This window comes from Desulfovibrio simplex (assembly GCF_055387835.1).
Map to the genome: position 1 here is coordinate 1,203,994 of NZ_AP042377.1, position 351,007 is coordinate 1,555,000.

Sequence of the window (351,007 nt, forward strand, 5' to 3'; positions counted from 1 at the left end):
AATCCTGTGGCGCGGCCCCAAAAAAACGGCCGCCATACGCCAGTTCATCTCGGACGTTAAGTGGGGGGACCTCGACTTTCTGCTCATTGATTCGCCCCCAGGAACTGGCGACGAGCATATGACCGTCATGCAGTCCATCCCCGATGCGCTGTGCGTGGTGGTGACAACGCCTCAGGAAATTTCACTGGCCGACGTGCGCAAGGCCATCAATTTTCTTCAGTACACCAATTCAAACATACTGGGCGTAGTGGAAAACATGAGCGGCCTGATCTGCCCGCATTGCCATCAGGAAATAGACATTTTCAAAAAGGGCGGCGGAGAAGAACTTGCCAAGCGGTATGCGCTGAAGTTTCTGGGCGCTGTGCCCCTGGATCCGACGACAGTGGTGGCGGCCGATCGCGGCGTGCCTGTTGTTTATCTTGAAGCAGACAGCCCGGCCAAGACGGCGTTTCTGCAGTTGGCCGACGCCATCGCTTCTGCCTGCGACACCAGCCTGGAAGCCCTGGCCTCCACGCATGCATAGGCGCAGAGCTGCCGCCTGAAACTCGCAAGGGCTCCAAGTAACGCGCAGACCATGCGGCTGTTTTCGTGCGGGATTTTTTCGCAACCCGATGTGTGTGCCCCCGCCATTGAGCCTTCAGCGCAAAAAAGATAAACTCCCCTGCCGGGCTTTAAGTGCCCCGGCAGGGGAGTTTTTTCTTCTTTTCTCCTGTTTGCTTTTATGTTATTTGGACAAAAAATCTCGGGGAGCGTCAAAAAGAACTACATGCTTAATCTAGCTAATAAAATTACGCTATTACGTATTCTTATGACCCCTCTGGTAGTTTTACTGCTGTATTTCGAGGGGCCGGTTACCTGTAAACTCGCTACGTTGGCCTTTATTTTTGCTTCGCTGACAGACTGGGCCGATGGCTATGTTGCCCGCCGTTCCAACATGGTCACAAGCATGGGCAAGTTTTTGGATCCCCTGGCAGATAAAGTACTTATCTGTTCCGTTCTCATCATGTTCGTTAAGCTTGGCTGGGCCCCGGCCTGGGTTGTCATCATTATGGTGTGCCGTGAACTGGTGGTCACCGGCCTGCGCACCATAGCCATTGACGAAGGCATAGTGCTTGCCGCCGACAAGTTCGGCAAGGCCAAAACCATTCTGCAAATTTTTGCCATCGTGCCGCTGATACTGCATTATCCACTCTGGGGGATGGACCTCAGCCCTGTTGGTGAGTGGCTCTTGTATGCAGCGCTGGCGCTGGCCCTCATCTCAGGCTCCAATTACTGCTATGATTTTTACCGCCGCACACGGGCGCGTAAGGATTCCGACAAAGTATGAGTACGTTGCAGATACGCCTCAAAAACTGCATCCAGACCATTCTGGAATTGGAACCAGACATGCGCGCCGGGGTCTGGGGGCGCTACTTTGATATGGAACTCAATTCGCTAAAGGATTACCTTGCACAGGTGGATCAGATGAAACTGGCTGAAGAGGATGTGCGACGGCTTGAAAACGCCACGGCTACCTTTTTGGCTGAACTCAAGCTTTCCCGCAAAGGGAAGCCACAAAATAAACGGCTGTTACAGTAATGTTCTGGCGTTCCTTTATCCTTGTCGTGCTTGGTCTCATAAGCATCGTGCTTTTCAGCCGTACGGTATGGGGTCCTACGGGCCTGCTTGAATATCGTGAACTCAAAAAACAGTATGCCGACCTGGAAAAACAGATAGCTGACCTGGATAAGGAAAACATGGCCCTCAGCCGTGAAATCCGCCTCCTGCAGTCCGACAACCAATATGTGGAAAAAGTGATCCGGCAGCGCCTGCACTATGTGCGAGACAATGAGGTGCTTTACCTCTTTGACGCATCGGCCAAACCCCATCGGGAGCCGTAATATATGACGGAAAAAATAGAATGGTATAAAGAAGTTCTGGAGCTTGAGCCCAACTCCAAGGTTTTTTTTCCTCTGGCACGGCTGTTGGTGGAAGAAGGATACCCCGAAGAGGCTGTGGCTGTTTTGGAGCAAGGTCTGGCGCGACATGACGAGTTTCTTGAAGCGAGGCTCTTTCTGATTGAACTGCTTTATAAAACGGGCCAACAAACCTCTTGTGAGGCCCAGGTAGAAAAACTCAGCCGCATGTTCACGGCCTATTCGGGGTTCTGGCAGGCGTGGGCCGCCACCACTCTGACCTCTGGCCAGTCTCCTGACACCGCTGCCGTTATGCGTTTTCTGGCCCTCAATTTTGCAAAAGGGCCAGTGTCGTTGCGGGAAGTGCTGGATCAGGGCATCACCAGCCTGCTCGGGCACGATGCGCCAGCGGCGGGGTCTGACGCTCGCCATCCGACAATAGACGAAATCAAAAATCTTCAAGTTTCACATGAAGATTCCATGCGCACATATGTTTCCGGGCATGAAGCCTCGCTGTCGTCTGAATCAGTTGCGCTGCCTTCTCCTTCCGGACAACAGGATATTCCCGCCCAGCAGCACCGCCCCCCCGCTCAATCGCAGGATGCCACCTATGCCGATGCCGCGGGAACCGATGGAGACGCATTCTCTGCCGTGCGCCTGGCGCACGAGCATCTGACGCATGAAGACCCCGGCACTGATCCCGTGGTTGCCGACCACCTGGTCCATGAAAAACTGGACACGTTTGATCCGGATGAAGGCGAGGACGGCGCGTCACCTGAGGCGCCCCTGCATTCCATAACAGCGCGCTCTTTCAGCGATGACGCTGCGGATGCTCCCTCGCAGAGCCCCTATGATGAAGCTCCATCCGGGGAAAACGCAACTGAAGGAACCGCGCACGCCGGTGAAGAGGCTGACGACAGTGAGGAGCGTTTTTCGTTGCGGACGCGTTCAATGGCCGAAGTACTGGCAGAGCAGGGCGACATCAAGGGAGCGCTGGATATTTATCATGAATTGGCCGCTGTCGCCACCGCACCTGAAGAGAGTGCTGATCTGCGGCAGCGAATAGCCACGCTTAACGCGCGTCTGGGCAGCGCGCCGCCTGTGGAGCAGACGCAGGAGCCCGCCGAAACAGGGGGATCCACCGGCAAGGATAAGCTTATAAGCATGCTTGAGGCCTTGGCCGAACGGGTTGAGGCAAGGGCGCACAGCTAAACCAATTATCAAGGCCGATTTTTCGCATTATATGCAGCCAGAGGCAAAGCAGATGATCTTTGCCTGGTGGCCTTTACCATTCGCGCAGGACAGATGACGATTGCATGCGGACTGTTCTAAAGCTGAGGGAGAATACGGTGTTCAAATCATATCTGCGGACCATACTCATGCTGGCTACCGCTGCATTTCTGGTTACAGGATGCAGTTCATACCAGCCAACCAAAAATGTGTGGAAGTCCACCAAGGGCTTCTGGAACACCTATGTCAGCCCGCCAGCATCGGTGGACTATGACGAAAAAGGCGAACTTTCACCGCAGGCTCTGGCTCTGACCCACAGCATGATGGGGGTAGACGTGGAGCTGAGCCGTCTTGAACGCGTCATGCTCAATGCCGACAAGCCCCCGACTCGTGACTGGATCACTGCATTTTTCAGCAATTTCCCATGGGTCAGCGGTTTTGCCGGCGTAAAGTACGACGGCACCATCCTTGGTCAGGAACCCGCCAATCCCATGAAACAGCTGGATTTCATTCCTTTGCTGTACGAAGACAAAAAACAGAGCAGCCGTGCTCTTCGCGCCGATGTTCAGCCTTCGCCGCTGGGCCCGGAGGTTCTGCTTGCCGCTCCTCTGTATGACGGCGTCGACTTTCTCGGCGTGGTCGCGACCTACTTCGATATGCGCGCCCTCATGCAGTATTCCAGCAGCTCGCAAAATGTGGTCATCCTTTCCCCCAACGCTCTGTTGTGGCCCGGAAAGTATGATTTTGCCGCCACGCCTCTGGCTGGCGTGAACTGGGAAGAGGTTGTCACAAAAAGCTCTTCCGGCACGTGCACCAACGTAAACGGCACGTTCTATTACATGGTGCGTTATCTTGGCAATTTGCCTCTGATTTTCGCAGTGGCTGAGAAGGGCACCTTCCCTGAAGGCAGTGGCAGTGTGGAGCAAGGTCTGGCCTTCTTCCCCAAGGAACGCTCCAAGCTTCCTCCTCCGCCGCAGCCTGAGCGCAAGAGCAAAAAACTGGGCCCCGACGCCGTCGCCATGCCCACCCCCGCTGATGCCGTCAACGCTTCTGGGCAGCCGTCTGCGCAGACTGCGGGCGGACCTTCCCACGACATCCAGCCTGGCAGCGGCGACAGTGTTCTGCTCAAAAACAAAAGAGCTGAAAAAGCCAAGGTTCAGGAACGCCAGCTTGAAGGCGAGAATGTCCCCGTGGAAAGGGCCCAAAGGCCCAGACGTGAAGCTGTGCCGCAAAGCAGACCTGGCGGGCTTGGGGGTCCGGAAGGGGATATCCCCAGAGTCGTCGCGCCGAGTCCCTTCGGTCCGCGTGAAGAACAGCCTCGCGTTGTTGCGCCGAGCCCCTTTGGCCCTCGTGATAATGACGAATCCAAGGGTAAGGCCGATGACGTGAAGCCTGATGCTCCAACATCCGGCTCCACTCAAAGCCAGCCTGCCGAGGCGGCTGCCAAGCCGGAAGCGCCGGTAGAGAAAGCCGCGCCTCAAAAGCAGGAGTCGTCTGCGCCCGCTGCAAGCACGGCCCCGGCCGACACCGCCAAAAGCGCGACCAAGCCCGAAGAATCATCGGGCGATCCGGCCGTGCCGGATGTTTTGCCGGGCGGACGCCCAAGTCCCTTCGGGCCTCGGAACTGACGCATATCAATATAAACTTGCGCCGCCCCGGGGCGGCGCAAGTTTTCTGTTTCACAGCACAATTTCTCTGTTGCAGGAGGCCATATGGCTGACATCACGGTCACGGAACATCTGCTGCTGCACCAAAAGCGCACTCCACAGGCCACCGGACAATTTACCGGATTGCTCTATGATCTCATCCTTTCGGGAAAAAGCATCTCCCGACGTATCAACAAAGCCGGATTGCTTGATATTCTAGGCGGCACCGGAGAAGTTAATGTGCAAGGCGAGAACGTGCAAAAGCTTGACACCATCGCCAACCGCATCATGTTGTACCGGATGGAGCGCTGCGGCGCTTTGTGCGCCATGAGTTCAGAGGAAGAGGCTGAGCTGATCCGCGTCAGCCCGGAATTCCCACGGGGCGATTACATTCTCATCTTTGACCCCCTTGATGGTTCCTCCAATATTGACGTGAATATCAACGTGGGCACCATCTTTTCCATTTTGCGGCGTCCAGAGGGCCATTCGGGCGAAGTGACACTGGATGAAGTGCTGCAACCGGGCCTCAAGCAGGTGGCCGCGGGATATATCCTCTACGGGCCCTCCACCATGCTGGTGCTCAGCACGGGGCAGGGCGTACACGGATTCACGCTTGACCCTGGTGTGGGGGAATTTCTGCTTTCGCATCCCAACATGTGCATTCCCAAACAGGGCTCCATCTATTCCGTCAACGAGGGCAACTGGAAGAATTGGGACGCCCCCGCCCGTGAGGCCGTCAACTGGTTCCACGGGTGTGAAACTTCGGACGGCACGCCGTATTCTTCCCGCTATGTGGGCGCGCTTGTTGCCGATTTTCATCGAACCCTCATTAATGGCGGTATTTACATGTACCCGCCAAACACCCACAAGCCCAATGGCAAGTTGCGTCTTATGTGTGAAGCCGCCCCTCTGGCTTTTCTTGCGGAACAGGCCGGGGGCAAGGCCAGTGACGGCAGGGGGCGCATTCTTGAAAGAGTGCCGGACCGCCTGCACGCACGGACGCCTTTGTTCATCGGCTCGGCCAAGGACGTGGAGGCTGTGGAAAATATTTATGCCCGGCATGCCAACCTGGCTGCTTTCTAGCAAGTTGTCGTGAAGCCGGAGCCGCGCCCGTCATGGCTCCGGCTTTTATTGTAAAAGCGAGATCATATAATGCTTTGCCTTGGAGTTGAAAGCTCCTGTGATGAAACCGCATTAGCCCTGGTGGAAGATGGGCGGCTGCTGCATTCTGTTTTGGCCACACAGGCAGACATGCATGCCCTGTTTGGCGGCGTGGTGCCCGAATTGGCTTCACGTGAACACTATCGCTACATTGGCGCCTTGTTTGACGCATTAATGCGCCGAAGTGGCAAAAAGCCTTCAGATCTTGATCTGGTGGCCGTGGCGCGGGGGCCGGGGTTGCTTGGCAGCCTGCTGGTGGGAGTGGCCTTTGCCAAAGGTCTCGCCCTGGGCTTGGGGGTACGCCTGCTTGGCGTCAACCACCTTCATGCCCACCTGCTTGCGGTCGGGCTTGAGCATCCGCTGGCTTTCCCTGCTTTGGGGCTGCTTGTTTCCGGCGGCCATACCCATCTTTATCGCATGGAAGCACCCTGGAAGTGCGTCACTCTGGGGCGGACGCTGGATGACGCTGCCGGCGAGGCTTTTGACAAGGTGGGCAAAGTGCTTGGCCTGGCGTACCCAGGCGGGCGGCTCATGGACGCTCTGGCGCGTGAAGGCAAGGCTGACGGCATAGCCTTTCCGCGTCCCTACCTTGATAACGACAATCTGGACTTCAGTTTCAGCGGCCTGAAAACGGCAGCCAGCAGCTACATACAGCAGGCGCTTCAACCTGCCACCTGGCCCCGTCCCCTCTGCTCGGTGGACGACGCCCCCCAGGCGCTGAAAGACTGTTGCGCCGCCTTTAACGCGGCGGTTGTGGATACGCTCCGCGTAAAAACAGAACGAGCTCTGGACAGCAATCCGCAACTGGACACCGTGATTCTGGCAGGTGGGGTAGCCTGCAATTCTTTGTTACGCCAGCGCATTGCCAATCTGATGGAAAGCAGGGGAGGCAGAGCGCTTTTTCCGAGTCCGCACCTCTGTACCGATAATGCGGCCATGATTGCCTACGCTGGATGGTTGATTGGAAAAGAAGGATATTTCCATACGTTACAGATGGAAACCATCCCGCGCGGACGAACCGTTCCGGATGATATGCTGCGCTGCTGAAAGTCCGCCAACAACCCGCCAGAAACATGAGATTGTCTTGACAGTCAGGTCGTTGGAAACTACTCTTAGTCAATACAAAGGCCTCGGGTTTTTTCACCCCGGACCCTGGTTTTCCGCATCTGCACGTTGCCTTGGCGGGCATGCAGAGCGACACATAGCAACCGAAGGAGTATAGTAATGGCTGAACAGGTCACTGATGCCACCTTTGAAAGTGTTGTCCTCAAGTCCGATCTGCCGGTTCTGCTTGACTTCTGGGCCCCCTGGTGCGGTCCTTGCCGCGCGGTTGGTCCCATTATTGACGAGCTTTCGACCGAATATGCTGGCAAGGTGCGCATCGTTAAGATGAACGTGGATGAAAATCCCGCTACCCCCACAAAGTTCGGCATCCGGGCTATCCCCACGCTGGTGCTTTTTAAGAATGGCGAAACCATCGAACAGATCACTGGCGCTGTAACCAAGGCCGCCATGAAAGACCTGCTCGACAATAAGGCCTTGGCATGAAATCGTATGATGCCGTTGTGATCGGCGGCGGTCCTGCCGGCGTTACCGCAGCCATGTATCTGGCGCGGTCCGGCTGCAGCGTCCTCTTGCCTGAGCAGCTGACATCCGGTGGTCAACTGCTGCAGACTGAGGCGCTGGAGAACTATCCGGGCTTTCCCAAAGGCATCAAGGGCTACGAGCTTGCAGACCTTTTTACGGAGCATCTCGAAGGTTTGACGGTAGACCGACCCGCCATAATGGTTGAATCCATTTCCGGTTCGGCGGGTCAGTTTACCGTGCATACAGTTGAAGAAGACTATTTGTGCAAAGTGGTGCTTGTGTGTTCTGGCGCCAAACACCGCCAGCTTGGCCTGGAAGGTGAAGACAGGCTGCGCGGGCGAGGCATTTCGTACTGCGCCCTTTGTGATGGCAACTTCTTTCGCAACCAGACAGTGGCTGTGGTTGGCGGCGGTAATGCGGCAATGGAAGAAAGCCTGTATCTTTCCAGGCTGGTAAGCAAACTTCACCTCATTCACAGGCGTGACAGTTTCCGCGGACTCAAGGTTTATCAGGACAGGCTTGAAAGCATGCCCGACAAGATAGACCTTTTACGCAGTTCCGTCATTACCCAGTTGCACGGCGAAGATCATCTGACTGGTCTGACCGTTAAGAATCTCCAGACTGGCCAGGAAAAATTGTTGGCAGTTGACGGGCTTTTTATTTATGTAGGCTTTGCTCCTGTGACAAACTTTTTGCCACAAGGCATTGAGCTTGATGCACAGGGCTTTATTGTGACTGATACGGAAATGCGCACCAATATCCCCGGCATTTTTGCCGCTGGCGACATTCGCTCAAAGCTTTGCCGCCAGGTCATCACTGCCGCCGGCGATGGCGCAACCGCCGCACAAGCGGCATTTGTCTTCCTGGAACAGCTCCATGCATAAAAAACTGCTTCGCTCTATTTTGCTTGCCATGAGCATGCTCATGGTTTCCGGTTGCGGCATTATTGATATGATCTATCTTCCGCCAGCCGAAGACACCGCGCAAGAAATTTTTGAGGCCGCCAACGACGCCATGAGTGAAAAAAATTATGTGCGTGCCGTGGAGCTGTACAACAAACTGCGCGATACGTATCCATTCAGCCCTTATACTATTGATGCAGAGCTGTCATTGGGCGACGCCTACTTCCTCGATGAGGAATACGAGCTTGCCGCTGAAAGCTACAAGGATTTTGAATCCCTGCATCCAAGGCATGAGGCCATACCCTATGTGCTGTATCAGACGGGCATGTCCCTGATGAAGCAGTTCCGCTCTGTTGACCGGGCGACCACCGAGCTTCAGGAAGCCTATGATTACTTCAACAGGCTGCATCAGATGTATCCTGATTCTCCGTATGCCAAGGGCGCCGAAGAGCACATGCTTACCTGCCGCAAGCTTATGGCTGAGCATGAACTCTACATCGCCGATGTCTTCTGGCACATGAAAAAATATGGTCCTGCCTGGCACCGTTACGAATTCATCATAAAGAATTTCCAGGACGTGCCCGAAGTGGCAGAACATGCCAAAGAAAAAAGCCTGGCAGCCTACCACAACTATAAAGAAGAACAGGCTGTAGAAACGCGGCAAAAGCGTCAAGGCTCTTGGCGAGAATGGTTTAAGTGGTTGTAACCAAAATAAAAAAAGCCCCTTCGGGGGCTTTTTTTTACCAGTGGAGTCATCATGGCCGTGCCCCTGGAAGCCAGTACTGAAAAAAATCGCGCAGCGCTTGCATCGCTGTGGGCCGCCTTTGCCCTTACGTCCGTCAAGCTTATTGTTGGCTTGCACACCAACAGCCTCGGCATTTTGTCCGAAGCATTGCACAGCGGCCTGGATCTTCTGGCAGCGGCCATGACTCTGGCGGCGGTACGCATAGCCTCCAAGCCCGCTGATGCGCGTCATCCCTATGGACATGGCAAAATAGAAAATCTTTCTGCCCTGGCCGAAACACTGCTGTTGTTCCTGACGTGCTTCTGGGTTGTGTACGAGGGGGCGCATCGCCTGATGGCTGGTGAAAGTCCTGTGACGCCATCGTTATGGGGCGTTGGCGTTATGGCTCTTTCCATAATTATTGATGTGAACAGGGTGCGCATATTGCGCCGGGTGGCCCAAAAATATAAAAGCCAGGCGCTTGAAGCGGATGCCCTGCATTTTTCGACAGATATCCTGTCTTCGGCCGTGGTGCTGGTAGGGGTTCTCGCGGTATGGGTGGCTTCTGCGCTCAACCTGCCCGGCCCTCTGCACGAAATCCTGGTACAGGCCGACACTGTGGCCGCACTGCTGGTGGCGGCGATAATCTTTCGCGCCAGTGTTCGCATGGCCATGCAGGCTGTCGACACGCTGATGGATTCCGGCTCCACCCGCGAACAGCAGGCCGTCATCGCGGCTGTTACCAAGGTAAAGGGCATCACAGACGTGCGGGATGTGCGCCTGCGCTCCAGCGGCCCCGTCAGCTTTGTCGACCTGACAGTTGGCGTTGAGCCGGGCATAAAGGTGAGTGAAGGCCACCGTCTGGCCCACGAAGCGGAGCAGGCCGTGGCGCGCGTGCTGGAGGGAGCGGATGTGACCGTCCATGTTGAACCCCACAGCGCCGATGCCGACAGACACTGCGATCCTTTTGCGCAGGTGCAGTTTACAGCCTGGAATCACGGCCTTGCAGTGCATAACGTGCATATTCTCCGCGCGGCTGAGGTCTGCCATATAGACCTGCACGTGGAGCTTCCCGGCGACTTGCCTTTTGTTCAGGCCTACGAACGGGTCAAGAATTTTGAAAAAGCCTTGCATGCCGCGATTCCGCAAATGGAGGTGGTGAGCCACCTTGAACCGGAAGGAGCAGCCTGTGCCCTGGCCTATGGAGCATCTGTGTCGTTGTCATACGCGGAAATGGCCTGGCGTGAAATTGAAATCGCCATTGCCAAGGAGCCGCTGGTCACAAACCCGCACAAATTTTCAGTCTACGAATTGCCGGAACAGGGAGTCTGCATCTGCTTTCACTGCGATATTGCTCCGGCACTAACAGTTGAAGAGGCGCATACAGTGTGTATGCGCCTGGAAAAACAATTACGGCTGAGCATTCCGCAACTGGGACGTATTATCATCCATATGGAGCCGGGCGCAAAAGCGGCGGAGTAGAGCATTCGCGCTTTTTTCGCCAGGGGGGTGCTACGGAGCCTTGATGATTGGCGCTTCAACCCCGGCCGCCTGCGCCAGTGCGCGCCATAAGGCATCAATGCCCAATCGGCTACTGGATGAGGTCAGCACGGGACAGATGCCCAGTATATCCTGCCATTCCTTTTGCCGCGCCGAGCGTTCACGCTGATTGCATTTGTCGGCTTTCGTCAGTATGGGCACCAGGGACAGGCGGTTTCTCTGCGCAAACGAGGCAAGATTCAGGTCAAGCTGCTGGGGAGTCAGGCGGCAGTCAAGCAGCAAGGCAAGAGCTTTGAGACTGGCGCACTCAACGAGGTACCGTTCCAGCAGCTTGGCCCACTTTTCGCGTTCACCATGACTGGCCCGGGCATATCCATAGCCTGGCAGGTCCACAAGATAAAAATTCAGCGGTTCCACCAGGTAAAAATTGACAGAGCGGGTTTTACCGGGCGTGGAACTGACCTTGGCCAGCTTTTTTCTGCCAGCCAACGCATTGATAAGAGAAGATTTGCCGACATTGGAACGGCCAGCAAGGGCTATCTGCGCTTCAGGCCGGGCAGTGAGCTGATCCAGTGTATAAGCCGTGCTTTCCAGCGTAAGGCTGACAGCCATAAAAACCTCATGTGATACTTGAGAGTTGAGTATTGACAAGTGCTCAATTTTCGGCAAAAATTTACAGTTCGGAAACGTGATTTCCTTCAAAGCACTTCCGTACAAGGTAGCCGCTCTTGCCCCTGTTGGCAAATGACCGGCCTTAATGCCAGTTTATGCCGGTAAGCGGCGACAAGTAGGAGGTAACTATGTATTCAACCACGGATTTTCGCAAGGGCCTTAAAATTGAAGTAGAAGGCATCCCTTACGAAATTGTGGACTTTCAGCACTTCAAGCCCGGCAAGGGCGGCGCCATGGTACGCACCAAGCTGCGTAACATACTCACTGGCCGCATGCAGGACATCACCTTCCGCTCCGGTGAAAAGGTCGGCAAGCCCGACCTTGAAACCCGCGACATGCAGTTCCTGTATCGCCAGGATGACGAACTCATTTTTATGGATATGACCACATACGAGCAGTTGCAAATGTCCCTCGCAACCACTGACGGCAAAGAGGGTTTTTTGAAAGACGGCCAGGAATGCCGCGTACTGCTTTACAAGGGCAGCCCGCTGGACATTGACATTCCGGTAAGCATGGTGCTGACTGTTGTGGAAACCGAGCCCGGCGCCAAGGGTGACACTGTCAGCAACGTCACCAAACCCGCCAAGCTCGAAACAGGCCTTGTTGTTCAGGTTCCCATTTTTGTTAACGAAGGTGACCGCATTAAAGTGGACACCCGCTCCAAGGAATACCTGGGCCGGGAATAATGACCGGTTCGGGAGGGTAGCCCCACGGACGCCCATAAATTCAGCCGCGAACTTCTTGGCCTTTTTCTGCTCTTCTGGGCGCTGCTGCTTATGCTCAGCCTGCTCAGCTTTGACGCCAATGACCCCAGCCTTAACCATGTGGTCAGTGGATCAGTTGAAGTGCACAACAAGGCTGGCCTTTTTGGCGCGTACACTGCGGGTTTTCTCAACGATGTATTTGGCGTGGCCGCCTTCCTTTGCCCATTGGTTTTTGGCGCACTGGGAGCGGCCTACGTTTCTCCTGCATATGGCATGCACTGGTGGCGCTGGTGCGGCTTCTTTCTGCTGACGATCTGCCTGCTCGTCACTGGCGCTGCATGGGATTTTTCCATCGGCGACGTGTGGGGCGGCGGCATGGTCGGCAGTGCTTTACACCGCAATGCCAGCCTCTACCTCAGCCCTGGCGGCTCAGCCATTGTCTGGATTTTTATTTTTCTTGCCGGACTGCAACTGGCATGGAACATCTCATGGTTCGGTTTGGCCGGCCGGCTGTTTCACGCCTTGCGCCAACGACTTGAAGCCAGGTTGGCCGCCGCTGATGGGGCTACCCCGCCAGAAGCCGCTGGCAAGAACGGAAACAAGGCCGGCAAGTCGGGCTCAGGGCAGTCCGCCCGCCAGCAGGTGCAGCCTGAAATAGTGCAGCATACTCTGACTCCTGTGCAGGAAGAAAAAGCGGCCGCAACATCAAAGTTCAAATTTTCCTGGCCCGATTGGTCGTTTTTGGCCCGATGGCGCGACAAGTTGGGTGATATTCACCCGACTGCTGACTCGTTGCCGGATGTCTATGACGTTGATAGCGAAAAAGTTTCTGCTTCAGGCAGAGCAGCGGCGAACAGCCCCGAACCGGCGGCTCCGTTTGTGCCCGCCAGCCAAGACCATGAGGACGATCCTTTTGCTGTCGCGCAGGATCTGAATGGGCAACCGCTGGTAAAAGGGGCAAGCCGCTCCGGCAAGGCTCCTTCAGCAGCCCAGTCGTCTCGCGCCGAATCTGATACGGATGATTACGGCAGCACGACAGAAGGCACGTCCAGCGAGGCTGCGCCCGCGTCCGGGCCGTCAGCGGCCAAAGACCGACCTGCGGCGTCTCGCCCCCAGGACTCTTCCTCAAAGACCGGGCTTGTGGACAAGGTTACTGCGCCATTTCGTAAAAAAGCGGCAATTCCGCTTCCCGGCCTTGACCTGCTGGCTCCGCCATCGCCTCAGGCAGGCGGACTCAGCCGAGAAGACCTTCAGGCACGAGGGCAGACCCTCATGGCCTGCCTTAATGATTTTGACATTCAAAGCGAACTTGTGCGTATAACCCCCGGGCCGGTGGTTACCATGTTTGAAGTTCGTCCGGCTCCCGGCATTCGCGTGAGCCGTATCGCCAACCTGACCGACGACCTTGCGCTGGCCCTCAAGGCGGTGGCCATTCGCATTCAGGCGCCCATTCCCGGTTCTGACACTGTTGGCATTGAAATCCCCAATGAACAGCGCGAAACCGTAAACTTTCGGGAACTTGCCTCCTGCGAGGCCTTCCGTACCGGCTGCGGCCCCCTGACCATGATTCTTGGCAAGGACATTGCCGGCAAGCCATTTATGGCCGATCTGACCCGCATGCCTCACCTGCTTGTGGCTGGAGCCACAGGCGCGGGAAAAAGCGTATGCCTCAACGGCATCCTCGTCAGTCTGCTCTACCGTACCCAGCCGCAGGACATGCAACTCCTGCTTATCGACCCCAAGCGCATCGAAATGGCTGTTTATGCGGATGAACCTCACCTGGTGCATCCTGTTGTCACGGAAATGAACGAGGCCAAGAACGCTCTGGACTGGGCCGTTCATGAAATGGACCGCCGCTATGCGGCCATGGCGCGTCTTGGCGTACGTAACGTTGCGGGCTTTAATCAAAAGCTTGCCGCCTACAAGGACGATTTACCTCCGGATTTTTCAGACCTGGAGCCTTTGCCCTATCTGGTCATTGTCATTGACGAACTCGCTGACCTCATGATGACGGCCGCCCGCGAGGTGGAAACCAGCATCGTACGCCTGGCGCAACTGGCTCGTGCCGCGGGCATCCACCTGATTCTGGCGACGCAACGGCCAAGCGTGGACGTTGTTACTGGCCTGATCAAGGCGAACTTTCCCTGCCGCATATCCTTTCAGGTGACCTCCAAGCACGACTCGCGCACCATCCTTGATCAGGTGGGGGCCGAACATCTGCTTGGCCGGGGAGACATGCTGTTCAAGCCCAGCGGTGGGCGGCTGCAACGCCTGCACGGCCCCTTCCTGAGTGATGAGGAAGTGCAGGACGTTGTGAACCACTGGAAGCGCCACTTAAGCCCATCCTATAAGGTGGATTTTGCTCAATGGGGGCTGGATGCCGCCATGGGAGGCGCAAACGGCGGTGGTGGCGACGCGGCTCAGGACCCACTGTACGGCGAAGTACAGGTTTTTGTGAGCGAGCAGGGCCGGGCGTCCATATCCCTGGTGCAGCGCCGCTTCAAAATCGGCTTCAACCGGGCGGCGCGTCTGGTTGAGCAGTTGGAACACGACGGCATCATTGGCCCGGCGGACGGCAGCAAGCCCCGCGCAGTCGTAAAATGACAGTAAAAATTCTTACTACAGTTTGTTGCCATGTGGTCAAAGCCCTGGTGGACTGTGGAGGTTGTATGCGTAAGATATGCGCACTGGCGGTCGCCCTGACCCTGACTTTTTCCATAGTTCCGGCTACGCAGGTATTCGCTGCTGATATGGCTGCGGCCATTCAGGCCCGCTACGAAAAAACCGGCTCATTTTCAGCCGACTTTGAACAGACCCTCACACACAAGGAAAGTGGTTCTGTAGAAAAGCGGCAGGGTAAACTGCTGTTCAAAAAACCTCTGCTTATCCGTTGGCAGACTGCCAAGCCCCATGAGGAAACGCTTGTGGTCACTGGCAAGGAAATCTGGAACTACCTGCCGGACGAAGAGATCGCTTACCGCTATCCCCTTACTCTGGTGCAGGATTCACGTAGCATTATTCAGGTGATCACGGGGCAGGCCGCCCTGACCAAAGATTTTGATGTGAAATCCGAGGGCAAGGAAGACGGCCTGGCCAAGCTGCGCCTTTTTCCCAAAGAGCCAGCCCCGCAAATGGTTGAGGCCATTATCTGGGTTGAACCCGATACTGGATATATCAAGAGGGCCAACATACTGGACTTCTATGGCAACGGTAATGAAATTCGCTTCACCAGCTTTGCGCCTGATGTCAACGTAAAGGCCTCGGAATTTTCTTTCACTCCCCCGAAAGGCATCGAAGTTGAAGATCGGATTGAACATGCCGTGCCGGAAAAAGAGCTGTTCCAGTAGCACGCTCCTCATAAAAATTTCGGTCAGCTGCAGCTGACAAGGTCAAGGGCCGTGTCGCATGACCGCGATGCGGCCTTTGGCTACACAAAGCGAATCATCTGTGCATTGCAGGTTGAAACCTGCTCTGCTCCTGGCCGGGCAGCGCCTGCTTATGGCCCGTAGCGGACCGCGACCAACCTGACCCCAAGAAAAAATTTATCAACATAATATAATTGAGCAATTTTATGCCGGAGCAAGCAAAACATCGTTGTTTTCTGCGGCCGTCTGAAGTATAATTGTTAACTTGAGCAAATAAGCCCAGCTTTAAGGAGCAGGAAATATGACCCAGGAAAAGTTCGCGGCCTCCATGCAGGAGGAAGGCGTTGAGGATTTTGCCGCCATGCTGGCAGCCCATGAAACTTCTGGACACCGTCTTCAGACTGGCCAGAAAGTGACAGGCACAGTTATCGCCATTACTGGTGACAGCGTGTTTGTTGACGTGGGCATAAAGGTCGACGGCATTATGGAACGAAAAGACATCCTTGACGCTGAAGGCAAGGAAACCGCGGGCCCCGGAGACACCGTGGAAGCATGGGTAATCGGTGTTTCATCACAAGAAATCCGCCTTTCCCGCTCCATGAGCGGCAGCGGGGTGGCTGCGCTGGAAGAAGCGCGTGACGCGGCATTGCCCGTTGAAGGCCGCATCGCTGGGACCTGCAAGGGCGGTTATACAGTTGAAGTTATGGGTAAAACCGCATTCTGTCCGGGCAGCCAGATTGGTCTTGCCGCTACTGAAGAAGCGGAATCCCTTGTGGGGCGCACCTTGCAGTTCCTCGTTATCAGGGTTGAAAACAGGGGACGCAATATTGTCGTTTCCCGCAGGGCCCTTCTTGACCGCGAACGGCAGGAACAACTTGAAGTATTATTTGAAAAACTCAATGTCGGCGACACCGTTGAAGGCAAAATATCCCGTTTTGCACCTTTTGGCGCTTTTATGGAACTGGATTCTGCTGTTGAAGGCATGATCCATCTTTCGGAGCTTTCCTGGTCGCGCGTGGGCGCTCCGGACGAAGCAGTTTCTCTGGGAGACACTGTGCGCGCCAAGGTTCTCTCCATCAGTAAAAATGACAAAGGGCAGGTGCGCATCTCCCTTTCACGCAAACAGGCCCAAGGTGATCCCTGGCAGGATGTGGACCAGAAGCTTGAGGCCGGGGCCATTGTGCAGGGGCGGGTAGTGCGCTTGGCCCCCTTTGGCGTGTTTGTTGAAATTCTGCCTGGAATTGAAGGTCTGGCGCACATTTCTGAATTGTCGTGGACCAAACGCGTCACAAAACCTGAAGAGATAGTTCAGGTTGGCGACAGTGTCGCCGTAAAAATCAAAGACATCAACAGCGAATCCCGCCGTATTTCACTGAGTTTGCGCGAAGCTGAGGGCGACCCCTGGCAGGACGCCGCCCAGCGCTTTGCCGTAGGATCACTTGTGCAGGGAACGGTCGACGGGCGCAGCCCGCATGGACTCTTCATCGCGCTCGCACCCGGCATTACCGGTCTTTTGCCAGCAGGCGTCATCAAGAACGCCAAAAATTCCGGTCAGTACAGCAAATTGGACAAGGGCGACAGTGTCACCCTAATAGTACAAAATCTCGATACCGCCGCGCGCCGCATCAGCCTGGCCCCTGAAGGCAGCGATGCCTCGGCAACGGCGGACGACAAGGCTTGGAAACAGCACGCCAATATTGGCAGAGCTGCTGAAAACACCGGGATAAACACACTGGCACAAGCTTTGCATAAGGCTATGCAAAACAAGTAACTAGGAGTTTTTCCATGTTCATAAAAAGATGTTTAACAGGGCTGCTGGCCGTTACCTTTGTGGTGACGGCTCAGTTTGCCCAGGCAGTAAACCTGCCGAACTTCAGCGAACTGGCCGCTAAAAGCGGCCCAGCGGTCGTCAATATCAATACTGAAAAAACGACCACCAGTGGTGGCGGCTCTGAGGAGCTTTTCGGAGAGATGTTCCGCAATATGCCCCCAGGCTTTGACAAATTTTTTGATCAGTTTGGCGGCAGGCGCGACGGCAAAAGGCCCCAATCCAAGCAGAAATCGCTTGGCTCGGGTTTTTTGGTGTCGGCTGACGGCTATATAGTCACCAACAACCACGTGGTGGCCGATGCCGATGTCATCCGAGTCACGCTGGACCAGAAGAACGGTAAAAGTGAATCTTTTACGGCCAACCTTATTGGCGCGGATGAAGAAACAGATCTGGCCCTGCTGAAGGTGGATGCAAAAAAAGAACTGCCGTTTCTGGTCTTTGGCAATTCCGATGAGCTTAATGTCGGCGAATGGCTGCTGGCCATTGGCAACCCCTTTGGCCTGGATCACACGGTAACTGCTGGCATTCTTTCTGCCAAAAACCGTAATATCCACGCTGGTCCTTTTGACAACTTCCTTCAGACTGACGCCTCCATCAATCCCGGCAACAGTGGCGGCCCGCTGCTGAACATGCAGGGACAGGTGGTAGGCATCAATACGGCCATTATTGCCAGCGGGCAGGGCATTGGCTTTGCCATCCCCAGCAACATGGCCGCCAAAATCATCGACCAGATCAAGAGCGGCAAAAAGGTCAGCCGTGGCTGGATCGGCGTGACCATTCAGGATGTTGAAGAAAACGCGGCCAAGGCTTTGGGCATGAAGGACGCCAAGGGCGCTCTTATCGGCAGCGTTATGGAAAATGAGCCGGCAGCCAAGGGCGGCATGAAGGACGGCGACGTAATCGTGGCCGTGGACGGCAAGGATATTGATGACGCTTCAGCACTACTGCGCGCCATTGCCGAAAAAGTTCCCGGCAGTCAGGCCGTCATCAAGGTCTGGCGTGACGGCAAGACCATGGACCTTACGGTCACCTTGGGCGAACGCCAGTCCGCTTCCCAGGCTGCTGCCGGAAGCAAGGGTGAAGCCAAGCAAAGCGAAGGGTTGCTCGGCATTTCGGTGCGTCCTCTCAATGACGCCGAACGTCGTGATATGAAGATCGACAAGAACGAAGGTCTGCTCATCGTTGATGTGGCTGCCAACAAGCCTGCCGCCGAGGCTGACCTGCGCCCCGGAGACGTAATTCTCAAGGCGAACCTGAAGCCTGTGAACACGTCTGCGGCGCTGTCAAAAATTGTGAACGAGGAGGGAGTCAAGCGCGGAGCCATCATGCTGCAAATTTCGCGGCGTGGTGATGTTGCCTTCCGCACTGTGCCTCTCGGTAAATAGGGACGGCATTACGCCAACCCCTGATTTTGGGGTCGCCCCGCAACGGGGCGACCCCTTTTTTACGCCTGTATTTCCGCGTGCCTGGCGCGTGACAAGCACTAATCCACTATGCTAATTTGTAAAAACAGTGGAGGTACGTCATGCCTGTAGTTCATGCCAGGGCCGGAGAATTCCCTACGCCGGAAGACCTTGAAAATATTCCTGTTCTAGTCAGCGCCTATTTTACTGAATTTCCCAATCCCGCCGTTCCGGCGCAGCGGGTGTCGTTTGGCACATCCGGGCATCGCGGCTCTTCGCTGCTGCAAACCTTTAATGAAGAGCATATCTATGCCATCACCCAGGCCGTATGCGACTACCGCAAGGCCAATGGCATTGACGGGCCGCTCTTTTTGGGTGGCGACACCCATGCCCTGTCAGAGGCGGCCTTTCGTTCTGCTCTTGAGGTTCTGGTGGCCAATGACGTGCATGTCTGCGTTGCTCCCGCCGGGATGTACACAGCGACCCCGGCTATCTCGCACGCCATCCTGAGCTGGAATGCCGGGCGCACTACGGCTCTGGCGGACGGCATCGTCATCACTCCTTCACATAACCCCCCTCGTGACGGCGGCTTCAAATATAATCCACCTCACGGCGGTCCGGCAGAAACACATGTTACCGATCTGATTGAAAAAAGCGCCAATGCGTATCTTGAAAAAGGTAATCGTGGCGTGCAGCTGACCCATTTACGCGCAGCGCTCAGCTCTCCGCAGGTAACAGAATACGACTTCATTGGCGCCTATGTCGAAGATCTGAGCAAAGTTCTGGATATGAAGGCCATTGCGGCATCAGGGTTGCGCCTTGGCGTGGACCCGCTGGGTGGGGCGAGCCTGCAAATGTGGGAGCCCATAGCTGAGACCTATGGCATTGAAATTACTGTAGTCAACAAAACGGTAGACCCTACATTCCGTTTTGTGCCTTTTGACAAAGACGGAAAAATCCGCATGGACTGTTCATCGCCCTATGCCATGAACGGCCTTTTGCACATGCGTGACCGTTTTGACCTGGCCGTGGCCTGCGATCCCGATTCAGACCGCCATGGCATTGTCACCCGTCAGGAACTTATGAACCCCAACCATTTTTTGTCAGTAGCCGCCTGGTACCTGTTCCGTACGCGCAAAGCCTGGCCCGCTGATGCCGGCATTGGCAAAACCCTTGTCACCAGCGCCCTGTTGGACAGGGTGGGGCAGGACATGAAGCGCCCGGTGGTGGAAGTGCCCGTGGGATTCAAATGGTTTGTACCATATCTTTTGAACGGCCGTTGCGGACTGGGGTGTGAAGAAAGCGCAGGGGCGTCTTTCCTGTGCTTTGACGGCAGCCCCTGGAGCACTGACAAGGATGGCCCTCTCATGTGTCTGCTGGCTGCCGAGATGATGGCAGTTGAGCAGGCGTCACCCAGCGAGTTGTATGAAAAACTCACCGCGCGGCTGGGTAGCCCCGTGTACCAGCGGCTGGATGCCCCGGCGGATGATCAGGTGCGTGCCAAGCTCAAGGCGCTGACACCGGAAAGCGTGGACATGAAAGAACTTGGTGGTTCGCCGGTTACAGAGGTCATCACCAGGGCGCCAGGCAACGACGCGCCCATAGGCGGCGTAAAGGTTTCCAGCGCTGACGGCTGGTTTGCGGTGCGCCCCTCCGGAACCGAACCCATTTGTAAGGTGTATACTGAAAGCTTTAAGGGTAAGGAGCACTTGTGCGACATGCAAAAGGACGCCATCGAGTTTCTGGATCGACTGCTCAAATCCTAAACTGAAGCAGCGGGGATCTTAGGGTAAATATTTCCTGTCCGGCTCCGTAAGGAGCCGGAATTTTTTCAAAAAAACTCTACTTGATAAAGTAGCCTATGGTGCGCCAGATGCCATCGTTTTCTTTTTGCATCAGCAAGGCTTCCACGGCGTTTTTTTTGTGCGCGAAGTCAGTTTGAAAACGAAAAATGGCATATTCCCCATCAGGAACGCCAGGCAGAGTCGCAGTTGTTTCTGAAGACGACACCTTTCTGCTTATGACATCACCAAGGGGGCGCCGAGTTTTAGGCAGGGTCTTTTCCCATTCCTTCAACTCGATGCCAGCCTTGAAGACCTCGGCTGCCTGATCCCACGTGGCCTGAGCATCGCCTTTGTCGGCCAGAGCAAGCCAGGCGTTTGCCGCTTCCATTGCCTTGTCTGGCGCGCCTGCGCCAAAAGCAGGCGAAGTGTTGACGCATATGGCAAAAGCAATCAAAGAGCACAACATAAGCTTCAGCATTACAGTCCCTCTATATATCAACGCTTTTTTTCAATGCTGTGACTTCAGCTGTGGTCAGGTGCCGTGCCGCCCCCGGAGCAAGCCGCCCCAGTTCCAGCGGCCCCTGTGCAATGCGTTTCAGGCGCAAAATGGTCAGCCCAAAATCACGACACATGCGGCGAATCTGGCGATTGATCCCCTGATGCAGAACCATGCGCATCAGGGTGCCATTTTCAAGATGGCGGGCGTCCACTTCCACAGGCATGAGTTTCTCACCTTCAGCCAGCGCCATACCGCGACGCATGGCAGTCAAAGCCGCACCGGGCACAGCCCCACGCACAAAAACTTCATAGATTTTTGGCTGATGATGCCGCGGGTGCGTAAGGCGCTGAGCAAGCTGGCCATCATTAGTCAGCAGCAGTAATCCTTCCGAAAAGTAATCAAGACGTCCGACAGGGTAGAGGCGAAGCTTGCGCGCGTCTTGCGGCAGATAGTCCATAACAGTCGGGCGGCCCTCGGGGTCACTGACGGTACAAACCACCTGCACAGGCTTGTAAAGCATAAGATAACAAAAATTTTGCGCACCTGTGAGCAATCGGCCATCAACGGCAATGGCATCGTGCGGCTGTACCTGACGGCCGGGGTTGATCTCGGGCACGCCATTAACAGCAACACGGCCAGCAAGAATAAATTCATCAGCTTTCCGGCGTGAGCACAGCCCGGAGGCAGCAATGGCTTTGTTTAAACGCACAGAGCTTTCAGTGCCGGAATCAGAACTGGATTCAGATTCGCGCGCGGGCTGTGGTTTGCCGGTAGCTTTTCCGCCTGTTGCTCGGTCATGGGCAACAGGTTTGGGTTGCAAAGATGTTTTGCCGGCCATTGGGGATGGTTCAGTAGCGAAATCTTTTATGTCAGTGCGCGTGGTACGCGAAAAATCTTTATGAGCTCCAGATGCTGGGCGTTTTTTATCCGGCTGTTGCGAGCGATTGTGAGATGCCACCGTCTTCTCCTTACAGTAAATGCTGTAACGCATGGTGCAAGGAGAGGGGGGAGAGGTCAAGGGCTGATCCGCATCCAATGGAGCTTTTTTATACAAAAGTTTACATAATTATCATTATGGGACATTATTGTGAACAGGTGTGAGAGCGTTTTAATCCACGGACCCCCGCCGTTTCAGGTCTCAGATCGCACAGCCAGAACCACCAATCCCCCAATCAGATAAAGGCCGATGCTTTTAACCACATATGGCAGACTTGCTCACAAGGCGGCTCTGACGTACAACACAAACCAGCGCCAACCAATATTCGGCGATGTTTCCAATCAAGGAGTTTTCATGGGCTTTGCCAACAGCGCGTGCAGCTTTACCCGCTTTCGCATACTTGATCCGGTCCCCAACGAACTATGGGCACAGATCCCCGACAAGCTGAAGCAATTCGCCTTTCGGGATATTGACGATATTCCTGAAATGCAGTCCCAGGGCTGGGTCTGCTATGAAGACATGCTGGATACCGAATGGGCCGCAGCGCCGCCGCAAAAAGGCGCGTATATTGTTTTTTCCCTGCGCCTTGATATCCGGCGCATCCCTGCGGGCGTTGTCAAAAAGCATCTGGCCGTGGCCCTGCGCGACGAGAAAAACCGCATGCACGAACAGGGAAAGACCTTCATTTCGCGTGAACGCAAAAAGGAACTCAAGGAACAGGTAATGCTCCGCCTGAGGATGCGCTTTTTGCCCATCCCCAGTGAGTTCAATGTGCTCTGGTCCATCGACAGAAATGAGATATGGTTTGCTTCCACCCAGAGCAAGATGATCGACCTTTTTATTGAGGAATTTCTTAAAACCTTTGAACTTAAGCTTGAACAGTTGACGCCCTACAATCTGGCGGATGCCATGCTTGATGAGGAAAGCCTTACGCGGCTTGATCAGCTTGAAGCCACACAATTTGCCCCCCTGTCTTAGCGGAGCCAGTACATGAGTATGCCCTATCTTGGAGAATCCACCGACATTGTTCTTGGTCAAGAATTTCTGACATGGCTCTGGTACCAGAGCGATACGGCTCCTGGCGCGTTCACTGACAAGGAAGGAGCCCCCTTTTCCGTCTCAATGGAACAGAGAATTGTGGTCCAGGGTGGAGAAGGCGATGCCCGCGAAACCGCCTCGGTTTCCGGTTCGCTCTCTCCCCTGCGCGAGGCGCGCTTTGGCCTTGGCACCGGCAAAAAAGTCAGTCGCGCACTGATTCGTCTTGAAAAAGAAGAACTGGCATTTCAGGTATCACTTAAAGCAGAAGATTTTTGCCTTAACAGCCTGAAAACCCCCAAGCTCGACAAGGGCGACAGCGATGACGATCCTGATGCCCTGCTGCTTGAAAAGTTTTACCTTATGGAAGTATGCACCAACCTTCTCGACGCGCTGTACGCCCGCTTTCTTGATCTGCGGCTTTCCTCCCAATGGCAGAGCGAAGTGGAAGACATGCGCCAGTGGATGACCCGTACCGAATAGAGAGCCGCCCATGCCTCCCCTGCCCTCACATAACCGCCGCGCCAGACTGGCCGACATAACAGCTGGCATCCTGCGCAAAACGCTTTGGATGCTTCTGGTGTTATGGGGCATTACGCTTATCAGCTTCTGGGTCATACACCTGGCTCCGGGTTCCCCCACGGATATGGAAACCACCCTTAACCCCCTGGCTGGTGAAGCCGCCCGGCAAAGGCTTGAGGTTCTGTACGGCCTCGACCGCCCCATCTATGTGCAATACTGGGACTGGCTGTTGCGCCTGCTGCATTTTGATTTCGGCAACTCCATGTCGGCGGATTCCCGCCCGGTGCTGACAAAGATTATGGAACGTCTGCCCCTCACCGTGGGCATGAACGTTACGGCAATGCTTCTTACCCTGCTTATTGCCATTCCTGTCGGCATAGCCTCGGCGTGCCGCCAGAACTCGCTTTTTGACCGTTCCGTCACTGTTCTTGTTTTTTTGGGTTTTGCCATGCCGTCCTTTTGGCTGGCTCTGCTGCTCATGATGTTTTTCGGCATCGAGTTGCAGTGGCTGCCCATTTCGGGCCTGACATCCATGAACTATGAACAGTTGAGCTTGTGGGGAAAATTTTGCGATCTGGCCAAACATCTGGCCTTGCCCATTCTCGTGTACACTGTTGGCGGCCTTGCCAGCATGTCGCGCTACATGCGTGCCTGCATGCTTGAAGTTCTGCGTCAGGATTACATACTCACGGCCAGGGCAAAAGGGCTGAGCGAAGGAACCATCATCAGGCGACACGCGCTGCGTAACGCCCTGCTGCCCGTCATCACGCTTCTTGGGCTTTCCGTGCCCGGCCTCATTGGCGGCAGCGTCATCATTGAATCGATTTTTGCCTTGCCGGGCCTTGGCCAGCTTTTTTACGCCGCAGTCATGGCCCGTGACTATACAATGATAATGGGCAATCTTGTTCTGGGAGCGGTACTCACCCTGTTTGGCAACCTGCTTGCTGATGTGTGCTACGGCCTGGCTGACCCGCGCATCAGAAACGCAAAGGATGATGCCTGATGTTGCCCAACGCCCTCAAAAAACTGCTTGGCCGCCATATCATGCTGCTGCTCGGCCTTTTTATCGTTTTGAGCATGTCCCTGGCGGCCCTGCTTGCCCCAGCCATTGCCCCCTACCACCCGGACACGCTGCACCTTGACCATATCCTAGATCCGCCCTCCTCGCTTTTCTGGCTTGGAACCGACAGACTTGGGCGCGACGTTTTTTCCCGCCTGCTTTATGGCGGGCGCATCTCGCTTTGGGTCGGTTTTGTGGCTGTGGGCATATCCATCAGCATTGGCACCACGTTGGGGCTCATCAGCGGCTATTTCAGGCGATGGGTGGATGAAGTCATCATGCGCGCTGTCGACGTGATGCTTTGTTTTCCTTCATTTTTTCTTATTCTGGCTGTCATTGCTTTTCTGGAACCGGACCTTACCAATATTATGATAGTCATCGGGCTCACCTCGTGGATGGGCGTGACGCGACTTGTGCGCGCTGAGACCCTCAGCTTGCGTGAACGCGAATTTGTTGACGCTGCGCGTCTTGCGGGCACGCCAACAAGCAAAATTCTTATTCGTCATATTTTGCCCAACGCCCTGGCCCCTGTGCTTATTACCGCCACATTGGGCGTTGCCGGGGCCATTCTGGTCGAATCGAGCCTGAGCTTTCTCGGACTTGGCGTCCAGCCTCCAACCGCCAGCTGGGGTAATATGCTTATGGAAGGAAAAGCTGTGATCGAAAGCGCCCCCTGGCTGTCTGTCTATCCCGGTCTGGCTATCCTCATAACTGTGCTTGGCTACAACCTGCTTGGCGAAAGCCTGAGAGATATTTTTGACCCCCGGCTGCGGCGCTGATACACTGCGTAAGACCAGAAACTTCAAGTTAAAGATTAACTTTAAATCATCGATGGCGTAAATAATATGCTGGAATACCTGCGCATCCGCAATCTCGCCCTCATCGAAGATATGCAGCTGGAGTTCGAACCGGGCATGAACGTGCTTACCGGTGAAACCGGAGCCGGCAAGAGCTTTATTCTTAAAGCCCTTGGCTTTTTGCTTGGCGACAGACTCTCCGCGGATATGGTGCGCGCAGGAACAGAACGCGCCCAGGTTGAGGCCCTTTTCACCCTTGACGACGAAGACATGGTCCTGCGCCGCGAGATTCTGGCAGAAAGCGGACGTAGCCGGTTGTACATCAATGACGAACTGCGTTCGCAGGACAGCCTGCGTGATTTGCGCCCTCGTCTCGTGGCGCACACAAGTCAGCATGCGCAGCAAAAACTTTTACAGCCCGCGTTTCAGGCGCGTCTTCTTGAAAATGGCCTTGCCAAACCTGAACTCTTGCGTGAACGGGACGCTCTGCTCGCCCGCCTGAATGAAACCTCGGCACAACGCAAGGCGCTGCTGGAGCGTCAGGCCGGGCTGGCTGAAAAGCGCGAACTGCTTGAAATGCAGCAGCAGGAAATCGACAAAGTTGCCCCGGAGGAAGGTGAAGAGGAGCGGCTGGAAGAAATAGGAGCCAAGGCCCGCTCCCTTGAGCACGTGCGAGAAAATTATGAGCAGGCTCTGGCCCTTTTGCACGGCGATGACACCGAGGGCCTGCTGGACATGCTCAGTCATTTTGAAAAAGTGCTCACACGCATGGCCCGGGATGACGATGGCCTGCGAAGCGACGCGGATGCCGTTACCGCGCTTCGCCAGCAGTTGTTCCACCTGGGCGGCCGTCTGCGCCGCCCCCCGCAAATGGAAGACCTGCCCGATATGGATCAGGTTGAAGAGCGACTTTTTGCCCTGGCCCAACTCAAGCGCAAGCTGCATCGCACATTGCCGCAAATACTGTCCCTGCGTGAAGAAATCGTCGAAAATCTTTCATTTCTCGATATTTGTGCGCTTGATCTTGCCCGCCTTGGCAGGGAAGAAGAAGCGCTGGCAGAGCAGCTTGCCGGCATTGTTGCGCAAATCCTTCCTCTGCGCCGTAGCGCGGCAATAAACATGGCAACCGCACTTGAAGAAGAGCTGCGTCAACTGGGCTTTTCAGAGCAGGTGCGCGTCATTCCTCATTTTGAACAACATGAAATCTGGCCTGGCATTATGGATGAGCGCGGGCGCATCCTGTGGGCGCCCAACCCTGGCCAACCCCCGCAACCTCTGGATAAAATAGCCTCGGGCGGCGAGCTTTCGCGCTTTCTGCTGGCTCTGGCCAGCGTACGACAAGATGAAGAAAGCGCCATTTTTATTTTTGACGAAGTTGACGCCGGCGTTGGCGGACTCACACTCAACAAGCTGGCTGAAAAGCTCTACGCACTGGCAAGCAGTCGCCAGATGCTTCTTATAACGCATTGGCCGCAGCTCGCGGCCAGGGCACGCAAGCATTTTCAGATCAGCAAAACCATACGGGACAACGCCACCTTCACACTCTGCCTGCCACTGGACAAGGCGGCGCGCCATGAAGAGCTGGCCCGCATGGCCGGTGGCGGCGCACAGGGCGAGGCCGTGGCCCGCAGCCTTGAGGCGCAATAACCGACATCCATGTCCCATGTTGCCTGTATTCCGCAAAGACTGAGCGTTGTCGGAAGATTTTGCCGCTGTTCTTTGCAGTTCAAAAGCGCTCATTTTTTGGCGCTCTGCTCTGCCCCCTTCCCCCCTTTTTCAGTAATGATATCTCAACGACAGATTGTACTTTGAAGATATTCTTAATATTTTCTAGAATATTTTCTGACAGTGGTTATTTCTGGTCGGTATGGCACCCATCTTGCTTTATATCTGACACTGTGACTTTACACGGAAAAAATGACCATAAGCATATGCGGGGTAGCCTGTGACACCTGAAAGCCAAAACCAGATTAACAGCATGCTCCACGTGCAGTCCGGCAAAATTTCATCCAATCAGCACCTTGGGATGTGCGAAGACTCACCCCTGGCTGCTCTTGATGAGGCAACCCTGCAAATCCTGCGTGAGCTTGAACGCTCGGGAGACAGCCTTGTTGAGGCGCTGGAAGCCCGGCTTGAGATCATGCAGGAAGCCTTTATGGCGCAGATCCGCAATCAGGTTGAACAAGTTGGCCTGAAGCTTGAAAGTCGGCTGCTGCTGTACCTGTCTCCTGCGGGAAAACTTGTGGTGGAAGGCAAGGATGCGGATGCTGAAGGACTGTGTCGCATTATCGAACAACAACCCAGCCTGCAGCGGCTCTTTCAGCAAATGGCTCAAGCGGCCCTGCTTTCCCACGGTCTTGCCGTGGCTTCACAGGCCCAGCAAGCGCTTGCAGCGCAGGACGAAACACTGGAAGCCCCCCTGTTCAGCCGATACCATATGTGCCTCAAAGGGCCGCTTTCACATTTCTATATCCGCTGAGCTTGCCAATTGGGCATAACAGTCCTATATTCCTTTTCCACCATATATGGGGGCGCACTGGTTTCGACGGGGACGTGGAAGCCTTAGCGGCAGGTCGAGGCGCCGCTGGCCTCGTAAAAAGCGGCACAAAAGTAATTGCCAACAACGATTACGACTACGCTTACGCTGCCTAATAACAGCGAGGCAACGACCGTTTAACGGTCACGTCGTCCAGGGCCACGCCTGATAACCCTGGACGGCGACACTTATCAGGCTGGCGGAGACCGGAGCTCACCGGGGTTTTCCGCGAGGAGGTTACCGGCGAGATTGCTGCGTTGCGCCTGTTCAGGGGCCAACAGCGTGGTGAAATCTATTCCTGAACTAAACCTGTAGATGCTTCGAGTGGAATGTTCTCGGACGGGGGTTCGATTCCCCCCGCCTCCACCATTATAAACTTTTTTTACTGTCCAAGTCAGTCCAAAGAAGGCCGTAAATCCTAATAACACAAAGGATTTATGGCCTTTTTGGTGTCCTTGGAAGTCCGTGAACATCCGTTGTCATCAAACACGAATGGGGGTAAAAATGGGGGTAAATTGAAAGCGCGAGAAAGTTTTACCCCCAACTTCGGAGGCCATTATGCCCTTGTCAGACGCCAAAATCCGGGCTTTACCCCCAACAGATAAAAATCTGAAACTTTTTGACGGCGGCGGATTGTATCTTGCCGTCTCCCCTGCTGGCGGGAAAACATGGAGGCTCAAGTACCGCTTTGGGGGTAAAGAACAAACACTGACCATAGGACGTTACCCCCAGATTGGCTTGAAAGAGGCGCGGGAGAAAGCGCAGAAGGCGAAAGCATCCCTTGAGCAAGGGATTGACCCCGGCCAGATGAAGAAAGCCGTGGCGGCAGCCCAGACAGGCGGCGGGGATTCTTTCGAGGCCATTGCCCGTGAATGGTTCGAGCGCAATAAAAGCAAGTGGACGCCCAAGCACGGGGAACGAGTGCTGTTACGCCTTGAGCAGAATATGTTCCCATATATCGGTAAAATTCATATCGGCATTCTGACCGCGCCTCAAATCCTGTTGTCGCTCCGCAAAATTGAGGAGCGCGGCGCGATTGAAACGGCGCATCGCGTTCTTCAGGAGTGCGGTTGCGTATGCCGGTACGCCGTGGCCACCGGACGGGCCGAGCGAGACGCCACGGCCGACCTCAAAGGCGCGTTGGCCCCGGCCATATCAAAAAACATGCCCGCCATCGTCACCCCCTCCGAAGTCGGGGGGCTCCTCCGCTCTCTGGAAGGCTATACGGGTTCCGAAGTCGTCAAAGCCGCCCTTCGTCTTGCCCCTCTCGTATTTGTGCGGCCCGGAGAACTCAGGCAAGCGGAATGGACGGAGTTTGACCTTGCCGGGAAGATTTGGATAATCCCCCCCGAAAAAATGAAAATGCGGCGGGAACATCGTGTTCCCCTTGCCAGCCAGAGTATGAGCATTCTTGAAGCCTTGTTTCCTCTCACTGGACGCGGCCGCTTCCTCTTTCCGAGCATGAGAAGCGCGGCCCGTCCCATGTCGGACAACACGGTCAACGCCGCTCTCCGCCGTTTGGGCTATGCTCAGGGCGAAATGTGCGGACACGGTTTTCGGGCTATGGCCTCGACGCTTCTCAATGAACGCGGGTGGGCTCCTGATGTTATAGAAGCCCAATTGGCTCATGTGGATGGAAACAGCGTTCGCCGCGCGTATAATCGCGCACTGTATTGGGAAGAGCGTGTGAAAATGATGCAGGAATGGGCGGATTATCTGGATGAATTGCGGGAAAACACTGGGGCACAGGACAGTAACAGATAAAAATCGTCATATAGACTATAAAAAAATGTTTTTTGCTGAAAACAGGAAGTAATTTCCTCACGTTTCGCAAAAAGACCGTGCTACACCTCCGTAAACACTATTTTACGGAGGTGTTTTTATGTCTACAGTAATCCCTCATACTGGATTTATGCGGCTCTGGCAGGTGCTTGAAGTGGTTCCCATCAGTAAAAGCGCATGGTGGGAAGGCTGCAAGACTGGCCGCTTTCCAAAACCCGTAAAACTTGGCCCCCGCACAACCGCATGGAAGGCCGAGGACATTGCCGCTCTGGTGAAGAAGTTGAGCGATCCCGAATACGCCGCCGAGGATAGATAGGCCCCGCCGTGCGTTGGATTAAACATCCAAGCACTTTTTCGCGCCACGCCGCCATGCTGGAACTGAGGGACATACTCGGTCCGGCAGGGTACGGCGCGGCGTGGCTTTTGCTGGAACGCATAGCGGAAGCGTGGGACGGCAACGGGGAGCCGGAATTATGCCTTTCCTTGCAGGAATGGAAATATGTATGCGGTGTTTCAAGTCAGAAATTTCAAAAACTGATCGAAATTCTACAACAGCACACAATTATTCAGACAGAAAATGTGCGGTTCCGGCTACTGGTAAAAGCATCTATCCTTTTGCAATTACAAGATGAATGGACAAGGAGAGTGCGCCAAAACTCCAAAGTGACTCCTGAGCTGGTCGGGAGTCACTTTGGAGCACAGACAGAGACAGATAACAGAAGAAAAAAAGACAAAAATACACCGCCGGGAGCGAGTCTGTCCTACCAAGTGGCGGGCGTGTTTCGTCGGCATGGGATCATGCCGGGGTCAGACAGGGCGCGGCATATTGTAAGCCACCTGGAGGACAGACAGCCGCAGAATCCGGGCGGTTATCTGGAAAGTATTCTGCAACGGAAACCGGATTTTGATCCCATGCCCCAAGCCTATGAAGACGGCACAATAAACAACAGACAACAAGGGCCGACAGCTACCGGGGATATTTTGCGCCGCATGGGAATGGTCCAGCCGCCGAGGACTGACAGCGGCGACCATGAAGACGGGTGATTTCATTTCCCGGCCGCTTTTTCTGTTTTCACAGAATAATATTCCATGATGATGCAAAGTACATCATTTGAACTCTTACTATAGTTATTATCACTCTCTAATATGCCGAATGAAACTGTCATATCGCATAATAAAAGAAGGGAAATTGCGCCGTTCTATATCTCACGGCATCTTTCCTTGTGCTATGCTGTATCCGCTTTGGAGGGCAGGACAAGGGAAGTAGGCCCACCTTGCGGCGGTTCTCTTCCCGTCCTGCCCTGCGGGGCTGTGCTTATTCGCCTTCGGCTCAACACAAAACAAGGCAGAACTTCAATGAAAAAAGGCATGGCGCTTTGCGCCGGGATTCTCCGTTTGCTTCTGGCGGTTTCTCCGGCCAGCGGCGCGGATGCGGCTTTGCCCCCGGATGAGGGCACCCATATCCCCGCCCGTCTGGTGGAATCCGTGGCCCGTCAGGAATCAAGCCTGAATCCGTGGGCTGTGAACGTGGCGGGACGTGATTTTTATCCGGTCAGTCGGGAGGAGGCAGAGCACATCATAACGGCGGCAGAACGGGCGGGCGCTTCCTATGACGTGGGGCTGATGCAGATCAACCGTTGGTGGATACGCCGCTACGGTATTTCTCCCGCGTCATTGTTGAACCCGGACATAAACAAGAAGTGGGGAACCTGGATACTGGCCCAGGAGATTGCCCGCCACGGCTACAATTGGCGGGCCGTGGGCAAATACCATTCACCGGACGCCGAACGCGGCAGGCGCTATGCGTGGCGCGTGTACCGTTATTATGCGTCCCGGTCGGAACCTGGTTCACCCACGGGCAAGGAGCGTTTTCATGCCGAGCAAAAAACTGGCGCTCAAAACCTATCTGACGCCGGAGGAATACGACGTTGTTCTGGCCAGCGCCCGCAAGGCCGGATTGTCTCTTTCGACGTTCAGCAAACGGGTATGCCTTGGCTTTTCCGTGCCAAGTCTGGAACACCAGGAAGCCCGGCTGGAACTCCGGCGCTTGAAAGGTGAGCTGGCGCGGCTTGGCGGCCTGATTAAACAGGCGTTGGCCAGCGGCGCGGACAGGAGCACGGTTCACCGGCTTTTACATGAACTTGACGCCCGGCAGCGGGAACTGCAAGCGGCTATCGCCAGGATTGAAAGATGATCAGCCGACGCATCCCCATAAACCCGACGCATGATCGCTATCCCCGTCTTGCCGCGTACATTGCCGACGCTGGGCATGGTGGGGAAAAATGTCTTATGGCGTGGTGCGCGGGCTGTCTTGGCGGTGAAGATTACGCGGAAGGCGTCGCGGAAGTGGCGGATGTTCAAGATTGCAACACCCGCGCCCAGGGCGCGAAGACCTATCACTTGCTTGTGAGCTTCCGGCCCGAAGACGAGACTCGACTTGCGCCCGAAGTCTTTCAGGACATAGAGCGGCGTTTTGCCGCCGCCTTGGGGTATGCCGAGCACCAACGGCATTGCGGCGTACATCGGGATACCGCCAATATCCATATGCACGTCGCCTACAATATGATCCATCCGGGCACATACACCGTACACAAAGAGTTCCGCGATTACTGGATACGGGACAAGCTATGCCGGGAACTGGAACGTGAATACGGCCTGCATATTGACAACGGCCGGGAGCAACTCGGAAAGGACCGGATCAATGACAAAGCCGCCGCGATGGAAGCGCACAGCGGCCAGCAATCTTTCGTGTCCTATGCCAAGAGCCATGCGGAGGACCTGCAAGCGGCCCTTGCCGGAGCCGGAACATGGGAGGAAGTCCATGCCGCTTTTGCCCGTTACGGACTGGAAATCCGGCCCCGCGCCAATGGCCTGATTGTTCGGGACCGTCACAGCAAAAACGCTAACAGAGCGGCCAAGGCCAGCGACGTGGCCAAGGGGTTTTCCCTGAAAAAATTGCAAAGCCGGTTCGGGCCGTTCGTTCCGCCCCTGGCACCGGAACGCTTCACCGGGCAGGACCGCTATGAAGCCGCAACACTCTGCCGGGGACCGCACCGGGGAGAATTGTTCCAAGAGTACAAGCGGGGAATTGAAAACCGCATAGCCTGTCTGCAAACGCTGAAAGAAAAGGAGGATGCGACTCTGGACGCCATCCGTCGCAAATGGGAAGTAAAGCGGAATGAGCTTGACCGGCTGAACATCGCCAAGCGCAACCGGCGCAATCTGATCGCCATTGCCCGCAAACGCGAAGCCGAGGAAAAGGCGAACGCCCGGCTGTCGTTTCAGGAGCCCCGGCAGGAGGTTCGTCGGGAGATTCCCTATGCGTCATGGACCGCTTTTTACAATGGAAGACGGAACAGGGCAACGAAACGGCTCTGTCCATGTTGCGTTCACACGCAGGAGGGGCCGAGCCGGAAAGAGAACAGCGGCCCCCGGATGTTGCCTCCCTACGGGCGCAGTTTGCAACCAGGGAAAGGAACGCGCAAGAAGCGCCGGGCGTGAGCGGCAAAGGCAAGACGCGCCTGTTGGCCGCGCTGCGTATGGAACGGCTTGTAGCGGAGGAGCGCCAGCGGCATGGAGAAAACACCCCCTGCATGTTCGACGGAATCACATGCCGGGTAGATGGAAAAGGCGTGGTGATTTTCACCATTCCCACCGGGGGCACCGTGCGCGATACAGGTAAGACGGTGCTGTTTTCCGCAGGGGACGCGACGGCGCGGGAAGCGGCAAAACGCTACGCTCAAAGCAAATGGGGGCTACGCATTGTCATGGAGGAAAACGGTTTTTCTCTCGGAAAAGAAAGAGCGCGGGAACGTGGCGGACGGTAAGAAAACATCCGCCGAGTTCCCGCATAGAAAAGTCTCTCAGACTATGAATGGAGAGACGGCGAAATACAGACCGATGCCGATCACCAGCAGTCCGGCCAGCTTTCTCCCCCATTGAGTCGCAAGACGCATTCCTTTGGCTTCCACAAGCCGCTGACTCAGCGCCACGGAACTTCCCGCCAGAACAATGGGCAGGCAATGCCCCAAAGCGAAAAACAGGATCAAGGCTATCCCTTCGACAACTCTCTGTTGTACGGTGATAATGGCCAGAATGGGCGCGATGAAGCCGAATGTGCATGCCCCGGATAAAATGCCGTAGGAACCACCCAGGATAAAGGCCCCCCGATACCCCCGCATGGTGAATCCGCTCAGGGTCTTGCCCGGCAGGCGGCACTTGGCAACGCCCATGAGGTCTAGGCCGAGCCAGACCAGCAAGACCCCCACCGGCACCCCCCATAAGGGGGAAATATCCCCCAACATGCGGCCGAGCAACGAACAGATCACGCCCACCACGGCGATGGAGAGGAATAACCCCAGGCTGAACACGCCAGCATATCCCGCCGCTTCTCTCCCTTGAATCTCGTGCCCCTGGCCAGCCACGTAGCCCACCATGAGCGGGATGGAGGCCAGATGACACGGACTGAACAATACGCTGACCATACCCCATAGAAAGCAACCGAGAACCGCTAGCGCAAAGGTATCAGTCATCCACATATTGATGGTCAGTAAAAACTGGTTAAACACGTATTTGCCCCAGGTAAAGCGTGAGAGAATAAATATGGGAAAAGCAACTTGCGTAGCTTTTCCCTGTGTGCCTGCCTAAACAGTTTATTCTGCAAGCAGAGCATCAATTTTTGTTTTTATACTCGCCTCATCTAAGAAACCTGTATGGCGTTCCCGCTCATTTCCTTTTTTGTCATAGAAAATTTGTGTCGGTATGGCTTGTATCCCGTATTCAGATTTCATGTTTGGATTTTCCCAAACATCAACAAACAATATGGAGGCTTTGCCTTCATAGTATTTGCCGACTTTTTCCAGAACAGGAGCCATCATTTTGCATGGAACACAGCTTTTTGCCCCTAAATCAAGCATTGTCACCGTATTGGGAACAGGAATTTGTTCCGGCGCGGCATAGGCGGCGGAAAAAGACAACATGAGGACAAAAGTGGAAAACAACAGCGAACGCTTGAACATGGTTGCTCCTGATAAAGTGCTAGAGTGTTTTAAAAAGTTAGGGCAGAACAAAACCGGCTAGGCTTGTTCTGAAAATAATTCAGGGTGGGCTTGGGGAAGGTTGCCCACAAAGTCGGCTATCTCATCACGTACTCGTCGGTAGTATGTCAAAGCCTCTTCCTCGGTTTTGGCGTTTTTCGCCAGTCTTGGCGGATCGTCAAATCCGTGATGCTCAATTTTTGCTCCACCGGGAAAATAAGGGCAATTTTCCGCCGCGTCTCCGCAGAGCGTAACGACCAGATCAAAATCGACGGGCGGCAAATCCAGGAGACTTTTGGGGAGGTACGTGGAAATCATTATCCCCTTTTCCGCCATAGCCTGTACGGCCAAGTAGTCCACTTCACGGGCCGGAGCAGACCCCGCCGAGTGAACTTGCAATTGTGGCCACAGCTTCCGCGTCCAGCCTTCGGCCATTTGACTGCGACAGGAATTACCCGTGCAGAGGAAAAGAATTGTCTTCATGATGACTCCGTAGATAAAGTCTATTATTTGTTATTTGGCAATATAGCAATATATATGCCACTATAACATGCTTAAAATATTATATTTATGTTTCACCCTTCTGTATCATTTTTAACCATCTCTGTGTCGGTTGGATGAAAATGATACAGAAGAGCATCGTGCAACTTCAAACAGGCTATGGTTTTTGCGCGGAAACGATGGCGCTGGTCATAACATCGTGGAGCGTCTTTTCCGGGGGAAGCGATTGACGGATTTTCGCGTACAGAGGATCGTCGCCCGATTCCATAGCTTCGATGTAGCCGGACTTCTTATCCAAAGAGATATGAATAAAGCCGCATTCCTTAAGAATGTTTTTCGTTTCTTCCAAGAGAATGGCCCCGGATATGCAACCGACCAGGGCCGCAACGGAATCCATCACGTTTTCCGGGAGTTCTTCCAGCAGCACAATATCAGATACGGAAACCTTGCCGCCGGACCGCAACACACGGAAAATTTCCTTCCAGACTTGCGGCTTGTCGGGGGAAAGGTTGATTACGCAATTTGACAGAACCACATCCACGGAGTTGTCGGCCACCGGCAAATGTTCGATTTCACCCAAGCGAAACTCGACGTTATCAAGACCGGAATGTTCCCGATACCATACGCAGGCGTTCCGCGCCTTGTGAAGCATTTCCGCCGTCATATCCACGCCGATGACCCGGCCGGATTTCCCGACTCGCGGGCCTGCCTGAAACACATCGAAGCCGCCGCCCGATCCCAGGTCCAGAACCACGTCCCCTTCTTTCAGAGAGGCCAGGGCCAAGGGATTGCCGCAGGAAAGGCCCATATTGACGCCTTCCGGCAAGTCGTTAATGTCGTCTTCCGAATATCCCAGACTTGCGGCCAAGGTTCCCGCATTGGCGCTTGAGCAACAGCCTTGCCCACTTCCACAACATGATTGCGTGGAACCCAAAGCGATACCGGCATAACCTTGGCGGACTTTCGCCCGCATTTCTTCTTTTTGGGTACTATCCATCGTCATTGCTTCCTATGACGCATACCAGCGTCTTTTGATCCATAAGGACACATTGACCAGCCCGATCAGCACCGGCACTTCCACCAGCGGGCCGATAACGGCCACAAACGCCTGCCCGGAGTTCAAGCCGAACACCGCGATAGCCACGGCAATGGCAAGCTCGAAATTGTTGGAAGCCGCTGTAAAAGAGAGTGTTGCCGACTGTTCGTAATTGGCTCCGGCCTTCCAGGAAAGATAAAAGGATAACAGAAACATGAAAATGAAATACACGAGCAACGGAATGGCCACCCGGAGCACGTCAAACGGCAGTTGCACAATGTAATCCCCTTTGAGGGAGAACATCACCAGAATGGTGAACAGCAACGCGCGTAACGCCCACGGGCTGACGCGGGGGATAAAAATATTTTCGTACCAGTCCAGTCCCTTGACCTTAAGTCCATAAAGCCGGGAAAGAATCCCGCCCAGGAACGGAATGCCGAGATAAATAAAAACGCTCTCGGCTATCTGCCCCATGCTTATATCCACTACAGCGCCTGACATGCCGAGCCATCCGGGCAACACTGTAATGAATACATAAGCGTACACAGAGAAGAACAGCACCTGAAAAATGGAATTGAACGCCACCAAACCGGCGCAGTATTCACGGTCCCCGCCCGCAAGGTCGTTCCAGATAATCACCATTGCTATGCAACGGGCCAGCCCGATGAGGATAAGCCCTATCATATATTCCTGATGACCGGAAAGAAACGTCACGGCCAGCAGAAACATAAGAGCGGGACCGATGATCCAGTTTTGCGTCAAAGACAGCAGAAGAATTTTTTTATTTCTGAAAACCTTGCCGAGTTCTTCATATTTCACCTTCGCCAAGGGCGGGTACATCATGACGATAAGCCCGATAGCGATAGGAATGTTTGTGGTGCCGACCTGGAAAAAGTTGATCACACTTCTGACGCCCGGCGCGGCCCATCCGAGCATCACACCTATAAACATGGCGAAAAATATCCACAGCGTCAGATAGCGATCCAGAAAAGATAACTTTTGTAAGGTGGATTGGCTCATACTCCCCTCCAATGGCAATAACGGGGCGGGTACACCGCCCCGTTCACGGTTAGCACTTGCCGCCGCAACAGCAGCCGGTGGAAGTCGAATGAGCGGAAGCATGAGCGTCCGGCGTAGCGATCCAACCCATGACTTCGGACTTGGAAGGCACACGGCCAGTACACATGACGTTGTTGTCGATGACCACGGCGGGCGTGGACATAACGCCGAGCGCCATCATTTCTTTCAGGTCCGTGACCTTTTCAACCGTGGCGGCACTTCCCGCATCCTGCACGGCGGCATTGACGACGTTTTCCGCTTCTTTGCACTTGGCGCAACCGGGACCGAGAACTTTGATCAACATGACGACCCTCTTTCGGCTAAAAGATTTGTGTTTGGAGGATATTGAACAGCCAGCCCACTACCGTGAATATAACCAGCAACATGCCCAAGAAGAGGGCCAAAAGCTTCCAGCGCATGACCTGTTTGAGCATGAGCACTTCCGGCAGACTCGCCGCTACCGTGCTCATGCAGAAGGCCAGCGTCGTGCCCAGAGGCAGTCCCTTGAGCAGCAGGCTTTCCATAATCGGAATAATACCCGTGACATTGGTATACAGCGGAATGCCGATAGCCACGGCCACCGGGACGGACCACCATTGACCGGCTCCCAGGTTTTCCGTGAACCATTCCTGCGGCACATAGCCATGAAGTAACGCGCCAAGGCCCACGCCGATGATGACCCACAGCCAGACCTTTTTGAAAATACTGCTCGTTTCAGAGTAGGCGAACGCATGGCGTTCCATGAGGCCCATCTTGGGAGCTTCGCCCGCTTCCACAGCGGCTTCTCTGGTGGACGCATTCTTCATGGCGTCCAGCAAAAAGGGTTGCAGCCAACGTTCCGCACGGAGCGCGTCCATGATGATCCCGCCCACAATGCCCGCAAACATGCCCACCACCACATAAATGATCGTAAACTTCCAACCCAGCAGTCCCCACAGCAGGACCACGGCGATTTCATTGATTAACGGCGAGGTGATGAGAAAGGACATAGTTATGCCCAAGGGAATACGGGCCGTGGTGAACCCCAGGAACAAAGGAATGCTGGAACAGGAACAGAACGGCGTGATAGCCCCGAAGCCCGCGCCTAAAAAGTAGCCGATTCCCCGGCCTTTTCCCGCCAAATAGTCCCGGACCCGTTCAACGTGCATCGCGGCCCGCAGCCAGCCGATGACGTAAACCATAAGAACGAGCAACAAGAGAATCTTTGCCGTGTCATAGAAAAAGAACTCGACGGAATCCCCCAATGGAGTGCCTTTGTCGATGGAAAAAAGATCATAGGTCAGCCATTGCGAAAGCGGCACAATGACGGAATAGACCGCACTCCACAGCACCAGAGCAGCAATGCCGATCCCGAAATATCGCGTCTTGTTCACTTGCGACGGGATGGAAGGGGATTGCGGCGCTTCGGACTTTTGACAAGCGCACTGAACCGAGGGAGGTAAAACCTGTTTTTCTTCTGGTACGCCCGCACAGCATTTTGACATCTTGCTAACCTCTTAAATTTTCTTTATTGGCAAAATTGCCAATATTACGAGTAAAAAAATTACCCTTTGTTCAGCATGTCCATTTGCGAAAGGACACGCTTTTCCACGATTTCTCCGGTGCAGGACAGAAAGGTGTCCAGACAACAGAGAGCAAGGCGGTAATAGATGTTTGTCCCTCTTTTTTCAGTGAAAACCACCCCCGCTTCCCGGAGTACGGAGAGATGCTTGGAAACAGTGGACATATCGTCCCCTACCAGAGCTTGCAGATCGCAGACGCACTTTTCACCGTCTCGCAGGGCATCCACCATGAGCAGGCGGCTCGGATGACCAAGCGCCTTAAAAATCTTGGCTTGTTCCGAGATATACTTTTTGTACCGGTCCATGTTTTCATCCTTGGCTTTTCAGCAAAATAGCCACTTGAATTTCTCTTGTCAAGATTGAAAACCATCATTGCTCAATTTCGCCATTGTCTTGTACGGCAAACGGAAAACAGGGATTGAGTATAAGAATGTAGTTGCATTAATTAGATATGCTATATCGTATATATGGCAAAAGCTGTCTTACCCGGCTTGACTTATGTTGCATAATTCAGGACAAGAAGACAGTGGAATAGTTCTCTGTTTCACTTTTTTTAGAAAGTATATTTGGTAAAAATGCCAAATAGCCAATAAATTAAGAGGAATTTCTTCATAAATCGGGCGCTCGTTTGTGAAGAGCGCGGGGACTCTTTCCCGGCCGGGCCGGGCTGTTGCCCGCGAACCACGGAACAATGGCAAACTGAGGACGTACATCTTCGACGCACAACCCTGGTTGATGTTCGGAAGATTTACAGCGCTTTCAGCGACGGCTGCAATCTGACAGTCAACCCGGAGTATGCCTACCGGCCGGATCGAGGGTAAGCCAGCGGACTGCCGAAACTCATGGGAGAGAAATTATGAACTCTGCCGAACAGCGGTCGATCCGGGAATTTGAAGAAAAAGCCAAAGAACTTGTCAGCTTGATGTATGCTATGACAGAGGCGGAGCTTGAAAAAGTCCGCGTCCCCGACCTGTCGAATCCGTCAACGCGGAAGCATAAGGCGCTTATTGTGGCCGCACTTACGGTGGACAAGGCCATTATGGCATTCATCGCCACCTTTGAACTGTAGCTTATGAAAGTGGCCCGCATTCCCTGTCGGAAAGCGGGCCACTTTTACCGACAGGGGTGCGCGTGAACGCGCAAGGCCTGCGCCATCGTTAGCTTTCTTTCCCTTCCGTCTTGTGCAGCTTCGCCGGGCGTTCCGCCCGTACTCGCTTCCGCGCCGGACGGTCATTCCCGCTCATTCTGGCACGGGCCTTTCCCCTGTGCTTTCTTGTTTTCGCGTTGCCGTGTTTTGGAGCGGTTACCCGTGGGAGCTTCACTTGCTTGTGAAAGCCCTACGGAGCACCGCCATAAAGGTGGTCAACTCCAAAGGGAAAAACTCCCAGGAGTGGCGCAAAGGAAACTCAGAACATCATCACCGCGAATATGGTAACCGAAGAAGACCGCGTAGATTTTTTCCCCAAGCATTGCGCCCGAGCGTTTCTGATGTTTGAATCTCATGTGTATAACTGGATGCGGCGGCTTTGCCCGAATTATGACGGCGTATTCTGGCAGTTTTACGAACTCAGCAACGGCGGTTTTTATATGGCCCCGGAAACGGCTACGCCGGTTCGCATAGTCTGCGAGGGCAACTATTTTAATGAGGAAATGTCCGCCGACGCGGCGGGAATCGTCGTGACGCTGTTCACTTTGTCCCATATGGCGGAACGTGTGCCGAGTCTGGCGGATCGGTATTATGATTTGATGGAGTATATTGATTGCCACCCCGAAGCCGGGAAGATTTACGCCGCCATTGATTGACGGAAAGGCCCGCGTTCCGTTAGGGAGCGCGGGCCTTTCTGACGGTCAGCGATTTTTATTCGATTGAGAAAGGACTGACCCTGCTAAGGATTGCGTGGTGTCGGCATACTTGTCACTTTGAAGCACCCTAGAGGCCAATGCTTCCATATCTGCGCCTGTTTCTTTTCCACTTGCAGCTTGTGACAGAACAGAACCGGCGAGAGTTTTCTGAACTTTGGACGCTCCTTTGTCTCGCAAAACTTCCGATGCTAAACTGGCCATTTCTTCACTAGAGACTTTCTTGTTCATAGATACCTCCAAATATAGATATTTTTATAGAATAATTTCTAAAGATTGGAGGTCAAGAATAGGAAATCAATTTTTGGTGATATTCCCCAAAAAAATTCTGGAACCACAATTAGGTATTATACAGGTTTGCTGTCTTTCACCTCATACTTGGCTTTACATTTCGGGAAGCCGGAGCAGCCGAAGAAATCATACGGCTTGCCATTTTGGGTCGTCCCCATGCGACGGATCAGAGGCTTGCCGCATTCCCCGCATTTGTATTCCGACAGTTCCGGCTTTTTCCGATCCTGTTTCGGGCCAGGCTTGCCGTCCACATTCGGAAACGTGGCTTCACAGTCGGGACAGGCGAAGAAGTCATAGCCGCGCACATTTTTTGTGTCCTCTTTGACTATATGCCGCAGTTTGGGGCTTTGGCACTCTGGGCAGAGCACGGCATGTGCTGAGTCAAAGCGCGTCACCTCATCCATCAGCCGATTGAAAGCCGTAGCGACAACTTGCTGATATTTCGTCTTGCCGCTGGCAATATCATCAAGCGCCTGTTCCATTTCTTTGGTGAACGCATAATCAACGAAGGAAAACGCATTCACCAGGGCATCCACCACCTGTACCCCCAAGGGAGTAGGCACCAGATAGCGTTTTTCTTCTTTGATGTATTCACGGGTTTGGATAGTGTCCAAAATGGCCGCGAACGTAGACGGACGGCCTATTCCTCTATTTTCCAATTCCCGCACCAGACTCGCCAGCGTGTAGCGCGTGGGCGGCTTTGTCTTTTTCGTCAGGACACGGCCGGAAAGCGCCGTGACCTGTGCGCCGGATTGCAGCGCCGGGACGGGATTGTCCGGCTCGTCTTCCGCGTCGTCTTTGGTGGCCTCATCCGCAGCCAGAAGCACTTTCCACCCTTGTTCCTGTAGGGTCCGGCCTTTGGCCTCAAACGTGGCTTGTTTGCCGTCCACATCCGCAGATAGCCGGAGCAGGCGCACGGCGTAGACGGAATCCGCCAACTGTGATGCCAGGGCGCGAACGCGGATCAGCCGGTATAGGGCTTTTTCATCGGCCGTTTCCCCGGCGTCTTCCTCTTCTATATGAGTAGGCCGGATCGCCTCATGCGCCTCTTGTGCCCCGTCTTTGGCCTTCCAGGTACGCGGCTTGTCCGGCAGCGGCCAGCCTTGCCCATCGGCATAGGCGCGGATCACCGCTACGGCCTCTTGCGAGAGATTAGGAGAATCCGTCCGCATATAGGTAATGTGGCCTTGCTCATAGAGGGCTTGCGCCAGAGACATAGTTTGTTTCGGTTTGAATTTTAGGGCATTGCTGGCGGCCTGTTGCAGGCTGGACGTTGTGAACGGAGTCGGAGGCGCGACGCGGGCTTCCGATTCTTCACAGTCCAGGATTTCCAAGGAGCGCAGGCCCGCCATTTTTTCTGCCAGGGCTTGATCCTGAAAATATTCTTGTCCCGGCTCAATCCACGACTTGACCACCCAGGCCGCTTTCCAGCCCTCAAAGCTCAGTTCCGCCCCGTAATGCGTGACACTCACAAAGGAAGTGATTGCCCGTTCCCGTTCGACCACCAACCGTAAGGCCGGACTCTGGACGCGCCCGGCAGAAAGGCGCGTACCCACGGCGCGGGAGAGCGGGCCGGACACCAGATACCCGCAAAAGCGATCCAGAACGCGCCGCCCCTCTTGCGCGGCCACCAAAGCCATATCAATGGCGCGGGGACTCTGGACAGCGGCCTTGACCGCGCTTTCCGTGATTTCTCCATAGGTGACGCGCTTTGCGTCCTTCAGTTTCAGGGCATCGGCCACATGCCACGCGATAGCTTCCCCTTCTCTATCCGGGTCCGTGGCCAGATAAACAACATCGGCCTGTTTTGCCAGCGCCCCTAGCCGTTTCAACACATCCGCCCCGCGCTCCGTGGGCTGATAGTGCGGCTTGAAATCCGGTGCGGCCACGCCCATTTCCTTGACCGGCAGATCGCGGACATGCCCGACAGAAGCAACCACTTTCCAATCCGGGCCAAGGAACGACTGTACTTTTTTCACCTTGCCGGGAGACTCAAGAATCAACAATTTCGCGCACATGACTTTTCCTTAAAAGGCCGTCAGGCGGCGCGAGGTTGGGGCGCGTGTCCCGCAGAAATTGTAGGCTTGGGTTATTAAAGACGACAATAGCACTGGGAAACGGTGCGGGATGTGCCGCGCCCTCGAAGCGTATCCGTCCCCGCAGAAACCGCACAGCGCCATGCGGAATAACAAAGGTATGCCACCATGCGGTATCTGTCCGCGCGGGGAGAAGACAAACAACACGCCTGACCCCGGCTGTGTTCACCTCCACAACCGCTTTGGCGATCCAGTGCGAAATAGCACGTCCATATGGCGGGTTCATCCAGCAAACACCGCTCCAATTTTGAGAGAGTCCGTCGTCTTTCGGGGAAAAGAAATGCCCACATTTGGCATTTTCGGCTGTGGCACACACGTCCAGCGTGAATGGGCCTTGCAGTGTGTCCCATTGCCGGAAAAGCGTCCAAGGTGTTGCCCAATCGGTTTTACGGCTGGAAAAATGCACGTTCATAAAGACAGTTCCCGTGTCTTTCCCTGATCATGGAGAAGGGATAGGCCGACTTGTTTTTGTACTTCCTTAATCCCCCGCGACTTGTGCAGATCGTTGAAATCCGTCAAGCCTTTTGCCTTTTCCTCCTCATTGAACACCGGAGCCGCCACTTTGCCGCCCACGGCTAGGGCGGCGGCTTTGGCTTTTTCCATACCCACGTTGTAAGGTTTGCCGTTCCGTTTGAGCGCGTGATCGTTATCCGCGCAAATGGTGATTTGCGCTTGCGGGAATTTTTCCCGCAGGGCTTTGGCCACGGGTTCCAGGTTGCCGGAATCCAACGCCACGGCCACCGGTTTTTCCGTGGCCATGTGCAAACTTGCACCCGTGGCGTAGCCTTCGCAGATCAGGATTTCCCCTTGCGAGAAGTCTTTGCCTTCCGCCGCTATGGTATGAAAATTTCCCTTTTTTTCCATGCCGACTTTGAAACGCTTTTCCCCTTCCGGCGAAATAGATTGAAAGCCGCGCAGCTCATCCGCAGTATTCCGCAGAGGGACCGCCAGAAAACCATTTTGATCTTGTCGCAGGCCAAAGGACGGCACTCCCTTTTCCTTGAGATAGTGAGCATCCGGCGAAGCCGATTCCAGTTTGTCCCACAAGTCCCGGCATTCTTTCGCTACCGCGTTTCGAGACTCCCGCATACTCTGTTCCCGCTCTTCCCGCTGCTGCTCCATTGCCGCCCGCCGTTCCGCCGATTCTTCCGGCGTCATGACATGGCCTGTTGCTGACCAGTGCAACACTTCCCCGGTAATATGGTTTTGTGCCCATCCGGCCGGGAGATGATCCAGATAGCCGCAATAGGCACCGTCAGCCCGTCCGGGGTTGGCCAGTTTGCCGAGCAGCGGGACGCGGTGAATTTTTCCATCCATGACGGGTTCCCGTCCCTGCATATCAAAGCCCGCCTCGTCCAGCATCCGGGCAAATTCGGCTTCTGGCGACAACCCCGGCACACGCACGGGACTCTTACCCGGTTCCGGCAGCCAACGAGAAAGCGCCCCCTGGTCCGCGCCTTCCGGGGCGAACCAACATTTTTCCGACCGGTCCCACTTTGCGCCCAGACGTTTGGCCTGTTCCTTTTCCCGAAACGGCACAACCAACCAAACTTTTTCCGCAGCCGTTTTCCGCGCCGGTTCCGGTACGCCCATTGCCGCCACGGGTTCCGGGGAAGCAGGTTCCGGCGCTTTACCCCGCGCATGTTCCGGCAGCCATGCGGCCAGTTTGGCTAAATCCGCCCCTTTTGGCGCATACCAACTTTTTTCCGTGGTATCCCATTTCGCGCCCAGGCTTTTGGCCTGTTCCTTTTCGCGGTATGGCACAGACAACCAAGTTTTTTCCGGGGCTGGACGTGACGGCGCGGATTGTTCCTGCGCCCCATCCGGCGTTCCCATAGCCGCTATGGGTTCCGGCGTATCGGGCCGCTCGACTTCCGGCGTTTTGACGCGCTCGTCTCCAAGTTCCTTGTCCCGTTCCAGTCCCAGGACGTATTCCTTGATTTGTTCGGCATCCCGGCAAGCCCGCATGATTTCAGAAGGGTCTTCCTCAAGGGCTTTGATCCAGGAGGCGACATAGGCCACATGCTGATCAGGATCGTGGCGGACGCCTATGTCTTGTCCGAGCATCCATGAAGCGATTTCCGCCCGCAACTCTTCCTTGGCGTAAGGTTCTGAGCCGAACGGTCCACCTTCCCGATTCAGGCGGGATTCATGGCCTGTCCAGTGACCAAGCTCATGTAGCGCTGTGGCGTAATACTTGCCCGGTTCGTCAAAATTCACTTTGGGCGGGAGGTGGATTTCATCCATCAAAGGCCGGTAAAAGGCACGATTGCTTTGATCGTGTTTGATGGTCGAGCCGGAGGCAGCCAGGATGCTTTCCGCCTTTTCCAGCGGTTCCCATTTATGGGGATTTTTCGTCAACGAGAGCGGCGGCAAGTCCCCGTCTATCTGTTCCGCATTGAAAACATGGGCGAAACGCACAATAGGCCGATCCAGATAGACATGGACCTTTTCCGGCTTGCCGTCTTCCCCCAGGACCGGATTGCCGTTCTCATCCATTTTATCTTTTTCCCGCGTCCACTGATAAAACACCACGGGCGTGGATTTACTCCCGGCCTGGACCTGATACCCCGCCTCTTGTGCCTGTTTATATGTCATCCACCGGGGATCGTCATAGCCGGACAAAGCCAACCCAACCCGGTTCACCCCCCTGTAAACCGTGCCGGAAACGGGATTATGCGGCGCAACGATTTGCCCGCCGTCTTCCCAAGGTTTTTGCCAAGGCGCGGTCCCTTCTTTCAGGCGTTCTATGATTTTTTCCGCAAACTCTACATGGAACGGGGGACGTTTGGGCTTGTCATCCTTCATAGACTACATCCCCCTGAGCGTTGACGCTCAAAAGAACATCGTCCGCAAGATCGGCCAGCGTCACGGCGGATTCCGTGAACGCGCCCATCCAGTCGGCCACGTCAGGATCGACGGCCACGCCACCCCAAAGCGGATTGTCCGTCACCTGTTGCGCCACCACATTGACGGCGGCTTTCAAGTAGTCTTTTTCCTTGTCAGTCATGATTCTTCTCCTTTGGAGTCCAGACAAAAACCGGCACCGTGCGCCGGAGCGAGTCCAGCGGCACAAGGCCGAAATAACGGCTATCGAAACTGCCGGGATGTTCGCCCAGGACCAGGGCAGACCCCGCCGGAATGACGCCGGAGGTCAGCGCGGAAACCACCGGCCGCCCGTGCCGGTCCACAGTCTTGATCCGGCTTTCCAGCCACAGGCAGGCCACGGGAGAACCGGCAGGCGTAACGCGGATTCCGTCCCGGTCCACCTGGATCAGATCACCGGGCAGCCCGGCCAAGCGTTTGAGCAAAGGCCGCAGCCCGGAAGGACAGGAACCAGGTTTGAGGTAGCCACGTTCCGCCGCCAGATCGGCAAACGGCCCGGACAGACAGATCGCCACAGGCTCGCCGCGTTGCGGAGTGCCGGCCGCAAGCCGGTACAAGCCCACCGGGAGGGACGGCGTGGGATTGCAACGGTAGCCCGCACCCCAGGCCCACAAACACAGCAGGATCAGCGCCGCCCCGGACAGCGCCAGCGTGGCCAGCCGGTTAGGACGCATCGAGATAACGGGCATAATCAGCCTCTACTTGTTCGGAAGTGTGGGCCGACGCGGGCGAAGCAGCGGCCGCGGACGTGACCGCATACCAGGAGGCCGGACGCGGGAAATACAGGGAATCACTAATGCCGGATGGATAGGCCGCAGTCGTGCCGGGCGCGGGAATTTTGGCGCGGGTTGAAAAGGTGGGATCGAGGAAATAGAGGATTTGCCGCCCGTAAATAGCGGAATAGCCCGCCGTGAAAATGAGCATATCCCCCGGCGTGGCGTGGCCCTGTTCGTCTTTGGACAGTCCCGGCAAGCGCATACATTCATCCGGCGTCAGGAGATTACGGGCCGTTTCCGTGACGTTGACCGAGGCATTTTTTAGGTGGCCGGTTCGAGAGCCGGACAACGACACCTTTTCTTCGACAACGGTAGTTTTTCCCGTCATTTTTGACAGGATTTCCGCCGTTTCTACCGTGTTCGGGGCGTAAGCGATCCGTACATGGCAATTGGCCATTAAAGCGTTTTCTTTGCCATAGACCGCATTCAATTGGGTAATATCCTGAACAATGAGACAGACCTTGCCGCCATAGCCCGCGATGTAGGCCAAGGCTTTTTCCATAATCGGCAGCTTGCCCAGGGACGTGAACTCGTCCAGCATGAGCAAAAGCCGGTGTTTGTACCCGGCTTTGCTGGAACCATCCGCAAACTCCATTTTCGCGCAGACGCGGCGGATAATCATATCCACCATGAGCCGGATTAACGGTTTCATCCGATCTATGTCAGCCGGGGAAATGACAAGATACAAATTCACCGGATTTTCCGCGTTCATGAGGTCATGAATGCGAAAATCACAGCGAGACGTGTTCAGCGCCACCACCGGATCGCGGTACAGGGCAAGATTTGTCAGGGCCGTGGACACGACGCCGGAGGCTTCATTTTCCGCCTTATTGAGCATTTCCCGCGCACTGGACGCGATGAAGACATGGGCTTTCTGGGCATAGTCCCCGGCATCCCCATCGGGCGCGGTGTCAGGAAAGATTTTATGCAGCATGGCCGCATGGTCGGTTTTGACCATTTCATCAAAAAGTTGCTGAATGGTGCGGGATTCATCGGCCAACATGCAGCCCAGATCGTAGAGCGTGGCGCAACGGTCTTGCTCATGCCGGACCATGATGCAGCAATGGAGCAGCGCCCCGGCCAGCATAGCGAACGCCGCTTTGCTCCAATGGTCTTCAAGACCTTTGCCCGCAGGATCGACCAGCATAGCCGCCATATTCTGAGCGTCGGGAATAGCCAGCATGGAATCAAGACGGATTTCCTCCATAGGATTGAAGAAGGCGGACGCGCCGGACATATCCGAAGGGTCGAACCGGAGCGCCGTTTGCCCTTGCGAACGGCGGAAACCAGACGTAAGCGCCCAGTTTTCGCCCTTTATGTCTAAAACCAATGTGGAACCTTCCCAGGCCAACAGCGTGGGCAGAATGAGGCCCACGCCTTTACCGGAACGGGTAGGCGCGAAGCACAAGACGTGTTCCGGGCCGTTGTGCCGGAGGTACATTTGCCGTTCCCGACGCACGGGCGGACGATATGAGCGCAGGAACCAGACCAGCACGGCCCGACGCGCCACGGCGGACCAGTAGGCAAAGCCCGTAATGTGCTTGACCCATCCGCCGACATACACGCCCTTTCCGTCCATATAGCCCATGCGGCGGATCTCTTTTTCATTCGCCCATCGGGCCGAGCCGTGTAGCCGGGCGTCACCTTTCAACTTCTTCATAAAGGTGAACCACACGGCGAGGAGTAGGAATTGCGGGCAGAGGAACAGGGCTTGGCTTTGGGTTATGGCCTGTTCCATGAAGCCCGGATCATTGGCCCCGAATGCCTCTTGCCAGTGGAAAATCGCCCACGGCGCATACCAGCGGACGCCGAAGGCCGATCCCCAGGACGCGCCCAAGGCCGGATCGTACCCGTAGAACGCCGCTACCCGTTGCGTGGTCAGAATCAGGCAGGCAAGGCCGAGCAGCAGCACGAAAGGCAGATACAGCAAGCGCCAATTGCGGGAGCGTTCCGGGGAACCAAGGCCGAAGGAATTGTGTTGCGTGGAAGACGCACACATAACGACACTCCATAAAAGAGGCCGTCATGCGGCGCTGAGTTGGGACGCGAGGCCCGCAGCGGATAAGGCGAATTACTTTAGATTATAAGGATGCTGAAAAACGAGGTCTTTTGTCACGACGAGATTGAACTGATAGCCCGGCCGTATTTCCAGCGTAGGCGTGATATTCAAATTTTTCTGCAACAATTGGAGCGAGGCTTGCCCCATTTGCGCGGCCAGGGCGGACCCCATTTCATCCTGTAGCGTCGGATTGTTATTGTTCCCGCCATTATCGCCGCCCATTGAATCCATCGTGTAGGCCATGCCGCCCGTGACCAGGGACATAATCGCAGCGGAACCAAAAATACGAAGATAATGATTGTTGATTCCGTCCGTATACCCCGCATAACCGGACATATCCGCGCCGGGCATGGCCCCCAGGGTGACGGCGGACCCGTCAGGAAAGATCAACCGATTCCAGGCCACAAGTACGCGCTCTTGCCCGTAAACGACGCGGGAATCATAGACGCCGTAGAGCTTTGCGCCGCGAGGAATCAACAATTGTTGCCCCGTGCCTGTGTCGAACACATTTTGACTGACTTGCGCGATAATGGTTCCCGGCAGATCGGAATTGATCCCCGTGAGCATGACGCCGGGGATCACCGCCCCGGTTTTGATTTCAAGAGGTTGCCCCGGCGTCCGAGAGTGCGGCAGAATCCAAGCCGAATCCCGCGCCGAAGAGCGATCAAAAAAAGCCTCCTTGTCTTTGTTGGCGGCGGGATCGTAGCCGTTATCCCGCAGCGCCGAGGCGTCAATGCCGTTACCCTGTTCCCGGCCTACGGGTTCCGGGCTGGACGATTGCGCCGGAGCGCCGCCCGCCGTCACACTCGCTTTTTTGACGGCCAGAGGCGAGGACAGCGCCGAAAGGTAGGCTTGCGACCGCATCCGGCGTATGTTGTCTCTTTCCTGCTGATCGGCGGGTTTCTGGCCGTCATCCCGGACCACTATCAACGGTTCCGGCTTGCCTGAAACGACCGCTTGAGGAGTGGCAAGCCCCTGAGAACCGGCAGGAGGCAACGCCAGCCCGTTGCCTTCTCCCGCAATCAACGGGTTTTCCTGTTCCTTAATATCTACTTTTTGGGTTTGCGCGGCCTCCTCTTCCGGGTTATGCGCGAAATTCACACTGTAGACGAGCACACCAACCAGCAGCAACCCGGCGCAGATAACGGCATACAGAGGCCAGCGCCGCATTTTGACCACACCATCGGGCGGCAACGGTTCAAAACTGTTCGGAGAATCGGTGGACATACGGCCCCCTTAGTCGTTCAAGGCGTGGGCGGCTTTGTCATACGCGGCCCCGGCCTTGTTCGCGGCTTTTTCCAGTAAAGGACGAGGCGCCACGGCTTCCGTTTGGGAGCGTCCGGCTTCAGGCAGGCCCGCCGCGTCGTAGACTCTGGCCAGCGCCTTGCCGTCTGAAAGTCTCAGTTGCAGATACCACGCGGCATCGTCCCGCAGCTCGTCCAGCGTGTAGGCCACGGCCAGGGCGTCTTTTCGGTCTTCCATTAAAAGTGTGAACCCCCGTGACCGCAAGCCGTTTTCCAGAGCATGAGCAAAGGCGTTTTCCGCCTTGGCGGGCATAAGGAAAAGCGCGGTATGGCCGGGCGGATACGACGAAGCCAGGAAAGACACGGCATCTTGCGCCACCTGGACCACGGCGGTATCCGAAGGCAAAGGACCGCAGAAGGAGCCGGACAGGCCGCGCCCCGCGCAGCCGGAGAGCAGCAGAGCCAACAAGAGAAAAACAGCGCGTTTCATTTCCGGCCCCCTTCTCTGACGATTTCGATTTTTTGTTGATCGCCCCCCACGCCGACGATCAGCGCCAGCTTGTCAAAAATGCCGTCAACGACAATGGCCGAGTCTTTGACCCGGTAATTGACCAGTACATCTTTATTGCCTTTACGGACCAGGAGCACGGGCATTTCCCCGGACGCGGCGGATTTCGGCAGACGGATGAACATTTGCCGCCCATCGTCATAGACCCGTTCCGGCGTCCAAGGCGCTTTCCCTTTGACTCCATAGGCAAAATTCAAATCGGACAAATCCCGGCGTTCCCCGTCTACCGTTGTACTTTCCCAGGTTGCCCGCCTTGTTTCGGCGGCTTTGCGGGCGGCAGCCGTGCGCCGCAGATCATCCGAGTACACAAAACCGACATAGGGTGTATGGCCGGAGCGTTGAGAAACAAGCCGCAGGTGATAGACCCGGCGATCCGTGGTAACTACGGCTGAACTTTCAAGCCCGGCGTCCACCGGCTTGATGAACAGATGCACGGTAGCGGCGGGACCGGAACCCGCCGTGCCGGAATCCACCATCCACCGGGCCGAATCCCCTACTACAATTTCATTGACCGTTTCGCCTGATTCAAGTTCAACGTCGCAAACTTGCATTGGTACGGCCAAGATCGTGGGAAGACTGGCCCCATGCACAAAAACCACCTTGCCGCCGCTTCCCAGGACCGGCGCGACGTTACGCCGGGACCAGTCCGCCGAGAGATGCAAAGCGTGTTTTTCCTTATCCGTGAGCGGCACGGTGGACGGGCTGATATAGTCTACTTCCGAGACTACCGGCGAACCGGATTCCAGAGCCGGAGGATAGCCAGCCGGAACCACTGAGGGAGGAGACGCCGCCCAGACCGGGCAAGCGTAAAAACACGCGAACAACAAGAGCATTATTTTTTTCATGGTGTTTCCCTTATTCGGTTTGAGCCGGAGCGCCGGAAACGGCACCAGAAGAGGAACGCGACGGAGCGCCCACAACCTTACCCGCCGACAAAGCCGTGATGTAAATCCCGCCCGGATTACGCAGTAAGACCGCATCCGTTTGGGGTGGGTTGATCTGGATCGTGGCCGTGGCTTCATAGGTGTGCTGTTCCAACAGCGCCCCCGCATGACTGCGGACGGTTTCCGTCCATTCGACCCGGTAGGAATCGGCACTGACCGGCAGGGGTAAGCTTTTGATCTCCACATGGACCAGTTTACCCGACTTGGCGATTTCATAGGGGTTATTCGTTTCGTACCATTCCTTCAAAACGCCCTTTGCCGAACCGGCCATGAAGTAGGACAAGCGGGAAATCATCTTTTTCTGTAGTTCCACATCCGCCGTCACCGTGCGCCAATCGGCAACACAAGCCGCGATTTCCGACTGAATAAGCCGTTGCGGCGTGACGCTGGCCACATCGGCGCGGGCGACCACGGCAGACTTGCCGAGCTTGTCCACTTCGATGATGTAGGGGATCGTTTTGACTTGGTTTGCCTGAATCACGTTGCCAGTGATGGAAATTCCCGTGATGATCAGACAGAAAAAAGCCACTGTGCGCCATTGTGCGGCCCGGCTGATATAGCCGCCGTATCGTTCAAGCCATTCCTGCCGGGCGTTCAGATAGGGATTGTGCCCCTTGCCCGCCGTTTCTATGCTTGGGGCTTTCTTTTTGGAGAAAAAAGGCATGTTGCCTCCTATGAATTGTCGCTTTCTGTTGCCATCCGCGCCCGCTCAAGACGTTCTTTCATTTCCGAGCGGGAACGAGTGGCCAGGGCTTTTTCCCCGGCCGTTTTGGCATCCTGCCGAGCGCCCCACATGGAGCGGGCCACGGAAACGCCTTTGCCCATGCCGGACTTGCCTTCCATCCCTGCTATATTCGAGGCGTCTTTGACATTCTGCGTCGTGACAGCGGCGGAACGTCCCGCCGCGATGGAGCCGCCCACAGCCCCGGCCACAGCCCCGCCCACGGCGGCGGTGGCGGCGGTTATGGCCGCGCCCCCGGACACATGGGAGCCGTTGATAATTCCCGCGCAGGTGTCAGGGATGGATTTGACCAGAGCCAGGAGCACAATAGACGCGCCGATCACAATGAAAATATCTTGCAGTTCCGCCGTGGACGTGTCGAAGTCCTGTATAAAAGCAAGACCCACCCCTAACACCAGTTGCATAACGAACAGCTTGAAGGCCACCGCCAGCACATAGCGCAAGGCGTTGACGGCGTAATCCTTCAGAAAGGACGAGCCGCCAAAGCTCACCAGAATCAACGCCGCCATCATGGCGATCATGGCTTCGCATTTAATGAACACTACTTGCGCCGAAATCAGGGCGAAACAGACCATGACCACCAGGGCGGCAAGCAAGAGGGCCACGGAGTTGCCCGGCGACCATGCCGAGAGCTTGGAGAGAATGAGGTTGACGATCTTCATTCCCGCGATAAAGGGCGAATCGGAAGAGTATTGCGGGGAACTCAGTTCAAAGCCTATCTGTTTCAGACCGTCTATCAGATTCCACGACCATTCCTTATAATTGTTGATTACGGCCAGAAAAAAGCCCGCCATGAGCAGAAGCATAACGAAATGCTTGAATATATCCCCCACTTGTTCCCGATTCAGCGCCGCTTTGATTCCCAGGAAGCATACCTCAAGAATCAGCAGCCAACGGAACACAAGCAGAGCGTATTTTTTCAGAATCGGTTCCCAAGCCGAAGTTTTGTCATAAAAGGACGACACCAACTTTGACACAAAATCCGTATCCGCAGCGGCCAGAGCGCCGCCCGGCAGACACAGGACGGCCAGCAGGCAGACCAGGGCGAAGAGAGCGAAACGCGGCTTGTTCATAGCCGCCCCTAAAACGGGTCCGGCTTGGAAGTCAGGCCACCCAACTTGTCCGTTTTGGTCATATCCCGCCACAATTCTTGTTCCATTTGGCCTTCTTTTTCGGCTTTCATTTGCGCGGCAAGGGAAGATTGCGCCGTAGTGGCCATGAGTTCCCGAAGCTGGCGGGCTTCCTGAATTTGGATTGAGGCCAGTTGATTGCCCGCCTGAATCGCCCGCATTTGCCCGTCAGGCGTGGCTAGCAGTTGATCAAGGTACGCCTGCATATCCGAGGCGTTTCCTTGCAAGTCCTCAAGCTGTTTGCCCGAAAGCTGGAATGTGGCCTGTGACGCCTGATCAACGGATTCAGACCATGAATCCCATTTTTCCCGGTAACGGGCATTCGCCGCGTTCACCCCTTGCGGCCCGGTCCCGGCCAAGTCCGCAAACTCGCTCTGATCGGGAAACAGATTCATAAAGACTTGCCCCAGGCCCACCACGTCCCCGCGTTGCGTTTTGAGTTCGCGGGTAAGACTGGCCAGCCGTAAAAGTGAGCCATTCAGTTGATTGACGAGATGCGCGGGCAGTTGCGCCGTGTTTTGCAGCATGTTTTGATACTGCTCAATATTTTGCTGTACCATGCGGATTTGTTGTTGCGTTTGCTGAGCGGCTTCCGCGTATTGATCAATAAGCTTATTGAGTTGTGAAACATTGGTGACGCGCTCCAATGCTTGCGTCATTTGGTTACTGCAATTTGTGCAATATACCGTCATGCCAAATGCCGGAGCACTGAAAAGGCAAAATCCCACAAGAAGAATACAGCATACTTTCATTGTCTTTTTCCTTATGCGGCGTGGCGTTCCGCCAGCCAGTAAGACGGCCATTCCGGGCCGTGCTCGCCGGAGAGTTGCCGAATGCGGGCAAGGCTTTCCTTGTCCGAGGCTCCAACAAAGGCCAACGCTTTGCGGCCGAGCGCCAATTGCACCAGCCGCCGCCCGTGCGGCGTAATCACGTAGTAATCGCGTTTCGGCGTGGCCGAGGCGATAATGTCAATCTGGCGGGCATTGAGGCCCATATCCGTATACAAATCCCGTTGCCCTTCCTGTCGTGCTGAAAGGTTCGCAAGCAAGATTTGCGTCGGGCAGGACTCCACAAGCACGTCAAAAATGCCGGAGCGTTTGGCGTCGGAAAGGGATTGCGTGGCCAGGAGTACGGCGCAATTCGCTTTGCGGAGCACTTTCAGCCACTCTCGTATTTTGGCGCGGAAAACCGGATGCCCAAGCATGATCCAAGCCTCATCAAGTATCAGGAGCGAAGGTTGCCCATTGAGCGCGTTTTCAATCCGATGAAAGAGGTAGAGCAAGACGGGGATCAGGTTTTTGTCCCCCAGGTTCATGAGGTCTTCCAGTTCAAAAACCATGAACGGCGACATGCCCAAGGTGTCCGGCTTGGCGTCCAGAAGACGCCCCATAGCCCCTTCCCGTGTGTAGTGGCGGAGGGCTTGCTTTATGTCTTCTCCCTGCACGAAACTGTAAAAACTGGACAGGGACCGCAGATGTTCCGGGTTCGAGCGGACCAGGGACATGGCTTCATGAATGGCGTTTTTATGGAGCGGTAAGACGTTCAAGCCTTGCAACTCCAACAAAGAGGCCACCCACTCTTCCGCCCAGGACTGTTCAGAATCGGAATCAACATATTGCAACGGCGCGAACGACAGGCCGCCCGCGCCCACGTCATAATGAGCGCCGCCCGCCGCGAGGCACAGCGGAAGCAGGCTTCGCCCCTTGTCAAAGGCGAAAATCTGAGCGCCAGCGTAGCGCCGGAATTGCGCCGCGATCAGCCCCAGGAGCGTGGACTTGCCGGAGCCGGTAGGCCCAAATACAAGTGTATGGCCAAGATCGCCGGAATGGAGGTTGAAAAAAAACGGCGTGGCCCCGTCCGTGGTCAACACGGCCAGAGGCGGCGAGTCGGGCGGATAGAACGGACAAGGGCAATGCGCGGCCCCTTCCCATACTGAGGACAGCGGCAGCAAGTCCGCAAGGTTCAACGTGGACAGGAGAGGCCGCCGCAGATTTGAAAAACTGTTGCCCGGAATACTGCCCAACCAGGTTTCCAGGGCATTGATCGTTTCAATCCGGCAGCCGAAACCGAGCGTTTGTACCGTGCGCCGCAGTTCCCGCGCCCAATCCTGCAACGTCTCCCGGTTTTCGTGCATGAGCACGACGCAGGACGTAAGATAGCCCGCGCCCACATACCCCCCCTGTACTTCCGTCATGGCCTGTTCCGCATCTTCGGCCATAAGCAGAGCGTCCCGGTTCGCCCGCGCGTTCGGGTTATTCAGGAATTGATCGAGAAACCTGTAAACCTGTTGCCGCCATCCCTTCCGGTACGAATTGATTTCCGCCACAGCATCAAATTGATCCAGACAAATAAAACGACTGGACCAGCGATACGAGAGCGGGAGGCCATCCAGTGCCGCCAGCATGGCGGGCCATGATTCTTGCGGCAAACCGTCTATGGACAACATGGCCAAATGCCGGGAACCCAAGCGCGGCACAATTCCGCCCACAAGTTCTTCACTGGCAAGTATGGCGTCCAAGTACATGGGCGTATCCGGCACTCGGACAGGATGCAGATCGCCCGTCAAACAATGTTGCAGATGAGAAAGCACGTCTGATTGCCGGTAGGCGTTTCCGTCTGGATCAAAGGCGTCATACTCGCCCAGGCGTTCCAGATGGAGCACGGCGGACAGGGCATCTTCCAATTCTTCCAGGATATTTTCAAAGTGGGCAAGCCCCTTGTCCAACACTCCGGCAGAGGCCGCGCCGGATTGCGTTCCGCCAGCCAACCGCGTGGCGTTGAAATCCGGCTTGTACGTTACGGAAAGGATCGTGTTTGTGCTATAGCAGGTGCCCCGACCGAAAAACTCCCGGCGCTCATCATCGATCAGTTGCGTGACAGGATCGGGAAAACGGCTTGCCTCACGGGGCGGATAAGCCGCGTGTGGACTGCGGATCGCGTCCATATGCAGCATCCACCCCGTCCCCAGAAGTTTGATCGCGTTATTGAATTGCGCGGACTGATAGGCCAACTCGTCCGGTGTGGCGCTGGCCGTATCCTGTCCTCGAACTTCCCAAGCCCCCAAAAAGGAACCGTCTTTATTCAGGACCACACCCGGCGCGACTAGCGCGGCATAGGGAAGGAGGTCCGGCAGCCCCTTGGCTTTTGTGCGGAAGTCGGCAAGTTTCAGCATGTGAAACCCCCTTCCCGCCAGCGCCCGGACTTGGCCCTGTAAAAATCCTGTTGTTTGATATGCCGCAGCCAGACCCGCGACATGATCGGATCAGCCTTTGCCATGCGCCGCAGCGCGAACACGACCACCATCCAAAAGACCACGGCAGACACGCCGGAAAGGACCGTCAGGCCCCCCACGCCGACCAGCAGTGCCACCAGCCCGGCCGTCATGACCAGTTCCCGTTCCGCGCCGAGTACGTGCGCGTGTCTATGCAACGATTGATGTATGGGCAGCGTCCGCATCACAGCACCGCCCCGGAAAAGGAAAACACCGAATTGACGATGGACGACGCGAAAGCGATAAAGGAAATTCCGAAAACGACGCCGAGCAGCAGCTTGAAGCCCCCGGAAATGTCGTCTTTGTTCATGATGAATATGATCCCGCAGATCGCCATAGCGGTGATCGAAATCCACTTGCCAGCCGGGCCGGTGATGGTGTTCACCACACGTTCCAAGGGGCTGGAAAATTCCGTAATGCCCCCGGAGGCGGCGGCGATTTCAGGGAAGAGACAAAGGCACAAGGCCGGAAGGCAAAAAAGGAGCCAACGGCCTTTAGTGCTGTTCGAGGAGGGCTTCAGATGTACGCGCATGACGATCTCCGTAGAGGCCGTCTTGCGGCGCGAGGTTGGGGCGCGAGGCCCGCAGGATCAGGCGGGTTTTGCAACGAGGGCAAACAAGCTCTATAACTCCGGCTTGCACATCCCCCCGTGCCAGCAACCTATGACAGTTGCCGCAACGTATATCCGTGTTGCTTTTGGTGGTATCCATAGCCCTCTCATGCGGCGGAAACAGTATAGACGTTGCTCGTTTCGTACTGTTCCGTTTTAGGATTGAATCCATGCACTTTGATGATCTGGGAAAGACGGCGGCGATTATCCGGCGTTTTTTCCATAAAGACGATCACGTCAACACCTCTTCCAATAAGTTTTTGCTTGGAACCTAAGCCAGCCTCCTCCACAAGCTCTTCCAAGCGAGGCAGCGCCTCTTCCGCGCTGTCCGCGTGAAACGTGCCCACGCCGCCAGGGTGTCCGGTATTCCACAGTTTGAGCAGTTCCAGGGCGGCAGAGTCGCGCACCTCACCGATAAGAATACGCCGGGGAGCATAACGCATGGCAACCTTGGCCAGAGTCCGCATATCCACCCCGGCCAGTGGCGAGGTACGAAAAAAAACCGTGTTCGGGCTTTGGGATTGCAGTTCCGCCGTGTCTTCCAGAATAAGCAGCCGATGCGAGGGACAGAGCAGGGCTATTCTCTGGATGATTGCGTTGACAAAGGTTGTTTTGCCGCTGGACGTGCCGCCTACGACCATGATGTTTTTGCGAGTCACTACAGCGTGTTCAAGGAACGGCACCACGGCGGGCGTGATAACGCCATCCGCCACGTAGTCTTCAACGCTCATCACCTTGCTGGCCTTTTTGCGGAGAGAAAAAGACGGAGCGCTTACAATGGGCGGAAAGGTCGCCTCGAACCTGGACCCGTCCAACGGAAATTCCCCTTCGATGATCGGGGAGTGATCGTTGACCGTCAGATCCAGAGCACTGGCCACCAGGGAGAGCACGGCCCGACTCCGTACCGGCTCCATTGTGCCGATAGGCTCCTGATCCTGTCCGTACCGCTCGATCCACAGCATCCCGTCAGGGTTCAACATAATTTCAATCACTTCAGGATTTTTCAGGGCATCCATGAACAGCGGGCCGCAGTTGTAGGCCAGCGTTTCCCGAAATCCTGCATCCGTGGCCATCATCACCGCACCCCCCGCAGTACGAACACCGCTACATTGACCAGGGCCGAAACTGCCACAATGGCCGCAGCATACCACATGCCGCTTTTGAGGCTTTGCAGTTGGCCCGCGTGTTCGGCAAACACTTTGCGGATGCCCTCAACCGAGGACGCGGAAAGTTGCGCGGCCAAGGCATCCGTGGCCCCCTGAACTCCTTTGACATAGGCGTCCGTTTTGCCCGCCATGAGCGCCGCCAGAGCCTTGCCATGCCGGGCATGGAGCTTGTCCACTTCGCCCAAGTAGGCATTGAGCAGCGTTACGATCATGAGCATGGGATCGTCTTTCGGTACGATGGTTTCATGCTCTTTGGCCAACAGTGCCCGCACATCGTCAAGAGTCAGGCCGATCCCGTCCGGCAATGCCGGGGAAACGGCACCCGCATTTTGTGTTTCTTCTTGTTCAGACATGTCCCCCCTACGCAATTCCGGCTTGTTCGACCACGGCGATAAGGCTTTGCCAGTACCGATTCAGACGGGACCGCACCGCAATGGATGAACTGGAATCAATCCCGGCCTTAAAGCTCATCCGTTTAGCAAAAAGCTCCTCCAAATCTTTGCCGATTGTGGCCTTGTTGCCTTGTGGAAGCGTGATGATCGCTTGAAATTGACTGAAAAAATCCTGATAAATCTGGAATTGCTCAAAACCTTTGCCGTCTCTCTGTATCTCTCCAAAGTACGGATTTAACCACACCACAATGGGAGTATCCGGGAAGCCTTCCGCCAGTACCTTCAAACCGGAAAGCGTATCGCCAAGAGCCTGTCCGCCAGTGATCACCGTATGAAAAAAGACTTGGTGCCCTTGTTCCCGGAGAAGGGAGAGCAAGGCGTTTTCTTTGATATAGGCTCCAAGGGCGACAAATGAGGACGCGCCATTGTCCACAATGGCGTGCATCTGTTCCGGCAGATAAAATAGCTCGTCAAGAAGCTGATCGAAGGCTCTAGCGTCTATGTTGTCATTTTTCAGAATATCGAGGCTGGTGACGCCGAACTCTGCATAGCTGGACAGCGTGGCGTTAACCGGATCAGTGTCAAATGCCGCGACATCTTTGCCGAGTGCGGTCAGGGTTTGATACAGGATCACGGCGACGACAGACTTTCCAACGCCGCCTTTACCCTGTTGGATAAAATGGATTGTGCCCATAAGATTTACTCCTTCTTAAAAAACAGAGTTGAGATCAACGGACTTTGGGTCCTTAAATGTCTCTCCGTCCACCTTGGCGACTTTTGGAACGTTTGACCGGGAAAGGCCAGACTGAGGCGTGCTCAAATTGCCGGGCCTAGTGAGCGCTTGCGAGGAAGCCGGATACAGACTGGCTACATGCAGGGCATTACTGGCGGATTTGGCGATCAGCTTGCAGAACGTCACATAGGCCATAGAAATGCGTCCCTCTTCCACAAGTCGCGCATGGACCATTTTTTTGTCGAAACCTTGAGCAAGAAAGCGCTCGATTTCATCCATGCAGGCAATGAACTCAACCCGCGCAGCGTTGCGTCGAAGTCGATCCGTTTCAGTGCTCATACGTGCCCCGTTCGGAATTTTTTGCCATATCTTCTTCAATTTCTTCAGACTTTCGGCGTAGGAAAAGCTCTATGCGCGGATTCAGCGCTTTACCCTCTTCGATTGTTTTTCGGATATTCCTATATTGCCGTTCCGTGTAGCTTAGAGCGTATGCTGCCGCTGTGTGCGTCCCATAATGAGATAACAACTTGGAAATAACGTCTTTCATAGTTCCACCTTGCGGGAATTTTTTGCCGGTAGACACTTGCTCTTTTATCAAGATTTTCCTAATAGACAAGGAAAGATTTTCCGGTATGATGAAATTTCCTGAAAGAATTTCACCCCCCGGAGCAAAATCATGGAAGAAGTAATGGATTTTTCTAGACGTTTTGAACGGGCTTTTGTTGAACTGGTGGGTCGCCGCCTGGAAAAACAAGGCTGGAAGAAAGGCGAGTTTGCCGCCAAAGTTTGGCCGGACGTGGATCAGCGTTCCGCCGCTGTTCTTTGGTCTTCCGTATGCAAGGCGGGAAAAAATGGTAGACCGCGTAACGTCTCGATTGCCGAGGCGTTACGCATTGCCGATGTGTTGGGGGAAGATGTAGGCTATCTTTTCGCTATCGCTAGGGAAAGCGTCAAAGAGGAGCAGGAAACGCCGCAAAAATGAAGCCCCATCGGAATGGGGCGGGAGGATATATGGAACGGGGTGAAGCTGTGGCTGTTTTGGAGCGGGACTTTGAGGGAAAAGCACGGGAACTTGCGAGCATCATGTTCACTATTTGTGAACAACAACGGTCAGATAACGTGCCTACACAGATAGATAAAGCCCTCATGGCGACGGCCTTGACGTTGCAGGAGTCTTTAAGGGCATTTATCGAAGTGAGTCGAATAAATCAGGAAAATCCGAATAATATATCAAGATTACCCGAATGAAAAAGATAGGCATTAGAATCAGGATATTCTTAATATATGTGACGCTGTTCAATAGCGGAATGGGGAATAGAACTGGCGTCCTGAATGCGTCCAAAGTGATAGCGAGTAAAGACAGCAGCAAACAAATTTAGCAAGCTATTACGATGGGGGTAAAATTGGGGGTAAAACTTGGAACAAACATGGAATAAAATAAAAATAAACAGAGTATTATAAATATATTTCTAGTGCCCCCGCCCCACCATCAAACAATTTCAACAAGGCTCACGATGTCTCATAAAGGCTCGTGAGCCTTTTCTGTTTTCCACTACCGAACAAAAAGGTGTATTAGACATCCTCCAGTGCATAAATTCTCCCGGTCGGGCAGGGCTGCTTATCCGCTTCCTCCGGAAGCTCAACGCTAAAAAGCAAAAGGCCCTTGGAATCCACTTCCAGGGCTTTTTATCGTCTACTCTACTTCAAAATCAACTTCTGAAGCTGGCCGGAAATCAGCGATCAAGGAACAAAGACGGCTCAACATATCCAGCGGAGCCATGAGCGTGTTTCCCATAAGCTGAACGAAATAACCGTCAACCTCTTCGTCAGCCTCAAAGTGCTGCATCAGCAGCGCCATCGTGTAAAGCTGCTCATATATCTTATCAAACATATGTTGCCAGTTTTCAGCCTCGAGCAACTCAAGCATTTCCTTTTCTTCATCAACCATGAATCCAGATATGTGAAATGTGCGAAGCTCAGAAGGAGTTTTCTCTTCTGCTGGTGGCGGTTCGTCATCCGGTTCCGTGACTGCTGGCGAACTGAAGGCCAATAAAGCCTGTGCAGTGGTCTGCAGCTTTTCAGCCAACTCAGAAAAATCGGGAATACTTTTGTCTGGGGATGTGATGGTAGACATGAGCGCTCCACTGAGTTTTACTATTGAAGCCAGCTAAAACAGCAAGCTCCGGGTGCTAGTAACCGCCAGTGGACGGCGGGCTATTTCCCCTTGCGGGTATTTCATTTCGCCCACACCCGGAGATTCAATGCAAGTGCCACGCCCTGAAAACAGGACGCAAAAAAACCCACAAACTATCGGGGTGGGGAACCGCCACTGGAAAGCAAGGCGTTACTAGCGCCTGGAAAATTGAAATTATAATTCAAAATAAGAGTCAAGTTGTTATTTAGAAGGGAACATCATCCATAGAAGTGCTAACAACTTTAATCTTTTTAAGCCGAACATGTATGTTATCAAAAACTATCTGCTGTTTATATTGTTCTAAGCTATTAACTAATTTATAAAAATTTCGAACCCATTCTACTTTTATGTCAGTTATTGCCTTATAGCTATACCCGCTTTTGATAAACGCTCCTAGCAGTATTGTGTTATCCTGAACAAATTCTTCAAGAGCGCTAGATCTAATAATTTCTGCTAATTTTTTTAAAGTAAAAGATATATCATTATGCAATGTACAACTATCTATATAATTGTTCAAATGACCTGATAATGCATCAGCAAATTTCAAGTAAGTAGATTTTTGATTTTCGCTGAAGTCTATTTCGCTCAAAACACCTTGCGATATGTCAAAAGATACCTCACCAAATGTTTTATAGCGCTCGCGCGGAGATACTTTAGTCATTTTTTCAATAATATGAAAGTGTTTGAACTTATTATATACATCGTTCTTTTTTAATATAGATTGAAATAATTTACCCAAAAAATAAACTTCAGATTGAATATTATATATTCCCTCAAGAGAGACTTCTTCTGGAAACTCAGATACAGGCCAATTTAGTAAAATGCTATCTGCATAATCTTCGTTTTCCCCTAGTTGCTTCCCAAAACCGAAATCAATTATCTTAACCATCTCATCTTTATCTATTAAAATATTAGATGGGCGGATATCTCTGTGTAATATATTGTATTGCTCCAAATACCTAAATGCAGACACGGCTTGTTCAAAAAAATCATCCCAGGATCTTGAAAATAGAGTTGGTTCAAATTTATCTATTGATTCTCCAACTATATATTCCATCTGCAAGAAACCAGCTTTATCCGAAGGATATAAGTAATAATTATATATGCGTACTATATTTTGATGAGATAGAGTAAACAAAATTTTTATTTCGTCTACAAATCTTATATAGTAGTCGTCAGTTAATTTTTTATCTTTTGCAAGGTATTTTTTAATTGCAAAATGCATGTCCGTGGTTTCATCCAAAAACAAATGAGCATCTCCCGTACCACCACTTCCAAGTTTATGGAGATATTTTAGAGCTTTGACATGGCCAAATTTTATGATTTCTCCAGCTTTTGGCATTAATTACCTCGAATAAACCAGCTAAATTTTGCATAATTATATATTTTTTTTTGCATTTTGGAAATTCTACTTTTTAAAGGTAACTTTTGAGGGAACTGATATTTTTATCTCTACATATTTTACTAAATATCATTATATTAGCGTGATAAATTAGTAGTCGCCGCCGCCTCAAACAATTTAGAAAAGTCCCGTAAGGTCCAAAAGCCTTACGGGATTTTATTTGGGTGTCATTTTTAGTTCCGTCTGATTTCGGTAGGTTCCTTGACATCCCGAGTATAATTGAAGCCCAAACCGGGCAGCACCAAACCAATGGCTTCTGCAAATGTCGCCCCCACTCACCGTTTAAATTGCAGAATGAGTTGAAACCACGCCTCTCTGGAGGCTGGTGTACTTGATCTGTCACGGGATGAGCTTTCTTTTTTTTGCAACCGGCAAGCTGGTCTGCACAACACCGCTTAAATTATTCAGCTTTTGGTCTTTTGGCCTCATAAACAATATTTGCGTAGTCGGGAAGAATATCGTGAAATAGCTCTTCCACTTCCTGTTTTGTTTGTGCTCTCGGAATGGAATTTTTCTTGTAGATCTTCATGCCGACACTGCGTATGGGGCTCTTACTTTCTGTTTTCAGGTCAAAAGTACGGATGATCAATGAAAATTCATAGACGCGTGGCTCCCACATTATCCTCCTTTTCATTCGGATATTAAAAAACGGTATAACAACATAACGGGCATTTTTACTTTTTCCACTTTCTATAGCTGCTGCGTCCGATTCATAATTAGCGGCAACAAAAACATCAGAGGCATACGGAGCAAGCGTGCCTTTCAACATGGAAGCCAGTTGCGAACCCGTTTCTGGATATCGCTTGTCGTCAATGATGCCCCCGCCAGGTCCGTCATCAAAATCAGGCACGTCTTTCGGAACCGCAATATAAAGAATTTGCCCGCGTTCCAGCAAAGGCTGTGGACTTGAATCTGGTTGTTTGTGGGAAGCACACCCACACAAAAACACAACAATGGCAATAGAAAACCCAATTTGCTGAATCATGCCCCTCCCACGCTTGTTGCGGCGTTAAAGGTATCACGTGTGTAAAACAAAGAATATCAACCTGTGAATTCTCCCTCAATCCACATACAGTCAAACCATCCTCAGGTATTCTCTACAGCGTCCCTCTTTATCCGGGATAATGCCTTGCGTAAAGTTTATTGCATGCCTTATCCCAAGCTTATTGCCAAGGTGTTCCATAGCGTCACGGCAAGATCGGATTGCACCAATCCTTCAAACTTGCCACTGCGGCAACAACCGCTACGCGATCAACCGCATAACCGGGCCACCATGGTTTCGCATACTTTTTTATGTATGAAAACAGCATGTTTTTTATAACATTGCATAATTATTAAATATATTTTTCTTGCATTTTATGGGGATTTTCTGCATGAATTAATCAAGCTCTAGAGCATCCTCATAGATAACAAGGAGGATTCAGCTATGTGCAAGAACATCTCCCAAGATGAGGAAAGTCCACCCTGCTAGTCAGGTTTGTAGCGCATGACGTTTGGCGAACAATGCCGATGAAAAGATCTTTACGCCTAGGCTAATTTAGCTATGGCAAGACACCACAGTAGTGGAAAACATTAACTCACAGGGCCGGGAAACCCCGGCCCTTTTTTATTTTCTGTGATGCATACGTACTGACGCAGCAGGAGGAAGTTTCCGGCACACGCCCTGGCTTGTTCAAAAGCCCGTGGACAGGTGAGAAGGGCTTCAAGCCACTAAATCGCACCTCTTGAAACCTCTTTCCTTATAACCACTACTGAAAACTCCCTTTCTTCAGCCCGTCTCCCCCATCAAATCTTTCTGTAAGGCTCGTGATGTCTGGTAACGACTCGTGGCTTTTTGTTATGGTCAGTTCAATATTTACCCATCGCGTATCATAGCAATCTTGACCGCGTCACTCTTGTCATCAGCACCAGGTCTAAACGAATTTTAACGGTCGGCCCCATAACTTTTTGCCCACAACTATTCTGCTGCCAGAAATCGCCCTGCGCTCGAACACGCAAGGCACTAACGTTATCTGCATCAAAAAAATCTTTGGCATGCCCCAAAGCTTCCATCAAGCCGTCATGCGATGCGCTTGAAGGCGTAGCCAGGAAAACTGGTCAGATTGTGCCACAACTGTGTTGAATTGCAGCCAGTAGCGGCGCGCGCTTTTTTTTGAAAAATTCATTGACTTATGTTCGTGGGCGAACTAAAAAGAATGCCGGCATAGTTCGCCTACGAATAAAACAGGGGAACCATGAAAACACAAAACAACACTGGTGCGATTATCGCCCTGGCTGCCGCCATTCGAGAGCAGGCAAACACACTGATTCTCCGTTTTTTGTCTGAACGCGGCATCACTGACATACTTCCGGCTCACGGCGCGGTTCTGCACGCGCTTTTCAAACAAAACCCGATGCAAATGAGCGAGTTGGCGGAACACATCGGCAGAAAAAAGAATACGGTTACTGGACTGATAACCACACTTGAAGACAGAGGGTATTGCCGCCGCGAATCCGATCCGCAAGACGCACGAGCCCAGCTGATATTCCTGACAGAAAAGGGAGAGGCCATGCGCCAGGTGCAAGATGAAGTTTCCGTTGAGCTTTTGCAAAAAATCTGGACCGGCATCGACACTCAAAAACAAAAAATGTGCATTCAGTGCCTTGAAACAATTCTTTATAACCTGACACACAACTAAAACCAACAAAACTAAAGAGGATTACCATGAGCAACGCAGTAAAAGAAATTTCCGGCATTCTGTCCGAATCGCCCATGTGCTTTATTGCCACGGCCTGCAACAATGAGCCGCATGTGCGGGCGTTTCAGTACCAGTTTGAGCAGGACGGCAAGCTGTGGTTCTGCACATCCAAAAGCAAGGATGTGTTCAAACAGCTTCAGATGAATCCCGCTGTTGAAATTTGCGCAGTCAACCCAAACATGACCTGGGTTCGCATAACTGGAAAGGTCTCTTTTGAAGACAGCCATGCCGTAAAAGAGCGTATTTTATCCGAGCAGCCGATGATCAAAAGCATTTACGGCACAGCGGACAACCCGGATTTTACCACCTTCTGCATTGAGCATGGCGGTTACATCATTGCTGATTTTTCCGGCAATCCTCCTCGTAACGGCTCTTTTTAGAGCAATTTCAAAGTAAAACTGCTCTGGCGACTGTGTGCGCAGATGCTCGTTGTATGATATAGTCGCAGGCTATTTTACTGTTACGCGCCAATTTGATTGGCCGTCTCCAGGCTTCCGGCCCCTTGGCCTGAACGTGATGCCTGACCTTTTCTTAGTTTATCGCAACTATCCTCGCACTGGCAAAAGAACAAGGCCCACGACCACCGTGCCGGGTCGTGGGCCTTGCAGCGGGCGCTACCCGCCTCCAGATATTCGCTGTTTCTGAGGTCACAGGCACGTGACCAGTTAAACTCTTTCGTTTGGGTGGTTCAGTAGCCTTGTTTGGGTGGCGTGGCGCAAACCTAGGCCATGTCGCCCACAGGCAATGCATGTCAGAGCCATCTCATCTTTGACGCTGTAAAGCACTCCAGACGTGCTGCGTATGCGCTATTTTTTATATGTTACCTGTCGAGATCAGGTTTTTATAACTACTAAACCAGTTGAATATCCACAAGATCCAGCTTTACCCTTCTCTTTTGCGTATCGCATGAGCGCGAAACTGATACGATATCGCATAAAATGCAATCCGTAGTTACGCCTCTGGGAATGATTCCGATATTTCCGCGTTCTTTTTCAGTGACAAAAACGCATTCTCCAAATTCAATAGCAGCGGACAAGACATTCTTTAAGCTTTCCATAACAGAACCTCCCACAAGGTTGGCTGTTTAGTGTGGGGAATGGGTCGTCTGAAGCGCGGAGCCGTGTATTGCTACTCTGCCGATTGCTCCATCATCACGCATGCCCCGATCCTCGCTTTTTTGCGATCTCTTGGCCCTTTTTCATATAATTGATCGTACGTGCATTTACACATTCTCATCAATATGCCTAGCATATTAGTCTGTTTTATTCCTACAAATTGTGAATAGTATAACATACACAAAACATCATATAATACAGAAATAATGTAAGCAGTTATTGAACTGGAGCGGCGAAAACCATGCTCAGAGCCAGCTAAACATGCGGCAACATATTGAAGAAATAAAACCTTGAATATTGTAAAAATACAGAGTGTTTGCACAAAAAAAATAAAAACCACCGAACAAAGGCGCACTTGCCTTCCCTGTGTAACGATGCATGAAACAAGCACTGAAAGCTGACGAGTGACCGCAAGAAAAAACAGTCCACAGCAGAGAAAACGGCAAAACTGAAAAACAGGGTTTGCCGTCACCTGGACTCTGAAACCATATTTGCCCGTCACCACCGCTCGGCAGCCACTAGCAACCCCACAGGGCTGTCAGATGCGGCACTTTCGGTAATAAAAAAATTCAGCAATTTTTGCACATTGTTAGCGCAGATAAGCATCCAGGCAGTTTTGGGTTAACGTACGACGGTAATATTTTCCTTTGTTCGGTTTTCTACAGCACAAATTGATATTTTTTCTCAAAAACAAACTTTATAATCCTATCACGATATAAATATCATATATCTGTATTCATTATTACGATAAACCTCACGTCTGAAATTTAAAAAAAATTATCTTTTGTATTTATTTTTTTACAAAAAACAACATTACATTGAAACAGAATCATACTTCTAATTTATCAGAATTCTTTTTTAACACACTAAATATAATAATTAAAAATTGACTTACACATAGTTTTTGCCATTGGCCATTGGTAAATTAATGAAGAGTGTGCCTTGACTAGCTTAATAAACAGCGTATGTTTTGACCAGCATTTGATAATAACTTCTATTTACTGCACACGTTTTTTTCACTGCCCACGTTTTTTCACTGCGCGCGTCAAATCTGCCAATGCACACCTGACGTGCACGAGGCTGTGCCGCCTTTAATTGGCATTCAGCCTTGAGCAGGTACCCCCTGCTCCCTATTTATCCCCTACTTTGGCCCGATTCGGGCAACCAATTTTCGCACTATTTCTGTGCGAACAGCTAGCCTTTTCGCTTGAGCTGTTTTTCAGTTCGCGAAAAAGTTTTTTGGAGGCATCCATGCGTACTGTTACTATTACCCGTCCAGCGGCTTCGCAGCAGGCCCTTGTGCCGGCTGAAGCCGACGCGCAAATTGCTTTGAATTTTCCTGCCGACGAAGCAACCCTTGAGCGCTCTGGCAATGACCTTTTGTTCCGCTTTGACGACGGCTCCAGCGTCCGTGTTGAAAATTTCTACACAGAATATACCAAGGACACTGCCCCCAATTTCGAAGTTGACGGCCAGCTCGTCAGCAGCGCGGACTTTTTTGCCGCCATGGGCCCGGACCTCATGCCTGCGGCTGGCCCTGCCACCGCCACCGGACGCGACAGCCACTATAGCGAATACGTCAACAGTGACCTGCAAGGCGGCCTGGACCATCTTGGCGGGCTTGACTATGGTTTTTCCCTTGGCACTGCCGATTCTGAGAATCTTTTGAGTGCGCCACTGCTCAACCTGTCCCCGGTTCTGAACACCAATGGCGAATTGATTACCCTTTCGCTCAAGGAATCCGGCTGGGTTAAAGACCCTTCCGGCAATTTTGTTCCTGAGCCTGGCGTGGCCACCATGAGCGGCAGCTTCACCGCCAATGATCCTGATGGCGACTCCCTCAGCGCTTCTGTCATCATTAACGGGACGTCCTATGCCGTTAATGCCACAGGCACCACCACCATAACCACCGATTACGGCACATTTACCATCACGCCTTCAAACGCCGGTTCAAATGTGACCTACGACTATACCTACACTCTGAACAATGAAGACTACGGCAACACCGACTCGCTGAAACAGGGCGAAATCCACACTGACAGCATTGTTGTCTCCATCACTGACGGCATCAATACTGGCATAACACAGCCCATCAATGTCGTAATTGAAGGCACCAATGACGCGCCCGACATTATCAGGGTTGATGACGTCGTACTGAAAGAGGACGGCGTTTTCGCAGGAAGCTACGGTCAAAAAGACACCACCGACACGCTTGATCCCAATGAAAACGCCTCCACCCAGGCTGGCGGCACAGGGCCGGATCAACACAGAACCGCCATTGAAGGCCAGATCATCGCGCGCGATCCTGACCACGACAGCGTACTGACCTACGGCATTGCTGACAATTCTGGCAACGACATGACTGTCGGAGGTATTGTGGGCTTTGTTGGTGGGACAACACCCGTGACAGTTACAGGCATCGAGATTGACCCCGCCAATCCCAACATCATCATTTATCATACTGATTATGGCGACCTCAGCCTTGATACCTCATCGGGCAGCTATACGTTTACCCTTACCGGCACTGAGGCTGGCGGCAAAACCAACGCCCTTGCTGAAGGCCAGGAAGTGCATTTGCAGTTCAGACCTTCCGTGCAGGACGAGTATGGCCTGAAGGACTATGATGTCGACCATCTGCGTGACGGCAGCACCCCCGTGGGCGGTGACAACACCATTGACGTGAATATCATTGGCACCAATGACCGCCCGATTTTCACCGATACTGCCGCTCATTGGAACAATGCCCAGATGTTGCCCGACGAAAATGGCGTGAACCATGAAAGCATCAAGGAATCCGGCAAGGCCAATGATGCTGGCGGCGCCAATGACAACGTCAAGGTTACCGGCTCGATAACCGCCACAGACTACGACAATGACGCGCAGTTGCGCTATGGCTTCAAGGCGACGTCTTCTTCCGGTCAGGAGATGGTCAGCAAGCTTTATGTCGTGCCCAACGGTGCCGACGGGTATGTTCTACTTACCGAAGCGGACTTTCATGCTCTGAACACCACAGACTATTACGGCACGCTGTCTATCACCAACAACAGCGGATCCAGCGGCGCTTCCTACTCCTTTACCCTCAAGAACAGCTCCACCTGCGTTCAGGGCATGAACGAAGGCGACACCCTGCTTGTGGAAGTTGACGTTGTTGTTAAGGACGAATTCGGCGCATGGAATGACATTCCTCTGGAACTTCAAATCGTCGGCGCCAATGACGCTCCTTTCTTTACTGAAGGCAGCAAGGGCACTGTCAAGGAAAGCGGCGTGTTCGCGCCCAATGACAATGCTCTCTTCCCCAATGTCGCGGAAAAAACTCCCACCAAGGATGTCGGCGACGCCAATCTGGCTGACGATGCCACGCGCAATGAGCAGCACAAACTGACCTTTAACGGTCATGTCAAAGCTGATGACGTGGACTTCGGCGATGACGCCAAGCTGACTTACGGCATGGCCAATTCAAGCGGCACGCCTATTGCCGCGGCTGCTGACGGTTCAACCACTGTCTACTATCTTGCCGATGGCACGGTTACCGACCAGGCTCCCGGCAATGACAATTACTATGGCACTCTGGTCATGAATGCCGATGGAACCTTTACATTCACGCTCAATAATGCCTCCGGCGGCCCCGCAGACAGACTGAGCGAAGGCGAGCAAAAGGTCATAACCCTTTCGCCCACGGTAACTGACGGACAGGCCACCACAGTGGGCAATGGACAGATTGTCATTACCATTGTCGGCACCAACGACGTCCCCGATCTAACCATCACGCACGACAATGCCGCCATGACCGGCGATGTGGGCGGCGTCTTCCAGGATGACAAAAGTGTCCAGACGGCCACTGGCAAGCTGATCATCCACGATGTGGATGCGCTGGACATGAAGAACGGCCTCGACATCAAGGTAGAAAACAATACCACTCACGCGGACGGCATTGATCTGGCCAGCAGCACATCCGACAACACCATCAAGGTCAGCGGATTGTACGGCGACCTGTATGTTGTGCGCACCTCCTCGGGCAGTGACCATACCAACGACACCTACACATACCGCTATGTGATAGATCCCATACGCGCCGCCGCTGTTGGCAAAAATGAAACCGGCAAGGACGACTTCACCCTTACCATTCGTGACCAGTTTGGCGCGTACGATGAAAAACAGCTGATATTTGAAGTGGTCGGCAGCGATGATCCCACCAGCACCGGGCTTTCCGGCGGCCGTGGCATCGTTGTGGAAAACGGCGTTATGCCTGCCGGATTCGTAAGAGCTACCGACAGTCAGGACACGGTGTACAAAGCGCAGTACCAGAACGAAGAAAAGGGACAGCCCGAATCCACCGGCAAAATCTACGCCCACGACGTTGACAAGAGCGACCAGGAAGCCCTGAACAATCCCGGCGCTGATGCCAAGATGCACTATGTTATCGCAGACGGCGACGGCGGCCTTCATGATGTCAACACGCTCATGAGCGGGAAAGACTCCATCGAAATCGAGCTCAAATACGGAAAGCTCATTATCGAACGCACCAAGGCGGACGGAGCGACCGACGACACTCCCCCGTTCAAGTATACGTATGAGCTCAACAACGATAACCCCGATGTGCAGAAGCTGAACTTCAACGAAAAGCTGTCTGACGACTTTGAAGTGCGGGTGTATGAAACCGACAGCAATCATGTCATCACAGGCCCGCCTGTGAACACGACGCCTGCCGACGTCACAGTGCAAGGCACCAATGACAGACCCATCATTGACCTTGGTACTCTTGATATGTCCATGGAAGAACACTATGGCAAGAACACCGGCAGTGAGTTTGACGGCGGCGGCAAGGTTCTCAAGGGGCAAATTGCCATTACGGACTATGAGGATGCCGGTACGTACGACTCTACAGACCAGACATGGCATTCTGAAGTTGTATCTGCAGGTGACGGCTTTACTTTCTCGCTGGTCAACCTGCTGCCCGGAAAATCCGTTTCCAACGACGCTCTGCGCGGTGATGATCTGACCGATGAAGCCAACTTTGACCTCAAAAGCGACACGTTCATTGTCCAGGGCAAGTTCGGCATTCTTGAAATCAATCAGCAGACGGGCGCGTTTACCTATACCCGTACCGACGATCTCACCTGGCTCAACAACAACGAGACCGCCGAAGACACCTTTTACGTACGCGTAAAAGACCCCAACGGCGCGTACTCCGAAGTAAAGCCCATCGTCATCACCATCAACGGCAATGACGATCCGGGCACTCTTGTGGGCAATCAGGGCGGCATCAAGGAAGACGGCGTGGACGGCTCGGACCTGCCCGGCGAAACCTACTATTACCTGCACTATGACGGCACCCAAAACAGCCACGGTCATGTACAGCACCTTGGCGCGAACCATCCCGACAGCGGCAGCCCTCAATCCTTCGTGGTCAAGGGGCAGCTTGGCGTGGACGATCCGGACTTGTCAGACAGGCCCGGTCCCGGTTCAGACGTCTCTGATGCCTATTCGTACGACAAACCGGCTGTGAGCTTTCCCGCAGCGGCTGAAAACGACGGTGCGAACATCGGCGACATCAGCGGCCCCGTTTCCGGCAGCGACGGTTCTTCCGTATACGCCATCAACGGCTACGGCACTCTTACGCTCTGGCCGGATGGAAAGTACACCTTTGAACCGCTCATGGATGGCGACGACCTCGCGGCGCCCATAAACAACCTTGCGGTTGGGGAATCCGTGGTCATAACCGTGCCTGTTACCGTAATCGGTTCGGGAACAAACCATACTGACGAAACGACGAAAGGCGACCTTGTAATAACCATCACGGGCACCAATGACGCCCCTATTGTGACCTCAGAAACATCTGGCGACGTTACGGTGACCTACACCAACCACCTCACCGGGCAGGAGGTCACCTCAAAGTTCACGTTTGACCAGAGAGATGGTCATGCCGTTGTTGTGGACAGCGACGAGATGGCGCATTGGGACGCGACCAAGGGCGGAAACCTCACGGTAAACGGTTCGCTCAGTTCTGAAAAAATCGTCAAGGACGTCGACCACGGCGACCAGACCAGACTCACCTTTTTTGCCGTCGACGGCACTGCCCCTACAGGAGAAGCCCAGGGCAGTCTGGTGCAACAGATTGACGGCAAGTACGGCACGCTCATTATCCAGCGCGATGGCTCATATCAGTACATTCTGGACAAGAATGGCGCTCACTACAAAGATCTTGTTGCCGGAGATCCTAAAGCTATTGATGAAGAAATCTTCAATATCTATGTGCGCGATCCCCACAATGCCACGTCTGAGGAACCCATCAAGCTTGTCATCAAGGTTGCCGGTCCTGATGCGGACCACGGTGACGGCGGCGGCTCGGGGACTCCTGTGCCCAACCCCGATCCGGGCGAAGGCGGCGGCCAGCATCCGGGTACGGGGCTGGAAGATCAGCACAACTCCGTCAAAGAAGATGTGGAGTACACGGCCAAAGGCAAGGTGGGCGGCGACGGCTACTATGATGCCGGTCTCAAGCTGACTGGCTATGATTCCGATGCCGGAGACTCAAGCATCAGCGCCACAGACAATGTGATCGTCACCAAGTACGGCACCATCACTCTCATGCCCGATGGCAGCTATACCTATACCCTGAACAACGACCACCCTGATGTGCAGAAGCTTCGTGAAGATGATCAGATCGTGCAGAAGTTCACGGTTACCGACAAAGATGGAACCTCAAAAGTTATCGAAATCACCGTGAATGGAACCAACGACCTGCCCTTTGTGGTGAGTTCGTCCGACGGCAGCCTGACCCAGCAACCTGGCGGCACGTGGGTCAACACGACCACGTCCGGCAACTTTGAGGCCAAAGACCTCGATATGGTGGAAGGCCAGAACCTTGTGCTCAAGGGCGACGGCGTTACGTCCATTGCCACGGATACCTATACGGTTCAGGGCCAGTATGGCGAATACACCATCACCAAGACGGTCGTTAACGGAAACTCGCATTTCGAGTATACCTACAAGCTTGATTCCAAGTATGAAAATGACAACTTTGGCGGACAGGTAAAGGATTCCGTAACCATCCAGATCAGCGATGGCAAGGCAACTACGGACCATACGCTGAATGTCGCTCTGAATGCCCAAAACGATAACCCGGAGATCACCAAGGCTGACGATCTTGTCGTCATCGAGGACAGCAAGGCCATCAGCGACACAAACACGGTTTCGGCGACCGACCCCGACCTGTCTTTTGTCGGGGGTGCTGCGGATAAGCTTTCATACAGCGTGTCCAATGCCGACGGCAGCGGCGAAGGATCCATGGTAGTTGGCAAGTACGGCGTTCTGGTCATGGGCGCTGACGGCAGCTATTACTTCAAGCTGAACAATGCCAACCCGGAAGTTCAGGCGCTGAACGGGGCGGATCCCAACGATTCGTCTTCAAAGCCTGAATCCATTACGGAAAAATTCAGGGTCATTGTCAGAGATGACAAGGGCGGTACTACCTACAAAGAAATCACTGTGGAGATCCAGGGCACCGACGATGTGCCCACGCTCTACCTCTATGGCGTGGACGGCTCGCTTGCGGCAACCGGCCCTGCCGGGTCCGGCGCATTGCTAGTCGTCAAGGAAAAGCAGGACGGCACTGACGCTGACTATATCGTGCACGGCAAGGCCCAGGGCTATGATACGGACGCGGCCGACTACGATCACTTGAAGTACAGCATCAAGGATGGCGGCACTAACGCTACTGACGTCAAAATATTCGCCATCAAAACCGCCTCGGGCTGGGAGGTCACCTCAAGCTCCACTCCCGGCGCTGTGGAAATGGGTTCCCTGAGCATTGACAGCACAACAGGCCTCTATACGTTCAAGGGAAAACCTGACGGTATCGCCAGACTTGGCGTTGGTGAAGAACTCAACATCCTCGGCACCGTTGTGGTTCAGGACACGCACGGCAATGAAGCCACGGCCGACCTGAACATCAATATCATGGGCACCAATACCGCGCCCATCATTGTGTCGACCGGCGACAAAAGCCCTGACTACACGTCTGACCCTCTGGTCAAGGACGATTTTGACATCGCGCAAAGCGGCGATGACAAATATACGCCGCTTACCGGTGAAATTGTCACTCTTGACGCTGACGGCGACGCCACGCAGGTTTTCATCAGAACGACTGATCCCATACTTGGCGAGCGGAACGTAACCGAGATGTACGGCAAATATGGCAAGCTGACGCTTATCGTGGATGCTGACGGCAAGACGCACTATGAATACACGGTGACCAACCCCAACGGCATCAAGTCTCTGGGCGAAGGGGAAACTGACAAGGACACCTTTAACCTTGTTGTACGCGACCCGTATGGAGCCGAAGGGACAGGAAGCCTCGTCATTGACATTATAGGCGCTAACGACGCTCCTGTGATTTCCGTGAATGGCGTCGACAGCACCATCACTGTCAAAGATCCGGACAAGAATGATACGCATACCCTCATCATCATCGTTGATGGAACGGAGCATGCTCTTGTGGCGGATCCCAGCGATTCCACGCGCTTTACATGCGACCTTCCTGATGGAAGGCTCAAGCTGAGCTATGAACAGGCAAGCAACGGCGAAAAGCAGTGGAAGTACACCTTTGAGCCCGACGCTTCCGTGGCAGGCGACATTCCTTCCAACAAAACCAAAGAGTTTGACTTTTCGGTGAAGGTGACGGACCAGCATGGGGCCAGTGATACGTCGGACGACGTGACCATCCGCTACGCGGGTACAAACCATGCGCCCGTGGGGCAGCAGGTGATGCTGCCCGTGCTTCTCAGCGGCGTCATCCCGGCTGGAGACGAGATCCCGTTTGACAATAATCCCTTGTTGTTGCGGGACCAGGACGGCGACCACCTCAGCTATGTGTTCACAGACAGTCACGGCGCCGAGGTCACGGTTGCAGGTTCATCAACCGTAATAGAAGGTGAATTTGGCACACTTGAGCTCGTCACCAACAGCACTGGCGACGGGTATGAGTACAAGTACACAATGTCCGACGATATGAGCGTGATGAAAAAGCTGGCCGAAATGTACGCCAACGGGGAGGACGTGAAGGACGAGTTCCATTACAAGGTCAATGACAACGTCTGGACGGATAACGCTTCCGGCAAGGTTGAAGTGCATCTGGATGTCGACAACCATGCAAGCGGGCCTTTCGGCGATGCCAGCGGAACCACTCCGCAGGTGGTCCTGGGCGGCGGCGGCAATGACGTCCTTCATGGCGGCTCCGGAAATGACATCCTTTCCGGTGGCGACGGCAACGATATGCTCTACGGTGGCCTTGGCGACGACACCCTCTTCGGCGGGGCCGGAAACGACTACCTTGATGGCGGAGCTGGAAGCAACGAACTCTACGGTGGGGCTGGCAACGATGTGCTTGTGTTCAACGCCAACAATACCGTTATGGACGGCGGCACCGGCATTGATATGATGATAGGCGCAGACAAGGATACGCTTGACAGTCTGTTCTCCAATCCTGCTGCCAATCCCGTTAAGAATGTTGAAATATTTGTGACGGATGGCGGAAACGGCCTGACCAGCCTGTCCAGCCTTGAAAGCCACGGCGTGGTTCTGAACGGTAATGAGAAAATTGAGCTGTCATCGAGCTGGAGCCAGAGCGACAGCCATACCCCCGGCAGTATGTCCGGTGACTACATCGCCTTTACCAGCGACAATATGACCATACTCATTGCCAAATCCGCCCTGGCTGACGGCAACGTGTAGGCAGATCAATCGTAACCCAACATATGAATGCGCGGGCCGTCACGTATACGTGGCGGCTCGCGCTCATTTCTGCCAGCTTCTTGCCGCAGATCCTGCGCTCCGTCCCCCGTTGGGCAGACACCTTGACCTTGCCCCCCATGCGGCTTATGTTCCGGTGAATAAATACGGCTTTTTCCAGCCCAACCCCGTAACGGAGGCTTGCCGCATGTTCGGCATTGGCTTGCAAGAATTGTTGCTCATACTGGTAGTTGTTCTTCTGCTTTTTGGCGCGAACAAACTACCCGAAATCGGCGGCGGCCTTGGCAGGGCCATACGCAACTTCCGACGGGCCTCTTCTGAGCCTGATGAAATTGACATCACGCCCAAAAACAAAAAGCCTTCTTCCACTGATGAAGACCACAGCCATAAAGCCTGAGTCTAGCCAGACATAAAGGATTTTGTCATGAAAGCAGAGCAATTATCCGTTTTTTTGGAAAACAGGGCCGGACGCCTGGCAGAAGTGACCCGCACACTGGCTGAAGCAGGTATCAATATTCGTGCGCTGTCGCTTGCGGACACTTCAGACTTTGGCATCCTGCGCATGATCGTTTGCGATCACGAAAAAGCCAAAACCGTTCTTAAAGAAAAAGGTTTTACTCTCGGTCGCACCAGCGTTGTGGCTGTGGAGGTCTCCGACAGGCCCGGCGGTCTTGATGAGGTGCTGCAACTGGTTTCGAACAATGGCATCAATGTGGAATACATGTATGCCTTTGTCCAACGCGAAGGCGAAAGCGCTGTCATGATTTTTCGCTTCGACAAAGTGGATCAGGCTGTTGAGGTGCTTCAGGCAAACAAATTCACCATCATCCCCGCCGCACGCCTCTGCTCCAAATAAGTCTTTCGTTTGGCCGAGCACCCAAGCTGCGCTCTGCCCCCGTGTCATTCAAACACCCCTTGGCCAGCACTCCGAGGGGTGTTTGCATTTGCTCCCTGAGCATCATCTGCATCTGACATCCCCTGTTCAAGGAAGCCGAGCGCGTGTACCATGCGACAACCGCTGGCTTTTGAATCAGGTGGAGGACATATGACGGCACAGTATATCTTGGCTCTTGATCAGGGCACAACCAGCTCACGGGCAATCCTCTTTGACCACAACGCCAACATCGTTCAGATCGCGCAAAAAGAATTCACGCAGATATACCCCCAGGCGGGGTGGGTAGAACACAGCCCCAATGAAATTTTCGACTCACAAAATCGCGTCGTTCGCGAATGCCTGCGCAATGCACGGGTAAGCGGCAATGCGCTGGCAGCCATTGGGATCACCAACCAACGCGAAACCACCATTGTTTGGGAAAAATCCACCGGAGCGCCCATCTATAACGCAATAGTTTGGCAAGATCGTCGCACAGCAGCTTTTTGCGACCAGCTACGCGCGGAAGGAAAAGCCAGGATTATTCAGGATAAAACCGGCCTTGTTCTTGATGCATACTTCTCCGGCAGCAAGATACGCTGGATTCTTGATACCATTCCTGGGGCCAGGGCACGAGCTGAAGCCGGCGAACTCCTGTTCGGCACGGTGGATACATGGCTTGTCTGGAATCTCAGCAAGCGTGGGGCCCATGTCACGGATCCCTCCAACGCCAGCCGTACACTGCTTTTTAACATCCACACCCAGAAGTGGGACGATGAATTGCTGGCAATCATGGGCGTACCGCGTGCCATGCTGCCCGAAATTGCCCCCTCTTCCAGCGTGATGGCGCGGACGCATCCTGAATTTTTTGGACACGCCGTCCCCATTGCCGGTATTGCCGGAGACCAGCAGGCGGCAACATACGGTAACGGTTGCATGAAAGAAGGCATGGCCAAAAACACTTATGGAACAGGCTGTTTTTTGCTGCTGAATACTGGTGAAAGGCCACGCACAAGCCAGAACAACCTGCTTGCCACAGTGGCGTGGCAAACGGGCCGGGGCTATTCTTACGCCCTTGAAGGCAGTGTTTTTGTAGCTGGCGCGGCTGTGCAATGGCTTCGGGATGGGCTTGGCCTCATCAACGACTCATCCGAACTGGAAGGATTGGCGGCCACTGTGCCTGATAATGGCGGAGTGTATATGGTTCCGGCATTTGTGGGCATGGGCGCGCCCTATTGGGATCAATATGCCAGAGGTACGATTGTCGGCCTGACACGAGGCACAACAAGAGGCCATATCGCCCGTGCCGTCATTGAGGCCATAGCGCTGCAGACGCTTGATATTATTGACGCCATGAAAAAAGATACTGGCATCAACCTTACTACCTTGCGAGTGGACGGCGGCGCCAGCAGAAACAATATGCTTATGCAGTTTCAGGCCGACCTCACTGGCGTGGTCGTGGAACGCCCCACTATTACAGAAACCACGGCTCTAGGCGCTGCATATCTGGCGGGGCTTGCTGTGGGTTTTTGGGAAAGTGAGGAGGTTCTTGCCCATAAATGGAAGCTTGATCGCCGCTTCACGCCCGAAATGACAGAAGATAAAAAAGAAAAAATGCTGCACCAGTGGCATCGCGCCGTTGCAAGGGCCTCCCATTGGATAGAAGAACAGGCACCTGTCCAGGCTCCATAGCAGGGCATTTTTGATGCGCACATCTCTTCGACGTTGCAGGGTTTCTGGCCTCAGGGGACAATCAGCTTCACGCTGGTTCTTGACTTACCCCCACCCATTGCGCTAGTAATGCCTTTCGCACGTATGGGCACGGATAAAAACCAGAGCCCACGTCTTGCCGGGATGGTGGAATTGGTAGACGCAGCGGACTCAAAATCCGCCGAGGGCAACCTCTTGCGAGTTCAAGTCTCGCTCCCGGTACCAAAGAAAAACAAAGGGTTAGGGGTATTCTCTAACCCTTTTTGTCGTTTTTTCCGGCACCAACTGGCACCAAATCGAGTGGGGGCATTAACTCAGCTGCTCTGGACTGTCCACCGGGTGTAACATGGGCATCGTGGTTGCCGTTGTTTGTATGCTGGCATGCCCCATCTGGGCAGCTACGGCGGCGAGATCAGCCCCAGCGGCAAGCAGATGCGGCAATGTGCCGGATGTCGTAAGGGCCTGTTACCGGCTGCGCCTAAAGACGCTGGCTTTCACTGCGTTCAAGCCCAGTGCCATTGTCGCCTTGGCTACCCTTTGAAGGGGTCTTGATACTCGCGCGTACTCAACTTATCTTACAAAATATCATGCTTCTCCTGCTGCTGGATATATTTTCTGATCGTTGCCTCGTTGAGTCCGACTGTGCTGACGTAGTATCTTCGGCCCAAAACTTTCTGTTGCCGAACTTATACTTAAGGTTTGCGTGCTTATCAAAGATCATCAATGAGCTTTTGCCTTTCAAATACCCCATAAAACTCGACACGCTAATCTTTGGCGGGATACTCACCAGCATGTGGATATGGTCTGGCATCAAATGCCCTTCTAAAATCTCTACCCCTTTGTACTTACAAAGACTTTGCATAATTTTTTTATGCTGTCGCGCAGCTGTGCGAATATTATTTTTCTTCGATACTTAGGTGTAAACACGATATGATACTTGCACAGCCATTTTGTGTGAGCTAAACTTTGGGCCTGGGTTCCCATAACAAAAACACCCTTCTTTAAAAGTTACGATGGGCTTGAACAACTTCATCGTACAGAAAGGGTGTTTTTGTGTGTATAACACTTTGTCCCCCCACCCGCTATTGCTATGCCCCCCATCAGGTAGACAAAGCAAAAAAGCCCCACTAGGCTTAACCTTTGAAAACATGATGGGGGTCTTTTATGGCCGACGGTAAGAAGACTACATATTCACCTTCGTTCAAGGAAGAAGCCGTAAAGCTTTTTCTTAAGGGTGGACGTAGCTATCGGCAACTTTGTGAAGAATTGGGAATCAAGGATAAAAAGACTCTTCGAGAATGGGTTGCCAAGATTAACTCTGGTGAATCGTTGGAAGATGGCCGCGGTAAAAGTAGCCATGCGGAGCATCGTGGGCGACCAAAAACGAAGTTTTCATCTGTAGAAGAAGAACTTGCTTATGTAAAAGCAGAGCGAGACTATTTAAAAAAGTTGTATCGCTCCCGATTCGGGCACGAATGGGGAGCGCACCCAAAAGAGTTTTTTTCCAAATAATTGATGCGATGCGTGCTCATTCCTCTTTGGAAACATTATTACACTTTTCTGGATTATCTAGATCCGGCTATTACAAATGGAGGATGGCAATCTCCAGGGTGAATAGTGAGGCCGACATTACAGCCCATATTAAGGCTATCCACTCCATGCGGCCATTTTATGGTTATCGCCGCATAACGGTGGCCTTACTCCGTGAAGGTTTTGCCGTGAACCACAAACGTGTTTATCGGCTTATGCGCAAGCTCGGCATCCAGTCTGTTATTCGCAAAAAGCGTCGTTACTTTGGTAAATCTGGCAGCACAGTGTTTCCGAATCTGCTTGGACGTAACTTCAAAGTTCAACTCCCCAACAAGAAGGTTGCGACAGATATAACCTATTTACCCACAACTAGCGGCTTCATTTATCTGTCTGTAGTGCAAGATTTGTGCACTAACGAAATCGTCGCTCACGCCCTCTCATCCCGAAATGACCTTGCTCTTGTGCTCGCCACATTCGACAAACTTCGGGCAATGCGAGGCGCGGTAGTGCATTCAGATCAAGGATTTCAATACACTCACAAATTGTATTGTAACCAGCTTGAAAAATTACAACTTCAGGGAAGTCATTCTCGCAAAGGCAATTGCTTGGACAATGCATGCGTTGAATCGTTCTTTTCGCATTTGAAGGCTGAAGTTTTTCTCAAAAATTCAGTGCAAGGCAAAGAAGAAACGAGCGCTCTGATTGAAGAGTACATACGTTTCTACAACACCAAACGATTTCAAAAAAGACTCGGCCAGCTTTCCCCGGTGGAGTACCGGGAAAAGCTGGCCGCTTAATCATCGCCCCTGGGGCCTTTTTAACTGTCTACTTGACGGGGTGCAGACCAATAGCGGGGGGGGGATCTACATACAAAAAGAGGCCTGGGAAACCCGGCCTTTTCAACTCAACCAAGTTTGATGATGTCTATTTATCTTTGCGTGCTTCTCCAGCCATGCCGAAATGTCTTGCCAAGATAAGCTTTCCGCAGCAATACGAACAAAAAAATCCTCAGCTGCTGTTTATTACAAAAAAGTATCCATTGATTTCACACATGGCCATACAACATATCAGCACAGTGCGTTTATTGCCATCACGAAAAACATGAGTGCAAATAATCGTATGGGTTAACGCGGCAGCCTTACCAAAAAGAGTTAGGTAGCGCATTTCGCCAAAAACAGGAAAAAGGTAAGCCTCAAGCACATGCTCAAGGCTTCCCCTCCCTCGCCTAAAGCCGGGAGAGGATGTCAAGGCGCCTTTGGTAAATATAATAGCCCATCCATCCATAATTTAGGGATTTATTCACGGGGATAGTCGTCACAAGCTCATAAAGGCCGCTGAGTCGCACAGCCTCAACCACGCCTTCAACAAAAGTCGGTTCGTGATCCGAGTAGGTAAAGCCCACAGCCAGAGCATCGGGCGGATTGGCCCGCAGAGCCCCCGCCAACTGATCCGCATCTTTTCCCAAAGCAAGATAGGCCCGACTCAGATCACTGAGGCGAAAAATATCCTGTGGCGCGAAGGTTCCTTCAGTCGGCGGTAATACACCTAACACCTCATACAGAAAAAAAGTATGCCCGCTGGTGGACAGCGTTCCGCGGACAGGAAGAATGTCATGCAATGCTTTGGCCACCAACAGCGTATTGGATTGTGAGACATATTGTTCAGGCCATGCAGTATTGGGATATTGGCGCAATACGTTCAGGGTCATCCCGAGCTTCGCGGGACCGGGCAGGCCTGTAAGAGCCAAAAGGCAGGCCAGAGAAGCCAAGGGCACTCCCAGCCGTTTCAGACGGAATATGGAGGGGCACTGCTCCACCCGCTGCCAGGCCAGAGCACAGAGCCCGGCGAAGCCCGGCAGGCACACCGCAAAATGATAGATAAAACCAACTTTGGAAAGCGGTTCCAACAAAGGCAGTAACGCGGCCGCCAACCAAAACAACGCTCTTTTGTCCCCGGTTATGGACTGCCCGGCCTTGCGGCAAAGACGTCGCGCCATAACGAATACGCCGCCGGCCAACACCGTCAAGCCCAGTGGGCCAGCAAAAGAAGCTAAAGAATATAGGCCGTTCCAGATAAATTTCTTGCCAACTCTCCAGGACTCAGCTGCATATACTTCGCTCAGGTTCACATAGTAGTGGACAAGGCTCGCCATGTCTCCTCGTCCGATTACCACCAAAATCAGGACGGCCAGACCAGCTAGCACCCCGCCCACAGCGTAACGCCATGCGGCGCCAAAACCCCATCCAATCCAGATGGAAAACAGGCCCAACACAGCGAATGTGACAAAGGGTTCGCGCAAAAGTACGGCCAAAGCCGTCAACGCCCCTACTGCATACCAACGGGAGCTGGATGCGCACAACGGCTTCTGACACAACTGCAACGCCAGAAATAAGGGGATATAAGCGGCAAAAATCGCATTTTTAAAGCCAGCGTCAATGACATTCAGCCGATTCATGGCGCATAGAAAAGCCAGAGACACAAGCAGCCCGACCACACGGCTACCGCTTTCTTTCACCATCAGGCGGCAGAACAGCCATGCGGCACAGGTCGCCACCAGCATGTCTGCCAGGCGTAGCCAGACAACCAGCATGCCCGGCAAGGAAAATGTCCAGGAAAGCAGGAACGGGTATAGCGAAAGCCCGCCCGCGCCGGGCAGGCCGTGGCCTTCCGCAAGGCTTTGATAAATGAGCATCCCCCAATAGGCATAGACCCCTTCATCCATGTGGGGGAAATGACCCACTGCAACAATACGCGGATAAATGGTGCTGATGAGAATGACAAGCGCGGCCCCAAAGGGAAAAGAAATCAGAATTCGCTTCATTGGCTTTCCTTCCTGCAAGTCTACTTATATATTTTTCTTATCAGAAAAACGGGTCTGCGCTTGGATTCAATATAGTTTCTGCCCAGATATTCGCCGAGAATGCCGATGCCGATCAACTGCAATCCGCCGAAAAAAATGATGACCACCATCAGTGATGCGTAGCCCGGCACGTCCACTCCCGAAATGAGCACACGCAAAAAGATCAGAACGGCAAACACGAAAGCCGTAAAAGCCAGTGCAAACCCCATATATGTCCAAATCCGTAAAGGCACGGTACTGAAGCTGGTAATGCCGTCCAAAGCGAAATTCCACAGTCTCCAGGCATTAAATTTGCCTTCTCCCGCCACTCGGGGCGGGCGGGCGTAATCAATGCAGGTCGTTCGAAAGCCAACCCAGGCGAAAAGGCCCTTCATAAAACGGCAGGATTCTGGCAAAGCATTCAGGGCGTCCACCACGCTACGGTCCATCAGCCTGAAATCACCAACATTTTCGGGCAATTTTTGATCCGCAAAAATATTATGCACGCGATAAAACCAGCGCGCTGAAATCCGCTTGGACCAGGAATCCGCATCTCGGCGTACGCGCCTGCCCGCGACGACTTCATAGCCTTCACGCCATTTAGCCACCATGGCCGGGATCAGCTCGGGCGGATCCTGTAAATCCACATCAAGCGGAACGATAACCCTTCCTTGCGCAGTCTGGAGCCCGGCGCTCAACGCCGCTTCTTTCCCGAAATTACGGCTAAGATCAACGACAACGATACGGGGATCGTGGCGGCGCTTCTCAAGAAGACTTGCTAATGTGCCGTCGCTACTGCCATCGTTAACAAAAACAATTTCCAGAGTGAGATCTTTATGCTCTCTAAAAACATTTTCGATCCTTTCAAGAAAAAGAGGAATGGCCGCTTCTTCATTGAATACGGGAACAATCAGAGATATAGAAAGCATGAAAATGGTTCCTTTTAAGAAAGAGTTTACCCAAAAAAGTTCTGAGAGTTTTTGTCAATCGATATTTTTTCTCTTGTAGCTTACTGAATTACAGACTAGTGCGTGTTCGTTTGCATTCTCTAACTTACCAATTATCCAGTAGATTATATCGTAAAAATATCCATCGTTCAACCCTCTCACATTGATTCGGATGCAGATGGATGTGCCGCCGGGCGACAGGCCTTGCACGGTGCAACAGCTTGTGGCTGCCGGGAGGCTCAGAGTTGTGAGAGGGAGGTATGTAGGGAAGGGGGAGTAAGGCGGGGTGATGGCCCCTCTGCTTGGCATTCAGCGACTTGCCTTCTGCCGCAGCTGCGATACTGGCCTGGTGATATTCATGATGCAAACAGCAAGGAAGATTTACGGCGCCATGCGGTAAGATTAACGATTGAACTGACAATCTTTATAAGCTGTCAAATCTGACCGGAGATATTTACACTGCCGCTGCGGCCTGGCTCCCGGCAGTTACATGCGAATATGTGCCGCCAGTTGTGGCCACGTTGCTATGCCCAAGCTGTGCAGCTACGGCGGCTAAGTCCGCCCCACGGGCAAGCATTTCCGTTGCTGCCATATACCAGATTGTATACGGGCAGAATTTTACTCCGGCGTGCTCGCAGGTATTTTCCCACGCGGTGCGATAAGAAAGTAACCCATTTGCGCGGTTATCCGCCACGAGCGTCATCTACAATGCGCTGAAAGCGATCCGCAACCTCTTTGGGAAGAGCCTCCTCACCCATACGACAGTTTTTCCCCAAAAAAGTGTATTTCTGCGTTCCAAGCCGGTGATAAGGCAAAGCCTGGAAGCTGACATTGCCATGCCCGGCCAGAAATTTGCCGATACTTCTGGCTGCTTCATCGGAATCGTTGAAACCGGGAACAACAGGTGTTCGCACCAGCACGGGCAAACGCGGAAACTCGAAAAGCAGGCGTTCAAAATTTTCAAGAATAAGCTCGTTGCCCACTCCCGTGCCCTGTTTGTGCTTTGCACTGTCCATATGTTTGATATCAAAAAGTATGGCCTGTAACAATTTCGCCGCAGCTGACAATGTTTCCCAGGGGATGTGCCCGCAGGTTTCAACAGCTGCCCTGATGTGCCGGGCGCGGGCCTCACGGAGCAGAGCCAGGGCAAATTCGGCCTGTAACAGCGGCTCCCCACCTGAAAGGGTCATGCCGCCGCCAGAGCGTTTGTAAAAAATGGAGTCCTGCTCCACCTTGTTCAGGACATTACCGACAGTTACAGTCTCGCCATAGACAATCATCCCTTTGGAAGGGCAAACCAATGTGCACGCCATATCAGCACACGTGTGACACGCCTTGCGGTGGATACGGAACCCATTGCCGACAGCGGCCGCAATGGCGTCGTGCGGACAGGCATTGATACAGCGTTGGCATTTTTCGAGCCCCAAGCAACGGCCCTCATTGTATGCCATTTGCGGGCGCGAAGATTGTGATTCCGGGTTGCTGCACCAAATACACGAAAGGGGGCAGCCCTTCAAAAACACAATAGTTCGTATGCCTGGCCCGTCGTGCACCGAATACTTCTGAATATTGAAAATCATGCCACTCGTCTTGCTGTCTTCAAAAGATCCCATTTGGGTTCCCCCTGGGGCCTGACGCTACCAACCAGGCCGCGTAATATTGCATGCGCGGTGATGCCTTTAGAGTAGATTAACTTTGAAATGTGAAGCATTTCAAAGTCTTCATTCAGCCGAAAATGCGATTTTCGGCTGAATCCACGCCATGTTGTGGCGCGCTGCACTTTCGTGCAGCGTTAGAGCACTTACACTTTTTCAAAGTTAAAATGCTCTAATGAACACGTGGCGGCTGTACCGACCGCCGAAATTCCGTAATGCTTGCATCGAAAATTGAAAAGGCCCGGCAGACTTGCCGCCGGGCCTTTTCAGATCATACGGTTACAACATGTCGTGTCCGGTTCTGGCTATAAGGTCGTTCTGCAGATCGGGTGAAAGGTCCACAAAATACGCGCTGTATCCAGCAATACGGACAATGAGGTTGCGGTATTTTTCCGGATTTTTCTGGGCGGCCAGCAGAGTTTCCTTATTAATGACGTTGAACTGCACATGCCAGAGCTTGAGATCGCAAAAAGCGCGAATAAAAGACACGAGTTTTTCCGTGCCATCATCGCCTTCAAGGCATTTGGGGGTGAATTTGATATTCAGCATACGCGAGGCGCGTGCACGCATACCCATATTTTTGGTGCCGCTGTTGGACAGCAGAATAGCGGTAGGCCCATTAACATCCGCGCCATGAGAAGCGGAAGAGCCGTCCGAAAGCGGGAACCAGGCCGTTCTGCCGTTGGGGGTGGCCGAAACGACCTTGCCAAAGGGCACATGCGAAGTAAACGGCACATAGCGGATATCGTTGTAAATGCCCATTTCTTTGCTGTATTTATCGGAAAAGGCTACGGAAACCCTGTCAAGATCACGGGCGATGGCATCCGCATAAGGATCGTTGTTGCAGTAGCAGGGCGCAGACCGCAGAAGCTGCTGCACATCTTCATGGCCTTCAAAGTTATGTTCAAGGGCGTCCATCACCTGATCCATGGTCAGTTTTTTGTCCTCAAACACCAGTTTTTTCAGGGCGGCCAATGAATCCGTCACCGTACCATACCCCATAAATTCAAGGTAGCCGAAGTTGATGCCTTCGGGCACATGTTCCTGATGCAGGTCAATGCAATGCTTCATACACAGGTCATGCAGGGCTGAGCCCATGGGTTGGGCAAAGCATACGGCGCGCGTTTTGTTCACAATATACTGCTGGGTAAAGGCGGTACGCAGAAAAAGCATGTGTTGGGCCAGGTAGGCATTCCACATGTCGCTCCAGCTCTTGAATTCCCTGGCGTTGCCGGTTGGGATGCCCAGCTGGGCGTCGCCGTATTTCTTCATCTTGCCATTGTAGAGGGCCATTTCAAGCGCTGCCGCGAAGTTCACATAGGCCCCGCCCGATGTGTAGGTATCCCTGTTGGGCATACGGGCCTCGGTGCATCCCGATACCGCATAATCCAGCGCCTCCTCGAAAGTGGCGCCCTTGGAAACGTACAGAGGAACCACTTCCTCGTCATTGATCAGTTTTGGAAAGCCGGAGCCGTATTTAATGGTTTCTGCCACGTCCCACAGGAATGATTCCGGAGCACGCGAGTGGATGCGCGCCGCAAGATCGGGATAATGCAGCGGAAACTCGCGTTTGGATTGCAAAAACAGGTGCGACAGTTCATTGGTGGCATCGCATCCGTCAGGTGTCTGCCCGCCGATGGTGACGGCCTCCCAATGGGCATATCCTTCATTGAACGCTCCGCCTGTGGGTGAAATATACATGTCGATGAATTCGGCCATGCCGACCCACATGCATTCGAGCAGCTCAAGAGCCTTCTCCCTTGTAATGCTCCCGTCTTCCAGGCCTTTTTCATAGTAAGGATACAAATACTGATCCATACGGCCGTTGGAAATGGTGGTTCCGGTTTTTTGCTCCATGCGTGAAAACATCTGGACAAACCACTGGGACTGCACGGCCTCATAAAAATCACGGGCCGGATTGGCGGGCACATGTTCGGCATTGGCCGCCATAAGCTGCAATTCATGTTTGCGCGTGGGGTCTTTCTCTTTTTCCGCCATTGACTTGGCAAGAGCGGCATATCTGCGCGCCCAGAGCACAATAGCGTTGGAAACGATAACCACCGCTTCAAGGAAGGGGCGCTTGTCCACCTGATCCACGGGGCTTGATGGGTCCAGAGCCGCCAGTTTTTCTTCGGCATCGCGTTTGATGCCGTTAAAGCCACGCTTCAGGATCTTTTCGTAGTCGTGCACCCATTGGATGGATGACCGGAACGAGGATGTTTCGTTCACAATAAAGCGAGAAACAAGCCCTTCGGCGTCATCATAGGTGAGTTTGTGAACTTCTTGGGGCAAGGCGGTGTTTAATGCCTCATGATACGTTTTTCCCTTCCAGAACGGTGCGATTTCTTTAATTACCCGTCTGGCGTCTGCAGGCGTTATCGTGGCCGGCGATGTTTCACGGTTGGGCAAATCACGCACGGCTATATCCAGAAAATCACCGTCCAGTTCGGGGTACAGAATACCATACCGGCCGATGCCCCCTGCCCTGCCCAACAGAAGCTGGTCGTCCTGCACATGGATGGTGATATTCTGGGCAATATGCAGCATGGCCTTGGCCCACCGTAAAACCAGGGGCTGCCCCACGGTCTGCTGCATCGATTGTGTGAAGTACAACGCGCGTTCAATGTCTATACGGGGTTTTTGCTTTTCAAACCGTTCAACCAGGCGAAAGACGCGCTTGTGCGACTTGCGGAAAACGTCTTCCTTGCCAGCCATCTGGTCAGCCAGCCGTTTTTCCTGAGGAGAGATGCACTCGCAATCGAGATAGCTCATATTATCCTCCAACTGCCATTGTTTGTAACTCTTTCAGACCGTAGACGCCTTTTGATTCATGCCGCTCAAAATGCAGGACCGCATCAGGCTGGACAAATGAAATGTGCGCAGACGGTTTGCCGCATTTTTCAGCGCCCTTCAGACAAAGAAAGAGCAAGCGCAAGCAGCATCCGGCCATTGCGGTTTTGGAAGTTATTTTTGCGCTCTGGGCTTGGCCTGATCCTCACCCATCTGCGAATACGCCTCAAGAAAGTCGGCCGCGTTGACCGCGCCTGCGGCAAAGGACTTCATGGCCTCTTCGTGCAGCAGTTCAAGAGCTTCACGCTTGATGTCCAGGTATTCCTGCGAGCCCATAATGGAAAAATTGCGAGGTCGCGGCAGGTTGACCTCCATAACCCGCTTTATCCGGCAGGGTTGGTTGGTCAGAATGACCAGGCGGTCAGCCAAAAAAATACCCTCTTCCAGTTCGGAAGTGACAAAAAGATTTGTACCGCGATACTCCTCAAAGATACGCACGTAGTATTCCTGCATCAGAGAGCGGGTCATGGCATCCAGCCCGCGGAACGGCTCGTCCATCATCATCACCTTGGGGTGGTTGATCATGGCCCGCACAAGTTCCGCCCTGCGCTGCATGCCGCCCGAAAGCTGCGGGGGATATTTGTCACGAAAATCCTCAAGGCCGACCATTTCAAGAAGCTGCATGGTCTTATCGCGCAAATCCGAAGCGGTCATATCCTTGCGCACGCGGGGGCCGTAGCTGACGTTTTCGTAGGTGGTCATCCAGGGAAACAGGGCGGTTTCCTGAAACACCACCAGACGATCGGGCCCCGGTCCCGCGATGGGCCGCCCGTCCATGTAAATCGAGCCCGAAGTGGGCTTTTCATACCCGGCCAGCAGGTTGATGAGCGTGCTTTTGCCGCAGCCCGAAGGGCCCACAAGCACCGTCAGTTTACCCTGCTCAAGCGTGAAGGAGCAGTCCTTCACGACCCATTTCAACATGACATCCGCGCCGTACGACTTGGAAACGGCGTCAACCTTCATTTCGCCGGTGCCGACACCGTGAATGCCGTGGGCCTGTTCTGCTTGCATCTCGCTTCTCCTTACGGCTACCTGGAATGGTTCCAGGGCGTGAAACGGTTGCCTATCCAGCGGATCAGGGCCGAAGAAAAATAACCCGCGATGCCGATGCTCATCATGCCCACGACGATCAGCGGATATTCTCCGGCCACGTAGCCCCGCCAGGTCAGGTAGCCGAGACCGGTGTTGGTGGCGATCATTTCCGCGGCCACAACCACGGCCCAAGTAATGCCCATGCCAACGGTCATTCCAACCACAACACTGGGCAGGCTTGCGGGCAGCATGATGCGCCAAAAAATGTCGCTCTTGGTGGACCCGAGGGAATACGCCGCCCGGATATAACGCACGTCAATGCTGGTGACGCCTTCAACGATATTCAGCACCACAGTGAAAAAAGCGCCCAAGAAGGTGACGAAAATCATGCTCATTTCGGCTGAAGGCCAAAAAATGACCGAAACCGGAACCCAGGCCAGGGGTGGCACGGGGCGCATGATTTCAAAAATGGGAAAAATGATTTCACGCGCTCTCTGATTTGCCCCGAGAAAAAGCCCCAGAGGCACACCCACTATCTGGGCGATTATGAAACCTATGAAAATGCGTATCATACTGTCGCCCCAGGACTGCCAGTAGTGGGCCAGTTTTATCTGGGCAAGCAGCGAGACGACTACCTCTGAAGGCGCGGGCACATTGCCGATTATGGGCACATGCAGAAGCGAACTTATTTCCCAGATCACCGTAAACGCTGCAATGGAAATAAGGCCACGCAGCAGGGAAACCGTCGCTATCTTTTTTCTGACGAATGTGCCGAAGGATGAAGACGTGGGGGTAATGGTCAACGATGTCATCATGCACTCCTACATTTCTCGTTCGCCGGCTTTAAACGCCTTGACCGCCTCCTCGTGCACCGCAGCGATACATTCATCGCGCAAGCGCTGGTATTCGGGCGACGCCAGAATACGGAAATCGCGCGGTCGCGGTAGGCCCACATGGAGGATTTTTTTAATGGTCGCGGGTCTGGTGGTCATGATGTAGACCTTGCTGCCAAGAAAAATGGCCTCATCAAGGTCGTGCGTGATGAAAAAAACCGTGGTTTTATTTTTATCGTAAACGTCCAGCAAAAACTGGTGCACAACTGTTTTGGTCAATGCGTCCATGGCGCGGAAGGGTTCGTCAAGCAGCAGTACGCGAGGATCATTCATCATGGCGCGGGCTATCTCCACGCGCCTGCGCATGCCGGAGGAAATTTCACTGGGATAGTTGCGGGCAATATTTTTAAGGCCCATCTGCCCCATCATGTGCAGCGCCTTTTCTTCGGCTTCCTTTTTGTGCATGACGCCCTGCATGACCGGGCCGAATGTGACGTTTTCAAGCACGGTAAACCAGGGGAAAAGAGCCCCGTTCTGAAAAACCACAATGCGGTCGGACCCAGGTCTGGCCTGATGCCCTCCAGAACAAAGCAGTTCACCATCAAGGCATATTTCGCCTTCGCTTATACCGTGAAAACCTGCAATGGCGTTGAGCAGAGTGGTTTTTCCGCAGCCGGACGGGCCCACAATGACACAGAATTCGCCGGCCTCTACTTCCATGCAGCAATTATCCACAGCCAGCACCCTGGCGCCGTCAGGATCGTAAATCTTGGTGACGTTTTTTATGCTTATGGCGCCACGAGGCGTCTTTTCAGGGGCAGTGCCCATTTGCTGACTCATTATGCAACCTCCCGAACTTTCCACTGCATAAGTTTGTCACCGATCAGGCGAATAAGAAGACTGCTGAATGATCCGATGACGCCAAGGGTAATCATGGCGATAATAATGACCGGATACTGCACCAGGGTGTAAGAATTCCAGATCAGATAACCCAGACCGAATTCTCCGGCCAGCATTTCACCTGCGACAAGAGAAAACCATGCATAGCCCATGCTGATCTGCAGCCCCGTGAAAACGAAGGGCAACGCTCCGGGCACGATGACTTTGAAAAAAATCTGTTTTTCCGACGCACCCAGTGAAGAGGCCGCGCGAAAATAGCTTTCGTCGATGGATTCGACACCAAGGAGCGTGTTCAGCACTGTGGCGAAAAACGAGCCGAGAAAGGTCAGAAAAACAATGGAGGCTTCACGTCCGGGCCACATAAGGATAGCCAGAGGGACCCAGGCCAGCATGGGAATGGGCCGCAACACCTCAAGCAGTGGAAATGTGTAATCCTTGAACTTCTTCTTCCAGCCCATGAAAAGACCTATGGGCACGCCCAAACATGTGGCCAGAATAAAAGCCTGAAAAACACGCCACACGCTTATGCCGATATGCTGATAATACTCATGCGTATGCAGGGAGATGCCGTACACCGGGCTGGGAGAAACCCATTCGGAAAATGTGGCCTTGGGTCCGGGCAGTTTATTGAACAACGGCAGATCAAACACTTCTGTAGTCAGATACCAGAGTGCCACAAATCCGCAGACACCCAGAAGGTTGAGATAAGGAGCCGGGCTTTGCAGCCACTGTTTTATCCTGATTAAGGCAAGCTTGCCCGAACCTGCCACGCCTTCCTCTACGGCGCTGACGTCTATGGAATTTGAGTGTGACACGAGACTATCCTCACTGACAGACGTTGGATATTGAGCGTACCTGTAGCCACTCCGGCCTCCCCTTGCGCTTGGCAGAGGAGGCCCGGAGGCAACTACGCGAAACTGCAAATGGTAGAGCGTTAATCCTTGAAGGGGCAGTCCTGAGCTTTTTGCCCGTAAATGTAGCCAAGCGTGGCGTCAGGGGCTACCGGCGTATACCCGGCCTCCTTGAAGACCTCACGCGCAAGGCTGTCGTCCACCACCCAGTCTTTCAACTGCGGGACGGCAATGACCTTTTCCTGATGCAGAAAGGGGGCAACGGTCTTGATGTTATCCAGTTCCTTCTGGTTGAAGTAGAAGGACTTCCATTCGCGCACAGGATTTTCCCGGTTGGCCGGAACCTTACCGTACAGAGAATACCAGAGCACTTTCTTCGGGATGCCCGTGGCATACTTGGACACCATCTCGATGACCTTTTCCTGGTTGGCAGGATCCAGAACATAGCGCTGGGCTTCCAGCTCCGACCGCAGATAGCCCTTGGCCGCTTCGGGATGATTGGTGATGAAGTCCTCACGCATAACCAGGATGCCCAGATCCGGATTGTCGCAAGCGCTGCCGTCAGCCGCAATGCGGGCAATACCCTCACCCACGTCATCGGCAATGCGCGACAGTGTGGGTTCCCAGGCCGAGGCGGCATCAAGCTTTTTGGTGCGGAAGTTGGTGGCGATAACTTCGATGGACTGATTCAGGTATTCACCGGGTTTGACATTGTAGCGCTCAAAAAAACGGCGCAAATACTGGTCAGAAGCGCTGCCCTTGGGCGCGGCAATGACCTTGCCGTTCAGCCATTGGGCGAGTTCCGCGTTGCTTTTGAATTCGGGTGCGTCTTTGCGCACGAGCACCAGAGAACAACGCGTGCCGTCGGACATGCCCACTGTGGCCACCATCTTGATTTTAGCCTGTTGGTCTTTGGAACACAGAATCGTGGCGGGCATCACACTCATGTACCCGGCTATGGACTTACCGGCGAGCATGTTGTTGGCGACGATGGTTCCCTGCAGGGCGGGGGTAAACTCAAGTTCATAGCCTGCCGGCATGTATTTTTTCCAAAGGCCGAGCTCTGCGTTTACAATAACCTGGTAAGAAATGGTATCATATGGCTGAAAGCCTACATAAAATTTCTGTGCCGCCTGAACGCCTGTTGCGGTGGAGAATGCAAAAAAAAGAGCCACATATAACAGCATGATAAACCGCTTCATACGAAAACCTCCGAACTGTGCTGAAGTGCATTGCCTCATACGCCAAACAATCTGATGAAACATCCCCGATATCCATTAAGACGTCACTGTCATTTCGTATTGCATGAGAATCTTTGAGTTGCCCCTTTTTCGCACCAGTCAGATTCAGCCTAGCATGTGAATTTTTTAGCAAAATACATGCCACAAATATTTGCATTATAATATACTGTTAAAACAAGATGTTTTTCATCAGTACCGTACTTTTTGCAATAAGTCAGTGTTCGTTAGCATAAAGTACATTTAATATGATGCAAATTTGCCCCATATTGTTGACATGCATTACTGGTATCCTTCTATTCTTCCAGTGAGTCACAAAAGAGACGTTGCATTTATGCACCACTTATTACTATTCAGTTATTGCCGATTTGCATCGCCATATTTGTGGCTTGTGATATAGCGTGGACAAGGGTAAGAGGTGGATATGACATTATTTTCACATTTGTGATCTGCCGGCAGCAGACGAGGCCTTGCCTCTGCCCGAGCCAATTCGAAGCCCGATTTGCGGCTCGGCTTCTTTCACTCTGCCCGGCACGTTGCAAAATTTTGCAGTCTTACGGCCCTAGAGCGTGAAAAAGCGTTTCACCACACGTCCATTCACCGTTCTGATACAGGGACAACTCCGGCTCTTCTTTTGCTGAGCGGCGAAAGTTGTCCACATGGAGGCGAAATGACCTCTAAGCGTATCCCCGCCCTGGAAGAGCATATCAATGCGATTCTTGATCTTATGGAGGTAGGAATTTTTTTGTCCAACCGGCAGGGAATAACCCTGCGCGTCAACAAGGCGTATGAAGCCTTGACCGGCGTAGCCCGCGAGCGCCTTGAGGGTTTTCATGTGCTGGAGTTGCAAGAACAGGGCATCTTCAACAAGGTGCTCAACCCCCTCATCGTCAAAACAGGTAAGCCAGCGAGCATTGTGCAGGAGTTTGACCGTGGAAGAAGGACCCTGCATCTGCAGGCCTATCCGATTTTTGACTCCCAGGGCGAGGTTTGCCTGGTGGCGACCTTTGCCCGTGATGTGACGGCTATTGAGCAGTTGCAGCGCCAGATCGACCAACAGGCTCACCTGATCAGGCAGTATCAGGACCGCGTGGCAACCATGCTTGGCGCGCAAAAGCATGTGGAAGGCGTTTTTGCAAGCCCGCCCATGCAGTTGCTGCTGGACACCATGCTGCGCATAGCCGCCACAGATGCCACGGTACTGCTGCTCGGTGAAACCGGCACAGGAAAGGATGTGCTTGCCCGGATCATCCACGCCAGCAGCCCACGCAAGGACGCGGTGTTCATCAAAGTGGACTGCAGCAGCATCTCCGCCCAGCTTATTGAATCCGAGCTGTTTGGCTATGCCAAGGGCGCATTCACGGGCGCTAACGCACAGGGTAAAGCAGGATATTTTGAAAGTGCCGACGGTGGCACGCTGTTTCTCGACGAAATCGGCGAACTGCCCTTGCCCATGCAGTCGCGTCTGCTACGCGTGCTTCAGGACCAGGAAATCGTGCGCGTGGGGTCGCCCAGAGCCCAGAAGGTCGATGTCAGGATTATCGCCGCTACCAACAGAGATTTGTCCGCCGACATCGAAGCCGGAAAATTCCGCCAAGATCTTTTTTACCGTCTGGACGTGGCCAAGCTGATCATGCCTCCCCTACGCGAACGCCTTGAGGACATTTCCCTGCTAACCCAGCATTTTCTGGACAAGTACAATGCCAAGTACAAAAGATCCGTCAGACTGTCGCCCAGGTCGTTCAAGGCCTTGTCCTATTATTCCTGGCCCGGAAACGTGCGTGAATTACAAAATATGGTGCAGCATCTGGTCATTACGCATGACAATACCGTCGTGGAACCGCAATCCCTACCAGGGCGGGTTCGGGGCTGTCTCACAGACAAGGAAGATCTTATTGAAGCTGAAGCTGTGGCGCCCGGCTTACCCAGTTCGCCGCAACCACTCAAAAAAGTGATGGCCGCCCTGGAGGCCGACCTGCTTGAGAAGGCAGTTCAACATTACGGCTCTTACACAAGAGCGGCTGAAATGTTTCAGATCAACAGGTCAACTCTGTTCAGAAAACTGCAACGCAGCCGGACGGAAGAGCCTGACGCCAACTCGGTGTGAAACTTTCATGGTTGAAGCGCCTCCCTTTCGTCCGGCCCGCTCCCTAACTGACAGGAATGTGCTGGAGCAATGCCTGGAACCGGCACCCAACCTCTTTCACCGCCAGGATAACAAGCATAATACTCCGTCGCCGCTGGCCTGCCGTTAAAAACTGTCCGCAGTTGTTCAGGTGGGAGCAAGCAGCCCAAGAGGCTGATTGTAACGTTGTCATCCAGCCACAAGCGAGAAAAGGGAACTCATGTTTTCATGAATTCCCTCTAAATCTCTGGTCGGGATGAAAGGATTTGAACCTTCGACCCCTTGAACCCCATTCAAGATATTTATGCTTCATGCGGCTTCACATTTAATCATATTTTCATTGGTAAACAAGGATGGTTTCGCTATTCATACTTCACATTGATTCACATAAAACCACCTGTTTTGACCACAAAGGGTGGGGCTGTGATGGGGCAAAATTGCCGGTGGAGATATGGAGCATGGCGAATCCAATCAAGTCAACTTCCCTTCCGGGTGCGCGGGAAGTACGGAATGTGCTTGAGCGGCGCTATGACGGACAGGGATGCAATGATCTCATATTTCCCACGTCGGCCGGGGGCGAAAAAGCCCGCATTGCAGCCCGCATCAGTTCGGCCAGGGCGGGCAACTTCGGAGGTTGCAAGTCGGTTGGTGACGGTGTTTCTGAAATGCGTATTGATTTCGGCCCCGGATACCGCGTTTATTACGGGCAAGAGGGCTTGCATATTTATCTGCTCATACTTGGCGGTGCCAAATCCTCACAGACGCGGGACATAGCCAAAGCCAAAGAGATGTGGCGGATAATTAAGGAGGAACGCCAATGAAAAAGATAGCTACCCGCGAATTTGAGGCTTCCCGTTATCTCGATAGCGAAGAAGCCATACAGGAATACCTTGCTGCTTGTCTGGAAGACCCCAATCCTGACGTATTTCTCATCGCTCTTGGTGAGGTTGCTAAAGCGCGTGGGGTGGCCCAACTTTCCAAGGATACAGGATTAAGCCGGGAGAGCCTTTACAAAACCTTCTCGCCCGGCACAAAGCCGAGGTTTGAAACCATCCTGAAAATATCTAAGGCTCTTGGTGTTCCTCTTGGCATTAAACAAGGAAGCGAAAAGCCCACCTGTAAGCCTGAAACTTCAATTCTTTTCAAATTCCTTCGAATCATTGCCGGTCTTTGCCGCTGCTTTCGATTCTCCTCAAAAGCCCTTCCAGTTTGAAAAGATTTGAAGAGTTTTACGCCCAAGAAGAAGACAGGATAGAGGCGGTGGGCCCACCGCTTATCCTGCCCTGCGGGGTTCAGCATTCGCCTTCGGCTCAATCTAAGACGAGAAACCGGGTTCCTTTCGGGTGAAGCCGTCTGCCTGCGCCAGAGCAACTCGCCTGACAAGTTCGTCGGCAAGCTCCTTGGACGACAAGCTCCGCAGGGCAGCTTCCTCGTTCACACGCTCTTGGACGACATCACCTGTTTCATAGACCCCCGGCGTAGGGATGCGAATATAGCAGGGCCCTAGACCCGTCAAAATCCATTCGGGATGAACGTCTTTCGTCCTTATGATAGTCACAAGCCAATCCGCCGGAATCCTTCTCCGGCGCTTTGCATCGGATACAGAGGATTGGCGTGTCCCCAAAAAATCAGCCAGATCGACTTGAGTTTTCTTTCCCGTCACATCCTGTATCCGCCGCATTTGGTCCTCAAATACCTTCCGGCTATTCTCTTTGCTGTCCATAGTCCACCTTGCCAGTTTTTAGAATTAAAATTGTCAATGCCCCTTGGGAGACAATGGATATCGTGAGCTTCTGATACTTATAGTCTGTAGACTTATAGTCGTCATTCCTGATTCTGGCAAGATACACGAGGTGGAAATCTATGCCGGAATACAGCAAAAGCGATTTGAAAGCCTTGACGGCTTTTGGCGAGGTGGTGCGTGACAGACGGAAAGCGCTGGACGATATGTCTCAGGAAGAACTTGCAGACAAGGCCGGTTTGCACAGAACATATATCGGCGGGGTTGAGCAAGGGCGCAGAAATCTGAGCTTGCTCAATATAATGAAGATAGCCAGAGCGCTTGAGGTTGAGCCGGAAGAGTTATTCGGCTCCATGCCCAAGCCAAGGAAAAAGGCAAAAGCCTGAAGTTGGTCTGGGCAAAATTACATTTTTTCAAAAAAAGTTCTCGAAACGGAACCAACTTCCTCACGCCTTCAGGCGTTTCTATGCTAGTGGCCTTTTATTAGCCCGGAGGTTCACATGGCATCAGAAAAACCCGGCTTGTCACCACTACTCAAGGCGCTTCGCCTTTGGTGCTGCGGAAGAATATTGAAAAGCGCTTGGACAGACCTATCAGCAGCGGCTATCAGCAAACCTTGATCGCCAAGGGCGAGGGCCTAAAGCCATCAAGACGGGCCGGAAGGTTAGAGACCTTCGAGAAGATTTGGTCGATTGGCTAGAGAATTGGGTTTCGGATTAATGCGATGCTGAGTTGGTTAATTCTGCTCTAGCTCTTCCCATAAAAAGCCTTGCGCTATAGTAGCTTTTTTAATTTTTTCAATATATTCGAAATTATAGTTTTGTGGTAAAAATCTTACTATTTCCATGTATGGTTTCTTGATTTCTAAAAAATAAAAATTCTTCACCGTTTCATTTATATTCTTTATTAAATAAGTTCTTGTGCAGTTCTCAATTTTCATATGCATTTTGGGTCTTATGCTATATTGCATACAGTTTCCAAGAGAGTCATAATTCAAAATGCCAAGTTCTGATAAATATTCTAGATCTCTTTTGGATCGTGGAAGAAGGCTTACATCGAAAGGCCCCTCTTTCAATCCAAATTTGTCTTTAGAGTGAAATATTGGAACAAGGTAATTATTGAAAATATACTGATTGAAGTCCGTGAGGCATTGAAGTTCATGCTGTGACATTATAGATATCGCCGATAATGCACGAGAAGAAACAGATCCTGGACTATTTATCTCTCCTGAAAGGATAGCTGCAAAAATATCTTGTATTACTTCATCGGAGTAATTTTTTGCATTATTCCAAAAAATAGTCTCAAAATCTTTGCTTGGAGTCGAATTTGTAGTTTTATCGCTGCCATTCTCAATATTTTTCTTTATAGCTTTAAGACAAATAGCTTCATAATTAAATTGTTGATTTATAGCATTTTCAACAAAAGAGTGCGCAGCTCTACCCTCTAAAGGTAGCAATCCTAGAGTATTATATCCAAGAGCAGGATTTTCTTCTAAAACACTGGCCAGCTGTTTAGTGCTTTCCCGTACGTAGATTTCCCCTGAAGCTTCAAGCAATTTACGCTCTGTATCTAGCGCCACCTGTGTACGCATTTCTAGGCGTTTGATTTCGTTGTCTCGTTCGATAACCTTCCTTTCCAATTCTGCCATGACATCGGAAACCTCAATTTGTCTCTCAAGACTTTTTTTGTATAACCAAACAGGGCATAGCCCTCGTTGGGCCAGCCATCTTATAATTTTTGCCCCTCTAAATGTTTCGACCGCTATTTGTAGTGTTTCAGCTCCCGTTTTTACGGCATCAATATATTCTTTTGTCATGAGACAACTCCCTCTGAGAGATTAGCAAAATAATTCCAAAAAAGATAATCAAACTTAAGAGGTGGGGTTATCGTGGGGCCAAATGGCCCCAAACAGAAAAAGGACTTACGATATTCACCGTAAGCCCTTGTAATCTCTGGTCGGGATGAAAGGATTTGAACCTTCGACCCCTTGAACCCCATTCAAGTGCGCTCCCAGGCTGCGCTACATCCCGACACGAGAAAAAATAAAATAATTTCATAAGATAAGCAATAAAAAACTGCAATATTTTACGCATGCCTTTTGCTTACGTGCGACAGCGTAATTTTGTTACCCCGTCCAGAAATCAATTTACCCCAAGAAATTACTTCCTGTTCCTTTCATACTCATCCAGCCACTTATCGGGATTATCCAAAGCCTTCTCCATAGCGCTGATGATCGTACCTGCCGGAATCTTCAACCCCCTCGCTAGCAAAATCAGCGTTTCCACACGAATGCCTGATGTGCCTTTTTCAAAGCGTCGCAGCCATGCGTAGTCAACTCCCGACTCTTTCGCCAGAGCATAACGGCTCATGCCTAATCCTTCGCGGAGTGATTCAATAATTAGTCCCATGATTACTTTCGTTTTATCTTTGTCCATTGTTCCAGTAAATACGAAAACTCTACCTTGATTAAGAGACTTTAGTCCTATAAAATCATAACTAACGGAGGGGCTATGAACGATACCCATACTGAGACGAACTTTGACGAACAAATGGAACGCATAAAGCTCATAACTGGCAAAAAAACGCAGATTGAACTGGCGGAATTACTTGGCATCAAGCAATCTTCCATTTCTGATGCGAAACGGCGCGGCAGCATTCCGGCCAACTGGCTGATTATGCTTATGCGGCTCAATTACGCAAATCCAGAATGGATTTTAACTGGTGATGGGCCACTATTTATCTCATTTTCGTCCATAAAGCCGCTGTATAGAACCGAAGACGAAAGGGCTGACTACAAGGCAAAAGAAAAGCTGTTGCGGCAGGTTCCGTCAAAAATGTTAGCTGATGAACTGGTGCGCAGAATTTCCATCTCGTAAGCAACGGTGTCCTTTATATACTACTGTCTTTTTTCTGTTGTCCCGGACACACATCGACTTTTCTCCTCAACTCCATTCTCTCCTGCTTGGTGTGCGCTGGCGACCTGATTTATACCAACAACGCTGCACCTTATTGATTACGTATGAAAAATCATCAAAAAAAAGGCCCGGTTGGAGCCTCTTTACTCTCTACTTTGAATTTTACTGACCACGCTAACAGGCTATGGATTCACACTGATCACTGACAGGGCCACCGCCGGGCCTTTCATGCGTCAATGCCTGCAAGGGTGTACTGCTGACGGCCAATTCCGAGCGATTCGGCGTGGTCAAGCACGTGTACTCCATTGCGGGACTCAATACGCTCACGCAACGAAGCGCTTTTTTCGGTGTCCGCGGCGTAAATGAGGTCAACGCAGGCGCGGTCCAGGGCTACAGGGTCAAAGGACGCCAGAACGCCAATGTCGTCCAGTTCAGGGGGCGTGGGGTTCTTGTTGCAATCACAGTCAATGGACAGGTTGTTCATCAAGCTGACATAAACGATTCTGTCCGTACCAAGTTTTTCAGCCACAGAACCTGCCGCTTCTGCCATCGATTCCAGAAACAGTTCTTTTTTTACCCTGCAGCATCGGATGAATTTGCCAACGGTCCGTGTTTCTCCGCCGGTATGAATCCACATTTTCCCCTCAGCAGAAGCAATGCCGATGGCCACATTCTTGATAGCTCCGCCAAAACCGGCCATTGAGTGTCCCTTGAAATGGGATAAAATCAGAAAGGAATCATAGTTGGCAAAATGTGCGCCAACGAAATTTTCCTTGATGTGTTTGCCCCGCACAAACGGCAAACAGACGGAGCCGTCTTCATCCATAATATCCACCGGGGCAATATCCGTAAAACCGTGATCCCTGATGGCGGCCATATGGTCCGCCGTATTGAAGCGCTTTCCGGCATAGGCGGTATTGCACTCCACGATGGTTCCGTTCACAAACTGCACAAGGTCTTTGATCAACGCTGGCGCAGGATAGTTATGTCCCCCCGGCTCTCCGGAATGCAGCTTCACCGCCACTCTGCCCGGCAGCGTACGGCCCTGCATCAGATGTCCATAGATTTTTGTCAGCCCGCTGGGGCTGATATCTCTGGTAAAATATACTGTTGCGCCTTCCGCCGCGTTGGCAAAAATCCCTGTGCCCGTCATGGCCACTGCCCGCAACGTGGCTGCATCCTTTTCAGTAAGGGCGCACCTGACAAGTGAGCTATCCATTGTATTCTCCTCCGCCCCAGTGAAATCAGCCCGTTTGCCCACGGGACATGGCTCTGTAATCCTCAGCTTGCGTAGCCAAGGCCATTTCATGTTGAAGCTGCCTTGCGGGCGCATACCCAAGGCGCTCCTCGTGACGAAGCAGCCGGACTGCGCGGCATTCCGCAACGGGTCGAGCCGTGCACATTGATAACTTACGTCTTCAAAAGCAACCCGCCTGACAGTTCATCCACCCGGAAGTGAACTGTCAGGCCAGTGCCCGCCCTTACACAAGACACGCAAACAGGGATAAAAAAGGGATAAAAAAACGAGGCGCTTATGCTTCTGTGTACTTTTAGCGTACCCATCGAAGCATAAGCGCCTTATATTTTTGGCACTTGCTTTCAAGCGCCATACTACCCTGGTAGCAAGGGAGGGATTTGAACCCCCGACACTGCGGGTATGAACCGCATGCTCTAACCAACTGAGCTACCTTGCCGTGTACTGCCCTCAGGCAGCGCGACGATCTAAATATAAGATTTGCCCAACCTTGGCAAGTAAAATTTTTCCAACACCCTGCACCCTATCAATTTTCGAGCCTTGGCATCTGGCAGACGGGCTGCCGTACCGCTCAGTTCACCATAAAGTAGTATACAAAAGGCGCGATGAGCAGCCGGTAAACGGCAAAAGGCACCAGGGTCATGCGCCCCACCAGGGCGACAAAAACCTTCACAGCCAGCAAGGCCGACACAAAAGAGCCGATCATGCCTACCAGAAAGAAAGGAATATCGGCAGAAGTGAACATGCTCAGGTTTTTCAGCAGATCATAGCCCGTGGCCGCCACCATAATGGGCACAGCCGCGATAAAGGAATACTCCGCCGCCAGAGGTCTTTTGGCCCCCAAAAGCATGCCGCCCATTATGGTTGCCGCGGAGCGCGAAAATCCGGGCCAGAGGGCAAGGCACTGAAAGCAGCCGATGCCCAGGGCCAGCTTTGGCGTCATGTCGTCAAGGCTGATGCAGGTTGTCTTGAACTTGCGCTTTTCAACAAAGATCATGCACAGCGCGCCCACAACCAGAGCAATAAGCACGGTGGCCGGGCGGAACAGGTGTTCCTTGATGTAGGAATGCAGTAAAAGGCCAAGAACGCAGGCAGGCAGCGATGTAAGAATAAGCAGCGTAATGCCGCGCATGCCCGCAAAACGGACGTAGGGCTGAGGGCGAACCAGGCCCCAAAACCGCTTCCAGTAAAGCACCACAACCGCAAGAATGGCCCCTAGTTGAATAACAACGTCAAAGGTTGCCGCTTTTTCACCGACAAAACCGAGCAAATCGCCAACAAGAATGAGATGGCCGGAAGAAGATACCGGCAAAAATTCTGTCAGTCCCTCAACAATGCTCAGAATCAGGGCAGTGAGCAAGTTGTCCATAACTGGCCTCTGTAATGCGCGCCGTGCGGCGAATCGCTGGCTTGGGCGTGTAGGCGCGTGGCGGGCACCGCATACTCGCGTATTGATGTTCCGTTATTGCCAAAAAACGGTCAAACAGTTATTGGTGAAAAAAAGGACGTATGCCATGAATACCATTATGCCGCAAGGCGAGCTGGTACGTAAAGCCGCTGCCTATCTGTCGGAAGAACGTGCGCGCCATCCTGACAAAAGCCTGGCCACGCTGCTGGATGAAACAGGCATGCGTTTCAACCTCACCCCGCTGGACGCCATGGCCCTTGAGCGCCTGTTTCAACAAAAGCCCTGTGGCAAGGCGGACTGATCAGCCCGCCCAACAGGAACTGCGCCAGCCACTTGACCAGATTACCTCTGAAATACTCAACATTTCAATTTGTCATTCTGCCGAAACTACGATTTTTTTTGCAGAATCTATGTCATGCTCTGCCACTGCACGAGAGTGCAGTGGCAGAGCATGTAACCTTTTTCAAGGGTAACATGCTCCTGAGCCAGACCTACGCTATTTCACTGCCGTTGGGGACGTCGGAATCCAGACCCAGCAGGGTCAGTGCCGAATCATTGCCGGCCGTAAGCACCATGCCATGCGACATGAGACCGCGGATCTTGCGCGGCTCAAGGTTAAGCACAGCGCAAACGCGTTTTCCCACCACTGCCTCTGGCGAATAGTGCTCGGCCAGACCAGAGAGGATCTGGCGGGGCTGCCCTTCGCCAAAGTCTATTTCAAGACGCAGGATGCGGTCGGCATTGGGATGCTTTTCAGCCACCAGCACCGTTCCTATGCGCATGTCCAGAGCCTTGAAATGGTCAAAATCTATGTTCGGCTTGCCCGCTGCCGCAGCAGTCTGATCCGCGCCACCTTGGGCGGCCTGGGGCTGGCCGCCGGTCGCGTTCTGCTGTTTAACGGCTTTCTTTTCCGCCTTGGCGGCCTTGGTTTTTTCGGCCTCTCCAGAGTCCTTTTTTACCTCGATGCGCGGGAAGAGGTTCGAGGCCTCGGCCACCACAGCGCCCGGCACAAGCCCTTCAAAATTGTCCATCTCGGCTTCCAGGGCATGCACGGGAGGCATGCCGGGCTCCACAGGCTGGCCGAGCTGTTCCAGCATCTTTCCACAAGCCACCGGCATGACCGGCCACAGACACACTGCCGTTTTACGCATGGCCGCCAGAAGCACATACATGACAGTGGCGAGGCGCTCCATATTACCCTGTTTGTGCAGGGCCCAGGGCGCCTGACTGTCCACATACTTGTTCAGGGCGCGCACCAGTTCCCACAGAGATTCAAGCCCCTGAGAAAATTGCACGTTGCCGAAGAGCTGGCTGAAATTGCGCATGGCGGTGGCGGTCAGTTCAATAATGGCTTCATCAGCCTCGTCAAATCCCTTGGGAGCGGGAATCCGGCTGCCGAAATACTTGGCGGTCATCGAAAGCACCCGGCTGAACAGATTGCCCAAATCATTGGCAAGGTCAGCGTTGATGCGGCTGGTCAGGGCTTCGTCACTAAAGCTGGCGTCCGACCCGAAGTGCATTTCACGCAGCAGAAAATAGCGGAAAGCGTCCGCGCCATAGCGCTGGCTCATGGCTTCGGGCTCAACCACATTGCCAAGTGATTTTGACATTTTGGTGTCACGCACAAGCCAGTAGCCATGCACGTTAAGGTGCTTGTACTGGGGCAGACCAGCAGCCTTGAGCATGGTGGGCCAGAACACGGCATGGGGTTTGAGAATATCCTTGGCAACAAGGTGCTCTCCCGGCCAGAAATGCTCAAAATCCTCGCCGTCAGGCCAGTTCAGCGCGCTTATATAGTTGAGAAGGGCGTCAAACCAGACATAGCACACATAATCCTTGTCAAAAGGCAGCTCTATGCCCCAGGTCAGCCGCGATTTGGGCCGGGATATGCACAGGTCTTCCAGAGCGCCGGATTCCAGCATGGCCAGAACTTCCGAGCGGTAGCGTTCAGGCCGGATAAAGGACGGATTCTGCTCGATGTGCTCCTTGAGCCAGGGCAGATACTTGGACATGCGGAAAAAATAGTTCTTTTCGCTGATGAATTCCGGTTTGACCAGGTGCTGCGGACAAAGGCCGTTTTCCAGCTCCTTTTCGGTATAGAAGCGTTCACAGCCATAGCAGTAGTGGCCGCCGAACTCGCCGAAATAAATGTCCCCGGCATCGTAAACTTTCTGCAAAAACGCCTGCACCGAGGCCTTGTGCGTCTCATCGGTGGTGCGCACGAAGCGGTCGTTGGCAACATCCAGCTTGGGCCAGAGAGACTGAAAAAGCACGCTGATGCCGTCCACAAATTCCTTGGGCGATTTACCTTCTTTTTCAGCAGCCTGCACGATCTTGTCACCGTGTTCGTCCGTGCCCGTCAGAAAGAGCGTGTCCTGCCCAAGCAGCCTGTGAAACCGGGCCATGGCATCAGCCACGACAGTGGTGTAGGCATGCCCCAGATGGGGCTTGGCATTGACATAGTAAATGGGCGTCGTGATAAAAAAGGTGTTCACTCAAGGCTCCGTAGGCTTGATTGGCTATTTTGTTCTCTATATCAGAGCATTCTCATTTGAACCCAGCGGGCGGCCGCGCGGGCGGAAGCCCGCGTACAGCGCGAGCATAGTTCAATCGCTTGGTCAAGCGCCGTGGCGTACGTGACCGTAGACGTTACGAACGTGCATTCTCAAGATTACTCTGCCCTAAATTATTCTGCCTTGTTGTGCGGCTTGCGACGCCTTTTGCGGCGCGGCTTGCCGGGCTCGCTTTGCCCGCCGCCAGCATCGCCATTAGCGGCGTCATGGCTGTGGGCGAATCCCGCTCCACTGTGCCCGCCATTTTCGTGGTTGCGCTGCGAATCAGGTTCATCCTGCGGAAAAAGCTCATCCATCATGTCAAGCTGTTCAAGATTATCCGGCGCGGCGGAAACCACCAGCAGGCCGTCACCAACCTGAGGTTTGGGGGCCTGACGCGGCTGATTTTGCGGATTTTGCACGGATTCGGGCCTGTGCGGCGAAAGGGCCTGCCACTCCTCAAGCGTGAGCTCAAGTTCTTCATTAGCCTCGGTAAGCACGGCCAGCGAGTTGCGGAACATATTGGCCCGCAGCACCTTCATGGCGCCTTTGTCTGTCTGGTATTTCTTGCCGAGCCGGGGGCAGTTCTTATGGAAATGATCGTAGTTTTCCTGCTCATAAGAGAGGCAGCAGAGCAAACGGCCGCAAATGCCGGAGATCTTGGCGGGATTGAGAAAAAGGTTTTGTTCCTTGGCCATGCGGATGGTCACGGGCGCAAATTTTCGCAGGTAACGGCGGCAGCAGCAGACCATTCCACAGTTGCCCACAGCGCCGACCATCTGGGTTTCGTGGCGAACGCCTATCTGACGCAGCTCGATGCGGGCACGGTACTCGCGCACAAGGTCTTTCACAAGGTCGCGAAAATCAATGCGCGAAGGCGCTGTGAAGTAAAAAATGAGCTTGCTGCGGTCAAAAAAGACTTCCACATCCACGAGCTTCATATCCAGATCGCGCTGGCGGATGCACTGGCGGCAAAAGGCCTGCGCCTCCCTGCTCAACTGCTCGTTGGCTTCGCCGCGCCGTACGTCTTCGGGACTGGCCAGCCGTAAAATCTGCGGCAGCGGTTCTTCCTGATCAGACAGCGGATGAGCCGGGCCAGAGACAATGACGGCCAGCGCATGCCCCTGTTCGGCTTCGATAAGCACATGTTCCCCCGGTTCGAGACCGGCAGGACCGCTGTAATAGCTTGTCTGGCCAAGCGCGCGAAAACGCAGGCCATATATGGGCATTGAGGTCACGGTGCTAAACCTTGTGAAACGATTTCCAAAAAAATCCTTTTCGGTCATAAAAAGCCCGCTGTCAACCGTACACCCCCGAACAGGGCATGTGACAAGCCGTTGCGGACAAAACTTCCGCACTTCGGAGACAGACGGGCGATCACCAAACACGACCTGACGGAGTTTAGCCCTGCGATGCATACTTGCGCAAGCATGCCGGCAAAGCAGACGTGTTTATGAGGCATGGTCGCGGGTCTGTCACCATTGCACGATAAAATGGAGCAACTCCCCGGCCTGGCTTGCCTTCATCCCCGGCCTGCTTTACATTGGCAGGATACAGGAGCAACTACGATGATACAAAGAAATGAAGCTTTGCAGCTTCTTGCTGCTCATGCCACCCCTCCGTCCCTCATGCAGCATGCCCTGGCCACCGAGGCCATCATGCGGGCGCTGGCGCGCCATCTGGACGAAGATGAAGAGATCTGGGCCATTACGGGCCTGCTGCACGATCTCGACTATCCGACCACGGCGGAAAATCCGCAACGTCACGGTCTGGACAGCGCCGACCTGCTGGCTGACAAACTGCCGGAACCCGCCCTTGCCGCCATACGCGCCCATGCCGCCGAGATGAACGGGAGCCGGGCAGAGAGCCGTTTCGACTACGCCCTGCGCTGTGGTGAAAGCGTCACCGGCCTTATCAGTGCCGCTGCCCTCATGCGCCCGACGGGCATTGAGGGCATGGAAGTAAAGAGCATCAAAAAAAAGATGAAAGATAAAGCCTTTGCCGCCAGCGTCAGCCGCGACAACATACGCCAGTGTGCCGAAGCCGGGCTTGATCTGGACGCCTTTCTTGCTCTGGCCATTGAAGCCATGCGCGCCCATGCCCATGAGCTTGGATTGAGCAAATAACTTACCGCGAGGCCCACATGAACAAAGAATGCACCCTACAGACGGGCATCCACACCCTCGGTCCCTGCAAGCTGGATTCTCACCTGCCCTACCGCACATGGGCCGATGACAAGTCCATACAGATATTCGTGGATGAAGAGCTGACTGAAGATGCGGGCCAGCCTTTCAGCGTATGCCTTGAGGCCGCCGGGCCGCGCCGCAAGCTCTATTTCGACACCACGCGGGCCAAGTGCGCCATCGTCACCTGCGGCGGGCTCTGCCCCGGCATCAATGACGTCATACGCGCCATTGTTATGGAGGCCTTTCATGCGTACAACGTGCCTTCAATTCTGGGCATTCCCTACGGACTTGAAGGCTTTATTCCCAAATACGGGCATGCTCTTCAGGAACTGACGCCCAAGGGCGTGGCGGACATTCACCGCTTCGGCGGCACCATGCTCGGCTCTTCGCGCGGGCCGCAGTCCGCCGAGGAAATTGTGGACACGCTGGAACGCAGTAACGTCAACGCCCTCTTTGTCATCGGCGGCGACGGCACAATGAAGGCCGCGCGGGCCATCAGCAATGAGGTGCATGCCCGCCGCCTGAAGATTTCCGTCATTGGCATTCCCAAAACCATTGATAATGACATCAATTTCATTCCACAGTCCTTTGGGTTTGAAACCGCTGTCTTCAAGGCCACAGAAGCCATCGAGTGCGCCCATACAGAAGCCTGCGGCGTGCCCAACGGCATTGGCCTTGTAAAGCTTATGGGACGCGAGTCGGGATTCATCGCCGCCAGGGCCGCGCTGGCCCTGAAAGAGGTGAATTTTGTGCTTATTCCCGAAGCGCCTTTCTCCCTTGAGGGTGAGGGCGGCCTGCTGCCCGCGCTCGAAGAACGCCTGAAAGCCCGCGGTCATGCCGTCATAGTCGCGGCAGAAGGCGCAGGGCAGCACCTGCTGGCAGAACAGAACGGCACGGACGCTTCGGGCAACCCCGTGCTTGGCGACATTTCCGAACTGCTGCGCACGTTCATCAACACCTACCTTGATGCACGCGGTATGGCCCACTCCATAAAATACATTGACCCGAGCTACATCATACGCTCCGTGCCTGCCAACGCCAATGACAAGGTGTATTGCGGCTTTTTGGGCCAATACGCCGTACACGCCGCCATGGCGGGCCGTACGGACATGGTGGTGGGAAAGATTCAGGACCGCTACGTGCATCTTCCCCTGGAACTGGTCACCCGCAAGCGGCGCAAGCTGAACATCTACTCTGACCTCTGGCGGGCCGTGCTTGAATCCACTGGCCAGGGCATGCTCAAGGGCATGCTGCCCCCCGTATAGCTTCCATGCAGCATTTGCGACAAGTCAAAGCATCCGCCGGGTCGGGAAAGACCTATGAACTGACGCGCTGCTTTCTGCAACGTCTCATCAGCAGCGGCGCACCGGGCAGAGCGGCTTCCCCCGCTTGCGCTCTTGTGTATGGTGGCCCCTGCGGCTGGGGCGATATTCTGGCTGTCACTTTTACCAATGCCGCAGCCACCGAGATGCGTGAGCGCGTGATCAGGCAGTTGAAAAACGCGGCGCTGGGCTGCCCCATGCAGGGGCTCGACCTTGACCCAGCCACGGCCAAGCGCTGGGTTGACGCCATTATGCGCGACATGAGCGCGTTGAACATCCGCACCATTGACAGCCTGCTGCACCTCATCGTGCGCGCCGCCGCCCTTGAACTCAAGCTGCATCCGGACTTTCAGCCGGTTTTTGCCACTGAAGAGGCTTTGACGCCCTATCTCGATCTTTTGCTGGAAAAAGCATGGCAAGGCGACGAAGGCATGCGCGGCCTCTTGCGCCAGGTCTGCCGGGCCATGGTCTGGCACGGGCAGAGCAGGGGCTTTCTTGCGGGCGAAAAGCTGCTGCACCAGTTACGTCCCCTGTTGGACAGCGCCCTTCTGGGCGATTTTGGCGAGCTTTCTTCGTATGACGAACTTGATGCGCGGCTTACGCTTCTCAACGAGGCCGCAAAACGGGCTGCCACAAACTTGTTGGAACTGGCCGAAAGGCAGAGCCTGCCCTGGCTGGCAAACGCGCTGAAAGCCATTCAGGCGTGGGCAAATGGCGATTATAAGCCCTCTGCCTATCTGACCAAGGACGAAGCCGCCCAGGTTTTTAAAAAGGGCGCAAATATTGATGCCGACGTGGAAAGGGCCTATGTCGTCTTTTCCAAGGCAGCGGAGTCGTGCCTCACGGACGGGCACATCCTGCGCCAGGCCTTGCGCCTCGAGCCTTCCATCCGCATGGCCCGCATCCTGACCGCGGCTTTTGCACGCAATCAGGAGCAGGAAGGCGCGCTTCCCGGCCTGCTTATTCCCCATCTGGCGCGACAGGTCCTTGAAAGCGATTACGGCGTGCCGGACACGCTCTGCCGTCTGGGCACCCGCCTCAGCCATTTTCTTTTGGACGAATTTCAGGACACCAGTCAGGACCAATGGCGCGCTCTTCGCCCTCTGGTGGAAGAAGCCCTTGCCCACGGCGGTTCACTGACCTGGGTGGGTGATGTGAAGCAGTCCATCTACGGCTGGCGTGATGGCGACCCGGAACTTTTTGACGGAATTCTTGACGACAAAGGGCTTACCGCCATTGCCGCAACCACCAGCCGCGACAACCTGCCCTTCAACTGGCGCAGCAGCCGGCAGGTGGTGGAACACAATAACGCCCTCTTCTCCCCACTGGAACAGCCGGAGACGGCACGAGCGGTCATGAGCGCTCTTTTGCCGGGCGACATGCCGCCAGACCTGCGCGATGAGATCATGAATTCTTCTGTGGCGTCGCTGGTCAGCGCCTTTGGGGGCACCACCCAGCAATGCCCGGAACACGCGCCAGAAGGCGGCCTTGTGCAGGTGGAGGATGTGGCGGCAGACTCCTCCGAACTTCTGCGCGAAGAAGTCTTCGCTCGGCTGAGCCAGATACTGCATGAAGACATAGCCCCGCACCGCCCCTGGGCCGATGTGCTGGTTCTGGTACGCAGCAATGACGGGGCCGCGCGTCTGGCCGACCATCTGGTACGGCAGGGCATCCCGGTCATCACCGAAAACAGTCTCCTCCTCGCCACCCACCCCCTGATCATACAGACTGTGGCCCTGCTTGCCTTTCTTGACAGCCCTGACGACAATATCGCGTTTATGACGCTTGTGACGGGCAGTATATTTCATGACCATGCGGAGGCTGCCGAGCTTGGCCTCACCGATCTTGACGGCTGGTGCACCCAGCAGACAACGGGGCTTTTATATCAGAATTTTCGGCAGCGCTGGCCCCGCATCTGGCAGACCCTGCTGGCACCGTTCTTCAGCCAGTCCGGCCTGATGACGCCCTATGACACGGTGCTTGAGTGGTACGCGCGCCTTCAGGTGGAGCAGCGTTTTCCTGAATCTGCCACCTTTTTGCGCCGCTTTATGGAAGTGTTGCACAGCGCCGAAGAAAAAGGGCTTGCCACGCTGTCCACCTTTCTTGAGCACTGGAACGCCAAAAATCATGAAGAAAAAGTTCCCATGCCGGAAAATATGGACGCCGTGCGCATCATGACGGTGCATAAATCCAAAGGGCTGGAAGCGCCGGTGGTTTTCGTTCCCTTTACCGGTCTGAACATCGCGGTTTCGGACAAGCCCATGCGCGAAGAACGCCAGGGCCTGAGCATGATGGTGCGTAACCAGAAAGCCCTTGGCCGCCCGTATTACGAAGAACTGGCCCGCCAGGCGCGGGAAAGCCTCAATCTGCTCTACGTCGCCTTTACCCGGGCCAGAGACGCCCTGTATGTTTTTCGCACAACGGCAAAACGGCAGTCGCCCGTCCTGGCGGGACTGGACATCCTGTGGGAACGCGCGGGCTGGCAGCCACCCTATACGCTGGGCAGCCTGCCCCCTGCCCCGAAAGCTGTCGCGGTCAGCAACGCGGAACAACCATCCGCCGCGCCCATACCTGAAGAAGCCATCTGCGTGCGATCCAAGGACGACGAATATGCCGCGCAGGCAGAGCCAAAACAGCAAGCCACTGCCGCGCCTGTCCCCGCTTGGGCTCCGTCGGTTCCTGAAAACTGGCGGCCCATGCAGTGGCTGCCGCGCCTGAAAATTTTTCGCAATCCACTGGAGGCGTTTGACTTCAGGCCCAAGGACAGGGGCAACCTGCTGCATTTTTGCCTGGAACACCTGCGCATCACCGGCAACCCGCAAAATGACGCGCAGGCCGCCCTGCACTTCGGCCTGCGTCACTATCCCCTGCCCGTGCCGGATGACGCGGACATCCATCAGGGCGTGACCGAAGCCCTGCGCTGGTTTGCCAGTCAGCCGCCGTCAGCCCGCTGGCTGGCAAACGGTTGGCCGGAGCATTCCATCATGACCGACGACGGCCACCTTTTGCGCATGGATCTGCTGGTTCAGGAAAGCTGGGGAATACTCGTTCTTGACTACAAAAGCGGTCAGCCCGATGCCGAGCATGTGGAACAGCTGCGCAAATATCTCACCTGCCTGAACCGGGATCAAGAAAAGGAACAAGCGTCTGCCAGGGGGCTTCTGGTGTACCTTGACCAGCAGCGTTTTCGCCTTGTGACGCGGGACGAGGCTTCGGAGCTGGTTTCAGACTGCCATGAATTATTGCCCAGGGAAGAAGGTCAGTCATGAGCGCTTCTCCCTTTCTGATTTTTCCCTGGCAGCGGCCTTTTTTGCCTGCCCTCAAGGATCACTTGAACCAGAATACTCAGGGCCGCCCCGGCTCGGCTCTGGTGCTGGTTCCGCACAACCGCCCCTGGCGCTATCTTGTGCAGCTGTACGCTGCCGACGGATACACCGGGCTTTTGCCCAAGGTCATGACCTTGTCCGATGCCGTGGCTTCATGGCGCGCCTTTGACAGTTCCGCCCCCCTGCACACGGCCAACACGCTGGACCGCGTGGCATTGCTGCACCAATGCATCAACACGCTCGCGCGTGAAGACAGCAGCCTCGCGGCCCGCTTTGCCCGTATGGACATGGCGCTCTTTCTGCCCTGGGGGCTGCGCCTGGCCGCCCTGCTGGAAGAAATGTACGGGCAACTGGTGAAAATAACGGACATCAGTCATCTGGAAAATGAAGTGGCCGCGCCGGCAGCGGCCCTGCTGGGCGCGCTGGGCCGTATCAGCAAGGCCTATGAGGCAGCCCTGCTGAACAACAGCTGGACAACGCCAGGGCTGGACATTTTCACCCTGGCCCGGGGCAACCCGCCGGTTCCGCCCCTGTTCGCCCCGCGCCCGGATCGTCCCGTGGTCATTGCGGGCTTTTCGCTGCTCACAGGAGGAGAAGACCATCTTTTAAAGCGGCTTTGGCAGGACGGAGCCGAAATCTGCCTGCACAGCGATCCGGCCCTTGCTGAAAACACGGGGAGCGCCCATTGGGCCTGCGAAGAGCAGGCGGCATGGCTGCGCCGTTGGAATGCGCGGGCAATTGCGGCCATGCCCCTAACCGAGCAGGAAAAAGCCCACCAGCCCCGCTACCGCTTTTTTGCCGGTTATGACTGCCATTCCCAGCTTGAAGCCTTGCGCCGCGACCTGGAGCCCGTGGCCGACACCTCGCGGGCTGGCCTGGAGCCCGCAACGGCCGCCTCCACCGCCGTGGTGCTCACGGACAGTTCGCTGCTCATGCCGGTGCTGCACCATTTGCCGGACAAGGACGTCAACATCTCCATGGGGTACCCCCTGGAGCGTTCGCCGCTGAACCGACTGCTGGACGGCATGTTGCGGCTTCAGGCGACAAGAAGCGACGAAGGGCGCTATTATTGGCGGCAAGTGCTGCAATGCCTGCGCCATCCGTACGTGAACCTGCTGCGCACCCAGGATAAGGACGGCAATCCACTGCTCCTGCGCGATGCGCTGCGTTTGCTTGAAAGGCATATTCGCGATGGGGTGCGCTTCGTGGATATGGATGAAGCCGTGCGCACCTGCCTGGGCCAGTTGCCGGAGGCTTTGGCCCTGCTGCTGGAAGAAACTGTAAAAATTCTGGTGCATGCGCCATCCGCCGCCAGCACCACAAAGGACATGGCCGACGTTCTTCAGAACCTGTGTTCCTTTTTGCGCAGTCGCGGCGGCGAACTGTGGAAACACTTTCCCCTGGACGCGGAAGCCATGTACCGCCTTATGCGGCAGGCCGTGCCGGTTCTGCGTGCAAACCTTCTGGCGCAAACTGACTTTCCGCTCACCACGCTTCAGGGCATGGTGCGGGAAGTCCTCGGGCAGGAGCGCATCCCCTTTGAGGCTGAGCCCCTCACAGGTTTGCAGGTGCTTGGCATGCTTGAAACACGCCTGCTGCATTTTGACCGCGTGCTTATTATGGACGCCACCGACGACAAACTCCCCGGCAATCCTGCCCAGGATCCGCTCTTGCCGGATTCTTTACGGCAAACCCTTGGACTGCCGGACTCACGCCGACGTGAAAGGGCCGCTGCGCACACCCTGTACCGGCTTTGCGCCGGAGCGGATGAAGTGGCCTTTTTCTGGCAGGAAGGCATCACCCGTTCAGCGCTTTTTGACGGTAAAAAAAGCCGCAGCCGTTTTGTGGAGCAGCTGCTCTGGCAGGAAGAACAAAGGCGTGGGGCATTGCTCACCCCTGGTGAACCACCACTTGAAACCGCAACCTGTACGGTACGGGCCGCGGCCACTGAAACAAAAATTCTCGCACGCGGGGCTGAACTCAACGCCGCTCTGGCGGCTCTGCTCCGCACGCCGCTCTCCGCCACTCGGCTGGACGTGTACCTTCAGTGCCCTCTGCGCTTTGCCTGGCAGCATCTGTGCGGCCTGCGCCCGCCGCAGGAAATTAATGAAGGCGATGACCCGGCAGCTGTGGGCACCTGCATTCACAATACGCTCAAGGCCCTTTATGACCCCTATCTTGATAAGGTTGTTCGCTCTGGCGACATCTCGGCCGCAACAGTGCGCGCCCGTTTTTTCGAGCAGCTGGAAGCAGCGGATTTACGTCGTCTGCTGCCCGCCGACAGTTGCCTGATGCTTGAAGAAGCGGCTCCCATGCGGCTCATGCGTTTTCTGGAAGGCCAGCCGGACAATGTGCTTATCGTGGCCCTGGAACAAAAACTTGAAGCAACCCTGCGTCTTGCCGGACGCGACTATGACTTTGTCGGCACCGTGGACCGCGTGGACCGCCGTGACGGTCTGCTGTACATCCTTGATTATAAAACCGGCGCCATAAAAAAACATGACGGCAGCCTGTGGACCGACCTGCCCTACTTTGCCCGCGCCGAAAGCCTCTGCGATTCGCTGATGGCGGACGCCACGGATGATCCCGCCCGACTGGAACAGCTTGAAGACCTTTTTGACGAACTGCGCACCCGCCTGCCCAGCCTGCAGTTGCCGTGCTATCTGTCCATGGCGGGAGCCTGCGGCATGGCCCAGCTGGGCGACGCGGCGCTGGTTGAACTGCGTGACGAGGGCAGGGAGCATCCCCTGTTCGGCGGTCTTGTGGACGACGACCTGGATGCGGCTCTGGGGTTCTGCCGTTCTGTCCTGACCCTGACCCTTCTGCACATGGAACACTCCCCCAATTTCTCGGCCCGACCCGACAGACATTGCCAGTGGTGCCCGTATTCCGGTCTTTGTTCCATATAAATACCAGGATGTTGACGCCGCCATTAAAAATGCTCACAGGGTTATTGCATCTTGTGAAAATTGCAGCTATTATTACGCCTAATTTATATATGGGGGATATCTTGATCAGCACTGAAAAGGTGTTGGACAAGTTCCATACAAGTCAGGACGGAGGTCTTGCAATGTCTTTTCCCGCGCTAAAAATAGGACATCTCACCGCCAAAATTCCTGTGGTTCAGGGTGGCATGGGTGTAGGAATATCGCTTTCTGGCCTTGCTTCCGCTGTGGCCAATCAGGGCGGCATTGGCGTTATCGCCGGAGCCATGATCGGCATGAAGGAGCCTGATGTTGCCAAGGACCCCCTTACCGCCAACCTGCGCGCCCTACGCAATGAAATTGAAAAGGCCCGTCAGCTGACAAACGGCATTGTGGGCGTCAATCTCATGGTGGCGCTGACCACGTTCAGCCAGATGGTACGTACCACCATCGAAAGCAAGGCCGATATCATCTTTTCCGGCGCGGGCCTGCCTCTGGATATGCCCAAGCATCTCCTCCAGGCGTGCGAAGAAAAAAAAGAAGAATTCAAAACCAAACTTGTGCCCATTGTCTCTTCGGCACGTGCGGCTTCCGTTATTGCCAAAAAGTGGATCTCCCGCTTCAACTACGTGCCCGACGCCTTTGTGGTCGAAGGCCCCAAGGCTGGCGGGCACCTCGGCTTCAAGGCGGAAGAACTGCAGGACCCCGCGCACGCGCTGGAAGTGCTGGTGCCTCAGGTGGTTGAAACCGTGAAGCCCCTGGAAGACAAGTACGGCAAGGCCGTGCCCATCATTGCCGCCGGTGGCGTATACTCTGGCGAAGACATCAAAAAATTTCTGGATCTGGGCGCTTCCGGCGTGCAGATGGGCACCCGTTTTGTCGCCACCCACGAGTGCGATGCCGATGAACGCTTCAAGCAGTCGTACCTTGCGGCCAAAGCTGAAGACGTCACCATCATCAAAAGCCCGGTGGGCATGCCCGGACGCGCTCTGATCAACAACTTCATCCAGGCCGCGCGCGAAGGCAATAAAAAGCCTTTCAAATGCGTCTTCCACTGCGTGCACACTTGCGAACAGGAAAAGACGCCGTATTGCATCGCCCAGGCGCTCATTAACGCCATGAGGGGCAACCTTGAGCGTGGATTCGCCTTCTGCGGCGCCAACGTGTCGCGGGTAAACAAGATTATCTCGGTCCGAGAACTCATGGACAGCCTGCAGCACGAATTTGATGAAGCAATGGCCTCATTGAGCAAGAGCATGCAGAACATGTTCAACGGCAAAAGCTGACTTGTCGTTAACGTATGATACTAAAAGCCGGGCACATTCACATGCCCGGCTTTTTAGTATCCGTTGCCGAAATTTAGAGCATTTTAACTTTGAAAAAGTGTAAATGCTCTAACGCTGCACGAAAGTGCAGCGCGCCATAACATGGCGTGGATTCAGCCGAAAATTGCACTTTTCGGCTGAATGAAAACTTTGAAATGTGAAGCATTTCAAAGTTAATCTGCTCTATTGGCCGCGCAGATAACGCACGGCATTGACGAACAGCAATGTTCCCGGGGGGTCCAGCTCGCCGCGCGTCCAGGCTGGATGATTGGTCACGTGATGGAAGGCCTCGGGGTGCGGCATAAGTCCGAGCACCCGGCCTGTGGGGTCGGTAAGCCCGGCGATGGCCAATGCCGCGCCGTTGGGATTGAGAGGATATTCCTGCGTGGGCTGTTTTGTTTCGGGATCGGCATACTGAAGGGCAATGAGATTTTCCGATTCAAGGCGGCGCAGGCACTCTTCATCCCGCGGCACAAGTTTGCCTTCTCCGTGACGCACAGGCATGCACAGCATGGGCATATCCTTGGTGAAGACACAGGGGCTTTTGGGGTTGGGCAGCAAGTGCACCCACCGGTCTTCGTAGCGGGCCGAGTCATTGTGCCCCAGCGAAACCTGGCGTTCAAAGCGCATGCCCCCAAGGGCCGGCAGCACGCCAAGCTTGACCAGCAACTGAAAGCCGTTGCAAATGCCCAGAATGAGCTTGCCCTGGTCCAGAAAGTCGCGCAAACTTTGCAGCAGAGGAACGCCTTGCGCGTCCTTGAGGTAACGCCAGCGCATTGCAGCGGCCTGGGCTGCCCCCAGGTCGTCGCCATCAAGGAATCCGCCGGGAAAAACCAGGAAATGATACTCCGCCAATCGAACCTTGGCTGCCACAATGTCTGAAAAGTGAACCACATCGGCTCTGTCTGCCCCGGCCAGGCGGGCTGCATGGGCCGTTTCAAGATGAGAATTTGTTCCGTAGCCGGTGATGACCAGTGTATTGACCATGCCCATGCGGGTAAAGCCTCCTTGGCTTGCTAGCAAATCTTCACGCGCCGCGCCTGTGCTGATCCGGCGCTGGCGCGCGGCCTGTGGGCCAAAAACAGCCCGCGCCTCATGAGCCGCAGGCAGAGCCAGGCTGTACCGATGCGGGTTGAAGAGGGAATAACACACTACGTACCTTGTTTTCGATAGTCAATGCTAGTCAAAAAATTCATTTTAGGCTAAGGATACAGGGTTGTGCTGAAAAGTGATCAAGATATCAAGGTGGAAGGCATGAAAACGAAATTTATCTTTGTGACGGGCGGAGTTCTGTCATCTCTGGGCAAGGGCCTTGCTGCGGCCTCTCTGGGCGCGCTGCTGCAAACCCGAGGCCTTACGGTAACCATACAGAAGCTGGATCCCTATATTAACGTTGACCCTGGCACCATGAACCCCTTCCAGCACGGCGAGGTTTTCGTCACCGACGACGGTGCTGAAACCGACCTGGACCTGGGGCATTACGAACGCTATCTCAATGTGCCCATGTCGCGGAAAAACAACACCACTTCAGGGGCCATCTACAATCAGGTCATCGCCAAAGAGCGTCACGGCGACTATCTGGGCGCCACGGTACAGGTTATTCCCCACATCACCGACGAGATCAAAGGCGTGGTATTGTCTCTGGCTGAAGGGGATAATGCCCCGGATGTGGCCATCATTGAAATCGGCGGCACCGTCGGCGACATTGAAGGGCTGCCCTTCCTTGAAGCCATACGCCAGCTGCGCTCTGATCTTGGCCGTGACAACTGCCTCAACATTCATCTTACCCTTGTGCCCTATCTGCGCACCGCTGGCGAGCACAAGACCAAGCCCACCCAGCACAGCGTCAAAGAACTTCTTTCCATCGGCATTCAGCCCGACATCATCCTTTGCCGCTGTGAGCAGAGCATCCCCGAAGAACTGCGCCGCAAGATCGCCCTCTTCTGTAATGTCGATCAGGACGCCGTGTTCTCCTCGGTGGATGTGAACAATATTTATGAAGTGCCGCTGAAGTTTTATGAAGAAGGCTTTGACCAGAAAGTGGCGATCATGCTGCGCCTGCCAGCGCGCAATGCCCATCTTGAAGCCTGGGAAAAGCTCGTCAGCGACTGCGCCGATCCCAAGGGCACGGTTACCATTGCCATTGTGGGCAAGTACGTGGACCTGAAAGAGGCGTATAAAAGCCTGCATGAAGCTCTGATCCACGGCGGCGTGGCCAACCGCGTTCAGGTGAATCTGCGCTACGTTAATTCCGAAAACATTGACGACAGCAATGTGGCGGAACAGTTGAAAGGCTGCGACGGCATTCTGGTTCCCGGCGGCTTTGGATACCGTGGCGTTGAAGGCAAGATCGTGGCCATCCGGTATGCGCGTGAAAAAAAAGTGCCCTTCTTTGGCATCTGCCTGGGCATGCAATGCGCTGTCATCGAATTTGCCCGTCATGTGGCGGAAATGGCCGACGCAAACTCCGAAGAATTCGACCACCGCTCCAAGCACAAGGTCATTTACCTCATGACCGAATGGTACGATTTCCGCACCAAGAACGTTGAAAAACGCGACGCTGGCAGCGACAAGGGCGGCACCATGCGCCTTGGATCCTACCCGTGCAAGGTTCTGCCCAATTCTCGCGCGTTTGAGGCGTACAAGAAAGAGCTGGTTGAAGAGCGCCACCGCCACCGCTATGAATTCAATAACGAATTCAGGGATGCTCTGGCGGAAAAAGGCATGGTTTTCAGCGGCACTTCACCGGACGGAAACCTTGTGGAGATAGTGGAACTGCCCGACCACCCCTGGTTTTTGGGCTGTCAGTTCCACCCCGAATTCAAATCCAGGCCCATGGCCGCGCATCCGCTGTTCCGTGAATTTATCACGGCAGCCAAAAAGCACGCCAAGGTGTAAGGCTTGCATGATCGCATCATAATTTGATGACAGGAAGAAGGGAGGGCGACCTCCCTTTTTCCGTTTCAGGACCAGCTGCGGTTCTTGAAGCCAACACCTTGAAAACAATGATGCAAAGCTTGGGCCAGCTCACGGATTGGTTTGTTTTTTGGTCGCGCAACCTCTGGCTATTGCATAATTTTTGCCACTATGGCACACTACTTGTAAATAAAATATTTTCTGCTGACCTTTCAAGACGGAACAGGCTCATGGCACTGGAACTTCGACAGCAATTAAAACTGACTCAGCAGCTCGTGATGACCCCGCAATTACAGCAGGCCATCAAGCTGCTCCAGCTCTCACGCATGGAGCTTCTCGAGACTGTGCAGCAGGAAATGCTGGACAATCCTTTTCTTGAAGAATCCCAGGGCGATGACACTTCGCCAGATTCAGGCGATGACAGGCGGGAAAAAGCCGCCGAAGAGGTGTACGATCAAGACCTGGCCAAGGATGCCGACTGGGAAGATTACCTGGGAGAGTTCGCAAGCACTCCCCGCCTTGTGCAGCCACGCGAGTTTGAGGTTGCTGAAGATATTTCGCCCCTTGAAGCGCGCTACTCGGCCAAGCCCACCCTCGAAGGCCACCTGCTGTGGCAGTTGCGTCTTTCCTCCCTCACAGAGACACAAAAAGACATAGGCGAAGTCATCATCGGCAACCTTTCTTCTGCCGGGTATCTGCACGCCAGCCTGGAAGAAATCGCACAGATGACGGAGTCTGATACGGCTGAAGTTCAGACGGTGCTTGAAAAGGTGCAACTGTTTGATCCTGTGGGCGTGGCCGCCCGTGATGCCCGTGAATGCCTGCTCGTACAGATAAAAAGCCTGAAGTATGACCGCGACCCCATACTGCTTGAACTCGTGCGCTCGCACCTGGAGGACCTTGAAGCCAAGCGCTACAAGCCCCTGCTGCGCAAATTCAAGCTGGATATGGAGGAACTGAAAGAATATCTGGACATCATCCAGAGCCTTGATCCCCTGCCTGGAGCCAGTTTTGGCGGTGGCGAACCAACCTATGTGAGCCCTGATGTTTTTGTGTACAAAATGGGCGATGAGTTCGTCATTCTGCTCAACGAGGATGGCTTGCCGCAGTTGCAGCTTTCCAATCTGAGCCAGATGGACATGAAGGGATCCTCAGATAAGGAAAAAGAATACTGTACAGAAAAAATGCGCTCGGCCAGCTGGCTCATCAAGAGCCTCTATCAGCGCCAGCGCACCCTGTACAAAGTGATGGAAAGCATCGTCCGGCACCAGCAGCCCTTTTTCGAGGATGGCGTGACGCGTCTGGCACCGCTTATTCTCAAGGATATCGCTGATGACATCAGCATGCATGAATCCACGGTAAGCCGCATAACAACAAACAAGTACGTGGCGACGCCGCACGGCATTTTTGAACTGAAATTTTTCTTCAACAGCGGTCTGGAGCTTGATGACGGCAGCCAGGTCGGCTCTGAGAGCGTTAAAGCCCTCATCAAGAAGTTCATTGCTGACGAAGACACCAGGTCTCCCCTGAGCGATGAACGCATTGGCGAAATGCTGAAAGAGCACCTTAAGGTCAACATCGCACGTCGCACTGTGGCCAAGTACCGCACTGCCCTTGATATTCCGTCGTCTTCAAGACGCAAGGAACATTTCTGACCTTGGCCTTGGCGCGGCACAAGCGCCGCTGCCCGCCTGAGGCAAAAAATTTTTAAAACAAGATGGTTCATCAAATTTCCACCGTCGTTCAAAAGACGGGTTCCACAGTTCTCCATGCCGGGAACTGACATCATAAGGAGGATTATATGAACATCTCTTTTGCCTTCAAAAACTTTGAAGCCTCCGACCATCTTAAAAAGTATGCCCGACGCCGCATGGAAAAGCTGGGGCGTTTTTTTGGCAAGTCTTCCGGTCTTGAGGTAAGCGTTGTGCTTACTGTGGACAAGTTTCGTCATCGCTGCGAAGTGACGGTTGTTGGCGAAGGTTTGCATATAAACGCAACGGAACAGACTTCAGATATGTATGCCGCCATCGACCTTGTGACAGACAAGGTCGAGGCACAGATCAAACGCCAGGTTTCGCGGGTCAAGACGCAACGCCGTAAGGCTCGCTCTGCCGATGTTGACGTCTTTACCTATAACCTTGACGCAGAGGCTGAAGTGGCGCAACCGGTTGAAGGCACTGACCGCCTTGCCACCAAGCCGCTGCACCTTGATGAGGCGCTTATGCAGCTTGACTCCATCGGCAGTGAGTTCCTGGTGTTTTTCAACGCCGAAAATGGCCGCATCAACGTGGTGTACCGCACCCGCACGAGCAGCTACGCGCTGATTGACCCCGTCTTATAATTACGCCTGTTCCCGGCCGTCTGATGCCAGGCGGCCGGGAAGCATAGCAGGGGGAATAATGACTGCCACCACAAAGCAGCCACAGAAAACATTGGCTGCGAACACCGCAGCCCAACTGCCGGTGGCCGTGTGCATTGTCACCGGCCTTTCCGGTGCGGGTAAAAGTACGGCCCTGAAAGTTTTTGAAGATATGGGGCACTTTGTGGTGGACGGGTTGCCAGCAAGCCTGGCCCCCGAAATGGTAAGCATGATGTCCCGCCCTTCCATGAGCCATTTCAAGGGAATCGCCCTTGGCATGGACCTGCGCCAGAGCAACTTTCTGGATGAGATCAATGAAGCGCTGTCTGATCTCACCGCCCAGAACATTCGCCCCATGCTCCTGTTTTTGGAGTGCAACGTGCAGGAGCTGCTGCGCCGCTACGCCACCACGCGCCGCCCCCACCCCCTTGAGCGCGAGGGCATGGGGCTTGAAACAGCCCTGCTTTCCGAGCGCAACAGCCTGCGCCCTTTACGGGAAATGGCCGACCTTGTTGTCGACACCTCCCACTTCTCCATTCATGATCTGCGCCGGGCCATTCAGAAGCGCTGGAGCGACAGCAAAAGCAAGCTTCGGGCCATCAAGGTCAACGTCATTTCCTTTGGCTTCAAATATGGCGTCCCGCGCGAGGCCGATTTCGTGTTTGACCTGCGCTTTCTTACCAATCCATACTTTGTTGAAGAGCTGCGCCCCCTGAGCGGCAAGGACAAGGCCGTGGCGCAATATGTTTTTGACCAGCCCAATGCGCGCGAATTTCGAGCAAAACTTATGGACCTTTTGCTGTTCATGCTGCCGCTTATGGAAACTGAAGGCCGCTACCGAGTCACCATCGCCGTTGGCTGCACCGGTGGTCGCCACCGCTCCGTTGCCATGGCCGAAGAAATCACGCAAGCCCTGAAACAGGCAGACTACCCCACGACCCTGGAACACCGACATCTTGAACTTGGCTAGAAAAGCTGGCAGGCTCTGAGCCGAGAGGAATGCCATGACGGAAGAAAGCAAGAAGACACAGGTAGGGATTATTGTTGTCTCGCATGCCGACTATGGTTCGGCCATGCTGCGCACAGCCGAATTCATTCTCGGCCCGCAAAGCGACTGTAGCTCCATCAGTGTGGACGTTGCCCATGAAGTTTCTGAAACGGTACGCCGCCTTACCGATGCCGCACAGCGGCTCGACAAGGGTGCGGGGGTCATTATTCTTACCGACATGTTTGGCGGTACGCCCACAAACCTCGCCCTCGCGCTGCTGGCCACCCACAAGGTTGAGGTGGTGACGGGTGCAAACCTGCCTATGCTTCTCAAGGTTTTTTCCGCGCGTGAAAAAAACCTGGAAGAGCTGGCGCAGCTTGCCGGCGAGGCAGGCTCCAAAGGCATCGTTGTCGCAGGAAATATGCTGCGCAATAAAACACGGGCCAAAAACGACGGTTAGCGTATGTGGTTCCGTGTGGACAATCGCCTGGTGCATGGGCAGGTCATTGAAGCGTGGTTGCCCTATACGGGCGCCAGGCACCTGATTGTCGCCAATGATGAACTGGCGGCAGACCCGTTGCGGCAACAGATAATCGAACTGGCCGTGCCCCAGCGCATCCTCACGCACTTCATCCCGGTTCACGATCTGGCCGTAACGCTGGACGCATGCGGCGAAGACTGTTTTGTACTCTTTGGGAATTGCCAGGACGCACGCCGCGCGAGCAATGCGGGCATCATTATGGAAACCCTCAATATCGGCAACCTGCATTACGGCCCAGAAAAAATGCAAATCCTTCCTCATGTGGCGCTATCCGCCGAAGACAGGGAAGACCTGCGTTCCATCCAGCAGCATCTGGTGCTGCTGGATTTTCGCAGCGTCCCCACAGAAACCGTAAGGGGTCCCCATGAGCAGCTTATATGAAATGATGGCAACCGGGGCACCTTACGCTTTTTTTTTGCCCTGGCTGGCGCGGCCCGTTCGTCCTGCATTATCGGCATTGTTGACCGACCCATCTGTCTTGCGCTCATAGCCGGAGCCATCACTTCTGACTGGAGCCTCGCCCTGCCGCTGGGTATCATTTTTGAACTTTTGTGGCTGGACGCCCTTGAACTGGGCAGTGTCGTGCCACCCTATGGCGGTCTGAGCTTTTTACTGCTTTTTCCCATATGCAGACACTTTGGTCTTGAGCAACCGGGCAGTCTGCTCATCCCCCTCATTCTTTGCATGCTGGCTGCTTACGCGGCGGCCTACGGCGAACATCGCCAGCGCATCAGCCAAAACCCCATGGTTGACAAGGTCGAAGCCTGGTGCGCAGGCAAGCCCAAAGGGCTCGCGCCCGGCACAGCGCTACTGCTGTCTTCTCTGTACAGAAGCCTGTGGCAGATAATTCTTTATTGCCTCTGCTTCATCCTGATCTTCAGTCTTGTGGACACGCTGCACAACAGGCAAGCCCTGCCCGCCCTGCGCGCTGTAACGTGGTCAGCCCTTTATGTGGCCGCCCTTATGGGGGCGGTGCTTTCTCTGCGCACACGCCAGGCCTATGCGGTTCTTACGGGCAGCCTGGGCGTGTTGGCCATGCTTATCTGGATTGACAGCTGACGCAGTGCGACTTTGTGGATATGCATTCTCCCAACCCCCTAAAACTCTTACCGAGCTTCTGATCTGAGACGGGGCCTCTGGAGGCAGTGTTTTTCACGCTTTACACCAATCGCAACGGCTCTCTGCTCTGGAGCAAATGGCCGAGCTAATCCCTTCGGGGGGGCACGCACTCTCACTCAGCCGCTTGGACACAAGCCCCCGTCTGCGGCCATAAATGCAAAACCCCGGCACCGCGCGGGCACCGGGGTTTTTACTTCTGACAGTCAGTGCTTACTTGAAAGCCTTTTCAAAGTTGGGCACAACCTGCTTTTTACGGCTCATGACGCCGGGCAGCCACACGGTGGAGCCTTCGGCCTTGACGCCAAAAGCTTTTTCCACCACTGAGGGATCATCGGAAACGATGAGCATTTCCGAGCCTTCTTTCATGATGTCGGTCAGCAGCAGAAACACGCTGTGGCGGCCTTCAGCCTTGACCTTTTCAATTTCGGCCTGCAGGCCGGCCTTCACGGGCTCAAGGATGGAGAGGTCAACCACTTCAAGCTGGCCAATGCCTACCTTGTTGCCATTCATGTCGAAATCTTTGTAATCACGGAAGACAAGGTCTTTCATGGGGGTGCCGTCAACGGCGCTCTTGACCTTGAACATTTCCATGCCCAGAGACACCACATCGCTCACGCCCGCGATCTTGGCCAGTTCTTCAACGGCCTTTTTATCAGCAGGGGTACAGGTGGGCGACTTGAAGATAACCGTGTCGGACAGGATAGCGCACAGCATTGCGCCGGCAAGGTTCTTGGGAATTTCGATGCCGTAGAAGTCATACATGTTCTTGAGAACGGTGTTGGTGCAGCCCACGGGCCAGATCCAGGCTTCCAGCGGCGAAGAAGTGGTCACGTCACCAAGCTTGTGGTGGTCGACAATGCCGAGCACAGTGGCGGAATCCATGCCCTTGGGGGCCTGGGCCAAGTCGGAGTAGTCAACCAGATAAACATCCTTGCCAGCCACGTCGGCGACAACCTGAGGAGCAGCAAGGCCGAACTTGTTCAGAACGAATTCGGTTTCGGGAGTGGGCGCGCCCTGGGCAACCGGGGTGACGTCCATACCGCGCTTGCTGTACAGGTCAGCGGCGACAATGGCGGAAACAATGCTATCGGTATCAGGATTCATGTGACCAAGAACTAATGCGGACATGACTGTCTCTCCTTCCGGTATGGTTCAGGTATGCGGTTCAATTTGACCGATTTGTACTCTTTAGCACAAAGTGCCGCCCATGCCAAGCGCCTCATGGAAATTTTCCTGACTGCGTCAGGCCATGAGATGCAAAGAATTTTTCATAACACTCTTAATTTGCAGTCAAAAAACAAGATCGTGATTTTTTTATTTTTTTAAGGCCTTTGGGTGTGCCTGGTCATAGGTCTGCATCAGGCTTTCAAGGCTCACCTGGGTATAGCGCTGCGTTGTTGTAAGGCGCTGATGTCCAAGTAATTCCTGAACACTGCGCATGTCTGCCCCAGCTTCCAGCAGATGGGTGGCAAAGGAGTGACGCAAGCTGTGCGGCGACACGGTAAACGCCAGTCCCGCGCGCTGACACAGGCGTTCCACGATGCGCGCGGCCTCCCTTCTGTTGAGACGTGCCCCTCGTGTGCCCACAAACAATGCCGGTTCTTCCGGCAGCGCCAGCAATGGGCGCTCTTCAAGCCAGCGCTTCAGGCTTTCATGGGACGTGTCCGAAAGTGGCGAAAGCCTTTCCTTTGAACCCTTGCCCATAACGCGCAGCACACGCGAAGCCAGCTGAACATCGTCCACATCCAGCCCCAAAGCTTCGGATATGCGCAACCCAGAGCCGTACAGCAGTTCAGCCAGGGCCAGGTCGCGACAAAGAATCCGCTCTTCTTCCGCACTTCCGGAAACAGGCCCGCTACCGCCAGCCGGCCCCGTGGTACTGTCCAGCAGGGCAAAGGTTTCGTCCACATTGAGCGTGCGTGGATGGCGTTTTTCCTGGCGGGGATTACGCACCAGGGCGGCCACGTTTTCCGCGACCCTGCCGCCACGTTGCTGAAACCGAAAGAAAGAACGCGCTGCCGCCAGTTTGCGCGCCATGGAGCTTTTGGCGTCCCCCTTGCGAAACAGCCAGGCCAGAAAGGACTGGATATGGCGGCGCGTCACTGTTTGAGGCTGACCCAGGCTGACCCCCTGGCTGCGCAAAAACTCCGCCAGTTGTCCAAGGTCGACCGCGTAGGCTTTTTGCGTCGCCTCGGAGGCCCCTTTTTGTACAGCCATCCAGGTCAGAAATGCCTCGATAAAAAGTGGGCTGCGGTCAACAACGGCCGCGCCTGCCCCTGACGCATCCATGCCTGACATATCCACGCCTGACGTTTCTGCCTTTTTCACTGTGGCTGCCGTGTCACGCGTTGCCCGGCCGACGGGCCTGCCCTGCCCCGCCGCCGAAGATCCCCCAGGATGTCCTGCGGCCCCGTCTTCAGCGGGGAATGCCAGTTGCCCCTGAGCGGGCACAGCACTGGCGCGGCGCGCGCGCCTGGTGTGTTTCGAGTTCTTCCCTGTCATATTCCGGCCTCATACCGGGCTCCCGGCAGCCTGCGCACCTGCCCGAGCATCTCAAGGCCCACAAGCATGGCATTCATCTCGGACACTGGCATGGCAAGGGTGCAGGCCAGGTCATCAGCCTGCATGGGGCCTTTCTGCCGCAGGCAGTCCAGCAGAAGCGTCCTGCGTTCTGAGGGAGCAAGTTGCTCGGCGGCGTCCAGCGGCGGCATATCCTGTTGCAGGTGCAGATCTTCCGCCTTTGAGGGTTCGTCTCCCTGTTTACATGCGCCTGAGCGCACGCGGCGGCTGTCCGTGGCGGCCTCTCCCTTGATCGCGACCTGATCAACACCGTCACACGGTTCCTGTGCGGATTTTTCCTCTTCGCTCAGGCTTGCCTGACTGATGCCATATGGCCGTAACTGGTCCGCCAGATCACGCAACACGTCCTCGGCGCTGAACACAGGCCGCGCGCCCTGCCGCACCAGCTCCTGACAGCCCAGGCAGTGTGAATCCAGCGCCGGGCCGGGCACGGCGTAAACCTCGCGGTTTTGCTCCAGGGCCAGACGGGCGGTAATGAGGCTGCCAGAACGGCTGGCGGCCTCCACCACCAGAACACCAAGGGCAAGACCACTGATAATCCGGTTGCGCACAGGAAAGTGTTCGGGCAGGGGCAGCGCCCCTGGCATAAATTCCGAGATCAGCAGGCCATGCTCTCGCATGGCGTCAAAAACACCCCTGTTTCCCTGTGGGTATATGACGTCAATGCCCGTGCCGAGTACGCCAATACTGCGTCCGATACGGGTCAGGGCAGCCTCATGAGCCACACGGTCAATGCCCAGCGCCATGCCCGATACAATAGTCACCCCGCAGGACGACAGACATCGGGCCATATGGGCCGCCACTGTTCTGCCATGTTCCGTGGACCGACGCGACCCCACAATGGCAAAGGCCGGGGCCTGCAAGAGCGACATATCTCCCCGGCAGTACAGCAATACGGGAGCGTCTGGCAGTTGCCGCAACGGGACAGGATACAGGGGGTCTGTCCATAACAGGATAGCGGTGTCAATGTCGCGCGCGCTGTCCCACTCCTGCCGGGCTGTAACGCGCCATGATCCGGTGGCCATTTCGGCCGCCTGTTTCTGGGTAAGCCCTGCCTCGCGCCAGCGCTGCCGGGACTGCACCGCGGCGTAGGCTGAACCGAACGTACGCAAAAGCCGCGTGCATGAGCGGGCCCCAAGCCCGGTGCAGTGCCGCAAAGCCAGGCTGGCCCAGTATTCGGTTCGGGCCTCTTCGCCCATCTCGGCCCAGGACAGCCCTCGGGACATGGCTAGCGGGCCAGCCCGCGCGACCGCGCGATCCGGGCGGCCTCGGAATTGGGGAAGCGCGCCAGCAACTGTTTGTACGCCTCCGCAGCCGCAGCCTTGTCGCCAAGACGGCTCAGGCACATGCCGGATTTGAGCAGGGCATCAGCATTTTTGTGGTGCTGCGGATAGGATGCGTCAACCTTGCGGAACTGATTCAGAGCTTCCTGATATTTGCCCTGCGCGTACAAACCCTCACCAATCCAGTATTCGGCATTGGCCGCATATACGCCCTGCGGGTATTCCTGCAGAAAACCTTCAAACCTGGCTATGCCCTCGGCAGAGCGCCCGGATGTCATGAGTTTAAGGGCCGCGTCATAGCCGGCTTTTTCATTCTTCGCAGGCTTGGTGGCTTGCGGTGCGGCAGCGGCAGAAGGCAAAGGCTTTGCCGGGGCAGTCGGAGCAGTCGCCCGCACTGCGGGAACGGGTGCGGGAGTTGGCGTGGCAGAACCCGGCGCTTCCACAGGAGGCAGGCCGGGGTATTCCGGCGGCAGAGCCAGATCGGAGGGGGGCAAGGAGGGCACGGGCACTGCCGCGTTGCCGCCCGCCGGAGCGCCCTTGTCGGCGCTGGCGGGGACGGTGGGCTGATTCGTACCCTGGTTTGCAAAATTCGTCGGATTGGCCGCAGGCGGCGCCACGGGTTCCGGGGCTGCCACGGGCGGCAGGCCCACACTCGGCGTTCCTGCCCCGTTGGTGTGCTGGGACGTTTTGTTAGATGTGCCGACCTGCCCATGGGGACCGGCCGTAGCGGCCTTACCCTGGGAAGGACTGACGGCGTCAGGCGTTGCAGCGGCGGCTTCAGTTGCGGCTACCGAAGCAGACGGTGCGGCCTGAGGAAAAGAACGTGCGGAGGCCGCAGGATCGATAACCCTCCCCTTGGGAACGCTGGCAGTTTCAGGCGCAACGGCGGCGGACTGTGTTTCTTTGCCCTTGGAGACGGGCGTTTTTTCCTCAGCCCTGGCTGGAGAAGACGCCGCTTCTGTCGCCATCGGGGCTGCCGCAGATGAGGCAGCCGGGGGCGCGGCAGGCGAGGCAGTCATTACCGAGGGGCCGTGTTGTCCCAGCGCCACATCGGGCGGGCGCTGGGCAGCCGGAACAGATGCCGTGGCCGCGCCTGCCGCCCCCAAGGAGTCCGAAGAAGCGCCCGCTGCCGCCGGTGGTGCTGCCTTCACCGGCGCAGGCGGCAAGATGGGAACGACAGTCATGCTGGTCTTCTGGCCGCCACGGGTGCGCACTTCAAATGTTCTGTTTTTGAGTTGGGCCACCTGGCTGTCCAGAGTGGCCACGCTCTGCTCCAGAGCATTCAAACGCTGATCGGTTTCGCGCAGGGTCTTCTGGTTGGCCGCTTCTTTACCTTCCACATGGCGCAATTGCGCCGTTGAGGCGCAACCCGTGGACAAAAGCACGCAAGCCAGAGGTACAGCAAAAAATTTCTTCATAACGTCTCCCGCAATAATTTTGCCCCAAGCCCGGGCATATATCAAGAACCCTTGCGGCCCCGGCTTTTTTAAGGCAAATACAGGCTTGAACGCATTTTCTCGACCATAGCGTACTTTCCCAAGCCAGTGCAAGATTATAAGGAGCAACCATGAGTGTTTCTGTTCTGAAGCCACGCCCAGCCACAGGCGGCGCCCGATGAACTTTTTTCAGGATGTCTTGGTTCAGCTATCCGCTTGGATGGAGCTGCCGCGTCAATGGATGCAGACCTGCCCCTTTTTGCAGACAGGCCTTGATTCCCTGTGCATAACCCTGGCTCTGGCCACCTTGCTGGCCTTTGCGGGGCTTGGCTTCATATCGGCCACTGCGCGGATATTGTCCATAACCCGCAAGCGCTCCTCCTACGATAAATGCGCGCGCCAACTGGCCCAACTGGCAATGGTTCTGGGCTGGGTTCTGCTGGTTGCAGGGCGCGTATGGCTGTTTTTCGCGCAGGGTTCCTACACCCCCGACTCCCTGCCCGACTTCATGGTGGAACTGAGCTGGATCATGCTGGGGATCGCCGTACTGGTCAGCAGCCTTTACTTCGCCTTGTGGAAGTTTCTTGTGAAGGTTCCTATTCTGCATGTGGTCATGGGCATGATCAGCAGCGTGCAAGGTTGCATCGCCGTGGTTGTCGCCCTGAGTTCCGCGCGGATGATAAACGCCTATATCAGCCCCGACGCCACTTCCATTACCCTGGGCGACATTTTCTTTCCCGGCTGGCTTTCGCCTTTCTGGCGCTCCCTATACTGGACCCTGCCCCTGATTCTGGCCATGGCGGCTGCCAGCGGCGCCATGTGGCTGACCCTGCGCCGCCAGCGCGACGATTTCGGGCGCGACCACTACAATACCATGGTGCCCTGGTGCGCCGTATGGGCCCGCAATGCCTGGGCCATCTTCTGGCTGATCTTTCTTGCTTCGACAGTCGCTGAAATACAGCAGGCATGGCAGGGCGGCGTCTTCACCACTGAAAATGCCCTGCGCGAAAGCGCCAAGGTGCTGGTATGGCTTGTTCCCCTGATTCTGTGGACGGTTGTGGCCCGAAGCTCCGCGCCCATGCGCCACAAATTCACCCTGCTGGTGGCCCTGATCATGGCCGTGGCCTTTATGCTGCCCTATTACTCTCAGGCCACCGGCCTGTCATCCCCGGCGTCCAGGACGATCCAGGAAATGATCATCACCCCCCTGGAGGAAAGAGAATTGCAAGCTGCGCCCGAAGCGGATCAACAGGCAGCGCCCCAAACCGCGCCGCAAAAAAATCCTGAATAACTGACGCCCGGCACCACATCCGCGCCCGGTTCTCTCCAGTTTCGGACGACTTTGACCGATTCCGGCCAATAACGCCGGGACGTTTATTGCGGCACAACGTCCTACCAGACAGCCTTTTCTGCTTTCTTACACAAAAAACCCGCCTAAGGCGGGTTTTTTGTGTGAAGGCCAGACAGGATTATTGAGTCAGATACATCATACTAGAGCATTTTGCTTTTGAAACACGCCCTGTTTCAACGCATCATTCTGGCGAAAAACGTGGTTTTCGCCAGAATCCACGTCACTTGGCGGCGGCTGCCGCCTTCGCGTCAGCAGAGCAATTTCAAAGTGAAATTGCTCTAACTAAGAGTTTTAGGGGGTGGGGGCGTGGGGGAGGGACCCTTTTGCAAAAGGGTCCCTCCCCCACAAAGTATTTCTCCCCCAAAAAATATTTCAAACTTTAATCACCTATTTTGCATACTGCTTGCGCCATTCGTCCAAAAACAGCAGGCAGGTTTCCACTTCATCAAGGACGCCGGACCTGGCTCTGAGCGCTGTGGCAACATGGTCGAAATCCGCATGGGGTCCAAGCCCCAGCCGCTCTACGGTGTGGGCCATGGCAGCCCCCAGTTCCGCCGCCAGTTCCGGGTTCAATCCCTTGGGTAAAGGCCGTTCCAAGGAGCCGGATGCGGCATTTTGCCTGTCCGCGTTTTCGTGCGCATGCACGACGCTCATGTCATCGGACCAGGGGCCCAGACGCTCGGCCATAAAGTCCAGCAGGCGCTGCATGCGCTGCTGATAGGTATGCTCACGCAACACCCGTTCCCGCGCCCTTGCGGCATACGTGCTTCGCGCTTCGGGGTGCGCAAGAAAATAGTCAAGCTTGGCATAAAACTCTTCAATGGTGGAAAAGGTCGCCAGCTCATCGGGGGCAAAAAGGTCAGCCAGTAAACTGCGTTCGTCCAAAAGTTGAAAAGCGTTCATGGCTGCCAGTTCAAAGGTGCGGGGATTGACAAAATCGCCATGACTTACAAGCTCGGTCGCATGCAGACTGGAATGCAGATTAAGATTCACCTTGGTGGCATTATAGATTTTTACGCTTTCTTCCTCGCCGATACGCGCGCCGCCACGCTGTATATGGGCAGCCAGCAGGCTTTCTCCTTCCCAGTCAGAACCCCATATTTTGAAATTACGGCCTAGCAGAGGCCTGAAGGCCAGCCGCCGATTGGGATACCCGGCACCCAAAAATCCGATGTCCGCGCCATACTCCCGTTTTTCTTCTGGGCTGAGGCTCACTGGTTTATGAAAGTCCGGCTGGGCGGCCATGGGCAGATAGAGCGCGTTGGTCTGACCTGTCTCGGCCAGCATATCCAGGAAAGGCTGCTTCTGGATAACGGCAAAAACGTCATACAAGGGAGCATAGGCGCGCCAGTACTGAAAAATCGCATGGTCTTCAACAAACCACATGGCCGTACGCACCCCAGACCGCCGTAACCGCTGGAGGAGGCTACGGCCCATGGGCGCCTGGGCCATGGCCAGAACCAGATGCGGTTCCTGCGCCTGTACCTGCGCCCACACGGCCTGGGCAACAACCTGAAGAAAGGAGTTTTCAAGCTGCGCAGTCTGGGCGGGAGGCAATCCAAGCCCCTGCAGTCCCGTAAAGGCCGGATACATGAGCGGAGCTTCGAAAGTACGCACGCTGTGCCCCATCTCTTCCAAGGCGCGCGCGCAGTACCTTCCTATGGGCAAGGAACCGCCATACATCGGCAAAACCACAAGAATTCTCAGAGAGGCAGAGGGCATGGGCATATTCTCCACGTCAGCAGTATCTGCCGGGCGGCAGCATCCAGTCCGTATCGCGGCACAACCATTCGTCAAACAGCCAGGCAACGCCGGAATTGACCTCGCCAGAAACAGTGATGCCATCTGCCGCATCCGCTGGCTTCACAAAGGGCACATGCAGGTATGAGGCCAGAAATTCCCGCACCTGCGCGCGTCTGACCGCATGCCTGTCGGCCCCGGCCACGAGATGCAGCACTGTGCCAAGAGAATCCACGCTACTGCGCCATAATTGCAAGCCTTCAGGCAAAGCCGCTCGTCCCGTTCCTTCGGTCAGGGCCAGCGTCAATGAGCGCAGCAGGGCCTGACTGCGAAAAGGCTCAAGACAGGCCGTGTCATACGGGCATGGGGCAGATTCCAGGCACGGGACGCAATGCCGCTCTGCCTGCCAGACAAGATGCCCCTGCCCGTAGGGTCCTGTTTCATGCGCGAAGGCTGAAGACAGAAAAAAGGCCAGAACAGGCACGCCAAGACGCGCGGCCAGATGCATGCTGCCTGTATCCGGCGTTATCAGGGCGTCCAGCCCACTGACCGCGTCAACAAGGCCGGGCCAGTCGGTTTTGCCGCTCAGGTCTTCCACTCTGCCCTGCATTTGGGGCGGCAACAACCGCTGCAGTTTGCGCGCCACGCCCTTTTCCGCACTGGAGCCAAGCAGGCGCACCCTGGGGCCGCCCAAGGCGGAAAAAGCCGTACGCACCACATCAGCCAGCAGGGGCGCGGGTAATGAACGGCGGGATTCACGCCCGGCCAGCACCACGCCGATTCCCTGACCGCCAGGGGCAGCCACGGGATTGACCTCGGCTGACGGCAAAGGGTCATTGGTGAAGTGGCCCCAAAAATCCACAAGATTCAGCGATGAAAGCACGCGCTGGCGGCTCAACTGGAAGGCCATTCTGGCCCAGGGCGAGCGCCATATGCCGTCGGCAGCAGGTTTGTAGCCCACTACAGTCTCTGGCGCGAACATGCGGCACAGGGCCGCTGTCAGGCCGGAAAAATTGCAATTGTATACGGCAGTGAACTCCATGCCGCGCCAGGCTGCCAGAACCCGGATATTTTTTTCCAGAACGTCATGCTCCTGGCAGCCGTGCAAAGCAAGTCCGTGTACTGTGGCAAACGGGTAAATCAGACGCGCAAGGGAAGACAGGCTGGCATCAACAGCCAGATGCACCTGACCACGCCGCTCAAGAGTGCGCAGCAAACGCCCGGTTTGCACCACATCGCCAAAGCGTGCCGCCTGAATAACCAAAAATGTCGCCATGCCCCTTCCTGGTTTTGCGATTTGTCGCCGGGACCGCCACTGCCATGAACAGCGACATTGCCGCGCCCGCCGCCAAAATCAATCAATATTGGGAAGGTACGGCAATAGGCGAACGGAAGCAAGCGCAGGGGACTTTGCAAAAACCGCCAGCTTCTGTACAATACGGTATTCCGTATATTTGCGGCATGACGCACACCGGACCCCATATGGAAACTTTCGCGCTCAAAACACCCCTGTATCCCCTCTTTCTTAGTCTCAAAGGGCTGGATTGCCTGCTGGTCGGGCTGGGGCAGGTCGGGCAGCGAAAACTGGCTGGTCTTCTGGCCTGCGATCCGGCATCCGTTCTGGTGCTGGAGCGCAATGATCCGCCAGCACACGACGCTTCCCTGCAAGAGATGCTGCGGGATCAGCGTGTACGCTTTGAACGCCGAACCTGCACGGCGGGCGACATACACGGCAAAACCCTGGTGTTTGCCGCCACTGGCGATGCGGATGAAAACCGGCGCATAGCGGCATTGTGCCGCAGCCTGGGCATACTGTGCAACTGCGCCAGCACGCCGGAAGAAGGAAATGTTCAGATTCCGGCCGTGGCCCGTTGCGCTCCCCTTGCTGCGGCCCTGTCCACAGGCGGTGCAAGCCCTGCCCTGGCCAGGCGCTGGAAAGAGGAACTGACCCAATGGCTGGCCCCGCGAGCCCGCATGGCCACTCTTATGGGCAGGTTGCGTCCTCTGGTTCTTGCCTTGGGCGTCGAGACAGGGCAGAATACACAGTTGTTCCGAAGTTTGGCAGTCTCCCCGCTTCAGCAGTGGCTTGAAGCCGGTGATATGGAAAACTGCCGACAGTGCCTGCTGGCGGAACTGCCAGCGGAATTGCACGTTCATATAGCGGAGTTACTTTATGATCTCCCCTGAGTTTTCTACCGGCGTCACCCTGCTCCTCTACGGGCTGGCCAGCGCGTCAGGTATCGTAGGCATGGTGGCGCGCAGCCCTTTCTGGCGGCGTACCTGCTGCTATCTTGCCGCCTCGGGCTTTATTTTTCAGACAATCAGCCTGGCTACAGGCTTTCACAAAGCTTTGCCTGACGGGCTGAGCCTTGGAGCCTATTTGCAGCTCATGGCCTGGTTTGTGGTCTTGTGCGGCCTTGCCTCCTGGGGCAAATTCAAGCAGGAAGCCTCGCTTATTTTTGCCTCGCCGCTGGGGCTCATGCTCTTTGCCATGTCCGCACCCTATCTTCAGGCTGTGGTCGAGGTGCCGCATTATCTCAAAGCGCCCTTCTATGCCCTGCATATAGCCACGCTCTTTCTCAGTCTTGCCCTCATGGCCCTGGCTTTTGCGGCTGGATCTCTTTTTCTTTTTCTTGAGGGCCGCATCAAAAGCAAGCAGTACATGAAGGGCTTCTGGCAGGACATGCCCGCTCTTGCCATGCTTGACAAAATCAACGCCTTTGCCACTGTTGTGGCCTATCCCCTGTATACGCTCGGCATCGTTTCAGGCCTCATATGGGCCAAACCCGTTTTTGGAGCCACGGTAACCGGCGACCCCAAAGAGGTCATCAGCATCGTCATCTGGCTGCTGTTTTCCGTACTGTTCAACAACAGGCTCACCAAGGGCTGGCGTGGGCGCAAACCCGCGCGGCTGGCTGTTTACATATTTATACTCTGTCTTTTTTCAATCATTGTGGTGAATACCTTTATGGAAACGCACCACGCATTCATCCGGCGCTGACTCGGGCATAATTATGGACTGTGATATTTTTCTTGTGGGCCTGAATCACCGCACCGCCGGAGTGGACGTGCGCGAACGCTTCGCCCTGGCCAATCACTGCGATGAGGAACACTGGGCATTGCCATGTACTGGCGCGGTGAGTGAAAGCATCATACTTTCTACCTGTAACCGCGTAGAAATTCTGGCTGCCGGCACCGGCGACATGGCCGAGCAGATACTGGGCAGCTGGGCCAAGGCCAGAGGAACGGACATTGAGGACCTCCGGCCCTACGTCTACGTGCATAAAAACCTTGAAGCCGTCCGCCATCTGTTTTCAGTGGCGTCGAGCCTGGATTCGATGGTGCTGGGCGAGCCGCAGATCCTCGGCCAATTGAAAACAGCCTATCGCAAGGCTGTCAAAAGCCGCGCCACCGGAGTCATACTCAACAGGCTGCTGCACAAGGCTTTTTCCGTGGCCAAGAGGGTGCGCACTGAAACGGCGGTGGCTTCCAGCGCCGTTTCCATCAGCTACGCCGCCGTGGAGCTTGCCAAACGCATCTTTGGCGACATGCGGGAACACAAGGCCATGCTGGTGGGCGCGGGTGAAATGGCGGAGCTGGCGGCCATGCATCTGCTTCAGGCAGGCATTAACGAGATTTTCGTGGCCAACCGCACCCACGTTCGCGGGCAGGAACTGGCCAAGCAGTTCAATGGCCGCGCCATCCCCTTTGAGCAGATGCCCCACTACCTGCTTGATGTGGACATCATCATCACCTCAACGGGTTCGCAGGAGCCCATCATCCGTGCGCGCGACATCCGCGCCGCGCTCAAGGCCCGTAAAAACAGGCCCATGTTCTTTATCGACATCGCGGTACCACGCGACATCGACCCTGACGTCAACGGCCTGGACAACGTCTACCTTTACGACATTGATGACCTCAGGGAAGTGGTGGAAGAAAACCTGGCCACCCGCCGCGATGAAGCGGCCAAGGCTGCGGAAATCGTCAATGAGGAAGTGGCGTATTTTTCAAAATGGCTTTCCAGCCTGGACATGCAGCCCACCATTGTTGACCTTATCAAAAAAAGCCAGGCCATTGCCGAAGAGGAACTGGCCAAGACCCTCAAACGCCTCGGTCCGGTGGATGACAAGACCCGTGAAGCGCTGGAGGCCATGGCCAGCTCTCTGGTGCGCAAGCTTAATCACGACCCCATCATGTTTCTGAAACACGGCGGCATGTCGCAGGAGGGCAACGGCCCGCGCATCAGTGTTATGCGACGCATATTCAACCTTGATAAAACAGGCTGTATTTATTCGGAGGAAAACTGATGCGCTGGTACGGCATTGATGACCTCACGCCCGAAGAAATTGCCAAGGTAACCGCCACTCTCAAGGATATGGAGCTTGAATCCGGCATGGACGGCCTCTATTGGCTGCCAGCTCCTGTGGAAATGCTTTCCCCTGTTCAGAAAGAACATGTGAAAAGCTGCGGCCCGCACGTTTTTGGCCTTGAAGTTGAAGAAGACTCCCTGCGGATGGAACTGCTCGTAAGAGCCAAGAACCGCATGCGGTGCGATTGCGTGCATTATGCCGGCCCCGAACTGCGCGCCAGCATGATCGCCTGGTTGGAGCAGATGCTGACCGACCTTGGCATCACCACCTAAGGAAACGCTGATTTATTCCGTTTGGCGGCGTTGCTTCACTTTTTTTGAAACAGTCGAGGACGGAAGAGTCCACTCCTGCTTCAAAAAAAGAGCGCGCCTTGCCAAACGAAACAACTGCGCGTTTCCAAGAGGCTCTTTAGTCAGTGCTTCCCTAATACCGGCTTGCGCATCGTTCCCAACCGTTCATGCCGTACCGGAGCCCTGTGAATCCTCCCGTGTTTTGTGCGCCGTGCATACCTTTGCGCAGCATTCTTTGTCAGACCAGCCCTGCGCCGCCCGTTCCGGCAGGGCAATAAGCAAATCACACCGCCGCGCACCCGTCCAGATCGTTGCGGCCCGCAACCGGGGCACAGCATGCACCAGATACCCAATTTGCAAAGCCTTCCCCGCGCCTCTGCGCTCCTTTGCCTTCAAGTTGAGCGCTTCTGCCTGCGCCAGTTAGACCTGCCGAAAGGGGCAGGCCTTGTGCTGGCCGTTTCAGGCGGGGCTGATTCCACAGCGCTGGCTCTTGTACTCTCCCTTCTGGCCCCGCGCCTGAACCTGCGTCTCTCAGCCCTTAGCGTCAATCATGGCCTGCGGCCCGAAGCCGATGATGATGCAGCCCATGCGCACGCAGTCTGCCATGCCCTTGGCATGCACTGCACCGTGCGCAAGGCGGACGTGAAGGGCTTTGCCACCAGCCACCATATGGGCGAGGAAGAAGCGGGGCGCGCCGTGCGCTACGCGCTGCTGGAAGAAGAACGCAAAACCCAAAACGCTCATTTTATCGCCCTGGGGCATCACCGCCAGGATCTCAGTGAAGACATCGTATTGCGGCTTGTCCGTGGCGCGGGCTGGCCGTCTCTTGGCGGCATGTCCGCCAGAGATGACGCGCGCTGTCTGCTGCGGCCGCTGCTGGCCTGCGACCCTGAGGATCTCAAACAGCTTCTGCGGCAATGCGGCCTTGGCTGGCGTGAAGACGCCAGCAACCAAAGCATGCACTACCGGCGCAACAGGCTGCGCCTTCAGGCTTTGCCCTTATTGCGGGCGGAAAACCCCGCCCTGGACCGCACCCTTGGGCACATGTGGCAACTGGCCAACCTGGACAGAGAGTATTGGGAAAAGACCCTTGACGACGCCCTTGCCGCCCGTCCCTGGCAGGAAATGATCGCCGGGCGGCAAAACGGTCAGACAGCCCTTACAGCGCTGACGCTGCCCAGCGCCCTGTTGCGCCCGCTGCACCCGGCGGCCCGCCTGCGGCTGTATGTGCGGGCGCTGCAACATTTATGCGCCGGCAGCAAGGCGGCAATGGCTTCAGACATATCGACGCTGACGCCGCACTCAACGTCCGCCCAGGCCAGGGCAAGCACTCTGCTGGCTCTGGACGAAGCCCTTATACAGGGGCGCGGCAACACACGCTTTCAACTGCCCGGCGGCATAGAGGCGCACCTCAAGGCTGGCGACGTCACCTTTAGCCGCGTGCTGTAACCGCTTTGTGGGGGAGAGACCCTTTTGCAAAAGAGTCTCCTCCCCCACGCCCCCACCCCCTAGAGCATTTTGTTATTGAAATTATCTATAATATCTTTATACTCCGTGCATGCCAATATCAAATAACGACATAAGACAACGAGCTGTTGAGGCATACAAAACAGGTCTATTTACCCAGCAAGAGTTGGCCAATGCCTATTGTGTGCATTATAAGACCATTCAAAACTGGTTGAAACGGGACGCTCATGGGGAACCTCAAGACCCGAAACCGCGAGGTTGCCGTCCCCGTGTCTTCAGCACGGACGAAGAACTGGAACTCGTCAACCTGATTCGTGAAGAACCATCGATTACACTGGAAAAGATAAGAATCAGGTTCAATAAAACGTGCAATGTTTCTGTCATTCACAGAACACTGCTCAAGCTTGGGATAACTTACAAAAAAAACTCTCCGGGCCTCGGAGCAAGACCGGGAAGATATCAAAGCTGCGCGTGAAGAATGGCAACAGTGGAGTAAGTTTTGCGAAAAAGAGTCTCTTGTGTTTCTTGATGAATCTGCTGCAAAGACCAACATGTGCCCGCTACGTGGACGCTCTTTGCGAGGTGATCGGTGTCATGGCAGCGCATCAGGCTCATGGCAAACGGTAACAATGCTTTCGTCAGTCAGGCTTTCAGGGAATACAGAATGTCTTGTTTTTGATGGTGCGGTGGACAAAAAAATATTTGCATCCTATATGGAGGAAGTATTACTTCCAGAGTTAAATGCCAACGATATTGTAATAATGGATAATCTTTCTGCTCATAAGAACAGCTTTGATATGAGCAAGTTTTCTTCTCGCAATATTACAATAAAATATTTACCCGCATATAGCCCGGATTTGAACCCCATTGAAAAGATGTGGAGCAAAATAAAGACAAAATTACGAGAACGTCAGGCAACAGATAGTGATACCCTTTTTTTCGCAATCAAAGATGCTTTTACCACAATCACCCCCTCAGATGCGAAGGGATGGTTTGAAAGTTGTGGATATTCTCATTAGCAAAATGCTCTAAAACCCTTATCATAAATGCGATGCGCGTAAAAAAAGGGAAAAGAAGCCATTCAAGACGTCTTTTCCCTGTAATCCTGTTCATACTCCGGAATTTTCAGCCAGAGTAAAGGGAGGTCAAAATTGCTTTAGGAGGCACTGATTAAAGAGCCTCTTGGAAACGCGCAGTTGTTTCGTTTGGCAAGGCGCGCTCTTTTTTTGAAGCAGGAGTGGACTCTTCCGTCCTCGACTGTTTCAAAAAAAGTGAAGCAACGCCGCCAAACGGAATAAATCAGCGTTTCCTTTATTTCTGCTTCGCCAGATCAATGACGGCCTGAGCAATATTCTTCGTACGCAGGCCCACAAGCTCGCGCAGGCGCAACTGGCTGCCATGCTCGACAAAACTGTCGGGCAGCCCCAGCCGCTTGATCTTCTGCCCTCGCATAAGCCCGTTGTCCACATAAAATTCCAGCACAGCCGATGCAAACCCGCCAGCCAGCACGCCCTCTTCCACAAAAAGAATGCGGTCAAAGCGGCCCGCAATGGTGGCAAGCTGTTCCTGCGGCAGGGGCTTGAGCCATACGGGATCAAAAACCAGAGGCCGGATGCCAAGAACCTGTTCGACCTGCGCCGCGGCCTCAAGGGCGGGATGGGCGCGGCTGCCCACTGCGACGATGGCGATGCCTTCACCGTCCTGAAGCACCTCTCCCCTGCCGGGGGTCAGCAGGCGCGGCAGCCCGTCCAGAGGAACGCCAAAACCAGCGCCTCTGGGATAGCGCAAAGCACATGGCCCGTCATGGTTGAGCGATGTAAAAAGACAGTGACGCAGCATGTCCTCATCACGGGGCGCCAGCAGGTTTATCTGGGGGATATGCCGCAGATAGGCGATGTCAAAAGCTCCGTGATGCGTAGCTCCGTCTTCGCCCACAAGACCGGCACGATCCACGCACAGGGTAACGGGCAGGTTCTGAAGGCAGACGTCATGCACCACCTGATCGTAGGAGCGCTGAAGAAAAGTGGAATAAATGGCCAGCGCCGGACGGTAGCCCTGGCTGGCAAGACCAGCGGCAAAGGTTACAGCGTGCTGCTCGCAGATGCCCACATCCACAAACCGATCGGGGAATCGCTCCCTGAAACTGTCCGTGCCGGTGCCTTCCGGCATGGCAGCCGTAATGGCGATAATTCTTTTATCCTTTTCGGCCAGCTCAACCAGCGTTTTGCTGAAAATTCCGGTAAAAGACGGCACCTTGGCCGTTGAGGGTACGGGCTGGCCTGTTTCAGGCGTAAACAGCCCGACGCCATGATAGAGGGTCGGGTTTTTTTCCGCAGGGGCATAGCCCTTGCCCTTTTGCGTGCGCACATGCAGCAGTACGGGGCCGTCCTCGACAGCCGCCGCCATTTGCAGATGGCGGCGCAGGCTTGTGAGGTCATGGCCGTCAACCGGGCCAATGTAATTGAAGCGAAAAGCCTCAAACAGCATGCCGGGCGTAAAAAACGACTTGAAACTTCCCTCGCCCCGCAGGGCGTACAAGGCCAGTTTCTGACCTATGCGCGGGATGGAGCGCAGGAAGTTGAGCACTTCCTTACGGGCCTGCCGCACCCAGCGCCGGGACAGGGTACGGCTTAAAAACAGTGAAAGCGCGCCGACATTGGGTGAAATGGACATTTCATTGTCATTGAGCACCACAATGAGTCGCCGTCCCATATGCCCGGCCAGATTGAGTCCTTCAAAGGCTTCGCCAGCAGTCAGGGAGCCGTCGCCGATAACGGCCAGCACATGGTGCTTCAGGCCCGAAAGATCACGGGCCAAAGCCATGCCAAGGGCGGCGGAAACGGATGTTGATGAATGCCCGACGCCAAAGTGGTCATAAGGGCTTTCGGCCATGCGTGGGAAGCCTGAAATACCGCCGAAGGTGCGCAGGGTTTCAAACCGATGCGCCCGCCCCGTGAGCAGTTTATGCGCATAGGCCTGATGGCCCACATCCCACACGAGCTTGTCTTTTTCAATATTGAACGTGGAAAGGAGCGCAAGCGTCAGCTCCACAACACCCAGCGAAGGGGCAAGATGACCGCCGTTGCGCGAAACCACGTCAATAATACGCTGCCGCACTTCTCCGGCCAGCTGCTGCAGTTGGGCTTCACTCATGCTCCCCAACTGCGAAGGGCGCTCAATACTGTCCAAAAGCGAACCGTGCGGTTCTGCCTGGGGCGAATTATGGGAAGGACCCCGCCCGGCATGACCTGCTTCAGCCACATTTACCCCCTGTATATTCCCAGAGAAGTCGATCGGCATTGCTGTTTTTTGCGCATCAAGCATATCAGGCCGCCCTGTTGACCGTGTATTCGGCCAAAGCACGTAAAAATTCCGCTTCCTGCCCGTTGAAGGCCGCCAAAGCAGCCTTGGCGGTTTCGGCCTGCTCCTGCGCAAGGGCCCGGCTTGTATCGAGTCCCAGCAAGGCGGGATAGGTTTTTTTGCCCTGGGCCACATCACTGCCAGCGGGCTTGCCAAGCGTGGCAGTGTCCGCCACCACATCAAGAATATCATCGGCTATCTGAAAGGCAACCCCCAGAGACGCGCCATAGGAACCGATGGCCGCAAGATCCCCGTCAGAAGCCCCGGCCAGCATGGCCCCGCACACACAGGAAGCCCGAAGCAGCGCGCCTGTCTTCATGGCGTGTATGCCGCGCAACTCCTCAAGCGTTATCTCCGCCTTGCCGGTAAATATCATGTCCCATTCCTGCCCGCCCACCATGCCGGACGAGCCAGCGGCCAGGGCCAATTCGCCCACGGCGCGCAGAACACGGGGAGGAGCCACGGGACTGCGGCACATCAGCAAAAAGGCATCGGTAAGCAGGCCGTCACCGGCAAGAATGGCGGTGGGTTCGTCAAAAGCCTTGTGGTTCGAGGGCTTGCCGCGCCGCAAGTCGTCATTATCCATGGCGGGAAGGTCGTCATGCACGAGAGAATATGTGTGGATCATCTCAATGGCCGAAGCAAAAGGCAGAGCATCCTGAATGGGCAGCCCGCACATGGCCGCAGCGCTCAGACAGAGTACGGGACGCAGGCGCTTGCCACCGGCCTGAAGGCTGTACTGCATCGAATCCTTCAGGCGTTGCGGTATGGGCCTACCGTCAAAAACGACCGCAAGACAGGCCTCCACCATTTGCCCACGTTCGCGCAAAAGCTCCTTCATCCGGGATACTGGCATCATCACCTGTCAAGCCTCCTACGCTTCTTCGGCTTCTTCAGCTTCATCATCAGGGTACGAACCGGGCCCATCTCCGCCCTGGCCCCCCTGCCCCGGCATGGGGCGGGCCTGGCCGTCCTGCCAGACTTCCAGTTCGTGCCGCGCCTTGTCGAGCTGCTGCCGACAATACCGCGCGCATCCGGCACCTTCTTTATACAGGGCCATGCCTTTTTCCAGAGGCAAATCTCCGGATTCCAACGCTGCAACGATTTCCTGGAGTCGGGCCAGTTTTTTTTCAAAAAGATTTTCGGTCTTGGCGCTCATACAGTCTACTTTCCCTTTTCAGGGGCTTGTGAGGGCTGGCCCACGGCATTGGAGCAATTTAATTTTTAAATTGCTCTGACGGCTGCGTGAGCAGACGTTCGCTACGGAGGCGTAAGCGCAATTTAGCTGCGCGGTTAAACGCCGAAGTGAGCGCGCCTTAAACTTTGAGAATGTATATTCTCAAAGTTAATCTGCTCTGGGGGCGCCCCCGCCATCGGCACGAGGGGCCAGAAGCGGCTGCGGATCCACCGACACGCCCTGCACCAGGAGAGAGAGATGCAAATGTGGCCCTGTGACGCGGCCTGTGGCCCCCACAAGACCTATGACCTCGCCCTTGCGCACGGCCTGATCCTCAGCGACCAGAATTTTGGACATATGCAGGTACGCCGTAAAAACCCCCTCGCCGTGATTGATGTACACCACATTGCCCGAGAAGTACAAATCACCCGTCAGGGCCACCCTGCCATCGGCACAGGCCACAATGGGGGTTCCCTCGGTGCCGCGCAGGTCCAGTCCACGGTGCAATCCGCGCGGTTGCCCGTTGAATACCCGCTTGAGCCCGAAAAGGCTCGAAACGTCACCGGGAACGGGCCGTTCAAAAGGCAGCGTCCAAAGACGTTCGGGCGTATACGTGGCAAGGGTTTTGCGCACAAGTTCCCTGTCGGCTTTGATGCGCTCCATTTGCGCCGCTGGCGGATCAACATACTTTTTGTCCACAGTAAGCTTCTGAACCGGACGGTCTTTATCATACACGCCAATGCCCAATGTGGCCGCCTGTGGAACAGCAGAGGATTTTTTGCCGCCCGCATGGCCTGTTATGGGGGTGACTGCCAGTGTAAAATCATTTTCCTTGGCATCAAGCGGCACAGGCAGCAATATGACGGCCTGCCATTTTTGCACCCCGCCGGAGGTCTGCGCGACGGCAACGGCCGTGGCCGCGTAGCTCTTGCCCATCCACTTGAAGTTGAAGGTAGTTGCGGGTTCATCACTGACAGCCAGAGCCACGAAAGCATCGCCTCTGGCCACCGTGGCAGGAGCTTCAAGCTTTACCTGAAGGGCGGCAAAAGCAGGAATGCCCCCCAGGGAAGACAAAAGCAGCAAAGAGAAAAACGTCAGAATCAAGGGCAGCATGCGGGCCGACCTCTGCAAGGATTTTTCCGCACGCATGTCCTGACGCCGTAGTATATTACACAACTGTTGTATCATGATTCCTCCACCTTGCGACTTTGGCGGCGTCGCACGCCGTTTACCAGGGCAGACAGGCTGCCATCGGCCAGACGCACTTCTATACTGGTTCCGGAAGGAACCTGGTCAACCGAGCGCACAAGGCCCCCAGGCGTACTGACCAGTGCATAGCCGCGCGTAAGCGGCATGAGGGGATCGCGCGCCTCAAGGGCCATGCTCAGGGTTTCAAGACGCCGCAACTGCTCTGTTACGTAGCCCCGTGCCGTGCTTTGCCAGTGCTGTATGCCGTGTTGCAGCGAACGCTCCTTGTCCGCAACAAGTCGCGGCAATGCCGCATGCAGACGGGCGGCAAGCTGTTCCAGCCGCGCATCAAGCGTATCCAGTTTTTCTGTTCCAAGGGCTTTGCGCAGGGCACGTTCCAGAAAGTCGGCTTTCCGCGTCTTGTCATCCAGCCAGTAGCGGCCGGAGCGCTCAAGAGCCGCCTCCAGGCTGGCAAGGCGTTCATAAAGGCGTTCGTGGTGACGCTGCGGCGAAAACCAGGACAAGGCTTTATCGCATTCGCGCAGGGCCTGCCCGGCTGCCTCAAGGCGCCGTTCCATGGCGCGGCGCAGGGCTGCCCAGGTTTCATCCACGCGCTGGTGCAGTTCCATCCGCAATGGCCAGAGCAACTGTGCGGCGTGGCTCGGGGTTGCCGCACGCATGTCGGCGGTCATGTCCGCCAGGGTAACATCCACCTCATGCCCAATGCCAGCCAGCACGGGCAGGCGGGACTCAAATACGGCCTGGGCCACAGACTCTTCATTGAAGGCCCACAGGTCTTCCAAAGAGCCGCCGCCGCGCACGAGCACGATGGCCTGCGCCCAATTCTGGGCGTTGGCCTCAGCCAGAGCCCGCACAATGGCCGGAGCGGCCTCCGCCCCCTGCACCAATGCCGGAAACAGACGGATGCGCGAACCGCTGCCGCGCGTACGCGCCAGTTCAAGAAAATCGTGAATGGCCGCCCCTGTGGGAGATGTGATGAGCGCTATACGTTGCGGGTCACGAGGAAGCGGACGCTTGCGTTCGGGACTGAAATACCCCAGGGCCGCCAGTTTGCGCTTGCTCTCTTCAAAAGCCAGGGCCAGCAGCCCCTCGCCCGCAGGCTGCACCAGTTCCACGGCAAGCTGGTATTGCCCGCGTGGGGCGTATACGCTGATGCGTCCCGCGCAAAGCACGTCCAGGCCATTACGCAAAAGTTCAAGGGGGGACGGCCTTGGCTTGTCAAAAACCTCGCCCGTAAGCGGATCAAAAGGCTGATCAGCCTGCCGCTGCATGTGGCGGAACCAGACGCACTGCAATTGCGCGTCCTGATCTTTAAGGCTGAAATAGACATGCCCGGAACCAGGACGGGAAAAATTTGTCACCTCGCCCCGCACCCAGACAAAGGGAAAGCGCCCCTCAAGGCTCTTGCGCAGTTGCTCCGTAAGCTCGCGGACTGTCAGTATGGTTTCCTGCATGGTACCCCGTGGCCCCTTGCGCGGCGAAGGAAAGAAGGCGGCTCACTGACGAACTGCGCCATAAGCCGCCGAATACTGCAATGAGGCTGCCCGGCACGGTTTCAGAAAAACCGCGTCGGACAGCCTCAATAAAGCACAAATGCCTAGCGGCTGGCCCAACCCTGCCGGACTTTTTCAATCCAGGCGGCAAAATCCTGCTCAAGGTTGTCCACGGAAAGCTCGCCCTTTTCGCCCGTGCGGCGGTCCTTGCACTCCACGATGCCACGGGCAAGGCCCTTGCCGCCAACCACAAGCTGCGCGGGGATGCCAAGCAGGTCCGCGTCCTTGAACTTGACGCCGGGGCGCTCTTCGCGGTCGTCCATCAGCACTTCCACGCCCATGCCCTGCAACAGGGCATATATTTCTTCAACCTTTGCATTAGCTTCTTCACTGCGGGGATCCAGGTTGAGCAACATGCACTCAAAAGGGGCCACCGGCGGAGGAAAGACAATGCCGTGCTCGTCGTGATTCTGCTCAATGGCGGCAGCGGCCACGCGGGACACGCCGATGCCGTAGCAGCCCATAATCATGATCTGTTCCTTGCCGTTCTCGTCCAGGAACACGGCATGCATGGCTTCACTATACTTCAGGCCCAACATGAAGATGTGGCCCACCTCAATGCCCCTGGTAAGCTCCATGCGACCGCCGCAACGCGGGCACTGGTCTTCGGGGGTGATGGTGCGCAAGTCGCCCCAGGCGGTCACAGCGGCATCACGCTTGAGGTCAGTATGCCTGATATGGGCGTCGGCCGCGTTGGCGCCAACAACATAGTCCGTGCCGCCCTGAAGTTCCGCGTCGGCATAAACGGGCACGCCGAGCCCCACAGGGCCGGCAAAGCCGACGGGCGCTCCGGTTACCGCCTGCACTGTGGCGGCGTCGGCCAATTCGACTTCCTGCGCCTTCATCAGGTTCTTGAGCTTGATGTCGTTCACTTCGCGGTCGCCGCGCACAAGCACGGCCACAGTCTGGCCGTCAACCTTGAACAGCATGGTTTTGACAATGCTGCTCGCGGACACGCCAAGCATGGCAGCCACTTCTTCCACGCTGTGGGCTCCGGGCGTGGCGACGGTTTCCAGGGCCGGGCAGGCGGCCGTGGCAGGCTGGCCCTTCCAGACGACCTCCGCCCTTTCCACGTTGGCGGCATATTCGCAGTCATGACAGAAAGCGATGGTGTCTTCGCCGGTATCGGCCAGCACCATGAATTCATGGGAAAAATTTCCGCCGATGGAGCCGGTGTCGGCCTCAACAGCGCGGAAGCGCAAGCCCAGGCGCTTGAAGATGCGCATATAGGCATCGTACATGGCCTTGTAGCTCTTTTCCGCACCTTCGGTAGTGGCGTCAAAGGAATAGCCGTCCTTCATGACAAATTCGCGCCCGCGCATAAGGCCGAAACGGGGGCGGATTTCGTCGCGAAACTTGGTCTGTATCTGGTACAGACGCACAGGCAACTGGCGATAGGAGCGCACCTCGCCGCGCACAAGATCGGTAACGACTTCTTCATGCGTGGGGCCGAGGCAATACTCGCGCTCGTTGCGATCCTTGAAGCGCAGAAGCTCCTTGCCGTAATGCTCCCAGCGGCCCGTTTCTTTCCACAGGTCGGCGGGCTGCACCATGGGCATGAGCAACTCGCGAAAATCGGCCTTCTCCATTTCTTCACGCACGATGCGGCCGATTTTTTCTATGACCCGCAGGCCAAGGGGCAGATAAATGTACAGCCCTGACGTGAGCCGACGAACCATACCCGCCCGCAGCAGAAGCTTGTGGCTGACCACTTCCGCATCGGCCGGGGATTCCTTGAGAGTGGGAATATAGCAGGAGCTGAAGCGCATTAGATGTTTTCCTTTTCGTTAAGCAGTGATTGCAGTTCTTCCATAAACGCAGCCAGCAGGGCTTCCTGCCCCTTGACAGAGCGAACAATCTCGCCCTTGCGGAAAATAATGCCCTTGTCGCGTCCTCCGGCCACACCCAGATCGGCTTCGCGGGCTTCACCGGGTCCGTTGACCACGCAGCCCATAACCGCCACCTTCACGTCCGCGGTGGAGGTTGCCAGCCGCTCTTCAACGGCGCGCGCCAGTGAAAAAAGGTCAATTTCCGTCCGGCCGCAGGTCGGGCAGGAAATGATTTCGGGCCCGCGTGAGCGCAGACCAAGGGCGCGCAGAATCTCCCAGGCCACCGTGACCTCTTCGGCTGGATCGGCCGTGAGGGATACGCGCAGCGTGTCGCCAATGCCTTCGTGCAGCAATATGCCCAGCCCCACGGCAGACTTGACCGTGCCGCGCATGAGGCCCCCGGCTTCGGTAATGCCGATATGGGCGGGATAATCACAGGCCTCGGCAAGCAGGTGGTACGCCGTAATGGTATCCATCACGGATGAGGACTTGAGGGAAATCTTGGTATCGTAAAATCCGCGCGCCTCCAGCAGGCGCACGTGCCCGAGGGCGCTTTCCACCAGGGCCTGCGGGCAGGGACCGCCGTATTTACGCAAAAGGTCTTTTTCCACAGAGCCGGAATTGACGCCCACGCGAATGACCGCGCCATGCGCCTTGGCCGCATCTACCACACTGTCCACATGGGCCTTGGGGCCTATATTGCCGGGATTGATGCGCAGGCCTTCAAAGCCCGCCTCCAAAGCGCCCATGGCAAGGCGGTGATCAAAATGGATGTCGGCAATGAGGGGCAGGGATGTGCCTGCGCGAATGGCAGGCAGCGCCGCCACGGCGGCTTCATCAGGCACAGCCAGACGCACCACCTCGCAGCCCCGCTCCGCCAGTCTGGCTATCTGCGCCAGCGTGGCCTCAGGGTCGCGGGTGTCTGTGTTGGTCATGCTTTGAACCACAACGGGCGCGCCCCCGCCCACAGTCACGCTGCCGAGGCGTATGGCCCTGGTGCATTTGCGCATGCCTTTTCTCCGATAAAAAGCCTGGCGACGCTGTGTCGCCATATCCTGTTAAGGGCGTCTTGTAAGCTATTTCCGGCCGCAAGCCAAGCATGCAGCCAATTATGCCGCTGGAACATGTTTTGCATATTTTTCGAAAAAAAGCAGGGTCGGGCTGATGCCTGCTTTATCCCGGCACTGAAGTTTATCGCGCAGGGGCCGATAAGTACAACAGAACACTATTGAGGTTGCCATGCACAACGTATTACGCCTTATACTTATTTGCACCCTTGCGCTGCCCCTGTTGGCGGGCTGCTCTAAAGCTCCGGCCACTGCCAATGATCCTGGCTACATAGATGCAGTTGAGCTGAAGCTGAAATTTCGTGAACTGGCGGACCAGATGCTCGCCACCATGCCCAATGACGCTCTGCAGGGGGTCGTGGCCATGCCGACATCCTTTGTGGACGAAAACAATACGTCACGCAGTTCGCCCTTGGGCAGACTCATGGGCGAAGCCATGTTTTACGAGTTCAACCAGCGCGGCTTTCCCGCGCGCGAATACCGTCTGACCGGCAATATCGCCGTAGTGGGCGGGCGAGATGATCTGGCCCTGATCGAAAACGCCGTCATCCCGGCCGGGCAAAAATGGGCTGCCCTGGTCGTAGGTACATATTATGTGGACAAGGACGCCACCTTCGTCAACGCGCGCCTGGTGCGCGCCACGGATGGCATGGTCATGCGCACGGGGCAGCTTGTGCTTGTGAACACCCCCATTGTGGCCCGCATGGGCAAAACTGACCCCCCTGCCGTCAAACCCGCGCCCGCGCAATCCGGCAGTTCAAGTGTGGCCTCATCGTCAAAACCCTCTGGCCAGCGTGGCGGTTTGTACCCTTCACTCTACACCCCGGCCAGTTCCATCACCAGCGGCAGCATTAACATCAAACAGGGCAAATAATGCCGGAAGCAGCCATGCGCGTCACCCCACGCATCATTACAATCTTCTTTCTCGCTCTTGCGGCGGGACCGGTTCTGACTATAAGCCTGGACGGCCCGCAGGCAAAAGGCCAGAATCTTTCTGCCTATGAAACAGGGCAAACCCAATCAGCACGCACTGGCGGGTCTGTGGGACAAGGGCCGAACATCAGCGCCAGATATTTGAAGCAGGCCCGGCAGTACCGGGACCAGGGCCGCTATGAACTGGCCCGCCAGTCATACACGCAAGCGCTTTCCACCTGCCGTTCCGCCGAGGATCTGGCGATTATTGAAAAAGAACTGGGCGGCATTGAACTTTTGCTGCGCACCATGCGTTGAGGATTATCATGAGCCGTTATATTGCCGTTATTCTTCTGCTGGCGGCCCTGCTTCTGCCCCTCACGGCCGCGGCCGAAGGCAACGTGCCCGCGGCAGCCACCAAGATAGCGCGTCAGCTGGATGAGCAGCTGATGATGCGCTATGCGGGCTCTGATCCAGAGGTAAGCAAAAAAGAACAACAATCCCTGGCGCGCGCCAATATTATTATCATGGGTACCACCCCTGCCAACCTCAATGACCTGAATGAGGCTTCGCCGCTGGCCCGCCAGATGATGGAAGAGGTCACGCGCTGGCTCATGAACGCGGGATACCGCTTTCAGGAACTGCGCAAGGGGAGCGACATCTACTTTGACAAAAAAAAGGGCGAGTTCATTCTTACCCGCGACGTCAAGCGTCTGGCCAGCAGGGTCGGCACGAGTCAGGCCATCATGGCTGGAACCTACGTTGTCAGTGGTGAACAGGTACGCTTCAACATCCGCCTGATCCATACCAACAGCAATGAAGTGCTGGCCATGGGTTCGGGCACGGTGCCCATTACCGATGACCTCATGCCGCTCCTGCGCGATCCGTCTCCTGGGGGCAAGGGAGGCGTTACGCCCACGGTGAATACGCGCTTGCAGTAAGTTTTCTTGCTTCCGCCACACTTTCTGTCTATAACAGGCCCGGCCCGGTACATGTGCCGGGCCTTCTAGAGCATTTCGTGGCAAGGATTTTCAGGAAAATCCTTGCAGAGCAGTTAACTCATTTCATTCGTAATCTGCTCTAGCCTGAACATTTCGCTGCGCGGGTCTGCAACAACCCGCGCGGCTTCGTTATTCCTTTCAATGCAAGAGCGCTTGCCGCGATTCAGGAGAAAGCATGGCCCTCAGCATAGGTATCGTCGGTCTGCCCAACGTGGGCAAGTCTACCCTTTTCAACGCCCTTACCAAGGCCCAGAACGCCCAGGCGGCCAACTATCCCTTCTGCACCATTGAGCCCAACAAGGCCACAGTTGCCGTACCTGACAAGCGCCTGCAGGAGCTGACAAACAAGGCCAAGCCGCAAAAAACCATCAATGCCAGCGTGGATTTTATCGACATTGCCGGTCTCGTGCGCGGCGCCAGCAAGGGAGAAGGCCTTGGCAACCAGTTTTTGGGCAATATCCGCGAATGCGCGGCCATTGTGCATGTGGTGCGCTGTTTTGAGGACGAAAACATCACGCACGTGGACGGCGGCGTAGACCCTCTGCGCGATGTGGACACCATTGAAACCGAACTGCTGCTGGCCGACCTGCAAAGCGTCGAAAAGCGCCTGGAACGCCTGCAAAAGATGGCCAAAGCCAACAAGGACGCCAAGGCAGTGGCCGACATAATGCAGACCTTGCTGGCCCACCTCAATGACGGCAAGGCCGCCCGTGATTTTTCTCTGCCCGACACCAATGAAGCCTTCATGACTTCATGGCGCGAACTTGGCCTGCTGACGGCCAAACCCGTCATTTACTGCGCTAATGTGGACGAGGCCGCAGTGGCCGAGGGCAACGCCTTTGTGGAAATCCTCAGGGCTTTTGCAGCCGAGCGCCAATCGGGTTTTGCCTGCATTTGCGCCAAACTGGAAGAAGAGCTGCAAGGATTGTCCGACGCGGAACAGGCAGAAATGCTGTCTTCGTATGGTATTGATGAAAGCGGTCTTGTGCGCATCATTCGCACGGGCTACGAAACACTCGGCCTGTGCAGCTATTTCACCGTGGGCCCGCAGGAAGTGCGCGCCTGGACCATCCACAAGGGCTGGAAGGCCCCTCAGGCGGCCGGGGTCATACATACGGACTTTGAGCGCGGCTTTATTCGCGCCGAAGTCATTTCCTACAACGACTACATGAGCCATGACAATGAGGCGGCCTGTCGCGCCAGCGGCGTGCTGCGCGTGGAAGGCAAGGAATATGTGGTCAAGGACGGGGATGTGATGCACTTCCTGTTCAACGTGTAGCGCAAGTTCTCTCTAAAATGCTTTGTGGGGGGGCCTTTTGCAAAAGGGTCTCCTCCCCCACGCCCCCACCCTCCAAAATCTTCTATTGCCCTTCAGAGCAGATTCACTCTGAAATACTTCGTATTTCAATTTGTCATTCTGCCGGAAAATACGCTTTCTGACAGAATCCAACCCACGCGCAAAGGCCCTCCCGGCTGAACCGGGAGGGCCTTTGCTGTCTTCAGGTCTTTTGGAATTACGCTTTCTTCATGTGTTCTATGAGTTCAACGAGACTGTGGGCCTGCTTGCGCAGGGCTTCCAGCTCATTCATGGCCAACTGCATGGATTCGGCTGTAGTGGCGGCAATGTGGTTCACGTCAGCGATGGACTTGTTGATTTCTTCGCTGGTAGCCGACTGCTGCTCACTGGCCGTGGCAATGGCCCGCACTTCGTCGGCGGTCTGATCCACCATCACCACGATTTCCTGCAGCGCTTCACCGGACTTGTTGGAAAAATCCGTCGCCGAAGCGATGTTGCGCACAGCCATATCCACTTCCTGGATGCTCTGCGAGGCGCTTTGCTGGATGGCCTTAATGGCGTTGCCCACGTCAGTGGTGGAGGTCATGGTTTTTTCAGCCAGCTTACGCACCTCGTCAGCCACTACGGCAAAGCCACGCCCTGCGTCGCCAGCTCTGGCGGCTTCAATGGCAGCGTTCAGCGCCAGCAGGTTGGTCTGGTCAGCAATGTCAGAAATGACGCCCATAATCTGGCTGATAGCCTTTGCGTGCTCATCGAGCTTCGACATGCCGTCCTTGAGGGCCATCGACTGCCGCTGCACTTCCTGAATGCCGTTCACAGCCTTGGACACGACTTCAGAACCGACCTGGGCCTTCATTTTGGCGGAAGCGGAAACGTCCGCCGCTCCACCGGCGTTTCGGGCCACCTCGAGCACTGTAGAGTTCATCTCTTCCATTGCTGTGGCTGTTTCGGCCAATCTGGACACCGCATGGCTCAACGCGCCGCCGGTATTGTCCACCTGTTCGGCAATATCGTTGATGGAGGAATTAAGTTTTTCAACCACGCCCTCAATTTGGGCGGCAGCGCTTATCATGCCGTCACGCTTGGCGATTTCGGCTTGGGCCTGGGCCTGCTTGGCCCCTTCCATTGCACGCTGCGCCTCTTCGCCCATCAAACGAGCCTGTTCGGCCTTCTCGCTTGCGTCTTGAACCAGTTTACGCAAATTCTCTTCCATATGTCGCAGCGCATCGGCCAGCTGCCCCATGTCGTCCTTGCTGTAAACATCGAGCGTCAAATCCTTCTGCCCTTCGGCCACCCCCAGAGCGTACCGGGTGATTTTACCCACAGGCGCGCTGACCCGAAGCCCTATAATGACTGACAGGGTAAGCTGCACAACCAACAGGATACAACCAACCATGATGGCCTTGTTAACGGCCTCACTCTCAAGCTGTTGCAGCACGTCTATGGGCATACCCACGAACCACATGCCGATAATCTTGTCGTGCGCATCCCTTACGGGCCAGTAGGCAGAATTATATTCCACGCCTAAAATCTTGTTGTGGGCAAAGCGTGTTTCACCTTTTTTCAGCACTGCCTCAATAATTTCCAGGGATTGAAGCTTGGTGCCGATGGCGCGTTGACCATTGTTCATAATGGTGGTCATTGCCCGCGTGTCACCCTTGAAAATGGTAACATCGAGGCCTGACAGCTGCTTGAGCCAATCTATGTAGGCAGACGTCACAAGGGACGTGCCAATGGATATGGTGCCCACCAATCTGCCTTCATACAGCACGGGCTGACTTGCCCGAATGGTAAAGGGCACTATGGTGCCTTCAACCACAGCCGCGGCAGGTTGCCCCTTGAGGGCCAGCACCACGGTTTCCTGATTGGTGATGCTGTCGTTATACTTTTCAGAATGGCCACGGGCGAGGACTCTACCGGTTTCGTCCGTAATGGTCATGAAATCTGACCCGGCCATTTTCATGAGCTTTTGCCCGATTTCTTTGGCCTGCTCATGATTTTTTTCCGCAATGGTGCGCGCAAAAGTGTCATCCTCGGCAATCAGGGCCGCACTTTGTGTAAAGCGGTTGCGCGTTATCTCATTGGCCTCCATGATAACGTTTTGCATGCGGCGTATGCCCCTGTCCAGTTCAACTTCGATCGGCGCTTTCATGTAGTAGATAGAAACAAAAAGCACTACGCTACAGCAGGTAATCAGCGCACCAAAGAGCGAACCCACATATTTGTGCGTGAGCGTTATGCGCATGCTCCCTCCTTAAAAACAAAAAGTTACAGACCTCAAATTTGCTGCTAGTAGCAACTCTTCCCACGCGTGAACAGTGTACAGCCAAATATATATGACGAACGGTATAAAGGCTCTCCGCCTTAAGCCGCTCCTATATCTTCCTATAACCTGCCGCCAGTCACCCAACGCTGACAGAAGCTGCTAGAAACAGGTGCTCTGTAGTTCTCTTCGACATAAACTTAAAAGCAAATAGAGTTGAATGCAAACCAAGTTTTCACAAAACCGAAACACCTTAAAAGCGTAATCACAATTAGTTCAATAATTTCATCATAATAATATAAAAATAACTTTTATAATATTTTGTTTCGGAGATACTTTCAATAAATCAGTAATGACAAACAATTACAAAAAACTGTTTTGCCTTGATCGGGAAAAACCCTTGAACAGCGGGGGAGAAACCACATGTTGCAAGACGGTTACAACGCTTCAACAGTACAATATGCCTTCTGTAAACTTACTGCGAATATTTTTAGTGATATCGTTACGTTGACTGCAACATGCCCATTGCCCTTGTAGAGAGCCCATTGTTTATTGTGATTTTTTTCTTAATTGACAAAGACGCCTGCTTGAATACAAGCAGTGAAGATAAACCGCGCTGACACCTTTAGGGCAAGTACATGCGCACACAGCAACAGAACATTTTCAGCTTGCAACTGCTCAGGCCCTGAATTTTTTTCGAACTCCTCATAAAATATCGAGCACCGGCTCGCCGGATTGTCCCTGTCGCTCTGTGGACACGCCCAAGGCCAGCCCGAAGGCTTTGGGTGCAGGGAGGACATTGCCTATAAAAAAGAAATGCGGCATTAAATATGCTGCGGAAAGGCCGCCATGCGGCCTTTCTTGCGGCCCCCCCCCAAAAAAATCGAAGCATGTTAACTTTGAAGAAGGGTAAATGCTGTAACGCTGCACGAGATGCAATGCGCCGCAACGTGGCGTTGATTGTGCGTAGAATCGCATTTTATGCAGTAAACGAATTGAAAAGTGAAGCACTTAAAGAGTAATCTGGTTTAGCGGAGCGGAATGTTCAGGCAATCAAACAGGCGGAAAAATCAAAACAAGGCAATGTAAGAGACATATTAAACCTGCGTCAGCGGGTCTGGCCATACGCACAGGCCAGCACTGCAGAACATTTGGGCCATGCATGCTGTAACCCTGCACGGTCCCGGTGCTTTCGCTGAGTCCGAACCGTTTTTCCAGGCTGGTCCGGTCATTTTTTTCTTGCGGCAATTGTACAAGGACGACATACGGAACGATTCATCTGCAGGGATTTCGCGATGGTACACGATCCGTTCGCGCAGACCGTTTGCCACTATCAGCCCAATTTGTGGCGAACCTGCCTGCAAAGCCCCATCAGGGCGTCATACTCATGTCTTCGCAACCCGGCTCTGGTAAAAAGGCGTCGCCAGGGCATAAGGAAGTATTCCGGGTTATCTCCGTGCAAATAGTCAAGTCGCAGCAGCATGTCCTTCAAGGATTCCATCAGGCGTTCCTGTTCAGCCGCTGTGGCCAGCTTGCCCCCTCCGCTCTCGCCTGGCGCACGCCCGCTTTCTTTTTTTTGACAATTACGCGCGGCATTGGCGCATTCATACAAAAGCAGCAAAACGGCTTGAGCCAGATTGAGCGAGCTTGCAGCCGGGTCTGTAGGTATGGTTGTCAGTTTATGACAATGGGTAATTTCTTCATTGTTAAGTCCCCTGTCTTCAGGGCCAAAGACCAGAGCAACCCGTTCGCCCCGCGCCAGCACCTCGGCCACCGCTGCCGCAGCCTGAGCGGGAGAAAGCAGCGACTGCCGCCAACCGCCTACGCGAGCGGTTGTTCCAACCACCAGGGTTGTGGGCGCCACTGCTTCCGACAGATCGGGGCTGACTGTCACGCCATCCAGCAGGTCCTGCCCTTTGGGCGTCGCCAGCGGACGTGCTTTTTCCCTGTCCCAACGCTCCGGATCGACCAGACGCAGGGATGAACAGCCCATATTCACGCAAGCCCTTGCGGTCATACCAATATTTTCGGGAAAACGGGTCTTGACCAGAACGACATCAAGACCATCAAGCAAAGAAGCCATGTCAGCACAATCCTCCGGCCAGAGCCATGACCAATTGAAGCGGTTCGTCAGGCGTCAGTCCCCCCCCCACAGGAGGCTTCGGCCAGATGCGGCTGGCAGCCAATGCCAACATGGCTCCGCCAATACCGCACTTGCAGACCGTTCCCAAAAAGCGCCCCACCATGGCTCCAAACGCGGCGTCCAATGATTCGCGAAGCGGGCGGCCCTTGGCCATTTCCATCACGAAACAGCCTGTCCATGCGCCAGCCACCGCGCCGATAAGTGCACCCAGGCCGAAAAAAAGCGGCGCCAGCAAAATGGCTCCGGCGATTGCCCCAATCATGCCCGCAAAAGTTCCCGATGAACTTGACCCGTAGCGTTTGGCCTTGACGATCTGCATGCCCAGTTCCAGCGCCTCCCCCACAAGAGCCAGGCCGACCATCATGACCCAGAACCAGGCCGTCATGGACTCCGAAGCGGGATGAGCCATCTTCCATAGCGCCACAAGCCCCAGCATCACCCAGTTGGCTGGCAGGCCGAAAACATTGAGCATGAGCACAAAGCACAGCAATGTGATAAACGCGCCCGCCAGCAGGCTCGCCAAGGGAAAGGGCAAAAAATCCATACCGTTCTCAACCTATTTTTTAGCGCGTAAATCCTGTAATCGCACAGCCTTGCCTTCGGTGCGCGGCAGGCTGTTGCTCTGCACGATTTCTACCCTGGGAGTGATAAGAATTTCATCGCGCAACCGCTGGGCTATGCTTTTTTGCAGGTTTTGCAGCACGCGCATGTCTTCAACAAAAAACTCGTCCCGTACTTCAATCTGCACGCGCATGACATCGCCAATGCCGTCATTTTCAAGCAGGATGAGATAACTCTGCCCCACTTCGGGGAAGGTCATGATAACCTGCTCCACCTGCATGGGATAGACGTTTACGCCCTTGATGATAAACATGTCGTCCGAACGGCCAAGGATGCGATCCATACGGCGGTGTTTGCGCCCACAGCCACATTCGCCCGGTATGAAGCGTGTGAGATCGCGGGTGCGATACCGCAGGATCGGCATGCCCTGCCGACAAAGGCAGGTCATGACCAGTTCGCCCACTTCGCCATCAGGTACCGGCTGGCCGGTTTCGGGATCGACAATTTCGGGAATATAGGCATCTTCCCAAAGATGCATGCCGCTCTGCTCAAGGCATTCAAAGGCCACTCCAGGGCCGTTCATTTCGGACAGACCGTAGGAATTATATGCCTTCATGTCGAAAAGGGCTTCGATGCGGCGGCGGAACTCCTCAGTATACGGCTCTGCACCCACAAGAGCAATGCGCAGGGGAAATTCGCGCGGGTCTTCACCCATATTGCGCAGATGCTCACCAAGAATAAGCGCATAAGATGGCAGGATGTGCGCCACCGTGGTGCGGAAGTCTTTGGCCAGCTTGATCTGACGGCGGGAGTTGCCCGCGCCTGCGGGGATGGTCAGGCAGCCCAGACGTTCCGCTCCAAAGTGGATGCCAAGGCCGCCCGTGAAAAGACCGTATCCGGACATATTCTGGAACACATCTTCGCGGCGCACGCCGACCATGTGCATACACCGGGCCATAAGGTCAGCCCAGGAGTTGATGTCGTTCTGCGTATGGCAAATGGCCACAGGCGACCCTGTAGTTCCACTGGAACAATGCATGCGGACGATTTCCGCCTGGGGTACGCAGAGCATGCCCGTGGGATACTGCGCGCGCAGATCCTGCTTGGTGGTGAAAGGAATGCGACGCAGATCATCCAGGCTGCGCAATGAGTCCGGCCCAACCCCTGCTTCGTCCAGCCGCTGCCGGTAAAAGTCGCACTTGCGGGCCTGCCCTACTGTATTTTTCAGCCTGACAAGCTGCGTTTCCTCAATGCGTTCCCGGCTCCACAATTCTGCGGGATCAAAAATTTCCATGCCTTTCCTCACCTTAGCAAGCATTAACATCGTCACACAGGAGGATCTCCGGGTCAATACGGAGGCCCCAGAATCAGTTAGTATGCAGTCGCGCCCAGCCCCAGAGCAGCCCCAGACTGCCAGCCAGCATCATGTCGCCGTGCGGAGCCAGAAAGCGCCCGTGACCCTGCAACATGGCCCGCTTGGGGCCAGTGATGTAGGTGGGCCCGTAACCGCCGGCCTCTTCGCAATAAGGCCCGAAAGCGGTTCCGTGACCACCGGTGGACTGCACCTCTTCGGCAGGCAACCAGTGTTTACGGAATTGTTCCAGATCGTGCAACAACTGCTCCAGATCACGCATGCCCGTGTGGTGTTCGTAGATACCGCGCACCTGCCCCCTGTAAACAAGGGCCGCCACAGTGTGTCCGTTGCCCACGTTTATCACGGTTATACCCTCACGGAAACTGCGATCCATAACCTCGCTGTCGCACAGCGCTCCAAGAAGCGCGCTGGTACCTGTATCAGCCACAGGCCCGCCAGTTTTTTCATGCAGAGGCACCAGACGGGTCAGAGCCGGAGGCGGCACGGAATATATCCACTCGGCCGGATCAACAGAGGACGCCAAAAGTTGGCTCCACATGCGCATTCTGGCCTGACGGTTGCCACCCACGTGATAACCGTGATCCTGAGCCGCGGCCAGAACCATGTGGGGTTGCGGCAGACCGGCCATGCGCAGCAGACCAGCCCAAAAATCCGGCGCATAGTCTGTGAGAAAAATGGGCACGCTGCCTTCAGGGCAGTTGGCGGTAAATTCCACCCCCATCGCGCGCACCACGTCTTCACTGTCGTGAATTCCGCGCGAAGCGGCGGGAGTTGACCCAACTTTAAAACCTGCGGCCAGATGCTCCTTGATGGCCTGACTGAAGCCACCCCCCATATTCCCGCCATAAAGCCAGATGTCGCGGCGCAACAACGTCAGTTCACGAATACGCTGCGCCACCATGCGGGCGGGCGCGGGAAGTACGAAACGCGGCCAGTTTTCGCACTCAATCCCTGGACGGGCCAAAAGGACATCCTGCGTACCGCTGCCGATATCAAGGCACAGGACAGGCCCTGTACGCTTCAAAAACTTGTGTACAAATTCGTCCATTGGTTGTCTCCAGTAAGGGCCAGAAGTTACGCGCAACGCCTCGCAAGCGCAAGTCCCGGAAATTTTTTTTAAAAAAATACTTGCCAAGAGCAGACCAATACGATAGTTCATTGCTTCGCGCCGAGGTGGTGGAACTGGTAGACACGCTATCTTGAGGGGGTAGTGAGGATTCTCGTGCGGGTTCGAGTCCCGCCCTCGGCACCACGAATTTAGGAATTGAGCTAACAAGCCCAATTCCTTTTTCTTTTTGTGGCTGACTTGATAAGATTTCTTGGATTGGTGACCCCCTACCCCTTGCGTCCCCTTACTGGGGCACTCGCAGGGTCACAGGAGCCACAATTATGCCCGCCAATCTTACAGCAGCACGCCGCCAATCCCCTGCCCAACCTCCAGCCTTCCTTTACCTGAAGGGAAGGATTTTCTACTATCGCTATAAGCTTCCCAAGCGATTCGTTACGGGAGGCTCAACGAAGGAAATCCGAATCAGTCTGCGGACTGCCTATCAATCTCAGGCGTCGCGCATAGCTGCCCGTCTGCATGCTGTGACGGCGATATCTTTGGAGCGCTGGCCGATGGAAGAACCTAATGATTTTGCTGAAAATAAGAAGAGGCTTGCCGATCTTCGTAAGTTTCTCCAAACCGAGTTAAATAACATCCTTGATGCGCCTGGAAAAATTGAGTTGAGCCCTTCTGATATACGTAAACGGCTGAATGGGTATTTAAAGTATCAACTTGATCAGGAAGCAGTCGAACCTATCCCTCCTGATGAAATTATTGTTGGAGATGGGGATGGCAATTTTGAAAAAGTTGATTTAGCGGAATCGAATGATAAAATTGCTTCAAATTTGCTTCATAATCTCAACACTGGAGATAATTTCGACACAGATGTTCAACGTTGCGTCTTTGATCTTGTTAAGAGCGGAGCGTTTGATATCTCAGAAGTTTCACGCGATAATGTAGATGGACTCACCAGAAGTTATCTTGCTATGCAAATTAGCCTTCAAAAAATCAGGGCAGCAAGACTACGAGGAGATTTTTCTTATGAACAGCCCTACCATCAAGCAGAATATATACATTATCAACAATCTATAAGTAAGATAGAAGAAAAATATCTCAATCTTGATGAACTTATAAATCTCTATCACGTAATAAAAGTTAAAGACGGTGCATGGGCTAAACATTCCCTTTCAGATCATAAGAACAGAGTTACAAGTCTCTTAAGGATCATTGGTAACAAACCAATAAATTCTATTACCAGACAGGATATGCGTAGTTTTAGAGACACGCTTCAAAAACTTCCTCCGCAATGGCGAAAACAATTAGATAAATCTGGGCTTTCTATAAAAGAGTTCATTGAAAAATACAAAAATAAAGCCCCCTTGAGTATAAAAAGCATCAATCTAATTGTTGAAGCTGTTTCAGGAATGTTTACTTGGGCTATGCGTGAGAATTTGATTGAGCGTAATCCTGCGCAAGGACTTGGACTTAAAGATACACAGCAGGACATAGAAAAGAGACTCCCCCTCTCCGATGATGATATAAAATTGATATTCTTTAATGGTGATTATAAGCCAGACGCCTATAAAAATCCCGCCTATTATTGGGCTCCATTGATAGCGCTCTATACTGGGATGCGGCTTGAAGAAATATGTCAGCTTCACTGCGAGGATATCTATGAAGAAAATGGTATATTTTTGATTGATATTCGAGAAGACAGCACTGATGGTTTATGCGATAAAATATTAAAGACAAAAAATGCAAAACGAAAGATACCAATCCATGAGAAATTGAAAGCTTTGGGCCTTATTGCTTATCGTGATGCAATGATCAAAGGAAAAGAAATCAGACTGTTCCCATTGTTAAATAAAACTGAAAAATCACCTAAATATGGGAAGCAAGTAGGAAAAGCATTCGGGTTACTTCTGAAAGAAAAGAATATTGTTGATGGAAAAAGTTTCCATTCGCTCCGCCATTCGTTCTCAAATTTTTTCAAAATCAGAAATATGCATACTGACATGTTTAGACAGGTATTTGGGCATGAGATTCAAAATTTGGCAGGCAGGCAATATGGAGATAAGTTTTCAATAAAGCAAATCTATGAAGAACTCATTTCAAAGATCACCTTTGGAGAATAGAAGTGGAAGACTTGACCTGCAACACAACACTCTTCGGTTGAAAAAAATACAAGCATCGTAAGGGCAGGGAAGCGGGGGTATCCTCGTCTCCCCGCCCTACAACATATCTGTAGCTCTCTACCTGCCTTCATTCTCAGGCAGAGCCGGTTGTTCCGATTCTTCCACGGCATCGCCGTTGCCACTTTTACGGTCTTCCAGCTCCACCGCTACCGCCGCCGCAGTGAATACCCCTGCGATTCCAGCCAGTATGCCGCCTATAAATGTCCATTTACTACTCATGGTTATTCTCCTTTTCAGTTGTGAAATTGCAGAAGGCGGGATCGCTCCCGCCCACTGTTCGTCTGCCGTTTTGAATAGCTTAGTCGTCCCAGTTTTCCTTGATGACTTGCAGCACAGCAATGGCAACAGGTATCCATGCCAGTGGGTTCATATAGCCTCCTTGGGTATCAGTAGCGCGGGATGCGCTGTCGGTTGAAGTTGATAATGGTTGAAATGGGCCGTGCCGGGCTCCAGCGGCAAAAGTCCAGTGGCACCATCATGATGCCCATCCTTTCAGCAGAGCGTCCTGAAGCAGGTCAAATATAGTGGGAGCCAAGTCAGGCAAATCGTTGATGACCCGGCTGGTCTGTGGCAGCAGTTTGACTATGTGCTCGTCATGTATCCCAAGGCCATACATCTCAAAACCAAGATTTTGCGCTACGGTCACAGCATGGATTGCTGCGTGCGTGCTATCGGGCACCCCGTCAGTGATGATGAGAATTATTTTTCGTTGCTCCCTGAGGAACAGCATTGTCTGCATAACCCACCACAAAGCCGCAGCCAGCGGGGTTCCGCCTGAAGCATTGATGTCAAAGCTGTCCGGCACCTTTTGACCATGCCGCATGATGGGGAAGACAGAACTTGTGGAAGCCATCGCAGGAAAAGCCGTGACCGCAGGGTTTACGCCTTTGATATTTTCCAGCGCTTTTGCCACAGCAAAGCACGCCTGTCTTGCCAGAACGATGGGCGCGCCGCTCATACTGCCGCTGACGTCCAGCAGGATATGCACAGCAGTGTTGAGGCCAGTCTGTTCCACCTCCCTGCGGAAGATCCGTGGATTTCCCGTCTGTAGCCGATGGAGCGAGCCGGGATGTAAGGCCCCGCGCCGACCGATGCTGCATCGTTTTTGTGTCTGTGCCTGTAAAAGTCCTTGGAGGCGGGTTCGCAAGGCAATACTGGCCTGAAGGGCTTGCAGCTTTTGCCCCTCCGGTAATGCGCTTGACTGCCGAAATCCTTCGACCGCCACCGTAACGTTCTCAAAAGCCGATTCTGCCTGACAAAGAACAAGTGCCGTTGAAAGAAGCTCCCCCAGGTTTTGAGGCAGGTCTTGGGCTTCGGCATGGAACAGGGCTGTAAGCTGGGCTTTGGCCTTGCTGGGAGATATAGGCATCTGCGTTTGAGATGCACAATCAGACGAAATATCCTGATCTGATTGAGGGGCAAAATCAGTGTGATCAGCTCCATTTCCTCTGGTTTTCTTTTGTTGCTGTTGCGGTTCCCACTGCCGGATACCCTGTGCCAATTGACGTGCATAGGCAATGGCTGCAGCCGTGTCCGGGCAGTGGATGTAAACCTTGAGCAGGATGGCATCCAGCACTTCCCTCAGGCCGGGAAAGTGCTGGCGTAGCACCTCTGCCGCTGCCGTGCGGGCCGAGTTGACATCTTCCACATCCCATGCCCGCACCGTCAACAGCACATAGTCCAAAACAGCAAGGGGCGGAGGATCCCCCCCGGCCCTTGGCTGTGCCTCTTCCACAAAGAACCGTCGTATCAGCCAGTTCAGATTTTGTCGGCAGCCAGGAAAAATGCCTGACAGCTTTTTCTCGATGCGCCAATCCTCCAGGCAGTTAAAGAGGTTGAAGGTCACAGGATCAAGGTTGGCAGCCTTCAATACTACAAAGTCCGTATGCCGGATATGGCCGGATTCATGATCGACAAACGACCTTGCCAATGCCAGCAATTCCGGTTCGCAATCCATCGGCAACGATGGCAGATGGATAACTTTACCGTTGGTGCAGGCCTCCTTGCCGCCAATACGTACCTGCACACCATAGCGGTCGCCAAGGATGGACGCCAGCAGGGGCAAGCAGTTGAGAACGTCTTTTGTGCGTACCATGGCGTCACCACAGGCCCAGGCTGGGGATGGCAGGATGAGGCAACGGGCTGTCACCCACGGGAATCTCAGGCAGGATGGGTTCATCGTCCATTTCTCCATCCACGGTGCTGTCCACCCGTCCAGCAGGATCATCCGGCTCGGATACGCACGTTGGACCGGCCAGCAACGCATCCAGAACAAAGGCTGGGCCATAGCCTTCAATAACCTTCTGGGCATGGGCCACAAGAGCCACGCTGTCCTTGAGCAGGCAGACCAGCCCTTGCAACAGCAGCAGGTCTGTGCCGGTGATGTTGCCCTTTTTGGGCATGCGAAGCAGAGCAGCTTGTACGATGTCAGCCACCGGGGCCACATGCGGCTCTACGAAAGACAAGCCTGTAAGCTTGGCATGCAGGGTGCGCAGCGGCGAGAGCGCCTTGTGAGTCACTTCCGTCTTGCCATGGTAAACCCTGCGCCATATATCGTTTGCAGACTTAGCTACTTCGTCAAAGAGCGTGCCGCCCAGACCCTGCACTTCTTCTGCCAGACCGGCTTCCAGCACGGCTGTGTTATCTATATGTTGCGCCAGCGGGGATACCTTGTACAACTGCCAACGGAAGTCCATGCGGGCACGCACATAGTCCGGCCCCACAATGGAGTTACGGATAATCTCGCCCCATTGATGATGCTTTTCTATCCAGCCCTGCACATTCTGATCATAGCCTGCCAGAAAGGCCTCTTTTTCTTTCTGAAAGTCGTTGCGGATGTTGCAAAGCTCCTGCACTATTTCACCGGCTTTTTCTTCAGGAATGGCCCAGCCGGACATGAAGCGCACGCCGTGCCTGTCAAGATAGTTGAAGGCGCGAGCCTTGAGTGTGCCGAACACCTTGAGATTTTCCGGGTCGGCAATGCGCTTGGAGCCAAGAGATGCCAGGTCTTCGGGCGGCAGTTCCGCACCGCCCAGGTCTTCCTGGCTCATCTTGCGGCGGGCTGACCATAGGCTGACGTTGAGGTTGAGGGCCAGCAAATTGTCCAAAATACGAATGTCAGAAACAGTCGGTGTCATAACAGCCTCCTAAAATGAACTTTTTGTAATGTTGAGGGTGTAACCTTCAGTGAGTTTTTTGATTGCACGGGTTTCAAGCTCCAGGACGGAATTGTTGCCCGCACAATTTTCAGCGGGAATAAAGTGTTGTTGCCCAACAGTATTCGGCTTACCCCAATGGAGCATAAGACCTTCGGGGCGGGCCTCGCCTATCCAGAACTTGCCGTCCTGCTTTTTGCCAGAAAGATTATGAACTACCTCCAGATGGACGCGGGGGGTAGCTACCGTAGTTGTGTGGTGCAGCTGGCCCCGCATGAACCGTAGGGCCTGATCTCCTTGCAGATTTTCAGTGTCAGCCGTTTCTGTTTTTGGGGCTTCAGTTTCCATCTGTTGCGGGAACATGCGCTGGGCCAGTTCGTGCAGCATGGCGCGGGTTTCGCGGCTGGCGCGGTAGGCCAGGGCACGGTCGAGGGCATAGGTGACAGGCTGTATGCCCTGGTGGGCCAGAGGCTGGAAGCGCACGGTCAGATCCCCCCAGCGCAGCAGGCTGCGCGTGGAGAAGGTGACTTCTATGGTGTTGGTGAGGTTGCCGGTTGATGCCTCACCCATGAACAATTTGCGCACCTCGTTGGCATACTCCACCATGGTGGCACGGAGCGCTTCGGGCAGAGAGGGGAAGCGCCGGGCAAGCAAGCTTTTTTCCACATCCGCAGTCGGGTAGCCCACTTCGCAGATAGTGAAGCGGTCTAGCCACGCGAGGTTCTGGCGTTGTGTGCCTTGGTACAGGCCCGTGTCATCGCCAGCGCCATTGGTATTGGCCGTGGCCACGAAACGGAACATGGGGTGCGGCTGGATAATTTCACCCCCATTTTCTGCAATGCACAGGGGGGAGCCGTCCAAAACGCTGTTCAGGCCAGCGGCTATTTCTGGTGAGGTTAAGTCGATCTCATTAAGCAGCAGAACTGCCCCATACCGCATGGCAAGGGCAAGAGGGCCATATTCAAAGTTCATATTGCCGTCTTTGACCGTCAGGTGCCCCACCAGATCGGCGAATTCCAGCCTGCCGTGCCCGGTGACCTCAAAGACTGGGTAATTGAGCCTGGCTGCCAGTTGTTTGATGCAACTTGTTTTGCCACAACCTGTGGGGCCGAAGACATAGAGCGGTTCATGTGCCCCCTGTGCCCCTTGAAGATTTACGAACCAGACCACCATGTCGCGGCTCGACTCATGGAAGATATAGTCGTGATCAATTGCCGGGGTGTAGGCCGAAGGAACGGCATAGCCCCTGACCGTGGTGCCAGAGGGCTTGCCGCTGAAAACTTGACCGGCATTAAGGTCGGTGGGCTGAAGAGAGTCAAGTTCAGAAATATTCGTGCCTTTCATTATTGCCTCCAAAAACAGAAAGGCGCACCCTCATGGGTACGCCTTCCTGTAAATTTATTATAATGACTGTTAGTTATGTTTTGAAATATGCCTTAAAAGCTCTGCGGGGGTTGTTATTTGCAGTTCTGGAAATATATGCCGCAGTTCTAATAAGTGTTTATCCCCAGACACTAGAAAAGCGGCATTGGCTGCTTTTGCTAAATGAATGAAGACTGCATCATCCCTGTCACGAAGTTCTGAAACTTCTTCAAGAGGAATTTCAAGTGGGAAAGTCTCAGCCCAGGGCAGAAATTCAGCGAGCAAACTCTCAATTTCTTGGGGTTCCAGCTTGAACTTTGGGTAACTTAACACCCTGATCAATTCAGTGACGGTTTCACGACAAACTACAGGGATGATTCCTTCAGTCTGCCATATTTGACGGAGCTCAGCTATTCTTCCCTTTGAGAAAATAAGCGCGGAAACAAGGCAGTTTGTGTCTAAAACTACACGAGGGGCCATAGCTATGCTCTACGCCCCCACTGGACAGCATCCGTTACATCCTGCTCACTGATGCCAAGAGCCGCTAGTTTGTTGCGTACGGCGTCAACTGGCCGTACCTGCATGGGCGTGAGGACTATGCGACCATCTTCCAGCGACACATCGAAATATTCGGGCTGGTCAATCTGCTGCACAATGGCCTTTGGAAGCGTAAGCTGATTCTTAGAGGTAAGTTTGGCAAGCATCGCGGCCTCCTTTTTTCGCTAGAGTAAAGAATCCGTGATTAAAGGATACGTCTTGCAAATTATTTGTCAAGCTACGTGGTTCTCAGCTTATCCTCCTTGCGTTATCGCGCTCTGTGAGTTTGTTTCTCCAGATTCAGTTTATAGGTGAAATACTTAATTTTTCGAAAGGAGAGCCAACGCGCTCGCAGCGGGCAAGCAAGGCATCTACGTCAATGTTACCCAAGCCGTCAAAGCGGAAGATGGCAGTCAGTTCTTCATGTAGGGCTTCGCGATTAAGCGTGCTGCGCCCTGCTGCCACTGACATGCGGAATCGGTAGTTTCCCGTGTCTACCCAATCTCGTGTGCCAGACTGCCGGTGAACCAGCTTAAGCACCGTCTCCATTTCTTTGATTTCGTTATCCAAAGCCGTGCGCTGTTCCTTGAGGGCCGCCAGCTTTTCAAGTGCCGGTTCCCATTGCGGCATCTGCACTCCCTGTGGGAATTTGGGGCAATCGCCATTATATTCGCAGTAGGAACAGATTGGGTAAAAACCTTGGGCGCAGGTTACCTGTGAAAGGGACAAATTCCCGGCACGGTGGGCCGTGAGGTCGCCCCAGAGTTGTGCCGCATGGTCAAGGGCCATATCGAGCATGGCCTGATTGAAGCCATAGGGGCCGAATGCTTTAACCTCTTTCATGGAAAGGCAGAGCAACCACGCTTCCATACTTGCCTCGGCAGCAGTTGCGGGCAGCTGAATGCCAAGTTGAACACGGCAAAGTTGTGGGAAAGTCATTTTGTCATGCAGAATCGTGCCGTCCTCAGCACGAAGACTGAAAACGGGCTTGTTCCATGCTTTTACCAAAAGGCCGATTTGCCCGTGCAGTTGCAGCAGATGGGAATCGTGCGGGGTGTCTGGCAGCTTGTCTGTGCTTTTCACTTCCAGAATGCGAATGGCATTAACGGGAGCGCCCCAGACCAGAACAAAATCAAGATGGGCTTTGATGGGTACGCCCTGATGCTGCCAGTTGATCTCAAGCTGGGGCAATACATGCAGGCCCAGCGATGCCAGAGCCTGCCCAACCCCGGATTCGAACCAGTGACCGCGTTGCAAAGTAAGCAGACGCTCCAGGCTGTTTGTGTTGGGTATTACTTTTCTGGCCAGCGCAGCCCGTGGGCATTCCCAGTGTTGGCCGATGTCGCTCATGCCCACATACGTGGATCTGTCGCCCAGATGAGCGGCGGTACTTTGCTGAGAGACCGCTTGCAGCCCCTGTCTGATTAATGCTCGCAATCCTTCCGTGCGGTTCTGTTCCATGGTTTAGTCTCCATAAAAGCGAGAGGGCCGCCATCAGGCAGCCCTTTCACTCGGTGTTTTGTTTTTGGTTATGCGGCATCAACATATTTCCACCACAGTTTGCGTTGCGTATTCCAACGAAAGCCCGCGCCTGTGAGCAGTTCCTTCTTGGCCTGAGTGTTGCCGGTGGCAATGATGCAGGGCCGCCCGTCTTGGGCCGTGACCTGCTGGTAGGTAATGCCCTCCAGTGGAGGAAGATTTTCAAGGCCTGCTGCCGGTCGATTTGAAGTGGTTGGAGAACTATTCGCGACGTTAGTGCCGCCCGAAGCCGCTTTTCGTGCCTCAGTGGCGTTTACGGGCAATTTCGGACGTGAGGGCGTTTTTCGGCTAGTTCTTGCCCCTTCACCGTCGTCATCTTCCGTGACCATGCCCAACATGGCGGTTAGAGCGTAGCGGCGGGCATAGGTTATCGCAGATCCCATACCCTGCGGGTCAGCCTTAGGCAGAGGAACAACTGCAAGGGAGCTTTGCCACTGGCCAGACTCTGCATGGGTCAGCTTGGTAACCAGCCCTAAGGAGTTAGGCTGTTCCACAGGCACAGGATATTGGCACAGCCAAATGCCATTTTCGATAAGCGCATCACGGCAGGCATCCATGACGCTGTTGAGGCTGGCGTACCAGCTTTTGGTGAAGGGATTCTCAGCGTCTTTTGTAACCGGTTGCACGGTTCGCTGCACGTTGAGCAGGGCCTTAGCCAAATCAGTAATACTTGCTGATTGGTATTGGTTCATATGAACATCCTCCTTCGATAGCAAAATGATAAAGCCCCGTCCGGCTTGTGGCCGAACAGGGCTTTCAGGTTGATTTGAAGCATTACTCTGGTGTTCTTGTAAGAGTAATATATTCTTGAAAACTGATGAGTAACACGACCTTTCAACTTTTGCTCTCTGTGTCAGAGGCGCTGATAGGTCGATGGCATCCTTTCGGAGGGAAGGTCACATCCACTCATAAAAAGAGGAAAAGCGAATTTCTAGCGTTTGCACAGGCTGAAAGACGTTTAAGCGTAGAGGCCAGATTTTAAGATATTCTCTCAGGTTATCCGCCCTAAGCAAATAAAACATCTTCATTAATTGCGGCAATATTCTTGCAGCCTGTCAGCACCATAGTCTGCACAAGTTCGCCCTTGACCTGGGCAATATACTTGCTCACGCCCTCAGTGCCTCCACCAATTGCAGCCCAAACAATAGGGCGGCCAATTCCCACAAGGTCGGCCCCAAGCGCCAGCATTTTGAAAACATCAGCCCCGCTGCGCACGCCGCCGTCCACCATGATTGTTACCTGGCCTTTAACCGCCCTGGCAATCGCGGGCAGCACCCGTGCCGTACCCGGGGCATACTCCATCACACGGCCACCATGATTGGAGACCACAATACAGTCTACCCCGGCCGTCACGGCTTCCTCAGCGTCCGCAACCGTCATAATACCCTTTAAGATGAACTTGCAACCGGCCGTATGAACTTTTTCAACAATCGCGGCCAGTTCCTTGGGAGACTTGGGGCCAACCGGGTGCCCCATTTTGCGCAGGGTAATCAGTCCCGCGGCATCAATATCCATGCCTACTATCTTGCAACCGCTGGCAAAAGAACGGTCGAGCTTTTCATCAAGCTCGTCACTCTCCCAGGGCTTGATGAAAGAAATGCCGTGCCCTTTGGCTGCCGTAATGGCAGCAAAAGCAGCTTGAGTAATTATTGGGGGTACGCCATCGCCGGTGCAACCGATAATTCCTGCGTTCTTACAGCCTTCAACCACAGCTTCGGCATATGTTTCTTCAGTTACGGCGTCATTGAAATTGAACATGCCGCCAATGGGCGCGGCCACCACCGGCATATCCAGGTTCATCCCAAGGTGGCTACAGGAGGTCTCGGGAGCGCTGGCAGTGTGAATGAGGCGCATGTTCAACGCGATTTCGGCCAAGGCCTTAACATTATTTTTAAAAGCAGTGCCACTGCCCAGGCCACCCATGCCCGGTACTTCACCAGCGCACACTCGCCCGTCGCAAATTGAGCAAAGCCGGCAAGCTCCCCGCATAAGTTCTTTGGCCTTTTGTCGAATATCTTTCATACGAATCTCCATTTAAATTCAGGGGCATAAGCAAGCCCCTTTAGTTCATATGCCTTTTATCTGTGCTACTCTATATCAAAGCCGCCTTCGAGCAGGAACCTGCGCAAAAATCCATCAAGCAGGCTGAGTGCCTTAAACAGGCTAACGTCTGCCCCTTGCTGGGCAGCAAAAAAAGTACGGGCCTTTTCCATGTCAACCGTTGCTTTCAGCGCATCAAAGCGGCCGTATTCGTTGATATTTGCTTCTGTCAGCTTAAGGCTCATCATGTCCCTGAGCTTTGCCTCGTCCAGGCCAAACGCAACCGCTACGTGGTGAATCTGGTCGGCTTTTGCCCTTGCCTGATACTCGGTAATATAGTCGCGCAGGGTCTTGCCGTCTTCTACAATAACATCGCCGCGTTCTATGTCGCGCAAAAAGATACCCGCGTATTTCTGTTCTTCCTGGGTCAGCAGGGCAAAGGTTTTGTGCAGGTCGCTTTTGACCTGCTCCACTTCTTCTTTTGCCTGCAACGCCCTTAGATACTTATCGAAACGCGAGTTCATGTAGTCGGCATCAATTTTCCCGGTATCAATCTCGGTCAGGTGTCCGTCAAGGGCATAAGGGATTTCTTCGCCACCCTCGCTACCGCCGTCTCCACCGCCACCGGCAAACAACTCCTTATAGCGTTGCGCGAACACACGATAGTCGTTCTCGTCAAAAACGGTCTTGATGATGGTCTTTTTTGCCCCCGGTTTGCTCTGAAAGGTGTACTCCCGCTTGCTCCAGGTGAAACCCTGAATTCTGGCTGCCTCAAGAACCGCATTGAATTCTTTGAAGAGAGCGGCGAACTTGCCGCAAGCACTTTTGTCTGACGGATTTTTGGTGAAATCCGGCACACCGGCATCAACAAACACCTGTTTGATGCGGGCAAACAGGTTGTTCATGGTTTCGAGATTTGTCTGAAGCTTCTGCACAAACAGGCCAATAGGCTTGTCGCCAGAATAGAGCTTAACGGCCTCTGCAATATTCCGCTCCATGGTGTGCGGCATGCGGTAGTAGCGTATGGTTCCAAACGGTTTGTCATGCCCAAACAGGCGGTTGGTGCGCGAGAATGCCTGAATGATGTTCTGGTATTCCAGCTTCTTGTCCATGTAGAGCGTGTTTATCCATTTGGAATCAAAGCCCGTGAGCATCTGATCAACAACAATAAGCAGGTCAATCTGCTCGCTTGCCTTTATGCGCTGGTGGGGCGCTTTGTGGGCAAGGCGCGCTGCTATGTCCTTTTTGAATCTGGCGTGTGTTCCAAGCTCAAAGGTCTGGTTGTAGCGGGCGTTGTAGTCGGTGATGATTTCCACCAGTCCGGCTTCCTTGAACGCCGTTGTGGCACCGTCGCCGTTGTCGATATGCGGATCAAAGAGCGCCGTGATTTTCAGCTCCGGCTTTTTCTTTTTGAAAAGCCGGTAATAGGCAATGGCCTCTGGTATGCTGCTTGTGGCAAACAGGGCGTGGAATTTGCCCGCGTGCGAGAGCATCACCCAGTTATCAAGAATATCTGCAACAACCTGTTCTGTGTGTTCGTCGCGGGTGTACTGGCTTTTGGGAAGGTAGTCTTCAATGCCCTTCACATATTTGCCGGTCTTGTCAACGTGCCCGGCCATGGCAACGTCATTCATGAATCTGTAGTAGATTTTGCTCTTGTGCGGGTCGGCAATGGCTTCTTGTTCTGTGGCGGCCTTTGCCTCATCGAGCGCAACAGCCTTGCGCACGTCCTTGTCCCTGTATGTGAGCACCTTGTAGGGGTCAAATCCCAGCACGTTTTCATCGCGTATGCCGTCGGCAATGCTGTATCTGTGCAGCTCGTTGCCAAAAACGTCGGCTGTTGTGCTGCCCTTGATCTGGTTTTCGATGTGTATGGGCGTGCCGGTAAAACCAAAAAATATTGCGTTGGCAAAGTTCTGCTTCACGTCATGCAGCATGTCGCCAAAGGTGGAGCGGTGCGCCTCATCCACGATAAAGACTATGCGCTTGTCGGCCATCTGTTTGATGTCTGCGGCGTTCATGCCGTTTTCTTGCCTGATGTTGCTCATTTTTTGTATGGAAGTGACGATGAGCGTATCGGCAGAGGCCGTGCTTATTAATTTGGCGACAAGTGCGTGCGTGCTTTCTGTGGCCTGCACCTCGTCGTTGTCATCGGCAAAGCCCTGGTATTCTTTGAGCGACTGCGTGCCAAGCTCGATGCGGTCAATAAGAAAGATAACCTTGTCGGCATCCTTGGAGTTGGCAATGAGCTGGGCAGACTTGAAGCTTGTCATGGTTTTGCCGGAGCCAGTGGTGTGCCAGATGTAGCCGCCGCGCTGGTTTTTTTCTCCCCACTTTGTGTTTGCTACGCGGTCAGAGATTGCGCTTGCAGCGTAGTACTGGTAGCTGCGCATGACTTTGAGGATGCCGTCCGAGTCGTCCGGCACGGTGTAAAACCCGATAAGCTGATGCGCCATGGGTATGGAGAGCAGCTTTTCTGCCACTTCCTTCCAGTTGTTGATAGGCTCGTTGTTGGTATTTGCCCAGTGGAAGTAGAAATCGGGGTTAAACTTGCCGTCTCTGCCGGGGTTGGCAAAATACAGGGCTTCTGCTGGCTCCATTGCCACAAAAATCTGCACCAGCGAAAACAGCCCGCTAAACACACCCTCGCGGGAATATTTTTCAATCTGGTTGGCGGCCTGCATAACGGAAACGCCGCTCTTTTTCAGCTCAAGATGGATAAGCGGCATGCCGTTGATGAGCAGCATGATGTCGCCCCGCCGGTCGTTCAAAATGCCGTGCGTGGGAAACTTGGGCTGCTGCACTATCTGGTAGCGGCTCTGGCCTGCGGCAATCTCTTGCCTGTCATAGATCTTGAGCGAAACTTCCGTGCCAAAATGGGCTTCGTCATCCGGGTTGTCGCGTATGATTGCTACGGTCTTGCCGTTAATAAAGCCGTTGAGATTGAGCGGAGTATTGAGGGTATGTATCTGCTCGATGATCTGCTGCATCTCGCCCGGTGTGAGCGGCTGGTTGTTGAGGCGGTCGACACTGCGGTTGTTGTTAAAGAGAATGCCAGCCCAGTTTTCGATAAGCTGCTGCTCTGTGGGGTTTTTGATGACTGCCGCTTCCCATCCGTATTGCGTGGTGAGCACCTTGATGAGGGCTTCTTCAAATTCGGATTCTTTGTTGAACGCCATTGTGCAGTCCCCTATGCGAACATTTTTTCAAGCAGGGCTTTTTTGATGTTTTGGAGCTTGGTCAATTCGCGCTGATGGAGGGCGATAAGGCGGTCGAAGTTGGCGAAGAACAAACCTATTTGTTCTTGTTCTTTCTTTGATACCGGGAAGTTGAAACACATTTCCTTAATTGCCGTGCCAGATGTCAAAGCTCTGGTTGTCATAGAACTTTTCTTTATCATCTCGCTTCGAAATGTCTGAGTGAAAAATACATATCGCTTGAAAATGTTCGTCATCGGGTCATCTTCAATAGCTCTACCGCGCAGTACAAAGCCGCTAAAAACTGTTGATTCTGGCGTATCAAGCATAACTGATGGATAGCCGATTTCATCAATCGTCTCCGAAGTACGAGTGAAGAATATGTCTCCCTGTCGAACCTCAAAATTCTTGATTTCGTTGTCGTCCAGCAAAACTTTTCCCTGCAACTGTTTTGCTTTCAAACCGCGATTATGGAAGACATCAGTAAAGTTTATGATAGGTGTTCCCTTGCCAAAATACTCCTTACTTTTGTTCAACCCATTCTTGAAAAAATAGAACTCGCCAACTCTCCGCCGCTCCCAATCGTCTGAAAAGCCAGCGAAGCGGATTTCGGGCTTGTCCTCGCCAGCTTTCGGAAACATCTTTTCAAGCAGGGCTTTCTTGATGTTAACCGTCTTGTCATGCGCACGTTGATGGAGGGTAATGCGATCGTCAAGAGCAAAGAAAAATTTCCCAATTCGAGATTGTTCAGCAACTGTTGGGATGGGGAAGCTGATTTCCATCATCGTGCCAGCATTCAATTTTGCTCGCCCACCACCAACTAAGTATGGCTCAATATCGGTATGCTTGAGCGCATTCATCAGGAATTTATTGTCTGCTTGGAATTGTTTTGCTTGCAACACGTGGGCGTGATTATTGACCCAGACTTTAAAATTAACGTAGTTAACGGGGTAATCCTGTAAATCGTTCGCGCCGTCTTCGGCAACCAGTATAAATTCACCGTCGTGAGTGAAGCCTTCAACATAATCCTGAATCCCGTTTGCACCGTAATACGGCGTATTGCCAGATACACGATTGGACGCTGTTATTGGGATTCGCAGATTATCATGTCGATCTGCTAAATCTTGAATTTTCCGCTCTTCCCAATCATCAGTAAATCCGGCGAAACGGATGGCGGGGCTACTCATATCCTTCACCCTTCAGCAGGGCTTTAAATTCGGCAAGCCCCTTCATGTCGTAGTCGTTGCCTGTCAGTTCGTCGATCAGGCTGGCGAGCGATGATTTAGTTTCCGCAATCTGTCCGGCCAGTTCCGCATAGGTGGTGGCGTATTTTTCTGCCAATGCCCGCACCTGGGAAACAAGGTCGGCGATAATGCTGCCCGGTATGCTGTGCAGCGCGGCAATCAGCGGCTGAATCCACTTGGCTTCCAGCAGGGCTGCAACCTGTGCGTCCGTCATGCCTTCAATCATGGTCTTGGTGGCAAGGTGCAGTGCGTCCGCGTCGGCCTTGATCTGTTTTTTCAGGCTTTTTTCCTTGTCTACCAGTTCTTGAACCTGCACGAGCTTGCGCTCCAGCGAATCTTCATCATAGGCCAGCACTGCGGTTTTGGCCTTTGCAAGGGTGCCAAACAACTGTTTGACCTGCTTGCCTACCTCTGCAACGACAAAGGCGTCCTTGGCCTCGTTGACCACGCTGCTTTCCTTGTCTTCTTCCGCCAGGGAATCAAGAATCTCGTCGTAGGTGGACTGAATTTCCGCAAGGTCTTCTTCTTTCCGCTTCAGGGCATCGTGCTGCGTGCGCAGCAAGGTAAGCTGCACCAGTTCAAAGGGAATGACGTGCCCAAGCCAGCCTTCCTGTACTTCAGTGTCCTTGCCGTCCTTTTTCTTCAGCACAATGTTGGGATCGACCTTTTTTGCAGCGTCGAAACCCTCAGTTTGCAGAATTTCCAGATCCACGGCGATTTTTGTCCACTGGTCGTCAAGGGCCTGGTAGGCACTGTACCTGTCCACAAGGGCGATCTGCTCAAGCCGCTGGAATATTGCATCCGCAATGGCAGATTCCTGTTTGCCGATGTTGAGCGTTGCCCAGTTGTCGATAAGTTCGGCCTTGAGGTGCGCGGCAAAGTCTGCAAAGGCCGCAGCGTATTTTTGCTGCCAGGCGAGTACGGCGGCATTGCCATGTATGGCAGTCGCCACGTCCTCTGCGGCAAGTGTTGCGTAGGGCGTGCCGTTGTGGGCAAACAGGGTTTCTTTCAGGCCGCCAAAGGTCTGCCAGTATGCATCCAGTGCCGCTATCTCGTTCATGGGTATGCCGCCGAACATGGAGGCGTAAATATCCCACGTTTCGGCGGGGTCTGATGAATCGACATAGCGGGGGATATTGAGATTGTAGTCGTTGTCGCGAATTTCTTGCTGGCTGACCACGCGGGAAAATTTGTCCACTGTAATGCGCTGGGTTACGGTATCGGCAATTTTTTTGATGTCTGAGGCGCGCAGCACGTTGTTTTTGCCAACCTTGGCAAAGCCCCTGGACGCGTCAACAACAAGCACGTCTGTGCTTGCCCGCGTTTTTTTCAGCACCATGATAATTGTCGGTATGCCTGTGCCAAAAAAGATGTTGGCGGGCAGGCCGATAATGGTGTCGATATGGTTTTGCTCAATAAGGTTTTTGCGGATCGTGCCTTCCTCGCCGCCACGAAACAGCACCCCGTGCGGCAGCACGATGGTCATTATGCCGTCTGGCTTCAGGTGAAACAGGTCGTGGAGCAGAAAGGCAAAGTCGGCCTTGGTTTTGGGTGCCAGCCCAAAGGCCGCAAAACGGGCGTCCGCATCCTTGTGGGTGGGGTCCCACGCCTGAGAGTACGGGGGGTTGGATACCACCGCATCCACATACAGCGGATTGTACGAGCCTGCGGGGTCGCTGTCGTCAAAATACGGCCAGTCGTCTTCAAGGGTATCGCCGTTTCTGGTGACGATGTTGTCTGGCAGAATGCCGCGCATCACAAGGTTCATGCGCGTGAGGTTGTAGGTGTTTTCTTTCAGCTCTTGGGCGTAGTATTTGATGTTGTTTTCGCTGGCGATGTGCTTGGCCACTGATTTGCCGATGTTGATCAGCAGTGAGCCGGAGCCGCTGGTGGGGTCGTAAATTTTGATTTCGTTGCGGTCTTTCAAATGGTCGGCCACTATTTCGGACATGAGCAGCGAAACCTCGTGGGGCGTGTAGAACTCGCCCGCCTTTTTACCGGCATTGGCGGCAAACATGCTGATGAGGTATTCGTAAATGAACCCCAAAACGTCGTAGTCCTGCCTGCCGTCCATGGGGATGACATCTATCAGCTGGATAAGATTGCTGATGGACTTTGTTTGCGTGCCGGAGCTGTCGCCAAGCTTGGAAAGCCCGGTTTGCAGGGTATCAAGAATGCGGTGGAAGACTTTTTTGTGCGTGGGGTTAATGAGGCGGCTGAAAGCAGAGAGCGCGTCGCGTACATTGGACACGTCAAAGTCTCTGCCCATTTCAAGCCAGGTGGAGAACAGGTTTTCGTAGGCGATGAAGTAGCCAATGTTCTGCTGTATGGTCTTGACGATACCGGTGTCTTCTTCCGACAGGGCCTTGATGTCTTCAGTGGTGCCCTTCAGAACATTGCGGACGTACTTTACTTCAGTATCAGAAAGATATTTGTAGAAGATAAATCCAAGAATATAGTCTTTATATTCATTCGCCTCAATCTTGGAACGCATTTTGTTTGCGGATTCCCAAATTTTTGACGCCAATTGCTGCTTGTTCATTATCTTGACCGGCCCCGGTTTTTTGTACCAGGCTAAAAGTTAGTGGCAAGCGCTTTGCGGCGCTTCTTCTGCCATCCGTATACACAACAACTCAGTGGGAGGCGAGAGCGACCCCATTGCCCCTCCCATGGGAGGGGCAAAAAACGTCAGAGGTGCTGGCGGTTGGCCTCCCAGGGAACGATGCGGCCGGCGGTGATTGTAATGCCTACGCCAGTTCTCAATAACAATTTCAGCCTCTTGTAGCGTCATAAACAGCTCGCCGTCCAGCAGCTTGTCGCGCAATTTTCCGTTGGTTCTTCCGGGTTTTCCGTGGGTAGCCCCTGTCAGGAACTGGCCGGGTAGAGGTCCAGACCACCACAGAAGAAGTAGATGGCTGTCTTGAAATGCTCCCGGTTCCTATAACCGCAAGCCTTCCTCTTGATGGCCATGATCTTGCTGTTGAGGCCCTCGGCCACGCCGTTGGTGATCCTGTGGCGGCAGAAGGTCAGGATGTTCTCAAGATGTCTCTGAATCAGTCCGCCCACTTTGCGCATTGGGGCAAGATCTGACCTGTTCACCCAGACCAGCCATCGCTTCACAAAACGTCTGGCCCATCCCGTGCTCAGGTACTTCCAGACGTCGTTCAGGCTTTCCTTCATGGCCCAGGCCTTGGCCACCTTGAGGTTCGCTGTCTTCAAGGCCTCCAGGGCTGGCCGGTGTTTGTCCGGCAGATTCTCCTCCCGGTATAGCCAGAGGAATTTCGTGCCCTTGAGTCGATGGTCATCCTGACTTGTGAGTTCGCGGTGCTCTTGCTTGCGTACCCGGTCCACAGCCTCGCCTACGTGTTTCATGACGTGGAACCGATCGTGAACGATTTTCCCCGCCGCGTCCGGCACATGTTTGAGCGTAGCTTTAAAATAGGGCTCCCACATGTCCATGGCCACGGCCTTGATCCGCTCCAACTGCGCCTTGGTGAACTGAAGGTAGTACCCCTCAAGGCTTTCGGCCTTACGCTCGTCGGCCACATACTCCACCGTGCTGCCGATCAGATCACAAACCACGGTCACATAGTCGTGCCCCTTGCGGAATGCCTTCTCGTCAACGCCAAGATACCGCGAGGGATTCGATTGCTTGCGCTCCCGGCCCCGGCACACCGCCCTTTCCATGACACCCCATGCTTCGTCCCAGGTGATGCGCAGGATGCGCCGCGCTCCTGTTACGGTGGCGCACTCGGTCAGCACGTCGATGATCAATCGCTCCATCAATATGGTGAAACGTGCCTTGGACTCGGCCCAAGGCACGTTGACCTGAAGGACGCCATGCTCGGGGCAGTCCACTCGGGGAATCCGAGCATGCAGGAACGTCTTGAACTGGCACGTGTCCAGATGGCGCCAGACACGAGGCTCGACATGGTCGCGGCAAGCCAGCTCTCGACCACAAGTAGGGCAAAACCAGCGAACACCAGGACCATGCTCCACGCGGATGTCTACCCGACCTTCCGCCGTGTCCAGTTCAACAGCCTCAACAAACCAGGGCTCGGTCAGCCCCAGAATCCGAAAATATAGGTCCGTATCCTTCATTGGTGCCCTCCGGGAAGGACATTAGCAGATCAGCTACCCACGGAAAACCCGGAAGAGCCGAACAACAAAAAGCCTCCTCAGCCCTTGTATGGGTGGGGAGGCTTGTATGCACACTGATGTATGCTTTTATATATTTTTTAATAACAATCTATTTTTCCATTACTTTTTGAGAAAGATGGGTATTTATGTATTCATAATTGAATATAACTTAGAAACTATTTCAATCAAGCCTAGTGTAAATCTATTTTTGCAGCAGGGCCGTCCTTTTTCCAGTGAATGTGGTATCGACATAATCTGGAATCATACGCTCAATCGTATGAGCCGTCATTTGCTCTCCAATAGTCTTTCCATTTGAGGTAATTTTTTTGTAAATATCTTTAATACTCCCTTTTACAATGACTTCATTTTTTTCATCAAAAGAAAAGGCTATTTGGCAAACTGACTTGTGATTTCCATCTTTTTCCTCATAACTGAAAACGCCTGTTTCAGAGTTGAAAGAGCCGCGCTGGCGGACAATTTCGCCATCATCCATGTATTCCAAAGTCGCATTAGACCCATTTTGAATGAATGTGACATTCATGACAAAAGACTCTCTTGTTTCTTCTCCATACTTCTTGTTGTACTCAATGCTCTCACCACTTAAACGATATTTTCCAGAAAAATCTGTAAGGGGTGGGCTGAATACGACAATATTGCGCCCTATTTTCAACTTAAATCTTTTGCTGGCTACGGGCTTGTCTTTGGTGATGTCCGCATTCGGAGTGTACAGATACACGGTGTGTGGCTTGCCGCATTGGCTGTGTCCAAGCATGGTGAAGTTGATGCTGGCCGCGCCTTTTGCGTTCAGCGTGGCGGACCAATCCTTGGGATTTTCCTTTACCGGCCCCAGCACGGCCTTGTATCCGGCATAATAATACGGCTTGCCGTCGGAACGGCGTGTTTCGCCCACAATGAGTTCGCACTGACTATTGTATAATGCAGCCACATTTCGGATATTGCGGACGAGTTCTTTCTGCATATGGGCGGCAACATCTTTTTGCAGTTCGGTAAAAACGCCCATTTGAACTAGGCGTTTTTTCAAAAAGATGACCATTTCTTCGGTCAAGTCAGCCTGTTCCACCTCATTGGGCCATTTATCCAATCTCAGTGCGGTCAAAGCCCGCTCGTCAGGAGGCATTCTCCAAAATTCCTGAGCCGCTTCATGCAGAACGCCTTCCAGAATGACGCCAAACTTGTCGGTTTTTTCGTTGGCCAGACATTTGGCCTGCACGTCACGCAGGCGTTTCATCCAGTATTGGCGAGGAAATTTTTCCGTAACATAGGCATGGTAAACTTGACGAATCTGATCCTTATGGGCTTCCATAGCTGCGGTGTTGAATTTGTTCAGGGTATAGTCAAAAATGTATACCCCCACAAAACCCAGCTGTAGTGCCTGCTTGCCTAGAAAGCCCACCACGTTGTAAGCACCGTTTTTGAGATAGTCGTACACTGCGGCTTCAGTAAACTCCTTGTTGCCCGTCCCGATGCTGATGGTGTCAATAACCATAGAGGCCACACCAAACCATTTGCAGTAGTTGCCAAGAGCGTCGGAGACTTTAGGCATGAACTCGCGACCGCCCCGTTTTATCATTAACTCGTAAAGTTTCGGATCAATCCGGCCATAGGTTTCGTCAGCCAGTGTGAAGAATGTTTGTACCGCTCCAGCATGATTTGTTAGTTCGGAGATAAAGCCGTAGCCCGCCTCCAGAGCTCCCCTGTCTGGTTCTGAACCTGTTGCAAATGACGCGAGGTGTTCACGCAGATAGGTGGACGGATAGCGCACCAACAATAGGCGATCCTCATGAATATTGACAATACGCGCTTGCGGTGTATTTGCGTTTTCAAAGTCGTAATAGGTACCGGCAAAAACGGATTCAGGCGTGAAAGACGCCATAACGGACGCCACAATGATGAACAGCAGTGTTTTCAAGGCGACGCGATAAGGATGTTTCGGCATTGCGGAAATAGTTTGCATCGTGATGCCTCCTCAGTTTCAGGGCGATGGGTTGGGTTTAGCCGCCATTCGCCCTGATTTTTCATGCTCTAAGAACCGGACTTCCCCTTGAGATAGGCCCTGACATCCGCGTCTCCCCATTTTTCAGCCAGGCTCATAACCGTAGCACCGTCTTTACCTGTGGCACGCACATCTGCGCCGCTGTCAACCAGAAGTCGGATCAGTTCCAGTTTGCCCCGCATGCGCACCGCGAACATCAGAGGCGTATAGCCATCCTTGGCCTTCGCGATGTTCATAGGCGCTCCCTTGGCGATAAGGGCGCGTATCACGGCAAGGTCTGTGTCGCTGGCAGCATTGTGCATGACGCTCACCCCGTCCATATTTACAGCCTTGACATCGGCTCCCGCGTCAAGCAGCAGCTTGACCGTTTCTTTTTTCATGTCGCAAAGCAGCAGAGCGGTATTGCCTTCTTCATCTTTGGCATTGACCTTGGCCCCAGACGCAAGCAAAAAAGTCAGCGCGGCGGAATTTTTTGCTTTGGCGGCGTACATGAGCGCCGTGCGGCCCTTCTTGTCAGTGGCATTGATGTTGAATCCCCAGCCGAGTATGGTTTTCAACTGTTCGGGAGTGTAGCTTGCGCGGGAGCAGCAGACCATGAACAGGTTCGTGCCGTTTTGGTCCACCGTCAGCGCATCGGCTTTGGCTTCAACGAGCGCGGTCAGCATTTCCATACCTTCGCTGGCGGCATACATAATCGGCGTAGAGCCGCTCTTGTCCGCCAGATTGGGATTAGCTCCGGCGGCCAGCAGCTTTCGTATGAGTGGCAGCGCCTCGTCGCGGATGGCAAAGATCAGGGCGGTACGACCGTTGGCCACGGCCATATTCACCTTGGCTCCGGCAGACAGAAGCACGTCAAGCACCTCCGGCTGATTTTCACGCACCGCTTCGATCAGCGGTGTGGAATTATTGCGTTTGGCGGCGGCGATGTTGGGGTCGGCCCCGGCCGCAAGCAGTATCTTAACGATGTCCAGCCCTGCGCCTTCCTCTACTGCACAGAAAAGCGGCGTTTCGCCATTTTTATTCTGTGCGTTGACCTTGGCCCCGGCTGCAAGCAAAGCCTTGATGGCATCGGCAGCTTTATGCTCTGCGGCGAAATGAAGCGGTGTTTGCCCCTTAGTATCGGGCTTGTTCGGATCAGCTCCAGCCTTGAGCAATATGTGCAAGCCTTCCACTGGAAGCAATTTGCCCCCTTTGTATATTGCGTCGAACACAATCGGACGCCCCCTCTTGTCCGTCTGGTTGGGGTCGCTCACTCGACTGAAATCCTGCGTTGACGCAAGAAGGATATGCTGGGCATTACCATTGGTGGTATGCAATGCGTTTTTTTCGTATGCTTTCGCATGGAAGGGTGACAGCCCCAACAGAAGTGTCAAAAATGTCAGAAAAAAAACAGTCCTGTACATAGCCTTCTCCTTTTCTGGTAGAATGTTAGAATGTGTACTTCACCTGCAAACTGCCACCGATACCGCTGCGTATGCCGGTGTACCCTTGTGCAGCAAGGTCAAAGGAAAGACCGGAGTCCGCCGCGGGCTTGAAGCTCATGCCCAATTCAAAGATGCCGGTATCCCCCTTGAGCGAAGGTGCAGGCACGTCATAGCCATATGTCGTAGCGCGGGCCTTGCCGTCGAATTCATGTTCCCATGCCGCGCCAACATACGAGACAACGCGCTCTGAAAACGTGTGATTCACCTTTCCGCCAAGGCGAAGGCGCTGTGAAGTAATTTCGTCAAAGGAAAAGGGATCGCCCACAACGCTGGCCGTATCGCCGTCCTGACGTGTCCAAGAATACTTGCCATACAGGTCAAGAGAAGTGCTTTCCCCCAAGGGCAGGATGTAGCCCAGTCCGAAGTGGGCACCATAGTAGCTTGCGGACGTGTCATAAGACGCTCGGCGTCCGGCGGCATCCATGAGATCATGGCTCTTCCATTGGTTTTCCATGTGACCAAGGCGGAAAGAACCTTCAGTATACAGACCAGACAGGAAGGAGGTGGTCAGATCGAATCGTGCCAGCAGACCTCCGCCGTAGTAATGGCTGTCGCCATCGCCACGCACCGAGGCGCGATTCGCAAAACTGTTGTGGGTGGAGTAGTCCCCGTAGCCGGTTTCAAAAAAGACACCGGTCTGGAAAAATCCCGGTGCGCCGACGAAGCGCCGACCAATGCCAAACAATCCGTTTATACCGTTGACGTTTATATGTGAGCCGGTATTATAGCGCGAGGCACTGCCAGACATGGCGCCGAAGGCCGCCCAACCGGAAAGGGGAGAAAGCGTGCACAGGCTGGCCATACCCTGACCGCTTGCCAGATCGCCGCCCATAGTGAGCAGTGACAGCCCTGCAAGCTGGCCTTCAGACAGGGATTTGGTCTGCGGGTTCACGCGCACAGGGTCGGATCAGGAGTTGTGTCTACGGTGGCGTCCAGAGTGGTTAACGTGGCGTTCAGGGTGAAATCATATTCCAGCGATATGCCCTGTGTGCCTGTGAGGCTCTTTTTGGTGTACCCGGTGGTGGTCAGACCGTTTTCGTTCTTCAGCAGCGTGACGGTATCACCCTTTTGGAGCGGGCTGGTTCCGGCTGCCACAGCCACGCCCACCTTGCTGTTGCTGATGTCCGTGCCGTTTGGGTCCGTCAGCGTCAGCACCGTGTCGCCTGCCTTCACCGTGCCGGGCAGGATGAAGTGGTAGTTCTCAAAGTTCGCCACATTCTTCGCACTCAGACCCACGGAGCGGATTTCCAGTGTGTTGCCGGTTATCTCGTCAATCGGACTTGAGGAGTAGTGCCAGCCGCCATAGAGAACAGCGTTCGTAAGGACAGGGCTGCCGGAGATGCGGATGGTATTGCCTGTTGCCGAGGTCGAGGTAGTTGCATTACCGCCCCATCCACCTATCACATATTGCTGAATCGTGCCACCACTGATGGAAATCGTATTACCGCTCGCTTTTCCACCCTCTGTAACTACCCAGCCTCCATACAAACGCCTTGCCACGCCCCCTGTCATGGTGACGGTATTGCCTGTGGCATCGCCGCTGGCGGCATAACCGCCATAGATGTCTTTCCCGGTTCCTCCTGTGTCGATAGTGACATTGGCGCTGGATGAGGCATAGTTGTTGCTGCTATCCGTTCCAGTATAGGCATTTGCAGCGTTGTCGTCAGGCGTACCGTCTTTTCCGCCGGAGTCTGCCGCCAGACTCGGCACGGCGAACGGTAAGCATAATAGCGCAGCGCACAAAAGACCGCAGGCGATAGACAGCAGACGCGGTACTTGCCGCGGGGAAACAAAAGAAGCAACAGCCATAGCACACCTCCATCAGAGTCATTTCTGAGGATCATGTACCTGTAGCTGTCGCAAATGCCATCCAACTTAAGTACCAAATTACGAGCAATCCAGCTCATACTTTCTTGCTAGATGTCTGTTTTTACGATAGATATAGCCATTCTCTTTCCTGCCTGAGACGATGCGTCCATACTCACGATATTCCCCGCAAGAGGTGTGAAGAATGCCCAGTCCCTTTTCTTCCATGCTGTCAAAATCTTCTCCACGCGCTCTTGCTGTTGCGGCATTTTCCTTGGAATTTGCCTGGCTGCTTTCCTTTCTGTTTGAAGGGCAGGTGTTGTACGGGCTGGCGGGGCATTTTCATGCACGCCCCGATGCGTATATTCTTGCCGCCATTCTGGCTCATTTTTTCGGTCTTTTTTGCTGCGGCTTTTTCGTTCACTCGCCCCGTGCGGCACGCAATGTCAGTCTGGGCGGGCTGCTGGTCTGTTTCCTTTCCTCCTTATCTTTTTATGCCGCCCCCTCTCCCCTGTGGTTGGCGGGAACGATCTGTGGTGCCATCGGCGCGGGCTGTGCCGTTTCCTGCTGGGGAGTTTTTCTCAAGAACTTCACGCCGGAAAAAGATCGCATCAAAAGCTGTGCCGACGGTCTGATTGGTTCCAATATCCTCATGATAGGCATCAATGTCGTCGCCATATATCTGTCCCCTTTTGCGGGACTGACGCTTGCCACCGCCTGTCTGTGTGTTGGGATGCTGCTGACATGGCGGCTGCCTGTGGAATGCGGAACGTGGCGGTCCATTCGCCATGAGTCCGGGGCGCTGAAACATTCTTTGGCGCTTCTGGTTTTGTTCGTTATCATCATCACCATCAATTCAGGGCTGATGTATCAGGTCATCAAACCCGCCTTCGAGCACCTGTCCGGACTTGTCAGTTGGTACTGGGCAGTGCCGTACATTGTTGCCCTCATCTTCATGCGTAACCTGTCCTCGCGTTTTCAGCGTGCCACGATTCTTTTTCTCGGCGTCGCCATGATCATGGGCGCTTTTCTCGGATTCATGCTGCTGGGAAGAAGCGGCGGCGACTACCTGATCATCAATACACTGATGCTGGGAGCCTGCGGCATTTTTGATCTGTTCTGGTGGAGCATTCTCGGGACCATGCTGGATCATGCCGAAAATCCGGTCAGCGTGTTCGGCATGGGACTTTCTGCCAACGTCTGTGGGGTGCTGCTTGGTGATGTTCTCGGACTGTCGGCACACGCCTTTTCTCTGGCGGAGATCGCCGTTATCGCACTGACAGTAAACTGTATTACGCTTATCCTCCTCCCCCCGCTCAATCGGCAGCTTGCCGTTTTATTGAAAAGTCATGTGTATCTGCCCCAGCAGACACATCTTCCGATGGACATACGAGACAGGATCGCGCCTCCCATACCAGATTCCCTGACCTCTCGTGAGAAAGAAGTGCTTGAACTTGTCATTTCTGGAAAATCCAATAGGGAAATTGCGGAATCGCTATGCATCAGCGAAAGCACAACCAAGACTCATGTCTACAATATTTTTTCAAAATACGGTGTAAAAAGTCGGGCAAAACTCATTGCCGAAGTTCTTGCCGGTCAGCCGGACTCGCAATGCGGGCTAATGCCTTAATCTGCTCTATAAAAATGTGCCTGTGACATCCTAATTTCTCTGTTGAAGTAGTGATAATAGAAACGCCTTTTCTGGGTGCTTTTTTATGCCGACGTTTCCCCCTTTTTTTGAGGGATAGAGGCATTCCCATTTTCCGCAAAAAATCGTTTTATGAGATACGCGGGAATGATGATGCCTTCGTTCTTGAGTATTTGGCTCAATTCACTGGGGCCGTATCCTTTTTTCAATGCCTTCTTGAAGTCTTTCTCCAGAAGTGCCGCCGCCTCCGTGCGACCTTCAACAGACGCTCACGGGTCATCAGGGGCTTTGTTCTGGCGTCATTGCGAATCTCTTCTGGAAGCGATGCAATCTTCAGTATTTCGCTTATGGTGCTTTTCTTCTTGCCAATCATTTCAGCAATTTCATCATTGGAGCAATTCTTCTGCTTTTGCAATGCAGCTACAGACTCAGCAAACTCAATAGCTGTTAGGTCAGATCGAAGTATGTTTTCCATCAGGGCAAGTGTTAGAAGATCGCCTTTAACATACTTGGTTTCTATTGTTCCCTTCCCCAACTGCTTGTGAGCCCGCACACGTCTTTCTCCAGAGATGATTATGAGCTTACCCTCATGGCAGGTAAAGGTGATGTTTTGCAGGAGGCCGTTAACTTCAATGTCAGCTGCAAGGGCTTTGATCTCATCTTCGTCAAAATATTTCCTGGGCTGCTCAGGGTTAGGCATCAATTTGCTTATATCTATTAAGTATATTTTTCCGATTTCATATTCACGATCTTGAGATTCAGACATAATCCCTCAGATAATCAATGAATACAGCTTATTGTAGCAGTTCGGCCAACCGAACTGCTACTGAGTGTAGGTAAAATTTGATTCAAATCATAGTAGGTGTCAATCCTGATGAACTTGACCTGGATCACGCGCTGAGTCGTTGCCGCAGCCAGTGCATAAAACTTGCGCGTTCGTAAGCAATTTTTTTTCCAAGCCGAACTCGTACAGAAGGGCCTGTTCCCAAAGCGTCTGCGTTGGACATAGTTTTAGGAGTCAATAGCCCCCCCATACACTTTGATGCTACATCCCGAGTGAACACTGGTGGGAGTTCTTTTTCTAGGGCGTCGAAAAAACGATCTGTGCCGTAGAGACTGGTAATGTTAGTGTGATATGGACGCATGTGGCTACCTCATCGGGTTAAATTGTGTAGTGTTGGGCATACTATATCAAGAAGGGCAGTAGGAGTTTAATTTTCCTACTGCCCTCAGTATTTGAATTTCCGCACACTCGCACAGCTCGCACACGATAATTTTTGCTATTTCTGAAATAGTTCTCAGAAAATATTATCGTCCATGTCTTTATCTGCGTAGTCAATTTTTTTGCCCAAAGACTGATGAACTTCTGTTGTATCTGGATCGTCATATAGGTTTTTTCTGATAATGGCGAAACCTCTAGGCCGGTTGCTGTTATCGCCCTGCCAGAATTGTTCCCGAATTTCACCGTCTTTAGTCAGTGCCAGCAGCCCCTTTTCCTTCAGATTTGCTACAAAAGACTTGTACTGATACTCCTTGCAGATTTCACGCACAGCGTACGAACGAGGGATAAAGAAACAATCTTTTCCATCAGACGTGATTTTCTTAATTGGATAGTCATCATCACATTTTCCATAGAACCCATTGCGAGCTAGAGACAGAAGCTTTTCAGACGCTTTTTCAATCTCAAAATCGACAGCACCATTTTTGTCTCGCCGCCACCATTCAAAGCAACTCTTCATTGCTGCCATTGCTTCCCCTGTTGACCAAGGAAGTATGCCGAGATCTATAGTGACTTCACCCACACCAGCCAGCAACGCAAAATGGTCGGCCACACGCTTCGCCTGGGAAGATAAGGCCGTACGGTCAAGACCATCAAGGAATTGCTCCATATGCCTATATATCTCATCACAAATTTTATCCCGATCATCTTTGAGGTGCTGAATCATAGCTCGCAAGGGGGCACCACGATATTGATTGCTGTTTTGCACCAACATGTCGGACAACCCACCAGCCGACATCCCTTCTGGGACAGTTGAAAATATGCCACAATTACAACCGCCGTCTGCAAGAAGGCTGATGACGCGCACTTCATGTCCGGCCATTGCTTTGTTTCTATACCCCTGGTCAGCACGGTCCGATATGGATACCTCCCCTGATGACAAAAAGATCAAATTCCATGTGGGCACACGCCGACTGACGCCAGTCTTTGAAGAGCGTGATTTGCCCTGGCCATTGGCAAGCATATAGGCCACCTGCGCCACCACGTCAGGGTCGCACTGACTGATTTCGTCAAGCAAAAGGCAATTGTCGTTATGTTGCTCTGCTATGCCTTCCAGCCCATTATCTGTTGTTCGCCATGATTTTAGCTCGCCACCGGTTGCGGAACCCGCTATATGAAGACTTGTGGTTTTGCCGCTGGAAGAATTGCCGAAGATGTGAATGCCGAAGCCAGAATGCCCCATGAACGCTAGCAGGGGGCCAGAAAGGGCCGCAACGGTCACCAACTGCAGGAGCGGATTGCCCTTGCAATATACGCCCACATGCTTTTTCCATTCTTCCAACGTGCCTTTTTGTTCAAACAGCTTGGACGCAACTGGCAGGCGTGAGCAAAGGTATTCGCTACAACCATCAATTTCCCCTAAATCGAATGGCACAAATTTATTGGCTTTTTCAACCCAGCCATTCTTTTCAACGATCAATGCCCGCTGTTTCGGCTCTACCTTGTTGAGATACTGAAGAAGCCGTTGACGGGCCTGCCTGCCTGGTTCCAGTTGCAATCCCGCTTCCGACAGCAGTACAAGCGCTTCATCGCCGCTACCGTTTAACGATGTGAAAGGGACTCGGCATTGATGCAACACGCCATCTGGGTCACGGACCTCTACGATTTTTGACCATCCGCAGCTTTCAGCGTCTCGAGCAGAGGCTTTTACGTCAACATGGGAGCTGACTAGCTCAAAGATGGTTTTGTCAGTGACATCAGGGTAAAACACAAGCCCCTCATCCAGCACGGCAAAGGCTCCCTCCTCAATGGTAGTGGCAAGTTTTCTTCGATAAATGTCCATAGGGCATTTTACCCGACAGCCGCCTGAGCAGGGGAATACGTTTTGGACTTCCTTGCATGTGACGGGCGGGTAGCTGTATGCATTGCGCAGCTTTCTCCGTGCCTCTTCTTCATTATAGCGGTGCGGATCAAGCTGGCTGTACATGTGGAACAGCTTTTGCCCTAATGCCCCACAGTGGGCCATAATTTTGGCGAGAACAAACCACTGTGGCTCTGTAACTTCGCTCGCATGCTGGGCACAGAAAGTCACGAACTCGCACTCAGTTTCAATGCTTGCAATCTGACTGCTGGCATTTCGCCTGTCTGCGGGAAGGCAAGCAAACTTTTTAGCTTGTAGGTAAGCTTCTTCCAGCAGGGGGGCGCACGTGATACCCTCACGAATGCCTTCACCCTCAATATGCCGGTCTGACCTGACGACGTCTTCAAAAAAAGAAGCGCCATTGTGCATGATTTCGTCATATGTGACAGGCACCTTGTAATTGCCATCCGCCCGCTGGATATGGGGCAGCCTGATAAGCTGGCCTTTGCCCCCCTTGAACCCGTTTGGATCAATGCACAGGTCTTCAGGGGTAAGTTTGCGGCTATCCTTGAGAGCATCAAGAACAATGCCGTCCCAAAGCTCTCTATTCGCACCAATGTTCAGCATGGCCTGAAGCATATGCCTGTATGTGGCCGGAAGCTCAATATCACCAGCTTCTGAACCTATAAGCTCACGCGGGATAACCACATGGAAGCCTTTGCCGCCACTGGCGAAATACTGCAAATGGTTGGGGTCTACGCTGTATTTTTTATTAAGCAGCTTGCTGAAAATGCGGACAGCTTCAAGCGCCTTGCCAATGTCACCCACCTTGCCCAAAGAATTGCCATTGTTATCAAGCCCTTCTTTCTTGGCGTCAAAGTCCAGCACCATATCCCCATAGCGCATGGGCTGGGGTTTGCCTTTTTCCACGGGGTGGCTGAATTCGTAAATGGAAACAGCTGTGTAGCCGTCACGCGCGGCTTCTCTGATACCTTCTTCTGAAGCAGGGTACTCACGCCATTGGCGAGACATTTCCGCAAAATCCGCGTGCTCCTGGTCGGCATGGCCCGCGTAGACTATCCGATTTTCCTTCTGTCCTGTTGTCGTAGATGAACAATTCAAGCTTTCCATAATAAATCCTGATAAGTATGCGCGTGATAGTCGTTCAGGGCCACAATGGTCTGCATCGGGCTATTACACATATACTAACCAGCAGAAATGCATTCTTTAATTTTTTTGGAAATGCGTATTTTTGCGCTGTGCGGGGTGTGCGTGCTGTGCGAAAGCCAAACCACCTGAAAAATACGGGGCTTTTGCCAAAATTCCGCACAGCGACATCTGTGCGGCGATATAACCTGCAACAGACTTTGATTTTTTGCTTTGGCCTTGTTTTGGATTCTTTCTTTATGTTATAGTCTTTCTCCTCCTTGATAGGTAGGTTGGCAGATTCCGCTGATCCATCCATCCATACACAGTCCCTCTTAAGAGGGACTGTGTATGGATGGATGGACAGTGAATATGCCTGCCAACCTACTCAATGAGAGAAGAGAAAGGATATTAAAGAATACAGGAAAGAAGCCATGTGGGAATGGATGGGATTGACGGGATATGGCCTGCGCTCAATGCTAGAGGCTGCCACCCTATCACACGACACGCCACAAAAAAGGCCGCTCAAAATGGCGACCTTTTTCTGTGAAAAATTTTTCCAACACTCATCTGGGCCTAATTCACCGTTCCGTTTGATACAGAAATGATAAGAGCTCTTGCTATTATTCCCCTTTGTCTGGTTGACCCGAAGCTGAGGATGATACTTCATGCTTGCCCTTGGCGGCAGGTGCCTTTTTCCAAAAATTAAGATTACCTGCCTCACGCAGCTGCTTTATGCGCACCGAGAGAGCACTACGCCCAAGTTGTAACGGTTCCATCAATTCCGTGACGACCTCACCCTGCGCTTGATCAGGATGCTTAGTGATATAGTCGATGATGGTTTGATTAATATCCGGCTTATTAGGAATGGACATATTGTCATCTGAATTTTCCATAACTTCGTCCTCGCTTGCCGGAAGGGCCGCAGCAGACGATGATATTGCCGCTTGGTCATTGAACTGGAAGGTTAACCTACCGGATTCGTTTTTGATGCTGTATCTGACCCAACACGGATCATTGAATTCAAAATTACGATTTTTTGTTACTGTTGCTTCAATTATATTTTTATTTTTCGGTCGAGACAGTTGCAACACAGCATCCACACCGATGTCTTTCCCCATCGAGCCAAAAGCGGCATGTCCATTTTTCCCCTGATGATCAACTACGATGCCAGTTTTACCATGTCGCCTGCACCAGCTATAAAAATTATTTAATTCCTTTGTGGCAGTATAATCCGAACTCATGGCTGACGGAATAATTTTAAAGAGGCTGTCCACTATGATGATATCAGCAGCCTCAAGATCGGGTAACAAATCTATCCACCCCTCTTCCGTGTCCAGCACCAAATCCTTTTTATCTACCACGGATGAGCGGACCTGGAGTTTATTCGCAGCATCCTCCGGCAATCCAAGCGCATTGATGATTGAGCGAGCACGCATTTGCAGGCTGCGGGAGGACATTTCCCCGTCAATTAGCAGCACACGATACTTGCGCGAGGGGCGCACTCGCCCGCCAAGCGCCTTATGCCCATTTGCGAAGCACAGAGCCAATAGAAGCGAAAACAGACTTTTCCCTACGCCACGCCACGCAAATATGGTCATCTGGTCACCCAAAGAAAGCAACCCTTCCAGAAGTGGCTCTGGCTCGCTTTCCCCACCTGGCAACTCCAACAAAGGCTGCCCTTGGGGTAAAATCCCCTGAGGGGGCTCCACGCCAAATTCACGGCGGCAATGTTTTGCGAATTCAAAAAGATCGCATTCACCGTCCTGCCTGGCTATTGCAGAGATATCTTGAACTAAACTAGAAATATTATTTATTTTCTGACGCTTAAAGAAATATGGAGACAATCCACGTGTTTTCAGTGCCAAGAATACCTCAAAAGCTTGCCAACATCCGGCAGCCGTGTTGTCTGGAAAAATAAGCGGAATCAATGAACCCAAGGATGCCCAATCGCTTATTTCAACCGAACTGTATGTCGTTATTGGTAGACATTTAGATATCCATGCGTGATCCTGTTTGATAGTCTCGCATGTACACTCATTTGCACATATAAGGACATATTTAGATCTACCGCGCCACCGTGACAGTTCATGTAGGTCATACAAAGGACAATTATGAGGAGGATAAAGCAGATCAAAAACAACATTACCAGTAGAGTTACCAGCACGCTGCCAGGCAGATATGGGAAGCTTAGCAACCATTCCTGATTCATTAAAAAAATACACAATACCAAAAGCTGTACTTCCATTCTCTGTGGAGTACCAATACACTTCAAATGTTTTGAATCCAAAATCTATCAGAAAGTCTTCGATGGTCTGTTCCGCATGCTGCTTGTCTATGTCCGTCATCAACACGCTGTTGTGACAAGCCTTTCGATTAAACAGATAACGATCCTCTTGAGTAAAGCTCACCCCCAAATGTTGGAGGATGTTGGAGTAGACGTTTTGGGGGAGCCATCCTTTTTTCTGTCGGTAAAGCGGCCCAAGGTAAAATCCGCCAGATGCTGGATATTTTTCAGCATCTGAAATAAGTTTCTTATCTTCGCTGTTCCCGTACAGCCAATCTGAACAACGATTACTTCGGGTAGTATACGCACCGCAGCTTTCAGGATGCAAAGAAACAGCAGTTCCATCAGCCAGAAATATGTCCTTGTCTACTTGCCTTGCACAAGGGTCAATAAGCATTGCCAAGCTTGAAGCAAAAACTGGATCTGTCTGGACTTTACGCCATAACAAGTCTTGTTGAAGAGCATCATTTACAGAGCCATACAGCTTCCAGGCAGGATGGCCGAATGCCTTTGGGTAACGCGGGGTATATTGGTACATAAATCCTCCAAGTGAGGCAGGACCACACTTGTCTCACTTGCCAATTTCAACGGCACAGTTTCATTTGCTGTCTGAAATGTTTCAACAGATTCTGCAAGCTATATAAACCAGCATTGTCAACTGATGCAAGGAATGAAGCGTAGGCCGCAGGCAAGGAGGTGTAACAAAGCTGTCTGGGGTATGTCTGTCATAATTCATAAATGGGGTTCGGCAGACGTGAGGCGTATTGCCCCTTGCTGATGGGGGCGAGATGGGCTAAAAAAGGGTATACGGCACAGCGTGTGAGTGTGCCACTCACTGGGTCACCATAACTACCCTGCTCTTTTAACTTATCAAGCAATACAGCCAGTTGGTTCGAGTCCTTTTCATTCGCCTGCCGAGTCCCGCCCTCGGCACCATTTTTCTAATGTCGTTACAAGCAACAGCTTGTAACGACATATTTTTTTGTCCAGTGCACAGCATAGGCACCAGACAAAAACCCGCGTTTGTGGGCTTTGGGGGCAAAGCGCGGGGTCAAAGGCAAGACAAAATTTGGCGTAAACCTGTTTTGCCGTTGCCAGGAGAAACCCCATGTCCCCTCTCACTCCTACACGCCTAGCAGCAAACCTACCAGTTGTTCCCGGCAATCTTGGAAATGACAAAAAACGTGTCCCAGCGTATCTTGGGCTCAAAAGAGGCATTTACTATTTTCGTTATGCCCTGCCCAAGGATTTCAAGCGTGCTTTGGGCCGTAATGAGTTACGGATCAGTTTGCGAACATCCTATCTGAGAACGGCGCGCTTTCGTGCCCGCATGCTATTTGCGGAAGTAGGGAAAATATTTCTTGAGGGGACAATGCTGGACTACAAGGAAATCCGCCGCCGCATGAATATCTTGCTCCAGCGGCTTCTGGAACGAGACCATGAGGATCTTTCCGAAAAAAAAGCTCTCGTAGTGGGCGATACTGTTATTCCCTACGATCAACTGCGGGCATCGCAGGCTGAAATGCTTTTGCGCTGGAACTCTAAAAAAGCACTGGAAAAACTCGCACCAGACTGCCTTATTGAGTTATTCAGATCTGGAGCCTTTACCCGGGAAGAACTTTCGGAAGAAAACTATTTACAGATAGTCAAGGCATACAACGAAATGCAAATCACCATGCACCGCATCGAAGTAGCTCGATTGCGTGGGGATTTTTTGATAGAAGAAGAAATCATGGGCCGGGATTTTGGCAAACTCCCATATGAGAACGGTAACCAGTCCTCGGAAGTCTCTGCCACAGCCGAAATAAAATCAAAGCATCAATCCAGACCGCCTCAGAAGGCAGTGCTCTATTCCGAAGCTATGGAACGGTATATCAACCAAAAGCTTCAAGACGGAGAGTGGCGCGAGCACAGCGTAAGGGACCACAGAGGCCGCCTGAGCGAATTTTTATCCATCATAGGCGACAAGTCCATTCAAGACATCACCCGTGAGGACATGCGGCACTTCCGTGAGACATTGCGAAAACTTCCTCCTAACCGTAAAAAAATAAAAGAATTCAAAGGGAAAAGTATTCAAGAGCTGCTTGAGCTGAACATCAAAACAACCCTGAACGTCAAGACCGTCAACATTCTAGTAGAAGCAGTAAGTGGCATGCTGGCGTGGTATGTTCGGGAAGGAGTTCTGGAATCTAACCCGGCAACGCGCCTGCAAATCAAGGATACAAGGCAAGCGATTGAACTGCGCCAAGCTTTTTCTGCTGAAGAAATCACCAAAATTTTCTCGCATTCTAGATTTTTGCGGAAGGAATTTAAATCGCTCTCCTATTACTGGATCCCCTTCATCGCTCTTTTTACAGGTATGCGCCTTGAAGAAATTGCCCAACTTCACTGCACTGACATTTATGAAAGTGAAACAAAGGATATCTGGGTCATCGACATCAACGACTCCGGCCTGGATGAACTTGACCGCCCCAAACTGCTGAAGAACAAAAATGCCCGAAGAATCGTACCTGTGCATCCCTTTTTGCTGCAATTGGGCCTGTTGGACTATCACGCAGACATTGCGAAGGAAAAGCATACCCGGCTATTCCCTGATTTGAACAAATCAGACGGCGCGATTAAATTTGGCAAGCAGCCAGGAAAGCAGTTTAAATCCGTGGTGACGGCTGCTCTTGGGGACGCATCGGGTAAAACCTTTCACTCACTCAGACACACCTTTGCCGATTTTTATAAACAACGCGGCCTGCAAAATGATTATTTCAGACAAATTTTTGGGCATGAACTGCCCATGCTGGCAGCCAAGCAGTACGGCGCAAAATTTCCGCCAGACACTCTTTATACCGAGATAATCGAAAAGCTCAGATACAATATATGTATTTAGTGTTATGCATATTGAAATTTCTTAGCTTATAACTAAATTATTATTTGCACGTTGGAGAGCGCCATGAATCGTTATAATGACAACAAGGGAAACATCTCTTGGGCCAATGCTTTTGATAAATACAAAATAGACATAGCCAAAGAGATTAGCAAGTGTGATAATTTTAAAATTTCTCGATATTTTAGTAATGATCTTCATATTGATTTTTATATGGGGCTGGTCATTCATACATTTTATTCTATACCGATCATGTATCAGAAAAGCATTCTTCGTGAATTTGGCGCTACCTATGATGAAGTGCAACACATCTCTGATGAATCTTCTCGTTGTGAGCTTTTGCCAACGATTGCAATGAAGGTGAAACGACATCCTCTTATTGCAGCGATGGTTCTGGGCAAGGCACTACGAATTCAACCTGAGTACTGCTTTTCCGCTTTTCCAGAAAAAATTACCGCAACCCGTCCATATGAACATACATATAAGCCAACTCATGAACCAACAGATGCAACGCCACAACTTGTAAGCATGGGTGAAGGTTGCTCTCCTTTTATAAAACTATTGATGGACAAGCAAAATAACTTTAGAGATGATTTCTCATATGCTGTGTGTCACTACTCAGACAATAAAAATGGCGATATTTTTGTTTTTGCAGTACGTGATCATATTAAAAAAAATGAAATGATGATTGGAGCACAAGCTGCTCCTCTGCGGTTCTTGTCGCATGATTTGCTTATTATGCACGAAAAGCATCCCGTTCTGCTCTGCGCAGACATCAAAACTGCCCTGTACCTTCGGCAATGTGCACGACAGGCAGAGCTGGACTTAGCAAAACCAATTATTACTGGATTTGTGGGAGGCGAAGACATCCTCTTGTCTCTCCCCTACTCTTCTTTAATACGCCATCCTGTTACTATTGTGGCTGACCCCAGGCTGCCATCATGGAAATTTGTTGATACACTCGTTAAACAATGCCAGAAGAGTAACGCAACAAATATTAATATCTATCCTTGGCCACTTGCTCTTCAGGGTGCGTCCATTGATTTCTCAGAATACAAAACAGAAAATCAAGAAGTTTTTCGTGAGCATGCACGTGAAGTAGACTCAAATTCCATTGCACGGCTTCTGGATCAGATCAAGAACGAAGCCATACTTGCGGATGAGTTAGGAAAATGGAAGCAAGAGGTGGGCATTGAGCTACCTAAAGGACAAAGCAAAAAGACGGGGCAAGAGGGCATTAGCCTTATCCCATTCGGGGATCTTCCGGATGCCCCTGATAGGAGAAACAGTTCGTCGGTGACCTTGCGAGATATGTTTTGTCCCCAGTATGCTACACTGATTTGGGGGCCTTCCAACGCAGGAAAAAGCTGGGTGAGTATAGCGCTTGCATGTGCTTTGGCCACAGGGACGCCGTGCTTTTGCTGGGCCGCCTCACCAGCGTGCAAAATTTGTTACCTTGATGGTGAAGTGGGTCAAGACTTCAAAGTCAGGGCGAATCAACTCGTGCAAGGGCAGGATGGTGTGTGCCAATTACTTAAAACAAATATGTCTGTCTTACATAAAGGTAGCACCTTAGATATCCTTGATGATGAATGGCAAAATATTTTTATAGAGGGAATAGGACAAGAAGGTATAGATTTCGTTTTTATAGATAATATTTTAAGCCTTGCACCAGAAGCTACAAAAGATGCCAAACCATTTTTGACGTTTATTGATAAGTTGAAGCGGTCGAATATTGGTGTTGTTACGGCACACCATACCAATAAAGAGGGAAAAGATTTTAAAGGCCCCGTGGATCTCGAAAGTCTGAGCCAGAACGTTATCTCTTTGGAAGGCCGCGAGCACCTTGAAAAAGAAAAAGATTGTCCCGTACCATTGCGAGACACCCTTGCCCAAAAAGGCCCTGTGGTGCGCATGTTCATCAAAAAATGTAAAGTTTCCCCCGAGCTTGAAGGCCAAAGGCCTATATACAGACTACCTGTTGATGGAAAATGGGAAGTTGTACAGGGCATACCTATTGAGCCTTTGGCTGAAAAAGGTGCGCAACAGAATGATAAAAGCGGCCAGCCCTGTGTCGCCGCCGACAACCTGTCTGCATCTCAGCGGAAGGCATACGAATATTTCCGAGTACACTCGGACAAGGAGATTAAGAATAAGGATATTCAAAACGCACTCGGAGTTAAGGAGGGAGCCGCGCGAAATGCTTTGAAAGCTTTGGAAAGGATGGGCCTTATTGCGAGTTTTGGCGAAAACAACCAAACCAGATACCGATTGAAAAAAAAGTAATTGTCGTAAGAGATGCATGATAAGCATGCCACATGATCATTTATTTATCCCGCATATTTTTATTGCCATCCCCCATTTTATGCCGCATTTTTATCCCGCATTGCGGGATAAAAATCAAATAATAACAATAAAATCATTATAATAGCTAGTTGATCAACAGAACTTTCGAAAATTTAAAAAAAATGCATAGCGCATTATTTTCTAGTAAAAAATCCATTCTCCACCAGCCTAAACCTTCTTGTTCTAACCCGTGCTTCACCCAAGCCCTACTTATTGCTCAACTGGCATTAGGCTTCAGAACTTTTCTTGGAAATGGTTGATTTTTCGCGTAGGCAATACGAAAATACATACCAATTGTTCGTGGTGCTACCAACATCGGAGCTCCGATGTCGACAAATGTGGAGAAATGAAAAATGAAAGTATCTGATAAAATCGAAAATTCTGCTCCTTCGGAATCCAAGAGCCATCCCGGGGTAATCACGAGAAAGAGGAGAAAAGAAATGAATAGCCGGCAGCCAAATAAAGAAATTGAACGCATAGCCTTGTCTCAATTGCATCCAGACCCTGAACAGCCGAGGCGGTATTTTGCTCCTGATCAACTGAAAGAACTCAAAGAATCCATTGAGGCTAATGGGATTCTAACTCCTCTGCTTTATAGGATAGAAGATGGTAAAAAAATCATAGTCTCTGGAGAGCGGCGATACAGGGCTGCCAAAGAAGTTAATCTTGAAGAAGTCCCTGCGTGTCTTGTCACTGGAAAGCATCAGATTACAGCACTGACAGACAACATGCAGCACTGCTCTTTGCTCCCCATGGAAGAAGCTCGTGCAGCAAATAAAATCATAAATGATTATAGCATTACGCAGGAAGAACTCGGAAAAAAATTGGGTAAAGCACAAAACACTATGTCAGAGTTACTCAAACTGTGCCATCTTCCCGATGAAATTCAAAATGAAGCAATGCGGAGTCCTTTTTGGTCAAAAAATAGATTGCTGAAGCTCGCAAAGATTAGCGATCCAACGAAACAGCTCGCTGAATTTGAAAAATTTAAGCAGATGCATGAAAAAAATATGAATGGCAATCTAAAAGATTTAAGTCATGACAAACCGACAGATCAAATTGATGAAAATGCTAGTGTATCCGTTGAATCTCCTTCCCCCAAAGCTAATAAACGCGTGACGCGACTGAAGTCTTATGCCTCAAAAATGATGAGCAAGATTTCAAAAGAAGCGGGAAAACCTTTAGACGAGGACACAAGAAAAGGCATTGAGGAGGAGTTTAAAGCTCTGATTGATGCAATAAAAAAATTGTTGCACCAGCCGATGGCGTAGTCGCTTTTGCGAAACATCTAGTGTGCGTTCACGTTTAACCACGATATTTCAACAAGGCTGTTAGCTTGTGGGGCGTGAACATTGAGGTGCTTCATGTATCGGCGTATTTCAAGGATGCAACGCTAGTCCTGATGGTTGCTGATAACGCCTGGCAAAGAACGGCATGCCTCTAAAACCTCCTGGTCTGGCTTGATGGTTACCACGTCCCTGCGCGTAATTGTGCCCCTCGCCTTCTTCAGGTGTTTTGAGTTCTCGCACAGCTCGCACACCTCGCACAGCACAAAAACACACATCTGCAAAAACAAAATAAAAAAATACATTTCTGCTGATTAGTATATGTGTAATAGCCCGGTGCAGACCATTTCGGCCCTGAACGACTATCACACGCATACTTATCAGGAGTTGTCATGAAAAGCCTGGATGGTTCCTCTACGCCGACAGAGCAGAAGGAAGAACGGATAGTCTACGCGGGCCATGCCGATCAGGAACACGCAGATTTTGCGGAAATGTCTCGACAATGGAGAGAGTACCCCGCTTCAAAAGAAGGCATTAAAGAAGCTGTACGCGACGGTTATACCGCCATTTCCATTTACGAATTCAGCGGGCCTGTAGAAAAGGGCAAAACTCAGCCCATGCGCTATGGTGACATGGTGCTGGACTTCGATGCCAAGAAAGAACTGTTTGATAATGATGAAAATTCTCTGGGCAAGGTGGGTGATATTGATAAGGCACTTAAAGCTGTTCGTATTTTCAGCAGGCTGCTTAACAATAAATATGGCATAAACCCCAATCATCTGCACTATTACGCCAGTGGTGGCAAGGGCTTCCATGTTGTTATACCCCGTGAGCTTATCGGTTCAGAATCGGGAGATATTGAGTTGCCCGCTATTTACCGGCATATGCTGAGCCAAATTCTCAACATGTTCACAACTAAGAATCTCTGGGATGGCACAGTCCTTAATGCAATCAAAGAAAGCCGTAAACTAACCCCTGAAGACCTTTGCATCGACCCAAACGGATTCAAAGGTGGCAGAGGCCAGCTCATACGCCTGCCGCATATCCAGCGGGCCGATGGCAACTACAAGGTACCGGTCACGCACGATGAAATCATGCGTAACGATGCTACGTTTTTTGAAAAAATCGTAAAATCAGATCGGCATGTTAATTGTGAAGGAAATCGAATTGGCCTCGTGTGCGCTCCCATGCTGGAAGAAGCCTATTTGCAAGCCAAAAGGGTTGTTTGTCTTACTGCTGACAGGCGTAATACCGATAGTCAGGTTGCAAGCCTTGAAACAGAATGCGAATTTGTGACCTTCTGTGCCCAGCATGCGAGTGAAGTCTCAGAGCCGCAATGGTTCGCGCTTTCCAGAATATTTGCTCATTGTGGGGCATTGGGACAGAGAATGTTCCACCTGTACAGTCAACTTGATCCTCGGCGGTATCATGAAGCAGAGGCCCAGAAAAAACTGAATAATGCCAGAAGTTACTCGCCGATCACATGCAAAGAGGTTCAAAAGGATTTCCCCTGTTCAGGTGGCTGCCGGGTAAAATGCCCTATGGATCTTTATCGGCGGAAGCTCGTTGAGTCTCCCGGAATTGAAGCCTTTGCCGTATTGCCCGAAGGGCTTGTATTTTATTCAGATGCCAGTGATAAAACCGTTTATGAAAAAGTTTCTTCATCAATTGAAGTAAAGGCCTCTGCCCGTGACGCCGAAAACTGCGGTTGGTCAAAAGTCATTGAAGTGTGCGACCCTGACGGCATCCGCCATCAATGCCTTGTGCCTTTCACATCTTTAAACGGTTCAGGCGAAGAAGCGCTTACGCTTTTGTCGGAAGCTGGTTTGCTACTGGAGCCTGGCAGATCGCCCCGTCAGCGTCTTCTACAATATCTTAACAAGGCAACACCCAAGCAACGGGCTTTGATCGTTGAGAAAAATGGTTGGATTGCAAAGGCCAACAAATTCGTACCGTTTGATTTGGGAAGTCAGGACGATCAGAACGAGTACCTATGCTCCCGCTTCCCAGTGGCGTTTAAGCTGTTTGAGGCAAAGGGAACGCTCGAAGAGTGGAAAGAGCATATAGGGCGATATTGCGAGGACAATCCCCTCTTGCAGGTGACGATTATTGCGGCCCTGTCCGGCCCCTTGCTCACGCTCGTGAGACATTCAGGTTTTGGCATCCACCTTTATGGCAATTCTTCCAGTGGCAAGACTACGAGCCTTCATGTTGCGGGTACTGTCACTGGTGGAGAACTGAAATCATGGCGGACGACGGACAACGGCCTCGAAGGCATCGCAGAGCAACATAACGACAACTGCCTGTTGCTTGATGAAATCAACCAGTGTGACCCTGATGTCGTGGCCCAGGCAGCCTATATGCTTGCCAATGGCCAGGGCAAATCACGCTCCTCAAAGACCGGCGTCAGTCGCCGTGTACCAATGTGGAATTTGATTTTTCTGTCTTCAGGCGAAGTGTCCATATCTGACCGTGCTGACCAGGGTTATCGAAACAAAGCCATGGCCGGACATGAAGTACGCGTCATCAGCATCCTTGCAGACGGCGGCACAGATCACGGTATATTCACGATTGTGCCTGACGACATGTCTGCTGGAGAGTTTTCCGACATGCTGGTGCAAAACAGTAAGGAATATCGTGGTGCCCCATTACGAGCTATGATTCAGCACATCAAGGATGACAAGGATGGGATTTGTGACGCGATCTATGGACACATGGACAAGTTCCTTGACGGACTTGACCGCATCGCCTTGTCATCACAATCCAAGCGGGTAGCCGATCATTTTGCCTTCCTGGCGGGTGTAGGTGAAATCGCCATACGTCTCGGTATACTGCCCTGGTCGGCTGGAGAAGCAATGGTCGCGATGAAACATTGCTTTGACTGGTGGCTCCGGGACAGAAATGGTGCGGTAGACTTTGAGATTGAAAAAGCAACAGACAGGCTACTGTCTCAGGCCCGTGCTGAGTTTTACGGAAAAATAAGCGATACCTTCCCAGTCAAGAGGCTTACGACTGATAACCAAGACTGCTTTTTTATCCCCCGTGCATACGCAGTGGCCGAAATCTGCAAGGATTTTCAGTACAAAGCTCTTGTCGCCAATCTGAAGGAGAAAGGGCTGCTGATTCTGACCAAGGACGGTGAAGTACGAGAACAGTTCTGGCAAGGTAGCAACGACAATCGGCCCAGGGGGTTCGCCATTATCAAGGGCAAGCTGTATGGCGAGTCTGTACCTGACACGATGGATAATCTTCAGCCGACAAGAGGAAAGTATTCAATTGAGTATCAGCCCCTTGAGGATAATGACTTTTGAAACTGAGAAAATGTAGTGTGCGTGGTGTGCGAGCTGTGCGAGTGTGCGGAAATTCTAATGCTGAGGGCAGTAGGAAAACCAAAATCCTACTGCCCTTCTCTATATAGTATGCCCACCACCACACAATTTAACCCGATGAGGTAGCCACATGCGGTCACATCGCACGCACATCACCAATCTCTATGGCACAGATCGATTTTTCGATGCTCTGGAAAAAGAACTCCCACCAGTCTTCACGCGGGATGTTGCTTCCAAATGCATGGGGGGCCTTCTGGCCCCCAAAACCATGTCCAATGCTGATGCCATGGGGACGGGACCATCAGTAAGGGTAAGAATTGGGAAAAAAGTTGCCTATGAGCGCACAAGTTTTATGACATGGCTCAGGCAAAAATTGAGCACATAGAGTCTCATGATGCGACGCCATTACTCCCCAGCCCATTCCCACAACATGCCCTCATCAACACGATACATCAGCAGGAGGACACATGCAGCGCAGAAGTTGGCATCACGACTTTGAATACAACGACAATTTGTTCCACAATGGTGCATCACTGTTCACTTACAGGCCATCATAAATAATCTAAAAATCCATGTAACTTTCGAGCCCTTCATATTCAAACCGCGAAACAGAGAATTCTTTTGCAGTTACAGATACAGATTTTATGACTTGCACACAGATTGATTCAAGCAAAATGCGCAGGCTAACTTCACGAGTATCGCCACCGCGCTGTTCTTCTGAATAATCGCTAATCCACGGCAATACTTGCGAAACTTCCCTTTCTCCTTTGCTCTTTTGTAAATTGGGCAATCGTTCAACAACACTATACTCTCTTTCATATTCCTCGTCATACAGCGTGTATGTGCTAGCTTCAATCGTTGCCCCATCTGGGACTATTCTTTCCTCTACTCGAGCTGATTTATGAAAAAGGACAATATTCATGCCGCTATTTGGCTTTTGTGCAGAGGGAAACATGATTCCATCAAGAGCTGGTTTATGGGCACCCGCAAGAAAATCTGCGACACATTGCGTAGGCAAATATTCAAAAGATTGTTCGTTGGGCATTACTGGCCGGGCAAGGCGCTTGCAGAGGGTACTTAAGAAAGCCGCCTTCTCTAAGCGTCCTGCAAACTGAGGATCAAAAACACTTCCTTTTTCAACGATGCTGCTGAGCGCATCTAGGTTAAGGAGCTTGAGAGGACGAATTATTTCGAAAAAAGCCACAACTACTTGGCTTCCAACAGGGGGGCGCACCTCGGCAATTGCAGTGTCGACGTTTTGTGCACCATAAAAAACAGATATGCCTTGGGCATTCATCCTACCGGCAGTAGCAAGACGTGACGGTGGAGGGCCAATCTCTCGATCAGGATAACTTATTGCACGTTTTATTTCTTCGTCAGACTGACACACTCTGGCTCGGCATACTGTATTAAACTCTGTGTCAGGCCCAGCATCAACTATCACCGATTTTCCTGACGATGCTTGAATTTTAAAAATGCCTTTAAAAATATTGCCTAATACGTGTTCAGCACTAGAATTAAAAAAACGGTTCTCATTTTTTAAAGAATGTTCAAGGGCAAGCCATTCACTCTGCCATGCCCGATCATCAACACGCCGTTCCTCATAGTAACTCTCATCAGAAAATTCTGTTTCTTCGCCCATTGCAGCACTTTCAAAATCAGAATGTCTCTCTTCAAGGATTGATTGAATAATCTGCGCAGACTCTTCAGAAATGCCCACAAGATCAGCAATAAGAGCAATAACCGGAGTTCCTTCGCGCTCCCATTCGTAATCGGATTCTTTGTCAGCCAGCAGGGTGAGTTGCCATGAGTGCGGCTGATCTGCCGTCCTGCAGAAGTGTGTCTCAAATACCCTTTCAACAATATCTGCCAACTCCTCAAAGGTATATCCCTCTAGTTCTTCACCACAACAGGAGCATACGCCGAGAGCTCCATTCAGCTTGATCTCTCTCTTGAGATAATCATCGCCAATGCAGAGATGACACAGCATTTGCTCTTCCATTAAGTCTTCATTGGCCATTCTGCAGACACCTCGAAAAAAATATCCTACGAGAGATCTTCCAACAACGAGGCTCGGCCACCCAATTCCTTTTTGAAAAGCAGCTTTTCAGACGGGTAGGCTGCCAACTCATCACGGATGGTGTTAGTCAGTTCTTCTGGTGGTGGGGTTGTCGTGGTGAGGATGCACTGGATGGGCACGGATGATCCCCCACTCAACGTTGCCAAGGCATTGAATGCAAGCAAGAACCGTGCGTAGGTATCATCGGCCATATCTGTTTCGCGTGGGCTATCGAAAATCAGCAGTCCGGGGTGATGCCCTTCACCCGGTCGAGTAAAGAGCGCGGCCGCCACGTCAAAGAGAATGTGCCCGATGGTTCGGTAAGTTTGGCCGGAGTTGCGCCCAGATTCAAAGATATCTATCAGCCATTTACCATCTTTCTCTCTCAGTTTTCCAGCAAAATGTTTGCCGAGTATCTGTTTGACGGTACGGTCAAAAAGGCTTTTGAGCGCCGTAACATGCTCATGCTGCAACGCTTTAGTGTTGCCCTGCTGATTTTTTACATCTTGCAACCGCGCCAACATTTGCTGTATTTCGGCATGTACAAAAGCCAGTTCACTCTCGGTCTTTTTTCCGTTCAACTCAGCATGTGCATCCAGATATTCTCTTAAGGCATTCTCAATGCGTGTTTTTTCCTGAATATGAACATCTATGGCGGCTTGCAGTCCTGCTTTCTTTTCATCTAGCCAGCGAATTTTTTCGCTGGCCTGTGCATACTGTTTTTTCTGCTGCTCACGCTTGGCAGTGAAGGCCTCGAACTCTGCTCGTTTTTCGGCACTCATGGCTTTGAGCTGAGCCTCGCGGCTTTGTTCGTCGAATTTCAATAGTCGACAATTATCCAACCATTTTTTGATGTGGGTACACTCACCAAGCCTGACGGGAATATGTGCGCACTCACTTTGCTGCGCTATGTGGTCTTCAATATTCTTCTTGCGCTGCCTCTTTTCCTCCAATCCAACAGTCGTATTTTCATTAGGGCCAGGCGCAAGGACTTCCAGCAGGTCGTCAAGCTCTCCCCAAGACTTTTGAAGTCCTTGAATTTTGCCCTGCCACTGTGAGCGCTCATTTTCAAAGGCATCCAGGCTCTTACGTTTCGCCTTGAGAAGGGCTTCAGTGGCATCCAGCTTTTGACCGGCCACATTTTTTGCATCGAACACATTACCTTGTGTAGAAACCTCTTCAAAATGGCCAATGAGGTCAGCAAGCCGCTCCTTAGCAAAGCGATGCTTGTATGTCGGAGTTTCCTTCGTCGACTTTTCTTTGTTTTTCAGACTTTCCAACGCGCTTTCCAACTGCTGGCGTTCATCGGCGAGGCGGGCAAGCTCCGGGCTGATGAACCCCAGCACGCCGCTCATGAGGTAATTGGGATGCACTACAGGCTTGGGGAAAGAAGGCGTTTCAGATTCCGACTCCTCGGCACGCCACTCATAAAGACAATGCAACCGACTTTCCTGATCCCGCGAAAGCCACGACAGGAGGTGAAGCCATTGGAAATGGATGTCAGAACGGTGCAGATATGGGGGGATAAAGGCTTCAAGCGTTGCGCAGTACGCACCAAAACCTTCAGGGGTTGCCGATGCAAAGACATCCACCATCTTACCTTGGGTTGCAAGACTGTTTGCTTTGCTGCCAAGAGGGCGAAGGACTGTCCAGGGCATGTTGTCTATAAAAACTTCTGCAGCCACCCAGGCATGGGGCCATGTATTGTGAATAGCCTCTTCGCCATCTTCTGTGGCAAACCGTTTCTCGCCAAGACAGTAACGTAAAAGACGGCACATGGATGTTTTGCCGACAGAATGCCCTGCAATGGCTGGAGCTGCCGCATCATCATCGGGGCAGCGACTGCTTCGCCCCACAACACAATTGAGACCGGTTTCAAAGAAGATAGTGCGGATTTCGCGCTTCAGGTCACGAGACTCAAGAATTGACAACCTTTTCACCCACAAACGTGGCGCAACGTGTTCCACTCCGGCCCCCATGGATTTACGCGATTTTCTGCATCACTCCGATGCTGTCCAAAGCTACCTGTACATCCTCATACTTATGGCGTTTAGCAATAAAAATCGTATATGCCTTGTTGAAAAATGGCAATAAAGCGTCCATAGCAGGCCAAGGTGCAGGTTCTCTGCCTTTTCGCATAGTGCAAAGTCCCTCACTACTGATACGAATGCCGTAGTTTGCTTCCAACGATTCCCAAAGACGGCCAAACCGTACCACATCTGCCTTCGAAAATTTCCATCCCTCGCCGCTTTCTCTCAACGCCTTTCGGAAAGTACTGGCACGTGAGCCGAGCAGCGTGGCGCAGACCGCCGGATAGGTAGCAAGTTTGGCTTGTTCCTCCACGACGGTGGTGGACAAACCCGGATATGCGTAAATTATGTATTCCATGAGGCGCAATAAACGTTGCTCCCTGCCCGCAGCAGGGAAAACCATGGCCGGAGCAACGCCAGGTTTGGTCTTACGGCCTCGGCGAGCTTGCTGCGGTTTGGCGTCAGATGCAGAGAGAATAGCAGCCTCGGCAGCGATGCGCTCCAGCAATACGCTGGCGGGTTCATCCGTAGGGTCTTGGGCTACCAGTTTACCACGAAAGGCCTTGCTGAGGATGGATTGATTGAGGTGAGATAGTATCTCGGCATAGTCACCCCCAATCTGCCGAATACGTTCAGAAAGGGTAATGCATTTTTTTACTATTGTTTCCATCTCTTGAAAATTAGGGAGTGGAATGGGTAGCATCTTTATTTTGGATAAACTAATAGAAGCAAGGTTTGTTGTCTGTTGCCCTTCGTCAATAAAATATTTCCTTCCGAAGCTGTTTGCATATGTCGATATATAAATTGAAATGTCTCCATAAAGAACAGGGCGCATTCTGAACACATGATTTTGGTGGATGCACGTTTCAATTTGTTGTTCCCATACCCATCCTCGTCCCAATTTATCTCTGTCACCACCTTCATTCAACAGGACATCTCCAATCTGGAGGGAAAGCATATCAATTTCTTGCTGTGATGCAAAAATAGTCTTTATCTCACTAAGATCCAGATAACCGTTTTGCACATTAGCGACACGCAAATAAGGGACCTCTACAAGCTCATCCTTATTTCTAGCATTATTGACAGTTATTCCCCCCTTAATTTCACCTAGCTCGTCCAAACTCGCCCAGCACCAACCATCAGGCAAGTCCGGCAAGCCTTCTGTATTCACAGCCACAGGTTCAGGGTATTTTTTCTTCCAGTCTTTGGGTGGGGTTTTCCCTTTGGTGGCATACTTGGCGAGCTGTGCTTCTTCCCACCGCTTTCGGCGCTCTTTGCGGATGCGCTGCAAGAATGCACTGGCAGGTTCAGCATCAGGGTGCTCCTCTCTCCAGCGGGCGGTCAAATCACCACGAAACGCTGCTGCGAGAACGGACTGCCGAAATTTTTCCAGCAAGGCTTGAGCTTCTATCAGTGCCTTTTTGGCCTTGGCACTGCGAGCTTGCAATGCTTCTACTTTTGCGGCTATACGGCGCTGTTCGTTGAGAGGAGGAATGGGGATCTCAATCTCTTGCATCTTACTCGCGGAAATTTCTTTGAATGTCGTTCCGGACGCAACAGATTCCACATAGTCCTTTGCCGAAGAAAAATATATCCAAATATAATCTATTGAAATGCCATTTTTTACAATTAGGTTTTTGAATCCTTGATTTGTCGCGATTGCATTGTTAGCAATGACGCAATATCCTATTGGAGCGCGCGAGCTGAAAAGGATAGCACCTTGCGGCAAAATCTGCGCAGAACTATTTTTTATTCCCAACGTTGTGAGATTCCGTTTGCCTCTTGATATATATTTTTCATGAAAGCCAGACAAATCAGCTGGAGTAATCCACGGAGTTCCTTCGCTTTCAGAAAAAAAATCCAGTTGCTTGGTGGAGGGGGTTCCTCCCGCAACTATTTTTGCAATTTGTGCTGTAGTTGACCAAGCCCAAGATGTTGGCAGAGCCCACCTACTCATCCTCTTCCCCCTCAAGTATACGGGTGAGGGCCTCCATCTCGCTGGTAGCGAGGGCAAGTTGCTCCAGAATCTGGGCGGCAATCACATCAGGGGCAGGCAGGTCGTCACTGTGGGTGTTGTTTTCGTCCCGCAACCAGGTGATATCTAAATTTTCATTGCGCTTTGAGATTGCTTCCCGCGAAAAACATCTGAAACGCCCGGTCTCGCCCTGATCCTTACGCGGGCTCTTGCCATTGGGATCTCTGCCGTAGCAATACTCAAAATCTGCAAAATGTTCGCGTGTCAGAGGAGTACGCTTGCCAAAGCTGGGCATATTGGTGCGCAGGTCAAAGAACCACACGTCCCTGGTATTATTTTCGTCCTTTTCCCCACGCTGAAAGAAGAGCACGTTGGTTTTGACCCCTTGGGCATAAAAGATGCCCGTGGGCAGACGCAGCACGGTGTGCAGATTGCACTTGTGCATAAGGTCGGCGCGGATGCTGCGCCCTACCCCGTCTTCAAAAAGCACATTGTCCGGCAGCACCACGGCTGCGCGTCCTTTAGGTTTCAGCCCACGATAAATATGCTGCAAAAAGGCCAGTTGACTGTTGGAGGTGGGATAGGTGAAGTCATCGCGCGATGGTGCCCCACTGGCGGACACCCCAAAAGGTGGATTGGTGAGAATACAATCAGCCCGCTCCAGACGTTTGCCCGCCTGACTGAGGGTATCTCCCCAGAGAATGGGCACATCCAGATCATGGAGCAGCATGTTCATAAGGCACAGCCGATGTACATCCTGCACGAATTCCATGCCATGAAAGGCTTGTTTGCGCTGAAAATTCTGCCCTTTTTCTGAAAGCGTGTAGAGATTGTCAGTTGCCTGCTTGATATAACGGTCAGCATTGATGAGAAAGCCGCCCGTGCCTACGGCGGGGTCCTGAATGATTTCCCCAGCTTTGGGCTGCATGAGAGTCACCATACTCTCAATGAGCGGACGTGGTGTAAAGTACTGGCCAGCGCCGCGCTTGACCTCTGTGGCATTCTTTTCCAGCAGGCCTTCGTATAGGTCGCCAAAACCTTCCTCACGGGCATTGTACCAGTCCAGACCGTCCAAGGCCGTGACCAGTGACGAAAGGGTGGCGGGCTTGGTGATGACCGTGGTGGCATTGACGAAAATGGCCGCAACCTGGCCCTTGCCCTTGGTGCCCAAGTCCAGCAGGAGCTGACGATAGAAATGGAGCTGATCAACACCACTGCGCGTGAGTAAGTCTTTCCAGCGCAAGCCCTGTGGCAGTTGGGATTCTCTTCCCGTTTCCTGTGCCATTTTAAGGAAGAGTAAGAATGTTAATTCATTAACATATTGATGGTAGGTCACGCCCCCCTGGCGTAGAACTTTGCACAGATTCCAAAGTTTTTGGACTATATCGGAGGTGGAGGTCATCACAGGCCTTTAGTAAAAATTAAGCGGCATCATCCCACATGGCTTCGGCTATGTCTCCGAGCACGGTTTCGAGTTGGCCGTCAAATATACGATTCAGGCGCGAAAATCCACCGTCCCGTTCAAATGCTCCCCGGTCCAGAGCCTCTTTGTCCACAATGCTTTCCCTCTCCAACTGCCTGCCGATACGCTCCAACCATTGCCTTTGCGGCACTGTCCATTGGCGGCTGGCCAGAATACGCCGCATGGCACGCTGCACCCTTTCTTCATGAGAAAGGAGGGGGCTGCCCGTGGCTGCATTGCGGATAAAACCAATGATAGAAGCGGCTATGTCCTGATTGGTGATCTCACGCCATGCCGTTTTGAGGTTGGCTTCGGAAAAGCCCTGCTCATCCAAGAGTAAACGCAGTTCCCGCAACTGTTTGCGGGTCAACTCGCGTGGGCGTTGCATCACTAGAAGCAGGGCTGGTATTCTGTCCTTGTTATCTCTGAGAAAAATACTGAAGCTCTCCAGATAGTCAGCGGTTTTTTGTGCATCCCCATAGCCACGGTGCACATCCCGTAATGAGTCCTCGTGCGATGAAATGAATATCTTTGGGGTCTGCCTGCCAAGGCCGTCAAGAAAAGTGCCCAGAGACCCCTTCGCACGAATTGCCGCCAAATAATGCCGTACCTGCTGTGCACCCTGCCGCAGGGCCTTGATGAAATCCTGTGGGGAACCTTCCGTCAGCATCTCGAAAGATTCCAAGGCCTCATCCTTGAGATGTCGCTTGATCCGCTGAAATTTGGCCAGGAACTGATCTCGCGCCAAGGTATACGCTTCATCGGTGGGGGCCTGTTCCAATTCCTGCAGTAACTGGGAAAAAGAAATATACGGATTGACTACCACAGGATTCATGTCTGTATGATTTTTGAGAATTGCGTATATGTCCACAGCATCAAAAATACGGAAGTACTCTTTGTCAATGGCAGGGCAAAGGCGTGTGGCGCGGCCCAACATCTGTTCATACAAAATGCGACTGCGTACCCGCCGAATGAAAACAATGTTGACGATTTCAGGCACATCAATGCCTGTAGTTAGCAAGTCCACCGTCACCGCAACGCTGGGGTAACGTTCATTTTTGAAGTGACGCAGCAGATCAAGAGGCTTGTCGGCGGCAGCGGTGATTTTGACTACGGCTCTGTCGTCCACAGAGCCGTAGTGCTGCTGAAAGGCCTGTTTTAACTTGTCCACCACGATGTCGGCGTGACCATCTGTCGCGCAAAATACTAGCGTCTTGCCCTGCAATGTGGGGTCAATATGCCGCGCTAATTCAGTGCACACGACCTCATTGAAGGACTCGGTGATGACCTTGCGGTTAAAGTCATCAATAGCCATATGGAGTTCATCTTCAAGCTGGTATGTCTCAAACTCTCCAGTGGTGCTGTCAATGGCGTCAATTTCGTCACCTTTTGCCCAGCTCATTCCGTCTTCGGCGAGGGCGGTGACAATGCGTATGGGCGGTTCATGGTCAATGAGAAAGCCATCAATAACCGCCTGTCTGTATGCATAGGTGTACACCGGCACGCCAAAAAGCTCGCTGGTGTGCAAGGCTGGAGTTGCTGTGAGACCAATGCGAACGGCGTCGAAATGATCAAGGACCCGAGTATATTGGGAAATATAGTCTTTTTGATCTCTAAACTGCATCTCCGTTTCACTCATTTCCCGGTCAAGGCTGTAGCCTCTGTGGCATTCATCTACAATGACGCAGTCATACTGATCTACGGGAATGGGTAAGATATTTTCGTCTGATGAAAGCAGACGCCTTATCATACCTTGGATAGTTGCGATTTGCAGTCGAGTTTCTTGCTCTGGCCTGATGTCGCACATCTCTTTGACATCATAAATATCCGTGAATGTTTTATTTTGTTCCAGACGAAAATCTCTGAGCCCTTCTGCGGTTTGTTCCCCCAATGCGGTGCGATCCACCAAAAAAAGAACACGCCGAAAACGCTTTGCCTTACACAGACGGTATATTAGGCCAATACAGGTGCGGGTCTTGCCCGTACCTGTGGCCATAGCCACAAGAATATTGCGTTGGTGAGAGGCGATAGCAGCCTCAATGGCTTTAATGGCGTCGAACTGGTAGTAACGTAAATCCAGATAGTCGAGAGGCTCGCTGGCAAGCTCTTGCGTGGCTGTGGGAATGTCCTGCTCCAGCAGTGCCCGCAATCCTTCGGGAGTGTACCAGCTTTCTAGAGGGCGGGCCAGATTGACACTTTGCCGTAAGTCGCGGAACCAAATGCCACTTTTGGTGGACACTTGCTTCAAATAAGGACGCCCATTGGTGGAAAAGGCAAAGGGGATCTTAAATTCGGATTTCCATGCTGACGCTGGGGGTAACAGCTCATTGTCGCGGACAATATACTCACGGCTGTATCTTTCAGCCTGTTTGAGCTTGGCGGAAACATCGGCATTTTTCTTCTTGGCCTCAATTACAGCTATGGGTGTCAAGCCTACAAAAAGCACATAGTCAGCACTGTCTTTACCGCCAACAGACCACTCCGCAATCGCAAGGTTGCGGCCTTTCTGGGGCCGGATTCCCTTACTGTAGCGCAAATTGATACTATCGACATCCCAGCCCGCTTCACGCAACTGACTGTCTATGATAACGCGAGTTTCCGCCTCGCTGAGCGCAATCCTCTCGCCATTTTCTTTGAACCTTTTGACAATCCTATGCAGAGCGGCTGTGCTTTGTGCAGCAGAGGTCTGTCGTATGCGTTGATTATTGTTCTCTGCCTGGCTGATGATGTTTTCTACAGGGCTTAAGTCCTGTGGGGTAACTTCTTGTGGGGTAGGCGGGGTAAAATCCCCGTATTCTACTGGATTTGAAGTCAATACACCATGCAGCCAAACTGCCAGCAGACGGGCTAAGCGCAAAAGCGAGAGTGCATCTGCCTCTGTACCAGAAAGAGAATGGCTGGCCTTATTCCCAGCTTTGCGCAGTGTGTGAAAAAGAACTTCAGCTTTGTCTGAAAGAACTTGAGCTGTGCTCAGCCGCCGTAAAATAGCGACCGAGGTGTCTTCGGGCTTAAGAAACACCCCTGTGTGCGCCGCCAAAAACTTTGCTGCCAGTTCACCAAAGAGACGCATTTTCATCATGCTGGCATGGGGATCTATAAGTGCAAGCTGTTCAGCTTGCACGGCACAGGTGTGAAGCGATGCTTCAATAGTAGATAGAAACCAGAAGTTTGGTGAAAAGCAGCCACTGGCATTGGCGAACGAGGATTTAGCCATGCTGTATCCCTGACAAGCTACAGGTAACATATAACCCTATAATTTCGCCTTATTTTACATCATTTCCAGTAAATTTCAAATAGATAAAGGACTGTGCAAAGGGGCGAAGCATTTCTTTAAATTTGGCCTCCTCGACAAAAACACCTGTTGGCGAGTCTTGAGTGCTTGCCCCACCTATAAATTTGCGCTTAATGGACGTCCAATTCCAACCTCAATCCCGTTAATGATTTTTTATCGGAAAGAATGGCCAGGGACACCTTGGCTTTGAATATATATGGATGATTTTTACGCTTGGGCTTCAGTGCTCTCCCTTTGGTCAAGTGTAGCCCCCCCCCCTGCCCCAGCATGGGGGATAGTCAAGGGAGCACTTATATTCCGGGTCGACACGAGGAAAAGTTTACACACCAGTGGCTGTATAAGAAGATCTTAACATTGCGTTGATCATCTGTTCCTTTGAAGGCACCGTGGAAAAATAGCTAAGTCAGGCTAGCTCAATGGAAGTTCAGGAGCATGCGAATGCAACGGAAACGCTGGATAAGGGCTGGCAGGACGAGGTAGAGGAAGAATATGCCCGTCACAGAGGAAGGGGGGCTGTTCATAGGGAAGTAAATGTTGGCATCATGCCATCTGCCTAAAAAATCACCATAATCCCGATTTGCGGCAAGGTTTTTTTACAAATCTGTTGGTGTTCCCCTGAATTGTCTCTATTCTTTTAACTTGCCGACACTCCCATTCGGAAATTGGAAACATCTTATCCCAAGCCTTAAAGAGCTGTTTTTGCTGACGGCTCAAGTTATACTTGGGATAGCTATCCGCCATATACAAAGCGGCACGCGCCACTGGCCCCTTGGCCCTGTCCGGTGGTTCAAATCGATTACCGTCCACCTTGGCCATGCAAGAACCAAACTTAGGATCTGAGCCGGGCAACTCCGAATACCGCTTGTTACTGCGAACGGCATTCACAGATCCAATGGCCGGAAAAAGATTGTACATGTCCGCCTGCATGTAGCGGTATTCAGCGTTCACCTTTTCAACGCAACGCCGCCCCTTGAACGCCTTGCCTCTACGACTAACACATTCTGGGTGTCCGTCTTGCCATTCGCTGAAGGTGTGGCCAAACGTTTCGGCAGGGACAGCATGTTCCCATTCAATTTTTTGAGTACGGTTCTGGTATTTAATGATAGTAACACCATCAGGTAGCTCAATATATCCCTGATCATCAAATTTTGCCGAACAATAAATTGTTGTTCTGTGGTCAAAATATACTTGCCGTTCAAGGATTTTTTTCACTTTATTGAAAGAATCGCTATGAGAGTTACCTGAACTAGCATACGCAGAAAGATAAATTAGTAAAAAAAAGATTGCATGACTGCTAATTATAATTTTCCACATATGCCAGTTCGTATAGAGTCGTTGTCGCTGTCGTGCTGATTTTCCAGGCAATATTTCGGCGTGAGAACTATGAAAATATAGATATTTTTACACGTTAAAAATAGAAGTCCTTCGCGATATCGGTTTGACTTGGTCAATGGAGTTTTCATTTGAAGCCCGGACATACCTCCAGCACTATCTAAAAGGATAGCCGAGGTGCCGTTCGAACTGAGAGTGACTTCAGCACTTACCATGAGGCCATGAAAAGCACCTACCGCTCTATCTTGATGAACGTTGTTCCCGCTTCAAGAGGTTCTGGACCTAATAAGGATTTATGGGATCTCCAGTGCCAATTAAATCACAACAACTATGCGGTATAAGATAAGCGCCACCTCTTCATTTTTTTACGAGTCGGAAGAAACTGTATCACTGATCCTCCAACTCGGCGCCGATGCTTTAAAATCAGCGCGAATAGAGTCAACTAGTTGGTCTGAAAAGTATGCGTTCCTCTGTTGGATACGATAGTTATTTCCAACACAGTGGGTTTGTATACCCCCGGCTTCCCGGCAACTAGTCGGACGGTCTCTCCAAAGCTGGGAGAAATGGGAAAAGTGCTGTACATACCCAGCAGCGAGCAACCAAGAGCACCACGATTGATAATGACATCTTTAATGGTAATGCCACTATCACGAACTTGGATGAAAATTTCCGGAATGGAATTAGGTAGCATAGGATTGTCCTGCCAGCCAACGCTTACAGCGTATAGGTCATCACCAGAGTTAGCATAGATGGAGTGAACCCAAAAGCATGCCAAAAAAACGAGGCAAATGGGAAGGGTAACAAGCAACTTGCGCACATTTTCGCCCATGATATTCTCCTTATATTAATACAATTAGGTAGTTAGCGCTTTCCCCTCAGGGGAGGCCATGGTGCAGGGGATAAGGCAGTACATGACTGCAATAACAGCAGGGGCATATTTATAAATCTCTCCATATTGCCCCCGTAATACCATGGTCCTTATTCTGATAGTATCTTTTGCTTTTCAACAAGAAATTCTTCTTCACTGATTGCCCCACTATTCTTAAGGCTGGCGAGTTTTTCAATTTGATCAAATTTACTATCGGCAGGAGATGATTGTTGCGCTATGGGTGCCGATTGCCCTCTGTAGCGCACTTCAGCATTGCGAATGCAGTAATATTGATAGAACCCAGCGAAAATAAAACATAGAAATCCATTAAGCTGGGATGGGACACCATGTTCAGCCAGCATTTTTTCAATATATGGCCTGGACTTAAACGAAATGACTATTGCCAGTATTGGACCCGCCACAAAAATTGAAAAAGTTAAAAAAAATAGAGCTTGGTCTCTTCGGATGTCATCTGGATCAAGGAGTACATCTCCCCACATAAAAAATGCAATCATGCATATTACGAGAACTTTAGTAAATTTTATTTCATTATAATACTTATTTATTGAATCACACATATTGCAGATCCAAAAAAAGAAAAACACATTGAGTGTTGCCATATTCAATAGAATAAAATTCATTGTTGTCATTTCAACGTTAAAAAATTTTTTCCCGAATTGCCCAGGAATAATAGTCTGTGATTCCATGTGTTCCTCCCTAATAATACGCAAGGCTGTTTGTAAGTTGCTATAAATCTGGAAAACACATCACTAATGCAAGGAACTGCTTAGTTCTACAAAAAAATTGCATTAATTGTCAATAATTGGTTTTTAAGCTGTTTAAGGGCAGGCGCTTTCCTCGTATCGTTTTTACTCAAAAAAGGAGTAAAAACGTGTCGGAACGGAAGAGGCAGCGGCTGGCTACGATTGTGGGTGCGAATATCACCGCGCGAAGAAAACTTATGGGGTGGAATCAGGCTGCTTTTGCTGAAAGGCTTGGCATGGGTGCTGATTCCCTGTCCAGAATTGAACGTGGGCTCGTCGCACCCCGTTTCCCTCGGCTGGAACAAATGGCTGAATTACTTGAGTGTCCAATTGCTGACTTATTTCAAACACAAGAAGATCGCAAACGAGCTTACTCAGCGGACAGTCCTTCTCTTGCCTTTCACTCTCTTGACCTCTGCACTAAAAGAGAGGTCATCCTGATGGCCGAAAAAATTATCCAACTCATGCGTGGCTGATTCATACGTCAATCAGCGCATTTCATCGCTATATTACCTTCTTGAGTAAGTACAGAAAGCCTTGCCAAAGCCTCCGCCTGCTGCGGAGGCTTTGGCCTTTGAAGTATATTGTCAACTTGGAGGGTATATGAATTACAATTATCAATCCGAAAATATTACTGAACTGGCCAAAACCCTGCTCAACGTGCAGCGAACCGTGCAACCTATCACTAAAGACGCTGAAAACCCTTTCACCAAAAGCTGGTATGCCAGCCTGAACAGCGTCATGGACGCCTGCCGTGAAGCGCTTATCGAAAATGGCATCTGGCTATGCCAGTACCCTGTGCCAGTGGAGCAGCCCAATTCCTTGGGGCTGGTCACCAAGCTGACTCATGCGGAATCTGGGCAGTGGCAAAGTTCTCTTGCAGTTGTTCCTCTGCCTAAGGCCGACCCACAGGGAATGGGATCGGCCATGACCTACGCGAGGAGGTACGCTCTAACCGCCATGCTGGGAATGGTTACGGAAGATGATGACGGTGAAGGGGCAAGACCTGGTCGAAAATCGGCATCTCGTTCGAAATTGCCCGTAAACAGCCCTGAAACGAAAAAAGCACATTTGCCCGGCACCAATATCAAAAATAATTCTTCAGCTACCTCAAATCGTCCGTCAGCCAGCCTTGAAAGCCTCCCACCTCTTGAAGGCGTCACCTACCAGCAGGTTACAGCTCAGGACGGACGGCCCTGCATCATTGCCAGCGGCAACACGCAGGCCAAAAAGGAAATACTCACAGGCGCGGGCTTCCGCTGGAACCCGCAGAGAAAATTGTGGTGGAAGTATGTTGATGCCGCATAGTGAAAACAAAAATACCGAGTGAGAGGGCTGCCTGATGGCGGCCCTCTTGCTTTAATTGGGATGAAATCATGATAAACACCGACCGCACGGAAGGTTTGCGGGCATTAATTCGTCAGGGGCTGCAGACTGTTTCTCAACAAAGTACCGCCGCCCATCTGGGCGACAGGTCCACCTATGTGGGTATGAGCGACATCGGCCAGCACTGGGAGTGCCCCCGTGCCGCTCTGGCCCGCAAGGTGCTGCCGACCACAGGCAGCCTGGAGCGCCTTTTGATTTTACAACGGGGCCACTGGTTTGAATCCGGCGTGGGGCAGGCGCTGGCATCGCTGGGGCTGCACGTTTTGCCCCAGCTTGAAATCAACTGGCAGCATCAGGGCGTGCCCATCAAGGCCCACCTGGACTTCGTGCTGGTCTGGGGTGCGCCCGTCAATGCCATACGCATTTTGGAAGTGAAAAGTACGGACAAGCTGCCCGACACGCCGCACGACTCCCATCTACTGCAACTGCACGGACAAATCGGTTTGCTGGCCATGGCCTGGGACAAGCCTGCCTTTAGCCTGCGAGCGGAAGACGGTACGCTTCTGCATGAAAAAATAACCTTTCCTCAACTCTGTCATGCCCATTTGGGACTCAAACTGCCCATATGTGCTGATGCAGCGAGCCTGGAAGCCTGGCTGCTCTGTCTTTCCATGAAGGAGATAAAGACGTTCGGCCCCTATGGGTTCAATCAAGCCATGCTGGACACGGCCCTTGACCACGCAAGCCAACTCTGGGGTGACCTTACGGCCTACCGTGCCGGAAATTTGTCGCTCTCGCAGGTGGACTGCGCTCAGGGCTTTTACCCCTTGTGCTCATACTGCGAGCATAACGGCGACTGCCCCAAATTCCCGCAGGGCGTGCAAATGCCACAATGGGAACCGGCACTAAACAAACTGGCAACACTCAAAAAACAGCGCACCATTTTGGATGCTGAAATCAAGGAAATGGAAGCCGTACTCAAGCTGGTGCATCGGCAGGCTGGCACTCGTGACTGGGTGAATGCTGCGAATTACCGCTTCCGCGCAATGCTCACATCCGGGCGCAGCACACTCAATCGGGAAGCCTTGCAGGAAGAACTGACCGACATCTTCCGCTTTGAAGGCCTGGGTGACATTGACGTGGACGCCCTGTTGGCTCGCTGCGAACGCACTGGCGGGCCTTTCGAGCGGCTGTCCATTTCACCCATAAACTGAACCCAAAGGAGAATTGCAGTGGGATACTATTCTGACGTGGCCCTGTGTTTGACCAGGACAGGCGCGGCACAATTGGCAACGGCCATAGAAGCGCATGTCAGCAACACAACCGAAGATTTCGCCAGCAGCGCCATAAAGGAATTGGTCGGCGGTGAGCCTGCTCACAAGGACGTAGACTCCGGCGCAGTAGCCTTTTTCTGGAGCGGAATGAAGTGGTATGCCGATTTTGAGGGTGTGGCCTTTGTGGAAAGTTTCATGGCCGACCTGGAGTATGCGGAGTATTACTTCATCCGCGTGGGTGAAGATTATGACGACATCGAAGTGAACGGCGGCTTTTGCGACAATCCGCTGGGCATGCGTCTCGAGAGAAGAATTGTGATGGACGGTACTGGCTAGCTGTATTTGTTATTCAGGGGGGTACTGTTGTGAGGAGTGGAGAAGAGACTTAATGTAAATAATGCCAGCCTCTTCATCAATCCCGTATACAAGAATATAGTTCTTATGGGCAATTAATTCTCTGGAGAGCGGCTCTCTTCCCCGCCTTCCTCGCATCGGGAATTGTGCTAGAGAAAGAGCCACTTTCGTAAAAAAAGCGTCCATCTCTATTGCAGCGAGAGGATTATCCTGAGCGATAAAAAAGACTATACGCTCTCGATCCGCCTCAGCAGGGTCAGTCCAAACAACTTTCATTGCTGACCAGCAGCCTTCAAAATTTGAAGGCGTCGCTGTTCTGCACGATGTGTGGCCTCTTCTTGTGTAATGAAGCGCCCTTCCCGATAGGCTTTTTCTCCTGCCTCAACCTTTCGCCGAAACCATTCATCATATTCAGAGAGATTCCTAATGGCTTCCAGGACGGCATCTTCACGGGAGATTTCCCGTGCGGCAGCGGCGGCATCCAACGATGCCAGTGCGGCTTCATCCAAAGATATTTGTGTCAGGGACATACGGCCCTCCATAGTTTTTCCAAATATACGCACGCAAAAGCCTTCCGTCAAAGGGAGGCTTTTGCCATTTTAAGGAGAAAAAATGAACAATCTTTCCAGCAACCTTGCCAACCTTCAGCCTGCCGACCTTGACGCGGGTCAGGTTTTCAGTGGCAAACCCTCCGGCACCACGGTCAGGGGCTATGTCACGCCCTCGGCCTACAGCCCGGACATTGACCATGGCTATATCTTCCACGAATCCAGCCGGGATGTTGTGGTCTGGTTCGTTGGTCAGCAGGGGCAGCAGGAACCGCTTTATGTCTTCGGTCCCACAGGCTGCGGCAAAACGAGCTGCATCAAGCAACTGGCGGCCCGGCTCAGCTACCCGATCTTTGAGGTGACAGGACACGGACGGCTGGAGTTTGCCGATCTCGTGGGGCACTTGACGGTCAGGGAGGGCAATATGGCCTTTGAGTACGGCCCGCTTGCCCTTGCCATGCGGTACGGAGCGATTCTGCTCCTCAATGAGATTGATTTAACTTCGCCGGAGATCGCTGCCGGGTTAAACAGCGTGCTGGACGGCTCCCCTTTGTGCATTGCGGAAAATGGGGGCGAGATCATCCCGCCGCACCCCATGTTCCGTTTCGTGGCCACAGCAAACACCAACGGCGGTGGTGACGATACGGGCCTGTATCAGGGAACCCAGAGGCAGAACCTTGCGTGGCTGGACCGCTTCACCATCTGCGAAATGGGCTATCCCGATGCAACTGTGGAAAAAAAACTGCTAGCCCAGCGTTTCCCTTCGCTGCCCGAAACCCTTTGTGCCACCATGGTGGATTACGCCAATGAAGTTCGCAAACTGTTCATGGGCGAGGCTTCGACCAGCAACTTGACCAACACCATTGAAGTCACCTTCTCCACGCGCAGCCTGCTGCGCTGGGGGGATCTGACAGTGCGCTTTCAGCCCCTGGCCCATCAGGGCATCCAGCCAATCACCTATGCCCTTGACCGGGCACTAGCCTACCGTGCCAGCCGTGAAACCCGCGCCATGCTGCACGAACTGGCTCAGCGTATGTTTCCTCAACATAAGGAAGCGGACCTCAAGGCAATGAGCTCCGACCCAGAGGAAGAATCCCTGCAAGGCGATCCAGCCATACGGTTCATGAAAAGCCGTCTGCGCTATACCCTCACGGTGGCGCAGCCCCGCGTCTATCTGCAGGTCACCCACAACCAGCCCGATCAAAGCCAGTCTGGAAAATTCTGGATCGGTGAGGCCCGGCCCGAGGGCCTTATGCTCAAGTGGGGCAAACTGGATACCGCTGGGCAGCAACGATTTTTCCCCGCTGACAAATGCGAAGGCAATAACTCCGTCCTGGAACTTGAAGCCCGAGCAGCCAAAAAGCTCACGGAAGGCTACGTCCTCAACACGACAAAAAGCTCATTATAGGAGAACATCATGACACACGTTCTTTCAGACATTCGCATTCTGGACAATTTGCTGGCCCTCAATCTCAACGTCAGTCTGTGGTCGGCCCGTCGCAAAATGAGCCAGGAAGATCTGGGCGGTGCGGAACTGCCTCCCGATGATCTGGCCTCTCTTGGCTCCAAGCGCATTGCCAACCCGGAAAACCTTAAAGTGTTCGGCACGCTCAAAGCCCGCGCCTTCAACTATCTGGACAGGCACGGGGTGCGCTTCATGTCCGGCTGGGCCATACCCGAAGAAAAGGCCGGTGAAATTGTGCAGGAGCTGCTCAGCATCCGCAGCGACTTCCAGAAAGAAAAGGAAGCCTTCCTGGCAAGCTATGACCAGAACGTCCAGGCCTGGATTGAAAAGCACCATCAGTGGGGCGAGATCATCCGCAACTCCACCGTGGGGCCAGAGTATGTTCGCAGCCGCATGGATTTTCGCTGGCAACTCTACAAAGTGGCTCCTCTGGAACAGCATGCGGATAATACCGCCGTGCTGGAGGCCGGTCTGGCCGAAGAGGTGCAGGGCCTGGGCGACACGCTCTTTGGCGAAGTGGCCAAGTCTGCCGAAGACATCTGGCGCAGAGTATACCACGGAAAAACAGAAGTAACCCACAAGGCCCTTTCGCCTTTGCGGACGCTACACGCCAAGCTCACGGGCTTGTCTTTCGTAGAACCGCATGTGGCCCCGGTGGCAGATATTGTGCAGGCTGCGCTGCAGCGCATGCCCAAGAAGGGCAACATCACCGGGCCTGACTTGCTGCTCTTGCAGGGGCTGGTCTGCCTGCTCAAGGACAGCACGGCTCTCGTGGGGCACGCTCAGAAGGTCATTGAAGGCTACGGTCCGGCCTTTGTGCTGGACGCCTTACTGGCTGGGTCGGGCGACACCTCAGATATGCAAGTGCATGACGCAACAGGAGAAGAACCGGTCGAAGAACCTATTTTGCCCGATATCCTTACGCCAAATCGTGAGTTGCCACATCCTGTCATTCCCAGCCTGGGCCTGTGGTGACGCCATGATCCGTTCCAAAGATATTCTCAACTGCCTGCCTTTACTGGCGTCCGTCTTGGGCGACCAGTACGGGGTGCAGGTGCGTATCGGCGGCAAGGAGGCATGCACCAACGGCAAGGTCATTCAGTTGCCTTCATTACCTATGGACTGCGAGCCGGAAATGTTGGCGTTGGCCAAAGGTTTTTGTGACCACGAGGCGGCCCATATCCGACACACAGATTTTACTGTGCTGGAGGCCGCCAAACTTGATCCTGTGACCTTCAACCTGTTCAACTGCCTGGAGGACTGGCGCGTTGAAAAGAAACTATCAGGCATTTTTCCTGGCTGTCGGCAAAACCTGAACTGGTTGATACGACGATTCTTTGTAGAGCAAGCACAGCCAAGGGCCGGGGGTGATTCCCCGGCCCTTGCTGTTTTGGATTATGTGCTGCTGACCGTGCGGGCTTGGGATGTGGAAGAGGTGAACAGACCTCGCACGACGGCGGCAAAGACTCTACGCCAACACTTCTCCGGCCTGAAGGAAATGCTGGATGCAGTTTTGGTCAAGGTTCGCATCCATTGCCCTGATACGCCTTCAGCCATCGCCTATGCCCGGCAACTGGCCCAGAGCATCCGACAATGGGAACCGCAGCAGCAGGCAAGAGATGACGAAAAGCCTGCGCAACATAAAGGCAAAAGGGGCAAAGGCCGCGCATCCGGTGTAACGACGGGCATGGGAGATGCCACTGACCACAGCGTTCCTGCTTCTCAAGGGGAAGACACTGGCTCGTCTGCTTGTGCATCTCAAACACAGCCGTCTGCAGCCCCCAGTAGGGCCAAGGGTCAACTCTCAGCCCTGTTCCACGCCGAGGCGCAAGACCTGCCGCAAGCCTTAGGGGATATTCTTTCAGGGGCACTTACACGTTGTCAGGCAGAATCAGCAGTCGAAACGGTTACGGTCGCGGTTGAAGGCTTTCGGCAAACTGGAGCATTACCGGAAGCGCAAAAGCTGCAAGTGCTTCAAGCCAGCATTGCTCTCCGTACCAGGCTCCAGGGCTTTCTACAGGCCCAGACGCAAAAAAGGTGCAGCATAGGGCGACGCGGAGCTTTGCATCCCGGATCGCTTCATAGGCTGCAAACGGGCAATCCGCGCATCTTTCGCAGAGAGGCAGTGCGGGCTGGCCTCAATACCGCCGTACATATCTTGCTGGACGTCAGCGGCAGCATGAGCGGCGCTCCTATCGCCTTGGCAAGGCAGGCCTGTTTTGCTGTGGCAAAAGCACTGGAAAATATCAAAGGCGTAAACCCTGCGGTTACGGCTTTTCCTGCGATGGCTTCCACAAGTTCCGTATTCCCTATCATGCTGCATGGTCAAAAGGTGCCGAACAGTTTTGACATCAGCGCATCGGGCGGCACCCCTCTGGCGGCGGCTTTGTGGTGGGTCATGCAGACCATGCTGTTCCTCAAGGAGCAGCGAAAAATAATCCTGATTATCACTGACGGTGTACCTGATAGCACACACGCAGCACGACAGGCCTTGAATATAGCTCAGAAGCTGGGCTTTGAGGTCTATGGGGTTGGCATCCGGGACGACCACATCGCCCAACTCCTGCCGCAGACAAGCCGGGTCATCAACGACCTGCCCGACCTGGCCCCCACCATGCTTGGCCTGCTGCACAACGCGCTTGTGCAGGGAGGGGCGTCATGATGGTGCCCCCGGACTTTTGCCGTTGGAATCTGTACAAGGCGCTCCGTGCAATTCTCACACACAAACGGCAGCGCACCCCGCTTTGCTGAAACCCAAGGAGGATATATGAACCCGTTGGCATGGATACCTGTTGCCATCGCTGTGCTGCAGGTCATCAAGGAAAGCTTGGACGACTAATCGTCAAAATGACTGGCTGCATGAGGCGGGATAACTCCCGCCTCATGCATTTACACAACTGAAAAGGAGAATAACCATGAGCAAGACTTGGACTTTTATCGGCGGCGTAATAGCTGGCAACGTCGGGGTATTTACGGCGGCGGGCGTAGCTCTGGAGCTGAACACCCGAAAAGGCTGCAACTACGGTTCAATGGATGAACCGCAAAGGTTAGCCCTGCCGGAAAATAAAGACAGGTAAAAATTATGGGCGGGAAGCGGGGAAAATCCCCGTTTCCCTACCCTTGCAACACCTATTTTATGATTCGTTTTTTTGACCATAAGATTATTGGCCGATCAGGGAGCGACATGCGCATTCACAAACGGATCGCGGCGGATTGGCTGACCGACCACTGCAGGGGAATCTTACCGCAAATACAGAGCTGAATTGAAAGGAGGTATTCCTTGCTGCTGTTCATGAGCGGAGAATAGCCATCGTTTGATGCTGACACAAGCGTTACAAAATGTGAGTCTGCATATGGCCCTGAGTCACAAACAAAATTGTTCAACTGCTGATTCGAGTCCCATCTTGGGAATCGAATCAGTCAGCATAATGGTGTTACGCCTAAGTGGAATAAACTGGGGGGTCAAAGCGCGGGGTCATAGACAACGAGCTCAAAAAATTCTAATTGTAATTTCAGGTTGTTTGGACTCGATGGTGCTGCGGTGCCTATTCCCGCCCTCGGCACCAAAATGACTTCCAAAGAAGTTCGCAAAAGTCCGCAAGGCTAACAGCCAAGCGGACTTTCTGCTTTTTTAGCTTCCGTTCAAATTCGGGAGTGTTCATTGACACCCCGTTTATTTGGGGGCAACTTAGGGGGCAGCTTTCAAATCTCTGTTATCCCTCAGACGGAGTTGCCCCCATGCCCCTCACAGATACCGCAATTCGGGCAATAAAGCCCACCACCAAGGCTGCCAAGCTGTTTGACGGTGGCGGCCTCTATCTCGAAGTTGCCCCCAGCGGTGGCAAGTGGTGGCGTCTCAAATATCGCTTTCAGGGCAAGGAGAAACGCATATCCCTTGGCACCTACCCTACTATCGGCCTGAAAGATGCTCGCGAACGGCGCGAACAGGCGAAAAAGCTTCTTGAACAGGGTGTTGACCCTAGCGACCAGCGCAAGGAAGCCAAGGCGGCTGTTGCAGCCATAGAACAGGAGCAAGCCACTACCTTTGAAGCCGTGGCCCGTGATTGGTTCTCCAAGAAAAAAGCGGCATGGACGCCTGGCCATCAGAAAAAAATCCTCTCACGTCTTGAGAATCAGCTTTTCCCCATCCTAGGCAGTCGCCCTTTTTCATCTCTGGAACCTGCCGATTTCCTGTCAGCTATTCAAAAGGCTGAAGCCCGCGGCGCGATTGAAACCGCGCATAGGCTGGCGCAGCTATGCGGCCAGGTTTCGCGTTACGCCCGCATTGTGGGGCATACCCGCTATGACGTGGCCGCAGGCCTTACAGAAGCCCTTACCCCCTGTTCAGACCAATCACTATGCCACAATCACTGACCCTACAGAAATTGGGCACCTACTTCGTGCCATTGATACATACGCTGGCGAACCTTCCATTTGCTTTGCCCTAAAAATTCTTCCCTTCGTCTTCGTGCGGTCAATTGAATTGCGTGGGGCTGAATGGGGCGAGTTTGATTTCGACGCTGCCACCTGGATCATCCCAGCAGAGCGAATGAAAATGAAACGCCCACACACTGTGCCCTTGGCGCGCCAGGTAATTGCCCTGCTGCATAACCTCCGCGCCTTGACCGGAAGAGAACATTTCCTCTTTCCAAGCCTCTACAGTGCCAGCCGCCCCATTTCCGACATGGGGCTACTGAACGCACTACGCCGCATGGGATATGCCAAGGGCGTCATGACAATCCACGGTTTCAGAAGCATGGCCTCTACCCTGCTCAATGAACAAGGATACCGGGCAGACGTGATTGAAGCACAGCTTGCCCACGGCGAAAAGAACGCCATCCGGGCCGCATACAACCATGCAGAGTATTTGCCGGAGCGTCACCGCATGATGCAGGAATGGGCGGATTATTTGGATGGACTGCGAATCGATTGCTGAAATCATTTCCACCAAGATTAGAGTTTCGTATAAGCATCGGTTTGTTGACACCATTTTGCAGCACAATTAAATGGAAAAATACAATGAAAGATATAATAATATTTGATGATATAATATCGTGTAAAGATTTAATGCAACGCTGGTCTATCACTAAAAATAGATTAGTAAAAATCATATCCGACTATAAGATAATGGAATACTCTGTAATAACTACACGTATCAACACGGAAAATGCTAAGAAGTTTGTTTGCAGAGAAAAGCATAAGATCCCCTTTTTTTATGAGAAGATATGGGTGACAAGAGATATATCAGCAAGCTACTTTAATATGATCGACATTGTGCGATATGAAAATGACAACCCATTGATAATACTGCCAGAAGCAGAGGATAGCCCCTCAGAACGAGACTTTGAAGAGGATAGCCTTTGTCATGAAAATATTGATATTGATATGCTTGAGAAGGAGTACGCAAAAATTTCAATCCAAAAGAATGAAATATCTTCGAACCTTGCCACTGCATTAGTAACGATCACAAAAATTCAAGAAAAACTTACCGTTGCAAATCAACGTGTCATGAATCTCGAAAAACAGCTTGCTGCATCAAAACTTCAGCAACGTGACTCTAGGAGCCCGACTGAGCAATCTATCGATGGCTGGACAGATGTGCTTGCACGCCTTCAGGGCGCACGAAGAAAAGCTGCAATGCTGGCTATAGAAAAATGGAAAGGGAAAAGTCATCAACAAGCGTTTAGCAGTGCTTTTCCCGGTGAGCCAAGTCAAAATGCTAAAGATTATGTTTCTAAAGCAAGAGAGACAGCGAAAACTATCGCAGCGGAATTTGGCCTGACAATGCCCCCTTGGAGGCAAGACCTACAGTAGGTGCAGGTGGCAAAAAAAAACCGACTACATAACAACCATAACATTCTTTAAAAATTAAACTTTATTTTTTAAACAACCTACCATTCGCCTACTATGAACCTACCCCTGTAGGTAATCCATAATTCCCTCTAGGTTTCAAAACAAACTTGGAGGGTTTTTATGTTACAGCCCCAAAATATTCCCACAATCCCTGTTGCTGGCTTCATGCGCCTTAGTCAAGTCCTTCAACTGATCCCTATCGCCAAAACACAGTGGTACGAAGGACTTAAGGAGGGCCGTTTCCCCCAACCCATCAAACTCGGCCCCCGTGCCCGCGCCTACCGTGTTGAAGACATCACTGCTCTTATTGAACGGCTTGGGCAGAAGCAAAATGAGGAGGCGTAGCCATGAGCCTCGACGCCACATTGTGGGCATGGCGGCAGCCTGTCACGCCTCATCAAAAGATAGTCCTTTTGGCAATGGCTGACCGCGCTGGGGAAGATCATTCGTGCTGCTCACACATCAGCCGTTTGAGCGCAGATAGCGGCATGTCTGCCCCTGACGTGCAGAACACCATAGCTGATCTGGAATGCCTGGGGCTAGTACGGCGTGTTGAATCGCATGCGTATTTATGCGTGATCCAGCTTGTGGGCGTTCATGGTCGTGAAGCGATGCCGCTCATGAGGGAGGTGCCCCATGAGCCTTAAAGCAATGCGTTGGGCCTGGGAAGTACAACAGGTCACTCGCACACAAAAAATAATTCTCCTTTCTATGGCTGACAGGGCCAACGATGAAACCGGAGAATGCTGGCCGTCTATCCGGCGCTTGTGTCTAGATACGAACTGTTCCGAGCGTACTGTTCAACGCAGCATCAAAGCCATGGAAAAAATTGGCATTATTCATTGTGATCGTGTCAGTGGGCGCGTCACTCGGTACACTCTGGTCAAGGCACCCCCGCCACAATGTCACCCCCGTCATGATGACACCCCTGAAACTGACGTAACCCCCGTCAGCATGACGCCTACCCCCGTCACTGTGACGCCAGACCCCCGTCATGGTGACACCCAGAATCTTAAAGAGAACCAGAAAAGAAACGAAGAACGCGCGCCCGCGCGCGACACTCCCCCCCATGCTGAAAACCTCAAACCGTATGGCAAAGTTTTTCTGACGGACAGAGAATTTGCCAGCCTTCAGAGCTACTACGGCATGGAAAGGGTCGCTGAAGCGCTGAATAAGTTTGACCAGCAACTTCCCCCTAGTGGAGAGCTTGATCGCCCTTTAAGCCACTATCTGGCGTTACGCAGAAGGCTTGATTGCAAGAAGACGCCAAACAAATGGACAGTAGCAGAGGCTGTGACGACCGCTCCTAATGCGTTTTTTCACTCAACTTCAGAAAGCAGGACATAGGAATGACGAGACCTTTCAACGAAGGCTGGTTCACGCTTTTGGATGTGGCGAAAATTCTTCGTGTCTCTCCCAGCACAGTGCGCCGCCTCATTACAACCGGCAGGCTCCAAGCCAACAACACTTCCTGCGCTACCCGCCCACGGTGGCGCATTCATGAGCTTTGGCTCGAAGAATATGCCACGGGCCTGCCCGTACAACCCGAAAAAGAGGAAAACCCCGATGCCACCCTGTAGAAATTTGACCATCAAGGAATGCGCCAGCATGTACCACGCCTTTACAGGCCGATATCAGGTGCGCAACCAGTGCCTGCACCTACTCTGCCTGACTACAGGACTGCGGATTCATGAGGCTCTTTCCATCAGGGTTTCAGATGTATTGCAAAATCGTCAGGTGGTTCAAGCGCTTCAGGTACAGCGCGGCAAGATGAAGCAAGCGGCACAGGGCCGCACCATTCTGCTCCCGTCGCAGACTCGTACCGCCATCCGCCTTCAGTTGGACTGGCTGCTCCACCACGGGCACCTTGGGCCTGATCAATTTTTGTTTCGCAGTCAGGCTGGTGATAGGCCCATGCAGGTGGCTGAAGCATGGAAAATTTTCAATGCCGCTGCGGACAAGGCTGGCCTTCGCCGGGACTTGGGAACTTTGGGCACACACTGCTGGCGTAAGACCTTCGCGACAGAAATTTTTTGTGCTGCGGTTGAGCGAATGCAGGCCGGGGAACGCATCGACCCAATGCGCGAAGTTGCTCGGGCACTGGGCCACGCCGACATGAAAAACACAGAAAAATACCTGCCCGTTGATCCTGAAGTTGCTCTAAAAAACATGCTGATTTTGGAAGCCAGACACAGCTACGCGCTGCCCTAAACCTGCCAGACTTTTCCACAGGGCAAAACGTTTCCTTTTGAAAAAGAAATGTACCTAGAAGATCAGCAAAAAGTTAGTATAACCATGCGAATTTTTTTGAAAACATATATGTAAAAAAAGAAATTGAGGTGAGCAGATACGCGCTGCACGAACACAAACCCGCCACGCGGGCACACAGCGCCATATAGAATCCCCAGAACCCAACTCCCGACGTTCATGCAGTCTGTTTCCTTTTTAAATCAGTACTTATCAACATGTCTGTGGAAAACTTTTTAGCCACACGTTTACTACCCCAAAGGAGAACCATTATGCACCCCGAGAAAAGAATGAAAATGCTGACACTGCTCAATGAACTGCAAACCCTTTTGCTTGATGATGACAGCAGTTCCAATACGTCTGCCGTGTATCCTGCACCCATAGCCCCTCTTGCGCCTAAGAATGAAGGCGAGGCAGCAATTCAGGATCACTCACTGGAAATGCTTACCTGGGATAACGGCGCGACAATGGCCGCCTATCAGGAAGGCTTAGAAAGCGCCAGAAAGCGTGAAGATTACCCGTGGAAAATCGAGGACAAGCGATGAACAGAACTTCCTTTCGCGTCCCTGTTAATCAACCCGGTTCCAGCATGCCGCAATACAACCCACAACAACTCCCCGCCACGCCCGGCGCTGGCGTTTCGGCTCGCCTTTCAGATAGTGCAGCCCAAGTCTACAGCCAGGGCACAGACCAGCAGGCCCGTCAGATTGATGTGCTGGGCCGTGGCATGCAGCAGATCGCCAAGGCCGGGTATGACCTCCACACCGACTACCAGACAGGCAAAGCCCGTGAAGCTTTCAACCAGCTTCGCGCTGAAGAAATGGACATAAAGGCCCGCCTTGCCGGGATAACAGGAAAGGACGCCATTGACCCTGAAAATGGCGTTCAGGCCAGCATTGCCAAATGGCAACAAGACGCTCGTGCCCGCCTGACTAAAGACCTGGGCGGCATGGCGCGTAGCCTGTTTGATCAGGCTGCGGAGCTTCACCTTGCCAACCTCACGGCGTGGGGCATTGAAAAGCATACTGGTGAAGAGCGCACCTATCTGAATCAGCAGGATGAGGGCACCATTGCGCTGGATGCCTATGCTATGCTTTCCGATCCGCTGAATACCGCTGCGGTTAAAAACGGATTTGGAAATATCAAGGGCCGCTATCGTGCCCTGCGTGATCGCAACGGCTGGTCTGATGAAATCACCCAAGCCAAGCTTAATGCACAAGCCGAAAAAATTTTCAGTAAAATGGTTGATAGCCAGATTGATGGTGACAACCTGGGCGCAGCGCGTGAACTGCTTGGCCGTTACGGTGAGTACATGGGCGGTAGCCGCAGCGCCTTGGAAGCCCGCATAACTGCCAAAGGCCGTGAACTGCAGGCCCGTGCGCGGGCTGAACAGGAAATGCGCTTTGTCAGCACCTTCGCTACCGACCCACTACAGGGCATTGCAGAAATATCCACCCCAGAAGGGCAGGCAAAGTATGGCCTTGACGCCAAGGCGGCTTTGGGTGTGCGCAGCATGCTTCAGGCGCAGTGGAGCTTCAACAAGCAAGTCGAGAAAGAGCGACGCGATGCCTACACCACAAATGCTGTGAATGGCATTTACGCCACACTCACAGGCGACCCCAGCAAGAAGATTCCGCCTGATCCGGCCAAAGCCTATCAGGATTTGCAAAACTCCAATCTGGACGCCCTGACCAAGCTTGAAATGGGCCGCAAGCTCGAAGACGGCACCATTGGCAAAACACGCGACGCCGCAGCCGTCAACGACATGGCCCGCCTGATTGTCAGCGGTGAGGTTGATTCCGACGCGCCCATTGATGTCATGCTGGCACAGGGCAAGGCCAGCGTAGGCGATGTGGCCATGCTCAAGGGCATGCGCAAGGATATGGACGGCCCCCTCAAAGATTACCTCAAGCGCGGCGATGCTCTTGTTGGCAACGCTTTCGCCCGGCCTCAGTTCGCAGCCGGAACACCCGAAGCCGCCATTAAAGAAGACAGAGCGCGCAATCAGCTACAGCGCGCCATAACCGAGGCATACAAAAAAGGCGGGCCGGAGGCCGTGGAAAAACTGTTCAGCAGTGATTTGCCCATGTCCATCATGAGCAGCAACGCCGTTTCTGTTGACGATGAACTGAACAATCTTGACCGCGTTCTCAATGTCGGGCGCACCGATAAACGCCCCATTGAAAGCGCTGATGACTATGTAAATAGGCGCACAAAGGGGGCTGCTCAATGAGCCAGACCAATACAAACCAAGATTTTTACCTTGAAATGCGCGGCCAGGGCTACAATGATCAGGAAATCCGTAATGCCATGCGCCCCATGCTGGTTGAGGGCGGTTTTTCCGATCAGGAAATTAACGGCTACTTCAAAAAATATGATCCTGCCACCCTGTGGGATTCAGTCGTTCATGGCTTTCAGGGCTCGGTGACGGGCCTCGCGGCGCGTGAGAAACTGCCCGACAACCTTTCACCGCCTCAGCTTTCGCAGCTCTCCACCATACAGCGCGTGGGCCTTCAGATGGGAACCCTGGCAGGCGACATGCCAACAATGGCGATGGGCGCAGCCTTGGGGCTTTTGGGTGGCCCTTCTGCCCCGGTAACGGTTCCGGCGTCGGCCATGGCAATTACGGAAGGCACCCGCGCCATTTACATGGAACATATTAAAAATGGCGAAGTGCAAAATGCGGAACAATTTACTCAGCGCATGGGCACCGTACTTACTGAGGCAGGTAAGGGCGGCGTCATTGGCGGCGCTACGGGCGGCATGGGCAAATTGGCTGGCATTGGGGCAAAGGCTGCTGGTGCCGGAGCCGTAACTACGGGCGCGGCCACAGTCACGGCTGAAGTGGCCACCATGCCCACCGTGGCCGCATGGCTTGAAGGCCGCCTGCCAGAGCCTCATGAGTTTGTCGATGCCGCCATTCTTGTGGCCGGACTCAAGGGGGCGGGTGCAACTGGTGGCAGGGTTGTAGACGCGGGCGGAAAGCTTGTGCCCAAGCTGCGCAATATATACGCCAGAACCGGCAAAGACCCCATGCAAATTCTGGAAGAAGCCCGCACCAGTGACGCTGTGCGGCAGGATTTGCTTTCCCTCAATCGCGAGTTGCCGGAAGGCTACATGGTTGAAAGCCGTCAGGGCAGCATGCCACGGGAGGCCAGAGAAGCAGGCGGCAATCCCAATGAGGCTATACGAGCGGCAGAAGGCTCTAATGCGGCCATGCCCCTAACCAGAGATGCCGCGCCCGCCGCAGATGTAGCCATTGAAACCTACTGGCTTTCCAGCGTCATTGACCAGTTGGCGGACGACCTGGGCGTTCCCTTCCGCGTTGGCCGCCTGGGGCCGCACCTCAAAAATGCAGAAGGCATTTATAAGCCCTGGGAAGAAGTCTCCCGCGTCCGCATCGCTAATGATATTGCCACCATCGCGCATGAGGCCGGGCATCATCTGCAAAAAAAGATTTTCGGCACGCTTGATGAAAAGCCGCTTCTGGCTTTTGCCGATGAACTGGCACCCATTGCCACTGTTCCACGCAAGGGGCAATCCCCCCTGCCCGAAGGCTTTGCGGAATTCATTGCCCGCTACGTGGTAGATCCGCAAGGCGCTCGGGAAAAAGCCCCTCGCTTTTATGACTATTTTGAAGGGCACCTTGAAAACGGCAACCCGGCTTTGTTGCAGTCCCTGCAAAATGCTCGCGCAGGTGTGCGCCGCTGGAATGAACAACCCGCCGTTAATGAGGTTTTGTCGCAAATCAACGCAGCTGAGTCAGGGGCGACAGGTTCACTTCGGCAAACCTGGCGGCAGGCATACACCACCTTTATTGACGACCTGCACCCACTGAAAAAGGCCGTTGACCAGATGGCCGGCGGCAGAGAGCTTCCAGCCGCTCTAGACCCTTATATCTTCTGGCCCGAACCTACCGGGGCGCAGCAGGCAGGGCCACGCACTTTCTTGAGCGAAGCCCCTTTGATTTTCATACGGGCGAAAGCGTCGGCAAGCCGCTGAAGGCCATCCTTGAGCCCGTCAAGAATCTGGACGAGCTGCGGGCCTATCTGGTGGCAAAGCGTGGCCTTGAGCTTGACGTACGCGGCGTTCTGTCAGGTATCCGCAAGGGGGCAATGGAAAAGACCGTCAGCAAGCTGGAAGCGGCCTACGAAAAAACCGCTCAGGATCTCTATGCCTACCAGGACCATGTACTGAACTACTATACGGCCTCCGGCATGCTTGGCAAAGAAACTCGAGCGGCCATGCGCGCAGCCAACAAAAACTATGTGCCCTTTTACCGCTTCATGGGCGACATGGCATCCACCGGATCAAATGTTGGCAGCAAAGGCTTTTCACCGCGTGAGGCCATTCGCAAAATCAAGGGCAGCGGGCGTGAGATCATTGACCCGCTGGAAAGCATCCTCAAAAATACCTACGCCATGATTGAAGCGGCGGAAAAGAATAAGGTGGGCCTGGCGCTGGCTGACCTTGCCCGAATCACCGAAGGTGCAGGCGGCCTTGTGGAAAAGCTGCCAGCGAAAATGCAGGGCACCCGCATTTCTGGCGAAGAAGTCATGCGGACCTTAAAGGATGCTGCCCCTGAAGCGGCCCGCGCCTTTGCTGAAGCCGTGGAGCGTGGCGACCTGGATGTAAGCGCATTCCGGCCAGACTATCGCATAGACAAGAAAACAGAGATTTCCGTCATGCGAGATGGCAAGCGTGAGGTGTATCAGGTAGATCCGGAACTGGCCAAGATCATGAACGGCCTTGATGGTGACGCCCTGGGCACGGTCACAAAAATACTGGCCTTTCCCGCCAGAGTGCTGCGTGCTGGCGCCACGCTCACGCCTGAATTCATCGCCCGCAACAGCATGCGTGATGGCATGGCGGCCTTTGTGCAGTCTGAATATGGCTTCAAGCCGTGGGTGGATGTTCCGCGCGGACTGTTCCACGCCCTGAAGCGTGATGATCTGTACTGGCGCTGGAAGCGCTCCGGTGGCGACCAGGCCACCATGCTGGGAGTGGACCGCACAACAGTGCGCCGCTCCCTTGACGACCTGACCAGAACAGGCGCGTTTAACAAAACCTGGAACATGGTCAAAAATCCTGTTGAGCTTTTTCGCATTGTTTCCGAGCTTTCCGAACAGGCTTCGCGCCTGGGCGAATTCTACAGGGCGGAGAAGGCCCTTGGCAGCGGCACAGACGCGTTGAGCAAAGCGGCCCTTGCCTCGCGCGAGGTGAGCATGGACTTTGCCCGCATCGGTGCCCGTATGCGCGCCGCCAACGCGCTTATTGCCTTCACCAATGCCCGCGTTCAGGGGCTGGATAAAATGGCCCGTGTGTTCGTGGAACATCCCGCCAGGTCAACCGTGCGGGCCGTGAGCGCCATTACACTGCCGTCTGTTCTTCTGGCCATCGCCAATCACGGCGATGAACGCATCAGGGAAATACCGCGCTGGCAGCATGATCTTTTCTGGCTGTTGCCCGTAGGTGACGTGGTGTGGCGTATTCCCAAGCCCTTTGAACTGGGCATCATCTTTGGTTCCATTCCAGAGCGCATTACGGAATGGGCTTTGGACCAGATGAGCGAGCAGGAAAAGAGCGATGCCTTTCGCGGTCTGGGGGCCACCATGACGGATATTGTGAAGCCGCCTGTGCTTCCTACCGCGCTGGTGCCCATTGTGGAAGGCTGGTCTGGCAAATCCTTCGCTTTCGACAGGCCCATAATTCCGGCCTCGCGCGAAGGCATGCTGCCGGAATACCAGTATACGGAAAACACCACTGAACTTGCCAAGGCTCTTTCCCGCTTCGTGGGCACCCTGCCGGGCATGGATCAGTTAAAGACCTTCAGCCCCGCAGCAGCGGAAAATACCATTCGTAATTATACAGGCGGCAGCGGCGTATATGTGCTTCAAGGTGTTGACTTTGCCCTGCGCAAGTTCGGTGCTTTGCCTGATCCGGTCAAGCCCACCCCCACCCTGGCTGAAATTCCTTTTGTGCGGGCCTTTGTGGCCAGGCACCCAAGCATGGGGGCGGAATCCATCGCCAAGTTTCGTGAGCATTGGCAAGAGGCCAGCGCCTATCTAAAGACCATCAACGGCTTGCAGAAGGAATATAAATATCAGGATGTGGCCAACCTGATGCCCTACCATGTCTATTCAGCTCTGGAGGGTACAAATCAAGCCTTGAACACACTTTCCCGAACCATCAGAGATATAAACAATGTGCCAGATGGGCAGATGACCGCCGATGAAAAACGCCAGTTTATTGATGCCCTGTACTTCAAGGCCATCACTGTGGCGCGCTACGGCAATGAAATTTATGACAACCTTCAACCCATGATAGAGCAGTTGAAAGCGCGGGCGGCGGAGGCAAATAGATAAAGATGGGATGCTGTCAGTTCAGCAGGGTTTCAACCATCTTGCGGCGCTCTTCCAGCTTTTCCTGTTCGCCGCCGTGATAGTGAGGATCAAACAAATTAAAGTATTTCACAATTGAAGCCTCAGAAAATCCATGTTCTTCCAGAATTGGGCGAATATATTCTCGTGTTTCTGAGTCGGAAAAACCGCCCTCATGCAGCGTACTGTAAACCCCGGTTCTGTAATCCACGACTTCACCGGCGAGCTTTCGCCGGGCGTCATCTACCACCAGAGCCCTTACGCGCTCGGTATGTTCATCGCCGATCGCACATGGTATTGGGGTCGCAAAATAAAGTATTGCGGCAAGAAGAAAGCAGAATAGGAGCTTTCGCATGCTTCAAGTCTAAAAAGCATATCGGCGCAAGGCAAGTATCAACGACAAGGGCCGGGAGTTTTCCCGGCCCTTACCGTGTCAGGTTTCAGAAGATCTTCTGGCTCCAAGATGATATTTTTCTTATATTATTGGATAATGTAACTCACTTGTTCACGATACATTTCCCTAAAAAATGTTAGCTCTTCAAGCAGTTTAAGTTTTTCATCCTTCAATTCCAAATTTTCTTCAATAGCGTTTTTGAGTAACGCGTCATGTTTTCTATAGCTACGCCACACTTCCGTATACTCACCTTCAATCTTAGCTAAGTATTCATACCGTTCGATGGAGATCGCTTTCTTGTTGCTACTGCGCGTTTTTCTTTGGGGGAGAGGAGCTTTTTCAGTTGCCATAAGGCACCTCGGGAGAGTGTTTGCCAATTCCCATATGTATTGTATGTGCGGCATGGGCAATCAAGCCAAGCCCTCCAAATATCGCATGGTAATCTTGCGCAGAAAAACCATCAGCTCCCATCATCTTTTCACGTAGCCCTATCACAAGATCTTCAATGGATTCCGCCAGGGAGGACAAGTCTTCAAGCTTGTCATAATCAAGTGGTGTTAGTAGGTTATCCATAGCCTTCAATCTCCTTCTTAGGTTGAGGGTTAGGCCCGGCATGAAAGATCACACCTTTCATGCCGGGCTGTTTTTATTCTTCATTACTTTCCTTGGCCTGCACTGCGTTGCCAGTGGCAAGCCAGGCTTTGACTGCATCGGGATCAATCCGCCAGCTTCGTCCAACCTTACGTGCAGGCAAGCCCGCTTGAAGGGCTTGGAAAAGAGTTTTCCGATCAATGCGCAAAGCATCTGCGCATTCTTCAACGGTCATGCCAATGGGTGGCCAGTTAATTTTTTCTACCATTATAACCCCATTTAGGAACTTATACTACATTTAAAAGGAACTTAAATGGAATTAAAATAAGATGTCAAGACCAGTTGATTTCACTGAAAACAAGAAATCCATATAGGGTGTAGTCTAAATGGACAATTTGCTTCGGCATAAAAAATGTCTAAATAGGATGGTAAAAATAATTTATTGACACAATCAATTTTGACTCTTAAATTCTAATTAGACACTTTACAGGAGAATCCCCCATGAGCAAGCAAATTGGATATGTCCGCGTCAGCAGCGTTGACCAGAACACGGGCCGCCAGCTCGAAGGCATTGCCCTAGATAAAGTCTTCACCGACAAAGCCAGTGGCAAAAGCAGACAGCGGCCTCAACTTGAGGCTTGCTTGGAATACCTGCGTGACGGGGACACGATCCACGTTCACAGCATTGACCGCCTGGCCCGCAACCTTCAGGATCTGCTTACGCTAATTTCTGACTTGACCAGGCGGGCAGTGACAGTGCAGTTCCACAAGGAAGGCTTGATTTTTACCGGAGAGGACAGCCCCTTTCAGCGTCTTCAACTGCAGATCATCGGCAGCGTGGCTGAATTTGAACGGGCCATGATTCGGGAGCGCCAGCGCGAAGGCATCGCCCTGGCAAAGAAAGAAGGGAAATACAAAGGCCGCAAGGCGGCTTTAAGCGCCGTCCAGGTGGAAGAAGCTCGCGTACAGATCAAAGCTGGCGCAAAGGTAGCCAAAGTTGCGCGAGAGCTTGGAGTGTCGCGGCAGACGCTGTATACTTCTCTTGAGCGATTAACTTAGTTTTTGAACAACAGTATAAAAATAGACGATCTCCCTACCTTACTTAAACAACTAAAAACATAAATCTCATTATGTTTGCGACCGCCTGTCTTCTTAAAAAAATGGCGGATAGTTCCATTCTCACCCAACCCCTTGAAATTTTAAAATAGCGCCTCTGTCCGCATCGCTAAAAAACAAAGAGAGTTGCTACTCTCTGGACAGCATTACGGCGACGACGAGGGCCGCATGTGCAAAAGCAGGAGTCTCAGATTTACGTCTCCATGATTTATACGGCACAAAGCCACTTCCTGCTTGTTTGAAAACACAGACTTGGACATTATGAAAATCAGGACGATAATCGAACACAAGACTTTGCAAAAAACTCGCGGGATATACACATCTGAGAGCAAAACGGCCAATGGATTGGCTTGCCGTGAAAAAGAGGTAGCAATGGCATGGTATCCAGCACTTGAACAACTTGACCCGCTAATTACATTCGACCAGTTTTTGGAAAAAATTCGTTTGTTTGGACGACCGGGGCTTTTAGGTTTTTTCAACTATGTCGAGGCTACAGAAGTCTTCATGCTCGCTGAAAAGCACTCGCCGCCTTTGAACGTTTTTACGCTTATAGTCCTTGAGGAACACAAGACGTCACCACCAGAGGAACAAATCATCATCAATGCCCCCAAAAGGATCACAATTCCCGAATGTAAAGGTTGTAGCTTCGGTGTTTATCGATATTTCAAACCCCTAGAGGAATTCATAGCGAGTTTGCAGCATTTTCAAAATGCAGGACAATGGAACGCTAGCGGAAGTAGCCTGACCATTGGCACCTTAACCCCCCTGCTGCCTCAATTCGTTCCAGCAGACCAAACTGACAGTGTTCCTTTGAATGGTGCTCTAAAGAATAATTTTTGGAATGGTTCATATGTGCTGGAGTTGTTTGACAACGAAAAATCTAATTTTAACTGCTTCTTCACCAGTCCGCATCAGTTGCAGGCTTTATCTCAGGAACTTACGAAATTTGTTCCACTTAGACTTGCCTCGCTATCTGACCGCCTTGGAAACATTATCATCCAAATACCAAGTAATATTGGCGCATTCAAGCTTGGTTCAAGCAAGAATGACGAAAATTTTTATTCATTCGCTTGGCGTGAGGGAGTAAAGAAAAGAAGGACTCAGCTAGTTGCTGTCAGCGAAGTTGATAGAAGCATCATCGCCTTTGGAGCCAATCAAGTCTCTAAAGGAAGGTCTTGGGAACTCTCCATAGGCAAGGCTCCAAAAATAGACAGAACCTATCTTTTTGATTTGGAGAATCAAATTCTCCTGGCATCTTCACAGACATGTGCTTTTATTAAGGAAATTAATCTTGAGATGAACCCTATTGATTCTGAACCGCGTACTATCTATCTCCCCGCAAACAATGGAGATCCTGAAAAAATTCATCTTCATATTTCTTCCAGCATGGGGCCAACTAAAATAGGCCAGCAACATTTTTTTAATTATAAAAAATGGATTCAGAAACGCATCTATCAGGCCGAAATGGACACCTTGCAGGCACAGAAGGAATTTGTTCAGTATGGCTTAGTTTCTGACGAAGAAAATGAGCATAACCGAGCCTTGGTGGATATCCGCGCATTGCTTCAGCAACATGGACGTAAGGAAGTTTTGTTGTGGGATCCGTTTTTGTCGGCGCACGACATAATGAAGACGCTATTCTTTACTCCTCACTTTGGCTCTCGCCTTCGAGCCTTAACATCGGGCAAAGCTTGTACACTATTTAAAAGCCAGGCTGTCGATAGCCCTCACAAAGACATTAATGCTGAAACGTGGAAACGTTTTCAAGTTGACATCTTGAATACTCCAGGCAACAACTATCGTGGATTGCAGCTAGAATTTAGGATTAGCTATGGCCCAAGTGTAACTGCTTTCCATGACCGATTTTTAATTTTTCCCGACACGAACCATGGACCGGTTGCATGGTCTCTTGGCACTTCCGTCAATAGCCTGGGTAAAAGCCATCATATTTTGCAGAAAGTTGTTCATGCTCGTCCTGTTGCAGACGCTTTCCAGGTCATATGGAACAAGCTGGAAGACAACAAATATTTAGTTTGGAAACGTCCATGAATGCGCGATATCAAAAAGATGCACAGGAATGGTTCGAAGAAGCGGCGCATGACGGACCAATACTTCCTCCCAAAGTCCTGATAGACGCTTTGGGTAAGGGGAAAGCCGCTTGGCTTCACCTTGTTAACGATGGTGTCTATGAAGCCTGCAATAAATTCCATCACGAATTCCCTGAAATCGCTAAAGCTCGTTATTATAGTTTAGAGCCACATGAAAAAGACAAAATCGTTGCTTTGCTTCGATGGTTCAAGCTACCACTCGAAATAACAGCTAAAAAACATAACCATAAAGCGATAGGGGTAGTGCATCTACTTATTGGAGCGTGCTTTGGGCGGGGTAGTTTTTTTTGGAATAATTCAGAAATTTCGTTTGGAAAAAAGGATGATCTTGCAAAATTTGCCTCAAAGATATTAAAAGGCATGACTTTTTCTTTTTCAATTCCTCTAGATACGCCACTGTACGAGCGAGAGCTTTTGGAGCAATGGGATAAAGCTCGACAAGAGCACAATTTTATTGTGATAGGCCGCTTACTCCGTTCCTTTGAAAACCTTTGTCACTTGCCTACAGTGATGGAGCAAGCTGTTTTTAGCCTCCAAGCGAACGCCCCGCAACGGCTTTTACATATTGTGAATAATTGCAATAACCCCATGACAGCATGGATGCTTACTGAATTACTATCTCCTTCAATACGCCTTCTTCTTTGTGAAAAAACGCGAAATATATGGTTTATGTTTTTTGGCCTACTGTATGGTGGATTTGGAGAAAAAAGAAGGCGTGATACTTCCGTTGATATTCAGAGACAACTTGTAAAATGCCTACTCAGGGCATCAAAAAATGTTCAATTTTGGAGACAGTTCATCTCTATTCTTAATGAACACGCCTATTGCTACCCTGATATGCAAAAAAGCCTTGGCACCGCTTTGACCAAAGCTTCCAAAGCCGCCATATCTATATACGCAGAGACATTGCCTATAAAACTTGATTCCATTGACAGCCATATACCTAATGAGGCTGACGGAATAGAAACTTGTATTGGTAGTTTTGTAGCTTGTGCCAGCAAGGGAATGAAAAAAGTTTTGTTGGAGTTGCTTTATACGAAGTGGGTGAACTTTATCAATTCCCCTAAATTGCGAACAGATGAAAGTCATACAATAAGCTTATTTCGCACAAATATTGATTGTGCAGTGAGTTGCTATTTAAAAAATCACTTTAAGAAAAATCATATCCATACCCTAATCAAGGATAGTGCGGATAAGTTAAACACATTTAAAAACATATGGCACATAGGAGCGGTAGAAGCAGACAAATTTTTAACGATAGAACTATGTAAAATTAATGTTTATTATTCTGCACTTATTGATGATGTTCCAAGATTTTTCGAACGCCCGTTTCCATTTCGGACTCCGGCATCTTTGCTCGAAAGCACGTACATGCAGCATATCTTCCCACATCAATTAGACGAATTAATTCGGCTAGCACGCAACGGAGTACAGACAACCAATGTGCCGTTGGTTTAATGAGGTTGTCGCTTGTTGCTCTTGTATTCTACACCCCTTTGACTCATTGTCCACCATGTCGAGAAATAGCTTCTCCTGTAGCCCGCTACTGCAAGGAAAAATTTCACAGTAAAGGCAAAAATTTTGTTATTTCCTCAATAAAAAATCTATTGCATTATGTTGTTCATTGGCTCATCGGGGATATTTTATGTATCCTCCAGCCCTCAATTGGCTTTTTTGATGTCCAAATTTTGGACTACTCCCTGCGTTTTTGCCGGGTTCTAATTACTAGTTGAAACAGATATAAAAGATGCCTCCTTTACTTATGAAATGTCCCGTCAGTGTGCAAAAATAAAATGGGGGCAACTTTGGGGGCAACATAAAAACATAGATTTTAAATAATATAATAATTACACATGATTAATCTTTTCAATTTAGTCCCGCCCTCGCACCAAAGATTACTCTCATAAAGCCCCGTAAAGCTCTAACAGCCTTACGGGGCTTAACTTTTATCTTCTGCAATACTCTCGAATAATCTTGCAACCTCTTTTGACATACCCCTGCTGTGGGGGTACATTTGGGGGTAGCAAGGCAGAAAAGCGAACACGGACTTTCGCGATACCCCCAGTGCGCGAAAGCCTTGTTCCAGCCCGACTTTTCTTCCATTACCTCCTCCCCCCTGCCCTGCCATAAATACTGGATACCCCCAGCGGCGGAGATGATACCCCCATGCCTCTTTCAGATACCAGCGTTCGCAATGCCAAGGCACAAGACAAAGCCCTCAAGCTTTTTGATGGGGCGGTCTCTTCCTGTTTGTTTCTCCGGCAGGAGGCAAACTGTGGCGACTTAAGTACCGCTTTCAAGGCAAAGAAAAGCTGCTGGCCCTTGGCGCATACCCTGATATTTCCCTGAAAGACGCCCGCAAAAAGCGGGAAGAGGCCAAAGAGCTTCTGGCAAAAAAAATTGATCCCGGCGAGGCAAAGAAAGAAGCGACGACGGCTGCAGCACTTGAACTCGAAATGGCAACAACTTTTGAAGCCGGAGCCCGAGAGTGGTTTTCCAAAAAAAGACACGCCTGGACAGCACTGGGAATGTCCACGGGCTGCACTGGCCAGAAAGGTACTGCCCACTAAAAACAGCCTGGAGCGCCTGCTGACCCTGCAACGCGGGCACTGGTTTGAATCCGGGGTTGGGCAGGCTCTGGCATCGCTGGGCCTGCATGTTCTGCCTCAGCTTGAAATCAGCTGGCAGCATCAGGGCGTACTCATCAAGGCCCATCTGGATTTTGTGCTGGTCTGGGGTGCGCCCGTCAACGCCATACGGATTCTGGAAGTGAAGAGTGCGGACAAGCTGCCTGCTTCTCCGCACGATTCCCATCTTCTGCAACTGCATGGCCAAATCGGTCTTCTGACAAAAGCATGGAGTAAACCCGTCTTCAGCCTCCGTGATGAGGATGGCACGCTTTTGCATGACAAAATGACCTTTCCCGACACAGCTTTGGGGTGAGCTTACAGCATTCCGCGCAGGGCACTTAACTCTGGCGCAGGTAGATTGCACTCAAGGTTTTTACCATTTGTGCGCGTACTGTGAGTATAACGGGGACTGCCCCAAGTTCCCACAAGGCGTGCAAATGGCGCAATGGGCCCCAGCACTTGAAGAGCTGGGGCCCTTAAAGAACAACGCACCTCTTTAGATAATGAAATAAAAAAGATGGAAATTATACTCAAACTTGTTCACCGTCAAGCTGGCACAAAGGACTGGGTAGATACGGGTAACTGCCGCTTCCGCATGTCAGTGGCAGCTGGTCGCACTACATTGGACAAGGATGTTTTGCGGGAAGAACTGACCGGGATTTTTCACTTTGAGCACCTGGGTGACATTGACGTAGATGCCTTGCGAGCACGATGTAAACGCACGGGCGCGCCTTCCGAACGCCTAACCATTTCGCCAATCAACTGACGCCACTACGAATAAGCATGGAATTAACGTATGAAGTTGCTGTTGGGTAACTATTGCGGATACCGCCGCGCGGTATGCAGAATACGAAGAATCTGAACTTCGGATTCAACAACCCTATATGCAATAAAATACGAAAAATCTGTCAATACAAGCTCACGAGTGCCTGCAACCCTGCCAGCCCTTCCCCGCGAAGAAAGCACGGCAAGACTTTGCCCAGCATCCCATATGCATTGGGCTACTTCCTTTGCGGCATCCAAGTCCTTTTCAGCCAGATAGGCCGCAATGTCATGCAAATCCTCAAGGGCCAGAGTGAGCCAGCGCACCGCCCTACTTTGCATGAACGCCCCAATGAGCAAAGGCTTCCGTCACTTGATGGTCTGAAGCAAATTTCCCCTCATCTGCCTGACGAACACCCTCCTGAATAGCCTCGATCTGCCAGGACTGTTCGGTCACATATTGCCTCACCGCCTCCGCTACCAACCATGAGCGAGAACGCGAGGTAGCAGCGGCAAGTTTTTCAAGCTGCGCCTGCGTATCCGTATCCAATCGTGCTGTGACTGTAGACATGGGAACCTCCTATGTCTTCATTGTGTACATTCAAGTTAAACGTGTCAATAGAACACACAGGAGAAGTGATGCACACCAATCCTACTTTTGGCCTTAATTTTCTTCAGCCCACCGACCTCGACGCCGGACATGTTTTCAGCGGCAAGCCTTCCGGCACCACGGTCAGGGGCTATGCCACGCCCTTGGCCTGCACACGCCCATTGACCATAACTATATTTTCCACGAGTCCAGCCGTGATATCGTAGTTTGGTTTGTCAAAGGAACTGCTCTATGTCTTTGGTCCTACGGGCTGCGGCAAGACCAGTTGCATCAAGCAGCTGGCAACCAGGCTCAACTATCCCGTGTTTGAGGTGACAGGACACGGAAGGCTGGAATTTGCCGATCTGGTGGACCATCTGACGATCAAGGACGGCAATATGGCCTTTGAGCACGGCCCGCTTACGCTGGCCATGCGGTATGGGGCAATAATTTTGCTCAACGAAATTGACCTGACCTCACCCGAGATCGCCGCTGGTCTGAACAGCGTATTGGACGGATCCCCACTGTACATAGCGGAAAATGGGGGTGAGATCATCCCGCCGCACCCCATGTTCCGTTTTGTGGCCACTGAAAACACCAACGACGGTGGTGACGATACGGGCCTTTAACTATCTCGATCGGCACGGGGTGCGCTTCATGTCCGGCGAGGCCATACGCGCCGAAGCGGGCGTCTTGGAAGCATTGAAAAGGGATATTTTCAATGCGAAAATGCTATAAGTAAGAGCCTCCCGTTTTTTGCCAACCTGCCGATGCACGTATTGTGGGGTCTTCCAGCCAAGCGCCGAGTGCTGGTACGTGGCGTGGATTCAGCCGAAGAATCGCGTTTTTCGGCTGAATGACAACTTTGAAATGTGAAGCATTTCAAAGTTAACCTATTCCAAAATCAAAACCACCCGCATATCAATAGCAGGTGGTTTTGATTTTGAACAATATGCCTCTGACAGAATGCTCCCATAACGTTGAAGCGGTCAACAGCACCAGGATGCCTTAATCCTTAGCAACGATTTACCTATCTCATGATGGCAATTTTAGCGCTGAGGTTCCTCGTTGCGGTCATCGCCATTTTCGCCGTCAGGGGATGATCCGGAGTCATGTTGAGGGCCAGTCTCGAAGCCCTGAGAGGCTCCAGAACTAGAAGTTCCATCCGATTCGTCCTGACTGGCCGGAGCACTATCATGCGCAGAAGCTCCGGTATCGGATTCTCTTTCGCCTTCCGTCTGCCCATCATGGCTTGTAGGCTGCGCTTCCGTGTTTGAAGACACTTCAGTCTGGGCAAGATAATCACCATTATGCGTACCCACGCCGAAAGGCGGCAGTGTTACGCCGCTGCCAAAAACGCCTTCGGGCGCGCCCGAAAGAGACGAGCCTGGCTGGTCAATGCTTGAACGTGTGCTGTCCATTTGCATGAGGGTGGTTTGCTCTTCCTGCTTCTGCTCGGTTTCCTCGTTGCCAAAGACAATATCAAGAGGTGAAATCGGCGGTTCCATATTTCGGGGTCGCATATCTATGATGGCTACCCCGTTCGCATAGTCGATCTTTCTGAAGTGGCCGCTGGGTTGGATGAACACCGTGAAGGGGGACACGGCAACCTGGATGGAATCCATGCCCGCTCCCAGCCAAAGGCTGCCGCCGGAGGAAGTTTGTACGACATGGCGCACGTTGCTGAACTCCAGGCCATTGAGCGTGCCTTTGTAATTGTCTGTCACCTGCCAGTGCGCGTCCAGAGTGCTGTTGAACTCAAGGCGATCGCCGCCCTGGCTGCCCACAAGAACGTCAAGCCCGGTGAGGCGGTTTACGCCTCCATTATTGGGGCTACGGCCTGCAAGGGTGGCACCGTCATACACCCAGTGGGTGGCGGCGGTCATGCCGCTGGCGTCCAGAATATTACGCCCGGCCCCAAAGCCCATGGAGTCCATGCGGCCTCCGTCGCGCAACAGCACGGTATTGCCGCCGCCACCAGCCAGGACGTTTTCAATATCAAGGAAGGTGAAGGCAAGGCTGTCACGCGTCACCGTGGCAGGGTTGCCCTGCTTTACCGGGGCAGCCAGAGTAAACGAGCCGCTATACTGGCCGTCCACCTTCCAGTTGGCGGCCAGAAGACTGCTGGAAAGATTAATGAGGTCATCGGCCCTGCTGCTGCCCAGCACGATGATGGGGGTATTGCTTGCCAGGGTGAGCTTTGCTGCATCATCCACCACAAGCTGGGCCACGCTCGTGCCGCCCTGATCCACCAGTTGCAGGGTAAGGGTATCTGCCTCCACATCAGCCCCTTGAGCCATTATGACCGTGCCGCCCGCAAAGGTGGCGGTATGCGTCCGCACCTGTCCGCCCATGCCGATGATGCCATCCCTGCTGTCCACAGCGCCGGAACGCCGCAAGGCAGTAACGCTGACCGCATCCTGGGCGTTGAGCTGCGCCCCATTGTGAATGATAAAGGATGCGCCCATGGCGTTGATATGGGTGCCGTTGATATTCACCTTGTCATTGATGGTCACGGCATTGACCGAATCGATAATGACCTTTTTCTGAGTAGTCAGGGTGAAGTTGGGGCGAAAGACCACGCTGTCGCCGATAAAGGTGATGGTTTCCGCTGTGGAAATAGCGGTACTTTCTTCTGCATTGATTTTTTCAATGGTCAGTTCATAGGTGCCCAACGAGGTCAGGTAGATGTTGCGCCCGGCTCTGTAGGTGGCATTGCTGTGCGCGCCCACTTGCAGAGCATTGTCATAGTCTTGACCAAGGTTACCATTGCTGGCCTCGGCCACAAGGTAGGCCCCGGCCTTGCCGGTCCTGGCGTCAGGTGTGGTTTGCAGTACCCCGGCATGCAGGCCTGTATACAGGCTGGTCAGGTTGCCCGCGCCATCAGGAATGGCGAGGCTAACTTTTTTACCCGTGGTGTACAGGTTGCCATCGGCCTTGATGCGCAGTTGGCCTTGCTCGGTCACGGCCGTGTCAACGCGCAGGTTTTGCACACTGGCGGTACTGAGGTTGAGCACACCAGTGCCGATGAGCGCATAACCCTTGGCGTGCAAAGAGAGGCTGCCTTCATTGCCCAGGAGCAGCACGTTGACGTCGTCGGAAAGGGTGACGGTCATGCTGTCCGCGGCACTATCGTAGTTTTGATCCGGGCTTTCCGTGGTCCAGAGGTAGAACTTGTCCATCTCGCTGAACTCGTAGCCAGCCTCACCATGCAGCTTTTTCTGATAGTTTTCCACCGCATAGCTGTCCAGGCGAATAACCAGGGAGTCTGTAGACACATCGTACTCCACCGCATGAGTCAGGCTGTACAACGTAAGGAATTCCCACTCCAGAGCAGAGAAAAGATCCTTTTGGGACTCGTCCGGCCGCGTGTTCTGGTTGGGGCTTGTCACACCGGAGCGTTCTTTGTAGTTGCCGATGACAAAGGCGCGATCCTGCCCGAACGAGCCTATATTGTTGGCTTCCATCCAGACGTTTGCGCCCACCACGTTGGCCGTTTCTGTCACAAGGGTGGAGGTGGTGCCGCCAAAGAGCGCCTGGCTCATGATACTGGAAAGGGATTCCTTGTCCCACAGGGAACCCTTGATCCTGGTTTCCATGCTTTGTCGCACGCTGTCGTCAAGTACGAATTCGTGGGACAGATATTTGGATATGCGCACAATGGCAAGCGCGTCATCATAGGGCATGCTGAGCAGCGCGGGGCTCACAGCCTCAAGGCTGCTCCGCCACTGGGCCAGCATACCATCCAGCCAGGTGGCTGCGCGTTCTTGGGCAAGAGCCTCGGCCATGACAGCGTCGAGCCCGGCCGGGATGTTGTCGCGGAAGCCTCTTGTGGGGTCGTCGGTCAAGCGCTGGAGATAGGCAGTGCGGCCCACACTCTCGATGCTGTTAATAATGCTGAAGTACTGATGGTAACTTGTGGTTACCTGCTTGCATTGTTCGTCCACCCCGGCAGCGATTTGCGTGTCATAGTCTGCGCCTTCCTTGGCCAGAATGCCCAGGCGCTCCCACATGCCCTTGAGACGTGCCATGTCGCGTTCGTCCACGGTCTGGCGGATGTCCGCATCCTGAATATCCCCGGTTGTGACCAGGCTCACCGTATCCGGAGCCTGTACCTGCACAAGCTTCATATCTCCAGCGCTCTTAAGGTAGATGCTGCCCGTGGCCCCGGTGATGGACGCCGTAATCATACTGCCCTTTCCATCTGCCGAGGACAGGTTAAGAGCCTCGCTAGATGTGCCCAGACCTGTTTCGGACGCCAGCACAAGCTCGGGCGCAGTAACTGTGCCCACCATGCTCCGGCTGGCCGAAATATCCAGAGTTTGCCCAGCGGAAGCGGCAAGCCGCACAGTGGCGACCTCTACCTTTGCGCCGCCGGAGAGCGTCCAGTTGCCGCCCTCCACCCTGGCATGAACGCTGCCAGTAGTGGCGGTAAGGCTGAGACTCTTGCCCGTGGCCGGAGCCATAATCTTGAGCCTGTTACTGGCCTGCCCCAAATGTTGCTGGGCAGTCACTGTAATGGACCCACCGGAGGAGTTTATCCAGCTCTCCGCCGCATCGGTTACACTACCGGAGGAGGATTTCACCGTAATGTTGCCGTTGGCGGTCAGGCCGCCGTCAAGGGTCACCGTGCCCAGGCTGTTGACGGTGATTGTGCCGCTACCCGCACCCCGTTTAAGGTTGATGTCTTTATTTGTATCAATCATAACCCACATGACGTTTTGCAGGATATCTTTTACCGTGGTTTTGTAATGCACATATTCCACATACCACGGTCCCCAGCCGGAACTGGACCTCCAGGGATCGTCGTTCTGCGTATCATGGTCCAATACGCGCGTGTACTGAATGTACTGGCCTGTCACTTCGCCATTGCTCGTGCTGAAGTTGTCGGTTTTTACCGAACCGCTCTGCAAGTCCTTGGTCGTGTTCACCTCGGCTGCCACCTGAGCAAGCGTTGTGCCATTGGTGATAAAGCCGCCGGTATCGTCCAGAGGCGTAGTATTGGTATACTGCACCTTGGTGAGGTTCATGCTGCTGGAGTCAGGGATGATCCAGTCCATCCAGCTTGCGCCCCAGAGCTTTTTCACCGTCTTGGAATAGGTCTTGATGACGCCGGAGGTATTGCCCGCCAAAAAGTTGTACTTGATGTTAGCGGTGTCGGGCGTATAGGTGTCTCCCGTAAGCTCGCTCCAGCCATGACTTGCGGTGGCGCGCAAATGTACGGCCCCGGCGCCGGTTTTGCCCGTGTCCAGCCCTTGCAGCACAAGGTTTTTGTCGCTGTTGTTGGTAATGCTGATGTCGGGGTTGGTATAAACGGCTATGGTGCCCTTACCCGCATTGGTATTCATGAGCGTGCCAGTAATCCAGATATTGCCGCCGCCTGCAAAGATGGGGTTAAGAATAAAGGAATTGCTGGCCGCATCATAGGTATAGGCCGTTATTGCGCCGCTGGAGCCGGAAACGGCCGTACCGTCCGTTCTAATATTCAGCTTGCCATCTGCTGTGCCGCTGGCAGGGATGGTAATGCTGTAACTTTTCACCCCGGACTGTATGGTGCCGTTGGCATTGATGTAGGTAGCCTTAAGGTTGATGTCGCCCAGAGCCAACAGCGAGCCCCCGCCCCCTGGCGTAATTGTAAAGCCAGTGCCTGTAATGGCCACTGGGATGCCGCCCGCATTGTAGAATGCGCCGTCCTTGTTCAGGCTGATGGTCATGGTTCCCGAAGCCGAAACGTCAAGGGTGCGGGCAAAGACGTTGCCCACAATACTGACGTCACCGGCACTTTCAAGGGTTGTTGTGCCTGAAAGGTTGTACAGGTTGCCTGCCAGCAGCAGGCTGTGCCCCATCTTTTGGTAAATCTTCATGGTGGCGGTGGACGTGGCATCGGCTTGCAGGCTGACGCCGCTCACCGCACAATTGTTGAAAGTCTGCACTTGCCCGCCCTCAAGAGAGCTGATGGTGATATTGTCCACAAACAGGGTGGCACCGGGTATATGGTTGGTCACGTTCAACGAAGCATCACCGCTGGCCTGCAGGCTGCCCGTGCCTGTCAGCGTATCGGCATACACGCGCACATTGCCCTTGCTCAGCAGCATGTCACGCACTGTTACCATACCTGCCGCCGATGCGTCTTTGAACACAAATTTGCCATTGCTGTCGCGCGAGCCGTAGCCGTAGGCAATAAGGTCATCCTCCATGGCTGACATTTGCGCCAGCACGGCCTTGGCCGCAGGATCATTGGCACCGTAGGTGGAAACCAGAGCCTGCTTGGCCTTGTAGTCATTGGCAAGATTGCTGCCCACCGTGGATTCACCGATGAAATAGGGCAGCAGTTCGGAATTTGTGCCGGTCACATAAAAGCCAAGCTGGCTGATGGCCTGGGTAACGGCGGCAGGAACTACCTTAACCGTGTACTGCTGCGCATAGGCCTGACAATAGGCATCATAAGCCGCCGTGCCGAAGAGGGCCAGGGCCTTCGTGCTGCCGCCAAGGGCAGCGAGCAGTTGCAGGGAATCCTTCTGCGCAGCGTTGAGGCTGGAAATGCCCAATCTGCTGCTGTATGTGTTGTCGCTGTCGCCCAGCAGTGAAAGCAGGCCGTCGCCCAGCAGGGCCGTATTGGTCTTGAGGCCGTCAAGCGCGTTTATGTCTGCCTGGGTAATGTCGCCCTTGGAGGTTTGCAGGACGTTTATGGCGTTGGTGAGGGATGATATACTATAGTATGTTTTCCAATCGTAGTATGTAAAATTGGAAACTTTGTTTGTGGTTGCATAGCTATCAAGAAGTGCTTGCAGTCGATTTCTCTTTTCCGCGGCAGATTCTGTGACGTTTCCGTCTTTGTCCTTAGTGTCTGTCAGGCTATTTTGGTTATACCCTGCCGCCGCCAATTCCGTCCAGAGGGCGGCATTAGTGGTGACATTGGCGCTGTCCGCCGCCTTGACCGCCAGCCAGCCCTCTGTTGTCAGATAGCTCATGTATCTGGCATTGGACACCGTGGCATAGCTCGCATAAGTACTCAGTGCGGCCGTTGCCCTTGCGTAACCGCCTGTGGAGGTGGTTCCCAATGTCAGGATTTTGTTGATGGCATTTTTTTGGGCGGTGGTCAGTCCGCTGTTGGCATAGGCATTTTTGAGGTCTGCCCAAGCGTCAGCCGTAGTCATTGTTGAAAGATCAAGCCCGAAGCTCAGGGCCAGCGCGGCCAGCTGCCCGGCGGCGGTGGCGTCATTGTTTTTCAGCGTTTCCAGATTGTAGTTTGCGTTGGCAAGTTTTGTAAAATACCCCTTGTAGGTGGCAAGGTTCTGATCCTGCTCAAGAATATAATTCCAGAACGCTTCATATTTCTTACCCTCTGTCGGGTTGAGGTCGTTGTAGATGGCTTCAGCCTGATCCAGCTTAAGGCTGTTCAGCAGGGTGAGCAGGCTGCTTACAGAAGCCGCAGACAGGCTCTTAAGGCTGCTCATGCTGCCGTTACACAGATTGGTGAACACATTCTGCATGAATTCGCTGACGCCCAACGATTCCAACTTGCTGGCCGAAAGCGTCGCCAACCAGGCTGTCCAATTTGCATCAAGATAACCCTCGGCGACATTCAGTCCCTGGCTGAAAGAATCCGCAGTCACGGCGCCCGGATTGGCAAGATACTCAAAGTAGGTATGCCCAAAATGGCTTTCAAACACAGTCAGGGCGTTTTCGATACGCTCAATTTCAGCCGCGCTGAGCGTGCCGCCGTTTTTCAGTATATTCCATTCACTTTGGCTTTTGCAGGTAAATTCATAGATATTCGCCGTGATGTCATTGTCCACTCCGGCCTTGATGCTGCCGTTCATGGTCACGGTATTGTTGAAGGTCGTCTGCTTGACGGTTTTATCCGTCTTGCCGAACACGCCCGAAACCCAGTTGTGGGCATAGCTGTGGCTGCTGACCGTATAGGAACCCTGCTGGGCGTACAGTTCCGTGCTGCCGCGCGACTGCCCCTCGGCCCCGGCATCCATGACGATAAGGTTGCTTTGCGCCCAGTGCGCGCCGCTGTTGGTAATGAAAGAAGCCGGAACAACAGTCTTGTCGTAGATATCACCCGCAAGGTAGATATTGGCGTCGCCTATGTCGCGCATATCTTCGCTCTTGGTTGCGCCAAAAATATTGGTTCCGGCAGCGGTAACATACTTGTAGCCGATTTTTCCGGCGGCCAGAGCCAGATCACGTGAACTATACAGCTTCGCGCCCATGCGCACATGCACCTTGTTGGTGCTGGTGATATTCAGCATGGCCGAAAGGGAACCGGCGCTGACCAATCCGTACAGGTTGGCTCCGGCCTCCAGCGAAGCGCCTTCGTAGCTGCCCGCATGGATAATGACGTCCGAACCGAGGGCGCTGGTGGTCCGTATGGCCGCGTTTTCGCCGATGTCCACCAGGGTGTTCAGCGTGGCCTTGAGTTCGGACGACACTGCAGGAATACCGATGAGCGAGCCGGAAGCAAAAGCCAGGGAGTCTCGCACGTCCATAATATTGAAAGCCTGCAAGCGCACCTGTTGCGCGCCATGCACGCCAGTGTCGCTGGTGCTGGAAACGCCCGTGCCCGTTATGACGGCATTACTGCCCACAATAACCTTGCTGTCGGTGGTGACGGTAGTGCTGGTTTTGCCAGCCTGCACGGTCACTGCGCCCACGGCGGTGCTGTCAGTTCCATTGTCCTTGCCGTCAGCACCGCGCAACAGTTTGTTCTGGCTCAGAATATCAATATCTTTGGCAGTCAGCTTTACGCCATTACCCACCTGCGCTTTGGTATCTGCTGTGAGCGTCATGGTCGCATTGCCGCCAGCACCTCCGATGAGGGCAAAGGCATCGGCAAGCATACCCAGATTGACGAAGAAATTGGTATCCGCCCGCAGCGCTACGGATTCGGCGCTGATATCTGCCTTGCCCGCACCAGCTGCATCCCAATCAGCCGGATTGACGCCGATGCCGCTGTGCGTGGTGGCCTTGAGCGTTTGGTCCGCGCCGGTTGCCCCTATGGCAAGACCCAGCGAACCAGCGCCAGCTGTGGAGAACTGTTCCGTAAAGGTGGAAGACGCAGCGCTAACTTCAAGCTTGTTCGCTACTGTCACAACACCATTGGCATTGAGGTAGGCCGTGGTGTGGCTGTTTGAAAATACATGGCTTGTGGCCACACCAATGCCCGCAAAGCCCGAAATACCGATACCCGTGGCTATACTTCTGAGTGACACCTCATTGTCAGCATGCACGTTAAGGGATTTAAAGCGGCTATCGTTGGCAAGCCCTGCCATATAGGCCGAAACCACTGCCCCGTTGGTAACATAGGCGTCCGTACCGCTGACGCCCAGCAAATAGCCCGCCGCCAGGCCAAAGCCTCTGGCCTCAACGCTGTAGCCGCTTGCGGGTTTTTTCAGCAGGGCTTGCACCAGAACCTCGGCGGGGGTTCTGGCCTCGCCGCTGGTGACGCTGATGTTGTTGGCCCACGCCTGTATTGTTGGTGCTATGGTGGCCTTGGCCAGAGACACGCCCACAGACCCCAGAATGGAAATGGCCGGGGCCACGGCAACGGACCGTACCCTGGGCGTGCCCTGTGCTTCAACGGTCAGCTTGCCCACATTTTCAAGCTTGGCGTCGTCCATATAGGCTTTAACGGAACTTTGCAGCGCTACCGAGGCGGAAGAGCCAGCACCGGAAATAATGCCTGCCGCGCCTGCCAGGCTGAAGGCATATATGTTCCAGTCGCCTTCGCCAGTGACGGCGACGGAGTTCACGTTTTCCAGAGTAACATGCTCCACACGGCTGACAACGTCGTTGGTCAGGGAAATGTCCGAAACCACAATGCCCGCCGCCGCCGCGCCTATTGCCGCGCCAATGCCCTTGATGGTCAGGTCGTAGTTGGAGCTGGCGTCCACGCTGAGGCTATTAAGGTTGCGAAGCGTGGCATAGTCCACCGCCGCACTCACCGTGCCGCTGGCCTTGGTAACGGCCACTCCCAGAGCCAGGGCAATGGTCACGCCCCCTGCGGCCTGGACGCCCAAAGTGGTGGACTTAATGGTTTCCTTGGCCTTCACGCTGACATCACCGCCATAGGTGAACGTCAAATCAGCGGATTCCGTGCCGCCAAGGTAGGCCGTGGTGCTGCCTGTGAGCGTATTTACGGCCACACCGCCGCCGAGCGCGCCCATCATGCCCAGGGAAACGCCGATGGCGTAGGCGCGGATGGTCCCCGTGCGCATCGCCAACACGTTGAACGCGCCGGAACCCGCAGTGACGGAACCGCCCGTTATGGTGGCGGCCACATTGCCGGAAAGTGTGTTAACCACAAGGCCGAAGCCTCCGGCAATGGCCCCGGCCGCCACCGTGCCCGTAAGCGCTGTAAGGTTGAGGTCCTGCGTGGCTGCCACCGTGCTGTTGCCCTTCAAGGTAAGGGAAGCATTGGTGACCTGAGTTCGCGTGTGCCCCGCGATGGTGTTCACGCCAATGGCCCCGGACAGCCCCAGACCGCCGCCCGCAGCGCCCACTACATAGGATTGCACCGCGCCGGACATGCCGGACAGGAAGTTCACGGCATTGGCAGAGATGGTGACGTTTTCCACCTGGGTCTGCACATGGCCGGTAAGATGGTTCACAGCCAGAGCGCCTGCCACGGCCCCGCCGCCACCGGCCAGGGAGGCCGCGATGCTCAAAATGCCGCTGGGCGCGAGCGCGTTTTTATAGGCGTCAGCCGTGGATGTTGTGTCGTACTCATTGCTGGCGTCGGCTTTTTTATCTTTATTGGCGTCCTCCTGCACGTCGGCCAATTTGCCATTGGCTGTGGAAAGCGTGTGCCCAAGGCCGGATTTTCCGGACGCGAGGCTGGCAATATCCACGCTATCTGTGGGTTTGGCAAAGGTGGCCAGGGCGCTCACCGTGCCTGTGGCCGTGATGTTGGAGCCGATGATCTTGGCCGTGGTGCTGCCTTGCATGACCGTTACGGCCACGCTGCCCGCTGCCGCGCCAATGGCTCCGGCTGCGGCAAAGGTCAGGGAAAAGGCGTTCATGCTGGTGGTGGCCGCAACGCTTACGTCCTTGGCAGAGGTTACTACCGTGCCTGCCATCTCGGCCGTGGTGGAACCGCTGTCCACACTTACGCCCACGCCCACGCCCCCGGCGCCGCCGCCGGAAATGGCCACGCCCGCGGCAATTGTATAGCTATTGCTTTTGTTCTGCGCCGTGACGGAGGCATTGCCCGTATTGAGTGTCAGCGTGGAGTTGTACACAGCGGCCAGGGTGGCGTTATTGCCCACGTTCACGGCAACTGAACCAAAACCGGAACCGTAGCCCGCCACTGCCACGCCAGCCGCCACCGTCACTGACGTGCGCGCTGAACTGGCCGACACCGCGAGACCGGAGGCCGTCAGTGTCACGTTTTCCACCACCGCTGAGGAAGATTTAATTTCCGTTGCTGCGTCATTCACATAGGTGGGCGCGCCGTATTTATTACTGCGATAAGTGAGGGAATCATCCTCCGCAAGGGTCAGGCCCCAAGTCTTGGCATCCTCATTGTACAGCATGCTCAGGTCTATACTGCCGTCGGCATTTACGGCGTCCTTGGTGAAGGAATAGAGGGTTTCCGCGCCTTGCGCATCCCTATGCACCAGGTAGTGCGTGTCAGCAGTGACGCCGCTTGTGCCGATGTTGACCCGGCTGGCCTTGCCCTTGGTGTCGTACTTGACCAGCCACAGCTTACCGCCTGCCAATTCACCGCCGTAATTGCCGTTTTCATCAAGATTCTTGAGGGTGTTGTTTTTAGCTTCGGTGTTTTTGTGGGTGGCGGCGATGGACTTCAACGCATCTCCGCCGCTGGACGCAACATTGACCGAAACGGAAATCCCGCCCGCGCCATCGGCTGAGGCGGCCACTCCTACGGTACCCGCCACAAGGGTGGAGGTATTGGCCGTATCAATCTTGGCATCGCTGGTCAGAGTCATGCCCATGCGGCTGGATTCTTGGCCCCTGATGCTGGCTGTGGTTTCGTTTTTGATGGCATTTACGGCAAAGCTGCCCGCGCCAGCTCCGCTGCCCGAAGCCGCTATAGCCAGCGCCAGGGCGTAAACGTCAAGCCTGGAATCAGAGGACACGCTTGCGGATTTGGCATTAAAAATGGCCCCTGCTCCGCCCACGATGGCCGCATGACTGCTGGCATCCCCGATATTCAGGGCCACGGTGCCCGCGCCAGCGCCAGCTCCGGAGGCCGCGATGGCCGCTATGGTAGCCCACATCTTGGTGGAATTGCGGGCGGTAACGGCAACAGCCGCAGAAGCGGCCGTAAGGCTCGTACCCACGTTCAGGGAAGCCTCGGACAGTGAGTCCGACAGATTGAATACCAGGCCGCCCGCGCCCGCCCCGGTGCCTGAAGCCGCCACCAGCAGGAGCGCCGCCACAAAGGTGGATTTATTGTCTGCCGTGATGGTAATATTGCCGTCCTGAACCGCTATCGTGCCGGAAACCACCCTGGCTCTGGTGGTGAAGCCGCTGCTGCTGCGCGTGTCGCCTACCTGGTCGAGAGTGTCGCCAGTGCCCTTGCGTTGCCCGCCATTTTTCGAGGGCGCATAAGTCGCGGCTTCACCCCAGGCCGAAAGGTTGATGGCTATACCGCCCGCGCCCGCCGCCGTGCCGCCGCCCGCCACGCCGATGGCCGTGGTGACCACGCTGGTGGTGTTTTCTGCCATGGCGTATAGGCTGCCCTTGACTGCCAGACTGGCATTATTGATATCAGCGGTGACGGTATTGCCCGCAAAGGCCAGAGCCACAGCCCCGGCAGCCCCCGCTGTGCCGCCCGCGCCCACCGCAATGCCAATGGTCAGCATGTCGGTTTTTCCGTAAGCGCTGACTGTCAGGTCGCCGCTGGTGGTGGTGAGGCTGCCGCCTTCCACATAGGCCTGTGCCGTGCCGCCCACGCGGGAAAGTGATACCAAACCCGTGGCCCCCACCGTACCGCTGGCCCCCACGCCGATAAGAAAAGCCCAGGCCTTGCCGCCGGTTTCGGCATTGATGCGAGCCGAACCGCTCTTTATGGCCGGGGTGGCATTGCTGCTGGTATATTTGATGTAGGCTGCCGAGTTGACCGAAAGCAGGTTCAGGGCGATGGCTCCGGCCACGCCAGCCGCGCCGCCGCTGGCCCCCACAGACAGATTTATGGACATGAGAGCGCTGTTTTGCAGAGCTTCCACCAGCAGCGCGCCGCTGGAATGCAGAGGCACGTCAAGCAAGCCCGCTTCTGCGGATTCGCCGCCCAGGCCCGCCGAGGAGCCAGTATAGCTGTCCGCCCCGTTATTGAGCAGATCGCTGTAGTAGCCGTCCGCAGTGTTGGAAAGTTCGTCGGCAATGGCGGCCGCACTGGAGCCGGGGGTCTGCCCCGCGCTCATGCCCACATTGAGCGTCAGCGAGGCTCCCACGCCAGCCGCGCCGCCGCTGCCCGCCACGGCCACGGCCATTGCCACGGCCCCGGACTGATTGTCGGCCTTGACGGTCACGTCGCCCAGTTTGGCAGCCGCCCAGTCATTGCTGCTCCAGCCGCCCACGGTGCTGTCGCGCAACAGGGCCAGGGTTTTGTTGTCCAACACATTGATGGCCGCCGACGCGCCCACGGCTGCCCCACCGCCGCTGGCTGCCACAGAAAGCACACCGCCAAAAGCCGCCGCCGAGGATGTGGCCGTGACGCGCACGGCGCTCTTGCCGGAACTTTTGCCCGCGCTGGTCAGAAGGACATTGGTGACGGAATCGACCCTGGCCGTGACGGAGCGTTGCAGCCAGTTGAAGTTGAGCGCGCCCGAAACGCTTGTGCCGCTGGCCGAGGCCGCCACGGCCACCACCAGCGAGAAAATACCGCTATTGGGGTTGAACAGGGCCTTGTTGGGGTCCACAGTATGCGTACCGGAGCCGGAACCGACGCTGGCATCGGTGTTGTTCTGCATTTCGCTGTTAAGGGCGAACTTGCTGGTGTCCTGATCCCCTATGTTCGCGCCGTTCATGTAGCTCTTGTTGCGCCAATCGAAAGTAGAAGCGTCCTGGCTTTCAACCGCATTGACCACCATATCTCCGCCCACGGTAACCGTGGTGATGGACGCCAGCTCCGCCAGCACGTTGCGCACGATGACGTTTTCCGCCGCTGTGGCCTGGATGGCCGCACCGCTGCCCGTACCCGCAGCCACACCAATGGCGATGTTCACAATCTGCGTTGTTGCAAGCGCCTGCACCTTCAGGTCACCGCCTGCAGTGACGCTCTTCACGCCGGTGATACCCGCTGTAACGTCACCCACAATGACAGCGGTGTTGTTGGCCAGGCCAGCCGCCGTGCCGCTTCCCACGGCCGCAGCCAGGGTGATGGTGAGTATCTTGCTTGTATCGCTGGCCGTTACGCTGAAATTGCCGCCAGAGCTGAAGTCAGCAAAACTCGCCTCGCTGTAGTCACCGCTGATGACAGCTTTTGTGTCGGCGGCAATAACATTGACGCTGAGGAACAACCCGCCCACCGTGCCCGTTCCCGTGGAAACCGCCGCATTGAGGGCCAGGGAGAAAATATCGCTGTTATTGAGGGCACTGACGGCAACAGCGCCACTGCCGCCCGCTTTCAGGGCGCTGGCGCTCACCAGGGCCGATGCGCCGCCCGTGACAGTGTTGGAAGAAAGCCCGCCGGACAAAGCCCCCTTGTCGCCCAGAGACACGGCCACGCCCACAGTAACGGCGCGAATAATGGCGCTGTTCACGGCGTCAACCGTCAGGCTGCCGGTATTGGCGGTGAGTACGGAATTTTCCACAAGGGCCTTGACGTTCGAGGTCACCACGTTCACGGCCAGAGCGCCGCTCAAGGCCGTGCTGTCCCCGCCGCCCACCACGGCCACGTTGAAGTTCAGCGAAAGCACGTTGGTGCTGAAATCAATGCCCGTGGTGGCAAGTTTGTTCTGCATGTCCGCATCGGCCACCTTGCCAAACCAGGCCGCTGTGCTGCCGAGCCCGGCGGCGGACTGTCTGGCGATTACCGCCATGTTCCCTGAGATGGAGGTAATGCGGCTGTCGGACACGGTGGCCGAAGTTGTATTGACGATGACATTGGGATTGGCCACAAGACCGGCCCCAGCCACGCCCAGATTGATGGCGTAGATGGCGTTGCCGCCATCGGCCTCAATCAGCACATTGCCTGAGGCTTCGATATTTGTTGAAAGCACACTGGCCGCCTGCCGCGTCGAAATGACGTTCACCGCAAGAGTGCCGCCTATGGCCCCCCCTGTTGTGCCCACGGCCACTGTGGCCGCAATGCCCAAAATCTGTGAAAGATCCGTAGCCCGGACGGTAATGGGGCCTTTGACGATTTTTTTGTCTGCATTTTTTTTGCCGGAGATGACAGCCGCCACATCTTTGCTGATGACGTTGGCAGCCACCGAAGCGCTCACCGCATCCGCCGCGCCGCTGGAACCGGGATTGATGGCCACGGCCACGCTGGCCGTGATGCCAAGAATCTGGGCCAAAGAATCAGCGGTGACGTCCAGGCCACCCTTGCCAACTGCGCCATCCTGGATAAGGTCGCTGTCCACAAGGCCTGCCTGCACCTTGTTGGCGATCACGTTGACGCCAAGCGCCGCGCCCGCCTGCTTGCCCTTGCTTACGCCCACCTGCCCGGCAATGGCCAGAATGCGGCTGCCTTTCTGCGTGCCGCCGTCCATGATGTAGTCACGCGCCACAATGCTCACCTTGCCCGCCGTGGTCAGGGCTGAATCGCTCACCGTAGCGCCCACGTTGCGGGCAATGACGTTGACCGTGGCCGCGCCCGCAAGGTTTCGCTTGTCCGCCGCGCCTTGTTCCGAACCTGTGGATACGCTGACCCCCGCCGCAATGGACAGGATGGCGCTTGACGTTTCAGCCAGCACGCTCATGCATTTTTCTGTATCGCCGTACAGGGTGATGGTGGAATGGCTGACGCTGGCCGTCACGTCCAGATTGCCCGTACCGGTGGGCAGCACTTCCGTAATATCTTTGAAGTTGGACGGATCGGTATCAGCGCCCAAAGCGGGCAGCTTGGCCCCGGCAATGACGTTGGCCGCTATGGCCGCCGCCGCATTGTTGCCCGTGGACACGCTCACGCCGCCAGCAATGGACAAAATGGAGGACTCATTGCCCGCATGTACGGCCAGGGTCTTGCCCTTGATGGTGGAATAGTCCACGGCGGCCCTGGCCCCGGCGCTGATGACGTTGACCGCCACGGTGACGGCATAGGCATCACCCTGGGCTGCCGCCGCCGCGCCCGCGATGGCCAGAATCTGCTGTTTGGACAGTGAGGTGACGGAAACATCCGGCCCCTGGTTGGTTTTTCCCCCCACCGTCACATGGCTCATGTAGGCATCGCTGGTGGCGTGGATGACGTTGACCGAAAGCACGCCCCCCACGGATGTGGACTTCTGCCCTGTGGTGTTGCCCTGATTGCTGCTGTCCTGTTTGGCCTTGCCCGAAAGGCCCAGAGAACCTCCAATGGAAAGAACGCCGAACTTGTCCGCCGCCAGCACGTTCACAGAACCGTCCGCCAGAACCGTGGTGGTTTCGGAAGCAGCGTTTTTGTCGCCTATCCAGGCGGTGGCGGCGCTGTCCACCACGTTGACCACCACGGCCCCGGCCAGGGAGTCGCCGCCCTTGGCTATACCCGCGCTGGCCCCGATGGTGATGAGGTTGTAGCCTTTGTCCACACTGTTGATGCCGGAAATGGAACCCTCAGGATTGTCGGCGTCCAGAGCAATGCCGTATCTGCCGTCTGCCAGACCGTTGGTGGCTGTGACTGTCACACTGTCGGCCACAGAAATTTTTCCGGTCTGGACATAGGACATGGTGTCGCCAGACAGCACGTTGACGCCCAACGAAAGGCCCACGCCCTGGGCATCGCCGTAACCGCCGCCGCCCGCCACGGTAATCATAAGAACATTCTGCACGGAAGCTACGGAAAGGGAACCCTGAGCCACACTCAAATCACTGTTGGCAATAAAGCTCTTCACGTCGGAAAGGCGGGCGTTGACCATGAGTGTTCCGCCGTAGCCGGAACCGGCGGTGGAACCGGCAAGACCCGCGCCCACGGCCACCACTAGGCCTTTATCCGAGGCGCTGATGTCCACATCAGCCTTGGTGATGTTGCCGTTCGTGTCCAGCAGCCCCGTGGCAGTCATGTTTTTTACGGAATTAACGTAGGCTTGCGTATCCCGATCCGTAACGGTGACCACCACGGCCCCGGCTCCGGCAATGGAATCCTGCGAGCTTTTCTTGCCGGACGTACCCTTAGTTGGCGTGGTGCCGCTGCCCGTACCGCCGCTGCTTTCCTTGGTGATGGCCAGCGCGCCAGCTGCGGTGAACTGCTTGGTGTCATTGAGCGCGCGGGCCACAAAGCCCGCCACCACCAGGCTCGACAGGTTTTCCACTATGGCCTTGGTTTCCTCACTGGAATACCCGACAAAAATCTGGCCTGTTATGGCCGTATTGACAGACTGGCCCTGCTCCTCCTGCCCAGTGCCGCTGCCGGGAGTACCACTGCCCCCAGAACCGCCGCCGGTCTGCGTGCCCTGGGTCAGGGACGAGGTGGTTTCCCCCGCCTGCTTGATGCCACTGTAAACGGTTTTGCCGAAGGTATCGGCCTTGCCCACGCCCGTGAGCAGGCTCATGTAGTTGCCTTCCTGCTTTTGCGTGGCTTGCTTGGCCTTGTCTTCGTCCGAAAGTTTTTCCGTGCTGGAGGGCAGCAGACTCTGCACGCTTTGCAGGGCGCTGTTCAGGCTTTGTACGCCCGATGCGGGATTGGCCACGCCGCCCTGGGAACCATTGCTGCCCGTACTGCCCGTACCAGTACCTGTCCCTGTGCCCGTGCCTGTGGTTGTGGTTGTTCCCGTACCAGAGTTCTGCTGCTGTGCCGGAGAGGCAATGGAGCCACCAATAAGCAGGGCCAGACCGTGCCCGGTATTAAGGGCATTGACCTCAGCCAGACCAAGAACGGATACTCTGCCGCTCAGATCAGCCGCGCCGGTAATGGCCGCCTGGGTGTCGCGGTTGGCCACCTGCACAAAGACTGTGCCGCCCATGGCGGTTTCACCGGTATTCAGGCTGGCAGAAAGCTGGGTGTAAACGCTTTCGTCTTTGGCAGCCACATAGAGGCTGTTTTTTCCGTCCGCCCCAAGGGCGTTACCCACGGCAATACGCCCCTGCCCCACTGCCAGTTCCGCCTTGGTGGTATTTTCCAAATACAGCACACCCACCGTGCCGGACAGGCCCTTGAGCTGCCCGCTGGATCCGGCCTGGACCAGTGCCAGAATGCCGTTGTCCGACGTGGCGGAGATGGAAAGGCTGTCGGCCACCACAAGGGTCTTGCCGGAAAGATCGGGCCCCTTGCTGGTGTCCACCGTGCCCAGGCTGGCCCTGGTGTCATGATGCAGATTCAGCACTTGCACGGTGGCGCCCGCACCAGAGCCGGAATCCGGCCTGCGCGGCGGAAAGAGCTTCTTCTTCAGGTCCGCGCTGGTGAGGGGAATCTTTTTGATGGCCGCGTCCAGAGTTCCCATAATGCCAGTGCTTGTACTGGTTGGCGTGGTGGTGGCGATAACCGCGCCCTTGCCTGTGCCCATCTTGCCAGCGAGGTTGATGGTTTTATCCGAACTGGTGGCCCGCACAAACACGCCTTTTTCCTGCACCACATAGCGCAAATTGCCGCTGGTGGGCAGGTCCTTGTTGGCCAAAACTATACCGTTGCGGGCGTCATCGAGGCTGGCGGCCAGGTAAAAGCCCTCGGCCTTGCCGCCTACAGTGCGCTGGATGACGTAATAGGTGCCCTCTACTTCGCCCTTGTCATTCACCCACTCCAGAGCCTGCCCGGTGATCACCGGAAAGCCCGTAGGCTCAAAATACTTGGGTCGCTCCGCCACATGCTCCGTCGCATAGGTGACGGCGGCCACAGGCCGGTTGAGTTCCACGGCGGCATTGCTGTTGAACACATAGGAACGGGTGACCACCAGCCCCGTTTCCAGATCACTGAGGGTAAAACTATACTGCCCGTACGTGGTGACGGTATAAAACTCCGTAATGCCGCCCCGATCAATGGTGACCACGCTGCCGTCCGAAAAATTGTGCGGCGCGTCCATCGTAAAGAGCGAATCACCCAGGCTGACCGTATTCTGGTTGAAGGTATGGCTGTAAGCCTCGGCGGTCATAGTGCCGCTGATGCCCGTAATATTTATAAATATGCCCGCCGCGTAGCTTTCTTCGGAATCGGCCAGCTTGACGCCCGTTACTTCGCCCGCCGCGTTTGTCACCAGGCGCACATAGAAGGTGGAGCCGGCCAGCATATTTTCGTTGTCCGCCGTGCTGCCGCTGCCGTTGAAACGCACCGCAGCGCCGTCATACAGCCCGGCATAGCTGCTCAGGGCCACGCTGCCGTCCGCATTGGCCGTGGCCGAGGCGGCAGAGCGGACAGTCTTGAGCGAAAGCATATGGGTGACGTTATCGCTCAGGGTCACACTGAGGGCCGTGCCGCCCTTGCTGGCCGCAAGGGTGACAGACGCTGTGCCGTTGCCATTGTCCTTGACCAAAATGATGTAGTAGGAACCGCCAGACACAAGGCCGGAAGCCACCGCACCGCCCACAGCGCGGTAAACCACGACATCGCCAACCACAAACGCGCCGGGCAGCGTCACCAGCGAAGCTGTGCCGGAGGTTGCGTCATGTACTGCCGCCAGAGGGCTGCCTTCGGCCACGCGGGTCAGTTGGTAATCGTCCAGCCCGGAACTCACGCCGGAAGGCACGCTGTAGGCCACACCCTGGGCATCCAGCAGCTTCACGCTGGTTGCGGAAAGCCGCACCACGGTAAACGTGCCCACGGTGGCGTATTTAGGGGTACCATCGGCATTGAGCAGCACCGCACCCTGCGCGTCGCGGGCCAGGCCCGCCAATTGCACAGTGTCACCTGTCTGGAAATCGTGTGCGCCGATGTTGAAGGCATTGGCGTCACTGACCTGGTCTGCGGCGGCCACCTTCAGGGCTTCCAGCCTGCCGGACTCCATCAGCGTAAAGGTGTGCGTGGCGCTGCCGTCCACATTGCGTTGCAGGCTGATATAGCTGCCCGTGGGATTGCCGTCGTCGTCCACAGCGCGCAGGGCCAGAGAACCGTCGGCCTGCACGTTCACATAGTAGCTGCTGCCGTTGGTCAGACCGCCGATGGCCGCCCCGCCCGTGCAGGTGTATTCGATAATGTCGCCACTGCGCAGGGCGCCGGCCTCGGTGGCGGTGAGGTTAAGGCTCTGACCGCTGGCGGCAAACCTGCCAGTGCTGCAGATGACCGTCGTATCGTCGGCCTTTTTGAGGGTGTCGCCGCTCAGCTCATCGCCTGTAAAGGACAGGGTGGTTACCTTGTTCCCTTCTGTTTTGGCAAAACTGTGCTCCGAACCCGCCGCCAGCCCGGAAGCGTCAAACTCAACAAAGGTGCTGCCGCTCCTGAGGGCAAAGTCCCCGCCGCCCAGCAGTACCAAAGTATAGCTTGTACCGCTGGTCAGACCGTTGATGCCCGTACCCTTGGTGCAGGTGTAGGTGACGGTATCGCCATTGGCAAAGCCAGCCCAAGGGTTGGACAGCACAGGGTTGGCCTTGTTGTAGTCCGCAGTGCTGACATCAAAGGAAATACCCGCTGTTTTCAGTTGCGTGGCAGTGGCCAGAGCAATGGTATAGTTGGTGTCAGTCGCTGGCGAGAGAACGTTTTCGTAAGTGTCGGCAACCTTGCCGTTCGTGATTTTTTTGAAGGCAAGCTGGGTGTCGTTGAGCACAAAGACCATGTAAAGCTGTTCTGCGTCATAGCTTGTCCCCGTAGCCAGCACACCCTCGCTGGCGCTGACGATATCGCCGGTCTTGAAGCCGTGCGCCTCGGTGAGCGTGAGGATGGTGGTGGTGGCGTCGGTAGTGGGAGTGTTGCTAACCACGTCAAAGCCGTTGCCGCTGCTGCTCATTTGCTGGAACATGAAGTAGTGGGTGCCTGTGCCGCCAATACCCAGGTCAATAATATCCTGGCCTTTATCCTGATAGAGCGTCAGCTTGCCGTTGGTCACTTTGCCGTAGTAGGTTTTGCCCCCCTGTAAACCGCCAATGGCGTCTCCGCTGGTTTCATAGGTCACATAGCCATTAAAATTGGCGCTGCTGCCCAGGTTGTCGCTCAAATCCACACTGTCACTGCCCGCATTCACCTTGTCCGCCCCCACGCCGCCGGTGCGCACAATGCTTACGCCGTCCTCCACCGTGGCCGTGGAGGTGTTTTCCTGCCCGATGTAGACCACGCTGGCCGCTGTGGAGGCTGTTTTTGCCCCGGAAGAAATGGCGTACACATAGGAGTTGGGTGTCAGATAGCCATTGGGCGTGCCGCTGACCGAATCAAGGTTGAACAGCGTGCCCGCCAGCAGGTTTTGCGCGTCAAAATAAGCCGTGTCGATGGATTCCGTGAGGTCGCTGATGGAATCGGCGGCGTCCTGCACAAAACTGAGGGGAATGGAGGTCACCATGCCGGTGAATGTTTCGGCTATCTTGGTTACCTGGGTCAGTTGGCGCACACTGGAGGGCATGAGGTAGTTGGCGTCGGAACTGATGTCCACAAGGTTCTGATGTACAATGCGCGCGCCGCTCTGCACGATGGTCTGCGCAGTATTGGTGAAAACAGTGACGCCCGCGGCCACGGCCACGCCCTTGTCCTTCTGCTGGGCGGCAGTGGACGCCGTAAAGATATGGCTGGTGCTGCCCCCTGCGGTGGGCAGGGTCCAGTGCATGAGGTTGCCGTTGGCATCCTTGAGGGTAAAGGTTTTGTCCGTCACCGTGCCAACGGTATAGGTGGCGCCCACGGTCAGCCCGGCAAGGGGCGTGCCGCCGGGGGAAACCGTATAGACCACTTTGTCGGCCGCCTTGAGCGGCATGGTAGCATTGGGGGCCGTGAGTTTGCCTTCCTCCGTAACGGCGCTGCTGGCAATAACTACCGTGCCGCCTGTTGTTGCAGCGGTTTTGGCGAATTGATGCACCTTGGCCGTACCCGTACTGTCTGCCGCAGCCACGGTAATGACTTTGCCGTCCGTACCCTTGAGGGTAAACCAGCCAGCCTCGCGGGCGGCCACGGTATAGCTTTGCCCGCTGGTCAGACCGGTGAGGGCTGTGGCCGCCGCGTCCGTGCAGGTATAGGTGACGGTATCACCCACGGCAAAGGTATTGGCTGCATTGATTTTGCCAGCGCTGACGTCCGTATTGGCGGCGGTGATGCCGCCCGTGGCCTGCTGGGCCACACGGGTAAAGGTGTGTTGGCTGGTCGCGCCCGCAGTTCCAGTAATGTCAATCTTCTTGCCGCTGGCATCAGCCAGGGTAAAGCCATCCGCCGTGACGGAGAGGATTTTGTATTCTCCGTTATTGGCCAGTCCGCCCACAGGATTGGCCGAGGTGTACTTGATGGTGTCGCCCACCTTGAACTGATGCCCGGCGCAGGTTACGGCGTCCGTAGCGCTGTCGATATTGCCGCCCTTGACCGTGGCCGCGTCCGTGGCAACGGAAACCACTCCATTGTCGGCAGAACCCTGCTTGGTAAAGGTATGCTTGGAAAGATCCAGGCTCTGACCGCTCCAGCCGCGCAGATGTAGCACATGAGTGCCTTCCTCATTGCGCAGGGTAAATTCCGTGTCGCTGAGTACGGTGACAATATAGGCCGTACCTGGCGTAATGCCGGGGATGGGCTTGGAGCCTTCCTCGTTGGAGGTATAGATTACCTTGTCGCCTGTCTGAAAGCCGTGGGCCGCCGTGGTGGTGATGAGGCCCACGTCCGTCAGCTTTGCCACGGTGGCCGTACTGCCCGCAGGGGCCGTGGTGGTGGAGCCGGTGGTGGGCGTGGTGCCCGTATTGGCGGGCGCAGTGGGAGACTGGCTGGCCGGGTCGCTGTTGGATTGGGCGCTGACCTGCATGACGGGCGTGGTGTTGGCCGTGGAGGCAAGCACCACGGCCCCGCTGCCCTGCGCTACCGTGCCTGTCTGTACTTTGCCCTCAGCCGTAATAACCGCTGTACCGCCCACTGTGGTTCTGGCGCTGGCATCATGCAGGGCAAAACCCAGAGCAAGGCCCAGGCCCATGTTCGATTTCTGCAACTGACTGGTCACCGCGCCCATAGGCAGCATGGCGAGGACAAGATTTGTGAGTTTGTTGCTGACACCTTCGGCAACGCCGCTGAGCTTGCCCTGAATGCCGGTTTTTTCCTCTTCCGGTTCCTTGGTGGGATTGTTGGCGCTGGTGGGGATATTGGTACTACTGACAGTGGTGACCTTGGAGGTCACTTCTGAGGTGCCCACCACCGAACTCTGGGCCGTGAGCGTACCCTCGATGGTGGTGCAGGCCGTAGCCTTGCCGAAATTGAGCGCCAACCCCAGGGCCAGGTTGCCCGCCGAAGTGGCATTGGCCGCGGCTGAGAGCAGCAGTTCCTCGGTGGTGGTGGCAGTCACCACAATATCGCGCCCGGCGGTTATGGTGACATTGCTGCCAAGCGCTACGGAAGCCTGAGCCTCGTTGACGCCGATGGCCACGGCCATGGCATAGGTCTGCTTAGAGCGGGTCTGCGTATTGGTGGTGCCGGGTGTGGTCGCAGTTTTTGAGGCGAAGGGCGATGCCTTGGAACTGGGGTCGGCGGCGGCGCTGTAGGTGGCTACCAGAGTGACGGAGTTGGTGTTTTCCGTGGCGGCCCCTATGGTCACATCGCGCAAGGCATGAATTTTGGTGTTGTCCGCCACGGAAACCGTGGCGTTAGCCTGGTTGATGACCACAGCCAGGCCAAACATATCCTTGTCCATCTCCTGCTCGTTGCCCACAACGGCGCTGGCGGAAACTGTGACGTTTCCGGCCTTGGTGTCGCCTGCAGCGCCGATGCCCTCAAGTGACGAATGACCCGTAATCTTGACCGTGGCCGTGGCCGAGGCATAGGTCACCAGAAAGGGCAGATTGATTTCAAGGCTGTTGTACAGTTCTGTAAGTGTGCCGGACAGCGGCTCGGAAAGCTTGCTGAGGTAACTGTTGGCCTCCCCAACCTTGGCGGGCAGGAACTTGAATTCGGAAACACCTGTCCCGGCATCCGTTACAGACGTGAAGTCGATGCCCAGATAATTCTTGAAAATATCGCTCACCGAGGTGTGCAGCAGCAGGTCGTCAAGCAGGGCGATGTACTGGTTATTGGTCAATTCGCCCAAGGAAGGCAGCACACTGTCCGTGCCGGTGGTGACCTTCGCCGTGATGCTGATGTTGCTGGCATTGATAACGGCATTGTTGAGGGTTATATTGCCCGCGCCAATAGCCACCTTGACGGGCAAAAGCCCCAGGCCGGCGTAAGGGTTGGCGTTGACCTCGGCCTTGGCGGTGAAATCGCCGGAAATATCTATGGTTTTCGGGCCGGAACCCTGTGCGTTGCCCAGGCCGTTGATGGTGATGTCCGGCGCGCTGAAGGTAACATTGTTAAACCCGGCAATGCTGGATCCGGCGTCCATAGTGATGCTGTCTGTGGAACCGATGGTGAGGCTGCTTGTGCTGTTACCGATCAGCTTGCTGTAATTCTTGAAAATAACGCCATCCAGGGCCGATACTGTCAGCGAACCGCCAGCCACGCTGATGGTGTCAGTGTCCCCCGCTTCGCCCCCGCTGCCGAAAATGACGGACTGGGCGCGTATGATGATGTTCTCAATGCCGGTAAAATTTACATTGTCCAGGTACACGTCCCCGGCGGCCATGATGACGATGGTGTTGTTGTCCCGGTCGTCACTGTCCAGAAATAAGCCGGAGACCGTCACGTCGCCGCCCAGGGAAAGCCAGAGGCCCAGTCCGTTGCCGTCTTTGAGGTCTGTGGTCCCTCCGCTGCTGCCCACCTTGCCGTCCACATCAAGGATGTCGCCGGAGGGGAACAGGGACTTTATCTGATTGAAGATGTCCGCGACACTTTGGGAAAGATCCAGATCCTTCAGGTTGCTTGGCAGGGCGTTTTGCACTGCGCTGCTGTCTACCACAAGCCCCTGCTGGGCATCGGCCACCACAACGGGCTGCACCTTGTTGTCCACAGTAACGGTAGTGGCGGAAAGCAACTGGCGCGGTTCCAGTTGCTCAAAGTAGGCCGGAATGCGGTTTTTCCTGGCTTCGGGCACGGAATAGCACGTCTTGATGCCGGAATTGGAAATGATTTGTGTGGCGGCCTTCCAGAGCTTACGGAAATCGGACATGGTATCCCCCAGGGGTGTGCCGGACTTTATGTGCCAGGCATTGATGGCAGCGCGCGGCATCTACCGCACGATTTTGCAATACCCTAGCCCACACTCCGCTCCGCGCAAGACATACAGCCATATGTATGCACTGCTTCATGCCGAAATGTATGAAGAAAAAAGCAAATATATTATCCAGAAAATATTTTCTGTACTGTAAGGAGGAGTTGTTGAGGAAAAACGCTGCCGAACGATAATCAAATGGCCGGAATCCACCGAGCCATATTTTTTAGCAATTTCACTTTGAAATTGCTCTGCTGACGCGAAGGCGGCATATGGGGCAGGACAGCATCGCAACGGACAAAGACAGCACCTCTATGCACGTGTGTGGTCAAGCGCCGAAGCGAGCGTGCCGTAACCTTTGAGAAGTGTAGCCCACCGGTAATCGGCTCTAGTCCCCCGGCAGCATGCCCCGCAGGAGCATCCATTTGCGCACGGCGTCGCTACGATTTTTGGCTCCCAGCTTACGGTAAGCGCGGGAAAGTGTCTGGGCTACGGTGATGGTTTGCAGGGCGAGCAGGCGCGCTATGCCGGGATTGCTCTCGCCTGTGGCGGCCAGTTCCAGCACTTCCATCTCGCGTGGGCTGAGGGAACAGGCTGCCTTGATGCCGAGATGCAGGCGGCTATGAACCTTCTCGACCAGGCCGCTGAGGCGTCCGTCCTGTTCGGCTTTTTGGCGCAGCAGGCCCAACAGGGGTAATATCTCCTGGCCCATATCCACAATAGCCTGCACAATTGCCTCAAGGGCCGCGGCATCCTGGTTCGCGGGGCCGGGCTCTTTGTGACTGCCAGACGCGCCCCCCTTGTGTGAATCACCGCCAAGGGCCGCTGAAAGCAAAGCCCGCCAGTCCGTACCGCCGGAAAAATCAAAAGGCAGCACAGCCCGCGAAACGACGGACTGCCCGCTGGCAGCCACAGGCGCTGATGGCTGGGAGCTTTGCCCGTATTCCGGCAGGCCGCATCGGCTTTCCTGTGGAGGATAAATGCAGGCCCCGATGCCCAGCGAGGTGTTAAGCCCCGTGGCTTCGCCCTTTGCCCTCCCTGTCGCCTGATTGTCAGTCTGGTTTGGAGCTTTCTGTATTGCCTGGCGTGCCTTGTTCATAGCCTTCCTCACGTCTGTTTGCCGCTGTAGCTTATCATGTCCGCAAAGTGGCGGTTGCTGCGCACCATACGCCGCCGCACAGCAAAAGCCCTGCGGTCCTCCGTCCATTGCCACCAGGCGGCCAACTTCCAGAGCACAACCAGCGCCGCCCTACGCCCGCGGCGCGCCCGCCGTAACATGTCAATAGCGCGGCGCAGCCAGACAGGCGCCGTGGTGAAGAGGTCGTCCTCCAGACTCACGATGTCGGCCACGGAACCTGGGTCGCCCTGACGCCCGGCACGTCCGTGAAGCTGCCTGTCTATCCTGGTGGAACTGTGCAGTTCCGCCAGGATGACGTGTAATCCGCCTTTGGCGCGTACGTCTGGCGTGAGTTTGATGTCCGTGCCACGGCCAGCCATGTTGGTCGCCACGGTTACGGCCCCCTCGCGGCCTGCCTGGGCCACAATGTCGGCCTCACGTTCGTGCTGAACGGCATTGAGCACCTCATGCGGTACGCCCGCCAGCGTCAGCGCCTGCGACACAAGCTCGGAATCACCAATGGACTTTGTGCCCAGCAGTACGGCGCGGCCTGCGGCATGCTCGCGCGCGGCGTTGGCTGCCATGTCCGCGAATTTTTCTGCCCGCGTGGCATGAAAAGCCCGATATACACGGTGGCGCTGACAGGCTTTGTTTGTGGGAATACGTAGTACGTGCAAGCTGTAAAACTGCAAAAACTCCCGCCGAGCTTCCCAGGCCGTGCCTGTCATGCCGCCCAGCGTCCTGTAGCGCAGAAAAAAATCCTGAAAGGACGTCTGGGCGCTGGTGGCACGCGGCGGCACAACCTCCAGTCCCTCCTTGGCCGACACGGCCTGGTGCATCCCATCACGCCATTCGTGATCCGGCATGATGCGGCCGGTGGCTTCGTCCACAATGACCACCTTGCCCTCGCGCACCACATAGTGCACCGCAGGCTCAAAAAATTGCCGCGCTTCCACAGCCTGAAGGGTCAATTCCAGCGCCCGGCTGCGCCGTGCCCAGGCCGCACCCGGCCCGCGCAGGCTTTTCAGCACTTTTTTACGACCCGCATCGGTAAGGCTGGCCTCGCGGAACTTGCGGTTGACGCTGTAATCCCGGCCAAGGGTCATACCGTCCGCCAGAAATGAGGCCGTGAGATATTGCTGCACGCTTGGGGCGTTGTCCCTCGGGACTGAAATGATCAGGGGGGTACTGCCCCCGTCACACAGCACAGAATCAGCCTCGTCCACAATGGCGCAGAAAAGACCGCGCTGCACAAGCTGCGGTAATGCCTCCCCGGCGAGAGCACGCGCCAATATGCCCGTATGGGATGTGCACGCGCCGAGTGCCATTTGATCCCGCAAGAAGTCCGCAGCAGCCTCCTTGCTGGTAAGATAGGTAATGTCCGCCGCATAGGCCGCCCGGCGCTCTTGCGGGCTGCTCGATTGCGTTACCGCCGCGGAGAAACAAAAACAGGCGGCAAAGAAATCTTGCATGAGGGCAGCATCACGCGCCGCAAGATAGTCGTTGGCCGTGACCACATGGCACCCTTTGCCGCGCCAACCCGCCACCACTGCCGCCAGACCAGCCGCGAGCGTCTTGCCCTCACCTGTGGCCATTTCCACAATGCAGTGCTGCAAAATGCCCAACGCCCCCGCCACCTGGCATTGATAGGGTTTTTCGCCACGAACCCGGTACGCCGCTTCGCGTACCATAGCCAGAGCCCGCAGGGTATCTTCCTCCGTTTCGCGACCCAGGCGGAAAACCTGGCGCACGGAATCCATTTCGCCATACAGCGCCGCATTATCCAGCCCGGAGTAATGTGCATCCATATCCAGCACGGCGCTGGCCTGGGCCAATAACTGGGCGGGCCGAAGACGCGGTGCGCAGAACAGCTCTATCTGCGTCACCACCCAATCCCAACCCAGAGGGGCCAGGCGGGGCTTGCGTCGATCAGCAAAAAGCTGATCACAGGCGAATCTGTCGGCAATGTTCGGATTCATGGCCTTTATTGTGCTCCTTTGGCAGGCAATATCATCAGGCGTATATCTCTTTATTGTGACGTGCTTTTTTCTTCTGCGCACACCCTTTACGGGGGTTACGCCGGTTCCGTTGGACCGAGCTTTTGACTAGAGCAGATTAACTTTGAGAATATACATTCTCAAAGTTTAAGGCACGCTCACTTCGGCGTTTAACCGCGCAGATAAACTGCGCTTACGCCTTCGTAGCGAACGTCTGCTCACGCAGCCGTCAGGGCAATTTAAAAATTAAATTGCTCTAAAACAGTTTACAAATGAAATGAGTCATCTGCTCTGCAAGGATTTTCCCGAAAATCCTTGCCGCCAAATGCGGGCAGGCAGGTTTTTGCCCGTCGTGCGCGAGCATTTCAGGGGTTACATGTTTTAGCGACTGCTGAAAAATTGATGAAGACGTCGCGCCCATTGCAGCCCCATGGGTTGCGAGCCAAAGACCAGGCGAACCAACACTTTCTGCCCGGGCGCAAGGTCGGCCATGGCTGTGGATTCCGGAACAAGGCGCAGTTCAAAAAAATGTCTGGTGGCCACAATCTGACCGTCAGACCTCTGCTCGGTGGGCATTTCTCCGCCAGCCTGCATGCCCAGGGCCGGGTGGAACAGTTGCCGACGCCCAGCAGGCACTGGCGGACTTTCCAGAGTGGACGTAAAAAAGGCCCCGCTGGTAGAACGGACGTCAGTACGGCGTGAAATGCAAAATTCCGCCAGTTCCAGAGGTTCGGCAAAAATTCTGGCCGCATCAAACTGATCCACCGCCACCCTTAAGCGCAGTTTATCGGGCGCATAGATACTGCCCAGCATCTCGCCCTTGTCCACCCATTTGCCGTGTCGTCGCGAAAGTTCCGGGGCTACCCAGACTCCGTTCATGGGCGCGTGAATCACCTGACGCGCGGCCTGATGGCGTAGAATGTCCACTTGACGCAGATTGCCCCGCCATTCCAGCAGGTACATCCCCGCCGCATTGGCGTCCCCCTGGTGCTGGGCGTGCTCGAACTTGGCCCGCGCCACGGCGGCTGAAATTTCGGTGCGCTCAAGCTCAGCCATGAGCCCTGGATTGGAAATGGTGACCACAGCCGTTTTTTCACATTGGGCCTGGGAGTCCGTTGGGGCAAAATCGGCCAATGTGCCATCCACCTCTGAAAAAATCACTTTCTGCTCGCGGCTTTCCACCACGCCTTCCACCACCACGGCGCTTTCAATGGGGATGACCAGCAGCACCACAGCGAGTACCCCGGCCACCAAGGTCAAGCGCCCCATGGCGCGCTCTCGCATGCCCGCCAGTTCCTGCCCCTGGACAAGCCATATCAGCCCTTTGACCGCAGGCAGACCGAACCACAGCACAAAAAGACTTAGTGACAGCAAGACCCCCAGTGTGGCGAAATTTTCCTCCAGCACAAAAAAGATGCTTGTGGTAATGATTATGCGATAAATGAACGCCGCCACTGCATAGACGGGATAGATGATTTTTTCGTTTTTGCGGCTGACCACGGTGGCAGCCTTGTTCACGCCCAGCACATACTTTTTGAAAAGATAGATCACGTAGCTTTGCGAACGCTGGTACAGGTTGGGCATGGACAGAAGGTCGGAAAAAACAAAATAGCCGTCAAAGCGCAGCAAAGGATTGATATTAAACAACAGAGTTGTCACAGAGGTGATGATGACACAGTTGCGCGCCAGAAGGTGCAGACTCGTTCCTTCCGCCGTATTCGCCCAGATCAGGGTTGCCACAAAAGCCAGAAAAAGCTCACAATACACACCGGCAAGGCCGATGGCGGCCCTGGCCCAGCGGGAGCGGATTTGCACGCTGCTGCTCACGTCGATGTATGGCACAGGCGCAAACAGCAGCAACATAATGCCCATACTGTGAATGTCGCCGGCAAGACCGTCTCTGGCTGTAAAATATTTGCAGGCAAAGGCATGGCCGCACTCGTGAACCACTTTGGCGATAATGACCACAAGGTAAACCCAACCGATATTGGCGGGATTGAAGGTATAGCGGGCCTCGGCGACGAACATGCCCCAGTTGACCACAAGGGCGTGGACGGCCGCTGCCAGCATGATCAACCAAATGCCGAAGCCAATAGGCTTGAAGGCCCAACTGCCCGCATGCTGGAAACGGCTGAAAAAGGCGTCAGGCGCCCAGAGGGGAATGCGCAGGAAAAGAAAGGACGACAGGGTGCTGCTGAGTTTTTTCAGGCGGCGCTCCTGCTGACGACGCAGGAGGCTATCCGTGTCTGCCGGCATTTCCAGAAGCAGAAGGCCCGCACTGTGCAGGCGGCCCAGCAGGGCGATGGCCTCGTTCTGGGTGAGGGCCTCGCCTTCGCCCACATCCTGGCACTGCTCCCATATGTCCTGCATGCTGCGCTTGCCATCCAGCAGTGATACGAAAAAATACCCCTCCCGCGCCAGACGGAAATGCGTATTGTTGTCCGGCTCGCTGATGATGTACCAAGGCGTGCCCCAGTAGGTCTGACGGCGGATATTCACGTCCGGCCTGAGGGCGGGCGTGAGATTTTCCACCTGGTACCACTGGTCGCTATACGTACTGTGCCTTTCTCGCCGTGCGCTCATGCTCGCCCCTTACTCACAGCCATCGCCACATGAGGAGGCGTAGTTTGTTGACGGCCTTGCGCGTCCAGAGTGAGAGCAAGCTGGCCTTTCCCGCCGTAATACGAGCCTGTCCCTCCATGCCGGGCCGTAAAGACAGGGTGGCGGGCGAAGTGTCGATGTGACCGCGAACTTCAAAGCCGTTTTCCGTGCCAGACACAGTGGCATAGGGGTGGACACGCTCCACTGTAAAAAACATGCGCAGATCGGGATAGGCCGTAAGGGTAAATTCGCCCCTGACCTCGCCCTTGCTCATGGATCGGCTGATGTCGCTTACGTCTTCTTCGTGAACATGGGCCACCACGCGCAGGGAGGCGGTGTCCGTCACCTCGAAAAGTTCCTGCCCGCGCCGCACCGGCTGCCCCAGGCGGGGCAGCATGTCTTCGGAAACCACAAATCCGTCCACGCTGGAGCGAAGTTCCATCATGTGCATCCGCTGGCGCGCCCAGGCCAGATTCAGTTCCGCCCGATCAGCCTCCAACCGGGCAATGGAGGCCTCAGCATCCTTGCCTTCTTGGAGGTACTGCCCGGCCTGATTCTGGTGGATGTCGCGCTGGGCTTCCAGTGCAGCGATTTCCAGCCCCACTTCAGCAGTGTCCAGGCGCCCCAGCACATCACCCTTCTTTACCTCATCACCGGGGCGGACAAGCACCTCGTGCAGATAGCTGTCAGTGGATGCCGTATGGGTATAGCTGTGGACGCCTTCCACCGTCAGCGGGGCAACCACCACCACAGAACCGGAAACTATCAAGGACAAAGTTAAAAAAATGCCCACAAGGGCCGTGGCCAGTTTGAGGCCCGTGCGCCTGGGGCCGAACACGTCGGCCGAGCGCATGAGACAGTATTGCCACGCTTTTTTGAGTGGAAATTCTTCGGCCAATTGCAGGTCGTGCAGGCGCGGGGCCGCCAGACTGCAAACGAGCATGAGGGCGTCCAGATGTTGTGGGTCCAGGGCCGGACCGTCCACAACCAGCAGCACAAAACCCTGGCCCTGTGGTGTCCGCAAGGGCAGGCTCAGCACCCGCCGCGCCCCGGTAATAGCGGCAAACTCCCTGGCGGCGCGAGTGATGGTCTGCGGATCAAGTTGCTCGCCCTCTTCTTCGGAGTACAGCACCATGCGATCCTGCTCCAGAGCTTCCTGCATGACTTCTTCCATCAGGCGCACGCCGCGCGTGCCTCTGGAAAAACTTTCCATCTGGTCCAGGGCTACAGCCTTGATATGGCCATCACGCGCACGGCCAAGAACCGTGCGACGGCAGCCGAACCTACGGGCAACCTGCGCGCAGAGGGTGGACGCTGCTTCGAAAAAGCGGGTGCAGGGTTGCACCTCGCCCAGAATTTCCACCACATTCAGCAGATGGTTGCACCCGTCACTGCCAGCGTTATCTGGAGCATACGCGTGGCTCGTGACGCTCTGGCCTCCCAAAGTATGTTCGGTGGACGCATCAGTTTGGCCCAAACGTTCAGCCAGGTACAGGCTGGAGCGTACCAGTTGCAGGGTATCCGCCACGCCTTGCAGATGTAATTGCTGACCGCCCATGACGTAGGCCGCCAGAGTCACGCTGGCATCCCCCGTGGCGAAAAAGGGTACAAAAACTCCAAAGGCCCCGCCTGTTTCCAGACCAAGGGAGACGATCTGCCCGTTTTCCGCCAGGATCTGACCGTAGCAGCGGGCCAGAGCCAGCAACCAGGCTGGCGGTTCACCCGTTTGGGGGTCAAACGACGGAAACGACCTGATAATGCTGACCTGGCCCTGCTGCCTGGCGAGGACTGCAAGCCCCACCGCGCCAACGGCCTCACAACCCAGCTCGCAGAGAGCCTTAAAACGTTGCTCATAGTTTACGGCGGAGCAAAGGGCGCTGACCAGCCCGTCAAGACGGTGTACGTCCCGACGGGCTGCGGTTGTGCTACTGTCTTGCGTTGGGTTCGGCATCCCCTTCCACGACCTCCGTAGAGAGCAGACGCTTGGAAACATCCAGCTCAATGACGCCAAAACGTTCCTCATGTTCGCGTACGCTCTGCAAAAGTGAGAGTGTGAGCCGTTTGGCAGTATAGTGGTTCATGATGATGCGATCGGTGAACTGGAGAATCATGTCTGCAGTGACGCCTTCTTCCTGCGATGGCAGGGTCTGGTTAATGCCAAAGGACAAAAGCAGTTCCTCAGGCGTGGAGTGGGTCTGAAAGGCGTTGGCATAGGACGTTTTCATCTGATCCGCATTAACGTTGAGGCGTATCTGCTGATTCTCTACTTCATTGCTCATTGGGAAACTCCTTGCGTGTGTGGTAGTGTTGCTGGTTCCTCATGGGTCTGTATAAATGGAAAACGGACTGTGACCATAAGTCCAGCCGGGATCCTCTGTGGATTGGGCACATGCACGCGCACTCTCAAGGTACGACTGGAAAGAACTGCTATCTTGGCCACCTGCGCCACTGTGCCCTGAAGCGCGGCATCTGAGCCCGGCAGAAAAACCTCCACGCATTCTCCTTCCTTGACCAGCATTGCCTTATCCACGGCAAGGGTCAGGTCCACAAGCAGTGGATCTATGGATACAAGGCGCATGGCAGGCACATTTCTGTCCACCGCCATGCCTCGTTCCACCAGCACGTCCTCCACATAGCCATCGCAAGGCGCGTAAAGGTACATGCGTTCCCGCTGGGCCAGAAGCTCTTCACGATTGCGCTTGAGCTGCTCGATGCGAAAAAGTTCTTCCTCAAGGGCCAGCACGCTCAGATTGTGAGCCAGTTTGGCGTGCTGATGCTCCATGACGGTAGCGGCTTTATGGGTCAAGGCATTGGCGTAGCGCTGCATGTCCAGCCGGGCCTGCTCTATTTTGGTCTGCAGGGTTCGGATTTTGATGGTGCTTTGAATTTCGCTGTCCAACAGGCTGATGCGGCTGTCCTCCGCGCGGGAGTCCAAGTGCATGAGCAAGTCTCCTTCTTTGACGGCCTCACCGGGCTTGACCGCAATGGCATATATGCTGCCGGGCAGCGCAAAACTCAATTGGGCGTTATACATGGGGCGCGACACCCCCTGTGCCTCCAGGGACGCCGCCCGAGGTGCGGAAGGCGCAGCCCAGGCAAGGAGCAGAAGCGTGAGCACCAGGCAGGCCACACAACACACTCTGGGGAAAAGCCTCCGACTGTCGGGGGCGCAGCGGCAGTATGCACACATGCCGTCGCCCTCAGCGCAGACGCGCCGATTCCTTGCCCACAACGACATTACACTTGTCCAGCAGGCTAGCGCAGGCGTACTGGTATTCAGCCAGGGCCATATTGTAGTTTACAATGGCAGTGTGGTGGTTGATTTCTTCGCGACCGAGGGTGTCGTGCGAAGCGAGCAGGTCGCGGTTGCTGACGCCGCCCATCTCAAAACGTTTGACTTCGCCATAAACTGTCTGCTGGGCAGTCTCGTAGGCGCTTTTGGCAACGGGGATGCCGTCTCTGGCAAGCACAAGGTTGTGCAGGGCGTCTTTGACTTCCGTTTCCACGCTGCGCGAGGTCTTGCTGACGCGATCCTTGGCTATAAGAATAAGCTGGCGTGTGCGCGCACGCGTACCCCTGGCTTCCCTGTTCTGAAGAGGAAAGCTGAAGGTCAGGCCCACGAACCAGCTGCCCTTGTCATCCGTATCCCTAAAGTTTTCGGCGGAGCGCATAGTGTCGTTACCGTTAGAGGACGTCAAACCGGCGTTGACGTCCAGAGTGGGTAACAGTTTGTTGGTGGCCACGTCATATTCGATATCGAGCTGTTGCAACATGATGGCCAATTGTTTGAGCTCGTAGCGATGGTTGATGGCAACCTCGAAGGATTTATCTGCATCGGGCAGTGGGGCCACGGTGGTGCTTGGTGGCGACGACGGCTTGATGCTGAGGCCCTTGGCATAGCCGGAGTAGTTGATGAGCAGCACAAGACGCTCTTGTGCTACCGCCACATCACGCTCGTATTGCAGCACAGCGTATTCCCGCTGTTTGACCGCCAGACGGGCACGATCAACGTCCACCCCCTGTGAAATTCCCTGATTAAAGCGCACGCCCTCGCGTCGTAGCACTTCCTGAGCCATGCCCAGAATCTTGTGCCCCACCGCAAGGTTGTTCTGGGCTACCTCCAGCGTCCAGTAAGCCCGTATGACCTCAAGCACCACCTGCGAAATGACAAGATTTCTGCCTTCCTCGGAATCGTGTACCGCCAGCAAGGCATTGGTGATAGCTCCCCTGGCCTCCTTGTCACCGATGCCCTTGAGCAGGCTCTGGGCTAACTCCACGGTTACATAATTGCGGTCTCGCTGCTTCCGCAAGCCATACACGCCAAGCAACTGCTCATTGGTTGACGTGTAATAGGCGGAGAGTGTTCCTCCAGTGGGTACGCGCTGCCTCAATCCAGTGTCCGTGCGAAAATAGGACTTGGCGGCATTGCTGAGATCAGTGGTGGAATAGTCTTTTTCGTCAAGGGAATTGAAGCGCCCGTAACGCGAGGTATTGAAAACATTGAGGTCATATGCGCCTTTGGCGACCATTACTGATGCCTCTGACGCGCTGATGCGGCGGAAGCTCTCCTGAATGTCCTCGTTGTGCGCAAGAGCTGTGTCGATGGCGGTTGCCAGCGACATGCGCACCTCCTGGGTCTGGGCAACGACGGGTGGACCCAGCAGAGTCACCATAAAAACCAAAATTCCCCCCAAATTTTTCAACACCCAAGGCAATAGTCTTGTCATCGCAATTCCCCTTAAAAATGGATCTACCTTTCCTGTGCCGCTTCCCATCTGGTGTCGCCCGTAAATTCCCCTCATTGCGCGGGCACATCTGCCTCTTTTTTCGACTAGTTGCCGAGCGGACGCTTACGTATCGCCCTGCCCAATGCGGCAGCGTCGTTGATGCAGTCATTAGTATTATTAGCAATAGCGGCGCTTGTTTCAGTTATGCCCGTGCTGCAGCCTTTATTGGGGAGCACCACGAAGGTAATCATATCTTCGCCAACTATATTTCACAGTGGCGGCCAGGCCCTGTTGCGGAAACAGTGAGAGCAGTTCTGCACAAACAAGTGGGGAAACGTCCATCTCAGACGCCCCAAGAGAATTACCTTCAGATGATATGGCACCATCATTCTTGGAAACATTGGGGTACAACGCACGACAAATAAAAAATCCGCTGTATTGTAGGCAATACAGCGGAATCAGATGACATGGAACACACCCTGAGATGTGTCAGTGGGTGTGTGTTTTTAGTTTATGTAATAATTATACATAGATATTTGAAAAAAATTATACAATTTTATCAAGACGACCATGTACTACAGTTTACGTTCGGCCAAATAGTCACGCAGTTCAAGCTGGTTGGAGATGCCGAGTTTTTTATACATAGAGGCAAAAGAGCGTTTGACGGTACTGGTAGCCAGCCCGAGCCGTTCCGCGATGGCTTTGTATTGCATGCCGTTCGCGGCCAGCGTGGCTAATTCAAGCTCGCGCCTGGTGAGGAGGGATGATTCTGTGCCGCCGAGTCCAGCCCTGATGCGGCGTATTTTCTTTTGCCATGTCGCGGCCAAACACATAATAGCAGTGAGACCTGGCTGATATAAAAACGGCTCGTCTTCGCATCTGCGTGAACTTGCTGCTTTGCACGTAGCTGACCGCCCCTTCTGGTTCACATCGGGTCGCATCTCTGGCTGCATGGCGGAGAGAACCTGTTTCAGCACAGGTTCCAGAAAATCAAAGTTCTCCACAAAGGGCATGTACAAGTTGTCTGGCAGGGCTATCCGCAGAGCGTTTGACAGTTCCACCCTTGCCTGAACATGGTTGCCCATGCGGTGGTGGGCACAAGCCATAAAGATACGAGCATAAAGAACTGCCAGCAAATTTTTGACGAAGAGGCCGGATTCCAGCAAATAGCCGAACAAACCCAGGATTTTCGCGTATTGCCCGGTCAGGAGCAGCAGCCTGCCGTGTACGATGTAGTAAAAGCCACGGGCAAAGACGTACAGGCGGCTGTCTTCCGCCAGTTCGCCAAGCAGCCATGCGGGGATATCGCCAAGGGTTCCGCCTTCCGGCTCATACTGCGCGTACAGCCAGCCTTCGCAAATGTCCACGGTATGCAGCAAGAAGTAGTCACGACTTTTTTTGATCAGGCATCGCATGGCACTCACCAGACGCCGCGCTTCCACCAAATCTCCGCCCATAAGAGCCAACCGCATCAGCAAAAAGAGTGCGCAGAGCACGTTGCTGAGCTGGCCGTGACGCAGGGCCATGGCCTCGGCCTTGTGGCAGGTGACTGCAGCTTGCTCGAAATCTCCGGCGTTATACAGGGCTTCGGCTTCCATCAGATACTCGCCGCCGGAACCGTGGCCGGAAGCCAGGGTATAATAATGGGGCAGGCATTCGTGCATCCGGCGGATTTCTTCCACCAGTTGGCCGCTCGCGCGATAAAACATAAAGAGCACAGAAGGCGAACCCAACGTCCAGGGTGATTCAGGTCCGAACAGGCCCGTGGGACGGCGCAAAAGCTCATTGGCCCGGCGATGGTGTACGCTCATGGCCTCGATATCATTAAAAGCGGCCAATGAAAGCAGAAATTCCAACTCTCCGCGCCACTCATCGCCTTCTCGCCCGGGAGGCAACGCTGCGCAATGCTTTGCCAACCAGCCGAGCTGTGTGCCAAAGGCCGAAAAATCAGCGGTGGAAAAGGCTGCAATGGCGTATTTGAAGGCCGCGCCCAGGTGGCGAGCCAGTATCTCTTCCGGGCATGCCTTGAACAAGTCCACAAAAAAACGTGCTTTTTCTGTGACAAAATTATGCCCCATGTCACTTTCCAGTGCGACCATGGCGGATTCAAAATCACTGGCGGCGTGAAAAAACTCTATAGCCCGGATATATTCGCCCTGCGACAGGAACCACTGGGCGCACTTGCGGTGAATGTCCTGCTGACGCGCTCGGGGCAAGCGTTCGAACATATCCTGAATGTACTGCCGGAAGATGGCGTGTAGCGTGTATGCGCCACTGACCGCATCAAAGAACACAAAGGAATTTTTGCTTAGCAGTTCGTGCAGCAGGTCCCGTGTATCACTGCCGTACACAAAATCCGCCTGGAGGGCTGTTGCACGTTCCAACGGGGCCAAGGCAAATAACAATTCTTTAAGTTCTCGGGACAGGGGCGCATACAGCTCTTTGCCAATCAGGGCATGTATGGCTGGCGGGCTTGTTTCCGACTCGCCCGTGCCTGCCGGCTCGCGAAGCCCACCATCTTTGCCATGGTGCAACAAAAACAGATACAGAGCGCTGATCCAACCGCCAGTCCGGCCATGCAGATTATGGGCCTCGTGCATGTCCAAACTGACGCCGCAAGCGGCATAATAGCTTTGGATTTCCTTCGGTTCCAAGGCAAACGTATCCCGCCCCAGAATACGGAGCAGGCCTTTCAGCTCCAAAAGTTCCCGGCTGCCCGTGTATGGTGAACGGCTGATCAGCACAATCCGTAAATTTTCCAGAGAACTTTGAGCCAACAATTCGCACAGCAAAGCCAGTCCTCGTCCATTGTCCTGCTCTCCAAGAAAATGCACGTCGTCGATGACCAGAGCGGTCGCTTTGGGCAAGGAAAATTCAAGCAGAAGGCTCCGAGCTTCACGCGCCCGCACAGCATCGTAAGGATAGCCCAACCGCAGAAGTGATGTTGCGATGCTCGCCTGTTCGGGAAAAGCGTGTTCCAGTTCACGGCAAAAATCACGCCAAAAGGCGTCAGGAGAAGGGCCAAGTACGGGCGTCCACACTGTCTGTAGGGGGCTTTTGGTCAGAAATTCGCGCACCGCAACGGTTTTACCGTAGCCCATGGGCGCTTCCAATACGGTAAGCGGCGTGCTCGGTATGGCGGCCAGCGCATGGCTCAGGCGAGGTGTGAAATATAAAGAGGCATTTGCGCGTTGCCCGACGGACATTTTTTCCAGCATGATTCCGATTTACCTCAAAAGGCTACAAGGATACTGAATTCCCAGCGGGTGTCCGTAGAAAGCTTCATGCTCTCCGAATAGCGATACGTGGGAAAAAGCGCCGCCGCGCCGAGGCTCACATATGGCGCTTCCGAAAAACGGAACTGCGCTTTGGGCCCGACGTAACTTTCGGAACAACTGTCCTGCTGTCCCCTACCATCCACATAACTTTGTTGATCAACACGGTAATACGCTTCCATGCCCAGGTCAAAATTCTTGGTCAAGGCATAGGCGTAATGGGCGTGAAACAAGGCGAAGTCGGCGGGCCGAAGGCCCTGAGCGCCCTCGGTGTAAAAGACGTAGCGCCCGTCCAGGTCGATGCGCTGATTGTTGTCCACCCAGCTGAACCCACCGCCTGCAATGAGGCTGAAGGCGTTAGTGGCCAGATATTTGTCTCTGTTCCCCACCTCTCCTGTAGGCAGGGTCGTCCCAAGGTCCACGGCAAAGGAAAATGGGGAGTCCTGCGTACGTTTTTTAAGACCGTAGCGCAGCATTGTCGTGGTATCGCCAACGCCTCCTTTCCAGGCGCCATCGGCATTATGATTTTTGATGTTCAGGTCAATGTAGGGCGTCGCCGTGCGAATTTCAAAGCGGTCGGTGATGGCGTAGCGCAGCTTGAATACGTCGACGAACTGGTCCGCGCTTTTGGGACCGACTTTCATTTCTCCAACGGGCGTCTTTACGCGCTTGGTATACGAAGAAGCACCTTTGTATGGTTTATATTTCGCAAAGCTGAAATGATTCATTACCGCAAAAAGCCCGGCAGGAAGCGTTTCGCCGCCTGGCCACGCCTGGGGCAGCACCATGGGCCCTGGAATCCGGTTGGATTCCCGATCAATGGATTCGGATGCGGCAAAAACCGGAAAAAGTAAGCAGAGCAAGGAAATAGAAACGATACGGACGAACGCTGAAAAACGCACTTACCCCCCCGATGGTTTGCTGTACAGGTAGCTCGTTTTCACTATTCGATTATGCGAAAAAATTCAATCGTAATATTGAAACTGCAACCAGATGCGTGCTAATATTGCAGTGGATTATGGATCGGTACTGGCATCATGTTTCACCTGACCAAATATTCAGAGAACTGCATATGATTTCCGCAAGATGTCTTTATCAACATGCTCCTGCAACATACATGCTCCCAGATGCCGCACTGTTATCAGTACTGCTTTTCTGACGTCATGTGGTAACTGACGGAAATCGGGGGCATCCCCGCTTCCCTGCCGTGCGATGACTACATTTTTTGCCTGAAGGTTGCTATAGTTCAATATAGGGCGCTACTTGTTCCGCAGACGGATAACGGCGAAAAAGCGCACTTGCCTGACGATAACGCAATTTTTACCGCAGGTGAGTCTGCGCATAGCTAGGTTGTTTTTGACTCGATGGTGTTGCGGTGCCTATTCCCGCCATCACCATAAAAACATTAAGAATTACAACTAGTTAGTTGTAATCCTTTTTTGTTTTCCCCTAGCTTGAAATGCGCCTTTCCGGCCTTTTGACTCCCAAAATAGCCCCCTCCCCAAAAGGGTCACAAACGGGGGCACAAGCGAGTCGATTTATGGCGCAGATTGCTACCCCGAACCCTACCTGCCAAGGAAAAACTCCCACCTTCCTTTACCTCAAACAGGGAATCTTTCACTATCGCTACAGATTACCAGAACCACTGCGGCAACGCATGTACCATTCTGAGATTCGTATCAGCCTGCGTACGGGCTATCGGGCTCAGGCGCCAGGGGCAGTTTCTGAATAAACGATTTTGCGCCAAGGGCAAGGAAAAAGGCTTTTTTTACGAAAGGAGTGTACTCTTACGGTACATGACTGAAGTAAAAAATGGCCTTTTGACGCAGCCAGTTGGACAAAAGAATTATTTAAAGACAGCCCCCACGGATCGCACGAGTCCTGCACGTCCATTTGCTCAAAATCACGGAGGCCACTCCCTTGCCTTCAGTAGAAGAATTACGCGCGCTTTTGCAACAGCGATTGGACGAAATTCTTGGCGCGCCAGATAACTGCCGGTTACACACGACAAAGTCCACGGACATCTTAACGGCTACATGCGTTATCTGCTTGATTGCGATGCCCAGCCTGATGATGAACGTATATCTATGAGCATTCCCGGCAGACATTGGCTACGGTGCACCTGCCCTCTGTTTCCCCTAGCATATGATCTGACCTTCAGTGAACCGATAATTTCTACATCGCTTTCTCCTTGATGGCAGTTTGCCAGAAATTTATACCAGTTGTTGGGCTATGTTAGAACATGGTTACACAATATTATATACACAATAATAGTTAGTAAATGATATAATTGAACTACTGCATTGACAATTCGTTCATAACGACTTATCTATCAAAAAAGAATTTTTAGTGATCGCTTTCGAGTGTCACGGGGGAGGCACCTGCTCCCCTCATCCTGCCATTAGAGCCTTTCCTTTTATTTGGGAAAAACGGCTCTGGCCAGTCTTACTGGTCTGCAAGAACTTCTTGCAATACCCTACCCCAAATCTTGACCAACTTGGTCACACTGTTTCGTTAGCCGTGCGTGCCGTTGACATGCCTTTTGAGCTAACTCAACCAGGACGTCCTATGAATATTATCACTATTAATCGCCCCCAAAGTGGACAACACATCGCTGTAAACACTGCTGCTGACGCCAGATACACTCTTGATTTTCCCTCTGGCCAGGCGAGCCTTTCGCGCGTCGGCAATGATTTGGTCTTCAGCTTTGACGATGCTTCCAGCATACATTTGACGGATTTTTATACCAGCTACAACCGCGACACCATGCCGAGATTCGAGGTTGACGGTGAACTGATTTCTGGCACGGAATTTTTCGCCGCCCTTGCCCCTGATCTGGCTCCTGCTGCTGGCCCGTCCTCAGCAGAGCGTTCTTCACATTATGCTGAACACGGCAATGCTGAACTCGCTGCCGGGGTCAGTCATCTGGATGGGCTTGACTACAGCACCGAAGGTTCGGGCTTTCAAAGCGTTCCTCCCCTTATGAGTGAAGCGGCCGCCTCTCTGGGGGGGGATTCTTCCGGCAGTGGCGGCAGCGACGGCCCTGGCGGCGGTGGCGGAGTCGTCTCCGACACCTACCACACCCGGCTCATTGTTACTGCAACCAGCCAGAATACCTTCAGCTTTTTTGCCGTGAACCAGAACGGCGACCTCGTGGATGACCCGAGTCAAATCAGTTGGGCTTTTGAAGGGCCGAACGCCTACTTTAACGTGACGGGCATTGGGGCTGACGGTAAGATCACTGTTGAGCTTACCGCGGCAGGGCTTGCCGCCCTGAATAACGGCACGCTTGCCTCCGACATGCTGCTGATAACCATTGACGGTGTGGAATACAAAATGCCGCTGGTTATCAGTGGCGGCCCTGCGGGCCAGAGCTATGATGCCGCCACGGAAGAAAATCGCGCTCAACTCGGTGAAGATCTGAAGGCCGAATGGTATGCCTCGGACGCCAGAACCGTGAACGAGGAACGGATCACCCTTGGCGGCTCCAGCTACAACCGTGTGGACATTGACCGTTCTGAAGCGGGCGGCGCAGGCAAGATGGGCGTGTACAATTCGGAAATCGACATTACAGCTTCCGCCAGGGGAGAGGTCAACATCTCGGCACAGGCTGACGGCGGCAACGCGTATGGCCTGGGCACTTACGGCAATAGCGGACACGCCGCTTCCTCAGTTCTCGGCGGGGATGAAAGCACTATCCATGTCAGCGCAACAACGACCGGAAGCCTCGGCACCGCCTGGGGCGTGTACACCAACTCCGCCCAAGGCGCCACGGCCGAAAGCCTGCTGGAAGCTCGCGACATCACCGTTGAAGCGCACGGCAATGCGGCCGGTTCCGGCGGTGTATACACCTGGGCAGGCGGCGGACGCCAGGCGCTGACAACCATTCAGGCAGACCGCGACCTGACCATTATCGCCGACAGCCATCAGGACAGTGCCGCCAGAGGCGTCTTTGCCACCGGCAGTGGCGCGGCCATCATTCTTTCCGCAGGCCCCGAAGGCCGTCTGCAGGTTTCCTCGCATCTGGAATCTTCCAGCCAGGAGCACTTCAACACGGAAAAAGGCGGCAACTTTGTTACGCTGGCGCTGAGCAGCTATAACGGCGGCACGATCACGGCCACCGGAAGCGACATAAACATTGATGCCGGTATAGGCAGCAGTTCCGCACACGGCACGGCCGCCGGCGTCTATGCCGGGTACGGCAACGCCAAAACCACCATCAACGCGCATAACGGTCAGACTAACAGCATAAACATCCATGCCGACGCCCCGGATCACGCCCACGGGGTCATCGGCACCAATTCCGGCACTGTGGCGATCAACGGCGGCGACGGCAACGACACCGTGAGCATTTCTTCCGAAGCCTCTTACGGCTCGTCCATAGGCGTTGCGGCCCAATACCAGGGTCAGGTGAGGATCACAGGCAACGGTGGCCATGACGAGCTGCACATTGACGCCACGTTCAACGGCCCTGCCAAGTCCGGCACGACCGAGCTTTTTGACGGCAGCCGTGGCGCTTACGGCATGGCCTCCGCCTGGGGCGGCTCGTGGGTCAAGGTCGAAGGTTTTGAAAAGGTCAATGTTACTGCGGACGCCAGGGGCGGCAACGGCACGGCCTACGGCATGTATACCCGTGACGGATGGGGCGAGTATGTGGGTAACAGCATCGAATACACGGACGGTTCCCTGCACGCCACCATCAGCGGCCTGGCCGACGACCCGAGCAAGGGTCATTCCATGTACAGCTTTACCGGCGTGAACAGCATTCAGGGCGGCAGCAAGCTTGGCGACGCCGCCGGCGACAGGATTACCTTGAATGGGCATATGACCATTGTGAGCAACAGCGGAAAAAACCTGGTAACCACCGGCGACGGTGACGACATTGTGACGCTCAACGGCAATATGCAGGCGGCCAGCAACGGTACGCTGAACAAGATTGAAACCGGTCTGGGCAATGACGTCATCCGCGTGAGCGGAGACATGAACGCCTCCAATGCGGCAGGAGCCAACGCCATCCACGCCGGCGCGGGCGACAATGAGATCGAACTCGGCGGCGGCATGCGCGGTGTGGGCAGCAACACCATCACCGTGGGCAGCGGCAGCAGCACCATCACGCTGGGCGGCTCCATGTCCGCTTCCGGCGCAAGCGGCGTCAACACCATACAGGGTGACGCTTCCGGCAACACGGTTGTCAACGTCAACGGCCAGGGTGCCGCGCTCTACGCCACAGCCGGGGGCAAGAACAGCATCAGCGCCGTGCACGATGTGCACGTGGACTCCGGCTACATCCATGCTACCGGCAACGGTTCCTCCAACAAAATTACCGACATTGCCGGAGAGGTGACGACCACCATGCTCGCGGCCGGCGACGGCGGCAGAAACGACATTACCAATGTGGGCAGTCTGGATATCCTGGCCACCGGCAGCGGATCAATGGGCGTCTACGCGGGCCGCAACGCCACCAATAACGTCGAAGCCAACGGCGGCATTGACATCAACGCCCAGTCCACCTCCGGCGGAACCTGGGGGCTCATGGCCGGGTCGCTGGGCGGCAACGCCACCAACAGCCTGAAAGCCGGAGGCGACATAAACATCACGGCTGCGGGCAGCGGCACCAGCGCCGATGCCATTGACAACAACAGCGGCAATACCACCCATGTGGAAAGCACCGGCGGCGACGTCACCCTTAAGGCAACCTCCACATCCAATGGGGTCCAGGGCATCTGGGGCATCGGCTCCACCACCGTCATTGCGGGCAAAAATCTGACTATCGAGACGTCAACGCAGGGAGCCGCCGAAGCCAGAGGCGTACACACCGGCGGCACCACAACACTGACCGCCCAGGATGGCGATGTTACAATACGTGCTGAGGGCGACATCGCTTCCGGACTTTACACCATAAGCACCGGCACGACCACGGTCAGCGCCTCCGGGCTGGTGGACATTCAGGCCCACGGCAATTCCGGCAGCTATTATATCCACGGCGGCAACGCCACAGCCCTGTATGCGGAAAGCCAGAACCCCGGGCAACTGGCCCGAAACATCATTCAAGGCGGCGAGGTCTCCATTACGGCCAAAACCCTTCAAAGCGGCGACACATACGCGCTGTACAGCAAGGCGGCTCTCAACACGATCACCAGCGACACGCAGGCAACGGTGACCGCTGAAAACCGCGACTCCGGCAATGCCTGGGGCATGTACGCCACCTCCACCAACAACAAGCTGGGGGCCAATGAAATTACCGGTCATGACGTCACGGTGAGCAGCAGCGCCACTAATGGCAACGCCTACGCCATGCATGCATCTTCCACCACCGGCGACAGCTCCAACACGGTCACCCTGACCGGCGGAACCGCTGACATCAGCGCCGCCAGCGCTCATGGCAACGCCTATGCCATGCGTGCTGACGGGCGCGCAACCAATACCATTACCGGCAGCGGTGATGTGACGCTTACCGGCACTGCCGCTGAAGGCTCGGGCTGCGGCATGTATGCCTCCGCCTCGGGCAGCAACATCATCGCCACCAGCGGAGATGTGAGCGTTACCGGCAGCGGTTACAGGGCAGCTGGCCTCAACGCGGACCAGAACGCCACCAATGCCATCAATGCCGGCGGCGGTATCGACATCAACGCCCAGGCCACCTCCGGCGGAACCTGGGGGCTCATGGCCGGGGTACTGAACGGCAATGCGAACAACAGCCTGAAAGCCGGAGCCGACATAAACGTCACGGCTACGGGCAACGGCACCAGCGCCAGCGCCATTGACAACAACAGCGGCAATACCACCCATGTGGAAAGCACCGGCGGAGACGTCACCCTCAAGGCAACCTCCACATCCAGCGGGGTTGGGGGCATCTGGGGCATCGGCTCCACCACCGTCATCGCGAGCAAAAACCTGACCATCGAAGCGTCAACACAGGGAGCCGCAGAAGCCGGAGGCGTGCACACCGGCGGCACCACGACGCTGACCGCCCTGGATGGCGATGTGACTATACGCGCTGAGGGAGACAAGGCTTCCGGGATTCACACCGCAAGCACCGGCACGACCACGGTCAGCGCTTCCGGTCTGGTGGACATTCAGGCCCACGGCAGGTCGGGCAACGCCACAGCCCTGTCTGCGGAAAGCCAGAACTCCGGGCAACTGGCCCAAAACATCATTGAAGGCGCCAAGGTCTCCATTACGGCAGATACCCTTCAAGGCGGCGGGGCATACGCGCTGTACAACAAGGCGGCTCTCAACACGATCACCAGCGACACGCAGGCAACGGTAACCGCTGAAAACTCCGGCTCCGGCAATGCCTGGGGCATGTACGCCACCTCCACCAACAACAAGCTGGGGGCCAATGAAATCACCGGCCATGACGTCACGGTGAGCAGCACTGCCGCCAATGGCAACGCCTACGCCATGCAGGCATCTTCCACCACTGGCGACAGCTCCAACACGGTAACCCTGACTGGCGGAACCGCCGAGATCAGCGCTGCCAGCACTCAAGGCAACGCCTACGCCATGCATGCTGAAGGGCGCGCAACCAATACCATTACCGGTAGCGGCAGTGTGACGGTTACCGGAACCACCGTGGGAGGCTACGGCTACGGCATGTACGCCGAAAACAACGCCGAAAACACGATTGCCCTCACTGACGGTCTTATTGCCGTCGAGGGCTCGCTCATCGGCGTCACCGCCAGAAATAACGGCAAGAATACGATTACAGGCGGTGCCGATACTGTCACCATCAAGGGCAAGTGTGGACTTGAGGCCTTGAGCGGCGGAAAAAACACTGTTGCAGGCGACGACATCAACATTACAGGTACGGATTATTACGGTGTCTATGCCAGCGGCGGAAGCAGCAAAAACACCGTTGATGCGGGCGCTGGCGGCACAGTCTCCATCAATAGCACATACCACGCCGTAGCCGCTTTTGGAGGGGGCGAAAATACGATCACCGGCAAGGAGATAGACATTCAAGGGCCGAGATCGCACGGTGTATACGCATCAGGCCCTGGAAGCAAAAACATCGTTGACGCGCGGGCGGCGGGGGCTGAAGGAACCATCTCCATCAGCAGCAACTACAATGGCGAGGGAGTGAGTGCTGAACTCGGTGGCGTAAACGAGATCACCGGCGCCGATATCTCTATTGCCGGGATAAGACAGGCTGTCGAGGCCAGAAACGAAAACAGCAAAAACATCATTAACGCTGGTACTGACGGCACTGTCAAAATAAATGGCGGCTGGGCAGGACTGTATTCTGTTCTTGGCGGCGAAAACACTGTCACCGCCGGTGATGTAAGGATAGAAGTAGACGATAACTGGACCTCTGCTTATGGCGTCTACGCCGAATTGTCCGGAAAAAACACCATTGACGCGGGCACTGATGGGACGGTTTTCATAAAGTCTCGCGACACTGGTCTGCAAGTCGGGAAAGATGGTACAAATATAGTCACCGGTAAAAACATCACCATTGAAGGAAAAAATCTGGCCGGCGCCTATGCCAATGGAAGCGGCGGCCATAACAGCATTGACGCAGGCGATGATGGAACCGCTGCCATCACTGGCGGTTCTTACGGCCTATGGGCTGAAAATGGCGGTAAAAATACCGTTATGGGCAGTGATGTCTCCATCACGGGTCGCAGTACGGGCGTCTACGCCACAGGTTCAGTCAGCGGGAACGACATCGACGCACTTCAATCTGTTAACATCACAAGTAATATGCATGGCGTTTCCGCCAACAGCGGCGGCCGCAATAGTATAAAGGGCAACGAGATCACCATTCAGGCTGGCAGCAATGTCAATGCCTACGGCGTATACGCAAAGGACGCCAACACCGTCAACGAGATTGCCGCCCAGTCGGGGCTTGTCACAATCAGCGCAGGCAAACACGCCTTGTTTGCGGAGGCTGGCGGCAAAAACACCGTTACGGGCTCTGGCGGCTTGCATATCGAGGGAGCGGAAAGCGGGCTGTATGCCTTGGGTTCCAACAGCGCCAATACGGTCACCGCCAACGCCGGGGCCATCACCATTGAAGCCGCGAACGCCAACAGTTACGGCGTAAGAGCGGAGAATAAAGGCGTCAACACCGTGTTTGGCACTGAAAAGGTTACTGTCGGCGACGGAAAATTTGGCCTGTACGCCACCGGGGAAGGACAAAACAGCATCACGGGCAGTACCGTAGAGATTTCTGGCACGAACAACGCCCTTTACGCCAGGGACGTAAACAGCAGTAACACCGTCGATGCGGGCAATGGCGCGGTTACTCTCAGCGCCGACTCGGCCGTGTCCTCTTTTCTGGGCGCTCAGAATACCGTTACCGGCGGCAAAATTGACATCAACGGGATCACCAATGGCCTTTTCGCCGACAACGCAGGAAGCGGCAACACCGTTAATGCCAAGGCTGACGGCACGATTTCCGTCACTGCGGGTATGCGCGGCATGTATGCCGCCAGCGGCGGCAAGAACATCATCTCCACCGAAAACGGTAACGTAGCCATTTCCAGCACAAGCAGTAACAGCGCCGGTATGTATGCCGAATCTTCCGGCAGCAACACCATCACCACCGAAAGCGGCAATGTGAGCGTGTCAGGCAGTGGCGCAGCCGGCGGCTACGGCATGGTTGCCAAAGGCGGCGGCGCGAATACGGTTGAGTCCACCTCCGGCTCACCCCTGACCGTGACCATCACGGCATCAGCCGATAGTGCTGAAAAAGCTATTGCCATGTGGGCTGAAGGCAACGGCTCCGTAAACTACATCACCGGGCATTCCCAGGCGGGAGACGCAGGCGACAGCATCACCCTGACCCCCAACAACGGCCAGGGCATCGCCATGCAGGCCCTCAGTGGCGGCAAAAACATCATTACCACCGGTGCTGGCGATGATCACGTGACCATCAATGGAAAAATCCTTGGCGATGTTAACAGCGGCAATGAAATCAATCTGGGCGGCGGCGACAACACCCTCACTATCAACGGCGCGGTTCAAACCGGCAGCCTGAACGTCATTGCAGCAGGCGGAACCTATACCCTGATACTTCAGGCAGCTGACACGCAAGGCTTTATCACTCAATATGGCAAGTGGCTCAACGACATCGGGGCCAGCGACCTTATTACAAACGGACTTTCAGGCATCAGTTTTGCCGGGCTGGACCCCTCTGCCCTGCCCGCAGACTTTCTGTTAACCTTCAATGACCTTCTGTGGGCTTTGCACGATGACGGCACCTCCATCTATCCTCCGGAGCTTGTAGACCATTTGCACGACCCCGCCGTGCCCTCTGCCGCTCCCCTCTCCGCAATGTTTGGGGAGACCGGCACGGAACACCATATGCAGGACGCACAGCATGCCGCCGGGCATGACGACATTCAGGATTCGCAGATGTCCGCTCACGATGCCCCGGCTTTCGCGGCAGACGACAGCCCGGAGACTGCCTTCAACACGCACTCGGGTACTGCTGCGGCACATGCGGATAGCCTTGAGCCTGACGCCACGGCATCGACGCACGTTGCTGAAGATGGGGCGGAAGAAGGTTTAGTTATGCCGCTTTTCGCCTTCCTGGACGACCATGCCGCGAGCACGGTCTTTGAGGGGGATAATACCCTGCATAATGGCTACTTAAACAGCAATGGGACCGATGGAGATGATTTCGCCGGACTTCATACCCCCATCACGCTGGCCTACGGTGACGAGAGCCTCGACAGCCTGTTTGCAGCCGCTGGTCAGCAGGCTGCGGGAGACGATGCCGACATCCAGTACGGAAGCCCCACCGCTGATCTGCATGACATGGGTCTGACAGATATTGAAGAAATCCTTGGGCAGGAACGTCTCACCGAGCACGCCTCTTCCAATGATTCTGGCCTTTCTGAAAACCTTGTCGCCACAGTAAGCGCCAGCAGCGTTCCCAGTGTAATGGACTCCTGCCAGGAGGCCACGGACAGTGCTGCACGGGACATGGTAAACGGCTGAACAGGCAGTGCGTAGCCTGCTCACTCTTTTCCTTGACGGTGGAACGAACCAGATAGTGCAAAGAGTAAACAACCATTGATTGAGAAAAGAAGCCAAATCAGATGATGAAGAGCCTGAGGATAACAACCGCAGGCTCTTCATTTTTTCTTCTCAATAACAGGCGTAGGCATACGCGTCCCGCATATTTTTGCAGAAGCCATGCTGTGGTCTGACCGCGACGAGCCCCTTTACCGATCTGTGCTGCGCCTTTATGCGCGGCATCGGCTCCCCCAACGTCTGTGCGCACAGCACCTCGTGCGGCCTGAATACCCACTGCGCCTGCGAGGCCGTCATGGGCCTCGGCGCGGCATGGCCGTAAACAACGTTGCCAGCTGCAAGCACCTTGTGCCGCAGACTCGCAATATTTTTAGGCCATCAACCTGGGCGAGGCGAGAACAGTCATGCGGGCCCTGCGCAAGGGCTGCAAGCTGACGGGTATTGACATCCGCCACAAAGTTTCGGCCTCCAAGGCCGACTAGGTAAATCATCAGTGGCCTGTCAAAGCGGCTCGGGCTTGATCAGTTGGTTTTTGAAAGCACGGAAGACGTGTGGCGCTTTCAGCTTGAGGGAACAGGCCTCACCAGCGCGAACTTTACAGAAAAGGACTTTATTCCGCTCAACAACGCCCCCCTGCATGTGGATCTGGCAAACTCCCCTTCCCACGGCCTCGGCAAGGTGGAGTTGACCAGCGAGGGCTATGGAATCACAAGTTTTTTCCAATCGGCCTCATTGGCATATTGAGCGGGGCAAAGGTGTTTGCCCATGAGACGAGGCAGCATCTCAGGCTCCACAGGCATGAGTAATGAGGCATTTTCAAGCATCCCCCAATAATCCAAGCGGTCAATGGCATCGAGGGAAGGGAAAAAAGCCTCCCGCTTTCCGCTGGAGCGCCAGATAACGGTTTGATTGCTCGCACCCGGCAGCGTGCAAAAAGAGAATTGCGGGAAAAAATCATGGATGTAAAAAACGGCCTTGTAGGCATCTCCATAGCGGTAGCGATTTTTTAATCCGGCGGCCCTGGCATATGCGGCGGCCAGCGTGCTCTCCGGAAGGGCGCCGTACGGGTGTGCCGGAACGACGGCATTCAGCATGACAATGCTTTTGGGATGGGTAAGGGGAAGGCATTTACTGAAAACATCCAGCACTGTTTTCCATCGCGGCCCGACGTTGATATACAGAATGTCAAACCGGAATGACGGCAGGAGAGCAAACAGATGGCGGCATACCACGTTGTTGGTGTCGCCGTGTATCGTCTTAAAGAACTGGTCGGCGTCCATGCCTATTTCCAGTTCACCATCTTTGCCGCAAGCCAGAGGGGACGCGGACCCAAAGGAGCTGACCCGGACGCGAACGGGCAGTTCTAGCTGTGAAAATATTTTGGACGAATGAATATTGATTTCCAGAATGCTTTTTGCCTGATTACAGGCCGCAAGATAGTGGATGCGCCCCACGATTCCGGGGGGAACGACATTCGATTTTTTTTTGAAAGGGATGGCCCACGGCTGTTGCTCTTGCGGTATAAAATCACCCCCATGTATGGGGAGCGTGCCTGCATCAGGCGCGAGGGGCTTTTTTTTCAGAACCAGAAATATCTCTTTGCGGCCGCTGTCATACCAGGCGGGGTCCGCGCCCAGTGGGGCTTCTTCCCATGAAAGGAACCTGGCGTTCATGCTATGTCTGGATACTGACAGATAAACGGCCTCCAGAACGGAGGCATGTTCATCCCCGTCAGGGGTGATCAGACATCCGGCCATTCCTCCGGGGCGCAGCACCCGGCTGGTGTGGCTCAAAAAGTTTTCCAGCAGCGTTAGCGGGACAGAAGCAATAAGGGCATGGAAAAAATCGGGAGGAATCAGGTTCCAGAAATTTTGTTCGCTCTGGTTTTCCGCTTGCCGCACATAGGAGTCAATGGGCAGGCAGATGCAGCGGCCTCGCAAGAGCTGTGCTACTGAGGCGGGAAGACGAACAGGGCTTGTCAACGTATCCAGCAGGCGCCATTCTTCCCCGGAGCGGCCGCGGCCGAAAAATCCGGCGACCTGCTCCAGAAACCAGGCATACCGTAGTTCCACGCTTTTTGTCGCCAATTTTCATGCTCCGCACATGCCGCTTCTGGGCATGGTAAAGGCGGCATCGTGACCACCGTGCTATTCAGCCGTCCACTGCTCATAGGCCATCTGGACTTCCTGTAACGGGACATGCCAACTGCGGCGTTCTCCGGTTCTCACGCTTCCTTGGACAAAATAGGCTTTTCGTCCGTATGCCTGTTCAATTACAGCCATAGCACCGAATGACGTATAATCTTCCGGCCCGAAAAAGAGCGTTTTAAGCTGTTGCGGGTTCTGCGAGAAGACCACGTTATGCGCGGCGCTTCCCACCGGACCGACGATGCGGGAGGCATGAGCGAAAAGACATATCTGGTTGGCAAGGGATAAGTTCTGGCTTTCGATAACGGTAAATCCCTGCTGCTCAAAAAAACTTTCTACCTCTTCCTGGTTTTCATGACGCCTTGTCTTGATATGCCTGCGGGAGAGGTAGATTTTTTCAACGGGGTCCATTGTGGCGTCCGGAAGATAATAATTAACGACATGCTGCCACATTTTTTTTGCGATTTCCGAAACATATGCCATATGCATGTAAGATTTGGTGGGTATGAATATCCGTTCCAGCCGCATGCGGCGGGATGGGTAATAAAAATCATAATCCGTAATACCGAACGGCTCTGCAAAAAGCTTCATATAGTCGGGGACGTTCGCCATGGGAGACAAAAGCAGCCTGACAGGAACGTTCCCGGCCAGATGTTGCACATGAGCATGAGCCCACAGACTTGTCAGCGCCTCAAGGAGCCAGTGTCCGTATACCGGGTAGCTTGTAAAGCACGGCATGAAAACCTGATTGGCCCCGACCGTGACCTCGGTTGCCGGGAGGACGTTTTCCGGAACGTAAAAACCTCTGCCAAGGCTTCTCAGCCGCGTGTCCGGGCCATAATACAGGCGGGGAGTGAGGGCTTCCCCGAAAGAACGGAACGAATCAATGAGCGCACATTTCGCGCGGGGGGAATAGAGTATGCCGTCAGCATATATGATATCGGCAAGCTCATGGATATACAGGTGAGGGATGGTTTTTCTGACCTTCCTTGCCGAACGTATTTTCGGTTGTGAACCCAGTATGTGCATCTCCACATCCGCCACGGGAGATCCTTGCGCCGCGATGAGGCGCGAAGCCAGCAGCTCCGGGAGTTTGGCATACTCCGCTATCCGTACCGGTTGAGCGAAGAGACTCATACGCACACCTCTTGAAAGGGAAACGGCTCCGTGCCGGGGACGTTTTTCTTTATCCGGCTGTTAGAAGCTGCAGCAGCAGCGCGTTCATCATTTCATTTTGACTGTCGTGCGAAGCGCTTACATAGTCCTGCGAAAACTGGGCAAAGGACGCATATGCGGCGTTTCCGATCGTAAGACCGCCGTCAATATCCATCTGTATGGTCTGTGAACCCCCGGCATTCGGTATGCTCAAGACCAGACGCCCGCTTTCAATCGTTGCTCCCATGAACGACAGATCAAGGTTTCCGTTGGCGTCGAGAATATCCGCAATGTACACCTTGTCGCCCGAGCTCAGGTTGAAATCAGTAATAATGTCCGTACCATCATCGAGATCGCCGTCTCTCCAGACAAAGGTGTCCGCTCCGCCGCCGCCTGTCAGGATGTCATTTCCCTTCCCTCCCAGTAGAATATTATTCTGACTGTTGCCGATGATGATGTCATCGCCTGAGCCGCCACCAATTCCTTCAAAATTGGTAATGACGGTGTTCATGTAAGCGTTGCTGCCATCAATGGACACGCTGCCGTCATTGGCCAACTGGATGGTGTGCCCCTGATCATTGCCATAAATGAAGAGATCGTTGCCGGCTTGCCCGCCATCAATAACCTTGGCTTCGTCTCCGATGAGATTATGAACAATGATGGTATCATTACCACCGGTCGCATCGGGGTTATAGTTTCCCATAACGCAGTCGCCGTAAATATTGCCCGATGCGAGAGAACCTATCTCAATGTGATCGTCGCCGTAGTGCGTTACGAACAGGTTGGAATATTCACCGTCGCCCGCAAGCCTGATATTCGTGACCACACCGTCGATTGCAATGCTGTCGTTGCCGAAGTTCATCCCGAGGACACTGGAGTAAAAATCGCCGTAGATGGTGTCATTTGTGGAATCTCCCTTGATATGCAGCAGATCTTCTCCGCCTGTGCCGCTGATGCTGGGTGTATAGGCATCAAGGTAGATGGAGTTGCCCTGGGAGCTCCCCCCTATTATGACGGTATCATTGCCGTATTTCGAGTTTGATCCGTCGTTTACGTATACATCTCCCAGAATGGTGTTTCCTGTGGCGTTGCCGCCGATTTCAATACGATCGTTGCCGGTCTTGTTGTTGCCGTACGCGTGGAAGGCATCGCCATAAATGCTTTCACCCGTGGAAGTTCCGTCAATGCGTATTGTATCATCGCCGCCGGTGACGCCCTGGTACATATAGTAGCCATCACCATAAAGAGAGTTGCCTTCGGAACCTTCCGCATTGCCTTTCACGTGGAAAAGGTCATTGCCGCCCTTGGCTCCAGTGCGCATTTCATAGGCGTCGCCATAGAAGCTTTCGCCTTTGGAGTCACCGTTGATAATAACGGTATCATTTCCAAGCTGAATGATTTTACCGCTGTCAGTTCCGACAAGGTCCTGTGTTTCGCGCCCATCGCCGTAAATGGTGTTCCCTTGCGAGTTGCCGTCAATAATGAAGGTGTCATTGCCGACGGCCATGCCATGTCTGAGGGTGTGCTGATCACCGTGAATCGTATTGCCGTAGGCGAATGTTTTGCCGCCTTCTCCCAGGCCTGTGAGGTGTATTATGTCATTACCCTGGCCTGCCTGAATGGTGTTTCCGTCTACCCGTGAGGCTTCAAGAGTGATTGTGTCCTTGCCCCAGTAAGAGTCATCCGGGCGGCCTTTACCGCCAATGTAAATCAATCCGTTTGTTTCGTTGGTGAAGGTTACGTTTTGGTTCCCTTCGCCGCCGATCCATCTGACGAGCCCCCCTTCCGTGGCCCAAATCTGGCTGTCACTATATATGGTATTTCCATATATCATTCCGTTTTCGTTGATTAAATGAATGGAATCATTGTCAACGCCATCAGTATCAGTATCCGTATCGGTGTCCGTATCTGTGTCGGTGTCAGTGTCAGTATCAGTGTCTGTGTCGGTATCGGTGTCGGTATCCGTGTCTGTATCCGTATCGGTGTCCGTATCTGTGTCGGTGTCGGTATCAGTATCCGTGTCAGTATCAGTGTCCGTGTCAGTATCAGTGTCTGTATCAGTATCGGTGTCTGTATCGGTGTCAGTGTCCGTATCAGTATCGGTGTCGGTATCAGTGTCCGTATCTGTATCTGTGTCAGTATCGGTATCAGTATCGGTGTCGGTATCAGTGTCCGTATCGGTATCTGTGTCAGTATCGGTGTCTGTATCGGTGTCAGTGTCCGTGTCTGTATCCGTATCTGTGTCTGTATCAGTGTCCGTATCAGTATCGGTGTCTGTATCAGTATCGGTGTCTGTATCGGTGTCGGTATCGGTGTCAGTGTCCGTGTCGGTATCGGTGTCAGTGTCCGTATCGATGTCGGTATCAGTGTCCGTGTCTGTATCTGTGGCTGTTCCTGATATAAAGCTTGTATTACCTAAGCTATTCCACCATGTGGCATCGAGCCCTCCAAGGTGGTCAATCCCACCCATCAACTCGCCGGCTGAACCGAGATACTCGCCAAGTCTGCCTTTAAAATTCAATCCCGGCTCTTCCGGCTTTGCATTGTTAACCAATTCTTCGGCGTTCATCCAGATGCCGTCGAGCAAATCCAATTCCGGCAATAGGCTGCTGCCAACAGCAACGAAATTATGTAAAACAAGAGCGCCCTTATTGGGAAAACGCAGCACAACGTCGTTGCCGGTACGTGATACTTCAACATCGTCAAGGTCAAACTTGAAGCTGGCAGATTCTAGATCAGTGGCCGCGATAATCATGGTCTGCCCGGAAGCGGGCGCCTGGATGGATATTGATGACCGAGCAGGAATTGGCCGCGTAGTTACAGTAGCCATAACATTCCTCCCACAGTAAACCATTCTGATTGGTCACGTCGGCAAATTCTTTTTTTGCCTATGGGGCTGCTACCGCAGACGCGCCATGACCTGCTTAAGCTGTTGCGCAGTTTGCGCAAGGTCCTGCACCGCCGAAGATGCCTGGACCATTCCGTCAGCCGTTTCGGATACGATACGGCTCACTTCTTCCACGGCGTGATTGATTTCTTCCGAAGTGGCGCTTTGCTCTTCCGCTGCGGTGGCGATGTTGGCAACGACGGCAGAGTTGGCCGCAGCCAGGGTTACAATTTCCTGCAGAGCTTGACCTGAGGCATTGGAAAGCTCCGTGGCCTCACCGATGCTGCTCACAGCGCTGGTGACTTCCTCAATGTTCGTGCGCGCTGCATGCTGGATCGCCTGGATGTTTTCGCCAACTTTTCTTGTGGCTTCCATCGTACTTTCCGCAAGTTTGCGTACTTCATCCGCCACCACGGCAAACCCGCGTCCGGCCTCCCCGGCACGTGCCGCTTCAATGGCCGCATTAAGCGCAAGCAGGTTGGTCTGGTCCGCAATATCGGAAATGACGTTCATCACACCACCGATATTTTCCGCCTGACGCCCCAATTCCGTCATATTCTCATGCAGGCTAAGAGCTACTGTATTCACACCGTTGATGGATGTGACTACGTTATTCACCAGTTCCGCACCGCTCTCTGCTTTGTTGCGGGTAGCTTCACCTTGTTCCGCAGCGTATCCGGCGTTACGCGCCACTTCCAATACTGTGGAATTCATTTCTGACATGGCGGTTGCTGTGGATTCCACGCGGGAACGCTGCATGTCCGCACCACGACTTACCTGTTCAACCTGGGCGGAAAGCTCCTCAGAGGCAGATGCCACACGTTCGGCTATCTCCGTGGACTCCTGCGCTACCTGTAAAAGCATGGTTTGCGCATCTTTAGCCTCGGTAATATCATTTATCATTTCCATATAGCCCATGGGTGTGCCGTCAAGAGAGCATAAAGGCAATGCGGTGATGGATATTTCCATCCTATTCCCGCCGGGATACGCGGTTGTTTCACCTGCATTGGATCGATTTTCCATCATGGCCTTCTTGCCGAAGCAGTCCCCTGTGCTGCATTCTTTGGTTTTGAACAGGTTGCCGCAGCCCTGGTTCAAGAAATCTCCGCCAAGAACAGTTTTTCCGGCTTTGTTCAGGAACCGGATGGAGCATTCCTTGTCGCCAGTCATGAGGACAGAAGGAACTGCATCCAGCACGGAGGTATAGGCATCACCCACACTGTTGATGCAGCCCGTAAGCTCGGCAAAACCGCCTTGAAATTTTTTCTGATCAATGCGCTCGCGGAAATTGCCTATGGCAATGCGGTGCGCCGTGTTTTTACTTTGTTCCATCAGGTTGTTCAGCATGGCAGGTATGCTCAGCATGGCCTGCACCAAGGAGCCGATTTCTCCACCTTCCCGCACCTTAAGGTCGGTGCTGAAATCACCTTGAGCAATCTTCACGGCAAAGTTGGAGACCTGATGTAAAATGCGCACAATGCTGATGACAATCCAAAGGGCAAACGCAATGCCCAGAACAATGCCGCCCACACTGGCGTACAGCGTGGCACGCTGGGCAAGCGCATTGCTTTCGAGCATGGCCCTGCCGACCTTCGCCATATTTTCTTCTGTTGTTGCCGTATACGTATCAAATATTTTGGCCATTTCAGCGCCGACAGACTCTATGGTCTGAATGTATTTCGAAACCTCACTGCACAGAGAAATAACGCGCGATGCGCCGTCTCTATAGGATTTGAAAACCTGCTCCAGTGAGGCAAAAGCCTTACGACTTGCAGTATCTTGCAAAACTTCTTCCAGTTTTATCAGGAGTCCATCAAGGGACTGCATGCATTTTAACGCTGTTTCAGCTCTTATTTCTTCATAATTGCTCACGTATCCCATTATTTGAACACGAAGCGTTACGTAGTCGCTGTAAAAATCATCAATTAGCGCAGCTAACTGCATGTTGTTCGCGTTGCGAGCGACGAGAGAAAGCGCGCTGAGGCGCTCATTTATGGCATTTCCATCCGGGGTGACACGCTCACGCAGTATTTTATTTGATTCAAGAAGCGTTTTTTGAATCTGATCTATCAAACTCAAAGATTGCTTTAAACGCTCAGCTTGGGCATCAAGGTTTTTACGCTCAACAGGACTGCTTTCTTCGTCATGCGCCATTGCTATGTATTTAAGCGCCGAGGCAACACTGGCACGCGCTTCATCCATGCGGGACGGGTCCAGATCTTGTGTAAACCGTGAAACCCTGTCGCGCATATTTCTCGCCTGGGCATCCGCACCATTGGAAAACACCGCGGTGCGCGCTTCTGATCTATACAAACTGAACTCTGTGGATGCTGCATGAAGCTTCACATATCCCAGGTATGAAACGGTAGCCAACAAAAGCATGATAAAAACAAAGCCGCTGATAATTTTGTATTTTGTTGTCATGGCCCATCCCTCTTTGCGGATAGAAACGCGGTTATCAAAAGCGCATTCGCGATGAAGAAATGCTCACGGCTCCGGCCGGTTCTCTCTGACTACCTGTCTCATAAGCATAGAAAAAATGTTCATCAATACTCACAGATTGAGGAAAAGAAAAAAAGAATCTACTCAATTTGAAGGATAATTGTTTTTTATGTTGTATTGCAATGCAGTACACGCTGAAAACACAGTGAAAAATGATTATCTACCATATCGGCAGACGCTGCATACCGAGCAAAGACGATTGATAATAAAAAAACGGAATATCCCATGGCGGTCTGGATTCCATAATCTTGACTATATGCACCAGGTGGGTGCCTCCGCAGGCTCCGGTGTCACGACACCAAGTTGGATGCCGCCAACGGACAGCCGGGATATTTCTCCACAATCGAGGTGCTGTGTGCCCGCTCCCGGCAGTATGCGTATAGAAATGAAATCCTCCGCCAGGGGCTGCCTCTAAATAATTCATTGCAGCTAGATGAATTATTTAGAGGCAGCCCCTGGCGGAGGGTTTCAGCTTTTGTATGGTTTTTAATCTTATTCCAGGTGATGGTATTCAGAAAATTTAGATGGTTTTTTCACCATTCGCGTCTTTGCAGTATTGGGGTTATGACTTCCGCCGGTTGCGGAACTGCAGTCAGATAGCCCTGTACCGCATCACAATTTTTCAGCGCCAGGTGCAGTATTTGGCTTTCATGCTCAACCCCCTCCGCAAGACAGGTCATTCCAAGTTTGTGTCCAACGGAAATGATGCATTCCACCACGGTCCTGCTGGTGGCATTGTTTGTAATATCCTGTATAAAGCTGCGGTCTATCTTGAGTTTGCTCACAGGCAGGTTGGCCAGGTGCGAAAAATTAGAATAGCCTGTTCCAAAATCATCAAGCGATATCTGTACCCCTCGTGCGCGAAGTGAATCCAGCTGGGCCAAGACATTTTCAGCATCGGTCATGATCGCAGATTCTGTTATCTCCAGTTCCAAGTGATGGGGGGACAATCCTGTATTCTGCAAGGTGCTGGTTACCAAGTTGAGCAAATCGGCGTTCTGTAGCTGTACAGCTGACAGGTTCACAGCCATTTTTCCCGAAAAAAGCCCCATTTCCAGCCATTTCCGGCACTGCGTGCAAGCTTCTTGCAGAACCCAGGCGCCAATAGGAACAATCATGCGGGTGCGTTCCGCAACAGGGATAAATTGAGCAGGAGAAATGAAGCCCTTTTCCGGATGGTTCCATCGCAGGAGCGCTTCAAAACCAACAAGTTGCCGCGGGCTTAAAGAAAACTGGGCCTGGTAATACACAGTCAGTTCGTTATTGCGCAATGCCTTGGACAAGGCGGATTCCATCCACCACCGATGGGCAGTAAGCGCATTCAATTCGCTGGAGAAAAAATGGTACCTGTCGTTTCGGTTTCTACCTTCCACAAGGGCCACCCGGGCATTATGAAGTAGCTCCGGCAGCTCGTTGCCGTCATTGGGGAAGAGACTGATGCCTACAGTACATGAGGGGATAAATTCCTCACCCTCCACGGAAAGAGGCATGGAAAAAGTATCGAGGAGTTTTTCAGTATACTTTGAAATGTCTTCGAGCCGTTGCGGCTCGGTGAGCAATAAAATAAATTTGTCCTCATCAATGCGTCCAATCAACTTTGCATGGCCTGTGCCGTAGTCCAAGCGCGATACGAGTATACGTATAACATCGCTGATGTTTTTCCCCAATGTGATGGTCATTTTGTTGTAACCATCTATGCCTACAAGCATCAGCGGGTAATACATGTCGCTTTTTGTGTCCGTAAATGTATTGCTTTCAAAGAGCGACTCAAACTGCTTGTATTTAGGCAGTTTTGTTACTTCATCATACAATTCGTTATACTTTGATTTGTAGCGTAACTTTGTGTAATTGCGCACCAGCATGGCAAGAAAATAGAACAGCAAAACCCCCGCGCTCACAGTAATTACAGAAAAAATAAGAATTTTACGCTTCCACTCGCCAAGCACAGCGCTGGTCGCAAGTCCGGCAATGACTGCGATGTTGAATGTGCCTACGCGGCTAAAAGCAAATACTCTCTCTACCTGGTCGTCATGCGATGGCGCGATGTACACCCCCTCCTCCATGCCCGCCTGCAGCAGGTGCTCGAACGTGGATCCGGTCAAGATCTGCCCCCGTTTGGCCGGATCTTCGGGATAGCGGGCCAGAAGACGGGTGTTAAGGTCTGTTATGGCAATAAATTCCTCGGATCCCAATACTATCTGGCTGTAAACCTTCAGAAAAAATGTGTGTGGCAAGACTGCGACAATGGCTCCTGCAAGAGTGCCATCACTCACTGTCCAACGGCGAGACAGCGTGATGACCCATCCCTGTTCATGTTCTGAAAAAAATGGTTCAGAGATGACCAGCGCCTCTGAAGGATTTTTCATCAGCTCTTCAAAATAGGGACGATGACTTATGTTTACCCGGCCGGTGCGGGTTGTCGTAGCGCAGGCAATGATATTGCCCGCGGCGTCAGTCATAAGCAAAGACGTTGCGGAGGGTATGGCCGACAAGTGATTTTGGAGAAAAAAAATCAGCTCTTCATCCGGCATCGAGACGTTTTTGACTCTGTCCAGAACCAGCCGCAAAATGGCGTCTACCTTGTCTACGGACATCATTGCATGCCCTTTGGCCTGCTCCACGTAGGAATGAAGATACCGTTTGGCGGAGGCTAGTTCCCGTTTGCGGGACTGCCATGCCTCCGCCGCCAGCATCAGCACAAAAGCTATGAAAAGAAGGATCAATGTTATGATAATTATTCTTTCTTTGATGCTTAACGGGGCGTTAACGGATATATTTACCATGTGCGAGCGAGAGGGAATGGGCAATGACGGATTTTCAGTCTTCATGCCTATACTCCTGTATTCTTGCCCTGAGCTTCATTGATGCTTGCTCGCAGGGGTGTTTTTTAACAAAAATTTATTCAGTATCTAAGAGCAAAAAAATCACAGAACAATACGACAAAATTGAGGAGCCATAAAAAAAGTTTCCTTAAATTTGAGGAATGCCTGATTTGTGCATAATAAAAAAATCACTGAAAATAGCTTGTTAGAAATAAAAAACAGCAACCCTGAGAGTTGCTGTTTTTTATTTCTATGGACAAGATCTCCACGCCATACGGGAGTTCCCAAAATTCAAACTCTGTCAATTCGTAATGTTCTTTTACAGATGGGTTGCATGAGTGCGCTAAGCACGTGGCAACAGCGGTGACAGAAAGCTCCTCATGGAGCTTCAAGGCCAAGTCCCGACTCTCTACAGCCAAAGTACGCCGCGCGTTGCTGAAGACAACCCTGATATTACTTTGATGTAACGCTCGCTTTCAACTACGGGTCGCGGTTGATAAGAGTGCTGACAAGTTCCATTCGACTGTTGACCTTGGCTTTTTTCAGAAGAGTACGAATGTAAAAGCGTACAGAGTTTTCTTTAAGATGCAGTGTCTCCGCCATGGCTCCTGTGGAGAGCCCGCGAATCAATAATTCAAGAACTTCTTTTTCACGAGGAGAGAGTTTATATTGTACAGAAAAAATATTAATAGTTTGGGCAATGTCACGGATAATGGGCAAAGCCGGAGCAGCCGGTGGATTGTCATCCATACTGATTTCATGAAGCGCCCGGTAAGCCGCTGGTATGGAGGCAAGACACAAAAAAGTGCAGACCATAAGCGTAACAATGGGGGAACTGGGCAACAAGGGCTGCACATAACTTTGGAATAATGCGCCCGCCAGCATTGCGCTCGTTACACATATAAGCAGTGCGGCAGTGCACAGGGCAGGAAAAACGCACCGGAAAGCGAGGTTTCCGGTAAGCAACATGCCGGAAAAAAGTTGCATCTGGTAGCCGATAATGCTGGCTACGAGTATGATCTGGTACAGCCAGCTTGTGGGGGGAAGCGTGAGCAGCCATGCCACGGGCAGGCAAAGAAGGGTGCCCCCTATGAACAGGAATTTAAGAATTTTATTGCCATAGCTATATAAAAGGAAAGACGTAAAAGAAAACAGCAGCAGAAAGGCAAGCTGAGTGTACTCTGGATATGCTTCTTTTATATTGAAGTACGGAAGAATGACCAACGAGCTGACGCCGTTGATAAAACAGGTTATAGTGAGGGGGAGCAGCAGCCTGAGTAATATTGCAGAGGCGGGCATATCCGTTGTATCCGCAGTTTTTTGGTGTTGTTCCCGGTCCGCCAGCCAGGTCTTACCCCTACACAGCAACTCTGGAAGGATTCTGAAGATTCGCCATACAATGTAAGCAAAGGCAAGAGACAACAATGAGCGAGTACAGTGCAGCAGCATGCCGTACCGGTTGGCAGACCCTGAGGGCGCTTGGGAGTAGGTTTCCACCAGGATCAGTATGATCATCGCCCAAAAAGCATGGCCTACGGCCAAGGCGCCGCCTAAAGAGAAGCCTTGGCTATGGGAGGGTACAGACAGAAAAAATAGTCTGTACATAATGGGCCAGAGCATTGCCCATATGACAAGCTGGACAAAAATAAGCCAGAATCCTTCGTAGAACCAGGGACACCATAAAAGAGTCGGGGGAGCGGTCATGGCGATGAAGGCAATGTATACGGCAATGACGCCGCCCCAAAAAGAAGCTGTGTGCGGGGCAGATGCAACACGGCGCTCAATGCAGGTGAGAGCTGCCGCACTGATAATCACCCCAAGCAGATACCCTGAAAGGGCAATAGACTGTTCATCCGGCGTCAGCCGATGGAGCATGAGCAGAGTGGAACCGGTGTTGAGAATAGGAAAGAAAAAGAAGGCCAGAGCTTGTCCCCATACTTTTGGCCCACCAGGCAAATTCGTCTGAGGCGCTGAAGTATGTGTGCCTGTTTGCATATATTATTTACTGTTAATAAGGTTACGGCTGTCAGCATCTTATTGCTAGCTCATGGTTCAGACTTGAACTTGCAATAGGCTCTATTTTGCTGGTGTACTTGTTTATTCCAGTTGGCCATAAAAAGCGAGACAATCAGTTAGCCGAACCCTCAGTTCTCGAAACAAGGGTTCGAAAAATCAGACTCTGTTGGCGAAGTATGCATCAAAGACAAGACCACAGGAAAGCGTATTTGTGCTGACACCTCTGAAGGCGAATCCGAGATCTTCGGAAACGACATCGGAGCTGAAATTGTCATGCGTTATGAAAAACGCCAATCTCCTGCGAATATGTCTGGCGTGGGTCAGTGTGTAAACAATTATGAACAGAAATGGGGAACTTGTATTCCTTTACTGCATTGGTGAGGTAAATACTCCCCAGTTAGCGTGCTTGGATCATGAAGACACCGAACCCATAACCATTGTTGTAATTTTCAAAAATTTCAGATAGATATTACCACTAGGTTGTTCACCCTCCCTCAAATCGGTAAAGCTGGAGTGAGCAGACAGCAGCAAACCGAGTGAGGGAGAAGGTGAAAGCCATAAGAATGCCAAACTGACGGTTCGCAGTCGAGAAGAAATGGTGCGGCGTATGCAGTATGAACCGGCGGCAGAGTGGCAATCAGGTATGGCGCGAGCCTGCGCACCGCCAGAAAGTGGAAAAGCCGCCATGTTCATGGCAGGCAAGATGCACTTGCAGATCACAGTTCACGAACTACGAGTCCACACGGACGCTCAGGGAGGCCAGAGCACGCATCTCAATGGATGGCCGAGGCCGCTGGCTGGATAACGTGATGATCGAACACCTCTGGCGCTCTTTGAATTATGAATGCGTGTAGTTGCGTGAGATAGAGACAGGGAGTGCGCTTCGCCGCTCCAAGCCTGGTGGTTTGAGTTCTACAACAACCGGCGCCCGCACAAGACCTTTGACGACAGAAAGCCGATGGAAATATATCAGCAGTCCAAGCCAGACTTGCCCCAGAAAGGCCGCATGGCCCACGAAACTGTCCACCTTAGTTTTGCCGTTGAATGGTCCGAAAAAGCGAATCCACTTCTCTACATACAAAAAGGCATCCAGGCACGATCTTCTTTCGCGTTTGCGCTGCACTGATATCACACGGTTTCTGAAGTTGCCTCCGCCAACCGGAGTGCGCCCAGCGGCAATCAGTTGCCGGTTACTGCCTCTTCGCGCATGCCGTAGTCAGTACATCTGTGCTTGGAGAGCCCAGTATGGCAACAATGCTGGCCGGGGCTCAGGGGATTGCCGCCGAGCTCAAACATCGGGGGATTCTTTTTGTTGCATAAGGATGAAAGCCTCAAACTGATGTTATCAGCGATGCCCCACAAGCGGTTTTGTGCCCATGCAGAGCCACAGGGGCTCCATCAATGGAGCAATTCTCATCACCCTCAACTATCGGAAACGTCCCCTTGCACTTGGGGCAAACGGTCATGTCCCCCTTGCAGGCAACGGGAATACCCATATCTGTGGGCGTATGGGCGCATGAAATGACCTTGCCGCCGTGGTCGGTAGCATCCCCAAGCCGGATGACGCCTTTGCCGTTCTTTTTGAGTGACATATCAGCACTGCCTTGGGTTTACGGTATCCAGCGCACAAGACCTTTGGGAAAATCCGCAGGAAGGTCTTTTCCGTCTACGGATACGAGATACATAACGGGGTAACCACTCGCGAACAGGTCGATCTCTGCCCCGAGGAATGTCGCGCAAAAATCCACTTTGCCGGGGTTCTCGAAGGATTCTCCCCAAAAAACGCTGCAATCCCGTCCGCTTTTCTCGGTGAACAAGCCGTCTCTGAGCATGCTTTCCCCACGGTAGAGCCTGACAATATAATAGTTGCCATGCAGACGTCGCCACCACAATTGATTGGGCCATTCCGGCGAGCCGATCGTCTTGCTGGGTTCCACAAAAGGCTTCAGCATGATGTTATCGCCAAAACGGATTCCCTCTTCGTTATCACGCGGGGCATCTTGCGGATTTCCCGCTGGCAAGCCTGTCAAATCCTGCCCTGTGGGATTTTGGAGAAGCAACCTGCGAGGCCCGCGAAAACTTTCATCATACAGAGCTACCCTGACCCGGTTCCTCTCCTTCACGCTGACAACGTGATAATCGTTGCGGGTATCGGAAATTTTTGGATGGATATTGGGCAGAGTGAGATCTGGGTTCTGGGGTTCGTCACGAAATATGATATAAGGCATGGCAGCCTCTTCGGCGGCAAAGGTTGGCGGGGTGACACAGCAAAACAGACAAAGCAAAAAAAGGATTTTCAGCATGACGATAATTCCTTCATCTGAACTTTTATTGCGGTTTTCTGGTTGGAAAGACCTCTTCATATTGGATGGGACGCTTTATGCGAGGGCCAGGGCCAAAGAATTTTTCAGCCAGCGCCGGGTCTAATTCAAAGAACCCCCAACAATCCGACAGCAGGCGTTGATTGAAATGTTTTTCCACACATCGGTGAACGAAAATGTCAAATATTGCACGACACATATATGGATATAATAAAAAATAATACATAAATGATACCAGGCACATAGAAATCGCAAATCCTGATGGATAGTGAAATGCCCGCATCACAAGGAATTGAAAACCTGCAAAAAAAAGCAGCAAGCCGCTTATCACCATGTGAGCCTTTGGAGTGTGATTGCACTTCATGTATGCTTGCTGACAAAAAAATATTTTTCCATTTATTTCAGAATAAAAGGATGAAAAATTATTTTTCATCCTTTTATATGCATCTATAAGCATTATAAATGAATATATAATTACTACAAAAACAGCAATAAACATAACATCATTGCTTTCATTAGTTATAATATACAATCCATAAATAGGAGTAAAAAGAAATGACCATGATATAAATACATAAAAAATTAAGCTTTTTACTGCAAAGTCGAGATGAAAAAAGCTCAATGAATATTTTGTATACCCAATTTTTATGAATAAAAACGCGCCAATATACGATACTAAAATAGCAATAGTCCACGCATAAAAAATATCAATTGATATAATTGTATCCCATACAACAACCATAATTCCTAAGATCGCAAAAACTGGGACAATAAGAAATCGAAAAAATCTGTTCTTGAATGTATTTTTTAACATTTCCTCGCGATTTGCATATTTTTTATATTCAAGCTTCATTTATTTCTCGTATTTATATAATTTATAAAAACAGATTACATAAAATATACATATAAATACCGTATCGTTGTAAAACATATCAGTCCCAAGCATCAGGGTTGATACGACAAAAATCAGACTCCCAAGAATCTCTTAGTGATTTGTATGCACTGTAAATAAAATCCTCAACTTTTAACTTCCTAAGGATTATACCAATAACAATTCCAACAACAACGACCGCCCCTCCAACCATAAGTATCAATACAATAGGAGGAACAACAGAAGACACTAGGCCCATTACTGCTTCAATGAATGGAACCAGAAGTGCTCCCATGCCCATCCCAACAAGGGTTGTTGCCCATTTTGCCAAAAGCCGCTCCACTTCTTCGCCGCCGGCGCTGATCCATTCATAGGTATCAAGAGCCAAGCCAAAGATAACGATCTTTCCCGCAGTCGTTCTCGGATTAAAAATGTCTTTGCCGCCCTGAACTGATCTGCCTCTTAGTTGACTTAAACTTTGTTTACTTGCTGTCAGTGTGGCTACTTTTACATTTGCCAAGCCATACTTAACCCCATCAATAAAATGCCTTGTGCTGGGGAAACCTGAAAAAACAATAAACTTTTTTACAGCACCGCTTTTTAACGTCTGAGAAATAAATCTAAAATTTGTCCCGACTAAATCCCTGGCAAGCTGATACTTATTCTTGATTTCTCCAAAAGCGGCGACAAGCGCATCAATGACTGGCCTGGAATATAGATTTCCAAGAGAAAAGACTGCTCCTGTCTCCGCACCCTTACTAGCGAGCAAGCGATACAATTCTGTTGCCGGCAGCACCTCAACAACCAGCTCATACTCTGGTTCATCCGGACCGGCATGGCATGAACGCATTCCCTCTTCGCGTGTTGTAAACATGCCGGGAAATTTATTTGTCTCCCATTTTTCCAGCAATGATGATTTGTTTTTTTTCGCTGTTTCCACTGGTGCAGTTTGCGTTGGCGCGTGACTTGGCACACAGTCCGATGCAAATTTACTTTTTTGAAGCGCTTTCAAGCTTTCCAAATACTCGTGGGGAATATCGGCATTTTTGTTTGAAAGCCTGACTGTCTCGCCCAAGGGGCTTCCTTGCGGCCCGACCTTAACGATAATTGGAGCGGGACGCGCAATCAAAGAAGAATAATCGGCACCGTCATAAAGTTTGGGATTTATGTCCAAATAAGGCATCCAGCCGTTTTCCGTCTGCTGCTGCAGCTCAAGGCCGGTCTGATGGAATTTCGAAAGCCACAGGTGAACTTCCTGACCTGGAGCAAATACATATTCAGAGGTCTGTCTTTTCTTTTGCGGATCATAAAATGGCTTTTGAGGTGAAATCAGGCGCAACGGCCTCGGCTTTGGGAGCTCGATCTTCAGAATCAGGTCGCGATGCTCATGCAGCATCACTAAATTTTTTTGCGATCCTGTTCCGCTGACATCGTCTCCGGGAAGCTCCAGGTACAGTTTTCCAATTTCCTCAGACATGACCTGCCCCCTAACCTTTGCGCGTTTTCTGGGAAAGATTGAGGCTGGACAGGTTAATGTTTTCCAGCTTCATTTTTCCAGTTTCGTCTGTACGTTTCAGCAAGTGGAAGTCGTTCCCACTGGTTAAACTTATTTGTTCGTTTTGCAGAGGCCGTCCATGCTCACCAGTATGTAGTTCGTTAACATAAGGAAATCTGGACTGTTATTGCGAATTTCTGGTTGGAAAGACCTCTTCATATTGGATGGGGCGCTTGATGCGAGGGCCAGGGCCAAAGAATTTTTCAGCCAGCGCCGGGTCTAATTCAAAAAATCCCCAGTTGTCTGACAACAACCGCTGGCCAAATCTTTTTTCTACACAGCAGTGGATAAAAAGAGCGTGTACTGCGCGAACAAGGAATGGGTAAAGTAAAAAGGACAAAGAGAAGAAAACCCAACAGATGGTAATAGCGTAACCCGCTGGATAGTGGAATGAACGCATTGTCAATCCTTGAATCGACGTAAAAGCAAGCAAAGAAATGCATATAGTCATATGCACCTTCGGAGTCTGATTGCAATCTCTGTATACATAGTGATCAAAAAAAATTTTACCATTTATTTCATGATAAAAAGATGAAAAATTTTCTTTCATTTTATTAAATGTATATTTAGTTACAACGAATGTATATATCGTCGCTATAAATATTACAATTAGCATTGCATAATCATCTTTTTTTGATACGGTATATACTCCATATAAAGGTATGGCAAAGTATAATGAAGAAATTAATAGTGCTGAAATTAAATTTGTTTTTGCAAAGCATGTATGAACAAAATTTGAAGAATATCTAGAATACCCAACTCGTAATATAAATATTGATAATAAATACAATCCAAATATAATAAGAGACCACAGATAAAATGTACCAATTGAAATATCCGTATCATACACAATCACCCCAATACCTAGAAGGGCAATTATTGGTGCTGGTAAAAAGAGTAAAAAACGGTCAAGGAATATTTTTTCCAACATTTTGTCACGATTTCCATATTTTTTATATTCAAACTTCATGCTACGCTCGTTAATTTAGTAGAAACAACACTCATCTCGACTGCGAATTGCATATACCGATGATAACACATGATATTTTATACTTTTGCAATATACTTCTGTGATTTAACGTCTTAACTACGGGACTTTTTACAACCTTTTGAACATGCCACTTCAACTTACAATACAATCTATATATCCAAGATCTGACTTCCAAGAGTTTAGTAATGCTTTGCATATCTTGTAAAAAAAATCCTCAACTCCCAAACTACCTAAAACGACACCTAAAGTAACCCCGACAGTAATAACCGCAAATCCCACCGTAACGGTTATTGCAATGCCTGTACCACCAATAGCTATAAGCACTCCGCCTACAATTGCAGCCATGACTGGGGCCAGAAGCGCTCCTATGGCGATCCCAAACAGAGTTGTTGTCCACTTGGCAAAAAGCCGTTCCACTTCTTCACCGCCGGCGTTGATCCATTCTGCGGTATCAAGAGCCAACGCAAAAATTAATATTTTACCTGCAATCGTCCTCGGCCTAAAAGTATCTGCCATGCCCCTAATAGAACTTCTTCCTAATTGACTTAAACTTTGTTTACTTGCTGTTAGTGTAGCTACTTTTACATTTGCCACGCCATACTTAACACCATCAATAAAATGCCTTGCACCCGGATAACCAGAAAAAACAATAAATTTTTTTACATCACCATTTTTTAACGTATGAGAAACAAACTTAAAATTTATCCCATCTAACTCCCTGACGAGCTGATACCTGTTCTTTATTTCTCCCAAAGCGGCGACAAGCGCATCAACTACCTGCCTGGAATACATATTCTCCAAGGAAAAGATTGCTCCTACCTCCGCATCGTTATTTGATGTTAAGCGATACAGTTCTGTTGTTGGGAGAACTTCAACAACCAAACCACATTCAGGTTCCTCTGGCCCGGCATGGCATGAACCCATTCCCTCCTCGCGTGTTGTAAGCATGCCGGGGAATTTATTTATTTCCCATTTTTTTAACAGTTCTGATTTGTTATTTTCTGGCGTTTCTATTGATGCAGTTTGCGTTGGCGCATGGCTTGGCGCACAGTCCACTGCAAATTTACTTTTGTGGAATTCTTGCAAGTCATTTTGATATTCAGGTGGAATATTTGCACTTTTGCCAGAAAATTTGATTATCTCGCCTATGGGGTTCCCTTGCGGCCCGACCTTAAAGACAATTGGAGCAGGACGCGCAATCAAAGAAGAATAATCGGCACCGTCATAAAGTTTGGGGTTTATGTCCAAATAAGGCATCCAGCCGTTTTCCGTCTGCTGCTGCAGCTCAAGGCCGGTCTGATGGAATTTCGAAAGCCACAGGTGAATTTCCTGACCTGGAGCAAATACATATTCAGAGGTCTGTCTTTTCTTTTGCGGATCATAAAATGGCTTTTGAGGTGAAATCAGGCGCAACGGCCTCGGCTTTGGGAGCTCGATCTTCAGAATCAGGTCGCGATGCTCATGCAGCATCACTAAATTTTTTTGCGATCCTGTTCCGCTGACATCGTCTCCGGGAAGCTCCAGGTACAGTTTTCCAATTTCCTCAGACATGACCTGCCCCCTAACCTTTGCGCGTTTTCTGGGAAAGATTGAGGCTGGACAGGTCAATGTTTTCCAGCTTCATTTTTCCAGTTACGTCTGTACGTTCCAGCAAGTGGAAGTTGTTCCCACTGGTTAAACTTATTTGTTCGTTTTGCAGAGGCCGTCCGTGCTCACCAGTATGTAGTTCGTTAACATAAGGAAATCTGGACTTTTATTGCGAATTTCTGGCTGGAAAAACCTCTTCATATTGGATGGGACGCTTTATGCGAGGGCCAGGACCAAAGAATTTTTCAGCCAACACTGGGTCAAGCTCAAAAAAACCCCAACAATCTGACAGTAGGCGTTGATTAAAATGTTTTTCCACGCGGGCATGAACAAAGAGGATATATATACTGCGGAGTAAAAATGGATACACTATAAAAGAGAGGGTAAAACCAGACCAGTTCATGGATGGGGCATATCCAGTCGGATAATTCCAAGAGCGTAAAAGCATGGCATAACAAGCTGTAATGACAATCATGATGAAAAATATTGCCATATATGGCTTTGATATTTCATTACACTTTTTGTATACATGTTGATTAAAAAATATTTTTCCATTTAATTTGTAATAAAATGAAGAAAAATTTTTCACAATTAATTTATGTGTATGAATAAACAATAAGACATTAATCATTATCAAAATTGATATTGCAATTATCATTTCTAAATACCACTCATATGAAGATAGATATATACCATAAAATGGAACTACTACATATGGCCACCCCATGAGGCATGCTGAAATAGCATTACTGCGTGCGACATCAGTGTGTTTAAAATTCAGAGAATATTTTTTAATCCCATTTAATAATACCATCATTGATAAAATATATGTGAAAACTATTATACAAACCCACACGGAAAATATATTTTTATATATACTTGTGTCCATAGCTATAGTATCAATCCCAATTATAGGAAACACTGGAACAACAAGAAATCGGAAAAAACGATCTTTGCGTACTTCTTTTAACATTTCTTCACGGTTTAAAAATTTTTTGTATTCATGTTCCATCTATATCCCCTATAAATATATTGCAATGAATAGGTAAATATCAAATATTATAAGTATGCACACACTCAATGCTAAATATATGAAACAGGCTAATACTAAATTATGCTCTCTAAATCTGATGCCCAATTCTTTTTCAACTTTTTGTATAAGCTATAGAAGAAATCTTCCACACCAGTATCGTCTAAATATATTCCAACTTTAACACCTAGATATACAATCATGGCTCCGACAACAAGTATTATTGCCGTAATGGGTGCTCCAAGTCCGATCAACACTCCTCCGAGAGCAGATGCAATAAATGGAGCCAAAGCCGCTCCTATGGCGATCCCAAACAGAGTTGTTGTCCACTTGGCAAAAAGCCGTTCCACTTCTTCACAACCATTGCTGATCCACTCTGCGGTATCAAGAGCCAACGCAAAAATTAATATTTTGCCTGCAATTGTCCTCGGCCTAAAAGCATCTGCAATACCACTAATAGAGCTCCTTCCTAGTTGACTTAAACTTTGTTTACTTGCTGTTAGTGTAGCTACTTTTACATTTGCCACGCCATACTTAACACCATCAATAAAATGCCTTGTGCCCGGATAACCAGAAAAAACAATAAACTTTTTTACATCACCGTTTTTTAATGTCTGGGAAATAAACCTAAAATTTGTTCCGCTCAAATCCCTGGCAAGCTGGTATCTGCCCTTTATTTCTCCCAATGCGGCGACAAGCGCATCAACTATTGGCCTGGAATACATATTCTCCAAGGAAAAGATTGCTCCTACCTCCGCATCGCTATTTGATGTTAAGCGATACAGTTCTGTTGTTGGGAGAACTTCAACAACCAAACCACATTCAGGTTCCTCTGGCCCGGCATGGCATGAACGCATTCCCTCCCCGCGTGTTGTAAGCATGCCGGGGAATTTATTTATTTCCCATTTTTTTAACAGTTCTGATTTGTTATTTTCTGGCGTTTCTATTGATGCAGTTTGCGTTGGCGCATGGCTTGGCGCACAGTCCACTGCAAATTTACTTTTGTGGAATTCTTGCAAGTCATTTTGATATTCAGATGGAATATTTGCACTTTTGCCAGAAAATTTGATTACCTCGCCTATGGGGTTCCCTTGCGGCCCGACCTTAAAGACAATTGGAGCGGGACGCGCAATCAAAGAAGAATAATCGGCACCGTCATAAAGTTTGGGGTTTATGTCCAAATAAGGCATCCAGCCGTTTTCCGTCTGCTGCTGCAGCTCAAGGCCGGTCTGATGGAATTTCGAAAGCCACAGGTGAACTTCCTGACCTGGAGCAAATACATATTCAGAGGTCTGTCTTTTCTTTTGCGGATCATAAAATGGCTTTTGAGGTGAAATCAGGCGCAACGGCCTCGGCTTTGGGAGCTCGATCTTCAGAATCAGGTCGCGATGCTCATGCAGCATCACTAAATTTTTTTGCGATCCTGTTCCGCTGACATCGTCTCCGGGAAGCTCCAGGTACAGTTTTCCAATTTCCTCAGACATGACCTGCCCCTAACCTTTGCGCGTTTTCTGGGAAAGATTGAGGCTGGACAGGTCAATGTTTTCCAGCTTCATTTTTCCAGTTACGTCTGTACGTTCCAGCAAATGAAAATCGCTTCCACTGGTTAAACTTATTTGTTCATTTTGCAGAGGCCGGCCGTACATGTCTGTAAAGACGAACTCCACGTCTTTTGTATAGTTTGCAATAGGCATATCGAACATAGGAACATTATGTGTTTTAGGGCCTTCCATCGCATGTTGCGAGGCATGTGCTACCCAATTACCTGACGAGCCTTGTTCAATGCCGTTCTTGCTAATGCGGATATAGCTTCCACCGGCTGTCAGTATTATTTCCTTGGCTGCGGCTATTTCGACCTTGTCTTTGACACTGGCAATACGGACGCTCTTATCTGCGACTATCTCAATCTGGTCACTTTGCGCCTGAATTTGCACCTTTCCCATGGCTGCATAAATTTTGATGCCGGCTTTGTGAGCAAACAGGCAAATCTTTTCCAGAAAGCTGCCGAGCAAACTTTTCCCGGCGGCCAAAGAAATATTTTTCTCTGCTGTGATAGCGGCGTGCGCCCCTGTATGCATGTGGTGCGATTCCACTGCGGTAGAGGCAATACCGGCGGATGACGAGACCACTATATGAGGCTTGTTTAACTCACTGTGCGGCTTGCCGTTCCCTGCAATGCTGTTTTTTTGTGCATCGAGATCTTCATGTACTGGAGCAACATCATTGTCATGAACATGTGCGTTATGTTTGTTTGCCAGTTCTCCGAGATCCTTGTGGAATTTAACGGCAGTAGAAAGGCCGGTCACACCCTCATCAAAATCTTTTTGATGGTTCGTTGCGCTTGCTCTAGGATGTGTGGTTGAATACAGTCCCTTTGCAGCCCGCACGACTCCCCATCCGTCGGTACGCAGCTCAAACCCTTCGCCGCGAAAATCTTTGCGCCCTTCAATGTGATTGATGCGGGTAATATAACCAAGGTTAAGCTGGGAAAGGTCGTGATCGCTTGAAAGTTGGGCCTGTATTTCTTGCTTGGTATCATCCAGCACAAGCTGGTTGCGTCTTGCGGCCTTGAATTCCCGGCTCTGAATTCCCGACAGCGTTTTTTGTCCGGGCAGATTCCAGGGGGGCATTTTAAGGGCATTATACACCCGGCCCGTGATGACGGGGCGATCAGGATCACCCTCCATATATTCCACCATCACTTCCTGGCCGATGCGCGGTACCTGAATAAAGCCAAAGTTGTTTCCTGCCCATGTGTCGGCTACGCGAACCCAGCACGTTGTTTTTTCATCATAGGCACCCTTGCGGTCCCAATGAAACTGCACTTTCACCCGTCCGTATTCGTCCGTGTACACTTCCTCACCGCCAGGGCCGGTAACAATGGCTGATTGCAGACCTTCGATGCGGACCTTGGGGTGCTCTATCGCCGGTATGAACCGGGTCATTTCCGGAATGGCCGTGACAACAGACTGGTAACGCAGGCCGCGCTCCGCCGGGGCTTCGTGCTCCAGCACACCGGGCTGTTCACCCTCATGGCGCACAGCAGTGACCCACCAGTTGGCGTTCACATCACTGCGGGGATGGTCGTAAATGCTGAACGTGTAGCTGGGCAGATACCGTGAGACGTCGGAAACACACTCAATCCAGCAACGAAACGTGAGCTGGCGCAGAATCTGTAATTCCGCGTAATTCATGCCGGGCGTGTGCAACGTATAGAGGTGCGGGAACTGATACTGCTCCAGCATCATGCCGGGTGGTCTCGGCGCAGCCCGTTCGTCCAGCTCATACCTGTTTGTCTGCAAATTGAGCCGGGGACGCTCAAAATTCCATTCACGATAGGTGGAGGCGTTGCTGTTGACCCGATGATGCAGATTCAGACGGTTGATAACCGCCGTGTCTTCCGAATGCCCAGAGCCGGGATGAAAGCGCAGGGTAGATTCACCGGGGATAGCCGGCCCCCCCTCGCGGTCGCAAAAGCAGAGGCAGTGTGAGCTTTCAGTATGCTCGAAATAGAAATAAATACCCTCTTCTTCGCATAGCCTGGTGATGAAATGCAAGTCTGTCTCACCGTACTGCACACAGTATTCGCGAGCAGCATACTGCGCAGAAAGCTTAAAGGAAAAATCCTCTGCTGCAAAACCCTGCTCCTGCAGTATTTGCTGAATAATTTCCGTCACGGAAAGATTTTGAAAAATACGATGGTCGCGTATTTGCCCCAGAAACCATAACCGGGGAGCCAGCGCGGCGCGATAATGGGTAAATGCGTTGGCGGTGTGCAGTTGTTCCATCTCATGGATGAGCCCGTGCACCAGACGCCTGCCGCCACTCTTGTCTGTGATGGACAGGCAGGCTTGCGTGCCCAGCAGGGCAGTCACATCCACGTTAGAAGACCGGCTGACCAGCTCTATGGAAAACTCAAAAGGCTTGCAGACTTGCTCCATGCCGGTAAAGGCATACACGCCAAAGCCTCCAGTTGGGGCAGCATCCGCAGCAAACGTAAACCAGGCGGTATTGGCGTCAAACCACATGTGAACCTCCAGAAAATGCGCAACCAAAAAGTCATCAGAGCAAATGCCTGGCACTCAGTTTTATTTGAAGCACTGACATATCTGGCCTGGAGGAGGCCTGATGGCCTCCTCCAGAAATCACCCGTCAGCTAAGCGCTTTGAGGTCTGCGCCAGTCGTCGGATTCGGATGTGCTGGCCACTTCATGCGTCTTGGTCAGTTTGCGGTAGGTGAATTCCACGTCTTCAAGATGGGTGAAATGCGCCATGCCGGGGTCCTGGCAATTGGGCATGTAGGCTGTAATGTTGGTGATAATGGCGTCTTCAAGAGTCATAGTGAAATAGTGTTCCATGGCTCCTTGAGCGGATGTGCGGTAGAACTTCAGCTCCACCCTGGGCAGGCGCTCGCCGTGGGTCAGGGCGCTGTAAAGCAGGGGGGAGCACTTGTCCATCACCTTGGTGACTTTCAAGGGCTGGTGTACACGCTGGCCGGTCGGCTGGCCGGACTGCGGGTCGCGGGGCAGCAGAATCTTGTGTTCAAAGGCTTCAATCAGGCATTCGTCCTCATGCCCTTGCTGATAGATATTCCCTACCGAAGGCTCCGTGAAGTTACCGGCAGTGATATTTCCCTGACGCTCGCCAATGACTGTCATGTACGCTGGTGTGGGCATGCTTGCCTCCTGTTGATAGTGGTTGGTGGGAGCAGTTCCGCGTGGTCATCTGGCCATGGGCAACTTTTATGCCAAAAATATTTTATATTTAATTTATACTGTTACATTTTTACATTAGTAAAAAGTGACGCCACAGCGTCACCTACAAAGGGCCATTTTTTGAGTTTCTCCATAACAGGCTATTTTAATTTCGTTTTAGGTGTCTCCAAAAGTGACACCCCTCAATCAACAACTACTGCCAATATTGAAGCAACACCCTAATTATACGCCTCTTTTAGGTGTCTCCAAAAGCGACACTTCGCATAACGGCTCAGAATAAATCGAGATGCCGTATGCCTTTTTCCATTTCTTGCGCCCGGTTTTCATCCTGATAGCCAGTAATAAAGACAATCCTGGGACAGCCTTCAACGCGCATATAACAGGCCATATCGCTCGTCATGCTATTCTTGGCAGCGCAGGCTGAAAACCGCAGGTCGCCCCACTCTCCCTTAATGCCGGACTGTGGATGGTGCAGTACACTCTTCTGCGGCAGGTTACCGCGAAGCCCTATACCAAATGCAGTCACCTCCGCATCTACGACACCTGCCATAAAGCCATCCCACGTTTCGTTTTCCAATGGGCCAATCTCCAACCACTGCCCAATGAACGGGTCCACATGAGCGCGGATATGAAACGGCCTTGGCAACATGCACATGGGTTTCAAGCGTGCGGCTGCCAGCCTGGGTGCAAAAGAAGCATTGCCGTGAAAAACCCTGACGTGATCCAGCAAATCAGGAAAAGCAGGTTCTTCGCCGCTTCCCAGCAGCACAAAGGCAGTCACTGGCGGGGTGGGGCGCGACATGCCCAAGGTCAGCATACTGACCTGACTGAGCAGTTCTTCGGTGATGTCCGCAGGACGTCCCGCGAACACCCACGCCTGTAATGAGGCGTCGTTCAGAATGGGCATAAGCTGCATCCAGCCGCGCTGTTGCGCCGCCACTTCTTCCCAACGGATGGTCGCCGTGGCGAACCCCGCAGCGCGCAACAGCACTTCTTCAGGAGCACCAACGCCGGGCTGATTTCCGAGAATACAAAGCATGGCTTTGGGAAGAGCCATAAACACCTCCTGATATGCTCAACAGGACAAACAACGTTTCAGGACTGCCCACAAACCTTCGACTGGAGAAAAGGCCTGCAACAACTCTTCTGCAGAAGGACGGCCGCACGGCTCAAAGCCCAGGCCACGCCGCACAATGCGCCATTGGCGAGAAGGCATTGCCGCCGGCTTTTCGGGCAGCATGCCCGTTTCTACTGCTTCAAGGGCGGAGCGCTGAAAGGGATGCCGCCCGCCCGCCGCTTCACAGACGGTGCAGCATGCGGCAAAAATGTCATCGGCGAGGGAGGGGCTGCCGCCTCGCAAGCGCTCCGGGCTGGCGTAGCGCAAACTGTAAGAAGGCAGATGCAGGTGCTCGCGTAAGCCAGTAGTCACAGGAGAACAGGCTGCACCTGCCAGCGCCGTGGCCTTGGCCACATTGAAATCCACAAGAACCGTGCGCCCTTCCGAGGCCATGAATACATTGGAAGGCTTGATATCGCCGTGTACGATTCCAAGGGCGTGCAGAAAGGACAGCACATTAAAAAGCTCCCGCCCAAACGGTAAAACAGCGCTGCCAAACCCGGCTGGCGAATCGTGCAGTTTTGCCAGCATGGTCTGGCCTGCCAGCAGTTCCATGCTGCAACAAAGACCGAAAGGCTCCCTGTGCAGATCAAAGACCCTCACCACGCCGGGGTGCGCCAGATGGCGCAAGACACAAAATTCCTGCGCCAATGCCAGGTTGGCTTGAACATTGTCTGCAAACTCAGACCGCAGCCGTTTTATGGCCACTCTGGGATTGGCATCGCCCATTTCCACGCGCCGCAAATCCAGCGCCGCATGGACCTCGCAAACGCCTCCCGCACCGAGCAGGCGTTCAAGCAAAAATCTTTCCTCGCCCGTTTCCGGCGGCTTCTTTAATCCACGCGGCATGCGTTTGCACGGCAGAGTCTTGATCCCATCGGCTTGGGCAGAGGCCTGGCGTTGCTGTTTGTTTTTCTTTTTTGCCATATGCAGCCTCAGGTCAGACTGGAAAGAAAAACCACCACAAAAGTAATGTTGTCCGGTTGATGCATCTCATCCAGGCGCTCGGCTATGCCTTCGGCAGCTTCTTTGGCCGAGCCTCTGGTGAGATGTGCGGACAGCGCTTCTGGCGCGATGAGAGAAAAAAGCCCATCCGAACAAAGCAAAAATCTGTCTCCTGCCCGCAAGGAAAAACGAACGTCGTCCAGGCGCAGACTGTCCTGCGCGCCAATAGCATTGGTGATGATATTGCTCTGGATCATACGTGCCGCTTCGGGCGCAGTCAGTTCCCCCTTGTCTATCTTTTCCTGACGAAGGGTATGGTCCCGAGTGCACTGGTACAACACTCCATCACGGAACAGGTAACAACGGCTGTCGCCAGCCCACAAGCAGGCAGCAACACCGCCATGCATCAGCAAAACAACTGCCGTACTGGCCGCCGTGCCCTGCCCGTCTCTGGCCTGCCGACAAAAAAGCGCATTGGCATTCCGCAAGGCCTGAGAAACGTTGTCTATGTGTGCATCAAGAGAAACAGCCTGGGGCACCTGTAGCAGAAATCTGGCAATGGAGCGGCTGGCTTCGCCGCCCTTCTGGCTGCTTCCCACGCCGTCCGCCACAGCCCACAGCGTATGGTCTGCCCAGTTTAAGAAAGAATCCTGATTTTCCCCGCGCACGCTTCCTTGCCTGCTGATACCCCACGATTCCACACTGACCGTGAACGCCTGCTTTATCTGTGTCATAACCTCCACCTCACGGAAGCCGGGTACTGCGTGGAGGCGCTTTGTGGGGTTGCTCGATTGCGCCGTATTGGCCGGTAAGTGCGAGGCGGTCTCCGCTTTTTTCTGGCATGTGCCTGCTCCTGGCGGCTGACAGGTCCGCCAGACGCGGAGCAGCCCCCCAGCTGTCTGACCGTTGCATAATAGCGATGGCCGCTATCAGCTTTGGCACAAAGCGCAGGGTTTCTTCTTTCAGTGGGCCGGTCTCGTCTTGGGACTGACGGCAAAAGGCGGTCAATCCATCAAGAGTAGTACAGCCGGACCGGGCCAGGGCTTTTTTCATGGTCCCTTCTCCACAGTTGTAAGCGGCGATGGCCAAAGGCCAATCTCCAAAAAAATTATAAAGATATGCAAGATACGCTGTGGCGGCTCGAGTCGATTTTTGCACGTCAAAACGCTCGTCCACGCTGTCTGTCACTGTCAGGCCAAATTCGCGTGCGGTTCCCGGCATCAGCTGCCAAATCCCGGCAGCCCCGGCAGAAGAGATAGCTTGGGGTTCAAATGCGCTTTCGACCAGAGGAAGACAGGCAAGCTCTGCTGGCAGCCCCTGGGCCTTCACGCCCTCCATAATGATCGGCAGGTGTATTGTTACTCTGTCCTGCACGCGTTTGCGCAGGGATTTTTGTTCGTTTTCAAGACGATATAAATAATCAAGCATGGTTACGCGCTCTGAAGCCGGAAGCCAGCATGCAAATTCGTATTCCCTTTGTGTAGCGGCCAGATTGAACCGCGCCTCGGCTTTTCTTTTTTCACCGGCATTGAGCGGACTCCATAACTGGATGGCGTCTCCCATCAGTCGCGGCGTGCGAATGGTTTGGCCGCCCTTGGCAGGAATGACCACTCTGCTCACATGTTGCCGCTCGGTGGCGGGCAGGCCGGAGGCCTGCCGCGCCGCCTTTGTGCACGCGCTGAAGACCAGACAGCACATTCCCAGCATAAGGAACGGCCGTAATGCGCCCACACAGCTCATTATACCCATAAGAACCCCGAAACATGCCGTACCGTCATAACTGCGGCACGACCGCTTACAGTAATGAATCCGGCAAACTGAATGAACATACCGTGGGGTCAAAAGGGTTTACCTTGTTCCGAAACTGAATCAGGAACTGCGCCCATTTGCCATTTTTTTGTACTTCAATGAGGCAGGTCGAGCCCTCCTGACGCTTGATGCTTCCGCCTTGGAAAAGGCGGAACAAAGACCAGTCGCCCCGGGCTTCTGTCCTTCCGTTAATCCCGCTCAGGTCAGTAAATTCAAGAACCCCCTGCCCGCCGGTGGGCCACGAGAAGCCCACGCCCTGTACCGGGCCATGCCAGTAACTCAGATTTTTTCCGGCATATTGGAGCCCCACCTGCTTCAGGGAGGCGTCCATTGCATAGGGTTCCATCAGAAAATTAATACCCAATTCACGACCAGACATGAAAAAGGCTTCCTGCACCCTATTTGCCCTTTGCAACTGCCCGACGGCCTGACCGGATATGGGCAAGGTACGGCCCATAATACTACGCAGGGTACCGTTTTTTGTCACAAAATGCTTGAGATTGGCATCGTAGAAGTTGTCCAGCACGCCACCAGCCTTAAAGAATTCGGCGAAGTCCTCAAGGTTCACGTCCTGGCTGGCGTGGACATTAAAGGGGAAGTACGAACGCAGGTTCTTGTTGTACGTGCTGATCACGCGCTCCTGATAGGTGCGGTTGATACTGCGCGCACCCACGGCGAGCATGTCGCGCAAGCCGCCTGTCCCCACGGTGGAGTACCAGTTGCGTACGGGATTGGGCAGGCGCTCTGCCGAACTGTCCAGTCGGCGCAGCGTATCGTCCCTTTCGTCCGCAATTTCCAGCAGAGCCGCGAGGACTCTTTGATCCTTGTTATCGCTGGTGAGTATTTTGGCAAAGTATTCGCCAGTACCGACCATGTTGTCGTTAACAGCCTTGAGGGCAGGATTGGCATTGCCATCGGAATCAAGCAATGCATCCAGGGGGAGAAAGTACTGCCGCACAGAAACAGCTTCCCTCTGGGATTCCTGCTGCGCGTTTTTGCGCATTTCTTCCAGGTTCTGGCCCATTTGGCCGACGGCTGCTTTCGCAACACGTGTGCCCGTGGTTCTGGCGATCTTCTGCTGTGCCTTACGGGCTGCTTCAGACTTGAGCGCGCCTTCAACTTCTCCGTCAGGCACCTCATCAAGGATGAAGTTGGTGTTGGTCCGAACTTCACGCAAAACAAGCACCGCTGGGGGCGTTCCCGTGGTCAGTTGCTCCGCCAGTTTTTGCGCGTCAGCCAGGTTGGCGGGCATGCGCACTGCAAGCTCCTTCACAGCTTGTCCCCAATGCTTGGTGTAATCCCTGAAATACAGAATACGGACTTCCTTGTGCACTTTGCTCACGTCCATCAGGCTCAGCGCAATGGGACTTGTGCCGAATATCCAGCTTTCGCCGGTCATGTTCCTGATAATGTCGGGGCAGCGCTTTATAAGGTATTCCTCGTACCCTTCGCGGGAATAGAGTATGGGGATGGGGTAGGTATCGCCGGAGAAAGGAGATTCACCGATGGCCGCGCGGAAAGTGAACGGAGGCTTACCGCTTTCAGCCGCCTCTTCCTGCAGACGCTGGTAGGCCAATTCCGCCAAGGGCGTTCTCAGCAAGGCCTTACGTGCCCTGTCCACCAGATCTGCGTCAGGCGTCACCGGCACAATGCCGTGGGCGATCAGATAGTTCATGTGCGTCCGCAGCTTGTCCTGTGTTTCCGCCTGGCCCAGGTAGCGCTCAGACCAGCGCTTGTTCAGCCAGTCCTGAATGAACTTTTCATTAAGATACCTGGGCTGGCAGAGCATAAGGTATGCCCTGAGAGCATTTTTGAGTTCGCCGACATCCCCTTCCAGGGAGGCTCCGAGCCGCTCCGCCGCCACGTTGCGGATGGGGGGCATGAGCCGGCTGTTGAGAGTGCCCAGATAGGCGGCATGGGTTGCCCGATCAAACTGCCTGCCCTGATACAGGCCAAGGCCGTAGGTGATGGAAGAATCTTCGTCGGGTTCGTAGACTGATGTGCTGTGGGCCATAAATTCCAGCTCGGGCAACACGGCCCGCGCTTCAGCAATTACGGGTGTTTTTTTCTGTTCGGCCTCAAAAGAAGCGTACACGTTGCCCAACGTTTCCAGCCGGGAGTAGTTGTTGACGAAGCTTGTACCCAGAAATACCCCGGAGAAAAGCAACAGGGCCACGGCGGCAATCTGCATGCCGTAGCGCTTGAACCGCAGGCTCCAGAGGTGCTCTTTATCTGCTGAGGCCAGACGGGCCTCGGGGATGATGCATTGCTCAATCAGGCGCAACAGAAAGAAACCCTTGGCATAGTCGCCGATGGCAGCATTGAATCCTTTCTGAAAACTTAACTCTCCTTCCCGGGCAACAGACGCCAGGATATCGCGTGTTGAAAGCGCGCTTGAAAAGAAAAAGCCGCGAAACATCACAGGCTTGTGATAACGTGAATGGCCGAATGCTTCGGCTACGAAATCTTCAATGCGCGGGCCAAGAGCTGCCAGTTCCTGCGGGAACCTGAACATGTCGCCTCGGGCCGTCACATCGCGTTCCTGATGGATTTTGGAGATGATCTGAGCATTCAAGGTCTGCATCAGATCTTTGAGCTCTTTGCGGATTTCTCCTGGCTGCATGCTGTCTTCATTGGCAAGACAGCCAAAAACCTGTTCGCGTTCCGTACGCGAAAGGTGCGAGAAAAACTGCGCGAAGCCCTGCACCGCATCGCACTTGGTGAAAATAAGATACACAGGGGCGTAGTTGCGCAGAGATTTCAGAACTTCACTGAGCCGCGCCCTTATGGTTCTGGCCAGATGCTCGCGCCGTGGCTGGTCAGAGTCCATAATGTCGCGCATGCTCACACAAACCAGAATGCCATTTAAGGGCTTGGCCGGACGGACAGAAAACAGGCGACGCAGAAAGGTCTGCCAGATGCTATGAACCGGCGTGTCAGGATGCCCATTGGTGTACGCGCCGGGCGTATCCAGAAAAATGGCCTCGTTGCCGTACAGTATCTCAAACCGTTCGGTGGCTTTCAGCGTATGCAGATAGCGGTCAGCCTGCTCGTTGAGCGGGAACTTCAATCCCGAATTGAGCAGCATGGATGTTTTGCCGCTGTTTTCAGAACCCAAAATAAGATACCAGGGCAGGGCATACCGGGAACGGCTTTTGGCGCCGTAAAAATTGGATGTCGTGACGACCTTGATGGCAGCTTTGAGCTTGTCCTTGATGTGCTCAAACTCCTCCCCAAGTCTGCTTTTGCCTCGCGCTTCCCGCTCGTGCTTTTCGGCTTTTTCAGGGTCGGCCAAGGCTTTTTTGCGCTGCCGCGAATAAAAGACCGCCACAAACAGGCCCCAGCAAAAAACCAGTGCCAGTGTGGCCACCAGGCGGGGGACAAGGCCTTCAAGCGGGATGTATCCGGCTATGGCCACCAGTGGGCCGAGTATCCAAATCAGCAGGACAAGAAACAGCGTCAAAAGCAGCATCAAGGCCCACGGCGTTGTACAAGCCCGCCACAGAGCACGGAAAAAACGCATTATCATTGACGCACCTCCGGATTGGGGGAAGATTCAGAGGATTGGGCAGGGGTCGGATTGGCCTGTGGCGCTTCATCCGGCTTTGTCAGAGGAAACGGTTCGCCAGCCGGAGCATTGGAACCGTACATGATCAGCAGAGGGTCGGACTTGCCCGCCAGAGTGTGCGAAAAACCCCACCAGGTGACGGACAGACAGAACACCACCAGAGCGGCGATAAGCCAGAGAGGCACGTAGGCGTATGTTTTATTTTTGAACGTGCCCGCCTCCATTTTTTTTGAAAGATCCGGGCTGGGCTCGCCCCGCAGCAGCCGTATCTGGCGGTACAATTGGTCCCGCAGGGATTCAATTTGCAAAACACCCTTTTCCTGCATGCGGTATTTACCTTCAAACCCCAGACTGAGCAGCAGGTAAATGAGTTCAAGCAGATACAAACGGCTTGCCGGCTGCTCCATAGTTCTGGAAAGCACGTCAAAAAAGACTTCGCCGCCCCAGGTATCCTTGTGGAAGGTGCTCAGGAGCGATTTATGCTGCCATTCTCCCTGGGCGCCGGGGATGCTGGAGCTGGTGACGCTTTCATCCAGCGCGGTACACAAAAGATATTGGGCGGCATTGACCTGAGCCTCACTGACGCCAAGCGCCACAGCCTGTGCGTTGAACCCGCGAATCTCCGCCTCCAGCCGGGCGCGTAGTGTTTCAATATCCACTTCCGCCGCAATCCGCAGGCGCACGATTTCCAGCAGAAGGTGCGAAGCCGCATTCACCAGTGGATTGAGGCCCGGCGTGTATTCATCAAAGGAAGTTTGCTGCGCAAGATAGGGGGCATTACGCGGGGCCTGACGGCCCGGCGCCACGGCCACAGCAGTGAACGGCAACTCTTCCTTCCCCTGCCTGGACGGGTCCAGAACAATAGAAGTTTCGTCATGATCCATGTGGTCTTCATACCGCGTCATGAATTACTCCTTTATGGCCCAAAGCTGCAGGAGCAGGCCGGGAAATGTGCCGGATACATGCAGTGCGCAACCTGTCGATGTTTCCAGTTGCGCGCGCTGGTGTGAGGAAAAATCCAGCTGGAAATAGCTTTTCCCGGCATGGAACGGGATCTGGCGCGGAGCCACCGGCATGGGCAGTATTTTCACGCCGGGCAGGTGGGAATTCACAAGCTCGCGTATATTCTCCGGTGTACCGATCTTGACCTGCTTGGGAAGCTGGCCGCGCAGCGTTTCCTGATCCATGTCCGCCTGGGCCACAAGCACAAACGTTGCCGTGCCGAGCAGGTTTTTGTCGTGAATGGGCGCCAGCTGGATATTGTTCTTGCGTTGCTGCAGGGGCAACATGACCGCGTGCTGTTCCAGCACCATACTGAGAACATAGCGGGCCATCTCCATAATACCCGCGAACGACTGATACTGGGTGCCGTGATTGTAAACTTCAATATTCTGAGGACGTTTTGCCCGCTCCGCAAAAGTGGAGAGCTCACCCACAAGACTGAGCAGCAGCCTGTAGAACACTTCAGGATGCAGGCCCTGCGTAGCGTCCATGTGCCGGAAAAGCGGCTCCATACGGTTGAGGCACTGCAAAAGCATAAAATCACCAATTTCCGCAGTGCCTGTCTGCCCGGCACTGCTGAGCCTTTTGGCGATATGGTCGGCCCTGTGGGCGATAAGCCCTATTATTTCACGTAAATATCCATGCAACTCCGTAGATCCGGCAAGGTGCAGAAATGTCGGCAAAAAATCTTTGTCCAGAAGAATGCTCTTGTCCTGCTTGGTTTCCACCACCTTGGCCACAGGCATGGTTACAAAGCCCTTCAGTTCAGAATCTTCTTCAAACATCAGGCGCAGATCCAGACGGCCGCAGAGAATGGCTACTTCGCCCCCTTTGCGGTCTTTGTACGCATTGTTGTCACGCATGAGTACAGGAGTCCGGATATAACGCGTCGAGAGACCAAGCGTTTCCTCATCCCGCGTTTCCGGGGATCCTTCCACGCTCATAGGCAGTGCCAGAGTAATGACCTGATTGGTCAGCCCTGGCGGGATGTCCAGAGTAAGCGCACCCTGCCCCTGGCCGATGGAAAACATTGTGCCGTCCGGCAACACGCCCTCGGCCCTGCTCAAGACTATTTTGCCCAGTGCAAGGTATTGTTCGTCGATGACAAACTCGGTGAACCCCCAGGCATTGGGGTAAAACATGGCCCCGCGCTTGCGCAGTTGAATGTCCGTGTAGTGGTCCTGCTGTTGCAGATGGACAGGGTTGACGAGCATGCCCTGCGCCCAGATTGTTTTTTCAGGCAGCATAACTTCTCCTGCGATCTACCAAGGTTCACAAAGGCTGCATAACGCGTACGGGAGAAGCGGACTGCGCTGGCTGGGCAGGTTCTCCTCCGGCGTCCGAAACTCCTCCATTACCCTGTTCAGGGCGTGGCTTGTCAGACGGGGCATTGAGCCAGACACCGTCTCCGTCATTGGCAGCCTGGCTGTTTGCCGGCGGCGCATTCGCATCATTGGCTCCTCCGGCAGTGCCGTCTCCCCGCGCCGCCGGGCGGGCGGTTTGCTGCTGAAATTCCTTCACAGCCTTTTCCGGGTCCCAGTTCTTGGCCTGATCGTCCGGGATAACCAGAATGGCCGTGTCATTGAACTCCAGGGCAATGATGTTTTTATCGTCGGGATCAATGGCTTTCACCGCGCGCCAATGGGCCCGGTCCATCTGGCGAAATCCCGCCACAACGCCCAGATACAAGGTGTTGGGCGACGGACGGTAGGCCACTTTTCGGGCCTCACCAGGAACCAGCACAAATTCATCAGCGGCGATGATATCCGGCCCCAGTGTGGGCACCGGACGCTCGAACAGCGACTGGAAATCTGCCTGCCTGAACGCAAGGTCGCTGCGCAGTTCATAAGTTTTCACCGCAATGGGCGAGGGTCGGTCAGAATTGTCCGGATTCACGTTCGGCATACTGGCCACGCTCAGGTCAAGCCGGGGCTTCCCGCAGCCCGCAAGCAGCATCACCGCGAGCAACAAGCCAGGAACAATAAAAACTTTTTTCATCTGCGCTCTCCTTTGGAAACTCGATCCGACCCAAGAGTGCGCCCCTGCATTTCATAGGCACGGGCGAAATCCTGCAGAAAAATGGCGGCAAATCCGTCCTGGCCATCACACATATCCTGATGCACGCGCGCAAAGGTGTGCCACAGACGCCCCGTGCGGTTGAAACGCACCGGGCCGTTCGCATCCAGACTGTCTTCAACAGCCCGTGGCGACACTCTTTCCAGAGAAGCCCGAACAGCGGCGCGTGTTCCGGCCATAAGTCCCATATGGTGGGCATGCAGATCGGCGAAGGCCGTGCGCATGGATTCAACAGGTGAAAGCACGCCTTTCTGCGCCGGGCCAAGCAGCGTGGACAGGGCAGACTCTGAAGAGGGACTGAACTTGAACGGGTTATTTTCAAACCCAAGACCCGTCGTTGTAACCGGCAGGCGCAGTTCATTCTTGCATTCATTGCGGTTGCGCATGGCATGGGTAAGGCCGGTCACCGCAGTGACAAGCAGGCTGGCTGCAAGGCCGAGAACGCGCGCCCGCTCTTCCGCAGATGCAGGGGCAGCGGCGAAGCCAAGAGCCTTGAAAAATGTATCCAGCTCTGATGCGGAAGCGTATTCCGCCTCTCGTGCCTGCACGGGCATGGCAGGTTGTGCCGCAGGGGGAACGCTGGTCGTCTGGGCAGTGGCTGGAACCGGCGCAACAGGCGAAGTAAGATTTTCAAACGGGTCGTCATCCCAATCTTCAGGAATCAGGTCCACCGACTCCGGAACAGCCGCGGCTGGCGTAAAGGTGTTGATGCGCGGGTCCGTATGGTCGGCAGGAAGAATGCTGGCGACCCTGTTGTGCTCGCCGAGCAGATCATCAAAATCGCCCAGGCGGTTGCGCGCAATGAGTTCTTCCTCCTGATCCATTGCGGTCAGGGGGTGGAGTGAGAGAGAACGGGAAAAGGAAGAAGACGGGTCAACCAAACCATCAGCCGAAGCGGCGTAAACACGTGGGTCATAGAGCAGCCTGGCCATCAGGGTATATTCGCCAATGACGAAGCCTTCGCCGTGCTCGATCTTGTGCCTCTTGCCCTTGCCGATGGCATCGTTGTTTAATGAAAACTGAACGCCGTTGGCGCTGACGTCTTCAATAAAGAAGTTGCCGTCCTCAAATGTTATGAGGGCGTGTTTGCGGGAAATATGTTTCGATTTGTCGGGAAGCACCCATTCGCACTCCTCCGAACGCCCGATATAGCCACCCGCCTCGCCGAAAACATGCGACGTTGGAAAAAGAGCGGAATATTTTTGTCGGCTGACTATTTCAAACATGATGTCCATAATGGTCCCCGCAGGCTTGTTTGTTCAAAGTTGCCGGGTTTGAGCCGCCCGGCGGTTCTTTTGTATTTTCTTGAGCAGGCTGGTTCTTGGAATGCCCAATGCCCGCGCAGCCCTGGTTGTATTGTTGTCATTGCATGCAATTGCCGCATTTATGAGTGACATTTCATATGATTTCACGCATTCGGCCAAAGGCATGCTTTTTACCTCAAACGCTTCATGGATGGTTTTAAGCCGGATGTCGCAAGTGTTTTCAATACCCATTGATATGACGGCATTTTCAATTTTAGAAGCAAGCTCTCTCACATTGCCCGGATAATCCAAGGAACATAGCGCGGACATCTGCGCATGTGTTATTTCCAGTTCCGGCATCTTGTGCGACGCAGCAAAGCGCTTTGAAAAAAGCATAACCAGGTCTGGAATATCCTCTCTGCGTTCCTTCAAAGGAGGCAGATGGATACGCCAGTTGACGATCCGGTAGTACAGATCTTTCCGAAACTTGCCGCATTCCACGGCTTCTTCAATATTGCTGTTGGTCGCCGCGATAATTCTGATATCGACCGGGTAGCTGCGGATGTCGCCCACTGGCCGGATTTCACGATCCTGCAGCACGCGTAACAGTTTTACCTGAAGCGGCAGAGGCATATCGCCGATTTCGTCCAGCAATACCGTACCCCCTGCGGCACTGCGCAAAAGGCCGACGTGGTCCTTATCCGCACCGCTGAAAGCCCCCTTTTTGTGCCCAAACAGCTCACTCTCCAGCAGTGGCGCGGGCAGAGCGCCGCAGTTGATCTTCACAAAGGGAGCTTTGGCGCGCAGGCTTGCCGCGTGCACGGCCGACGCCGCCAGATCCTTACCAGTGCCGGTTTCTCCAGTAAGCAAAACAGACACGTCGTGCGGCGCAACCTGGGCGATGCGGTCGCGAACCTGTTTCATAGGCACACTTTCGCCAACGAGTATGGGCCGGACCACGTCTTCTACCAGTTTCTTGGATTGCTCCAGGCGAACCAGGTCGGCATGCAGACTGTTGATGCGTGCGGCGTCCTGGCCGCTGCGTTCAAAAAAAGCCAGCAACAAGGCGGCATAGCCGCACAAGATCCGTACTGCATCCTGATTGTGCGCCTGCCCCCGGCTCTGCAAGACTACTCCGCCGATCGCCGTTGCATTCCAGGCCAGCAGGGGGTGCGCGATCAGCGTTGCTCCGCAATGCACAGGGCACATGGCCAGTTCCATTGAGGCGTATGCGGTCATGCCCGGCTGCTGCGCAAGCGTGACCGTATTGCCTTGCAGCAAGGATATGCAGAGCGGATCATTCAGGTTCCAGGCAGGAATGGCCCGCTTTTGCTCCACAGTTGCCCCGCGCTCTTCTGACCACGAGGCAAAGTGCAGCAGGCTGCCGCGCGTGCTGTCCAACAGGAAAACGCTACTGCCATCTGCCTGCGCCGTCTCGCCTGCCGCCTGGGCCAAAACCCTGGCGGCTTCGTCCATGCCGGAGGCCATGCACAGTTTTTCAAACCAGCCGTTGAGCTGATCCATGTTAGGTTTTCTCCTGCCGCGGAGCGCAGATAAAAGAATTTCCCTGTGGGTCCAGCGTGATATGCAGACTCAGCGGAACGGGACCTGAGGCCGCGCTGGCCAGCAAATCCAGCAAGGAGGCGGCCATACACGGCAAAAGATGCGCGTTGATAACGTGGTCAATATTGCGCGCCCCTGTATCTACCGCGGTGCAGCTGGCAACAATGTTGGCGACAACATCGTCGGACCAGGTCAGGCTCATCCGGTGGCGCTGTTGCAGCCTTTCGCCCACCTGCTCAAGCTTTATGAGCACAAGTTCTTTAAGGATATCGCCGCGTATGGGCATGAAGGGGATGATGGTCATGCGCCCCAGCAGCGCCGGGCGGAAAAACTGGGACAAGACCGGGCGCAGGGCTTCGAGGACGATTTCAGGTTCTGGCGTGTCCCCATCTTCAAACAGGGCCGAAACAATATCGCTGCCCAGGTTTGAGGTCATGAATATCATACTGTTCCTGAAGCTCACCTCTCTGCCTTCGCCGTCAGCCAGAACACCCTTGTCGAAAACCTGGTAGAACAGGTTCAGCACCTCAGGATGCGCTTTTTCCACCTCGTCAAACAGCACGGCAGAATGCGGCTGACGGCGTACAGCTTCGGTAAGACGCCCGCCTTCGCCATAGCCCACATAGCCCGGAGGGGAACCGATCAGCCTGGAAATCGTGTGCTTTTCCTGAAACTCGCTCATGTTGACGGTGACCAGCATTCGCTCGCCGCCGTACAACTCGTCAGCCACTGACAGGGCCGTTTCGGTTTTGCCCACGCCTGACGGACCGACAAAGAGAAAGATGCCTGTTGGCCGCGTGGGATTGTCCAGCCCAGCGTGGGCGGCAGTAACCGCCTTTTCAATGGCGTCCAGAGCGTGGTCTTGCCCGCGTACCCGGCGGCGCAAAGCCGCCCCAAGAGAAACAGCAGGAAAAATACCGGTGCCATTCAGCTTGCCCACAGGAATGCCGGTCCACTCAGCTACGATACCGGCCACCAGTTCCGGGCTCACTTCGTAAAACACCAGGGGGTCCTGCCCCTGAAGCTGGCGCAGCTCTTCAGCCAGCTTGCCCTGGCGGCAAGCTTCGCCGCCTGCTGACGGCTGCGGCGCATCCTGCTTTTGCGTCTCTGCGGCTTTTGCTGGTTCCGCCTTGCCGCTACGCAGTTCGAGCAGAGCCTCGACCAGCCCCTTTTCGCGCTTCCAGCGGCTTTCGATTTCGTAAATGTGGGTTGCCAGATCCGCCGCCTTCTGCCGCAACGCAGCGTGGTACGCCTCAGCATCCGCGCCCGGATCCACAGGCGTGCCGTACAGGCGGTCGCGCTCAAGAGCGTCCAGCTCACGCTGCAGGGAAGCCAGTTCCTCTTGCGCGGCCTCCAGAATGGCAGGCTTGGCTCCAAGGCTCACACGCACGCGCGCGCAGGCGGTGTCCAGCACATCAATGGCCTTGTCCGGCAGATGACGCCCGGTTATATAGCGTCCGGCCAGTTCGGCGGTGCGCACCACAGCGTCGTCGCGCACATAGACCTTATGGGTGTTTTCGTAATGCGGAACTATGCCGCGCAGGATGGTGACGGTTTCTTCCAGCGAAGGTTCGTCCAGTTTGACCAGTTGAAAACGCCGGGCCAGAGCGGCATCTTTTTCGAAATACTGCTTATATTCGCTCCAGGTTGTAGCGGCAATGGTGCGCATTTCACCTCGCGCCAGGGCGGGTTTGAGCAGGTTTGCCCCGTCGCCGCCCCCGGACTGAGCGCCTGAGCCCACCAGAGTATGGGCTTCATCGATGAAGAGAATGGTCGGAACGGGAGCGGACTTTACCTCGTCAATAACGGCCTTGAGCCGCTTTTCAAATTCTCCCTTCACGCTGGCGCCAGCCTGCAGGCGGCCCATATCCAGACCAACGATGCGAACCCCCTTCAAGGCGTCCGGCACGTCGCCCTCGACAACCTTGCGGGCCAGCCCCTCAACCACGGCGGTTTTGCCCACGCCGGGGTCTCCCACCAGGATGGGATTATTTTTACGCCGCCGGATCAGGATATCGATCATCATGCGGATTTCCGGCCCACGCGCGAACACGGGATCCGTACGGTTTTCGCGTGCTTCTTCAGTAAAGTCCGTTGCGTACTTCTGCAGGGCGCCCTGCTCTTTTCCAGGGGCAGCAGGCCGGGCGTCATTCTGCTCCTCCTGCAAGCCCTCAAGCAGATCACGGAGCTTTTCTGCCGGAATATCTTTGAATTCCTGATAAAAGGGAAAAACACAGTAACGCACGGAATTCTGCAGCAGGGTCAACACCAGTACGCCCGCCACAATCCTGTTCTGGCGCAGCTCAAGGCTGGCCAGCAGGTATGCTTCCTGCAAAAACTGATACAGCAGAGGAGAAAATGTCGGACGCCCCGTATTACGGCCCGAGTGCGGACGCCCCTTGGCCAGGATGCCACGCAGCCTCTCCTCACTGCAGCCAAAATGCACGAGAACATCCCGCATGCCTTCCGTGTCCAGCAGGGTTTCCACATAGTCATCAATGGTGATTTCGTAGCCGCCACGCGCCGCGCAAGCGACGGCGGCCGCTTCCAATGCCTCACGGCAGGGATAATCCAGGGCTTCGACAAGGGCGCTCAAAGTAATAGTGGCCATTATTATATCTCTTGATGATTGGATTCCAACACCACAATGCCATCGCCGCCGTCACCGCTCCACGAAGACCAGCCAAGACGGCAGTCACTTTCCTCATCCAGCCGCCAATCCGGCATTTCTCCGGGCAAAAGACGTAGTTCGACATCAAAATCCAGGCGCGATTTCAATATGAATTTGACCAGGGTTTGCAGCGCCGCAAAGTTTGCTTCCGTGGGCAGAAATGTTTTGAATCGCGCCCATGTCAGTCCGGCAACACGAATACGGAACTTTCCCGTCTGGTCGGGAATGGATTCCCCAAGGATAAAATCATTGCCCAGAGCGCAATTGCTTTCGCCCAGCCGGGTGAGCTGCTCTTGAGGAACGCTGACCCAGCGTCTGATACAGGGGATGATGCTTATGTTTTCGTGCGCGAAGTAATGGCGCAAAATGCTTTCGAGGGAGCCGGCAGATTCTCCGTTAAAGGCTATCAGCCCCATATAGGCCATAAGCCTTGGCCAATGCAGATTTTTTGCATCCCGCAAGGCCTTGTGCCCCACTCCGATAAAGCCGAAAAAACGGTCAGAGAGGCGGTCAGCAGCACGGACCTTGTACTGGGCATAGTAACGGTACTTTGTCCACGTGCCGTGCAGCAGCGAAACCAACTGATGATTGAAGATATCGAAAAAATCGCGCAGGGCGTCGGCATCGTCGGCATGCTGCGCCACATGTTCGGTGAAGTAGGCGGGCAGAGGCGAACCTGCCCCGTGCAGCCCCATCAGGTTGAGCATGACAGAGACCCGCATTTCCGCCGCGCCACGGTCGGCAACGTCCAGAGACGTTATGTCGCCGGGAGGAAAGGACAGATCCGGATTAACGCTGAAGCGAAAAGAATCAGCGGAAGCCAGACCACCCTGCGAACGCAGCCAGCGTTCCGCAATATCTATGGCTTGCGGAAAGGCAAAGGCTCCGGGTGTTGCGTGCAAATCATCCAGCAATGAAGAATGGCCCGTTTCTTTTCCGGGGCTCATATGCTCAGTGTCCTGCCCAGTCTGGCTGGCCATGTATATGTTTCCCCTTTGGATTCCTCTTCAACCATGAGCTGGTGAAAACTGTTCACAGTGGCGTACAGGGCGAAAAATTCATTCAACACCGAGCCGAACAGATACATGGCTCCTTCACAGCTGAAGGCCCGCTGGTCCAGAACCAGGTGGGTCTGCATGCCCCTTACAGGCAGGCCACGATGGATGCGATCCGTTTCGGTACAATGGATGCGCACCATGCCCTGGAGGGTTTTCTCGAGTATTCTGGCTCTGGACCTGTCGTTGGGCGCACGAAAATCATAGGCGCAGAGCAAAGCCCGCAGCGCGCTGATATCAGTCAGTGAGACATAGTTCAGTGACATATTGGACAGCAGCCGCCACAAGATATTTCCTTCCAGCGGCGGATTGAATGACGGGATGACAGACGTAATATTGGTGAAATTCACTGCTCCCGACGTGTTGTCCGCATGAATGCAGATATCGCCCACCCGCAGTTCTCGAGGCAGCATGCGGTTGGTGCAGGTAAGCTCCATAGAAATGGTTTCTCTTTGCGGCACCACAGATTCGTCCGTATGCTGAACAAAGGAAATATATGTTTCCGTCCCCTCGTCCTTGTGCGACGGGCGGATGCGCAAGCGGTAATATGCGGTGCTGCCCCCTTGCCCTGTCTCATGCTCAAAGGATTCAAAGGGGAGGTAGCGCCGACTGTCTCTGCCGTCCTGCCCCCATGTACCCACGGAATCCACGCTGTAGACAGCGTAATGGTACGGCAGGCGGGGGTCGGGAACTATCCGGTATTCTGTCTTTCGCTGATCCAGAATCAGGGGTGAAGCGTCCATTGGAAAAAGGTTCACCACCGGGGTGCAGTAAAGTTGCCAGTTGTCCAGGCGAAAGGATTCATAGATTTCTGGCAGCTCTTTAAGGACAAAATGGATTTCAAATGACGTGGCTACCTGGTATTGCTGAATAGCCCCAGAATAAAGACCTTGCTCTATGCCTGAAAGCTCCACAAAGAGAAATTTGTCAGGAAAACAAAAGTATTCCTGCAAAATACGGTAGCCAGGAAACGTGTTGGCAGGATAGGGATACAGCCGCTCTTCTTCCCGAAAACCCACAGGCCGCAGGTTTTCCGCGGGCAGTATTGCAGTTACATGCTCTTCCATACGTTGATCGCGCAGAACAATCCGCGCTTCCTTCAGCCTGTCTGTGAGGGTGAAGTACAGTGTGTGCGCAATGGCTGTTTCTCCAGTCAGAAAAAAGCGCAAGCGCGAGAGCGCGACGTTCGCCAGAGGCACGCCAAGCGTCTCAAAGGTCAGCGCAATGGCGGCTTCTCCATTGCGCTCCAGAATCCGCATGTCCCTGATGCGCAATGGATGGATTTCCGTCTCGTAAACGGTCCTGAACCGACAGCGGGTGCCATCCACCTCCTTGGATTCCACTGCCGTGCCGCGCGGCATTGTCGCTGCGCCGGAGAGGTTTTCATCAGGCCGGTACTGCACGACGCTGCACGCAGGAATGGGCCTCAGGTAGTTCGGCCAGAGCAGGTTGAACAAAGAATGGGTTATCTCCGGCAGCTCATCGTCCAGCTTCTGGCGCAACCTGCCGGAAAGGAATGCAAATCCTTCCAGAATACGCTCAACGTCAGGATCCCGGCCAGGAGTGCCAAGAAAGGGCGCAAGAGCGGGATTACGGTCTGTGAACTCTCTGCCAAGTTCCCGCAAAGCAAGCAGCTCTTCCTGATAATAGCGGTTGAAACTCATGCCCGATCCTTAAGCTTGTCACCAGCCAGAGAGACGTCCCACTGCCAGGGCTGAAGATTGCCGCTTTCGTCATACTTCTGTGCCCGGATGCGAAATCCCACTGTAAATATGGAATCCGGCAGAGGTATGTGGACGACATTCACATCAGTGAGCCGTGGCTCATACCGCACGATGCAATCCCTGATGCCCGCGCAGGTTTCCTTGATCAGCTCAGCGCGCGACAGCGTCAAATCATTAAGGTCGGGGAGCCCGTAGTCCGGCAGAGTTTGCACGGACCCCTGGCGTGCCACGAACATGCGCAGCAAGTGCGCGCGGATGGATTCGTCATCCGTCGCTTCTTCGCTGGCTGCGCCGCGCGTCAAACGTTCAAACAGGCTCCCCGCCATAGCTATTCCTTTTCCAGCTTGCCAACGAGCGACAGCGTGAAATAGGCACCCATATACTTGAAGTGGGGGCGGATATTCATACTGACGCGGTACCAGCCCGGATCCCCTTCAACATCGTTGACTTCAATGAGTGCTTCGCGCAGGGGACGGCGGCTGCGAATGTCGGAACTGGGATTTTCCTGGTCTGCCACAAACTGGCGAATCCAGGTGTTGAGTTCCCGCTCGAGGTCCACGCGCTCCTTCCACGAGCCGATGTGCTCGCGTTGCAGCACCTTGATGTAGTGGGCCAGACGGGAAACGATAAAGAGGTACGGCAGCTGCGCGCCCAGCTTGTAGTTGAGCTCAGCCGCCTTACCAGCTTCAGAAATGCCGAAGTACTTCGGCTTCTGGCAGGAGTTTGCAGAGAAGAAGGCTGCGTTGTCCGATCCCTTGCGCATGGTCAGCGCAATGAAGCCCTGCTCCGCCAGTTCATACTCTCGCCGGTCGGAAATGAGCACTTCAGTAGGAATTTTCATCTCTATGTCGCCGAGGCTTTCATAAAGATGCACGGGCAGGTCTTCCACCGCGCCGCCAGAGCGCGGACCAATGATATTGGCCGCCCAGCGGTACTTGGCGAAGCTTTCGGTAATGCGCGTGGCAAAGGCGAAAGCCGCATTGCCCCACAGGAAATTGGCGTGGCTGTCGTCAACATTTTCTTTGTAAACAAAGGAACGAACGGGGTTTTCTTCAGGATCGTAAGGCTGACGCAGCAGAAAACGCGGCAAGGCCAGGCCGACGTAGCGCGAGTTTTCCGACTCCCGGAAGGCCTGCCATTTCGTGTAACGGGTGCCGCTGAAGATGTCCTGCAAATCTTTCAGCGCGGGCAGACGTTCAAAACTGCCCTTCAAGCCGAAAAATTCGGGAGAGGCTGCGCTGATGAATGGCGCATGGGCCATAGTCGCCACCTTGGCGATGCTGTCCAGCAGGCGCATGTCCAGTGCTGAAGGGCCAAAGTAAAAGTTGCCGATCATCGTTCCCACAGGCTTGCCGCCAAACTGCCCATATTCAGCCGTGTACACTTGCTTGTACATGGCCGACTGCACGATTTCCGGCGAGTCCAGGAAGTCGTCCAGCAGTTCGTCCTTGGTGACGTTGATGAATTCGACAATAACGTTCTCGCGAAAATCCGTGCGATCTGTCAGCATTTTAAGGCCGCGCCACGCGGATTCCATTTCCTGGAACGCAGTATTGTGCAGAATCTTGTTGGCGAAATTTCCAAGACGGCGGTCAATATCCGCCACCATGTGGTTGATTACCGCCTTATTGATCTTTTCACCCATAACCTCGGGGGTCAGCATGGAAACGATAGCGCCAATGCCGAGGCGGGCTTCTTCATACCCCTCATTCTGAGGGGAAATATTGGTTTCCTGTATGATTTGCGCCAACAGGGAGCTGTCGGACAATGCATCGTATTTCACTTCATGCAATGCTTGACTCATAGCGGCTACTCTCCTTGGAGCGATGGGCACTTGGTCCTCGCTGTCAAAATTTTACTCCCCGGCGGTCTCTTTCTTGGCTTTGCTCTGCCCCTTCCCGGAAGCTTTGGGCAATGGAAGCTCTATGCCCGCCTGCAGCAATTCTTTCTGGATATCTTCACGCCGCTTGGGATCCTTGAGCACATCTTCCAGAGCCTTGCGGAAAGCCGGCATGTTGCCCATAGGCCCACGCAAGGACATCAGAGCCTCGCGTATGCGCATCAGCTTGTTGGTTTCGGGTACCTGCTCCAGAATATTTCCGGGCTCAAAATCACGCATGGATGCTATATTCAGCCCCACCTGGATTTCAGATTCTGTCTCGTCATCCTGCAAAACGTTAGGCACCGACATATCAAGACGTAAGTTCTGCTTTTCCATAACTTCAGCGAAGTTATTTTTATTGATGGAAACAGGTTTTCTGTCCTGAAGAGTCCGCGTGTCGTGACGCTGCAAAAAATCTCCAAGCACCATAACCTTCATAGGGAGTTCAATTTCTTCTTCCGCTCCCCCAGTCGCCGGCTTAAACGTCACGTTGATACGTTCTTTAGGGGCAACAGACGCGTCTTTTTTAGCCATTATAATCCTCCTGGATTGGCTTATTGTTATTTTTCCTTGATGACATTGAGCGCACTGTTCAAATCCAGCAGGCATAATCGCCGCAGCATGCCCTCATCGGCCTTTCCCTGCTGCCGGCCCTGGCTGGAAAGCAGTAGCGTGAGAATGCTGGCCGTCAGGTCTGGCTCCCAATCCAGCAAACCCCAAGTTTCAAGATCCGAGTACAGCGCCATAAGAACCTGCGCTGCTGCATATTTTTTCCCGGACGCCAGGCAATAACGGGCCTGCAGAATGCCATGCCGCACAAATGCACGGCTGCGGCCTGGAGAAACCGTTCCAATACGCCGCAATCCGGCCTGAAAACCCTCCTCCATGCCGCAGGCCAGAGCCTCATGCAGTCGTGTTTCTTCGTCCGGCTCATTGCGCATGAGCAATCCGTCGGACGCTGTGGACGCAACGGATCTGCCAGATACCGGGGCACTCAACCCCTCCAGCCAGGGCAGTGTTTTTGCGGAAGCGAAAGGAGAATGGTCTTTAAATTTGTAAGCCAGCAGTTCTGGGAAGCGGTGCAGCAGCGTCGCCAGTGCTTCACTCAGGCAGGCGGCCGCTCTCAATGCATCAAGCCCTTCCAGGCAGCGCCACAGCAAGGCCCATCCGTCAAACCAGAACGGGGCCTTGCCCGCAGCACGCGCCAGATGGGGAAGAATTTCGGCGTATTTTTTGCCTTCAACAGCGGCCACGTATTCCTGAACTCTGTCTGGCGGCACGCCGCAGGTCAGCTGCGTTTTTCCTTCGCCATCAGCCAGGGGCAACTGGGAAAGCGTGCCCCAGTTACCGGCAGCAAACAGCACAATGGCACGCTCATCCGCAGGGTTCAGACAGAGAAAATGTTCCGCAAGCTGGCGCGTGGAATCAATAATATTGCGCACCACGTTGGGAAAAACACCGGGAGGAATTCGCCCATCCTTGTCCATTACTGCAAGGCTGGTCGCAATGGACATATTGGAGGCGCGGGCATGGGCCGAGGAATGTGGCGTGGCAGGCTCCGCCAGATGCTGCGTAGTTTCAGACGCAGAAGAAAGTGGATCTTCTGAGGGAATTTTATTGAATATGCCAGTAAATGACGGAGCGAGGTCAGCGACTTTTTCCGTCAGCAGAGCCTGGAGTTTGCCCAATTCTGTCTGCAATGCCCGAACGGCCTCCGAAGAACTGTCCATAAAGCAGGTCGTCTTGGCGCAGTGCTCCATGCGAGCGCACAGCCATGCCAATGGAGCCAGCCGACGCGGTATGCGGGACGGCAGCGGGTATGCAGAATCCCACCAGGTGTCCAGCAGGATCGTGAGTGCGGAAACCGAAGCCGCGCAGGCCGCTACTCCATTAATTTTGTATTCAGCATACACTGCGTAAACAAGAATCCATACATCCTTGCTCTGTTCGATCAGGAAATCCGTTGCTGAGCGGGAAACAATGGCCCAATCGGTCGCCTCAGTGGCATGCAGGGCTGTGTCCTTCTCTATTTCCGCCTGCATTGCTTCAAATTCCGGCGAAAAGGAGCAATCGCGGCCGCACGGGCATGCTTCCGATATGGGTTTCCCCCAAACTTCCAGATATTTCAGTGCGTTTTCGTTACAAAAACCCTTTGCCACAAATAATTTCCTTAATCTTTTCACATACAGTGGAATTTTGGGATGACATTAAAATCGTGGTCATCCTAAAGTAGCACCAACAAAAATTTTTGACATGCAAGGGCACTGCAATACAGTACGAGCATTTATAGTTACTAAAGATATAAACCATTAATCATACTTAAAAAGTATCTATCAACACATCTAAAATCTTTATTTGATAATATTATTGTGTAACTTGGCACGAAATATCAACAATATATGTACTGCTTTATTTTCATATAACTAAAATATGCGTAATTTATTTTATATTTTTCTATTTCTATCCATATTAAATTAGCTTATACGTTACAAATAAATCTTATTATTTTAGTATGACATATTAGCACAATTATAAGTAGACACATGTGCTTTATGTGTGATTAAACACAGTTAAACACATATTATTTTGATATATATACTGCTTTAATATAGAATATTTTTTAGCTTGCCTAAAAAATGCCCCCCCACTTACATTAAACAATCTATAACTTGACTCAAAAATCCCATCCAACACCTAAAGTTACAGCATCTATAATTCACGACATATTAAACATTAACACGTTAGATTTATTAGACATAAGAGCATTAAGAACATTAATACATCATCTTCTCTAACTATTTTTAAAGTCCTTCAACATAACTAATATTTTTTCGAGACTTCGGCTGATATAACAGCTAGAAGCATACTTTTAACACTTGAATATTTTGCCGTGCTGCCAGAAAGGCTGTACTTTCTGGACTACATGAAAGAGGTGTTCGCTATGTAGACGGATGATGGTATTTACCAACTCATTCAATATAACGAATACTACGGAAATAATTTTTATGATTCTGTAACAATTTACTTTATAAAAATTTATTAACGATTCTTTTCAATATTTTTAGGAATACATTATTCCCTTGAGACGCCAGGAATTACTTTTGCACCATAGTAATTCCTGTCTAGTGCATTGCTGAACAGTTTTTTTCTACCTCTGGAGGCACCTCATGACCACACATCAATCCGAAAATATCACTGAGTTGGATAAAAACGCGCTACGGGAAGAACTGCCTGAGGTATTCTGCTTTGAGCATCTGGACGACATTGACGTGGACGCTCTGCTGGCCCGCTGTGAGCGTACTGGTGAGCCTTTTGAGAAGCTGAGCGTTTCACCCATAAACTGAACTTCGAGAGGTTATCATAGGATATTATTCTGACGTACCCTTGTGCCTGGCGAAAAAAGGTGCGGCAAAACTAACAGTAGCCATAGAAGCGCATGTCAGTAACGCCTCCGAAGATTTCGCCAGCAACGCTATAAAGAATTTGGTCGGCGGCGAGCCTGCCCACGCGGATGTGGATTCTAGCGCAGTGGCCTTTTGCTGGAGCGGAGTGAGGTGGTATGCTGATTTTGAGGAGATGGTCTTTGTTGAACGTTACTGAACAGCTTGCCCGACCAAGGTTTCCCATTCATCCGTCTTGGCGAAAATTACGGCGGCATTGAGGCTCACAGCTGTTTTCGTGGCTCCCATTTTAGCCTTTCCAGCGAACGAAAAATCATGGCAGGTCAGCAGCCTGATTTTCAATTCCCTTCAAATGTTTGTTACAGGCACAGACCGTTGACCGACAGCAGGCTTACCCGTAATCCGTGAGAACGGAGGCATTATGTCGCTTACTCTTGAAGAACTGGTCGAAACTGCCATAGAAAATCAGCGTGTAATCCTTGGGCTTGAGCTGAAAAAAGGAATCCCGCTGAACTACCTGGATGAAAACGGGCAGTATACCCTGCGCTACCCAGATGGCCATACTGAAACAATGTCACTCACCGAAGTCCAACAGGCCAACTGATGCCCAAGCTTTTGTGCATCTGTGGCCCCAAAGGAGCAGGCAAGAGTACATTCTCAAGGACAATTGCCATGCGGGAAAACCTGCTGGTTATTGACCCTGATAAGCTTGCTGCTGAAGGCTTGTCTCCGATAGGCGCTGGTAAGGCTGCGGCCCGTATGGCTCGCCTCTTTCTGCAGGAGGGGGTTTCATTTGCGCGCGAGTCTACCCTTACTGCCAAGTTTGACTTCACTCAGATGGAAGAGGCAAAGCAGCGGGGTTATGAAGTTGAGCTTGTATACATGCGCCTTGCGTCGGCAGCGCTGGCACTGAAGCGTATTGCTGCCCGTGCATCACGCGGAGGGCATAGCGTTCCTCCACAGGACACAGTGCGCCATTTTGCCCGCAGGCTTGAGAACCTACCCAAAGCCATGGCCTTGCCGGACAAGGTCACCATTTTGGATAATTCCTTCTGTAATTATAAAAAAATAATGTAACCCCAAAGAACATATTTTGAAGAGCCCGGCTTTCCTGATGGAAGCCGGGCTCTTTTTGCATTGAAGGAGCAAGCATTATGAGCAAACCTTAATCAACGACTCACCAGCCTTCAGCCCACCGACCTTGATGCCGGTCAGGTTTTCAGCGGCAAATCCTCCGGCACCACAGTCAGGGGCTATGCCACACCTTCGCCCTACACCCCGGCCATTGATCGCGACTATATCTTCCACGAGTCCAGCCGGGATGATGTAGATTATTTCAAGATACGGCTGCACGCCGTTTAAACGTGAGCCCGTCAACCAATCGGTTGCTGGCATTGCGCGGCGCGGAGGGAGATCGCCGAGCGCAGCGAGGAAGCTCCCGCAGCAGGTGCCGCGCAGCCCTCGCCGGGTGACGGAATATGGAAAGCTTCAGGGGGTTGTCCGGGGGGAGTGCAGAGGGGGCCTCGGAGGGGCGCAGCCCCTAACAGGCCCCCTCTGCCGCCCGCCGCGCAGGCGGCCCAATGGAGGAGATTGGAAATAGCATGGAATAAGGCTGCCTTGAGCGAAAATAGCTGAAAATCGAGTGAGTCAGACAGCCGAAACAATGTGCAATGAAGCGAAACAGCAGCAGGAGCAGAGCCTCGGGAGTAAAGCAGGGCAGCAGCGCCAACAGCAGCAGGAGCAGAAGAAGAAGTAACTTCGGCGCTGTCACGCCGCTTGCAGCGCGACATGCTTGTGGTGTGTCGTTCGCAAGGCCCGCGCCAGCGCCTTATTCAATTTAGGTTCAAGAAAAACAGAAAGATGGCTGCGGGCAATTCAGCCTCAGGGGACAACCTGCAGCCAACAGCCAAGGGCATCAGTCCGGAGAGAGAAGGAAAACCTTGCTACAGAACGACAAAAAGCCCTTCGCGCTTTAGCAGCGAAGGGCTTTTTAAAAGATGTTGTCATAGATACGGCTGCACGCCGTTTAAACGTGAGCCCGTCAACCAATCGGTTGCTGGCATTGCGCGGCGCGGAGGGAGATCGCCGAGCGTAGCGAGGAAGCTCCCGCAGCAGGTGCCGCGCAGCCCTCGCCGGGTGACGGAATATGGAAAGCTTCAGGGGGTTGTCCGGGGGGAGTGCAGAGGGGGCCTCGGAGGGGCGCAGCCCCTAACAGGCCCCCCTCTGCCGCCCGCCGCGCAGGCGGCCCAAATGAAAGACATGAAAATAGAATGGAATAAGGCTGCCTTGAGCGAAAATAGCTGAAAATCGAGTGAGTCAGACAGTCGAAACAATGTGCAATGAAACGAAACAGCATCAGGAGCAGAGCCGCGGGAGTAAAGCAGGGCAGCAGCGCCAACAGCAGCAGCAGAAGAAGAAGAAGAAGAAGAAGAAGAAGAAGAAGAAGTAACTCCGGCGCTGTCACGCCTCTTGCAGCGCGACATTTTTGTGGTGTGTCGCTCGCAAGGCCCGCGCCAGCGCCTTATTCAATTTAGAGCATTTTGTTATTGAAATTATCTATAATATTTTTATACTCCGTGCATGCCAATATCAAATAACGACATAAGACAACGAGCTGTTGAGGCATACAAAACAGGTCTATTTACCCAGCAAGAGTTGGCCAATGCCTATTGTGTGCATTATAAGACCATTCAAAACTGGTTGAAACGGGACGCTCATGGGGAACCCCAAGACCCGAAACCGCGAGGTTGCCGTCCCCGTGTCTTCAGCACGGACGAAGAACTGGAACTCGTCAACCTGATTCGTGAAGAACCATCGATTACACTGGAAAAGATAAGAATCAGGTTCAATAAAACGTGCAATGTTTCTGTCATTCACAGAACACTGCTCAAGCTTGGGATAACTTACAAAAAAAACTCTCCGGGCCTCGGAGCAAGACCGGGAAGATATCAAAGCTGCGCGTGAAGAATGGCAACAGTGGAGTAAGTTTTGCGAAAAAGAGTCTCTTGTGTTTCTTGATGAATCTGCTGCAAAGACCAACATGTGCCCGCTACGTGGACGCTCTTTGCGAGGTGATCGGTGTCATGGCAGCGCATCAGGCTCATGGCAAACGGTAACAATGCTTTCGTCAGTCAGGCTTTCAGGGAATACAGAATGTCTTGTTTTTGATGGTGCGGTGGATAAAAAAATATTTGCATCCTATATGGAGGAAGTATTACTTCCAGAGTTAAATGCCAACGATATTGTAATAATGGATAATCTTTCTGCTCATAAGAACAGCTTTGATATGAGCAAGTTTTCTTCTCGCAATATTACAATAAAATATTTACCCGCATATAGCCCGGATTTGAACCCCATTGAAAAGATGTGGAGCAAAATAAAGACAAAATTACGAGAACGTCAGGCAACAGATAGTGATACCCTTTTTTTCGCAATCAAAGATGCTTTTACCACAATCACCCCCTCAGATGCGAAGGGATGGTTTGAAAGTTGTGGATATTCTCATTAGCAAAATGCTCTAGGTTCAAGAAAAACAGAAAGATGGCTGCGGGCAATCCAGCCTCAGGGGGCAAACTGCAACCAACACAGCCAAGGACATCAGTCCGGAGAGAAGGAACACTTTGCCACAGAACGACAAAAAGCCCTTCGCGCTTTAGCAGCGAAGGGCTTTTTAAAAGATGTTGTCATAGATACGGCTGCACGCCGTTTAAACGTGAGCCCGTCAACCAATCGGTTGCTGGCATTGCGCGGCGCGGAGGGAGATCGCCGAGCGCAGCGAGGAAGCTCCCGCAGCAGGTGCCGCGCAGCCCTCGCCGGGTGACGGGATATGGAAAGCTCCAGGGGGTTGTCCGGGGGGAGTGCAGAGGGGGCCTCGGAGGGGCGCAGCCCCTAACAGGCCCCCTCTGCCGCCCGCCGCGCAGGCGGCCCAAATAAGGGACATTGGAAATAGCATGGAATAAGGCTGGGCATGGCCAGTAATCACAGCGGAGGGAAGAAAGGAGAACGAAGGGGGGAAGAACGCCTTGTCGCAGAAAAGTAAAAAGCCCTTCGCGCTTTAGCAGCGAAGGGCTTTTTAAAAGATGTTGGCAGCGGTCTACTTTCCCACATGACGTTGCCTTAGCCGTAGGCGAGGCACGAGCCGTACGGATAAGGACAGTGGAGCCGCAGGCGTAGGAGCCATGGCGACTTACGCCTGTCGTGCGGAAATGCCTTAGCCGTTAGCGCTGCAAGCGCTTTACGGATAAGGACAGCAGAGCGAAGAAATACCTTAGGCGTAAAATAACAAAGCTCCCCGCGCGAGATGCAGCGGGGAGCTTTAAAAGATGTTGGCAGCGGTCTACTTTCCCACATGACGTTATGCAGTATCATCGACGATGGAGAGCTTAACTTCCAAGTTCGGAATGGGATTGGGTGTACCCTCTCCTCCATGGCTACCAACAAAGTTGTCAAATATATAATTGACAGGGAAGGAAGGAGTTTTTTTCATAAACAAGCCGCACGGGCTATTAGTACTGGTCAGCTCCGCATCTCGCGACGCTTCCACCTCCAGCCTATCAACGAGGTAGTCTACCTCGGCCCTTCAGGGATTGCTCCAGGGAGAACTTATCTTAAGGCAGGCTTCCCGCTTAGATGCTTTCAGCGGTTATCCCTTCCGCACATAGCTACCCTGCTGTGCCGTTGGCACGACAACAGGTCCACCAGGGGTGCGTCCATCCCGGTCCTCTCGTACTAGGGACAGGCCCTTTCAATTCTCCAGCGCCCACAGAAGATAGGGACCAAACTGTCTCACGACGTTTTAAACCCAGCTCGCGTACCACTTTAAACGGCGAACAGCCGTACCCTTGGGACCTGCTTCAGCCCCAGGATGTGATGAGCCGACATCGAGGTGCCAAACCGCATCGTCGATGTGAACTCTTGGATGCGATCAGCCTGTTATCCCCGGCGTACCTTTTATCCAATGAGCGATGGCCCTTCCATTCGGGACCACCGGATCACTAACACCTACTTTCGTACCTGCTCGAGATGTCTCTCTTGCAGTCAAGCTCCCTTATGCGTTTGCACTCGACGGCTGGTTTCCAATCAGCCTGAGGGAACCTTTGCATGCCTCCGTTACACTTTAGGAGGCGACCGCCCCAGTCAAACTACCCACCAGACACTGTTCCCTCACCGGATAACGGTAGAGGGTTAGGGACCTGAAAAAACAAGGGTGGTATTTCAACAATGACTCCCTCCATACTAGCGTACAGAGTTCACAGTCTCCCACCTATCCTACACATGCAGTTCCAAATCCCAATGTCAAGCTATAGTAAAGGTGCACAGGGTCTTTCCGTCTTTCTGCGGGTACACGGCATTTTCACCGCGACTTCAATTTCACCGAGTCTCTGGCCGAGACAGTGTGGAGATCGTTACGCCATTCGTGCAGGTCGGAACTTACCCGACAAGGAATTTCGCTACCTTAGGACCGTTATAGTTACGGCCGCCGTTTACCGGGGCTTCAATTCAAAGCTTCGCTTGCGCTGACCTCTCCTTTTAACCTTCCGGCACCGGGCAGGCGTCAGTCCGTATACGTCGTCTTTAGGACTTCGCACAGACCTATGTTTTTAGTAAACAGTCGCCACCACCATTTCACTGCGGCTCCCTCAGGCTCATTAAGTGAATCAATTTCACCCGAAGGAGCACCCCTTCTTCCGAAGGTACGGGGTTATTTTGCCGAGTTCCTTGGCCAGAGTTCTCTCGAGCGCCTTGGATTATTCATCCCACCCACCTGAGTTGGTTTTCGGTACGGTTTGCATGTTCTATACTTAGAAGCTTTTCTAGGCAGTAGAGGCTCAACGGCTTCAGACCTTACGGTCACGGACTCGCGTCTCGGCGTAAAGAAGTGCGGATTTGCCTGCACCTCACGCCTACCTGCTTGCACCGGGTAAT

The 351,007-nt window shown here is 53.5% G+C and carries 258 protein-coding genes, 4 tRNA genes, 2 rRNA genes, 1 other RNA gene and 10 pseudogenes (2 of these 275 running past the window's edge); 116 read left to right on the forward strand and 159 right to left on the reverse strand.

Annotated features, from left to right (window positions below; translation table 11 throughout):
* The 12 genes from ACZ5DH_RS04915 to ACZ5DH_RS04970 form a co-directional block, all read left to right on the forward strand.
* Nucleotides 1-523: the 3' portion of a P-loop NTPase gene (locus ACZ5DH_RS04915; RefSeq protein ID WP_464256022.1), read on the forward strand. The gene continues 392 nt to the left of window position 1, outside the view; only the last 523 of its 915 coding nucleotides appear in the window; the start codon falls outside the window, past its left edge; the stop codon is at nt 521-523.
* 243 nt (nt 524-766) lie between these two features.
* Nucleotides 767-1,327: a CDP-diacylglycerol--glycerol-3-phosphate 3-phosphatidyltransferase gene (gene pgsA / locus ACZ5DH_RS04920; RefSeq protein WP_464256023.1), complete on the forward strand. Its 561-nt coding sequence runs from the start codon at nt 767-769 to the stop codon at nt 1,325-1,327.
* Nucleotides 1,324-1,578, forward strand: a complete 255-nt coding sequence (locus ACZ5DH_RS04925) for a hypothetical protein (protein WP_179981634.1) — start codon at nt 1,324-1,326, stop codon at nt 1,576-1,578. Before pgsA ends, ACZ5DH_RS04925 begins: the two co-directional genes overlap by 4 nt.
* A complete protein-coding gene (locus tag ACZ5DH_RS04930; RefSeq protein ID WP_179981633.1) occupies nt 1,578-1,880 on the forward strand; it encodes an FtsB family cell division protein in 303 nt (100 codons plus the stop codon). The genes ACZ5DH_RS04925 and ACZ5DH_RS04930 overlap by 1 nt, the downstream gene beginning before the upstream one ends.
* A gap of 3 nt (nt 1,881-1,883) precedes the next feature.
* Nucleotides 1,884-3,107: a tetratricopeptide repeat protein gene (locus ACZ5DH_RS04935; RefSeq protein WP_464256024.1), complete on the forward strand. Its 1,224-nt coding sequence runs from the start codon at nt 1,884-1,886 to the stop codon at nt 3,105-3,107.
* 137 nt (nt 3,108-3,244) lie between these two features.
* On the forward strand, nt 3,245-4,753 hold the full coding sequence (locus tag ACZ5DH_RS04940) for a hypothetical protein (protein WP_464256025.1): 1,509 nt from the start codon (nt 3,245-3,247) through the stop codon (nt 4,751-4,753).
* Between the two features lie 84 nt (nt 4,754-4,837).
* Nucleotides 4,838-5,854: a class 1 fructose-bisphosphatase gene (gene fbp / locus ACZ5DH_RS04945; RefSeq protein WP_464256026.1), complete on the forward strand. Its 1,017-nt coding sequence runs from the start codon at nt 4,838-4,840 to the stop codon at nt 5,852-5,854.
* A 69-nt stretch (nt 5,855-5,923) separates the two neighbouring features.
* The gene (tsaD, locus tag ACZ5DH_RS04950) at nt 5,924-6,979 is read left to right on the forward strand and encodes a tRNA (adenosine(37)-N6)-threonylcarbamoyltransferase complex transferase subunit TsaD (protein WP_464256027.1); all 1,056 of its coding nucleotides are present in this window, start codon (nt 5,924-5,926) and stop codon (nt 6,977-6,979) included.
* Between the two features lie 177 nt (nt 6,980-7,156).
* A complete protein-coding gene (gene trxA / locus ACZ5DH_RS04955; RefSeq protein WP_179981628.1) occupies nt 7,157-7,480 on the forward strand; it encodes a thioredoxin in 324 nt (107 codons plus the stop codon).
* Nucleotides 7,477-8,403: a thioredoxin-disulfide reductase gene (gene trxB, locus ACZ5DH_RS04960; protein WP_464256028.1), complete on the forward strand. Its 927-nt coding sequence runs from the start codon at nt 7,477-7,479 to the stop codon at nt 8,401-8,403. Before trxA ends, trxB begins: the two co-directional genes overlap by 4 nt.
* Nucleotides 8,396-9,127 (forward strand): outer membrane protein assembly factor BamD, encoded by a 732-nt coding sequence (locus tag ACZ5DH_RS04965; RefSeq protein ID WP_464256029.1) that lies wholly within the window; start codon nt 8,396-8,398, stop codon nt 9,125-9,127. The genes trxB and ACZ5DH_RS04965 overlap by 8 nt, the downstream gene beginning before the upstream one ends.
* A 51-nt stretch (nt 9,128-9,178) precedes the next feature.
* Nucleotides 9,179-10,627 (forward strand): cation diffusion facilitator family transporter, encoded by a 1,449-nt coding sequence (locus ACZ5DH_RS04970; RefSeq protein WP_464256030.1) that lies wholly within the window; start codon nt 9,179-9,181, stop codon nt 10,625-10,627.
* A gap of 30 nt (nt 10,628-10,657) precedes the next feature.
* On the opposite strand, the gene yihA is transcribed toward ACZ5DH_RS04970, so the two are convergent.
* A complete protein-coding gene (gene yihA / locus ACZ5DH_RS04975; protein ID WP_464256031.1) occupies nt 10,658-11,257 on the reverse strand; it encodes a ribosome biogenesis GTP-binding protein YihA/YsxC in 600 nt (199 codons plus the stop codon).
* A 188-nt stretch (nt 11,258-11,445) separates the two neighbouring features.
* Here yihA and efp point away from each other — a divergent pair, with 188 nt between their 5' ends.
* The 6 genes from efp (at nt 11,446) to pgm (ending at nt 20,386) form a co-directional block, all read left to right on the forward strand.
* Complete coding sequence (efp, locus tag ACZ5DH_RS04980; RefSeq protein ID WP_464256032.1) at nt 11,446-12,003, forward strand: elongation factor P; 558 nt, start codon at nt 11,446-11,448, stop codon at nt 12,001-12,003.
* A 90-nt stretch (nt 12,004-12,093) separates the two neighbouring features.
* The gene (locus tag ACZ5DH_RS04985; protein WP_464256033.1) at nt 12,094-14,625 is read left to right on the forward strand and encodes a DNA translocase FtsK; all 2,532 of its coding nucleotides are present in this window, start codon (nt 12,094-12,096) and stop codon (nt 14,623-14,625) included.
* Between the two features lie 65 nt (nt 14,626-14,690).
* Nucleotides 14,691-15,368, forward strand: a complete 678-nt coding sequence (gene lolA / locus ACZ5DH_RS04990) for an outer membrane lipoprotein periplasmic chaperone LolA (RefSeq protein ID WP_464256034.1) — start codon at nt 14,691-14,693, stop codon at nt 15,366-15,368.
* Between the two features lie 319 nt (nt 15,369-15,687).
* Complete coding sequence (locus ACZ5DH_RS04995) at nt 15,688-17,157, forward strand: 30S ribosomal protein S1 (RefSeq protein WP_464256035.1); 1,470 nt, start codon at nt 15,688-15,690, stop codon at nt 17,155-17,157.
* 14 nt (nt 17,158-17,171) lie between these two features.
* Nucleotides 17,172-18,602, forward strand: coding sequence for a DegQ family serine endoprotease (locus ACZ5DH_RS05000; protein ID WP_464256036.1), 1,431 nt, complete (start codon nt 17,172-17,174; stop codon nt 18,600-18,602).
* Between the two features lie 140 nt (nt 18,603-18,742).
* On the forward strand, nt 18,743-20,386 hold the full coding sequence (gene pgm, locus ACZ5DH_RS05005) for a phosphoglucomutase (alpha-D-glucose-1,6-bisphosphate-dependent) (RefSeq protein WP_464256037.1): 1,644 nt from the start codon (nt 18,743-18,745) through the stop codon (nt 20,384-20,386).
* A 76-nt stretch (nt 20,387-20,462) separates the two neighbouring features.
* On the opposite strand, the gene ACZ5DH_RS05010 is transcribed toward pgm, so the two are convergent.
* On the reverse strand, nt 20,463-20,882 hold the full coding sequence (locus ACZ5DH_RS05010; RefSeq protein WP_464256038.1) for a DUF4019 domain-containing protein: 420 nt from the start codon (nt 20,880-20,882) through the stop codon (nt 20,463-20,465).
* A 10-nt stretch (nt 20,883-20,892) separates the two neighbouring features.
* A complete protein-coding gene (locus tag ACZ5DH_RS05015; protein ID WP_464256039.1) occupies nt 20,893-21,894 on the reverse strand; it encodes a pseudouridine synthase in 1,002 nt (333 codons plus the stop codon).
* A 300-nt stretch (nt 21,895-22,194) separates the two neighbouring features.
* On the opposite strand from ACZ5DH_RS05015, the gene rdgC reads away from it, so the two are divergent.
* The 14 genes and pseudogenes from rdgC (at nt 22,195) to ACZ5DH_RS05085 (ending at nt 33,399) form a co-directional block, all read left to right on the forward strand.
* A complete protein-coding gene (rdgC, locus tag ACZ5DH_RS05020) occupies nt 22,195-22,818 on the forward strand; it encodes a recombination-associated protein RdgC (RefSeq protein ID WP_464256040.1) in 624 nt (207 codons plus the stop codon).
* Between the two features lie 12 nt (nt 22,819-22,830).
* Nucleotides 22,831-23,358: a hypothetical protein gene (locus ACZ5DH_RS05025; RefSeq protein ID WP_464256041.1), complete on the forward strand. Its 528-nt coding sequence runs from the start codon at nt 22,831-22,833 to the stop codon at nt 23,356-23,358.
* A 10-nt stretch (nt 23,359-23,368) separates the two neighbouring features.
* A complete protein-coding gene (locus ACZ5DH_RS05030) occupies nt 23,369-24,400 on the forward strand; it encodes an ABC transporter permease (RefSeq protein WP_464256042.1) in 1,032 nt (343 codons plus the stop codon).
* On the forward strand, nt 24,400-25,236 hold the full coding sequence (locus ACZ5DH_RS05035; protein ID WP_464256043.1) for an ABC transporter permease: 837 nt from the start codon (nt 24,400-24,402) through the stop codon (nt 25,234-25,236). The genes ACZ5DH_RS05030 and ACZ5DH_RS05035 overlap by 1 nt, the downstream gene beginning before the upstream one ends.
* A gap of 66 nt (nt 25,237-25,302) precedes the next feature.
* Nucleotides 25,303-26,901 carry a DNA repair protein RecN gene (locus ACZ5DH_RS05040; RefSeq protein ID WP_464256044.1) on the forward strand — a complete coding sequence of 533 codons (1,599 nt, stop codon included), beginning with the start codon at nt 25,303-25,305 and terminating at the stop codon, nt 26,899-26,901.
* A gap of 298 nt (nt 26,902-27,199) precedes the next feature.
* The gene (locus ACZ5DH_RS05045; protein ID WP_464256045.1) at nt 27,200-27,733 is read left to right on the forward strand and encodes a hypothetical protein; all 534 of its coding nucleotides are present in this window, start codon (nt 27,200-27,202) and stop codon (nt 27,731-27,733) included.
* Nucleotides 27,734-27,781: 48 nt separating this feature from the next.
* Nucleotides 27,782-28,159: a transfer-messenger RNA gene (gene ssrA, locus ACZ5DH_RS05050) on the forward strand.
* A gap of 189 nt (nt 28,160-28,348) precedes the next feature.
* Nucleotides 28,349-29,554: a tyrosine-type recombinase/integrase gene (locus ACZ5DH_RS05055; RefSeq protein ID WP_092155282.1), complete on the forward strand. Its 1,206-nt coding sequence runs from the start codon at nt 28,349-28,351 to the stop codon at nt 29,552-29,554.
* Nucleotides 29,555-29,672: 118 nt separating this feature from the next.
* The gene (locus ACZ5DH_RS05060; RefSeq protein WP_092155284.1) at nt 29,673-29,888 is read left to right on the forward strand and encodes a helix-turn-helix transcriptional regulator; all 216 of its coding nucleotides are present in this window, start codon (nt 29,673-29,675) and stop codon (nt 29,886-29,888) included.
* Between the two features lie 8 nt (nt 29,889-29,896).
* Nucleotides 29,897-30,616, forward strand: coding sequence for a hypothetical protein (locus ACZ5DH_RS05065; protein ID WP_227749068.1), 720 nt, complete (start codon nt 29,897-29,899; stop codon nt 30,614-30,616).
* 312 nt (nt 30,617-30,928) lie between these two features.
* A complete protein-coding gene (locus ACZ5DH_RS05070) occupies nt 30,929-31,630 on the forward strand; it encodes a lytic transglycosylase domain-containing protein (protein WP_257243237.1) in 702 nt (233 codons plus the stop codon).
* Nucleotides 31,524-31,766 (forward strand): annotated as a pseudogene (locus ACZ5DH_RS05075) (plasmid mobilization protein); the annotation flags it as partial. The gene ACZ5DH_RS05070 and the pseudogene ACZ5DH_RS05075, both read left to right, overlap by 107 nt.
* On the forward strand, nt 31,763-33,073 hold the full coding sequence (traI, locus tag ACZ5DH_RS05080; protein ID WP_464256046.1) for a TraI/MobA(P) family conjugative relaxase: 1,311 nt from the start codon (nt 31,763-31,765) through the stop codon (nt 33,071-33,073). The pseudogene ACZ5DH_RS05075 and the gene traI, both read left to right, overlap by 4 nt.
* On the forward strand, nt 33,070-33,399 hold the full coding sequence (locus ACZ5DH_RS05085) for a hypothetical protein (RefSeq protein ID WP_464256047.1): 330 nt from the start codon (nt 33,070-33,072) through the stop codon (nt 33,397-33,399). The genes traI and ACZ5DH_RS05085 overlap by 4 nt, the downstream gene beginning before the upstream one ends.
* A 36-nt stretch (nt 33,400-33,435) precedes the next feature.
* Here the strand turns inward: ACZ5DH_RS05085 and ACZ5DH_RS05090 are convergent, their stop codons facing one another.
* The 8 genes from ACZ5DH_RS05090 to ACZ5DH_RS05125 form a co-directional block, all read right to left on the reverse strand.
* Nucleotides 33,436-34,140 carry a cytochrome c biogenesis CcdA family protein gene (locus ACZ5DH_RS05090; protein WP_092155290.1) on the reverse strand — a complete coding sequence of 235 codons (705 nt, stop codon included), beginning with the start codon at nt 34,138-34,140 and terminating at the stop codon, nt 33,436-33,438.
* 84 nt (nt 34,141-34,224) lie between these two features.
* Nucleotides 34,225-34,590, reverse strand: a complete 366-nt coding sequence (locus ACZ5DH_RS05095) for a thioredoxin family protein (RefSeq protein WP_092155292.1) — start codon at nt 34,588-34,590, stop codon at nt 34,225-34,227.
* Nucleotides 34,591-34,647: 57 nt separating this feature from the next.
* Nucleotides 34,648-35,091, reverse strand: a complete 444-nt coding sequence (locus ACZ5DH_RS05100; RefSeq protein WP_092155294.1) for an arsenate reductase ArsC — start codon at nt 35,089-35,091, stop codon at nt 34,648-34,650.
* A gap of 175 nt (nt 35,092-35,266) precedes the next feature.
* Nucleotides 35,267-36,112, reverse strand: a complete 846-nt coding sequence (gene arsM, locus ACZ5DH_RS05105; protein ID WP_218970747.1) for an arsenite methyltransferase — start codon at nt 36,110-36,112, stop codon at nt 35,267-35,269.
* A gap of 6 nt (nt 36,113-36,118) precedes the next feature.
* Complete coding sequence (arsB, locus tag ACZ5DH_RS05110) at nt 36,119-37,165, reverse strand: ACR3 family arsenite efflux transporter (protein ID WP_092155298.1); 1,047 nt, start codon at nt 37,163-37,165, stop codon at nt 36,119-36,121.
* Nucleotides 37,166-37,214: 49 nt separating this feature from the next.
* Nucleotides 37,215-37,508 (reverse strand): thioredoxin family protein, encoded by a 294-nt coding sequence (locus ACZ5DH_RS05115; protein ID WP_092155300.1) that lies wholly within the window; start codon nt 37,506-37,508, stop codon nt 37,215-37,217.
* A gap of 16 nt (nt 37,509-37,524) precedes the next feature.
* Complete coding sequence (locus tag ACZ5DH_RS05120; protein WP_227327197.1) at nt 37,525-38,577, reverse strand: permease; 1,053 nt, start codon at nt 38,575-38,577, stop codon at nt 37,525-37,527.
* A 170-nt stretch (nt 38,578-38,747) separates the two neighbouring features.
* Entirely contained in the window at nt 38,748-39,071 is a 324-nt protein-coding gene (locus ACZ5DH_RS05125) for an ArsR/SmtB family transcription factor (protein WP_092155304.1), read from the reverse strand.
* 551 nt (nt 39,072-39,622) lie between these two features.
* On the opposite strand from ACZ5DH_RS05125, the gene ACZ5DH_RS05130 reads away from it, so the two are divergent.
* Nucleotides 39,623-39,835, forward strand: a complete 213-nt coding sequence (locus ACZ5DH_RS05130) for a hypothetical protein (protein ID WP_092155306.1) — start codon at nt 39,623-39,625, stop codon at nt 39,833-39,835.
* A 419-nt stretch (nt 39,836-40,254) separates the two neighbouring features.
* Nucleotides 40,255-40,569, forward strand: a complete 315-nt coding sequence (locus ACZ5DH_RS05135; protein WP_092155086.1) for an antirestriction protein — start codon at nt 40,255-40,257, stop codon at nt 40,567-40,569.
* 45 nt (nt 40,570-40,614) lie between these two features.
* Here the strand turns inward: ACZ5DH_RS05135 and ACZ5DH_RS05140 are convergent, their stop codons facing one another.
* The 22 genes from ACZ5DH_RS05140 to ACZ5DH_RS05245 all read right to left on the reverse strand — a co-directional run bounded on the left by ACZ5DH_RS05140 (nt 40,615) and on the right by ACZ5DH_RS05245 (nt 60,081).
* On the reverse strand, nt 40,615-40,857 hold the full coding sequence (locus ACZ5DH_RS05140; RefSeq protein WP_092155084.1) for a hypothetical protein: 243 nt from the start codon (nt 40,855-40,857) through the stop codon (nt 40,615-40,617).
* Nucleotides 40,858-40,973: 116 nt separating this feature from the next.
* The gene (gene topA / locus ACZ5DH_RS05145) at nt 40,974-42,935 is read right to left on the reverse strand and encodes a type I DNA topoisomerase (protein WP_227327198.1); all 1,962 of its coding nucleotides are present in this window, start codon (nt 42,933-42,935) and stop codon (nt 40,974-40,976) included.
* Nucleotides 42,910-43,425, reverse strand: a complete 516-nt coding sequence (locus tag ACZ5DH_RS05150; RefSeq protein ID WP_092155082.1) for a DNA N-6-adenine-methyltransferase — start codon at nt 43,423-43,425, stop codon at nt 42,910-42,912. The genes topA and ACZ5DH_RS05150 overlap by 26 nt, the downstream gene beginning before the upstream one ends.
* Complete coding sequence (locus ACZ5DH_RS05155; RefSeq protein ID WP_092155080.1) at nt 43,422-45,821, reverse strand: zincin-like metallopeptidase domain-containing protein; 2,400 nt, start codon at nt 45,819-45,821, stop codon at nt 43,422-43,424. Before ACZ5DH_RS05155 ends, ACZ5DH_RS05150 begins: the two co-directional genes overlap by 4 nt.
* Nucleotides 45,811-46,023, reverse strand: coding sequence for a hypothetical protein (locus tag ACZ5DH_RS05160; RefSeq protein WP_092155078.1), 213 nt, complete (start codon nt 46,021-46,023; stop codon nt 45,811-45,813). The genes ACZ5DH_RS05155 and ACZ5DH_RS05160 overlap by 11 nt, the downstream gene beginning before the upstream one ends.
* Complete coding sequence (gene traF / locus ACZ5DH_RS05165) at nt 46,016-46,588, reverse strand: conjugative transfer signal peptidase TraF (protein WP_092155076.1); 573 nt, start codon at nt 46,586-46,588, stop codon at nt 46,016-46,018. The genes ACZ5DH_RS05160 and traF overlap by 8 nt, the downstream gene beginning before the upstream one ends.
* Complete coding sequence (locus ACZ5DH_RS05170; protein ID WP_464256048.1) at nt 46,563-48,674, reverse strand: type IV secretory system conjugative DNA transfer family protein; 2,112 nt, start codon at nt 48,672-48,674, stop codon at nt 46,563-46,565. Before ACZ5DH_RS05170 ends, traF begins: the two co-directional genes overlap by 26 nt.
* Nucleotides 48,675-48,746: 72 nt before the next feature.
* The gene (locus ACZ5DH_RS05175; RefSeq protein WP_227327200.1) at nt 48,747-49,961 is read right to left on the reverse strand and encodes a TrbI/VirB10 family protein; all 1,215 of its coding nucleotides are present in this window, start codon (nt 49,959-49,961) and stop codon (nt 48,747-48,749) included.
* A 9-nt stretch (nt 49,962-49,970) separates the two neighbouring features.
* Complete coding sequence (locus tag ACZ5DH_RS05180) at nt 49,971-50,468, reverse strand: hypothetical protein (protein ID WP_092155072.1); 498 nt, start codon at nt 50,466-50,468, stop codon at nt 49,971-49,973.
* Nucleotides 50,465-51,391 carry a P-type conjugative transfer protein TrbG gene (gene trbG, locus ACZ5DH_RS05185; protein ID WP_092155070.1) on the reverse strand — a complete coding sequence of 309 codons (927 nt, stop codon included), beginning with the start codon at nt 51,389-51,391 and terminating at the stop codon, nt 50,465-50,467. Before trbG ends, ACZ5DH_RS05180 begins: the two co-directional genes overlap by 4 nt.
* A 10-nt stretch (nt 51,392-51,401) precedes the next feature.
* Nucleotides 51,402-52,154 (reverse strand): VirB8 family type IV secretion system protein, encoded by a 753-nt coding sequence (locus ACZ5DH_RS05190; RefSeq protein WP_092155068.1) that lies wholly within the window; start codon nt 52,152-52,154, stop codon nt 51,402-51,404.
* Between the two features lie 8 nt (nt 52,155-52,162).
* Nucleotides 52,163-53,305 (reverse strand): P-type conjugative transfer protein TrbL, encoded by a 1,143-nt coding sequence (gene trbL / locus ACZ5DH_RS05195; protein WP_092155066.1) that lies wholly within the window; start codon nt 53,303-53,305, stop codon nt 52,163-52,165.
* A gap of 8 nt (nt 53,306-53,313) precedes the next feature.
* Complete coding sequence (trbJ, locus tag ACZ5DH_RS05200; RefSeq protein WP_227327201.1) at nt 53,314-54,165, reverse strand: P-type conjugative transfer protein TrbJ; 852 nt, start codon at nt 54,163-54,165, stop codon at nt 53,314-53,316.
* Nucleotides 54,126-56,534 carry a VirB4 family type IV secretion/conjugal transfer ATPase gene (locus ACZ5DH_RS05205; protein ID WP_092155062.1) on the reverse strand — a complete coding sequence of 803 codons (2,409 nt, stop codon included), beginning with the start codon at nt 56,532-56,534 and terminating at the stop codon, nt 54,126-54,128. Before ACZ5DH_RS05205 ends, trbJ begins: the two co-directional genes overlap by 40 nt.
* Nucleotides 56,528-56,818 carry a conjugal transfer protein TrbD gene (gene trbD / locus ACZ5DH_RS05210; RefSeq protein ID WP_180365458.1) on the reverse strand — a complete coding sequence of 97 codons (291 nt, stop codon included), beginning with the start codon at nt 56,816-56,818 and terminating at the stop codon, nt 56,528-56,530. Before trbD ends, ACZ5DH_RS05205 begins: the two co-directional genes overlap by 7 nt.
* Nucleotides 56,818-57,165, reverse strand: coding sequence for a TrbC/VirB2 family type IV secretion system protein (locus ACZ5DH_RS05215; protein ID WP_092155058.1), 348 nt, complete (start codon nt 57,163-57,165; stop codon nt 56,818-56,820). Before ACZ5DH_RS05215 ends, trbD begins: the two co-directional genes overlap by 1 nt.
* On the reverse strand, nt 57,128-57,343 hold the full coding sequence (locus ACZ5DH_RS05220) for a Com family DNA-binding transcriptional regulator (protein WP_180365457.1): 216 nt from the start codon (nt 57,341-57,343) through the stop codon (nt 57,128-57,130). The genes ACZ5DH_RS05215 and ACZ5DH_RS05220 overlap by 38 nt, the downstream gene beginning before the upstream one ends.
* A gap of 7 nt (nt 57,344-57,350) precedes the next feature.
* Nucleotides 57,351-58,319 carry a P-type conjugative transfer ATPase TrbB gene (gene trbB / locus ACZ5DH_RS05225; protein WP_092155056.1) on the reverse strand — a complete coding sequence of 323 codons (969 nt, stop codon included), beginning with the start codon at nt 58,317-58,319 and terminating at the stop codon, nt 57,351-57,353.
* Complete coding sequence (locus ACZ5DH_RS05230) at nt 58,319-58,762, reverse strand: hypothetical protein (RefSeq protein WP_143339554.1); 444 nt, start codon at nt 58,760-58,762, stop codon at nt 58,319-58,321. The genes trbB and ACZ5DH_RS05230 overlap by 1 nt, the downstream gene beginning before the upstream one ends.
* A 7-nt stretch (nt 58,763-58,769) precedes the next feature.
* Nucleotides 58,770-59,495, reverse strand: a complete 726-nt coding sequence (locus ACZ5DH_RS05235; RefSeq protein WP_092155052.1) for a nucleotide-binding protein — start codon at nt 59,493-59,495, stop codon at nt 58,770-58,772.
* 15 nt (nt 59,496-59,510) lie between these two features.
* Nucleotides 59,511-59,873, reverse strand: a complete 363-nt coding sequence (locus tag ACZ5DH_RS05240) for a TraK family protein (protein WP_227327202.1) — start codon at nt 59,871-59,873, stop codon at nt 59,511-59,513.
* Nucleotides 59,863-60,081 carry a hypothetical protein gene (locus ACZ5DH_RS05245; protein WP_227327203.1) on the reverse strand — a complete coding sequence of 73 codons (219 nt, stop codon included), beginning with the start codon at nt 60,079-60,081 and terminating at the stop codon, nt 59,863-59,865. The genes ACZ5DH_RS05240 and ACZ5DH_RS05245 overlap by 11 nt, the downstream gene beginning before the upstream one ends.
* Nucleotides 60,082-60,210: 129 nt before the next feature.
* On the opposite strand from ACZ5DH_RS05245, the gene ACZ5DH_RS05250 reads away from it, so the two are divergent.
* On the forward strand, nt 60,211-60,516 hold the full coding sequence (locus tag ACZ5DH_RS05250) for an immunity protein (RefSeq protein ID WP_227327204.1): 306 nt from the start codon (nt 60,211-60,213) through the stop codon (nt 60,514-60,516).
* A gap of 29 nt (nt 60,517-60,545) precedes the next feature.
* Nucleotides 60,546-60,782, forward strand: a complete 237-nt coding sequence (locus ACZ5DH_RS05255; protein ID WP_227327205.1) for a hypothetical protein — start codon at nt 60,546-60,548, stop codon at nt 60,780-60,782.
* A 445-nt stretch (nt 60,783-61,227) separates the two neighbouring features.
* Here ACZ5DH_RS05255 and ACZ5DH_RS05260 read toward each other — a convergent pair whose 3' ends face one another.
* The 3 genes from ACZ5DH_RS05260 to ACZ5DH_RS05270 all read right to left on the reverse strand — a co-directional run bounded on the left by ACZ5DH_RS05260 (nt 61,228) and on the right by ACZ5DH_RS05270 (nt 64,115).
* The gene (locus ACZ5DH_RS05260; RefSeq protein WP_464256049.1) at nt 61,228-61,668 is read right to left on the reverse strand and encodes a hypothetical protein; all 441 of its coding nucleotides are present in this window, start codon (nt 61,666-61,668) and stop codon (nt 61,228-61,230) included.
* 265 nt (nt 61,669-61,933) lie between these two features.
* Nucleotides 61,934-63,070, reverse strand: a complete 1,137-nt coding sequence (locus ACZ5DH_RS05265; protein ID WP_464256050.1) for a protein kinase family protein — start codon at nt 63,068-63,070, stop codon at nt 61,934-61,936.
* 460 nt (nt 63,071-63,530) lie between these two features.
* The gene (locus ACZ5DH_RS05270; RefSeq protein WP_464256051.1) at nt 63,531-64,115 is read right to left on the reverse strand and encodes a hypothetical protein; all 585 of its coding nucleotides are present in this window, start codon (nt 64,113-64,115) and stop codon (nt 63,531-63,533) included.
* A gap of 1,249 nt (nt 64,116-65,364) precedes the next feature.
* On the opposite strand from ACZ5DH_RS05270, the gene ACZ5DH_RS05275 reads away from it, so the two are divergent.
* Together ACZ5DH_RS05275 and ACZ5DH_RS05280 are read left to right on the forward strand one after the other, a co-directional pair.
* Nucleotides 65,365-65,808, forward strand: coding sequence for a MarR family winged helix-turn-helix transcriptional regulator (locus ACZ5DH_RS05275; protein ID WP_464256052.1), 444 nt, complete (start codon nt 65,365-65,367; stop codon nt 65,806-65,808).
* Nucleotides 65,809-65,834: 26 nt separating this feature from the next.
* Nucleotides 65,835-66,248 (forward strand): pyridoxamine 5'-phosphate oxidase family protein, encoded by a 414-nt coding sequence (locus tag ACZ5DH_RS05280; protein ID WP_464256053.1) that lies wholly within the window; start codon nt 65,835-65,837, stop codon nt 66,246-66,248.
* 470 nt (nt 66,249-66,718) lie between these two features.
* Here the strand turns inward: ACZ5DH_RS05280 and ACZ5DH_RS05285 are convergent, their stop codons facing one another.
* The gene (locus ACZ5DH_RS05285; RefSeq protein WP_464256054.1) at nt 66,719-66,925 is read right to left on the reverse strand and encodes a hypothetical protein; all 207 of its coding nucleotides are present in this window, start codon (nt 66,923-66,925) and stop codon (nt 66,719-66,721) included.
* A 1,309-nt stretch (nt 66,926-68,234) separates the two neighbouring features.
* On the opposite strand from ACZ5DH_RS05285, the gene ACZ5DH_RS05290 reads away from it, so the two are divergent.
* The 5 genes from ACZ5DH_RS05290 (at nt 68,235) to ACZ5DH_RS05310 (ending at nt 79,539) form a co-directional block, all read left to right on the forward strand.
* Nucleotides 68,235-76,715: a VCBS domain-containing protein gene (locus tag ACZ5DH_RS05290; RefSeq protein ID WP_464256055.1), complete on the forward strand. Its 8,481-nt coding sequence runs from the start codon at nt 68,235-68,237 to the stop codon at nt 76,713-76,715.
* 205 nt (nt 76,716-76,920) lie between these two features.
* A complete protein-coding gene (locus tag ACZ5DH_RS05295) occupies nt 76,921-77,130 on the forward strand; it encodes a twin-arginine translocase TatA/TatE family subunit (protein WP_464256056.1) in 210 nt (69 codons plus the stop codon).
* 27 nt (nt 77,131-77,157) lie between these two features.
* The gene (locus tag ACZ5DH_RS05300; RefSeq protein ID WP_464256057.1) at nt 77,158-77,589 is read left to right on the forward strand and encodes an ACT domain-containing protein; all 432 of its coding nucleotides are present in this window, start codon (nt 77,158-77,160) and stop codon (nt 77,587-77,589) included.
* Nucleotides 77,590-77,778: 189 nt separating this feature from the next.
* Nucleotides 77,779-79,296, forward strand: coding sequence for a glycerol kinase GlpK (glpK, locus tag ACZ5DH_RS05305; RefSeq protein WP_464256058.1), 1,518 nt, complete (start codon nt 77,779-77,781; stop codon nt 79,294-79,296).
* Between the two features lie 156 nt (nt 79,297-79,452).
* A tRNA-Leu gene (locus ACZ5DH_RS05310) sits at nt 79,453-79,539 on the forward strand.
* A 340-nt stretch (nt 79,540-79,879) separates the two neighbouring features.
* Here the strand turns inward: ACZ5DH_RS05310 and tnpA are convergent.
* Nucleotides 79,880-80,298, reverse strand: a pseudogene (gene tnpA / locus ACZ5DH_RS05315) (IS200/IS605 family transposase).
* A 180-nt stretch (nt 80,299-80,478) separates the two neighbouring features.
* Here tnpA and ACZ5DH_RS05320 point away from each other — a divergent pair.
* Nucleotides 80,479-81,641, forward strand: a pseudogene (locus ACZ5DH_RS05320) (IS3 family transposase).
* Nucleotides 81,642-81,852: 211 nt separating this feature from the next.
* Here ACZ5DH_RS05320 and ACZ5DH_RS05325 read toward each other — a convergent pair.
* The 11 genes from ACZ5DH_RS05325 to ACZ5DH_RS05375 form a co-directional block, all read right to left on the reverse strand.
* On the reverse strand, nt 81,853-82,128 hold the full coding sequence (locus ACZ5DH_RS05325) for a Fic family protein (RefSeq protein WP_464256059.1): 276 nt from the start codon (nt 82,126-82,128) through the stop codon (nt 81,853-81,855).
* Nucleotides 82,070-83,665 (reverse strand): hypothetical protein, encoded by a 1,596-nt coding sequence (locus tag ACZ5DH_RS05330; protein ID WP_464256060.1) that lies wholly within the window; start codon nt 83,663-83,665, stop codon nt 82,070-82,072. The genes ACZ5DH_RS05325 and ACZ5DH_RS05330 overlap by 59 nt, the downstream gene beginning before the upstream one ends.
* 20 nt (nt 83,666-83,685) lie before the next feature.
* Nucleotides 83,686-84,612, reverse strand: a complete 927-nt coding sequence (locus ACZ5DH_RS05335; protein ID WP_464256061.1) for a glycosyltransferase family 2 protein — start codon at nt 84,610-84,612, stop codon at nt 83,686-83,688.
* Between the two features lie 472 nt (nt 84,613-85,084).
* Nucleotides 85,085-85,333 carry a tyrosine-type recombinase/integrase gene (locus tag ACZ5DH_RS05340; RefSeq protein ID WP_464256063.1) on the reverse strand — a complete coding sequence of 83 codons (249 nt, stop codon included), beginning with the start codon at nt 85,331-85,333 and terminating at the stop codon, nt 85,085-85,087.
* Complete coding sequence (hpsH, locus tag ACZ5DH_RS05345; RefSeq protein WP_464256064.1) at nt 85,314-86,243, reverse strand: (2S)-3-sulfopropanediol dehydratase activating enzyme; 930 nt, start codon at nt 86,241-86,243, stop codon at nt 85,314-85,316. The genes ACZ5DH_RS05340 and hpsH overlap by 20 nt, the downstream gene beginning before the upstream one ends.
* Nucleotides 86,244-86,564: 321 nt before the next feature.
* The gene (hpsG, locus tag ACZ5DH_RS05350) at nt 86,565-89,057 is read right to left on the reverse strand and encodes a (2S)-3-sulfopropanediol dehydratase (protein ID WP_464256065.1); all 2,493 of its coding nucleotides are present in this window, start codon (nt 89,055-89,057) and stop codon (nt 86,565-86,567) included.
* A gap of 192 nt (nt 89,058-89,249) precedes the next feature.
* Nucleotides 89,250-90,146, reverse strand: a complete 897-nt coding sequence (locus ACZ5DH_RS05355) for an ABC transporter ATP-binding protein (protein ID WP_464256066.1) — start codon at nt 90,144-90,146, stop codon at nt 89,250-89,252.
* Between the two features lie 17 nt (nt 90,147-90,163).
* On the reverse strand, nt 90,164-90,982 hold the full coding sequence (locus ACZ5DH_RS05360; protein ID WP_464256067.1) for an ABC transporter permease: 819 nt from the start codon (nt 90,980-90,982) through the stop codon (nt 90,164-90,166).
* A 6-nt stretch (nt 90,983-90,988) separates the two neighbouring features.
* Nucleotides 90,989-91,840 (reverse strand): ABC transporter ATP-binding protein, encoded by an 852-nt coding sequence (locus ACZ5DH_RS05365; RefSeq protein ID WP_464256068.1) that lies wholly within the window; start codon nt 91,838-91,840, stop codon nt 90,989-90,991.
* The gene (locus ACZ5DH_RS05370; protein ID WP_464256069.1) at nt 91,840-92,715 is read right to left on the reverse strand and encodes an ABC transporter permease; all 876 of its coding nucleotides are present in this window, start codon (nt 92,713-92,715) and stop codon (nt 91,840-91,842) included. The genes ACZ5DH_RS05365 and ACZ5DH_RS05370 overlap by 1 nt, the downstream gene beginning before the upstream one ends.
* Before the next feature lie 119 nt (nt 92,716-92,834).
* Entirely contained in the window at nt 92,835-93,992 is a 1,158-nt protein-coding gene (locus ACZ5DH_RS05375; protein WP_464256070.1) for an ABC transporter substrate-binding protein, read from the reverse strand.
* Nucleotides 93,993-94,659: 667 nt separating this feature from the next.
* Here ACZ5DH_RS05375 and ACZ5DH_RS05380 point away from each other — a divergent pair.
* The 3 genes from ACZ5DH_RS05380 (at nt 94,660) to ACZ5DH_RS05390 (ending at nt 97,327) form a co-directional block, all read left to right on the forward strand.
* Entirely contained in the window at nt 94,660-96,096 is a 1,437-nt protein-coding gene (locus ACZ5DH_RS05380; RefSeq protein WP_464256071.1) for a sigma-54 interaction domain-containing protein, read from the forward strand.
* A 476-nt stretch (nt 96,097-96,572) separates the two neighbouring features.
* A complete protein-coding gene (locus ACZ5DH_RS05385) occupies nt 96,573-96,935 on the forward strand; it encodes a type II toxin-antitoxin system RelE/ParE family toxin (protein WP_464256072.1) in 363 nt (120 codons plus the stop codon).
* Entirely contained in the window at nt 96,932-97,327 is a 396-nt protein-coding gene (locus tag ACZ5DH_RS05390; protein ID WP_464256073.1) for an addiction module antidote protein, read from the forward strand. Before ACZ5DH_RS05385 ends, ACZ5DH_RS05390 begins: the two co-directional genes overlap by 4 nt.
* 102 nt (nt 97,328-97,429) lie before the next feature.
* On the opposite strand, the gene ACZ5DH_RS05395 is transcribed toward ACZ5DH_RS05390, so the two are convergent.
* Nucleotides 97,430-97,837, reverse strand: coding sequence for a helix-turn-helix domain-containing protein (locus ACZ5DH_RS05395; protein ID WP_464256074.1), 408 nt, complete (start codon nt 97,835-97,837; stop codon nt 97,430-97,432).
* Between the two features lie 140 nt (nt 97,838-97,977).
* On the opposite strand from ACZ5DH_RS05395, the gene ACZ5DH_RS05400 reads away from it, so the two are divergent.
* Nucleotides 97,978-98,241 (forward strand): helix-turn-helix domain-containing protein, encoded by a 264-nt coding sequence (locus tag ACZ5DH_RS05400; RefSeq protein ID WP_464256075.1) that lies wholly within the window; start codon nt 97,978-97,980, stop codon nt 98,239-98,241.
* A gap of 350 nt (nt 98,242-98,591) precedes the next feature.
* Here the strand turns inward: ACZ5DH_RS05400 and ACZ5DH_RS05405 are convergent, their stop codons facing one another.
* From ACZ5DH_RS05405 to ACZ5DH_RS05415, 3 genes are all read right to left on the reverse strand, one after another.
* On the reverse strand, nt 98,592-99,671 hold the full coding sequence (locus ACZ5DH_RS05405) for a DUF2806 domain-containing protein (RefSeq protein WP_464256076.1): 1,080 nt from the start codon (nt 99,669-99,671) through the stop codon (nt 98,592-98,594).
* Nucleotides 99,672-99,808: 137 nt separating this feature from the next.
* Nucleotides 99,809-99,885: transfer RNA gene (locus ACZ5DH_RS05410), tRNA-Pro, on the reverse strand.
* A gap of 129 nt (nt 99,886-100,014) precedes the next feature.
* Nucleotides 100,015-100,290: a helix-turn-helix domain-containing protein gene (locus ACZ5DH_RS05415; protein WP_464256077.1), complete on the reverse strand. Its 276-nt coding sequence runs from the start codon at nt 100,288-100,290 to the stop codon at nt 100,015-100,017.
* A 75-nt stretch (nt 100,291-100,365) separates the two neighbouring features.
* Between ACZ5DH_RS05415 and ACZ5DH_RS05420 the strand changes: the two genes are divergently transcribed.
* On the forward strand, nt 100,366-100,731 hold the full coding sequence (locus ACZ5DH_RS05420; protein WP_464256078.1) for a helix-turn-helix domain-containing protein: 366 nt from the start codon (nt 100,366-100,368) through the stop codon (nt 100,729-100,731).
* A 265-nt stretch (nt 100,732-100,996) separates the two neighbouring features.
* Here ACZ5DH_RS05420 and ACZ5DH_RS05425 read toward each other — a convergent pair whose 3' ends face one another.
* From ACZ5DH_RS05425 to ACZ5DH_RS05435, 3 genes are all read right to left on the reverse strand, one after another.
* Nucleotides 100,997-101,989 carry a DUF362 domain-containing protein gene (locus tag ACZ5DH_RS05425; RefSeq protein WP_464256079.1) on the reverse strand — a complete coding sequence of 331 codons (993 nt, stop codon included), beginning with the start codon at nt 101,987-101,989 and terminating at the stop codon, nt 100,997-100,999.
* A gap of 398 nt (nt 101,990-102,387) precedes the next feature.
* A tRNA-Met gene (locus tag ACZ5DH_RS05430) sits at nt 102,388-102,464 on the reverse strand.
* 132 nt (nt 102,465-102,596) lie between these two features.
* On the reverse strand, nt 102,597-103,394 hold the full coding sequence (locus ACZ5DH_RS05435; RefSeq protein WP_291301313.1) for an undecaprenyl-diphosphate phosphatase: 798 nt from the start codon (nt 103,392-103,394) through the stop codon (nt 102,597-102,599).
* Between the two features lie 145 nt (nt 103,395-103,539).
* On the opposite strand from ACZ5DH_RS05435, the gene ACZ5DH_RS05440 reads away from it, so the two are divergent.
* Nucleotides 103,540-103,734 carry a hypothetical protein gene (locus ACZ5DH_RS05440; RefSeq protein ID WP_464256080.1) on the forward strand — a complete coding sequence of 65 codons (195 nt, stop codon included), beginning with the start codon at nt 103,540-103,542 and terminating at the stop codon, nt 103,732-103,734.
* Nucleotides 103,735-103,924: 190 nt separating this feature from the next.
* On the opposite strand, the gene metG is transcribed toward ACZ5DH_RS05440, so the two are convergent.
* Nucleotides 103,925-105,928, reverse strand: coding sequence for a methionine--tRNA ligase (gene metG / locus ACZ5DH_RS05445; RefSeq protein WP_464256081.1), 2,004 nt, complete (start codon nt 105,926-105,928; stop codon nt 103,925-103,927).
* A 191-nt stretch (nt 105,929-106,119) separates the two neighbouring features.
* Nucleotides 106,120-107,214 carry a PSP1 domain-containing protein gene (locus tag ACZ5DH_RS05450; protein WP_464256082.1) on the reverse strand — a complete coding sequence of 365 codons (1,095 nt, stop codon included), beginning with the start codon at nt 107,212-107,214 and terminating at the stop codon, nt 106,120-106,122.
* A gap of 339 nt (nt 107,215-107,553) precedes the next feature.
* On the opposite strand from ACZ5DH_RS05450, the gene ACZ5DH_RS05455 reads away from it, so the two are divergent.
* The 5 genes from ACZ5DH_RS05455 to ACZ5DH_RS05475 all read left to right on the forward strand — a co-directional run bounded on the left by ACZ5DH_RS05455 (nt 107,554) and on the right by ACZ5DH_RS05475 (nt 117,029).
* Nucleotides 107,554-108,111, forward strand: a complete 558-nt coding sequence (locus ACZ5DH_RS05455) for an HD domain-containing protein (RefSeq protein WP_464256083.1) — start codon at nt 107,554-107,556, stop codon at nt 108,109-108,111.
* A gap of 17 nt (nt 108,112-108,128) precedes the next feature.
* On the forward strand, nt 108,129-109,436 hold the full coding sequence (locus tag ACZ5DH_RS05460) for an ATP-dependent 6-phosphofructokinase (protein ID WP_464256084.1): 1,308 nt from the start codon (nt 108,129-108,131) through the stop codon (nt 109,434-109,436).
* A 5-nt stretch (nt 109,437-109,441) separates the two neighbouring features.
* Nucleotides 109,442-112,762, forward strand: coding sequence for a UvrD-helicase domain-containing protein (locus ACZ5DH_RS05465; RefSeq protein WP_464256085.1), 3,321 nt, complete (start codon nt 109,442-109,444; stop codon nt 112,760-112,762).
* Nucleotides 112,759-115,728 carry a PD-(D/E)XK nuclease family protein gene (locus ACZ5DH_RS05470; RefSeq protein WP_464256086.1) on the forward strand — a complete coding sequence of 990 codons (2,970 nt, stop codon included), beginning with the start codon at nt 112,759-112,761 and terminating at the stop codon, nt 115,726-115,728. The genes ACZ5DH_RS05465 and ACZ5DH_RS05470 overlap by 4 nt, the downstream gene beginning before the upstream one ends.
* Nucleotides 115,729-115,889: 161 nt before the next feature.
* Nucleotides 115,890-117,029: an NAD(P)H-dependent flavin oxidoreductase gene (locus tag ACZ5DH_RS05475; RefSeq protein ID WP_464256507.1), complete on the forward strand. Its 1,140-nt coding sequence runs from the start codon at nt 115,890-115,892 to the stop codon at nt 117,027-117,029.
* A gap of 222 nt (nt 117,030-117,251) precedes the next feature.
* Here the strand turns inward: ACZ5DH_RS05475 and ACZ5DH_RS05480 are convergent, their stop codons facing one another.
* Nucleotides 117,252-118,061: a phosphoribosylformylglycinamidine synthase subunit PurQ gene (locus tag ACZ5DH_RS05480; protein WP_464256508.1), complete on the reverse strand. Its 810-nt coding sequence runs from the start codon at nt 118,059-118,061 to the stop codon at nt 117,252-117,254.
* A 261-nt stretch (nt 118,062-118,322) separates the two neighbouring features.
* Here ACZ5DH_RS05480 and ACZ5DH_RS05485 point away from each other — a divergent pair, with 261 nt between their 5' ends.
* From ACZ5DH_RS05485 to ACZ5DH_RS05515, 7 genes are all read left to right on the forward strand, one after another.
* A complete protein-coding gene (locus ACZ5DH_RS05485; RefSeq protein ID WP_464256087.1) occupies nt 118,323-119,966 on the forward strand; it encodes a CTP synthase in 1,644 nt (547 codons plus the stop codon).
* Nucleotides 119,967-120,214: 248 nt separating this feature from the next.
* The gene (gene rpoN / locus ACZ5DH_RS05490; RefSeq protein ID WP_464256088.1) at nt 120,215-121,639 is read left to right on the forward strand and encodes an RNA polymerase factor sigma-54; all 1,425 of its coding nucleotides are present in this window, start codon (nt 120,215-120,217) and stop codon (nt 121,637-121,639) included.
* 146 nt (nt 121,640-121,785) lie between these two features.
* Complete coding sequence (gene hpf / locus ACZ5DH_RS05495) at nt 121,786-122,325, forward strand: ribosome hibernation-promoting factor, HPF/YfiA family (protein WP_464256089.1); 540 nt, start codon at nt 121,786-121,788, stop codon at nt 122,323-122,325.
* Between the two features lie 58 nt (nt 122,326-122,383).
* Nucleotides 122,384-123,313, forward strand: coding sequence for an RNase adapter RapZ (rapZ, locus tag ACZ5DH_RS05500; protein WP_464256090.1), 930 nt, complete (start codon nt 122,384-122,386; stop codon nt 123,311-123,313).
* 34 nt (nt 123,314-123,347) lie between these two features.
* Nucleotides 123,348-123,791 carry a PTS sugar transporter subunit IIA gene (locus ACZ5DH_RS05505; RefSeq protein ID WP_464256091.1) on the forward strand — a complete coding sequence of 148 codons (444 nt, stop codon included), beginning with the start codon at nt 123,348-123,350 and terminating at the stop codon, nt 123,789-123,791.
* Nucleotides 123,792-123,794: 3 nt separating this feature from the next.
* Entirely contained in the window at nt 123,795-124,253 is a 459-nt protein-coding gene (locus ACZ5DH_RS05510; protein WP_464256092.1) for a PTS sugar transporter subunit IIB, read from the forward strand.
* Between the two features lie 201 nt (nt 124,254-124,454).
* Nucleotides 124,455-124,931, forward strand: a complete 477-nt coding sequence (locus ACZ5DH_RS05515; protein ID WP_464256093.1) for a hypothetical protein — start codon at nt 124,455-124,457, stop codon at nt 124,929-124,931.
* 270 nt (nt 124,932-125,201) lie between these two features.
* Here the strand turns inward: ACZ5DH_RS05515 and ACZ5DH_RS05520 are convergent, their stop codons facing one another.
* The 4 genes from ACZ5DH_RS05520 to ybgF form a co-directional block, all read right to left on the reverse strand.
* Complete coding sequence (locus ACZ5DH_RS05520; protein WP_464256094.1) at nt 125,202-126,119, reverse strand: manganese-dependent inorganic pyrophosphatase; 918 nt, start codon at nt 126,117-126,119, stop codon at nt 125,202-125,204.
* A gap of 186 nt (nt 126,120-126,305) precedes the next feature.
* Nucleotides 126,306-127,289, reverse strand: coding sequence for a tyrosine recombinase XerC (locus tag ACZ5DH_RS05525; RefSeq protein ID WP_464256509.1), 984 nt, complete (start codon nt 127,287-127,289; stop codon nt 126,306-126,308).
* Between the two features lie 200 nt (nt 127,290-127,489).
* A complete protein-coding gene (gene dprA / locus ACZ5DH_RS05530; RefSeq protein ID WP_464256095.1) occupies nt 127,490-128,797 on the reverse strand; it encodes a DNA-processing protein DprA in 1,308 nt (435 codons plus the stop codon).
* A 2-nt stretch (nt 128,798-128,799) separates the two neighbouring features.
* Entirely contained in the window at nt 128,800-130,272 is a 1,473-nt protein-coding gene (gene ybgF / locus ACZ5DH_RS05535; RefSeq protein WP_464256096.1) for a tol-pal system protein YbgF, read from the reverse strand.
* Between the two features lie 217 nt (nt 130,273-130,489).
* On the opposite strand from ybgF, the gene ACZ5DH_RS05540 reads away from it, so the two are divergent.
* Nucleotides 130,490-131,581: a hypothetical protein gene (locus ACZ5DH_RS05540; protein WP_464256097.1), complete on the forward strand. Its 1,092-nt coding sequence runs from the start codon at nt 130,490-130,492 to the stop codon at nt 131,579-131,581.
* A gap of 447 nt (nt 131,582-132,028) precedes the next feature.
* Here ACZ5DH_RS05540 and ACZ5DH_RS05545 read toward each other — a convergent pair whose 3' ends face one another.
* Together ACZ5DH_RS05545 and ACZ5DH_RS05550 are read right to left on the reverse strand one after the other, a co-directional pair.
* Nucleotides 132,029-133,363, reverse strand: coding sequence for a CgeB family protein (locus ACZ5DH_RS05545; RefSeq protein ID WP_464256098.1), 1,335 nt, complete (start codon nt 133,361-133,363; stop codon nt 132,029-132,031).
* A gap of 16 nt (nt 133,364-133,379) precedes the next feature.
* Entirely contained in the window at nt 133,380-134,657 is a 1,278-nt protein-coding gene (locus tag ACZ5DH_RS05550) for a glycosyltransferase family 9 protein (RefSeq protein WP_464256099.1), read from the reverse strand.
* Nucleotides 134,658-134,863: 206 nt separating this feature from the next.
* Here ACZ5DH_RS05550 and ACZ5DH_RS05555 point away from each other — a divergent pair, with 206 nt between their 5' ends.
* The 6 genes and pseudogenes from ACZ5DH_RS05555 to ACZ5DH_RS05580 form a co-directional block, all read left to right on the forward strand.
* Nucleotides 134,864-135,568, forward strand: a complete 705-nt coding sequence (locus tag ACZ5DH_RS05555; protein WP_464256100.1) for a precorrin-2 dehydrogenase/sirohydrochlorin ferrochelatase family protein — start codon at nt 134,864-134,866, stop codon at nt 135,566-135,568.
* A complete protein-coding gene (locus ACZ5DH_RS05560) occupies nt 135,555-136,382 on the forward strand; it encodes a cytochrome C assembly family protein (RefSeq protein ID WP_464256101.1) in 828 nt (275 codons plus the stop codon). The genes ACZ5DH_RS05555 and ACZ5DH_RS05560 overlap by 14 nt, the downstream gene beginning before the upstream one ends.
* A 13-nt stretch (nt 136,383-136,395) precedes the next feature.
* Nucleotides 136,396-137,688 carry a glutamyl-tRNA reductase gene (gene hemA / locus ACZ5DH_RS05565; RefSeq protein ID WP_464256102.1) on the forward strand — a complete coding sequence of 431 codons (1,293 nt, stop codon included), beginning with the start codon at nt 136,396-136,398 and terminating at the stop codon, nt 137,686-137,688.
* The gene (locus tag ACZ5DH_RS05570) at nt 137,688-138,023 is read left to right on the forward strand and encodes a hypothetical protein (protein WP_464256103.1); all 336 of its coding nucleotides are present in this window, start codon (nt 137,688-137,690) and stop codon (nt 138,021-138,023) included. Before hemA ends, ACZ5DH_RS05570 begins: the two co-directional genes overlap by 1 nt.
* Before the next feature lie 354 nt (nt 138,024-138,377).
* On the forward strand, nt 138,378-139,490 hold the full coding sequence (tilS, locus tag ACZ5DH_RS05575; protein ID WP_464256104.1) for a tRNA lysidine(34) synthetase TilS: 1,113 nt from the start codon (nt 138,378-138,380) through the stop codon (nt 139,488-139,490).
* A gap of 449 nt (nt 139,491-139,939) precedes the next feature.
* A pseudogene (locus ACZ5DH_RS05580) lies at nt 139,940-140,527 on the forward strand (IS630 family transposase); the annotation flags it as partial.
* A 292-nt stretch (nt 140,528-140,819) separates the two neighbouring features.
* Here ACZ5DH_RS05580 and dxs read toward each other — a convergent pair.
* The 7 genes from dxs to ispG all read right to left on the reverse strand — a co-directional run bounded on the left by dxs (nt 140,820) and on the right by ispG (nt 149,646).
* Nucleotides 140,820-142,808: a 1-deoxy-D-xylulose-5-phosphate synthase gene (dxs, locus tag ACZ5DH_RS05585; protein WP_464256510.1), complete on the reverse strand. Its 1,989-nt coding sequence runs from the start codon at nt 142,806-142,808 to the stop codon at nt 140,820-140,822.
* A 25-nt stretch (nt 142,809-142,833) separates the two neighbouring features.
* A complete protein-coding gene (locus ACZ5DH_RS05590) occupies nt 142,834-143,727 on the reverse strand; it encodes a polyprenyl synthetase family protein (protein WP_464256511.1) in 894 nt (297 codons plus the stop codon).
* A 15-nt stretch (nt 143,728-143,742) separates the two neighbouring features.
* The gene (gene xseB, locus ACZ5DH_RS05595; RefSeq protein ID WP_464256105.1) at nt 143,743-144,027 is read right to left on the reverse strand and encodes an exodeoxyribonuclease VII small subunit; all 285 of its coding nucleotides are present in this window, start codon (nt 144,025-144,027) and stop codon (nt 143,743-143,745) included.
* Nucleotides 144,028-144,213: 186 nt separating this feature from the next.
* A complete protein-coding gene (locus ACZ5DH_RS05600) occupies nt 144,214-145,233 on the reverse strand; it encodes a M23 family metallopeptidase (RefSeq protein WP_464256106.1) in 1,020 nt (339 codons plus the stop codon).
* Complete coding sequence (xseA, locus tag ACZ5DH_RS05605) at nt 145,230-146,708, reverse strand: exodeoxyribonuclease VII large subunit (RefSeq protein WP_464256107.1); 1,479 nt, start codon at nt 146,706-146,708, stop codon at nt 145,230-145,232. The genes ACZ5DH_RS05600 and xseA overlap by 4 nt, the downstream gene beginning before the upstream one ends.
* Before the next feature lie 143 nt (nt 146,709-146,851).
* Nucleotides 146,852-148,576, reverse strand: coding sequence for a proline--tRNA ligase (locus ACZ5DH_RS05610; protein WP_464256108.1), 1,725 nt, complete (start codon nt 148,574-148,576; stop codon nt 146,852-146,854).
* Nucleotides 148,576-149,646, reverse strand: a complete 1,071-nt coding sequence (gene ispG, locus ACZ5DH_RS05615; protein WP_464256109.1) for a flavodoxin-dependent (E)-4-hydroxy-3-methylbut-2-enyl-diphosphate synthase — start codon at nt 149,644-149,646, stop codon at nt 148,576-148,578. The genes ACZ5DH_RS05610 and ispG overlap by 1 nt, the downstream gene beginning before the upstream one ends.
* A 229-nt stretch (nt 149,647-149,875) precedes the next feature.
* Between ispG and ACZ5DH_RS05620 the strand changes: the two genes are divergently transcribed.
* The 4 genes from ACZ5DH_RS05620 (at nt 149,876) to ychF (ending at nt 152,895) form a co-directional block, all read left to right on the forward strand.
* Complete coding sequence (locus tag ACZ5DH_RS05620) at nt 149,876-150,577, forward strand: FlgO family outer membrane protein (protein WP_464256111.1); 702 nt, start codon at nt 149,876-149,878, stop codon at nt 150,575-150,577.
* 14 nt (nt 150,578-150,591) lie between these two features.
* A complete protein-coding gene (locus ACZ5DH_RS05625; protein WP_464256112.1) occupies nt 150,592-150,933 on the forward strand; it encodes a hypothetical protein in 342 nt (113 codons plus the stop codon).
* Between the two features lie 8 nt (nt 150,934-150,941).
* Nucleotides 150,942-151,556, forward strand: a complete 615-nt coding sequence (locus ACZ5DH_RS05630) for a FlgO family outer membrane protein (RefSeq protein ID WP_464256113.1) — start codon at nt 150,942-150,944, stop codon at nt 151,554-151,556.
* A 235-nt stretch (nt 151,557-151,791) separates the two neighbouring features.
* Entirely contained in the window at nt 151,792-152,895 is a 1,104-nt protein-coding gene (gene ychF, locus ACZ5DH_RS05635; RefSeq protein WP_464256114.1) for a redox-regulated ATPase YchF, read from the forward strand.
* Nucleotides 152,896-153,130: 235 nt separating this feature from the next.
* Here the strand turns inward: ychF and ACZ5DH_RS05640 are convergent, their stop codons facing one another.
* The 5 genes from ACZ5DH_RS05640 to ACZ5DH_RS05660 all read right to left on the reverse strand — a co-directional run bounded on the left by ACZ5DH_RS05640 (nt 153,131) and on the right by ACZ5DH_RS05660 (nt 160,303).
* The gene (locus ACZ5DH_RS05640) at nt 153,131-155,158 is read right to left on the reverse strand and encodes a methyl-accepting chemotaxis protein (protein ID WP_464256115.1); all 2,028 of its coding nucleotides are present in this window, start codon (nt 155,156-155,158) and stop codon (nt 153,131-153,133) included.
* 1,351 nt (nt 155,159-156,509) lie between these two features.
* The gene (locus tag ACZ5DH_RS05645) at nt 156,510-157,259 is read right to left on the reverse strand and encodes an RNA methyltransferase (protein ID WP_464256116.1); all 750 of its coding nucleotides are present in this window, start codon (nt 157,257-157,259) and stop codon (nt 156,510-156,512) included.
* Between the two features lies 1 nt (nt 157,260).
* Nucleotides 157,261-157,863 (reverse strand): DUF456 domain-containing protein, encoded by a 603-nt coding sequence (locus ACZ5DH_RS05650; protein WP_464256117.1) that lies wholly within the window; start codon nt 157,861-157,863, stop codon nt 157,261-157,263.
* 12 nt (nt 157,864-157,875) lie between these two features.
* Nucleotides 157,876-159,174, reverse strand: a complete 1,299-nt coding sequence (locus ACZ5DH_RS05655) for a phenylacetate--CoA ligase family protein (protein WP_464256118.1) — start codon at nt 159,172-159,174, stop codon at nt 157,876-157,878.
* Between the two features lie 73 nt (nt 159,175-159,247).
* Nucleotides 159,248-160,303: a DUF1786 family protein gene (locus tag ACZ5DH_RS05660; protein WP_464256119.1), complete on the reverse strand. Its 1,056-nt coding sequence runs from the start codon at nt 160,301-160,303 to the stop codon at nt 159,248-159,250.
* Between the two features lie 119 nt (nt 160,304-160,422).
* Between ACZ5DH_RS05660 and ACZ5DH_RS05665 the strand changes: the two genes are divergently transcribed.
* Both ACZ5DH_RS05665 and ACZ5DH_RS05670 read left to right on the forward strand, forming a co-directional pair.
* Nucleotides 160,423-160,507, forward strand: a tRNA-Leu gene (locus ACZ5DH_RS05665).
* 137 nt (nt 160,508-160,644) lie between these two features.
* On the forward strand, nt 160,645-162,438 hold the full coding sequence (locus ACZ5DH_RS05670; protein ID WP_464256120.1) for a tyrosine-type recombinase/integrase: 1,794 nt from the start codon (nt 160,645-160,647) through the stop codon (nt 162,436-162,438).
* Nucleotides 162,439-162,555: 117 nt separating this feature from the next.
* Here the strand turns inward: ACZ5DH_RS05670 and ACZ5DH_RS05675 are convergent, their stop codons facing one another.
* From ACZ5DH_RS05675 to ACZ5DH_RS05760, 18 genes and pseudogenes are all read right to left on the reverse strand, one after another.
* Nucleotides 162,556-162,717 carry a hypothetical protein gene (locus ACZ5DH_RS05675; RefSeq protein ID WP_464256121.1) on the reverse strand — a complete coding sequence of 54 codons (162 nt, stop codon included), beginning with the start codon at nt 162,715-162,717 and terminating at the stop codon, nt 162,556-162,558.
* A gap of 256 nt (nt 162,718-162,973) precedes the next feature.
* Nucleotides 162,974-164,716 carry a cobaltochelatase CobT-related protein gene (locus ACZ5DH_RS05680; protein ID WP_464256512.1) on the reverse strand — a complete coding sequence of 581 codons (1,743 nt, stop codon included), beginning with the start codon at nt 164,714-164,716 and terminating at the stop codon, nt 162,974-162,976.
* Nucleotides 164,598-165,635, reverse strand: coding sequence for a DUF3150 domain-containing protein (locus ACZ5DH_RS05685; RefSeq protein WP_464256122.1), 1,038 nt, complete (start codon nt 165,633-165,635; stop codon nt 164,598-164,600). Before ACZ5DH_RS05685 ends, ACZ5DH_RS05680 begins: the two co-directional genes overlap by 119 nt.
* A gap of 357 nt (nt 165,636-165,992) precedes the next feature.
* Nucleotides 165,993-166,997: pseudogene (locus tag ACZ5DH_RS05690) on the reverse strand (AAA family ATPase); the annotation flags it as partial.
* A gap of 69 nt (nt 166,998-167,066) precedes the next feature.
* Nucleotides 167,067-167,495, reverse strand: coding sequence for a putative toxin-antitoxin system toxin component, PIN family (locus ACZ5DH_RS05695; protein ID WP_209819096.1), 429 nt, complete (start codon nt 167,493-167,495; stop codon nt 167,067-167,069).
* Between the two features lie 2 nt (nt 167,496-167,497).
* Nucleotides 167,498-167,719 carry an AbrB/MazE/SpoVT family DNA-binding domain-containing protein gene (locus ACZ5DH_RS05700; RefSeq protein ID WP_096152631.1) on the reverse strand — a complete coding sequence of 74 codons (222 nt, stop codon included), beginning with the start codon at nt 167,717-167,719 and terminating at the stop codon, nt 167,498-167,500.
* Nucleotides 167,720-167,852: 133 nt separating this feature from the next.
* The gene (locus ACZ5DH_RS05705) at nt 167,853-169,013 is read right to left on the reverse strand and encodes a hypothetical protein (RefSeq protein WP_464256123.1); all 1,161 of its coding nucleotides are present in this window, start codon (nt 169,011-169,013) and stop codon (nt 167,853-167,855) included.
* 68 nt (nt 169,014-169,081) lie between these two features.
* Entirely contained in the window at nt 169,082-169,783 is a 702-nt protein-coding gene (locus ACZ5DH_RS05710) for an ERF family protein (RefSeq protein ID WP_464256124.1), read from the reverse strand.
* A gap of 313 nt (nt 169,784-170,096) precedes the next feature.
* Nucleotides 170,097-171,113 (reverse strand): alpha-hydroxy-acid oxidizing protein, encoded by a 1,017-nt coding sequence (locus ACZ5DH_RS05715; RefSeq protein ID WP_464256125.1) that lies wholly within the window; start codon nt 171,111-171,113, stop codon nt 170,097-170,099.
* A gap of 65 nt (nt 171,114-171,178) precedes the next feature.
* Nucleotides 171,179-174,310: a type I restriction endonuclease subunit R, EcoR124 family gene (locus ACZ5DH_RS05720; RefSeq protein ID WP_464256126.1), complete on the reverse strand. Its 3,132-nt coding sequence runs from the start codon at nt 174,308-174,310 to the stop codon at nt 171,179-171,181.
* A gap of 11 nt (nt 174,311-174,321) precedes the next feature.
* On the reverse strand, nt 174,322-175,515 hold the full coding sequence (locus ACZ5DH_RS05725) for a restriction endonuclease subunit S (RefSeq protein ID WP_464256127.1): 1,194 nt from the start codon (nt 175,513-175,515) through the stop codon (nt 174,322-174,324).
* The gene (locus tag ACZ5DH_RS05730; protein ID WP_464256128.1) at nt 175,508-178,114 is read right to left on the reverse strand and encodes a type I restriction-modification system subunit M; all 2,607 of its coding nucleotides are present in this window, start codon (nt 178,112-178,114) and stop codon (nt 175,508-175,510) included. The genes ACZ5DH_RS05725 and ACZ5DH_RS05730 overlap by 8 nt, the downstream gene beginning before the upstream one ends.
* Nucleotides 178,115-178,260: 146 nt before the next feature.
* Nucleotides 178,261-178,405 (reverse strand): annotated as a pseudogene (locus tag ACZ5DH_RS05735) (integrase core domain-containing protein); the annotation flags it as partial.
* A 32-nt stretch (nt 178,406-178,437) separates the two neighbouring features.
* Nucleotides 178,438-179,673 carry an ISL3 family transposase gene (locus ACZ5DH_RS05740; protein WP_464256129.1) on the reverse strand — a complete coding sequence of 412 codons (1,236 nt, stop codon included), beginning with the start codon at nt 179,671-179,673 and terminating at the stop codon, nt 178,438-178,440.
* Nucleotides 179,674-179,914: 241 nt separating this feature from the next.
* Complete coding sequence (locus ACZ5DH_RS05745) at nt 179,915-181,687, reverse strand: hypothetical protein (RefSeq protein WP_464256130.1); 1,773 nt, start codon at nt 181,685-181,687, stop codon at nt 179,915-179,917.
* Nucleotides 181,688-181,755: 68 nt separating this feature from the next.
* Nucleotides 181,756-183,129 (reverse strand): ankyrin repeat domain-containing protein, encoded by a 1,374-nt coding sequence (locus tag ACZ5DH_RS05750; RefSeq protein ID WP_464256131.1) that lies wholly within the window; start codon nt 183,127-183,129, stop codon nt 181,756-181,758.
* Between the two features lie 25 nt (nt 183,130-183,154).
* Nucleotides 183,155-184,102 carry an autotransporter outer membrane beta-barrel domain-containing protein gene (locus tag ACZ5DH_RS05755; protein ID WP_464256132.1) on the reverse strand — a complete coding sequence of 316 codons (948 nt, stop codon included), beginning with the start codon at nt 184,100-184,102 and terminating at the stop codon, nt 183,155-183,157.
* Complete coding sequence (locus ACZ5DH_RS05760; RefSeq protein WP_464256133.1) at nt 184,099-184,920, reverse strand: hypothetical protein; 822 nt, start codon at nt 184,918-184,920, stop codon at nt 184,099-184,101. The genes ACZ5DH_RS05755 and ACZ5DH_RS05760 overlap by 4 nt, the downstream gene beginning before the upstream one ends.
* A 301-nt stretch (nt 184,921-185,221) precedes the next feature.
* Between ACZ5DH_RS05760 and ACZ5DH_RS05765 the strand changes: the two genes are divergently transcribed.
* Nucleotides 185,222-186,646 (forward strand): helix-turn-helix transcriptional regulator, encoded by a 1,425-nt coding sequence (locus ACZ5DH_RS05765; RefSeq protein WP_464256134.1) that lies wholly within the window; start codon nt 185,222-185,224, stop codon nt 186,644-186,646.
* 223 nt (nt 186,647-186,869) lie between these two features.
* Here the strand turns inward: ACZ5DH_RS05765 and ACZ5DH_RS05770 are convergent, their stop codons facing one another.
* The 3 genes from ACZ5DH_RS05770 to ACZ5DH_RS05780 form a co-directional block, all read right to left on the reverse strand.
* A complete protein-coding gene (locus tag ACZ5DH_RS05770) occupies nt 186,870-187,430 on the reverse strand; it encodes a ParB/RepB/Spo0J family partition protein (protein ID WP_464256135.1) in 561 nt (186 codons plus the stop codon).
* 532 nt (nt 187,431-187,962) lie between these two features.
* Nucleotides 187,963-190,875, reverse strand: coding sequence for a DUF927 domain-containing protein (locus ACZ5DH_RS05775; protein WP_464256136.1), 2,913 nt, complete (start codon nt 190,873-190,875; stop codon nt 187,963-187,965).
* A gap of 638 nt (nt 190,876-191,513) precedes the next feature.
* A complete protein-coding gene (locus tag ACZ5DH_RS05780; protein WP_464256137.1) occupies nt 191,514-193,715 on the reverse strand; it encodes an AAA family ATPase in 2,202 nt (733 codons plus the stop codon).
* 570 nt (nt 193,716-194,285) lie between these two features.
* Between ACZ5DH_RS05780 and ACZ5DH_RS05785 the strand changes: the two genes are divergently transcribed.
* The 4 genes from ACZ5DH_RS05785 (at nt 194,286) to ACZ5DH_RS05800 (ending at nt 202,998) form a co-directional block, all read left to right on the forward strand.
* Nucleotides 194,286-196,058 (forward strand): DUF6538 domain-containing protein, encoded by a 1,773-nt coding sequence (locus ACZ5DH_RS05785; protein WP_464256138.1) that lies wholly within the window; start codon nt 194,286-194,288, stop codon nt 196,056-196,058.
* A 63-nt stretch (nt 196,059-196,121) separates the two neighbouring features.
* Complete coding sequence (locus tag ACZ5DH_RS05790) at nt 196,122-198,341, forward strand: AAA family ATPase (RefSeq protein WP_464256139.1); 2,220 nt, start codon at nt 196,122-196,124, stop codon at nt 198,339-198,341.
* Nucleotides 198,342-198,754: 413 nt separating this feature from the next.
* Entirely contained in the window at nt 198,755-199,672 is a 918-nt protein-coding gene (locus tag ACZ5DH_RS05795) for a ParB/RepB/Spo0J family partition protein (protein WP_464256140.1), read from the forward strand.
* A gap of 407 nt (nt 199,673-200,079) precedes the next feature.
* Entirely contained in the window at nt 200,080-202,998 is a 2,919-nt protein-coding gene (locus tag ACZ5DH_RS05800) for a DUF927 domain-containing protein (protein ID WP_464256141.1), read from the forward strand.
* Nucleotides 202,999-203,578: 580 nt separating this feature from the next.
* Here ACZ5DH_RS05800 and ACZ5DH_RS05805 read toward each other — a convergent pair.
* From ACZ5DH_RS05805 to ACZ5DH_RS05840, 8 genes are all read right to left on the reverse strand, one after another.
* Nucleotides 203,579-205,036: an RES family NAD+ phosphorylase gene (locus tag ACZ5DH_RS05805; RefSeq protein WP_464256142.1), complete on the reverse strand. Its 1,458-nt coding sequence runs from the start codon at nt 205,034-205,036 to the stop codon at nt 203,579-203,581.
* A gap of 26 nt (nt 205,037-205,062) precedes the next feature.
* Complete coding sequence (locus tag ACZ5DH_RS05810) at nt 205,063-207,042, reverse strand: hypothetical protein (protein ID WP_464256143.1); 1,980 nt, start codon at nt 207,040-207,042, stop codon at nt 205,063-205,065.
* A gap of 16 nt (nt 207,043-207,058) precedes the next feature.
* A complete protein-coding gene (locus tag ACZ5DH_RS05815; RefSeq protein ID WP_464256144.1) occupies nt 207,059-209,062 on the reverse strand; it encodes a restriction endonuclease subunit S in 2,004 nt (667 codons plus the stop codon).
* Nucleotides 209,055-210,416, reverse strand: coding sequence for an HsdM family class I SAM-dependent methyltransferase (locus ACZ5DH_RS05820; protein WP_464256145.1), 1,362 nt, complete (start codon nt 210,414-210,416; stop codon nt 209,055-209,057). The genes ACZ5DH_RS05815 and ACZ5DH_RS05820 overlap by 8 nt, the downstream gene beginning before the upstream one ends.
* 85 nt (nt 210,417-210,501) lie before the next feature.
* Entirely contained in the window at nt 210,502-213,756 is a 3,255-nt protein-coding gene (hsdR, locus tag ACZ5DH_RS05825; RefSeq protein ID WP_464256146.1) for a type I restriction-modification system endonuclease, read from the reverse strand.
* Nucleotides 213,757-214,395: 639 nt separating this feature from the next.
* Nucleotides 214,396-215,148 (reverse strand): endonuclease, encoded by a 753-nt coding sequence (locus ACZ5DH_RS05830; RefSeq protein ID WP_464256147.1) that lies wholly within the window; start codon nt 215,146-215,148, stop codon nt 214,396-214,398.
* Nucleotides 215,149-215,608: 460 nt separating this feature from the next.
* Complete coding sequence (locus ACZ5DH_RS05835) at nt 215,609-215,995, reverse strand: hypothetical protein (RefSeq protein ID WP_464256148.1); 387 nt, start codon at nt 215,993-215,995, stop codon at nt 215,609-215,611.
* 149 nt (nt 215,996-216,144) lie between these two features.
* Nucleotides 216,145-216,741 carry an SHOCT domain-containing protein gene (locus ACZ5DH_RS05840; RefSeq protein WP_464256149.1) on the reverse strand — a complete coding sequence of 199 codons (597 nt, stop codon included), beginning with the start codon at nt 216,739-216,741 and terminating at the stop codon, nt 216,145-216,147.
* Nucleotides 216,742-216,926: 185 nt separating this feature from the next.
* Between ACZ5DH_RS05840 and ACZ5DH_RS05845 the strand changes: the two genes are divergently transcribed.
* The 4 genes from ACZ5DH_RS05845 to ACZ5DH_RS05860 all read left to right on the forward strand — a co-directional run bounded on the left by ACZ5DH_RS05845 (nt 216,927) and on the right by ACZ5DH_RS05860 (nt 219,734).
* Nucleotides 216,927-217,274 (forward strand): helix-turn-helix domain-containing protein, encoded by a 348-nt coding sequence (locus tag ACZ5DH_RS05845; protein ID WP_464256150.1) that lies wholly within the window; start codon nt 216,927-216,929, stop codon nt 217,272-217,274.
* Nucleotides 217,275-217,401: 127 nt separating this feature from the next.
* Entirely contained in the window at nt 217,402-218,106 is a 705-nt protein-coding gene (locus tag ACZ5DH_RS05850) for an ERF family protein (protein WP_464256151.1), read from the forward strand.
* A gap of 68 nt (nt 218,107-218,174) precedes the next feature.
* Nucleotides 218,175-219,338 carry a hypothetical protein gene (locus ACZ5DH_RS05855; protein ID WP_464256152.1) on the forward strand — a complete coding sequence of 388 codons (1,164 nt, stop codon included), beginning with the start codon at nt 218,175-218,177 and terminating at the stop codon, nt 219,336-219,338.
* 18 nt (nt 219,339-219,356) lie between these two features.
* Nucleotides 219,357-219,734: a hypothetical protein gene (locus ACZ5DH_RS05860; RefSeq protein WP_464256153.1), complete on the forward strand. Its 378-nt coding sequence runs from the start codon at nt 219,357-219,359 to the stop codon at nt 219,732-219,734.
* A 9-nt stretch (nt 219,735-219,743) separates the two neighbouring features.
* Here ACZ5DH_RS05860 and ACZ5DH_RS05865 read toward each other — a convergent pair whose 3' ends face one another.
* Together ACZ5DH_RS05865 and ACZ5DH_RS05870 are read right to left on the reverse strand one after the other, a co-directional pair.
* Nucleotides 219,744-220,028, reverse strand: a complete 285-nt coding sequence (locus ACZ5DH_RS05865) for a type II toxin-antitoxin system RelE/ParE family toxin (RefSeq protein WP_464256154.1) — start codon at nt 220,026-220,028, stop codon at nt 219,744-219,746.
* On the reverse strand, nt 220,025-220,282 hold the full coding sequence (locus tag ACZ5DH_RS05870) for a ribbon-helix-helix protein, CopG family (RefSeq protein WP_464256155.1): 258 nt from the start codon (nt 220,280-220,282) through the stop codon (nt 220,025-220,027). Before ACZ5DH_RS05870 ends, ACZ5DH_RS05865 begins: the two co-directional genes overlap by 4 nt.
* Nucleotides 220,283-220,364: 82 nt before the next feature.
* Between ACZ5DH_RS05870 and ACZ5DH_RS05875 the strand changes: the two are divergent.
* From ACZ5DH_RS05875 to ACZ5DH_RS05950, 16 genes and pseudogenes are all read left to right on the forward strand, one after another.
* Nucleotides 220,365-221,342: pseudogene (locus tag ACZ5DH_RS05875) on the forward strand (AAA family ATPase); the annotation flags it as partial.
* 375 nt (nt 221,343-221,717) lie between these two features.
* Nucleotides 221,718-222,740 (forward strand): DUF3150 domain-containing protein, encoded by a 1,023-nt coding sequence (locus ACZ5DH_RS05880; protein ID WP_464256156.1) that lies wholly within the window; start codon nt 221,718-221,720, stop codon nt 222,738-222,740.
* Between the two features lie 4 nt (nt 222,741-222,744).
* Entirely contained in the window at nt 222,745-224,427 is a 1,683-nt protein-coding gene (locus ACZ5DH_RS05885; RefSeq protein ID WP_464256157.1) for a cobaltochelatase CobT-related protein, read from the forward strand.
* Between the two features lie 253 nt (nt 224,428-224,680).
* Entirely contained in the window at nt 224,681-224,842 is a 162-nt protein-coding gene (locus ACZ5DH_RS05890; RefSeq protein ID WP_464256158.1) for a hypothetical protein, read from the forward strand.
* A gap of 661 nt (nt 224,843-225,503) precedes the next feature.
* Nucleotides 225,504-226,139: a tyrosine-type recombinase/integrase gene (locus tag ACZ5DH_RS05895; RefSeq protein WP_464256159.1), complete on the forward strand. Its 636-nt coding sequence runs from the start codon at nt 225,504-225,506 to the stop codon at nt 226,137-226,139.
* On the forward strand, nt 226,069-226,701 hold the full coding sequence (locus ACZ5DH_RS05900; protein ID WP_464256160.1) for a tyrosine-type recombinase/integrase: 633 nt from the start codon (nt 226,069-226,071) through the stop codon (nt 226,699-226,701). The genes ACZ5DH_RS05895 and ACZ5DH_RS05900 overlap by 71 nt, the downstream gene beginning before the upstream one ends.
* 83 nt (nt 226,702-226,784) lie before the next feature.
* The gene (locus ACZ5DH_RS05905) at nt 226,785-227,579 is read left to right on the forward strand and encodes a hypothetical protein (RefSeq protein WP_464256161.1); all 795 of its coding nucleotides are present in this window, start codon (nt 226,785-226,787) and stop codon (nt 227,577-227,579) included.
* Between the two features lie 159 nt (nt 227,580-227,738).
* Nucleotides 227,739-227,963: a helix-turn-helix transcriptional regulator gene (locus ACZ5DH_RS05910; RefSeq protein WP_464256162.1), complete on the forward strand. Its 225-nt coding sequence runs from the start codon at nt 227,739-227,741 to the stop codon at nt 227,961-227,963.
* A 2-nt stretch (nt 227,964-227,965) separates the two neighbouring features.
* On the forward strand, nt 227,966-228,265 hold the full coding sequence (locus ACZ5DH_RS05915) for a helix-turn-helix domain-containing protein (RefSeq protein WP_464256163.1): 300 nt from the start codon (nt 227,966-227,968) through the stop codon (nt 228,263-228,265).
* Entirely contained in the window at nt 228,255-228,965 is a 711-nt protein-coding gene (locus ACZ5DH_RS05920) for a helix-turn-helix domain-containing protein (protein ID WP_464256164.1), read from the forward strand. Before ACZ5DH_RS05915 ends, ACZ5DH_RS05920 begins: the two co-directional genes overlap by 11 nt.
* 2 nt (nt 228,966-228,967) lie before the next feature.
* Nucleotides 228,968-229,198 (forward strand): helix-turn-helix domain-containing protein, encoded by a 231-nt coding sequence (locus ACZ5DH_RS05925; protein ID WP_464256165.1) that lies wholly within the window; start codon nt 228,968-228,970, stop codon nt 229,196-229,198.
* Entirely contained in the window at nt 229,185-229,829 is a 645-nt protein-coding gene (locus ACZ5DH_RS05930) for a tyrosine-type recombinase/integrase (RefSeq protein WP_464256166.1), read from the forward strand. The genes ACZ5DH_RS05925 and ACZ5DH_RS05930 overlap by 14 nt, the downstream gene beginning before the upstream one ends.
* Nucleotides 229,830-230,137: 308 nt before the next feature.
* Nucleotides 230,138-230,410 (forward strand): hypothetical protein, encoded by a 273-nt coding sequence (locus tag ACZ5DH_RS05935; RefSeq protein WP_464256167.1) that lies wholly within the window; start codon nt 230,138-230,140, stop codon nt 230,408-230,410.
* The gene (locus ACZ5DH_RS05940; protein ID WP_464256168.1) at nt 230,407-232,098 is read left to right on the forward strand and encodes a hypothetical protein; all 1,692 of its coding nucleotides are present in this window, start codon (nt 230,407-230,409) and stop codon (nt 232,096-232,098) included. The genes ACZ5DH_RS05935 and ACZ5DH_RS05940 overlap by 4 nt, the downstream gene beginning before the upstream one ends.
* Nucleotides 232,095-233,867: a hypothetical protein gene (locus ACZ5DH_RS05945; RefSeq protein ID WP_464256169.1), complete on the forward strand. Its 1,773-nt coding sequence runs from the start codon at nt 232,095-232,097 to the stop codon at nt 233,865-233,867. The genes ACZ5DH_RS05940 and ACZ5DH_RS05945 overlap by 4 nt, the downstream gene beginning before the upstream one ends.
* Nucleotides 233,868-233,917: 50 nt before the next feature.
* Entirely contained in the window at nt 233,918-236,230 is a 2,313-nt protein-coding gene (locus ACZ5DH_RS05950; protein WP_464256170.1) for an LPD38 domain-containing protein, read from the forward strand.
* A 13-nt stretch (nt 236,231-236,243) separates the two neighbouring features.
* On the opposite strand, the gene ACZ5DH_RS05955 is transcribed toward ACZ5DH_RS05950, so the two are convergent.
* From ACZ5DH_RS05955 to ACZ5DH_RS05970, 4 genes are all read right to left on the reverse strand, one after another.
* Nucleotides 236,244-236,495, reverse strand: coding sequence for a hypothetical protein (locus ACZ5DH_RS05955; RefSeq protein WP_464256171.1), 252 nt, complete (start codon nt 236,493-236,495; stop codon nt 236,244-236,246).
* A 230-nt stretch (nt 236,496-236,725) separates the two neighbouring features.
* Entirely contained in the window at nt 236,726-236,989 is a 264-nt protein-coding gene (locus ACZ5DH_RS05960) for a hypothetical protein (protein WP_464256172.1), read from the reverse strand.
* Complete coding sequence (locus ACZ5DH_RS05965; protein ID WP_464256173.1) at nt 236,979-237,212, reverse strand: hypothetical protein; 234 nt, start codon at nt 237,210-237,212, stop codon at nt 236,979-236,981. The genes ACZ5DH_RS05960 and ACZ5DH_RS05965 overlap by 11 nt, the downstream gene beginning before the upstream one ends.
* 73 nt (nt 237,213-237,285) lie before the next feature.
* Nucleotides 237,286-237,498: a helix-turn-helix domain-containing protein gene (locus ACZ5DH_RS05970; protein WP_464256174.1), complete on the reverse strand. Its 213-nt coding sequence runs from the start codon at nt 237,496-237,498 to the stop codon at nt 237,286-237,288.
* A 233-nt stretch (nt 237,499-237,731) separates the two neighbouring features.
* Here ACZ5DH_RS05970 and ACZ5DH_RS05975 point away from each other — a divergent pair, with 233 nt between their 5' ends.
* The 5 genes and pseudogenes from ACZ5DH_RS05975 (at nt 237,732) to ACZ5DH_RS05995 (ending at nt 243,397) form a co-directional block, all read left to right on the forward strand.
* Complete coding sequence (locus ACZ5DH_RS05975; protein ID WP_464256175.1) at nt 237,732-238,289, forward strand: recombinase family protein; 558 nt, start codon at nt 237,732-237,734, stop codon at nt 238,287-238,289.
* A 429-nt stretch (nt 238,290-238,718) separates the two neighbouring features.
* Complete coding sequence (locus tag ACZ5DH_RS05980) at nt 238,719-240,395, forward strand: VPA1262 family N-terminal domain-containing protein (RefSeq protein ID WP_464256176.1); 1,677 nt, start codon at nt 238,719-238,721, stop codon at nt 240,393-240,395.
* Nucleotides 240,392-241,912, forward strand: coding sequence for a hypothetical protein (locus ACZ5DH_RS05985; protein ID WP_464256177.1), 1,521 nt, complete (start codon nt 240,392-240,394; stop codon nt 241,910-241,912). Before ACZ5DH_RS05980 ends, ACZ5DH_RS05985 begins: the two co-directional genes overlap by 4 nt.
* An 815-nt stretch (nt 241,913-242,727) precedes the next feature.
* A pseudogene (locus tag ACZ5DH_RS05990) lies at nt 242,728-242,823 on the forward strand (Arm DNA-binding domain-containing protein); the annotation flags it as partial.
* A gap of 76 nt (nt 242,824-242,899) precedes the next feature.
* Nucleotides 242,900-243,397: a hypothetical protein gene (locus ACZ5DH_RS05995; protein WP_464256178.1), complete on the forward strand. Its 498-nt coding sequence runs from the start codon at nt 242,900-242,902 to the stop codon at nt 243,395-243,397.
* Nucleotides 243,398-243,900: 503 nt separating this feature from the next.
* On the opposite strand, the gene ACZ5DH_RS06000 is transcribed toward ACZ5DH_RS05995, so the two are convergent.
* Both ACZ5DH_RS06000 and ACZ5DH_RS06005 read right to left on the reverse strand, forming a co-directional pair.
* On the reverse strand, nt 243,901-244,188 hold the full coding sequence (locus ACZ5DH_RS06000) for a type II toxin-antitoxin system RelE/ParE family toxin (RefSeq protein ID WP_464256179.1): 288 nt from the start codon (nt 244,186-244,188) through the stop codon (nt 243,901-243,903).
* Nucleotides 244,178-244,417: a CopG family ribbon-helix-helix protein gene (locus ACZ5DH_RS06005; protein WP_464256180.1), complete on the reverse strand. Its 240-nt coding sequence runs from the start codon at nt 244,415-244,417 to the stop codon at nt 244,178-244,180. Before ACZ5DH_RS06005 ends, ACZ5DH_RS06000 begins: the two co-directional genes overlap by 11 nt.
* A 68-nt stretch (nt 244,418-244,485) precedes the next feature.
* On the opposite strand from ACZ5DH_RS06005, the gene ACZ5DH_RS06010 reads away from it, so the two are divergent.
* Together ACZ5DH_RS06010 and ACZ5DH_RS06015 are read left to right on the forward strand one after the other, a co-directional pair.
* Complete coding sequence (locus ACZ5DH_RS06010; protein ID WP_464256181.1) at nt 244,486-244,662, forward strand: hypothetical protein; 177 nt, start codon at nt 244,486-244,488, stop codon at nt 244,660-244,662.
* Nucleotides 244,663-244,668: 6 nt separating this feature from the next.
* On the forward strand, nt 244,669-245,064 hold the full coding sequence (locus ACZ5DH_RS06015) for an AAA family ATPase (protein WP_464256182.1): 396 nt from the start codon (nt 244,669-244,671) through the stop codon (nt 245,062-245,064).
* 420 nt (nt 245,065-245,484) lie between these two features.
* Here ACZ5DH_RS06015 and ACZ5DH_RS06020 read toward each other — a convergent pair whose 3' ends face one another.
* From ACZ5DH_RS06020 to ACZ5DH_RS06065, 10 genes are all read right to left on the reverse strand, one after another.
* A complete protein-coding gene (locus ACZ5DH_RS06020) occupies nt 245,485-269,682 on the reverse strand; it encodes a hypothetical protein (protein WP_464256183.1) in 24,198 nt (8,065 codons plus the stop codon).
* 430 nt (nt 269,683-270,112) lie between these two features.
* Nucleotides 270,113-270,823: a helix-turn-helix transcriptional regulator gene (locus tag ACZ5DH_RS06025; protein WP_464256184.1), complete on the reverse strand. Its 711-nt coding sequence runs from the start codon at nt 270,821-270,823 to the stop codon at nt 270,113-270,115.
* Nucleotides 270,824-270,831: 8 nt separating this feature from the next.
* Entirely contained in the window at nt 270,832-272,820 is a 1,989-nt protein-coding gene (locus ACZ5DH_RS06030; protein ID WP_464256185.1) for a preprotein translocase subunit SecA, read from the reverse strand.
* A gap of 399 nt (nt 272,821-273,219) precedes the next feature.
* Complete coding sequence (locus ACZ5DH_RS06035; protein ID WP_464256186.1) at nt 273,220-275,421, reverse strand: hypothetical protein; 2,202 nt, start codon at nt 275,419-275,421, stop codon at nt 273,220-273,222.
* Between the two features lie 13 nt (nt 275,422-275,434).
* Entirely contained in the window at nt 275,435-277,390 is a 1,956-nt protein-coding gene (locus ACZ5DH_RS06040; protein WP_464256187.1) for a hypothetical protein, read from the reverse strand.
* Nucleotides 277,365-277,718 carry a DUF3467 domain-containing protein gene (locus ACZ5DH_RS06045; protein WP_464256188.1) on the reverse strand — a complete coding sequence of 118 codons (354 nt, stop codon included), beginning with the start codon at nt 277,716-277,718 and terminating at the stop codon, nt 277,365-277,367. Before ACZ5DH_RS06045 ends, ACZ5DH_RS06040 begins: the two co-directional genes overlap by 26 nt.
* Nucleotides 277,715-278,473, reverse strand: coding sequence for an efflux RND transporter periplasmic adaptor subunit (locus tag ACZ5DH_RS06050; protein WP_464256189.1), 759 nt, complete (start codon nt 278,471-278,473; stop codon nt 277,715-277,717). The genes ACZ5DH_RS06045 and ACZ5DH_RS06050 overlap by 4 nt, the downstream gene beginning before the upstream one ends.
* A gap of 166 nt (nt 278,474-278,639) precedes the next feature.
* Entirely contained in the window at nt 278,640-280,061 is a 1,422-nt protein-coding gene (locus ACZ5DH_RS06055; protein ID WP_464256190.1) for a TolC family protein, read from the reverse strand.
* A gap of 680 nt (nt 280,062-280,741) precedes the next feature.
* The gene (locus tag ACZ5DH_RS06060) at nt 280,742-283,384 is read right to left on the reverse strand and encodes a LuxR C-terminal-related transcriptional regulator (RefSeq protein WP_464256191.1); all 2,643 of its coding nucleotides are present in this window, start codon (nt 283,382-283,384) and stop codon (nt 280,742-280,744) included.
* Between the two features lie 14 nt (nt 283,385-283,398).
* Nucleotides 283,399-284,343 (reverse strand): transporter, encoded by a 945-nt coding sequence (locus ACZ5DH_RS06065; RefSeq protein WP_464256192.1) that lies wholly within the window; start codon nt 284,341-284,343, stop codon nt 283,399-283,401.
* A gap of 638 nt (nt 284,344-284,981) precedes the next feature.
* On the opposite strand from ACZ5DH_RS06065, the gene ACZ5DH_RS06070 reads away from it, so the two are divergent.
* The 3 genes from ACZ5DH_RS06070 (at nt 284,982) to ACZ5DH_RS06080 (ending at nt 294,749) form a co-directional block, all read left to right on the forward strand.
* On the forward strand, nt 284,982-285,173 hold the full coding sequence (locus ACZ5DH_RS06070) for a DUF6538 domain-containing protein (protein WP_464256193.1): 192 nt from the start codon (nt 284,982-284,984) through the stop codon (nt 285,171-285,173).
* Nucleotides 285,174-286,009: 836 nt separating this feature from the next.
* Nucleotides 286,010-294,391 carry a beta strand repeat-containing protein gene (locus ACZ5DH_RS06075; protein WP_464256194.1) on the forward strand — a complete coding sequence of 2,794 codons (8,382 nt, stop codon included), beginning with the start codon at nt 286,010-286,012 and terminating at the stop codon, nt 294,389-294,391.
* A 187-nt stretch (nt 294,392-294,578) separates the two neighbouring features.
* Nucleotides 294,579-294,749: a hypothetical protein gene (locus ACZ5DH_RS06080; RefSeq protein WP_464256195.1), complete on the forward strand. Its 171-nt coding sequence runs from the start codon at nt 294,579-294,581 to the stop codon at nt 294,747-294,749.
* A gap of 376 nt (nt 294,750-295,125) precedes the next feature.
* On the opposite strand, the gene ACZ5DH_RS06085 is transcribed toward ACZ5DH_RS06080, so the two are convergent.
* The 6 genes from ACZ5DH_RS06085 to ACZ5DH_RS06110 all read right to left on the reverse strand — a co-directional run bounded on the left by ACZ5DH_RS06085 (nt 295,126) and on the right by ACZ5DH_RS06110 (nt 307,935).
* Complete coding sequence (locus tag ACZ5DH_RS06085) at nt 295,126-295,707, reverse strand: hypothetical protein (RefSeq protein WP_464256196.1); 582 nt, start codon at nt 295,705-295,707, stop codon at nt 295,126-295,128.
* 867 nt (nt 295,708-296,574) lie between these two features.
* A complete protein-coding gene (locus ACZ5DH_RS06090) occupies nt 296,575-297,618 on the reverse strand; it encodes a glycosyltransferase family 61 protein (RefSeq protein WP_464256197.1) in 1,044 nt (347 codons plus the stop codon).
* Between the two features lie 142 nt (nt 297,619-297,760).
* A complete protein-coding gene (locus ACZ5DH_RS06095; RefSeq protein WP_464256198.1) occupies nt 297,761-300,559 on the reverse strand; it encodes an autotransporter outer membrane beta-barrel domain-containing protein in 2,799 nt (932 codons plus the stop codon).
* A 69-nt stretch (nt 300,560-300,628) separates the two neighbouring features.
* Nucleotides 300,629-303,040 (reverse strand): methyl-accepting chemotaxis protein, encoded by a 2,412-nt coding sequence (locus ACZ5DH_RS06100; RefSeq protein WP_464256199.1) that lies wholly within the window; start codon nt 303,038-303,040, stop codon nt 300,629-300,631.
* 611 nt (nt 303,041-303,651) lie between these two features.
* Nucleotides 303,652-305,946, reverse strand: a complete 2,295-nt coding sequence (locus tag ACZ5DH_RS06105; protein WP_464256200.1) for a putative bifunctional diguanylate cyclase/phosphodiesterase — start codon at nt 305,944-305,946, stop codon at nt 303,652-303,654.
* A gap of 474 nt (nt 305,947-306,420) precedes the next feature.
* Entirely contained in the window at nt 306,421-307,935 is a 1,515-nt protein-coding gene (locus tag ACZ5DH_RS06110; RefSeq protein ID WP_464256201.1) for a helix-turn-helix transcriptional regulator, read from the reverse strand.
* 737 nt (nt 307,936-308,672) lie between these two features.
* Between ACZ5DH_RS06110 and ACZ5DH_RS06115 the strand changes: the two are divergent.
* Nucleotides 308,673-308,801: pseudogene (locus ACZ5DH_RS06115) on the forward strand (IS3 family transposase); the annotation flags it as partial.
* A gap of 486 nt (nt 308,802-309,287) precedes the next feature.
* On the opposite strand, the gene ACZ5DH_RS06120 reads toward ACZ5DH_RS06115, so the two are convergent.
* The 27 genes from ACZ5DH_RS06120 to tssA form a co-directional block, all read right to left on the reverse strand.
* A complete protein-coding gene (locus tag ACZ5DH_RS06120; RefSeq protein WP_464256202.1) occupies nt 309,288-309,548 on the reverse strand; it encodes a PAAR domain-containing protein in 261 nt (86 codons plus the stop codon).
* A gap of 18 nt (nt 309,549-309,566) precedes the next feature.
* Nucleotides 309,567-310,259, reverse strand: a complete 693-nt coding sequence (locus ACZ5DH_RS06125) for a hypothetical protein (protein WP_464256203.1) — start codon at nt 310,257-310,259, stop codon at nt 309,567-309,569.
* 25 nt (nt 310,260-310,284) lie between these two features.
* Nucleotides 310,285-311,130, reverse strand: coding sequence for a hypothetical protein (locus ACZ5DH_RS06130; RefSeq protein WP_464256204.1), 846 nt, complete (start codon nt 311,128-311,130; stop codon nt 310,285-310,287).
* Nucleotides 311,131-311,209: 79 nt separating this feature from the next.
* Entirely contained in the window at nt 311,210-312,625 is a 1,416-nt protein-coding gene (locus tag ACZ5DH_RS06135) for a hypothetical protein (protein ID WP_464256205.1), read from the reverse strand.
* A 202-nt stretch (nt 312,626-312,827) separates the two neighbouring features.
* Nucleotides 312,828-313,673 carry a hypothetical protein gene (locus tag ACZ5DH_RS06140; protein WP_464256206.1) on the reverse strand — a complete coding sequence of 282 codons (846 nt, stop codon included), beginning with the start codon at nt 313,671-313,673 and terminating at the stop codon, nt 312,828-312,830.
* A gap of 153 nt (nt 313,674-313,826) precedes the next feature.
* Entirely contained in the window at nt 313,827-315,245 is a 1,419-nt protein-coding gene (locus ACZ5DH_RS06145) for a hypothetical protein (RefSeq protein ID WP_464256207.1), read from the reverse strand.
* A gap of 202 nt (nt 315,246-315,447) precedes the next feature.
* A complete protein-coding gene (locus ACZ5DH_RS06150; protein WP_464256208.1) occupies nt 315,448-316,293 on the reverse strand; it encodes a hypothetical protein in 846 nt (281 codons plus the stop codon).
* A gap of 95 nt (nt 316,294-316,388) precedes the next feature.
* Nucleotides 316,389-317,795 (reverse strand): hypothetical protein, encoded by a 1,407-nt coding sequence (locus ACZ5DH_RS06155; RefSeq protein ID WP_464256209.1) that lies wholly within the window; start codon nt 317,793-317,795, stop codon nt 316,389-316,391.
* A 9-nt stretch (nt 317,796-317,804) separates the two neighbouring features.
* Nucleotides 317,805-320,339 carry a type VI secretion system Vgr family protein gene (locus ACZ5DH_RS06160; protein WP_464256210.1) on the reverse strand — a complete coding sequence of 845 codons (2,535 nt, stop codon included), beginning with the start codon at nt 320,337-320,339 and terminating at the stop codon, nt 317,805-317,807.
* Between the two features lie 128 nt (nt 320,340-320,467).
* Nucleotides 320,468-320,986 (reverse strand): Hcp family type VI secretion system effector, encoded by a 519-nt coding sequence (locus tag ACZ5DH_RS06165; protein ID WP_464256211.1) that lies wholly within the window; start codon nt 320,984-320,986, stop codon nt 320,468-320,470.
* A 310-nt stretch (nt 320,987-321,296) separates the two neighbouring features.
* Nucleotides 321,297-322,082, reverse strand: coding sequence for a hypothetical protein (locus tag ACZ5DH_RS06170; RefSeq protein ID WP_464256212.1), 786 nt, complete (start codon nt 322,080-322,082; stop codon nt 321,297-321,299).
* Between the two features lie 18 nt (nt 322,083-322,100).
* A complete protein-coding gene (locus tag ACZ5DH_RS06175; RefSeq protein WP_464256213.1) occupies nt 322,101-323,069 on the reverse strand; it encodes a serine/threonine-protein kinase in 969 nt (322 codons plus the stop codon).
* Nucleotides 323,070-323,077: 8 nt separating this feature from the next.
* Nucleotides 323,078-323,821 (reverse strand): PP2C family protein-serine/threonine phosphatase, encoded by a 744-nt coding sequence (locus tag ACZ5DH_RS06180; protein WP_464256214.1) that lies wholly within the window; start codon nt 323,819-323,821, stop codon nt 323,078-323,080.
* Nucleotides 323,822-323,831: 10 nt separating this feature from the next.
* Entirely contained in the window at nt 323,832-324,707 is an 876-nt protein-coding gene (locus tag ACZ5DH_RS06185) for a lytic transglycosylase domain-containing protein (protein WP_464256215.1), read from the reverse strand.
* A gap of 175 nt (nt 324,708-324,882) precedes the next feature.
* Nucleotides 324,883-328,425, reverse strand: a complete 3,543-nt coding sequence (gene tssM / locus ACZ5DH_RS06190) for a type VI secretion system membrane subunit TssM (protein ID WP_464256216.1) — start codon at nt 328,423-328,425, stop codon at nt 324,883-324,885.
* Nucleotides 328,422-329,369, reverse strand: a complete 948-nt coding sequence (icmH, locus tag ACZ5DH_RS06195) for a type IVB secretion system protein IcmH/DotU (RefSeq protein WP_464256217.1) — start codon at nt 329,367-329,369, stop codon at nt 328,422-328,424. Before icmH ends, tssM begins: the two co-directional genes overlap by 4 nt.
* Nucleotides 329,370-329,372: 3 nt before the next feature.
* The gene (tssK, locus tag ACZ5DH_RS06200; protein WP_464256218.1) at nt 329,373-330,713 is read right to left on the reverse strand and encodes a type VI secretion system baseplate subunit TssK; all 1,341 of its coding nucleotides are present in this window, start codon (nt 330,711-330,713) and stop codon (nt 329,373-329,375) included.
* Between the two features lie 25 nt (nt 330,714-330,738).
* Nucleotides 330,739-331,464, reverse strand: coding sequence for a type VI secretion system lipoprotein TssJ (tssJ, locus tag ACZ5DH_RS06205; RefSeq protein WP_464256219.1), 726 nt, complete (start codon nt 331,462-331,464; stop codon nt 330,739-330,741).
* On the reverse strand, nt 331,461-332,777 hold the full coding sequence (tagH, locus tag ACZ5DH_RS06210) for a type VI secretion system-associated FHA domain protein TagH (RefSeq protein WP_464256220.1): 1,317 nt from the start codon (nt 332,775-332,777) through the stop codon (nt 331,461-331,463). Before tagH ends, tssJ begins: the two co-directional genes overlap by 4 nt.
* Nucleotides 332,778-332,801: 24 nt before the next feature.
* Nucleotides 332,802-334,310 carry a sigma-54 interaction domain-containing protein gene (locus ACZ5DH_RS06215; RefSeq protein WP_464256221.1) on the reverse strand — a complete coding sequence of 503 codons (1,509 nt, stop codon included), beginning with the start codon at nt 334,308-334,310 and terminating at the stop codon, nt 332,802-332,804.
* A 1-nt stretch (nt 334,311) separates the two neighbouring features.
* Entirely contained in the window at nt 334,312-336,960 is a 2,649-nt protein-coding gene (tssH, locus tag ACZ5DH_RS06220) for a type VI secretion system ATPase TssH (RefSeq protein ID WP_464256222.1), read from the reverse strand.
* A gap of 2 nt (nt 336,961-336,962) precedes the next feature.
* Complete coding sequence (gene tssG, locus ACZ5DH_RS06225; RefSeq protein WP_464256223.1) at nt 336,963-338,000, reverse strand: type VI secretion system baseplate subunit TssG; 1,038 nt, start codon at nt 337,998-338,000, stop codon at nt 336,963-336,965.
* Nucleotides 337,964-339,739 carry a type VI secretion system baseplate subunit TssF gene (gene tssF, locus ACZ5DH_RS06230; RefSeq protein ID WP_464256224.1) on the reverse strand — a complete coding sequence of 592 codons (1,776 nt, stop codon included), beginning with the start codon at nt 339,737-339,739 and terminating at the stop codon, nt 337,964-337,966. The genes tssG and tssF overlap by 37 nt, the downstream gene beginning before the upstream one ends.
* Nucleotides 339,736-340,125: a type VI secretion system baseplate subunit TssE gene (gene tssE, locus ACZ5DH_RS06235; protein ID WP_464256225.1), complete on the reverse strand. Its 390-nt coding sequence runs from the start codon at nt 340,123-340,125 to the stop codon at nt 339,736-339,738. Before tssE ends, tssF begins: the two co-directional genes overlap by 4 nt.
* 2 nt (nt 340,126-340,127) lie before the next feature.
* Entirely contained in the window at nt 340,128-341,603 is a 1,476-nt protein-coding gene (tssC, locus tag ACZ5DH_RS06240; protein ID WP_464256226.1) for a type VI secretion system contractile sheath large subunit, read from the reverse strand.
* Between the two features lie 51 nt (nt 341,604-341,654).
* A complete protein-coding gene (gene tssB / locus ACZ5DH_RS06245; protein WP_464256227.1) occupies nt 341,655-342,215 on the reverse strand; it encodes a type VI secretion system contractile sheath small subunit in 561 nt (186 codons plus the stop codon).
* 26 nt (nt 342,216-342,241) lie between these two features.
* The gene (gene tssA / locus ACZ5DH_RS06250) at nt 342,242-343,864 is read right to left on the reverse strand and encodes a type VI secretion system protein TssA (RefSeq protein ID WP_464256228.1); all 1,623 of its coding nucleotides are present in this window, start codon (nt 343,862-343,864) and stop codon (nt 342,242-342,244) included.
* Nucleotides 343,865-344,848: 984 nt separating this feature from the next.
* On the opposite strand from tssA, the gene ACZ5DH_RS06255 reads away from it, so the two are divergent.
* From ACZ5DH_RS06255 to ACZ5DH_RS06275, 5 genes and pseudogenes are all read left to right on the forward strand, one after another.
* Nucleotides 344,849-345,025, forward strand: coding sequence for a hypothetical protein (locus ACZ5DH_RS06255; RefSeq protein ID WP_464256229.1), 177 nt, complete (start codon nt 344,849-344,851; stop codon nt 345,023-345,025).
* A gap of 478 nt (nt 345,026-345,503) precedes the next feature.
* Nucleotides 345,504-345,686: a hypothetical protein gene (locus tag ACZ5DH_RS06260; RefSeq protein ID WP_464256230.1), complete on the forward strand. Its 183-nt coding sequence runs from the start codon at nt 345,504-345,506 to the stop codon at nt 345,684-345,686.
* On the forward strand, nt 345,686-346,159 hold the full coding sequence (locus ACZ5DH_RS06265; RefSeq protein ID WP_464256231.1) for a zeta toxin family protein: 474 nt from the start codon (nt 345,686-345,688) through the stop codon (nt 346,157-346,159). The genes ACZ5DH_RS06260 and ACZ5DH_RS06265 overlap by 1 nt, the downstream gene beginning before the upstream one ends.
* A 1,234-nt stretch (nt 346,160-347,393) precedes the next feature.
* Nucleotides 347,394-347,531, forward strand: a complete 138-nt coding sequence (locus ACZ5DH_RS06270) for a hypothetical protein (RefSeq protein WP_464256232.1) — start codon at nt 347,394-347,396, stop codon at nt 347,529-347,531.
* 471 nt (nt 347,532-348,002) lie between these two features.
* Nucleotides 348,003-348,590: pseudogene (locus ACZ5DH_RS06275) on the forward strand (IS630 family transposase); the annotation flags it as partial.
* Between the two features lie 815 nt (nt 348,591-349,405).
* On the opposite strand, the gene rrf reads toward ACZ5DH_RS06275, so the two are convergent.
* Nucleotides 349,406-349,520: ribosomal RNA gene (rrf, locus tag ACZ5DH_RS06280) — 5S ribosomal RNA — on the reverse strand.
* A 46-nt stretch (nt 349,521-349,566) separates the two neighbouring features.
* Nucleotides 349,567-351,007: ribosomal RNA gene (locus tag ACZ5DH_RS06285) — 23S ribosomal RNA — on the reverse strand (it continues 1,492 nt past the right edge of the window).

Bases quoted from the DNA above. Each gene is read 5' to 3' on its own strand.
- pgsA (WP_464256023.1), top strand. From the start codon at position 767: ATGCTTAATCTAGCTAATAAAATTACGCTATTACGTATTCTTATGACC.
- ACZ5DH_RS04925 (WP_179981634.1), top strand. From the start codon at position 1,324: ATGAGTACGTTGCAGATACGCCTCAAAAACTGCATCCAGACCATTCTG.
- ACZ5DH_RS04930 (WP_179981633.1), top strand. From the start codon at position 1,578: ATGTTCTGGCGTTCCTTTATCCTTGTCGTGCTTGGTCTCATAAGCATC.
- ACZ5DH_RS04935 (WP_464256024.1), top strand. From the start codon at position 1,884: ATGACGGAAAAAATAGAATGGTATAAAGAAGTTCTGGAGCTTGAGCCC.
- fbp (WP_464256026.1), top strand. From the start codon at position 4,838: ATGGCTGACATCACGGTCACGGAACATCTGCTGCTGCACCAAAAGCGC.
- tsaD (WP_464256027.1), top strand. From the start codon at position 5,924: ATGCTTTGCCTTGGAGTTGAAAGCTCCTGTGATGAAACCGCATTAGCC.
- trxA (WP_179981628.1), top strand. From the start codon at position 7,157: ATGGCTGAACAGGTCACTGATGCCACCTTTGAAAGTGTTGTCCTCAAG.
- trxB (WP_464256028.1), top strand. From the start codon at position 7,477: ATGAAATCGTATGATGCCGTTGTGATCGGCGGCGGTCCTGCCGGCGTT.
- ACZ5DH_RS04965 (WP_464256029.1), top strand. From the start codon at position 8,396: ATGCATAAAAAACTGCTTCGCTCTATTTTGCTTGCCATGAGCATGCTC.
- ACZ5DH_RS04970 (WP_464256030.1), top strand. From the start codon at position 9,179: ATGGCCGTGCCCCTGGAAGCCAGTACTGAAAAAAATCGCGCAGCGCTT.
- yihA (WP_464256031.1), bottom strand. From the start codon at position 11,257: ATGGCTGTCAGCCTTACGCTGGAAAGCACGGCTTATACACTGGATCAG.
- efp (WP_464256032.1), top strand. From the start codon at position 11,446: ATGTATTCAACCACGGATTTTCGCAAGGGCCTTAAAATTGAAGTAGAA.
- ACZ5DH_RS04985 (WP_464256033.1), top strand. From the start codon at position 12,094: ATGCTCAGCCTGCTCAGCTTTGACGCCAATGACCCCAGCCTTAACCAT.
- lolA (WP_464256034.1), top strand. From the start codon at position 14,691: ATGCGTAAGATATGCGCACTGGCGGTCGCCCTGACCCTGACTTTTTCC.
- ACZ5DH_RS04995 (WP_464256035.1), top strand. From the start codon at position 15,688: ATGACCCAGGAAAAGTTCGCGGCCTCCATGCAGGAGGAAGGCGTTGAG.
- ACZ5DH_RS05000 (WP_464256036.1), top strand. From the start codon at position 17,172: ATGTTCATAAAAAGATGTTTAACAGGGCTGCTGGCCGTTACCTTTGTG.
- pgm (WP_464256037.1), top strand. From the start codon at position 18,743: ATGCCTGTAGTTCATGCCAGGGCCGGAGAATTCCCTACGCCGGAAGAC.
- ACZ5DH_RS05010 (WP_464256038.1), bottom strand. From the start codon at position 20,882: ATGCTGAAGCTTATGTTGTGCTCTTTGATTGCTTTTGCCATATGCGTC.
- ACZ5DH_RS05015 (WP_464256039.1), bottom strand. From the start codon at position 21,894: ATGCGTTACAGCATTTACTGTAAGGAGAAGACGGTGGCATCTCACAAT.
- rdgC (WP_464256040.1), top strand. From the start codon at position 22,195: ATGGGCTTTGCCAACAGCGCGTGCAGCTTTACCCGCTTTCGCATACTT.
- ACZ5DH_RS05025 (WP_464256041.1), top strand. From the start codon at position 22,831: ATGAGTATGCCCTATCTTGGAGAATCCACCGACATTGTTCTTGGTCAA.
- ACZ5DH_RS05030 (WP_464256042.1), top strand. From the start codon at position 23,369: ATGCCTCCCCTGCCCTCACATAACCGCCGCGCCAGACTGGCCGACATA.
- ACZ5DH_RS05035 (WP_464256043.1), top strand. From the start codon at position 24,400: ATGTTGCCCAACGCCCTCAAAAAACTGCTTGGCCGCCATATCATGCTG.
- ACZ5DH_RS05040 (WP_464256044.1), top strand. From the start codon at position 25,303: ATGCTGGAATACCTGCGCATCCGCAATCTCGCCCTCATCGAAGATATG.
- ACZ5DH_RS05055 (WP_092155282.1), top strand. From the start codon at position 28,349: ATGCCCTTGTCAGACGCCAAAATCCGGGCTTTACCCCCAACAGATAAA.
- ACZ5DH_RS05060 (WP_092155284.1), top strand. From the start codon at position 29,673: ATGTCTACAGTAATCCCTCATACTGGATTTATGCGGCTCTGGCAGGTG.
- ACZ5DH_RS05070 (WP_257243237.1), top strand. From the start codon at position 30,929: ATGAAAAAAGGCATGGCGCTTTGCGCCGGGATTCTCCGTTTGCTTCTG.
- traI (WP_464256046.1), top strand. From the start codon at position 31,763: ATGATCAGCCGACGCATCCCCATAAACCCGACGCATGATCGCTATCCC.
- ACZ5DH_RS05095 (WP_092155292.1), bottom strand. From the start codon at position 34,590: ATGTTCAAGCGTTCGCTGTTGTTTTCCACTTTTGTCCTCATGTTGTCT.
- ACZ5DH_RS05100 (WP_092155294.1), bottom strand. From the start codon at position 35,091: ATGAAGACAATTCTTTTCCTCTGCACGGGTAATTCCTGTCGCAGTCAA.
- arsM (WP_218970747.1), bottom strand. From the start codon at position 36,112: ATGACGATGGATAGTACCCAAAAAGAAGAAATGCGGGCGAAAGTCCGC.
- arsB (WP_092155298.1), bottom strand. From the start codon at position 37,165: ATGAGCCAATCCACCTTACAAAAGTTATCTTTTCTGGATCGCTATCTG.
- ACZ5DH_RS05115 (WP_092155300.1), bottom strand. From the start codon at position 37,508: ATGTTGATCAAAGTTCTCGGTCCCGGTTGCGCCAAGTGCAAAGAAGCG.
- ACZ5DH_RS05125 (WP_092155304.1), bottom strand. From the start codon at position 39,071: ATGGACCGGTACAAAAAGTATATCTCGGAACAAGCCAAGATTTTTAAG.
- ACZ5DH_RS05130 (WP_092155306.1), top strand. From the start codon at position 39,623: ATGAACTCTGCCGAACAGCGGTCGATCCGGGAATTTGAAGAAAAAGCC.
- ACZ5DH_RS05135 (WP_092155086.1), top strand. From the start codon at position 40,255: ATGTTTGAATCTCATGTGTATAACTGGATGCGGCGGCTTTGCCCGAAT.
- ACZ5DH_RS05140 (WP_092155084.1), bottom strand. From the start codon at position 40,857: ATGAACAAGAAAGTCTCTAGTGAAGAAATGGCCAGTTTAGCATCGGAA.
- topA (WP_227327198.1), bottom strand. From the start codon at position 42,935: ATGTGCGCGAAATTGTTGATTCTTGAGTCTCCCGGCAAGGTGAAAAAA.
- ACZ5DH_RS05150 (WP_092155082.1), bottom strand. From the start codon at position 43,425: ATGAACGTGCATTTTTCCAGCCGTAAAACCGATTGGGCAACACCTTGG.
- ACZ5DH_RS05155 (WP_092155080.1), bottom strand. From the start codon at position 45,821: ATGAAGGATGACAAGCCCAAACGTCCCCCGTTCCATGTAGAGTTTGCG.
- ACZ5DH_RS05160 (WP_092155078.1), bottom strand. From the start codon at position 46,023: ATGACTGACAAGGAAAAAGACTACTTGAAAGCCGCCGTCAATGTGGTG.
- traF (WP_092155076.1), bottom strand. From the start codon at position 46,588: ATGCCCGTTATCTCGATGCGTCCTAACCGGCTGGCCACGCTGGCGCTG.
- ACZ5DH_RS05170 (WP_464256048.1), bottom strand. From the start codon at position 48,674: ATGTGTGCGTCTTCCACGCAACACAATTCCTTCGGCCTTGGTTCCCCG.
- ACZ5DH_RS05175 (WP_227327200.1), bottom strand. From the start codon at position 49,961: ATGTCCACCGATTCTCCGAACAGTTTTGAACCGTTGCCGCCCGATGGT.
- ACZ5DH_RS05180 (WP_092155072.1), bottom strand. From the start codon at position 50,468: ATGAAACGCGCTGTTTTTCTCTTGTTGGCTCTGCTGCTCTCCGGCTGC.
- trbG (WP_092155070.1), bottom strand. From the start codon at position 51,391: ATGAAAAAAATAATGCTCTTGTTGTTCGCGTGTTTTTACGCTTGCCCG.
- ACZ5DH_RS05190 (WP_092155068.1), bottom strand. From the start codon at position 52,154: ATGCCTTTTTTCTCCAAAAAGAAAGCCCCAAGCATAGAAACGGCGGGC.
- trbL (WP_092155066.1), bottom strand. From the start codon at position 53,305: ATGAACAAGCCGCGTTTCGCTCTCTTCGCCCTGGTCTGCCTGCTGGCC.
- trbJ (WP_227327201.1), bottom strand. From the start codon at position 54,165: ATGGCCGTCTTACTGGCTGGCGGAACGCCACGCCGCATAAGGAAAAAG.
- ACZ5DH_RS05205 (WP_092155062.1), bottom strand. From the start codon at position 56,534: ATGCTGAAACTTGCCGACTTCCGCACAAAAGCCAAGGGGCTGCCGGAC.
- trbD (WP_180365458.1), bottom strand. From the start codon at position 56,818: ATGCGGACGCTGCCCATACATCAATCGTTGCATAGACACGCGCACGTA.
- ACZ5DH_RS05215 (WP_092155058.1), bottom strand. From the start codon at position 57,165: ATGCGCGTACATCTGAAGCCCTCCTCGAACAGCACTAAAGGCCGTTGG.
- ACZ5DH_RS05220 (WP_180365457.1), bottom strand. From the start codon at position 57,343: ATGGATACCACCAAAAGCAACACGGATATACGTTGCGGCAACTGTCAT.
- trbB (WP_092155056.1), bottom strand. From the start codon at position 58,319: ATGATGGCCACGGATGCAGGATTTCGGGAAACGCTGGCCTACAACTGC.
- ACZ5DH_RS05230 (WP_143339554.1), bottom strand. From the start codon at position 58,762: ATGTCTGAACAAGAAGAAACACAAAATGCGGGTGCCGTTTCCCCGGCA.
- ACZ5DH_RS05235 (WP_092155052.1), bottom strand. From the start codon at position 59,495: ATGGGCACAATCCATTTTATCCAACAGGGTAAAGGCGGCGTTGGAAAG.
- ACZ5DH_RS05240 (WP_227327202.1), bottom strand. From the start codon at position 59,873: ATGAGCACTGAAACGGATCGACTTCGACGCAACGCTGCGCGGGTTGAG.
- ACZ5DH_RS05245 (WP_227327203.1), bottom strand. From the start codon at position 60,081: ATGAAAGACGTTATTTCCAAGTTGTTATCTCATTATGGGACGCACACA.
- ACZ5DH_RS05250 (WP_227327204.1), top strand. From the start codon at position 60,211: ATGGAAGAAGTAATGGATTTTTCTAGACGTTTTGAACGGGCTTTTGTT.
- ACZ5DH_RS05255 (WP_227327205.1), top strand. From the start codon at position 60,546: ATGGAACGGGGTGAAGCTGTGGCTGTTTTGGAGCGGGACTTTGAGGGA.
- ACZ5DH_RS05260 (WP_464256049.1), bottom strand. From the start codon at position 61,668: ATGTCTACCATCACATCCCCAGACAAAAGTATTCCCGATTTTTCTGAG.
- ACZ5DH_RS05265 (WP_464256050.1), bottom strand. From the start codon at position 63,070: ATGCCAAAAGCTGGAGAAATCATAAAATTTGGCCATGTCAAAGCTCTA.
- ACZ5DH_RS05270 (WP_464256051.1), bottom strand. From the start codon at position 64,115: ATGATTCAGCAAATTGGGTTTTCTATTGCCATTGTTGTGTTTTTGTGT.
- ACZ5DH_RS05275 (WP_464256052.1), top strand. From the start codon at position 65,365: ATGAAAACACAAAACAACACTGGTGCGATTATCGCCCTGGCTGCCGCC.
- ACZ5DH_RS05280 (WP_464256053.1), top strand. From the start codon at position 65,835: ATGAGCAACGCAGTAAAAGAAATTTCCGGCATTCTGTCCGAATCGCCC.
- ACZ5DH_RS05285 (WP_464256054.1), bottom strand. From the start codon at position 66,925: ATGGAAAGCTTAAAGAATGTCTTGTCCGCTGCTATTGAATTTGGAGAA.
- ACZ5DH_RS05290 (WP_464256055.1), top strand. From the start codon at position 68,235: ATGCGTACTGTTACTATTACCCGTCCAGCGGCTTCGCAGCAGGCCCTT.
- ACZ5DH_RS05295 (WP_464256056.1), top strand. From the start codon at position 76,921: ATGTTCGGCATTGGCTTGCAAGAATTGTTGCTCATACTGGTAGTTGTT.
- ACZ5DH_RS05300 (WP_464256057.1), top strand. From the start codon at position 77,158: ATGAAAGCAGAGCAATTATCCGTTTTTTTGGAAAACAGGGCCGGACGC.
- glpK (WP_464256058.1), top strand. From the start codon at position 77,779: ATGACGGCACAGTATATCTTGGCTCTTGATCAGGGCACAACCAGCTCA.
- ACZ5DH_RS05325 (WP_464256059.1), bottom strand. From the start codon at position 82,128: ATGGATGGATGGGCTATTATATTTACCAAAGGCGCCTTGACATCCTCT.
- ACZ5DH_RS05330 (WP_464256060.1), bottom strand. From the start codon at position 83,665: ATGAAGCGAATTCTGATTTCTTTTCCCTTTGGGGCCGCGCTTGTCATT.
- ACZ5DH_RS05335 (WP_464256061.1), bottom strand. From the start codon at position 84,612: ATGCTTTCTATATCTCTGATTGTTCCCGTATTCAATGAAGAAGCGGCC.
- ACZ5DH_RS05340 (WP_464256063.1), bottom strand. From the start codon at position 85,333: ATGACGCTCGTGGCGGATAACCGCGCAAATGGGTTACTTTCTTATCGC.
- hpsH (WP_464256064.1), bottom strand. From the start codon at position 86,243: ATGGGATCTTTTGAAGACAGCAAGACGAGTGGCATGATTTTCAATATT.
- hpsG (WP_464256065.1), bottom strand. From the start codon at position 89,057: ATGAGCTATCTCGATTGCGAGTGCATCTCTCCTCAGGAAAAACGGCTG.
- ACZ5DH_RS05355 (WP_464256066.1), bottom strand. From the start codon at position 90,146: ATGCAAGCAGAACAGGCCCACGGCATTCACGGTGTCGGCACCGGCGAA.
- ACZ5DH_RS05360 (WP_464256067.1), bottom strand. From the start codon at position 90,982: ATGATGACATCGTTGACCATTACCCCCACGTCTTCATCCTTCGGCACA.
- ACZ5DH_RS05365 (WP_464256068.1), bottom strand. From the start codon at position 91,840: ATGAGTCAGCAAATGGGCACTGCCCCTGAAAAGACGCCTCGTGGCGCC.
- ACZ5DH_RS05375 (WP_464256070.1), bottom strand. From the start codon at position 93,992: ATGAGGCAATGCACTTCAGCACAGTTCGGAGGTTTTCGTATGAAGCGG.
- ACZ5DH_RS05380 (WP_464256071.1), top strand. From the start codon at position 94,660: ATGACCTCTAAGCGTATCCCCGCCCTGGAAGAGCATATCAATGCGATT.
- ACZ5DH_RS05385 (WP_464256072.1), top strand. From the start codon at position 96,573: ATGGCGAATCCAATCAAGTCAACTTCCCTTCCGGGTGCGCGGGAAGTA.
- ACZ5DH_RS05390 (WP_464256073.1), top strand. From the start codon at position 96,932: ATGAAAAAGATAGCTACCCGCGAATTTGAGGCTTCCCGTTATCTCGAT.
- ACZ5DH_RS05395 (WP_464256074.1), bottom strand. From the start codon at position 97,837: ATGGACAGCAAAGAGAATAGCCGGAAGGTATTTGAGGACCAAATGCGG.
- ACZ5DH_RS05400 (WP_464256075.1), top strand. From the start codon at position 97,978: ATGCCGGAATACAGCAAAAGCGATTTGAAAGCCTTGACGGCTTTTGGC.
- ACZ5DH_RS05405 (WP_464256076.1), bottom strand. From the start codon at position 99,671: ATGACAAAAGAATATATTGATGCCGTAAAAACGGGAGCTGAAACACTA.
- ACZ5DH_RS05415 (WP_464256077.1), bottom strand. From the start codon at position 100,290: ATGGACAAAGATAAAACGAAAGTAATCATGGGACTAATTATTGAATCA.
- ACZ5DH_RS05420 (WP_464256078.1), top strand. From the start codon at position 100,366: ATGAACGATACCCATACTGAGACGAACTTTGACGAACAAATGGAACGC.
- ACZ5DH_RS05425 (WP_464256079.1), bottom strand. From the start codon at position 101,989: ATGGATAGCTCACTTGTCAGGTGCGCCCTTACTGAAAAGGATGCAGCC.
- ACZ5DH_RS05435 (WP_291301313.1), bottom strand. From the start codon at position 103,394: ATGGACAACTTGCTCACTGCCCTGATTCTGAGCATTGTTGAGGGACTG.
- ACZ5DH_RS05440 (WP_464256080.1), top strand. From the start codon at position 103,540: ATGAATACCATTATGCCGCAAGGCGAGCTGGTACGTAAAGCCGCTGCC.
- ACZ5DH_RS05450 (WP_464256082.1), bottom strand. From the start codon at position 107,214: ATGCCCATATATGGCCTGCGTTTTCGCGCGCTTGGCCAGACAAGCTAT.
- ACZ5DH_RS05455 (WP_464256083.1), top strand. From the start codon at position 107,554: ATGATACAAAGAAATGAAGCTTTGCAGCTTCTTGCTGCTCATGCCACC.
- ACZ5DH_RS05460 (WP_464256084.1), top strand. From the start codon at position 108,129: ATGAACAAAGAATGCACCCTACAGACGGGCATCCACACCCTCGGTCCC.
- ACZ5DH_RS05465 (WP_464256085.1), top strand. From the start codon at position 109,442: ATGCAGCATTTGCGACAAGTCAAAGCATCCGCCGGGTCGGGAAAGACC.
- ACZ5DH_RS05470 (WP_464256086.1), top strand. From the start codon at position 112,759: ATGAGCGCTTCTCCCTTTCTGATTTTTCCCTGGCAGCGGCCTTTTTTG.
- ACZ5DH_RS05475 (WP_464256507.1), top strand. From the start codon at position 115,890: ATGTCTTTTCCCGCGCTAAAAATAGGACATCTCACCGCCAAAATTCCT.
- ACZ5DH_RS05480 (WP_464256508.1), bottom strand. From the start codon at position 118,061: ATGGGCATGGTCAATACACTGGTCATCACCGGCTACGGAACAAATTCT.
- ACZ5DH_RS05485 (WP_464256087.1), top strand. From the start codon at position 118,323: ATGAAAACGAAATTTATCTTTGTGACGGGCGGAGTTCTGTCATCTCTG.
- rpoN (WP_464256088.1), top strand. From the start codon at position 120,215: ATGGCACTGGAACTTCGACAGCAATTAAAACTGACTCAGCAGCTCGTG.
- hpf (WP_464256089.1), top strand. From the start codon at position 121,786: ATGAACATCTCTTTTGCCTTCAAAAACTTTGAAGCCTCCGACCATCTT.
- rapZ (WP_464256090.1), top strand. From the start codon at position 122,384: ATGACTGCCACCACAAAGCAGCCACAGAAAACATTGGCTGCGAACACC.
- ACZ5DH_RS05505 (WP_464256091.1), top strand. From the start codon at position 123,348: ATGACGGAAGAAAGCAAGAAGACACAGGTAGGGATTATTGTTGTCTCG.
- ACZ5DH_RS05510 (WP_464256092.1), top strand. From the start codon at position 123,795: ATGTGGTTCCGTGTGGACAATCGCCTGGTGCATGGGCAGGTCATTGAA.
- ACZ5DH_RS05520 (WP_464256094.1), bottom strand. From the start codon at position 126,119: ATGTCCGCATTAGTTCTTGGTCACATGAATCCTGATACCGATAGCATT.
- ACZ5DH_RS05525 (WP_464256509.1), bottom strand. From the start codon at position 127,289: ATGTCAGGCATGGATGCGTCAGGGGCAGGCGCGGCCGTTGTTGACCGC.
- dprA (WP_464256095.1), bottom strand. From the start codon at position 128,797: ATGTCCCGAGGGCTGTCCTGGGCCGAGATGGGCGAAGAGGCCCGAACC.
- ybgF (WP_464256096.1), bottom strand. From the start codon at position 130,272: ATGAAGAAATTTTTTGCTGTACCTCTGGCTTGCGTGCTTTTGTCCACG.
- ACZ5DH_RS05545 (WP_464256098.1), bottom strand. From the start codon at position 133,363: ATGCCCTCTGCCTCTCTGAGAATTCTTGTGGTTTTGCCGATGTATGGC.
- ACZ5DH_RS05550 (WP_464256099.1), bottom strand. From the start codon at position 134,657: ATGGCGACATTTTTGGTTATTCAGGCGGCACGCTTTGGCGATGTGGTG.
- ACZ5DH_RS05555 (WP_464256100.1), top strand. From the start codon at position 134,864: ATGGAAACTTTCGCGCTCAAAACACCCCTGTATCCCCTCTTTCTTAGT.
- ACZ5DH_RS05560 (WP_464256101.1), top strand. From the start codon at position 135,555: ATGATCTCCCCTGAGTTTTCTACCGGCGTCACCCTGCTCCTCTACGGG.
- hemA (WP_464256102.1), top strand. From the start codon at position 136,396: ATGGACTGTGATATTTTTCTTGTGGGCCTGAATCACCGCACCGCCGGA.
- ACZ5DH_RS05570 (WP_464256103.1), top strand. From the start codon at position 137,688: ATGCGCTGGTACGGCATTGATGACCTCACGCCCGAAGAAATTGCCAAG.
- tilS (WP_464256104.1), top strand. From the start codon at position 138,378: ATGCACCAGATACCCAATTTGCAAAGCCTTCCCCGCGCCTCTGCGCTC.
- dxs (WP_464256510.1), bottom strand. From the start codon at position 142,808: ATGCCGATCGACTTCTCTGGGAATATACAGGGGGTAAATGTGGCTGAA.
- ACZ5DH_RS05590 (WP_464256511.1), bottom strand. From the start codon at position 143,727: ATGATGCCAGTATCCCGGATGAAGGAGCTTTTGCGCGAACGTGGGCAA.
- xseB (WP_464256105.1), bottom strand. From the start codon at position 144,027: ATGAGCGCCAAGACCGAAAATCTTTTTGAAAAAAAACTGGCCCGACTC.
- ACZ5DH_RS05600 (WP_464256106.1), bottom strand. From the start codon at position 145,233: ATGATACAACAGTTGTGTAATATACTACGGCGTCAGGACATGCGTGCG.
- xseA (WP_464256107.1), bottom strand. From the start codon at position 146,708: ATGCAGGAAACCATACTGACAGTCCGCGAGCTTACGGAGCAACTGCGC.
- ACZ5DH_RS05610 (WP_464256108.1), bottom strand. From the start codon at position 148,576: ATGCGCTTCAGCTCCTGCTATATTCCCACTCTCAAGGAATCCCCGGCC.
- ispG (WP_464256109.1), bottom strand. From the start codon at position 149,646: ATGCGCAAATGCACCAGGGCCATACGCCTCGGCAGCGTGACTGTGGGC.
- ACZ5DH_RS05620 (WP_464256111.1), top strand. From the start codon at position 149,876: ATGCACAACGTATTACGCCTTATACTTATTTGCACCCTTGCGCTGCCC.
- ACZ5DH_RS05625 (WP_464256112.1), top strand. From the start codon at position 150,592: ATGCGCGTCACCCCACGCATCATTACAATCTTCTTTCTCGCTCTTGCG.
- ACZ5DH_RS05630 (WP_464256113.1), top strand. From the start codon at position 150,942: ATGAGCCGTTATATTGCCGTTATTCTTCTGCTGGCGGCCCTGCTTCTG.
- ychF (WP_464256114.1), top strand. From the start codon at position 151,792: ATGGCCCTCAGCATAGGTATCGTCGGTCTGCCCAACGTGGGCAAGTCT.
- ACZ5DH_RS05640 (WP_464256115.1), bottom strand. From the start codon at position 155,158: ATGCGCATAACGCTCACGCACAAATATGTGGGTTCGCTCTTTGGTGCG.
- ACZ5DH_RS05645 (WP_464256116.1), bottom strand. From the start codon at position 157,259: ATGGCTTCTTTGCTTGATGGTCTTGATGTCGTTCTGGTCAAGACCCGT.
- ACZ5DH_RS05650 (WP_464256117.1), bottom strand. From the start codon at position 157,863: ATGGATTTTTTGCCCTTTCCCTTGGCGAGCCTGCTGGCGGGCGCGTTT.
- ACZ5DH_RS05655 (WP_464256118.1), bottom strand. From the start codon at position 159,174: ATGGAAATTTTTGATCCCGCAGAATTGTGGAGCCGGGAACGCATTGAG.
- ACZ5DH_RS05660 (WP_464256119.1), bottom strand. From the start codon at position 160,303: ATGGACGAATTTGTACACAAGTTTTTGAAGCGTACAGGGCCTGTCCTG.
- ACZ5DH_RS05670 (WP_464256120.1), top strand. From the start codon at position 160,645: ATGCCCGCCAATCTTACAGCAGCACGCCGCCAATCCCCTGCCCAACCT.
- ACZ5DH_RS05675 (WP_464256121.1), bottom strand. From the start codon at position 162,717: ATGAGTAGTAAATGGACATTTATAGGCGGCATACTGGCTGGAATCGCA.
- ACZ5DH_RS05685 (WP_464256122.1), bottom strand. From the start codon at position 165,635: ATGACACCGACTGTTTCTGACATTCGTATTTTGGACAATTTGCTGGCC.
- ACZ5DH_RS05695 (WP_209819096.1), bottom strand. From the start codon at position 167,495: ATGGCCCCTCGTGTAGTTTTAGACACAAACTGCCTTGTTTCCGCGCTT.
- ACZ5DH_RS05700 (WP_096152631.1), bottom strand. From the start codon at position 167,719: ATGCTTGCCAAACTTACCTCTAAGAATCAGCTTACGCTTCCAAAGGCC.
- ACZ5DH_RS05705 (WP_464256123.1), bottom strand. From the start codon at position 169,013: ATGGAACAGAACCGCACGGAAGGATTGCGAGCATTAATCAGACAGGGG.
- ACZ5DH_RS05710 (WP_464256124.1), bottom strand. From the start codon at position 169,783: ATGAACCAATACCAATCAGCAAGTATTACTGATTTGGCTAAGGCCCTG.
- ACZ5DH_RS05715 (WP_464256125.1), bottom strand. From the start codon at position 171,113: ATGAAAGATATTCGACAAAAGGCCAAAGAACTTATGCGGGGAGCTTGC.
- ACZ5DH_RS05720 (WP_464256126.1), bottom strand. From the start codon at position 174,310: ATGGCGTTCAACAAAGAATCCGAATTTGAAGAAGCCCTCATCAAGGTG.
- ACZ5DH_RS05725 (WP_464256127.1), bottom strand. From the start codon at position 175,515: ATGAGTAGCCCCGCCATCCGTTTCGCCGGATTTACTGATGATTGGGAA.
- ACZ5DH_RS05730 (WP_464256128.1), bottom strand. From the start codon at position 178,114: ATGAACAAGCAGCAATTGGCGTCAAAAATTTGGGAATCCGCAAACAAA.
- ACZ5DH_RS05740 (WP_464256129.1), bottom strand. From the start codon at position 179,673: ATGAAGGATACGGACCTATATTTTCGGATTCTGGGGCTGACCGAGCCC.
- ACZ5DH_RS05745 (WP_464256130.1), bottom strand. From the start codon at position 181,687: ATGCAAACTATTTCCGCAATGCCGAAACATCCTTATCGCGTCGCCTTG.
- ACZ5DH_RS05750 (WP_464256131.1), bottom strand. From the start codon at position 183,129: ATGTACAGGACTGTTTTTTTTCTGACATTTTTGACACTTCTGTTGGGG.
- ACZ5DH_RS05765 (WP_464256134.1), top strand. From the start codon at position 185,222: ATGCCCAGTCCCTTTTCTTCCATGCTGTCAAAATCTTCTCCACGCGCT.
- ACZ5DH_RS05770 (WP_464256135.1), bottom strand. From the start codon at position 187,430: ATGTCTGAATCTCAAGATCGTGAATATGAAATCGGAAAAATATACTTA.
- ACZ5DH_RS05775 (WP_464256136.1), bottom strand. From the start codon at position 190,875: ATGGAAAGCTTGAATTGTTCATCTACGACAACAGGACAGAAGGAAAAT.
- ACZ5DH_RS05780 (WP_464256137.1), bottom strand. From the start codon at position 193,715: ATGTACCAATATACCCCGCGTTACCCAAAGGCATTCGGCCATCCTGCC.
- ACZ5DH_RS05785 (WP_464256138.1), top strand. From the start codon at position 194,286: ATGTCCCCTCTCACTCCTACACGCCTAGCAGCAAACCTACCAGTTGTT.
- ACZ5DH_RS05790 (WP_464256139.1), top strand. From the start codon at position 196,122: ATGAATCGTTATAATGACAACAAGGGAAACATCTCTTGGGCCAATGCT.
- ACZ5DH_RS05795 (WP_464256140.1), top strand. From the start codon at position 198,755: ATGAAAGTATCTGATAAAATCGAAAATTCTGCTCCTTCGGAATCCAAG.
- ACZ5DH_RS05800 (WP_464256141.1), top strand. From the start codon at position 200,080: ATGAAAAGCCTGGATGGTTCCTCTACGCCGACAGAGCAGAAGGAAGAA.
- ACZ5DH_RS05805 (WP_464256142.1), bottom strand. From the start codon at position 205,036: ATGGCCAATGAAGACTTAATGGAAGAGCAAATGCTGTGTCATCTCTGC.
- ACZ5DH_RS05815 (WP_464256144.1), bottom strand. From the start codon at position 209,062: ATGAGTAGGTGGGCTCTGCCAACATCTTGGGCTTGGTCAACTACAGCA.
- hsdR (WP_464256146.1), bottom strand. From the start codon at position 213,756: ATGGCTAAATCCTCGTTCGCCAATGCCAGTGGCTGCTTTTCACCAAAC.
- ACZ5DH_RS05830 (WP_464256147.1), bottom strand. From the start codon at position 215,148: ATGTGGAAAATTATAATTAGCAGTCATGCAATCTTTTTTTTACTAATT.
- ACZ5DH_RS05835 (WP_464256148.1), bottom strand. From the start codon at position 215,995: ATGGGCGAAAATGTGCGCAAGTTGCTTGTTACCCTTCCCATTTGCCTC.
- ACZ5DH_RS05840 (WP_464256149.1), bottom strand. From the start codon at position 216,741: ATGGAATCACAGACTATTATTCCTGGGCAATTCGGGAAAAAATTTTTT.
- ACZ5DH_RS05850 (WP_464256151.1), top strand. From the start codon at position 217,402: ATGAATTACAATTATCAATCCGAAAATATTACTGAACTGGCCAAAACC.
- ACZ5DH_RS05855 (WP_464256152.1), top strand. From the start codon at position 218,175: ATGATAAACACCGACCGCACGGAAGGTTTGCGGGCATTAATTCGTCAG.
- ACZ5DH_RS05865 (WP_464256154.1), bottom strand. From the start codon at position 220,028: ATGAAAGTTGTTTGGACTGACCCTGCTGAGGCGGATCGAGAGCGTATA.
- ACZ5DH_RS05870 (WP_464256155.1), bottom strand. From the start codon at position 220,282: ATGTCCCTGACACAAATATCTTTGGATGAAGCCGCACTGGCATCGTTG.
- ACZ5DH_RS05880 (WP_464256156.1), top strand. From the start codon at position 221,718: ATGACACACGTTCTTTCAGACATTCGCATTCTGGACAATTTGCTGGCC.
- ACZ5DH_RS05885 (WP_464256157.1), top strand. From the start codon at position 222,745: ATGATCCGTTCCAAAGATATTCTCAACTGCCTGCCTTTACTGGCGTCC.
- ACZ5DH_RS05890 (WP_464256158.1), top strand. From the start codon at position 224,681: ATGAGCAAGACTTGGACTTTTATCGGCGGCGTAATAGCTGGCAACGTC.
- ACZ5DH_RS05895 (WP_464256159.1), top strand. From the start codon at position 225,504: ATGCCCCTCACAGATACCGCAATTCGGGCAATAAAGCCCACCACCAAG.
- ACZ5DH_RS05900 (WP_464256160.1), top strand. From the start codon at position 226,069: ATGACGTGGCCGCAGGCCTTACAGAAGCCCTTACCCCCTGTTCAGACC.
- ACZ5DH_RS05905 (WP_464256161.1), top strand. From the start codon at position 226,785: ATGAAAGATATAATAATATTTGATGATATAATATCGTGTAAAGATTTA.
- ACZ5DH_RS05910 (WP_464256162.1), top strand. From the start codon at position 227,739: ATGTTACAGCCCCAAAATATTCCCACAATCCCTGTTGCTGGCTTCATG.
- ACZ5DH_RS05915 (WP_464256163.1), top strand. From the start codon at position 227,966: ATGAGCCTCGACGCCACATTGTGGGCATGGCGGCAGCCTGTCACGCCT.
- ACZ5DH_RS05920 (WP_464256164.1), top strand. From the start codon at position 228,255: ATGAGCCTTAAAGCAATGCGTTGGGCCTGGGAAGTACAACAGGTCACT.
- ACZ5DH_RS05925 (WP_464256165.1), top strand. From the start codon at position 228,968: ATGACGAGACCTTTCAACGAAGGCTGGTTCACGCTTTTGGATGTGGCG.
- ACZ5DH_RS05930 (WP_464256166.1), top strand. From the start codon at position 229,185: ATGCCACCCTGTAGAAATTTGACCATCAAGGAATGCGCCAGCATGTAC.
- ACZ5DH_RS05935 (WP_464256167.1), top strand. From the start codon at position 230,138: ATGCACCCCGAGAAAAGAATGAAAATGCTGACACTGCTCAATGAACTG.
- ACZ5DH_RS05940 (WP_464256168.1), top strand. From the start codon at position 230,407: ATGAACAGAACTTCCTTTCGCGTCCCTGTTAATCAACCCGGTTCCAGC.
- ACZ5DH_RS05945 (WP_464256169.1), top strand. From the start codon at position 232,095: ATGAGCCAGACCAATACAAACCAAGATTTTTACCTTGAAATGCGCGGC.
- ACZ5DH_RS05960 (WP_464256172.1), bottom strand. From the start codon at position 236,989: ATGGCAACTGAAAAAGCTCCTCTCCCCCAAAGAAAAACGCGCAGTAGC.
- ACZ5DH_RS05965 (WP_464256173.1), bottom strand. From the start codon at position 237,212: ATGGATAACCTACTAACACCACTTGATTATGACAAGCTTGAAGACTTG.
- ACZ5DH_RS05970 (WP_464256174.1), bottom strand. From the start codon at position 237,498: ATGGTAGAAAAAATTAACTGGCCACCCATTGGCATGACCGTTGAAGAA.
- ACZ5DH_RS05975 (WP_464256175.1), top strand. From the start codon at position 237,732: ATGAGCAAGCAAATTGGATATGTCCGCGTCAGCAGCGTTGACCAGAAC.
- ACZ5DH_RS05980 (WP_464256176.1), top strand. From the start codon at position 238,719: ATGGCATGGTATCCAGCACTTGAACAACTTGACCCGCTAATTACATTC.
- ACZ5DH_RS05985 (WP_464256177.1), top strand. From the start codon at position 240,392: ATGAATGCGCGATATCAAAAAGATGCACAGGAATGGTTCGAAGAAGCG.
- ACZ5DH_RS06000 (WP_464256179.1), bottom strand. From the start codon at position 244,188: ATGCAAAGTAGGGCGGTGCGCTGGCTCACTCTGGCCCTTGAGGATTTG.
- ACZ5DH_RS06005 (WP_464256180.1), bottom strand. From the start codon at position 244,417: ATGTCTACAGTCACAGCACGATTGGATACGGATACGCAGGCGCAGCTT.
- ACZ5DH_RS06010 (WP_464256181.1), top strand. From the start codon at position 244,486: ATGCACACCAATCCTACTTTTGGCCTTAATTTTCTTCAGCCCACCGAC.
- ACZ5DH_RS06020 (WP_464256183.1), bottom strand. From the start codon at position 269,682: ATGTCCGATTTCCGTAAGCTCTGGAAGGCCGCCACACAAATCATTTCC.
- ACZ5DH_RS06025 (WP_464256184.1), bottom strand. From the start codon at position 270,823: ATGAACAAGGCACGCCAGGCAATACAGAAAGCTCCAAACCAGACTGAC.
- ACZ5DH_RS06030 (WP_464256185.1), bottom strand. From the start codon at position 272,820: ATGAATCCGAACATTGCCGACAGATTCGCCTGTGATCAGCTTTTTGCT.
- ACZ5DH_RS06035 (WP_464256186.1), bottom strand. From the start codon at position 275,421: ATGAGCGCACGGCGAGAAAGGCACAGTACGTATAGCGACCAGTGGTAC.
- ACZ5DH_RS06040 (WP_464256187.1), bottom strand. From the start codon at position 277,390: ATGCCGAACCCAACGCAAGACAGTAGCACAACCGCAGCCCGTCGGGAC.
- ACZ5DH_RS06045 (WP_464256188.1), bottom strand. From the start codon at position 277,718: ATGAGCAATGAAGTAGAGAATCAGCAGATACGCCTCAACGTTAATGCG.
- ACZ5DH_RS06050 (WP_464256189.1), bottom strand. From the start codon at position 278,473: ATGTATAACGCCCAATTGAGTTTTGCGCTGCCCGGCAGCATATATGCC.
- ACZ5DH_RS06055 (WP_464256190.1), bottom strand. From the start codon at position 280,061: ATGTCGCTGGCAACCGCCATCGACACAGCTCTTGCGCACAACGAGGAC.
- ACZ5DH_RS06060 (WP_464256191.1), bottom strand. From the start codon at position 283,384: ATGCTGGAAAAAATGTCCGTCGGGCAACGCGCAAATGCCTCTTTATAT.
- ACZ5DH_RS06070 (WP_464256193.1), top strand. From the start codon at position 284,982: ATGGCGCAGATTGCTACCCCGAACCCTACCTGCCAAGGAAAAACTCCC.
- ACZ5DH_RS06075 (WP_464256194.1), top strand. From the start codon at position 286,010: ATGAATATTATCACTATTAATCGCCCCCAAAGTGGACAACACATCGCT.
- ACZ5DH_RS06085 (WP_464256196.1), bottom strand. From the start codon at position 295,707: ATGGACGCCGACCAGTTCTTTAAGACGATACACGGCGACACCAACAAC.
- ACZ5DH_RS06095 (WP_464256198.1), bottom strand. From the start codon at position 300,559: ATGGCTACTGTAACTACGCGGCCAATTCCTGCTCGGTCATCAATATCC.
- ACZ5DH_RS06100 (WP_464256199.1), bottom strand. From the start codon at position 303,040: ATGACAACAAAATACAAAATTATCAGCGGCTTTGTTTTTATCATGCTT.
- ACZ5DH_RS06105 (WP_464256200.1), bottom strand. From the start codon at position 305,946: ATGAAGACTGAAAATCCGTCATTGCCCATTCCCTCTCGCTCGCACATG.
- ACZ5DH_RS06110 (WP_464256201.1), bottom strand. From the start codon at position 307,935: ATGCAAACAGGCACACATACTTCAGCGCCTCAGACGAATTTGCCTGGT.
- ACZ5DH_RS06120 (WP_464256202.1), bottom strand. From the start codon at position 309,548: ATGTCACTCAAAAAGAACGGCAAAGGCGTCATCCGGCTTGGGGATGCT.
- ACZ5DH_RS06125 (WP_464256203.1), bottom strand. From the start codon at position 310,259: ATGCTGAAAATCCTTTTTTTGCTTTGTCTGTTTTGCTGTGTCACCCCG.
- ACZ5DH_RS06130 (WP_464256204.1), bottom strand. From the start codon at position 311,130: ATGAAGCTTGAATATAAAAAATATGCAAATCGCGAGGAAATGTTAAAA.
- ACZ5DH_RS06135 (WP_464256205.1), bottom strand. From the start codon at position 312,625: ATGTCTGAGGAAATTGGAAAACTGTACCTGGAGCTTCCCGGAGACGAT.
- ACZ5DH_RS06140 (WP_464256206.1), bottom strand. From the start codon at position 313,673: ATGAAGTTTGAATATAAAAAATATGGAAATCGTGACAAAATGTTGGAA.
- ACZ5DH_RS06145 (WP_464256207.1), bottom strand. From the start codon at position 315,245: ATGTCTGAGGAAATTGGAAAACTGTACCTGGAGCTTCCCGGAGACGAT.
- ACZ5DH_RS06150 (WP_464256208.1), bottom strand. From the start codon at position 316,293: ATGGAACATGAATACAAAAAATTTTTAAACCGTGAAGAAATGTTAAAA.
- ACZ5DH_RS06155 (WP_464256209.1), bottom strand. From the start codon at position 317,795: ATGTCTGAGGAAATTGGAAAACTGTACCTGGAGCTTCCCGGAGACGAT.
- ACZ5DH_RS06160 (WP_464256210.1), bottom strand. From the start codon at position 320,339: ATGTGGTTTGACGCCAATACCGCCTGGTTTACGTTTGCTGCGGATGCT.
- ACZ5DH_RS06165 (WP_464256211.1), bottom strand. From the start codon at position 320,986: ATGCCCACACCAGCGTACATGACAGTCATTGGCGAGCGTCAGGGAAAT.
- ACZ5DH_RS06170 (WP_464256212.1), bottom strand. From the start codon at position 322,082: ATGGCTCTTCCCAAAGCCATGCTTTGTATTCTCGGAAATCAGCCCGGC.
- ACZ5DH_RS06175 (WP_464256213.1), bottom strand. From the start codon at position 323,069: ATGGCAAAAAAGAAAAACAAACAGCAACGCCAGGCCTCTGCCCAAGCC.
- ACZ5DH_RS06180 (WP_464256214.1), bottom strand. From the start codon at position 323,821: ATGACACAGATAAAGCAGGCGTTCACGGTCAGTGTGGAATCGTGGGGT.
- tssM (WP_464256216.1), bottom strand. From the start codon at position 328,425: ATGATAATGCGTTTTTTCCGTGCTCTGTGGCGGGCTTGTACAACGCCG.
- icmH (WP_464256217.1), bottom strand. From the start codon at position 329,369: ATGACGCGGTATGAAGACCACATGGATCATGACGAAACTTCTATTGTT.
- tssK (WP_464256218.1), bottom strand. From the start codon at position 330,713: ATGCTGCCTGAAAAAACAATCTGGGCGCAGGGCATGCTCGTCAACCCT.
- tssJ (WP_464256219.1), bottom strand. From the start codon at position 331,464: ATGAAAAAAGTTTTTATTGTTCCTGGCTTGTTGCTCGCGGTGATGCTG.
- tagH (WP_464256220.1), bottom strand. From the start codon at position 332,777: ATGGACATCATGTTTGAAATAGTCAGCCGACAAAAATATTCCGCTCTT.
- ACZ5DH_RS06215 (WP_464256221.1), bottom strand. From the start codon at position 334,310: ATGGATCAGCTCAACGGCTGGTTTGAAAAACTGTGCATGGCCTCCGGC.
- tssH (WP_464256222.1), bottom strand. From the start codon at position 336,960: ATGGCCACTATTACTTTGAGCGCCCTTGTCGAAGCCCTGGATTATCCC.
- tssG (WP_464256223.1), bottom strand. From the start codon at position 338,000: ATGGCCAGCCAGACTGGGCAGGACACTGAGCATATGAGCCCCGGAAAA.
- tssF (WP_464256224.1), bottom strand. From the start codon at position 339,739: ATGAGTTTCAACCGCTATTATCAGGAAGAGCTGCTTGCTTTGCGGGAA.
- tssE (WP_464256225.1), bottom strand. From the start codon at position 340,125: ATGGCGGGGAGCCTGTTTGAACGTTTGACGCGCGGCGCAGCCAGCGAA.
- tssC (WP_464256226.1), bottom strand. From the start codon at position 341,603: ATGAGTCAAGCATTGCATGAAGTGAAATACGATGCATTGTCCGACAGC.
- tssB (WP_464256227.1), bottom strand. From the start codon at position 342,215: ATGGCTAAAAAAGACGCGTCTGTTGCCCCTAAAGAACGTATCAACGTG.
- ACZ5DH_RS06255 (WP_464256229.1), top strand. From the start codon at position 344,849: ATGACCACACATCAATCCGAAAATATCACTGAGTTGGATAAAAACGCG.
- ACZ5DH_RS06260 (WP_464256230.1), top strand. From the start codon at position 345,504: ATGTCGCTTACTCTTGAAGAACTGGTCGAAACTGCCATAGAAAATCAG.
- ACZ5DH_RS06265 (WP_464256231.1), top strand. From the start codon at position 345,686: ATGCCCAAGCTTTTGTGCATCTGTGGCCCCAAAGGAGCAGGCAAGAGT.